Annotated in this window: 395 protein-coding genes, 42 tRNA genes, 3 rRNA genes, 1 other RNA gene, 12 pseudogenes, 1 riboswitch and 2 other annotated features (1 of these 456 only partly in view); of the genes and pseudogenes, 193 read left to right on the top strand and 260 right to left on the bottom strand. The window is 39.3% G+C overall.

The window, feature by feature from the left end:
- The 6 genes from RB214_RS07075 to RB214_RS07050 form a co-directional block, all read left to right on the top strand.
- Nucleotides 1-1,327: the 3' portion of a DUF3413 domain-containing protein gene (locus RB214_RS07075; RefSeq protein WP_309168671.1), read on the top strand. Its footprint begins 170 nt before the window's first position; 1,327 of the gene's 1,497 nt are visible here — the last part of the coding sequence; its start codon lies beyond the left edge, outside the window; the stop codon is at nucleotides 1,325-1,327.
- 86 nt (nucleotides 1,328-1,413) lie between these two features.
- A complete protein-coding gene (locus tag RB214_RS07070) occupies nucleotides 1,414-1,893 on the top strand; it encodes a DUF4124 domain-containing protein (RefSeq protein WP_024596961.1) in 480 nt (159 codons plus the stop codon).
- A gap of 103 nt (nucleotides 1,894-1,996) precedes the next feature.
- Entirely contained in the window at nucleotides 1,997-3,715 is a 1,719-nt protein-coding gene (gene aceK / locus RB214_RS07065; protein WP_309168670.1) for a bifunctional isocitrate dehydrogenase kinase/phosphatase, read from the top strand.
- A 19-nt stretch (nucleotides 3,716-3,734) separates the two neighbouring features.
- A complete protein-coding gene (locus tag RB214_RS07060) occupies nucleotides 3,735-4,673 on the top strand; it encodes a LysR family transcriptional regulator (protein ID WP_002961484.1) in 939 nt (312 codons plus the stop codon).
- Between the two features lie 177 nt (nucleotides 4,674-4,850).
- On the top strand, nucleotides 4,851-5,294 hold the full coding sequence (locus RB214_RS07055) for a PA2169 family four-helix-bundle protein (protein ID WP_149592593.1): 444 nt from the start codon (nucleotides 4,851-4,853) through the stop codon (nucleotides 5,292-5,294).
- Nucleotides 5,295-5,608: 314 nt separating this feature from the next.
- On the top strand, nucleotides 5,609-6,004 hold the full coding sequence (locus RB214_RS07050) for a biopolymer transporter ExbD (protein ID WP_309168669.1): 396 nt from the start codon (nucleotides 5,609-5,611) through the stop codon (nucleotides 6,002-6,004).
- A 170-nt stretch (nucleotides 6,005-6,174) separates the two neighbouring features.
- On the opposite strand, the gene RB214_RS07045 is transcribed toward RB214_RS07050, so the two are convergent.
- Nucleotides 6,175-7,353: an IS4 family transposase gene (locus RB214_RS07045; protein WP_309168668.1), complete on the bottom strand. Its 1,179-nt coding sequence runs from the start codon at nucleotides 7,351-7,353 to the stop codon at nucleotides 6,175-6,177.
- A 312-nt stretch (nucleotides 7,354-7,665) separates the two neighbouring features.
- Between RB214_RS07045 and RB214_RS07040 the strand changes: the two genes are divergently transcribed.
- Entirely contained in the window at nucleotides 7,666-8,217 is a 552-nt protein-coding gene (locus tag RB214_RS07040; protein ID WP_165742799.1) for a DUF4136 domain-containing protein, read from the top strand.
- A 152-nt stretch (nucleotides 8,218-8,369) separates the two neighbouring features.
- On the opposite strand, the gene RB214_RS07035 is transcribed toward RB214_RS07040, so the two are convergent.
- Nucleotides 8,370-8,858 (bottom strand): peptide-methionine (S)-S-oxide reductase, encoded by a 489-nt coding sequence (locus RB214_RS07035; protein WP_309168667.1) that lies wholly within the window; start codon nucleotides 8,856-8,858, stop codon nucleotides 8,370-8,372.
- A 340-nt stretch (nucleotides 8,859-9,198) separates the two neighbouring features.
- Here RB214_RS07035 and RB214_RS07030 point away from each other — a divergent pair, with 340 nt between their 5' ends.
- Nucleotides 9,199-11,052: a TonB-dependent receptor domain-containing protein gene (locus RB214_RS07030; RefSeq protein ID WP_309168666.1), complete on the top strand. Its 1,854-nt coding sequence runs from the start codon at nucleotides 9,199-9,201 to the stop codon at nucleotides 11,050-11,052.
- A 120-nt stretch (nucleotides 11,053-11,172) separates the two neighbouring features.
- Here the strand turns inward: RB214_RS07030 and RB214_RS07025 are convergent, their stop codons facing one another.
- The gene (locus RB214_RS07025; RefSeq protein WP_024605895.1) at nucleotides 11,173-11,643 is read right to left on the bottom strand and encodes a hypothetical protein; all 471 of its coding nucleotides are present in this window, start codon (nucleotides 11,641-11,643) and stop codon (nucleotides 11,173-11,175) included.
- 204 nt (nucleotides 11,644-11,847) lie between these two features.
- Nucleotides 11,848-12,111, bottom strand: coding sequence for a YkgJ family cysteine cluster protein (locus RB214_RS07020; protein ID WP_165742796.1), 264 nt, complete (start codon nucleotides 12,109-12,111; stop codon nucleotides 11,848-11,850).
- Between the two features lie 169 nt (nucleotides 12,112-12,280).
- Here RB214_RS07020 and RB214_RS07015 point away from each other — a divergent pair, with 169 nt between their 5' ends.
- From RB214_RS07015 to RB214_RS07005, 3 genes are all read left to right on the top strand, one after another.
- A complete protein-coding gene (locus tag RB214_RS07015) occupies nucleotides 12,281-13,459 on the top strand; it encodes an efflux RND transporter periplasmic adaptor subunit (protein ID WP_309168665.1) in 1,179 nt (392 codons plus the stop codon).
- Nucleotides 13,460-13,461: 2 nt separating this feature from the next.
- Nucleotides 13,462-16,611: an efflux RND transporter permease subunit gene (locus RB214_RS07010; RefSeq protein WP_309168664.1), complete on the top strand. Its 3,150-nt coding sequence runs from the start codon at nucleotides 13,462-13,464 to the stop codon at nucleotides 16,609-16,611.
- Nucleotides 16,612-16,843: 232 nt separating this feature from the next.
- Nucleotides 16,844-17,734, top strand: a complete 891-nt coding sequence (locus RB214_RS07005; RefSeq protein WP_309168663.1) for a dienelactone hydrolase family protein — start codon at nucleotides 16,844-16,846, stop codon at nucleotides 17,732-17,734.
- 54 nt (nucleotides 17,735-17,788) lie between these two features.
- Here RB214_RS07005 and RB214_RS07000 read toward each other — a convergent pair whose 3' ends face one another.
- Nucleotides 17,789-18,724: a LysR family transcriptional regulator gene (locus RB214_RS07000; RefSeq protein WP_309168662.1), complete on the bottom strand. Its 936-nt coding sequence runs from the start codon at nucleotides 18,722-18,724 to the stop codon at nucleotides 17,789-17,791.
- Between the two features lie 133 nt (nucleotides 18,725-18,857).
- Here RB214_RS07000 and RB214_RS06995 point away from each other — a divergent pair, with 133 nt between their 5' ends.
- The gene (locus tag RB214_RS06995) at nucleotides 18,858-19,883 is read left to right on the top strand and encodes a zinc-binding alcohol dehydrogenase family protein (protein WP_290192570.1); all 1,026 of its coding nucleotides are present in this window, start codon (nucleotides 18,858-18,860) and stop codon (nucleotides 19,881-19,883) included.
- 362 nt (nucleotides 19,884-20,245) lie between these two features.
- On the top strand, nucleotides 20,246-20,902 hold the full coding sequence (locus RB214_RS06990) for a nitroreductase family protein (RefSeq protein WP_024606134.1): 657 nt from the start codon (nucleotides 20,246-20,248) through the stop codon (nucleotides 20,900-20,902).
- An 80-nt stretch (nucleotides 20,903-20,982) separates the two neighbouring features.
- Here RB214_RS06990 and ribB read toward each other — a convergent pair whose 3' ends face one another.
- The 6 genes from ribB to dapB form a co-directional block, all read right to left on the bottom strand.
- Complete coding sequence (ribB, locus tag RB214_RS06985) at nucleotides 20,983-21,636, bottom strand: 3,4-dihydroxy-2-butanone-4-phosphate synthase (RefSeq protein WP_309168972.1); 654 nt, start codon at nucleotides 21,634-21,636, stop codon at nucleotides 20,983-20,985.
- Nucleotides 21,637-21,883: 247 nt separating this feature from the next.
- A riboswitch (FMN riboswitch) is annotated at nucleotides 21,884-22,065 on the bottom strand.
- Nucleotides 22,066-22,141: 76 nt separating this feature from the next.
- The gene (locus RB214_RS06980) at nucleotides 22,142-23,200 is read right to left on the bottom strand and encodes an LD-carboxypeptidase (protein WP_309168661.1); all 1,059 of its coding nucleotides are present in this window, start codon (nucleotides 23,198-23,200) and stop codon (nucleotides 22,142-22,144) included.
- A 320-nt stretch (nucleotides 23,201-23,520) separates the two neighbouring features.
- Entirely contained in the window at nucleotides 23,521-23,997 is a 477-nt protein-coding gene (greA, locus tag RB214_RS06975) for a transcription elongation factor GreA (RefSeq protein WP_149592013.1), read from the bottom strand.
- Between the two features lie 48 nt (nucleotides 23,998-24,045).
- Nucleotides 24,046-27,264, bottom strand: a complete 3,219-nt coding sequence (gene carB / locus RB214_RS06970; protein WP_039487473.1) for a carbamoyl-phosphate synthase large subunit — start codon at nucleotides 27,262-27,264, stop codon at nucleotides 24,046-24,048.
- A gap of 16 nt (nucleotides 27,265-27,280) precedes the next feature.
- A complete protein-coding gene (carA, locus tag RB214_RS06965; protein ID WP_004335400.1) occupies nucleotides 27,281-28,417 on the bottom strand; it encodes a glutamine-hydrolyzing carbamoyl-phosphate synthase small subunit in 1,137 nt (378 codons plus the stop codon).
- Nucleotides 28,418-28,778: 361 nt separating this feature from the next.
- Entirely contained in the window at nucleotides 28,779-29,582 is an 804-nt protein-coding gene (dapB, locus tag RB214_RS06960) for a 4-hydroxy-tetrahydrodipicolinate reductase (protein WP_309168660.1), read from the bottom strand.
- A 354-nt stretch (nucleotides 29,583-29,936) separates the two neighbouring features.
- On the opposite strand from dapB, the gene RB214_RS06955 reads away from it, so the two are divergent.
- The 3 genes and pseudogenes from RB214_RS06955 (at nucleotide 29,937) to RB214_RS06945 (ending at nucleotide 33,348) form a co-directional block, all read left to right on the top strand.
- A complete protein-coding gene (locus tag RB214_RS06955; RefSeq protein ID WP_309168971.1) occupies nucleotides 29,937-31,250 on the top strand; it encodes a Na+/H+ antiporter NhaC family protein in 1,314 nt (437 codons plus the stop codon).
- A gap of 132 nt (nucleotides 31,251-31,382) precedes the next feature.
- A complete protein-coding gene (locus tag RB214_RS06950; RefSeq protein WP_309168659.1) occupies nucleotides 31,383-32,171 on the top strand; it encodes a nucleoside-binding protein in 789 nt (262 codons plus the stop codon).
- Between the two features lie 161 nt (nucleotides 32,172-32,332).
- Nucleotides 32,333-33,348 (top strand): annotated as a pseudogene (locus RB214_RS06945) (alpha/beta fold hydrolase).
- A gap of 72 nt (nucleotides 33,349-33,420) precedes the next feature.
- Here RB214_RS06945 and RB214_RS06940 read toward each other — a convergent pair.
- Nucleotides 33,421-34,218, bottom strand: a complete 798-nt coding sequence (locus RB214_RS06940) for a M48 family metallopeptidase (protein WP_197173854.1) — start codon at nucleotides 34,216-34,218, stop codon at nucleotides 33,421-33,423.
- Between the two features lie 197 nt (nucleotides 34,219-34,415).
- On the opposite strand from RB214_RS06940, the gene RB214_RS06935 reads away from it, so the two are divergent.
- Nucleotides 34,416-35,618, top strand: a complete 1,203-nt coding sequence (locus RB214_RS06935) for a Bcr/CflA family efflux MFS transporter (protein WP_182197406.1) — start codon at nucleotides 34,416-34,418, stop codon at nucleotides 35,616-35,618.
- Nucleotides 35,619-35,644: 26 nt separating this feature from the next.
- Here the strand turns inward: RB214_RS06935 and grpE are convergent, their stop codons facing one another.
- Nucleotides 35,645-36,256 (bottom strand): nucleotide exchange factor GrpE, encoded by a 612-nt coding sequence (grpE, locus tag RB214_RS06930; RefSeq protein ID WP_024597391.1) that lies wholly within the window; start codon nucleotides 36,254-36,256, stop codon nucleotides 35,645-35,647.
- Between the two features lie 58 nt (nucleotides 36,257-36,314).
- Entirely contained in the window at nucleotides 36,315-37,280 is a 966-nt protein-coding gene (locus tag RB214_RS06925; protein ID WP_024604215.1) for an HrcA family transcriptional regulator, read from the bottom strand.
- Between the two features lie 154 nt (nucleotides 37,281-37,434).
- On the opposite strand from RB214_RS06925, the gene nadK reads away from it, so the two are divergent.
- From nadK to recN, 3 genes are all read left to right on the top strand, one after another.
- A complete protein-coding gene (gene nadK, locus RB214_RS06920) occupies nucleotides 37,435-38,319 on the top strand; it encodes an NAD(+) kinase (protein WP_004335384.1) in 885 nt (294 codons plus the stop codon).
- Between the two features lie 77 nt (nucleotides 38,320-38,396).
- Nucleotides 38,397-38,954 (top strand): hypothetical protein, encoded by a 558-nt coding sequence (locus tag RB214_RS06915; protein ID WP_309168658.1) that lies wholly within the window; start codon nucleotides 38,397-38,399, stop codon nucleotides 38,952-38,954.
- 75 nt (nucleotides 38,955-39,029) lie between these two features.
- Nucleotides 39,030-40,703 (top strand): DNA repair protein RecN, encoded by a 1,674-nt coding sequence (recN, locus tag RB214_RS06910; RefSeq protein ID WP_309168657.1) that lies wholly within the window; start codon nucleotides 39,030-39,032, stop codon nucleotides 40,701-40,703.
- 369 nt (nucleotides 40,704-41,072) lie between these two features.
- On the opposite strand, the gene RB214_RS06905 is transcribed toward recN, so the two are convergent.
- Complete coding sequence (locus RB214_RS06905; protein ID WP_309168656.1) at nucleotides 41,073-42,014, bottom strand: GGDEF domain-containing protein; 942 nt, start codon at nucleotides 42,012-42,014, stop codon at nucleotides 41,073-41,075.
- Nucleotides 42,015-42,768: 754 nt separating this feature from the next.
- Here RB214_RS06905 and RB214_RS06900 point away from each other — a divergent pair.
- Nucleotides 42,769-44,120, top strand: a pseudogene (locus tag RB214_RS06900) (IS66 family transposase); the annotation flags it as partial.
- 524 nt (nucleotides 44,121-44,644) lie between these two features.
- Here RB214_RS06900 and rrf read toward each other — a convergent pair.
- The 3 genes from rrf to RB214_RS06885 all read right to left on the bottom strand — a co-directional run bounded on the left by rrf (nucleotide 44,645) and on the right by RB214_RS06885 (nucleotide 49,688).
- Nucleotides 44,645-44,759, bottom strand: a 5S ribosomal RNA gene (rrf, locus tag RB214_RS06895).
- 205 nt (nucleotides 44,760-44,964) lie between these two features.
- Nucleotides 44,965-47,854: ribosomal RNA gene (locus tag RB214_RS06890) — 23S ribosomal RNA — on the bottom strand.
- A 298-nt stretch (nucleotides 47,855-48,152) separates the two neighbouring features.
- Nucleotides 48,153-49,688 (bottom strand): 16S ribosomal RNA (locus RB214_RS06885).
- The 16S, 23S and 5S rRNA genes sit together here, the layout of an rRNA operon.
- 617 nt (nucleotides 49,689-50,305) lie before the next feature.
- Here RB214_RS06885 and RB214_RS06880 point away from each other — a divergent pair.
- Together RB214_RS06880 and RB214_RS06875 are read left to right on the top strand one after the other, a co-directional pair.
- Entirely contained in the window at nucleotides 50,306-51,721 is a 1,416-nt protein-coding gene (locus RB214_RS06880) for a sodium:alanine symporter family protein (RefSeq protein ID WP_010555303.1), read from the top strand.
- A gap of 117 nt (nucleotides 51,722-51,838) precedes the next feature.
- A complete protein-coding gene (locus RB214_RS06875; protein WP_309167426.1) occupies nucleotides 51,839-53,149 on the top strand; it encodes an IS4 family transposase in 1,311 nt (436 codons plus the stop codon).
- A gap of 975 nt (nucleotides 53,150-54,124) precedes the next feature.
- Here RB214_RS06875 and RB214_RS06870 read toward each other — a convergent pair.
- The 12 genes from RB214_RS06870 to RB214_RS06815 form a co-directional block, all read right to left on the bottom strand.
- Nucleotides 54,125-54,211, bottom strand: a tRNA-Leu gene (locus tag RB214_RS06870).
- A 38-nt stretch (nucleotides 54,212-54,249) separates the two neighbouring features.
- A tRNA-Cys gene (locus tag RB214_RS06865) sits at nucleotides 54,250-54,323 on the bottom strand.
- 19 nt (nucleotides 54,324-54,342) lie between these two features.
- Nucleotides 54,343-54,418, bottom strand: a tRNA-Gly gene (locus RB214_RS06860).
- Nucleotides 54,419-54,467: 49 nt separating this feature from the next.
- A tRNA-Leu gene (locus tag RB214_RS06855) sits at nucleotides 54,468-54,554 on the bottom strand.
- A 39-nt stretch (nucleotides 54,555-54,593) separates the two neighbouring features.
- Nucleotides 54,594-54,669: transfer RNA gene (locus tag RB214_RS06850), tRNA-Gly, on the bottom strand.
- 64 nt (nucleotides 54,670-54,733) lie between these two features.
- A tRNA-Leu gene (locus RB214_RS06845) sits at nucleotides 54,734-54,820 on the bottom strand.
- Between the two features lie 37 nt (nucleotides 54,821-54,857).
- Nucleotides 54,858-54,931 (bottom strand) — tRNA-Cys (locus RB214_RS06840).
- Nucleotides 54,932-54,962: 31 nt separating this feature from the next.
- A tRNA-Gly gene (locus RB214_RS06835) sits at nucleotides 54,963-55,038 on the bottom strand.
- 212 nt (nucleotides 55,039-55,250) lie between these two features.
- Nucleotides 55,251-55,796, bottom strand: a complete 546-nt coding sequence (pgsA, locus tag RB214_RS06830) for a CDP-diacylglycerol--glycerol-3-phosphate 3-phosphatidyltransferase (RefSeq protein ID WP_309168655.1) — start codon at nucleotides 55,794-55,796, stop codon at nucleotides 55,251-55,253.
- A 42-nt stretch (nucleotides 55,797-55,838) separates the two neighbouring features.
- The gene (gene uvrC / locus RB214_RS06825) at nucleotides 55,839-57,662 is read right to left on the bottom strand and encodes an excinuclease ABC subunit UvrC (RefSeq protein ID WP_166421889.1); all 1,824 of its coding nucleotides are present in this window, start codon (nucleotides 57,660-57,662) and stop codon (nucleotides 55,839-55,841) included.
- A gap of 10 nt (nucleotides 57,663-57,672) precedes the next feature.
- Entirely contained in the window at nucleotides 57,673-58,323 is a 651-nt protein-coding gene (gene uvrY, locus RB214_RS06820) for a UvrY/SirA/GacA family response regulator transcription factor (RefSeq protein WP_149594787.1), read from the bottom strand.
- Between the two features lie 108 nt (nucleotides 58,324-58,431).
- Entirely contained in the window at nucleotides 58,432-59,583 is a 1,152-nt protein-coding gene (locus RB214_RS06815; protein ID WP_309168654.1) for a dicarboxylate/amino acid:cation symporter, read from the bottom strand.
- Between the two features lie 362 nt (nucleotides 59,584-59,945).
- Here RB214_RS06815 and cysK point away from each other — a divergent pair, with 362 nt between their 5' ends.
- The 3 genes from cysK (at nucleotide 59,946) to RB214_RS06800 (ending at nucleotide 63,057) form a co-directional block, all read left to right on the top strand.
- Complete coding sequence (cysK, locus tag RB214_RS06810) at nucleotides 59,946-60,914, top strand: cysteine synthase A (protein ID WP_002963138.1); 969 nt, start codon at nucleotides 59,946-59,948, stop codon at nucleotides 60,912-60,914.
- A 142-nt stretch (nucleotides 60,915-61,056) separates the two neighbouring features.
- Complete coding sequence (locus RB214_RS06805) at nucleotides 61,057-61,491, top strand: hypothetical protein (protein WP_002963139.1); 435 nt, start codon at nucleotides 61,057-61,059, stop codon at nucleotides 61,489-61,491.
- A gap of 294 nt (nucleotides 61,492-61,785) precedes the next feature.
- Nucleotides 61,786-63,057 carry an IS4 family transposase gene (locus tag RB214_RS06800; protein WP_309167444.1) on the top strand — a complete coding sequence of 424 codons (1,272 nt, stop codon included), beginning with the start codon at nucleotides 61,786-61,788 and terminating at the stop codon, nucleotides 63,055-63,057.
- A 236-nt stretch (nucleotides 63,058-63,293) separates the two neighbouring features.
- On the opposite strand, the gene RB214_RS06795 is transcribed toward RB214_RS06800, so the two are convergent.
- The gene (locus RB214_RS06795; RefSeq protein WP_309168653.1) at nucleotides 63,294-65,570 is read right to left on the bottom strand and encodes an acyl-CoA dehydrogenase; all 2,277 of its coding nucleotides are present in this window, start codon (nucleotides 65,568-65,570) and stop codon (nucleotides 63,294-63,296) included.
- A gap of 167 nt (nucleotides 65,571-65,737) precedes the next feature.
- Between RB214_RS06795 and RB214_RS06790 the strand changes: the two genes are divergently transcribed.
- Nucleotides 65,738-67,585, top strand: a complete 1,848-nt coding sequence (locus RB214_RS06790; RefSeq protein WP_309168652.1) for a M2 family metallopeptidase — start codon at nucleotides 65,738-65,740, stop codon at nucleotides 67,583-67,585.
- A 67-nt stretch (nucleotides 67,586-67,652) separates the two neighbouring features.
- Here the strand turns inward: RB214_RS06790 and RB214_RS06785 are convergent, their stop codons facing one another.
- From RB214_RS06785 to RB214_RS06750, 8 genes are all read right to left on the bottom strand, one after another.
- A complete protein-coding gene (locus RB214_RS06785) occupies nucleotides 67,653-68,456 on the bottom strand; it encodes a putative porin (RefSeq protein ID WP_309168651.1) in 804 nt (267 codons plus the stop codon).
- A gap of 661 nt (nucleotides 68,457-69,117) precedes the next feature.
- Nucleotides 69,118-69,912: a putative porin gene (locus RB214_RS06780; protein ID WP_002962833.1), complete on the bottom strand. Its 795-nt coding sequence runs from the start codon at nucleotides 69,910-69,912 to the stop codon at nucleotides 69,118-69,120.
- A 199-nt stretch (nucleotides 69,913-70,111) separates the two neighbouring features.
- Complete coding sequence (locus RB214_RS06775; RefSeq protein ID WP_007377979.1) at nucleotides 70,112-70,486, bottom strand: PH domain-containing protein; 375 nt, start codon at nucleotides 70,484-70,486, stop codon at nucleotides 70,112-70,114.
- A complete protein-coding gene (locus RB214_RS06770; protein WP_007377980.1) occupies nucleotides 70,486-71,394 on the bottom strand; it encodes an ABC transporter ATP-binding protein in 909 nt (302 codons plus the stop codon). Before RB214_RS06770 ends, RB214_RS06775 begins: the two co-directional genes overlap by 1 nt.
- Nucleotides 71,391-72,218 (bottom strand): ABC transporter permease subunit, encoded by an 828-nt coding sequence (locus tag RB214_RS06765; protein ID WP_309168650.1) that lies wholly within the window; start codon nucleotides 72,216-72,218, stop codon nucleotides 71,391-71,393. The genes RB214_RS06770 and RB214_RS06765 overlap by 4 nt, the downstream gene beginning before the upstream one ends.
- Before the next feature lie 143 nt (nucleotides 72,219-72,361).
- Nucleotides 72,362-73,543 carry a cystathionine beta-lyase gene (locus tag RB214_RS06760; RefSeq protein WP_309168649.1) on the bottom strand — a complete coding sequence of 394 codons (1,182 nt, stop codon included), beginning with the start codon at nucleotides 73,541-73,543 and terminating at the stop codon, nucleotides 72,362-72,364.
- Nucleotides 73,544-73,552: 9 nt separating this feature from the next.
- The gene (nudC, locus tag RB214_RS06755; RefSeq protein WP_309168648.1) at nucleotides 73,553-74,473 is read right to left on the bottom strand and encodes an NAD(+) diphosphatase; all 921 of its coding nucleotides are present in this window, start codon (nucleotides 74,471-74,473) and stop codon (nucleotides 73,553-73,555) included.
- Between the two features lie 174 nt (nucleotides 74,474-74,647).
- The gene (locus tag RB214_RS06750) at nucleotides 74,648-75,151 is read right to left on the bottom strand and encodes an NYN domain-containing protein (RefSeq protein WP_002962844.1); all 504 of its coding nucleotides are present in this window, start codon (nucleotides 75,149-75,151) and stop codon (nucleotides 74,648-74,650) included.
- A 150-nt stretch (nucleotides 75,152-75,301) separates the two neighbouring features.
- On the opposite strand from RB214_RS06750, the gene RB214_RS06745 reads away from it, so the two are divergent.
- Together RB214_RS06745 and RB214_RS06740 are read left to right on the top strand one after the other, a co-directional pair.
- The gene (locus tag RB214_RS06745) at nucleotides 75,302-75,925 is read left to right on the top strand and encodes a hypothetical protein (RefSeq protein ID WP_309168647.1); all 624 of its coding nucleotides are present in this window, start codon (nucleotides 75,302-75,304) and stop codon (nucleotides 75,923-75,925) included.
- Nucleotides 75,925-76,668 (top strand): DUF3307 domain-containing protein, encoded by a 744-nt coding sequence (locus tag RB214_RS06740; RefSeq protein WP_309168646.1) that lies wholly within the window; start codon nucleotides 75,925-75,927, stop codon nucleotides 76,666-76,668. Before RB214_RS06745 ends, RB214_RS06740 begins: the two co-directional genes overlap by 1 nt.
- 137 nt (nucleotides 76,669-76,805) lie before the next feature.
- Here RB214_RS06740 and RB214_RS06735 read toward each other — a convergent pair whose 3' ends face one another.
- Complete coding sequence (locus RB214_RS06735; protein WP_149605143.1) at nucleotides 76,806-78,200, bottom strand: DEAD/DEAH box helicase; 1,395 nt, start codon at nucleotides 78,198-78,200, stop codon at nucleotides 76,806-76,808.
- A gap of 200 nt (nucleotides 78,201-78,400) precedes the next feature.
- Nucleotides 78,401-79,240 (bottom strand): isopenicillin N synthase family oxygenase, encoded by an 840-nt coding sequence (locus RB214_RS06730; protein WP_008172584.1) that lies wholly within the window; start codon nucleotides 79,238-79,240, stop codon nucleotides 78,401-78,403.
- Between the two features lie 267 nt (nucleotides 79,241-79,507).
- Here RB214_RS06730 and RB214_RS06725 point away from each other — a divergent pair, with 267 nt between their 5' ends.
- Complete coding sequence (locus RB214_RS06725) at nucleotides 79,508-80,701, top strand: bifunctional alpha/beta hydrolase/OsmC family protein (protein ID WP_309168645.1); 1,194 nt, start codon at nucleotides 79,508-79,510, stop codon at nucleotides 80,699-80,701.
- A gap of 58 nt (nucleotides 80,702-80,759) precedes the next feature.
- Here RB214_RS06725 and RB214_RS06720 read toward each other — a convergent pair whose 3' ends face one another.
- Nucleotides 80,760-81,527: an alpha/beta hydrolase gene (locus RB214_RS06720; protein ID WP_309168644.1), complete on the bottom strand. Its 768-nt coding sequence runs from the start codon at nucleotides 81,525-81,527 to the stop codon at nucleotides 80,760-80,762.
- Nucleotides 81,528-81,656: 129 nt separating this feature from the next.
- Between RB214_RS06720 and RB214_RS06715 the strand changes: the two genes are divergently transcribed.
- Nucleotides 81,657-81,980, top strand: a complete 324-nt coding sequence (locus tag RB214_RS06715) for a hypothetical protein (RefSeq protein ID WP_002959968.1) — start codon at nucleotides 81,657-81,659, stop codon at nucleotides 81,978-81,980.
- 57 nt (nucleotides 81,981-82,037) lie between these two features.
- Here RB214_RS06715 and RB214_RS06710 read toward each other — a convergent pair whose 3' ends face one another.
- From RB214_RS06710 to aspS, 3 genes are all read right to left on the bottom strand, one after another.
- A complete protein-coding gene (locus tag RB214_RS06710; RefSeq protein WP_182738792.1) occupies nucleotides 82,038-82,634 on the bottom strand; it encodes a pentapeptide repeat-containing protein in 597 nt (198 codons plus the stop codon).
- A gap of 14 nt (nucleotides 82,635-82,648) precedes the next feature.
- Complete coding sequence (locus RB214_RS06705) at nucleotides 82,649-82,831, bottom strand: hypothetical protein (RefSeq protein ID WP_375144339.1); 183 nt, start codon at nucleotides 82,829-82,831, stop codon at nucleotides 82,649-82,651.
- Nucleotides 82,832-82,896: 65 nt separating this feature from the next.
- Nucleotides 82,897-84,675 carry an aspartate--tRNA ligase gene (gene aspS / locus RB214_RS06700; protein WP_309168643.1) on the bottom strand — a complete coding sequence of 593 codons (1,779 nt, stop codon included), beginning with the start codon at nucleotides 84,673-84,675 and terminating at the stop codon, nucleotides 82,897-82,899.
- A 247-nt stretch (nucleotides 84,676-84,922) separates the two neighbouring features.
- On the opposite strand from aspS, the gene RB214_RS06695 reads away from it, so the two are divergent.
- The 4 genes from RB214_RS06695 to RB214_RS06680 all read left to right on the top strand — a co-directional run bounded on the left by RB214_RS06695 (nucleotide 84,923) and on the right by RB214_RS06680 (nucleotide 87,626).
- Nucleotides 84,923-85,771: a DUF72 domain-containing protein gene (locus RB214_RS06695; protein WP_309168642.1), complete on the top strand. Its 849-nt coding sequence runs from the start codon at nucleotides 84,923-84,925 to the stop codon at nucleotides 85,769-85,771.
- 24 nt (nucleotides 85,772-85,795) lie between these two features.
- Nucleotides 85,796-86,293, top strand: a complete 498-nt coding sequence (locus tag RB214_RS06690) for a M48 family metallopeptidase (protein ID WP_182195991.1) — start codon at nucleotides 85,796-85,798, stop codon at nucleotides 86,291-86,293.
- Nucleotides 86,294-86,362: 69 nt separating this feature from the next.
- A complete protein-coding gene (locus tag RB214_RS06685) occupies nucleotides 86,363-87,244 on the top strand; it encodes a hypothetical protein (protein WP_309168641.1) in 882 nt (293 codons plus the stop codon).
- Nucleotides 87,237-87,626: a hypothetical protein gene (locus tag RB214_RS06680; RefSeq protein ID WP_290193325.1), complete on the top strand. Its 390-nt coding sequence runs from the start codon at nucleotides 87,237-87,239 to the stop codon at nucleotides 87,624-87,626. Before RB214_RS06685 ends, RB214_RS06680 begins: the two co-directional genes overlap by 8 nt.
- An 84-nt stretch (nucleotides 87,627-87,710) precedes the next feature.
- Here RB214_RS06680 and RB214_RS06675 read toward each other — a convergent pair whose 3' ends face one another.
- Nucleotides 87,711-88,400 (bottom strand): DUF3334 family protein, encoded by a 690-nt coding sequence (locus tag RB214_RS06675; RefSeq protein WP_309168640.1) that lies wholly within the window; start codon nucleotides 88,398-88,400, stop codon nucleotides 87,711-87,713.
- Between the two features lie 116 nt (nucleotides 88,401-88,516).
- Between RB214_RS06675 and cmoA the strand changes: the two genes are divergently transcribed.
- The 5 genes from cmoA (at nucleotide 88,517) to RB214_RS06650 (ending at nucleotide 92,867) form a co-directional block, all read left to right on the top strand.
- The gene (cmoA, locus tag RB214_RS06670; RefSeq protein WP_309168639.1) at nucleotides 88,517-89,242 is read left to right on the top strand and encodes a carboxy-S-adenosyl-L-methionine synthase CmoA; all 726 of its coding nucleotides are present in this window, start codon (nucleotides 88,517-88,519) and stop codon (nucleotides 89,240-89,242) included.
- Nucleotides 89,243-89,254: 12 nt separating this feature from the next.
- A complete protein-coding gene (gene cmoB, locus RB214_RS06665) occupies nucleotides 89,255-90,223 on the top strand; it encodes a tRNA 5-methoxyuridine(34)/uridine 5-oxyacetic acid(34) synthase CmoB (RefSeq protein ID WP_309168638.1) in 969 nt (322 codons plus the stop codon).
- A gap of 190 nt (nucleotides 90,224-90,413) precedes the next feature.
- Nucleotides 90,414-91,466, top strand: a complete 1,053-nt coding sequence (gene purM, locus RB214_RS06660; protein ID WP_309168637.1) for a phosphoribosylformylglycinamidine cyclo-ligase — start codon at nucleotides 90,414-90,416, stop codon at nucleotides 91,464-91,466.
- On the top strand, nucleotides 91,466-92,113 hold the full coding sequence (gene purN, locus RB214_RS06655; RefSeq protein WP_002959994.1) for a phosphoribosylglycinamide formyltransferase: 648 nt from the start codon (nucleotides 91,466-91,468) through the stop codon (nucleotides 92,111-92,113). The genes purM and purN overlap by 1 nt, the downstream gene beginning before the upstream one ends.
- Nucleotides 92,114-92,129: 16 nt before the next feature.
- Nucleotides 92,130-92,867 (top strand): DUF3108 domain-containing protein, encoded by a 738-nt coding sequence (locus RB214_RS06650; RefSeq protein WP_309168967.1) that lies wholly within the window; start codon nucleotides 92,130-92,132, stop codon nucleotides 92,865-92,867.
- A 143-nt stretch (nucleotides 92,868-93,010) separates the two neighbouring features.
- Here RB214_RS06650 and RB214_RS06645 read toward each other — a convergent pair whose 3' ends face one another.
- On the bottom strand, nucleotides 93,011-93,775 hold the full coding sequence (locus RB214_RS06645) for a class II glutamine amidotransferase (protein ID WP_309168636.1): 765 nt from the start codon (nucleotides 93,773-93,775) through the stop codon (nucleotides 93,011-93,013).
- A gap of 323 nt (nucleotides 93,776-94,098) precedes the next feature.
- On the opposite strand from RB214_RS06645, the gene fadE reads away from it, so the two are divergent.
- Entirely contained in the window at nucleotides 94,099-96,555 is a 2,457-nt protein-coding gene (gene fadE / locus RB214_RS06640) for an acyl-CoA dehydrogenase FadE (RefSeq protein WP_008172549.1), read from the top strand.
- Between the two features lie 125 nt (nucleotides 96,556-96,680).
- On the opposite strand, the gene RB214_RS06635 is transcribed toward fadE, so the two are convergent.
- From RB214_RS06635 to dnaQ, 14 genes are all read right to left on the bottom strand, one after another.
- A complete protein-coding gene (locus tag RB214_RS06635; protein ID WP_024604906.1) occupies nucleotides 96,681-97,802 on the bottom strand; it encodes a PepSY domain-containing protein in 1,122 nt (373 codons plus the stop codon).
- Between the two features lie 18 nt (nucleotides 97,803-97,820).
- Nucleotides 97,821-99,857, bottom strand: a complete 2,037-nt coding sequence (locus RB214_RS06630; RefSeq protein WP_309168633.1) for a TonB-dependent receptor domain-containing protein — start codon at nucleotides 99,855-99,857, stop codon at nucleotides 97,821-97,823.
- Between the two features lie 208 nt (nucleotides 99,858-100,065).
- Nucleotides 100,066-101,424: a histidine kinase sensor domain-containing protein gene (locus tag RB214_RS06625; RefSeq protein WP_165744153.1), complete on the bottom strand. Its 1,359-nt coding sequence runs from the start codon at nucleotides 101,422-101,424 to the stop codon at nucleotides 100,066-100,068.
- Complete coding sequence (locus RB214_RS06620) at nucleotides 101,421-102,134, bottom strand: response regulator transcription factor (protein WP_309168632.1); 714 nt, start codon at nucleotides 102,132-102,134, stop codon at nucleotides 101,421-101,423. The genes RB214_RS06625 and RB214_RS06620 overlap by 4 nt, the downstream gene beginning before the upstream one ends.
- A gap of 301 nt (nucleotides 102,135-102,435) precedes the next feature.
- Nucleotides 102,436-102,512, bottom strand: a tRNA-Asp gene (locus tag RB214_RS06615).
- Between the two features lie 54 nt (nucleotides 102,513-102,566).
- Nucleotides 102,567-102,643, bottom strand: a tRNA-Asp gene (locus RB214_RS06610).
- A 37-nt stretch (nucleotides 102,644-102,680) separates the two neighbouring features.
- A tRNA-Asp gene (locus tag RB214_RS06605) sits at nucleotides 102,681-102,757 on the bottom strand.
- A gap of 38 nt (nucleotides 102,758-102,795) precedes the next feature.
- Nucleotides 102,796-102,872: transfer RNA gene (locus RB214_RS06600), tRNA-Asp, on the bottom strand.
- 38 nt (nucleotides 102,873-102,910) lie between these two features.
- Nucleotides 102,911-102,987: transfer RNA gene (locus RB214_RS06595), tRNA-Asp, on the bottom strand.
- Between the two features lie 31 nt (nucleotides 102,988-103,018).
- Nucleotides 103,019-103,095 (bottom strand) — tRNA-Asp (locus tag RB214_RS06590).
- A 41-nt stretch (nucleotides 103,096-103,136) separates the two neighbouring features.
- Nucleotides 103,137-103,213 (bottom strand) — tRNA-Asp (locus RB214_RS06585).
- A gap of 27 nt (nucleotides 103,214-103,240) precedes the next feature.
- Nucleotides 103,241-103,317, bottom strand: a tRNA-Asp gene (locus RB214_RS06580).
- A gap of 97 nt (nucleotides 103,318-103,414) precedes the next feature.
- A complete protein-coding gene (locus RB214_RS06575; RefSeq protein WP_309168631.1) occupies nucleotides 103,415-104,785 on the bottom strand; it encodes a TIGR03503 family protein in 1,371 nt (456 codons plus the stop codon).
- 9 nt (nucleotides 104,786-104,794) lie between these two features.
- Nucleotides 104,795-105,508, bottom strand: a complete 714-nt coding sequence (dnaQ, locus tag RB214_RS06570; RefSeq protein WP_007586004.1) for a DNA polymerase III subunit epsilon — start codon at nucleotides 105,506-105,508, stop codon at nucleotides 104,795-104,797.
- 68 nt (nucleotides 105,509-105,576) lie between these two features.
- Between dnaQ and rnhA the strand changes: the two genes are divergently transcribed.
- Nucleotides 105,577-106,041 (top strand): ribonuclease HI, encoded by a 465-nt coding sequence (gene rnhA / locus RB214_RS06565; protein ID WP_024606536.1) that lies wholly within the window; start codon nucleotides 105,577-105,579, stop codon nucleotides 106,039-106,041.
- Nucleotides 106,042-106,204: 163 nt separating this feature from the next.
- On the opposite strand, the gene RB214_RS06560 is transcribed toward rnhA, so the two are convergent.
- A complete protein-coding gene (locus tag RB214_RS06560) occupies nucleotides 106,205-106,990 on the bottom strand; it encodes a methyltransferase domain-containing protein (protein WP_309168630.1) in 786 nt (261 codons plus the stop codon).
- A 53-nt stretch (nucleotides 106,991-107,043) separates the two neighbouring features.
- Between RB214_RS06560 and gloB the strand changes: the two genes are divergently transcribed.
- From gloB to RB214_RS06545, 3 genes are all read left to right on the top strand, one after another.
- Entirely contained in the window at nucleotides 107,044-107,817 is a 774-nt protein-coding gene (gene gloB / locus RB214_RS06555; protein WP_024606535.1) for a hydroxyacylglutathione hydrolase, read from the top strand.
- A 155-nt stretch (nucleotides 107,818-107,972) separates the two neighbouring features.
- A complete protein-coding gene (locus tag RB214_RS06550; protein ID WP_309168629.1) occupies nucleotides 107,973-109,553 on the top strand; it encodes a LysM peptidoglycan-binding domain-containing protein in 1,581 nt (526 codons plus the stop codon).
- 129 nt (nucleotides 109,554-109,682) lie between these two features.
- Nucleotides 109,683-111,011, top strand: coding sequence for an IS4 family transposase (locus tag RB214_RS06545; RefSeq protein ID WP_375144338.1), 1,329 nt, complete (start codon nucleotides 109,683-109,685; stop codon nucleotides 111,009-111,011).
- A 52-nt stretch (nucleotides 111,012-111,063) separates the two neighbouring features.
- On the opposite strand, the gene RB214_RS06540 is transcribed toward RB214_RS06545, so the two are convergent.
- The 10 genes from RB214_RS06540 to RB214_RS06495 form a co-directional block, all read right to left on the bottom strand.
- A complete protein-coding gene (locus RB214_RS06540; RefSeq protein ID WP_309168628.1) occupies nucleotides 111,064-114,102 on the bottom strand; it encodes a TonB-dependent receptor in 3,039 nt (1,012 codons plus the stop codon).
- Between the two features lie 441 nt (nucleotides 114,103-114,543).
- Complete coding sequence (locus RB214_RS06535) at nucleotides 114,544-115,506, bottom strand: class 1 fructose-bisphosphatase (protein ID WP_309168627.1); 963 nt, start codon at nucleotides 115,504-115,506, stop codon at nucleotides 114,544-114,546.
- Nucleotides 115,503-116,585, bottom strand: a complete 1,083-nt coding sequence (gene fbaA, locus RB214_RS06530; protein WP_309168626.1) for a class II fructose-bisphosphate aldolase — start codon at nucleotides 116,583-116,585, stop codon at nucleotides 115,503-115,505. Before fbaA ends, RB214_RS06535 begins: the two co-directional genes overlap by 4 nt.
- 14 nt (nucleotides 116,586-116,599) lie before the next feature.
- The gene (gene eda / locus RB214_RS06525) at nucleotides 116,600-117,217 is read right to left on the bottom strand and encodes a bifunctional 4-hydroxy-2-oxoglutarate aldolase/2-dehydro-3-deoxy-phosphogluconate aldolase (protein ID WP_058154918.1); all 618 of its coding nucleotides are present in this window, start codon (nucleotides 117,215-117,217) and stop codon (nucleotides 116,600-116,602) included.
- 229 nt (nucleotides 117,218-117,446) lie between these two features.
- Complete coding sequence (locus RB214_RS06520) at nucleotides 117,447-118,379, bottom strand: sugar kinase (protein WP_309168625.1); 933 nt, start codon at nucleotides 118,377-118,379, stop codon at nucleotides 117,447-117,449.
- 74 nt (nucleotides 118,380-118,453) lie between these two features.
- The gene (locus RB214_RS06515; protein WP_002962964.1) at nucleotides 118,454-119,761 is read right to left on the bottom strand and encodes an MFS transporter; all 1,308 of its coding nucleotides are present in this window, start codon (nucleotides 119,759-119,761) and stop codon (nucleotides 118,454-118,456) included.
- A gap of 2 nt (nucleotides 119,762-119,763) precedes the next feature.
- On the bottom strand, nucleotides 119,764-120,108 hold the full coding sequence (locus tag RB214_RS06510; protein ID WP_002962963.1) for a cupin domain-containing protein: 345 nt from the start codon (nucleotides 120,106-120,108) through the stop codon (nucleotides 119,764-119,766).
- 5 nt (nucleotides 120,109-120,113) lie between these two features.
- Nucleotides 120,114-122,330: a heparinase II/III family protein gene (locus RB214_RS06505; RefSeq protein WP_309168624.1), complete on the bottom strand. Its 2,217-nt coding sequence runs from the start codon at nucleotides 122,328-122,330 to the stop codon at nucleotides 120,114-120,116.
- 5 nt (nucleotides 122,331-122,335) lie between these two features.
- Complete coding sequence (locus RB214_RS06500; protein ID WP_309168623.1) at nucleotides 122,336-124,594, bottom strand: polysaccharide lyase 6 family protein; 2,259 nt, start codon at nucleotides 124,592-124,594, stop codon at nucleotides 122,336-122,338.
- A 148-nt stretch (nucleotides 124,595-124,742) separates the two neighbouring features.
- Nucleotides 124,743-125,621, bottom strand: a complete 879-nt coding sequence (locus RB214_RS06495) for an NAD(P)-dependent oxidoreductase (protein WP_309168622.1) — start codon at nucleotides 125,619-125,621, stop codon at nucleotides 124,743-124,745.
- Nucleotides 125,622-126,266: 645 nt separating this feature from the next.
- On the opposite strand from RB214_RS06495, the gene gloA reads away from it, so the two are divergent.
- Entirely contained in the window at nucleotides 126,267-126,668 is a 402-nt protein-coding gene (gene gloA / locus RB214_RS06490; protein WP_309168621.1) for a lactoylglutathione lyase, read from the top strand.
- Between the two features lie 283 nt (nucleotides 126,669-126,951).
- Here the strand turns inward: gloA and RB214_RS06485 are convergent, their stop codons facing one another.
- The 9 genes from RB214_RS06485 to RB214_RS06445 all read right to left on the bottom strand — a co-directional run bounded on the left by RB214_RS06485 (nucleotide 126,952) and on the right by RB214_RS06445 (nucleotide 128,695).
- Complete coding sequence (locus tag RB214_RS06485; RefSeq protein ID WP_169044992.1) at nucleotides 126,952-127,218, bottom strand: DksA/TraR family C4-type zinc finger protein; 267 nt, start codon at nucleotides 127,216-127,218, stop codon at nucleotides 126,952-126,954.
- Between the two features lie 224 nt (nucleotides 127,219-127,442).
- Nucleotides 127,443-127,518 (bottom strand) — tRNA-Glu (locus RB214_RS06480).
- 94 nt (nucleotides 127,519-127,612) lie between these two features.
- Nucleotides 127,613-127,688, bottom strand: a tRNA-Glu gene (locus RB214_RS06475).
- 92 nt (nucleotides 127,689-127,780) lie between these two features.
- Nucleotides 127,781-127,856, bottom strand: a tRNA-Glu gene (locus RB214_RS06470).
- 93 nt (nucleotides 127,857-127,949) lie between these two features.
- Nucleotides 127,950-128,025: transfer RNA gene (locus tag RB214_RS06465), tRNA-Glu, on the bottom strand.
- 92 nt (nucleotides 128,026-128,117) lie between these two features.
- A tRNA-Glu gene (locus tag RB214_RS06460) sits at nucleotides 128,118-128,193 on the bottom strand.
- Between the two features lie 93 nt (nucleotides 128,194-128,286).
- A tRNA-Glu gene (locus tag RB214_RS06455) sits at nucleotides 128,287-128,362 on the bottom strand.
- Between the two features lie 144 nt (nucleotides 128,363-128,506).
- Nucleotides 128,507-128,582 (bottom strand) — tRNA-Glu (locus tag RB214_RS06450).
- A gap of 37 nt (nucleotides 128,583-128,619) precedes the next feature.
- A tRNA-Ala gene (locus RB214_RS06445) sits at nucleotides 128,620-128,695 on the bottom strand.
- Between the two features lie 1,174 nt (nucleotides 128,696-129,869).
- Here RB214_RS06445 and RB214_RS06440 point away from each other — a divergent pair.
- From RB214_RS06440 to RB214_RS06405, 8 genes are all read left to right on the top strand, one after another.
- Nucleotides 129,870-129,945: transfer RNA gene (locus RB214_RS06440), tRNA-Val, on the top strand.
- 152 nt (nucleotides 129,946-130,097) lie between these two features.
- Nucleotides 130,098-130,173: transfer RNA gene (locus RB214_RS06435), tRNA-Val, on the top strand.
- 161 nt (nucleotides 130,174-130,334) lie between these two features.
- A tRNA-Val gene (locus RB214_RS06430) sits at nucleotides 130,335-130,410 on the top strand.
- A gap of 153 nt (nucleotides 130,411-130,563) precedes the next feature.
- Nucleotides 130,564-130,639: transfer RNA gene (locus tag RB214_RS06425), tRNA-Val, on the top strand.
- 48 nt (nucleotides 130,640-130,687) lie between these two features.
- Nucleotides 130,688-130,763 (top strand) — tRNA-Val (locus RB214_RS06420).
- Nucleotides 130,764-130,795: 32 nt separating this feature from the next.
- Nucleotides 130,796-130,871 (top strand) — tRNA-Val (locus tag RB214_RS06415).
- A 61-nt stretch (nucleotides 130,872-130,932) separates the two neighbouring features.
- Nucleotides 130,933-131,008: transfer RNA gene (locus RB214_RS06410), tRNA-Val, on the top strand.
- Between the two features lie 505 nt (nucleotides 131,009-131,513).
- Nucleotides 131,514-133,160, top strand: coding sequence for a response regulator (locus tag RB214_RS06405; protein WP_309168620.1), 1,647 nt, complete (start codon nucleotides 131,514-131,516; stop codon nucleotides 133,158-133,160).
- 4 nt (nucleotides 133,161-133,164) lie between these two features.
- On the opposite strand, the gene msrB is transcribed toward RB214_RS06405, so the two are convergent.
- The 4 genes and pseudogenes from msrB to RB214_RS06385 all read right to left on the bottom strand — a co-directional run.
- On the bottom strand, nucleotides 133,165-133,605 hold the full coding sequence (gene msrB, locus RB214_RS06400; RefSeq protein ID WP_309168619.1) for a peptide-methionine (R)-S-oxide reductase MsrB: 441 nt from the start codon (nucleotides 133,603-133,605) through the stop codon (nucleotides 133,165-133,167).
- A 147-nt stretch (nucleotides 133,606-133,752) separates the two neighbouring features.
- A complete protein-coding gene (locus RB214_RS06395; RefSeq protein ID WP_039489399.1) occupies nucleotides 133,753-134,193 on the bottom strand; it encodes a hypothetical protein in 441 nt (146 codons plus the stop codon).
- Nucleotides 134,194-134,195: 2 nt separating this feature from the next.
- Nucleotides 134,196-134,714, bottom strand: coding sequence for a DUF2919 domain-containing protein (locus tag RB214_RS06390; RefSeq protein ID WP_138489372.1), 519 nt, complete (start codon nucleotides 134,712-134,714; stop codon nucleotides 134,196-134,198).
- 9 nt (nucleotides 134,715-134,723) lie between these two features.
- A pseudogene (locus tag RB214_RS06385) lies at nucleotides 134,724-135,599 on the bottom strand (helix-hairpin-helix domain-containing protein); the annotation flags it as partial.
- A 117-nt stretch (nucleotides 135,600-135,716) separates the two neighbouring features.
- Here RB214_RS06385 and RB214_RS06380 point away from each other — a divergent pair.
- The 5 genes from RB214_RS06380 to RB214_RS06360 all read left to right on the top strand — a co-directional run bounded on the left by RB214_RS06380 (nucleotide 135,717) and on the right by RB214_RS06360 (nucleotide 143,395).
- A complete protein-coding gene (locus tag RB214_RS06380) occupies nucleotides 135,717-137,879 on the top strand; it encodes a hypothetical protein (protein WP_165744961.1) in 2,163 nt (720 codons plus the stop codon).
- 1 nt (nucleotide 137,880) lies between these two features.
- Nucleotides 137,881-139,863: a hypothetical protein gene (locus RB214_RS06375; protein ID WP_165744960.1), complete on the top strand. Its 1,983-nt coding sequence runs from the start codon at nucleotides 137,881-137,883 to the stop codon at nucleotides 139,861-139,863.
- A 2-nt stretch (nucleotides 139,864-139,865) separates the two neighbouring features.
- Entirely contained in the window at nucleotides 139,866-140,318 is a 453-nt protein-coding gene (locus tag RB214_RS06370; protein ID WP_309168618.1) for a hypothetical protein, read from the top strand.
- A gap of 34 nt (nucleotides 140,319-140,352) precedes the next feature.
- A protein-coding gene (locus RB214_RS06365) for an IS3 family transposase (protein ID WP_309168617.1) occupies nucleotides 140,353-141,899 on the top strand; the annotation gives its coding sequence in 2 pieces (ribosomal slippage) (nucleotides 140,353-140,812 and nucleotides 140,812-141,899; 1,548 coding nt in all).
- 134 nt (nucleotides 141,900-142,033) lie between these two features.
- Nucleotides 142,034-143,395 (top strand): site-specific integrase, encoded by a 1,362-nt coding sequence (locus RB214_RS06360; RefSeq protein WP_282115390.1) that lies wholly within the window; start codon nucleotides 142,034-142,036, stop codon nucleotides 143,393-143,395.
- Nucleotides 143,396-143,626: 231 nt separating this feature from the next.
- Here the strand turns inward: RB214_RS06360 and RB214_RS06355 are convergent, their stop codons facing one another.
- From RB214_RS06355 to RB214_RS06330, 6 genes are all read right to left on the bottom strand, one after another.
- Complete coding sequence (locus RB214_RS06355) at nucleotides 143,627-145,150, bottom strand: IS66 family transposase (RefSeq protein WP_024596139.1); 1,524 nt, start codon at nucleotides 145,148-145,150, stop codon at nucleotides 143,627-143,629.
- A gap of 70 nt (nucleotides 145,151-145,220) precedes the next feature.
- The gene (gene tnpB, locus RB214_RS06350) at nucleotides 145,221-145,574 is read right to left on the bottom strand and encodes an IS66 family insertion sequence element accessory protein TnpB (protein WP_024596033.1); all 354 of its coding nucleotides are present in this window, start codon (nucleotides 145,572-145,574) and stop codon (nucleotides 145,221-145,223) included.
- Nucleotides 145,571-145,867: a hypothetical protein gene (locus RB214_RS06345; RefSeq protein WP_024596032.1), complete on the bottom strand. Its 297-nt coding sequence runs from the start codon at nucleotides 145,865-145,867 to the stop codon at nucleotides 145,571-145,573. Before RB214_RS06345 ends, tnpB (RB214_RS06350) begins: the two co-directional genes overlap by 4 nt.
- 428 nt (nucleotides 145,868-146,295) lie before the next feature.
- Nucleotides 146,296-146,745: an MbcA/ParS/Xre antitoxin family protein gene (locus RB214_RS06340; RefSeq protein ID WP_182671372.1), complete on the bottom strand. Its 450-nt coding sequence runs from the start codon at nucleotides 146,743-146,745 to the stop codon at nucleotides 146,296-146,298.
- An 88-nt stretch (nucleotides 146,746-146,833) separates the two neighbouring features.
- Complete coding sequence (locus tag RB214_RS06335) at nucleotides 146,834-148,267, bottom strand: DEAD/DEAH box helicase (protein ID WP_182671371.1); 1,434 nt, start codon at nucleotides 148,265-148,267, stop codon at nucleotides 146,834-146,836.
- Nucleotides 148,264-148,788 (bottom strand): hypothetical protein, encoded by a 525-nt coding sequence (locus tag RB214_RS06330; protein WP_182671370.1) that lies wholly within the window; start codon nucleotides 148,786-148,788, stop codon nucleotides 148,264-148,266. The genes RB214_RS06335 and RB214_RS06330 overlap by 4 nt, the downstream gene beginning before the upstream one ends.
- A 100-nt stretch (nucleotides 148,789-148,888) precedes the next feature.
- On the opposite strand from RB214_RS06330, the gene RB214_RS06325 reads away from it, so the two are divergent.
- The 5 genes from RB214_RS06325 (at nucleotide 148,889) to RB214_RS06305 (ending at nucleotide 152,470) form a co-directional block, all read left to right on the top strand.
- Nucleotides 148,889-149,125 carry a helix-turn-helix domain-containing protein gene (locus RB214_RS06325; protein WP_024591386.1) on the top strand — a complete coding sequence of 79 codons (237 nt, stop codon included), beginning with the start codon at nucleotides 148,889-148,891 and terminating at the stop codon, nucleotides 149,123-149,125.
- Between the two features lie 218 nt (nucleotides 149,126-149,343).
- Nucleotides 149,344-150,141 (top strand): transposase, encoded by a 798-nt coding sequence (locus tag RB214_RS06320; protein ID WP_309168616.1) that lies wholly within the window; start codon nucleotides 149,344-149,346, stop codon nucleotides 150,139-150,141.
- A gap of 78 nt (nucleotides 150,142-150,219) precedes the next feature.
- A complete protein-coding gene (locus tag RB214_RS06315; protein ID WP_008467385.1) occupies nucleotides 150,220-150,561 on the top strand; it encodes a hypothetical protein in 342 nt (113 codons plus the stop codon).
- Nucleotides 150,558-150,908 carry an IS66 family insertion sequence element accessory protein TnpB gene (gene tnpB / locus RB214_RS06310; RefSeq protein ID WP_024604009.1) on the top strand — a complete coding sequence of 117 codons (351 nt, stop codon included), beginning with the start codon at nucleotides 150,558-150,560 and terminating at the stop codon, nucleotides 150,906-150,908. Before RB214_RS06315 ends, tnpB (RB214_RS06310) begins: the two co-directional genes overlap by 4 nt.
- 80 nt (nucleotides 150,909-150,988) lie before the next feature.
- Nucleotides 150,989-152,470, top strand: coding sequence for an IS66 family transposase (locus RB214_RS06305; RefSeq protein WP_002963282.1), 1,482 nt, complete (start codon nucleotides 150,989-150,991; stop codon nucleotides 152,468-152,470).
- 126 nt (nucleotides 152,471-152,596) lie between these two features.
- Here the strand turns inward: RB214_RS06305 and RB214_RS06300 are convergent, their stop codons facing one another.
- The 3 genes from RB214_RS06300 to RB214_RS06290 all read right to left on the bottom strand — a co-directional run bounded on the left by RB214_RS06300 (nucleotide 152,597) and on the right by RB214_RS06290 (nucleotide 157,542).
- Nucleotides 152,597-154,804, bottom strand: a complete 2,208-nt coding sequence (locus RB214_RS06300; protein ID WP_165744872.1) for a hypothetical protein — start codon at nucleotides 154,802-154,804, stop codon at nucleotides 152,597-152,599.
- A gap of 664 nt (nucleotides 154,805-155,468) precedes the next feature.
- The gene (locus RB214_RS06295) at nucleotides 155,469-156,866 is read right to left on the bottom strand and encodes a heavy metal sensor histidine kinase (protein WP_165744870.1); all 1,398 of its coding nucleotides are present in this window, start codon (nucleotides 156,864-156,866) and stop codon (nucleotides 155,469-155,471) included.
- Nucleotides 156,856-157,542, bottom strand: a complete 687-nt coding sequence (locus RB214_RS06290) for a heavy metal response regulator transcription factor (protein ID WP_004588805.1) — start codon at nucleotides 157,540-157,542, stop codon at nucleotides 156,856-156,858. The genes RB214_RS06295 and RB214_RS06290 overlap by 11 nt, the downstream gene beginning before the upstream one ends.
- Nucleotides 157,543-157,708: 166 nt before the next feature.
- Here RB214_RS06290 and RB214_RS06285 point away from each other — a divergent pair, with 166 nt between their 5' ends.
- The 8 genes from RB214_RS06285 to RB214_RS06250 all read left to right on the top strand — a co-directional run bounded on the left by RB214_RS06285 (nucleotide 157,709) and on the right by RB214_RS06250 (nucleotide 164,197).
- On the top strand, nucleotides 157,709-159,532 hold the full coding sequence (locus RB214_RS06285; protein ID WP_024604647.1) for a copper resistance system multicopper oxidase: 1,824 nt from the start codon (nucleotides 157,709-157,711) through the stop codon (nucleotides 159,530-159,532).
- Nucleotides 159,529-160,392, top strand: coding sequence for a copper resistance protein B (locus tag RB214_RS06280; protein ID WP_024604648.1), 864 nt, complete (start codon nucleotides 159,529-159,531; stop codon nucleotides 160,390-160,392). The genes RB214_RS06285 and RB214_RS06280 overlap by 4 nt, the downstream gene beginning before the upstream one ends.
- A 22-nt stretch (nucleotides 160,393-160,414) precedes the next feature.
- The gene (locus RB214_RS06275) at nucleotides 160,415-160,822 is read left to right on the top strand and encodes a copper resistance CopC family protein (protein WP_004588802.1); all 408 of its coding nucleotides are present in this window, start codon (nucleotides 160,415-160,417) and stop codon (nucleotides 160,820-160,822) included.
- 11 nt (nucleotides 160,823-160,833) lie between these two features.
- Nucleotides 160,834-161,742 carry a copper resistance D family protein gene (locus RB214_RS06270; protein WP_024604649.1) on the top strand — a complete coding sequence of 303 codons (909 nt, stop codon included), beginning with the start codon at nucleotides 160,834-160,836 and terminating at the stop codon, nucleotides 161,740-161,742.
- Between the two features lie 22 nt (nucleotides 161,743-161,764).
- A complete protein-coding gene (locus tag RB214_RS06265) occupies nucleotides 161,765-162,253 on the top strand; it encodes a nuclear transport factor 2 family protein (RefSeq protein WP_309168615.1) in 489 nt (162 codons plus the stop codon).
- A gap of 10 nt (nucleotides 162,254-162,263) precedes the next feature.
- On the top strand, nucleotides 162,264-162,782 hold the full coding sequence (locus tag RB214_RS06260) for a DUF411 domain-containing protein (RefSeq protein WP_004588799.1): 519 nt from the start codon (nucleotides 162,264-162,266) through the stop codon (nucleotides 162,780-162,782).
- A 140-nt stretch (nucleotides 162,783-162,922) separates the two neighbouring features.
- Complete coding sequence (locus RB214_RS06255; protein WP_004588798.1) at nucleotides 162,923-163,432, top strand: DUF305 domain-containing protein; 510 nt, start codon at nucleotides 162,923-162,925, stop codon at nucleotides 163,430-163,432.
- Between the two features lie 33 nt (nucleotides 163,433-163,465).
- The gene (locus RB214_RS06250; protein ID WP_008463945.1) at nucleotides 163,466-164,197 is read left to right on the top strand and encodes a MauE/DoxX family redox-associated membrane protein; all 732 of its coding nucleotides are present in this window, start codon (nucleotides 163,466-163,468) and stop codon (nucleotides 164,195-164,197) included.
- Nucleotides 164,198-164,438: 241 nt separating this feature from the next.
- Here RB214_RS06250 and RB214_RS06245 read toward each other — a convergent pair whose 3' ends face one another.
- From RB214_RS06245 to RB214_RS06220, 6 genes are all read right to left on the bottom strand, one after another.
- Nucleotides 164,439-165,143: a hypothetical protein gene (locus tag RB214_RS06245; protein WP_309168614.1), complete on the bottom strand. Its 705-nt coding sequence runs from the start codon at nucleotides 165,141-165,143 to the stop codon at nucleotides 164,439-164,441.
- A gap of 322 nt (nucleotides 165,144-165,465) precedes the next feature.
- A complete protein-coding gene (locus RB214_RS06240; protein ID WP_165744859.1) occupies nucleotides 165,466-166,065 on the bottom strand; it encodes an isoprenylcysteine carboxylmethyltransferase family protein in 600 nt (199 codons plus the stop codon).
- A gap of 125 nt (nucleotides 166,066-166,190) precedes the next feature.
- Complete coding sequence (locus RB214_RS06235) at nucleotides 166,191-169,301, bottom strand: efflux RND transporter permease subunit (RefSeq protein WP_004588582.1); 3,111 nt, start codon at nucleotides 169,299-169,301, stop codon at nucleotides 166,191-166,193.
- Between the two features lie 60 nt (nucleotides 169,302-169,361).
- Complete coding sequence (locus RB214_RS06230; RefSeq protein WP_036973832.1) at nucleotides 169,362-170,297, bottom strand: efflux RND transporter periplasmic adaptor subunit; 936 nt, start codon at nucleotides 170,295-170,297, stop codon at nucleotides 169,362-169,364.
- A gap of 14 nt (nucleotides 170,298-170,311) precedes the next feature.
- A complete protein-coding gene (locus tag RB214_RS06225) occupies nucleotides 170,312-171,631 on the bottom strand; it encodes a TolC family protein (protein ID WP_055022426.1) in 1,320 nt (439 codons plus the stop codon).
- Nucleotides 171,632-172,085: 454 nt separating this feature from the next.
- The gene (locus RB214_RS06220) at nucleotides 172,086-172,703 is read right to left on the bottom strand and encodes a cation transporter (RefSeq protein WP_010554767.1); all 618 of its coding nucleotides are present in this window, start codon (nucleotides 172,701-172,703) and stop codon (nucleotides 172,086-172,088) included.
- 79 nt (nucleotides 172,704-172,782) lie between these two features.
- Here RB214_RS06220 and cadR point away from each other — a divergent pair, with 79 nt between their 5' ends.
- Together cadR and RB214_RS06210 are read left to right on the top strand one after the other, a co-directional pair.
- Entirely contained in the window at nucleotides 172,783-173,172 is a 390-nt protein-coding gene (gene cadR / locus RB214_RS06215) for a Cd(II)/Pb(II)-responsive transcriptional regulator (RefSeq protein ID WP_004588587.1), read from the top strand.
- Nucleotides 173,173-173,300: 128 nt separating this feature from the next.
- On the top strand, nucleotides 173,301-173,837 hold the full coding sequence (locus tag RB214_RS06210; protein ID WP_165745020.1) for a hypothetical protein: 537 nt from the start codon (nucleotides 173,301-173,303) through the stop codon (nucleotides 173,835-173,837).
- Here the strand turns inward: RB214_RS06210 and RB214_RS06205 are convergent.
- From RB214_RS06205 to RB214_RS06195, 3 genes are all read right to left on the bottom strand, one after another.
- A complete protein-coding gene (locus RB214_RS06205; protein ID WP_064667425.1) occupies nucleotides 173,834-174,157 on the bottom strand; it encodes a hypothetical protein in 324 nt (107 codons plus the stop codon). The two genes, RB214_RS06210 and RB214_RS06205, sit on opposite strands and share 4 nt — an antisense overlap.
- Before the next feature lie 60 nt (nucleotides 174,158-174,217).
- Nucleotides 174,218-175,072, bottom strand: a complete 855-nt coding sequence (locus RB214_RS06200) for a hypothetical protein (protein WP_064667424.1) — start codon at nucleotides 175,070-175,072, stop codon at nucleotides 174,218-174,220.
- 389 nt (nucleotides 175,073-175,461) lie between these two features.
- Nucleotides 175,462-176,058 carry a tyrosine-type recombinase/integrase gene (locus RB214_RS06195; RefSeq protein WP_165745021.1) on the bottom strand — a complete coding sequence of 199 codons (597 nt, stop codon included), beginning with the start codon at nucleotides 176,056-176,058 and terminating at the stop codon, nucleotides 175,462-175,464.
- Between the two features lie 941 nt (nucleotides 176,059-176,999).
- Here RB214_RS06195 and RB214_RS06190 point away from each other — a divergent pair.
- Complete coding sequence (locus RB214_RS06190) at nucleotides 177,000-177,572, top strand: YolA family protein (RefSeq protein WP_013463092.1); 573 nt, start codon at nucleotides 177,000-177,002, stop codon at nucleotides 177,570-177,572.
- Between the two features lie 43 nt (nucleotides 177,573-177,615).
- Here the strand turns inward: RB214_RS06190 and RB214_RS06185 are convergent, their stop codons facing one another.
- A complete protein-coding gene (locus RB214_RS06185) occupies nucleotides 177,616-178,053 on the bottom strand; it encodes a hypothetical protein (RefSeq protein ID WP_013463093.1) in 438 nt (145 codons plus the stop codon).
- Nucleotides 178,054-178,293: 240 nt separating this feature from the next.
- A complete protein-coding gene (locus RB214_RS06180; RefSeq protein ID WP_024606317.1) occupies nucleotides 178,294-178,674 on the bottom strand; it encodes a hypothetical protein in 381 nt (126 codons plus the stop codon).
- A gap of 173 nt (nucleotides 178,675-178,847) precedes the next feature.
- On the opposite strand from RB214_RS06180, the gene RB214_RS06175 reads away from it, so the two are divergent.
- From RB214_RS06175 to RB214_RS20465, 8 genes and pseudogenes are all read left to right on the top strand, one after another.
- A complete protein-coding gene (locus tag RB214_RS06175) occupies nucleotides 178,848-179,168 on the top strand; it encodes a transposase (RefSeq protein WP_008130909.1) in 321 nt (106 codons plus the stop codon).
- Nucleotides 179,126-179,242: a sequence feature (AL1L pseudoknot), on the top strand. Its footprint overlaps the gene before it by 43 nt.
- Complete coding sequence (locus tag RB214_RS06170; protein WP_225740975.1) at nucleotides 179,228-179,611, top strand: IS3 family transposase; 384 nt, start codon at nucleotides 179,228-179,230, stop codon at nucleotides 179,609-179,611. Its footprint overlaps the feature before it by 15 nt.
- A gap of 639 nt (nucleotides 179,612-180,250) precedes the next feature.
- Nucleotides 180,251-181,774 (top strand): group II intron reverse transcriptase/maturase, encoded by a 1,524-nt coding sequence (gene ltrA, locus RB214_RS06165; protein WP_008109360.1) that lies wholly within the window; start codon nucleotides 180,251-180,253, stop codon nucleotides 181,772-181,774.
- A gap of 68 nt (nucleotides 181,775-181,842) precedes the next feature.
- A pseudogene (locus RB214_RS06160) lies at nucleotides 181,843-182,343 on the top strand (IS3 family transposase); the annotation flags it as partial.
- 169 nt (nucleotides 182,344-182,512) lie between these two features.
- Entirely contained in the window at nucleotides 182,513-183,412 is a 900-nt protein-coding gene (locus RB214_RS06155; protein WP_050582235.1) for a TniQ family protein, read from the top strand.
- A 106-nt stretch (nucleotides 183,413-183,518) separates the two neighbouring features.
- Complete coding sequence (locus RB214_RS06150) at nucleotides 183,519-184,238, top strand: hypothetical protein (protein ID WP_024606314.1); 720 nt, start codon at nucleotides 183,519-183,521, stop codon at nucleotides 184,236-184,238.
- Between the two features lie 125 nt (nucleotides 184,239-184,363).
- Entirely contained in the window at nucleotides 184,364-185,566 is a 1,203-nt protein-coding gene (locus RB214_RS06145; RefSeq protein WP_008465246.1) for an IS256 family transposase, read from the top strand.
- A gap of 35 nt (nucleotides 185,567-185,601) precedes the next feature.
- Nucleotides 185,602-185,916, top strand: a complete 315-nt coding sequence (locus RB214_RS20465; RefSeq protein ID WP_089368985.1) for a DUF4879 domain-containing protein — start codon at nucleotides 185,602-185,604, stop codon at nucleotides 185,914-185,916.
- 58 nt (nucleotides 185,917-185,974) lie between these two features.
- On the opposite strand, the gene RB214_RS06140 is transcribed toward RB214_RS20465, so the two are convergent.
- The 3 genes from RB214_RS06140 to RB214_RS06130 all read right to left on the bottom strand — a co-directional run bounded on the left by RB214_RS06140 (nucleotide 185,975) and on the right by RB214_RS06130 (nucleotide 188,679).
- On the bottom strand, nucleotides 185,975-186,418 hold the full coding sequence (locus RB214_RS06140; protein ID WP_024604508.1) for a hypothetical protein: 444 nt from the start codon (nucleotides 186,416-186,418) through the stop codon (nucleotides 185,975-185,977).
- Nucleotides 186,419-186,885: 467 nt separating this feature from the next.
- The gene (locus RB214_RS06135) at nucleotides 186,886-187,926 is read right to left on the bottom strand and encodes an IS481 family transposase (RefSeq protein ID WP_138488686.1); all 1,041 of its coding nucleotides are present in this window, start codon (nucleotides 187,924-187,926) and stop codon (nucleotides 186,886-186,888) included.
- Nucleotides 187,927-188,046: 120 nt separating this feature from the next.
- Entirely contained in the window at nucleotides 188,047-188,679 is a 633-nt protein-coding gene (locus RB214_RS06130; RefSeq protein ID WP_263972598.1) for a recombinase family protein, read from the bottom strand.
- A gap of 85 nt (nucleotides 188,680-188,764) precedes the next feature.
- On the opposite strand from RB214_RS06130, the gene RB214_RS06125 reads away from it, so the two are divergent.
- From RB214_RS06125 to RB214_RS06100, 6 genes are all read left to right on the top strand, one after another.
- On the top strand, nucleotides 188,765-189,277 hold the full coding sequence (locus RB214_RS06125) for a hypothetical protein (protein ID WP_024604506.1): 513 nt from the start codon (nucleotides 188,765-188,767) through the stop codon (nucleotides 189,275-189,277).
- Nucleotides 189,278-189,397: 120 nt separating this feature from the next.
- Nucleotides 189,398-190,072 (top strand): hypothetical protein, encoded by a 675-nt coding sequence (locus RB214_RS06120; protein WP_013463096.1) that lies wholly within the window; start codon nucleotides 189,398-189,400, stop codon nucleotides 190,070-190,072.
- Between the two features lie 607 nt (nucleotides 190,073-190,679).
- On the top strand, nucleotides 190,680-191,774 hold the full coding sequence (locus RB214_RS06115; protein ID WP_165744480.1) for a hypothetical protein: 1,095 nt from the start codon (nucleotides 190,680-190,682) through the stop codon (nucleotides 191,772-191,774).
- A gap of 125 nt (nucleotides 191,775-191,899) precedes the next feature.
- Nucleotides 191,900-192,292 carry a hypothetical protein gene (locus tag RB214_RS06110; protein WP_206013321.1) on the top strand — a complete coding sequence of 131 codons (393 nt, stop codon included), beginning with the start codon at nucleotides 191,900-191,902 and terminating at the stop codon, nucleotides 192,290-192,292.
- A gap of 159 nt (nucleotides 192,293-192,451) precedes the next feature.
- On the top strand, nucleotides 192,452-193,369 hold the full coding sequence (locus RB214_RS06105; protein ID WP_165744481.1) for a DUF2971 domain-containing protein: 918 nt from the start codon (nucleotides 192,452-192,454) through the stop codon (nucleotides 193,367-193,369).
- A 343-nt stretch (nucleotides 193,370-193,712) separates the two neighbouring features.
- The gene (locus RB214_RS06100) at nucleotides 193,713-195,221 is read left to right on the top strand and encodes an ISNCY family transposase (RefSeq protein ID WP_273604792.1); all 1,509 of its coding nucleotides are present in this window, start codon (nucleotides 193,713-193,715) and stop codon (nucleotides 195,219-195,221) included.
- Nucleotides 195,222-195,351: 130 nt separating this feature from the next.
- Here the strand turns inward: RB214_RS06100 and RB214_RS06095 are convergent, their stop codons facing one another.
- From RB214_RS06095 to RB214_RS06060, 8 genes and pseudogenes are all read right to left on the bottom strand, one after another.
- Entirely contained in the window at nucleotides 195,352-197,295 is a 1,944-nt protein-coding gene (locus RB214_RS06095) for a BRCT domain-containing protein (protein ID WP_182671355.1), read from the bottom strand.
- 18 nt (nucleotides 197,296-197,313) lie between these two features.
- Nucleotides 197,314-198,576 (bottom strand): annotated as a pseudogene (gene ligA, locus RB214_RS06090) (NAD-dependent DNA ligase LigA); the annotation flags it as partial.
- A gap of 80 nt (nucleotides 198,577-198,656) precedes the next feature.
- Nucleotides 198,657-199,424 (bottom strand): cell division protein ZipA, encoded by a 768-nt coding sequence (zipA, locus tag RB214_RS06085; RefSeq protein ID WP_024596342.1) that lies wholly within the window; start codon nucleotides 199,422-199,424, stop codon nucleotides 198,657-198,659.
- A gap of 74 nt (nucleotides 199,425-199,498) precedes the next feature.
- Nucleotides 199,499-202,900 (bottom strand): AAA family ATPase, encoded by a 3,402-nt coding sequence (locus tag RB214_RS06080; RefSeq protein ID WP_309168612.1) that lies wholly within the window; start codon nucleotides 202,898-202,900, stop codon nucleotides 199,499-199,501.
- Between the two features lie 67 nt (nucleotides 202,901-202,967).
- Nucleotides 202,968-203,699 (bottom strand): RNA methyltransferase, encoded by a 732-nt coding sequence (locus RB214_RS06075; protein WP_182715638.1) that lies wholly within the window; start codon nucleotides 203,697-203,699, stop codon nucleotides 202,968-202,970.
- A 76-nt stretch (nucleotides 203,700-203,775) separates the two neighbouring features.
- A complete protein-coding gene (locus RB214_RS06070) occupies nucleotides 203,776-205,812 on the bottom strand; it encodes an FUSC family protein (protein WP_309168610.1) in 2,037 nt (678 codons plus the stop codon).
- A gap of 10 nt (nucleotides 205,813-205,822) precedes the next feature.
- The gene (locus RB214_RS06065) at nucleotides 205,823-206,683 is read right to left on the bottom strand and encodes an HlyD family secretion protein (RefSeq protein WP_309168609.1); all 861 of its coding nucleotides are present in this window, start codon (nucleotides 206,681-206,683) and stop codon (nucleotides 205,823-205,825) included.
- A gap of 168 nt (nucleotides 206,684-206,851) precedes the next feature.
- Entirely contained in the window at nucleotides 206,852-207,055 is a 204-nt protein-coding gene (locus tag RB214_RS06060) for a DUF1656 domain-containing protein (protein ID WP_024597474.1), read from the bottom strand.
- Between the two features lie 392 nt (nucleotides 207,056-207,447).
- Here RB214_RS06060 and RB214_RS06055 point away from each other — a divergent pair, with 392 nt between their 5' ends.
- The 3 genes from RB214_RS06055 to RB214_RS06045 are packed head-to-tail and all read left to right on the top strand — an operon-like array spanning nucleotide 207,448 to nucleotide 209,974.
- A complete protein-coding gene (locus RB214_RS06055; protein WP_002958576.1) occupies nucleotides 207,448-208,557 on the top strand; it encodes a YjgN family protein in 1,110 nt (369 codons plus the stop codon).
- Nucleotides 208,558-208,566: 9 nt separating this feature from the next.
- Nucleotides 208,567-209,589 carry a M48 family metallopeptidase gene (locus RB214_RS06050; protein ID WP_309168608.1) on the top strand — a complete coding sequence of 341 codons (1,023 nt, stop codon included), beginning with the start codon at nucleotides 208,567-208,569 and terminating at the stop codon, nucleotides 209,587-209,589.
- The gene (locus RB214_RS06045) at nucleotides 209,576-209,974 is read left to right on the top strand and encodes a DoxX-like family protein (RefSeq protein ID WP_309168962.1); all 399 of its coding nucleotides are present in this window, start codon (nucleotides 209,576-209,578) and stop codon (nucleotides 209,972-209,974) included. Before RB214_RS06050 ends, RB214_RS06045 begins: the two co-directional genes overlap by 14 nt.
- A 33-nt stretch (nucleotides 209,975-210,007) precedes the next feature.
- On the opposite strand, the gene RB214_RS06040 is transcribed toward RB214_RS06045, so the two are convergent.
- The 7 genes from RB214_RS06040 to RB214_RS06010 all read right to left on the bottom strand — a co-directional run bounded on the left by RB214_RS06040 (nucleotide 210,008) and on the right by RB214_RS06010 (nucleotide 219,275).
- Entirely contained in the window at nucleotides 210,008-211,318 is a 1,311-nt protein-coding gene (locus tag RB214_RS06040; RefSeq protein ID WP_309167426.1) for an IS4 family transposase, read from the bottom strand.
- Nucleotides 211,319-211,453: 135 nt separating this feature from the next.
- On the bottom strand, nucleotides 211,454-212,377 hold the full coding sequence (speB, locus tag RB214_RS06035) for an agmatinase (protein ID WP_309168607.1): 924 nt from the start codon (nucleotides 212,375-212,377) through the stop codon (nucleotides 211,454-211,456).
- A gap of 3 nt (nucleotides 212,378-212,380) precedes the next feature.
- The gene (gene speA, locus RB214_RS06030) at nucleotides 212,381-214,294 is read right to left on the bottom strand and encodes a biosynthetic arginine decarboxylase (protein WP_002958572.1); all 1,914 of its coding nucleotides are present in this window, start codon (nucleotides 214,292-214,294) and stop codon (nucleotides 212,381-212,383) included.
- A 547-nt stretch (nucleotides 214,295-214,841) separates the two neighbouring features.
- A complete protein-coding gene (locus RB214_RS06025) occupies nucleotides 214,842-215,174 on the bottom strand; it encodes a YnfA family protein (RefSeq protein WP_007378102.1) in 333 nt (110 codons plus the stop codon).
- Between the two features lie 77 nt (nucleotides 215,175-215,251).
- Nucleotides 215,252-216,121 carry an MYG1 family protein gene (locus tag RB214_RS06020; RefSeq protein WP_039489375.1) on the bottom strand — a complete coding sequence of 290 codons (870 nt, stop codon included), beginning with the start codon at nucleotides 216,119-216,121 and terminating at the stop codon, nucleotides 215,252-215,254.
- A gap of 232 nt (nucleotides 216,122-216,353) precedes the next feature.
- The gene (locus RB214_RS06015) at nucleotides 216,354-216,815 is read right to left on the bottom strand and encodes a GNAT family N-acetyltransferase (protein ID WP_002958569.1); all 462 of its coding nucleotides are present in this window, start codon (nucleotides 216,813-216,815) and stop codon (nucleotides 216,354-216,356) included.
- Between the two features lie 207 nt (nucleotides 216,816-217,022).
- Nucleotides 217,023-219,275: an EAL domain-containing protein gene (locus tag RB214_RS06010; RefSeq protein WP_309168606.1), complete on the bottom strand. Its 2,253-nt coding sequence runs from the start codon at nucleotides 219,273-219,275 to the stop codon at nucleotides 217,023-217,025.
- A gap of 309 nt (nucleotides 219,276-219,584) precedes the next feature.
- Here RB214_RS06010 and cysZ point away from each other — a divergent pair, with 309 nt between their 5' ends.
- Nucleotides 219,585-220,295 (top strand): sulfate transporter CysZ, encoded by a 711-nt coding sequence (gene cysZ, locus RB214_RS06005; RefSeq protein ID WP_290193378.1) that lies wholly within the window; start codon nucleotides 219,585-219,587, stop codon nucleotides 220,293-220,295.
- A gap of 74 nt (nucleotides 220,296-220,369) precedes the next feature.
- Here cysZ and RB214_RS06000 read toward each other — a convergent pair whose 3' ends face one another.
- From RB214_RS06000 to RB214_RS05965, 8 genes and pseudogenes are all read right to left on the bottom strand, one after another.
- Entirely contained in the window at nucleotides 220,370-220,891 is a 522-nt protein-coding gene (locus RB214_RS06000) for a hypothetical protein (protein ID WP_309168605.1), read from the bottom strand.
- A 1-nt stretch (nucleotide 220,892) separates the two neighbouring features.
- Complete coding sequence (locus RB214_RS05995) at nucleotides 220,893-221,930, bottom strand: hypothetical protein (RefSeq protein ID WP_309168604.1); 1,038 nt, start codon at nucleotides 221,928-221,930, stop codon at nucleotides 220,893-220,895.
- Entirely contained in the window at nucleotides 221,912-223,324 is a 1,413-nt protein-coding gene (locus RB214_RS05990) for a lamin tail domain-containing protein (RefSeq protein ID WP_309168603.1), read from the bottom strand. The genes RB214_RS05995 and RB214_RS05990 overlap by 19 nt, the downstream gene beginning before the upstream one ends.
- Nucleotides 223,325-224,044 (bottom strand): annotated as a pseudogene (locus tag RB214_RS20460) (Ig-like domain-containing protein); the annotation flags it as partial. It lies immediately after the preceding gene.
- Between the two features lie 166 nt (nucleotides 224,045-224,210).
- Entirely contained in the window at nucleotides 224,211-225,296 is a 1,086-nt protein-coding gene (rlmM, locus tag RB214_RS05980) for a 23S rRNA (cytidine(2498)-2'-O)-methyltransferase RlmM (protein WP_309168602.1), read from the bottom strand.
- Between the two features lie 17 nt (nucleotides 225,297-225,313).
- Nucleotides 225,314-225,682, bottom strand: a complete 369-nt coding sequence (locus RB214_RS05975) for a DUF423 domain-containing protein (RefSeq protein WP_166419119.1) — start codon at nucleotides 225,680-225,682, stop codon at nucleotides 225,314-225,316.
- Nucleotides 225,683-225,701: 19 nt separating this feature from the next.
- Nucleotides 225,702-226,337 carry an alpha/beta fold hydrolase gene (locus tag RB214_RS05970; protein ID WP_309168601.1) on the bottom strand — a complete coding sequence of 212 codons (636 nt, stop codon included), beginning with the start codon at nucleotides 226,335-226,337 and terminating at the stop codon, nucleotides 225,702-225,704.
- Between the two features lie 2 nt (nucleotides 226,338-226,339).
- Complete coding sequence (locus RB214_RS05965) at nucleotides 226,340-227,242, bottom strand: transcriptional regulator GcvA (RefSeq protein ID WP_309168599.1); 903 nt, start codon at nucleotides 227,240-227,242, stop codon at nucleotides 226,340-226,342.
- Nucleotides 227,243-227,433: 191 nt separating this feature from the next.
- On the opposite strand from RB214_RS05965, the gene RB214_RS05960 reads away from it, so the two are divergent.
- Entirely contained in the window at nucleotides 227,434-228,744 is a 1,311-nt protein-coding gene (locus tag RB214_RS05960; RefSeq protein WP_309167426.1) for an IS4 family transposase, read from the top strand.
- A gap of 44 nt (nucleotides 228,745-228,788) precedes the next feature.
- Here RB214_RS05960 and kdsA read toward each other — a convergent pair whose 3' ends face one another.
- The 8 genes and pseudogenes from kdsA to hemA all read right to left on the bottom strand — a co-directional run bounded on the left by kdsA (nucleotide 228,789) and on the right by hemA (nucleotide 236,558).
- Nucleotides 228,789-229,643, bottom strand: a complete 855-nt coding sequence (gene kdsA / locus RB214_RS05955; RefSeq protein ID WP_002958560.1) for a 3-deoxy-8-phosphooctulonate synthase — start codon at nucleotides 229,641-229,643, stop codon at nucleotides 228,789-228,791.
- A 9-nt stretch (nucleotides 229,644-229,652) separates the two neighbouring features.
- The gene (locus tag RB214_RS05950) at nucleotides 229,653-230,906 is read right to left on the bottom strand and encodes a DUF819 domain-containing protein (RefSeq protein ID WP_024595290.1); all 1,254 of its coding nucleotides are present in this window, start codon (nucleotides 230,904-230,906) and stop codon (nucleotides 229,653-229,655) included.
- A 14-nt stretch (nucleotides 230,907-230,920) separates the two neighbouring features.
- Nucleotides 230,921-231,748 carry a tetratricopeptide repeat protein gene (locus RB214_RS05945; protein WP_002958558.1) on the bottom strand — a complete coding sequence of 276 codons (828 nt, stop codon included), beginning with the start codon at nucleotides 231,746-231,748 and terminating at the stop codon, nucleotides 230,921-230,923.
- A 149-nt stretch (nucleotides 231,749-231,897) separates the two neighbouring features.
- A complete protein-coding gene (locus RB214_RS05940; RefSeq protein WP_309168598.1) occupies nucleotides 231,898-232,272 on the bottom strand; it encodes a SirB2 family protein in 375 nt (124 codons plus the stop codon).
- 89 nt (nucleotides 232,273-232,361) lie between these two features.
- Nucleotides 232,362-233,312 (bottom strand): annotated as a pseudogene (locus tag RB214_RS05935) (DUF3369 domain-containing protein); the annotation flags it as partial.
- A gap of 54 nt (nucleotides 233,313-233,366) precedes the next feature.
- On the bottom strand, nucleotides 233,367-234,206 hold the full coding sequence (gene prmC / locus RB214_RS05930) for a peptide chain release factor N(5)-glutamine methyltransferase (RefSeq protein WP_010554719.1): 840 nt from the start codon (nucleotides 234,204-234,206) through the stop codon (nucleotides 233,367-233,369).
- Between the two features lie 2 nt (nucleotides 234,207-234,208).
- Complete coding sequence (gene prfA, locus RB214_RS05925) at nucleotides 234,209-235,294, bottom strand: peptide chain release factor 1 (RefSeq protein WP_197099056.1); 1,086 nt, start codon at nucleotides 235,292-235,294, stop codon at nucleotides 234,209-234,211.
- A gap of 7 nt (nucleotides 235,295-235,301) precedes the next feature.
- Complete coding sequence (gene hemA / locus RB214_RS05920; protein WP_024594740.1) at nucleotides 235,302-236,558, bottom strand: glutamyl-tRNA reductase; 1,257 nt, start codon at nucleotides 236,556-236,558, stop codon at nucleotides 235,302-235,304.
- 83 nt (nucleotides 236,559-236,641) lie between these two features.
- Between hemA and lolB the strand changes: the two genes are divergently transcribed.
- From lolB to RB214_RS05840, 16 genes are all read left to right on the top strand, one after another.
- Nucleotides 236,642-237,229 carry a lipoprotein insertase outer membrane protein LolB gene (gene lolB, locus RB214_RS05915; protein ID WP_033020640.1) on the top strand — a complete coding sequence of 196 codons (588 nt, stop codon included), beginning with the start codon at nucleotides 236,642-236,644 and terminating at the stop codon, nucleotides 237,227-237,229.
- 2 nt (nucleotides 237,230-237,231) lie between these two features.
- Entirely contained in the window at nucleotides 237,232-238,089 is an 858-nt protein-coding gene (gene ispE, locus RB214_RS05910; protein WP_138489384.1) for a 4-(cytidine 5'-diphospho)-2-C-methyl-D-erythritol kinase, read from the top strand.
- 88 nt (nucleotides 238,090-238,177) lie between these two features.
- A complete protein-coding gene (locus tag RB214_RS05905) occupies nucleotides 238,178-239,125 on the top strand; it encodes a ribose-phosphate pyrophosphokinase (protein ID WP_002958550.1) in 948 nt (315 codons plus the stop codon).
- A 149-nt stretch (nucleotides 239,126-239,274) separates the two neighbouring features.
- Nucleotides 239,275-239,886, top strand: a complete 612-nt coding sequence (locus tag RB214_RS05900; RefSeq protein WP_002958549.1) for a 50S ribosomal protein L25/general stress protein Ctc — start codon at nucleotides 239,275-239,277, stop codon at nucleotides 239,884-239,886.
- A 19-nt stretch (nucleotides 239,887-239,905) separates the two neighbouring features.
- Entirely contained in the window at nucleotides 239,906-240,490 is a 585-nt protein-coding gene (gene pth, locus RB214_RS05895; protein ID WP_002958548.1) for an aminoacyl-tRNA hydrolase, read from the top strand.
- 53 nt (nucleotides 240,491-240,543) lie between these two features.
- Nucleotides 240,544-241,635: a redox-regulated ATPase YchF gene (gene ychF, locus RB214_RS05890; protein WP_002958547.1), complete on the top strand. Its 1,092-nt coding sequence runs from the start codon at nucleotides 240,544-240,546 to the stop codon at nucleotides 241,633-241,635.
- 455 nt (nucleotides 241,636-242,090) lie between these two features.
- Nucleotides 242,091-242,167: transfer RNA gene (locus tag RB214_RS05885), tRNA-Met, on the top strand.
- A 46-nt stretch (nucleotides 242,168-242,213) separates the two neighbouring features.
- A tRNA-Leu gene (locus tag RB214_RS05880) sits at nucleotides 242,214-242,298 on the top strand.
- Between the two features lie 39 nt (nucleotides 242,299-242,337).
- Nucleotides 242,338-242,412: transfer RNA gene (locus RB214_RS05875), tRNA-Gln, on the top strand.
- A gap of 5 nt (nucleotides 242,413-242,417) precedes the next feature.
- A tRNA-Met gene (locus tag RB214_RS05870) sits at nucleotides 242,418-242,494 on the top strand.
- An 89-nt stretch (nucleotides 242,495-242,583) separates the two neighbouring features.
- A tRNA-Leu gene (locus RB214_RS05865) sits at nucleotides 242,584-242,668 on the top strand.
- Between the two features lie 40 nt (nucleotides 242,669-242,708).
- A tRNA-Gln gene (locus tag RB214_RS05860) sits at nucleotides 242,709-242,783 on the top strand.
- A 71-nt stretch (nucleotides 242,784-242,854) separates the two neighbouring features.
- Nucleotides 242,855-242,939, top strand: a tRNA-Leu gene (locus tag RB214_RS05855).
- A 39-nt stretch (nucleotides 242,940-242,978) separates the two neighbouring features.
- A tRNA-Gln gene (locus RB214_RS05850) sits at nucleotides 242,979-243,053 on the top strand.
- A 71-nt stretch (nucleotides 243,054-243,124) separates the two neighbouring features.
- Nucleotides 243,125-243,209, top strand: a tRNA-Leu gene (locus RB214_RS05845).
- Between the two features lie 40 nt (nucleotides 243,210-243,249).
- Nucleotides 243,250-243,324 (top strand) — tRNA-Gln (locus RB214_RS05840).
- 41 nt (nucleotides 243,325-243,365) lie between these two features.
- On the opposite strand, the gene RB214_RS05835 is transcribed toward RB214_RS05840, so the two are convergent.
- Together RB214_RS05835 and RB214_RS05830 are read right to left on the bottom strand one after the other, a co-directional pair.
- Nucleotides 243,366-244,949: a bifunctional diguanylate cyclase/phosphodiesterase gene (locus RB214_RS05835; protein ID WP_165743023.1), complete on the bottom strand. Its 1,584-nt coding sequence runs from the start codon at nucleotides 244,947-244,949 to the stop codon at nucleotides 243,366-243,368.
- A 155-nt stretch (nucleotides 244,950-245,104) separates the two neighbouring features.
- Complete coding sequence (locus RB214_RS05830) at nucleotides 245,105-246,274, bottom strand: FAD-dependent monooxygenase (protein ID WP_309168597.1); 1,170 nt, start codon at nucleotides 246,272-246,274, stop codon at nucleotides 245,105-245,107.
- Nucleotides 246,275-246,530: 256 nt separating this feature from the next.
- On the opposite strand from RB214_RS05830, the gene miaB reads away from it, so the two are divergent.
- From miaB to lnt, 5 genes are read left to right on the top strand one after another with little or no spacing between them, the layout of a single operon-like run.
- Complete coding sequence (gene miaB / locus RB214_RS05825) at nucleotides 246,531-247,979, top strand: tRNA (N6-isopentenyl adenosine(37)-C2)-methylthiotransferase MiaB (protein WP_002958544.1); 1,449 nt, start codon at nucleotides 246,531-246,533, stop codon at nucleotides 247,977-247,979.
- Nucleotides 247,980-248,029: 50 nt separating this feature from the next.
- The gene (locus tag RB214_RS05820; protein ID WP_002958543.1) at nucleotides 248,030-249,088 is read left to right on the top strand and encodes a PhoH family protein; all 1,059 of its coding nucleotides are present in this window, start codon (nucleotides 248,030-248,032) and stop codon (nucleotides 249,086-249,088) included.
- 4 nt (nucleotides 249,089-249,092) lie between these two features.
- Nucleotides 249,093-249,551: an rRNA maturation RNase YbeY gene (gene ybeY, locus RB214_RS05815; RefSeq protein WP_197098693.1), complete on the top strand. Its 459-nt coding sequence runs from the start codon at nucleotides 249,093-249,095 to the stop codon at nucleotides 249,549-249,551.
- Nucleotides 249,552-249,573: 22 nt separating this feature from the next.
- The gene (gene corC, locus RB214_RS05810) at nucleotides 249,574-250,458 is read left to right on the top strand and encodes a CNNM family magnesium/cobalt transport protein CorC (RefSeq protein ID WP_002958541.1); all 885 of its coding nucleotides are present in this window, start codon (nucleotides 249,574-249,576) and stop codon (nucleotides 250,456-250,458) included.
- On the top strand, nucleotides 250,439-251,989 hold the full coding sequence (gene lnt / locus RB214_RS05805) for an apolipoprotein N-acyltransferase (protein WP_197098694.1): 1,551 nt from the start codon (nucleotides 250,439-250,441) through the stop codon (nucleotides 251,987-251,989). The genes corC and lnt overlap by 20 nt, the downstream gene beginning before the upstream one ends.
- A gap of 480 nt (nucleotides 251,990-252,469) precedes the next feature.
- Here the strand turns inward: lnt and RB214_RS05800 are convergent, their stop codons facing one another.
- The 4 genes from RB214_RS05800 to RB214_RS05785 form a co-directional block, all read right to left on the bottom strand.
- Nucleotides 252,470-252,919 (bottom strand): hypothetical protein, encoded by a 450-nt coding sequence (locus RB214_RS05800; RefSeq protein WP_039489341.1) that lies wholly within the window; start codon nucleotides 252,917-252,919, stop codon nucleotides 252,470-252,472.
- Nucleotides 252,920-253,008: 89 nt separating this feature from the next.
- Nucleotides 253,009-253,857, bottom strand: coding sequence for an alpha/beta hydrolase-fold protein (locus RB214_RS05795; RefSeq protein ID WP_309168595.1), 849 nt, complete (start codon nucleotides 253,855-253,857; stop codon nucleotides 253,009-253,011).
- A gap of 29 nt (nucleotides 253,858-253,886) precedes the next feature.
- The gene (locus tag RB214_RS05790; protein ID WP_309168594.1) at nucleotides 253,887-254,897 is read right to left on the bottom strand and encodes an RDD family protein; all 1,011 of its coding nucleotides are present in this window, start codon (nucleotides 254,895-254,897) and stop codon (nucleotides 253,887-253,889) included.
- Nucleotides 254,898-255,049: 152 nt separating this feature from the next.
- Nucleotides 255,050-256,135 (bottom strand): alkene reductase, encoded by a 1,086-nt coding sequence (locus RB214_RS05785; protein WP_197098697.1) that lies wholly within the window; start codon nucleotides 256,133-256,135, stop codon nucleotides 255,050-255,052.
- Between the two features lie 180 nt (nucleotides 256,136-256,315).
- On the opposite strand from RB214_RS05785, the gene RB214_RS05780 reads away from it, so the two are divergent.
- A complete protein-coding gene (locus RB214_RS05780) occupies nucleotides 256,316-257,092 on the top strand; it encodes a hypothetical protein (RefSeq protein ID WP_309168593.1) in 777 nt (258 codons plus the stop codon).
- A gap of 67 nt (nucleotides 257,093-257,159) precedes the next feature.
- Nucleotides 257,160-257,683: pseudogene (locus tag RB214_RS05775) on the top strand (CIA30 family protein).
- Between the two features lie 144 nt (nucleotides 257,684-257,827).
- On the opposite strand, the gene RB214_RS05770 reads toward RB214_RS05775, so the two are convergent.
- The 4 genes from RB214_RS05770 to RB214_RS05755 all read right to left on the bottom strand — a co-directional run bounded on the left by RB214_RS05770 (nucleotide 257,828) and on the right by RB214_RS05755 (nucleotide 261,543).
- A complete protein-coding gene (locus tag RB214_RS05770; RefSeq protein WP_309168592.1) occupies nucleotides 257,828-258,082 on the bottom strand; it encodes a hypothetical protein in 255 nt (84 codons plus the stop codon).
- Between the two features lie 25 nt (nucleotides 258,083-258,107).
- Complete coding sequence (locus tag RB214_RS05765; RefSeq protein WP_309168959.1) at nucleotides 258,108-258,584, bottom strand: FKBP-type peptidyl-prolyl cis-trans isomerase; 477 nt, start codon at nucleotides 258,582-258,584, stop codon at nucleotides 258,108-258,110.
- Between the two features lie 2 nt (nucleotides 258,585-258,586).
- A complete protein-coding gene (locus RB214_RS05760) occupies nucleotides 258,587-261,007 on the bottom strand; it encodes an AAA family ATPase (protein ID WP_309168591.1) in 2,421 nt (806 codons plus the stop codon).
- A gap of 77 nt (nucleotides 261,008-261,084) precedes the next feature.
- Nucleotides 261,085-261,543: a hypothetical protein gene (locus tag RB214_RS05755; RefSeq protein ID WP_002958528.1), complete on the bottom strand. Its 459-nt coding sequence runs from the start codon at nucleotides 261,541-261,543 to the stop codon at nucleotides 261,085-261,087.
- 175 nt (nucleotides 261,544-261,718) lie between these two features.
- Between RB214_RS05755 and leuS the strand changes: the two genes are divergently transcribed.
- From leuS to lipA, 13 genes are all read left to right on the top strand, one after another.
- Nucleotides 261,719-264,307: a leucine--tRNA ligase gene (gene leuS / locus RB214_RS05750; protein WP_309168590.1), complete on the top strand. Its 2,589-nt coding sequence runs from the start codon at nucleotides 261,719-261,721 to the stop codon at nucleotides 264,305-264,307.
- A 1-nt stretch (nucleotide 264,308) separates the two neighbouring features.
- Nucleotides 264,309-264,800, top strand: coding sequence for an LPS assembly lipoprotein LptE (gene lptE, locus RB214_RS05745; protein WP_309168589.1), 492 nt, complete (start codon nucleotides 264,309-264,311; stop codon nucleotides 264,798-264,800).
- A complete protein-coding gene (holA, locus tag RB214_RS05740; RefSeq protein WP_309168588.1) occupies nucleotides 264,800-265,837 on the top strand; it encodes a DNA polymerase III subunit delta in 1,038 nt (345 codons plus the stop codon). The genes lptE and holA overlap by 1 nt, the downstream gene beginning before the upstream one ends.
- Nucleotides 265,838-265,858: 21 nt before the next feature.
- Nucleotides 265,859-266,494, top strand: coding sequence for a nicotinate-nucleotide adenylyltransferase (gene nadD, locus RB214_RS05735; protein WP_309168587.1), 636 nt, complete (start codon nucleotides 265,859-265,861; stop codon nucleotides 266,492-266,494).
- 55 nt (nucleotides 266,495-266,549) lie between these two features.
- Complete coding sequence (gene rsfS / locus RB214_RS05730) at nucleotides 266,550-266,867, top strand: ribosome silencing factor (protein ID WP_002958523.1); 318 nt, start codon at nucleotides 266,550-266,552, stop codon at nucleotides 266,865-266,867.
- 37 nt (nucleotides 266,868-266,904) lie between these two features.
- Nucleotides 266,905-267,375 (top strand): 23S rRNA (pseudouridine(1915)-N(3))-methyltransferase RlmH, encoded by a 471-nt coding sequence (gene rlmH / locus RB214_RS05725; protein ID WP_002958522.1) that lies wholly within the window; start codon nucleotides 266,905-266,907, stop codon nucleotides 267,373-267,375.
- A gap of 8 nt (nucleotides 267,376-267,383) precedes the next feature.
- On the top strand, nucleotides 267,384-269,252 hold the full coding sequence (mrdA, locus tag RB214_RS05720; protein WP_309168586.1) for a penicillin-binding protein 2: 1,869 nt from the start codon (nucleotides 267,384-267,386) through the stop codon (nucleotides 269,250-269,252).
- Nucleotides 269,249-270,355 (top strand): rod shape-determining protein RodA, encoded by a 1,107-nt coding sequence (rodA, locus tag RB214_RS05715; protein ID WP_165744029.1) that lies wholly within the window; start codon nucleotides 269,249-269,251, stop codon nucleotides 270,353-270,355. Before mrdA ends, rodA begins: the two co-directional genes overlap by 4 nt.
- On the top strand, nucleotides 270,355-271,119 hold the full coding sequence (locus RB214_RS05710) for a septal ring lytic transglycosylase RlpA family protein (protein WP_024603580.1): 765 nt from the start codon (nucleotides 270,355-270,357) through the stop codon (nucleotides 271,117-271,119). Before rodA ends, RB214_RS05710 begins: the two co-directional genes overlap by 1 nt.
- A gap of 53 nt (nucleotides 271,120-271,172) precedes the next feature.
- Nucleotides 271,173-272,336, top strand: coding sequence for a serine hydrolase (locus RB214_RS05705; protein ID WP_002958518.1), 1,164 nt, complete (start codon nucleotides 271,173-271,175; stop codon nucleotides 272,334-272,336).
- A 174-nt stretch (nucleotides 272,337-272,510) separates the two neighbouring features.
- Nucleotides 272,511-272,789, top strand: a complete 279-nt coding sequence (gene ybeD / locus RB214_RS05700; protein ID WP_002958517.1) for a DUF493 family protein YbeD — start codon at nucleotides 272,511-272,513, stop codon at nucleotides 272,787-272,789.
- A 19-nt stretch (nucleotides 272,790-272,808) separates the two neighbouring features.
- On the top strand, nucleotides 272,809-273,462 hold the full coding sequence (gene lipB, locus RB214_RS05695) for a lipoyl(octanoyl) transferase LipB (protein ID WP_024605578.1): 654 nt from the start codon (nucleotides 272,809-272,811) through the stop codon (nucleotides 273,460-273,462).
- Complete coding sequence (lipA, locus tag RB214_RS05690; RefSeq protein ID WP_002958515.1) at nucleotides 273,459-274,424, top strand: lipoyl synthase; 966 nt, start codon at nucleotides 273,459-273,461, stop codon at nucleotides 274,422-274,424. Before lipB ends, lipA begins: the two co-directional genes overlap by 4 nt.
- A gap of 80 nt (nucleotides 274,425-274,504) precedes the next feature.
- Here lipA and RB214_RS05685 read toward each other — a convergent pair whose 3' ends face one another.
- A complete protein-coding gene (locus RB214_RS05685) occupies nucleotides 274,505-275,791 on the bottom strand; it encodes a VCBS domain-containing protein (RefSeq protein ID WP_309168585.1) in 1,287 nt (428 codons plus the stop codon).
- A gap of 255 nt (nucleotides 275,792-276,046) precedes the next feature.
- On the opposite strand from RB214_RS05685, the gene RB214_RS05680 reads away from it, so the two are divergent.
- Complete coding sequence (locus RB214_RS05680) at nucleotides 276,047-276,286, top strand: RNA-binding protein (RefSeq protein WP_002958513.1); 240 nt, start codon at nucleotides 276,047-276,049, stop codon at nucleotides 276,284-276,286.
- A 320-nt stretch (nucleotides 276,287-276,606) separates the two neighbouring features.
- Nucleotides 276,607-278,226 (top strand): M28 family metallopeptidase, encoded by a 1,620-nt coding sequence (locus RB214_RS05675; RefSeq protein WP_309168958.1) that lies wholly within the window; start codon nucleotides 276,607-276,609, stop codon nucleotides 278,224-278,226.
- Between the two features lie 49 nt (nucleotides 278,227-278,275).
- Here RB214_RS05675 and RB214_RS05670 read toward each other — a convergent pair whose 3' ends face one another.
- The 25 genes from RB214_RS05670 to RB214_RS05550 form a co-directional block, all read right to left on the bottom strand.
- Nucleotides 278,276-279,223 (bottom strand): PDC sensor domain-containing protein, encoded by a 948-nt coding sequence (locus RB214_RS05670; protein WP_024603579.1) that lies wholly within the window; start codon nucleotides 279,221-279,223, stop codon nucleotides 278,276-278,278.
- 220 nt (nucleotides 279,224-279,443) lie between these two features.
- Nucleotides 279,444-279,659, bottom strand: a complete 216-nt coding sequence (locus RB214_RS05665) for an EF-hand domain-containing protein (protein WP_024597051.1) — start codon at nucleotides 279,657-279,659, stop codon at nucleotides 279,444-279,446.
- Nucleotides 279,660-279,739: 80 nt separating this feature from the next.
- Nucleotides 279,740-279,946 (bottom strand): hypothetical protein, encoded by a 207-nt coding sequence (locus RB214_RS05660; protein ID WP_024591130.1) that lies wholly within the window; start codon nucleotides 279,944-279,946, stop codon nucleotides 279,740-279,742.
- A 169-nt stretch (nucleotides 279,947-280,115) separates the two neighbouring features.
- Entirely contained in the window at nucleotides 280,116-280,328 is a 213-nt protein-coding gene (locus RB214_RS05655) for a calmodulin (protein ID WP_165744024.1), read from the bottom strand.
- Nucleotides 280,329-280,925: 597 nt separating this feature from the next.
- Nucleotides 280,926-281,141 carry a TIGR02450 family Trp-rich protein gene (locus RB214_RS05650; protein ID WP_002958506.1) on the bottom strand — a complete coding sequence of 72 codons (216 nt, stop codon included), beginning with the start codon at nucleotides 281,139-281,141 and terminating at the stop codon, nucleotides 280,926-280,928.
- Nucleotides 281,142-281,221: 80 nt separating this feature from the next.
- On the bottom strand, nucleotides 281,222-281,575 hold the full coding sequence (locus tag RB214_RS05645; protein ID WP_165744023.1) for a cupredoxin domain-containing protein: 354 nt from the start codon (nucleotides 281,573-281,575) through the stop codon (nucleotides 281,222-281,224).
- 20 nt (nucleotides 281,576-281,595) lie between these two features.
- The gene (locus RB214_RS05640) at nucleotides 281,596-283,842 is read right to left on the bottom strand and encodes a heavy metal translocating P-type ATPase (RefSeq protein ID WP_309168584.1); all 2,247 of its coding nucleotides are present in this window, start codon (nucleotides 283,840-283,842) and stop codon (nucleotides 281,596-281,598) included.
- The gene (locus tag RB214_RS05635; protein ID WP_309168583.1) at nucleotides 283,832-284,275 is read right to left on the bottom strand and encodes a MerR family transcriptional regulator; all 444 of its coding nucleotides are present in this window, start codon (nucleotides 284,273-284,275) and stop codon (nucleotides 283,832-283,834) included. Before RB214_RS05635 ends, RB214_RS05640 begins: the two co-directional genes overlap by 11 nt.
- Nucleotides 284,276-284,783: 508 nt before the next feature.
- The gene (locus RB214_RS05630; protein WP_024595964.1) at nucleotides 284,784-285,281 is read right to left on the bottom strand and encodes a DUF2059 domain-containing protein; all 498 of its coding nucleotides are present in this window, start codon (nucleotides 285,279-285,281) and stop codon (nucleotides 284,784-284,786) included.
- 130 nt (nucleotides 285,282-285,411) lie between these two features.
- Complete coding sequence (locus RB214_RS05625) at nucleotides 285,412-285,744, bottom strand: Na+/H+ antiporter subunit G (RefSeq protein WP_002958501.1); 333 nt, start codon at nucleotides 285,742-285,744, stop codon at nucleotides 285,412-285,414.
- A 9-nt stretch (nucleotides 285,745-285,753) separates the two neighbouring features.
- Nucleotides 285,754-286,023: a K+/H+ antiporter subunit F gene (locus RB214_RS05620; protein WP_007378493.1), complete on the bottom strand. Its 270-nt coding sequence runs from the start codon at nucleotides 286,021-286,023 to the stop codon at nucleotides 285,754-285,756.
- Nucleotides 286,017-286,553, bottom strand: coding sequence for a Na+/H+ antiporter subunit E (locus RB214_RS05615; RefSeq protein ID WP_002958499.1), 537 nt, complete (start codon nucleotides 286,551-286,553; stop codon nucleotides 286,017-286,019). Before RB214_RS05615 ends, RB214_RS05620 begins: the two co-directional genes overlap by 7 nt.
- The gene (locus tag RB214_RS05610; RefSeq protein WP_165744019.1) at nucleotides 286,553-288,070 is read right to left on the bottom strand and encodes a monovalent cation/H+ antiporter subunit D; all 1,518 of its coding nucleotides are present in this window, start codon (nucleotides 288,068-288,070) and stop codon (nucleotides 286,553-286,555) included. The genes RB214_RS05615 and RB214_RS05610 overlap by 1 nt, the downstream gene beginning before the upstream one ends.
- On the bottom strand, nucleotides 288,067-288,420 hold the full coding sequence (locus RB214_RS05605; RefSeq protein ID WP_010554685.1) for a Na+/H+ antiporter subunit C: 354 nt from the start codon (nucleotides 288,418-288,420) through the stop codon (nucleotides 288,067-288,069). Before RB214_RS05605 ends, RB214_RS05610 begins: the two co-directional genes overlap by 4 nt.
- The gene (locus RB214_RS05600) at nucleotides 288,420-291,212 is read right to left on the bottom strand and encodes a monovalent cation/H+ antiporter subunit A (RefSeq protein WP_024603510.1); all 2,793 of its coding nucleotides are present in this window, start codon (nucleotides 291,210-291,212) and stop codon (nucleotides 288,420-288,422) included. Before RB214_RS05600 ends, RB214_RS05605 begins: the two co-directional genes overlap by 1 nt.
- A gap of 215 nt (nucleotides 291,213-291,427) precedes the next feature.
- Complete coding sequence (locus tag RB214_RS05595; RefSeq protein WP_309168956.1) at nucleotides 291,428-292,603, bottom strand: hypothetical protein; 1,176 nt, start codon at nucleotides 292,601-292,603, stop codon at nucleotides 291,428-291,430.
- Nucleotides 292,590-293,468 carry a lipoprotein NlpI gene (gene nlpI, locus RB214_RS05590; protein ID WP_309168582.1) on the bottom strand — a complete coding sequence of 293 codons (879 nt, stop codon included), beginning with the start codon at nucleotides 293,466-293,468 and terminating at the stop codon, nucleotides 292,590-292,592. The genes RB214_RS05595 and nlpI overlap by 14 nt, the downstream gene beginning before the upstream one ends.
- A gap of 141 nt (nucleotides 293,469-293,609) precedes the next feature.
- The gene (gene pnp / locus RB214_RS05585) at nucleotides 293,610-295,736 is read right to left on the bottom strand and encodes a polyribonucleotide nucleotidyltransferase (RefSeq protein ID WP_182695332.1); all 2,127 of its coding nucleotides are present in this window, start codon (nucleotides 295,734-295,736) and stop codon (nucleotides 293,610-293,612) included.
- 619 nt (nucleotides 295,737-296,355) lie between these two features.
- Nucleotides 296,356-296,625 (bottom strand): 30S ribosomal protein S15, encoded by a 270-nt coding sequence (gene rpsO / locus RB214_RS05580; protein WP_002958490.1) that lies wholly within the window; start codon nucleotides 296,623-296,625, stop codon nucleotides 296,356-296,358.
- Between the two features lie 153 nt (nucleotides 296,626-296,778).
- A complete protein-coding gene (gene truB / locus RB214_RS05575) occupies nucleotides 296,779-297,738 on the bottom strand; it encodes a tRNA pseudouridine(55) synthase TruB (protein WP_309168581.1) in 960 nt (319 codons plus the stop codon).
- A complete protein-coding gene (gene rbfA, locus RB214_RS05570; protein ID WP_002958487.1) occupies nucleotides 297,722-298,204 on the bottom strand; it encodes a 30S ribosome-binding factor RbfA in 483 nt (160 codons plus the stop codon). The genes truB and rbfA overlap by 17 nt, the downstream gene beginning before the upstream one ends.
- Nucleotides 298,205-298,313: 109 nt before the next feature.
- Nucleotides 298,314-300,974 carry a translation initiation factor IF-2 gene (gene infB, locus RB214_RS05565; RefSeq protein ID WP_309168580.1) on the bottom strand — a complete coding sequence of 887 codons (2,661 nt, stop codon included), beginning with the start codon at nucleotides 300,972-300,974 and terminating at the stop codon, nucleotides 298,314-298,316.
- A 25-nt stretch (nucleotides 300,975-300,999) separates the two neighbouring features.
- The gene (nusA, locus tag RB214_RS05560) at nucleotides 301,000-302,499 is read right to left on the bottom strand and encodes a transcription termination factor NusA (protein WP_182671311.1); all 1,500 of its coding nucleotides are present in this window, start codon (nucleotides 302,497-302,499) and stop codon (nucleotides 301,000-301,002) included.
- Nucleotides 302,500-302,538: 39 nt separating this feature from the next.
- Entirely contained in the window at nucleotides 302,539-302,994 is a 456-nt protein-coding gene (rimP, locus tag RB214_RS05555; protein ID WP_002958482.1) for a ribosome maturation factor RimP, read from the bottom strand.
- A gap of 281 nt (nucleotides 302,995-303,275) precedes the next feature.
- Nucleotides 303,276-303,352: transfer RNA gene (locus RB214_RS05550), tRNA-Met, on the bottom strand.
- Nucleotides 303,353-303,786: 434 nt separating this feature from the next.
- Between RB214_RS05550 and RB214_RS05545 the strand changes: the two genes are divergently transcribed.
- Both RB214_RS05545 and RB214_RS05540 read left to right on the top strand, forming a co-directional pair.
- Nucleotides 303,787-304,248: a globin domain-containing protein gene (locus RB214_RS05545; protein WP_309168579.1), complete on the top strand. Its 462-nt coding sequence runs from the start codon at nucleotides 303,787-303,789 to the stop codon at nucleotides 304,246-304,248.
- 289 nt (nucleotides 304,249-304,537) lie between these two features.
- Nucleotides 304,538-306,094 carry a cryptochrome/photolyase family protein gene (locus RB214_RS05540; RefSeq protein ID WP_309168578.1) on the top strand — a complete coding sequence of 519 codons (1,557 nt, stop codon included), beginning with the start codon at nucleotides 304,538-304,540 and terminating at the stop codon, nucleotides 306,092-306,094.
- A 60-nt stretch (nucleotides 306,095-306,154) separates the two neighbouring features.
- Here the strand turns inward: RB214_RS05540 and RB214_RS05535 are convergent, their stop codons facing one another.
- Nucleotides 306,155-306,601, bottom strand: coding sequence for an Hsp20 family protein (locus RB214_RS05535; RefSeq protein WP_024595972.1), 447 nt, complete (start codon nucleotides 306,599-306,601; stop codon nucleotides 306,155-306,157).
- A 313-nt stretch (nucleotides 306,602-306,914) separates the two neighbouring features.
- Here RB214_RS05535 and RB214_RS05530 point away from each other — a divergent pair, with 313 nt between their 5' ends.
- Complete coding sequence (locus RB214_RS05530) at nucleotides 306,915-308,288, top strand: IS4 family transposase (protein ID WP_024598303.1); 1,374 nt, start codon at nucleotides 306,915-306,917, stop codon at nucleotides 308,286-308,288.
- Between the two features lie 46 nt (nucleotides 308,289-308,334).
- On the opposite strand, the gene RB214_RS05525 is transcribed toward RB214_RS05530, so the two are convergent.
- Entirely contained in the window at nucleotides 308,335-308,865 is a 531-nt protein-coding gene (locus tag RB214_RS05525; RefSeq protein ID WP_309168577.1) for a peroxiredoxin-like family protein, read from the bottom strand.
- Nucleotides 308,866-308,978: 113 nt separating this feature from the next.
- The gene (locus tag RB214_RS05520) at nucleotides 308,979-309,677 is read right to left on the bottom strand and encodes a sigma 54-interacting transcriptional regulator (protein WP_375144337.1); all 699 of its coding nucleotides are present in this window, start codon (nucleotides 309,675-309,677) and stop codon (nucleotides 308,979-308,981) included.
- A 90-nt stretch (nucleotides 309,678-309,767) separates the two neighbouring features.
- Here RB214_RS05520 and RB214_RS05515 point away from each other — a divergent pair.
- A protein-coding gene (locus RB214_RS05515) for an IS3 family transposase (protein WP_309168576.1) occupies nucleotides 309,768-311,314 on the top strand; the annotation gives its coding sequence in 2 pieces (ribosomal slippage) (nucleotides 309,768-310,227 and nucleotides 310,227-311,314; 1,548 coding nt in all).
- On the opposite strand, the gene RB214_RS05510 is transcribed toward RB214_RS05515, so the two are convergent.
- The 8 genes from RB214_RS05510 to RB214_RS05475 form a co-directional block, all read right to left on the bottom strand.
- The gene (locus RB214_RS05510; protein ID WP_309168575.1) at nucleotides 311,262-312,017 is read right to left on the bottom strand and encodes a sigma 54-interacting transcriptional regulator; all 756 of its coding nucleotides are present in this window, start codon (nucleotides 312,015-312,017) and stop codon (nucleotides 311,262-311,264) included. The two genes, RB214_RS05515 and RB214_RS05510, sit on opposite strands and share 53 nt — an antisense overlap.
- A gap of 9 nt (nucleotides 312,018-312,026) precedes the next feature.
- A complete protein-coding gene (locus tag RB214_RS05505; RefSeq protein ID WP_039489282.1) occupies nucleotides 312,027-312,401 on the bottom strand; it encodes an Hpt domain-containing protein in 375 nt (124 codons plus the stop codon).
- Between the two features lie 108 nt (nucleotides 312,402-312,509).
- Nucleotides 312,510-313,250, bottom strand: a complete 741-nt coding sequence (locus RB214_RS05500) for an EAL domain-containing protein (protein WP_309168574.1) — start codon at nucleotides 313,248-313,250, stop codon at nucleotides 312,510-312,512.
- 500 nt (nucleotides 313,251-313,750) lie between these two features.
- A complete protein-coding gene (locus RB214_RS05495) occupies nucleotides 313,751-314,041 on the bottom strand; it encodes a hypothetical protein (RefSeq protein WP_182671308.1) in 291 nt (96 codons plus the stop codon).
- Between the two features lie 661 nt (nucleotides 314,042-314,702).
- Nucleotides 314,703-316,268 carry a response regulator gene (locus RB214_RS05490; protein ID WP_309168573.1) on the bottom strand — a complete coding sequence of 522 codons (1,566 nt, stop codon included), beginning with the start codon at nucleotides 316,266-316,268 and terminating at the stop codon, nucleotides 314,703-314,705.
- A gap of 12 nt (nucleotides 316,269-316,280) precedes the next feature.
- Nucleotides 316,281-317,513 (bottom strand): PAS domain S-box protein, encoded by a 1,233-nt coding sequence (locus tag RB214_RS05485; protein WP_309168572.1) that lies wholly within the window; start codon nucleotides 317,511-317,513, stop codon nucleotides 316,281-316,283.
- Nucleotides 317,506-318,120 carry an isochorismatase family cysteine hydrolase gene (locus RB214_RS05480; RefSeq protein ID WP_309168571.1) on the bottom strand — a complete coding sequence of 205 codons (615 nt, stop codon included), beginning with the start codon at nucleotides 318,118-318,120 and terminating at the stop codon, nucleotides 317,506-317,508. The genes RB214_RS05485 and RB214_RS05480 overlap by 8 nt, the downstream gene beginning before the upstream one ends.
- Before the next feature lie 19 nt (nucleotides 318,121-318,139).
- Complete coding sequence (locus RB214_RS05475) at nucleotides 318,140-319,177, bottom strand: response regulator (RefSeq protein ID WP_309168570.1); 1,038 nt, start codon at nucleotides 319,175-319,177, stop codon at nucleotides 318,140-318,142.
- 257 nt (nucleotides 319,178-319,434) lie between these two features.
- On the opposite strand from RB214_RS05475, the gene RB214_RS05470 reads away from it, so the two are divergent.
- The 3 genes from RB214_RS05470 to RB214_RS05460 all read left to right on the top strand — a co-directional run bounded on the left by RB214_RS05470 (nucleotide 319,435) and on the right by RB214_RS05460 (nucleotide 322,530).
- Nucleotides 319,435-319,698, top strand: coding sequence for a GrxA family glutaredoxin (locus RB214_RS05470; protein ID WP_290193319.1), 264 nt, complete (start codon nucleotides 319,435-319,437; stop codon nucleotides 319,696-319,698).
- 160 nt (nucleotides 319,699-319,858) lie between these two features.
- Complete coding sequence (locus RB214_RS05465; RefSeq protein WP_024606656.1) at nucleotides 319,859-321,703, top strand: DEAD/DEAH box helicase; 1,845 nt, start codon at nucleotides 319,859-319,861, stop codon at nucleotides 321,701-321,703.
- A gap of 512 nt (nucleotides 321,704-322,215) precedes the next feature.
- On the top strand, nucleotides 322,216-322,530 hold the full coding sequence (locus RB214_RS05460; RefSeq protein ID WP_309168569.1) for a hypothetical protein: 315 nt from the start codon (nucleotides 322,216-322,218) through the stop codon (nucleotides 322,528-322,530).
- A gap of 76 nt (nucleotides 322,531-322,606) precedes the next feature.
- Here the strand turns inward: RB214_RS05460 and RB214_RS05455 are convergent, their stop codons facing one another.
- The 9 genes and pseudogenes from RB214_RS05455 to prmB all read right to left on the bottom strand — a co-directional run bounded on the left by RB214_RS05455 (nucleotide 322,607) and on the right by prmB (nucleotide 330,469).
- Nucleotides 322,607-324,160 (bottom strand): AbgT family transporter, encoded by a 1,554-nt coding sequence (locus tag RB214_RS05455; protein WP_309168568.1) that lies wholly within the window; start codon nucleotides 324,158-324,160, stop codon nucleotides 322,607-322,609.
- A gap of 143 nt (nucleotides 324,161-324,303) precedes the next feature.
- A complete protein-coding gene (locus tag RB214_RS05450) occupies nucleotides 324,304-324,579 on the bottom strand; it encodes a YfcL family protein (protein ID WP_309168567.1) in 276 nt (91 codons plus the stop codon).
- The gene (locus RB214_RS05445) at nucleotides 324,576-325,739 is read right to left on the bottom strand and encodes an ATP-NAD kinase family protein (protein WP_309168566.1); all 1,164 of its coding nucleotides are present in this window, start codon (nucleotides 325,737-325,739) and stop codon (nucleotides 324,576-324,578) included. Before RB214_RS05445 ends, RB214_RS05450 begins: the two co-directional genes overlap by 4 nt.
- Nucleotides 325,729-326,283 (bottom strand): elongation factor P hydroxylase, encoded by a 555-nt coding sequence (locus tag RB214_RS05440; protein ID WP_309168565.1) that lies wholly within the window; start codon nucleotides 326,281-326,283, stop codon nucleotides 325,729-325,731. The genes RB214_RS05445 and RB214_RS05440 overlap by 11 nt, the downstream gene beginning before the upstream one ends.
- A gap of 118 nt (nucleotides 326,284-326,401) precedes the next feature.
- Nucleotides 326,402-326,689 carry a zinc-ribbon domain containing protein gene (locus tag RB214_RS05435; RefSeq protein WP_309168564.1) on the bottom strand — a complete coding sequence of 96 codons (288 nt, stop codon included), beginning with the start codon at nucleotides 326,687-326,689 and terminating at the stop codon, nucleotides 326,402-326,404.
- Nucleotides 326,690-326,925: 236 nt separating this feature from the next.
- Nucleotides 326,926-327,572: pseudogene (locus RB214_RS05430) on the bottom strand (glutathione S-transferase family protein).
- Between the two features lie 106 nt (nucleotides 327,573-327,678).
- Entirely contained in the window at nucleotides 327,679-328,056 is a 378-nt protein-coding gene (locus RB214_RS05425) for a DUF4112 domain-containing protein (RefSeq protein WP_024591638.1), read from the bottom strand.
- A gap of 152 nt (nucleotides 328,057-328,208) precedes the next feature.
- Entirely contained in the window at nucleotides 328,209-329,306 is a 1,098-nt protein-coding gene (aroC, locus tag RB214_RS05420; RefSeq protein WP_008138551.1) for a chorismate synthase, read from the bottom strand.
- A gap of 227 nt (nucleotides 329,307-329,533) precedes the next feature.
- The gene (gene prmB / locus RB214_RS05415; RefSeq protein ID WP_007377743.1) at nucleotides 329,534-330,469 is read right to left on the bottom strand and encodes a 50S ribosomal protein L3 N(5)-glutamine methyltransferase; all 936 of its coding nucleotides are present in this window, start codon (nucleotides 330,467-330,469) and stop codon (nucleotides 329,534-329,536) included.
- Nucleotides 330,470-330,621: 152 nt separating this feature from the next.
- On the opposite strand from prmB, the gene smrB reads away from it, so the two are divergent.
- Both smrB and RB214_RS05405 read left to right on the top strand, forming a co-directional pair.
- Nucleotides 330,622-331,179, top strand: coding sequence for an endonuclease SmrB (smrB, locus tag RB214_RS05410; RefSeq protein WP_007377742.1), 558 nt, complete (start codon nucleotides 330,622-330,624; stop codon nucleotides 331,177-331,179).
- Between the two features lie 27 nt (nucleotides 331,180-331,206).
- Nucleotides 331,207-332,148: an AEC family transporter gene (locus RB214_RS05405; RefSeq protein ID WP_309168562.1), complete on the top strand. Its 942-nt coding sequence runs from the start codon at nucleotides 331,207-331,209 to the stop codon at nucleotides 332,146-332,148.
- A 52-nt stretch (nucleotides 332,149-332,200) separates the two neighbouring features.
- Here RB214_RS05405 and RB214_RS05400 read toward each other — a convergent pair whose 3' ends face one another.
- Together RB214_RS05400 and sixA are read right to left on the bottom strand one after the other, a co-directional pair.
- Nucleotides 332,201-332,551 (bottom strand): RidA family protein, encoded by a 351-nt coding sequence (locus RB214_RS05400; protein WP_024604476.1) that lies wholly within the window; start codon nucleotides 332,549-332,551, stop codon nucleotides 332,201-332,203.
- A gap of 18 nt (nucleotides 332,552-332,569) precedes the next feature.
- Nucleotides 332,570-333,040: a phosphohistidine phosphatase SixA gene (gene sixA / locus RB214_RS05395; protein WP_024593905.1), complete on the bottom strand. Its 471-nt coding sequence runs from the start codon at nucleotides 333,038-333,040 to the stop codon at nucleotides 332,570-332,572.
- Nucleotides 333,041-333,231: 191 nt separating this feature from the next.
- Here sixA and RB214_RS05390 point away from each other — a divergent pair, with 191 nt between their 5' ends.
- Nucleotides 333,232-335,955: an insulinase family protein gene (locus tag RB214_RS05390; RefSeq protein WP_309168561.1), complete on the top strand. Its 2,724-nt coding sequence runs from the start codon at nucleotides 333,232-333,234 to the stop codon at nucleotides 335,953-335,955.
- 151 nt (nucleotides 335,956-336,106) lie between these two features.
- Nucleotides 336,107-338,260, top strand: a complete 2,154-nt coding sequence (locus RB214_RS05385) for an EAL domain-containing protein (protein ID WP_309168953.1) — start codon at nucleotides 336,107-336,109, stop codon at nucleotides 338,258-338,260.
- On the opposite strand, the gene RB214_RS05380 is transcribed toward RB214_RS05385, so the two are convergent.
- Nucleotides 338,257-338,451, bottom strand: a complete 195-nt coding sequence (locus RB214_RS05380) for a hypothetical protein (RefSeq protein WP_024604473.1) — start codon at nucleotides 338,449-338,451, stop codon at nucleotides 338,257-338,259. The two genes, RB214_RS05385 and RB214_RS05380, sit on opposite strands and share 4 nt — an antisense overlap.
- A 139-nt stretch (nucleotides 338,452-338,590) precedes the next feature.
- Entirely contained in the window at nucleotides 338,591-339,163 is a 573-nt protein-coding gene (gene yeiP, locus RB214_RS05375) for an elongation factor P-like protein YeiP (protein WP_002962153.1), read from the bottom strand.
- A gap of 194 nt (nucleotides 339,164-339,357) precedes the next feature.
- On the opposite strand from yeiP, the gene RB214_RS05370 reads away from it, so the two are divergent.
- Nucleotides 339,358-339,744 carry an MmcQ/YjbR family DNA-binding protein gene (locus RB214_RS05370; RefSeq protein WP_024596739.1) on the top strand — a complete coding sequence of 129 codons (387 nt, stop codon included), beginning with the start codon at nucleotides 339,358-339,360 and terminating at the stop codon, nucleotides 339,742-339,744.
- A gap of 35 nt (nucleotides 339,745-339,779) precedes the next feature.
- On the opposite strand, the gene RB214_RS05365 is transcribed toward RB214_RS05370, so the two are convergent.
- From RB214_RS05365 to fadI, 3 genes are all read right to left on the bottom strand, one after another.
- Complete coding sequence (locus RB214_RS05365; protein ID WP_165723595.1) at nucleotides 339,780-340,289, bottom strand: GNAT family N-acetyltransferase; 510 nt, start codon at nucleotides 340,287-340,289, stop codon at nucleotides 339,780-339,782.
- Nucleotides 340,290-340,363: 74 nt separating this feature from the next.
- Complete coding sequence (fadJ, locus tag RB214_RS05360) at nucleotides 340,364-342,571, bottom strand: fatty acid oxidation complex subunit alpha FadJ (protein ID WP_309168560.1); 2,208 nt, start codon at nucleotides 342,569-342,571, stop codon at nucleotides 340,364-340,366.
- The gene (fadI, locus tag RB214_RS05355; protein WP_004335629.1) at nucleotides 342,571-343,881 is read right to left on the bottom strand and encodes an acetyl-CoA C-acyltransferase FadI; all 1,311 of its coding nucleotides are present in this window, start codon (nucleotides 343,879-343,881) and stop codon (nucleotides 342,571-342,573) included. The genes fadJ and fadI overlap by 1 nt, the downstream gene beginning before the upstream one ends.
- 306 nt (nucleotides 343,882-344,187) lie before the next feature.
- Between fadI and RB214_RS05350 the strand changes: the two genes are divergently transcribed.
- From RB214_RS05350 to RB214_RS05310, 9 genes are all read left to right on the top strand, one after another.
- Entirely contained in the window at nucleotides 344,188-345,144 is a 957-nt protein-coding gene (locus RB214_RS05350; protein ID WP_309168558.1) for a MoxR family ATPase, read from the top strand.
- Nucleotides 345,145-345,147: 3 nt separating this feature from the next.
- Complete coding sequence (locus RB214_RS05345; protein ID WP_309168557.1) at nucleotides 345,148-346,092, top strand: DUF58 domain-containing protein; 945 nt, start codon at nucleotides 345,148-345,150, stop codon at nucleotides 346,090-346,092.
- Nucleotides 346,093-346,094: 2 nt separating this feature from the next.
- A complete protein-coding gene (locus RB214_RS05340; RefSeq protein ID WP_309168556.1) occupies nucleotides 346,095-346,529 on the top strand; it encodes a DUF4381 domain-containing protein in 435 nt (144 codons plus the stop codon).
- The gene (locus RB214_RS05335) at nucleotides 346,522-347,508 is read left to right on the top strand and encodes a VWA domain-containing protein (protein WP_182712767.1); all 987 of its coding nucleotides are present in this window, start codon (nucleotides 346,522-346,524) and stop codon (nucleotides 347,506-347,508) included. Before RB214_RS05340 ends, RB214_RS05335 begins: the two co-directional genes overlap by 8 nt.
- Nucleotides 347,508-349,439, top strand: coding sequence for a VWA domain-containing protein (locus RB214_RS05330; protein ID WP_309168555.1), 1,932 nt, complete (start codon nucleotides 347,508-347,510; stop codon nucleotides 349,437-349,439). Before RB214_RS05335 ends, RB214_RS05330 begins: the two co-directional genes overlap by 1 nt.
- Nucleotides 349,433-351,091 (top strand): BatD family protein, encoded by a 1,659-nt coding sequence (locus RB214_RS05325; RefSeq protein ID WP_309168554.1) that lies wholly within the window; start codon nucleotides 349,433-349,435, stop codon nucleotides 351,089-351,091. The genes RB214_RS05330 and RB214_RS05325 overlap by 7 nt, the downstream gene beginning before the upstream one ends.
- Nucleotides 351,092-351,194: 103 nt before the next feature.
- On the top strand, nucleotides 351,195-351,710 hold the full coding sequence (locus tag RB214_RS05320) for a sigma-70 family RNA polymerase sigma factor (protein WP_004335617.1): 516 nt from the start codon (nucleotides 351,195-351,197) through the stop codon (nucleotides 351,708-351,710).
- Entirely contained in the window at nucleotides 351,710-352,462 is a 753-nt protein-coding gene (locus tag RB214_RS05315) for a DUF3379 family protein (RefSeq protein WP_138489429.1), read from the top strand. The genes RB214_RS05320 and RB214_RS05315 overlap by 1 nt, the downstream gene beginning before the upstream one ends.
- Nucleotides 352,463-352,626: 164 nt before the next feature.
- Nucleotides 352,627-353,481 carry a Tim44-like domain-containing protein gene (locus tag RB214_RS05310; protein ID WP_309168553.1) on the top strand — a complete coding sequence of 285 codons (855 nt, stop codon included), beginning with the start codon at nucleotides 352,627-352,629 and terminating at the stop codon, nucleotides 353,479-353,481.
- A 46-nt stretch (nucleotides 353,482-353,527) separates the two neighbouring features.
- On the opposite strand, the gene ggt is transcribed toward RB214_RS05310, so the two are convergent.
- Nucleotides 353,528-355,201, bottom strand: coding sequence for a gamma-glutamyltransferase (gene ggt, locus RB214_RS05305; protein ID WP_309168552.1), 1,674 nt, complete (start codon nucleotides 355,199-355,201; stop codon nucleotides 353,528-353,530).
- Nucleotides 355,202-355,299: 98 nt separating this feature from the next.
- Complete coding sequence (locus tag RB214_RS05300; protein ID WP_024596749.1) at nucleotides 355,300-355,842, bottom strand: GNAT family N-acetyltransferase; 543 nt, start codon at nucleotides 355,840-355,842, stop codon at nucleotides 355,300-355,302.
- Nucleotides 355,843-355,893: 51 nt separating this feature from the next.
- Between RB214_RS05300 and RB214_RS05295 the strand changes: the two genes are divergently transcribed.
- Complete coding sequence (locus RB214_RS05295) at nucleotides 355,894-356,259, top strand: hypothetical protein (protein WP_024596750.1); 366 nt, start codon at nucleotides 355,894-355,896, stop codon at nucleotides 356,257-356,259.
- A 101-nt stretch (nucleotides 356,260-356,360) separates the two neighbouring features.
- Here the strand turns inward: RB214_RS05295 and fabB are convergent, their stop codons facing one another.
- On the bottom strand, nucleotides 356,361-357,572 hold the full coding sequence (fabB, locus tag RB214_RS05290) for a beta-ketoacyl-ACP synthase I (protein ID WP_004335606.1): 1,212 nt from the start codon (nucleotides 357,570-357,572) through the stop codon (nucleotides 356,361-356,363).
- Nucleotides 357,573-357,751: 179 nt separating this feature from the next.
- Here fabB and mnmC point away from each other — a divergent pair, with 179 nt between their 5' ends.
- Nucleotides 357,752-359,761, top strand: a complete 2,010-nt coding sequence (mnmC, locus tag RB214_RS05285; protein WP_309168551.1) for a bifunctional tRNA (5-methylaminomethyl-2-thiouridine)(34)-methyltransferase MnmD/FAD-dependent 5-carboxymethylaminomethyl-2-thiouridine(34) oxidoreductase MnmC — start codon at nucleotides 357,752-357,754, stop codon at nucleotides 359,759-359,761.
- A 57-nt stretch (nucleotides 359,762-359,818) separates the two neighbouring features.
- On the opposite strand, the gene RB214_RS05280 is transcribed toward mnmC, so the two are convergent.
- On the bottom strand, nucleotides 359,819-361,300 hold the full coding sequence (locus RB214_RS05280) for an OmpA family protein (RefSeq protein WP_309168550.1): 1,482 nt from the start codon (nucleotides 361,298-361,300) through the stop codon (nucleotides 359,819-359,821).
- A 318-nt stretch (nucleotides 361,301-361,618) separates the two neighbouring features.
- Between RB214_RS05280 and RB214_RS05275 the strand changes: the two genes are divergently transcribed.
- Together RB214_RS05275 and RB214_RS05270 are read left to right on the top strand one after the other, a co-directional pair.
- Complete coding sequence (locus tag RB214_RS05275) at nucleotides 361,619-361,942, top strand: hypothetical protein (RefSeq protein ID WP_309168549.1); 324 nt, start codon at nucleotides 361,619-361,621, stop codon at nucleotides 361,940-361,942.
- A gap of 183 nt (nucleotides 361,943-362,125) precedes the next feature.
- Complete coding sequence (locus RB214_RS05270; RefSeq protein ID WP_165743642.1) at nucleotides 362,126-362,761, top strand: NAD(P)-binding oxidoreductase; 636 nt, start codon at nucleotides 362,126-362,128, stop codon at nucleotides 362,759-362,761.
- A 176-nt stretch (nucleotides 362,762-362,937) separates the two neighbouring features.
- Here RB214_RS05270 and RB214_RS05265 read toward each other — a convergent pair whose 3' ends face one another.
- The gene (locus RB214_RS05265; RefSeq protein ID WP_309168548.1) at nucleotides 362,938-363,696 is read right to left on the bottom strand and encodes a sulfite exporter TauE/SafE family protein; all 759 of its coding nucleotides are present in this window, start codon (nucleotides 363,694-363,696) and stop codon (nucleotides 362,938-362,940) included.
- A 186-nt stretch (nucleotides 363,697-363,882) separates the two neighbouring features.
- Between RB214_RS05265 and RB214_RS05260 the strand changes: the two genes are divergently transcribed.
- The 4 genes from RB214_RS05260 to RB214_RS05245 all read left to right on the top strand — a co-directional run bounded on the left by RB214_RS05260 (nucleotide 363,883) and on the right by RB214_RS05245 (nucleotide 366,481).
- Nucleotides 363,883-364,887, top strand: a complete 1,005-nt coding sequence (locus tag RB214_RS05260) for a YHYH protein (RefSeq protein WP_309168547.1) — start codon at nucleotides 363,883-363,885, stop codon at nucleotides 364,885-364,887.
- Nucleotides 364,888-364,922: 35 nt separating this feature from the next.
- Complete coding sequence (locus RB214_RS05255; RefSeq protein ID WP_309168546.1) at nucleotides 364,923-365,219, top strand: hypothetical protein; 297 nt, start codon at nucleotides 364,923-364,925, stop codon at nucleotides 365,217-365,219.
- Between the two features lie 156 nt (nucleotides 365,220-365,375).
- Entirely contained in the window at nucleotides 365,376-366,080 is a 705-nt protein-coding gene (locus tag RB214_RS05250) for a hypothetical protein (RefSeq protein WP_309168545.1), read from the top strand.
- Between the two features lie 44 nt (nucleotides 366,081-366,124).
- The gene (locus RB214_RS05245; RefSeq protein WP_309168544.1) at nucleotides 366,125-366,481 is read left to right on the top strand and encodes a hypothetical protein; all 357 of its coding nucleotides are present in this window, start codon (nucleotides 366,125-366,127) and stop codon (nucleotides 366,479-366,481) included.
- Between the two features lie 214 nt (nucleotides 366,482-366,695).
- Here RB214_RS05245 and RB214_RS05240 read toward each other — a convergent pair whose 3' ends face one another.
- From RB214_RS05240 to RB214_RS05220, 5 genes are all read right to left on the bottom strand, one after another.
- Entirely contained in the window at nucleotides 366,696-367,466 is a 771-nt protein-coding gene (locus tag RB214_RS05240; protein WP_375144336.1) for a hypothetical protein, read from the bottom strand.
- A gap of 65 nt (nucleotides 367,467-367,531) precedes the next feature.
- Nucleotides 367,532-368,734 carry an IS256 family transposase gene (locus RB214_RS05235; protein WP_008465246.1) on the bottom strand — a complete coding sequence of 401 codons (1,203 nt, stop codon included), beginning with the start codon at nucleotides 368,732-368,734 and terminating at the stop codon, nucleotides 367,532-367,534.
- 51 nt (nucleotides 368,735-368,785) lie between these two features.
- On the bottom strand, nucleotides 368,786-369,457 hold the full coding sequence (locus RB214_RS05230) for a P-loop NTPase fold protein (protein ID WP_309168543.1): 672 nt from the start codon (nucleotides 369,455-369,457) through the stop codon (nucleotides 368,786-368,788).
- A 578-nt stretch (nucleotides 369,458-370,035) separates the two neighbouring features.
- Nucleotides 370,036-370,392: a transfer-messenger RNA gene (ssrA, locus tag RB214_RS05225) on the bottom strand.
- A gap of 261 nt (nucleotides 370,393-370,653) precedes the next feature.
- Entirely contained in the window at nucleotides 370,654-371,964 is a 1,311-nt protein-coding gene (locus RB214_RS05220) for an IS4 family transposase (protein ID WP_309167426.1), read from the bottom strand.
- Nucleotides 371,965-372,080: 116 nt separating this feature from the next.
- Here RB214_RS05220 and RB214_RS05215 point away from each other — a divergent pair, with 116 nt between their 5' ends.
- Complete coding sequence (locus tag RB214_RS05215; RefSeq protein ID WP_309168542.1) at nucleotides 372,081-373,706, top strand: FapA family protein; 1,626 nt, start codon at nucleotides 372,081-372,083, stop codon at nucleotides 373,704-373,706.
- Here RB214_RS05215 and rnt read toward each other — a convergent pair.
- Nucleotides 373,690-374,394: a ribonuclease T gene (gene rnt / locus RB214_RS05210; RefSeq protein WP_002961267.1), complete on the bottom strand. Its 705-nt coding sequence runs from the start codon at nucleotides 374,392-374,394 to the stop codon at nucleotides 373,690-373,692. The two genes, RB214_RS05215 and rnt, sit on opposite strands and share 17 nt — an antisense overlap.
- Nucleotides 374,395-374,596: 202 nt before the next feature.
- On the opposite strand from rnt, the gene RB214_RS05205 reads away from it, so the two are divergent.
- Nucleotides 374,597-375,475 carry an OmpA family protein gene (locus tag RB214_RS05205; RefSeq protein WP_309168541.1) on the top strand — a complete coding sequence of 293 codons (879 nt, stop codon included), beginning with the start codon at nucleotides 374,597-374,599 and terminating at the stop codon, nucleotides 375,473-375,475.
- Between the two features lie 5 nt (nucleotides 375,476-375,480).
- Here the strand turns inward: RB214_RS05205 and RB214_RS05200 are convergent, their stop codons facing one another.
- Nucleotides 375,481-376,374 (bottom strand): DMT family transporter, encoded by an 894-nt coding sequence (locus RB214_RS05200; RefSeq protein WP_024595662.1) that lies wholly within the window; start codon nucleotides 376,372-376,374, stop codon nucleotides 375,481-375,483.
- A gap of 216 nt (nucleotides 376,375-376,590) precedes the next feature.
- Here RB214_RS05200 and RB214_RS05195 point away from each other — a divergent pair, with 216 nt between their 5' ends.
- Complete coding sequence (locus tag RB214_RS05195; protein WP_309168540.1) at nucleotides 376,591-377,793, top strand: aromatic amino acid transport family protein; 1,203 nt, start codon at nucleotides 376,591-376,593, stop codon at nucleotides 377,791-377,793.
- A 79-nt stretch (nucleotides 377,794-377,872) separates the two neighbouring features.
- Here RB214_RS05195 and RB214_RS05190 read toward each other — a convergent pair whose 3' ends face one another.
- From RB214_RS05190 to RB214_RS05175, 4 genes are all read right to left on the bottom strand, one after another.
- Nucleotides 377,873-379,063 (bottom strand): amino acid aminotransferase, encoded by a 1,191-nt coding sequence (locus RB214_RS05190; protein WP_002962951.1) that lies wholly within the window; start codon nucleotides 379,061-379,063, stop codon nucleotides 377,873-377,875.
- Between the two features lie 80 nt (nucleotides 379,064-379,143).
- Complete coding sequence (locus RB214_RS05185) at nucleotides 379,144-379,803, bottom strand: GAF domain-containing protein (RefSeq protein ID WP_002962950.1); 660 nt, start codon at nucleotides 379,801-379,803, stop codon at nucleotides 379,144-379,146.
- A 56-nt stretch (nucleotides 379,804-379,859) separates the two neighbouring features.
- Nucleotides 379,860-381,509 carry a SpoIIE family protein phosphatase gene (locus RB214_RS05180; RefSeq protein ID WP_002962949.1) on the bottom strand — a complete coding sequence of 550 codons (1,650 nt, stop codon included), beginning with the start codon at nucleotides 381,507-381,509 and terminating at the stop codon, nucleotides 379,860-379,862.
- Entirely contained in the window at nucleotides 381,509-381,814 is a 306-nt protein-coding gene (locus RB214_RS05175; protein ID WP_002962948.1) for an STAS domain-containing protein, read from the bottom strand. The genes RB214_RS05180 and RB214_RS05175 overlap by 1 nt, the downstream gene beginning before the upstream one ends.
- 135 nt (nucleotides 381,815-381,949) lie before the next feature.
- Between RB214_RS05175 and RB214_RS05170 the strand changes: the two genes are divergently transcribed.
- Nucleotides 381,950-382,279: a translation initiation factor gene (locus tag RB214_RS05170; protein WP_002962947.1), complete on the top strand. Its 330-nt coding sequence runs from the start codon at nucleotides 381,950-381,952 to the stop codon at nucleotides 382,277-382,279.
- Between the two features lie 12 nt (nucleotides 382,280-382,291).
- Here RB214_RS05170 and RB214_RS05165 read toward each other — a convergent pair whose 3' ends face one another.
- Nucleotides 382,292-385,306: an EAL domain-containing protein gene (locus tag RB214_RS05165; RefSeq protein WP_138489444.1), complete on the bottom strand. Its 3,015-nt coding sequence runs from the start codon at nucleotides 385,304-385,306 to the stop codon at nucleotides 382,292-382,294.
- A gap of 192 nt (nucleotides 385,307-385,498) precedes the next feature.
- Nucleotides 385,499-385,616, top strand: a sequence feature (Phe leader region).
- A 44-nt stretch (nucleotides 385,617-385,660) separates the two neighbouring features.
- Here RB214_RS05165 and RB214_RS05160 point away from each other — a divergent pair.
- Nucleotides 385,661-386,818, top strand: coding sequence for a chorismate mutase (locus RB214_RS05160; RefSeq protein WP_002962945.1), 1,158 nt, complete (start codon nucleotides 385,661-385,663; stop codon nucleotides 386,816-386,818).
- Between the two features lie 62 nt (nucleotides 386,819-386,880).
- Here RB214_RS05160 and tyrA read toward each other — a convergent pair whose 3' ends face one another.
- The 6 genes from tyrA to ffh form a co-directional block, all read right to left on the bottom strand.
- On the bottom strand, nucleotides 386,881-388,014 hold the full coding sequence (gene tyrA / locus RB214_RS05155; protein ID WP_002962944.1) for a bifunctional chorismate mutase/prephenate dehydrogenase: 1,134 nt from the start codon (nucleotides 388,012-388,014) through the stop codon (nucleotides 386,881-386,883).
- A 290-nt stretch (nucleotides 388,015-388,304) separates the two neighbouring features.
- A complete protein-coding gene (rplS, locus tag RB214_RS05150) occupies nucleotides 388,305-388,664 on the bottom strand; it encodes a 50S ribosomal protein L19 (RefSeq protein WP_002962189.1) in 360 nt (119 codons plus the stop codon).
- Nucleotides 388,665-388,697: 33 nt separating this feature from the next.
- The gene (trmD, locus tag RB214_RS05145; RefSeq protein ID WP_002962190.1) at nucleotides 388,698-389,465 is read right to left on the bottom strand and encodes a tRNA (guanosine(37)-N1)-methyltransferase TrmD; all 768 of its coding nucleotides are present in this window, start codon (nucleotides 389,463-389,465) and stop codon (nucleotides 388,698-388,700) included.
- Entirely contained in the window at nucleotides 389,465-390,001 is a 537-nt protein-coding gene (gene rimM / locus RB214_RS05140) for a ribosome maturation factor RimM (RefSeq protein ID WP_024596584.1), read from the bottom strand. Before rimM ends, trmD begins: the two co-directional genes overlap by 1 nt.
- Before the next feature lie 17 nt (nucleotides 390,002-390,018).
- The gene (gene rpsP, locus RB214_RS05135) at nucleotides 390,019-390,267 is read right to left on the bottom strand and encodes a 30S ribosomal protein S16 (RefSeq protein ID WP_002962192.1); all 249 of its coding nucleotides are present in this window, start codon (nucleotides 390,265-390,267) and stop codon (nucleotides 390,019-390,021) included.
- Nucleotides 390,268-390,527: 260 nt separating this feature from the next.
- A complete protein-coding gene (gene ffh, locus RB214_RS05130) occupies nucleotides 390,528-391,907 on the bottom strand; it encodes a signal recognition particle protein (protein ID WP_002962194.1) in 1,380 nt (459 codons plus the stop codon).
- 252 nt (nucleotides 391,908-392,159) lie between these two features.
- On the opposite strand from ffh, the gene RB214_RS05125 reads away from it, so the two are divergent.
- Together RB214_RS05125 and RB214_RS05120 are read left to right on the top strand one after the other, a co-directional pair.
- Entirely contained in the window at nucleotides 392,160-392,966 is an 807-nt protein-coding gene (locus tag RB214_RS05125; RefSeq protein WP_002962197.1) for an inner membrane protein YpjD, read from the top strand.
- Between the two features lie 61 nt (nucleotides 392,967-393,027).
- The gene (locus RB214_RS05120; protein WP_165744203.1) at nucleotides 393,028-394,296 is read left to right on the top strand and encodes an HlyC/CorC family transporter; all 1,269 of its coding nucleotides are present in this window, start codon (nucleotides 393,028-393,030) and stop codon (nucleotides 394,294-394,296) included.
- 30 nt (nucleotides 394,297-394,326) lie between these two features.
- On the opposite strand, the pseudogene RB214_RS05115 reads toward RB214_RS05120, so the two are convergent.
- From RB214_RS05115 to gshA, 3 genes and pseudogenes are all read right to left on the bottom strand, one after another.
- Nucleotides 394,327-395,650, bottom strand: a pseudogene (locus tag RB214_RS05115) (IS4 family transposase).
- 125 nt (nucleotides 395,651-395,775) lie between these two features.
- The gene (locus RB214_RS05110) at nucleotides 395,776-396,387 is read right to left on the bottom strand and encodes a transglycosylase SLT domain-containing protein (RefSeq protein WP_002962200.1); all 612 of its coding nucleotides are present in this window, start codon (nucleotides 396,385-396,387) and stop codon (nucleotides 395,776-395,778) included.
- A 148-nt stretch (nucleotides 396,388-396,535) separates the two neighbouring features.
- Nucleotides 396,536-398,113: a glutamate--cysteine ligase gene (gene gshA / locus RB214_RS05105; protein WP_309168538.1), complete on the bottom strand. Its 1,578-nt coding sequence runs from the start codon at nucleotides 398,111-398,113 to the stop codon at nucleotides 396,536-396,538.
- A 586-nt stretch (nucleotides 398,114-398,699) separates the two neighbouring features.
- On the opposite strand from gshA, the gene RB214_RS05100 reads away from it, so the two are divergent.
- Nucleotides 398,700-400,247, top strand: a complete 1,548-nt coding sequence (locus RB214_RS05100) for a PAS domain-containing methyl-accepting chemotaxis protein (RefSeq protein ID WP_309168537.1) — start codon at nucleotides 398,700-398,702, stop codon at nucleotides 400,245-400,247.
- Between the two features lie 52 nt (nucleotides 400,248-400,299).
- Here RB214_RS05100 and RB214_RS05095 read toward each other — a convergent pair whose 3' ends face one another.
- From RB214_RS05095 to rluD, 4 genes are all read right to left on the bottom strand, one after another.
- Nucleotides 400,300-401,673 carry an IS4 family transposase gene (locus tag RB214_RS05095; RefSeq protein WP_309168536.1) on the bottom strand — a complete coding sequence of 458 codons (1,374 nt, stop codon included), beginning with the start codon at nucleotides 401,671-401,673 and terminating at the stop codon, nucleotides 400,300-400,302.
- 138 nt (nucleotides 401,674-401,811) lie between these two features.
- The gene (clpB, locus tag RB214_RS05090; RefSeq protein WP_309168535.1) at nucleotides 401,812-404,388 is read right to left on the bottom strand and encodes an ATP-dependent chaperone ClpB; all 2,577 of its coding nucleotides are present in this window, start codon (nucleotides 404,386-404,388) and stop codon (nucleotides 401,812-401,814) included.
- Between the two features lie 96 nt (nucleotides 404,389-404,484).
- Entirely contained in the window at nucleotides 404,485-405,216 is a 732-nt protein-coding gene (gene pgeF / locus RB214_RS05085; RefSeq protein WP_309168534.1) for a peptidoglycan editing factor PgeF, read from the bottom strand.
- Entirely contained in the window at nucleotides 405,216-406,193 is a 978-nt protein-coding gene (rluD, locus tag RB214_RS05080; protein WP_149594281.1) for a 23S rRNA pseudouridine(1911/1915/1917) synthase RluD, read from the bottom strand. The genes pgeF and rluD overlap by 1 nt, the downstream gene beginning before the upstream one ends.
- Nucleotides 406,194-406,334: 141 nt before the next feature.
- Between rluD and RB214_RS05075 the strand changes: the two genes are divergently transcribed.
- Both RB214_RS05075 and RB214_RS05070 read left to right on the top strand, forming a co-directional pair.
- A complete protein-coding gene (locus RB214_RS05075) occupies nucleotides 406,335-407,099 on the top strand; it encodes an outer membrane protein assembly factor BamD (protein WP_002962210.1) in 765 nt (254 codons plus the stop codon).
- A gap of 124 nt (nucleotides 407,100-407,223) precedes the next feature.
- Nucleotides 407,224-408,597 (top strand): IS4 family transposase, encoded by a 1,374-nt coding sequence (locus RB214_RS05070; protein WP_024598303.1) that lies wholly within the window; start codon nucleotides 407,224-407,226, stop codon nucleotides 408,595-408,597.
- Between the two features lie 48 nt (nucleotides 408,598-408,645).
- Here RB214_RS05070 and glnB read toward each other — a convergent pair whose 3' ends face one another.
- A complete protein-coding gene (gene glnB, locus RB214_RS05065; RefSeq protein WP_002962211.1) occupies nucleotides 408,646-408,984 on the bottom strand; it encodes a nitrogen regulatory protein P-II in 339 nt (112 codons plus the stop codon).
- A gap of 160 nt (nucleotides 408,985-409,144) precedes the next feature.
- Here glnB and RB214_RS05060 point away from each other — a divergent pair, with 160 nt between their 5' ends.
- Both RB214_RS05060 and RB214_RS05055 read left to right on the top strand, forming a co-directional pair.
- Nucleotides 409,145-409,696 carry a GspH/FimT family pseudopilin gene (locus RB214_RS05060; RefSeq protein WP_309168533.1) on the top strand — a complete coding sequence of 184 codons (552 nt, stop codon included), beginning with the start codon at nucleotides 409,145-409,147 and terminating at the stop codon, nucleotides 409,694-409,696.
- Between the two features lie 78 nt (nucleotides 409,697-409,774).
- Nucleotides 409,775-410,305 (top strand): GspH/FimT family pseudopilin, encoded by a 531-nt coding sequence (locus RB214_RS05055; protein WP_309168532.1) that lies wholly within the window; start codon nucleotides 409,775-409,777, stop codon nucleotides 410,303-410,305.
- A 1-nt stretch (nucleotide 410,306) separates the two neighbouring features.
- Here the strand turns inward: RB214_RS05055 and RB214_RS05050 are convergent, their stop codons facing one another.
- The 13 genes from RB214_RS05050 to murJ form a co-directional block, all read right to left on the bottom strand.
- Nucleotides 410,307-410,726: a type IV pilin protein gene (locus tag RB214_RS05050; RefSeq protein WP_309168531.1), complete on the bottom strand. Its 420-nt coding sequence runs from the start codon at nucleotides 410,724-410,726 to the stop codon at nucleotides 410,307-410,309.
- Between the two features lie 9 nt (nucleotides 410,727-410,735).
- Nucleotides 410,736-413,963: a PilC/PilY family type IV pilus protein gene (locus tag RB214_RS05045; protein WP_309168530.1), complete on the bottom strand. Its 3,228-nt coding sequence runs from the start codon at nucleotides 413,961-413,963 to the stop codon at nucleotides 410,736-410,738.
- Nucleotide 413,964: 1 nt separating this feature from the next.
- Nucleotides 413,965-414,495 carry a pilus assembly protein PilX gene (locus RB214_RS05040; protein WP_309168529.1) on the bottom strand — a complete coding sequence of 177 codons (531 nt, stop codon included), beginning with the start codon at nucleotides 414,493-414,495 and terminating at the stop codon, nucleotides 413,965-413,967.
- A complete protein-coding gene (locus RB214_RS05035) occupies nucleotides 414,483-415,493 on the bottom strand; it encodes a PilW family protein (protein ID WP_309168528.1) in 1,011 nt (336 codons plus the stop codon). The genes RB214_RS05040 and RB214_RS05035 overlap by 13 nt, the downstream gene beginning before the upstream one ends.
- Before the next feature lies 1 nt (nucleotide 415,494).
- Entirely contained in the window at nucleotides 415,495-416,058 is a 564-nt protein-coding gene (pilV, locus tag RB214_RS05030) for a type IV pilus modification protein PilV (protein WP_002962225.1), read from the bottom strand.
- Between the two features lie 185 nt (nucleotides 416,059-416,243).
- Nucleotides 416,244-416,945, bottom strand: coding sequence for a LytTR family DNA-binding domain-containing protein (locus RB214_RS05025; RefSeq protein WP_309168527.1), 702 nt, complete (start codon nucleotides 416,943-416,945; stop codon nucleotides 416,244-416,246).
- A complete protein-coding gene (locus RB214_RS05020; RefSeq protein WP_309168526.1) occupies nucleotides 416,942-417,976 on the bottom strand; it encodes a histidine kinase in 1,035 nt (344 codons plus the stop codon). The genes RB214_RS05025 and RB214_RS05020 overlap by 4 nt, the downstream gene beginning before the upstream one ends.
- A gap of 29 nt (nucleotides 417,977-418,005) precedes the next feature.
- Nucleotides 418,006-418,935: a 4-hydroxy-3-methylbut-2-enyl diphosphate reductase gene (gene ispH, locus RB214_RS05015; protein WP_309168525.1), complete on the bottom strand. Its 930-nt coding sequence runs from the start codon at nucleotides 418,933-418,935 to the stop codon at nucleotides 418,006-418,008.
- Nucleotides 418,935-419,375, bottom strand: coding sequence for an FKBP-type peptidyl-prolyl cis-trans isomerase (gene fkpB / locus RB214_RS05010; RefSeq protein WP_002958231.1), 441 nt, complete (start codon nucleotides 419,373-419,375; stop codon nucleotides 418,935-418,937). Before fkpB ends, ispH begins: the two co-directional genes overlap by 1 nt.
- Nucleotides 419,372-419,872, bottom strand: coding sequence for a signal peptidase II (gene lspA, locus RB214_RS05005; protein ID WP_002958230.1), 501 nt, complete (start codon nucleotides 419,870-419,872; stop codon nucleotides 419,372-419,374). Before lspA ends, fkpB begins: the two co-directional genes overlap by 4 nt.
- Nucleotides 419,873-419,884: 12 nt before the next feature.
- Complete coding sequence (ileS, locus tag RB214_RS05000) at nucleotides 419,885-422,713, bottom strand: isoleucine--tRNA ligase (protein WP_309168524.1); 2,829 nt, start codon at nucleotides 422,711-422,713, stop codon at nucleotides 419,885-419,887.
- A 5-nt stretch (nucleotides 422,714-422,718) separates the two neighbouring features.
- The gene (gene ribF, locus RB214_RS04995; protein WP_309168523.1) at nucleotides 422,719-423,669 is read right to left on the bottom strand and encodes a bifunctional riboflavin kinase/FAD synthetase; all 951 of its coding nucleotides are present in this window, start codon (nucleotides 423,667-423,669) and stop codon (nucleotides 422,719-422,721) included.
- 84 nt (nucleotides 423,670-423,753) lie between these two features.
- Complete coding sequence (murJ, locus tag RB214_RS04990; protein ID WP_375144335.1) at nucleotides 423,754-425,292, bottom strand: murein biosynthesis integral membrane protein MurJ; 1,539 nt, start codon at nucleotides 425,290-425,292, stop codon at nucleotides 423,754-423,756.
- Between the two features lie 295 nt (nucleotides 425,293-425,587).
- Here murJ and rpsT point away from each other — a divergent pair, with 295 nt between their 5' ends.
- Complete coding sequence (gene rpsT / locus RB214_RS04985) at nucleotides 425,588-425,848, top strand: 30S ribosomal protein S20 (protein WP_002958225.1); 261 nt, start codon at nucleotides 425,588-425,590, stop codon at nucleotides 425,846-425,848.
- Between the two features lie 108 nt (nucleotides 425,849-425,956).
- Here the strand turns inward: rpsT and RB214_RS04980 are convergent, their stop codons facing one another.
- Nucleotides 425,957-426,340 carry a response regulator gene (locus RB214_RS04980; RefSeq protein WP_002958224.1) on the bottom strand — a complete coding sequence of 128 codons (384 nt, stop codon included), beginning with the start codon at nucleotides 426,338-426,340 and terminating at the stop codon, nucleotides 425,957-425,959.
- A gap of 113 nt (nucleotides 426,341-426,453) precedes the next feature.
- On the opposite strand from RB214_RS04980, the gene RB214_RS04975 reads away from it, so the two are divergent.
- Both RB214_RS04975 and RB214_RS04970 read left to right on the top strand, forming a co-directional pair.
- Nucleotides 426,454-426,897, top strand: coding sequence for a hypothetical protein (locus tag RB214_RS04975; protein ID WP_024603734.1), 444 nt, complete (start codon nucleotides 426,454-426,456; stop codon nucleotides 426,895-426,897).
- 106 nt (nucleotides 426,898-427,003) lie between these two features.
- Nucleotides 427,004-427,249 (top strand): hypothetical protein, encoded by a 246-nt coding sequence (locus RB214_RS04970; protein WP_002958222.1) that lies wholly within the window; start codon nucleotides 427,004-427,006, stop codon nucleotides 427,247-427,249.
- 194 nt (nucleotides 427,250-427,443) lie between these two features.
- Here RB214_RS04970 and RB214_RS04965 read toward each other — a convergent pair whose 3' ends face one another.
- Complete coding sequence (locus tag RB214_RS04965) at nucleotides 427,444-427,590, bottom strand: hypothetical protein (RefSeq protein ID WP_024603735.1); 147 nt, start codon at nucleotides 427,588-427,590, stop codon at nucleotides 427,444-427,446.
- Between the two features lie 96 nt (nucleotides 427,591-427,686).
- Entirely contained in the window at nucleotides 427,687-428,607 is a 921-nt protein-coding gene (locus RB214_RS04960) for a glyoxylate/hydroxypyruvate reductase A (protein WP_309168520.1), read from the bottom strand.
- Between the two features lie 129 nt (nucleotides 428,608-428,736).
- On the opposite strand from RB214_RS04960, the gene RB214_RS04955 reads away from it, so the two are divergent.
- Together RB214_RS04955 and RB214_RS04950 are read left to right on the top strand one after the other, a co-directional pair.
- A complete protein-coding gene (locus RB214_RS04955; protein WP_309168519.1) occupies nucleotides 428,737-430,443 on the top strand; it encodes a lysophospholipid acyltransferase family protein in 1,707 nt (568 codons plus the stop codon).
- 407 nt (nucleotides 430,444-430,850) lie between these two features.
- Nucleotides 430,851-431,504 (top strand): OmpW family protein, encoded by a 654-nt coding sequence (locus tag RB214_RS04950; protein WP_002958218.1) that lies wholly within the window; start codon nucleotides 430,851-430,853, stop codon nucleotides 431,502-431,504.
- Nucleotides 431,505-431,584: 80 nt separating this feature from the next.
- Here RB214_RS04950 and RB214_RS04945 read toward each other — a convergent pair whose 3' ends face one another.
- Nucleotides 431,585-432,118, bottom strand: a complete 534-nt coding sequence (locus tag RB214_RS04945; protein WP_121954443.1) for a thioesterase family protein — start codon at nucleotides 432,116-432,118, stop codon at nucleotides 431,585-431,587.
- Nucleotides 432,119-432,224: 106 nt separating this feature from the next.
- Between RB214_RS04945 and RB214_RS04940 the strand changes: the two genes are divergently transcribed.
- Entirely contained in the window at nucleotides 432,225-432,719 is a 495-nt protein-coding gene (locus RB214_RS04940) for a hypothetical protein (RefSeq protein WP_309168518.1), read from the top strand.
- A 28-nt stretch (nucleotides 432,720-432,747) separates the two neighbouring features.
- Here RB214_RS04940 and tyrR read toward each other — a convergent pair whose 3' ends face one another.
- The gene (tyrR, locus tag RB214_RS04935) at nucleotides 432,748-434,304 is read right to left on the bottom strand and encodes a transcriptional regulator TyrR (protein ID WP_002958215.1); all 1,557 of its coding nucleotides are present in this window, start codon (nucleotides 434,302-434,304) and stop codon (nucleotides 432,748-432,750) included.
- 188 nt (nucleotides 434,305-434,492) lie between these two features.
- Nucleotides 434,493-435,170: pseudogene (bcsG, locus tag RB214_RS04930) on the bottom strand (cellulose biosynthesis protein BcsG); the annotation flags it as partial.
- 227 nt (nucleotides 435,171-435,397) lie between these two features.
- Between bcsG and RB214_RS04925 the strand changes: the two are divergent.
- The 6 genes and pseudogenes from RB214_RS04925 (at nucleotide 435,398) to RB214_RS04900 (ending at nucleotide 444,354) form a co-directional block, all read left to right on the top strand.
- The gene (locus tag RB214_RS04925) at nucleotides 435,398-436,891 is read left to right on the top strand and encodes a peptide MFS transporter (protein ID WP_309168517.1); all 1,494 of its coding nucleotides are present in this window, start codon (nucleotides 435,398-435,400) and stop codon (nucleotides 436,889-436,891) included.
- 147 nt (nucleotides 436,892-437,038) lie between these two features.
- Nucleotides 437,039-439,760: pseudogene (locus RB214_RS04920) on the top strand (metallophosphoesterase).
- A gap of 319 nt (nucleotides 439,761-440,079) precedes the next feature.
- Nucleotides 440,080-441,126 carry a 4-hydroxyphenylpyruvate dioxygenase gene (gene hppD / locus RB214_RS04915; RefSeq protein ID WP_002958202.1) on the top strand — a complete coding sequence of 349 codons (1,047 nt, stop codon included), beginning with the start codon at nucleotides 440,080-440,082 and terminating at the stop codon, nucleotides 441,124-441,126.
- A 136-nt stretch (nucleotides 441,127-441,262) separates the two neighbouring features.
- Entirely contained in the window at nucleotides 441,263-442,576 is a 1,314-nt protein-coding gene (gene fahA / locus RB214_RS04910) for a fumarylacetoacetase (protein WP_309168516.1), read from the top strand.
- Between the two features lie 142 nt (nucleotides 442,577-442,718).
- Nucleotides 442,719-443,882: a peptidoglycan DD-metalloendopeptidase family protein gene (locus tag RB214_RS04905; protein ID WP_309168515.1), complete on the top strand. Its 1,164-nt coding sequence runs from the start codon at nucleotides 442,719-442,721 to the stop codon at nucleotides 443,880-443,882.
- Nucleotides 443,872-444,354, top strand: coding sequence for a polymer-forming cytoskeletal protein (locus RB214_RS04900; protein WP_002958196.1), 483 nt, complete (start codon nucleotides 443,872-443,874; stop codon nucleotides 444,352-444,354). The genes RB214_RS04905 and RB214_RS04900 overlap by 11 nt, the downstream gene beginning before the upstream one ends.
- A 21-nt stretch (nucleotides 444,355-444,375) precedes the next feature.
- On the opposite strand, the gene RB214_RS04895 is transcribed toward RB214_RS04900, so the two are convergent.
- Nucleotides 444,376-444,849: a hotdog fold domain-containing protein gene (locus tag RB214_RS04895; RefSeq protein ID WP_309168514.1), complete on the bottom strand. Its 474-nt coding sequence runs from the start codon at nucleotides 444,847-444,849 to the stop codon at nucleotides 444,376-444,378.
- 183 nt (nucleotides 444,850-445,032) lie between these two features.
- Here RB214_RS04895 and RB214_RS04890 point away from each other — a divergent pair, with 183 nt between their 5' ends.
- The 3 genes from RB214_RS04890 (at nucleotide 445,033) to RB214_RS04880 (ending at nucleotide 447,404) form a co-directional block, all read left to right on the top strand.
- On the top strand, nucleotides 445,033-446,232 hold the full coding sequence (locus tag RB214_RS04890) for a multidrug effflux MFS transporter (RefSeq protein WP_024605847.1): 1,200 nt from the start codon (nucleotides 445,033-445,035) through the stop codon (nucleotides 446,230-446,232).
- Nucleotides 446,229-446,873 carry a LysE family translocator gene (locus RB214_RS04885; RefSeq protein ID WP_309168513.1) on the top strand — a complete coding sequence of 215 codons (645 nt, stop codon included), beginning with the start codon at nucleotides 446,229-446,231 and terminating at the stop codon, nucleotides 446,871-446,873. Before RB214_RS04890 ends, RB214_RS04885 begins: the two co-directional genes overlap by 4 nt.
- 66 nt (nucleotides 446,874-446,939) lie before the next feature.
- Nucleotides 446,940-447,404, top strand: a complete 465-nt coding sequence (locus tag RB214_RS04880; RefSeq protein WP_182682239.1) for a methylglyoxal synthase — start codon at nucleotides 446,940-446,942, stop codon at nucleotides 447,402-447,404.
- A 19-nt stretch (nucleotides 447,405-447,423) separates the two neighbouring features.
- Here the strand turns inward: RB214_RS04880 and yegD are convergent, their stop codons facing one another.
- From yegD to RB214_RS04850, 6 genes are all read right to left on the bottom strand, one after another.
- Entirely contained in the window at nucleotides 447,424-448,788 is a 1,365-nt protein-coding gene (gene yegD / locus RB214_RS04875; protein ID WP_024595669.1) for a molecular chaperone, read from the bottom strand.
- Between the two features lie 62 nt (nucleotides 448,789-448,850).
- The gene (locus RB214_RS04870; RefSeq protein WP_182196073.1) at nucleotides 448,851-449,693 is read right to left on the bottom strand and encodes a DNA ligase; all 843 of its coding nucleotides are present in this window, start codon (nucleotides 449,691-449,693) and stop codon (nucleotides 448,851-448,853) included.
- 33 nt (nucleotides 449,694-449,726) lie between these two features.
- Entirely contained in the window at nucleotides 449,727-450,383 is a 657-nt protein-coding gene (locus tag RB214_RS04865; protein WP_309168512.1) for an HAD family phosphatase, read from the bottom strand.
- Between the two features lie 76 nt (nucleotides 450,384-450,459).
- Nucleotides 450,460-450,759, bottom strand: a complete 300-nt coding sequence (locus RB214_RS04860; protein WP_309168511.1) for a hypothetical protein — start codon at nucleotides 450,757-450,759, stop codon at nucleotides 450,460-450,462.
- A 105-nt stretch (nucleotides 450,760-450,864) separates the two neighbouring features.
- The gene (locus tag RB214_RS04855; protein WP_309168510.1) at nucleotides 450,865-453,147 is read right to left on the bottom strand and encodes a TonB-dependent receptor domain-containing protein; all 2,283 of its coding nucleotides are present in this window, start codon (nucleotides 453,145-453,147) and stop codon (nucleotides 450,865-450,867) included.
- A 420-nt stretch (nucleotides 453,148-453,567) separates the two neighbouring features.
- Complete coding sequence (locus RB214_RS04850) at nucleotides 453,568-454,428, bottom strand: mechanosensitive ion channel domain-containing protein (protein WP_309168509.1); 861 nt, start codon at nucleotides 454,426-454,428, stop codon at nucleotides 453,568-453,570.
- A 196-nt stretch (nucleotides 454,429-454,624) separates the two neighbouring features.
- On the opposite strand from RB214_RS04850, the gene RB214_RS04845 reads away from it, so the two are divergent.
- The 5 genes from RB214_RS04845 to RB214_RS04825 all read left to right on the top strand — a co-directional run bounded on the left by RB214_RS04845 (nucleotide 454,625) and on the right by RB214_RS04825 (nucleotide 460,357).
- Complete coding sequence (locus RB214_RS04845) at nucleotides 454,625-454,831, top strand: hypothetical protein (protein ID WP_002958182.1); 207 nt, start codon at nucleotides 454,625-454,627, stop codon at nucleotides 454,829-454,831.
- Between the two features lie 213 nt (nucleotides 454,832-455,044).
- On the top strand, nucleotides 455,045-457,180 hold the full coding sequence (locus tag RB214_RS04840) for a M3 family metallopeptidase (RefSeq protein WP_309168508.1): 2,136 nt from the start codon (nucleotides 455,045-455,047) through the stop codon (nucleotides 457,178-457,180).
- Between the two features lie 114 nt (nucleotides 457,181-457,294).
- Nucleotides 457,295-458,146, top strand: a complete 852-nt coding sequence (locus tag RB214_RS04835; protein ID WP_309168507.1) for a carboxylate/amino acid/amine transporter — start codon at nucleotides 457,295-457,297, stop codon at nucleotides 458,144-458,146.
- 68 nt (nucleotides 458,147-458,214) lie between these two features.
- Nucleotides 458,215-459,540, top strand: coding sequence for a glycerophosphodiester phosphodiesterase family protein (locus RB214_RS04830; protein WP_165744088.1), 1,326 nt, complete (start codon nucleotides 458,215-458,217; stop codon nucleotides 459,538-459,540).
- 82 nt (nucleotides 459,541-459,622) lie between these two features.
- Entirely contained in the window at nucleotides 459,623-460,357 is a 735-nt protein-coding gene (locus RB214_RS04825; RefSeq protein ID WP_309168506.1) for a dienelactone hydrolase family protein, read from the top strand.
- Between the two features lie 20 nt (nucleotides 460,358-460,377).
- On the opposite strand, the gene RB214_RS04820 is transcribed toward RB214_RS04825, so the two are convergent.
- Nucleotides 460,378-461,301 carry a LysR family transcriptional regulator gene (locus RB214_RS04820; protein WP_024597041.1) on the bottom strand — a complete coding sequence of 308 codons (924 nt, stop codon included), beginning with the start codon at nucleotides 461,299-461,301 and terminating at the stop codon, nucleotides 460,378-460,380.
- Nucleotides 461,302-461,373 lie beyond the last annotated feature (72 nt).

The raw sequence follows: 461,373 nt of genomic DNA, 5'->3' as shown, positions 1-461,373 counted from the left end.
TTGGCTAAGCCACACTAGTTTTATAGCCTTTTTAGCGTTTGTGCTGACGGTATTTCCGCTTAGTTTAATATTCCCCTACCCACGACACATTCGTGGCATGGCCGCTGTTATAGCCACTGTAGGCGCATCATTGCTGACTCTTGATGCTTATGTGTATGTTAATTTAGGTTATCACCTAAGTATATCTGCCTTACCTGAAATAATTTCATTGTTGTGGCATCGTTTAACAAGCTCTCCTGCTTTAACAACCATTTTAGCCAGTGGTATTGTTGTTGTTATTTTAGGCTTTCAGCTACTTGTTAGTAATTACACATGGCACCACCTTGAGCGTTTAAAGCAATATAAATTTGCACGTTACGCAATTTCTTTTTTAATCGTGTGTTTTTCGCTTAGCCACAGTATTCATATTTGGGCTGACGCCAATTTAAACTTTGACGTAACAAAACAAGATAATGTTTTGCCACTTTCATACCCCACTACTGCTAAAAGCTTGTTAGCTAAAAATGATCTGCTAGATATAGAAAGCTACGAGCAAGCACACAACGTAAAAATTAATAACCAAAATATTAGTTATCAAATGCCAAGCCCGCTTGAAAAATGCGAGGACTACACACAAGCCAATGTAGATATATTTGTATTTGAAACTCAACAACAACTCGAAAAATTTGTTGCCGAGAATAAAAACATGCACAAAACAGAGCAGTTTTTACAGCCAACAAATCATGACGATACGTTATTTAGCTTAGTGTATGGTTTACCCGCTTTTTATAAAGCAGCAATTTTAACCGAGCAGACACTCCCAGTTTGGCAAAGTCAGCGCCGTAGCATTGAAGTAACTGGCATTGAAGAACTAAGCTTTATTAATGATCAAGCACATAGCTCTAGTGCTATTCGAGTAATTAAAGCGAGTGATACCCCTACTGTTCGAGATGGTGAAACACAGGTTTTTGCTTTTAGTCTTGCCAATAACAAGCAAGAAGTAGTAACCACCTCAACTTTATACAGCTCTGACAAACGTATTTCTAAAGTAGATGGGCTAATTCAACCTAGCGACTTAATTGCAACAAGCGTTGGGCAATATTTAAATTGCAAAGCTATTGTCAAGCAAACAATGCTAGGCGTTAATCTATACAAGAAAAAAGACGATATGGGCGTGAACTACTCTCAGGGTGTTGTTATAGCCTATAAAAAAGATAGGATTACCTTAATAGATTCAGATGGTAACTTTAAAAACATCTCTGCCGCTGAAGGTTTTTCTATTGAACAAGGTTTAGATATACCATTTTTAGTACAAAGTATTAAAAAGCTCAAAACCTTTACCCAATAACAGTTATCCTAACCTAGCTTGATATACCACCAAGCTAGGTTATAGTTTTATATTGTTGTTAGATATAAAAACCAAGGATGACATGTATGTTTAAAACTTCTCGTTATATTCTCCATTCTAGCTTTTTACTTATCAGTTTTTTTAGCTTTAGCGATACCACTTACTACAAATGTGTAACAGAAAAAGGCACTGTCTTTTCTCAACTCCCCTGTGACGACGAAGCAACGACTTATAAAGTTAACACAACGGGTAATCAGTATTCTGGTCCTAAGGTTGACTACACTAAACAACTAAACGAACTTGAGCGTGAAAGACTCCTATCTGGCTTACAGGCAGAGCTTCGCAGTAATAACCATAAACTAACAATACTTGATCGTAATAAAGAGCGTGCTGAATACAAACAACAAGAGCGGTTAAATCATATCTTAGCCATTGATGATAAAAAGCGTATTACTAAAGACATTACTAAAAAACTAAAAATAATTAATAAAACATATAAGAAAAACGTATCGGCTGTGACTAAACAAATTAAAATTCTCGAAAAAAAGATAGCTCAATTCCAATAAGTTACTCTTAGTTAGTAAGTAACATTTATCTTGGTTTTAAACTTAAAATAACATACCCTTAACACAATAGAGTATAAACTCTAGGGACTTTTAAGGAGTGCAGATGCAACCTCGCCATATTGCTGAATTAATTTTAACGGGTTTTAAAAGGCACTATCAGTTATTTCAAAAAACAACAGCCAAAGCCCCTCTTGCCTTTGCAAAAAAAGATTGGCAAGCAATTAATGATATCAGCCGTTTGCGTATCAGCTATTATGATGATCGTGTTAACGAAACCACGCAAGCGCTAAAAAAAGAAACCCCAACCGAACAACTCGATGAAAGCCTATGGCTTGAAGTTAAAAAGATATATCAGCATTTTTTATGTTTTCATCCCCAAGCAGAGCTCGCCGAAACTTTTTATAACTCTGTATTTTGCCGGCTGTACCATAGGCGCTATTTTCATAATGACTTTATATTTGTAGAAGCAACCTTAAAAGATGCTCCTTCAGTGCCTGTAGAAGCAGAATATAGAACATACTTTCCTGTAGTTGATGGCCTAAAACCAACAATAAAACGCATTATTAGTCATTTTGATTTTAAGGCCCCATTTGTAAATTTAGAGCGTGATATCCGCCTCCTTGTTAAAGCTTTTTATAAACAAGCCCCCGATACACATCACCAACCTTGGCAAATGCGCTTTGATATTTTACACACACCTTTTTATCGAAATAAAGCAGCCTATATTGTTGGTCGTGTTGTTTCAAAAAGTGGGGTTCAGCCTTTTATAATCGCTGTATTACACGATGGAGATAACGGATTATATTTAGATGCACTTTTAACTAAGTCATCTCAAATGCGTGTTATTTTTGGCTTTGCCCGCGCCTACTTTATGGTAGAGACTCACGCACCTTCAGCACTTGTTCGGTTTTTAAATCAACTTATGCCAAACAAAACACTTGCTGAGCTCTATAACGCAGTGGGTTTTCATAAGCAGGGTAAAACTGAGTTTTACCGAGAGTTTTTAAATCATTTATCTCACTCTAGTGATGAGTTTACAATTGCACCGGGGACTCCCGGTATGGTGATGATGGTATTTACCCTCCCCTCATTTGGCTATGTTTTTAAAGTAATAAAAGACAAATTTGGTGAGAGTAAACCCTTTGGCCGTGATACCGTATTAAAGCGCTATCAACTAGTAAAAAACCATGATCGCGTTGGCAGAATGGCCGATACCATAGAATATTCTAACGTCGTATTTCCTTTAGCGCGTTTTGATAGTAATTTACTTGCGCAATTACATAAAACAATTGGCTCATCAATGGTAATTGAGGGCGATTGGTTGATCATCAAGCACTTGTATATTGAACGGCGCATGACACCTCTTAACTTGTTTTTAGAAAATGCTGATGAAGAAAGTGTCGCCGACGCGATTGAAGAATATGGGCAAGCCCTAAAAGAAATGATTGCTGTTAATATATTCCCTGGTGATATGCTCTTAAAAAACTTTGGTGTAAGTAAGCACAAACGTATTATTTTTTACGATTACGATGAAGTTCAATATCTAACCGATATGAACTTTAGAGCATTACCAAAAGCAAAGAGCTATGACGACTATCTAATGGATGAACAAAGTTACTCTGTTGCACCACAGGACGTATTTCCTGAGCAACTTTGTACATTTGTAATGCCAAACCCTACGTATAAAAAGTTTTTACTCAGCACTCATCCTGAGCTTATAGATGTTAGCTTTTGGAAGCAGGCACAACAAAATATAAAAAATGGTCAGGTAAGTCATATTTACCCATACCCGACAGCACAGCGCTTTATTCACCACTGGTAAGCGCTAAAGGACACACACAATGAATATAAGTAAAATAGATTTAAATTTACTCGTTTACCTCGATACATTGCTTCGAGAATGCAACGTAACACGCGCTGCTAATCAATTGAGTATAACGCAACCTGCAATGAGTAATGGCCTTAAACGTCTTCGTAACTTATTTAACGACCCTATTTTAGTTCGTACCAGCGATGGTATGGTACCTACCGAGCGTGCTTTGGAGTTACAACCCGTTATTCGTGGCATTTTAATGACCCTTGAAGAAACTCTAGCACCTAATCGAGAATTTGAGGCAAGCCAAAGTAAGCGTGTGTTTAGAATAATGGCCAGTGATTACGCTGCAAGTACATTAGCACCAAAGCTTTTAAGTAAATTGCACGAAGAAGCCCCCGATACTACTTTAGATATACTCACACCAAGTGATGTCACCTTTCATGATGTAGAAAACGGTAAAGTAGATATGGCAATCAACCGTTTTGAAAACTTACCTCAGTCTTTTCATCATAAACGTATTTGGAAAGATAGTTTTTGCTGCTTAGTAAAAGCCGATAATCCTATAATTGAAAACTTTAGTCTCGACAGCTATTTAAAAGCGCGCCATATATGGGTAAGCAAAACAGGTTTTGGTGTAGGTGTAGGCATGGACCCTAAAGATGTGCAAAAACTTGGCTGGGTTGACGAAGCACTTGCTCACTTTGGTAAGCATCGTAATATTGCCACTTTTACGCGTAACTACCATGTAGCAATTCATTTAGCTAAAGAGAAAAATTTGATTGCGACCCTTCCTTCAAAAGCCGCAAATATATATTTAGATGATCCGGGGCTTAAAATTTTAGAGCCACCATTTCCAATTCCTCCTTTTGAGCTTGATATGATTTGGAGTCCACTGTTACATCGCGATGCGAGTCACATTTGGTTACGTCAAAAAGTAGCTGAAGTAGCTGAAGAGCTAAAATAACTTTATTACACAATATAATGTAAAAATTGCTAGGTTATTTTTATGCCTGTTAACTTAGCACTCGACTGAAGTAAAATTAAACCAATAAAATCAAATAACTACATAACTATTGAAACGTGGAACATACATTGCTTTTATTAAATTGAACTATACATTCATTTAATTAAAGAGGTCATTATGAACACCCATCAAGGATCAGAAGTAAATCATATTACTGACATCATTCAAGTTATGAACAGCGGCATCGATTTTTATCAAAAAGCACAGGAAAAAGTTGAAGACCCTGCTATTGGTGCACTTTTTCAGCGTATGATAGATGCCCGAAAAGTGAGTGTTGAGCGCTTGCAGCCATATGCAATTAATGAAAAAGGCGAACGCGAAGATGGCTCATCTTTCGCTGTCGAAGCAAGGCGTGCATACACAGCGCTGCTTACTACATTTAGCTCACACAACGACAGCACGTATGTAAAAGAGCTTGAAGAGGTAGAAGATAAAACCCTTGAAGAAATTAAAGCTGCAATGGATAAACCGCAACCAGCTGACTGCGAAGCTGCACTGGCTAAAACATTATTAACAATGCAAAGCTGCCATGCAGAAATGAGCCGTATGCAAAAGCATTAAGCTTACATAGCTCACAACTAGAACCCAGCCTCGAGCTGGGTTTTTTATTGCCTCTAATACCAATCTACATAGTTTTTTAAGCAATTTAACAAATTGCATTACATTATAACGATGCTAAATAGACCCCATATATAAGCAGAACGGTATAAACACCACCTTATTTCACCACATTTTAAATACATAATTAGTACAAATATTTAATGTTATTAGAATGTTTATTTAACCACGCTTTATTTTTGCTGTGCTAATTTTGTTAATAGGTACCTAAAACCTTGCTGTGGCGCCGCAGCATTTAATTAAAAATAAGATCCAATATGAAAAGCAAACTAACCAAGCTGCAAAAAAATGCTGATGTAGATATGACCCCGATATTAGACATAGTGTTCATATTACTAATTTTCTTTATTGTAACTACATCTTTTGTAAAACCTGTGGCTATTGAATTAAACCGACCACTCGACAGCCCTCAAATAGATAAGCCTGTTAAAAATGCTCTATTTAGAATTGATGAAAGTAACGGAGTATATTTTTCTGGGAGGTTAATTGATTTAGAGCAAGTTGCGACTAATTTAGCTATGTTCGCGGCTGAATATGAAATAAGTTCAGTACTTATAACCGCAGACGAAAACAGTACACATAATACTTTAATAAATGTAATGAATAATATTAAGCAATACGATGATTATCCAATAAGTTTGATTTCTAAATAAAATCAGCCCAAACTAAAACCAAAAAAAGGGCCTTACGGCTAATGCCAGTCAGTTAAGCTGACTGGCATTTTTCTTTTTATGGGGATACTTAGATGGTTTTGGCTTAACCCATCGGGCTGAGGGATCCCCACTTTAAACGGGCAGTTACACAGAATCCGTTACAGGCTCCTTTATCCAGCGGCTTCTTTTTCGTAATTCAAAATAAAGTTTTTTAAACTTTTTTCTATATAGCTTTGTGTAATACGTCTCTTACATAGCTTTATGACTTGCTTGGCTAAGGTTAAAAATGAAAGAACTCGGCGATTCTTAACGCTATTTGCTTGAAATTTTATATGCCACTTTCTTTTTTCTGCTTCACACCCTATAAACCATAACGCAGTGCTCGCTATTGTGGCTATCAAGCATAATATTCCTATTCTATTTATGCCGGTGCTTTTACTAAAACGCCACGAAAAACCATATCTCAAACTTTTGTCATCGCGGAAATTTTGCTCTATTTGCATTCTTTTACTATATAAACCAACTACTCGCTTACTCGTCATTGTATTGTCTGATGTCGCGAGTAACCATGGCTCTTTAGCTAAGTTTTGATACATTTTTGTATCTTTCGTAAATCTGCTTTTTCCTTTTCTTCCTTTATTTTTTCCATGATATACGTGTAAAAATGCATCGCATGCTGTCGGGCTAGACTGAGTTAGTCGTGCTTGACCTAACGTCTTAGGTATATCGCTGGCACCAGCCCTAAGTTGTTTTAATGTATGCCATTGTGATTGCATGGCTAGTTTACACTTCATTGAGCCTCTTAATCGACCTATCATATGCCAACCAAGTTCGCGTACTTTACTATACCAAGGCGTAAGAAAGCCGCCGTCTGTTACAATATAGACACTAGGATGTCGTCCAAGCACTTCATAAAGTTCATCTAAAAACAGGCTGTTGGTTGCTGGGCTATCAAAATCCTTCTGCTCAACAATCATGTTATAAATCACGATAGAGCGCCCATCCACAAGTAAGCTTGCTCGCAGTAAGTGATAGTCGTGACCACAGGCACCGCTCCAGTCAACGGCAATTGCAAGCATGGGTAAAGAGTCAATAATAGGATGAGCTAATGCTTCATAGATAGCGACCCTTTCATTGTAGAGGTGAGTATTTTTTAAGAAGCGATCAACGCGTTTTATTTTATGTTTTACATCCACAGCGCCAGACAAATTTCTGCCGATTTCAGTTAAGGTAAGTTTATTGCCCGAAATTAATGCATTACTGCAGCTTAGTAATGTTTTTACTCTGGCATTATTGAATGGCGCTAATGCATGTTTAAAGTACTTATGGCAAACTGATGTCTCAGGCATAGCAGTTGTGACTTATGTGGGTTGTGGTGATTTACATAAGATCATAAATTGCTGTGCCTGTCACGTTTTGGGGATTCGTCAGCCCAAAGGGCAGCGCATGTTTGGCATTTATGCTGCGTTATCACCTATTTATGGGGAATAACCACACTACATAGGCTCTGCCTTGCCCAAATACCAAACATACTGCTGCAAATTCAACCACGAAAGGTCAACACGCCCTGACAATTAGACTAATATTTAGGACGTTTAAATAATACACATTTAAACTATGTGTGTTATTTTGAATTAATGCATTTTATTGGAGCAAACGTAATGAAAAATATACTTATTGTTGCAGCGCTAGCACTTCTTACAGCCTGTACACAAACCCCTGATTGGGATTACGATAAATCAGCCAACTTTAGTAATTTTAAAACATTTGCTTGGGTAGAAAACGCCAGCCTAACTAAAGACACAAATAACTACCAAATTAATGGACTAATGGAAAAACGTGTTCGCACTGCCGTTAACGCTGAGCTGAGCCAAACACTAGGTATGAGCTTAGTTGATGCAGCAGATGCTGATGTACTTGTTAACTATCATGCATCGGTTGATAAAGAGCTTGAAGTAGATACATTTAATGTAAACTACCGCCCGCATTGGGGTTATTGGGGTACTGGTTTTCAACGTGATACAACCGCGCGTGAATACGAAGTGGGCACACTGATTATTGATATTGTGGATCGTGAATCTAACCAGCTAGTATGGCGCGGCGCAAAAGAAGGCCGATTAAAGAAAAACCAATCGCCAGAACAACGTGAAGCATCAATTAATAAAACAGTGAGCGAAATTTTAAGTAACTTCCCGCCGCAAAAGCAGCAATAAGTTAAAATTAGCTATAAGTAAGTTTTAAAAGAGCTCACAGTACGTGAGCTTTTTTGTGGGTGATTGTTTTTGGGGCTTACAGACTTAAGTAATTACGAGCTACGCTCGTCACGTCAGCAAACTGCACGTCTACAAAAAACACCGCGTTAAATTTACGATTTATACTTATGCAATAACTCAAGCGGTATATGGCAGTAATCATCAGGATGATTAGTTAAACGGTCTTGATGCTCAGGATCGCTTGGCACGTAGTTAGTTAGCAGCTCTACTCCTACCACAATTTTATCCGCATCACTTCGCTGGCTTATATAATTGCTAGCTGCGTCTAAATGGCTTTGGTTTTTGCTATAAATGGCAGTGCGGTATTTAGGGCCTACGTCATCCCCTTGTTTATTGATACTGTATGGGTCAATAATTTCAAAAAAGTAATCATACAGCTTATTTAGGCTAACGACTTTTAAATCAAAAATGACCTTTACGCATTCGGCATAACCATCGTAATCGCCTTGTGTATTATCATTTTTTCCATTAGCCCGCCCTGCTTCAGTACTTATTACACCAGGTAAGTGCTTTAAAAATTCTTGTACGCCCCACAGGCAGCCACCAGCAAAGTAAATAGTATTATATTCTTTAGTATCCATTATAAATGTTACCTAATAAGTAATTATACCGATTGCATTAAAATAGTGTTCTATTATAGCGCCAAGAAAATAGCGCAATAACAAGGCGAAAATTATGACATATAGTTGTTCTATATAAATAATTTTTAACGCAGTGAGTGCGCTATTTAATACGATAGAATGACCATGTTTTTAATAAAGTCGGTATTACGTAAATGGTTATCAAATGCAGTTATTAACAAATTAATGTACAATCGCGCACAAAATGACTGCTGTTACATTTAGTTATTTTATCATGCTCAAATATAAGCTTTGAAATTAATTGTAACCGCAGCTACAAATAAAAAATGACGAGAAACACATGAATCGCACACCACACCTTATAATACCTGCAATATTATGCAGCGTTACTGCATTTGCTAATGCTAATACGCTATCTGATGAGTCACCAATCGAGAAAATAACGGTTGAGGCCTCACCCACTGCAAATAAGTTGCCAGTAGGTACATTCGACTCACCTATTTCTAATTTAGAATATGACCCTCGTGTTGACCTTCAATCGCGTAATATGGCTGAGGCGCAAGCTGATGTAACTATTCGTGGTGGGATTTTTGAAAACACCGGCTTTAGAGTAGGAAGCGCTACTCTACTTGACCCGCAATCTGGCCATTATTTTGCTGAAATACCCATTGCACCGCAAATGCTAACCGGCCCAGATATTTTAACTGGTGCCGATAACGCACTTTACGGTATGAATAGCTCTGTAGGTACAGTTTCGTTTGATTGGAAACCGATTATTACTGGCGGTAGTGTATCCCTTGGTACTGGTACAAACGACTTTAATCTGCAAAGTATTCACGCTGCTAAAAACACACAACTTGATAGCTTAGCTAACTATACTCTGGGCTTTGAAGGTGAGTATTCTCATTCGCAAAGTGATGGCACCATTGATAATGGCGATCATGACTTCTCGCGCGCCTCAGCTCGCGTGCAATTAGCAAGCGAGCATAGCCAAACAGATTTGTTTTTTGGCTCACAAGATAAGTTTTTTGGCTGGCCTAACTTGTACACCCCTTTTGGCGTTAACGAAACTGAAGATTTAGAAACCCGTCTTTGGATGCTTAATCACAAGCAAAACTACGCTGATAACAGCAACTTTGAAGTATCTGCTTATTATCGTACCCATGACGATCACTATATTTACTCGCGCGAAAATCCTAGTTCATTTGAAGCTTTTCATAAAAGTGAAGTTAAATCGCTTGGACTTTCGGGTCGTCATGCACAAAGTGATGCACTGGCAATAAATTACTCTGCACAATTTATTGATGACTCGATTGAATCAACCACACTTGAAAACAACTTTACCTCTCGTAAGTATTATAAATTAAGCGTATTGCCTGAATACAAAATGGCGCTTGAGGATAATAAACAACTTACATTTCGTTTAGGTGCTGCGTTTGACGATACAAATCGTGATGATGCTGAAGTATCAGCTATTGGTGATATAACCTTAAACACCCAAAATAGTGACGGCACAGCGCAAACTATTTATTTATCATACGCGCAGGCGAGCCAAGTTGCAGGCTACACAGCCATTGGCGGCAGCGATTCTGGGGGATTATTTAGAAGTAATTACAATCTTGAGCGCGAAACCACTTCAAACTTAGAGTTAGGGTTATTGCTTGAAGAACAAAGCTGGCAGTTAAATTCGGCTATTTTTTATCGAAAAGATAATAACTTAACCGATTGGACCTTTAATTTTGATTCAACATCAGCGCGCTTTGCAAACCCGGTTGATATTGATACAGCTGGGGTTGAGTTTTTAGCGACTAAGCACTTTGATACAGCAAAACTTATAGCAAGCTACACGTATTTACATAAATCAGAAAACTACGGCGCAGCCGATATTGATGCCAGCTTTTACGCGTTAAACTTTCCTGATCACCGTTTAACACTTGGCGCTGTGTACAACCCAACTGATATTTTAGAATTTAGAATAGATAACGAATGGCGTACACAACACAAAAATGCACTTAGAAACGGCAGTGACAACGCGTTATTTACCCAACTAACGCTTAAAATAACCCCGCCACAGTTGAGTAATTTATTTATCACCTTAGCGGCAGATAACTTATGGGATGAGTCGTTTGAAGAAATACCAGGTACACCAGGGCGAGGTGAGCAATATACGTTAAGCGCAACGTATAGTTGGTAGAATTGAGCTATCACGTTCAAAGACCTGTTTATTTAAAACAGGTCTTTGAATAAATATTTAGCAAAAAATAAACGGCATACTAAATATTAAGAGCTTTGATTACTCAGCTTATATTTCAGCTTATATTGAACCAGAACGACATTGTCTTTTTCTTAGCTCATTATCAATTTGTAAAGGGCGACTAAGCTCATCTGTAAGAACCTGCGAAACAACCGTACCGGTTTCAACTTCTTGTATCCAGATTGATATTTTATCCCCTTCCCTTTTTCTATTTAGCATGTAGCTTTTATTAGAATCTAAATTAACGTTAAAATTAACAAAAGCTTCTTTTTGACTATTTAAAACATCAGGGTTTGAAACACTCGCCTTTACCCATAAATCATGCTCACCACTGATATACTGCTTTGGTTCAGCCCATTGTGTAGGTTTTTTGTTAAAGCACATCAAGTGGACATATTCTAGATCTACTCCCTGCTCTCTTTTAAAGTTTTCGAGTCTAAAGTGGTCTTCTTTAATATCGGTTTTAATGGGTAAGTTTGAACAACCTAATAAAGTCACACCTAATGTAAATGCTGTAAGTAAATTTTTCATTTTTCTTTCCTTTTAAAAATTAAGATTGAACGAAATCACCTATAAATGAGATTTATAAAAAGTATCTTACAATTTCCTATATTAGCAACAAAATTAAATATGTCTAATATTTCGCCATCAAATAAATTAACGACTGCTTTTAATAACCTTGTGAAGATTTTTATTAATAATATATTGTAAATAGATGTGTATTAAAAACGAGGATTAAGTTAGCTCTTCGAGCTCTGTAATAAGCGCTAGAGCTTGTGCATTTGTTGTCCCGCACACATCAAGCGTGGCGCTAAAATCGCTACATACTTTAGGGCGGCTTTCATCACCAAATAACTTACATAAATTACGTTCATCTAGCTGAATACAGCGCTCTCCGGCTTTTTTACCATTTGGCATACCTGGAATAGGCGAACTAATACTAGGCGCAATACAACATGCGCCGCAGCCTAGCCTGCAATTCATCGATTCGGTTTTCATAATTTCCTCGGTATAAAAAACACTTACTTTAATTTCTTTTTAGGAACTTAATTAGTCGCATAGTAAGTTGTAACACACACATGTAATGCTTTGTTACATCTTAAAACAGCTTGTAAACACTTTATTGCGTATTATTAATCTGTCACCACCAATTATGAAGGAATGCCTTGTGGCTACTACAAAACAAATAATACTCCCAATCGCTGTTTTAGCAGGCGGTATTGCTTTAGCTTTCGCCTTTATGGCAATGAAAAAACCACCCGAAGAAAAGCCAGAGCAAGATTTACGTCCTTTAGTAGCAACACAAAGCGTACTTTTAGATTCTATAACGCTCGATGTTAAATCGTACGGCATTGTTAAACCAAAGTATCGTACCGAGCTAATAGCACAAGTTAGCGGGCAAGTTATTTCGGTATCAGATCAATTTGTTGAAGGCGCGTTTGTAAAGCAAGGCGATATTTTAGCACGAATTGATGCAAATGATTACGAGGCAGACTTTATTGAAGCACAAGCAGGTTTAGCACAAGCAAGCTCAGCACTTGAAATAGAACGCGCGCAAGCACATGTCGCTCAAGCTGAGTGGGAGCGCATTAAGTCAGATTCAAGCGACGCTATTGCATCAGAACTTTATTTGCGAAAACCACAGCTTGCAGAAAAATTAGCGCGTTACCGCTCTGCTCAAGCAAGTGTTAAGCGTGCTAGCCGCAATCTTGAGCGTACTTATATTAAAGCCCCTTATGATGCCATTATTAATGAGCGCACAATTAGCTTGGGTTCAGTAGTAAACCCAGGTAATAGTTTTGGCGCACTAAGCGCAACCTCAGTTGCAGAGGTACGTTTACCGGTTGCCGATCAAGAACTGCAATATTTAAAAAATGGCGGCGTAGGCTCAAATGTTACATTTAACGCAGAATACGCAGGTAAACAAACAATGTGGCAAGCCAAAGTAATTCGCACCGAAGGTGTGGTTGATCAAACAAGCCGCATGAGTTATTTGGTAGCACAACTTGCAACACCTTATGGCGATAAAACACGTCCTCTTCGTTTTGGCTCATACATTAACGCTACCATTGAAGGTCGCCCGCTTGATAACGCAATTATTGTTGCGCACCACTTAGTTAAAGATAATAAAATTGTAATTTTAAATGACGATTTAACATTGTCGTTTAAAACCCTCAATATTATACGCGAACAAAACGGCATGATTATAGCCCGCCAAGGGTTAAAAAATGGCGAGCAAATTGTTACCTCAGCGCTTGAATACCCAACTGAAGGTATGGCAGTAAAAGTTGAAGATATTGCGCCTGATAAAACTGATGTAACTCAACTTGCACTGAAAGAGGAATAACCATGAACACTCGTGAAACAGGGTTAATAGCATGGTTTGCCCGAAATCCCGTTGCAGCCAACCTACTAATGATATTTATATTAGTGGGCGGTATTTTAATGGCGATGACCATTCGCAAACAAATGTTCCCACAGTTTGAAAGCAACTGGATAAGCGTACAAGCAGTTTACCCAGGTGCAGCCCCGCAAGAGGTTGAAGAAGGCATAACCATAAAAGTTGAAGAAAACCTCGAAGGTATTGAAGGCATTAAACGCCTAATTACGTACTCTAACCGTGGTTTTTCACAAGCGTGGATTGAAATAGAAGAGCAATACAATCCACAAGAAGTACTTGATGAAATTAAAGTACAAGTTGATTCAATAAACACCTTTCCTGCGGGAATGGAGCGCCCTGTTGTGCGCCGCGATAAGTTTGAGCAAGAGGTAATGATACTCGCGCTTTACGGCGACATGAGTAACTACCAGTTAAAAGAGCTTGGCAACGATATAAAAGACGAGCTACAAGCACTGCCTCACGTTAACCTTGTTAATTTTAACGGCGGCTTAGAATACGAAATTGGTATAGAAGTCAGCCCAGATAAACTGCGCGAATATGGCTTAACATTTAGAGATATTGCAGGCGCGGTGCAAAACTTTTCGGCAAATATGTCTGCGGGGCAAATACGCTCTGAAAATGGTTATATTTCGATGCGTGTTGAAAAACAAGCCTACCGTGGTTTTGAGTTTGAAAAACTGCCACTTATTACCCTTGCTGATGGCGCACAAATTTATTTAGGCGATGTAGCAACTATTAATGATGGCTTTGAAGAAGGTCTACAATATTCAAAATACAATGGTAAAAACTCACTCTCGTTTGAAGTAAACGCATCAAAAGATCAAGACATTACCGATGTAGCAAAAGTACTTAAAAGCTACATGGCAACTAAAGAGCCACTTTTACCTGCAGGCGTTAAGCTCTCTCCTATTGTTGATTTAACTTACTACCTTGAAGGTCGACTCGATATGATGGTCGATAACATGATTTGGGGTGGCTTGTTAGTAATGATAGTGCTGGCACTATTTTTACCGCTACGCTTAGCATTTTGGGTAATGATGGGCTTACCGGTGTCTTTTCTGGGCGCCTTTTTGTTTATGCCTATTGGCTTTTTAGATGTAACAATTAACCTAGCCTCTCTTTTTGCCTTTATACTTGTACTCGGGATTGTTGTTGATGACGCCATAGTTGTGGGCGAGTCAGCCAGTGCCGAAATAGAAAAATACGGCCACACACTTGATAACGTAGTACGCGGTGTTAAACGTGTTGCGATGCCAGCGACCTTTGGTGTACTAACGACTATTGCGGCATTTTTACCACAAACACTCGCAACCGGCCCTGGTGCTGCTTTTTCTAAAGCCATTGGTGGCGTTATTATTTTATGTTTGATTTTTTCACTCATTGAATCAAAACTAATTTTACCTGCGCATATTGCAGCAATGAACCCGCGTAAACCAAACCCTAAAAATCTATTACATCGCTTACGTATGGTGATTGATAGCAGCTTAAAAGGCTTTGTGAATAACTACTACCTTCCTTTTGTTAGCCGCTGTATTCACTACCGCTATACCGTAATTGTTGGCTTTATGTGTTTGCTTATTGTAAGCGCAGGTATGTTTGCAGGTGGTTTAGTTAAGTTTGTACCAAACCCTAAAATACCGCACGACTTTCCACGTATTGATATAGAAATGAACCTTGCCTCATCTGAGCAAGCAACGCTTGAAACCGCACGTAAAATAGAAAGCGTGTTGTTACAGGTCGATCAGCAACTACAAGAGCAATACGGTAAACCGATGATCCGCGATTTATCAGTAAGTCTGCGCGGGCGAACGCAAGCAAATATTATGGCCATTTTGGTAGAGCCTGATTTACGCCCTATCGACACCTTTGCCCTAAGTGCGTTATGGCGTGAGCAAATGCCTGCCCTACCAGGCATTAAAACCATGACCATTCAAGACAGTATAATGAATGGCGGTCGAGATGATGGCGACGTTAGCTTTAAACTTGAAGGCAAAAATGCTGACGAGCTAAAAGAAGTGGCTGGTAAATTAAAAGCTAAATTACAAACAATGGAAGGCGTTGGCGACGTAAACGATTCAATGCAAAGCGCTACCGACGAAGTGCAACTTGATTTAAAACCACTCGCTTACAGCATGGGTTTAACGCTTGCTGATGTAGCGTCGCAAGTTAGCTTTAGTTACTACGGCTTAGAAGCGCAGCGAATATTGCGTGAAGGCGAAGAAATTAAAGTGATGATCCGCTACCCAGAAGACGAACGTAACTCAATTAGTGACATCGCAAGCGTGCGTATTATTACGCCTACTGGCGCTGAAGTACCGCTAAGTGAAATAGCCGAAGTTAAGCTGGTTGACGGTGTAAACCGTATTCGCCGCGAAAACTCTAAACGCACTGTAAACGTATGGGCTGCGGTAAATACCGACCAAGCCGAACCATTTGCTATTGCAGAAGAAATTCGTGATGAATACTTACCAACATTACTTAAAAGCTACCCTGGCGTTACAAGTGATGTAGCTGGGCGCATTCAAGAAGAGATGGATAGTGCTTCAGAGCAGCTTCGTGACTTTGGTATATCAATGATGATTATATTTGCCTTGTTAGCGATTCCGCTTCGTTCTTACTCGCAGCCACTTATTATAATGTCGGTTATTCCGTTTGGTGTAGTTGGCGCGATGTTTGGCCATATGATTTTAGGTATGACTATGAGCAGCTTATCGATGTTTGGCATTATTGCTGTAGCAGGTGTGGTCGTAAATGACTCCCTCGTTATGGTTGATTTTGTAAACAAAGCACGCGCTGAAGGCGTTGCGATTAAGGATGCTGTAATGCAAGCCGGTGCTCGTCGCTTTAGAGCGATATTACTTACCTCAATCACTACCTTTATTGGTGTAATGCCAATTATTTTTGAAACAAGTTTACAAGCTAAAATTGTTATCCCAATGGCTGTATCACTTGCTTTTGGTGTGTTATTTGCCACAGTAATTACACTGATACTTATACCGTGCCAGTATGTTGCACTAGAAGATGCTAAACGATTAGTACGTAAAATGCGTGGCAAGCCACCACTAGTAGATGCCCAACCAGCGCCTACTCACAGCTAAATTAAGTAACATCCCAACCAAAAAAGCTCGGCATATTATGCCGAGCTTTTTATTTTTAGCTTAAAAATAATATTCACCTATTTGCTAACAATACTTCTATTACTTATTTTTTAACACGCAGGATAACTTTGGCAACAGTCCTAATAATTGAGAGAAATATTGCTCGTTTTTTATCCCTAATACGTTATGGTATTTAAATAATAAATAGACATAATAAAATTAAGGAACAGCCATGAATACATCTCCCTCTGATCACATTCCTCAAGAAGCCTTTGATTGGTATGACGAATACGCCCACGGTTTAATGGACCGACGTACTTTTATGAAAAAACTCGGTGGCCTTGCTGCTCTTGGCTTTTCGATGGCTGTACTTACATCAGCATTATTACCTAATTACGCATTGGCTGAACAAGTATCGTTTAATGACGATGATATTAAAGCAACATACGAAGAATTTGATTCGCCAGACGGGCACGGTAAAGGCAAAGGTTACTTAGCAACCCCTAAAAATGTAGAAGGTAAGCTTCCAGTTGTGCTTGTGGTCCACGAAAACCGTGGATTAAACCCATACGTAAAGGATGTAGCAAGACGCTTAGCCAAAGTGGGCTTTATTGCATTTGCACCCGACGCGCTCTTTCCACTGGGTGGCTACCCTGGTAACGATGATGAAGGACGCGCTATGCAAAAAACTATGGACAGAGCTAAAATTCAAAACGATTTTGTAGCTGCTGCGCACTTTTTAAAATCGCATGCTAACAGTAACGGTAAGTTAGGCGCTGTTGGTTTTTGTTTTGGCGGCTACATTGTTAATTATTTAGCGGCAGTAGATAGTAATTTAATTAGTGCTGGAGTGCCTTTTTACGGCACTCCAGCCAGTGAAAGTTTACGTAAAAATATTAAAGCACCGTTAATGATTCAATTAGGAGAACTGGATAAACGTGTAAACGCGTCATGGCCACAGTACGAACAAGATTTAAAAGCTAATAATGTTGAATACACTATGCATATGTATAAAGGGGCAAATCATGGTTTTCATAACGACTCTACAGGTCGATATGATAAAGGCAATGCCGAGCTTGCATGGCAACGTACCGTTGAGTTTTTTAATAAAAAGCTAAGTTAGCGAATACGATAAATGCCACCAGCTCTAAGCCAGTGGCATTATTAAGTAGACTAATTAGCTCAGTACGCTTTTATCAATAATTCCTTTATTTACCAACTGCTGCAAAATAGCTTGGGATTTTGCTCTGCATGCATCACGTAGTAAACGCACCGCCGGAGTTATTGATTGCCTACTTGGGCAAATAAGCCAAAGTTCACCATTAACATGTTGATAATCTTGCATTACAGTAACCACCCTGTCATTGAGTAAATCATCAGCTATATCAAGGGCTGATTTTACAGCCAAGCCTTTACCCGCAACGCACCAGCGCCTTACTAAATCGCCATCGTTTGAGGCGCGCCTACCGTCCATTTTAACTTTATATTTTGACTCACCATCGGTGAATTCCCACGTATTATTTGTAATATCCTGCAACTGATAAAACAAACCTTGATGCGATGCTAAATCATCAGGATGCACAGGAGCCCCATTTCGTAAGAGGTACTCGTCAGTTGCACATAACAAGCGCGGTACGTTACAAATTTTGAAACCATAAACGCTAGCATCATTAGGCGAGCCATAACGAAGCGCTATATCAACTGAGTCACGGTAAAAGTCGATATTACTATCACTTATATGCGTTCTTAAACTTAGCTTTGGATAAGTGTCCATAAGTTCATCAATCCATGGGATCACTAAGTTACGCCCTAAGTCAGATGAAAGGGCAACACGCAATTCGCCTTCTATTTCGTCGTGCTCACCTTTAAGGTTTTGCTTTGCAAGCTCAAGTACTGCCAAAGCCTGCTCACATTGTGGTATGTAGCGCTCCCCAGCACCCGATAGCCTCAAATGACGTGTTGTACGAACAAACAGTTCACTACCAAGGGCTGACTCAACACGTTTAATAGCAGCGCTTGCTGTGGCTGTACGCATATCTAACTTAGCAGCTGCGAGCGTAATACTTCTAAACTCAGCGACTTTTAAAATAAGTTTTAAATCTTCTATGTTCATGTTATCTATTTATATTTGATAATGATTCAACAATTATGCGGTTTATCTATGTTAAAGCAAGGTCTATTATATATCTATCAGCTCGCCAAAGCATGGCTTGCACCTTATATGTAAACAAACTAGGACATTTATTATGAAAGCCATTGGTTATAAAAAATCTCTTCCTATTACTAACCCTGAATCGTTAATTGATGTTGAATTACCACAGCCAGTTGCAACAGGTCGCGATTTACTTATAAAAGTTAAAGCTATTGCAGTTAACCCAGTAGATTACAAAGTGCGTGCATCTATGCCCCCTGCTGAGGGTGAAGTAAAAGTTATTGGTTGGGATGCCGTTGGTGAAGTTGTTGCAATCGGCGATGCTGTAACGGCATTTAAACTCGGTGATGCGGTTTATTACGCTGGTGATATTACTCGCCCAGGTAGTAATGCAGAATTTCAATTAGTGGATGAGCGCATTGTAGGATTTAAACCGCAGAGCTTAAACGATGCTGAAGCTGCTGCATTACCCCTTACCGCAATAACAGCGTACGAATTATTATTTGAGCATTTAAACATTGTAAAACAAGCTGCTGATGCAACAACAAAATCAGACGAAGTTATTTTAGTAACAGGTGCCGCAGGCGGCGTTGGCTCTATTTTTATTCAAATTGCTAAAGCGATTACTGGCGCAACGGTGATTGCCACTGCATCGCGCGAAAGCTCACAAGCATGGGTTAAAAAACTAGGTGCTGATTATGTTGTTGATCATACAAAACCATTACCCGCTCAAATTGACGCATTAAACATTGGCTCGGTAACACATGTAGCAAGCCTGCACAGTACTGATACTTACTTAGAAGCATATACAGACGTACTTGCACCATTTGGTAAAATTGCAATGATTGACGATCCTGAGTCACTCGATGTAAGTAAATTAAAAATGAAGAGTTTATCTCTACATTGGGAATTTATGTTTGCCCGCTCAATGTTTAACGCCAAAGATTTAATTGAGCAAAGTAAGTTATTAAATCATGTTGCCGATTTGATTGACCAAGGCTACATTCAAACAACGATTGGTAAAAATTTAGGCATTATAAATGCGGCTAACCTGCGTATTGCACACGCAGAACTTGAAGAAGGTCGCTCTATTGGCAAAATAGTGTTGGAAGGTTTTTAATTCCATAAATACTAAACACGCGCTGCCTGAATTAATTGAAGGCACCAATGCAATTGGTGTCTTCAGCCAATATTTCGGGGTGGCTATTAGTGTATTTATATTTATTAAAGAAGCTATTACCTAATAATATTTGATAATTATTCAACCATATACCTGTTTATCATATTGTAATAACCCACTACTATCCGTACCTAGCTATATTGATAGGCCTTATTTTACGTAGATATCAATTGAATCAAATAAGTAGAGTGATTTAAAAACACGATATTATTTTTGTAATAAATTTTTAAAAGGGTTTGTTTTTACTAAAACTGACTCAACATAGTAAATACTGGTAAAACACCTACTCAATGGAGAAACTAATGACTCACCCTATTATTAATGACTTAGAAAAGCGTTACACAGCAAAACGTTACGATGCAACGAAACGTGTATCTCAAGACGATTTAGCCGTTATTTACGAAGCTATGCGCCTATCTCCATCATCTATTAACTCGCAGCCTTGGAAATTCATCGTAATTGAATCAGATGAGGCTAAAGAGCGTATGCATAGTACATTTGCTAATAAATTTGCGTTTAACCAGCCACATATTAAAACAGCTTCGCATATAATATTGTTCGCTCACAATCCTAAATATACCCGCGATGACTACGCACAAGTTATTGATGCAGATATTAAAAATGGCCGTACTAAAGCAGAAAATCGCGAACAAGCTTTTGGTGCTTATGCGTTTGTTGATATGAATACTGATGAGCAAGGCGTTAATGAAGAGTGGACTAAAGCACAAACTTACATTGCACTGGGTAACACTATGCATGCCGCTGCACGTTTAGGCATTGATTCAACCCCAATGGAAGGCGTAGATGCACAGCTGATTGGCGAAGTCTTTGAAAAAGAACTTGATGGTTACGTATGCGACGTCGCATTAGTACTTGGCTATCATGATAGCGCTGAAGATTATAATGCTAAATTACCTAAATCTCGCTTAGCAAAAGAGCAAGTTATTCAGGTTTTATAAGTAATACGTTATAAACTTAAATGATAACAATATTAAAAAACCACTTATTTAAATAAGTGGTTTTTTTGCTTTAAAGCAGTTTAACTTACTTTGCGCTGTGCAGCCTGAATGTATTGCACTAAATCTTCAATAGAAACCACGGTCATATTATGTTTATTAGCATAATCACTCACCTCAGGTAAGCGCGCCATTGAACCATCAGGATTTGTCAGTTCGCAAATTACGCCAAATGGTTTTAAGCCGGCAAGTTGCATTAAATCAACGGATGCTTCGGTATGACCGCGACGCACTAATACGCCACCCGTTTGTGCCTTTAAACCAAATACATGCCCTGGGCGCGATAAATCACTTGGTTTTGCATTATCCGCTGTCGCTGCTTTTATAGTAGTTACTCTATCAGCAGCAGACACACCTGTTGTTACGCCATGCTTAGCTTCAATAGTGACTGTATAAGCGGTGTTATTTTGACTCGTATTGTTAGCTACCATTTGCGGTAAGTCGAGCTGGTTAATACGCTCCTCTCCCATGCATAAACAAACAATACCGCTGCCTTCGCGGATCATTTCAGCCATTTGAGAAGTCGTTAAGTGCTCAGCTGAAAATACAAAGTCGCCTTCATTTTCACGGTTTTCATCATCAACAACAAGTACGCCTTGCCCTTGCTGTAGTGCAATAATTGCGCTTTGTACGCGGGTATGGCTTTCGCCGAATTGAGTAAGTAGAGACTGAATCATCATTATATTCCAAATAAAAAATAATAGATTCAGGACTGTGAAAGGATCAGTAATTTATCGCCTAAAATTTAAAGCGAACACCACCAAAATAGCTTAGATAAAATAACAAAAAGCACGCAGCAAAATGCAGCGCACACTGTTATACCAATAACATTAAATTAGTAACTAATTATAGCGCTAAGAAAATAGTTCACTTAATGCGATACAACGATCATGTTTTTAACAAAATTGGTTTTAGTATAATAAGCCATATTCTCTTTCATCCGGACTGTAACCGTCGGCTCTGGCATCTCACCAGATCTGCTTGACCTTTACTTAACCTAATTACTGTAAAAATAAGTTAAATAAAGCGCTCGCGGGCTCATTTAAGTTACAAATAACATTAAACATACCGCCGGTGGGGAATTTCACCCCGCCCTGAGAATTTACAGTAAGCGTTAGCACTTACTGCAAGCCTATTATACGCTTGTATTTATTTGTTTTTCAAAACTAAACACAATAAAAACTACGAAAGTTGAATATTTAACGATGCGCACTCCACAATACCTTCGTTTATATCTGCAACCAGCGTACAGGTAGCACCATTGACCAAATTTAAGTTAGGTTGAACGTGCCCTACATCTGCATCAAAAATCACAGGAAATAAACACCCACCTAACGCTACATCTAACGCATGGCGATAGTCAAAGGCATCGTAATGACTTTGTGTTATTTCACTTCGCCCTAAAACCAAGCCATTGATGTCATCAAATATACCGGCTAATTTTAATGATAGTAAAAATCGTGCAACGGTTGTGGGTGTTAGCTCTGAGTTTTCGAGGTATAAAATAAGCCCTTCGGGCGCACTGTCCTTTTTAAACTCATGCAGCGCTAAAAATGGCGAGTCGAGCAATAAACCTACGGTATCTAAACACCCACCAAATAAGCGACCAGACATTTCTATAGTACGTTTATCTGTGTAGTTTAAACATTGCCAGTTTGTGGGCTCACTCGGACTGAGTAGTTCGTTCGGGTTTTGCGCGTAATTAGGCTTATTTTTTTGATATAAAGAAGAAGGACCTTGCTCAAATTTACTACCGGCTTCGTAGGTCAGAGTTTCAAATATTTGTAGGCTATACGGATTTTTTTCATCTGGGTGTAACTGCATAAGATTGGCGCTGTGAAGGGTTGCCCATTGGCACTTAGCAGTGAGTGCACATGCAATAGTACTCACATCAGAAAAACCAACTAACCACTTAGGCTTTGCTTCTTTAATGGCGTTAAAATCAAGTAGTGGCAGTATTTCCATTGCCAGCTCACCACCCATTGGCGGCATAATCGCATCTATTTCATCATCTAATAAAAAACCCATTAGCTGCTTAGCATGCGCTTTAGCATTAAGCTGTTCACGTGGTTTGTTTTGACGTAAAAACTCGCCTTCAACAACATCATACCCTCGTTGTTGTAGTCCATTTATAACTATATCTAATCGTCCGTGATACTTTTCTTTTAGCCCAGATGAAAGCGAGCAAATAGCAATTTTAGAGCCTACTTTTAAAGGCGCTGGGTAAAGTATATTAGCCATTGAGTGTTCCTTTTTAATAATACCAACCTGCATAAATCTTTGATCAATTTAACGAATTAAATTGCACTATAACGTCGTTAAAAGTTTTTTATTTAGAACACTAGATATAAAAACTTTTGCCTAGTTCTAGCGTAATTTTCTTAACGTTAAATAGACCCCATATATAAGCAGATTGGTATAAAGTGATTATGTACCTATATCATCATGCTTACTCTTTATACAATATGAACGCTCTTATTAGTATAGTGATTTATTTAAGGCATAAAAAAACCGATGTAAATACATCGGTTTTTATTTAAAACGTTAAAGTGAGTTATGCGTTAAAGATACTCAACTTCAATGATTTCGTACTCAACGATACCTTTTGGCGTTTGAATAGACACTGCGTCGTCCATTTGTTTACCAATTAAGCCACGTGCAATCGGTGAATTAACAGAAATTAAGTTGTTTTTAATATCTGCTTCATCATCGCCTACGATACGGTATTTTACTTCTGCATCAGTATCTACATTTACTATAGTTACTGTTGTGCCAAAAATAACTTTGCCCGTATTTGGCATTTTAGTTACATCGATAATTTGAACATTTGAAAGCTTTGCTTCAATTTCTTGAATACGACCTTCACAAAAACCCTGTTGCTCACGCGCAGCGTGGTACTCAGCGTTTTCTTTTAAGTCACCATGTTCACGTGCAACCGCAATATCACTTACGATTTTAGGACGGGTAACTGTTTTTAATTCGTTAAGCTCTTTGCGCAGTAAATCTGCGCCACGAACTGTCATCGGAATTGATTGCATACTTTTCTCACTTAACACCAAGGCCCTAGTTGGCCTTGGCACATTTCCTTAGTTCAATCGCAGGTGTAGCTCTTGAACTGACGTTACTTTACTACGGTCATCTGCTTTGTTAGCAGTACAGTTAGCAAAAGCTGCGTTCAAGGTTGTCGTATAGTTGGTTTTATTTTGCAATGCACCACGACGTAACACCTTCGAATCTTCGATCGCTTGGCGACCTTCGGTGGTATTAACGATATAGCTGTACTCTTTATTCTTGATATAATCAAGAATATGCGGTCGGCCTTCATATACTTTGTTTACACGTCGTACTTCAATGCCAGCTTCTTCAAGAGCTTGTGCCGTGCCACCTGTTGCGTCAAGTTCAAAACCTAAGTCGGTCATGATCTTGGCTAATTCAACAATGCGTGGCTTATCGCTATTACGAACAGATAATAACGCGCGACCACCGCGTGGTAAAGTGTTGCTTGCACCTAATTGTGCTTTTGCGAATGCTTCGGCGAAAGTATCACCAACACCCATCACTTCACCCGTTGAGCGCATCTCAGGGCCACGAATTGGATCCACACCCTGAAACTTAGCAAATGGTAAAACAACTTCTTTAACGCTGTAATAAGGAGGGATCACTTCTTTAGTAATACCTTGGCTTGCCAAAGACTGACCCGCCATACAACGAGCCGCCACTTTTGCAAGCGCTACACCGGTTGCTTTTGATACAAACGGTACAGTACGTGCGGCACGCGGGTTAACTTCAATTAAGTACACTTTGCCATCTTTTACAGCAAACTGTGTATTCATTAAGCCAACAACACCAAGCTCAAGCGCCATATCGGTTACTTGCTTGCGCATTACATCTTGCACTTCTTGCGATAAAGAATGTGCTGGTAATGAACATGCTGAGTCACCAGAGTGAACACCGGCTTGCTCAATGTGCTCCATGATACCGCCAATAATTACTTGCTCGCCGTCGCAAATTGCGTCAACGTCAACTTCAATTGCGTTATCTAAGAAACGGTCAAGTAATACAGGTGCTTCGTTTGATGCAGATACAGCTTCGGTCATGTAGCGACGTAAATCGTCTTCATCATATACAATTTCCATTGCACGACCACCTAGTACATACGACGGACGTACAACGAGTGGGAAACCAATTTCAACTGATTTAAGTAGTGCTTCTTCAGTTGAAGTTACTGTTGCATTTTCTGGCTGAAGTAAGTTCAGGCGCTCAACAAGTTGTTGGAAACGTTCGCGATCTTCTGCACGGTCAATCGCATCAGGTGAGGTACCTATTACTGGCACGCCATTCGCTTCAAGCTCACGTGCTAATTTAAGTGGTGTTTGACCACCGTACTGCACGATAACGCCTTTTGGCTTTTCAACACGTACGATTTCAAGTACGTCTTCAAGTGTAATTGGCTCAAAGTATAGTCTATCAGATGTATCGTAATCGGTAGAAACCGTCTCAGGGTTACAGTTAACCATAATGGTTTCATAGCCGTCTTCGCGAAGCGCAAGCGAGGCATGTACACAACAGTAATCAAATTCAATACCTTGGCCGATACGGTTAGGACCGCCACCAATAACCATGATTTTGTCTTTATCTGTTGGGTTTGCTTCACACTCTTCATCGTAAGATGAGTACATGTAAGCTGTGTCTGAGCTAAATTCTGCGGCGCACGTATCAACACGCTTGTATACTGGCACGATGTTTAATAGGTGACGTTTTTTACGAATTTCAGCTTCAGATACACCAGCAATTTCAGCTATACGTGGATCTGCGAAACCTTTGCGTTTAAGTTTACGTAGGAAGTCGGCATTTAAACCAGCCATACCTACTTCACCAATTTTTGCTTCGTCTTTTAAAATATCTTCTATTTGTACTAAGAACCAGCGATTAACTTTAGTCAGCTCATAAACATCATCAACGCTCATACCATGGCGCATTGCATCGGCAATGTACCAGATACGCTCAGCACCTGGCTCGCGTAATTCGCGGATGATTTTTTCTTTCGCTTTAGGGTCATCAAGTGCAACTATTGGGTTAAAACCTGTTGCGCCCACTTCAAGACCACGTAATGCTTTGTGTAATGATTCTTGTTGGTTACGACCAATCGCCATTACTTCGCCAACCGATTTCATTTGCGTAGTTAAGCGGTCGTTAGCACCGGCAAATTTTTCAAAGTTAAAGCGAGGAATTTTTGTTACAACGTAATCGATTGAAGGCTCAAAAGACGCTGGAGTTTTACCGCCAGTAATATCGTTTTGAAGCTCGTCAAGCGTGTAACCTACTGCTAGCTTTGCAGCAATTTTAGCAATTGGGAAACCCGTTGCTTTTGATGCAAGTGCAGATGAACGTGATACGCGTGGGTTCATCTCAATAATAACCATACGGCCATCTTCAGGATTAATACCAAACTGCACGTTAGAACCGCCAGTTTCTACACCAATTTCACGTAATACCGCCATAGAGGCGTTACGCATAATTTGGTATTCTTTGTCGGTTAGCGTTTGCGCTGGTGCAACGGTGATTGAATCGCCAGTGTGAACACCCATAGGGTCAAAGTTTTCAATGGTACAAACAATAATACAGTTATCGTTTTTATCACGTACAACTTCTGTTTCGTACTCTTTCCAACCAATCAGTGATTCATCAATCAATAATTCGTTTGTTGGCGATAAGTCTAAACCGCGCTCACAAATTTCTTCAAACTCTTCCATGTTGTAAGCAACACCGCCACCGGTGCCACCCATGGTGAAAGAAGGACGAATGATACATGGTAAGCCAATTCGGCTCATTGTATCTTTAGCTTCTTCCATTGAGTGAGCAATTTCAGCACGAGGACATTCAAGGCCAATGTTTTTCATTGCTACGTCAAAGCGTTCACGGTTTTCTGCTTTGTCGATTGCATCCGCCGTTGCGCCAATTAGCTCAACGCCGTGCTTAGCCAATACACCGTGCTTGTCTAAATCAAGTGCACAGTTTAATGCTGTTTGACCACCCATTGTAGGCAGTACTGCATCTGGCTTTTCTTTTTCAATAATTTTTTCTACCACTTCCCAGTGAATTGGTTCGATGTAGGTAGCATCGGCCATTTCAGGATCGGTCATGATAGTTGCAGGGTTTGAGTTAACTAATATAACTCTATAGCCTTCTTCTCTAAGTGCTTTACACGCTTGAGCACCAGAGTAGTCAAATTCACAAGCTTGACCAATTACAATTGGGCCTGCGCCTAAGATAAGAATGCTTTTTATGTCGGTACGTTTTGGCATTATTACTCCAGTTAAATTAGTGTTTACGCGCTTGCATCAAATCGATGAAGTGGTCAAATAATGGTGCTGCATCGTGTGGACCTGGACTTGCTTCAGGGTGACCCTGGAAGCTAAACGCAGGCTTATCAGTACGATGAATACCTTGAAGCGTTCCATCAAATAACGATTTATGCGTGGCACGAAGCGTACTTGGTAGGCTTGATTCTTGAGCTGCAAAACCATGGTTTTGAGCTGTGATCATAACTACATTACGGTCTAGGTCTTTAACTGGGTGGTTACCACCGTGGTGACCAAATTTCATTTTTTCTGTTTTAGCACCTGAGGCAAGAGCTAATAACTGATGACCTAAACAGATACCAAAAATAGGTGTGTCGGTTTCTAAAAAGGCTTGAATGGCTTCAATAGCGTAAGTACATGGCTCAGGGTCGCCAGGGCCATTAGATAGGAAGATACCATCAGGGTTTAAAGCAAGTACGTCAGCGGCAGAAGTTTGCGCTGGTACTACTGTAAGTTTACAACCACGGTCTACAAGCATACGTAAAATATTACGTTTTACACCGAAGTCGTAGGCAACAACATGAAACTTTTCATCAGCAGCGTCAAGGGTTTTAAATCCTTCACCTAATGTCCAGCTTGATTCGCGCCACTCAAAATTTTCCTTGGTTGAGACAACTTTTGCTAAATCCATACCTTTTAAGCCTGGGAAGGCTTGCGCGGCTTGTAACGCTTTATTTTCGTCTAGCTCGTCACCGGCAACAATACACCCGTTTTGTGCGCCTTTATCACGCAAAATTCGAGTTAGCTTTCTGGTGTCGATGTCCGCAATACCTAAAATATTACGTTCTTTTAAGTAATCATCTAACGATTGCTCGTTACGAAAGTTACTTGCTAGCAGTGGCAAATCACGGATCACTAGGCCTTTAGCCCAAATTTGATTCGCTTCTTCGTCTTCGCTGTTGGTACCCGTATTACCGATATGTGGGTACGTCAAAGTTACGATTTGTTCCGCGTATGATGGATCAGTCAAAATTTCTTGATAACCAGTCATAGACGTATTGAATACCACTTCACCGACTGACATGCCGTCAGCGCCGATTGCAGTACCGCGAAACACTGTGCCGTCTTCTAGGACTAACAGAGCGGATTTAGTCAAGTTAAACCTCCTAACAGTAAAAAACGGGAGTAAGCAATTGCTTAACACCCCGCCAATACCCAGAGGGATCGTCAAAACCAGATTTTTGTGGGCTTAAATTGTTTTACGCAGTCTTAAATGATGCAGATGTAAAGCATTCAACCTTCAATCATTTTTCTTGCCTAAAACTATTTTCATTCCCACTGAAACCCTGGATTTACTAGCCACTTGGGTATAATTGGAAACACGCATTTAGTAATTTTTGGCAAATTGGCTGCATATTACATGAAGTTGCTATTTAGGTCTAACATTATTTGGTTAATTGTTACAAATAAGTCACTGTAGGTAAAATTAGACCCAAACAGTTAAAATAGTAACTAAACTACTTAAGATCTAGCACATCTTGCATATCATAAAGTCCAGCAGGTTTGTTTTTCAACCAGCTTGCAGCCCTTATAGCACCTAGAGCGAACGTCATTCTCGAACTTGCTTTATGTGTTAATTCAAGCCTTTCGCCCATTGTAGCGAAGTATGCGGTATGTTCACCTACTATATCGCCCCCTCTTAGGACAGAATAACCAATCTCATTTTGAGATTTCGCTGTTTCTACTTGGCTTCGGTCATATACCGCAACCTCGTCGTGATCCCAGCCTTTCGCTTGCGCGATTGACTCACCTATTGCCAGTGCAGTACCCGATGGTGCATCTATTTTATGACGGTGATGCGCTTCAAATATTTCGATATCTAAATCGTCACCAAACTTAGTCGCTGCAGTTTGCACAAGGTTAAGTAATACATTGACACCTACGCTGTAATTTCGCGCAAATACAATAGGGATATGTTTAGCGGCATTGTGTAATAGCGCCATATCATCATTTGTTAAACCTGTTGTGCCAATTACCATAGGAATTTTTTGTGCAACAGCTGTTTTTAAATGGTTTTTCATACCCGCTGGCAGCGTAAAGTCGATTAAAACATCTACATTATCTATTGTACTTTCGTCGCTAAAGCTAACACTGTTATCGGCTGCGCTATTTACTTGATTTACATTAATGCCTAATAGCGATGAACCACTACGAACATATGCGCCTGTAAGTTGTGTTTGCTCTTTAATTGTCACGGCTTCTAATAGGGCTAAGCCCATTCTGCCGTTAGCACCAAAAACACCTATTCGATTTGTAGTCATGGTTTTTACCTAATTTAATTTGAATCCGTTTATTAGCCATATATCCGGGCATTACAAAATACGCAGGTGGGTATTTTTATGCAGTTGGATAAATATTAATCGCTGAAAATCGCGTTGCTTTATAGATATTATCTAAAAGTCATGCAATAGTCAGGTGACCTTTTAATTTAATAATAATAACAATACCAGTTTACTTTAGCCATCTATACATTTAAACTTCTCTTTCGCGTCGATTTGGTCTTTGGCTTGCGGACGCTGCGGCTAACAACTTTTTAAAATAAAAAGTTGTACTGCTAAATTCAGCTAAAAGAGGAGTTTTGGCTGTGATAAATTTTACTGGTTATGAGGATTATGATGCAGCCATCATTTAATAAAAACAAAGCAATACTTTCTTTACTTCCCCTACTTACCTTTGTAGCGATATTTTTAGGCTCAGGTTTGTATTTACAATCGCAAGGGGTTGATTATGCTTTTTACCAACTACCTGCACCTGTTGCTATATTGCCCGCCATCATGCTTGCGTTTATTTTAAATAAAGGCACGGTAAACCAATGTGTAGAGACCTTTATTAAAGGTGCCGGACACAACAATATTATTACCATGTGTTTAATCTACTTACTTGCAGGTGCTTTTTCGGCTGTGGCAAGTGCAACCGGTGGTGTAGATGCGGTAGTAAATGCAGGCTTATCGCTTATTCCACCTTCGTTATTGCTCCCTGGTTTGTTTTTAATTGCGGCCGTTGTTTCTACTGCAATGGGAACGTCAATGGGAACAATTGGCGCCATTGGCCCTATCGCTTATGCGGTATCAATTAAAACGGGTATAGATCCAGCATTAATGGCCGGTACGATTGTATCTGGCGCTATGTTTGGCGATAACTTATCTATTATTTCAGACACCACTATTGCAGCTACGCGCACGCAAGGTTGTGAAATGAAAGACAAGTTTAAAGAAAATCTTAAAATTGCAGTCCCTGCAGCCATTCTAACAATCGCCCTGTTGTTTTATTTAACACCTGCTGCACAAGTAGTTGAAACTAAAGACTATGACATTTGGTTAGTACTTCCTTATGCCTTTATTTTAGTGTTAGCAGTTGCTGGCTTGAACGTATTTGTAGTGTTGTTTAGCGGTATTATTTTTGCCGCATTAATGGGCTTTACAGGAAGTTACGAAGGCGCAAGCTTTGTAAAAGACATTTACAAAGGCTTTACTGATATGCAGGAAATATTTTTACTTTCTATGTTTATTGGTGGCTTATCTGAATTTATTCGTATCAACGGTGGTCTTGATTACATTGCTCAAAAAATTCAAGAAATTACTAAAATCATTGCAAAATGGCACCGTAAAGTGGCAGATCAATTAGGTATCGCTGCGTTAGTTTTAACAAGTAATGTATGTATTGCTAATAATACAGTGTCTATTATTGTGGCCGGTCCTATTGCTAAAAAGCTAGCAGATGACGGTGAAATAAGCGGTAAACGCTCTGCCAGTTTACTTGATATATTTGCCTGTGTTACACAGGGTTCATTGCCATACGGTGCCCAAGCATTGTTATTAGGTGCTACGTTTAAAATTAGCCCGTGGGAAGTATCTACCTCGTCATACTACTGTTTTATTTTAGCATTTACAGCCATTGCAGTTATTTGCTTACGCCGTAATAAAGCATAGTTTAAACACCGATACTATGTTGCAGCTTAATAAGTAAGCTGCAACATATGTTAAAATAATACTCTACATATCAATCACTTTTGCTATAATGCGCGCCTTCGCGTGTCACTAAAATTATAGTTAAATACAGATATGAAATTTAAAAAATTACTTCCTCTCGTTACTTTTACATCAATTGCTTTATCGTCTTCTGCTTTTGCGGCTAATTGGAGCAGCACAGCACTACATATTAATAATGGCAACCAAAAAAACCCATTCACTGAGCAAGAGTCAAACACCACTGTTTACTCGGTTCAACATGCATCGGGTTACGATTACGGCGATAACTTCTTTTTTATCGATTACAGTAAAGACGATACCGATGATGGTTACCAAGATGCTGATTTTTATGGTGAGTGGTATTCAACGGTAAGCTTATCGGCCATTAGCGGCGAAAAAATTGACGCAGGCGCATTATTAGATGTGGGCCTTACCGGCGGTATTAACGTTGCTGGCGACGCTAAAATAATGAAATACTTGCCTGGTGTTAAATTAAGCTGGGATGTACCTGGATTTAACTTTTTTCAAACGCTATTCACAGCTTACATTGACGATAGTGAAGGTGTAGCAAAAGGCGGGGCTCCTATTGAAACAAATAGCTGGATGCTTGATGTTGCCTTTGAATACCCTTTCACTATTGGCTCACAAAAATTTAGCTTTAAAGGCCACGCTGAATACATTGCAGAACGTGAAGATGAATTTGGTAACGATGTAGAGGCGTGGATACTCGCACAGCCTATTTTAGTATGGGATATGGGCCACGCTCTTCAAATGAAAGAAAACACACTACTGCTGGGTATGGAATTACAATACTGGCACAATAAACTAGGTACTGAAGTCACTGAATCGGTACCTCAAATTCATATTGAGTGGACATTTTAAACTTTTACAATCAGCTCTTTACTCAGTAATAATAAGCGAAGCACAATTTTAGCTTCGCTTTTTTTCGTCCACGTAAAACATTTAATTGAACAGGTTTAAATACTTAGTTATTGTTGTACTTCTTTTTAAGCCAAGCGTTCGCCTTTAATAGGAGTAACTGAATGTCGTCGATTAAAGTTATTTGTTTCTCTACTTTATTAGTACTAACAAACAATGCCTTAGCTGGCACTTCTCAAGATACATCCGCCCTTTCTTATGATGCACTATTAAGCAATTACGAATACGATTTTAAGGTAAATTACTTTGCACTTGAGTCGCAAAAACAATCATTAAAAATGGCTTATATTTACTTAAAGCCTACTAAAGCCGGTATGCCTACAGTTACACTTATGCACGGCAAAAATTTTAATGCTGACTACTGGACTACAACCGCTCAATATCTGCAATCTTTAGGTTATGGGGTATTAATCCCTGATCAAATTGGTTTTGGCAAGTCGTCTAAGCCAACTAATTACCAGTATTCGTTTGCGACGCTTGCTCATCATACTCACGCGTTAATAGATTCACTTAATATTAAAGAGTCGATTGTACTTGGGCACTCTATGGGCGGGATGCTAGCGAGTCGTTTTGCATTAATGTATCCAAATACAACTAAAAAGCTAATTTTATTAAACCCTATTGGGCTTGAAAACTACCTGCAGTATGTTGATTACAAAGATACTAATTTTTTCTATAAAAACGAGCTTTCAAAAACACCGGAAGGCGTTAAACGTTATCAGCAAAAAAATTACTACGATGGTAAGTGGAATACAACATATTCAGCCTTAACTGACTTTATAACAGGGCAAATACAAGGCCCAGATAAAGAACAAATGGCATGGGTGAATGCAAAAACATACGATATGATTTTCACTCAACCTGTAATAACCGAATTTAAAGATTTAACTGTGCCAGTTAAATTAATTATTGGTACACGCGATAGAACCGGTCCAGGCCGTAACTGGAAAAAGAGGATGTTGATTACGAGCTTGGTCGATACGATAAATTAGGCAAACACGCTGCAACACTTATTCCTGACGCACAATTATTCGAACTAGATAACTTAGGGCACCTGCCGCACATTGAAGATTTTGAACGCTTTAAAAATGTATTACAAAAAGCGCTTACAACTAAATAAAGGTGAGTACTGAATACAAAAACCCCTGTAAGTAATTACTCACAGGGGTTTTTATTTAGTAATTAAACTAGATTACAGCTTACATTGTGGGTTTTTACCCTGTGCTTTAGCAGTGCTTTGCTCACTAAGTGCTTTACTCATTTGTGCTTGTAAGTCTTTAATACGACTGCTTGGCGCAGGGTGAGTTGATAAAAACTCAGGTGTTGTACCACTACCTGCTGCACTCATATTTTGCCAAAGGGTCACTGATTCTTGTGGATTAAAGCCTGCTTCCGCCATTAAATCTAAGCCAATTTCATCAGCTTCTGACTCGTGCGAACGGCTAAATGGCAAAACAACACCATACTGTGCGCCCAAACCTAGACCCTGCATAATTTCGTTACGGTATTGAATGTTACCCATTTCAAGTGCTGCACTACCAAGCTGCATACCGGTATCTAAAATAGAGCTCTGTGAAACACGTTCATTAGAATGCTCAGCAATTACGTGCCCTACTTCGTGTCCAAGTACGGTTGCTAGTTGGTCTTGATTGGTGGCTATTTTTAATAAGCCCGTATGAACCCCAATGTAACCACCAGGTAGTGCAAAAGCGTTAGCAGATTCATCTTCAAATACAACTACTTCCCAATTTTGCGACGCGTATTCTTTTGGTAATACAGCCACTACTTTTTCAGCAATGCAATTTACATATGCATTTGTTTTTGCATCTTTATTAATTGGTTGGCTTTTTTTCATATCTGCAAAACTAGCAGTGCCCATTTCACTCATTTGTTGATCTGAGTAAAGCGCTATTTGAGTGCGCCCTGTTGGTGACGTTTTACAACCGGCTAAAACGGCTGTCGCTAATACTGCAAGTACTAGTTTTTTCATGATAATTCTCTTAAGTAATGAATTTTTTATTGCTTGTAGAATAGCAAACACAGTACCAATTTAAAATATTTGCTTTATGTACCGTTATATTAAAAAAAAACAATATGACGATAAACTTAGCGGGCAAACTAAGTTTATTCAAATACAATGCCCTGTTACACTATAACCCTTGTTTTTAGTGATTGTTGAGTTTACACATGGACGCCTCAGCCTCGTCTTTTAATACCCGTATTTTATTGCCTTTATTGGCCAGTATAGTGGCGATTACGCCATTGGCGATAGATATGTACTTACCTGCCATGCTGGTAATTGCAAACGATTTACACACTAATATGCCCAATGTACAAATATCGTTGAGTATTTACTTAGCAGGCTATTCATTAGGGATGCTATTTTTTGGCCCCATTGCCGATCAAATTGGCCGCCGTAAGCTTGCACGTATCGGCTTAACCTTATTTGGTGCAAGCTCACTTGCATTGGCATTTACCACCGAAATCCATGCTTTTTGGACTCTTCGAGCAGTGCAAGCATTTACGGGAGCGGCAGCAACGGTAGTAGTACCGGGTATTATTCGCCATATTTATCAGCAAAATACAGCTAAGGGAATGTCGTATGTGTCGATGATTATGATGGTAGCGCCGTTAGTTGCCCCCTCTGTTGGCTCATTTATTTTAGGATTTTCTGTTTGGTCAACCATATTCTTGGTTCTTGCTGGGTATAGCTTTTTAATATTGGCATTTGTGCAAGTGTATCTAATTGATATTCCTATTCACAAAAACGAAAAAAAGGGTCTCGCTCTGTTTTTCGACAGCTATAAAACAGTGCTCAGTAATAAAGATGCACGTGCCGACATACTCAGTTCTATGTTTGTATCGTTTGGATTTTTTTGCTTTTTGACCTCAGTACCATTTATTTATTTAGATTTATATGAAGTGTCAGAACAGTTATTTGGTGTGTTATTTGCCTTTAACGTAATGGCGCTGATGTTTGGTAACTTTTTAAATACGCGAATTGTACCAAGGCTGGGCTCTCGAAAAATGCTCTATATTGGGCTTACATTTGGATTTGTATCGGGGCTGGCTTTGTTAACATTTAGCTTATTGCATTTATCACTTTATTATATTGTGGCTGCTATTGCGCCATTAATGATGAGCTTAGGCGTCACTGCAAGTAATGCTGACTCGCTAATATTAATGAAGTTTGAAAAAAACACAGGCACGGCAACGGCCGTAATTGGCACACTTCGTTTTGGCAGTGGCGCATTAGTTGGCCCACTACTCGCTATTATGCATGCAAAAAGCGCAGTGCCGTTTTCAAGTCTAATGTTTAGCGCTGTGTTGCTTACTATGCTCGTACAGTTAATTCACTATAAAAAAGACAAAAAAAATGCCTCAATATGAGGCATTTTTTAAAACTAATAATTCAATTAAGCATCAGCAGCTTTAGAAACCATAACCATTGCAGGGCGTAATAAACGACCATTCAATGTGTAACCTTTTTGCATAACAGCAAGTACTGTATTAGGTGTTACATCGTTACTTGGTTGAATTGACATTGCTTGATGAAAATCTGGATTAAACTGCTCACCTTGTGGGTTTACAATTTCAACACCAAACTTTGCAACAGCATCGTTAAAGCTTTTAACTGTCATATCGATACCTTCAAGCAACGGCTTTAAAGTCTCATTTTCTTTATCAGAAAACTCAATAGCACGCTCAAGATTATCAATTACAGGTAGTAATTCGTTAGCAAATTTTTCTAGTGCAAACTTATGCGCTTTTTCTACATCTTGTGCTGCACGACGACGAATGTTGTCTACGTCTGCTGCAGCACGAACAACACCATCTTTTTGATCAGCAATAGTTTGTTTAGCAGCTTCAAGCTCTGCATATAGCATAGCTATTTCTGCTTCAGGGCTTTGCTCTTCTTCTGCATGTTGATCAGCGGCTTCTACTGCTGCTTCTACATCAGCCTGCATTTTAGAAATTTCTTCGTTTAATTCTACTTCTTGCTCAGGGTTTTGTGTCTGCTCAGACATAAAATACGTGCTCCAATTCTTTACAACTGCAGTAATTATGGGGATTGAATAAAAAGATTCAAGAGTTAGATGCCTCAATTAATTTAAATTCTCGAATTATTTCTTCGATTTGCGCTGATTTAGGGCAAATTATACAAAAGCGGCTTTGGTATTCTTGATTTTGAAAGTACGGCACGCTTATTACGATCAATTCATCACACTCAGTAAAAGGCAATTTTTCGCTATTAAGTACCGAGACACCGTTTTTAAAAGCGAGTTTATCTTCTACATAATTTAAAAACGAAACACCAATATTTAAACTTTGCTCACAATCGATTTGTTTATAGAGGTAATTTTCGCCAACTACAATACTATTATCTGAGCCTAATTTCTGACTTAGTTGTCGCGTCCATTGATTAAGCGAATCATGACAATTTCGAGGCGCTGTATTTGCCATCGCCTGCATACGATATAAACCCTCCATAAGAGTTTGTTGGCTAAATACGGTGTTCAACCATGTTGCAAACTGATAACGAACAGAGTCTGACGAATCATGAGGTTTATCAATACAAATGTTGTGGCTCTGCCCAGCCCTGTCTATTAATAGAATAAGCCAGTCGGTAGAATCAAAATCAAGCACTTCTACTCTAAACACTTGCTGCGAGCTGACTTGTGGTAAACCAACACAACAACATATTTGGTATTTTTGGCTCAAACCATGTGCTAGTTCAACGAGTTGTGATTGCTCTGGTTGCCAATAATTAGCAATGTCAGCGAGTGGAAAAAACTCGTCAAACCAATAATCAAACCCTTCATTTGTGGGCACTCGTCCTGCAGATGTATGAGGTGAATACAATAGCCCCACTTTTTCTAAGCGAGCCATAGCATTACGAACCGTAGCCGAGCATACTGCCATGCCTTTGAGCTTGGCAATTTTTGTTGATGGAACAGGCAAGCCTTCACCATTACAGTACATGTTCATAACAGCTGAAAAAATTTGCTGATCTCGTGAGTTTAGTTTCATGGTATCTACATCTTGTTGCATGAAAGAGATATCGGGGCGTCTAGTTGTTTTTCAAGTCGTGCAGTTAACTGACTGCGAATAAAATTGAAGATTTATAATATTGCTATAATCTGTATTTTCAAACACTTCTGTTTTGAGTTACTCTACAATTATTAAATCTTTTTGTGCGTACATTATGGACTCTCCTTTTAATACCATTGGCCTAATTGGCAAACCTAATCACCCGGGAGCCGCTGCTACCCTTCAGCGCTTACATACATTTTTACTTGCGCTTGGTTTTGAGGTAATAGTAGAAAAACGCACAGGGAGTCAATTAGACGATATCCCGCATGACAAACTTGTTAAGTTAGTCGACTTAGGAGAACAAGCCGATTTAGCTATTGTTGTAGGCGGTGACGGTAACATGCTTGGTGCTGCACGCGTGCTTGCGCGCTTTAACATTGCTGTAATTGGAGTAAATAGAGGTAACCTTGGCTTTTTAACTGATTTAAACCCTGAAGGGTTTGAAGCGAGCTTAGAGCAAGTCCTCAGTGGTGAGTACCTTGAAGAAAAACGCTTTTTATTAGAAGTAGAAGTATATCGCCACAACGAATTAAAGAGTGCAAATTCTGCCGTTAACGAAGCGGTACTTCATGCCGATAAAGTAGCGCATATGATTGAGTTTGAAGCTTTTATAAATAATGACTTTGTGTTTTCTCAGCGCTCTGACGGTTTAATAGTATCAACCCCTACTGGCTCTACGGCATATTCACTTTCAGGTGGCGGGCCAATTTTAACGCCAGAGCTAAATGCAATATCGTTAGTGCCTATGTTTCCTCATACCTTATCTAGCAGACCTTTAGTGGTCGATGCCGATAACGAAGTACGCTTAAAGCTAAGCCTAGAAAATACAGATAGCTTGCAAGTAAGTTGCGACAGCCATGTTGTGCTTGCCGTATTACCCGGCGATGAGGTAGTAATTAAAAAAGCGGATAAACAATTGCGCTTAATTCATCCAAAAAATTACTCGTACTACAACGTTTTACGTACAAAACTAAATTGGGGTAGTCGTTTGTACTAATTTTATTGCCAAAAGTTAAACGATAGAGCAAAATATTAGTAACAACTAAAAATTAAACATTTCAGGAACAAACGGCAATGACTTATGTAGTATTCTTTGCTTTACTGCTATTAATTACACTTTTATACAGTTACCTCAAAATTGAGAGTAATCGCAAAAAAGCAATCGAAGCTAGAAAAAAGCTATTTAATGAACGTGTTTCGCATGTAAATTCACGCCTTAGAGTAAAACTTAATGATCTTCTTGATGCTAAAATAATTCGCCCAAAATACGTTCCTCGTATTCAAGCTATTGTAAATAATTTTTTTGTTGTTCAATCGCATACAGAAGAGAATTTACAGCAACTTGAAGATACCGCTGACCTACTAATTAATACGTTGTCCAACGAGTTAATTAAAACTAATCAAACGAATATAATCCAACCATTGATTGATAATATACAGTACTTTGTATCTGAGTTACCTCAGCAAGGAATTTTATACAATAAGAGTTTTTACCTAAATACTTTACCTCCACTTATCGGGCTACTTAAAACCGAAGACGTTATACAAGCTACTGATATTGTTGATGATCAAATTGATACCTCCCCAAAAACTTCTGATACACAATTTACTCAAGATGTAAGCGTTGCATAAATAATAAAAAATTAATTTGCAAAAAACCAAAACACTGTATAAATTAACAGTTAATTGACTGGATGGATAAACAGTATGTTAATTGGTTTAGAAGTTAAAAATTTTGCAATTGTTAGTAATTTAAGCACAGAATGGCGCAGCGGTATGACCGCGATCACAGGCGAGACAGGTGCTGGTAAATCTATTGCTATTGATGCGCTATCATTATGTTTAGGTGAACGAGCTGAAGCATCAGCAGTGCGCCCAAGCTCTGATAAAGCAGAAGTATGCGCTCAATTTGACCTAACAGATTTACCGCTAGCTCAATCGTTTTTAGAGCAACATATGCTAAACAATGACGATAATGAATGTTTATTGCGTCGTGTTGTTTGCAAAAATGGACGCAGTAAAAGCTATATTAATGGCAGTGCCGTTACCGCATCACAATTAAAAGAACTTGGTCAATATTTAATATCTATTCATGGACAACATGCCCACCAACACTTATTAAAAGCTGAGCATCAGTTACAGCTTTTAGATGCCTATGCAGGGCATCACCACTTAGTAAATGATGTAAATAACAACTATAAACAGTTTGCTAACTTACAAAAAGAATTTAAACATTTAGAGCAACAACAGCAGCAACAAGCAGCGCAAAAACAATTGTTAGAATACCAAGTTGCAGAGCTCGATGAGTTTGCCTTACAAGAAAGTGAGTTTGATTTAATTGAGGCCGAGCATTACAAACTTAGTAATAGCCAAACAATATTAGAATCGTGCCAACGTGAATTACAATATTTATATGAAAGTGATGAACAAAATGCTTGTTCAATGCTGCAGCACAGTGCCCAACAATTCGCTGAGCTGGCTCAATACGACGAAAGCTTAGCGGGCGTAGCAGCGCTCCTTAGTGAAGCCGCAGTACAAGTTGAAGAAGCAAGCCGTGAAGTTCGAAATTATACTGAGCAAGCAGATTTAGACCCTGCTCGTTTAGGTGAAGTAGAAAATAGACTAAGCGGTGCGATGGATTTAGCGCGTAAGCATCACATAAAACCACAGCAGCTAGTTGAGTTTCATCAATCGATTGCTCAAGAGCTTGAGTCAATAAGTAATAATAGTAATCGTCTAGAGCAACTAGAGTCAGAAATAGAAAGCGCGTTACTTAGTTATAAGCAAGCTGCCGATGAACTAAGTAAAAGTCGCTATGAGTATGCGAATACACTTAACACACTAATAAGTGAAAGCATGGCTAATTTATCGATGGAAAACGGTGTATTTGAAATAGCTTTAACTCAAGAGAGTAGCCGCGCACCTAATAGCTTAGGGTACGATAATGTGTCGTTTTTAGTATCAACTAATCCTGGGCAGCCACTTCAGCCGTTAGCTAAAGTAGCCTCAGGTGGTGAGCTTTCGCGAATTAGCCTTGCTATACAGGTAATTATTGCCCAAAAAGTAACAACCCCAACGCTTATTTTTGATGAAGTTGATGTAGGTATTTCTGGCCCTACGGCATCAGCCGTAGGCAAACTATTGCGCCAGTTAGGTAAGTCTACTCAAGTGATTTGTGTTACCCATTTACCGCAAGTTGCTAGTAGCGCACACCAACAATTTTTTGTAGCTAAAGAAATAACACAAGGCGAAACGTTCACTCATATGCTGCCTTTGAATAAAGATGGTCGTATTAATGAAATAGCTCGCTTACTTGGTGGTGATAATATCAGTAAAAAAGCTAAAGCGAATGCTAAAGAACTAATAATGGCCCATGCCTAATATTGGTTAATAGAGCTTTGAAGGATTAAATAATGCACAGTACTTTAGTTAATTTTTGTATCATTTTAAGTTGGTTTTTATTAGCGCTAAGCAGCTGTCTAATAATTTTTAGTAAATATAAGCATACTTACTTTAAACAGCGTTTACTGAGGTTTTTAAATAGCTTTTTAGTTCTTCAGATAATCGCCGTAGCCTATTACTTTACTAGCGAAAAAATAAATAACCTAAGTGACTTAGGCATCAGTTATTGGCTATTAATTACAATGCAGATTGCCTGTAATGCAATGTGTTACATGAGCGTAAAGCGCAGAAAGGCTAAAATAAAGCCATCACTTGATTCGTTTTCAATGGATTAAAGTAGATAAACTTTTAAGAAGAACACGTTCTGTTTTTACCTTGCGCTTTTGCTTTATAAAGTAGTTCATCAGCACGCTTGATATCAAGATCAATTGAGCGTTCGGCACTTGCAGAGATAACACCAATACTTAGCGTAATATTGGTACTATCTGAAAATAAGCTCACAGCTGAAGCTTCAAGGGCGTTGTGGATTTTTTCTGCAACTTGCTCCCCCTGCTCAACTGTTGCATTTGGGATAACAATTAAAAACTCCTCTCCGCCCCAACGTGATGCAATCGCATTTTTTGGAATACTTTTATCAAAGGTTTTAGCTAACTGAATAAGTGCTTCATCGCCAAAATCATGGCCGAATTGATCATTAATTTTTTTAAAATTATCTACATCAGCTAATAAAATTACAAAGGGAGTATTATTATCTTTCAGCTCACTTTTAAAAGCCACAAGCTTATTCATGGTATAGCGACGGTTTGGCAGGTTGGTGAGTGGATCTATAGTTGCTAAAAATTCATTCTTTTGACTCAAAGCAATTATTTTACTGCTGTATTTTTCTCTTGAAAACTCGTAGTAGCCACTCAGCGACGCGACAATTATAAAAGCGAGTATGATTCTGATAGGAAACTGTTCCGGACTATAGTCATATATATTGAATGTATCAGCGCAGTAAAAGCCTAAAAAAATCGCTAATAAAAACAAAATTATATCAAATGTACCTCGCTTAAGTCCGCGTATTGAATAAGTAACAGGAGACACTATGAATATCCATATAGGCCCTGTTCCTTGTGCTCCACCAGTGAGGACTAGGTAAAACATTAGTGCATAAAGGTTGTATAAAATTATAGTGCCTGACTTCTCTACTCCCCTACTTATGCTAAATGCCAATAAATAAACAAACGAAGAAACCACCAAGGTACACGCTAATAAATAACTGCTATTAATAAATGCTAAGCTAGCCATAGAAAACGTTGCTATAAACCCTATTGAAGAGAAGAATCGAACAATGAGTTTCCTTTCCGACTTGTTTGAATATTCGTACATAATTTCTATTTATTTTATTAATATATAAAAGCTTACTTGTACACAGAAAGTAAGCAAACCGTAAACAGCGTGCGATAATGGACCAACTTTATATTTAAATCAACTCTTAAGATTAGTTATTTCGGGTTGATAAAAGCGAATACTTTAACCATTACTTACCTTTGTTAGGGATAATGCAATAATATTAAGGGTTAAAAAATAAATAAGTTTACTTTTTTATTCCCACACTACCCGCACTAATAGTACTAGTAATAGTTAAAGTAGTGATATAACACACGTAGTTAAAGATGGTGTTAACGGTACTGTATATATGTATTGAGCCAAGCAACCAATCAATTAACTCTTCAAATCAAAGTATTTATACAACGATGCAAACAAGAGTTATAGCATATTAAGCAACAAAAGAAGCTACAGATTATGGCCAAATAACGTTAGCTAGTACTACTGAAAATCCAAAAAAATCGAGTTGCTATAAGTATATGCCTGTACCCTTGTGTTGGTTAAGTAAAGCGTAAAGTTTGATGTATGAATTAACCCTCAAGGCTGCTTAATAGATGCCCTAAGCATCCGTATTTAGCTCGAAACAAGCTCACCCACACTAAAGCATAATAATCCCTCTTGGTAGTACTCTAAAGGTAAAAGCTCAAGGTGTCGCTAAAGAAAGCTATACGCACAAGGTGAATTGTTTAATGAAGCCGAAGACATCATTGAGCAACCTGATGAGCTTGCTACGCAAGAGATTAGCTACACTCGCAAAACACCAAAGCGCAAACCATTACCCAAAGACTTACCCCGTGAGCAAGTGATTCATGACATTGCCGAAGAAGACAAGTTGTGTACCTGCTGTGGTAATGAATTGCATAAAATGGGTGAAGACGTCAGCGAAAAGCTCGACTTCGTCCCCGCAAAGATAAAAGTCATTGAGCATATTCGCCCAAAGTACGCGTGTCGTGAATGTGATAAGTCAGGGTCGAATAACAGTATTAAACAAGCCAAGATGCCAAACATGGCCATCAACAAAGGCATGGCCACGTCCAGTTTGTTAAGTCAAATCATCACCAGCAAATATCAATATGCATGCCACTGCACAGACAAGAGTCGATGTTCAAGCAATACGGCATTGAGCTTAGCCGTAAAACCATGAGTGACTGGGTACTCGCATCCGCTACCTTGTTTGAACCGCTGATACAACGACTGAAACACGCGTTACATAAACAGCCTGCGATACATGCCGATGAAACGACGGTCAATGTGGTCAACGCCGACAAAGTAAAAAGTTACATGTGGCTATATTGTACCGGCACGGATTCGCCATCGGCTATAAATAAACACAACCCAATACCAAACATTGTGCTTTACGACTATCAAAACAGTCGGGCAGCTTCCTGTGTGGTTAATTATCTGGATGGCTATTCGGGCTATTTACAGGTTGATGGTTATCAAGCGTATGCACAAACGCAATCAACACTCGTTGGTTGCTGGGCCCATGCACGTCGTAAATTTATAGAAGCAAAACACGTGCAGGGTAAAAACAAGACAGGCAAAGCCGACGTAGTCTTGAGTCTTATTCAAAAACTGTACGGCATTGAATCAAAACTCAACGATAAAACACCAGAACAAAAGCATGAAATAAGGCAAGAGCAAGCGAAACCTATTATTGATAAACTGCATAAATGGCTAGAGCAAAACCAGCCACGTTTAGTCGGGAAAACCAAGTTAGCAGAGGCAGCAACCTATCTCGCTAATCAATGGCATAAACTTATAGTTTACCTTGAAAATGGTCAGCTTAATATCGACAATAACCGCGCCGAGCGCGCTATCAAACCATTTGTTATTGGCCGTAAGAACTGGATGTTTAGCCAAACCTCACGCGGCGCAATAACAAGCGCTCACCTATACAGCATCATCGAAACTGCAAGATCCAACGGCTTAACGCCATTTGATTACATCATGCATTGCCTCGATGAGCTTTGTCAGCCTGAGCCAGACATAGAACAATTATTGCCTTGGAATATCAATATCTAGGTGATGATCACCGGACGTTTACTGAGTATATGTTAATTGCGCACATTTTACTTTTATGCAGACGTAAAAAAGCCCGACCATTTCTAGTCGGGCTCTCTACAATGTGAGGTCGGTGCGCTACGCAGTAGAATGTCGTAGTGCCCACAGCGGTGGAGAGTAACAGTGAAATGCTACTGTTTCGGCCGACTGAAATATTGAGTGATTTTACTGTAATTCTAGCGTCGGGAGTCATTGCGCTCACCCGCCCTACGCGATGAGTGCTGATGTGAGTGCCTATTAATTGCGCACATTTCACTTTTCTGCAGACGTAAAAAAGCCCGACTCTTTCGAATCGGGCTCTCTACAATTTAAGGTCGGTGCGCTACGCAGTAGGATGTCGTAGTGCCCACAGCGGTGGGGAGCCACAGTGAAATGCTACACTCTCTTTGTGTCGCGTTATGAATGTGTGTTAATTGCGCACATTTCACTTTTCTGCAGACGTAAAAAAGCCCGACTATTTCTAGTCGGGCTCTCTACAATTTGAAGCCTGGTAATGTCCTACTTTCACATAGCAAATGCTACACTATCATCGGCGCTGTTTCGTTTCACTACTGAGTTCGGCATGGAGTCAGGTGGGTCCAAAACGCTATTGTCACCAAGCAAATTAGGTGCAAAGAATCAATGACAAGCACGTAGTGCTACCATTTTCTTTGCGCAAGGTGCCTCAACTTTAACGCTACGCGCTAAGAGTCACCTCTTTAATTTGGAAAATATCTGATAATATTTTTTAAGTCTTTTCAGTAATATCTACTTTAGTTATATTAACTTCTATCTAAACTGTCGCATAAAACGCGTTTGGCGTTGTATGGTTAAGCCTCACGGGTAATTAGTACAAGTTAGCTTAATGGCTCACACCACTTCCACATCTTGCCTATCAACGTTGTAGTCTTCAACGGCCCTTCAGAGACTTTAAAAGTCTAGTGAGAACTCATCTCGAGGCCTGCTTCGCGCTTAGATGCTTTCAGCGCTTATCAGTTCCGAACGTAGCTACCGGGCAATGCCATTGGCATGACAACCCGAACACCAGCGGTTCGTTCACTCCGGTCCTCTCGTACTAGGAGCAACCCCTCTCAATTCTCAAACGCCCACGGCAGATAGGGACCGAACTGTCTCACGACGTTCTAAACCCAGCTCGCGTACCACTTTAAATGGCGAACAGCCATACCCTTGGGACCGACTTCAGCCCCAGGATGTGATGAGCCGACATCGAGGTGCCAAACACCGCCGTCGATATGAACTCTTGGGCGGTATCAGCCTGTTATCCCCGGAGTACCTTTTATCCGTTGAGCGATGGCCCTTCCATTCAGAACCACCGGATCACTATGACCTACTTTCGTACCTGCTCGACGTGTCTGTCTCGCAGTTAAGCTGGCTTCTACCATTACACTAACCGTACGATGTCCGACCGTACTTAGCCAACCTTCGTGCTCCTCCGTTACTCTTTAGGAGGAGACCGCCCCAGTCAAACTACCCACCAGGCACTGTCCGTAACCCCGATTCAGGGGCCAACGTTAGAACATCAAAACTACAAGGGTGGTATTTCAAGGACGACTCCACAACAACTAGCGTCGCTGCTTCAAAGTCTCCCACCTATCCTACACATGTAGGTTCAATGTTCAGTGCCAAGCTGTAGTAAAGGTTCACGGGGTCTTTCCGTCTAGCCGCGGGTACACAGCATCTTCACTGCGATTTCAATTTCACTGAGTCTCGGGTGGAGACAGCGTGGCCATGGTTACACCATTCGTGCAGGTCGGAACTTACCCGACAAGGAATTTCGCTACCTTAGGACCGTTATAGTTACGGCCGCCGTTTACCGGGGCTTCGATCAAGAGCTTCTCCCTAAGGATAACCCCATCAATTAACCTTCCGGCACCGGGCAGGTGTCACACCGTATACGTCATCTTGCGATTTTGCACAGTGCTGTGTTTTTAATAAACAGTCCCAGCCACCTGGTCACTGCGGCTCCCGTCCGCTTAGAGAGCAAGTCTCATCACAGATAGGAGCGTACCTTCTCCCGAAGTTACGGTACGATTTTGCCTAGTTCCTTCACCCGAGTTCTCTCAAGCGCCTTAGTATTCTCTACCTGACCACCTGTGTCGGTTTGGGGTACGATTCCATATAATCTGAAGCTTAGAGGCTTTTCCTGGAAGTATGGCATCAGCAACTTCATCACCGTAGTGACTCGTCTCGTGTCTCAGGTTTAATGTTTGTCCGGATTTACCTAAACAAACGCCCTACTCACTTTCACATAGACTACCAACGCTATGCTTGCTTAGCCTGCTCCGTCCCCCCATCGCAATTATATCGAGTACAGAAATATTAATCTGTTTCCCATCGACTACGCCTTTCGGCCTCGCCTTAGGGGTCGACTTACCCTACCCTGATTAACATGGGATAGGAACCCTTGGTCTTCCGGCGTGGGAGTTTTTCACTCCCATTATCGTTACTCATGTCAGCATTCGCACTTCTGATACGTCCAGCATACCTCCCGGTACACCTTCAACCGCTTACAGAACGCTCCCCTACCACTCAGAATAAATTCTGAATCCGCAGCTTCGGTGCATAGTTTAGCCCCGTTACATCTTCCGCGCAGACCGACTCGACCAGTGAGCTATTACGCTTTCTTTAAAGGATGGCTGCTTCTAAGCCAACCTCCTGGCTGTCTGGGCCTTTCCACATCGTTTCCCACTTAACTATGACTTTGGGACCTTAGCTGGCGGTCTGGGTTGTTTCCCTCTTCACGACGGACGTTAGCACCCGCCGTGTGTCTCCCGGATATTACTTTACGGTATTCGGAGTTTGCAAAGGGTTGGTAAGTCGGGATGACCCCCTAGCCTTAACAGTGCTCTACCCCCGTAAGTATTCGTCCGAGGCTCTACCTAAATAGATTTCGGGGAGAACCAGCTATCTCCCGGTTTGATTAGCCTTTCACTCCTAGCCACAGGTCATCCCCTAACTTTTCAACGTTAGTGGGTTCGGTCCTCCAGTTGATGTTACTCAACCTTCAACCTGCCCATGGCTAGATCACCGGGTTTCGGGTCTATACCTTGCAACTAGTCGCCCAGTTAAGACTCGGTTTCCCTACGGCTACCCTATTCGGTTAACCTCGCTACAAAATATAAGTCGCTGACCCATTATACAAAAGGTACGCAGTCACCCAACAAGTGGGCTCCTACTGCTTGTACGTACACGGTTTCAGGTTCTATTTCACTCCCCTCACAGGGGTTCTTTTCGCCTTTCCCTCACGGTACTGGTTCACTATCGGTCAGTTGGGAGTATTTAGCCTTAGATGATGGTCCACCTATATTCAGTCAAAGTTTCACGTGCTCCGACCTACTCGATTTCACTTAAAATGTCTTTTCATGTACGGGACTATCACCCTGTATCGTGGCACTTTCCAGAGCCTTCCATTAACACATAATAAGCTTAAGGGCTGTTCCGATTTCGCTCGCCGCTACTTTCGGAATCTCGGTTGATTTCTTTTCCTACGGGTACTTAGATGTTTCAGTTCTCCGCGTTCGCCTCGTTAACCTATGTATTCAGTTAACGATACCTGCAAGCAGGTGGGTTTCCCCATTCGGAAATCCTAGTCTCAAGCGCTTTTTACTAGCTTGACTAGGCTTATCGCAAGTTAATACGTCCTTCATCGCCTCCAACTGCCAAGGCATCCACCGTGTACGCTTAGTCACTTAACCATACAACCCAAACGGGTCTTTGTTTTGTGACAGTTTAACTTCGCCAGAAGTCAATATTGAATACTAAAGTAGATACCAATCAATCAACTCCTAAGAGTTAATTAAATGGCACTGAATGGTACTGCTACCATTCTTTTTTTACTTTTGAAAACTCTTGATAAATACAATGTATCTATCAGAATTTTATTATCAGCTTTTCCAAATTTTTAAAGAGCATATTAATTAGTTATCCCGAAGGACACGCACTAATTAACAATCATCTGTGTGGACACTACGAACAAATAAGTTCTAAATCGTATAAGGAGGTGATCCAGCCCCAGGTTCCCCTAGGGCTACCTTGTTACGACTTCACCCCAGTCATGAATCACTCCGTGGTAAACGTCCTCCCGAGGGTTAGACTATCTACTTCTGGAGCAACCCACTCCCATGGTGTGACGGGCGGTGTGTACAAGGCCCGGGAACGTATTCACCGCGTCATTCTGATACGCGATTACTAGCGATTCCGACTTCATGGAGTCGAGTTGCAGACTCCAATCCGGACTACGACGCACTTTAAGTGATTCGCTTACTCTCGCGAGTTCGCAGCACTCTGTATGCGCCATTGTAGCACGTGTGTAGCCCTACACGTAAGGGCCATGATGACTTGACGTCGTCCCCACCTTCCTCCGGTTTATCACCGGCAGTCTCCTTAGAGTTCTCAGCATTACCTGCTAGCAACTAAGGATAGGGGTTGCGCTCGTTGCGGGACTTAACCCAACATCTCACAACACGAGCTGACGACAGCCATGCAGCACCTGTATCAGAGTTCCCGAAGGCACCAAACCATCTCTGGTAAGTTCTCTGTATGTCAAGTGTAGGTAAGGTTCTTCGCGTTGCATCGAATTAAACCACATGCTCCACCGCTTGTGCGGGCCCCCGTCAATTCATTTGAGTTTTAACCTTGCGGCCGTACTCCCCAGGCGGTCTACTTAATGCGTTAGCTTTGAAAAACAGAACCGAGGCTCCGAGCTTCTAGTAGACATCGTTTACGGCGTGGACTACCGGGGTATCTAATCCCGTTTGCTCCCCACGCTTTCGTACATGAGCGTCAGTGTTGACCCAGGTGGCTGCCTTCGCCATCGGTATTCCTTCAGATCTCTACGCATTTCACCGCTACACCTGAAATTCTACCACCCTCTATCACACTCTAGTTTGCCAGTTCGAAATGCAGTTCCCAGGTTGAGCCCGGGGCTTTCACATCTCGCTTAACAAACCGCCTGCGTACGCTTTACGCCCAGTAATTCCGATTAACGCTCGCACCCTCCGTATTACCGCGGCTGCTGGCACGGAGTTAGCCGGTGCTTCTTCTGTCAGTAACGTCACAGCTAGCAGGTATTAACTACTAACCTTTCCTCCTGACTGAAAGTGCTTTACAACCCGAAGGCCTTCTTCACACACGCGGCATGGCTGCATCAGGCTTGCGCCCATTGTGCAATATTCCCCACTGCTGCCTCCCGTAGGAGTCTGGGCCGTGTCTCAGTCCCAGTGTGGCTGATCATCCTCTCAAACCAGCTAGGGATCGTCGCCTTGGTGAGCCATTACCTCACCAACTAGCTAATCCCACTTGGGCCAATCTAAAGGCGAGAGCCGAAGCCCCCTTTGGTCCGTAGACATTATGCGGTATTAGCAGTCGTTTCCAACTGTTGTCCCCCACCTCAAGGCATGTTCCCAAGCATTACTCACCCGTCCGCCGCTCGTCAGCAAAGTAGCAAGCTACTCTCTGTTACCGCTCGACTTGCATGTGTTAGGCCTGCCGCCAGCGTTCAATCTGAGCCATGATCAAACTCTTCAATTAAAAAGTTTTATGTCTTTCGACAGCTCAATGAATTCTGAATTTTTTAATATCTTTCGATATTGAATTGACTGTGCCGAATAATTACCGAAATAACTATTCTGTTGGTCACTCAGTTTTCAATTGAGACTCTAATTTGTTTGCCTCATTACTTGCTCAATAAAGAACGAAGTAGCTTGGCTGTTAGAACTCAATCTGTACGAGTGCCCACACAGATGATTGCTTTATATTGTTAAAGAACGTCTTGAGTCGCTTTAGCGTCTCAAGGGATGCGAATAATACACCCTTTATTTTTCGAGTCAACACTTTGTTTTAAACTTTCTTTTTAGAAGATTTAAAACCGAAGTTTTATTTAACTCTCTGAGTAGTTCGTGCCTCGCTATGCGTTGGCGTTTCCCGTCTCAGTGGGGTCGCATTATAGGGAGCGGCGGATTTTACGCAAGCGTTATTTGCATAAAATAGTAATTAAAATTAAGCCCCAAGCAAGCGCACACGATAAGCACAAGTTACCCACAAAACCCTGTTGATAACTCTGTTTTTGAACTTTAAAACTAAACACTTTTATCCTGATGTGATAAGTTGCGGTCACTTTTTTTAACTCATGTATTTAGGCAGTATCCATGACAGACATAATAAATAGTATAAGTGCCCTTCTATGGGGCCAAGTTCTCGTCTACTTATTAATAGCAGCGGGCCTCTTCTTTACTTTTCGACTAGGCTTTATTCAATTTGTGCAATTTCCACATATGTTCAAAGTTATGTTTGGCTCTCGTAAATGTGCCGATAATGAAATTTCATCCTTTCAGGCTTTTTGTACTTCGTTAGCTGCACGCGTTGGTACAGGTAATATGGCTGGCGTTGCTGTTGCCTTATACCTAGGTGGGCCAGGTGCTATTTTTTGGATGTGGCTGATTGCATTAATAGGTATGGCTACAAGCTTTGCTGAAAGTACTTTGGCTCAGGCTTATAAAACAAAAGATGCTGATGGCAATTTTAGAGGTGGCCCTGCTTATTATATGCAAAACGGTTTAGGTAAACGCTGGATGGGGACTTTATTCTCGTTATGCTTAATTTTAGCCTTTGGTTTGGTATTTAACGCCGTACAGTCAAACTCTATTGCTGCAGCATTTGAAGTAGCGTTTGATGTACCTAAGTATATAGTAGGCATTTGCTTGGTTATTGGCTCTGGTATTATTATTTTTGGTGGTTTGAAAACGATTTCTCGTTTTGCTGAAATGGTTGTGCCATTTATGGCATTAGCTTACTTATTAGTTGCTCTTTATGTATGCGCTATTAACTTTACTGCATTACCGGATGTAATTGTACTTATAATAAAAAGTGCTTTTGGTATTGAACAAGCTGGTGCAGGTGCAATTGGTTATGGTGTTACACAAGCTATGATCCAAGGTATAAAGCGTGGCTTATTCTCAAACGAAGCTGGTATGGGTAGTGCAGCTAATGCTGCAGCTACTGCGACACCTTACCCTCCTCATCCAGCATCACAAGGTTATGTGCAAATGCTAGGTGTATTTATTGATACTATTGTTATTTGTACAGCGACTGCTTCTCTTATTTTACTATCGCAGCAATTAGTGCCTGAATCTGGTGTTATGGGGATTGAACTTACACAAGCAGCATTACAAGAACATGTCGGCGACTGGGGTACTTACTTTATTGCCATTGCTATATTGTTTTTTGCTTTTACTTCTATTGTGGCTAATTACTCTTACGCTGAAACAAATTTAATGTTTTTAGAGCACAACTCTAATAAAGGTATGTTTATCTTTAGACTTGTTGTTTTAGGTATGGTGATGTTTGGTGCTGTTGGTGAGCTTGGTTTAATTTGGACGCTGGCAGATATATCAATGGGTTTAATGGCCATTGTAAACGTTATAGCGCTATTTATGCTTTCAGGTGTTGTTGTATGGCTCTCTAAAGATTACAACGAACAACGCAAAAAGGGCTTAATACCCACCTTTGACAAAAGTAAGCATCCTAAACTTGCTAAAGAGGTCGATCCCGAGGCCTGGAAATAAACAATAAACAGCGAGCTACGGCTCTAATGCCGATCATTTAAGAATTAGTTAATAGCACTTGAACGATCTTCTAGGTATGTAAGAATCCGAATTCTTTTGTAGAATTCGGATTTTTTTATGCAACTTTCTAATGCTCTCGATATTATTAACAACATCAAACCTAATGACGTTGAAACACTCGCAGACTTACTCCCTTTATCTCTTATCGAAGAAGCCTATGCACTGACCGAAACCGTTACACTACGAAAAAGAAAACTAACCCTAGAATCGATGGCTTGGTTGTTGATCGGGATGGTTATTTATAATGACAAATCGATGGCCGATGTCGTTAATATGCTCGACATTGTTGACCGCGATGGTAAGCCATTTGTTGCGCCAAGCGCTTTAACTCAGCGTCGTAAAAACCTAGGTGAAGCCGCCATGAAAGCCTTATTTGAATGCACCCAAAGGCATTGGAATAATGACGCTAATCATCCTCATTGGAATGGGCTTACCTTGCTTGGTGTCGATGGTGTCGTTTGGCGTACGGATGACTCACCCCAAAACAATGAAGCCTTTACAAAACCGACTAATACACAATACCCACAGGTCAGAATGGTGTGTCAAATGGAGCTAAGCAGCCACCTAATCACGGGGAGTGCTTTTGATGATTACAAGGTCAATGAAATGGTGCTGGCTGAAAAGCTTATAGAAACCACACCCGATAACAGTCTCACTTTATTCGACAAAGGTTTCTATTCTTTAGGGCTTTTACATAAATGGCAAACAACTGGCAGTGAACGCCATTGGCTAATCCCCCTGAAAAAAAATGTGCAATATGAAGTTATTCAAACATTAGGGCGTAATGATAAATTAGTCCAACTTAGCAGCAACCCAAGAGCAAGAAAGATGTGGCCAACGCTGCCTAACACCTTAATCGCGAGGTTAGTGACTCGAAAAATAAAGGGGAAATCATATAGTGTGATGACATCTATGACAGATCCGATGCGATATCTATCAGCCGATATAGGTGATTTGTACAGTCACCGCTGGGAGATAGAGCTTGGTTATCGGGAACAAAAGCAATATATGCTGGGCAATCGATTAACATTAAGAAGTCGCTTACCAGCGCTTGTAAAGCAAGAGCTGTGGGGAGTGTTGCTTACTTATAATATGGTGCGATATCAGATGGTAAAAATGTGCCACACATTAAAAGGTGATTATTTACCGTACCAACTGAGTTTCAATGGTAGTTTAGCTCAAATAATGAGGTTGCTTGTTGGATTACCTTATTCAACACCTGGAGCCATACCACGTCAATTAAAATACTTTTATGCGATGGCAGAAAGCCTAATTCTAGAGCCTCGAAGGGATCGAGGTTTTCCTCGTGCAGTCAAGCCAAGACCACAGCGGTACGCTAGAAATAAAAAAGCCGCTCACCTTAAGTGAACGGCATTAGAGCTACGGCTCGCTTTTTTAGTTCTAAAAATAAAAAGTCCTGACACATAACACTCGATCATTTATAACTAAAAGCTGTTACGGACGATAAGAACTGTATAGACATTATCTGATTATCAGCCTAGACAAGACAACCTACAAAAACAGATGTTTAATGCCCATAGCTCTGCATTATGTATAAGCACTTTATTGTTTACCTCTTTGAAGTTCTCACCATAACTCTAGACTTACTCTTACCCGCGATTTTTAACTTCCAATGAGCATGTGTTAGCAACCAATTCGACAACTATACCAACCTGCATAAATCTCTGAGCAATTTAACGAATTAAATTGCCTATAACGTCGTTAAAAATTTTTTATTTACGACTGCATGGATGTAGGAGGTAGAGCAATGCAGGGAGCAATTGCCGAGAACACTAGATATAAAATTTTTTGCATAGATCTAGCGTAATTTCCTTAACCTTAAATAGACCCGATATATAAGCGGATTAGTATTACTTTATGCTACAAGCATATGAGTGTTTGAACTTTACTTTCAAGCTTATTTGCTCTCGAGCTGTAGATTACTTCATTGTTTAAATTTTTTAAAGCTAATGGCCTACTTTGCTAGTTGGTATCATAAGTCTATGACCCTTAGTTCAGTTCAAAGTGTATTCATTAGCATCAAGTATTGTATGTCGTTAAGGATTAAATGGCTGGTTTATTTGAGGCGTTATAGGACTGGGTTTGGAAATATTACATTATGCCTACTCATATATATCTTTAATACGATAGATATACAAACTCATACTGAACTATCACACAACGCTATTATTGGGTAAACCATGCATAAAATAGTGCATATCAAGATAATATAAATCATAGAAATGAGAAATGAGAAATGAGAAATCAGGGTTTTACTGAATATTTTATAGATATTAGAATGATTTATTAGATATTTTTTAAGCAGAGCGCTTAATATATAGATGGTGCCCGAGGCCGGACTTGAACCGGCACGACTTGTTAGTCGAGGGATTTTAAATCCCTTGTGTCTACCAATTCCACCACTCGGGCATCGAGTTTGCTAATTAAAGCGTGTGGAGTAAATTATATGGAGGCGGAACCCGGAGTCGAACCGAGGTAAACGGATTTGCAATCCGGTGCATGGCCACTCTGCCATTCCGCCTAAATGTATCCAAATAATTTGGAGCGGTACACGAGGCTCGAACTCGTGACCTCGACCTTGGCAAGGTCGCGCTCTACCAACTGAGCTAGTACCGCAAAATACTGTTTTATCAACTTTAAGTTATCTTGGTAAAATAAATTAAAGTGGTGCCCGAGGCCGGACTTGAACCGGCACGACTTGTTAGTCGAGGGATTTTAAATCCCTTGTGTCTACCAATTCCACCACTCGGGCATCGAGTTTGCTATTAAAAGCAAGTGGATAAAACTAATATGGAGCGGTACACGAGGCTCGAACTCGTGACCTCGACCTTGGCAAGGTCGCGCTCTACCAACTGAGCTAGTACCGCATCATATTAATTCTAAATTAATCATTTTATAAATTACACTTGGTAATGCAATTAAACCACAAAGTGGTGCCCGAGGCCGGACTTGAACCGGCACGACTTGTTAGTCGAGGGATTTTAAATCCCTTGTGTCTACCAATTCCACCACTCGGGCATCGAGTTTGCTAATTAAAGCGTGTGGAGTGTTGAAATGGAGGCGGAACCCGGAGTCGAACCGAGGTAAACGGATTTGCAATCCGGTGCATGGCCACTCTGCCATTCCGCCCCAGTACGGGGTATTAACCTTGAGATAAACTTGGAGCGGTACACGAGGCTCGAACTCGTGACCTCGACCTTGGCAAGGTCGCGCTCTACCAACTGAGCTAGTACCGCATTTTATTTATCAATTAATTGAATAAGCACATGATGATTTATGTGAACATTCAGGTAACTGATTAATTACCGTTTCGTTTATCTCGGGGGCTATGCCCTCTCAACACGGACGCATTCTACAGAGATTATTAAACGCGTCAATACAAAAAATGCTAGTTTTGAACTGTTTGCTTGTTTTTTATCTAAAACGGTGCGTTATTATACATTTAGAGTTAATTTTTAGTCAATTCACCCCATGCTGCACGTAAATATTGCATCATAGAACTCAAGGTTAAAAAGGTCGCAATATACAATAGTGCAAAGCTTAAATAGTTCATCCAGGTATCGTATTGCCAAATCAAACCGATAATGGCTAACATTTGTGCAGCCGTCTTTATTTTACCCATGTTTGATACAGCAACATTACCACGCTTACCCTGCTCTGCCATCCATTCACGAAGTGCGGATATAATAATTTCACGACTTATAATAATAAGTGCGGGTATTGTCATATACATTGATTGGTACTGATCAGCTAATGCAACAAGCGCAGCACATACCATTACTTTATCAGCAACAGGATCTAAAAAAGCACCAAAGGGGGTTGATTGCTCAAGCTTTCTTGCTAAATAACCGTCTAATATATCGGTGATCGATGCAAGCCAAAAAATAAAGGCGGCAGCAAAAAAAGCCCAGCTATAAGGCAAATAAAATATCACCAAAAAAACGGGGATAAGAAAAAGTCTAAATGTTGTAAGTGTGTTTGGAATATTCCACATAACTACTTGGATATGTCTTTTTTGCTATATTCGCATGAAGGGCTAGCCCTTGTCATGCAAATGGTTAAATATCTTCTCAGCCATGTCAGGGCTGATCCCAGGAACTTTCTTTAACTGTTCTATATTAGCAGCTTTTACTCCCTGCATGCCCCCTAAATATTTTAATAATGTTTGGCGGCGTGTAGAACCTACTCCATTTATTTCTTCTAATAGTGATTGTGTACGCTGTTTTTGGCGTTTGTTACGGTGTCCTGCAATAGCAAAACGATGAGACTCATCGCGTATATGTTGAATCAAATGAAGCGCAGGCGCATCTGAATCCATCGGAATGGTTTTGCGTCCACCGTCAATCAATAGTGTTTCAAGACCGGGTTTGCGGCTAGTCCCTTTTGCAACACCCACTAATAAAGGCATTTTAGTGTGCGGCCAATTAGAAAAGTACTGCTCAGCGCGCCCTAACTGCCCTTTACCGCCATCAATAAAGATAACGTCAGGGATTTTGTCTTCGTCTACTAACTTGTTATAGCGTTTGTTAAGTGCAAATTCCATGGCAGCATAATCATCACCACCGGTTATGCCCGTTACATTGTAACGCCTGTACTCTTTTGTATTTGGCCCTTGTGAATCAAATACAACACAACTTGCGACGGTGTTCTCCCCCATGGTGTGGCTTATATCAAAACACTCCATTCGGGTTATATCGTCAAGTCGCAGTGTTGCTTTTAACTGTGCATAACGTTTATTAATAGAGTCTTGAGTACTTTGCTTAACTGCAATACTGTTTAAAGCATTTTTATTCGCTAATTGTAAATATTGAGCGCGTTCACCACGAGTAACTACTTTAAATGTTACTTTTCGTTCACTTACTTGTGTGAGTGCCTCACCTAATGCTTCGCTCTCTTCTATTTCAAACGGTAGTATAATTTCTTTTGCAATTCGCCCTGTAGCACCCGGTGCTAAATAATACTGCCCTAAAAATGAGGTCAGTATTTCTTGTTCACTCGAGTCTTTAGGGACTTTAGGGAAGTACGTTTTGCTTCCAAGTACCTTATGATCGCGGATCATTAATAAATGAATGCCGTTTAATCCGTTTAAATGAGCAAAACCGACTACATCCATTTCTGCAAAGTTACCAGAAATAGATTGTTGTTCCTGCATTTTACGAAGTAGCATTATTTGATCGCGAACTTTTGCTGCCAGTTCAAAGTTTAATTGCTGGCTAGCTGCTTCCATTTTTTTTATTAAATCAGCAATAACTTCGTGAGATTTACCCGTTAAAAACTTACGAACATAGTCAACCTGCTCACTGTAGTCATCATCCGTTACTTTATTAACGCACGGAGCTGAGCAACGCTTAAGCTGATATTGTAGGCACGGACGACTTCTAGCACGGTAATAAGCATCTTCACATTGGCGAACAGGAAAGATTTTTTGCATTAGGCGCAAACTTTCAGATACCGCACCAGCACTCGGGAAAGGCCCAAAGTACTCACCTTTAATTTTACGACTTCCACGATGAAACGCTAAACGAGGATGCTTATGATTAGTCAATAAAATATAAGGATACGACTTATCGTCGCGCAATAATATGTTATAGCGAGGCTGGTATTTTTTTATTAGGTTATTTTCAAGCAGCAGTGCTTCGGTTTCGGTATTGGTAAGCGTGACTTCAATATCACAAATATTATTTACTAATACGCGTGTTTTGCTATCGGTAATATTACTTCTAAAGTAACTACTTACACGTTTTTTTAAGTGCTTGGCTTTACCGACATAAATAACTTGGCTGTCACTATCAAGCATGCGGTATACACCGGGTTCGCTTGATAGCGTTTTAAGAAAATGTACGTGATCAAATTCAGACATAAATTATAGGTTAGTACGAAATATCTATATCAATCATTTTATGACGAATAGCTAAATGAGTAAGCTCAACATCGCCACCTACATTTAACTTTTCAAACATACGGTAGCGATAGCTATTTACTGTTTTAGAACTTAGATTTAAACGCTCTGCTATATCTTGTGCTTTTTCACCTTTGGTGATCATAAGCATAATTTGCAGCTCTCGCTCAGATAAACTCTGAAAAGGGTTTTCGTCTGTACGGCCTGTCACTTGCGCAAGTGCTATTTGTTGTGCAATTTCTGGTGCAATATAACGCTGCCCCGCATGAACGCAGCGAATAGCGCGTACCATTTCATCAGAGCCAGCACCTTTAGTTAAAAAGCCATGTGCACCAATTTGCATTACTTTGCTTGGAAACGGGTCTTCGCAATTAACGGTAAGCACAATAATTTTTACATCTGGGCAGTAACGACAAATCTTTTTAGTCGCCTCTAATCCGCCCATTCCTGGCATGTTCATATCCATAAGTACTATGTTAGGTGAATGCTGACGACAAAATTGTACCGCCTGCTCGCCATCTTTAGCTTCACCTACTACTTTAAACCCTCGTACATCATCAAGAATACGCTTTATTCCTGTTCGTACAAGTTCATGGTCATCAACTAAAAGTACATTAATCAATGGAACATCCTCACTTACCTAACAACATGCAATTTAATTAAATTAATTTGCCACAGTAACATACATAAAGCGAAACAATAACTAATATTATTGCCTCGCCCTAATAGTTTAAGATGACGATTTTTCGCTAAATCTGTCAACCCATAACGAAATGATACCATCACCCGTTACATTACACGCAGTACCAAAGCTATCTTGTGCCAAATAAAGTGCAATCATTAATGCAACCGCGCCTTCATTAAACCCAAGCATGCTTGTTAATAGACCAAGCGCCGACATAACTGCGCCACCTGGAGCACCTGGTGCTGCAATCATTACTACACCTAACATCATAATAAACGGTAGCATACCCATTAATGAAGGGACTTCCATGCTTGGCGATAAAAACATAACAGCCATTGCACAGGTTACTATAGTGATAGTTGAGCCAGATAAGTGAATAGTCGCGCAAAGTGGTACGGTAAAGTTAGCTACATCTTCTTTAACGTTATTTGCTTTACTTGATTGAAGCGATACTGGAATCGTTGCTGCACTTGACATAGTACCTAAGGCTGTAAAGTAAGCTGGTAGCATATTTTTAACTAATTCGATTGGATTACGTTTCAATAGTACACCTGTCGCTATATATAAAACGCTTAACCATAACCAGTGCATAACAAGCGCTGCAATTAGTACTACGCCAAATGTTCGCAGTGTATCTACCACAGTACCCGCTACCGTCATTTCGGCAAATACACCTGCAATGTAAAATGGTAAAGCAGGGATAATTACTTTTGATAATAATCCGTCAATCACATCACGGCCCTGATCAGACACCTTTTTAAGCGTATCAAGCTCTAATTGGCTCATGCCTATACCAAATACAAAAGCAGTTACTAATGCGGTCATTACCCCCATCAAAGGTGGAATTTCTAAATCAATAAAGCTGACAATTTCTGTAGCAACTTCTGCCTCGAATGTAATACCACCGCTTAAAAAAGGGATAACAGCACTTACTAATAAAAATGCAAGCGTACCTGCAATAATTGTAGAACTATAAGCAAACCCGACTGTTTTACCAAGTAAGTGACCAGACCCTTTTGGTAGGCCTGCAATACCTGATGCAATAAAAAATAATATAATAAGTGGAATGGTAAAGGAGATAATTTGACCAATCAGCTCTTTTACTGTGAATAAAAGTTCAACACCAGTTATAGGTACATATAGTCCAACTAGGATACCGGCCACAATACCGGCAATTAATTTTAAGATTAATTTCATTGTGATTGCTTAATTGAATTTAGATACGTGTTTTTATCATGTTTTAGACGCATTGTGTGATAAAACTATTCAAGTTACATTCATATGCACAAATATTGAACAAACATAGTTTAATTCAATACTCTTTTGAACATTTTTTGACTAAACGAAGTTTTACTCTTTAAATTTTAAATTAAGCCCGCATCTATAATAACTAAAGCACCGCTAATAATTGATTTTTATTTCGACTGGTTATAAGCCCAATAGATATATGTTATAGCCAAACTTTACTTTAGTTTTTTTAAACTCACAGTAAAGTGTGTTTATATAGTTAGTAGCAAAGGCTATTAACACGTTGATCAGATTGCATCCAAAGGAACATTATGTCTACTATTTTTGAAGATAACTCACTAAGCATCGGTAATACACCGCTGGTAAAACTTAACCGTGTTACAGGTGGGAATGTATACGCTAAAGTTGAATCTCGTAATCCAAGCTTTAGTATCAAATGCCGCATTGGTGCATCGATGATTTGGGAAGCTGAAAAATCAGGTCAGCTTGTTGAAGGTAAAGAACTTATTGAACCAACATCTGGGAACACCGGTATTGCACTTGCATTTGTTGCAGCAGCACGTGGTTACAAGTTAACGCTTACTATGCCAAACACCATGAGCCTAGAACGTCGCAAGCTATTAAAAGCATTAGGTGCAAATCTAGTACTTACCGACGGTGCAAAAGGTATGAATGGCGCAATTGAAAAAGCAAAAGAAATTCAAGCAACAGCACCTGATAAGTATATTTTATTACAACAATTCGAAAACCCTGCAAACCCAAAAATTCACTTTGAAACAACAGGCCCTGAAATTTATGATGCGCTTGATGGCAAAGTAGACTTTTTTGTAGCCGGTGTTGGTACTGGTGGTACTATTACAGGTGTTAGCCGCTACCTCAAAACAGAAAAAGGTCTAAACGTTAAATCTATTGCTGTTGAGCCAACTAACTCTCCAGTTATTAGCCAAACGCTTGCCGGTGAAGAAATTAAACCTGGTCCTCATAAAATCCAAGGTATTGGTGCTGGCTTCATTCCTGGCAACTTAGATATGGACTTAATTGATGGCGCAGAGCTTGTATCTAACGAAGACGCAATTGCAATGGCGCATCAGTTAATGAAAAAAGAAGGTATTTTAGTAGGTATTTCATCAGGTGCAGCGGTTGTTGCAGCTAAGCGAATTGCTGAAAAGCCTGAAAACGCAGATAAAAATATTGTTGTTATCCTACCTAGTGCAACTGAGCGTTACTTATCAAGCCCAATGTTTGATGAAGAGTTTAGTGAACAAGAACTAGTACAATAAGTAATTTTAAGATTTTTAGAAGGATGCTTTAGGCATCCTTTTTTATGATTTATTATCCAATTTTCTATTTATTGCCTGCCATACCTTTACATCTGCATAGATAAACCACACACTTTAAAAAAACTAATTAATAATAATTAATATGAAAAAAATCACGAGTTTATTAAGTTTGGTCATCTGTTTATTTTTATCAGCCTGTGGTGACGATACCAAAACACTTGGCGACACTCCTGGCGATACAGCAACCGCTTATTTTGATGCGCTTTATAACCAGCAAGACCTTCAAAAAGCCAGCACCATGGCAACCCCCAACCTTACACGTATAATGAAATCCTACGGCACCGCTAAACAGTTTTCCCGTAACTTAGTAAATATGCAATACGATGAAGTCACCATTGAAGTTGATATGACCAATATGAGCGTCCGTGAACAATACGGCGATAACGCTAAAATAAACCTTATTTTTACCGGCTATTTAAATGGTGATAAAATTGACGAAATGCGCAGTGTAAAAATGCTTCGTAAAAAGGGAAAATGGTACATAGATAAAATTGTTGCCGACCCTTACGCTCGTTAAAAATAAATGAATTAAACATAAAAAGGCCTTACATTCGTAAGGCCTTTTTCGCTTTAGCTAGGGCGTGTTGATCTTTGTGGATTGAAGTTTGTTCAATCTAGGGGCGATTTAATCGCGGCGCGAGGTTTGTAACCTAGTGGGCTAAGTAAAAACCGAGCAAAGCTTCCGCGTCCTGCTCACGCCCCTTACCTACATCCATGTCATAGGTAAGATCTTAAGAAATTGAGTTGAAGCTCAATTCATGATCAAATGGTTGTTACCACACAAACCACAGAATCAAGAAAAGAGCTTCAAATGAATGCTAACATTTTTATTAATAAGTTAAAAAGTATCCTAAGTGAAAAAAAACTGAACCGACTTGGTAAACAAGTAGCATTTACTAAAAGAGAAAGAAATATTACCGCATTTCATATGGTTGTTAGTCTTGTTGCTGCGCTTGGGGATAAAAAAACGATCTATTTATCCGAAATATTAAGAGTTTATAACCAGCTAACAGGGCAGTCTATTAAGTATAAGCCTTTTCATAACCAGTTAGTTAAACCTGAACTAGCTGAACTAATGCGAGAGGTAACAAATAGAGTTTTTAATTGTTGGATAAATGATGCGCTTAAGTACACTAAAAAAGATTTGTTCAAGTTTGAGAATATTTTAATTCAGGACGGTAGCTCTATTATGCTTCATCGTTCTTTAAAAGATGTTTTTCCTGGGCGATTTTCAAATACGTGTCCAGCAGCCATTGAATTGCATGCTACTTTAAATTTAACACAAGGTTGCTTTGAAAAAGCAGGTATAACACCAGACAGTTACTCTGAACGTGAAGAACTTCCAACATTTAAAGAGTTGAAAGGACAGTTGTTACTTGCTGATAGAGGATATTATTCAGGTAGTTATATTCATGAATTAGATAAAGCAGGAGGATTTTACGTATTAAGAGCGAAGGGATTAAAAGCAGTCAGAGTACATAATGCTTTTAAGCAAAATGGACAGGAATTAACAGGAAGTCATTCCCCAAAGTTATGTGAATTGCTTCCCGAATTACCTAAAAATGATCTTATTGATATGAATGTTAGCATAAAAAACAAGCTAACAAGAGTCGTTGGGTATTGGTCAAAAAAAGAAAAACAATATACATTTTTAGTCACTAATTTATCTATTGATGAATTTACAGCGACTGAAATAGGCAAATTATATAGGTTACGCTGGCAGGTTGAATTACTTTTTAAGGAGTGTAAGTCTTATAATAATTTACGCGGCTTTCAAACATCAAACGCAACCTTACAAGAGGCGCTAATTTATGTAAGTTTAATAGTAACCACGCTTAAAAGATTTTTAACTGGCTGTATTGAAAAGATATTTAAAACTGAAATGTCTACAATGACAGTAGCAAAAACAACGGGTGTTTGGTGGATTGCCATATTAACAGCGATTATTAGGAAGCATAGGAAAGGATTGTTAAATGCAGTTAATGGAGCATTTGACTTTCTGAGGAAAAATGCAGCTAGGGCACACCCCAAACGCGATCGAAAAACAGGAGTATTTCAGTATGGGGTAGAGCCAAATTTTTAAGGCTGTACTTAATGTTTTTCTTAAGTACCTACCTATGACATCCATGTAGGCAACAAAGAGTTAATCGTCCCTAGAAAGAACCCAAAGGGCAGCGCATGTTTGGCATTTATGCTGCGTTATCGCCGATTTATGGGGAATAACCACACTACATAGGCTCTGCCTTGCCTAAAAACCAAACAGCCTGCTGCAAATTCAACCACGAAGGGTCAACACGCCCTAGTATTTAAAGTACTGCGCTACAGCTCACCAGGTTGAAAGTTATCAACTGCAATGGCTTTCTTACGTAGCTTATTAGCATGATGCATTGCATCAGCATCCGTTTGCTCTAACAACTTATTTTCAAGCGCAAAATTTATAGCACCTTCAATATCAAGCGTTGCAGGCACACTGCCCTTACGCTGCCATTGTTTTAAGTCTTTAAACTGCGCTTGCATATCATGCATAGCTAAAAATGCGCTTTCCATGACCCCAGTACCTGCATTTTCATCTACATAACATAAATGCGTTAAGCGGTTTCTAAATACACCAGGTTGAGTCATACGCTCGCAAATACTTTGTGCTATTTCATCACTTGGTCTGTGGTAATGGTTTCCCAGCGGGAACACGATACGTTTAAGGATAAAATTAACAACCGGGTTTGAAAAGTTTTTAAAGAAGCCATTAAACGCTTGGCCAATTTCAAATAATGAGTTCTCAATTGCATATTTTACAAATGGTAAATCAGCTTGTTGGCGCCCTTCATCTTCATAACGTTTTAAAACAGTTGATGCTAAGTACAAATGACTCAATACATCACCCAAACGCGCTGATATCATTTCTTTACGTTTAAGCTCACCGCCAAGCATTAACATTGCAACGTCTGTACAAATAGCTAAGCCTCGGCTCATTCTACTCAGTTGTTTATAATAAATAGCCGTTTCACCACCTACAGGCGCTTTCGCAAAGTAGCTACGTGTTAAGCCATGCACAAATGCCATGCCTGCATTACTTGCTGCAAATAGTATATGGTTCATTAATAAACCATCAAATTTTTCAAGTGCTGCGTCGTCATCTTCCATTGCAGCGGCTTCCATTTCTTTTAAAACAAATGGGTGGCAGCGTGTTGCACCTTGCCCAAATATCATTAAATTACGCGTTAGAATATTCGCGCCTTCTACTGTAATTGATACTGGAATCCCCATATATCCATGCGCCAAATAGTTATTAGGCCCTACTTGAATTCCTTTACCTGAATGAATATCCATTGCATCATTCACTACCGTACGACCCATTTCAGTCATATGGTATTTAGCAATCGCTGTTACAACCGATGGACTTAATTTTAAATCAATCGCACCTGCGGTCATTAATCTACACGACTCAAGTGTGTAAGTTAAACCACCAATACGCGCAAGTGCCTCTTGCACGCCTTCAAATTGCCCTATAGATACACCAAACTGCTGGCGTACCATGGCATATGCCGATGTCATTTTTGAAGCTAAATGCCCAGTTGCTGCACTTAATGCTGGTAGTGATATTCCACGCCCTGCACTTAAACACTCAACAAGCATTCTCCAGCCACGCCCTGCACACTCTTGACCACCAATGATCCAGTCCAGTGGTATAAATACATCTTTACCGTAAGTGGTACCATTCATAAAGGCCATATTAAGCGGATAATGACGCTCACCCGTTTCAACACCCGGATGATCGGTTGGTATAAGCGCACACGTTATACCTAGCTCTTTTTTATCACCTAATAAAGCGTCTGGATCATACATTTTAAATGCTAAGCCGAGTACAGTAGCCACGGGTGCAAGCGTAATGTAACGTTTTGACCAATTTAAACGCAGGCCCATTACTTGCTCGCCATTGTGCTCACCCATACACACAACGCCTGAATCAGGAATGCTGCCAGCATCAGAGCCCGCCTCTGGACCCGTTAGTGCAAAACAAGGAACATCTGTACCATCAGCTAAACTTGGCAGCCAACGATCTTGCTGCTCTTTAGTACCATAATGAAGAAGTAACTCGCCCGGACCTAAGCTATTAGGCACCATAACAGTGACTGCGGCTGTTAAGCTTTTAGTCGAAATTTTTGACACTATCGTTGAATTAGCAATTGCCGAGAACTCACGACCGCCAAATTTTTCAGGAATGATCAGCGCAAAAAAACCTTCTGTTTTTAGGTAATCCCACACTTCTTTTGGTAAGTCTTTGTCTTTTTGTACAATTTGATAATCATCAAGCATCGCCAATAAGGTTTCTACTTGGTTAGCCATAAATGCGTTTTCTTTATCGCTAAGCTCTGGTTTTGGAAAGTGGTGCAGTTTTTGCCAGTCTGGGTTACCACTAAATAACTCACCATCCCACCAAACATCACCTGCTTCCATCGCCTCTCGCTCTGTTTGCGATAATGGCGGAAGCACCTTTTTGAACATTTTAAACGTAGGACGACTAATCAAGTTTAGGCGAATATCTTTAACCGCAAAAATAACCACCACCACGACCAGCAATATTATAAATATTAACATGCGCACATTCCTTACACATTGAATGAAAATAGTAACTTAATTATGACCCATCTTAATTTAAATACAATCATTGCACGACGAGTCGTAAGCCTTAACGCATTCATTTTATTGTTTTAAACATCACTGCTATTATCAACGTTTTAATAACAATAAATTAAAGGAATAGCATGATCCCCTTTCGATTTAAACTAAGTATGAGCGCCTTAATGGTAGCAAGTACTCTTGCTTTAACGGCCTGCGATGCACAAGTATCTATCGACACTACCGATTCACCACACACTAAAAAAGCTGTAACAGCTAAAGATGCAAATACATTTATAACAAACACAGAAAAAGAACTGAGTGCACTTTATTTAGAATCGAGCCGTGCAGAGTGGATTTACGCAAACTTTATTACTCACGATACATTTGCTCTATCGGCTGAAGTTAACCGTAAAATGACCGAAACAGTCGTGCGTTTAGCAAATGAAGCTGCAAAATACGACGAACTAGAGCTTGATTACGATGCTCGCCGTAAGCTTGATAAACTAAAACTAGCACTTACACTTCCTGCCCCACAAGACGCTGATAAAACAGCGAAGCTTTCACAAATTGTCGCAGAGCTTGGCGGGCTATATGGTAAAGGTAAATACTGTAAAGAAGATGGCAGCTGTTTGAGCCTTGGCGACATGACCTCAAAAATGGCCACCAGCCGAGATTACAACGAACTACTTGATTTATGGCAAGGCTGGCGTGAAATATCAAAACCCATGCGCCCACTTTACGAGCAACAAGTAGCACTTACCAACGAAGGTGCAAAGGAGCTTGGTTATGCCGATACGGGCGCTATGTGGCGCAGTAAATACGATATGCCTGCTGATGACTTCACCACTGAGCTTGACCGTATTTGGGGCCAAGTTAAACCACTGTATAACTCGCTACACTGCCATGTTCGCGCAAAGTTAGGTGAAAAGTACGGCACCGACAAAGTACCTCAAGATCAGCCAATACCAGCGCACTTACTTGGTAATATGTGGGCGCAAGCATGGGGTAATATTTACGATGTAGTTGCACCAGATAACGCCGATCCGGGTTACGACGTAACCGAGTTATTAGCTCAAAATAATTACGACGAACTTAAAATGGTCAAAGGGGCAGAAAACTTTTTTACATCAATGGGTTTTGACGCACTACCAGAGACATTTTACGAGCGTTCATTGTTTGTAAAACCAAAAGACAGAGATGTGCAGTGTCATGCATCAGCATGGAATATCGATAGTAAAGACGATTTACGCATTAAAATGTGTATTCAGCGCACAGGCGAAGAGTTTTCAGTCATTCACCATGAATTAGGTCATAACTTTTATCAACGCGCTTATAATAAACAACCTTTATTTTATCAAGAAAGTGCAAACGATGGTTTTCATGAAGCCATTGGAGACACCATTGCCTTATCGGTTACACCGGGTTACTTAAAAGAAATCGGCTTACTTGAACAAGTACCTGACGAATCTAAAGATATCGGTTTGTTGATGAAAATGGCACTTGATAAAGTAGCCTTTGTACCGTTTAGCTTAATGGTTGATCAGTGGCGTTGGCAGGTATTTTCAGGTGAAGTAACCCCAGATAACTACAATAAAGCTTGGTGGGAATTACGTGAAAAATACCAAGGAGTGCAAGCTCCTATCGCACGTAGCGAAAACGACTTTGATCCGGGTGCTAAGTACCACGTTCCGGGTAACACGCCTTATACACGTTACTTTTTAGCGCATATTTTACAATTTGAGTTTCATCGTAGCTTATGTGAAATTGCCGGTAACGATAAAGCCATTCATCGCTGCTCTATTTATAATTCAAAAGAAGCAGGGGATAAGCTAAACGCTATGCTTGAAATGGGTTCGTCTCGCCCTTGGCAAGAGGCGCTTGAAACTGTGACAGGTAAGCCGCAAATGGATGCAACAGCAATGCTCGATTACTTTGCACCATTACAAACATATTTAGATAAACAAAATGAAGGCCGCAACTGCGGCTGGTAAATAGCGCTGAATAAAAAGCCCGCTCAAATGAACGGGCTTTTTGTTCATATTCTAATTTTTAGTTAAATTAGAACTGTAAGCTTACATTTGCAAAGTAAGCATCATAATCAGAATCATCCCAGTTATTGCCGTAACCTGCTTCTAAACCAACATTGTTGTTGAAGAAGTGTTGAGCACCAAGAGTGTAATCATCATTTTTATTAACTGTAACAAAAACCGATGTTGCTTTGCTGAAATAGTAGTTAGATGCTAATTCCCAGTTACTTGAACCGCCATCAACATCTTCAAATTTACCTTCAACAGTCAAGTAGTTACCTTGCTGTAAATCAACAAAGTACTTAGCTGCTACTGCACGGTAATCAAACTCATCATCTGCTGTTACTGTAAAGCCAATATAATCAGTGCTGTTTAACTGGTGGTTATATGCCAAATCAAACACAAACTGATTGTCAGCATCTTCTACATCAATAAACGTTGCTTTTAATACAAGGTTTGGGTTAAAGAAATAACCAGCTGAAAGTTCAATTACATCCGTGCTTGAGCCAAAATCACTATCGAAATTATTGTACTGTGCACCTAATACAAAATCTTCTACAAAATACTCACCGCCAACGCTAGTAACATCTCCAAAATCATTATCACTGTATGCACCATAAACATTTGTTTGCTTATTGATGTATTCAAATTGATCGTAAGGACCTGAAGTCGCTTTTGGAGAAAAATAATAAGTTGAGTCAACAGTTACTGTGTCATCACCATCTACATCCACGTATCCTACATGGCTGATTGATTGGTAAGTATCTGCAGCTATTGCAGTGGTTGCAGCGCTTGATAATAAAATGCTCGAAATGATAACGGCTAATTTTTTCATTTTAAATTCCCTATAAATATTACTTTTTATGCCTCAGCTGTCTAGCCAAAGTCGGGGCGCATCCTAACGCCAAAAAATGAACAAAAACTGAATAAGAGGACAAATTTAAACCGCTGAAAATGTAAATAATTACAAGCAAATGTAAACAATAGGTATCATCAAAATCTACGTAACAATAGTCTGTCATCATTTAAACTCAAAAAGTAACAAATAAGGTACAAGTTGTCGCTAAATTAAACACAACTTAATTATTCGATAAACCTCATCAATATAACCTCCCCTCACTAAATTTTTCTAATTTCTCAAAATAATGACTATAATTAATTCATTATTTCTGAATTTATAATAAAAAATAGGTTTGTATAAGTGCATATTTTTATCTGTTTTTTCCAATAACTATTATTTACCAGCAAAAAACTCCAATACTCATTATTTTATAACTATTATCATCGACTCTACTTAATGGCTTTAATAACAATCTAGCCATTTATGGCATTTTGATTTATAACTTAAAGGGGTTATTTAGATGAGCATAATAAAAGCCGTAATTATGGTTAGTAAAAGTTTATAGTTAAAAGATCAAACGTTTATAAACAACAAAGCCCGCTAAATTTAGCGGGCCTTTGATATTACTTTTGTATTAACTAAGTACGGGACTTAATTAAAACTGGAAACGCATGTTAGCAAAGTACGCATCGTTGTCAGAATCATCAGCGTTGTTTTCGTAACCCACCTTTACACCAATATTTTTATTGATGAAGTGCTGAGCACCAAAGCTGTAAGTGTCTTGCTTGTTGTAGTTAGCAAATACAGATGTTGCTTTTGAGAAGTAGTAGTTAGTTTCTGCTACCCATTGGTTTTCTGCGTCATCAATGCTTTCGTATTTACCTTCAAAAGTTAGGTAGTTACCTTGCTGTAAATCAATAAAGTATTTAGCAGCAACTGCACGGTAATCAAAATCGTCGTCTGATGTAAGTGTAACACCTACGTAATCTGTGCTGTTTAGCATGTAGTTGTAAGCTAAATCAAATAATGCGTAATCGTCGCCGTCTTTGTTTTCAACTAGTGTTACTTTTGCAAGTAAATCAGGGTTGAAAAAGTAACCACCCGTCAGTTTATAAAGCTCACTGTTAGAACCTGAATCTGGGTCTAGGTTTTCGTAAGATGCGCCAACAACAAATTCATTAATGAAGTATTCACCACCAACTGATGTTAAATCGCCAAAGTCGTCATCAGCATAGCCACCATATACGTTAGTTTGTTTATTGATGTATTCAAACTGATCGTACGGACCTAAAGTTTTTTTAGGAGATAAGTAGTAAATAGAATCTACAGCAACGGTGTCGTTGTTATCGCTATTTTTGTAGCTTAGGTTACTAATTGAATTATAGCTGTCTGCAGCAGCCGCAGTGCTAGATAATAAAATGCTCGAAATAATAACTGCTAATTTTTTCATTGTAAGACTTCCCTATGTACATTGCTTTTTATGCTCTAGCTGTATTGCTAAAGTCGAGGCACATGCTAACGTTAGGAAACTGAATGAAAACTTAACTAACCATTTGTATTTATTAAGTTAATTGTAAGGAAGTGTTGTAAACTGTAAAATTAAAGTAGTTGCAACATCTAGTCAACAACTACTTAAAACATGTACCGTATTAAAGCGCGTGTTGGCTAATAATACGATAAACATCGTTAATATTATCGCCAGACTTAAACTCTTTACTAATTGGTGTTGGATCTGATCCAACCCATATTTTTAGCTCGGCATCTAAGTCAAAATGGCCTGCACTTTCTTTACTAAACTTGGTAATTTTAGAGTAAGCAATACTCACCATTTCCATTTTAGAGCCGGTCATACCTTGCTTATCAATTAAGATTAAGCGCTTATTAGTAAAAATAAACATATCACGTACTACTTTATATGCTTTTTCTACTTGCTCGCCGTCAATTAATGTATTGGCGAGGATTTTCTCTAAATCAGAATCGTCAACTTCGCTTGCATTACCCATAAGTCCGCTAAGTAAACCCATTATACTTTCTCCTGTTTAAATATTTGATTCTCTAATGTGTGACCATTAACTAACTGTCGGTACTGCCAGTGTTGTTGATGACAAAAATTCAGTAGTGCAATATCAAGTGGATCGCTCGTTGGCTGATACTCAACTACATACTCTTTATGTTGGCTCATATACACACGACTCACACCTGCAATTGCTTGAAGCTGTTGCTCAACATTTTGATAAGCCTCGCTTAGCATTAATGTATAAAAGTGTTTATCGGTATTATTAGTTTTTGTTTGATGCTCGCTTAGTACGCCTTTATCTAAATGAAGTACCTGTGAGCATAGTCGCTCAAGCTCAGTTAAATCGTGAGAGCTTAAAATAAATGTAGCCTGTTCACTTAATTCTGATACCAGCTCACGTACTTCTCTGGCATGAATCGGATCAAGCCCTGCGGTTGCTTCATCAAGCATTACAATTTGTGGTGCGCCAATAAGTGCTTGCGCTATCGTAACGCGCTTGCGCATACCGTGCGATAAATCCCCCGCACGCTGCTTTGCAATTTCTTTTAAGCCAACTAAATCAAGTACACGTAGCGCCTCAGTTTGACTTTGCTTAGCACCCATACCTTGCAGCTTTGCATAAAAGGCGAGTTGCTTATCTATATTAAAACGAGGGTCAAGCTGCGCGTCTTGCGGTAATGCACTTACTTTATTAAATAAAGCAGCGCTACCAGGTTTATGCCCTAATATTTCAAGGCTGCCTTTACTTGGCGCAATATAGCCGCACAACAAACTAAATAAGGTAGTTTTACCCGCACCATTTGGCCCAACAAGTGCCACTGGCGCGCCTTTGTTAATTTCAAAGTCCACATTATTAAGCGCAAGTTTTGCACCATACGATTTACTCAAACCGCTAGCTGTAATTAATGGTCTCATAGTGAGCTCCTTGCAAAAATACGTTGAGCAACGCTTAGTAATACCGCTGTTTGCACAAGGGGAATAGCCACAGCGCTCAATAATGGTAAATTTTGCCCCGCTAATAGCTCTATTTGCACACCCGGAAATAAATAATCAAGCAGGCCTAATGCGGGTATTTGCCATTGCAATAAACCAACTACAATACCGCCTGCTGCAAAATATAAAATTGCCAATACAATAGATAAACGTGATGAGCGAGCAAAGGTATTAATTAACGTCATTAGTGCTACAAATGGGCACAGAGTAATCACTAATATTAAAAATATAGAAAGCGCACGGGCAAAACCACCAGCCAGTAAACTTGGCTCTCTAAAACCCAATACCGCGAGTGTAGCTACAAGCGTTATACCCACCAAACATGCTAATACTCCTAGCTGCCCTAAAAAACGGCCAAACAGTATTTCAAAGCGAGTGGAGCGCAGTGATAAAAACCTTAGTGTGCCGCGCTCTCTATCGCCTACCGTTTGGTCGCTACAAATAAATAAACCAAAAACGGGAAAGCTATATAAGGCTATTAACCAGTACATAGCAAATTCGGCCTCAGGCCAATCAAGCAGCTTACTTAAACCAATGGAGCCTGATATATCACGGGCTATTTGCTCAAAATCGGGTGCACTTACAATGCCTACTGCCTGCCCTATTGGGTAGCGCAGTATTATTAGCCACACCAATGCAAAGGCAGCTAATGCAATAAGTCCACGTTTAGTTAAAAACATACGTACAAGCTCAAATCCCGCTATTTGCGTTAATCGCCCTACGTTTATCGGTAATGGTGTTGCCATTGACTATCCTTAATGACTTTTTATTTTCTGTGTATTTATCCACACTAAGTGTAAACACCTTGAATTACCAGCAAAAAAAAGCTCACCTGTGGTGAGCTTTGTAACAATACATTTAAATGTAACAGCATAAATTGCGATATAAATTATAAATGCTGCTTATAAACCTCAAGTGCTTGGCTTAAATCGCTAATTAAATCTTCTACATCTTCAAGGCCAATGTGCAAACGAATAACCGGCCCTAAATCCCAACCTGTATTTGAGCGCAGCCCTTTCATGGTTAAATTAGCCGTTACTAAACTTTCAAAACCGCCCCATGAAAAGCCCATTTTGATATGCTCAAGGCTATCTAAAAAGGCATCAATCGCTTTTTGATTGCCGGTTTTCATCACAAATGAAAACAACCCATTACTGCCATCAAAGTCACGTTTAAAGAACTCATGCCCTGGGCAGCTTTCAAATGCAGGGTGTCGAATATGATCAATAAGCTCATGTTGCTCGAGCCATTTAGCTACTTCTATTGCTGCTTTTTCATGTTGATTTAAACGCACACCCATTGTACGCAGGCCTCTAAGTGCTAAATACGCATCATCGGCACTGGTACATTGCCCTAGTAAGTATGAGTTTTCGCGCAAGGTTGGCCAATACTTTTTATTAGCAACAGCCACCCCCATCATCACGTCTGAATGGCCAACAATATACTTTGTTGCAGCTTGAATACTAATATCAACACCGTGCTCTAACGGGCGATAATGCAAACCGTTACCGTAGGTATTATCAAGCATGGTCATTACGTTGTGCTCATTGGCTACTTTTACCATACCGGGCACATCTTGCACTTCCATCGTAATAGAGCCTGGAGATTCTAAAAACAACACTTTAGTATTTGGCTGAATGTAATCTTCAATACCTGCGCCAATGGTTGGCGGGTAATAGGTTGTTGTAATGCCCAGCCCCACTAAAATTTTATCGCAAAAATCGCGAGTTGGTTCGTACACGTTATCAACCATTAAAATATGATCACCGGTTTTTAAAAACGATAAAAATACTTGGCTGATCGCCGCAGCGCCACAAGGGTACAATGCACACCCTTCGCCGCCTTCAAGTTCTGTAATCGCTTCTTGTAGCGCAAAGTGTGTTGTTGTTCCTCGGCGCCCATAAAATAACGTTTTATCGCCACGGGTTTTAGCTGCTTCTTTTAAATCGGCTACAGTATCAAATACAATGGTAGATGCACGCTGTACAACGGGATTTACTACGCCATGTGTATAGGCTTTTTTTCGCCCTGATGATACCAGCTGAGTGTTTTTATTACTTTTACTCGACATTGTTAATCCTTAAGGGTTTGTCCGCCAATGCTCAATTAAATAACGAGAGATAGAATCGGTTCTAGGCAGCTTTAAATGCTCGCCTTCTTCGTGCCAATTACCAAATTGCTCTAAGTCTTCACGACTAAACCATTTTGCATCGTCTAGTTCTTCTTTATCTACGTTAATTTGCTCAGATGTCGCCTGTGCAAAAAACCCAAGCATAATGGACGATGGGAACGGCCATGGCTGAGATGCAACATAACGTACGTTATCAACTTCTATGCCTGCCTCTTCTTTAACTTCACGCGCAACTGCTTGTTCCAGTGTCTCCCCTGGGTCTACAAATCCAGCAAGCGAAGAATACATACCAGAGGGCCACGCAGCTTGGCGACCTAATAAACAGCGTTCTACTCCGTCAGCAAAGACTTTAGTAACGACCATAATTACCGCAGGATCGGTGCGCGGGAATGTAGGATGCTTACAGTTTTCGTTTTCACATACACGAGAATGCCCGGCTTCCACTGAACGGTTTTTACTACCGCAGCGCCCACAAAAACGGTGTGTGGCATGCCAATAACATAACCCTCTCGCAAGGGCGGCTATTGAGGCATATTTAATGGTTACTTGAGGCCCATATTGGCGAATATCAAAAAACTGAGCGCCCTCGATTAAAGGCGAAAGTACGCTTTCATCCAGATCAGAAACATCCAATGCAAACACACCATGTTTAGCATTGTTTAAACCAACAAAAATAGCACTCGTTAAATCTAAATGTGCCACTTGTTGATACGTTAAATAGCTTACTTTAGGGGTATCTTTAATAAATAGGGTTTGATTATTTTTAACTAAAACCCATTTACTTTGCGCCGACATTTGCGCTTTAAGCCACGATGGGTCTTTACGAAAATTTGAGCCTCTATCTAGTGGCATGTTGCTGTAATGAAGCATGTAAGTCCTTGGTAACTCGTTATGCTTTAAAATTACCATAATCATTTAGCAAACCCAATTGATTACAGTAATAAAAAAAGCCTATATAAGGCTTAATTCATCTATTACGGCTTTGTATTAAAATCTCTCATGTTGCAGGCACTTAGCTTGCACTTTTTTAACTATTTATTGCTGTTAAAGTAGCAAAGTATTATCAATTAAATGAAATTGCTCTGCGCTTTGTTTTAATACCTCAGCAGTTAACCTGTCAGCACCGTATACATCGCACGGTACATTATATTGATTTTTTAAATGCCCAAGTAACAAAGCAAAGTCACCATCGCCAGAGAGCAAAATAACTTTATCAAGATTTTTACCCTGCTCTAACATGTCTATTGTTATGCCTACATCCCAATCGCCTTTAGCACTTCCATCACGGCGTTGAATAAATGGCTTTAGCTTTACCTCAAAACCAATCGCACGCAAAATATTTTGAAACTGATTTTGCTTTTCATCTCCTCGATAAATAGCATACGCAAAAGCACACTCAATATTGTATTGCGCCTCCATCATTCGCCAAAACGCATTGTAGTCAAAATTTTTCCCGTAACTCTCACGGCACGTGTAATAAATATTTTGCACATCAACAAAAATACCGACCCGTGGTTTCGTGCTTTGCTGCTCGTTTTGTAAAGTCATTTAGTGTCCTAGTGAGGATTAATAGCAATAAAAGTAACGTTATAAAATAAGTGTACCTTGCAATTTATATTTAAGTAACCTAAATTAGTTACATACCCTTATGTAACCAATATTGGTTACATATTAAAAAGTAACCATTTTGAGATTTTTATGATTGGTGTGATCAGCGGCGATATTATTAAATCGCAAACAATCCCTAAGCAGCAATACGATGCCATGCTTTATCAACTAGAGCAAAGTTTGCGAAACATTTCGGGTGAGCAAACCCTTTGGAATATATACCGAGGCGATGCCTTTCAGTTACAAGTTAATAATCCTCAGCTCCTTTTTAAAAATGCCATACTTATATATTTACACCTTAAATCGTCAGGTTATGAACTACGACAAAGCTTGGCACTTGGGCAAATAGATAACCCACGCAGCGATATAAAAACAGCAACCGGTTCTGCTTTTACTCTTTCGGGGCAAGGCCTTGATAAAATAGGCAATCAACGCTTTGTTTTTAATATTAACGAGCAGCAGCTCGATGAAAGCTTAAATCTTAATTTAGCCTTTGCCGACGTATTGCTCACTAAAATCACACAAAAACAAGCAAATGCCCTGTATGTCTATTTAACATCACCAGACAACAGCCACGCGGCACTGGCTAAAGAGCTTAAAACAAGTCGCGAAAACGTAACCAAACTACTCAATTTAGCGCACTACCAACTTATAGAACGCTTTATTAAGCACACGCAACACGTTATAAAAAATATAATTAAAGGAGGTGAATAATGGCGTTTTCACTTTTACTGGTCGCGCTTATTATTGGCCACTTACTCGCTGATTTTTACTGGCAACCTATGAGTTGGGTAAACGACAGAAATACCCGTCACTTTAAAGCCAGTAAGCTTTATTTTCATGTACTAGTGCATGGTGTAACAAGTGCACTCATTATTACCTTGTGGGAATACACATTCGGGTGGCAGCAACTAAGCAGTGTTTTAATTGCCACGGCGAGCATTATGCTGAGCCATTACTTTATTGATATAGCTAAATCGTATTCTAATAAAGGCGTGGTGCCTTTTTTACTAGATCAAATAGCGCACATACTCGTTATTATTGCGCTCAGTATTTGGCTAACTGATAACAATAGCTTTATGGCTGCAATTAATAATATGCTCACTGATCCCAAAATACTGTGGGTGGTATGCGGTTATTTAATTATTTTAAGTCCCAGCGCCGTATTTATAAGAATGATGTTAGAGCGTTTAACAAGTAACTTTTCAAGTACTGGTAGCTTACCACTTGCAGGGCAAAGCATAGGTATGTTGGAACGCGTACTTATGCTGAGCTTTATATTGCTTGACCAATTTGCAGGGCTTGGCTTTTTACTTGCGGCAAAGTCGGTATTTAGGTTTGGCGATTTAAGTGCAAGTAAAGATAAAAAACTTACCGAGTACGTCATGCTAGGCACATTACTTAGCGTAAGTGTTACTTTATTTGTCGGCTTGGGTATTAACTATTTAATCAGGTAGGCAATACAGTAAGTACAAATTACAGACAATAAAAAACGCGCTGCTTCTATTTATTCAAAAGAAGAGAGCGCGTTTTTTGTATCAACCTTTAATCAAGTTCTAAATTAATTAAACGCCAATATAATCATTAACAATGATTAATCGTTATTTGTGCGACGACGGCGTTGGCCATTACCGCCAACAGATTCACGCTTTGCCCATGGGTTTTGCGCGTTATCATCTGTTTTAGCTGCTGGCTTTTTAGAACCACCACGGCGTGGGCCGGTACCATTACCACCATTATTTGGCTTTTTACTGTTAGGCTTGCTGCTATCAGATTTAGGCTTATTAAAAGGCTGCTTTTTCTTAGGCTTTTTAGCCGGCAGTGGGCGAGCATCTAATGCGCGCTCAGCTACTGGGTTAATAGGCTCAAAACCGTCTTCTTCAGCACGTGGAATAAGCTCACCAATAAAGCGTTCAATACCGTATAAATCAACAGCATCATCAACCGTTACAAACGAAATCGCATGACCCGACGCACCAGCACGGCCTGTACGGCCAATACGGTGAACGTAATCTTCATATACATTTGGTAAGTCGTAGTTAACAACATGCGGTAATTCAACAATGTCTAAACCACGTGCAACAATGTCTGTTGCTACTAGTACGCGTACTTCACCACTTTTAAAACCATCAAGTGCTTTAACACGTGCGCCTTGTGATTTATTACCATGGATGGCCGCGCCTACAATGTCATCGCGTTCAAGTTGTTTAACTAAGCGGTTAGCACCGTGCTTTGTACGGCTAAACACTAATACTTGTTGCCAATCGTTAGTGCGAATTAAGTGGCTTAGCAATGCTGTTTTACGTGTTTTATCTACCGCGTAAACGCACTGAGTAACACTTTTTGCAGTGGTATTTTTTGCTGCAACTGAAATTTCAACTGGGTCATTAATTAACCCTTTTGCTAATGCACGAATTTCATCTGAAAATGTAGCCGAAAACATCAAGTTTTGACGTTTAGCAGGCATTTTAGCAATTAAGCGTTTAATATCGTGAATAAAGCCCATGTCTAACATGCGGTCAGCTTCATCGAGTACAAGCACTTCAACGCTATCAAATTTAACTGCATTTTGATTATGTAAGTCGATTAAACGACCCGGCGTTGCTACTAAAATATCAACACCTTTACGAAGACGCTGCATTTGTGGGTTAATTTTAACGCCACCGTAAACTACAAATGAACTCACATCAGAATGCTTAGCGTACTCTTCAACGTTTTCGCTTACTTGCAAAGCAAGTTCACGTGTAGGCGTTAAAATAAGTGCACGTACGTGGTTACTTTTAGCTTTAGGGCCCGACGACAAGCGCTCAATAAGTGGTAATGTAAAACCCGCTGTTTTACCTGTACCTGTTTGCGCTGCTGCCATAACGTCACGGCGTTCAATAATTGCAGGAATTGCTTGAGCCTGAATCGGCGTTGGCGTTTCATAGCCCTTTTCTAAAACCGCATTAACCAAAGACTGTGATAAACCTAAACCTTCAAAACTCATATAAACTCTCTTTTAAATAAGGCTACATTAGCCAGTTGCGCGCATTATACCTGTAGTAGCTAAGAATGCATGCCATTATTTACGTTGCAGGCAATTGAGCATAGTTTATTAAAATTAAACCTGTGATTAAGTTGCTTAAAAATGCAAAAAACGGCCATAGGCCGTTTTTTGTTTATACTTAATAACTCTAAGTATTAGAGTTACTTAACACCTAACTCACGCAAACGTTCTTGCAAGTAGCTATCTGCCGTGTAGCGCTCTGAAAGCACAACATCTGGATGCGGGTGTAAAAATAACGGTAATGAAATACGCGATTTAGTAGATGCTTTACCCGTTGGGTTAATTACACGGTGAATTGTCGATGGGAAATACCCGCCCGACGCTTCTTGTAGCATGTCGCCGATATTAATAATTAAGCTGCCAAAATCACATGGCACGTCTAACCAACCGCCATCTGTTTTTTGAACTTGTAAACCAGGCTCATTAGAAGCTGGTAATACAGTTAATAAATTAATATCGCCATGGGCTGCTGCGCGAATAGCACCAGGCTCTTCATCACCCGTCATTGGTGGATAATGTAGGATACGTAACAATGTTTGCTCAGAATCGGCAATCATGTCTTTTAAATCAATTGAAAACTTAGCACGCACATCAGCTGGTGCTTCAGCCTGAACCCAGCTTAATAATGTGCCAGCAAATTCACTTGCTAAACGGTAGTATTCACGTACATCAGCTTCAAGCTGGGCAGGAACGCGACCTTTAGGGTACACATGAAAGTACTCTTTAATGTCTTTTATTGTAAAGCCTTTCGCTACTTCTGATACTGAAGGCGGAAAGTAACCGTCTTGAGTTTCTTTAGAGAATAAAAAGTCGTGCTTTTGCTCTGAGTTAAAAAAGTCTTGCCAATTTTTGTAAATAGACTCAACTAAAGACTGTGGGATTGGGTGGTTTTTTAAAACGCCAAATCCAGTATTTCTTAACGATTCAACAAATTGTGCAGCCGCATCGGGAGCTTTATAATCAACAGTAGGTAATTGCATTGTACGTTCCAGTGAATAGGTTGTGTGAAGTGAGTTGCTTTTAATAGTGCTAAATTACTTATATAAAGTAGCAAAGCCTTCATTATAGCGCTATGCGAGGATAGACAAATGACCTCAAAAACATAAGGACATATGTCCTCAAGACATGGTCACCGTCACATTGCTTGATCAAGATCAACTTATAAAAAAACGTTGAATTTGCAAGGTTTAGTAACTATCTCTGGTCTATTATTAGAATATATTTTATTTGTGTAAATAAGGCTCCCCATGCGACAAAAAGTATCTTTTAAAAGCGGCGATTTAGAACTTGCCGGCCAACTTGAACTTCCCTCTGGTGACGTTAAGTTTTACGCGCTATTTGCACACTGCTTTACATGCGGTAAAGACATTGCAGCAGCTACACGAATTAGCCGTGCACTCACACAACAAGGTATCGCCGTACTGCGTTTCGACTTTACCGGTTTAGGTAATAGTGATGGCGATTTTGCTAACAGTAACTTTTCATCAAACATTCAAGATTTAGTATCTGCGGCAAATCATTTACGTGAGCATTTTGCTCCGCCGCAACTACTCATTGGTCACAGTTTAGGCGGGGCAGCCGTTCTTGCTGCTGCGGAGCATATTCCTGAAGTATCGGCTATTACAACCATTGGGGCACCGTCAGATGCGCAGCACGTAGCGCATAACTTTGCAGCTCACCTTGATGAAATTAACGCAGCAGGTGAAGCTAAAGTAAGCTTAGCTGGTCGCGAATTTACCATTAAAAAACAGTTTATAGACGATATAGCCAAGTACGATAAAAGCCACATTAGTAAGCTTAAGCGCGCACTATTAGTAATGCACTCCCCTATTGATGCGACGGTAAATATTAGTGAAGCTGAAAAAATTTATGCATCAGCTAAACACCCTAAAAGCTTTATTAGTCTAGATAACGCCGATCACCTTTTAACAAATAAAAACGATGCCGACTACGCAGCACAAATAATTGCAACGTGGGCAAACCGATATGTTAAATACGACAAAACTAAATACACGGCAAGTTTAACGGGTGGCAATGTACTCGTTGAAGAAAAAGACCATGTATTTACTCAGCACGTAAGCACCAAAGATCATACTTGGCTTGCAGATGAGCCAATAAAAGTAGGCGGTAAAAACTTAGGTCCTGATCCGTATCATCATTTATTAGCGGGGCTTGGTGCCTGTACGGCAATGACACTGCGTATGTACGCTACACGTAAAAACTTACCACTGGAGCATGTAAAAGTAGAGCTTGATCACACTCGCGATTACAACCAGGATTGTGAGCAAACAGGTAACCTTGAAGCTATTACCCGTAAAATCACCTTACGTGGCGACTTAACAGAGCCACAACGCCTGCGTTTACTCGAAATAGCCGACAAATGCCCAGTGCATAAAACACTACATAATAACCCAGTTATTGTAAGTGAACTGGTAGAGTAACTACCATAAAATTGATATAGCGCAGATCACACTGCGCTATGATTTAACTTTTATAAACCTAATTTTTACTATCTAAAAACCCCTCTACTTCTTTACTCATTCTATCCACCAGCCATTTTGGCCCGCCATCGTACATATCGTTATGGCGCGACTTTTCTATGAGTATTTGCTTAACAGGAAACTTATCCAGCTCTAAATCATTTAACAACACATTCGCATCAGCTAGGTAATCACTACCGCGTAGAGTGAGTACGCGAATGTTTTTATTGCGCGGGATTAACATGCGGCGATGATCGAGCGTAATAATAGTGCTAACTTCGTTTGGATAAATAGAGCCATATAATGCGGAAATATCCCCGCCGTTTGAATGCCCAAATAAGGTGAGTTTTGTAAAATCGTACGCTGGATATTTACTCGATAGCTCATTAACTAAAAACTTAAGCGTTACTACGCCACGGTGCCAGTTTTCCATGCGAGAGGTTAAGTAAGGCTGCTCACGATTAAGATCAGGGTCGGTTTCTAATTCATGTGCAACTGCTATTGTTAAATATCCACGCTGATTAAACGCATTACTGGTAAACGTATACTTCTTATGGCTAATCCCATAACCTGCGTTAATGAACGCTACAGGGCATTTTACTTGTTCAGTACACTCAGCATTGCGACTTGGTAGTGTGATATTGATAGGGATAGTGCGATTACGGTTTTTATCAGTTATAACGCCATCGTTTACATAGCTTGTTGCGCCTATTACTGATGTACTTATTGCTGATGTACTTAGAGCTAGTGCACTTAACATAAAAAGCTTTTTAAGTATTTTTTGCATGTTCAAACTTATATAACTTATTGTTTTTAATTAAAAATAACTTTTACTTTATAGGTTTGCATTCTCTATTGTCAAACTATGCGATAATGGCCGCCATTGTTTAAATATATTTAGTAAAAGATCCAATAAATGAAATCATACAATAGCATTCAAGAACGTATAGAAATTTTAGAAGACAAACTAACGGCAATACATGACGAAATCGAAACACTAAAAACCCCTGCTAAAAACAACAATGAACGTATTATTTTTAAGTTTATTGAAACAGGCAGCACAGGTAAAACGAAGGATTTTGTTCGTGAGTTAGGTATTAAATCACCACGTGACGGTTTGTTTTCATCAGGTGACGTTACAAAACTAATTAAAGATGGCGCTGAAGATATTTCACCAGCGTTATTAGAAATCGCAAGACAACTAGCCAGTGCACGTAATAAAAATGGCCCTAGCCGTTAATTACGCAGTCACGCAGTATCTAGAAGCCCAGCCAAGCTGCCGCTTCTAGGTGTTCAGTTAATCACAAAGCTCTATATTAAGGCTGGTAAGTAAATTAAGTGCTTCGAAGCGATCAAACTTAGCATTCGCTAAAATATTATTATTCAAATCTATATTAAATGCTGTAGCACCTACAAAATCACATTTTGTTAAGTTAGTTTGAAAAAACTCACTATCGCGAAAATCTGTTCCTGTAAATTCACTACCGCTTAAATCTGCATGTCTAAAATCAACATTTTTGGCAAAGCAGTGTGTTAGTTTGAGGGCTTTGAGGGTTAATTCAAAAAAAGAACTATTACTGAGCTCGCAATAATTAAAACTCACCGGTGCGTTAATACTAAGCGCTGGCCAATCTACGTCAGTCCATTGCAGACTATTTAATTTACAGTGGCTAAAACTTACATCTTCAAGCGAGCTGTAGTTCCATTTAAGTGACGATAAATTACAGTTTTTAAAGTTGCACTGTATAAATCGGCAATTTTTAAACTGCCCGCCTGAAAAGTCGCAATCGGTAAATGTGCACTCTTCAAACTCAGAATTTTCAGTTAGTTGCTCTTCGTGCTGCAAAGCATTAAATTGCTCGTCGAAGTAGTGATTATTATTTGAAATTGACACTATTATCCTAGTTTTTAATGGGCATAGACGCTATTTTTAGGTAAATCTTTTTTAAGCGCAAGCACTGCAATAAAAATCAAAGCAAATAGTGGAAATAGCGCTAAACAGCCACCCACAAAAGCTAAAACCCCAGGCATAGTACTTTTACGCTTACCTATTTTGTAGCTAATTACAGCAAAAATAGGAATACTCAGCACAATAAAAAAACCTTAAGCATATAACTTAAGGGTTTTTAAATTTAGCTCAATAAGCTAAACAAAAATTACTCTTCGCTAGGTATCGCTTTTTCAACAACACTAATTGCAAGCTCAGCTAACGAATCAAGGTTAGGTTTGCTTGGTGCGTTGGTTAATAAACACGACGCTTGTGTTGTTTTAGGGAAAGCAATAACGTCACGAATGTTATCGGTACCACATAAAAGCATTGCTAAACGGTCAAGACCAAATGCTAAACCTGCATGTGGTGGTGTACCGTATTTAAGTGCATCAAGTAAAAAACCAAACTTGTCTTGTTGCTCTTGCTCGTTAATACCTAAAATTCTAAATGCAGTTTCTTGCATATCTGCATTATGAATACGTACCGAACCGCCACCCACTTCGTAGCCGTTCAATACCATGTCGTAGGCATCTGAAATAGCCGCAGCTGGATTTGCTTCAAGCTCACTTGCAGTAATATCTTTTGGTGCAGTGAATGGATGATGCACAGCATGTAATGTGCCCTCGTCATCTTCTTCAAACATTGGGAAGTCTACAACCCAAAGTGGTGCCCAACTATTAAGGTTAGTGATTTCTAAGTCAACACCAATCTTAACGCGCAGTGCGCCCATTGCTTCATTTACTGTGTTGCGCTTATCGGCACCGAATAAAATGATATCGCCAGACTGAGCATTAGTACGCTCAAGTAATTTAGTAATTACGTCTTCGCTTAAAAACTTAGCCACTGGTGATTGAACACCTTCAGCGCCTGCAGTGTGGTCATTTACTTTCATCCACGCCATACCTTTAGCGCCGTAAATACCAATAAACTTAGTGTAATCGTCAAGTTGTTTACGAGAAAGCTTAGCGCCACCCGGTACAGTTAATACAGCAACACGACCTTTTTCGTCGTTAGCTGGACCTGAGAAAACATTAAACTCTACGTCTTTAACTAAATCTGCAACATCAACTAATTTCATTGGGTTACGTAAATCTGGCTTATCAGAACCGTAAAGACTCATTGCCTCGCTGTAAGGCATGATTGGAAAATCGCCTAAATCAATGTTTAGCAATGTTTGCCACATCTCGCGGATCATTTTTTCAGTCATACCACGTACTTGATCAGAGCTCATGAACGAGGTCTCTATATCTATTTGGGTAAATTCTGGTTGGCGATCGGCACGTAAATCTTCATCACGGAAACATTTAACAATTTGGTAGTAACGGTCAAAACCCGACATCATCAACAATTGCTTAAATAACTGTGGAGACTGTGGTAAAGCGTAAAAACTACCTTTATGAACGCGGCTTGGCACTAAGTAATCGCGTGCGCCTTCTGGCGTTGCTTTAGTAAGTACAGGTGTTTCGATGTCTAAAAAGCCGTTTTCATCTAAAAAGCGACGAACAAAGCTGCTTGCTTTAGCACGTAATTTAATACGGTCACTCATTTCTAGACGACGTAGGTCTAAGTAACGGTATTTTAAACGACGCTCTTCTGAGTTTACTTGGTTAAAATCAAGTGGAAGCGGTTCAGAGCGGTTAATAATTGTAAGCTCAGTACCTAAAACTTCAATTTCACCTGTTGCCATATCTTTATTTACTTGGCTATCAGGGCGTGCACGTACAGTACCCTTTAGCTGAACACAAAATTCTTGGCGAAGTGTGTTAGCTGAACTCATTAACTCTTCAATGTCAGAGTCGAATACAACTTGTACTAAACCTTCTCTATCGCGTAAATCGACAAAGATAAGTCCACCAAGGTCACGTCGTTTGTTGATCCAGCCACATAGTTCAACTTCTTGATCTACGTGAGTTTTATTTAGCTGTCCGCAATATATAGAGCGCATAGTTTTCCTGTCAGATAAAAGGCTTAAACGGTTATATTTATTTGTTTTAAGGCGTGTGATTTAAAAAACAGGTCACCACAATACAAATAAAGCCGCTAGCAATCTAAAAATAATCAAATTAAGCCCTGCATTATACTCAACTAACATTAAGATGCTAGGGCGTGTGCCGCTTTTGCCCCTGAATTTACAGCAGCTCGTTTTGTTATTTGCTACACTATCGCCACTTTATAATAAGGCGCTAGTTTGTATGTTATATATTGGATGCCCTCAGTGGTCGAGCAACGCATGGAAAGGCAATTTATTTTCAAGCCAATGTAAAAACGCCGATATGCTTAACCAATACGCCCAGCATTTTAACTCAGTTGAAGGCAATACCAGCTTTTACGCTGACCCATCGCCAAGCACCGTATTGCGCTGGGCAAACAGCGTACCCGACGATTTTAAATTTACGTTTAAGTTTAATCGTCGCTTTAGCCACGAGCTGCATCTTACTAATGTTCAAACCGAGCTTACTGATTGGCTTAACTTGTTCTCCCCTATTTTAGAAAAAACCGGGCAAATCATGCTGCAATTACCTAAAGCATTTGGCCTTGGTGACTTACCCAAACTCGCCCAATTTATTAGCCTGTTACCAAAAGAGGTTAATTACGGTGTAGAGGTACGTCATACTGCGTTTTTTCAAAAGGGTGAAGCCGAAATAGCGCTTAACCAATTATTAATGGCAAACAACATAAATCGTATATCGATGGATACTCGCGCCCTATTTGCGGTAAAACCAACAACCGAAGCGCTAATAGATACACAGCAAAAAAAGCCCCACTTACCGGTACATGCAATAGCTACTGGCTCAGAGCCTATGGCGCGCTTTGTAATAGCCGATTTACAAAACGACTATAAACCCTTTTATAAACCGTGGCTAAGTAAAGTAAAACAATGGCTTGATGAAGGAAAAACTCCTTATGTGTTTTTTCATACGGCAGATAACCGAGAAGCGCCATTATTAGCAAGGCAGTTTTGCAAAGACCTTGGTTATGATCACAAAGTATTAAACCCATTTACTGGCGAAAAAGAAGCCCACCAGCAAGCACTTTTTTAAAAGTAAAACGACAGAGAAACAATAATGAGTGAATACGCACGTTACTTTACCGGCTACCCAGCTAACATTGTTGAGCAAGTATTAAGCCTTATAGATAACAACAAGGTATGTGACTACTTACTTAAAAAGTATCCGCAAGCACATACCATTACTAGCGATAAACTACTTTATAGCTACGCAACCGAGCTTAAAAAACAGTATTTAAAAAACGCACCGCCGTTTGGGCGCGCAGCATTTAAAAAGCAAGGCGATATGGTCACCAACGCACTCGGTACACATACTTACCGCATGCAAGGTAAAACCCGTAAGCACGATTTAGCGATAAACAGCGACTTACTGCGCGCTCCGGAGCCATTATTAAAAGCATTAGTAGTACACGAACTCGCCCACTTTAAAGAAAAAGATCACAACAAAGGCTTTTATCAACTTTGCTGCCATATGGAGCCGAGTTACCACCAGCTAGAATTAGATTTAAGAATTTTTTGTGTGGTCGTCGCAATGGGAGAGAATCCATATAATTAACTGATTTTGGCTGTGACAAATATCTATCGATTGAGTAGTATAAGTCACACATTAAAAAGGAATTACCTAATGTCTCCTAGTTACTCTCTTAGAATAGATTTTGCTCGCAACGTAAGTAATCCCGAAAGAGTATTCAACTCTATGGGTTTACTCGTTGAAGGTTTTGATAAACTACACTCGTCTATATTGCTTGGCTTTGGTACAAAAATAGAGTTTAGTTCTGCACTTTCAGAAACAAGGAAAGGGTCTATAATTGCCGATATCAAACATAAAGTTATTGATAAAGTTAGGGGTGTCAACTTCAAATCTATCTGCGATGCAATTTATCGAGGCCTTGAAGAAGAAATTGCAATAACTAAAAAGATTGACTCTGAATCTGATGTTAGATTATTCGCAGAGAAAATTTATTCTCAAATAACCGCTGATAAAGTTGATCTAGATGAATTCACTTGTGAATCAAATATCAACTTATACGAAATTGCTGAAGCCCTGCACAAAATAAATAACGCATTGAACCTACTCTCCGAAGAAGATAAAGCACAATTTGGGAAGAAAAAGAAGTTTGTTGATATTAGTGATGAGTTCTCTTGTCCTCGGCCGGCATCCCAGATGTTCGAAAACGTAGAAATGACTTTCCCATGTCGAGAGGTTGTAATTATTCGACGTCCGTCTTATGTATTTGGTCTAAATTGGGATTTAGAAAGTAATAGCAGAAAATTTAGAAAATTTTCGGCTAAAATGTCTGATGAGGTTTGGTTTGAAAGCTGGAAAAATCATGACAAAGATGCACAACTGTGGCCAGGCGATGGTCTTTTAGCTGATATTAAAACCACTAAGAAAGTCAATAAACACCGACATACAACCTCTATAGAATGTAAAATTATTAAAGTTGTACGAGTGATACCGCAAGAAAAGGTGAAACAAACTGAATTGGATTTAAGTGATGAGTAAAATAAATTATGAGAGTGCAAAAAAGGAAGCTTTATTTATAGCTTTACCATTTCTTGTCCTTTTATTACTCAAAGTACTACAAGGCGATTTTATTGGTTTTATTAAACTTTCAGATTTTTCTTTAGCAACATCAATACTGTGGGGACAGTTGCTAGCAAAAACATTTGATGTACCAGATAAAAATAAAAACAGAGATAAGTTCAGTACCAAACAAGTGCAAATTTTCATTTTTTCGTTTTTATCATTAACTCTCTATATTGGACTTAACTTTTTAGAAGCTATTAGTGACACCGTATATTGGGCTCAACTCGCTTGGTACGGATTTTCCATCCTTTATTACATCCCCGTATCCACATTAATGAATGATTTAACTCGAAGATGACCATGTAATTTATTATATAGAAAAGCGTAATATAAAATCGCGCTTTTCTATTCCATCATTTCATTCAACTTAAAAAGTTTAATCTTAAAGCCCTAAGCCTGCCATAAAATCGTCATCTGCGTCGTCTTGCACAACTTCTTTAGCCTTTGCGCTTTCTTTTTCAGCTTTCTTTTTCGCTTCGTTTTCAATTATGTCATCTGGGTCGAGTGCTTCTGCAATATCAAAGTCGTGTAATTTAATGAACTCTGTTTTATCCATTGCTAATTCCAAGTAGAAAATATTTTGCTTACTTGTGGTGAATGTTACGCGGCGAGCTTGCGGGCGATCCATTGTGGTATCTACCGATATTTGCACTTGCTTGTTTATTGCCATCATTTTTGGCTGGTTTTGTGTAATTGAAGTATGTAATTGCTCACGCACTTTAGACGTAAAGTCGCCAACAATTTGATTCATCAACTCGCCTAGTACGTTTGATACGTCGTCTGATAAATAGCTATGCGCTATTTCATCTTCTGGCATTCCCATGTTACGCATGTAATCGCCATAAATTTCCATCGCCGCTTGCGAAGTAAAGTTGGTAATTACGAGCCCTGTAAAACCGCCGTCAAATAAAACAAAGCAACCAATATCTGGTCGCATACATGTACGTGTTATTTTTTGCACCATGGCTGAGTAGCTAATACCATTACCGCTGGCTGATGTGAGTACACCTGTCACTGAATGACAAAGGGTTGCTAATATATCGTCTGTGCTGATGACCTTACTTTTGCTCATTTAATCTTCTCTTTTGTACTTATTATTCATAATTCTAGTCAAGCTACTGAATTTATCACTGACTATCCAGTATAAAATGTTAAAATAGCGCCATTATTTACAAAGAGACTGCCTTCGTGACCATAAAAGACAGTATTTATGCCTCTGAGCAACAAGTAAAAGATTTTAGCTTTGATCAAAATGTAGTCGAAGTTTTTCCAGATATGATCCAGCGCTCTGTACCTGGCTACGCAACGATTGTCAGTACAATGGGTAAACTTGCGGGTGAGTACGCACAAAGTAACTCAAATCTTTATGATTTAGGCTGCTCACTGGGCGCAGTCACGCTTAGCATGCGTCGTAATATTCGCACTGATAATTGCCACATTATTGCAGTAGATAACTCACAAGCCATGGTTGAGCGTTGTAAAATGCATTTACAAGGTTTTAAATCAGATGTGCCTGTTACTGTTACTTTAGGCGATATTAACGAGCTTGAGATTCAAAACGCATCGGTTGTGGCAATGAACTTTACGTTGCAGTTTATTCCACACGCACAGCGCCAAGCCGTGCTTGAGAAAATATACGCTAATCTTAAACCTGGTGGCGTGCTACTACTTAGCGAAAAAATTAAAGCCGAAAACGAGCTATGCGATAATTTATTAATAGATTTGCACCACGACTTTAAACGTCACAATGGCTACTCTGAGCTTGAAATAAGCCAAAAACGTACCGCCATCGAAAACGTTATGCGCCCAGATACACTAAGCGCTCACTTTACTCGCTTACAAGATATTGGTTTTAGCCAAACTCAAGTGTGGTATCAATGTTTTAATTTTTGCTCAATGGTAGCAATTAAATAAAGAGAGTCATCCATGTCTCAATGGTTTAACCAATTTTACGCATCTATCGCACAAAGCCCACTTAGTCACTGGCTAGAAACCCTCCCTGCTCAATTAAAACATTGGCAAAACGAGGCTAGCCATGGTGATTTGCCTAAATGGCAAAAAGTACTTAAAAACTTACCAGAGGTGGCAACTTCGCATGTTGATATTTCTACTAAGGTAGAAATTGGCGCGCCAGGAGAGATGAGTGATGGCGAGCAAAAGCAAGCCATGCATTTATTAAAACGCATGATGCCATGGCGCAAAGGTCCATTTAATGTGCACGGTATTGAAATAGATACAGAGTGGCGCAGTGATTGGAAGTGGGACCGCCTGCTTCCTCATATTGAGTCATTAAAAGGCCGCACTGTTTTAGATATTGGTTGTGGCTCAGGGTATCATTTATGGCGTATGCGTGGTGAAGGCGCAGAGTTTGTAGTGGGTATTGATCCGTCTGATTTATTTTTATGTCAGTTTCAGGCAATTAAACACTACAACCCAGACGAAAACGTACATTTACTACCACTAGGCGTTGAAGCATTACCCGAGCTTAAAGCGTTTGATACGGTTTTTTCGATGGGCGTACTTTATCATCGTCGCTCACCTATCGACTTTTTAGCGCAGTTAAAAGCGCAGCTTCGCCCAGGCGGCGAACTCGTACTTGAAACCCTAGTAATTGAAGGCGATGAAAACACAGTACTCGTACCTACCGACCGCTACGCTAAAATGCGCAACGTGTGGTTTATTCCAAGTACTGCGGCATTAAAGCTGTGGATGGAACGCGTTGGCTTTAAAGATGTGCAAATAAAAGATTGCGCTATTACCACGCTTGAAGAACAACGCAAAACCGACTGGATGGAAAACGAATCGTTAATCGACTTTTTAGATCCAAACGATACAAGTAAAACAATTGAAGGCTACCCCGCTCCACTTCGAGCCATATTAACCGCAAAAGCATAGCTGTTAATTTAACGCCTTTAATACTAAAAAAGCGCCTACGGGCGTTTTTTTGTTTATTTAAACAACAAACAGCGGACAAGTGTCCTTGTTAATTATTTCAAAATTACATTTACGCTAGCCGCGACCTTGCAATTGTTGTAAAATACGCGCGTTTCTAAGCAACCCAAAACAACTATTTTGAGGAAAACCTGTGAGCGAACAAAAACAGTCTCTAAGCTATAAAGACGCGGGCGTAGATATCGACGCTGGTAATGCACTTGTTAAGCGTATTAAAGGCGTAGTTAAAAAAACTCGTCGTCCTGAAGTAATGGGCGGAATTGGTGGTTTTGGCGCACTTTGCGAAATTCCTGAAGGCTACAAGCAACCAGTATTAGTTGCAGGCACAGATGGTGTTGGTACTAAACTACGTTTAGCAATCGACTTAAAAAAACACGATACGGTTGGTATTGATTTAGTTGCAATGTGTGTAAACGACTTAATTGTTCAAGGTGCTGAACCCCTGTTTTTTCTAGATTACTATGCAACTGGTAAACTAGATGTAGACACAGCAGCTGACGTAGTGACAGGTATTGGCAAAGGTTGTGAAATTTCAGGTTGTGCCCTAATTGGTGGCGAAACAGCTGAAATGCCAGGCATGTATGATGGTGAAGACTACGACATGGCAGGCTTTTGTACAGGCGTTGTAGAAAAATCAAAAATTATTGATGGCACAAAAGTAGCAGCAGGCGATCAGCTTATTGCACTTGCTTCAAGCGGTCCTCATTCAAATGGCTTCTCTTTAATTCGTAAAGTACTTGAAGTGTCAAAAGCTGATACCAGCGCTGACTTTGAAGGTAAAACATTAGGCGAAACTCTACTTGAGCCTACGCGTATTTACGTAAAACCTTTACTTGAGTTATTCAAAAACGTTGACGTACATGCGCTTTCGCATATTACTGGCGGCGGTTTTTGGGAAAACATTCCACGCGTATTACCCGCTTCAGCAAAAGCTGTAGTTAAAGGTGATAGCTGGCAGTGGCCACCAATTTTTAATTGGTTACAAGAAAACGGCAACATTACTACGCATGAAATGTACCGTACATTTAACTGTGGTGTAGGCATGGTTTTAGTAGTCCCTGCAGACAAACTTGAGCAAAGCTTAACAATGCTAAAAGACTTGGGCGAAAATGCATGGCACCTTGGTGAAATTCAAGATGCAGCAGCTGGCGAAGAGCAAGTTGAAATTGTAGGTGGTGCTAAGTAATGGCACCGACTCGTCTGGTAGTTTTAATCTCAGGTAGTGGCTCTAATTTACAAGCCATCATAGATGCCTGCGAACGTGGCGAGATAAACGGACATATAGCGGCTGTTATTAGTAATAAAGCAGACGCTTATGGCCTAGAGCGTGCAAAACAAGCCGGTATTGCTACAAAAGTGCTCAGTCATAAAGATTTTGACTCGCGCGAAGCGTACGATGCGCAATTAATGAACGTTATCGACTCTTTTATGCCAAATCTAGTTGTATTAGCTGGGTTTATGCGTATTCTTACTCCTGGCTTAGTGCAAAAATATGTTGGAAAAATGTTGAACATTCATCCATCTTTGTTGCCTAAGTATCAGGGGCTGAATACCCACCAAAGAGCAATTGATGCAAAAGACGATGTTCATGGCGTAAGTGTTCACTTTGTTACTGAAGAATTAGACGGCGGTCCCGTTATCCTTCAGGCGCAAATACCTGTACTCAAGGATGATACAGCAGAGACATTAGCAAAACGCGTACATGAGCAAGAGCATATAATTTATCCTTTGGTGGTCAAGTGGTTCAGTGAACACAGACTTACTATGGAAGCAGATTATGCAGTTCTTGACAAAAAACAACTTCCTGCACACGGCGCGCACTACCCACAATAAAAAAATAAGTGCCCTGTTGTTATGTGCGGGCGCTTTACTTCCAACTAGCCTAATTGCAGGCGAATTGACTCAGTATCAAGCTAACTACGATATTTTACGCAAAGGTAAAAATCATGGTGAGGCTGTTCGAGAGCTTAAAAAATTAAGCGAAGACAACTACGAACTTACTTATCACAGTAATATTGAGTGGATGATTTTCTCTGATTCTCGTGAAGAAACCTCAAAGTTTACATACAAAGATGGCAAAGTTACCCCACATCATTACAACATGGTGCGTACAGGCACAGGCCCAGATAAAGATTACAAAATAGACTTTGATACGCAAAATAAAGTGGTCACAAGTAGCACTAGCGAATACCCGCTAAAATGCGAGTGGACTGACGAATTTCAGGATGCTATTTCGTACCAAGTACAAGTACGTGAAGGCCTAAAAAAAGGCGAAACTAATTTCTCGTTTCCGCTTATTGATAAAAAAGGTAATCGCCGCGACTACAACTTTGAAGTAACAGGCACTGAAATGATTTCGTTGCCTATCGGTAATGTAGAAGCTATTAAAGTAAAACGTTTATACGATAACGATAAACGCCAAGCAATTGCATGGTTTGCGCCAGAAATGGATTACATGCTGGTACGTATGTGGAAAGGCGAAAAAGGTATGGAGCAGTTTGAGGTGCAAATGAACTCGTTTACGGTTACTCAACCTGTCGCAGCTCCTGCAGCTCCTGCAGCTATAGCAGACAATAGCAGACAATAGCAGACAATAGCAGACAATAGCGATGCTAGCGTAGAGACGCCATAACATCTATTTGCAATAACTAATTATGTAAGCTGATAAAAATATATATTAAATAAAAAACGCGATTTTAAATCGCGTTTTTTATGTTTTTAATTTTAGCGCTAAATTAGCTCACCCATTTTAAATAACACAAATTCCCCAGGCTCCATTTTTTGCCAGCGCTCATCATTCGTCAAAGGCCTTGTAGCTATAACCGTTACAACATCGTTTGGTGTGGTCTCTTGTTGAAAATCAACCACCATGTCGGCATCAATCAACGTGGCTTTACCAAATGGCGCACGGCGCGTTATGTAATGTAAGTTATTAGTGCAATACGCTAAAACAAACACCCCATCGGTCAATAATATATTGAACACGCCTTTTTCGCGCAGCGTATGTGAAAGCTTAGCGGCGTATCTAAAAACCGACGCCATATTAGATGGACGTTTTGGATATTTTTCGCGAATTTTATCAAGTAACCAACAAAAAGCGAGTTCGCTATCGGTGTTACCTACTGGCCGATAGTACTGCGGTTTTAAATCATGATAATTAGATAGCTGCCCGTTATGAGCGTAAGTGATTTCACGCCCCCATAACTCTCGCGTAAAAGGATGAGTATTTTCAAGGCATACTCGCCCGCGATTACCTTGGCGAATATGGCTAATAACCGAGACACTTTTAATGGGGTATGCTTTAACGAGCTTTGCAATTTCAGATTGATAACTCGGCTCAGGATCTTTAAAGGTTCTACAGCCTTTACCTTCGTAAAATGTAATACCCCAACCATCTTTATGCGGGCCGGTATTACCACCACGCTCTAAAAGGCCTGAAAAACTAAAACAAATATCGGTAGGCACATTGGCTGACATGCCAAGTAATTCACACATTAATAAAATAACCCTTAAAAACCATACATTAAAATAAATAGCGAATATTTGTGTATTAAGCGTACACTAAATTGCAGTCCGCTATAACGGCTATACTTACTTAAAAAGTGTCATTTTGCTATTAGATATATTTATTTTTACGTTAACACTACTTACGGCTAATGCTTTGACTATACGATAGTTATTGAGTGTTCCTTTGCCGGGTAATTAAATATCGTATTTAAGTTACTTTCTACTACAATTTAACATCGTTATGTACTTGAAAATTACTGTTACTAGCGCTACTCTAAGTGAGGTGGTCTGACCTCTATTAAGGAATAAAAATGACACTCATATTTACACTGGTTCTAATCGCGTTGCTTTGCACTGCGGTTTACCACAGAGCAAGTTGGAACACAGCACTTGGTGTTTCGGCTATTACTTTATTAATTGGTACCTTTGCGGGTGCTTTTGGTTTAATTAGCTGGTTGATCTTTTTGATCATCGCGGTTCCTCTTTCTGTTACTGGCCTTCGTCAGCAATATATCATCAAGCCTATTTTTGCTACGTTTAAAAAAGTAACGCCAAGCATGTCTGATACTGAAAAATCAGCTATTGATGCCGGTACGACGTGGTGGGAAGCTGACTTATTTTGCGGTAACCCAGATTGGAAAAAACTTCACCAATACCCCGTTCCTAAACTTACTATTGAAGAGCAAGCCTTTGTTGATGGCCCTGTTGAAGTAGTTTGTAGCATGTTGGACGATTGGGAAGCAACGCACGAACTAACCGACCTTCCTCAAGATGTGTGGCAGTATCTAAAAGATAATAAATTTTTTGCCATGATCATCAAAAAAGAATACGGCGGTTTAGAGTTTTCTGCATTTGCACAGTCTTGTGTACTTCAAAAACTAACAAGTAAATCAACATTACTTTCGTCAATTGTTGGTGTACCGAACTCTTTAGGCCCAGGTGAATTATTACAACACTATGGTACAAAAGAGCAAAAAGATCATTACTTACCGCGCCTAGCGAGCGGTCAAGAAATTCCATGTTTTGCATTAACTTCGCCAGAAGCGGGTTCTGATGCAAGCTCAATTCCAGACTACGGTGTGGTATGTAAAGGGCAATGGAATGGTGAGGAAGTTGTGGGTGTTAGTTTAACGTGGAATAAGCGTTACATTACACTTGCCCCAGTGGCTACCGTACTTGGTCTTGCGTTTAAGTTACAAGATCCAGATGGGCTAATTGGCGACAATAAAGAGCCAGGCATTACCTGTGCACTTATTCCAACGGACACTCCTGGAGTTGAAATTGGTCGTCGACATTTCCCGCTTAACGTACCATTTCAAAATGGTCCTACTCGCGGTAAAGATATTTTCGTACCACTTGATTATATTATTGGTGGTCCAGATATGGCTGGTCAAGGCTGGCGCATGCTGGTTGAGTGTTTATCGGTTGGTCGTGCAATTACATTGCCGTCAAATTCTGCCGGTGGCATTAAAATGATTGCCGTTGCAACGGGTGCGTATAGCCGTATTCGTCGTCAGTTCCGTTTACCTATTGGTAAAATGGAAGGTGTTGAAGAGTCACTAGCAAAACTTGCTGGTTACGCTTACAGCTCTGATGCTGCGGTTAGTATGTCTACGGGTGCGGTTGATTTAGGCGAAAAGCCATCGGTAGTTTCTGCCATTATTAAATACCACCTGACAGAGCAAATGCGTGATGCAACTATTCATGCAATGGATGTACTTGGCGGTAAGGGCATCATGCTTGGGCCAAATAACTATTTAGGTCGTGGCTATCAAGGTGCACCTATTGCCATTACTGTTGAAGGTGCAAACATCTTGACCCGTAATATGATTATTTATGGTCAAGGTGCAATTCGCTGTCATCCATTTGTACTTACCGAACTAGGTGCGTGCGAAATTGAAGACCGCGAAGAAGCGCTTAACGTATTTGATAAAGCGCTAATGGGTCACATTGGTTTTACTATGTCGAACCTTGTACGTACTAAGTGGCTTGCACTTACTGGCGCTCGTTTTACAAGTGTGCCGTACAACGACGAAACCGCTGAGTTTTACCGTATAGCGTCACGCTTTAGTGCATCACTTGCTCTTATGTCAGACATTAGCATGGCAGTATTTGGTGGTTCACTGAAACGTAAAGAACGTATTTCAGCGCGTTTAGGTGACTTACTTAGTTACTTATACTTAGTGTCTGCAACGCTTAAGCGTTACAACGATGAAGGCCGTAAAAAAGAAGATTTTGCTCTAGTAAAATGGAGTTGCCAAGATCACCTTTACCATTGCCAACGTGCACTTGCTGATTTAATTAATAACATGCCTTCGGCTCCACTACGTGCCGTGTTAAAAGTATTGTTATTCCCGTTTGGTCGCCCGGTTCGTAAACCAACTGACCAACTTGAGCATAAACTTGCGCAACTACTACAAGTACCTAGCGAAACGCGTAACCGTTTAGCAAGCTATGTATACTTAACAAATGAGCCGCTTAACCTTGTAGGTCGTCAAGAGCAAACGCTTAAAGACGTACTTGCTGTTGAGCCATTATTTGACCGTGTATGCAAAGAAAAAGGTCTTAAACTGCCATTCTTCCAGCTTGATAAAGTAGCGCAAATGGGGCTTGAAGCAGGCATATTAAGCCAAGCAGAGGCTGATAAACTAGCTGCTGTTGAGCAATCTCGGTTAGATGTTATTAACGTTGATGACTTCGACCCTGCTGACTTACTTGCAGGCAAAGCCGCGCGTAATAGCGTTAAAAAAGAAGCTGATGCTGCTTAATTAACTAAGTAAGCATTTGAATACTAAAAGCCAGCGCCTAATGCGCTGGCTTTTTTGTGTAAAATAAATTCTTATATATCAAATCGCACATATCAAGCAATCAAATACTCGACGATAAGTGTAAATTAGCGCTTAGTTATCAATCGCTTCCATGCTAAAACTATGCCTGTATACACTAAAAAACATGCGAGCAATGATGCCAAGCCAGCTAATGTTTGCCCTATAAAACCAAAGTATTCACCGGTATGTAAAAATCGAGATGTTCCCCATGCTTGATCGCCTCGCGTCCAATCAGATTTTTTTAGCGTTTTAATTGCATCACCAGTGCGAGTATCTAAAAATAATGAATATGCATATTCTTGGCGATTCCCGATACTGGTATCAATATAAAAACGTGCTTCGTGTTTTTTGTCACCTAATTCTAACCACATCGAATACCAATCAGTGGCACCATTATGAATTGCATGTATTTGAGCTAGTTGGAATAAAGCATCGTAAGGTACTTTATCAGCCGATAAATTTAATACTGGTAGATGCTTTTCTCGCTCGGGTACGTTTTGCCCAAACGCGCCATATAACGCTTTATTCGCCCAATCAAAATGAAACAAAGTAGCCGTTAATGACAAAACGAGTAAAACCGGCAAACACCAAATTCCAAAAACTAAATGCCACTGCCTATTTCGATGATGTGATGATTTGTAACTCTTTGCTAGTAAAAAATATCCTTTTAATGCAGAGCGATTAAATCGCTTTGGTAACCACAGATAAGCACCCGATAGTAGTAAAAAGATAAAAAATAGATTAGCGTAGCCATTTATATTTTTGCCAATCACTTGTGAAGCGCCATGCAGTAATAAATAACGATGTATATCAGTTACAACGTGAAAAAAACCAGCCGCTAGCCCCTCTCCTTCACGAATAACATCTCCCGTATAAGGGTGTAATAAGTAGCTATTTTTTCCCGCCCAGGCAGGAATAGCAGCCCCTTCTCGATTTACCCAACGAATATAAATATGTGATTGACTCGGATGCGATTTTTGCAAAATATCTACAACAGCATCAGTCGATAGCCGCTGTTGAGCATAGGTGTTTTTTACAGTAAATCGCATTTCATCTAGCTCAACAATCTGTCGTTCATAGGTTAATAAAAAACCAGTGAACGACATGCTGAAAATAAATAAACCGGCGATTAAACCTATAATTAAGTGAGCCCAAAAGACCCACTTTTTAAACAATTTTAAGAACATAAAATAAGTTACTTATTCTTAAAACTGATAAGAAATCGATAAGCGAATATCGCGCCCAGATTCGTATGGACCAACAACAGTGTTAAATACTTCACTGTAATCACCCACACTTGAATGATCGATATATAACTCATTAAATAAGTTAGTAACAGCAACATTAAATAATAATGCATTCGTCACATTCCACTGCCCATATAAATCAACAGTGGTATAGCTTGGTTTATTTAGGGTATATAAAGAATCAGTCCAATCAAGGTCAACAGCTTGATGAAGAGTATCAATATCGAGTGAATCGACTTTAGTTACACTAAAACCAACCTTTGCATCGGTGTTAATGTCGTAATCAACGCCAGCAACCCATGTATTGCCTCTACTATTACCTAAACCGACAAACTCATAGCCATTAATATCAATTGCATCATAACTTACACTGTACAACCCATCACGTGGGTCAAGCTCTGTATCAGTAGCTGAAAATCCAATGAAGAAATCAAATGAATTTAAACGATATGCTAGGTCAAACTCAAATCCTTTAGTCTCTAACGTGCCTATATTGTTATAAACCGAGTTTCCTTCATACCCTTCAAATATCACATCATCTAAAGACGAATTATAAATACTTGCCTTAGCGGATAAATTTTCATTAGTGTATGTTATGGATGCTTCAATATTAGCTACGGTCTCAGGTACTAAACTTTCATCCGCTACTGGAATATCTGAACCGTCATATAAATATCCATCAATGGTAAAGCCATCCCCTATTTGTTTACCACGCGCGGCTTCAGCATACCCAAGCCCTACTGTCCAAGCTTCATTAATGTCATATGCTAAACCGATATTAAAGCTCACTTCATTGTCGTCTAAACTCGATGCACTTTCTGTAATTGCAGTGCCATAATATTCATCTAATAGGATGTCTTGTTTAAACTTATAACTATCAAAACGCACTCCATAACTCAGTAAAAGTTGTGGAGTAATATCACTATAACCTTGTGCATAAACACCCAGTACACTGCCTTGTTCTGAATTTTCTTTTGCACCTGCTGCAGACCCACTCGATACTTCATCATTTCTATAATCAACGCCATAAACAAATTTATGTTCATCAATAATACTTGTATTACGAATATCTAAGCCATATGTGTCAATGTCAGCAAGCCAAGCAAATCGGCCGCCATTAAAAGATGATTCGGTTTTGTATGCTGTCGCCTCTAAATACAATAAGTTATTGTGAGAAAATATATAATTAGCAACGTAAGTCTCTCGCTCTGCTTCACTTGGATACAAAGCATCACCTTCTTGTACCGCCCAGTTAGGGCGTGCTGAAAAATCCCCTTCTTCGTCGCGTTTTTCAATACTTACCGACAAATGATGATTATCTGCTAACTCACCACTGGCTTTAATAAACATCATATCTTGATCGGCGGCCGTACCATAAATAGTATCGCCATCACCATTTTCCACGTTCTCGCGATCCACAGTACTGAAATACCCTAGTACGCCCCATGTATCACTTAATTTACCGTATACACTGGTGCTTAAACGCGTACCGTCATTTGAAAAGTAACTTGCTTTAACACGTCCACCAAATTTTTCACCTTGATTAAGTAAGTCTTGCGCGTCTTTAGTTTTAAAGCGGATAGAGCCGCCAATCGCACCAGGACCACTTGTTGCTTCTCCGGCACCTGCTTGCACATCTATTTGCTGTAATAGGTCAGGATCTATTGTTACACGACCAATATGATGAAATAACGTTGATGTTTGCTGTGCACCATCAACCGTTATATTTAATAAAGAATCTTCAACACCACGAATATAGATCTTTTGTGCAACGCCTACCGAGCCACCCACACTAACAGAAGGTGAATGTCGAAAAATGTCAGCCAGATCACTTGCTTGATATTGTTCTATTTCTTCAGCTGTAATACTCAAATTAGTTGCAGAACCAACTACAGATATTTTTTCAACAGACGCTGTATTTTTAGCAAGTTCTTGCGCGTATATAGGTGAACTAAATGATGCACAAATGGCACTCATTAGGGCTAATTTTTTCAAGGGGGACGCTCCTTCTTAATTGCAAATAAGAAGAATTATCATTTTCTTTTGACTGAAAGTATAGCAACTTTACATTTGTTACATTTAGGACATATACAAAGACGCGTTAGGTGCAATCTACTTTAGTTGCCTAAAAATATGTAAGTAAGAGCGTGAACAGGACGAGAAAGCGTTGCTCAGTTTTTACAAGCACAATATGAAATGTAATTTATACACCTTTAGGAACCGTTACAGTCATTACTAAACCACCTGCAGTATCATTTTTAGCAAATACTGTCGCAGCAATCGCATGTAATTGCCTTTGTGCTAAAGCAAGCCCTAAACCAAAGCTATCACTGTTGCATGAGCGAGCTGAATCAATCCGGAAAAAAGGTCTAAAAATAGTATTTAAATGCTCTTTAGGTACTCCTGGACCTTGATCTGCAATAATAATTTGATATTCATGTTTATAATCAATGAGGCTAATCCATACTTTTTTATTAATGGGTGTGTAACGTAGTGCATTTCTAAGTATATTCTCCAGTGCTTGACCTAATGCTCTGTGATTACTGTTTTCAATATGGGCTTGATTAGGTAAGTCAGCAAAAATAAGTTTATCTGGGTACTCAAAACGCCCATCTTCAATGAGAATTTCGAGTAAATCGACTAAATCCAAAGATTCGATGCGCAACTGAGGTGACTCGTTATCTAACCAGGATAAAGTAAGCGTGTCATCCACTAACTTACGGATGTGCTGTGACTCTTTGTGAATACGCTCTAATTTGATTTGCGTGTCTTCTACACCCTTTTCTCTGTGAGAGAGTAAATTGTCAGTTGCTATATCTAAGCGTGTTAAAGGTGTTCTCAACTCGTGAGACAGATCAGTTAGTAATACACGTTGATGCATAATCTGATCACTGATCCGCTCTGCCATTAAATCAAATGTTTCAGCTAACTGGGATAGTTCATCATTGCGTGAGCCCAGCTGCTCTCGAACTCTGACACTAAAGTCTCCTTTGCTAAATGCTCTACTTGCTAAGTCGAGTTCTTTAATAGGATGCATAATATGGCGATATAACACAATCGATAAACACACCAATATCAGCATTGGCAATAAAACTTGTAACGACAAACGTGTTAAATTCCAAAGTGATCCTGGGCGCATTCTTTTAGGCAACTGCACAACAAGGCTAGTTGCACCATCTTTAAAGGGTAATTGCATAACGGGTGCATGCTCAAAATACAGATGGATTTTCCAATCAATACTTCGCCCCAAGTTATACCCTGTATACTCATAACGATGAGAGCGATTACCAGCTAACTCAACCACATTGGCTTTAGCAATTACAGCCCAAATACTCTCTTGTTGTTGTAAATCATCAACCCAACGCTCAAGTTCGCTCATATCGCCTTGATCAAATATAACCTCAGCCTTTTTTTGCCAATTAATTAACTCTTCTCGACTTGAGTCACTTAGCATGCTCATATCATTTTCAAAATGATTAACCGCGACATTAATTAAATAAAACATCGCAACAACACCAGTACCAATAATTAAGCACAGCTTCCAAAATAAACGTCGTGTCATTTAATACAGTACCCTTGCCCATGCACAGTGTGTAAACGGCTGCCATCCCAGCCGGCGTTATTTAATTTTTTTCGTATACGACTCATATGCATATCTAAACTACGATCGTACTGACTGAAACGCTTGTTAAGCGCCACTTGATATAAAAAAGGTTTTAACAGTATTTGTTCTTGGTTTTTCATTAAAATTTGCAGCAAGGCAAACTCAATAGGCGTAAAAGCTAATAGCTCACAATGCAGAAAAACCTGCTGGTGTAGGCTATCTATTTCAAGTCCATCAATATTAGCAATGTAAGGGGTATTTGTGTCTTGTTTAAAAACGCGCCTTAGTACTGAATCTACTCGTAGTAATAATTCTTGGCTATTAAACGGTTTTGCTAAGTAATCATCTGCACCAGCTGATAAACCTAAAATGCGCTCTTCTTCAGCATGTTTTGCCGATACAATTATTACAGGGGTGTTATTACAACTACGTAAAATATTAAGCACTACTAAGCCATCTTTGCCCGGCAACATAACATCTAATAAAATAAGACTAAAACGTTGAGCAACCGCTAAATCAAGCGCTTGATTACCATCAAAACACTGTGTAACAGAGTATCCTTGGTTGGCTAGTAATTCAGTAATTTGATCATTAAGTAATGTATCGTCTTCAACAACTAAAATATCAAAATCAGATTTGTTACGTTGATAGGCCTGTGGTGCAGACATAGAAAGCCATAATTTTTATAGTATTAAAACAAATTAAAGCAAATGGTAATACAAATCAATATCAAAATCAGTGAGTGTGGAGAAAGTTGATTTTTTGAGTGTTTTGAGTGTTTTGAGTGTTTTGAGTGTTTTGAGTGTTTTGAGTGTTTTGAGTGTTTTGAGTGTTTTGAGTGTTTTGAGTGTTTTGAGTGTTTTGAGTGTTTTGAGTGTTTTGAGTGTTTTGAGTGTTTTGAGTGTTTTGAGTGTTTTGAGTGTTTTGAGTGTTTTTCGAGCATAAACTTGTCATTTAGGAAATAACAAGTGGCGGAGTGGACGGGACTCGAACCCGCGACCCCCGGCGTGACAGGCCGGTATTCTAACCAACTGAACTACCACTCCGCAGTGGTATGTGCATGGGGTAATGCACTTACTAATTTTAATCATGATATCAAATGGCGGAGTGGACGGGACTCGAACCCGCGACCCCCGGCGTGACAGGCCGGTATTCTAACCAACTGAACTACCACTCCGCAGAGATATCATTATACTTGTTATTACTTAATTTGTTGGCGGAGTGGACGGGACTCGAACCCGCGACCCCCGGCGTGACAGGCCGGTATTCTAACCAACTGAACTACCACTCCAGCATACAAATTTTGTAATATAACGTTGTTTAAATAGTTGGCGGAGTGGACGGGACTCGAACCCGCGACCCCCGGCGTGACAGGCCGGTATTCTAACCAACTGAACTACCACTCCAGCATACAAATTTTGTAATATAACGTTGTTTAAATAGTTGGCGGAGTGGACGGGACTCGAACCCGCGACCCCCGGCGTGACAGGCCGGTATTCTAACCAACTGAACTACCACTCCAGCGCATATTTAAACTGTTATTTTTTCTTAATGGCGGAGTGGACGGGACTCGAACCCGCGACCCCCGGCGTGACAGGCCGGTATTCTAACCAACTGAACTACCACTCCATAATAAGAATATGTTTTACAACCATACGTTGTGTAAGTGTTGGCGGAGTGGACGGGACTCGAACCCGCGACCCCCGGCGTGACAGGCCGGTATTCTAACCAACTGAACTACCACTCCAGCTTTTACTTACAAGTTTTACGAAAATGGCGGAGTGGACGGGACTCGAACCCGCGACCCCCGGCGTGACAGGCCGGTATTCTAACCAACTGAACTACCACTCCATATTTTCGTTGCTGTTTAGGTCTCCCTGACAGCGGCGTGAATAATACGAACCAACCCCTATTTCGTCAAGGGCTTTTTTGTTTTTTTATAGGTTTTTTAGTCATCTGTCATCGAAAGGTTTAAAATTTCACCTGATCTGTCATTTTTTGAGCCATTTTTACCGACTTGATTTTTTTCAGTGTCGGCAACATCACCTTCACTTGTTTTCTTTTTCTTTAAAAAAGGCAGCTTCACTTTAAATTTAATCGGTTTTTTCTGAACAAATATACGAATTAACAACCAACCGAGTAATAAAATGAGTGTATTGCAGCCTGCAATTAAACTAATAATTGTCGATGTGGCCATTTTTTCTTCAGCAGGCTCACTCTCAATCATTTTATCTGGCGTAATAATCGTTGCAGGATCAATTTCGGGCACCGCTTCTATGGGTCGCTCTATCTCAAATTTGTACGTTGGTAGCGTTGCCATAAATTCACGACCATTAATATTAGTGCCAAAAACAGACAGTTCAACACTATATCTACCCCAATCATAATTTTTAACTCTAAGCTGACGTGAATCTTTAGCTGCAGCATCTATGGTAAACATTTGCTCTTCGTTATTGGGATAGTAGATTTTTCCCTGGATGATGACTGTCTCTGGCTTAACAATACTTGGGTCTATATTAATAGTTAACAGATGCTCGTCTGTGTCTTGCTCTGCTAACGCGACTTCGGTTACAAAAGGTGGCTCGTGCACTTCTATTGTATTTTGCACAATGCGACGCTGCAGCAGAGGTGTTGCCACGTAAAGCTCTGATGTCCATTCACCCGCAGGAAAATCTAAAGTAAACTCGCCGGTAAACACACCATCTTTAGGGCGCTCATCAAATCCACGTCCATCGTCTTTAAATTCCGCTACTTCTTGAATGCCTGCACCAAAGTTAGCAAAGTTTTCATTGTTGGTACTTACAAAGTCAACATTAAGGCTCACAACATCCCTAAATAGGTTTGTGTTAATTGGCTCACCGTCGTTTAGTATTTTCCCGGTGATTTTTATTGTCTCCCCCCTAAACAACATTGAAGGAAGAGGCTCTGCCTCAAGAGATATTTCGCCTAATACAACTATTCTGCTATCAGGCAAAATACTGCCTATTACTTGCCAAGGACCTGCCATAGGTTTTTTTATGGTTACTAAATCGTAGCTGAGTTCATCAAACCAATCTAAGTTAGGGTTTTTAACTGAGTCAGTAGCAAAGTACTTACTGCCATCGGGCCTCACTAAAATAACAGCAGGTGCACCTGATTTTCTAAAAAAAAGCAGTGTTATTTCATCTATTTTGCTATCTATGCGAAAACGATTATCAAGTAAAGGGATCTCATTTTGATGCCCATCGCGCTTGAGCACTTCTACTTGTTTTACGCCATATGCATTGCTAGTAAATAAACTAGCGGCACATAACGCTGTTACAAAATACATCGTTTTCATTAAATCGCCTTATTCAGCGCGCCATATGCACTGGCCGCCTTCTTTGTTTACAAGATCTAATCGTGCTTCGTGTGCGCTTTGCTCAGCGTCGCTTGCTCGTAATACAACTAATGGGGCTCTATCACTATTTAAACGCTTTATACCGCCCTTCTGTTGCTCGCTGCCGTCATCTTTATTTTGATTCAAATTTAGCTTTGTTTGACCACCCGTCATGGCAAGGTACACATCGGCTAAAATCTCAGAATCCAGTAGCGCGCCGTGAAGCGTTCGTTTACCGTTATCTACATCGTAACGACGACATAATGCATCAAGGTTGTTCTTTTGACCTGGATGCAAATCACGCGCCATTTTAAGCGTGTCGAGAACTTGACAAAAAGTATCTGTTTTAGGGTAGCCCTGATTAAGTAGTGCAAATTCATTATCCATATGACCAACATCGAACGGTGCGTTATGAATAACCAACTCTGCCCCTTCAATATAGTCGAAAAACTCTTGGGCAATTTGATGAAACAGTGGTTTATCACGCAAAAACTCGTTAGTAATACCGTGAACGTCGATTGCTTCTTCTTCACTTGGCCGTTGTGGGTTTATATAAACGTGAAAATTATTGCCTGTTAAACGGCGATTTACTAACTCCACACAACCAATTTCTATAATACGGTGCCCTTGTTTAGGGTCGATGCCGGTGGTTTCTGTATCTAAAACTATTTGTCTACGTGCCATATCGAATTTAGCCTGATTCTGGTATCTTTCTATAATCACTTTATTGTACATAAGATCAAGGTAAAACAGTGCAAAAAACCGTAGAGATTTACACCGATGGCTCATGTTTAGGTAATCCAGGCCCCGGCGGTTATGGTATTTTTATGATTTATAACGGCCACGAAAAAGAAATGAGCCAAGGTTATAAACTCACAACTAATAACCGAATGGAAATGCTCGCGGCTATTGTAGCCCTAGAATCACTCACTCGAGAATGCGAAGTAAACCTAACAACCGATAGCCAATATGTTAAGCAAGGCATTGAATCGTGGATCACTAACTGGAAAAAACGTGGCTGGTTAACATCAGCTAAAAAGCCAGTTAAAAACGTCGATTTATGGAAACGCCTAGATAAAGCCTGTAGCGAGCACAATGTAACTTGGAAGTGGGTTAAAGGGCATAGCGGCAATAAATACAACGAAATAGTTGACGATTTAGCCCGCGATGCCGCTGGCAGTAAAGATTTACTAGAAGATGTAGGCTACCAGCCTTAAATTTATTCTAAGCTAGTTGTTATACCAATTTTATTAAAAACATGTTCATTCTATCGCATTAAATAACTCACTAACTGCGTTAAAAATTATTCATATAGAACAACTATATGTCACAATTTTCGCCTTGTTAATGTGCTATTTTCTTAGCGCTATAATAGATCACTTATTTAATGCAATTGGTATTATTTTTTTGGTCACACGATTTAAAGTGTTGCTTTGACGTTTGCCTAAGCCCTGCCCCTTTTACTGGTGCAAACTGCGGCCTTGCATGCCACTTAGGTTTTATTGGCGTAAGTGGCGCAACTCTTTTTCGTGCCACCAGCATATAAACACTGCCCATTGGTTTTAAATACTGTTTTGCAAAAGTACGCCAAAACTCAAATCTTGATAACCTGTTACCTCTTGCCAGTGATGAATAAATAAAACGTTCGTCACTTACAATTTCAAAGCCCAATAAATTTAGCCAATCTTTAACCCTCGCAGGGGTAAAAAAGCGCCCTGTCCATGGTAATTTATGACCACTAAAAGGCAGCATTTGTGCAAGCCCGCACAAACTAAACGGATTAAAACCAGTCACGAGTATATAACCGCCCGGAATAAGCGTGCGATGTGCTTCTCGTAAAATGTGATGTGGGTCTGAATGATACTCTAAGCAATGGCTTAGTATGCAAGCATCAATACTGTGCTCGTAAAATGGCAGTTCATCTATGTCAGCAACTACCCCGGTGTAAGGTCCTGGCTCTGCAACACACACTTGATGTTTAATCGTACTTATACTTGTGTTTAATTCGCCACTTAAATTACCCAACTTAAGCATATGATAGCCAAACATACGCGGCAGCCATTGCTCCATTTTGCGTTCAATATCTGCACGCAAATAATCCCCATGAGGAAACTGCTGCCACGACAGTGGTTTGGGTCCTTCTTGAAAACTAAGGGCTGGTTTCATTTTTTGAGCTCGTTATACTATGCGATAAGTGTCACTTTATAGAGCAATTTACCATGGTGCAAGTCAAAGCAATTAAAGCCTTTTCTGATAATTACATTTGGTGTTTAACTACCGATAACAGTAACCAAGCATGGGTCGTCGATCCAGGCCAAGCACATCCCGTATTAACGTACTTAGCTGAGCATAAACTAACGCTTGGTGGCATTTTAATTACGCATCATCACTACGACCACACCGATGGCGTAGCTGAATTAGTTGACGCCTATCCAGATATATCGGTTTATGGCCCTGCAAATAGTCCATTTAAAGGCGTCACTCACGCACTTACTGATGGACAAAGCATCAGTGTGCTTAATATTAACTTTACTATTTTAGCAACTCCTGGGCACACGCTTGATCATATTTGTTACACAAATGATGAACTTGCTTTTACCGGCGATACATTGTTTAGCGGTGGATGTGGGCGCTTATTTGAAGGCACGCCAGAGCAAATGTGGGAGTCTTTCAATAAACTAAGAGAGCTGTCTACAAGCTGCAGTGTGTATTGCACGCACGAATACACGCAAGCTAATCTTGCCTTTGCCAAAGCCGTTGAACCACGCAATCCAGAACTCCTTGCGTACAGTAAAAAAGTAGATGAATTACGCAGTAATAATCAAATCTCATTACCTACTTCTATTGGACAAGAGCTAAAAATAAATCCATTTATGCGTAGCGATTTGCCAACCATTACAGAGTTAGTGCCGGAGAAATTTATCTCGGTTACAAAAAACAATGAACCTTGGGGAAACTTTGCTAGTCTGAGGCAGTTCAAAGACAATTTTTAATGCACAAACTAATACTTTAACATTTATTTTATTAGAATCATTAACTTAAGATATAGTGATGATTCTATTTCTGCGTTTTAAAAAGTCATTAAGTGGCAATGTTAACTCATAACAGGTAGTATTCGCCGAGTTTTTTACCCGATGTATTGGTATTTATGAATAAATCTCCCCTATTAGTAGCCTTGGCGTTAGCGCTAAGTGGTTGTCAAACACTGACAACATTAGAGTCAGACTCTAAAGTTGCCACGCAAGCAACCCGACAACTCGAAGGCGCAAGTCCTAACGACATTAACAATGCATTGATGGTAAACGCACAATATCAGCAAGTTGACTCTGATGAGCAAGAAGCTCCCGTGTTTGATGATGTGTGGGAGCGAATTCGCTACCAACTTTCTATCGAAATACCGCAAAACCGCCCTGTTGTTACTGAACGTAATTATTACGCTCGCCACCAAGCCTATTTAGATCGTATTTCTAAACGTGCAGAACCTTACTTACACTTTATTGTTGAAGAAGTAGAAAAGCGCGAAATGCCAATCGAAATTGCACTACTGCCTATTGTAGAAAGCGCATTTGACCCATTTGGTTATTCTAATCGCAGTGCATCGGGCATTTGGCAGTTTATGCCTGCAACCGGTGAGCGATTCGATTTAAAACAAAACTGGTGGTACGACGGTCGTCGCGACATAGTGCAGTCGACTCGCGCAGCACTTGACTACTTATCGTATTTACATAAAACACTTGAAGGTGATTGGCTAAATGCGATTGCTGCTTACAACTCGGGTGAAGGGCGCTTGATGCGCGCTATTAAAAAGAATCGTAAAAAGCATTTACCTACCGATTTTTGGTCTCTTGATTTACCAAGCGAAACAACAGCCTACGTACCAAAGTTATTAGCACTTGCCGACTTATTAAAACGCTCAGATGATTTTAACGTTACATGGCAACCAGTAATTAATGCACAAGTGGTTGAAGTGGTTGATGTTGGCTCGCAAATAGATTTAGCACTTGCTGCTGATATGGCCGATATGACGCTTACTGAGCTATACAGATTAAACCCCGGTTTTAATCGCTGGGCAACTGATCCTAATGGCCCGCATTCTTTATTACTGCCAGTAGATAAAGCAGAGCAATTTAGCCAAAAACTAGCAAACACTGATGTTAAAAACAGATTACGCTGGCAACGTTATATTGTGGCTCGAGGCGACAGCTTATCAGTAATTGCCAAAAAGTTTACAACAAGCTCAAGCGCAATCCGATCGCTTAATAAACTCAAATCAAATACGATTAAAGTAGGCCAAGAGTTACTAGTCCCGCTTACTGATGGCGCTATAAATAGCGAACATTTACCAAAGCAGATGCGTTTAGCTGCTAATAAAGCAACACGCACAAAGCTTTCGCACACAGTTAAAAGTGGCGACACTTTATGGGACATTAGCCGCGAATATGACGTAACTATGGATGAGTTGGCTAAATGGAATAAGCTAAAGAAAAACTCTGTACTGCGCCTAAATCAAAAACTTACTGTGTATAAGTCAGCTAATAAACCACAAGCAACGGCAAGTACCAACCGTACTATTACATACAAAGTACGCCGTGGTGACTCACTTGCACGTATTGCGTCTAAGTTTAATCTAAGCGTTAACGAAATTATTAAGTGGAATAACTTAGCTGGTCAAAAATACTTACAACCTGGCCAAAAGCTAAAACTTAAAGTAGATGTCAGAAGTAGTTAATTTATAAAACTATATTAAAAGTAAAAAGGAGCGCATGCGCTAATGCCGATCAGTTAAGAAAATGACCGGTTGACCGATCCAAACGATCATGCAAAATCCGTAGTTAGGAAACTAACTACGGATTTTTTTGTGAATATAGAACAAGCACTGCAAGCAACACTTGAAGAAAGCAGCCGATACCATACCTTTGAAAAATTATCAGAAATTCTTGACCCTGAAATCATTGAACAAGGCTTTCAACAAGCAGGGATTGCAACCGTTCGTAAGCGAAGGTTACCGCTTGAGGCCGTTTTGTGGTCAGTTATTGGCATGGCATTGTTTCGAAAAGAATCGGTTTGGAATATCGCTAATAAGCTAGATATCATGTTACCTGGCAAGAACCCACTCGTTGCTCCAAGTGCGATGGTACAGGCGAGACAAAGGTTAGGTGATGATTCCGTTAAACACGTTTTCAATAAATCTGCTCAATCAATGTATAAGCAACAGTCATTCGAAACATGGAATGGTTTGAACCTATTAGCTGTTGACGGTGTTGTGTGGCGAACAGCCGACACGCCTGATAATCGTAAAGCCTTCTCTTCAGGTAGCAACCAATACGGTGATACAGCCTTTCCTCAAATACGCATGGTCTGTCATATGGAATTGACCAGCCATCAACTTCTCAGTAGCGAGTTTGATAACTATAAAACCAACGAGATGAAATTAGCTGAGCGTTTAATTGAACGTACACCAGATAATTCACTGACTATGTTTGATAAAGGATATTATTCTTTAGGCCTGTTAAACCGTTGGCATCAAACTGGGGAGATGAGGCACTGGCTGATACCAGCAAGGCCCGACTTACAGTATGAAATCATCTCCAGCGCGGGTAAAAATGACCATATCATTGAATTGAAAACCACAAAGCATGCACAAAAAAACTTTCCCGATGTTCCTGAAACGATTAAAGCGAGATTAATCAGTAAAACAATAAAGGGCAAAAGCTACCGTATATTAACCTCGATGACGGATAGATTGCGTTATCCAGGTAATGAAATTGTTGAATTATATTGTCATCGTTGGGAGATAGAACTTGGGTTTAGAGAAATCAAACAAACCATGCTTGATAGCGCATACCATTTAAGAAGTAAGCGTCCAGACATGGTGCGTCAGGAGCTATGGGCCGTGTTACTCGCCTATAATTTAATACGAAGAATAATGACGATGGCGGCGACAGTCACAGGGATATGGCCTAACCAGCTTAGTTTCTCTAGCAGTTCGATGGCTGTCATTCAGTATTTCTCGTCAGTATCTATAATGAGCCCAGGGAACATTCCAATACACTGGCAGCACTTACTCGATACACTGGTCTTATTTAAGCTTCCAGCTAGACGAGAGGATAGAAGATATCCCCGATGGGTTAAGCCAAAACCATCTAAGTATCCCCATAAAAAGAAAAATGCCAGTCAGCTTAACTGACTGGCATTAGCGCATGCGCTCCTTTTTAGTGGGTATTAAGCTAAAACAACAGTCACAGCTTGTAGCTTAAACCTAAGAATAAGCGTGGGCCGTAGTCATTCACCTCACCAAGGTTACCTTCAACAAAGAAATCTTGTGATTTAAGTGCGCTGAACAAATTAATTGCTTCTGCTTTAACTCTGAAGTGCTCATCGATTTTGTATGATGCGCGCATTTCCCACACACCTACACCATCAACATAACGAAGTCGAGTACCATTTGTAGTATATGGTTGAAAATACTCACTACGATATTTGTAAATGACGGCAGTATCAAATCCACCAATTTGGTAGTAGAGCTGGCTGCTAAACACGTGCTTAGAGAAACCAGGTACTGAAGCCGACTCAATAATACCATCTTTTAATTGCGTTGTATTACCATCTACGTCAGTCTCAAACGTATCGCCGTATAAGCTATCTTGGAACTCAAAATCAGTGTCTGCATAGTTGTAACCAAACTTCATACCGATGCCGTTATCCCAGCGATAAGAAAATGAAGCTTCAAGACCTAATATTTCACTGTCATCATCTGACGTAACAGAGTTAGTAATTGGTAACGAAACTGTTTCACCACCAACAGTAAAATCTTCAATTACTGTTTGCTGTTGAAAGCCGCCGTTGAACTGTTTGTAGTATAAGCTTAACGCTAAGATTGAATCTTCGTTAGGGTACCATTCAAACGCAGCATCATAGTTCCACGACATAAGCGGTTGAGTGTCTGGGTTACCAGAACCATTTACACCGACTAATAAATCGCTGATTGAAGTTGCTGTACCATCTTTATCTTCTTCGAACGTACGGCTGTATCCTAAATCAGATGGATCTGCACGCGACATACCACGATATATACCTGCACGGAATAAAATATCTTCGCTGTAATCAATAACTAGATTAAAACTTGGTAAATACTTAGTGTAGTCACCACCGCTTTTTATTTTATCCAGTGAACCGTTATCAGACTCACGCAGAGAAAGTACACCTGTGTCGCTTGTTACTACGTCAAAGCTATTTCTAAAACCAATCGAAGTTACTTCTGTGTCTACAATACGAAGACCAAAGTTACCGCGAATGAATTTGCCAAACATTTCAGTATCGTAATTCGCCATTAAGTACACTGATGTTGTTTTTTCTGTTACATCAATTGTACCCGTATTTTCATATTCAACTTCTGGGTAAGCAAACACACCATCAACGTTAGAACCAGCTACAGCTTGTGAGAAACATACGTTGTCGTATGTAGCCCATGATGAACCTGTACCGCTAGCTACAACGTTACCGTCGCTATCAACATTTGTTACGATATCGCCATCAGATACACTCGATAAAAAGCCTGATTCAGGGAAATCGATTTGACAACCTTGTAATACGTCAAGCGCTTCAGTACCAGAGTCTAGTGTAAATTCGTTTCTTGAACCGTTACCTTGGCCACCACCATACTGTAGGAAGGTCATTTCAGATGTTCTTATACCACCTTGGACACTGGTAAAAACATTGCCATCTAGCGCATAGTCAAAATCTAGTCGCGCTGAAATAACTTCGTTTTCACGAACATTTTCACGATCAAGTCGTGTTCTTAGGCTATCTGTAAAGTTTGAAATATCTGTTACGTCAAAGTCTGTTAATGTGAAATGAGGGATTTCATCGCCCATATCCCAAGAAAAGAAAGTTTGGCTTGAGGTTCTACCACGGTTAGATATTTGAAGTTCTTCGCGTTCTGTTTTTGAGTACGCTAAATCTAAATCAACAGTTAATCTATCTGTAACTGTATGTTCTATATTTATGCCATAACCTTGGTAGTTTTCTTCACGAGAAAATTGCTCACCCGCTGATTCAATGCGCTCTTCACCTTCCCAATGTAAAATACCGCCTACATCGTTAGTTACAAGTGTTGGACCGGTTACACCAGGTGTTGCTCGTTTTTGTAAAAAGATTAAATCGTGGCGTGCTTCTTTTTGTGTTCTATCTGATATTTGTGCATCAAAGTTAACATCCCAATCAGCTGACGGCTGGTACTGCAGTGCAAAAAACATTGCATCACGCTCATCTGATGTTTCGTTTTGGCGGTAACTACGGCTACTACCAGCCCAAGCATACGGAGTACCATCACTTTCGGCTTTACCCGTTTCAGGATCAATTTTGGTTTGGTAGCCTTGGTTTTTTAATTTTTCGCCACTTACTTGATCTTCACAGTCGCCTGCTTTACTACGATAAAAACCTTCATTGGTATTATTTGGATCGTTTATACACGCCCATAATGAAGAGCCTGATGGGCTAGAGCTTCTGTATTCAGCTTCTGGTTGACTAATATCTTGGCGCTGTACACCAAAAGACACACCTATGGCTTGGCCATTATCAAATTCAAACTGGTCAACATAACTAAACGTGCCACGGTAACCCGCGTCACTTTGAAGTGAGTTATCTACATTACCTTCATCTGGGTTGTAATTTAGTTTAACTTCAGCTGATACACGTTGCTTGCCAAAATCAAGTGGAGTTATAGTTTCAAGTGCAATAACACCTGCAACACCGCCTTCAATCATTGACGCATCTTGCGTTTTATAAATTGCTACTTTTTTTACAAGTTCAGACGGAAACTGCGAAAAGTTAACTGAGCGGTCACCACTACCATTAGTCGCTTCACGACCATTAATGTGTGTTGCACTTAAAAATGGACCAAGACCACGGATAGTGATTTCTGTAGCACCACCGTTTTCACGGTGAGATGCAGCACCTGTAATTGATTCAAGTGCTTCGCCGATAGAAAGTGCTGGTAAATCACCAATGTCTTCTGATGATAAGCCATCAACAACGGTTGTTGACTCGCGCTTGATCGCTATTTGATCTTGTATCGTTCTACGCGTACCTGTAACACTAATTATTTCAACGTCTTCTTCAACTTCTGTCGCTTTTCCCTGATCTTCCTGTGCGCTTGCTGTAAATACGCAAGAACTTGCCATACCTGCGATGACCGCTGTTCTTACCCATTTTGCAACTGGGCGCATTGCAAACTGCCCTGTTGTAGAATTATTGTTATCTCGTGACTTCAACGACATTTTAATTCTCCGCTGGTTGTTGTTGTGTGATTTTAGTGTGTTAGCTTGTTATGTTGATGTATATTTTATGTAACCTTTAACATTAATATACTTAAACGAAGCACGATGTTCAACCAATTTTAGATTTAAATATTACCAATAAGTATACCAATTACCATTTATTACCATTACCACAATGTCAGATAGGTTTAAAGCGAAGAATACGAATAATTGAGAACAAGGAATGATTAGTAAAATTCAATCAAATAAAACTAGGTACTCGGAGCTAATAACACCCAAGTTTGAAGGATTAATTAATGCTGTTACTTAGTAGGTATTTAAGAAATTAGATTCTGATACCTATTGAGTAAGAGAAGTGGATATTAGGAATGCGTTAGATAAATTGTTAAAAAGTAGGGGTTATTATCTTGCCCCTACTTTATTTATATACTAAGTGATGCTTTATAAAATAGCGTTATTATAAAACTCTACAGGCTCATTTGAACCCAAAGCAACAGGCACACGCTGGTGCAAGCTAGTTGGCGCAATATCTAAAATTCGCGTTCCTCTAGAGGTTGCTTTACCACCCGCGTTTTCAACTAAAAGTGCTAACGGGTTTGCTTCATAAAGCAGTCTTATTTTTCCGTTATCGTTACCACTGCGTTTATCTTGTGGATACAAAAATAACCCGCCTCTGCATAATATACGATGAACGTCGCCTACCATCGCAGCATTCCAGCGCATAGAGCTTTTTTCAAAGCTTTCACAGGTGTAAAGCAACTTATCAAAATACACTTGTGTCGGTTCGTCCCAATAACGGTAGTTAGCCATATTAACGGCAAATTCACGACTTTGTTCTGGCACACTTAACTGCTTGTTTGTTAGTAAGTAACCGCCATGTGTTGAGTCTAATGTATAACAACGCGTTGGGCCGCCAGTACTCATTACAAGTAATGACGAGGGGCCGTAAAGCACATAGCCCGCGCAAACTTGGTTTGCACCTAATTGGTTAAATTGCTCATCGCTATCATAGGGCACATCACCTCGGGCTAAATAAATAGTAAAAATAGTGCCTATTTGGCCATTTACATCTATGTTAGAAGAGCCGTCAAGTGGGTCAAATGCCACTATAAACTTTCCCTCTGGGTTGGCTCCTACTGCGTGGTCTTCTTCTTCTGACGCTACAGTTCTCACTGAGCTGTCCTCTAGCAAAATATCTTTAAGTAGTTGATTGGCTATTACATCAAGCTTTTTTTGCACTTCACCTTGAATGTTTTCATTTAAGGTTGAACCCAAAACACCGGCCAATTCACCTTGGCTTACTCTAAAAGCAATTTCTTTGCTGGTCGCTAAAATTGTGCGAATAAGTAAAATAAGGTCGGTTTGTACGCCATCTTCTTTTAATACTGTATTTAGTCTTTTCATGCGCTATACCTATTTACACAATTTAGATCGTTAAAACACTGAACAAGCCTTGCAACCATACTTTGCTCTGAATGGCGAAGCCATACGCGTGGATCATAGTATTTTTTATTGGGTTTATCGTCCCCATCTGGGTTACCAATTTGGGCTTGTAAGTACGCTTGCTTGCTAGTGTAATAATCTAAAATACCGGTCCAACACGCCCATTGGGTGTCGGTATCAATATTCATTTTCACTACGCCATAGGTTAAAGATTCAACAATTTTGTCGTACTCTGAGCCACTACCACCATGAAATACAAAGTTAATTGAGTTAGGGGGTAAATTAAATTTATTTGATACGTAAGCTTGTGAGTCTTTTAAAATGGTTGGTGTAAGTACCACGTTACCCGGCTTATAAACACCATGAACGTTGCCAAAAGACGCCGCAATAATAAAGTTAGGGCTTATTTTGCTTAATCGCTCATACGCGTAAGCAACATCTTCAGGTTGCGTATACAGTGCAGAACTGTCTAGGTGAGAGTTATCAACACCATCTTCTTCGCCACCGGTACAACCAAGTTCAATTTCAAGCGTCATCCCTATTTTGCTCATGCGCGCTAAATAACGCGCACATATCTCGATATTTTCTTCTAAAGGTTCTTCAGATAAATCTATCATATGCGAACTAAAAAGTGGTTTGCCCGTTAACTCAAAGTGCTGTTCACCTGCATCGAGCAAACCATCTATCCAAGGTAGTAACTTTTTAGCAGCATGATCTGTATGTAGCATTACGGGGATTTCATAATGCGCCGCAACTGAATGTACATATCTTGCAGCACTTACCGCCCCAAGCACAGCTGATTGTTGCTCTGGTAAAGATAAGCTTTTACCACAAAAAAATTGTGCTCCACCATTAGAAAGCTGAATAATAACGGGCGAGTTTTTCTTTTTAGCAGCTTCTAGCGTCGCATTTATAGATGTTGTACTAACAACATTTACCGCTGGCAACGCATATTGATTAGTACGCGCGTGTTCATATACAGCACTTACTTCATCGCCAACGATTACGCCTGGCAGTATTGTTGGGGCTAAATAATTCATTTATAAGATCCTTTTTACTTTAAAGCTTGGATACAAGAATCGGTAATTGCTTGCCAATTTTCTTGTTCAACCCACTCTTTTTTCGCTATCCAAGTACCGCCAACGGCGAATACATTATTTAAAGAAAGATAGTCCATTTTGTTACTTTCGCTAACGCCACCTGTAGGACAAAAGCTGACTGCTCTAAATACTGACGACACAGCTGACACAAAAGGAGCGCCACCGGCAAGCGATGCTGGGAATAATTTTTGCTCTTCAAAGCCATACTCAAGCGCCATTAAAATATCACCGGTGTTTGATACACCAGGAAGTACCGGCACATTACATTTAGCAAGTGCTTCAAGTAACGTAGGAGAAACTGCTGGCGTTACAATAAAGTCAGAACCCGCTTCAAGTGCTTGCTCCAAAATATCAGTATTGATGACTGTTCCCGCACCTACTTTTAGCTCAGGCACCTGTGCTTTAATAGCTTTTAATGCCTCTATTGATGCCTCTGTTCTTAGCACTACTTCAACTAAAGTAAGCCCAGCATTGGCCATAGCTTTCGCTATTTGAACACCTTGCTCTGGAGTATCTGCTTGAATTATAGGTAGCAGTGTTTGTCCTGCCATAAGTTCAGAAAAGCGAGTCATAACGTTGTTCCTTTATAAAAAGTAATGCGGCCGAGGTATGGCGGCCTTTAATGTTTAATTATTTTGTTATACCAATTGCATTAAATTAATGAGCTATTATAGCGACAAGAAAATAGCTCAATAACAAGGCAAAAATTATGATACATAGTTGCTCTATATAAATAATTTTTAACGTAGTTAGTGAGTTATTTAATACGCTAAGGTGATCATGTTTTTAATAAAATTGGTATCACATGCCAGCTTCAGCCATTGCTAGCTGAAATATATCTTTTGGAGCAATAGCACCTGGTTGCTGTATAACAGTCCCTGCCGCTTTTGCAGCAAGTTGTACAGCACTTGAAATTGATTTATCAGATAAACGTGCACCTAAGTAAACACCGTTAAAGGCATCGCCTGCGGATGTCGTATCTACAACATTTGTTACCGGTATTATGGTGTGGCTTTGAAGCGTATCGCCCTCTTTTGTCACTACCGATTCAGGGCCATTTTTAACAACAATTTCTTCAATTTGGTAAGGCTTTAAATATTCAACAACTGCTTCTACGCTATGAACGTCATAAAGTGTTGTTAAATCTTCAACGCCTGGTAGGGTAATATCTGCAAACGTAAAGGCTAAATGATACTGCTCTTTTGTTTCCTCTACACTATTCCACAAACGTGCTCTGTAATTAGGATCAAAAACGATTTTAACCCCAGCATCTTTAAGCTGCTTTACAACTTTCCAAAAGTCTTCACGTGCACTTTCTTCAATTATTGCTAATGAAATTCCTGAAAAGAAAAACATATCACCTTGGCTAAGCTGCTCGAGTGCATCAGCATCTAAAAAATCAACAACCTTTTTAGCTGCAGAATCATTGCGCCAATAAATAAAGCTACGCTCACCATGCTCATCAGTTTCTATGTAGTACATACCAGGTACTTTGGTGTCGTGAGCAAATACAAGTTGCGTATTTATTTGTTCACTCTCAAAGCGTTCTAGCATTTTTTTACTTAAATTATCTTGACCTAAAGCCGTAACAACCGAAGTAGTAACCTGCGGGAAGCAACGTTTTAAATACACTGCAGAATTATAAACATCGCCTGCAAATGATTGGTGCAGTGTTGCCGCGCTCATAGCTCTAAGCTCGACCATGCATTCACCGATAAAGTAAATATTTTTCATCTTGGAAGTTACCCTATGTAGTTAACTGCTATGCACATATACAAAATATGTTGGCATAGCAGTTATTATCTAGATTATTGAGGCTTTTTAAGAGGTTCTATTTTTGGAATTAAAATCCAAACAGCTGCCATTGCAATGATGGCTAAAGAAGCACCAATTACAAATGCTGGTGTGTAGTTACCATCAGCGGTAAGAAAAGGTACTAGCGATGTAAGACCTACAGCACCAAGCTTTGCCGCCATACCAGAAAAACCTGATAATGTACCCACTGCTTTTTTACCTAACAAATCACTTGGTAGTGTTTGCACGTTACCAATTGCAGTTTGAAAACCAAATAAGATAACAGCCATAATTAGTACCGCTGTTGTTGGTCCGCCTGGGTTTGCCATTGCAAGTAGCGCTGGTAACATAATTAAACAACCCAGCGTAATAGTAAGCTTACGTGTTTTATCTGTATTCCAACCTGCTTTGAGTCGGTTTTGAGCCAATAAGCCACCAAACCAAGCACCAAACATAGCGCCAACATAAGGTACCCAACCGTATATACCAATAGATTTAACATCCATACCGTATACTTCGTTTAGGTAAATAGGGATCCAAAAAACAAATAACCACCAAATTGGGTCAATTGCGGCAGAGGCAATGATTACACCCCAGCTTTGCTTACGAGAAAGTAACTCAGCAGTTGTAGGGTTATATTCCTCTTCGTCTTCACCAGTTACATCACCGTTGTCATCAACACGTCTTTGACCCGTTAAGATATATTCACGTTCTTCGGCAGTCAGCCAAGGATGTGAGCTAGGCGGTGCTTTAACTAAAATTAACCATGGAACTAACCAAAGGAAACCTAATGCACCAACAAAAACAAACACCATTTGCCAGCTAAAGTAGATAGTTAAATAAGCAATTAAAGGAATAGCAATAATGCCACCAATTGCGGCGCCAGAGTTAAAAATACCCTGTGCTAAAGCACGTTCTTTAGTAGGGAACCATTCTGCGTTACCTTTAGCTGCACCAGGCCAGTTACCGGCTTCTGCTACACCTAAGATTGCGCGAAAAATACTAAGACTGAGTACACCTTGTGCAAATGCATGCGCAACGGTTGCAATAGACCAAACACCTATTGATAGTACAAAACCGAAGCGTGTGCCCACCCAGTCAAATATTTTACCAAAGATTGCCTGACCAAATGCATAAGCAAATACAAACACAATAGAAATATTAGCGTATATTTGTTTGCGTTCTAGCGCTGATTCATCAGGAAATAAATCTTCAACAATGTCCGGCCAAAGCACACTAAGTGCTTGGCGGTCGATATAGTTAATAATGGTAGCTAGCGCTATTAGCGCTATAACCCACCAACGTAAGCCTTTAAGTTGCATAATTAATCCTCAAGAAAGTCTTCACGCGCTGGGCTAAAAGTATCAATCAGGATTCCGCCTGTTGGGCAGGTAGCTCCATGATCAGCAAATGGTGGGATTAAGCAGCTATCACCCGGTTTTAAGATTTTAGTTACGCCATCAATGTTAAAGTGAAACTCACCTTCAACAACATACGTTACTTGAGAATGTCTGTGAGCATGGTTATAACCAATAGCCCCTTTCTCAAACCAAATTTTAACAGCCATTAGCTCTTCGTTATAACCTAGCATTTGACGTTTTAGACCATTTCCTAAGTCTTCTATTTCGGTCTCGTTACCAAATGAAAAGTTTGCGCTTTGCTTTTGCATCCTATTTACTCCTGATTATTGTTCATCATATAAACGCCTAATCGGCCATTTAAAGTGAACTCTTTATTTTGATAATTGAATGTGTTTTTAGCTGAGATTGGTGCTTTATTAATAGCCACTAAATATGACTTGCCTTTAATATCAAGTTCAACAAGTGTTAAATCGCCCTGCTGACTATATTCAAGCTTTGTAACTCGACTAACTGCTTCTAACGTATATTCTTTACTTGGATTGTATTCACCGTGTGGCTCTAATACAGATATAAATTTATGATGCTTTTGACTCTCAACACGACGAATAAAACCGTTTTCGTTGCGTAAGTTAAAATCAGGGTCGTTTGCGCCTATTTGAGTAAACAAGAAAGACTCATCACCTTTAACCAAACTCGTTTGCGTATAAAAGCGACCATTTTCGTTTAACCACGTTACTTTAGCTAAACCACTTTGAGGTTGCGCTTGAGCTTTAAGCCATAGATGCTGGTAGCCATTTTTAGTACCTAATGCAGCGAGTTGTGTTGCATTCGCTTTTAGCTCAAAGCTAGTGTCTATAAGCTGACCTTTATAATGCAAAGGCAAATCAAGCTGATGCGCTTTATTTGCTGCAACATCAAATATATCAAGTGCAACTGTGCTTTGTAGTTCAGGTAAGTTAATAAGTGCAAGCGTACGTTCAAGATCAACGCCTTTATAAGCTGTGCTTATTTCGCCGCTTGAAACCGTGCCGTATTCATTCGTTTCGAAAAAGTTAAGCGTAGGGTAATTACTATTTCCTACTTCAACATTTGCATTAAAATGCGTTGTTTCGTCAACCACTACCGTATTGTGCGCAACAGTGTGTTTAGCGTAAGTTTCGTTTTCAAGTAAATAACGACCGCCGTATTTAGCTTCTACATTTAAAAAACGTGCTGCGCCATAATCAGATACAATTTCATTACCGTGGTCGTAAAATTGCCATGTTAGTTTATCAAAATGACCGTGGCCTAAGCCTTGTGCAGCAGGTTTAAATAGTAGAGCTTGATCGCCACCTACCTGCGTTCTCATTACAACTAGAGCACCTTGTTTACCGTCATTACCATCGCCGAAGGCAACAGATTTAAACGAATAAGGTTTTGCCATGTTGTTATCTAGTGCTTGAGCTACTTTTAGTCCATCACCAGAGAGAATTATTTGGTCTTGTTGCTTAGCAATATCTAAATAACCCGCATCGTTGGTTAAGCCATATGCTGCCGTTACACCATTAACTAACTCAATAGTATCGATACCTTTACTTTTTATTGCATCGTTAATTGGGAAAAACAAACCGTTGTAGCTAAGCTGAATCGTCGTATCAATCGCTTTTAATAATATGCCATCGCGATATTCAAAGATTTTTCGTTGTGGTTCGTTGTTTTCAATCGCTTTAGCAAACGTTACAAAGGGTAATAGTGCAAAGCGTTGATAGTAAGGACCTTCGTTATAGTAACCTTGTGGTGAAAACAGCATCTCTAGCTGCTTAATAAAGCCTCCTTTACCCGACTTTTCTAAATCGTATAATGATTTTTCTACCCACTCAGATTCGCCTAATACATACCCGGCCATGCCAACACCCGCTGTTGCCCATGTTCCATGGTTGTGTACTTTATTAAATGTAGAGGGTTGGCCTACTGATGTGAACAACGAAACAGGACGTAGTAAGTCATCCTCGATTGTTTTAATGTTATCGGCATTTAACGAGTCATGAATTAGATCATAAGCTTGTATTGTGTACACAAGCCACATTGCTTCATTTAGGCTTTGCCAAAAAAACTTACCTGGATTTTGCGAGTCCATTTTACGTTTTGGATGCAGACCAAGTGTTGGATATAATTTTGCATACTCAAGCAACATATCACGTACATAGTTTGCGTATTTATCATCTTGGCTTAATTGATAAATAATGCCCGCGTTGTACATAAGTTGGTAATTTTTCTTGTGGCGTTCATGTGTATAACCACCACCACCGTCTTTTGGAACGGGTACAGTTATAGGCTGTGCAATTTGCTCATCAACTTGTGCTTTTAGCGATTCAAACGCAGTAGCAAACTTTGTGCTACCGTTGCTACTAATTGCTTGGCGCATTTGCTTAACATCATCAGTAGTAATCACTAAGTTTGGGTGCGCTGCATGCGCCCCCAGTGATGTAAGTAATGTAATTGCAGCTACAGCAGCTATTTTAAAACGTGTTTGGCATTTTAATAAGTACATAGTATTTACCCTGCCTTATTTAAAATGTTGTTATTTTTTAATACTGCTGTATGTGGGCCTTTAACTCTTAGTTCTTTAACACTTGGTGTTTTAGTTGCATCAAATGTATTGTCTGAGATTTCAGTTTTAGGCTCGCCTACTGTGTGCTCTACAACAATAGGAGCAGATTTAACAAATTTATTATCTTTAATATTAGTAACCTGAACACCGTGAACATAAATGCTCGCTTGCTCTTTGTTACGCTTACCAAGGCCAACGTTATTAAGCGTGTTATTTGTCATTTCAAAATGAGGACCAAATGTACTTTCATCAGTACCACCACGGTAAAGCTTAAGTACACCGCCTTCTACATTATTAAATGTATTATTATTTACAATGACGTATTCCGCGTTATAAACACCTAAGTCTTCAATTTCAGTATTTAGACGTAAAATGTCACCTGTTACTGTATTAAAGGTATTACCTGTAACAATAATTTCGTCAGCCATTGCACCTTTACCAGTGATAAAGAAATGGAATGAATGATTAATATCTAAAGCATTTAACTCTGAGTTGGTCATTACAAAGCGGTAATTATCAACCATACCCCATTTTTGCGTACGAACAATGCTGTTACCTATTGCATCTGGCGCGTTTTCACCTGAAATTGATAAACCATCTAGTTTTAAGCTGCCGCCATCATGTATTTCAAACAAGGTAGAGCGTTGAAAAGTAAGTTTAGACTTTGTGTTCTGCTTTGCTTTAATTGTCAACGTTTTATCAATTTTAACCAGTTTAGACACATCATACTGGCCAGGCGCTAGTTCTAGAACATCGCCCGACTCTGCATTATCAATAGCATCTAGTAATGCACTTACATCAGCTTTAACAGAATGTGTCTTACCAGAATCAAAATCAACTAAAGCAGGTACTTTTGCATACCAACTAACACCGGTATCTTCTTTTTTAAGTACTTTTAAATCGCGCTTTGCACCTACATTTAAACTTTTAGAGGTTGGGTAAAGTAGACCATTACTTGCTTTTTCAAGCGTGATTTTTTCTTTTTTTACACCGTACGTTAGCTCAGAAAGCACTTTTGTATCTGCAATGTTGTTACTTAATACTACCCCACTTACATCGTCGAATGTTGTAAATGGCTGTTCACCATCTTGGTTTATGATTAAGTTGTTTTTCATTACGCTATTTTTTGGGGCTGCGCTACGCTCAGCATCGCTACCTGCAGCAAGTTGAATATGACGCACATTTATAAATGTGTTGTTTTCAATCGTCGCATTTTCTACTTGGTGATAACGATTAATAGATGAATTTGGTACGCCGTTCATTACAGTAAAACCACTGCCAAAACGATAGCCTGTTAGGCCTTGTAGGTAGTTATTTCTTACAATTTGATCTTTATTGATAACGCGGATACCACCTGTGTGATCAACACCATTACCAATGAAGATATTTTCTTCTATAAGATTCCCGTTACCATGGCGCAGCGTTAATGTACCGCGCGCTTCATAAAATACGTTATTACGAAGGATGTTTTTACCTGACTTAACCGAAACAATTTCTACTTCACCATTGGTACGTTCAAAGTAATTATTTTCAACCAATGTATGCGAATCAGTTAGTGAGTAATGGCTTGTGCCAATACGCAGGGTTTCACCACCGTTAGAACCAAAAGTTGGACGGTAGCCAAAATAGTTGTTATCTATACGATGATAGTTTTCCTGGCTTGCTTTAGTGTTTAAACGAACAGCAACTGTCACACCTTTATTTCGTTTGCCAACTAAATGACTATGATCAAAGCGGTTATGTTGTCCATATAAGGCAACCCAATAATCAGACTCTCGCTTGTCTGGATTACTGTAATTATCGATTACTGTTTGAGTAACTCGTGAATTGTAGGCTAATTCATTTTTATTTTTACGAAATTCTATTACAGCTGAGCTCGGTGTGTAGCCGTCTTTAAATACTAAACCAGAAGCTTCAAGGTATTTACCTGCAAGTCTTAGATTAGATTGACCTGATAGAATTACTTTTCCGTTAGTTTCAGCGGTTAATATAATAGGAGAGTTTTTTGTACCTTGGCCTTCAAGTAAAATTTCGAAGTCGGACCAAGTACCATTTTTAAGTACTACTTTGTCGCCAGCAACTAGATTAGCTGCGATATCATTAAAAGCTTGTTTATTTTCTACAAAATAATCTTTGGCCGATATTTGTGTGGATATGCAACCGATGAGAACTAGACTAAGCTTTATTGTGTTAATCAAACGCATAGTTAACTCTTTTTCGTTGTGACTGAAAGTAGTGCTTCATCAGAATTTAAAAAAGCTGACATTGCACAAAGACTTTAGTCAATTGGTGTCATGTGTGTTAAAGCGCCTTAAGCCAAAAGCTTAAAGCGCTCAATAAGGTCGAGAAGTATTACTTTTCTAGCTTTTTGAAGTAATCAAAAATTTCAGGAACGTTACCTTGACCCATACCAGCGTCAAACGCTGCTTGTAGGTTAGCTGATGAACCTTCAGCGATTTTTGATTCAGTACCTAGGTCTTCTACCATTTGTAGGAAGTAGCCTAAATCTTTGTTTGCATTAGCAATCGAGAAACCAAGGTCGCTAACATTATCAACTGCATAGTTTTTACAAAATTGCATAAACGGTGAATTAGATGGACCAGTCGACATGATGTCAAAAAGTTGTTGACGGTCAACACCAGCAAGCTCTGCAACTGCAAATGCTTGTGACATAGCACATACTGTAGTCATGCCCATGAAGTTGTTGATAAGCTTAGTTGTATGACCTGCACCTAGCTCGCCAAGATGGAAAACGTTTTCACCTTGATCTTCTAGTACTGGTTTAACTTTATTGAATGTATCAATATAGCCTGCAGCCATGATGTTTAAAAGGCCGTCTTTAGCATGTGCTGGTGTACGACCAAGAGGAGCATCAATCATGCCTGCGCCTTTAGCTGCTAAATCAGCACCAATTTTTTTAGTAGATGATGGAATAGAAGTACCAAAATCAACTAGTACTGCACCTTCTTTAATACCCGCTAGGATACCGTCTTCTGCATAAATGATTTTTTCTACAACGGCAGAAGTTGTAAGACAAAACATAACAATATCTGAACCTTCAGCTAGCTCTTTAGCAGTGCTTGCTGTTTTTGCGCCTCTAGCGACACATGCTGCAACCGCATCTTTGCTAAGGTCCATAACAATTAGCTCATAGCCTTTGTTTTGTAAATTTTCGGCCATGTTGCCGCCCATTAAGCCTAAGCCGATGAAACCGATGACTGGTTTTGACATGAATAACTCCTAAATATATGGCGCATACTTTTATAAGAACAAGTAAAATCTACTTTAAAATACGCTGTGTCTTTGTTTCAATTTGTAGAGTAACTTTAAGCTTGAGTTATTTATAAATTAACCTGTGCAAAACGTAACTCTGATTAATTACCAATACATTGTATTCACTCAAACCAAGCAACTTACCAATTGGTATGCAAAAACTGTATTACCATACGCCTTTTTTGTCAACCAACAAGTTAACCAAGTAAATCCCATACTTTTACAAATTACATACAAATCAATTTAATATCAATTAAAAACAAAGAGTTAGACATCACAAACCTAATCAGGCATAGGTTAACTTTTGTTGAACAATCAGTAGCTTTTTTTATACTAATAGGTTGACCAATAATTGAGTGTTCTTTATTTAAATATGCAAAATTCAATAAAATGGTTCATTAATTGGTAATTTACAATTGATGTTATTGGTAAAATTATAAAGACCATACGCCAACAGCTTCCAACTCTAAATGGTATTGAGGTTGTGATTTGTACGTAACGCCTACATATATGGCTAATACATATAAAAACCACAAAATGCGCTTAATAATAGCGCTTAGTTAAATATACTGAACTTTGAAAAATCACTAAAGGAACTGAATAATGCGTTTATTACATACTATGCTGCGTGTAGCGGATTTAGACAAATCAATTGCTTTTTATACTGAAGTATTAGGTATGAAAGAATTACGCAGAGCTGATAACAGTGAATACAGATACACTCTTGCCTTTATTGGATATGGCGACGAAGCAGATAATACAGTATTAGAGTTAACTTATAACTGGGACGAGGATAGCTACGAACTGGGTAATGCTTATGGCCATATAGCCATTGAATTTGATGATATTTACAAAACATGTGCTGATATTAAAGCAGCCGGTGGTAATGTTAGTCGTGAACCTGGACCAGTAAAAGGCGGCACTACTGAAATTGCTTTTGTAAAAGACCCTGATGGTTATTCAATAGAACTTATTCAGAAAAAAGATGACATGAGTAAATTTTAAATTACTTAACAACTAGTTCAAGTTATAACAATTTGCTTAATGCCAATCTGCTTGTATATGGGGTCTATTTAACGTTAAGAAAATTACGCTAGGACTAGGCAATAATTTTTGTATCTAGTTGTTCTAAATAAAAAATTTTTAACGACGTTATAGTGCAATTTAATTCGTTAAATTGATCAAAGATTTATGCTGGTTGGTATAACTATGGAGGGGTTTAATTTTATATATTGTTCAAATATTTATGCAGGTTGGTATTAAATAAAAGGTGCTTTTCAGCACCTTTTTAACGCAACTGACTATCTTTACTGCCACGTCTATTAAACGATTTAGCGCTAGCATCATTACCTTCTATCGCAGCTTGGCATTGCACACAGTAGCGTACACCCGGTAACGCAAGCCTTCGTGCTTGTGGGATTTTCTCATCGCACTCATCACATAACTCTGCACTTGCGCCAGATATTAAATTGCTTCTTGCATACTGTACGGCGTCGTTAACACTTGCATCAATTTGATCTTGAATTGCACCGTCTCGCGCCCATCCACTTGCCATAAATCCTCCTAATAAAGTTGGATGTTTAAATTTATGCTACCAAATTGAATCTTTATAAGTACTGAATATTTTTGGATTTTTGGATTTTTGGATTTTTGGATTTTTGGATTTTTGGATTTTTGGATTTTTGGATTTTTGGATTTTTGGATTTTTGGATTTTTGGATTTTTGGATTTTTGGATTTTATCTTAATAACACTGCACTTCCCTATTAAAAATAAGTAAGTGGCGTCCCCAAGGGGATTCGAACCCCTGTTATCGCCGTGAAAGGGCGGTGTCCTAGGCCTCTAGACGATGGGGACACATAAATGTGTCACTAGGACAACTGAATGTTTAGACTCGTTTCAGGCGAGCTTTCTTAATAACACTTCACTTCCCTATTAAAAAATAAGTAAGTGGCGTCCCCAAGGGGATTCGAACCCCTGTTACCGCCGTGAAAGGGCGGTGTCCTAGGCCTCTAGACGATGGGGACACATAAATGTGTCACTAGGACAACTGAATTTTTAGACTCGTTTCAGGCGAGCTTTCTTAATAACACTACACTTCCCTATTAAAATAAGTAAGTGGCGTCCCCAAGGGGATTCGAACCCCTGTTACCGCCGTGAAAGGGCGGTGTCCTAGGCCTCTAGACGATGGGGACACATAAATGTGTCACTAGGACAACTGAATTTTTAGACTCGTTTCAGGCGAGCTTTCTTAATAACACTTCACTTCCCTATTAAAAATAAGTAAGTGGCGTCCCCAAGGGGATTCGAACCCCTGTTACCGCCGTGAAAGGGCGGTGTCCTAGGCCTCTAGACGATGGGGACACATAAATGTGTCACTAGGACAACTGAATTTTTAGACTCGTTTCAGGCGAGCTTTCTTAATAACACTTCACTTCCCTATTAAAATAAGTAAGTGGCGTCCCCAAGGGGATTCGAACCCCTGTTACCGCCGTGAAAGGGCGGTGTCCTAGGCCTCTAGACGATGGGGACACATAAATGTGTCACTAGGACAACTGAATTTTTAGACTCGTTTCAGGCGAGCTTTCTTAATAACACTTCACTTCCCTATAAAAAATAAGTAAGTGGCGTCCCCAAGGGGATTCGAACCCCTGTTACCGCCGTGAAAGGGCGGTGTCCTAGGCCTCTAGACGATGGGGACACATAAATGTGTCACTAGGACAGTTGATAAGTTTAACTCACATCATGAGCTTTAAGGTAATTGCGTTTAATACAAGTAAAGACTCGAGCTTTAATTGTGACGCTATTTTCTCGGTAAAACCGCCTTTAACTAATAAAAGTTAAGTGGCGTCCCCAAGGGGATTCGAACCCCTGTTACCGCCGTGAAAGGGCGGTGTCCTAGGCCTCTAGACGATGGGGACACAGAAAACTGCTACCCTAGGACAAAACACTAATTTTTGGTGGAGCCATGCGGGATCGAACCGCAGACCTCTTCACTGCCAGCGAAGCGCTCTCCCAGCTGAGCTATGGCCCCAACTTAATCAATACCCGTCGTGATAAACACATCGTGTATCGCTTAGTGCGGGGCGCATTCTATGCACCACCCAAAATAAAGTCAACAGTTTTTTACCTAGCTTTATTTAAATGGTTTAATTTTCAACAAACTGGCTATCAAGCGTGCTAAAAAATACAATTTGAATAAGATTCTAACCCTACTGCTTATAATAACATCACTATATTGCAGCGAATACTCAATAGCCCCCACTCCCCCATTTAATGGAACAAAATTGCATCAAAGCAAAGGTATACATTTATATGCAAATTAAACTTATCTAAAAACTACCAATTAAGGCCCCGCCAATCGCCTTAATCTTTTAAAAGTTACAATTGCTTATAATAACCAAAACTTAAATGTGGGTTTGAGAGTACCCGCAGCCTTTACTTGCTTAATAACCAGCGTAACTCGTACTAAAAAATTCGATTATTGTTTAAAGAGCATTTTTAAAAGAGCACTGTTGCTTCGTAATTCTATGTATAAAACTTCAGGGCGGGTTGATCTTTGGTGGGTGAAGCGGAAGCTTTGCTCGGTTTTTACTTATTCTTACATGGATGTAAGCCATTAGGGTAACGCAGGAGCAGTTACCGAGCCCACTAGGTTACAAACCTCGCGCCGGGATTTAATCGTCCTAGATTGAACAAATTTGAATCCACAAAGGTCAACACGCCCTAGTTATATGTGATCTATTTAGTCTTAATCCGAAGGCTAGTAGCGAGGAATACGTATTTACGAGATGGCTAGGTTGGCTTATAAAAATAAAGTAAGTACAAAAATAGAGTTTAGAATGCTGAAATAGCATTTGTTTTGGGAAGTTTAGATTAAATTCATTTTTAAAGGACCGCTCTATTCACTAAATAACTCGCCCTAATATTAATCCATCTTGCTCATAATCATAAAAACGACTCCAGTAAAAAAACAATGAGTATCGTAAAACTAAATTTAAGGTTAATAAAGTACAATTCCCTACTCACTTTTAGGTGCTTAATTGAAGTGCAATATCAAATTTGATGATAAAATAGACTTCAACCATATCCTATTGTTTATAAAACCTTCATTCAGCACATTTTTATCATTCAAGTGTTGACACATTTCCAACTCTATCTATAATAGCGCCCCACAACAACGCAGCAATGCAATGTTGTTTAGATGTGGGTGATTAGCTCAGTTGGGAGAGCATCGCCCTTACAAGGCGAGGGTCACTGGTTCAAGTCCAGTATCACCCACCACTTTTTAGTTAAAGTGTTCACATCTAAATTCTATATGGGTCATAAGCTCAGTTAGAAAATAGAGAGCATTACCGCTACTTACAAGTAACGGCAAAGTTCACTGGTTAAAGTCCAGTACTATTTATTTAATAGTAGCGTTTTAATTTATATGTGGGTGATTAGCTCAGTTGGGAGAGCATCGCCCTTACAAGGCGAGGGTCACTGGTTCAAGTCCAGTATCACCCACCACATATAAAACCTATTACTATATTAATAGTCGTGTTTTAAAATTGTAATATGGGTCGTTAGCTCAGTTACAAGAAAAGAGAGCATCACCGCCTTTTATAAAAGATGGCGAAGTTCACTGGTTAAAGTCCAGTACTATCTATATCGGTAGTAGCATGTAATATGGGTCGTTAGCTCAGTTGGGAGAGCATCGCCCTTACAAGGCGAGGGTCACTGGTTCAAGTCCAGTACGACCCACCATTTTTTAAATGGTGCATATTACAAGAAAATCTAAATGGGTCGTTAGCTCAGTTAGAAAAAAGAGAGCATCACCGCTATTTACAAGTAACGGCGAGGTTCACTGGTTAAAGTCCAGTACTATTTATTTTAATAGTAGCGTTTTAATTTATATGTGGGTGATTAGCTCAGTTGGGAGAGCATCGCCCTTACAAGGCGAGGGTCACTGGTTCAAGTCCAGTATCACCCACCACATATAAACCTATTATTGTATCAATAGCCGCGTTTTAAAATTTAATATGGGTCGTTAGCTCAGTTGGGAGAGCATCGCCCTTACAAGGCGAGGGTCACTGGTTCAAGTCCAGTACGACCCACCATTCTTAGAATGGTGCATATTAAAATGTAATTTGGGTGATTAGCTCAGTTGGGAGAGCATCGCCCTTACAAGGCGAGGGTCACTGGTTCAAGTCCAGTATCACCCACCAAATTACATCAAGCGGTCAATTGATAATAAAGAATTAAATAACAGGCATACCTATTATATGTGGGTGATTAGCTCAGTTGGGAGAGCATCGCCCTTACAAGGCGAGGGTCACTGGTTCAAGTCCAGTATCACCCACCACATATAAATACCATCAGATAACTTCTCTAGTAATAACTCTTTCTTTTCATATTAAATACATTTAAGAACTTTATAAAAACTCAATATATAAATCGTATGTAATTAACTTAGCCGTAAGAAAAAGAGCATCACCACCCTTTACAAGTAATGGCGAGGATCACTGGTATCAAGCCAAGTAATCACCCACCACATATAAATACCATCAGATAACCTCTCTAGTAATAACTTTTTCCCATATTAAATACGTTTAACTCCTCTTTTTACCTTAAATACATTTCATATTTTTATTAAAATCTAAATTACCATATCAAAGCGCTCATCAATATAGCGTTTCCATTTTACTTATTTAGTTTTTAATTATGCTATTCGGCTCAGTACTTTCGAAGTTAGATAAACGTATTAGACAAAGTTAAGTACCTAATAAATACAGCTATCATTTAAATTCCCTTGTAAGGAGTTAAACTGTTGATTATAGTCTGTGTTAAATACAATTACGCTTAAGCCAATGCCAACTAAGATCTATTCAAAAGCCAAAATACTTATAGTAGAGGAGCAGCCACTTGCTCAAAGCTATATGAAACAATCGTTAGAAAGGCTTGGCTTTCGGCAGTTGCGCTTTGCTGATCATGCAAACTCTGCAAAAGAGCAGTGTTTAAGTGAAGAATTTGATCTAATAGTTTGCTCATTCAAGTTAAACAAACACCAAGATGGCTACCAGCTTTATGAAGAGCTACGTGTAAAGCAGCTCATAAAAAGTTCGACTGGCTTTATTTTTATCTCAGCAGAAACAAGTGGCTCACTCGTTCATAGTGTTCTTGAGCTGCAGCCAGATGACTTTTTAGTTAAGCCTTTTACAGTACAAGAACTTAAAACACGCATTGAACGAATCTTAAAGCATAAACACGACTTACAAACAGTGTATTCATTAATCGATGATGGTAACGATTCAAAAGCTATTAAATTTATTGATACCGCTCTGGATAAAAAAAATAATAATTACAGTCCTATCCTACTTCGCTTAAAAGGCGATGCCTTACTTCGCTTAAAGCGTGCTCAAGATGCAAAAGACTTTTTTAAGTCTGTTCTCGATATTCAAAAATTTGCTTGGGCAAAAGTAGGTTTAGTAGAGGCACTTATAGCGAATAACGAACATATTTTGGCGCAGCGAATGCTCAAGACAATGTTAGAGCGCCAAGAAACTCGTTTAGTAGCCCTTGATTTGTTGGGCAGATTAGAAATAAAGCTAAATCAGTTTGAACTAGCACAAAGCTTTTTAAGTCAAGCAGCAGACATTGCACCGCGAAACATCACACGCCAAAAATCGTTAAGTAATGTGTCGCTAATTAATCACGACTACGAAAAAAGCTATTTAACTCAAAAAGATATAGCCACCTTTGCAAAGCACTCAATACACGACCACCCCGATGTATATTTGAATGCAGCACGTGCCGGTATCGACTTTGCGTTAACGACTGATCAAACTGATCAAATTCAACGAATTTCTAGACAAACAAATCAGTACATTAATGATTTAAAAAAACAGTTTCCTAATAATGCAAATCAAGCTCAAATTGATGTACTTAATGCACGACTTCATTACTTAAAAGACGAGCATCAAAAAGCGAAAAAGCTAATTGAGCAGCTTGATGACGACGATACTCATATCCGATCGGTTGATGGAGCACTTGATAAAGCAAAAGCATTTCATGAACTGGGGTTTCATCAGAAGGCGCAAACCTTATTCACACAAATAATTAGCCACTGTGAAAGACACCCTGCAGTTAGCGACACAACTTACTTGCGTTATATTCAGCAGCAACAAAGTGAGCGACGCGATATTAAAATGGGTCCAAAAGAGCTTAATAACCATGCCGTTAATCAATTTAATAAAGGGCAGTTAAATACTGCGCTGGAAGCTTTTACACAAGCGTTTAGAGTTATGCCTCGCAATCAGAGTATTGCACTTAATTTATTACAGTGCCTATTTGATTCAACCAAGCAATCTGGCAGCTCATTTAATATGGATCTTGCTAGAAGATGCTACGCCCTTCTTGGTAAAGCTAAATTACAAGCAGATCAGACGCAGCGTTTAGATAAGATTTTGCATATAGCAAACGAAATGAATTTAGATATTCAAAGCGCTAGTAAATAAAATATTAGAGCTTTTTCATTGCTGCGGCATTAACGCAATAACGTAAACCTGTTGGTAATGGGCCATCTGGAAAAATATGGCCTAAGTGCGAATCGCACACATTACAAACCACCTCTATGCGATCCATACCATGACTTGTATCGTTTACATAACCAATCGCTTCAATTGTCGCAGGTTGCGTAAATGACGGCCAACCAGTGCCACTATCAAACTTTTCATCGGCATCAAACAATAGACTATCACAGCAAATACACACATACTTGCCAGGTTCGAGTAATGTACAACTACCCGAGCTATCTGGGCGCTCTGTTCCCTTCTTGCGTGTTACGTAATATTCATCTTCTGATAGTTGCATCCGCCACTGCTCGTCAGTTTTGACTACTTTTTTACTTGGGGTAGGATTGCCGTTGGTGGCAAAGGTAATAACATCATTCCACTTCAACATAATAGCCTCATTGAATAGTTGATTAACCGTACTTAATAAATTTATAAGAAGTACGGTTAATTATTACGTTATTTAATACACTAGAGATCAGCTAAAGAGTGTTGACCGTTTAAAACTAAAACTCGTTCAATCTTAAAGGTAATCTCCTCAGCTAAAGGTAATATTTTGTTTTTCTGAGTCGGTAAGTATTCGTTTAATAAAACTATCTAGCTCTGCTTTTTTTACAGGTAAACTAACACTCATTTGGCGCTCGTTATTACTGTAAATAATTAGCTCATCATCCTTTGTCGTTATGCGTTCAATACTCTCAATAACTAACCAATCTGGACCATGCTTTTTATCAAAAAATCCCATCAAACTAAAAAGTAGTAAATGTTGGGCATCTCGCTGAATAAAATCCTCTAGCCTATTTCTTGATTTAAATAAGGGCGTTAACCTATAAACGCTTGAGCAAAAAACAAATACCCACAACCCAAATAGCGCTTTAAACCACATAGACTCTAAAAGCTCAGTGCTAATCATTAAAATAATAAGCACTAACCCTATTAACGATATAGCTATCGCTATTTTTTTATTTACAGCGTCCACAACTAATCCCTTTTAAGTCGCTTTTTTTCTTCTGATGCTTTTTCTGTCGGCTCAGGCCAATCATTAAAAAAAACGGTTAAATAACGGCTTTTCACCAAATACCACAATACCCATAAAACAATCATCATTTGTACTGCTAAAAATGATGAAAATCGATAATGGCTATGCGCGGCTTGAATACTTAACCATGTTAAATCAACAACAGCGCATACAATAAGGGGCCAGCGCATATGCCGCCATATTTTTGCTAACTTATCGCTCGCACTGTGTGAATCTCGTGGTCTGCGTAAACAAAATAAAATAGTCGGTATTATTGCGATACTTCCAATTGCTATTGCAATAAAAAAATCATTTTTATTTTTAAAAAATAACGACATTAAATCAAGTTCAGGCCTGCGACTTAAAGCCGCAATCACCCAAATAAAATAGCCACGTAATAGCACAAGCAAACTTAAATTAAATGCAATAGGAGTTCGGTAACTTCCGTACTTATCCCAATATTCTGGACCGTATCGGCTCATTGTTGCGTCCTAACCATTATGCTTTTTAAGCAGCCCAATTAATTCATCTTCCGTGAGTATCTCTATACCTAAATCTTGGGCTTTAGTCAGTTTTGAACCCGCTTTTTCACCCGCGACTAACGCATCAGTTTTCGCTGATACGCTACCAGATACTTTAGCACCTAGTTGCTGTAAGCGTGCTTTTGCGTCATTACGATTAAGCGTATTTAGCGTACCAGTAAGTACATAAGTAAGCCCAGCAAGCGGTTGTTCTTCTTCAGAAGGTGCACTCAACGCTGGCCAGTTTACACCTTGCTCTATAAGCGCATTAACAACTGCTAAATTATGCTCTTCATCAAAAAAGCCACGAACATGCGTTGCAACTATTTCGCCTACATCACTTACCTGCGTTAAACTATCAATGCTGGCATTTATTATATTTTCAAGGGTAAGGAAGTGATTAGCTAAATTTTGTGCTGTTGCCTCACCTGCTTCGCGAATACCTAATGAATATAAAAACTTAGCAAGCGTAGTGCCTTTCGCCTCTTCAAGGGCTGTTACTAAATTTTTGGCTGACTTAGGTCCCATGCGTTCAAGTGATTCAAAATGTCCTTGTTTTAAAATAAACAAATCAGCGGGCGTTTTTATCAGCTCTCTGTCTACCAGCTGATCAACAATTTTATCGCCAAGGCCGTCTATATCCAGCGCTTTGCGTGACGCAAAGTGTTTAATTGCTTGTTTGCGTTGTGCAGGACATACAAGCCCACCCGTACAACGAGCGACAGCTTCGCCTTCAACCTTTTCAACATGAGAGTCACAAATAGGACAAGTTACTGGAAATTCGATATCTCTGGCATCATCAGGGCGGCGCTCAAGTACAACTTGCGTTATTTGTGGGATTATTTCAAAGTGTCACTTTATATCATACATTTCAACTAGAATTAACCTACTCTATATATTTGACTTATACAATAATTGATACCATAGTTTTTCTAATTGAAATTTTCAAGTAGGGATTTTGGGATGTCAATCGAAGTAAAACTCAACTCGTTATCCGCCTCTCTATGCCCAGAGTCACACAGAGTGCTCGTTAAGTATGCCAGAAGTCGGGCGCGCCAAGGAAGGAACAACGTAATCAACTTAGTAGATACATACATTGGACTACTAGAATCCCCCATAAGAAATGGTGACGCTGCTGAACTAACAAAGGTTCTCGTATATATCCGCACACACCTGTGCCAAAACTACACAAACCATGTGGTTCTGACAAAACTCTCCGAAATTTACAACCTAATGTCACTATTAGTAAATAAAGGAATAATCACGGGCGACTTGCGCTTCCCTGAGAAGCCCAATTTTAACGCTAAATATAAAGTTTATAAGACTCAGGTAATTCCTACTAAGTATCTAAGCAAGATCAAGCCTAAAAAGTGCAGTGCTGACGAAGAATTCTACGATACGCTATCAAGAACCTGTTCTGCTAAAATAGTCGTGAGGTTAAAAGAGCATGTCTACAATTTCAAGATAGTAAAACACCACAGAGGTCCACTAAATGACTTTTTAAACTTTGTATATTTTGAGCACCAAAGATGGTACGAACATCCAAAGGTAATCGAAGGATCGCTACTTAAATTCAGGAACAACCTACTACGCAAGTTCTCCAGAAACTCTGCCTACGGAAAGTTTCAAAACGTAAAAAATGCCATTGAGGTCCTTAGGGACCATAATCTTATACCTAAGAATACAGACTTTCCAGACAACCTACGGAGGTGCACAAAAACCATGAAGGTTACAGTCAACAACCCTCTCCTATGTACCACTGACGTTTATGATGAACGAAAAAAAAACCTATTCAGAAACACACCTGATTTCATAAAAGAGCTAGCCGATGATCTTGACAGTAATCTAAAGCTCTTACTTAAAGAAGCAAGGAAAATAGTCTACGAAGCTTACCGAAAGTTTAAAGATCGTGACCTGATAATATCGAACAGTGAAAAGTCTGAATTCCTCAAGCATCCCGAGCTTCGAACATTGAAAACAGTCACTTCAAAAAATCATCGGGCATGGGAAAAAGAGTGCAATCCATTTTCAAGCGGAATTGCTTCAACCCCAAAAAGAGTAAGTAACCTTGTGGCTTACTTCGATCACTTTTATGACTGCTTCATAAATGGTACGGGGAAACACAACCTAGAAGGAATTAGATGTATAAATGAAGTTCAACAATACCTTGGATTAACAACTTCAGTAGCTTCCGCGATGCAAGTCATCATTGTTGAAGAGCTTGGTATCAACCCTTACTCGCTGTATAGGGTGAAAGTATATTCAGGTGGTCACGGGCATGAATTTATCCAAGTAACTGATGAAGGTTCTGTAAGACTCAGGGCCTTAAAGCCCCGAGCTAGACATGCTAAAACAAGAAAGGCTGAGGGGTCTTTACTCGATCTAAAAGATATCCCAGAACAGGATATTGATGCTGCGACCTGCCTAAAAATAGCACTTAGTATGACCTGTAGGGCGAGAGAAGTTACAAAACAAAGTGAGCTCTGGTTATGCTCTTCCAAAGATGGCGTCAAATACCGCACGCCTGGAACCTTTCAAAATACATTAAAAACAATCAGAGCTAAGGCTGCAAAAAACAGCGACATATTAAATAATATCACACTAAAAAAAGTTCGCTCATCAAAAGGAGTTTGGATTTATTTAGACTCCAATGGTAACTCCTTAAAGGCCGCTAATTACTTTGGAAACACTGTAAAAACCACTCTTACAAGGTATATCCCTGATTACCTAGCTGAATTAGTGTATAGAGTAAAAATCAGAAACTTTCAGCACATCCTCTTGTTCATGGCTATAGCCTATGATGAATCACCAGAATACTCAATTGGGTTAACTATCGGAGAGTTTAGCGACCAAGTTACAAAAGCTTTCGACAATCCAGATATGGGGGGTTCTCTTTATGAGAGCCTTAAATCACAAGAGACAGAATATGAAACCTCTGAGGTTAAGTATTTTTGCGTATCATTTAAAAATATAGTGCTGGCATTGAAATATGCAAAGGATGGTAAAGAGCAAAGTCTTAAAGATGACTGTAGAGCTGCAATTTCTAAAATTTCTGAAGGTCCTCTCATCATGAAGCAACTTCTTAGACAAGCTGAGAAAAAACTTAACAGCATCGAAGAAGAGTGAAATGGAAAATACTGGATTACCCCCTTACAAAGAACTACATGACCCTAATAAATCAGCAACTATGAATAAGGTGGACAGCTACCCCAAACCCAGCTGGATGATGAATGAAAGTGTATTCGATACTACCTGGGTGATAGCAAAAACAGGGTATGCATTAGAAGATAACCAGAACCTTACTCGAAATCTTACTTTTGCCAGAGAGGTTTCTCACAACGAACTACTGACAGATAAAATCAACAAACCTTTACTTGAGGACGTAAGGAACAGCCTGCTCTACTTGAATACCAAAGGCAAGATAACAAGAGCTGAAAGAACCGGAGATATATTGAAAACTGCGTGTCACTTGATATTTCACGCAAATGAACTGCAAAAGCTAAAAAACCAGAAGCCTATAAGAACCTTGGCGGAAATCAGCTTTGAACACGTTAAAGATTATTTACTATCTTTCAAAGTAGAAAGGCTTGATTTTGATAAGTTATTGGAAATTATTCTAAATCACTGGAATTCAAAAGGCGATATAGATTGGGACTTACTAAAACGGTCAACAACACTTACAACCAGGCAGTTCGGAAGCCTAAAAAACAGGTTAATAAAATATTTAGAATGTAATCACGAAAAATTCCGCACTGAAATTGGTTATACAAAACATTACCCCAATGCTTACATTATTGAATTCGACGCAGATCGTGATTTAGTACCAAAAGCTAAAACCATATCAAACGAAATATCTAAACTTCACTGCCTTTACACAGCCAGACCTACTCAAAAGTACAAATTCAGGCACGCTGTACAGAAGCTCTTCTCAAGCGGGCACACCATTTTCAATGAAATGGTTGAACCCAAGAAAACCCCACTTATGCCAGTTGAAACGGCTCTTCATACACTGTCATCGGCACTCCACTTTATTCGCACTTATGGGCTAGCGTTGAGGGAATACCTTTCTTCGTTAAATAAGGAAGAGAGAGCCATAATAAACTCTAACGGAGCAAGAGAACATATTGATAATTTTATTAAATATCAACTTATGGCTTTTGAAAACACCTCGATACCTGCCGCCCTCAACGACCTAAATCTTACTTCATGGCGTCGTGAGAGTGAGAATTATAAAAACGATTTTAGCGACGGCATATCCGTAGCAACAGCTGTAAGGATATACATCGCCTCTATCTGGATACTTATCGCTAGTTTTTCTGCTGCCAGAACAACTTCACTTCTCACATTGAGACGCAATTGTTTTGTGCAATCACCAATAGATGGCTTATTTGATCTAATTTTGCGGATACCAAAAAGCTCAGAAAGATGGGAGCTTGAAGAGGTACACAGGCCAATCCCTGACCTAGTATATGATTACGGTTTAGAGTTTGCTGCATTTGTATGCGAAATTGAAGATAGACGTAGTTTAGTTTGTGACGATAAAGAATCGTACCTTTTTACTCGTACTCTCAATGCTCGTTCAAGCACCGCATCCACCTATACAAGAGAAACTAATGAACATCAAAAAGCACTTAGCAGAGACGCTCTAGACGATTGCTTAGATACATTTTTTGACTGGGTCGAGTCTCCAGTGATTGATGGAAAGAGATGGTACGCGAGAACACATCAATTTAGACGCTTCTTCGCAGTTCTATATTTCAATCTTACTGATGGAGAGGGGCTGGATGAACTCTCTTGGTTTCTGGGGCACGCCAGCTTAGACCAGACATTTCATTATGCTGAAATAGCTCCAACTGATGAATGGATTGAGGAAGCAGAGTTAGCTCTTGCTAGAATCGGAGCCTCTTTAAACAAACACATCAATGCTGATGAAGATATTCTCGCCATTGTTGATAAAGCTAGAAAAACATCGAATGTATCGACTGTAATAGAACCTCTTGTGCAAAAGCTAATTTCTGAACATAAAGAAAAAACCAACCAGGAAGTTCGCTTTTGTAGAATTGAAGGTGAGGAAGTTTTCTTTTATTTCTCTGGAAAAAAAGGATACTAATAATGTCTCAGTACAAGCCTGGAGAAACCTCAACTGAGGTAATAAACAAAAAGAACGACATTACCAAGTCAATTTTAAAGAAAGCCAATTTAATAGATGCAATTAAGTGTATTGATGATGTATACACATCCCTGAATATTAAAGGATATTCTATTGCGGAGTCAGCTGTTCACAAATGGAGCGATGATGAACTAGGCATCGTCTCATACTCATGGAATACAGCACACACCAAACACAACGCTCAGGCACTTAAAAAACTTCAAGCGGCGATCAAAAATGTAAATAAAAGACTCGCTGGAGGCCAAAAGGAATGTAAAAAGAGGCGGCAATATGAATCTACTGACGACACCACTGTTCAATTACGCAAAGAGAATGAAGAACTGAAAAATTCCTTAGCAGAAGTATATCGCGCTTACATGCATCTGATTGAAAGCTACCCCCCTGTGTCAGGATAGTTGTCGCCTCTAACTTTTAATAGAGGCAGATAAAATGAGACGTCGATTTACACAAGAATTTAAAGTTCAAGCTGTTGAAAAAGCATTATCTCAATGTGATGATGTTCGCCTAGAAGATATTGCGCTTGATTTAGGCATCGGTTATTCAACCTTGCAACGATGGATCGCGCTTGCTAAAAACCATGAACTTGAAACTAAAAATAATGGTAGTCACATGACAACAGAAAAACGCCCTCATGACTGGAGCTTAGAAGAAAGGCTTAACGCCATTATTGAATGTGCGAGTTTAGATGAAGCAGCTCTTAATGAATATTGCCGCGCTAAGGGGCTTTACCCGCATCATATTAAACAATGGAAGCAAGATTTTGCTAAAGGGCCCTCAACGAAGCCCGTAAAATCAGACAGTAAACAGCTCAAACAAGAAATTAAGCAGCTTCAAAAAGAGCTTAATCGTAAAGACAAAGCGTTAGCAGAAACAGCCGCCTTACTTGTACTCAAAAAAAAAGCCGATGCGCTCTGGGGTTTCAACGAGGACGATTAACCAGCTCAACTGAGCGTCATGAATTGATAAAGCTCATTACCGACGCGCAGAAATCAGGGGCAAGGCAAGAGAAAGCATGTGAGTTACTTGGTCTAACGGCAAGAACAATTCAACGCTGGATTGAAGCTGATGATATGACAGATAAGCGAACAAGTACGATAAAGCGACCACCAAACAGGCTAACTGAATTAGAGCAACAGCGTATAATTAAGACTGTTAATTCAATAGGATATGGGCATTTACCACCCAGCAAGATAGTCCCTAAACTATTGGATAAAGGTGTGTGGATAGCATCAGAAAGCTCGTTTTATCGCGTTATGAAATCACATGAATTATTAACACACAGAGAAAAAGTTAAACCAAATAAAAAGATAAAAAAGCCAAAAGCGCTCAAGGCAATACGTGTAAACGAAATTTATACATGGGATATCACGTATTTGCCAACAGCTGTTAAAGGTCAGTTTTTATACTTATATTTAGTGATGGATATTTATAGTCGAAAAATAGTTGGTTGGCAGGTTCATGACACACAACTAAGCACACTGGCGGCTGATTTAATGGTAGATATTTGCAGGCGAGAGCAGGTAAAGCCTGAGCAAGTCACGTTGCACTCGGATAATGGCAGTCCAATGAAAGGGGCAACGTTATTAGCGACATTGCAGGAGTTAGGTATTGTTCCTTCATTTAGCCGACCGTCTGTGAGTAATGATAACCCTTATTCTGAATCGTTATTCAAGACGTTAAAGTATCGCCCGGAATACCCTGAAAAAGCCTTCGAAGATATCGCGAGCGCAAGGAAATGGGTTAACGGGTTTGTAAATTGGTACAACGATGAACACTTACACAGCGGTATTAAGTTTGTCACGCCAAATCAGCGTCATTTAGGGTTAGATAAAGCGATACTAGCGAAACGTCATCAGGTAAATGAAATGGCGAAATTACAGAATCCAAGTCGTTGGTCAGGAAAGTCTAGAGATTGGACAATGATCAATGAAGTAAATTTAAATCCGGAGAAAAAAGAAGAAGTGCGGGCGGCATAAAATTTAACTTGATGCGACAACTAACTTGAAAAACTCCGCTACCGAGAGGATAAGGTAATTGACGACGCCATTAGAAAACTAATCCTAGACCAAGCGCACATACTTGGAAAACAGCGTATTTGGGACGTTAAGTAATGTCGAAAGTTTTTATTGCCGACCAGCCTAACCTTGGTAGCATCTTAACTAGCAGCAGAATAGCTGAAAGGTCTAAATGCCAGGTCCCCCTGATTATAAAGGAAGGTGGCAGCTTTGATTGGAATGCGAACGCATTTCTTACCCATGTTGGAGGCGGCCCTAGAGTTTATAACGTAAAACCCCTTGCAACTACAGTTGTTAAAAAGGCATACAACTTAAATTTGTTCTGCTCTTTTCTAGAGCTAGAAAACACCAATATTTATGATGCGAATGATAGCACTCTCTATCACTTTGTTGATCACCTCAAAGACAGAGGTATATTTGACGACACAATAATAAAACACGTCAGGTTAGCTATTGAATACATAGTATATATATCTAACCGACAACCAGAGGTAATGTTAGCCAGCTGCGATAAAGATGACACTAAGAGTTACAAGGTAAACTATACGAAGAAGACTATAAAAAAAGGCCACATAGAAATACAATACTATACTCACCACTGCCTTGATGGCTTAATTCACATAAGTACTGATGTTGATTTCATTCGTGACCACGAGTTAGAGATGTGGCTTGATTCGATTAATTGCAACACGTTCCACCCCATTGTTGACGATTTTCTCCTAAGCAGATGGCAAGCATTCACCACTTTACTTGATATATCTGGCTCGAGAATTACCGAAATACATCAAATCACCAGATCAATGATTAAGGAAGCGGCCAAAGGCCTGCTTAGCAGCAAGCAGCACATCATTAGAAACATTCCTGTTGTGAAAGGTAAGTACAAAGGCAAAAAGCGCGAAGTTGAAACAACTCGGGACGATATCCAGATTCTACTTTGGCACATCGAAATGGTGGAAAATATATTTCCTGATATTAGCCACGATGCGATATTCGTTGACTCAAGGAACGGGAAGGCGCTCAAGGCCACATACTTAAAAAACTATGCTAAGAAAGTTATTAACGGAAGCAAATACTGCCGCCATCTCAGCCATGTTACCAACCACTCCTTCCGCCATAGGTTTATCACTCTAACAATAGCTAAGTCCATTAAAAAATTAGCTAAATCCGGAAGTTTTCATAACATTTTAACGGTTGCTGCAAATGCGTGCCGAAAAATCACTATGCACGCATCTACTGACACATTATCAACATACATTCACCTCGCCCATGAAACTAATCAACCTACTTCAAATCGAAATATAGAGGAAAACCAAGTATCAACTCAGGTTAAGATTAGAGTGAAACACATGCTCAAGGTTGCTGGCGCTCTAAACTCAAAAGAAATTAGTGAAAAGGAGGCTTTAGATTCTCTATTAATAACACTATCTGAGCTTCGTAAGTTTTCTACGCTTACTTAATGAGACTTAATCAATTCCAATTGGACATGTTAAGGATGTTTGGTCGTCGTATGCCAATATCCGGGTTACTTTACAAACTAGGAAACTCTACACTTTCAAAGTCACCAACTATGCTTCGGTAAATAGTGGGATCATTAAAATTAGCGACACTTTTACCTGTTAATATAGTTTCATAGCCATTTATAGTTATATTCCCAAATAGTTTTTAGGTAAACGTCCGGTGATCATCACCTAGATATTGATATTCCAAGGCAATAATTGTTCTATGTCTGGCTCAGGCTGACAAAGCTCATCGAGGCAATGCATGATGTAATCAAATGGCGTTAAGCCGTTGGATCTTGCAGTTTCGATGATGCTGTATAGGTGAGCGCTTGCTATTGCGCCGCGTGAGGTTTGGCTAAACATCCAGTTCTTACGGCCAATAACAAATGGTTTGATAGCGCGCTCGGCGCGGTTATTGTCGATATTAAGCTGACCATTTTCAAGGTAAACTATAAGTTTATGCCATTGATTAGCGAGATAGGTTGCTGCCTCTGCTAACTTGGTTTTCCCGACTAAACGTGGCTGGTTTTGCTCTAGCCATTTATGCAGTTTATCGATAATAGGTTTCGCTTGCTCTTGCCTTATTTCATGCTTTTGTTCTGGTGTTTTATCGTTGAGTTTTGATTCAATGCCGTACAGTTTTTGAATAAGACTCAAGACTACGTCGGCTTTGCCTGTCTTGTTTTTACCCTGCACGTGTTTTGCTTCTATAAATTTACGACGTGCATGGGCCCAGCAACCAACGAGTGTTGATTGCGTTTGTGCATACGCTTGATAACCATCAACCTGTAAATAGCCCGAATAGCCATCCAGATAATTAACCACACAGGAAGCTGCCCGACTGTTTTGATAGTCGTAAAGCACAATGTTTGGTATTGGGTTGTGTTTATTTATAGCCGATGGCGAATCCGTGCCGGTACAATATAGCCACATGTAACTTTTTACTTTGTCGGCGTTGACCACATTGACCGTCGTTTCATCGGCATGTATCGCAGGCTGTTTAAGTAACGCGTGTTTCAGTCGTTGTATCAGCGGTTCAAACAAGGTAGCGGATGCGAGTACCCAGTCACTCATGGTTTTACGGCTAAGCTCAATGCCGTATTGCTTGAACATCGACTCTTGTCTGTGCAGTGGCAGTGCATATTGATATTTGCTGGTGATGATTTGACTTAATAAACTGGACGTGGCCATGCCTTTGTTGATGGCCATGTTTGGCATCTTGGCTTGTTTAATACTGTTATTCGACCCTGACTTATCACATTCACGACACGCGTACTTTGGGCGAATATGCTCAATGACTTTTATCTTTGCGGGGACGAAGTCGAGCTTTTCGCTGACGTCTTCACCCATTTTATGCAACTCATTACCACAGCAGTTACACACCTTGTCTTCTTCGGCAATGTCATGAATCACTTGCTCACGGGGTAAGTCTTTGGGTAATGGTTTGCGCTTTGGTGTTTTGCGTGTGTAGCTAATCTCTTGCGTAGCAAGCTCATCAGGTTGCTCAATGATGTCTTCGGCTTCATTAAACAATTCACCTTGTGCGTCAAAGCCTTCGGTACTTTTACCAAATTGTTTTTGTTGCGCTAGGCGGAATTGCTCCTCTAGATACCGGTTTCTCGCAGTCGCTTGCGCTAACTTTTCAGCGTGCTCTACCAACAGCTTTTTAAGCAACGCCGGATCGTTTGGAAGGCGGTTAACATCAATATTCATCCTTCTATTTTATAATGTTTTTTACCGTAAACTAGCTTAATGCGATGGTTAATATTGATCCCGCGACGATCTAAATAATGCTAGCGTTTTCGATGTTGATTTGTTGATGCCCTATGACATCATACCCAGATAATAACCAGTGTAATTGTTGCTCGGTTAAGTTTAGGGTGTCGGCGCTGAGGTTTTTCGGCCATTTAAATTTGTGCTTATCGAGGCGTTTATACCACAGGGCAAAGCCTGTGTTATCCCAATACAATATCTTCAGCTTATCTCGGCTTTTATTACAAAAAACAAACACGGCACCGGATAGCACTGACAGTTCGAGTTCACTTTCAACAATGGCCGCTAAGCCATTAATGGATTTTCTGAAGTCGACAAACTGATTGCAAAGGTACACGTCGGGCACATCAATAAACATGTTCATGCTTGCAGCGCCTTTATTAAATTAGCCACCCATGTAGGCTCAGATGAGGTTGGTATAGTTAAATGAGTTTCACCATGAGATAACGTGATTGAGGCATTCACTTTATGGGGAATGGCTTTGTTTTGCACTTTCACCAATTTAGGTGCTTTTGCAGCGTCTTGTAACTTAGACCGATATTTATAAAAGTTTGAAGTGGGTAACATGTTTTCTTTACAAAATGCGACAATAGATAAGCCGCTGGTTTGTTGCTGCTCAATCAATTTTTGCCAGTCATTAAGGGTTCTTTTTTGCATAATACCTCCAGTAGAAACTGACGATATTTTCTATTAATTAAATCCACTCTGCTAGGTGTCGTTGCTCGGACGCTTACGTTTTTAGTGCCATTAGATCCCCATTCGGAAGTTACGCCGATGCCTGTCGAATGTATGCCTTTGACCTGAAAGTAAGATTATATGTTGCTCTAGAAACAACCTCATCTTCTGCATTTCCAATACCATGGAGAAATAGAGACTAGCTAGCTTCATCACCAGCGATATCGGAGTTTTTCAAGGTTCAAAGACTATATCTGGAAAAAATGTGACTATCAGAGAAAATTTATCCATTAATAAGCTCATTAATTTCTAAAGTGATAACTTCTTGCAAAATCAAGCAATGAAGAGAGCTTCCCCTCAGGTATTGAAGTCTATTGATAGTGTGCTTCACGTCATAAGACACCTTCATTTTAGGCGTTATAGCCATACTTGAGTCTGTTTACGGTATTTTTAATTAATTCACGGCCAGCTATAGAATTCATAAACGTTAAAGGTTTTTTAGAGTCGAATTGGAGTGAAGGGGCGTTTAACCAAATATTAAAACGCTCTATATTTTCAAAGTAATCAAGACAAAAAGAGCAAATTTTTGCAATTTCAAATGCACTTTCACTCAAAGTGGTATTTAAAGACTTTAATTCTTTTTTATAGCGTACATATGAGCTGTTGCTAGTTCTAATAGCTGAAGAAAATACTCGTATATCCCAGCCTAACTCTATCCTTAGACGCTCAGCATTTTTGATATATACACCTTGATGTATAAAGTTAATTTGCTCTAGGTGACTTGAACTTTCACTGATCTTTCTATTGGTTAAAATCTCTATAAAGTCTATTTTTTTATGAATTTCAGAGAAGCTATACATAGCAACACCTTAAATTAAGTTATATTTCCTCGTGTAACTGAAATTGATGTTACCTGTAGAGGTCTACTTGAGGTAAATTCTAGCGTATTTACCGCAATTCACTTAACCCTAAAGCGATCGCTTCTTGTTGAAAACGGCCTGATATATTAATAATTCGCTCATAGGCACCGGTTAAAAAATGTTCCTCTGTCGCTTCAGGTCTATTGCTCATAACTGGCTGATCAAAAAAGTCAGCAAAGTTATCAAAATCAAACTGAGCTTTGGAGGTTTTTTTATTTTTCTTATTAAAGGTCATTTCACTTAAACCTTCATCTTCAGTAGGTTCTTCAGCAGTAGCTTTCATCTTTTCAAACTTAACTACATCAGCTTCAAATGGAACATCTTGATTAACTCTATACGCGTACTCTAAAAGCTTAGGTTCGGCAGGCATGTACATAATAGCTTCTTGGTTTTTAGAGTTTGTTACCCTCAGTATACGGCCCAATATTTGGCGATAATGCATTTCTGTTTTTATGTTTGTAAGGTGGCAGCAAACCTGCAAACGAGGGATATTTGTACCTTCGCTAATCATACCAACAGAAATAATCCACTTAGTTTGTGCATACCTAAACTGCTGAATAATACTTGTAGGTTCATTTTCTCGGTAGGTTACAACAGTGCTATCCTCGTCAAAGTGAGTTCGCATTAACATAGAGATTTGATGGGCATGCTCAACAGACGATGCAACAATCAACCCCGCTGCATCGGGGTTTATCAATCTAAATGAGATAAGCTTTTTTTGAGCGGAAGAAATTATGTATTTTATTACCGCTTCATTTTCAATAATTTCTTGATAAGAAACGCCAGAGTAGTTTAATAACGCTTTAAAGCAGTTAAATGTTTTGGTTTCAACGTCATCTACAACTGTAATATGGTTATTATCAACAGCTACTATTTTTGGAACCCGACACACATTATCTACAATAGCCTCTGAAAGCCCGTAAACGTAGTCACACGCTATTTTGTTGTTAGGCAGCTGGTAAGATGAAAGAACAATAGGTGCAGCATCAGAGCGCCAAGGAGTGCCTGTTAAGGCTAATGTGTACTGTGCTTTATTTTGAATGTTAAGTATTATCTGTTCACCCCATGCATTGGCATTGTCCATATTAGAGCCAGCACAATGATGAATTTCATCAAATATTACAAAAACACGATATCGTTCAAATAGCTGCCAAAAGTGCACATCTAAATACTGTAAGCTTTGATAGGTTAAAGCTCTACCTTTAGCGCCAATAAGCCCATCAAATCGTTCATTCGTTTTTAGCTGTAAGCTTTCCTTAAAGTCTTGAGAAACAATAGACGACGGTGAAAAACAAATGATTAAATCGACCATATTGTTTTTTAATAATTGATCGGCTAATTCTGAGGCCATTAAGGTTTTACCCGCCCCAGGAGTTGCCAAGGCTAAAAAGTGGCTATTGCCGCTCTGGTATTGTGTAAGCGCTAAATTAATACACTCGGTTTGCCATAGTCTTAGTTTCATATTTTCTCTATTTCTTCATTTTGCTTCAATAAGCCTTCAATCGCTCTAATCTTGCCAAGTATTCTTGTATTGTTGTCTCTCGCTTTGTTGTATTGTGGCTGAAGTTCATCTACCAGTTCGGGTGACTCCAAATAAAGCTCTTTATATGCCTCAGACTCCCCCATATTCAATAACAGCTCGGCTTTGTAATGGTTTAACTTACTAAGTAACAGCGCGTGTTTATCATCTGCCTTTTCTGTTGTTGCAATAGGTATGGCACTAGCTAAGTGAGTAATTGCCTCAACGTTAAAGCTCTTTGTTTTATTGAATCGTGTAAATCCTTTTTTATTTGATACCACCTTTTTCAACCAGCCTTTTTTAACAAGCTTGAGCAATTCAGCATATATATTTCGCCTAACGGCTGTAGGTACTAAAGAAGAATCACTTTTTAATGCTAAGTACGCCGAGCGGACATCACTTGTTGTAAAGTTATTAAAATTTGGTGCAACAATAATTTGAGCTACGAGAGGGTCAAATTTCAAAGTAAATCCTAATAAACTTCTTATAATAATGGGTATTATAGGGCGTGGTAGTTAAGCGCTCAACATGAAAATCTAATCATTTTGCCTTGAGGAAAATCAGGTGAGTGATTTAGTTAAACATTTTGGTGAAAAACTACGTGAAAAACGCAAAGAAGCAGGCTATTCGCAAGAAGGTTTTGCCGCCTATGTAGGTATAGAGCGTGGTAACTATGGAAAAATGGAAAGAGGTAATGTGAATATTAAGTTAGAAACATTATACAAGCTAGCTAATGCGTTAAATTGTGAATTTGAAGACATAATGCCACCAAGATTGATGTATAAACTTAACTTAGATTAATTAAAAGTACATCCAAGTTCTGCGAAATCAAATCAGGGCTTCTTAAGGATCTTTGCTCATATTCTACTGCCGATAGGTCACCATTCGGTGTATGAAACCGTTCTAAGTTGAAATAGTACATATTTGCCGTTACATCATTTCTCGTATCCTAGCGGCATTGTTTGCGCTACTTATAAAACTGTGGCCAAATTTTATTGACCACTACAAAGTCAGCAGCTATGCGAACGCTGTCTCAGCTTGTTGAATATCGCCGAAGTTTAGTGCAAGACAGTGTCGATTTATCCAATAAAATAACAGCGACATTAAAGAATTATTACCCACAGGTACTTGAATGGTTTAAAGAAAAGGACACGTATATATTCTGCGACTTCATTCAGAAGTGGCCGTCACTCACTGCGGTTAAAAAAGCAAGAAAACAGACTTTACTCGACTTTTTTGAGAGTCATAACTCACACTATTCCACGGTCAATAATGCACGATTAGACAGTATTAAGAATTCAATGCCATTAACTCTGGATGAAGGCGTCATTGTGCCTAATCAAATTCTCGTTGAAGTGCTTATTACGCAATTTAAAGTGTTATTAAAAGGTATTGAAAAGCTCGATAAAGCAATAAAATCGGCTTATAAAGCCCAGCAGGATAAAAAGATATTTGATAGCTTACCCGGTGCAGGTCCACAACTCGCCCCACGTTTACTTGTTGCTTTTGGAAGTAATCGTGCGCGTTACAATGATGCTGCAGAGCTTCAAAAGTACGCGGGTATAGCGCCTATTATTGAGCGCAGTGGTCAAAAGATGTGGACTCATTGGCGTTATAGTTGCCCCACTTTTTTAAGGCAAACATTTGTAGAATGGGCAGGCTTTTCTATTCGTTATTCATTTTGGGCTAAAGCGTATTATGAGCAACAAAAAGCCAAGGGTAAGCCGCACAACAGCATTATTAGATCACTGGCATTTAAATGGATAAGGATTGTATTTAGGTGTTGGAAAACGAATACACCCTACGATGAATCGTAAGCGTCTAGCGAACCACACCTAGCATCGATGCTCTGATTATCTAAAAATACCTGCTCAATGATAAATTCGGAGCAGGTGATGAAAACTTACAGAACAAGCGCACAGTGGCAGCAGCTTTTGCTGAAACGCAGTACGTTTAGTGGTACTAATATTGAATTCTGCCAACACCATAATGTCGCTATTACGACTTATTATAAACAACGTGCTTTACTGGCAAAAGACCAGCCTAATTCCACCTTGCCAGTGCACACGCAGTGCCTTACATCATCACGTTTTGTCCAGGTAAAACAAACTACTGAAGTCTGCGCGCAAACTCGTCAAAATACGCTGCAGTTTGATACGCTAACCGGCCAACTCACGTTTCCTATCGATTTAGCGACGGCCGATATCGTTGCCATTATTAAAGGGCTAACGGTATGAGGATGTTCGTTGATGTACCCACCGTCTATTTATGTGCCGATGCCGTTGATTTTCGAAAATCAATTAATGGTCTGGCGGCGTTGGTGGAAGCAGAGCTTGAACTACCCGTGCTCAGTGGTGCGCTATTTGTGTTTTGTAATAAAGGCCGTGACAAACTCAAACTGCTTTACTGGGATAACACCGGTTTTGCACTGTGGTATAAGCGATTAGATAAGCATAAGTTCAAATGGCCCAAACTCATGTCACCCACCATGACCTTAAGCGAGCAGCAATTACACTGGTTATTATCGGGTTATGATGTGATTGGACACAGTAAAATTGATGTCGCAGGTAAGAAAATGCTTTAATATTTGCGATCGATTGATGATCATCAAAGTGAGTTCAGTTAGCACTGCAAAGCCTTTGATGATGCCTTAAAATAGGCGTCATGAAAAATGAACTCGCCCTTAAACAGCGCATTGCTGAACTTGAAAAACTGTTAGCGCAGAAGGATGCCCAGATTGCGGCATTGGAAGAGCGCTGGAGCTTGGCCCAACAAAAACAATTCGGCAAAAGTGCTGAAGGCTTTGCCGGGCAAGGCGAGTTATTCAATGAAGTGGAAGAAATTGTTGAGGAAGTTGAGGCAGAGCAACAATCCATTAGCTATACCCGTAAAAAGCCGGTGCGTAAGCCACTGCCAAAAGACTTACCTCGTGAGCAGGTTATTCACGACATCATCGACAAAACATGTGATTGCTGTGGCGGTGAGCTACATAAAATGGGTGAAGATAAGTCAGAAAAGCTTGAGTTCATACCCGCTAAAATCAAAGTGATTGAGCATATTAGGCCTAAATACGCCTGCCGTCACTGTGATAAATCCTCAACTCAGACACAGATTAAACAAGCCTCAATGCCTGCCATGCCCATCAACAAAGGCATTGCAACCAGCAGTTTGCTCAGTCAGCTTATCACCAGTAAATACCAATACGGGTTACCGCTGTATCGCCAGGAAGCGATGTTTAAGCAATACGGTATTGAACTCAGTCGACAGACCATGAGCAGCTGGATAGACAAATCAGCCACACTCTTCGCGCCATTAGTTGAACGGCTTAAAGCCGAGCTGTTAAGGCAACCCACGCTGTTTGCCGATGAAACGCCATTAAAGGTGGTGAAATCGGACAAAGTAAACAGTTACATGTGGGTGTATTGCTCGGGTCGAGATTCACCAGACCCGAATAATCCTATCCCTAATATCGTACTTTACGACTTCCACAATAGTCGCGCGGCCGCCTGCGTGGTCAATTATCTTGATGGATATCAAGGGTACTTGCACGTGGATGGCTATCAAGCCTATGCCAGAACAGAGGCAACCTTAATCGGCTGCTGGGCGCATGCTCGTCGTAAATTTATCGACGCGAAAAAGCTACAAGGTAAAAACAAAACCGGCAAAGCGGATGTGGTATTGAGCCTTATCCAAAAACTGTACGGCGTTGAGTCACGCATCAAAGATAAAAGTGTGGATGACAAATATACGGCAAGACAAGAGGTTAGCCTGCCTATTCTTAGCAAGCTAAAAATATGGCTTGAGCAGGATCAGCCAAATTTAGTGGGGAACAGCAAACTGATAGAGGCAGCTAATTACCTGGCAAATCAATGGCACAAGCTCATACGCTATGTTGATGATGGCCGACTTAGCATCGATAATAATAGAGCAGAACGCGCGGTAAAACCGTTTGTGATAGGCCGAAAGAATTGGTTATTTAGCCAAACGGCTAACGGTGCCCATGCTAGTGCCACCCTTTACAGCATTGTGGAAACCGCCAAGATAAATGGTCTAATCCCATTTAATTACATCTGTGCTTGCCTTGATGAACTGTGCCAGCCTGAGCCCGATATCGACAGCTTGTTACCCTGGAATTTTAAAACATAGGTGTAGTTCGCTAGACGCTCACGATGAATCAACGTATTTAGCAGCATTAAAACGCAGAGGCTCACCACTTTTAAAATTTGCAATTAATAGCTAAATTTTACTAGTCGTCCACCTCAGGGCGTGTTGTTATAGGGCTGGCTCACTTTCTTGGGGAACAGACACAGCAGACTCTAACTCTAATATTTCTGAATACAACGTGGTCAAGTGTTCAATAGTTAAATCTAATATCGGTTCATACATAAAAGAATTAAGGTGAATATTAGAGCTGACAGTAATACTAACTTTCTCAAGGGTTTTGATAGCATTACTATCTGGCAATTCTTTTACATATGACTTTATTAATGCGCCAAATTGATTCTTTGATTGACACCAATAAGCGTCGTTTTCTTTTATTTTACGCATTTCTTCAATAAGAAAAATTTCAGAAGTCATTCTAATAGCAATTGATAAAAGAACTTTATCCTCTAAATTAAGGCCATCGTGATTGGCCCTATTCTTGATCTCGTTAGCTTTAGAAAATAGTAATTCTTTAAATGAATTTGTATTGTTAGTTGGGTAGGTTGTGCCAAATAATCGATTATAAATTTCATAATACTCCCCAATTGTGATTTGGGAGGTATCTTCTTTCCAGTGAAGCAAGCTAGTCAGCTTTAAGTAGTCAGGATCATCTTCACCTTTTATGTATTCAAGAAGATTTCTTGTAAAAGGTACAGTTGCGCATAAGATAAAATCACTACTTGTTATGTGCTCTTTCCACTTACCAATAAAATAATTTTTTATACCTTCAGCTTTTGATAGTTTTATGCCATCAGCCGTTCTACTAGCCATTAAGCATCTTTCATAATGTACGAAGCTATTTGATAAAGTCCTGAAGAAATCAAAATTATGGGTCAAAATTAATTGTGAAAAATACTCTACTTTTGATATATCCTCAAGATATTGAACAATTGCATGCTTATTCTTATAGTCAAAAGAATCCGCAACGTCGTCAATAATAAAAAGTGTTGGCGCTGACTTCCTTTTTCTATCTTCGACTTCAAAGATAAAATTAAGAAGATAGAGTGCACGCTTCTCTCCTTGGCTTAAAGACTTTATTTCACTTCTGGTACAATCTATTCGATCATCACCATCTTTAAACGTGAATTTTAATTTTGCTTTATCTTTTCCTAAAGCAGCTTCAACTTGGTTGAATAGTGACAAAGTGAATGGCATATCCACAAAGCGGTTATTAAAAAGCTCTATAGCTTTAGACCAATTCGGTGCTTCTGTTGCTGCGTCTAATTCGATTTGTCGTAGCTCAGTCTGATTGGCAGAGAATGCTTCTAGAAATACGTCAGTATCTGGACTGTTTTGAATATAAAAAGCCCACAAGCTCCTCTTGAATTCTACTTGATTCTCAGGCTTAACATTATGTAAAAGCAAATCAACTTCTGTTGCGGAAATACTTTCCAATAATGAAATCAACGCTTGAGTTTGCGCATTTTTAGATAAGTTACCTCTTAACTTTTTAAGCTCAGCATCACTGTCGATTGATTCATGCACAATTTTCATCTTTTCTTGAAGCTCTTCGTAATCAATTGAAGAAGCATCACCTTTTAGGTGAACTTTATGCCCACCTGCAAAGTACCCTTGGTTGTTTAAGGTGTTAAAAGAAGTATCAGCTTTTACAGGGTTAAAAACTCCGCGACTATAAATAGAACCTGTCTGATTAAAAAGCTCTTGATATCGTTGATTAAACTCATTAGATTTTGATAAAAATTCAGGACTCTCTAATATCGCAATAGCTTTAGGGTCAAAGATATCATTATAAATAAAACTTCCTAAATCATCTCCAATGACAATTTCTTTTGCTAACTCTATCGCTCTTACAAAATCATCTGCGTGAAAGTCATTTATCAGTTTATTTTCGACATCATCTTTTTTTATTTTTGATTTTTTTTGGAGTGATGTACCAAGCTTTGATTTCAGCTTATTAATATTTGAAATTAATGAGTCATATCTAGCCTTACTTTCCTGATTAATAAGAATATTCGTTACAGCTTCATTATCAGAGTTTATTTCTATTTCAGATTTAAGAACGTATATTTGTTCCTTTTGGATATCGACATTATCAACTTCAACAATACAAGTTGTTTGGCGATTAAAACGCTCTTCTTTTGGTTTTTCACCTTTTGATAAAGCATCAAAAGTTCTAGAAAACGATGTTTTCATCAATCCATTTGGGGCATAGATTGAGTAAGCTTTAGCTTTTCCTCGGGCATTCGACAAATCAAAAGCTTCATCTAATGAAGAAATACCGTAACAGTTTTCAAGACGTACTTTAAGGTTATCCATAACTCATCCTTTTAATTATTCACTGAGGGTAGGTTAATCATCTAGCCCTATAACAGCTTATTGAACACCATTTTAGCGGTTCATAACACACTAAAACGGCGTATATTTCATACCCTGATAATTTCACCAAAAATTACTTTTGTAAACGAGTAATTAAAATAGCTAGGAATTGATCTTGTTATTTTGCACCAAAACGGCGTTTAATAATGTTGTCGCACAAAATTAGCCTTCTACTCAAATAAGCAGGAATAAATTTAACTTTTTAATGTCCGCTTATCGCTCTTTTGAGGCATTCGCCTCAACACGTTTTGGGGCAGAAACGAGTTACGCTTTAATGTCCGCTATTGGCACAGAGCCGTCCTTCGGCTCAAACTTATTTTTGTCCAAAAACGATTTTATCTGACAGTCTGCTTCTCGCTCAAATAAGCCCCCGAAAAGTGGCTCATATAGCTATCTAGGTTAACGCTTTCGAAAAACAAAAGTAAATTTCCTATAACTACCTTTGAAGCACTAGAAACGGAAGTTTGCTTCCGAAATATAGTGATATAGGCTTACAAATCGGAAGTTTACTTCCGTTTTGTACTTTAAGATTATAAACCGGTGTTTAATGAAAGACTGGGAAGTCTAGAGGTACAAGCAAACATTGGGTTATTAAATTTAATAATTAGCTTTTAGCTAAATTTAGAAAAACTTTAAAGCTGGTAGTTTGATTATTTGAACTGACCTCTATATTTCCACCGTTTGCTTGTGCTAGAGCTTTAACTATTGCAAGCCCTAAACCAGCTCCATCGCTGTGTCGTTGGCGCGATTTATCGGGTCGATAAAAGCGGTCAAATAAATAAGGTAAATGCTCAGAAGGTATTCTCTCCCCAGTATTAATCACTGAAATACATATTTTTTCAGCGGTAAATATTTCACTATTTACTGTGATTGATGAGCCTTTTGGGGCATACCTTATTGCATTGGATAGGAGGTTTGATAATAATTGGCGAAAGTGTAATTTGTCACAATAAAAACAAAAGTTTTGACCTTTTTTCTTAAATGTAATCAATGAGTCTTCAGCCAAAGCATCAAAGTACTCAAATAATGCTTCAATTTCATCATGGCTTTTTAGAGTATTTTGAACGGGTTTAACCAGTCCATTCTGAGTTTTTGCAAGCCAAAGCATATCACTAACCATCTTAGTTAGTCGTTCCAGCTCTTCTAGATTAGAAAACAATAATTCTTGATACTCTAACAACTGTCTTTTTTTAGATAAACCAACCTGTGTTTGAGTGATTATATTTGTTAGTGGAGTACGTAACTCATGCGCAATATCACTAGAGAAATTTGATAAACGAATAAATTCACCTTGGAGTCTGTCGAGCATCGAGTTAAACGACTGCACCATATTAACAAGCTCAATAGGCACTTTATTTTCATCAAGCCTTACATCCATCTTATTAGTTTGGATGTCATGCATTTTCTGACTCAAACCTCGTAAAGGGTTCAATCCTTGATGTATAGCAAACCAAGCCACCAATAAAATGAGTACCGCAGAGCCAAACATAATAGCCCAAAGGCTTTGTTGAAATTGATTGAGAAAGTGTAAATGAAAGCTCATGTCTATCGCTGTAGTAATTTTGTATTGCTGTTGCCCAGTACTTAAATTACTCACCAGAGCTCGGTAGGTGTGGGTATCATTTTGCCATGAGGTAATGTTGTTACGGTTAAAGCCAGCTGAAGCATTAGCACTCATTACAAAATCACTAAAATCTCGTTCAGAACTTTGAAAAATGAGCTCTCCTTTTGCGGTATTTACCTGATAGTAAACACCGTGATGACCCGCTACAGCGTTAGATAATTCATTTTTAAGTTTCAGGTTTGATTTATACTGTTGTCTTAAAACTAATTCAATAGATTGATTAATAACATGCAGTTCACTACTATCTTGCTGGAAAAAATGATGTTTTATCGAACTATTTATTAAGGTGGCAACTAAAGTTAAGCACGCAATAACGGTTACAGCGACAAACAACACAACACGCATCGTAAGTGATAAAGGCCGTGACTTAATAGCCATCAGTTTCAACCTCTAATTTATAGCCCATACCACGAACCGTATGAATTAATTTAACAGTAAAGTCATCATCAACTTTTGCTCTTAGCCTACGAATGGCAACATCAATCACATTGGTGTCGCTATCAAAATTCATATCCCATACTTGAGAAGCAATTAACGAACGTGGCAGTACTTCACCTTCGCGCCGTAACAATAGTTCAAGTAAGCTAAACTCTTTATTACTCAATAAAATACGCTTGCCTGCACGTTGTATTTTTCGCTTTGGAATATCCATTTCTAAATCAGCAACTATCAGTATATCGTCAACTGTTTGTACTACACCACGGCGAATAAGAGTGCGTACTCTTGCTAAAACTTCAGCAAAAGCAAAAGGCTTTATTAAATAGTCATCAGCACCAAGTTCGAGCCCCTTTACTCTATCGTCTATACTATCGCGAGCAGATAAAAATAGTACTGGGGTTTTGTTATCTGCTTCACGTAGCGACTGTAAAATTTTCCAACCGGATACGTCAGGTAACATGACATCAAGTATTATTACATCAAATAAGTCGGTCATTGCTAGGTGATGACCGTCAAGTCCATTGCGCGCCAAAGAAACCTGAAAACCAGCTTCACTTAGTCCCTGTTTTAAATAATCTCCTGTCTTTGATTCATCTTCAACAACTAATAAGCGCATACAATTCCTTCATTAAAGTCCTAACAACTACCTCTGCAAATATTATGCAGTATCTGTCACTACAGCAACATGACACCAACATTACAACTTTGTAATGTTCGCGTCATGTTTAAGACAGGTCTATTTTCTATACTCAATACATATTCTGGTATGAAGGAGTAAGGAAATGGGGTTTAAAAAGTCATCACAACAGGTTAGCACACCACGAAGACGATTTGTTCAAGGCTTAATTGCAGGAGGTGTACTTGCTGCTTTTCCGAGTGTATTACATGCTGCATCATCTTTAGTAGCAGGAACAATAACAGGCACTGTGCCCGAACTTAGCGGCAAAGTAATTGATCTGGTTATAGATGAATCGCCGGTTAACTTTACTGGCGTAGTACGTATGGCGACAACTATCAATGGCTCTATACCCGCCCCTACCTTGCGCCTCAAAGAAGGCGATGACGTTACTATTAGAGTAACAAATAAGTTATCAGTACCGAGTTCAATTCATTGGCATGGCATTATTTTACCGTATCAAATGGATGGCGTACCTGGTATCAGTTTTAAAGGCATTATGCCTGGCGAAACCTTTGTTTATAAATTTAAATTACAACAAAGCGGTACATATTGGTATCACTCACATAGTGGCTTTCAAGAAATGACTGGCATGTACGGTGCATTAATTATTGAACCGCGAGAAAAAGATATTATTAGTGCAGATAACGAGCATGTTATTCAATTATCTGATTGGACTGATGATGACCCAATGGCGCTGTTCCGCAAATTAAAAATACAGAGTGATGTATTTAACTTCAATCAGCCCACTGTTCCAGAATTTTTTGATGACGTTTCAAATAGCGGTGTTTCGAATGCTTTGCAACGCCGCAAAATGTGGAATCAAATGAGAATGAATCCTACAGATTTAGCTGACTTATCTGCATCAGCAATGACCTTTTTAATGAACGGTAGTACGCCAATGTCAAATTGGCGAGGAATGTTTAAAGTTGGAGAAAAAGTAAGACTTAGGTTTATTAATGGCTCAAGCAATACTTTTTTTGACGTTCGTATTCCCGAACTAAAACTAACAGTTGTACAAGCTGATGGGCAAAACGTTGAACCAGTGACAGTTGATGAATTTAGATTCGGCCCTGGTGAGACCTACGACGTAATTGTTGAGCCTAAAAATGATGCCTATACGATTTTTGCTCAAAGTATGGATCGCTCTGGTTACGCAAAAGGAACTTTATCAAGCTCGCCTAATATTGATGCGCCAGTACCTGCACTTGACCCTGTTGAATGGTTAACGATGACCGATATGATGGGCAATATGACCCACGGCGGTGAGCATTCTGCAATGGCAGGTATGGCTGGCATGTCAGGTATGAACTCTAAAGAAATGGATCATAGCGCTATGGAGCACGGTGCAATGGCGATGGATCATAGCAAACATGGTATGTCTGAAAACCCATTGGCAGTTGCCAGCACTAAAGTGCGTCATGCCAAAACGGAGTATGGAGCTTCAGTTGATATGCGCGTTGATATGCCTAGAACAAATCTTGATGATCCTGGTATTGGTTTACGTAAAAATGGTCGCCGTGTTTTAACACTTGCAGATTTACACTCACTTGAAGGGATCACTAACCAGCAAGAGCCAGAAGCTGAAATTGAGTTGCATTTAACCGGAAATATGGAACGTTATAGCTGGTCATTTGATGGCTTAGAATTTGGTAAAAGCACGCCAGTGCATATGAAGCATAACCAACGTTTAAGAGTTATTTTACAAAACGATACCATGATGACGCACCCTATGCATCTGCATGGTATGTGGAGTGATTTAGAAAACGAGCAAGGTGATGTGCAAGTGCGACGTCATACAATACCTGTTCAACCCGCACAAAGAATCAGCTTTTTAACCACCCCTCACGATGTAGGGCGCTGGGCTTGGCATTGCCATTTATTATTCCATATGGATGCCGGCATGTTTAGAGAGGTAGTCGTATCATGAAACAATTAAAACTATCTAAATCATTTAGTTTATTAATGTTAACTGGGGCTTCATTAATTAGTTTCCCTTTATTAGCGCAAAGTGAAATGGCACAAATGAATAGCGCTAAGATGCAACCACAAGGAGGAAGTGCACCTAAAGATGCAAGAGACCCCCATGCTTACTCTGCGGGAACAACTTTAACAGAAGGCCCATATGCGCTTGAGGGCAATGAGCGATTAACACTCGCTGATGAGCATCCATTTTACGCATTACTAGGCGATCGTCTTGAATATAACGAGCAAGCAAACGCAGGTGTATTTGACTTACAAGCATGGTACGGCACTACCTTTGATCGATTGGTAATTAAAACCGAGGGTGATTTCAGCGAAGGAAGTATTGGAGAAAACCAAACCGATATTTTATGGGGTCACGCCGTATCAGCATATTGGGATACTCAAGCAGGTGTTCGTCTTGATTACAATAAAGAAGGTGAAAATCGGCAATGGTTGGCTTTTGGCTTACAAGGTTTAGCCCCTTATTGGTTTGAACTTGATATGACAGCATACGTAGGTGAGCGAGGCAATACCGCATTTACGTTAGAGGCAGAGTACGAACTACTACTCACGCAAAAGCTAATTATACAACCGCGAGCCGAAATTACACTTTATGGCAAAAACGATAAACAAAACGAGCTTGGAAGTGGCCTATCAAGCAGCGCGATTGGCTTTAGGGTTCGTTATGAATTTACACGCCAGTTTGCGCCCTATATTGGCGTTGAATGGAGCAATAAATTTGGCAATACCGCCGACTATGCCACATCAAGAGGACAAAGTAGCAACAACACCGCATTTGTTGCGGGTATTAAATTTTGGTTTTAATCATTTTAAATAAGAGGTAATTATGAAGTTTTTTAACTCTGCAGTAGCCATTTTAGGTTTAGTGCTTACATTTTCCGCATCAGCGCATATATCACTCAAGCAATCAATACCTGCACAAGAAGCCATGTTAATGCAAGGACCAGAGGAACTTTCGTTAATTTTTAGTGGTGAAGTAAGGCTAGCAAAAGTCATCATCAAAGATGAAAAAAATAAAACAATAAACTTTGATTTCAAACCCAGCGCCACCCCAAGCACAGACTTTAATTGGTCATTACCGAGCCTAGCCCAAGGCACTTACACGGTTAAATGGACAGCACTGGGTGGTGATGGACATAAAATGACTGGCACGTTTAGATTTATGGTACATAAAAATGAATCGCATAAGATGATGCAAGAACAATCTAATACCCACAGCAAACATAATCATTGAGTAGCAACATCATGCAATTAAGTGAATGGTCAGTGCTCTTACTATTATTAAAACTAGCAAGCTATATAGCAATTGTAGGGCTTGCGGGCACTTTATTAATGCGCTTTATGTGTGGCAACAGCAATGTTGCAGGGCATCACTTAATTAGCTTTCATCAGTTCTTAAAACGTTGGCAAATTACGTGTGTAGTTACAGGTAGTATTGCTGCACTTTTACAAGTACCTATAGAAGCTGGAGCAATGGCTGGATCAGGCTTTATGGGAATGTTTGACCCCTTTATGCTTGAAATTGTTTGGCAATCAGTCATAGGTGACCAAGCAAGGTTTAGAATACCAGCGCTTATTATTGCTCTAATTAGCGCATGTATGTGGAATGTGGAATCAGATGATAACGTAGCAGGTTATAAAAACGGTGCCGTTATACTAATCATGCTTGGGTTTATCGCTTATAGCTTCACTTTTACTGGGCACAGTGCAAACGAAAATGGGTTAGTGAAAAGTATTTTAACCTTTCACCTTATTGCCATTGCGAGCTGGTTAGGGTCATTGTGGCCGCTTTACAAAAGCTGCACTTTACTACCTACCAGTGAAGTAAAGCGGTTAATGCATTACTTTGGTCAACTCGCTATTGTTATTGTATTTGTACTACTTATTTCGGGCTTAACTCTGCTCCTGCAGTACCTAGAGTCATTTTCTGCATTGTTTACATCAGATTATGGGCAACTAATTTTATTAAAGCTGTTACTCGTCAGCGCGATGCTGCTCCTAGGTGCATGGCATAAGCTTTTTTTAGTCCCGCAAATCACTCAACAACACCATATAAGTATATTAAAACGCTCGATTACTGTTGAAATAGTAATTGCCCTGTTTGTGCTTATTACAACAAGTGTATTTACCACACTTGTTGGTCCGCCTATTTAACGATTAATAAAAAGGGAAACGTATGTTAATTAAATCCTTTAATTTAAAAATTTTATTGCTACTAATTTTTAGCACTGTTAGTTCTTTTACTGTTAGTGCACATGACGATGAAAAATATTCAAAAAAAGGCAAGGCCTTTGTCAATGTTGATAGCGAGGCTGCAAAAACAGTCAGCCTATTTCATGCATCTCTAAAACAAGGTAATCGCGAAGCTGCACGTAAATTACTGGCCGACGATGTCATCATTTTTGAAGGCGGAAGTGTTGAGCGTTCTGCAGATGAATACGCGAAACATCATATGATAGCGGATATGAAATTCTTTAGTGCTGTTAATAGTGAACTACTAGAGCATCAAGTTTACACAAATGGAGACATAGCTTACTCAATTTCAAGAAGTAAAACTCAAGGAAAGTACAAAGGAAAAGATATTAAGTCTATGGGAATGGAATCAATCACATTAAAAAACACCGATACAGGTTGGAAAATCACTCATATTCATTGGTCAAATTAAGGAGTTAACAATGCGAGTAATCTACATTACCTCAGCGTTATTTTTATCATTAACTATGTCATTTTCGGCGATAAGTATCGAAAAACAACATAAAGCATTAATAACTTATGAGAATTCAGAAAAACCTAAAATTGAGCTTACCGTTTATAAAAGTAAAAATTGTGGATGTTGTAATAAGTGGATTGCTCATTTGAGCGAAAACAATATTCAAACAAAAGCAATTAACGTCAATGACATGGGGACGATTAAATCTCAGTATCAAATAAAACCAAATATGCGGTCATGCCATACAGCCGTTTCAGCCGATGGATTTGTATTTGAAGGTCATGTTCCCGCCAAACATATAAAACAGTTTTTAGCTGAACAACATCCTGAAAAGACGATAGGGCTCTCTGTTCCCGCTATGCCTGCTGGTACGCCAGGTATGGAAATGGGCGATCGCTTTTATAAATATAATATTGAAATGCTTACGCACGATTTACAGCAAAATACTTATAAGCATATTAGCAAATACGCTGAGCAGTTTTAACACTTATGGCACAACTCTTGATGTAATATTAAACATTGATTCAATGATTAAATATATAGTGGGTTTACGCCTAATAACCTGTAAGAATTACCCATTGGTATAAATGATATACAAAGTAAATGATAGAAAGGAGCCATCTAATGTCGCAGTATTTAAAGCTTTTCTTAATGATAGCCACATCAACATTAGTCATGTTTGTACTGATGTATTTGAATACTTATCAGCTAAGTCATGTTTTTTTTAGTGAAACTCGTACTTATATGGCGCTTTATATGGGAGCCATGATGGCAGTGATAATGCTACTTTTCATGCTCAATATGTATAAAGATAAAAAGAAAAATATAACAGTACTCATTGCTAGTGTTACCGTATTTGCGGGAAGTTTATTTTTAGTTCGATCACAAGCGACTGTTGATGATAGCTCATGGATGTCGGCGATGATCCCACATCATTCAATTGCAATACTCACCAGTGAAAGGGCAAAAATCAAAGATAAGCGAGTCCAAGAGCTTGCAACAAATATTATTGAGGCACAGCGTCGTGAGATTAAAGAAATGCAGTGGTTACTAAAGGATATAGAGAAAAATGGCCTAGCAGAAACTCAGGAGCAAGCACAATCTAGGACCGTACCGGATTTTAATGCTAAGTAAAATTTTATACCAATACATAAAAGGGAGCTAAACATGAGTAAATCAGCCCAACTTTTTAGAATGGCCACAGATGAGCATATTTGTCCGTTTGGTTTAAAATCAAAAGACCTACTAGAGCGAGAGGGATATACAGTTGATGATCAGCTATTAACTTCTCGAGAGCAAACAGATGAATTTAAAAAACAACACAGTGTAGAAACTACACCTCAAACATTTATTGATAATAAACGTATAGGTGGCTATGTCGACTTACGCGATTACTTTGATAAGCCAAAAGCTGGGCAAGAAGGTACAACTTACACGCCCGTGATTGCGATTTTTTCGGTTAGTTTTTTGCTTAGTGTGGCATTTAGTTTTGCAGCGAATAATAGCTTATTATCAATGCAAACCGCTGAACTGTTTGTAGCCCTAACAATGGCAGTGTTAGCAATACAAAAGCTTCAAGACTTATTTAGCTTTACTAATTCATTTATAACCTATGACTTAGTCGCTATGAAAGTAGTCAGGTACGCCTATGTTTACCCATTTTTAGAAGCATTTGTTGGCATTGGAATGATAGCCGGATTACCAGCCTATATTATTGCCCCTATTTCATTGTTCATAGGTGGGGTTGGTGCTGTTTCAGTGATAAAAGCAGTCTATATAGATAAACGAGAGTTAAAATGTGCGTGTGTAGGCGGTGACAGTAACGTACCACTAGGGTTTATCTCCCTAACAGAAAACCTGTTTATGATCGCTGCCGGTATTTGGATGTTTGTTAAGTAAACAACAGCTTTAATTTAAAAACATGATGATGTACTAGTGTGATTACCAAGGGATTATGTCGCTCTAATTACCGAGCGACTTTGTCGTAAATAGCATATCAGCTGTACTAGCTCATATCAGTTCTTACAGTTAAGGTGAATAAGTTTAGACTTCATCAGGCAGACTGCTATGAGCGAGAAGCAGACGTCCATACAAACTCGTTTTTGGACAAAAACGTTTTAGAGTATTTATTTGGTAATTCCTAATCAGCCGACGTGTCAGCGGTCGGCTGCATTTTCTTGTAAGCTTTATAGTGCAATACTCTAGTGTTTACACCTAAATATTCATAAGCCGCAGCAGCCTTCATTACCAAATCTTCGTCTCTACACAGAAAAAAATGACAAAATGAAGCAACACCTGCATGCGTCATATCACTAAAGGATGCCCGAAATCTTCTATCTTTTTTCATTTTTGAATCACGATAGTAACCGAGAAAATTTAACTGGTGATAGACTGCGTTGACTTTCTCTTGAATAGTTCTTTCTCTATCCGAATCTGCTTCAAAGCTACGAGGTTTCACTCCAAAAAATGTTTCTATACCAATTCCTGAGAATTCTTCAATGCCTGATAAAATCTGCCATATTTTTTCCACCACGTTTGGCGGTTTTACATTTTTTAATATAACTGGCCCAATTCCCGTTTTGGCCTCGAACTCTGAAACTGGGGATTCGCCTCCTTCATCAAGTTCCTCTGCTACTCTCGAAGATTGACTGCTCATCAACGCAGGCAAATCTGCAATAAGCTTTTTGGTACTTTCTATATGTATGGTTTCATCTAGCGCAATTTCGTCAATTCCCTCTAAAGCTTCCATCATGTACTTTTGTAAATCAACAGAACCTTGCTGAAAGATTTCTCCAAAAGACTTATCTGATTGTCCCCCGTAAAATTTCATGAGCATCTCAGACATGCCAAAATCGCCACTACAGCTTTCCGATTGATTTGCTAAAAAGCGCTTATAGGTATCACTTGCTAGATGTAGTGGCTCGCGAACATAATCCCTCTGACTTGATTACATCGTACATTTTGGACTCACATTAAGTGAGAATATGACCGGTGCCTGACTCACTTTAATTGACAATGAACTCACGCTAATCGAGAACGGGCTTGCAAACATAATCAGTCGGCTCACTTTATTTAAGAATAACGACAGTTCATAAAAATGGACGTTAAAAGATACCGTTCGTTAGTTTATGCATATAAAGCAGCCTGCGCCATTACTTATTTAAGCGTCAAAACTTAAAGCGTGAAAGCTTAGGTATGTATCGGTTAGTGTCAGACTTATATTTTAGAAAATCATCGCCATGCACTTTCTTCAAATAAGGCTCTTCAATTTGTCGAACAATCACTTCAATGCAAATCCAACATACAAAAACACATGCCCAAAGCAGCAAATGTGGGAACGTTATACACACCCCTGCCCAAAATAGAAAAATACCAAAGTAAATGGGGTTGCGAGACTTTGCGTAAATCCCGTGGGTAATAAGTGCAGTCGTTTCTTGCTGGTCAACGCCAATACGCCATGAATCTCCCATTTGAATTTGAGACAACAAAGTTACAGCAATTCCGCAGGCGCCAATCAAGGAGCCGAGAAGCTGAAATGGAATTGAAGGAACAAATAGTAGGGGCGCACGTCCTAAGTAACCAAAAAGAACTAGACCAAATGCAAAGCAAAACGTAACCACGAATATAGCCCCTGGTACAATTTCTATTAATGGTGCGTTTATAGATGCTGCTCTTATACCAAAATCACCATTTCTCTTATATTGAACAAAGCTTCTACCGAGGACGGCTAGCGCCAAAAAACTACTAATTAAAATAAGCGAAACCATATCTATCCTTATCGTACATGACGTTAAGAATATGATTGTAAAGTCTATACTTAATAAAGAGTCAATAGGTACCTAAAAATCGTTCAGGTAAAACTTGGGCATTTACGAATAAATGCCCAAGAACACTACTGATCCCCTTTACTATGCACGAGTCGATAGAGTACAGGCAGCACTACCAGTGTTAGCAAGGTTGACGATATTATCCCGCCGATGACCACCGTGGCCAAAGGCCGTTGCACCTCTGCACCTATGCCCGTATTGAGCGCCATGGGCACAAATCCAAGGCTTGCCACTAGTGCTGTCATTAATACCGGACGCAAGCGAATAAGTGCCCCTTCAACAATGCTATTCACTAATTCTCCGGTTTCTAGCAAACGTTGCTTGATGAAGGACAGCATTACCAATCCGTTTAATACGGCAATCCCAGACAACGCGATAAATCCTACCGACGCGGATATGGATAAAGGCATATCCCTTAACCAAAGAGACATTACACCGCCTGTTAATGCCAAAGGGATACCTGTGAAGATAATCAACGCATCGCGTATAGAACCAAACGCAATTACCAGCATTGTCAAAATCACAAACAACGTAACCGGTACCACAATCGTCAATCGTTGACTCGCACTTTCGAGCTGCTCAAAGGTTCCACCATAGTCGAGCCAATAACCAGCAGGTAAATCTACTTCATCATTAATTCTCGCCTGAGCTTCTTCAACAAAAGTGCCAATATCTCTGTCACGCACATTTGCTGTGACAACAATACTACGTTTGCCATTCTCCCGGCTTATTTGGCTAGGTACTTCTTTAAATGCAAGTGTGGCTAATTCGCTTATTGGTACATGCTCACCAGAGGGCGTGACTATGGGAACGCTCTCAAGCTGAGTGAGTTCATTTCGAATGTCGTCGGCATATCGCACGACAATTTCAAAGCGTCTGTCGCCCTCAAAAATCATTCCAGCGGTTTCTCCACCTGTCGCAGCATTGAGCCATAACTGCAAGTCGGCTATATCCAAACCAAAGCGTGCCAATTGATCAGGCTTTGGTGTGACGGTGAAGATTGGAATGCCTTCTACCTGCTCAAGCCTCGCGTCATCAGCTCCTTCAATCGTTGAAATAACGGTCAAAATGTCAGAAGCAGATGCAAAGAGCGTATCTAAGTCATCCCCAAATAGCCTTATCCCCAAATCTGCCCTTACGCCACTAATCAATTCGTTAAAACGCATTTGTATAGGTTGCGTAAATTCATAATTATTGCCGGGCAAAGTAAACAAGTCCTCTTCAAACGTTTTCACTAACTCAGCTTTTGTCATTGATGGATCGGGCCATTGCTCCCGAGGCTTTAAAATAACAAACGTATCAGTAATGTTTGGTGGCATAGGGTCGGTGGCGACCTCACCCGTACCCGTGCGACCGAATACCGTCTGTACTTGCTCATACTGCATAAGTTTCGCTTCAAGAGTTTTTTGCATTTCAACTGCTTGTTCTACCCCAGTCCCAGGGATGCGTATCGCTTGTACTAAGATATCACCTTCATTGAGCTGGGGAATAAACTCGGAGCCTAATTTACTGCCCATCCATAAACTGCCGACAACCAAAGCACTCGCTGCTACTACCACTAGCCATCTAAAACGCAGCGCTCCGGTTAAAACAGGACGATAGACTGCCTTTGCACCTTTAATAATTGGGCTTTCTTTTTCGCTAATTTTACCTCTCATGAAAATTGCTATCGCCGCAGGCACTACGGTAAAACAAAATACCATTGCGGCAAGCAAAGCCATTATCACGGTCGCTGCCATGGGGTGGAACATTTTACCTTCGACGCCAGTGAGCGTGAACAAGGGGATATAAACAATGGTAATGATCAATACACCAAACAAACTGGGGCGTATGACTTCATTAGTGGCTTCATATACAACATTCAGCCTTTCTTTGAGCGGTAGAGTAGCGCCGTTTTGTTTCTGGGATTCGGATAATCGTCTGATACAGTTTTCAACAATGATAACTGCGCCATCGACAATCAAGCCAAAATCCAGTGCGCCTAAACTCATCAAGTTAGCAGACACATCTGTTTTGACCATGCCCGATATCGTGGCAAGCATTGCCAAGGGTATTACAGCGGCGGTAATAAGTGCAGCTCGCACATTCCCAAGCAAAACGAATAGCACAACGATGACAAGTAAAGCGCCCTCGACGAGGTTTTTCTGCACTGTGTCGATGGTTTTGTCAACGAGGCTTGTCCTATCGTAAACCGCTTCAAGGATTACGCCCTCGGGTAAGCTTGTTTTAATGGTTTCGAGCTTACTGTCCACAGCTTTGGCGACCGTACGAGAGTTTTCTCCCACTAACATCATTGTCGTGCCAATCACTGTTTCTTGGCCATTTAACGTGCCGGCTCCAGAGCGCAGCTCTTTACCGAGGTTGATTTGGGCGATGTCTTGAATTTTTACCGGTACGCCATCAATGATCTTAACAACCACTTGGCCGATATCGTCGATGCCCTTAAGTTGGGCTTCCGATCTGATCAGTACTTGTTGCCCATTTTGTTCTACAAAACCAGCGCCTTGATTCGCATTGTTGCGTTCTAGCGCACTGAGAAGGTCACCTGTACTTATCCCAAAGTTTATCATTGCGACTGGATTAGGATTCACATGATATTGCTTTTCAAATCCGCCTATCGCATAAACCTCGGTCACCCCCTCAACAAGCGACAATTGGGGCTTAATTACCCAATCATGGATCTCCCTTAATGCCATAGCATCATAGGGTTGACCGTTGTCCTGTCGCGCCTGAGGCTCAGCACTTAACGAGTACATGTAAATTTCACCCAAGCCTGTGGAGATAGGGCCCATTTCAGGGGTTAACCCTGTTGGCAATTGCGCCGCGATGGCGGTGAGACGCTCGTTGACGAGATTTCGTGCGAAATATAAATCAGTGCCCTCTTTAAACACGACTGTGACTTGCGACAAACCATAGCGTGATATCGAGCGGGTATACGATAAATTAGGCAAACCGGCCAGCGAGGTTTCAACTATAAACGTTATGCGTTGTTCAGTCTCCAAAGGCGAGTAACCTGGGGTTGCGGTATTTATCTGCACTTGCACGTTGGTGATATCAGGCACAGCATCAATCGGCAATTGTTTGTAACTGTACATACCAAAAAAGGCGACAAACAAGGCGAACAACATCATGACACCACGTCGCTCAATGGATAGACGGAGTATTGGTGCTATCATGTTCTCACCTCACCGTTTTTATGGACTTGGCTTTGCTTTTGACAATAAATGCGCAGGTAATTAGTCATCATCGCCCGCCTCCATTTTTAATAAATCAGCTTTTAGTAGATAGCTATTTTCTACAACGACTTGCTGGCCTATTTGAACGCCCTTCACAATCTCTACTAAACGGTTGTCCGTGTTCCCAAGCTTTACTTGGCGGGGGTAAAATCGCTCCCCTTCTTTGACAAAAACAATGGTTTGCCCATCTAACTCTTGTATTGAACTTTTGGGGAGAGCCAGATTGACTTCTTGGAACCCAATCTGAATATAACCCTCTACCATAGCGCCTAAAGGCCAATAACCACTGCCATTATCAACGTTCACAAACGCGATAGAATAAGGTTTGTCATCAGGTGAGGACGTAATGTGGCTTATACTTGATTGTTGCTGCAATTCCTCAAGCCTTAAAGTGACTTCCATATCAGCGGCAATACGAGTACGTTGTTTGGGGAAAATAGCCAATTGAGCAATTGCGCGAGAGTAATTAGCAACAGAAAGCAGTACTTGACCGTTGGTGAGCTCACCATCATTGGCGTGTCTAGCTATGATTTTTCCAGACATCGGTGAGGTGATTGAGTATTGATTTAAACTCTCGTTTGACTCAATGATTGCCAGTGTGTCACCTTTTTCTACTTTATCTCCAATATTCACCATGATACGTTTTACAACACCGTCGAAGCGGGCACGAATATGACTCAGTGACGCAGGATCATGAACTATCCGCCCAAAGGTTCTGGTTGTGAGCGATAATGTTCCTGATGCGGCCGATGCAGTCACGATATCGTGTTCAAGCATCCGTTCTTGAGATAACACTACGTACTCGGGTCTTTCTTCGGCTTCCTCATCGTCATCATCAGCCAGGGCGACAGAAGCAAACAGTAAAGTAACTAGCATGACTAACATGCCAAGCAAGTCACGTGCGCTAGTAACTAATGTAAATTGTGATTTATTCATTATTTTTTCTCTATTCATTGTGATGATTGAGCAGACGTCGAGGGAGAGTCAGAAAACACAGGAATTCCCGTAAGTGCCTCTAGATCTGCGCTTCGAAGGTGAACTAAGCCTGCGGCTTTTATCATAGTTCGTTGCATATCTATGAGTTGCTGTTGCGTTGTCACCCACTCTATGTAGTTGTAGCGACCACTTTCATAGCCATCCCGCGCCAATTTCAATGCAGATTCCAATGTTGGGACGACATTGTCTTGAAGGGTCGTAACAGTGAGCAAGGCTTGGTCTTTTGCGCTAATGACTTGATTTAATTGGCGAGTGAGTTCACGAATTTTCGCTTGTTTTTGATAGTCTATACTGTCAAGCAATGCGCGCTGTTGTTCGTATTCACCTAGATTCCGCTGCTTGGTATTTAACGGCACCGAAATACTGGCGACTAACGCTGTGTCATCAATTCCCTGCATTCTTCGGATACCGGCTTCCCACGCAATGTCGAACTGCTGACTGGCCTGAACCACTCTCAATCTGGCCTCTTGTACCCGATAGTTATCAGCATAAAGCAGAACGTGTGGATTGCTTTGAAGCTGTGAAAGCATATGTTCAAGTGATAGTGAATTTGGAAACGATAACAGTGTCCCTTCAACTTCCGCAAACGCAGCGTTAGTGTCACCCCACATGATGGCCAGGTCGCGTTTATACTCATTGAGTTTTTGTTCACTTATCAATAACGACAAACGCGCCTGCGACAACGCTGACTCTGCACGTTTTTTCTCAAGTGGTGAAGAAGCCCCCGCTTCAACCCGTGTAGAGACTGTCTGAAGCATTGTGCGAGCCAGCATTTCAGCTCGTTGCTCAGTCTTGTGCAACGCTTGTTGGACAATGACATTGATATATCGTCGAGTTGTTTCACCCAAGATGTCCAGCGTACGAATGCGCCGTTGTGTAAGCAGTTGTGCTTTTTTTGAACTCACCACATTCATTCGGCCGCTGACTTTATCTCCAAGCTCGATGACCGACGATAAGGTCAGTGTCAATTCGGCATCTTTGATACCAGACACTTCGCCTGTTCCCAACACATTATCAACTTCAACCCCAACAGACATTTCAGGTCGTAAGCTGGCCATTTTTGATTCACCATCCAAAGCCGAAGATTTAAATTCGAACACAACTAAATCTGGGTTGTTTGATAATGTGCGTTTGAGCGCATTTTCAAGCGTGATTGAAGACTTTTGCGCATTGGCAGATTGAACAGATATACTCATGGTTACCAGTGCAGCAGATATCAATTTCAGATACGCTGAGCTAGCTTTTTTTATGCCCAATGGGCGTGAAGAACTCATAAAAGAACCTTTTGTTCATAAGATAACGACATTCATGGAAAGCACCCATGCAAACATATAGGAGGGAATGGATTAATGTTGAGGTGGGCGCAAAAGGCCTTCGACTAGGCCGTCAGTGACGTTGCGGGAATAACTGTATTGATTGGTATATAACGGTTTAGATACGTCATTTATTGGGTGCTGTGCCAGAAACTTAATCTGTCCACATTGACACAGCACACAATGGAAACACTTAGACTCTTCACTCGACGTATTATCACCAGCATTTACATTTTTTTCGGGAACATCATAAGTGCCTATCGACTTTGATTGTTCAGGGACTGACGATACCTCCGCAGGGTAGTCATCGCATTGAGCGGCGAACGAAAAGCCCGATTGACACATGAGCAAAGTAATAAGTAGCCATGCCAACCTACGCAGTTTTGATGTGCAATTAAAAATTGGCATGTTCTTATCAACTTTGCGCATTAAGCGCTCGCTGTCTTTCATTTCCAGCATCTTCGAGGATCATTTTTGCCCCGCGCAACACAACGCACGAAACTATCACACCGATAACCAGATCAGGCCATCGAGAATCGAGCCAAAACACCAAAACGCCAGCAGAGATAACACCTAAGTTGGCAATCACATCGTTGGCTGAAAATATCCAGCTTGCCCGCATATGCACTTCTTCATTTCTTTGTTTGCGTATGATCACAAGACAAATGACATTAGCAACCAGTGCAACTGCCCCCATAGCCATCATTAGTCCCGATACAGGTTCGCTACCGTAAATTGACCGTCTTACAATATCAATGATAATCAACACACCCAGTGCCATCTGAAAAAAGCCGCTAATTCTAGCCGCATTGGCTTTGTGCAATAGCGATTTACCAATAGCATAAAGGGCAACACCATAGACAACTGCGTCGGCGAGCATATCAAGTGAATCGGCTATTAATGCGGTTGAATTAGCAAGCAACCCGATCCCCATTTCTATAACAAACATTGTCGCGTTTATTCCCAAAAGCCAATACAAAACCTGTCGTTGAGACTGGTCTTTTATTTCAACTTCGCACCCACATCCGCTCATTAGAAACACACTCTTTACTGATGAATAGTATGAGTATAAAGTCTATACTTGGTATAGAGTCAACGGTTAGGAGAAAAAAATGAAAATTGGTGATGTCGCAAAGACGACAGGTTGTAGTATTCAGACCATTCGTTTTTATGAAAAGAAAGGGCTATTGCCTGAGCTCAAGCGCTCAAGTGGAAATTATCGTGTCTACGACAAGGGGACTATTGAACAACTCCTATTTATTAAACAGTGTCGTTCATTGGATATGTCTATCATGGAAGTAAAAACGCTCATGGACAGTCGTTCGAAGCCAGATCAGAGCTGTTCAAATATCAATACGTTAATAGCTAAGCATTTATCAGACGTCATTATTCGCATTGAAGAGCTAAACGCATTAAAGTCATCACTCGAAAATATGGCGTCAAAGTGTGATCAAAACAAAACCATTAGGGACTGTGGCATTTTAAATTATTTACACACTTAAAAGTGTAAGAAGCACACAGTTTCACTGTGCGCACTCGCCTCAACGTGTATCTATCGGCTAACATTCGTCATTTGTGTAGATTTATAAGGCAAAAATCAATAGCCTGAACTTTTGATACTGAGTCAGCCATGCATATTCATTTGTGGCCCTACAAAGCGATTTACATCGGAATCAGTCCTGATAATGATGTTCATGCACATCATGCTGTCCAAATTTGCATTGGTTTAGACAAAGACATCTCGGTTCAAGATTACAAGGCACAAAGTATTCACACCGGACAATGTATTGTGATTTTCGAAGATGTCCCTCACAAGGTTTTGGCACAGGACAATCAGATTGTAGTCATCTATTTAGAGCCTGAAGATAGGCAAAACCAACAATTTCTCAAAGCCTTACGTCAAGCCAGGAGTGATGGAATTAATACTCTGCCGCTTACTAGCAAAGAATTGGGATCCATTTCTCAGCATCTATTTACTGACGTCGATATCGACAAAGTGTGGAAAACAGTAAATAAAGCGGTAGGGCTAGTCTATAGTCCTGCGCTTTCATCGCGCCCTGAGGATAAACGGGTACGAGCGGTCATCGACATTATTGCTTCGCAGAGAGGTTGTGCAATCGATATGGCGTTTTTATCATCGAAGGTTTTTTGTCCCCAAGTCGTCTAACACTGCTCTGCATTTGATGTGTCGTACGGGTTATCTAAAGGCAAAAAAGCTTTCGTCCCCTGCTTGAAAGGTTCGTAATTTGTTGAAATGAAATCTATGAGATTACTGAACTCTTCACTACCCAGCGTAAGTTCACTTTTGGGACTATCTAATTCTAGTGTTTCACTATCAAGCCAACCCTTTGGCTTATTATACCGACCAAGCTTCAAGAACACTTCGTCTTCTGAGGTGTTATGAGGGATTTTCCAAAATATTGCTCGGGTCAACACTCTAGGTTTATCACGAATTATTTTAGCTAATCTATCTTTAATTTTTGCCATGATACCTCTTTATTTCCTCATCGCGTCCGGCGACCGTAGAGAGCGAGTTTAATGGCTTTGTTAGGCGATTTCATGTGTAACCTCGAACCCTATCTCTTTTAGGCTCAAATTGATTAGGTTTACACCAACTTCTTCTGCCCTTTCCCTTAATTTCTCCCAACGATCTGTGCCAATACTGGTTTTAGTATTTGTAACAACAACCAAATTAAAGGTGGGCTTTTTACCAGTAATTGAGGAGTAAGAATTCACTTGATCGTTAGACCGTCGGATGGATTGATTAATAAACATAAAAGCATGATCAGGATTTCGGGTCCACTTGACCTCAAAAATAGTGTCTGCTTTATCTCGTCCATTTGTAACAACCCCATCGAATTCAACTGATTGATTGCCCTTTCTAAAGCGCACGCCTCTTTCAATGCGCCCATATTCCTTTGACAGGTAACTGAGGGCTTTTTCCTCAACTTCAAATGACAACTTCATCCTTGATGTATTAGAAAGCTCTTGTAATTTTGAAAGGTCAATTTTTGTGATTGTAGATTCTTCCGTTTCTGACGGCTGCTCCGAGGTGTATTCTTCTTCTATTGCTTCCTCAGCTTTCCGGCGAATATTCTCAGCCTTACTTAGAGCTTCTTTCTTGTATTTGAAATAATTCTCATCTTTTCTGATTATGGCCGCCAAGTTCTGTAAAAATTCCAGCTCAGTAACAGCAGTTGCAACTATAAAGATAGCGGCAAAATATGTAGCCCAATGAGAAGAAAAGAAAGCTAGCGATGCTACAAGCATAATAGAAAACAACTTAGTCGCATGGCTTCTTTGCTTCAGCAAAAAAGTGATAAATAAGCACAGAATCGACACTATAAGTGCAACAGTACCGATGAAGCTTGCATAATTATCTGGTGGCACGATGTATTCCATTTACAGCCTAACATTTTAGTATTTATGCGACACGCATTTTGTATTGCATAATCGCTTGTTGGACTGAGCCGCTACCTGCTCGGTGTGTCAGAGTTGGTGTTGTTTATGCTATGGGAATTTGCTTTTTGGTGGCTCTCACTTTCCTAGCTAATTTAATCAGCTTAGCTAGTGTAATTTAAGCTTTCCCTGCATTGCTCAGCGCTTTTTATGTATTCATTACACCTAAATTTGGCTAGATTAGCAATTAATAATTGATTTCAAGCAACTACCTAGCAGATCACTTGTTCTGCTTTAGGTAATTTCCGTAGTTCGCTCAAAATCGACCTATAAAGTATTTACGTTAAATGATAATGGGGCAAAGGCAGCATAAGAACACTGCCTGCGCTAAATCAACAATCGGTTTCTCTCGATATTTTTATGGCGTCTTCAATCTCTATTCCCAAATATCTGATGGTGTTATCAATTTTTGTATGACCAAGTAGTAACTGAACGGCACGTATATTTTTGGTTCGAGCATAAACCAAAGTCGCTTTGGTTCTTCGCATTGAGTGAGTTCCATAAAGGTCAGAATCAAGTCCTAATTGCTCAGCCCAGCTCCTGATGATAGACCTGTAATATGAATAGCTTATTGGTTGATTAGAGCGACGTATACTCCGAAACAAATAATCACTGGGTTGCAATTTAACTTCTTGAATCCAATGGATAATACTTTGTTGTGTTTTCGGAGTTATCTCAAATTGAACTTCGATCCCAGTTTTCTTCTGCGTTAATTGAACCCTTTCAAATACTTGATCGAGAGTAGTGACGTCTCGAACTTTTAAAGAGAGTAAGTCACATGATCTTAGCTTGCTATCTATAGCCAAATTAAGTAAAGCTAATTGCATCAAGTTGTTTTGAATTTCAATTCGAGTGCGAATACGCCAAATCTCTTCAAGCTTGAAAGGACGTTTCACACCAGTAGCATTGTGGTTTAGTTCTGGTTTCATAGTGACCTCCTATTTAAAAGTCACTATGAGGATAGTGGATGTATTACTGATTAGGATTTGGACAGAAACGTGTCAGGGACTTTTCTAAATTAGCAACGCACAGATAGCAATACGTACGGCTGTGTTTATCAGACCTGTTTATTCAATAACTTTATCGAGTCCGTTCAAAAGTACCGTTCACATCACGCGTGTAACTTTCCCGTGTGCAATTCGTTATTAGCGCTTACATGGCAAGGCCTCTAGGTTAATACGACAGTGTAACCTAGAGTGCCGCCGCACCTGTTTTTAATGTGAAATGGTAGATACACCGGCAATTATTTTAATAAATACTCACCTTTTGCTTATTCGTAAAAGTGCTATGCGTTAAATTATGATTAAGCGGAACTAAGGCGACAGGTTAATTTTTTCAGCGCCGCAGATAGTTAAAAAATTTTGTTAGTATCAAAGAAACATAAAAAATGAAGGTAACCAGGCACGAGGCCTGGTTGAAAATCAACGATAGTAAAATGGCATGGATGCCACGTTCTAACCGCCAATCTTTTACGGCAATTTAAGATTACACTGCGGTTGGGGCACTATCAATATTAATGAGCACGCGAATGAAAATAGATATTCATTATAAAGTGAAAGTAGAAGGAAGGTTTTCTATTAATTTAATTTCCCTAATTTCTGTAGCCCAATTGGTTATAAGTTTAATAGGTTAATTGTTAGGTAGGGGGTATTGCAGGTCAAAGTGTGATACCCCATTATTTTAGCCGCTAAAATTAAAGTTTCACCGGTGAAACTCAGTTGTTGGATGAAGGTCTTGTGTTTGATTTTCTGCTATCAGTTAACAAATATAAAAATTAATTATTTATCATTATGTTTTCATTTTTTGACAATGCTAAAGGCGTGAACTATAAATACCTTTCAATTGATATTAAAAGGGAAATTCAAGGACTATGAAAATAAATTTAATTAATTGCCTGCTATCTGTAGTCATAGCAACTGGTGTAAGTAATATGAGTTATGCTGAGGAAGTTCCGCGCAGTCAACAAGTAATTACCTCCCTTCCTGTACTCACTAGTCAGAATGCTCCAGCTCCTGCCGAAATCAAAAACATCCGCATGGAGTCTGAATTAATGGCTCGAGCATCAGCTCCGCCGCTATCTTCAATGTGGGTATATGCTGTTGGTTCAACTGATTGTGGGTGGGAGTCCACTGTTGGTATGACAACAACTGCATGTGATCATGGGGGAGAGCAGCTGCGTACTGCTGTTTTAGAAATTGGTTATGGTTATAATCATATTGCTTGGATGAACGGTGGGTTACTTCCGAGTTCCACAATGTACTCAAGTACGCCTGTTTGTGTGACTGGTAGTAATTACACATGGCCTTGTACCGCTGGGCAAACTGTCGTGGGTTTCCTCAATGAATACAATGTCGATGGTCATCAAAACGGATTATTCAAATACCAAAATACTTCGACTAATTCGCCATGGAATACTATGTCAGTCCAGATCAGTATTCTTTGATTTATTAATGATGTAGGCCAGACATTCTGGCCTTTTTATATTTCTAAATACGAATGTTAACACCAGTACTTTTGTCTTGCATGATAGACATAGCTGATTCTAACATCTTCAAAGTAGTCTCGTCATTGCGTGACAGTGCGCCTTGGATGCCATCACGCGTTTTTTGAATGAAGTTATATCGTGTTTCATCACTGTGTGCACCTGCCAGTTCGCCTCCATTTACGGGTATTTTCATAGTCATAGCCATGAAAGGCCTGCCGTCATCGAGAGACATTTCTCCATTGCGGATTTGAGTGTTGGCCCAGTCCCGCATTTCTTGCCGGGTCATACTAGTGAAATCCGCCTGTTTTGTGCTGCTGTCAGTCTTATCATTGTCTGTTTGTGCTGCTGTTAATGCAGCCGAAAATGACGTTGAGGCCTCTGTTGAAGGCTTGGTACGCTGGTTCCCATTAAAATAATGTACGTTTGCATCAACTCGCATAGGTTCTTTTCCTTAGTATGATCGTATGAGTGATATTAACTGCAAAACCTGCGCCATAATTATACACTTATAGTCTTTTGAAAACGCCTTTAAAAAGTTTATTTAAATTAAGTTGTTGAAGGTAATTCATCGTAAAGTGAAAAGCTTAATACAGAGGTGTTGGACGGCAAAGGCTTTCCGGTAACTGGAATATTTACTAATAGGCTTGGCTCATAGGCCTTAAATTATTCAGGATAAAGCCTAATAAAAGAAGGTTTTGAAATAAGCAATATTAAAGTGAAATATTGGGATCGAGATTGATACAAAGATGAGGGATATAGAAATCAATATCCATTTCAATTTTTTGATTTCTTTTAAGTGATTTGCATTTTTAAGCGATTCATTTAGCCGCTGAATATTTAGTTCAACTTCGTGTACAGTCTCCTGAGAGACGAGCGCTAAATCTTTAATACTATCAACAGAGCTTTTTAAGTTTTTCTCTGTTGCTAGTATATGAGTATCAACGCTCTTAATTTCCAGTGATTTCTTCACATATTCAGATAAAGAAATACCTTCCTTTTGCGCCTCACTACTTAAAGACTCTTTTAATTTATCGTCAATTCGGATGCTTAGAATAGCCATTCTAAAATACCTCTGATGTATACGGGTGTAAACAAAGCGTATACGCCTATTTTTAAAGGCGCAACAGGTTATTTTAGATGAAAACTGTGTATGACAAAATGAGATAATAGGCACGCTGTCGAATGAATCGCCCCGTGTTTGCCAGAGACTCAATAACTTGAGAAACTGGAACTATGAAAAAATCAAATCGCTATACATCAGAATTTCGTGAACGTGCAATTAGGCTTGTTACCACACAACAGCATGAATACCCTTCTCTTTGGGCTGCGCTAGTATCGATTTCAGATAAACTGGGATGTACCCCAGAAACACTTAGAGCATGGGTCAAGAAATCTCAAGCTCAACCGTCTAAACCCTCTTCTAATACGCAATCAACTGAAGAACGCCTTGCCGTCTTAGAGCGCGAGAATAAAGAGCTCAAGCGAACGAATGATATCCTGAGGCAAGCTGCCGCTTTTTTCGCCCAAGCGGAGCTCGACCGCAAACAGAAGTAATAGTGGATTTTATTGATGCTTGCAGAGAGCATTACGGTGTCGAGTCAATTTGCAAGGAATTGCCGATTGCACCATCAACGTATTATTCTCATAAACAGATACAAAGAGAGCCTGAGCGACTGTCTAACCGCAAAAAGCGTGATGCTGAGCTGATAATACTCATTCGCGAAGTGTGGGAGGATAATATGTCAGTTTATGGTGCAAGAAAAATATGGAAGCAGCTACAGCTTGACGACCATCAAGTCGCCCGCTGTACAGTCGAACGATTGATGCGAGTTATGGGAATTCAAGGTGTTCGTCGGGGTAAAGCACATAAGACAACGATACCTGACGAGCAACAAGATAAGCCACTTGATTTAGTTAATCGTCAATTTACTGCTGAGCAGCCAAATCAACTTTGGGTAGCTGACATCACCTATGGTGTGCCCGGAGTTCAGCACTAGCAAGGAATGCTTTAATGAACCACGAGTCTATCTGAAATACATGAGCAATACGGTAGGAGCCAAATTGTTTATGGCACTATCTGGTTGTGCAGATAGTTGAGTCTGAGCGGCAGTGACTTATCGTATGCTGATAAGGTGATGGAACTCGCTGACAACGGGGAGTGAGGCGAATTCGTTACGCCAAGATGCTCTTCTAGACTAAGTATTGGACGGATGAAGTACATGAACCGATTAACCCGCATCTATGGGCTGAAACGTCGCCATTGCCTACACGAATTAACAGGCAATATGATGCTGCAATAATACTAAATGTATGAGTATTATTGCCGACTTGATAAATCACACGTAGGTATTTATCAATGGATAAACGCTAAATCACAATTCAGCGTTTAAGTATTATCACCTTACAGCACGATAAGGTTAAAGACTGCGATCGGCATCCACCCCAATATGTTCGAGTTCAGATAGGTAAACCGGGGAAGGTTTGTTTGAATGCTAAGGGAGCACGACCCCGATGACAAACAAGCTGGCGGAGCGTTCGTAGTAGTCTGAGATGGGGAAAGCCCATTACATGGCGAAGGGGCGCAGTTTAATTGATTTGCGCAAGCAAATTACCTGACCTTAATGAGGTGAAGACCTGTGATAATCAGCGAACTGCAACGTAAATTAGCAACATGGACAGCAACAGATAAAGCGCGTCGCGTTAATCGATTACTGCGCCTTATCAGTCACCCACAATGGCTTTGCCAAGCGGCTGAAGTAACGCTTTCTTCAAAAGGTGCCAAAACACCTGGCGTTGATGGAATAACTAAAATTCACTTACAGGATAAGCTGACTGATTACTTAGATGGGATCAGAAATGATTTACTCTCGGGTAATTATCAACCAATGCCTGCCAGACGAATTTATATTCCTAAAGCGAATGGAAAGCAACGCCCTTTAGGCATACCCACCTTAAGAGACAGAATAGTGCAACGTGCCATGCTCATGGCAATGGAGCCGATATGGGAAAATGATTTTCATTCACTATCCTATGGTTTTAGACCTGAACGCAGTGTCCATCACGCCATTAGAACTGTTAAGTTACAAATGACAGGCTCAAGTGAACCACGTGGGCGCTGGGTAATTGAAGGGGATTTATCAAGTTATTTTGATACAGTCCACCATCAATTACTGATGACATGTGTGCGTAAGCGTATCAATTGTCGACGATTTAATGAATTGCTCTGGCGGTTCATCAAAGCAGGACATATTGAACGTAATCTATTCTGTGCAACAAGCGAAGGCGTACCACAAGGTGGTGTCATTTCTCCATTATTGTCAAATATCATGCTCAACGAATTTGATCAGTATTTGGATAAATGCTACTTGAGCAAGAAAGCACGTAAAGATCGCTGGTACTGGAATCGTACAATCCAAGATAAGCGTACCATTGCACTAGAGGAAAATAGACAATGGAAACCTGGGGTTGCTTATTGTCGTTATGCCGATGACTTTCTTGTGATTGTCAAAGGTAACAAACAACAAGCAGAAGCCATTCGTGATCAGTGTCGAAATTTTCTTGAAGGTAAACTTAAACTCACACTTAACATGGAGAAAACCCATATTACGCATGTGAATGATGGATTTATCTTCCTTGGTCATAGGATCATAAGGAAACGTGGTCCTAAAGGGAATATGCGTGTGGTGTCTGGTATTCCACATGGTAAGGCTAAAGCATTTTCTCATTCCTTGAGCCAAGCTTTATCCAGTGATCACAGTTGTAGCAAGATAGACAAAGTTGAACAACTCAGCCGCAAGCTTAAAGGCTGGGCGCAATTTTATCGTCATACTGATTATACCGCTAAAGTTTACAGTAAAATTGATCGTATAGTTTTCTGGAAATTAGCAAAATGGCTAGCGCGGAAATATCGTTGCTCCGTTAAGTCATTAATGATGAAGTGGATAAAACGACCGACGCCAAATCAGGCCAAGACTTGGGTATTATTTGGTAAAAGCAATCGAGGTAATTTATGTAGCGCTTCACTATATCGACTGGTGAGCAGTCCTAAGTTGCCCTTCCGTTGGCGATTACCTGAATCAAACCCTTATCTTAGAGATGAAATGAGAAATACTGTCACATCTCGCTACAGCGATGTTGTAATGGCTGTAAGCCACAATTAAGCGGAGAGCTGTATGCGCTGAAAGGTGCACGTACGGTTCGGAGAGGAGAGGCAGAAAAATAGTTCGACTACGTTCTGCCTCTTACTCTACTTGCCACATGGAGTGGGTTTGTTTATGTCGCTTTCGTGATAGATGTTTTTTCACGATACATTGTAGGTTGGCGTGTATCAACGACAATGCACACAGAGCTTATTCTTGATGCGTTAGAGCAAGCTATTTGGCATCGTGGCAACCCCGAAGGGTTAATTCACCACAGCGACAGAGGCAGCCAATATTTGTCTATACGATACACTGAGCGACTTGCTGAAGCTGGAATTCAAGCGTCTGTAGGCAGTGTGGGTGACTCTTATGACAATGCATTGGCTGAAACAATAAATGGATTATTTAAAACAGAGATTATTCGCAGAAATGGCCCGTGGAAGAATGTTGATGCTGTTGAATACGCAACGTTAGAGTGGGTTAATTGGTTTAATAATCAACGCCTATTATCTTCAATTGGGTATATTTCACCAGCTCAATATGAAACAGACTACTATGATAATTTAAACGAGTCAGGTAAAGTGGCCTGACTTAAACAAACTGGTCTCCGATGAACTCGGGGCGATTCAATTAGATAAAATAAACTGGGTAACACCTTCACAAAGAAAGCGTCAGTTAGACAAGGCAATTTAAATGTTGTCTGGAAAATTATAGCCAGCTCATCCGCACCCATTACCAGGGGAGTGTTTATCTTCATGGATGGTGCGAACTGCACATCACAATGGCCTGAAAGTACAAAGCTTTGGTCATTTTGCTTTTAATAAGCGTTATGAACTTTGGAATAGGGATATAGATAGGCTAGCGCCTGAAAGGTTGTTAGAGCAGATGTCAGTAAAAACGGGGGTAACACTTAGGGAAGCAAAGAAAACAACGCTAAGTCTATTTGAGGGGCGTTTATTTGAGTCTACAAGCCTGTCAGGTCAGCTACGCTGGATAACACCGCTTAAATTATATCATCGTACTCATACAGGTTTTGGCATGCAGTATTGTCCCCTATGCTTAGCTGAAAGTACAGACGCTTATTATCGAATTGCTTGGCGAGTGGCTTTTTATACTTTTTGCCCAAAACACTTAATACTCATGGAAGATAGGTGTAGACATTGTGGAATGGCAGTTGCTTTTCACCGAATAGAGCTTGGAAAATATCACCAGTTAGATGCTCCAGATCTAGCGGTGTGTTGGAAATGCGGGGTAAGTTTAACTGATTTCACTCCTATTCCTGTTAATATTTGGCACCAGAACGTACATCGAAGGTGGAAATGGAAGTTAGCGGTATTAGACCGTGGTTTTGTTAATTCAGGTCAAGTAAAAACTCAGAGGCTTAATTTACTGCATCAGCTTTGTAGAATTATTGCCTCACACTCATTGGCTCCCGATTTACAACAATACTTATGTGACAAAACAAATATGCCGTATCAACATATAAGTGATGTAAAAATAGCATTTGAGCAGCGCTCTTTATCTGAGCGGCATTATATTTTAGAGCTCGCATGGTGGTTAATCGAAAAATACCCAAGGAAGATAAATGAAGCCATTAAGTATAAAAAACTACGCCCACATTACCTCTACAAAGATATGCCGAGTCTAAGATTTAAGTAATGCTTATTATCTATGTATATTAAGTTAATTTTTCTTATTAGAAACAACTAAAGTAAGATAATAACCTGCCGATAACTAGTAATAAATAACGAACAAGGAAAATGATATGAAAGTTAATTCAAATGATACTAATCTAGCATCGCAGTTTATATCGAACGGTTCAGAAGTGAAAATTAATAAACCTGTAAATGGTAAAGAACAAATAAATAGTGAAATGGAGCGACTAGCTAAGGACATATATCATAATGATCAGCCTAAAGAGCCTAAAGCGACCTATGATAAGCCAATGAATATATCAACAAATAATGTTGTATCAACAAGGGAAGCAGAAGAAAAAGCGTTAAATAATATTCGAATCGCTACTGTGAATCTTTATATGCCGGGTGGTGAAGTTTCCAACTCTGTTGAAAAAATGTTTACTCAGTATGACAATATTGTGGCTGAAATAGCGGCCGAACAACCATCATTAGCGAATAAAGACTGGGGGATATCAATCAGTCAATCAGGTGAGCTAGAAGTTACAGGTTCTATTAATGATAAAGAGAAAAGTCTGATATCTGAAAAATTAAATGACAACGGGGATTTTGTGGCCGCAGCTAACGAGTTTAAATCGAGCTTTCTAGAGCACATTGACTTGGGAGTTAGGGGGTGGTCAAGTTACGACGTAAACGAAGATAATTTCTCAAAAATATTTGATTTAAAAGAAATTCTGGATAATTCACAAGGAGGAGAAAGCTTTAAACAGGCTTGGAATAAGGACTTTAGTTGGCTTGAGTTAAACGATAATATCTCATCTCAACTTAGAAGAAATGCAGAACGAGAGTAATTTATTGCGAAAGGGCCTCATTTAGAGGCCCTTTTAAATTATGAAGGTTCGCTAGAAATTAAATCCTGAGGTAGTGTTTAGAAATCTGTGTCATTTCAGTATTATTAAGAAAACAGGAGTGACACATGACTCAATCTTTCGACTTCAACAAAGCATTAGCTGAACTTCAAGCTGGTAAAGGCCTTACTGGCGAAGACGGTGTTCTAACACCATTAATTAAACAACTCACCGAAGCGGCTCTTAAAGCTGAATTAGAGCAGCATTTAGAATCTGAGACCCAAGTTAACCGTAAAAATGGTTCAACCAAAAAAACAGTTAAGTCATCCATAGGTCAATTCGAACTTGAAACGCCCAGAGATCGTTCAGGTTCGTTTGAACCTCAGCTTGTTAAAAAGAACCAAACCAAGTTAACGCCTGAAATTGATGAGAAAATCCTATCTATGTTTGCTTTAGGTATGAGCTACCGAGATATTCGAGGCCACATACAGGATATGTATGGCGTTGAGGTATCAGAGGCCACCATCACTGCCGTAACAGACCAACTGATACCAGAGCTTAAAGCATGGCAAGCGCGCAGCTTAGACACGCTTTACCCGTTTATCTGGCTTGATGCTATTCATTATAAGATTAAAGAAAATGGGCGCTACGTGAGTAAGGCTATTTATACCGTACTAGGTGTCAATATCGAGGGCCGCAAAGAGTTACTTGGTTTATATATCTCTGAAAGTGAAGGGGCTAACTATTGGCTATCAGTATTAACAGATTTACATAATCGTGGTGTATCCGATATTTTAATTGCCTGTGTTGATGGACTAAAAGGCTTCCCTGAAGCAATAGCAACAATCTATCCTGACGCCGAAGTGCAGGAGTGCGTTATTCATCAAATTCGTAATTCGATGAAGTATGTTGCTTCAAAGCACCAAAAAGAGTTTATGGCTGACTTGAAACCCGTTTATAAGGCAGCCACTAAAGATGCAGCAGAAGCCGCTCTCGCCGAATTAGATGCCAAATGGGGCAAGTTATACCCTATCGTTATCGAGTCTTGGCGTCGAAAGTGGGGCAATCTGTCGGTTTACTTCAAGTATCCAGATTACGTGCGAAAAGCTATTTATACCACAAATGCAATTGAAGCTGTACATCGTCAGTTTAGACGACTCACCAAGACTAAGGGAGCATTCCCTAATGAAAACAGCTTGATGAAATTATTGTATGCAGGCATATTGAATGCCTCGAAGAAATGGACAATGCCAATCCATAATTGGAATCTGACATTGTCGCAATTGGCCATCCACTTCGAAGGTAGGTTAGATGGTGTGCTAGATATTTAGCAACTTAGGCTGACACAGAATTCTGAACGCCCTCTATAGACCCTGTATCAGCTAATCAGTTCTCAACCACTCAAAATCATGGCGGTGGCCAAGTTAGAGTTTATGTATTTCAGTTCGGTTACGGTAATACAAACAACGCAACGTTTGCAGGTTCTAGTGTATCTGCCACATCTAGCACTCCTAGATGTGGAGCAAACCTAAGTACTTGTAGTGCAGGCCAAACAGTTACTGGATTCCTCCATCAATTCGATTTTTTTGGCGCATCAAATATAAGTGGTACTGTTAATGTTTCAGCAAATTCGATAGCATCACCATTTGGTTTTTGGAGTGATTCTGTTTTCGTTCAATAATTAACACACAAGAATTAGAGCACAACCCATGTTCACAATGACACACGAACATGGGTATTTAACCAATAAGTTTTACAATATCAAACACTCTAGACTTAGCTTCAATTGCATTTCTCATTTGAGCTGACCCGTCACTATGTAATTTTAGGCTTTCCAATTCCTTAGTCACGTGAGCTACATAATTAACTTTTTCATCTAAATTAAAATCAATACTTGGTGGTGTATACATATCAAGCATTTGACCGCTAGAAATTAACTTATTGTCATAAAGCTCTTTAGCCATTCCCATTACTTCATTTCCAGAAATATTGGTCATATCGTATTTATTTGCAATTTCTTGCCATTTAGCTTCAGCATTGCGACCGGCAGAGCTGATTGAAACGGTGTCTGTTTCGGTTTTCTTGGTTGTGTTAGTAGCCTGTCCATCATTTATTCTTGTGCTTAACGCGCTATGTTGGGCTGACTCAGCATGATTAACATACGGTGTATTAGTAATTTGCATATTTGCTCCCTTATTAAATATTGCAACGACAATGCTTATATCAGAGCAAGTAGCAGGCCAACAAATCGAAACCTGTTATTTGCAACAGGTTTTTTAGAAGTATTAATACTAATCTCACAAACTAAGTGATCATTTATATGGGTTAAAACCACTAACTACTGCGTTATTTATTTAATTATTAGAACAGCTAGTTATGTAAAAAAGCCTTGTGTTTAATGATTTTCCTCCGCCTAAAATAGATCACTTAATTAATGAAAGTGGTATAAGCACGAAAGTACACATCGAGGTAGAAATGTCAGTGATTTTAGCCAACAGAAGCGGCAAATGGGAAATAGTATGGTTTAATAACGGCAAACTATTGCCGATTAAATAAGGGGATAATTAAGTATTCATTTAAATCTCGAATGAATTGTACTAGCTCAGACTTGATCTGACAGTTACCCGTTTTTTAATCGGTGACTGTCAGTCTAGATTTGAGCTAAATTTTTCTCAGCCCAGATCAATTTTCCATCTAATAAAGTTTCTAATGGCGTTCTGCCACAGCATATTTTTCCTTGATGAGTTCGGTCATTATTGTAATAAATCATCCATTCGTCCAGATCCTTTTGCAATTCCGCTAATGAGCTATATAGCTTTTTACGGAATGTAACTTGATAGAATTCATTGAGTATCGTTTTGTGGAAGCGTTCGCAGATACCATTTGTTTGCGGTGACATAGCTTTGGTTTTTGTATGATCGATATCATTAATAGCCAGATATAACTGGTAATCATGATGTTCGACTTTGCCACAATATTCAGTGCCTCTATCGGTTAGAATACGTAGCATGGGAAGCTCGTACTGTTCGAAGTACGGCAGTACTTTGTCGTTGAGTATGTCAGCCGCAGTAATTGGCGTTTTCGTGGTGTAGAGCTTAGCGAACGCTACTTTGCTGTATGTATCAACGAAGGTTTGTTGGTAGATACGCCCAACGCCTTTGAGATTACCCACGTAAAATGTATCTTGAGAGCCTAGATAACCTGGGTGAGCCGTTTCAATTTCACCACACGCTTCGTCATCATGTTTTTTCTTTTCAAGCGCAGCTACTTGAGCGTCGGTGAGAATGATACCTTCGTTAGCAACTTTATTTTCTAGTGCCTTGAGACGCTTTTTGAAGTTCTCTAGGTCATGACGTAGCCATATTGAACGAACACCGCTGCCAGAAACGAATACGCCTTGTTTTCTGAGTTCATTACTCGTTCTGTGTTGGCCATGAGCTGGATAATCGACAGCGTATTTAATGACGGCTTGTTCAGTTGCTTCATCAACTCTATTTTTTAAGTTTGGCGCTCTACGACTTTTATCAATTAACGCATCAAGTCCACCGTCTTCGACGAGTTCTTGATATCGATAAAATGTATCACGGGATACGCCCATCACTTTGCAGGCTCTTGATACGTTGCCAAGTTCTTCTGCAAGATTAAGTAAACCCGCTTTGTGTTTAATAATTGGATTGTTAGTATGTAGCATGAGAGTTACCTCTTATATGTTTTGATTTAAAGATTCGACACCTTTTATCAAAACGGGTAACTCTCACTTTTTCAAGTTGATGTGTCAGATCTTGTCTGAACTAATACAAATGAATGAGATCTAGCCTAGCGATAATTTTGTTGCTTCAGTTGATACTTTTTCAAATACATCATTCAATATTCTATAAATCGTAGCCGAACCCAAGTCATAATCTTTTGCCAATTGACCAATGGGTACACCTTCTTTCCTTTTATTATAAATTTCTAAATCTATTTCATCGGTTCTTTTTGTTGGTCGACCAAATTTAACGCCGTGCTCTTTAGCTTTAGCAATACCCTCTAGTTGCCGCTCAGAGCGTAAATCAGTTTCAAATTCGGCAATGGCTGCTAACATGTTAAACATTAACCTTCCAGTGGGAGTAGATGTATCAATTGCTTGGTCAATTACTACTAGATCAATATTTTCTGCCTGAAAGCGCTCCGCAACTTGTGATAAGTGAATAACGGAACGCGCAAGACGGTCTAATCTGGTGATAACAAAAGTGTCCCCTTCCCGAAGATAATTCATGCACTTTTGAAACTCTGGTCGAGCCGCTGTTTTACCACTTTGCTTTTCATGATAAATTTTATCGCAGCCAACTTGATTTAACTTATCAAGTTGCACTTCTAAACTTTGACCTGTTGAGCTTACTCTCGCGTATCCAATTTTTGACATTTTTTTATCGTATACTTTAAGATGTTTTGATAAAAACATTATGAGAGTACTTTTGATAATAGTCAAATATAGTTATCATAAAGTATAGCTTTTTGTAAACTAACTCAATAAAGGATTTTAAGTTATGAAATATTCACATTTACTCCCTGCAACAATGTTTGTTGTTGCTGCTGCAAGTTTTTCTTTCAATGCAATCAGTGCTGATACTTCGGTTACAGAGTCATCTTCGATTCAAGTACAAGAGCAACATGATCAAGTTGCATCATTGAATTCTATTCTTGATTTTGAAGAAGCAGCTAAAAATGAGCAAACAACCAGTGAATATGAACGTTGTAGCCCTACAATTTACACTAGATACACTAGTCTTAAATTGGAGCAGACTCGAACTATTGCAAGCTTTACTTATGATGGTGGTAATTGCCGTAGATACGGTTTTGCAATTTTAAGAAACTATGACGGACATGATTTCAAAGTGACTTTGGTTGATAGCAATGGAGATAGAGTTGCTGGCGGATATAGCGTAGCAGTTTCCACTTCTATCTTTAATGCAGGCACTTATTATTGGGAAGTTGAAAATAAAACAACAACTGGATCTACTTATGGTGGAATTACTTATGAAGTAAGATCTGGTGGCTAGTTAAACTTTCTATTAACGACTCAGCCCTATGAGTCGTTAATAGAAAACAATCTAAAATAAAAGCTTAAGTTTTATAAAATTATGTCGATAAAAGAAAACGACATATGAAAAAGGATTTTTATGAAAATCAGCACCAATCTACTACCTACTCTATTTGAAAGTAAAATATCTATTTTTACAAACAGTGATGATGAAAAAATAAAAAGCTTTTCTACTAAAACAAGCGAAAGTGGCTTAAAAATTAATATAAACACAACTCACCTTGATCCTAAAGTTAAAGAAAAAAAAGACAATAATGCTTTTGATTCATCATTAATTGAGGGAAGTGCATATGAAAAAGTATTTAAAAAAGAAGAGCTCAACTTTTCTAATATGAGTATAAAAGAACTTCATAGTATTGTTAAAAATGTGAATGAAATGGAACGAGAATACACACAAAAATACGATAGTGATGAACCAGTTAGATTAGGTAAGTCAGGAAACCCCATAATATCCAAAAAAAGAGAAGATATGAATAGTTTAGAGTCTAAACTTAGGATCCTTTCTTATGGTGGAGGGGATGTAGATCCTGATAAAAAAATTAATGTTATGGAGTATTTTTCTAATAGTTCAGAGAAATTAGATGGACTTGCTAAAGAATATCCTGAACGTCAGACTTATCAAGTAAGAGCCTCTTACATGAAAGAAATAATTAATACGTTTGATAAATTTATATCAGACGATACTTTTGATTTATATCAAGAAAAGGCTGCTTTATTGTTAACCGACAAAAAGAAAGTCGATGTTTTTATTTGAAAAAAGCCTAGAACATAGCAAAACAGCTAACAGCTAACAGCTTATTGAACACCATTTTGGTGGTTTATAACACACCGAAACGGCGTATATTACATACCCTGATAATTTCACCAATAATTACCTTTGTAAACAAGTAATTAAAACAGCTAGGAATTAAGCATGTTATTTTGCCCCAAAACGGCGTTTAATAATGTTATTGGACAAAATTAGATTTCTACTTAAAACACAGGAATAAATTTAACTTTTTCAGTGTCCGGTTATCGCTCAAAGCCGACCTATAGAATAATTGCTTTAACACGTTTTGGGGCAGAAACGAGTTAATCATTAATGACTGCTCCTGGCACTTTTGAGAAGTTCAGCTGTGAGCGAATAACAGACGTTCATTTTATTACGAGTTTGGACTGAAATGATTTCCAAAAACACAGCAAGCAGTGGTAGTTGAGTTGTAGATTGTTCTCAATCAAACAGCAAGGCTAAAAATCAATTTCAACAAGCTTTATGCGATTTAACTAAACCACCTCTATAAAGTAGTGCATTTTAATTTAATAACTTTGAGTTAATCATTGTTTGTGATTTACTATATTCTCAATAAATAGAAGGAGCTTTTATGAGCGAAGGACTTGTAACATTTTTCAAATATAATTCATTGGGCTTTGCTCGTAGAGCTGATGATTACTTCGAACCTTTGAGTATGGATGTAATGCTCAACTCCTTACAAAAATGGTTTCAAGACAGAATCTCTTTAGAAGATACGCTGCTGTGGGATGACCAAACAGTCGGCTACAGTAACCGTAAAAAAGTGTATTTAAAGGCTTTAGAGCGTGATGAGGAAACAGGCGATTACATGCTTGTCCTTTGGCGTGCAATTGGCCAGGGAAATGGCGTATACGGCATTAAGGCTGATGCTGGGCTAGAAGACAATAACCTTTATAATGCTGACGATAACGTTGGTAACGACCGTGTTATTTGGGGAGAGGCCGCTTATTACTGGTTTATTCCGTCGTTAGAAATTTTCTCCTCTATTCGTTTTCCTAATTCTGTTGCAGACACCGAGATTATGAACCGATTCATGCGTGACTATGTCGAGCTGCATAGTGACTTTAGACAAAGAAAAGTCGTAGAGAAAGAGCGCAAAGGCGGTAAAGGTAAGTATCTTTCTATCTCGTTTGCTCCGACTAAGCAAGGCGAGAAAGGTAATTTATGGTTTCAGGCTTATTCTGAACAGTTTAAGAAGCCAACTACTAAATCTGATTTAGAAGATCTGACAGGTAAAATCACGCACTTCGTTAAGCGTGATGTGATTAGCGCTCAGGTCGTACAGCAAGGCGGTTGGACTAATTTATTCAAAGATCTACCTTTTGTATCAAATCAAGTTACGAGAGCTGATAGAAAGGTAGAGGTTAATATTGAGGCTAAGCCGACAGTAAGAGAACTGAAGGAGATGATTGACCTTTACGAACGAGAGTACACAGACGGTGATGACTGGCGAAACATTGGCTTTAAAAAAGAAAACTCAGGTGTTGTCTGGTTAGATAACTTCGTCGTTAAAAGCACTTTATCTGTAAACGACTTAGTAGGTGGTGGTCGTGATGATACAGGGCATTACACAGCAGAGCGTTTGTTTAAAGCGATGGAGTTTTCGCGTGACAAGCTACTGTCAGCCTTTATTGAAGAAGAACAAGAAGAAGCGGTTGGCCAATGATGAAGGCCTTTATTTGGCATGTGGCTTTAGTTTGCTTCATAGGGGTCGTTAGTTGGCTGTTCAGAGGTGACCTAAATTACAACGATATATCGCCAATAGTTAGTATTTTGCAAAATGGGTCAGCTATGATTTTCACTATCATGGGGATTTGGATTGCTTATATTTACCCCCAAGCCATGCGTAAAGTTATTCAACCAAGCTCGTCAGCTATCTTCCCAGACGAAGACAAAAAGCGTGTGCAATTGCTGGTAGGTGTAATCGTTATCTCTGCGGTAATACTGGCGATACTGTTGATAGGTATTTCTATGAAACCATTTTTAGTGAATTCAAGCTTGTACTTGAAAGCGCCTGAACTGTTTTCGTTTGTTGGGCTTAGTATGTTACTTTGTCTTGTCTATGCTCAGTTGTTTTGTATTTATAGCGTAATAGCGTCAAACATTAATTTTATAACTGATTTGGCTAATAAAGAGAATGACCAAAAGCTTAACAAGAAGCTGAACAGAACCAACGAAGATTAGTGGTCAACCCTGTTTAGTGCGGTTTTTTAGTTACTGAAATGGGGTAATATTTTCAGGAGTATTATGAGCGAATAATATAAATATGTTTTCGCGCTAAGATAGGGAAAGTGTCCTCAGATAAAGCTGTGAGTTTGGCTCGTACATGGATGATTGATTTAAATGTCAAAAATATATAAATACTTTTCAAATGATGTAATAAAACTCGTTTTTCAAAAAGAAGGTTTTTGTGGTGTCAAATGCTCTTTACCGCAGGATTATAATGATCCCTATGAGCTATTTCTTGGGATGGATTTGAACACTCCTGCTGATCAGCTTGCTTTCTATAATGATATTATTTCTGATATTCCACAAAATCCTACAACATGTTTTTCTAAGTCTCCCATTGTTGCCCCTATGTGGGCGCATTATGCAAATAACCATACAGGTTTTGTATTAGAGTTTGATTTAGAGAAGTTGCAGGAACATTTTAAAGGTAACCCTATTTGGGATGTTACCTATAGAGATGCTCCAAGCGAGCATCTTCAACCTATCCTTCAAAGGGCTGCTGTTTTAAAAAAACCACGTCACTCGTATGCCTTACAAGAATATATTTTTGTTGAATCGTATTTTGCTAAATACGATGACTGGAAATATGAGCAAGAATGTAGGCTTGTTGATATGAGAAAGGTTACAGAGAAAGTTGCTGGGAATGATATTTTATATATTCCCTGTGATTTGGTGACTGGTATTATCATTGGTTCAAAATACCCTAAGGAAAACGTTGGCTTAGCACAGGAAATAGCTGAAGAAAATGAATTGACTTGGTATGAGTTAGTCATCGGTAAAAGCTATCCGAAGCCGTATATGAAAAATGAGTCTAATGATGTTTTTACATTCTCTGGTAGCGATATTTTAATTGCGTCCAATACTTGTGAGAGTTGCCAAGAGCCATTAGTCGCGAAGGGCGATTTATGTCCTTGGTGCAGCATAACAGAAGCTCATAAGGATGACGCTGTTAGAAGTAACCCATTTAGAATGTTAAGTTCAATGGGGCAACTGGAAAGCTATATGCAATCTATGGGTAAAATAGGGAAATAGTTTTGCTAAACAAAAACTAATAAGTCGTTTAAGAGGACAAAAACAGATAGCTGCTTTCTTTGTCCAATATTTTAGCCAACAATTTTTCGCCTCTTAACGAGGCATCGCCAATGTCCACTTCTGGCACATATGCGACTGTCAGATTTGATCAAAAACTAAAAATCAAACCTGACAGATTAAGTTAAGACTTCTTCATATAATTTTGTTAACACCAAGCGACTTTGTCGTATCTTAATTACCAAGCAATTCTGTCGTAATTGCTAATTACCAAGGGAAACTGTCGGTCTCTTTTTTACATGTTTGTTAGTGTTCTTGTTTTTGAATACTAGAAGGCATGTTGAGGATGATTGTGATGGATTCTAAAGCTCAACTAACCGTTGATATAATTGCCAAAGTGGTTGAAGGCAGAATAACAATTGCCAATGCTGCTAAGTTACTCAGTAAGTCTAGACGTTCAATAGAACGCTATGTGAAGAGATATCAGAAAGTCGGTATTCAGTTTGTTGTGCATGGTAACAGTGGCAAAGCCCCATCCAACAAAACGCCGGTATCAATAAAAAAAGCGGTTCAAAAATTGATTCAGGAAAAATATTACGATTTGAATCTGTTGCACTTGGCTGAACAATTAGCTACGAATGAGAACATTGTTATTAAGCGTGAAACCCTTCGCGGTTGGGCACATGATATTCATCACGTTAAACGAGCCAAACGAAGACGTAGCAATGTTCGAAAGCGCAGAGAGCGTATGGCAGCGCCGGGCTTAATGATGCAGATGGATGGTAGTCCCCATCGTTGGTTTGGCGATAAGAAGCATTGTTTGATTGCGATGATTGATGATGCCACCAGTGAAGTACATGCAGAGTTCTTCCCATCTGAAACCACCGCTGGTTGTATGAAAGTCATGCGAGATTGCATCGAAACTAAGGGCGTGTTTAAAACGCTGTACGTGGATAGAGCGGGTATCTTCGGCGGCCCTAAGCGTTGCAACTTCTCACAAATGCAGCGTGCATGTGAAGAATTGGGTATTGAGATTATCTTCGCCAATTCGCCTCAAGGTAAAGGCCGTGTTGAACGTGCCTTTGATACATTTCAAGACCGCCTTGTACCTGAGCTAAGGCTTAACAATATTAAAGATATAGCCAGTGCTAATGCATACCTGAAACATGTATTCATCCCACAATTCTGGCAGTCTAGAATTCAAGTGAAATCAAAGCAAGCGCCTGAATTTACACCATTATCGAAACACACCAACCTTGATGATATCTGCGTCATTAAAGACCATCGTAAGATCCGCAATGACCACACCTTCAGCTACGGTAACAAGTTCTATTTGATTGATTCACCGCTAAAACATTCCATAGCTAATCAGAAAATTGAGATCCGAAACACCAGCAAGAAAGGCTTCACCGCACACTTCGCAGGGCGGCAACTCAAGGTATCTGAAGTAAATGAGCCAAGTAAGCTTGAATCAGAAGACTTAGCAGTACAAAAGAAACTAGAGGTGTTGGCATTAATCGAAAAGCTTGGAAGTATCAGTGCAGCTTCACGACAAAGTGGCGTCTCACGAGACACTATTCACCGACACTTAAGACTGGTTAAGCAAGGCGGTCCTGATGCCTTAAAACGCCAAGAAACTCCCGATATAAGACATAAAAACTGTGTAGATAAAGCCATCGAAGATGCAGTCGTAAAATTCTCCGTTGAGCATCCCCACCTTGGTCAACAGAAAGTGGCCATCAAGCTGACTGAAGCCCTCGGTATTGATATTAGCGCAGGCGGTGTGCGTAGCATGTGGTTAAGAAACAATTTGAATACCACTGCACTGAGAGTTGCAAGGTCGCAAGCGTTGTAAAAATAGGCATAAATCATAGCCAGTTTAACAACTGGCTGATATGCTATTTACGACAAAGTCGCTCGGTAATTAGACCGACACAATCCCTTGGTAATCACACTTCTTCATATAATTTTTTGGGATAATTGATTTATCCAATTAAGCTAAGATATTCTTGCTCTGTTAACACTTCTACGCCCTTATCTTTTGCGGCATTAATTTTTGTTTCACCAACCTTTTCGCCCGTTACCAAATAGGTCGTGTTACCTGTAACAGACTTAGCTACTTTTGCTCCGAGTGTTTTTGCATGTTTTTCCATGTCTCCACGAGAACCTTGTTGCATGGAGCCAGTAAAAACAACAACGGTTCCAGCAATTGGAGAATTTAAACTTACTCTATCGGACTCCTTAGCCGTAACACTTAATTTAAAGCCAAGATTATAAACCTTAAAAAACTCTTCTCTAATGTTTGCTAGGCCTTCAACGATAGCTTCAGCGCTCAGTTGTGCAAATCCATCTATCTTAACCATATCCTCGACTGATATTTCGAAAAGCTCCACTATAGGACAATGCTGAAGCAATTTCTCGCAGTTCCCACCACCTAATCGACTTACTCCAAAAGCTGAGAGGAAACGCCAATCTTCTATTTCAATCTCACGACTTGCTTGCAGTTGATCTACTAAGTTTTGTGACGTCTTATCACCAAAGCCAAAAGCTAAAAATTTATGTTTAGGAATTTGATATATTTCATGTATATGTTTAATTCCAAAGTTAGTAATCTTTTCTATAACTTTAGGCCCAAAACCATCATTGTTACCTAACGTCTTGAAAAAATGTATTAAAGTGTTTTCGGTTTGGGCTGGACAATCACTTTTGTTAGGACAAATTAAATGATCTGACTCCCACAAGAGCTTCGAGCCGCAACTAGGGCAATTATCCGGGAGTTGAACCTCAGATTCCTTAATAACTCTTTCAATTTTTGGTATTACAAGACCACTTCTGACTATTTCAACTATTGCACCGGAGCCAATTTTTTTGGTTTTAACCATATTATAATGATGGACAGTAACCCTCTTAATTGTTACACCACTTAATTTTGTAGGAACTAACTCAGCTACAGGAGATATGCGACCAGTCCTTGAAGTTTGCGGTGTTATGCTTATCACTTTTACTTCAGCAGAATCTTCATTAACTTTAAAAGCAATTTGCCACCTATGGCTCTTTCTTGTAGCGCCCATATACTCTTTCAAGTCTTCATGAGTTGTTTCAAGAATGACACCATCGATATCAAAATCTACAGCTTTCCATATTTCTTCAACTATTGACTCGAAATTTTCAATGATTTCAGAAAAGTGAGCTGTTTTGTTTTTAATTAAAGTGAATGGATAAAAAACGCATGCACCATCTTTTATAGCTTTCTGGACGTTTTCGTCTAACTTCTTTTCTGCGATTATAGCTGCTTGTATATTTCTTGAGTTTTCAAAAATATCACTCAATTTACTATCGAAATAACTCTTCTTAATGACTATTTCACCGGGACCTAAACCTCGAACGCCATTTTCTGCAACTTTTAGCCCTCTATCAAATGCCCTTGTGATATCTTGGCCTCTGTAACCATCGCCTCTTGTATATAATTTCTGACCATCATCAAAAGCTGCGTAACCGTCAAGTTTCGGTGTTACTCTTAAATAAATATCTTTTTCTGAAATATTAATTTCTTGAGCCGCTTTCAAGATCCTTTTCAACCATTTTTCTATATCTTCTTTTGAATAAGCTTTTTCTGTTGAAAGCATTCTTTGCGGTAATTCTACTGTTTTTGCTTCTGCAAGAGCTTCAGGTTCAGGTTCAACTTTATTAAGGTATGGGTGAAGGTGATTAATACTTCTTAGCATAGAAATATATAAATCATATTGTTCATCTGTTATGACTTGAAGACCTACTCTATAAAGAGCGTTTGATGCTTTTAAGATTTGTACTAATTCATCTGAATCTAAGTTTGATTTATCAAAAAGACTAATTAACTCATTTGGCTTAATTTCTTTATCTATTTTTTTTAGAGTGTCTATTTGCTCATTACTGAAAGTGGCTTTTAACATTACAAGATATCCTTAATGGGCTGCTGTCGATAGAAGATTTAAAGAAGATTTGCCATCGGAAAAATGATTATTCATATAGTAACTTCTTATTTGATGATTCCTACTTGAAACAAACTTACTTAAGGTGACACTCACATCTCCAGCACGGCGTATAATAACTGTATCACCTACTTTTACGCCTAAACGTGCAACTTCATCACTGTTATGAAGCGTTGCATTTGATACGGTAACGCCACCCACAAAAACAGGTTCTAGGCGTGCAACTGGGGTAATAGCGCCAGTACGACCGACTTGAAAATCAACATCAAGTAGTTGGGTTATTTCTTCTTGCGCCGGAAACTTATACGCAATAGCCCAACGAGGAGCGCGTGCCACAAAGCCTAAACGCTCTTGTAAGGCCTTTTGGTTTATTTTTATTACTACGCCATCAATTTCATATTTAAGCTCACCACGGCGCGTTAAAATATCGCTGTAGTACTCAAGCGCGGCTTTAGGACCTTCAACTAATTTTGTTTCTGGGCACAGTGGCAACCCCCAGTCAGTTAACTTTTCTAATTGCTGATAGTGATCTTCAGGAATACTGCCATCAGCTACAAGCCCGGTACTATAGGCATAAAACATGAGTGGGCGTTTAGCTGTAATTTTAGAGTCGAGTTGACGCAAACTCCCAGCGGCTGCATTACGCGGGTTAACAAATACTTTTTCACCGCGTTTTTGCGCTTCAGTATTTAATTTATCAAAGCCAGCGCTGTCCATAAATACTTCGCCGCGCACTTCAAGCTCTTTTGGGTAATCGCCACGTAACTTAAGTGGTACATTACGAATGGTTTTTACATTTTGAGTAATGTTTTCACCGGTAAAACCATCACCTCGCGTAGCCGCTTGTACAAGTACACCATCACGATAAATAATTGATACAGCTAAACCATCAAGTTTTGGCTCACAACAAAAAGTAAGCTCATCGGTACTCATTAAACGCTCTTTTATACGGCGATTAAACGCAGTGAACTCTTCTTCACTAAAGGCGTTATCAAGCGATAACATGGGTACTTGGTGCGCTACTTGCTCAAATTTACTCAGTGCGGCACCGCCTACTTTTTGTGTCGGAGAGTCGGCGGTTAAAAATTCAGGGTGCTGCATCTCTAGTGCGCTTAATTCGCGTAATAACCTATCGTATTCAGAATCAGGAATACTGGGGGTGTCGAGCACATAATAGTTATAGTTGTGTTGCTCTAATGTAGTACGAAGATGATTAATTTGCTCACTAATGCTGCTAGACATTTAAACCTCAATAAACATAAAAAAAGCCACTTTGACGATTCACCGTCCAGTGGCTTATAAAAATATAATGTATGCGTTATTTACGCTGAAAAAGAACGAACCTGTTCAACATATTGCCTGATGCGCTCTACTGTCATTTCATTTCGCTCAGCATCTAAAATTTGTGCACCAAATTCATCCGCTAACTTTTTAGCTGCGCTGTGCAACATATTAAATGCCGCTAGACCATCGCCGTCGCACGGTAACGTCATAAATAAGCTTACCCCAGCGGTACTAAATTGTTCCATATTATCAATATCAAACGTACCTGGGTTGTACATATTTACTAATCTAAACAAAACAGGACCTTGGCCAGCCGGATCTAAGTGGCGATTAAAAAAGCCTTCCTCAGAATATTTAAAACCTAAAGTATTAACTGCTGGTAATAGTTTACTGCCCTGCATACTAAGCTCTTCTGGCATTTGAATATGCACAATAACAAAGTCAGACATTTGAGCAGGCGCTTCTTCAGCACTTTGATCTTTTGTTTCAAGATCATCAACTATTTCTAAGTCATCTTCAATCGGTGTTTCTGGCACGCTTGTATCAATTTGCGGCTCATTTGCATCAAAGTTAAGCTCGCCAAATTGTGGCTCATCACGTTCGTCTTGCATTGGCTCTTTTGGCTCAGCCTCAGTACGAAACGGTTTAGATGAAGCTGGTGCGCTTTGTTGTAATGGCTCAACCCGTTCATTATCCGATACTTCTGGGCGGTCTTTTTTTCTAACTGACCACAATCCATGTATTAATAAACCACCAATGACAATTACACTGATAACGATTAAAACCCATCTTAATTGTTCGGCCATCCCCTCACCTTTTATTATTTGATATGCCTAAAACCTGTATATTAATGAAAAACTAATACACTTGTTATAAAAATTTATGCGTGTGCAAGTTGCACAGCTTGCTCTATATCTACAGCAACCATACGCGATACGCCAGGTTCTGCCATAGTAACACCTGTTAATCTACCTGCCATTTCCATCGCAATTTTATTATGACTAATATAAATAAACTGCACTGATTGTGACATTTCTTCAACCAAACGGCAAAAACGCACAACGTTGGCATCATCTAGTGGTGCATCTACTTCGTCCAGCATACAGAAAGGAGCTGGATTGAGCCTGAATATAGAAAACACTAATGATAATGCGGTCAGCGCTTTTTCTCCACCACTTAACAAATGAATTGTTGAATTTTTCTTACCCGGTGGTCGTGCCATTATACTAACACCACTTTCGAGTAAATCGTCACTGGTTAATTCTAAATACGCGCTCCCACCACCAAAAACTTTAGGAAATAGCTCAGCAAAGTCTTCGTTAACTTGATCGAACGTCGCTTTAAAGCGTGTTTTGGTCTCACTATCAATTTTACGAATTGCACCTTCAAGGGTACTTAACGCTTTTGTTAAATCATCTAATTGATTATCAAGATAATCACTACGTGCTTTGGCTAAATCAAACTCTTCTATTGCCGCCAAGTTTACTGCACCTAATTTATCTAACTGATTAGTAAATCCTGTTAACTGATTTTGTGCTGCACTTAAATTTAATGAATCTGGTAATTCATCAAGTATTGCTTTTAAGCTTTGTTTCAACCCTTCTAATGGCTCAAGCGCAACTTGCGCTTTTATTACTAAGCTTTGTTCTTCAATTGTTAGCTTTTGGTGCTGCTCTTGTAAGCCCACCAGCTCACCTTGTGAATTTTTAAGGCTTATTTGCTTAGTGTTTAAGCTCTCTTTCGCCTGAGCTAATTCTTTTTGTAGCAATACTAATGCCTGCTCACCTTTTTGATGCTGTGCTAAAAGCTGCGTAATTTTATCGCTAAGTTCTTGCTCTGGTATCAGCAGCTCTTCTATTTCATTTAGTAGTTCTTGCGCACCTTCTGATGCACTAACGTGCTCTTGCTCCGCATGGCTCAATTTGGTTTGGCTTAACTGCCATTCACTGCGTGCCTTTTGCTCTAAGAGAGTTGCCTTATGTGCTTGTGTTTTATATTGCTCAAGCATGCTTAATGCTTCGCTATAACTTTTATCACTTTGTGAGCGCAAGCTATTTGCAGCGTCTACTTCATCCGCTAAGTTGAGTTGCTGCTCATTTAACACTTCAAATTGCGCTACTTGCTCATCAAGCACGGTATTTAATTGTAAAAGCGCAGTGGTTAATTGCTGTTTTTGTTGTTGTAGCTTTTCTAGTTGTAACTTAAAGTGCGCTACTTGCTGTTTGAGCATATCGCTGCGCGTACTGGCTACCGCTATATTTTGCGCAAGCTCATGTATGGCCTCTTTTAGCTCGCTTTGTTCGTTAATTAATTTTATTTGCTCAGCTGTATGTTCGTCACGAGTGTGTGTTACTTGTTGTAACTCGTCCTCGGCATTAGTTAACTGCTGCGCTTTATCTTGCAATTGCTTATGCTTTAAAAGTAATGAGTTTTCTGCATTACATTCAGCATTTACATGCCAATTACGACCATATAAAGCACCGTTTTTATCCATAACGGCTGTATAAAAACTATCTTTTAGTATTTCTAAATCACCGCTTTTACTATAAGCAATACGTGCTAAATGCTCTGGATAAACACCGCTTGTTATATATGTAGCTAAGCTATTTGTTGGCACACTTTTATCACTATTTGGCCACACACTGTTATCAGCTTGCTGCTCACTTACATTTAAATGCTTTAAAGATTTAAGTGCTTGCTCTATTAGAAGCTCAAAGCCTTCTTTAACACTTAGCTGATTAAACAAACCATTAGTACGTTCACTTTTCTCATCAAGCCCTAATGTACTTTTAAGCCCCGTTATACTGGCTTTTAACTCGTTTATTGTTTGAGTGAGCGTCGAATATTGTTTTTGTGAGTTATTAACAAGCTCATTTTGCACTTCAAGCTTAGCAGTGCACTTCGTATGTGCTGTTTGTTTAGCGGCAAGTTCTTGAGTTAAGGTTTGTGTTTGCTGTGTTTGCTGTATTAACTGCTGCTCTACATCACTACTTTGTAGCTCGCTAAGCTGAACAGTTAACTGATCAATTTGTTCGTTAACATGATCAATTTGCTGCTGAGTTTGTTTAATGTGACTACTATCCAGTTGCGCATTATTATTAAGCTGTTGCTGTTGCTCACACAAAGCTTGCCAATGAGTATGGTGGCGCTGCTTAAGTGCTAATAATTCCTCAAGTTCATGCGTTAACCCACTAACTTGCTCTTCACATATTAAGGCGTTTTCACTTGCCTCTTGCAGGGCTTCATTAAGTTGCTCGCACACAATTTGCTGCTGCGATTTTACCTCAGCACTTTGAATTTGGCGTTGCTGTAATTTAATTAAACTTTGTTTAAGCGTTTGGGTTTGCTGCTTTACATTGATTTGTTGTTGCTCAGCGCGAGTAAGCTCGGTGTGTATTACATGTTGCTGATGCTGTGCATCGCTTAGTTTATCTTGCTGGGCTTGTACTTGCCCCTCTAGGCTTGCAAGTACATCGTCATGCCCTGAGTTAGCGGTTTTAAAAAACAAAATTTGATCATTAAGTTTTTTAATTTGGGCACTTTTTTCAAGTTGCTGCTGATGTAACTTTTGCCATTTTAAAACCGCAATTTGGCCTTTTAGCGTACGTTCTTGTACTTTTAATTCGCGGTATTTTTTTGCATCAACCGACTGCACAGCCAATTTATCGAGCTGGCTTTGTAATTCTTTACGCACATCTAACAAACGTTCAAGATTTTCGCGAGTGCTCTTTATACGAGTTTGTGTTTCACGGCGACGCTCTTTGTATTTAGAAACGCCAGCGGCTTCTTCTAAAAATACGCGCAGCTCTTGTGGTTTACTTTCTATTAAGCGCGAGATCATCCCTTGCTCAATAATTGCGTAACTACGTGGACCAAGACCGGTGCCTAAAAATATATCGGTAATATCGCGCTTACGGCATTTACTGCCATTTAAAAAATACAGTGACTGTCCGTCGCGCGTTACTAAACGCTTAATAGCAATTTGGTTTCGATCGGCAAATGTGTTTGAAGGACTTCCTTTATCGTTATCAAAAACAAGCTCTACAGAGGCTTGTGATATGGCTTTTCGATTAGTTGAGCCATTAAAAATAACGTCGGTCATGGCGTCGCCACGCAGGTTTTTAGCAGAGCTTTCACCTAGCACCCATCGTACTGCATCAATAACGTTAGATTTGCCACAGCCATTGGGGCCAACAACACACGTCATTTGATCAGGAAATGGAATTTTAGTGGGCTCTACAAACGATTTAAAGCCCGCTAATTTAATAGTGCTTAAGCGCATCTTATTGTTATTACCGATTATTATTGTTATTGATTACAAACAATTTAACTCATTAACAGTTAAATTGTTAAGCTTGTCGTTTAAAATTATCTAAAATAATACCGGTCGCCATTGCCACATTAAGCGACTCTGCACCACCAAAAGCGGGGATGGTGATTTTATTAGTTACTAACTTTGCACATGTCTCGCGTATTCCATGCGACTCACTGCCCATTAGTAAAACGCCTGAGCCCGTAAATTGGGTTTTATGCACGCTTTGCCCATCTAAAAAAGCACCGTAAACAGGTAAATTTAAAGACTGTAGGTAATCAGGTAAATCTACTTGGCTTACCGATACCCTTACAAATGAGCCCATCGTGGCGCTAATTGTTTTTGGGTTGTAAGCGTCTGCGCTGTCGGTGCTAGTTACTATATGTTTAATACCGTACCAGTCTGCCACTCTTATTATTGTGCCTAAATTACCAGGGTCTGATACGCCATCAAGTGCGAGTATTAAGCCACTTGCTTGTGGTAAAGCTGCCTTTGGCATATCAACAATAGCAATGGCTGCATTATTGCTAACTAGCGTGCTGGCTTTGGTGAGGGCTTCTTCATCAGCTTCAATAAAATTAGCGTGCTGATACTTACCTTGGTACGCATTTATAAATTCGTTTGTAGCAAAAATATTAACCACATTTAATGGGCTGTTTAATAACTCAAGTACGTTTTTCTCACCCTGTACAAGGTATTGATTATATTGCTTTCGGTACTTTTTTTGGCCAAGTTGGCGAATAAGTTTGAGTTGGTTTTTTGAAATCATAACAGCCCCATAAAATTATCCAGCAAGTATAACAGATTTCGTTATAACATCTGAACTCGAAAAGCAGCGAATGGGGCTAATTTATCTTACTCGCACTTCTTTCGAAGGTCAGATCAATGCGAATAAACATGCCTTTTATTGCCTCTAATTGATTTGAATCGTCAACCGTCTGAGCCAATTCCTCATAAAGATTATCTGACGCTTGCTTAAACTTATTATTAAACTTGCCCTTGGTTGCCAACATAAATGCATCGGCTAATGTACGCTGCCACTCATTTAAATACTTTAGCTTTGTATTACCAGCCAAATTTTCACAAATTGAGTTTAATCGAACCGACGCATGCCCTAAATTTAGAGCGGTTAGTGCAAGATCAGTAATTACGCGTGAGTGTGAACCTTGATCGTAATTAGTTAGGCGAATTAACCTATCGGCCATGCGGCGGTTATACCAAATACTTGGGGTTGGATAGTTATTTATTTCGAGTAAATCTTTATAAGTGGCCTTAAAAACACGATGAACAAGTAATTGCACACTCGGGCCTGTGAATAACTGAAAAATCCAAAATAAAATACTCACCCCCGCAAAAATTGCCATGGCAGAGCTAAGTGTGTAATCGATTGAAAACGCAAGGCTCATATCGGTACTGGGTCTTACCAAAATCGTAAATGGGATACAAAACCCCAAGCCATATGGCAATGTTTGTTGATCAGCTAGCAGCAGTAAACCCAGAAAATAAGGCCCTGCTAATACAAGTAGCAATATTTCTAATTGCCCACCACTTTGTGATAATAAATTGAGTGCGTAAAAAATAGTTACAATAGCAGCAACCACCACGCCTACCAATAAACGCTTTATTACCACCTGTAAAATAGCTAACGGTATTCTCGCCAACATTATCGAAAATATGACCGGTAAAATCATAATTAATAATGCAGCAGAAGAGCCTGTATTAATCCAAATAAATGCGCCGATAGAAAACACCAAAGCAGTTCTAAATCCAACAATTATGCCAGCTAATGGGTCGCGATATGTAAGCATACTGGGTGCATTTAATAATGTTTTATCACGCTCTTCTAACGCTCTGTATGCGCGTAGTAAAATTGTTAAGTCGACTGCTACTTCTAAGCTCACATTGAGCATGTGAGATTCAAATGGCGAATCACTCACCGTATTTGCTCTATAGTCGGTTAGCTCTTTACGCAGCGTTTTAACTTGTTCGGCGCAGTAATCAAAATCGTCAGACTCTTTAATTTGTGCAAATACGTGCTTAAGTTTACTTATTAATTTATCTAAAGTAGGTGTAATAAGGTCTTCGTGGTTTCGCTGTAGACGGCCAATTATTTGAATTAAGGCCAATAAAGAAAGTACTTTTTGCGACAACTGATTTGCAGCACGCGAGCGCCCTGGACCTTTTGGTCCTTCGTATCTTACTGCGCTGGAATCTTCGTTTATTGATCCCAATGTTGCCATAATGCCATCTATTTGCTGATGACGGTTTTCGTGCGAGCCCTTAGAATCAAGCTCAATAACTAAATAATGTAACGTTTGATTTATAACCGACCGCGCTTGTGTTTGCAGTAAATGTTTAACCTTTACAGGCCAAAATAGATGACTCACAAGCCCAGCACATACAGAGCCTATTATTATTTCGCTTACTCGCGCTTGTGCAATATCAAATATACTTTGACTGCTCACCATTGCCGGAGTAACCATGACTAAAAGCACAATAATGGCGGCTGTTACACCGGCCATTGCAAACGCATACACAAAGTTTGCTTGGCGAACCATTGCCGATAACGCAGAGTTCACCCCCAACCATAATGCCAGTGCACCGAGCGCTAAATAAGGGTAGAGAATTAACTGAGTTAAAAGCAATATGCCAAATAAACCGCCCACTATGGTGCCTATTATTTGGCATATTGCTTTTTCAATAACCAATCCGCTTTGCGGGCGTAATTGCAAAAAAATAGCCGAGACTAACGCCCAATAAGGCCTTTCAAGATTAAGCGACATAGCAATAGTGAGCGCCATCACCATAGCTATAACGCCCTTAGTCGCAAAAATAATTGCCTGTTTTTTAGGAAAAAACAAATTTTGTAATACAACGCCCACTGTATTCCCCTTAACGTGTAGCGAGATGTATAGTGGCGGTCATTCCTGCGCTAAGCTGTGTATTTTCGGGCAATGAATCTAACTTAATATCAACAGGAATACGTTGCGATAAACGTACCCAATTAAATGTTTGTTGTACTTGTGGTAAAAGCTGACCGTTACTTTGTGTATTCGTATTTGCAATGGCTTTACCTACACTCACTACATGCCCTGTTAATTGCTTACCACCACTTAAAAGGGCTATTTTAGCTTTTTGATCAGGATAAATAAGTGGTATTTTACTCTCTTCAAAGTAACCCGTTACATAAAATGAATCTGACTGAACAATAGCAAAAACAGGTGTGCCTTGAGCTACATAGTTGCCTTGGCGTAAATTCAAATTAATTATTTGCCCTGATGCAGGCGCAACAATTTTAGTTCTATCAACATTTAACTGCGCAATTGTTTGCTCTGTCTTGGCTAAGTTATAATTTGCTTCAGCAATTTTAGTATTAATACGTGTTGATTCTAGCGTTTCTTCACTAATTGCCTGTTGAGTGTTTAGCTCAACACGTCTTTCGTATTTGTGCTTGGCAAGTTCCCATGTATACAATGCGTTTTCTGTGTTTGCTTTACTTTTATCAAGCGCTGCTTGATAACGCTTTTGATCAACATTAAAAAGTACTTCGCCTTTTTGTACGTTTTGACCATCTTTAATATTTAAAGCAGTTACCCAACCCGACACGTCTGGAGCAACCGTGACAATATCGGCTCGAATACGCCCATCACGCGTCCAAGGAGTATGCATGTAGTCAGTCCATACCCAACGCCCAGCAAAAACCGCAGCTATAACAACCAAGATAGTAAAAGGAATACGCAGATATTTAATCATTCAATTTATCTTCCACTTAGTAATACCAACCCGCAATAATACTTGAGTAATTTGAGGGCTTAAACCTGACGCTAACTGTGTTAAAAATTTCTGATATAGAACAACTAAATAACGAAATTTTTGCCTTGTTATCGACACGGTTTTCTTGCCTCAAAATAGCTCAATTAATTAAGCAAATTGGTATAAATAGACGGCGAGTGCCAAGTAACAAACAAATAGTGACACCTCAAACCAAGCCACTTTCCAAATACGGTCATGCCAATCTAGTCGATGCAAAGCAAAACGAGTCAACGCCGTTAAAATAAATGCTATTGGGAAGTAAACAATCAGCGGGCTAAACTCTAATCCCCCTAACACGACTGCTTGGAACATAATAAATATCCTAATGTTATTTAAAGCGATGATAAAAGCTGTAAAACCTAAATAAATTTACATCCGCACTACTCTTACAATCTATTATTTTGGCATATAAATCAATTAGCTTAATTGTACGTAGGTGTGCTTAATACATAATTAATGCCATTACATTTAAGCAGCACTAAGTATGTATAGTAGCTAAATCGCATATTAATAAGCTAAAGACCCCAGTTACCAGCCAAATAAATAAACCAGCGAGGTTTATTTATAAAAAAGTATTAGAGTATTTAACTCAATACTTAAAACGCCTATTTATAGCTGTTTGCAGAAGGGTTGGATAATTATAAACATTGAATTTTGCACTAAAAATGGGTAAATTAACAAAAAAACAACATGGATATAATTTAATGGAATCAATACACCCTACCCCATCTGAAACAACCCCACCAATAAATGAGCCTGCCGAACCAATTTTTAGCGGAAAAGTGCAATTTAGTGGTAAAGGTGGTGAGTTTTTTGGAATTTGGATTGTAAATATATTACTTAGCGTTATTACGCTTGGCATATATTCGGCGTGGGCTAAAGTACGTACGCATCGCTATTTTTACGGCCACACCCGCATAGATGGTCATAGTTTTGACTACTTAGCAACACCAATACAAATTTTAAAAGGTCGGATTTTAGCGGTTGTTGTATTTTTTATTTACACATTCTCAATTAGCTTTATGCCTATTTTAGGCCTGTTTATTGCTCTTGGTTTTATCTTTTTAATGCCATGGATTATTAACCAAGGTTTACGTTTTAATCTGCGCATGACCCGCCATCGTAATGTTCGCTTTGCTTTTAAAGGCAGCTATGGCGAAGCCTTTGTTAACTTTATACTTTTACCTATTGCCAGCATATTTACGCTTTATTTATTAATGCCTTACGTTATAAAACGTATTGATAGCTATATCCATAGCAATATTAGTTATGGTGACAAACCACTTACTGTAAATCTTAAAGGCGAAACCTATTACCTAACAGCGCTTATTTGCTTTGTAGTGAGCTCTATCACCATGGTGGTATTTATGGGGATTTTAGGATTATTTGGCCTCAACTTAGTAGATATTGAAAACCAACAAAATTTAGAAAACTCTGCAGCGATGGTTATGCTTCCTATCTTTATGATGATTGCCTATGTGCTAATGATTGCCATTGTTTCTGCTGTATGGCACGCCGCTATTAGAAATCACATTTTTGATAACAGCCATTTTGAAGGCGTTGCTACATTTAAATCAGAGCTAAAACCAATTCCTTTCGCTGTTTTACTATTAACTAATATGTTGGCTATTGTATTTTCTTTAGGGCTTGCATACCCATGGACAAAAGTACGTACATCAAAAATGCTCGCTGATGTAACTAACGTCACTATTTATCCTGGTGCATTAAACCTAATCGATACCGCGCAAGAACAGCAATCATCATTTGCTGAAGAAGCTGCAAACGTATTTGATATTGACCTTTCTCTAACTTAAGAGCTCACCATGGATGTAAAGGGACATTTTTTCCCCATCGCATCGAGTAACTATCAAGTGTGTGTTGCCACTATTAGCGACACACACATTGAAGTTATTAACGATGAACACGTTATAGCTCGCCACGCAATCTCAAGTCTAAAATTAAGTTCGGGGATGGCAGGACTTGCCGACGAACTAAACTTTGAAGATGGCAGTCGTTTTATTCCTCAAGATGTAAGTTACAGATGGCCATTTAAAGAAAATAACCACCACGTAATGGAACGCCTTGAAAAAAGTAAATGGGCAATTTTAGCCGCAGTAATATTTACACCGCTTTTTATGTGGTTAGTACTTTATAAAGCAGTACCCGCCATTGCTGTTTACAGTGTTGATACCCTGCCACGTAATGTTGTAGAACAAATGGGGGAGCAAAGTTTTACACTAATTAAAAAGATTGCGCTTGACCCAAGTGAGCTGCCCGCAGAGCAGCAAGCTAAAGTACAAGCGCATTTTACAAGTATGCTTAATGCGTTATCGCTTGATCAATCGGTGTATAGATTATCGTTTTATAAATCCGACAGCTTTGGTGCTAATGCGTTTGCACTACCCCATGGCCGTATCGTGGTCACAGATGATTTAGCAAATTTACTTGCCGATAAACCCAATGCACTAAAAGCGGTATTGCTACACGAAATGGGCCATGTAGTCCACCAGCATAGCGTACGTATTACAGCACAATCTGCCGCAAGTACGATTGTGCTAGCGGTTGTATTTGGTGATTTAGAAGGGGTTGCAGAGGTTGCGTTAGGTACAGGCGCATCATTTGCTCAGCAAGGGTTTTCACGAGATATGGAACGCGAGGCAGATACCTTTGCACTCATTCAATTAGAGTCACTTGGGTATTCGAGTAATGATTTTGCTGATGCAATAGAAGCGCTGCAAGAAAGCCATACCAGCGAAAACGAACACCTAGAAAAAGTAAATGACTTTTTAGAGTACTTGTCTAGCCACCCAAGTGCACAAGAGCGTATTGACACTGCTAGGAAATAATCGCGGTTATATTCAACTTGCTCGCTACATAGTGAGTTTAAGTTGGATATACCACGGCTTTTTTCCAAAGCTTTATCATATTGCACCGCTTGAAAAATTAATGACTGGCAGTGCTGATTTTTCAGCAGAAGTGTCTGACTTAATTACACGTTCGGCGGGTTTTGGCGAAATTATATTTGGATTGTGTTTATTTGTGTTTTATAAAAATAAATATCTAGTAATTTTAAATGTTTTAGCATTAATTGGCCTTTTACTCGCTGTAGTTGCAATGCAGCCACAATTGCTTATTGAAGCATTTAACCCTGTAACTACTAACCTGCCTCTTATTGGTCTAAGCGTTATTTGGTTAAAAGAAATTAAGCAGTTGAATAATCGATACCTCTAAATAAAAAAGGGTATGCAAGCGCATTAATGCCGTTCACTTAAGGTGAGCGGCTTTTTTATTTCTAGCGTACCGCTGTGGTCTTGGCTTGACTGCACGAGGAAAACCTCGATCCCTTCGAGGCTCTAGAATTAGGCTTTCTGCCATCGCATAAAAGTATTTTAATTGACGTGGTATGGCTCCAGGTGTTGAATAAGGTAATCCAACAAGCAACCTCATTATTTGAGCTAAACTACCATTGAAACTCAGTTGGTACGGTAAATAATCACCTTTTAATGTGTGGCACATTTTTACCATCTGATATCGCACCATATTATAAGTAAGCAACACTCCCCACAGCTCTTGCTTTACAAGCGCTGGTAAGCGACTTCTTAATGTTAATCGATTGCCCAGCATATATTGCTTTTGTTCCCGATAACCAAGCTCTATCTCCCAGCGGTGACTGTACAAATCACCTATATCGGCTGATAGATATCGCATCGGATCTGTCATAGATGTCATCACACTATATGATTTCCCCTTTATTTTTCGAGTCACTAACCTCGCGATTAAGGTGTTAGGCAGCGTTGGCCACATCTTTCTTGCTCTTGGGTTGCTGCTAAGTTGGACTAATTTATCATTACGCCCTAATGTTTGAATAACTTCATATTGCACATTTTTTTTCAGGGGGATTAGCCAATGGCGTTCACTGCCAGTTGTTTGCCATTTATGTAAAAGCCCTAAAGAATAGAAACCTTTGTCGAATAAAGTGAGACTGTTATCGGGTGTGGTTTCTATAAGCTTTTCAGCCAGCACCATTTCATTGACCTTGTAATCATCAAAAGCACTCCCCGTGATTAGGTGGCTGCTTAGCTCCATTTGACACACCATTCTGACCTGTGGGTATTGTGTATTAGTCGGTTTTGTAAAGGCTTCATTGTTTTGGGGTGAGTCATCCGTACGCCAAACGACACCATCGACACCAAGCAAGGTAAGCCCATTCCAATGAGGATGATTAGCGTCATTATTCCAATGCCTTTGGGTGCATTCAAATAAGGCTTTCATGGCGGCTTCACCTAGGTTTTTACGACGCTGAGTTAAAGCACTTGGCGCAACAAATGGCTTACCATCGCGGTCAACAATGTCGAGCATATTAACGACATCGGCCATCGATTTGTCATTATAAATAACCATCCCGATCAACAACCAAGCCATCGATTCTAGGGTTAGTTTTCTTTTTCGTAGTGTAACGGTTTCGGTCAGTGCATAGGCTTCTTCGATAAGAGATAAAGGGAGTAAGTCTGCGAGTGTTTCAACGTCATTAGGTTTGATGTTGTTAATAATATCGAGAGCATTAGAAAGTTGCATAAAAAAATCCGAATTCTACAAAAGAATTCGGATTCTTACATACCTAGAAGATCGTTCAAGTGCTATTAACTAATTCTTAAATGATCGGCATTAATGCAAGCGCATACCCTTTTTTGTAGTACTTAAGTTATATAATTAGTACTTATTTTTATGCGTCCACAAATGCAGTAATTCGCTCGCAATGGTTGCTGCGGCAATAGCGGTAAGCTCACTTTGGTCGTACGAAGGTGATACTTCTACTACATCCATACCTACCATGTTTATGCCTTTTAGCGCACGCAGTACTTTAAGTACTTTATCTGACGTTAAACCACCACACACAGGAGTGCCTGTACCAGGCGCAAACGCAGGGTCTAAACAATCTATATCAAACGTTAAGTAAACAGGTAGGTCACCTACTCGCTCAAGTATTTGCGCTGCAATTTCATTTGCATGTAAATCATTGGCTTGCATTGCATCAATCACAGCAAACTCATGTTTACTTTGATCAAAGTCGGTACGAATACCTATTTGTATACTGTGCTCAACATCAATCAGCCCTTCCATTGGTGCATGATAAAACATAGTGCCGTGATCAAATCGCGAGCCATTGCTATAGGTATCGGTGTGCGCATCAAAATGCACTAACGCCATTTTGCCATGTATTTTTGCATGAGCACGTAATAGCGGAAGCGTCACAAAGTGATCGCCCCCTAAACCTAATAGTGTTTTACCTTGGCGAAGTATTTGATCCGCAGCCATTTCTAGTTGCACAGTAAAATACTCAGGATCCCCGACAGGGTAAGTAAAGTCCCCTGCGTCTGCCACTTTTAAGCGCTCAAACAACGGGAACGTCCACGGGTATTTAGTGTCTTCCCATGCTAAATGAACCGATGCACGACGAATTGCATCAGGGCCTAAGCGCGCACCAGGGCGGCCCGAGGTCGCTAAATCAAATGGTAAGCCTAAAACCACTACGTCTGCATCAATTGCATTAATGTTTTGCACCATAGGACGACGTAAAAATGTCATCCCATTTGAGTACAATGAGTGATCTGCGTGACCAAACAAAGTCGACATTGCTTATAACTCTTCTAAATAAGTGTAGCCATCAAGGCCGCTTTGCAACTCGTCTAAAACGCTTTGCTGTTCGTGTTTTTCAATTTTAGTGCTTACTAACTGCTCGTATGATTGCTGAAAACTTTCAACATCTAAATGTACATAGCGCATCATATCGGCAACAGTGTCACCTTGGTTTATCTCGGTAATACTTGCAACGCCTTGCTCATCCATATTGACAATTGCGCTGTGCGTATCGCCAAACAAGTTATGCATGTCACCTAAAATTTCTTGATAAGCACCCACCAAGAAAAAACCCATTAAATAAGGTTTATCAGCACTAAACTCTGGCACTGGTAGTGTGCTTTCAATACCTTGTCCATCTACGTAATGCTCAAGTGCGCCGTCTGAATCACAGGTTATATCAAGTAATACAGCACGTTTTTTTGGTGCTTCAGTTAAGCCACTTAATGGCAATACCGGAAACACTTGATCAATGCCCCATGCATCTGGAAGCGATTGAAATAACGAGAAGTTTACAAAAAACTTATCGGCTAAACGTACGTTTAACTCGTCAATAATCGGACGATGAAAACGGTTTTTATTATCCATGTGCTTGTTAAGTTCATAACAAATACGGATATTAATTTGTTCAGCCCATGCACGCTGCGATAAGTCTAATAAACCGAGTGCAAATTGGTTATGCGCTTCAGCTAAATCACCTTGGCTGTCGTGATAAATCTCAATTAATGCACGGTCATCCGTTAAATCAGTTAACTGTACAAACGATGCCCACATGTTTTTTAATAACAGGGGTGCATCTGCCGCTGGCGCTACTAACTCTTCTGGCGTGTAACTTTCAGTACCAATAACATTAGAAATAAGCACAGCATGATGCGCCGTAAGCGCACGACCCGACTCAGAAATAATAGTCGGCATTGGTTGCTCATATTGCTTACATGTATCACCAATGGTGTACACAATGTTATTCGCATATTCAGCTAAGCTGTAATTCATAGAGTTATGCGACTGGCTACGCGTGCCGTCGTAATCAACAGCTAAACCGCCACCTACATCAAGGCAATCAATTTCTGCGCCTAGTTTACGTAGCTCACAGTAAAAACGCGCAGCTTCGCTTACACCTAAACGTACGTCACGAATGTTCGCCATTTGTGACCCTAAGTGAAAATGCACAAGCTGCAATAAATCAAGCTGGTTTGCGCCTTTTAAACGATTAACTACATGTAAAACTTGCGATGCGGATAAACCAAATTTTGATTTTTCGCCACCACTCGCTTGCCACTTACCTTTACCTTGCGACGCTAAACGTACACGAATACCAATGCGTGGTTTTACGTTAAGCTCTTTTGCTTGGCTAAGCACCATGTCTAGCTCAGAAAGCTTTTCAAGTACGATATACACTTTATGACCTAGCTTTTCGCCAATAAGTGCTAAACGTACGTACTCTTTATCTTTGTAGCCGTTACATACAATAACGGCGCTGGTTTTTTCAGCCAGTGCTAGTACCGTTAGTAATTCAGGCTTGCTGCCTGCTTCTAAACCAAGTTGCTTTTTTTCTACTTGTGCTTGGCTTGCTACTATTTCTTCAACCACTTCACGTTGTTGGTTTACTTTTATCGGGTAAACTAATAGATAGTCTTTAGGGTAACCATAGTTTTCAATCGCAGTATTAAATGCGCCGCATAAGCTGTGTACACGATGGTGTAAAATTTGCGGAAAACGAACTAAAGCAGGTAAGCTTAAACCTTTATCTTGTAGTTGCTTTGCGATATCTGTTAGTGCAATGGTTTGCTCTGGGGCATGAGCCTTGGGCGCAACATACACATCACCTTGATCATTAATACCAAAAAAACCTTGGCTCCAATGACGAACATTGTAGCTCGTACGAGCTTGTTCTAGTGATGTTGTCTCTTTCATTTATCTTTCTCTTTTATTTAATTAATGCCGACTCGGCTAGTGCCGCGCATTAAAAGAAAAATAGAGATTCAAGTCCAACAAGTATTTTTACTCGTAACGAGTGATTTTTGATGTTAAAAAAATAACCAAACAACTATTGCCCGCTAGCATATATAAAACAGGACTTTGATGATTTTTAAAGATAAGAAAAGTTATAAAAAATGGCTATTTTTAAATGACTCATTATAAATTTTATTAGTAAAAATGAATGAGCTCGTTCAATAAAATTCATCTTGAGTTACTTTGTTTATAAAATTTACTTTTGATGGGTTAGAGCAAGGCGTTCTCAACACCTCAATTACTTACAGTTTAGCCAACGTGTTGTGGCCAAGTAATACCTATGTATTCTGCAAAGTGAATAAAAACTGCACGTCAAAAACGCTTAGCATACATCCACCAGCTTCAATCATTACTTGGCGCAAATGTAGCGTTAGGTATTGCCTGTGGTATTGAAAGTGGGAAATTGCAGTAGTGTATAAGCGAATTCGATTAATTGACTATAAGCTAGCTATGCACTTTTTGGGGCAAACATAATTATAGCCATACCTAGCAGTGCAACTAGACCACCGATAATATCCCACATAGTAAGCTTTACGCCATCAACAACCCATAACCATAATAGCGCAACGCAAATATATACGCCGCCATAAGCTGCATACACACGCCCGGCAGCAGTAGGATGTAAAGAGAGCAACCATGCAAATAGTGCCAAACTTAACGCTGCAGGAATTAAAAGTAAAATGCTTTTATCTTGCTTAAGCCAAAGGTAGGGCAAATAGCAACCCACTATTTCTGCTAAGGCTGTAATAGTAAAAAGTGCGATTGTTTTTAATTCAAACATAATGCTCCGCGCAAAAATAACAAGCATAACAATCAATACAAATTGTTATGCTTAGTATTCGTTATGAATCTGCGTTGTTATTCGCTAAGCGCCATGGTGGCAAGTTTCATTGTGCTTTCAAACGACTTAGTGCCCGCTATAAATAAACCATTATGGCAAAACACTGCATCATCAATACCGGTTTCATCTACGAACGCTTGATCAGATAAACCAGACCATGCTTTAGGAAGCGGTTTTCTATCTTCAAACGAGCCAGGCTCAACGGGTACTGTTTGTAATATCCATTGCCCAGAATGCGATGGGTAAACCATGTATAGCGCCTCACTTGATAAAATATGCACTGTTTTTTTCCACGGTGTGTACTTTTCAAGCACGATTACTCTGGCATCGTCTGCATTTTCAATTGCTTTGGCGACAATCTCTTTTGCATTAACACTACCGTGAGCTGAGGCGATAAAACGAATGAGCATGCGAGCTGCAAATTCAACGGCTTCATCAAAGCAGGTATCAAAGTTACTTTCTTCTTCCCATGTAGGGTTAAACATTGAAATTGTTTGGCTCAAGCTTATCCCTTTTGATACACCTTCAACATGACCACAATCAATGGCGTCAATAGTTGAAACTAAGCCTGAATCCACTCTATCAGCAACGGCTTGGTTATCATCACACAGTGCTAAGCCGTATTTTTTCCACACTAATCCAAATGATGAAAAAGGAATGCCATTTTCTCGCTCGCCTGCACCACCACGTTGATGATGATCAAAGCGATTAGTTTCAGGATCGTATTCCCCACCTACATCTATTACGTAGTCGGCACTTTCTATAAGTGCTTTATCGCGTGTGCGTACCAATTTAAACGTTGGCAAAACATGTTTAAGTACCGCAATACTAAAAACGTCATCTGCATGAAAATTACCATTGTGGGTTACTACTGTTATTTCGCTCATTTGTTTATTGCTACTTTTAGAAAAGATAAAAATTCTCGCTTTGTAAGTTAGTCACTAATTATCGAGGCAGATTTTATACGAAGACAGGTGTTAAAAACAGTGAAGTATTTTTGCATCACTATAAAAGCTGCTTTTATAGTTACTAGTTTGAGTATGACTTTTATTACAAGATAATAATGAAGGCTGATATTTACGACACATTAAGCTTTAATATGTCGCAGCGTTAATGAACTTATTTACTAAGCCCTAATTCCATAAAAACACTTTGTGGATTATCTACATATGAGCCAAAACTGCTACAGCGTTTAAAGCCTAAATTTTCATATAAATTGATTGATTTTATTTGTTTTGGGCCTGTTTCTAAGCGTATTAACGGGATTTGTTTTTCGCCAGCTTGATGCAATAAAATCTGCATAATACGTCTTGATAGCCCTTTACCACGATGACTTGGTTTTACATATAAACGTCTTATTTCGCCGTAAGGCTGGGTATCAAATTTCTCTACAATCGCACCGCAGGCAATAATACCTTCTTCAGTTTTTAAACCAATAGCGTACACATTAGGTAAGGTTAATTCGTTTAACTCCAGAGACTGTGCGGTAGCCACAGGATATAAAGAATTTATAAGTCGGTCTATATCATCAAATACATTTACCACGTCGGGATCATTCGGGTTCAAATCGACTAACTGCATAAAGCTTCCATTCATTGTTATAAGTTTATTAAGCTTTAAATAATATATTTAAGCGGTCATAGCTTAGCATTGTTTAATTAAAAAATCTTTACTCCTTATTTAGCATATGGGTTATGAAATTTCACCAGCTAAAAGAGCAAAAGTGGCCTAGCAAGTGTGTAAATTTTGCTAAATTATTACTAATTAATAAATAGTAGTGTTCAAGTATTATTGCGCATTAGTATTAGCGCTATGCCATTTTGAATAGCCTTCTTTATCCATCGGCCTTGCAATTAAGTAGCCTTGCATGGCGTCAATATTCATTTTTTTAAGTAAGTCATATTGTTCTGTTGTTTCTACGCCTTCTGCAACGACCACTAAGTTTAAGCTTTTTCCTAAACTGATAATTGTTTGCGCAATATTAAAGCCAACCGTGCTATCTAAAATTTTATCAATAAAGCTTTTATCTATTTTTAATTCTTTAACAGGAAACGCACTTAAGTACGCTAAGCAGGAGTAACCGGTTCCAAAATCATCAATCGAAAATAAAAAGCCAGCAGCAATGAGCTCTTTCATTTGCCTAATTGTATAATCTATATCGCTTGAGAGCATTGACTCGGTTATTTCTAACTTAATTTGCTGTGCTCGAATATCAAATTTATTGATAGTGCTAAACAGCTCTCCTTTTAAATTTGATGAATTAAACTGGCTTTGACTAATATTAATTGAAACACTAAACGAGTCGTCAATTATGTTATCTGCTTTAAGTTCGTTTATTAAAATACATATATCATGTAAAACAATATTTTGTAGTTTTTGAATAAGCCCGTATTGCTCTGCAATTGGTATAAATTCGTTTGCTGTTATCAGCCCTCTTTGAGGATGGTTCCACCTAATAAGTGCTTCAGCACCAACAACATCACCCTGCGTATTAACTTGTGGCTGAAAGTAAGCACAAAACTCATTAGACGCAATTGCTCTCACTATGTCGGTTTCTAGCTCTGTTTGCTTTTCAAGTAGTGTTTGCAAGGCTGGGTCGTAAAAGCTGCTGCTATTACCCCCTTTATTTTTAGAACAATACATAGCAGTATCTGCAAATTTTAATATATTGTCAGCCTGTGCGTTTACGCTATCAATTAGACAAATACCTATGCTGCAGCTTACTTGAAATGCAAGGTTGCCCACTTCAAATTTATCATGAAAAGCTCTTTGAATCTCTTTGGCTACTATTTTGCACTCGATGCTCGCCTGCAGTGTATTTTCTCCAACGTGTTTTAGTAAAATAATAAACTCATCGCCACCCGCTCTGGCCAACGTATCAGATCCTTTTATTATTGCGCTTAACCTTTTTGCTAATTCCACAAGTACTTCATCACCCGCACTGTGCCCAAGTGAATCATTAATACGCTTAAAGTTATCTAGGTCTAAAAATAATAATGCCCCTATATTTTTGTTACGCTTAACACTCTCTACACATCGACTTAATTTGTCGTTAAGCATCCTTCTATTTGGAAGATTAGTTAATGGATCGTAAAAGGCGAGCTTATGAACTTCTTGCTCAGCCTTTTTCTTTATTGAAATATCTCTGGCCATCCACACTACATGTCTTTTTGTAGGACTACTGGGATTGTAATGATCTAGAGCGGCAGCTCGTCCCTCAAAAACTATGCCCCCTTTGGGAACATTTAATTCATATTCAAATATTTGCATCTCGTTAGTCGAGAGTGTTGTTTCGATGACATCCATTATCATCTTCGCATCTTTTTGAGAAAGTAGGTCTTTAACATTTTCGCCAATAAGATCCGTGGTCGAATCAAGCAGTAACTCATTAGAGGTACCATAAACATCGGTATATGTGCCATCCTCACTTAAAATGAGGATGAGATCGGGCATTACTTTGGTGAAGGTTTTAAATTTTTCATTACTGTGCTGTAAATTAAAGACAAGCTGTTTTGCCTTCTCAAATTCGTTACTTTTCTCAAGAGCAATACTTGAAAAGTGTACAAAAAAATCTATTAGTTCTAAATCTTGCTCTGATGGGGCTTTAGGGGTGCTGTGATAAATAGCAAAGGTGCCTAACAAATCAGCTTGAGTTGAAAAAATAGGTGTTGACCAACATGACTTTAGATCAAACTTTAGCGCTAAATCTTTAAAGTCCTCCCAAAGCGGTGAGGTTTCAATATTTTCTACAATCGTGCGCGATTTCGAAAATGCTGCAGTACCACATGAACCTACTTTTGGCCCTATGTGAACTCCATTAAGCAAACTACAGTACTCTGGATGAATATTAGGAGCTGCGCAATGAAAAAGCTGCTGGCCTTTAACTGATAAGATTGAACACCTAGCGGATTCATCATCAATAATTTGCTCGATTGATGAACAAATTTCAGTAAGCACCTCACTTAAAGGTACCCCTAATGCAATTTTAGATAAAATGCCTTGCTGGTGAGATAATAACTTTTTTAACCTATCCGTACCCATTTTCCTTTACCCGTATTATTTATACACATTGAAACAACAAAAGCTTTAAGTAAGCGCTTTTTTCTTACGCAGTAAAATTCATTATAGTCATGATTAGTAAGTTTTTTATTTTATTGGCAAAAAATAATCGGGCCTGTCTTAAATAATCATAGTTGCGTATTACTGAACACCTATTGTTACTATATAAACAAAACTACAATATTAAAGCTAACACTTTGTTACTTAAAAGTACTGTTCAAAATTATTAAGCTATTTATACTATAAGTAATGGTAATATTTTTTGAGGTTACAGTGCAGATCACACAAGGTATGGAATACTTTTTTTCGGGGTTTAAATTAATTAGCCAAAAAGGGCTAAAGCGTTTTGTACTTATCCCGCTTTTAATTAATATTTTGCTATTTATAAGCTCAATGTTTCTTTTAATTATAAAATTTGAAGAATGGATCACTGCTTTAATTAATTGGCTTCCTGATATTCTAAGTTGGTTAGAATGGCTTATTTGGCCTACAGCAATATTTGTTACTTTATTCAGTTACGGGATGCTCTTTACAGTCATCACTAATTTTATTGCAGCCCCCTTTAATGCTTTACTAAGCGAAAAAGTTGAGCTTTACCTAACAGGTCAAAAAATTAACGATGACGGCTTTGCCGAACTAGTTAAAGATATACCTCGCATGCTTGCCCGTGAGTGGACAAAACTATGCTACTACCTTCCCCGCGCAATTGGTTTTTTTATATTGTTGTGGGTTTTACCGGTTATTGGTCAAATACTATGGGTTTTGTTTACTTGTTGGATGTACGCAGTTCAATACGAAGACTATGCGTTTGATAACCATAAAATTGACTTTAAGCAAATGAAAGACGATTTAAAATCTAAGCAAGGTTTGTCATACGGATTTGGTTTTGCTGTTATGTTGTTAACTGCTATCCCTTTTATAAACTTAATAGTTATGCCAGTCGCAGTGTGCGGTGCAACACGTTTATGGGTAGATAACTATCGTCCAAAATATCGCAGTTAATTAAAAGGTTGCTAACTTTTCAATATCCGAAGTAAACCACATTCTAGATTAAAGAAGCACCTAAGGTGCTTTTTTTAATCTATTTTTAAAGCAATAAACTCAAGCGATGCGCGCCTTGGTAATGCATCGCTTTGTTTATCTACTTCTTCAAATTTTTTAATCAAAATACTAAAGCGCTGATTATTAATATTAACGGTTGTAACTTCACCAATTTTTATACTGTAGTTTTGCTGCTGATCAAACAGCGTTAGTATCTGACCTTTTTCACGCTCTACGTATAAATAAGGTGTTTGGTCTGGCATTTTTAAACGAATGACATTGATTTTACTTAGCTCATGTACCGCGACCCAATTCTGACTCTGCATTAACGTATTATAACGACTAATACCTTCAGGCTGATAAGCAACATCTTGGCTTATAAAGCATGTCTTACAACCCTTTACTGATTCAATTCGCCAGTCAACAGCTGTATTTTTATAATACAAATTATCATTTTTTAGTAACCACTCACGTGCATTGTTAGTATCGCTACACGCTATTAGTAAGCTAAAAAAACTACTCAAGATAATAAACTTAGTGCTTAGCATTGGCTTCATACTATTGCTCTTTAATTGCTTTTAACTCAGCAATAATTGCACTACTTGGCTGTGCTTCTTTTATATAACTGGGCAGCATTTCAATATTAGCAGGCGAGCTTTGTAAATTATGCACCTTACTGTTATTTGTACTTGGCACGCCAAATCGATTACCTGCACTTTGCATATAAAACTGTAAATTAAGCATGCTCCACTCATCTACATCACTCAGTATTGATATTGTATTATCTTGGTTAGTATCAAAGCTGGTTAAGCTTTCGGTGTTAATTGCATTACAATTAAAATCAACTGGTAGTGAGCTATTTCTATTTAACCCCTGTACTTCAAGTATGGTGCTTTCATTTAAATCTGCCGAACTACCATTTGAATAATCAATAATAAAATCATCCGTAGAGCCTAAATGACTATTAGTATTTGGTGCAATATCGCAACTAACATTGCCTGGGTAAAAACGCTCATAGTAGCGATCGCCTTCGTTATTACCTATTGTTGATAAACCCGCTAATTGATATAAATAGTTCATAGAGCTTAAATGATTAGGCTTAAAATTAACTTCTTCATCACCGCCATGGTATAAACCTAAGTTATGACCTAACTCATGAAATATTGTTGATGCTTGATAATTATAAGTTACATTGGTTGCTACTTGCGTATCAAGCGTTAAACCCCAGCCCCCCATAGTTACCATTAAATCATTACCGCTTATCTCAGCAATACCCGAACCACTAATACTACCGTCTTCGTTACCACTACTTGCCATTAATAAATAATGGAAAATGGGCCTGCGAGTTATATCGCTATATTCCATTTTATAAGCAAATAAATTAGGGCTACTTAAATCGTATTCAAACGGGGTATAGCTATTAAAAGGGACAAGATTTCCGCCACCTAAATCCAAATTTTGCGGTGCTGTATTTGTATTTTGATCAAACAAATCACCTACGTCAAAGTGGACTGTATAACCTTTTTCTGCAAAAACAGTGGCTACTTTTTCAAGTGCTGTTCGATGTGGAGTAATACCTACATCACTGCTGTCCATATAATCAACTTCAATAAATATATCTTTTTGTGCGGTACGCGCCCCCCCCACTCATAAAGTGGTAAACCCGCGAATGTTGTACCCTGTTGCTCAGCGCAATCAGGAATACCATCCTCATCATCATCTATTGTGCAATTTATATTGTTTGGCCCAGCGGGTGTGTTAAACACAGAATAACTCCAATCAGTGCTTTGATTAGTGTCTGTCGCATTAAGCTCGCGCTTTAAGCTGCCTCCTTGCTCGGAGATGATTTGCTCTGCGTTACCACCTTGCCATTGTGATGGCGTTACTGGTTCTTGTACTGAGTTACCAAATTTTACAAAGTCGATTGTTTGTGTACCTGCACTATTAAGTAATTCTACAAAACCGTTTATGTACCAATAAGGTCTAATTTCATCACTAGCATTACCTACAAGCGCTATTTTAGGGTTGTTAACTGACGCATTTACTAAAAAATAATCTCCAAACTTACTTTGTAAAATAAGGTACTCACCATTTTCAAGCTCTTTATTGGGCAGTGAAAAAGTTGTCTGCGCACTAGTCGAGCTATTAACCATATTAATACTGCGGGATTTAAGCGAATAACTCTGTAAGTCTACAGCAGCCCCTGTGCCGTTATAAATTTCAATCCAAGGTAGGTCGTTACTAAATTGCACAGAAGAAACTTCAGTTATTTTTATATCTTGGCTAGAGGTAGTAAAAGAAGTAGCGGTTTGCGTTTCAATGGCCGTATCATCAAAATTAGTTAAATCAGCTGTAACACGGACGATATATTGGCTATCTTCATTAAAGCTTGCGCTTACATTTACAGTATGAAAATAAGTACTTGTGTCACTAGTAGTACCCGACAAACTTTCAATATTTAAGGGCAAGCAAGTAGTAAAATTATCTGCCGACACTTGTACACTTCCTGTACAAGCACCACTACTAGAATTAACGGCTAAAGTGCTCGTTAGCATAATATCTGAAAACGTAATACTAACAGGGCTATCTACAAGAACTGGGTCATTATTACTTTGGGGTGTTACATTACTAATTGTAGCGGGCGTTGAATCAACCACAGTAATATTCAGGGTAAATTCGGTTGTGTCTTTTGAATCAGACGCAGTTAACGTATAGCTTTGTGAAGTGATACTGTTTGCAGGAGGTGTGTAGCTAAAAAGTAAGGCTTGTGCATCAATAACACTAATTTGTGCACCATTTAAATCATCACCAAAATCAATCTGAACGGTATCGTTATCGGCATCGCTAACTACTAAACTAAATTCTGTGGCTTGATTATATTGCACGCTAATACTTACATCATCTGCAGTTGGTGGATTGTTTGGTGCTAATACTGCAACTGTTTTTTGAGCGCTATTTGTAGCGTTATCGTCATCGGTTACAGTAACCACAAATGTAACATTGGTATTTTGTGAAACAGTGGGCGCATTAAAGCTAATGCTTGTTTGTGTTTGAGTAAGTTCAACTACAGGACCACTTATTTGCTGCCAAGTTATGCTATTAATACTACCATCGCTGTCTTGTGCATCTGCAACTAAGGTTACACTGTCAGCTTCTTCAGGGCCTGTAACAATGACTGTTGGCGCGCTATTTACTTGATTAATTAAAACCGTTTTACTCGCTTGAGCGCTTTTACCTGCATTGTCAGTTACGGTTACGCTAAAACCTAGTGTTGTATTTTTAGATACATTAGGGGCGGTAAAACTAAGGACTCCATCAGTTTGTGAAAACTCAACATTGTCCCCAGCAGACTGAATCCAATTAATATTACTTATAGTGCCATCTGTATCTTGAGCGTTAGCAACTAAACTAACTTGTGTGCTGGCAAGTGCACTACTTGGGCCTGTTATATTAACTGTAGGAGCATTATTTTGAGAGGTGATAGTGCCTGAAAAAACTTGTTGTGCAGTAGCACCTGAGTTGTCAGTAACTGTAACCGAAAAGCTAAAGGTCGTATCGGTTGTTACACTAGGTGCAGTGGCTGTAAGCGTGTTACCGTTAGAGGTAAACGTAAACTCGGGCCCGCTAAGTTGTTGCCATTGATAGCTGGCAATTTGTCCGTCGCTATCACTTGCAAGCGCTGTAATAGTAAATGGTTGATTAGAAGTAATAACGTTACTGCTAACCGAAAGCGTAACACTGGGCGCAGCGTTACCAGAGGGCGTAGTTGTATCACTACTTTCGCCTCCCCCGCCACAACCTGTGATTAAAAGTGATAAAAAAAGTAAACTTAGCTATTTATTAATATTGTTTTTTACCACTTTTAGCCTCTACATATTAACTATACAAATTTTGTGGCACCTTAGTAACGTTTAAATGAACGGTTATTTCCTCACGATCATGATATAGATGTTTAGCTTGCAACTCGTAATTGATACCTTGTTTCTCAAGCTCTTTTCTGATCATCGAAAGGCATTCATAAACACTATCAAAGCGTTTTTTCATAGGCAGCTTTAAGTTAAATATAAACTCTTTTGCGTATGCACTTACTGCCCAGTCAATCATTAGCGTAGTCACTTTGGTCGGTTTTTCCACCATATCGCACACTAACCAAGTAATATTTCTTTTTTCTGGGCGATATTTAAAACCGTCGGCCCTAAAATGTTTAACTTGCCCAGTTTGCATTAAATCGTCATTCATTGGGCCGTTATCAATCGCACTTACAAACATACCACGGCGTACAAGCTGATAAGTCCAACCACCTGGGCATGCACCTAAATCAACACTGCGCATACCGGCAGCTACGCGTGACTCGCGTTGTTGCTCAGGTATAAATACGTTAAATGCTTCATCGAGTTTTAACGTTGAGCGACTCGGTGCATCGCTTGGCATACGAAGGCGCAAAATACCCATGAAAAATGGAGAATTATTAAAGCTATACGAGTAACCAACATAAGCCGTATTGTTTGTTAAAAACATGACATGCATTACTGGGCGATTTACTTTTGGCTCACGTAGTACAGTATTTTGTTTTTCGAGGGCTTTTTTAAGCGGTGTTGAGATTTTTTTACAGAACGTTAAAAGCTCTTTGCCTTCGTTTGTGTCTGGCGTTTCAACGCGCAGTTCTGAGCATAATGTAAAATCTTTAGCAGCTTCAACTACTGCGCTCACACGGTCCTCTACTGGCATGTTTTCAAGTAATGTGCCGGCAAACCATTGACGTGCAAACACCATGTTTTTAAAATCAACTTTTTTGATTATTTCATCGCTGTGATGCGCTTCAAAACATTCGTAAACAACATAACCTGTATTTGGTTTTGCTTTTACATACCCTGCAAAACCTTGCTCTGCAGCATGAAACGTTATTTCAGCAGCGGCATCGTTTTCAAAACCACTACGACAAAAAATCACAACACTAGACATATTAACCCTTAAACTCTTTAAAACTTAAATCGTGCAACTTGCACTAAAATAACAATCCAACCAATAATAAAGCACAACCCACCAAGTGGTGTTATCGGCCCTAGCCACTTCATTCCTGTTAGAGCGAGTAAATATAAACTGCCACTAAAAAGTAGTGTGCCCGTTATAAAAAAGCCACCAGCCCAACTTAGGTTTATGCCCCATTTAATTAAAATAGCCACTGCAATCAGTGCAAGTCCATGCACCATTTGATACTCAGCAGCTGTTTTAAAAACCCCTAATGAATACTCCGACAAGCGACTTTTTAAACCATGGGCAGCAAATGCACCTAACATCACCGAAAGCATACAAAAAATACTGCCGGCCATTAAAAATAATTTAATCATTTAACCTCCTAATCGAGTTTTAACACATCCCAATTTGTTGCTTAATAAATTCAACAGCCCTTAATGCTGCTATTTCTCTATTTTGCAGTTCAGTTACACCACTTTTTTTACGCGGCTTTAATGAGTGATCGCCATCAGTTAGCCATGTAAGCAAAGGCTGCTTTGGCATTTGCATAGTAAGCAGTTCTTCACGCGTACCAAATGTATCTCGCTCGCCCTGTAATACTAAAAACGGACAAATAATATCAGCAAAATGGTCGGTGCGTAGTTTTTCTGGCTTACCCGGCGGATGAAATGGATACCCAAATGCAACAACACCTTTAACGGGCTGCTCAGTGGTACATGCGAGCATTGATGCCATACGCCCACCCATCGATTTACCACCTATAAACAAGGGTAAGTTTGGCTGCGCCTGCCCAAGCACTTGCTCATAGTAATTAAGCAGTTTTGGCGCTCGTTCAGGCGGCCTGCGTTTATTGGTTTGTTTAGCAATTTGCATATATTCAAAATCAAATAAACCAACATCAATACCTTGCTCACTTATTAAATTTGCCATGTGTTGCATAAAGTCAGAATCGCTACCAGCACCTGCGCCATGTGCAAATATAAACTGTGCTATTGCAGGTTGCTCCGTGCTTTTAAACCATTCAATCATTATTAATACTCATGTTCTTGCTCATGCTCTACTAAGCTCAGCATCCACTCTTTAAACGAAACTATTTTACCAAGCTCTGTTTGCGACTCACGAAGCACTAAGTAATACGCATTTTTACTCTCTAGGCTATGATTAAACGGAATTACCAAACGCCCTGCGTCTATGTCGGGTTTAGCTAATACACTATTGCCAATTGCCACACCTTGTCCATGTACCGCTGCTTGTAACACCATAGAAGAGTGGCTAAATATAGGCCCTTGATTTACCTGGATGTTACGCACGCCTGCGGTTTTCATCCACGTTTTCCAGTTTTTACGTGTAGTGTCGTGTAATAGTGTGTGATGCGCTAAATCATTAGGTTGATCAAGCGGCTTTACCCCGCTTAATAACATAGGACTACAAAGTGGTACTAAATATTCGGTATGAAGCTTGTACGCTTGTACGCCATTCCAATGACCCCTTCCATAATAAATAGCAATATCTACGTCATCAGTGAGTGAGTTTTCATCTTGGTCTTGTGCTTTTATTCGCACATCTATCTCTGGATGTAACTCATTAAACAAACTCAAACGAGGCACTAACCACTGAATAGCAAAACTAGGGGTTAGGCTTACCGTTAGTGAGCCCTTAGCGCCACGAGCTAATAGCTTTTCAGTTGCATCAATAAGCTGAGTAAAAATCTCTTTAATATCTAAAAAATAGCCTTGGCCTTCTTCAGTTAATAATAAAGAGCGGTTTTTACGTAAAAACAACTTCAGCCCTAAATGCTCTTCAAGTGTTTTTATTTGATGACTTACTGCCGCCTGCGTTACATAAAGCTCTTCAGCAGCTTTTGTAAAACTTAAATGGCGTGCAGCCGCTTCAAAGGCTTTTAATGCGTTTAATGGAGGTACCCGTCTTGACATAATAACCAAGCTTAGAATTAGTTTTTCTTATGCGTGAGATTATATACATCATATAAGTTTGTGTATATTAAAGGCATAAAAAAAGCGACCTGAGTCGCTAATGCCGATCATTTAAGAATTAGTTAATAGCACTTGAACGATCTTCTAGGTATGTAAGAATCCGAATTCTTTTGTAGAATTCGGATTTTTTTATGCAACTTTCTAATGCTCTCGATATTATTAACAACATCAAACCTAATGACGTTGAAACACTCGCAGACTTACTCCCTTTATCTCTTATCGAAGAAGCCTATGCACTGACCGAAACCGTTACACTACGAAAAAGAAAACTAACCCTAGAATCGATGGCTTGGTTGTTGATCGGGATGGTTATTTATAATGACAAATCGATGGCCGATGTCGTTAATATGCTCGACATTGTTGACCGCGATGGTAAGCCATTTGTTGCGCCAAGTGCTTTAACTCAGCGTCGTAAAAACCTAGGTGAAGCCGCCATGAAAGCCTTATTTGAATGCACCCAAAGGCATTGGAATAATGACGCTAATCATCCTCATTGGAATGGGCTTACCTTGCTTGGTGTCGATGGTGTCGTTTGGCGTACGGATGACTCACCCCAAAACAATGAAGCCTTTACAAAACCGACTAATACACAATACCCACAGGTCAGAATGGTGTGTCAAATGGAGCTAAGCAGCCACCTAATCACGGGGAGTGCTTTTGATGATTACAAGGTCAATGAAATGGTGCTGGCTGAAAAGCTTATAGAAACCACACCCGATAACAGTCTCACTTTATTCGACAAAGGTTTCTATTCTTTAGGGCTTTTACATAAATGGCAAACAACTGGCAGTGAACGCCATTGGCTAATCCCCCTGAAAAAAAATGTGCAATATGAAGTTATTCAAACATTAGGGCGTAATGATAAATTAGTCCAACTTAGCAGCAACCCAAGAGCAAGAAAGATGTGGCCAACGCTGCCTAACACCTTAATCGCGAGGTTAGTGACTCGAAAAATAAAGGGGAAATCATATAGTGTGATGACATCTATGACAGATCCGATGCGATATCTATCAGCCGATATAGGTGATTTGTACAGTCACCGCTGGGAGATAGAGCTTGGTTATCGGGAACAAAAGCAATATATGCTGGGCAATCGATTAACATTAAGAAGTCGCTTACCAGCGCTTGTAAAGCAAGAGCTGTGGGGAGTGTTGCTTACTTATAATATGGTGCGATATCAGATGGTAAAAATGTGCCACACATTAAAAGGTGATTATTTACCGTACCAACTGAGTTTCAATGGTAGTTTAGCTCAAATAATGAGGTTGCTTGTTGGATTACCTTATTCAACACCTGGAGCCATACCACGTCAATTAAAATACTTTTATGCGATGGCAGAAAGCCTAATTCTAGAGCCTCGAAGGGATCGAGGTTTTCCTCGTGCAGTCAAGCCAAGACCACAGCGGTACGCTAGAAATAAAAAAGCCGCTCACCTTAAGTGAACGGCATTAGACCTGAGTCGCTTTTTAATAAACATCATGCTTAATTATAAATCGCTTGCACTTGTATCAAGTGGGGCAAAACTTTTAATTAAATCATCAACCGCTTTCATTTGCGTTAAGTACCCTTCTAACTTGCTAAGCGCTAGCGCACATGGGCCATCACATTTAGCTTCGTTAGGATTTGGATGCGCTTCAATAAATAAACCAGCAATACCCAACGCCATACCACTGCGCGCAAGCTCTGCAGCTTGTGCACGACGACCATCAGCAGAGTCAGCTCGTCCACCAGGGCGTTGTAGCGCATGTGTTGCATCAAAAATAACAGGTGCCATTGCCTTCATGTCATCCATACCCAGCATATCAACCACAAGGTTGTTGTAACCAAAGCTAGAACCACGCTCACAAAGAGCTACGTTGTTATTACCAGCTTCATTAAATTTAGTAATGATATGACGCATTTCATGTGGCGCTAAAAACTGTGGTTTTTTCACATTAATAATTGCACCTGTTTTAGCCATCGCCACAACTAAATCTGTTTGACGCGCTAAAAAAGCAGGTAACTGAATTACATCAACAACTTCTGCAACAGGTGCAGCTTGATGCGGTTCATGTACGTCAGTAATTAGTGGAATTTTAAACGTGTTTTTAATTTCTTCGAATATTTTTAAACCTTCTTCCATACCTGGACCGCGGTACGAATTGATTGAAGAGCGATTAGCTTTATCAAATGAGGCCTTAAATACATAAGGAATATTTAGTTTCGTCGTAACTTCTACGTAATGCTCTGCAACACGCATTGCTAAATCGCGAGATTCTAATACGTTAATACCACCAAACAATACAAACGGTTTGTTGTTTGCAAGTTCAATTTCATTAATTTTAATAATTTGGTCTTTCATTTAAATTCCTTAAGGTGCAACTGCTTGCATCATTAATCCACAAATATAAGCCATATAAGTACCCACACCGTAGCCTAGTACAGCTAACAAGACACCAACAGGCGCTAATGACGGATGAAACGCTGATGCTACAACAGGTGCTGACGCTGCGCCGCCCACATTAGCCTGAGAACCCACTGCCATATAAAATAACGGTGCTTTAATCAGTTTAGCCACAATTAACATAATGCTTGCATGCACTAACATCCAAATTGCACCCACTAAAAATAGCCCAGGGTTATTGAAAATAGCGGTTACATTCATGTGTAAGCCAATCGATGCAACCAAAATATATAAAAAGCTAGAAGCTACTTTTGAAGCGCCAAACGCTTCTATTTGCCTCACTTTAGTAAACGATAAGCCTATGCCAATCGTTGTTGATATAACAATTAGCCAAAAGAATTTACTGTTTAAGCTGTATTCTTTTGCCCATTCATAAGTAGTGCCAAAGTACGGCCCCAAAAAGTCAGCGCAAAAGTGTGCTAAGCCAGTTATACCAAATGCAATTGCAATCAGCGTCATGTAATCATTAAGAGTTGGAATGCGTGCATGTTCTGCGTGATATTCTTCCACACGCTTTTTCAAGTCTTCAATTGCGCTTGTATCAGCACCCGTCGCTGCATCAATCTTTTTATGATTTGCTGCCATTAACAATAAAACAGCCATCCAAATATTAGCGACAATTACATCAACTGTAATCATTACTGAGAATATATCACCACCAACTTCAAACATTTCTTTCATTGATGCTTGGTTAGCACCGCCGCCAATCCAGCTACCTGCAACAGTTGTCATACCGCGCCATACGGCATCTGGGCCATGCCCACCAACAATACTTGGGTCAAAAGCACTGACGACTAAAATAGCTAATGGCCCACCAATAACAATGCCTAAAGTACCCACTAAAAACATAATAAGTGCTTTAGGGCCTAAGTTAATAATCGCTTTTAAATCAATACTAATGGTAAGTAGTATTAAACAGGCAGGTAGTAAGTAGCGCGAAGCCACATAATAAACATTAGATTTATTACCATCTACAATACCAAAGGTATTTAATAACGAAGGTAAAAAGTAACACAGTAATAAAGCAGGTACGTATTTATAAAATCGTTTTAAAGCTGGACGCTCACTGTTTGAGGTTTTAAAAATAAACCCCAAAATAATAGCAAGCAAACCAAGCACAACGGCATCATTTGTAATTAATGCGCTTTGAGTTTCAACCATAATTATTCCTATTCTTAATGGTGCGTTTTATTATTATCTTCTAGTTCTTCTATTTGGTGTTGAATAATCTCTATTGCAGGATCGTCCGGACACTCATCTACAAAAAACTGTAAATCATCACGTGCCATTTTAGGGCAACCGAGCTGATTTAATAAGTAACCTCTGTCGCGTCTCTCATACGGGTCGTCGCCTATTAACTCCATTAGCATCTCTACACAGGTTAAAGCATGACCAAATTTATTTTCGCTAATGAAAGACCATTTTTGCTGAGCTAAAAATAACTTATATACTTCGTCATCAAAAATCAGTTCTAGTGGCTCTTGCTCTTGACCATCATCTTCATCTGCGTTTTCAGGGATAATATACCAACTTTGTTGTCCACTGCTTGGCTCTATTATGTAGCCTTCTTCATCACTAATCGCCACATGTACACCAACATCACCTTGGGTAAGACTAAGGTTCGCGTCACAGTTAGCTTGTTGTAAAAAATGACAAAGTATAATTGCCAGTGTTGTAGGTGAACCACTGCGCATAGAAAGCGTATAGCTTAATGTATTTAATTTATATTCAGGCACTTTTAAACCTGATGCACTAAATAGCCAATCACTGTAAAACATATCTAATAATTTTTCGAGGCGATCGTGCTCATCACTCACTTTTAAACACAGCGCTGAAATTTGCTGTTCAAAGTCAGTTAAAGTTTCATAACATGGTGTTAAATCTATCTGAGGGTCCCATTTTGACTCTGCTTTAATACAGCGGTAAATCGCTGGAGGTGTAAATTCATCGTAAGCATCATCAAGATAAGATTCATCGTGTTCGTCAAACCCGAGGGTAGTCATTAATACTGCAACATTTTAGAAAACGAAGGCGTAGTTTACCTAACTTTAAAGCTATATACCAATATAGAGATGTTTTTGAATATTTTCTGAAAGGGAGTCGTATTTGAGCTTTATAAAACAACTATAAAGCTCAAATAGTCAGATATTACTTAAAGCAAAAAAGCTGATTTAGACGTCGCTAAATAACCTATCGCCAAAATAACAGCAGTGTTAACCAAAACGTAAGCAACTTTAGCGGTCATTTTAGTTTGTCTGGCACTTTTAGCCCCAACACCAATATATATAACCACTAATACTATTTTTTCTAATAACCAATATTGTTCAAACGGGTTTATTCTAGCAATAAATATAAGCGTAAGTGCTGACACTAATAGTAAAGTATCTATGCTGTGACTGCCGATCATTACCCCTTTATTTTTTGCTAAGTTACCACTGCCCATTCGCGAAAAAGCGCGAACATAAAATAAAATCACACTTAACATCGCAATTGCCATGTGTAAGTGCTTTACTGCTAAATAATCCATATGCCCCTATACTTCTGTTTTATAAAAATCTAATTAAGAAAACGGCTAAGAACCGCTTATACTTATCAATGAGTTTTACTGTGTTGTCTCATTTCAGACTGAAGCTGTACGCTTTCAAACGCAAGCTGTACATTTTGCGAGAAAATTTTAATTAAATGTCGCTGTATATCAGTTAAATCTTTTGGGATTCCTGATATAAATAATATTGAGTTGTGATTATACTTGCTGCTGCAATACGCAAATAAGTAATTATCTTTATAAATAATACTTTTTTTATTAAGTGCCTGATGACATGCACTCAACTGTTCAATTTGTAGTACGTTTTCAAGCTCTTTACCTTCACTTTGTTCAAAATCACCAGTGCCAGAACAAACGATTAATTTTTTATTATTTCCACTCTCTGGGTTCTGCGCAACTAAAGTGCTTGCATACACTGCTTGATCCGCAACACCAAGTAAAGATGTTAACTGCTGCATAACGCCTTCAATAAAGTGCTCTATTGAATGCGCAGAAAAAATATCACGAGACGCTATAATTATTTTCTCAAGCCCTTCGCGTGACTGTTCAATCGAAATAATATCCCGATACGAGCGCAGGCTCGACATAATAACAGTAAATAGTTTTTGAGCCGTTAACTCTGTTTTTGATTTGTAATCGTTAATGTCATAATTAACAATCACTTGCCGTTCAGGTGCTTGGCCGGGTTGACCCGTTCTTAAAATAATCCGAATATGATTATTTTTAGCTTCTTCACGAATAAACTTAGCAACTTGCAAACCGGCATCATCGGTTTCCATTACTACATCAAGCAAAACAATTGCAGCGTCGGGATGCTCTTTCACAAGCTCTTTTGCTTCAGCACCTGAGTACGCACTAATAAATTCTAAGCGTTTATTTTGAAACTCAAAATCACTCAACGCTAGCTTTGTCACAGCATGAACTTCAGGTTCATCATCAACGATTAATACTTTCCAGGTACCGAGCTCAATTTCATTGATTGCTTCTTCTGGTTCATCTGAAAATAAAAAATCACCCATCATAGTCGAAATTCCTTCATGGCATTATTTAACGCACTAGCAGGCAATTATTATTCTTTAGGGCCACTGTGCAAACGTTACACGGTCATTATCACCAAAGTCTTTTACTGTTTTAATATTCACAAATGCCATTTTTTTGAAAAAATGACGAACAGCTTCACCTTGCTCAAAACCGTGTTCTATTAAAAGATAGCCACTAGATAACAAATAGTCACGTGATTGTGTAATTATTTGTTTAATATCAGACATTCCGCAATCATCAGCCACTAATGCCGACAAAGGCTCAAAGCGCACATCGCCCTGATTTAAATGTATATCACTGCTTTCAATATAAGGCGGGTTGGTAACAATTAGGTTGAATTTCTCACCATGTAACTCGCTAAACCAGTTGCTTTGCTTAACGTGTACGTTATTAATCGCCAATCGCTGCTGGTTACGTGTAGCAAGTGCAACTGCATCGCTTACTCTATCTACTGCAATAATTTGCCAATTAGGCATTTCACTACCCAATGCCAACGCAATTGCACCAGTACCCGTGCCTAAATCAAGCACTTTAGCTGTAGCAGGTACAGCCACTTCAAGTGCTTGTTCTACCAACGTTTCGGTATCTGGTCGAGGTATTAAAGTTGTTGCGTTAACTTCAAGCGATAAGCTCCAAAATTCACGTTGCCCCGTAATATGTGCAACAGGTTCGCCGTTTAAACGTCTTTGGCAAAATGTATTAAATTGCTGTTGTTGTTCGGCATTAAGCGCATGCTCTGGCCAAGTAAAAAGGTAACTGTGAGGTTTTTGAAGAATATGTAGAAGTAAAACTTGTGCGTCTAATTTAGCACTTTCGCTGCTAGGTGCTAATAAATTAGCGCCTGCAGCAATAGCTTGTTCAAGAGTTTGGCTCACGATTACTCGTCGCCCATAGCCGCTAATAAGTCAGCTTGATGTTCTTGCATTAATGGGTCAATAACACAGCTTAAATCACCCGCTACCACTTCATTCAAACGATAAAGTGTTAAGTTAATACGGTGATCGGTAATACGACCTTGTGGGTAGTTATAAGTACGGATACGTTCAGAACGATCGCCACTACCTACTAAGTCACGACGTTCAGATGCTTCTGCCGCATGGCGCTTTTCATCTTCAGCCTGTTGCAAACGTGCTGCAAGTACTGACATCGCTTTAGCACGGTTTTTATGCTGTGAACGTTGATCCTGACACTCAACAACAACACCGGTAGGTATATGTGTAAGTCGAATAGCAGAATCTGTTTTATTAACGTGCTGACCACCTGCGCCTGATGCACGAAATGTATCAACTTTTAAATCTGCGGTATTAATTTGTATCGCTTCGGCCTCTGGTACTTCCGCCATTACCGCAACAGTACACGCAGAGGTATGAACTCGCCCTTGTGACTCAGTTTCTGGTACACGTTGTACGCGATGTACGCCTGATTCAAACTTTAATTGACCGTAAACACCTTCGCCACTGATATTTGCAATAACTTCTTTGTAACCGCCATGCTCACCTTCATTGGTGCTTACAACTTCTACTTTCCATTTTTTATTTTCTGCGTAGCGGCTGTACATACGAAATAAGTCACCAGCAAAAATAGCCGCTTCATCGCCGCCCGTCCCTGCACGTACTTCAACAAACACGTTGTTGTTATCTCGCGGATCTTTTGGCAACATTAATACTTGAATTTGATCTTCAATCACTAGTATTTGTGCTTTTGCTTCTTTATATTCTTCTTGCGCCATTTCACGCATTTCAGGGTCAGAATCTTTAAGCATTTCTTCTGCACTGGCTAAATCGTCTTGCGTTTCTTTATAGTTTAAAAACGTTTTTACAATCTCTTCAAGCTCAGAATACTCTTTTGAAAGCGCACGAAAACGGTTTTGATCACTAATGACCGACGGGTCGCTTAGCAGCGCTTGTACTTCTTCGTAACGCTCTACTAAGGTTTCTAATTTATTATAAACAGACTCTTTCATTTAACGGTTATTCCTGATCAATACCTAACATTTTTTTCAACTGGTTTAGCTGCGCCACTTCACCTTTTTTCGCTGCATCTTGTATTGCACGGGTAGGCGCGTGCATTAAGCGATTGGTTAATTTATTGGCGAGCTCTAATATAATTTTTTCTGCATCTTTACCTGTATTGAGCTGACTAACAGCACGCTCTACAAGTTCAGACTTAATTGTTTGTACATCGTTTCGATAATGGCGGATTAAATCTACCGAATCGAGTGAACGCATCCACATTGCAAATTCTTTGGTGCGTTCAGTAATAATTATTTGCGCTTGCTGTGCAGCTTGCTCGCGCGCTGCCATATTCTCGCTTACAATGGTTTGTAAGTCATCAACGGAATATAAATAGGCAGCATCTAGCTCCCCAACTTGGCTTTCTATATCACGTGGAACCGCTATATCTATAAATAGCATAGGTTTGTGACGTCGCTGCTTTAGCGCCTGCTCAACCACCCCTTTACCAATAATAGGCAAAGTGCTGGCTGTAGAACTAATCACTATATCGGCTTTATGCAAACGCTCAGGCAATTGCGCCAAAGCAATCACATCTGCCGACACTTCGTCAGCTAAGTTACGAGCTCGCTCAATAGTTCTATTTGCAACAGTGATATTTTGAGGCTCATTTTGGTATAAATGTTTAGCAACCAATTCAATGGTTTCACCAGCGCCAATTAATAACACATTGGTCTTATCAAGCTTGCCATAAATATGCTTTGCCAAGTTAACTGCAGCAAACGCTACCGATACCGCACTTGCGCCAATATCGGTTTCAGTTCTAACTTGTTTCGCTACTGAAAATGTTTTTTGAAACAACCTATCAAACGTAACACCTACTGCATCGTGGTTTTTAGCACTAAAAAACGATTGTTTTATTTGCCCCAGAATTTGCGGTTCACCCAACACCAAAGAATCCAACCCACACGCCACGCGCATTAAGTGATTAATAGCATCATTATCTTCGTAGCAATAAGTGTTTTTGCTCAGTTCATGTTCATCCAAACCATGGAAACTGGCAAGCCAGCTCAACAGTGTTTGGGAATTTTGCTGAGCGAGGCTACAATAGATCTCGGTTCGATTGCAGGTAGACACAATAACCGCTTCATTAAAGTCGGCATGGCCACTTAATTGTTGCAACGCCTCTGAAATTTGCTCAGGCGAAAAAGCCACTTTTTCACGTAATTCTACGGATGCGGTTTTGTGATTTATACCTAGTGCTATTATGGTCATATTTGCCAAATATTGCTGAGCCCTACTTCAAAGGCGGTAATTTTACCAAAAATCAGCGGAATATGGAAAGTAAGGAACAACATTTGATTCGACAATATTTGATTTTATTCATGTTTTTTTTGTTTTTAGGTGGCTGTGCTCATCAAATTGATACAAAAACAACACTTTATGATGATTGGAAACCACGTTTAGCTGCTCAAAAAACTTGGCAAGTAGAAGGTAAGCTTGCATTTATTAGCCCAGAAGAGCGTCAATCTGCAAACTTAAATTGGCAGCAAACAACAAATTCCAATAATTTAATACTGACTACATTTATTGGTACTCGTATTTTGTCGCTTAAACAAACAGCTAACGGTGCTGAATTAGAGTTTGACGGTGAACAATATTTTGATACTAACGCTGCAGAGCTTTTAAAAAGATTAACGGGTTTTACACTACCGGTTGATAATGCCGATAACTGGCTCAAAGGCACTATTGACGATGAAAGTTTAATTGTTGATGAGCTTGGGCGTGCAAAGCAAGTATTATGGTTTGATAATACAGGCAAAAAATGGCAAATAGATTATGGCACTTATGTACAAAACGCAGGTTACTGGTTACCTACTAAACTGACGTTAAAGCACCAACAAATAAAAATTAAAATTCAACTATACGATTGGCAGTTTAAATAAGTATGAATAACAAAACCTCTTTTTCACTTATTGCTCCGGCAAAACTCAATTTATTTTTACATATTAATGCTCGCCGAGAAGATGGCTATCATGAACTTGAAACCTTATTTACTTTTTTAAATTTTGGTGATGAGCTGCATTTTGAGTTAACAACAGATGGGAGTATTTCTGTCGGTGGTGATACTAAAGACATCCCTCTAAATGATAATCTCATCTATAAAGCGGCTTTATTATTACAAACACACTGTAAAACCTCTTTGGGTGTAAAAATAAATTTAATTAAGCGCTTGCCGATGGGGGGCGGTGTTGGAGGAGGTTCATCTGACGCAGCGAGTACTTTATTAGCCCTAAATAAGTTATGGAAATTGGCACTAAATTTAGAAACACTAGCACAATTGGGGCTCAAGTTAGGGGCAGATGTTCCGGTGTTCATACAAGGTCAAAGCGCCATAGCGCACGGTATTGGTGAAAAACTACACCAAGTAACACTTGAACAAAAATGGTACTGCGTTGTACACCCTAACCAACATGTAAGTACCGCAAAAATATTTACACATCCAGATTTAAAACGCGACACACCAAAAATAATAGGCGACTGGAAACACCATACTTTGACCAACGATTGTGAGCCTTTAGTTAAAAAGCTTTGCCCCGAGGTTGAAAAAACCCTCCAGTGGTTGCTAAAATACGCACCGTCGAAGATGACCGGAACAGGTTCATGTTGTTTTGTCGAATTTGCTAGCCAAGTTCAAGCACAAGATGTACTTGAAAATCTCCCCCATACTTGGCAGGGTTTTGTGGCTTCAAGCGCAAATGTCTCACCTGCTCATACGGAGTTAACCGCCATATTCGATCAATGAAGTAACGTACAAGTAATCATAAGTTAACCCGCAGTGATATTTATCATTGCCCGTTAGTCCAAATATTCAGTGCCTGAGGAACCCTACCGTGCCTGACATGAAGCTCTTCGCTGGTAACGCAACACCTGAGTTAGCTCAAAAAGTTGCAAAACGTTTATATATTGAATTAGGCGATGCTGTTGTTGGCCGTTTTAGCGACGGTGAGATCAGTGTTCAAATAAATGAAAATGTTCGTGGCTCGGACGTTTTTATCTTGCAATCAACCTGTGCCCCTACAAACGATAACCTGATGGAACTTATCGTTATGGTTGATGCTCTACGTCGTGCATCTGCAGGTCGTATTACTGCCGTCATTCCTTATTTTGGTTATGCGCGCCAAGACCGTCGTGTACGTTCTGCTCGTGTTCCAATTACCGCTAAAGTTGTTGCAGATTTCTTATCAAGTGTTGGTGTTGACCGTGTTCTTACGGTTGATTTACACGCTGAACAAATCCAAGGCTTCTTTGATGTACCTGTAGATAACGTATTTGGCAGCCCTGTATTACTTGAAGATATGAAAGAACGCGACTTTGAAGACGTCGTTGTTGTATCTCCAGATATTGGTGGTGTTGTACGTGCTCGTGCAATTGCAAAATTACTAAACGATACCGATTTAGCAATCATTGATAAACGTCGCCCTCAAGCAAATGTTTCTCAAGTAATGCACATTATTGGTGACGTTGAAGGTCGTGATTGTATTATCGTAGATGATATGATTGATACCGGTGGTACATTGTGTAAAGCCGCAGAAGCACTTAAAGAACATGGCGCTAAGCGTGTATTTGCATATGCAACGCACCCTATCCTTTCAGGTAAAGCAGCCGAAAACTTACGTGACTCAATGATTGATGAAGTAATTGTAACTGACTCAATTCCGCTATCTGATGAGCTTAAAGCCCTTGATAAAGTTAAGGTACTTACGCTTGCTGACATGTTAGCAGAGACTATTCGTCGTATTAGTAACGAAGAATCTATCTCAGCGATGTTTGAACACTAAAATTAAACATTCCTGAATATAAAAGCGCCTTTTGGCGCTTTTTTTGTAAGCGATGTTTATTTTATCTGGGCGTGGTGGTATGATAGCGCGCCTTTTGGTTAGGGACCTTGGTCGCAAAGGCCCTACACATTTAAATAACTGGAGACATCATGTCTAACAAAACTTATACGTATAACGCTGAACTTCGCGTAGAAACTGGTACTGGTGCGAGCCGCCGCCTACGTCGCGAAGACAAAGTTCCTGCAATCCTTTACGGAGCTGATAAAGAAGCTTTATCTCTTACTTTTGCTCATAAAGATATGATCAAAGCTCAAGAAGACGAAGGTTTCTACACGCATATCCTTACGCTTAACGTTGATGGCGAAGCTGTTGAAGTAATCTTAAAAGATATCCAACGTCACCCATTCAAGCCTAAGCTTACTCACCTTGATTTCCAACGTGTAGATGCTACTCATAAATTTCAAACTAAAGTTCCTCTACACTTCATCGGTGAAGAGATTGTAACTAAAGCTGGCGCAACTGTTGTTCACCAGTTAACTGAAGTTGAAATTACGTGTCTTCCAAAAGCACTTCCAGAATTCATTGAAGTAGATGTTTCTAAGTTTGTTGTTGGCGATTCAGTTCATATCTCTGACCTAACTTTCCCTAAAGGCGTTAGCTCTGTAGATTTAGCTAAAGGCGAAGGCCATGATCAGTCTATCCTGACTATCAAAGCAAACAAAGCAGCTCCAGTTGAAGACGACGCTGCAGCAGCAGAATAATATTTAAGGTCTCGCAACCTTGAATTCTATTCAAATGCTTGTGGGCCTGGCTAATCCAGGCCCCGAATACGCAAACACACGCCACAATGCAGGTGCTTGGTTCATCGAGCAAATCGCTGCACGCTATAACTGCACTCTAAAACACGATCCTAAATATCACGGCCTCACAGGCAAAGTGATCATTCAAGGCCAAGAATTCAAATTATTGATCCCCACTACTTACATGAATTTAAGTGGTAAAGCGGTCAGTAGTTTAGCTAATTTTTTCAAAATCCCTGTCGAGGACATTTTAGTTGCCCATGACGAATTGGATTTAGACCCAGGCGTTGCCAAATTAAAAAAAGGTGGCGGGCATGGCGGTCATAATGGTTTAAAAGACATTATTGCAAAAATGGCAAATCAAAAAGACTTTATGCGCTTGCGCATTGGTGTAGGTCATCCGGGGCATCGTGAAATGGTAACTGGTTGGGTGCTTGGAAAAGCGGCCAAAGAAGACCAAGAAAAAATGGATGCTGCTGTTGATGAAGCAGTTCGTTGCATGGAAATACTTGCAAAAGATGGTGTGTTAAAAGCACAAAACAGACTACATTCGTTTAAACCCTAGTAACTTGGGTCCAAGTACACCGTTTAAACGAATTCTAAACAAGGTATCTTACTATGGGTTTTAAATGTGGCATCGTTGGCTTGCCTAACGTAGGTAAATCAACGCTTTTCAATGCACTAACTAAAGCGGGTATTGAAGCCGCTAACTTTCCTTTTTGTACCATTGAGCCTAATACAGGTGTGGTGCCTGTGCCAGATCCTCGTCTAGACGAACTTGCTAAAATTGTTAATCCTCAACGAGTTCTTACCACTAGTATGGAATTTGTAGATATTGCTGGCTTGGTAAAAGGCGCATCTAAAGGTGAAGGCCTTGGTAACCAGTTTTTAGCTAACATTCGTGAAACCGATGCAATTGGCCACGTAGTTCGCTGTTTTGAAGATGAAAACATCATTCACGTAGCAGGCACTATTGACCCTGCTGACGATATTGACGTAATCAACACTGAGTTAGTACTTGCTGATATGGATAGCGCTGAAAAAGCCCTTTTCCGTAACGCAAAAAAAGCAAAAGGTGGTGATAAAGACGCCAAAGAGCAAAATGCCGTACTTGAAAAAGTAAAAGTGCATCTTGATGAAGGCTTAACTTTACGCGCTTTAGCATTAACTAAAGAAGAAAAAGCAGCAATCAGCTCTATCAACTTCTTAACTATTAAACCAACTATGTATATTGCAAACGTTGCTGAAGATGGTTTTGAAAATAATCCATACCTTGACCGTGTACGCGCTATTGCTGCAGCTGAAGATGCGATTGTTGTTCCTGTATGTGCTGCTATCGAATCTGAGCTTTCAGAATTAGATGACGAGGATAAGCTTGAGTTTATGGCTGATCTTGGCTTAGAAGAGCCCGGCCTTAATCTTGTTATTCGTGGTGGTTATGAATTACTACAATTACAAACTTATTTCACTGCGGGTGTTAAAGAAGTGCGTGCATGGACAATCCCTGTAGGTGCAACAGCGCCACAAGCAGCGGGTAAAATCCATACCGACTTCGAGCGTGGCTTTATTCGTGCGCAAACGATTGCTTTTGACGACTTTGTTGCCTTTAAAGGTGAAAGCGGCGCAAAAGAAGCAGGTAAGATGCGTCAAGAAGGTAAAGAGTACATTGTTAAAGACGGCGATGTAATGAACTTCTTGTTCAACGTATAAGTCAAATGAAACCAAATTAGTATTGGTAATAATTTTAAAGGCTCGTTTTTACGAGCCTTTTTTGTACCTCCAACGTTATAAACTTATAACATTGATATAGCCCCAACCTAAATGCCTACGTTTAATTTAAAAAAACACCCTAAGCAGAAGATCAAACCTCAATAATAAGTACCTCTTAAATAAATTAATGTTAAGATTTAACCAGAGCGTAATAATTTGTTGAATAATCAAACAGCTTCAAACTATTGGTTTTTGCTTTTTTTATTTAGCGACGAATTTTGTATGTGAATTGCACTCAAAAAATCATCATTTTTATTAAAATTTAGCCGCTTAGCTTAATTTTCCTGCAAACAAACACAGTTAAGTGTTTTTTTGCAAAAAAGGTGTTGACGAATTTGGGTCATATCAGCATAATACGCCCCGCACTCAGCGATGAAGTGCTAACAAAAAAAGATGGCTAAGTAGCTCAGCTGGTTAGAGCACATCACTCATAATGATGGGGTCACAGGTTCAAATCCCGTCTTAGCCACCATATTTTTTTGTTGCTCAATGAAGAGTTTAAAATAACTACCTTGTGTGCGGGAGTGGCGGAATTGGTAGACGCGCTGGATTTAGGTTCCAGTATCTTAGGATGTGAGAGTTCAAGTCTCTCCTTCCGCACCATAATTCTTGATAAGAATTAAAACTATCAATTGTTATTGTTGGGATATCGCCAAGCGGTAAGGCACCAGGTTTTGATCCTGGCATTCCCAGGTTCAAATCCTGGTATCCCAGCCAACAATGGCTAAGTAGCTCAGCTGGTTAGAGCACATCACTCATAATGATGGGGTCACAGGTTCAAATCCCGTCTTAGCCACCATTTCTTTTTTTAGAAGTGGCTCTGCAAGAGTTAAATTGCACTCAATGAAGAGTCTAAAATAACTACCTGTGTTTTATAACACAAACGATGCGGGAGTGGCGGAATTGGTAGACGCGCTGGATTTAGGTTCCAGTAACTTCGGTTGTGAGAGTTCAAGTCTCTCTTTCCGCACCATGTTCTTGATACGAACTAAAAATATCAATTAATTCTTTGTTGGGATATCGCCAAGCGGTAAGGCACCAGGTTTTGATCCTGGCATTCCCAGGTTCAAATCCTGGTATCCCAGCCAACTTCTTCTACCAAGGAAAGTTGGATAAAAGAATAACTCTTGCTTAGAGTTTAAATAAGCAAATTAGTGATGCGGGAGTGGCGGAATTGGTAGACGCGCTGGATTTAGGTTCCAGTATCTTAGGATGTGAGAGTTCAAGTCTCTCCTTCCGCACCATGTTCTGATAAGAACTAAAATTATAAAAGAATTCTTTGTTGGGATATCGCCAAGCGGTAAGGCACCAGGTTTTGATCCTGGCATTCCCAGGTTCAAATCCTGGTATCCCAGCCAACTTCTTCTACCAAGGAAAGTTGAATAAAAGAATTACTCTAGCTTAGAGGTTAAATGAGCACATTAGTGATGCGGGAGTGGCGGAATTGGTAGACGCGCTGGATTTAGGTTCCAGTATCTTAGGATGTGAGAGTTCAAGTCTCTCCTTCCGCACCATGTTCTTATTAAGAACTAAAATTAATATCAAATTTATAGTTGGGATATCGCCAAGCGGTAAGGCACCAGGTTTTGATCCTGGCATTCCCAGGTTCAAATCCTGGTATCCCAGCCAATTTGACTTCCTTCTCTAAAACTTCTCAATATTCATTAAATTCAGCTTACTTTTTCTGTACTTAAATATACATTTATAAATTCGTCTATATCTATTGGTTTGCTATATAAATACCCTTGTAAATAATCACAGTTCATACTCAATAGCGCTTGCTCTACTTCTTTGGTTTCTATTCCTTCAGCTACTACATCGCAATTTAATCGGCTCGCCAAAAACAACGTAGATTCTACAATAGCGTAATCAGGCGGATTAATGAGCATATCTTTGATAAACGATTGATCTATTTTTATCTGGTTTATGGGCAACTCCCTTAATAACGACAGTGACGAAAACCCCGTACCAAAATCATCAACACTAAATTTAAATCCACGCATACTTAACTGCTGCATCATTTTTCTTGCTGCGGGTATGTTTGTCATCATTGCCCCTTCTGTAATTTCAAATATTAGTGAATCACTTAAAGTCGGGTCAGTAGTAAGTAAGCTAATTATAAATTCGTAAAACTCGCTGCTTTCAATATCTTTCGTTGATAAGTTGACATGAATAGTGCCGGTGAACCCAAACAGTTTAAGTTTTCTAATATGGTTAACTGCTTCTTGTACAACCCATTTCGATAAAACAAAAATAAGCCCTGTACGCTCAGCTACACTTATAAACTTTTCAGGACTAATAAAGCTACCATCAGCTTGCGGCCATCGGATCAGCGCTTCTAGGCCATGCAATTGAATATCTTTGGAGTTCATTATTGGTTGTAAATAAAGCTCGAACTTCCCTTTGTGTAACGCGGCTTTAATTTTGACTGATAAATCAAAAAAGTCCTCAGCTCGTTTACCTATTTCAGATGAGTAATTTACTAAAGGTTGAAATGTCTTTTTTGCTTCATGCAATGCCAAGTTGGCTTTTTTTAATAACTGGTCAGGTAATCGGCTATCATCTGGGAAACGGCTAACGCCTATACTTAATTGTATTTTAACCATTTGCTCATGTGTACAAAACGGAGCTTTGACGGCTGAGTTTATAATATTTACACAGTGAGCCATGCTTTCATCCGTATCGGTATTCAGTAAGAACGCAAACTCATCCCCCCCTATTCGATATAATTTAGCAATGCCACATAGTTCTTTGCTTAACTTATTAGCAAAAGCAGCCAGTAGTTGATCACCACATTGATGACCAAACGCATCATTAATTTGTTTAAAATTATTTAAATCAATATAAAATAATGCAAATGAAGAAGGGTAATCGACTTGTTTACTCAAGGATTTAAAAAAGCTATTGCGGTTGGGTAAGGTTGTTAAGTTATCGTGCTCAGTTTGATATTTTTGATACTGCGTTGCTTGCTCTATTTTAAGGATGCTTTTCAAACTCAGTTTGACAACTAAGAAAACAAACCCTGCACCACCAAATAATATTGTGGCAACTGCATTTCTTATTATTGGTGCCGTATCGTAATTTGAAAAGTAATAAAGTATCCACCAATACCCTAAAATAAAACAGACAATAGCGCATAAAAGTACACTCCACGCTCTTTGCGATGTTTTTTTACAAACTTTAAAGGTTGTTTTTAAGCTAGCAACTAGCAGTAGCGCACCTAAAATAATTATTACTGAAAAAAAATTATCCACACATAGGCTCTTTAAAATTATTAAATTGCGGTTTAGTGATATAACCCTAGTCAAATTAAAATTTTATTTAATATAACTGGGTCACTATTTGTTCACTTAAAAAACAGACATAAAAAAAGGCTCATAAATGAGCCTTTTTAATCTCTACTTTAAATTTAGCCTAAATCACCGCTAATTGCGTATTTTAAAACCCAGTTTTTTATAGGACCTGTATTATTAGCCACTTTTAAAAACTGGCTACGTGCCCATTTAAGTGGCGCGACTTGGTTAGAAAAGCCAAAGTAACACGCGTCCATCATGCTCATCATTAATAAATTAGCCTTACGGCGAGCTCGCTCGTATTCTTTAAGCGTTAACGGGCAACCTATATCCCCTGCATTGTCTAAAACTTCAGCAAGTGCCACTACATCCTGAAAACCTAAATTTACACCCTGCCCTGCAAGCGGATTTATTGTATGTGCAGCGTCGCCGACTAAAACTAAGCGCCCTTGTGAATAGCTGTTAGCATGTTGGCGAGTAAGCGGAAATATTGCATGAGTCTGTACTTCAAAGTCTCCAGCAAGTTCAGGAAATTTATTAAGTATGTGCATTTTTAGCTCAGCTGGGTTTAGCCCTTTAAATGCTTGCAGTGTATTTGCATCGTCGTACCAAATTAAATTAGCGTATGGTGCCTGCATTGGCAAAAATGCGAGTGGCCCACTTGGCGTAAACTGCTGCCATGTTTTTATTTGTTGCGGCGCATCGAGTTTAATTAATACCCCCATGCAATGCTGCTGATACTGCCAGCCGGTAATTCCTATATTAGCTTTAGCACGCAGCTGCGATTGTCCGCCATCGGCTGCAATCACTAAATCAGCGGTATAGGTTTTAGCTCCATACACAAGCGTAATTAAATCATCCGTTTGCTCTATTTTAGTAATAGGTGTGGCTTGCTCAATAACCTCAATCTTATAATGATCAAATTGCTGCCATAAACTTGCTTGAATTAAACTATTTTCAATTAAGTGGCCTAAATGCGTGGTGTTTATATCGGCGCAGTCAAACAATAAATTATCACCACCGCGCTCAAATGCCTCCAATTGCTGATAAGGCGCTATGCGGTTTTGCCTTAAAAGCGGCATTGCTCCTAATTCATCAAGTAAATTTTCTGAAAAACGATTAATAGCCGACACTCTAATATCAACCTTATCACTACTAAGAATCTGTGATGGATCTATAAGGTGTTTTTCGATTATGCGTACGCCAAAGCCCTGTTGAGCAAGCTTTATCGCCATAGCCGCGCCAACCATGCCACCACCAACTACTATCACATTATTTTTAGTCATGTTTTTCATCATTTTATTATTACTTGAGTCTGTTTTGATTGTATCAAAATTAATTTGTTTTATACCATAGGATATCCCTAACCGCTGATTAAACTCGCCTCGTATTGATTTGAGATCACAAACATGAAAACTATACTTGGATCTGGACGGGTATCCAGCTAAAATACGCCTCCTTTAAGTGAGCATGCTTGCTCCTTAATCCTGTTTCAAGCACATTTTTGTGCCACTATCGAATTGAACACGAGGCTATATTTCAATGAGCAAAAAGCTGCATATTAAAACCTGGGGTTGTCAGATGAACGAATACGACTCTCAGAAAATGGCTGAACTTTTAGATGCCACCAACGGCTACCAGCTAACTGAAGATGCAACAGATGCCGACGTAATCTTACTTAACACCTGTTCAATTCGTGAAAAAGCACAAGAAAAAGTATTTCACCAATTAGGTCGCTGGAAGTTATTAAAAGACGACAAGCCAGATTTAATCATTGGTGTAGGTGGTTGTGTTGCCTCACAAGAAGGTGACTCTATTCGCCAACGTGCGCCATTTGTAGATGTTATTTTTGGTCCGCAAACGCTACACCGTTTACCAGAAATGATTAAACAAGTGCAAGGCGACAAAGGCTCATCGGTTGTTGATATTTCATTCCCAGAGATTGAAAAATTTGACCGCCTACCAGAGCCAAAAGCAGATGGCCCTTCTGCTTTCGTATCAATTATGGAAGGCTGTTCTAAGTACTGTACTTTTTGTGTTGTACCTTATACTCGCGGTGAAGAAGTTAGTCGCCCAGTAGATGACGTACTACTTGAAGTTGCACAACTTGCAGAGCAAGGTGTACGTGAAGTAAATCTTTTAGGTCAAAACGTAAACGCATACCGCGGCGATACGCACGATGGCGAAATTTGTTACTTCTCTGATTTAATTCGTCTTATTGCAGCTATTGATGGTATTGACCGTATTCGTTACACCACATCGCACCCGGTAGAATTTACCCCAGATATAATCGACGTTTACGCCGATGTACCAGAGCTTGTAGATCACTTACATTTACCAGTACAAAGTGGTTCAGACCGTATATTAAACCTAATGAAACGTGGTCATACGGCAATTGAATACAAATCGACAATTCGTAAGTTACGTAAAATTCGTCCTAACTTAAGCATGTCGTCAGATTTCATTATTGGTTTCCCAGGCGAAAGCAAAGAAGACTTTGAAGCAACCATGAAGCTTATTAGCGACATAGGTTTTGATATGAGCTTTAGCTTTATTTACAGCGCACGCCCAGGTACGCCAGCGGCAGATTTGCCGGATGACGTAACAGAGCAAGAGAAAAAAGAGCGCTTATACTTACTACAAAACCGTATTACACAAATGGCGCAGCAAATTAGTCGTCAAATGTTCGATACAGAGCAACGTATACTTGTTGAAGGTCCTTCTAAGAAGAACCCTATGGAATTACGTGGCCGTACCGAAAACAACCGTGTAGTAAACTTTGTTGGCCCGCACACAGTGATCGGACAGTTTGTTGATGTACGTATTACCGAAGCACTACCTAACTCTTTACGTGGTGACTTAATTCGTACAGAATCAGAAATGAACTTACGACGTGAAGTCGCTCCTTCAGCTATTTTAACTAAAGCTGCAGCTGCAGAGCCAAAACCAGACACTGTTAACGAAATTGGCGTAGCTACTTTCGTTCCTTAGTCACACAATTAGCGCCAGTTAACGCTGGCGCAGTACTATAGGAAGCAATTTTGAGTAATCAGTTAAAAACATTAGAGATTTATTTAGAACCTGCCGATAACAAACGCCTATCTTCTTTATGTGGCCCGTTTGACGAAAACATCAAACAAATTGAACGCCACCTGGCTGTTGAAATAATTCACCGTGACAACTTTTTTAAAGTAACCGGTAAACTACACAACTGCGCCGGCGCTGTAGAAATCTTAAAAAACCTTTATGTTGATACTCAGCCAGTTCGTGGTGTTTTAGGCGAAATAGAACCCGACGCCGTTCATTTAGCTATTACCGAATCAAAAGCTTTAGAGCAAGATGCATCCAGCAGCGCTTATGGCAAAGAAATGGTTATTAAAACCCGCCGTGGTGTTATTAAACCACGTAACGACAACCAAGGTGTTTATGTGGCTAATATTTTAAACCACGACATTACCTTTGGTATTGGCCCTGCAGGTACTGGTAAAACTTACCTTGCAGTTGCAGCCGCCGTCGACGCTCTTGAGCGCCAAGAAATACGCCGTATATTACTAACGCGCCCTGCTGTAGAGGCTGGCGAGAAGCTTGGCTTTTTACCTGGCGATTTAAGTCAAAAAATAGACCCATACCTGCGCCCTCTTTACGATGCTCTTTTTGAAATGTTAGGTTTTGAAAAAGTAGAAAAACTCATCGAAAAAAATATCATCGAAGTCGCACCGCTTGCTTACATGCGCGGACGTACTTTAAACGATGCCTTTATTATTTTAGATGAAAGCCAAAATACTACCGCCGAGCAGATGAAAATGTTTTTAACCCGTATAGGGTTTAACTCAAAAGCGGTGATTACAGGCGATATTACACAGGTCGATTTACCTCGTGGGACACGCTCAGGCCTTCGCCATGCAATTGAAGTACTTGATGGCGTAAACGAAATTAGCTTTAACTACTTCAAAGCCCACGACGTAGTACGTCACCCTGTTGTAGCACGCATAGTTGAAGCCTACGAGCGAAACGACGAAAGCGAGCGACTTAAGCGCATTGAAAAGCAAAATGCAAAAGACGCACTCGCTGCTCTTCAACAGCCTACTACTAAAGAGTAATACTTTGACAACCGAACTTGATTTACAAATAGCCTGTGAGTTTGACAACCTCCCAAGCGAAGAACAATTTTCACTATGGGCCGACAAAGCCCTTAGCCAATACCGTGACGAGTCCGAACTCAGTATCGTTATTAGCGACGAAGCGCAATCGCAACAACTTAATAACGACTATCGCGGTAAAAATAAACCGACCAACGTACTGTCGTTCGAATTTGAAGCACCACCAGGCATAGATATTCCTTTGGTTGGTGACTTAATTATTTGCCCAGCCATTGTATTAGCTGAAGCAATTGAGCAAGAGAAGTCATTTCATGACCACTTTGCTCACATGGTTATTCACGGATGCTTGCATTTGCTTGGATTTGACCATATAAAGAGTGAAGACGCTTTAGAGATGGAAAGCATCGAAAAGCAATTACTTGCAGAGCTAAACATAGCAGACCCATACCGGGACGATATTTAAATTAACGGAGCAATTAGACGCAATGAGCGACGGTAACTCGCAATCTAGCCAGGGTTCTTCTGGCAAAACGTGGTTGGGCAGAATAGCCCAAATGTTGCAAGGGGAACCCCAGAATAGAGAAGAGCTGGTCGAAGTTATTGCCGATGCGCAAGAACGAGACGTAATCGATCCAGAAACAAAAGAGATGATAGAAGGTGTGCTTGGCGTGTCTGAGCTTAAAGTGCGAGACATAATGGTCCCGCGCTCACAAATGATCACTCTTGAGATCGACAGCCCGCTTGAAGAACTAATTCCAATGATGGTTGACTCAACTCACTCACGTTTTCCAGTGGTGATTGAAGACAAAGATCATGTAGAAGGTTTTTTACTCGCTAAAGATTTATTGCCACTGATCTTAAATAAAGACGAGCATTTACCATCAATACGCGATTATTTACGCCCAGCAATGGTAGTACCTGAAAGCAAACGTGTTGATACATTGCTAAACGAATTCCGTCAGCAACGCTACCATATGGCTGTTGTTATTGACGAATACGGCGGCGTATCGGGCTTAGTAACGATTGAAGATATTCTTGAAATAATTGTTGGCGAAATCGAAGATGAGCACGACGAAGAAGAAGAACATCAAGATATTCGTCAACTTGCTAAACATGTCCACGTAGTGCAAGCACTCACTCCTGTAGATGACTTTAACGAGCATTTTAAAACAGGCTACAGCACAGACGAAGCCGATACTATTGGCGGAACTGTACTGCACGCATTTGGCCATATGCCAAGCCGTGGTGAAACGATTGACATAGAAGGTTACCAATTTAAAGTAACCAACGCCGACAATCGTCGTATTTTGCAACTGCAAGTCACCGTTCCTAAGGCTGATGATAACGACAGTGAAGAAACTGCTAACTAGACTTACCCTATTAGCAAAAGATAAAAAAGCATGGCTCGCACTCGTTGCGGGCCTTGTTTTAACTTTTGGCTATGCCCCTTTTGAAATTTGGCCCATCGTATTTATTAGTCTTGGCGCCATAATTTTTTGCATTAATCCCAATAATACCGGTAAAGCACACGCAAAAACCGGTGCTAAATATGGCTTTATATTTGGCCTAGGCTGGTTTGGTGCAGGTATAAGCTGGGTACATGTTTCTATTGCCACCTTTGGCGGTATGCCGCTTATAGCGTCGCTCTCGTTAATGGCTTTTTTGTGCTCATACTTAGCATTATTTCCCGCACTTGCCTTTTGGGCAACTACACGCTTTGCCAGTGGCCCTAAAAGCTTTGGCGCATTATTAATTGCCTGCTTTGCAATTAGTGAGTATTTACGTGGCACCGTACTTACCGGTTTCCCGTGGTTAAGTTTTGGCTACACACAAACCGACGGACCTTTAAGGCTGCTTGCCCCTTATATTGGCGAGTTTGGCCTAACCCTCGTGTGTATCGCGATTGGTTTTGCACTTTATCGCTTAACCCAAAAAGACTTTAAAACCCCGGTGGTTACTGCGACAGCTGTTGCGCTTATTTTTACAGGCGCAAATACCACAGGCAGCATTCATTACACAAATAAAAACATGTCAGTATTGCTCGTACAAGGCAACATACAGCAACACCTGCGCTTTGAGCCAAGTGAGTTTTGGACCACAATGAGCAAATACCAAGACATGACACGCCCACATTGGGATGCCGACTTAATAGTATGGCCAGAAGCCGCAGTGCCTGAAATAGAAATGCTTGCCGATTCCTACCTAGCCAATTTAGACAGTGCCGCCTCGTTTAATCAAACCGCCCTTGTAACCGGTATTGTTGACTACCAGCGAGACACCAAAAATATATTCAACACACTTATTGTGGTCGGTAATAAAGAACGTGGCGACGAGCATGGGCATTACCATTACCTTGATAAAAACCGCTATCAAAAACACCAGCTACTACCTATTGGCGAATTTGTACCGTTTCAAGACTTTTTGCGCCCTATTGCCCCATTATTCGATTTGCCTATGTCATCGTTTACCCGTGGCGACAAAGTGCAAAACAACTTGCGCGCCAATGGCTATAACTTACTCCCTGCTATTTGCTACGAAATTGTTTTTGCAGATTTAGTACGCGGTAATTACAAAAGCGACTCCGACCTACTCTTTACTGTAAGTAACGATGCCTGGTTTGGCGACTCTATTGGACCTTTGCAACACATGCAAATAGCCCGTATGCGCGCGCTCGAACTACAACGCCCTCTAGTGCGTGTTACTAACAATGGTGTAAGCGCCGTATACGACCCCATAAGCCACACACAACAAACCATGCCTCAGTTTGAAGCTACCATATTGAAAGCCAACATTAAGCTCATAAAAGGCGACAGCGTGTACAGCCAATACGGAAACATATTTGTGTGGGGATTGGTGTTTTTGATGGGGCTTGTTGGGTTTGGGGTTAGGTTGAGAAAGTGAATTAAAATTAATAGCTGTCGGTGGACAGCTATTTAAAAAAGTGTTTATTGTTGGGTTTCGCTTCGCTCTACCCAACCTACGCAAATTTACTTTTTAATCTAGCCTATGCTAAAAATATAACGAGCTTCGTTCTATTTTTAATGCTTGGTGTTGCTCAATATCAGGTTTAAAAAGTTAAACTCGACTGAAATTTATAATTGGATTTTGACAGATAAACTCACCACCTTTAACGGCATACATCAATACAATATTGAGATTGAGCCTGAATGCCGACCGACTTTAACTTTATCGGTATGCGACTTTATTTCACTTACTTGCGGGAGTTTAATTAAGTATCAAATTTAAATGAGGTTAGCATACACCATAGTAACATTTTATCGTAACCCGACTATTGGCGTCCTCGCTCCCAACTAAATAACTTTTTAGTCATAACTACTCGTTATGCTTTTTGCTTTCTATGGGGGTAGTTTACAGCAACTATCAAAACCACTTAAACTTTAGCTTTGCTGAGTGTACTCTGCTCACCTGTGGCCTCAGTAGATTACAATGAATATCAATATAGCTACTTTTATTTGGTTCTATAAAAATATCATCGCTTTTACCTAAACAATTACCAACAAACTTTCCGTTTTTATCGAATGTAGATGCTATAACACCACCTGCATATATGCTTTCATTGGTGATATTTTTTAACTCGGCAGTTATTCTTACTCGCCCATTTTCTTTAAAGATATCAGAAAGGGTAAGTTTATAATCACTATTTAAGTCGTCAGTGCCCTCCAATGCTTTATTTGATACCTGCTCTTTAAAGCCACTATCAACTTCTGCGGCTATTGTTAGCGCGTACACACTGATACCACCGAGTGTTGCTATTACAAACCCTATCCCCCAAAAAAAGCCCTTTATAGCCTCATTAAAATTATTACTCATTTAATTCCCTTTTAATTTTTCACTACTAAATTTCGTTAACAATATACCCAAAATTACTCCTTTCACTAACCTAGTATATAAATTAAGACTTATTTTTGTAATAAGCTTTTTAAACCATAGTACCAACTAAGCGCTGCCACCGTGCCATGAGTTTCTTCTTCAAAGTAACGTTGATTTATATATAAACTGTTACTCGGGTGCGCTTTTAGTTTTTTAGCAAGCTCTAAGCCCCATTTATAATTAGCCTCTCCAATTTCACCAAAAGCTGCATTATTAGCAAAAGTAAAATATACATTGCCTTTAAGCTGCTTATTTATAAGCTGTTGCTCGTCAAAATAACGATTGAGATAATTATTATCCCAAAGGTAGGTTGCATCAATAATTAAGTAATCAGTAAATAAAGAGTGATTTGTAAGTAAAACATAACTTGCGAACAAGCCGCCGAAAGATTCCCCAATTAATACCCGCTTATTTGATGTACGGTAATTTTTATTAATGAAGGGAATAAGTTCTTTTTCAAAGAAAGCGGTGTAGTTTGCGGCATTGCCAATATTTTCAAATTTTTCGAGTAGCTTGCCGTTAAAAGTCCAATCGACATTGGTAGGGGTAAAGTCGCGCTCTCTTATCGCATTTTTACTGTTTGGAACAGCGACAATAATTGCTTGTTGAATTTGTTTTTCTAGCCGCTCAGTACTGAGTGCTTCAACAAGCCCCGCTAAGGCTTTTAAATGGGTTGGGTCGCCATCAAGCAGGTAAATAACAGGATATACTCGTTCGAGGTTTTGCTTGTAGCTTGGCGGTAAATAAACACTATAACTGCGCTGCTCACCTAAAATAATAGACTTAAGCTGATGTGTTTCTGCTAACACAATATTTTCTGACGCATACGAAGCTGTAATAAAATACAGATAACTAAACGCCATTAATAAAGCTTTCATAACCATCCTTGTAATTAATAAGAGCAAACTTAACTTTTTACAGTCTCTTCTACCGTTTCAACATTTACAACTTGATTCAAGTTACCTTTAATAACCACAGTGGCTGATATTTTATCTTGAATGGCTTGTCTGTTTGGATCCCAATATATCTGTAAAAACCCTAACAAGCCTGTGGCAAAGCCTGCACCGTAGCCGCCGTAGCGACCAAAACAATCTAATAATCCTAATGGCTCACCGCTTAAGGCAACCACACGAATATTACATACCTTTTTACCCGGTGTTTGGCCGCGCCAATGTAACGAGAACAACGTAAAGTAAACAGCAGCCCAGCCAAAACCTAAGCCCAAGTCTTGAATAATGCCTTTGCTCCACTGCAAAATACTATTTGTGCTTGTTTGTGCAGGTTTTTCTTCTATTAACTGTGCAGGCTTTATTTCGTTATTTTCACTGAGCACTAATAATTGTAAAAGTACGGTAGCAAGTTGTGGGTTTTGTAGGCCGTCCATTTCTGCTAATTTGGGAACTTGCCCAATTAAATTATCAAGCGCGTTTCGTTGACAGGGTTGCTCACAGCTGTCATCGGCTGTTTGCGCTAAATAAGTATTTAGCTGTTGTTTTTCTGTGGCGGTAAGCTGAATTTCATCTTGTATTTTTACGCCCTGAACAGCTAAACCTTGATCAGTGTTATCGTCTTCTAGGTAATCAATGCCAATTGAAAGCACAGTAAGTGCGCTTACAAATAAAATACTTGCTGCCGTTATTTTTAAGATTCTTCGCCACACATTCGACATTTTTGGAAGGTATTGCTGTGCTGTACCTTTATAAAAAGCCATTGCAGCAACAAATGCTATTAAAGCAGCGCTAAGTTTGGCTGCTAAAAATATCAGTGCAACATCAATAATAATCGCTAGTGCACGCTGAATAGGTGTAGCTAAAGGCAAGCCCAGTAAAGCGCTGTCAATTTTAAAAGCGTAGGGTGTAATAACTTCTCGGGTTTCAGAATTTGATAATTCTAATTGTTCTATTTCTGTGGCTTTCATTTATTTTCTTGTTATTAAAATAGGTAACCCGGTTAACTTACGCGTTTTTTATTTTTTGCTCAAGGTAAAGCTATTAGAATCAATGCACAAAAAAGGGCTGCATAAAATGCAGCCCTTCATGTTTTTACTCAATGTTTATTACTTACTAGCAATTATACCGTTGGATAATCGGTATAGCCTTGTTCTGCGCCACCAAATAAGGTGTCGGGGTTGTGGCTGTTAAGAGGCTTGCCTTGCTTTAAGCGTGCTGGTAAGTCTGGGTTTGATACAAACGGGCGACCAAAGCCAATCATGTCGGCCCAGCCTTCGCTAAGTGCTTCGTCTGCGCGCTCTTTGGTGTACTTACCTGCGTAAATTAATACACCACTGTAGGCTTTGCGAATCGATTTTTTAAATTCAACACTCATTAAAGGTGCGTCATCCCAATCGGCTTCGGCTATATGCATGTAACCTACACCGGCTTTATTTAATGCCTCAGAAACCGCTAAGTAAGTTTCCTCAGGGTTTTCGTCTACTGTGCCATTAAGGGTTGTTAACGGGGCTAGTCTTACGCCTACTTTGCTGCTACCAATTTCGTCGCTAACAGCATGTACCACTTCAATTAAAAAGCGTATGCGGTTTTGCACACTCCCACCATATTCATCGGTGCGAGCATTTGACTCTGAGTCTAAAAATTGATTAATAAGGTAACCATTTGCAGCATGAAGCTCTATGCCATCAAACCCTGCATTAACTGCATTTTTAGCTGCTTGGCGAAATTCGCCTATGACATGCGTAATATCTTGTTTGCTCATTTCGCGTGGGAGTTGGGTGTCTACAAACCCCGGTGCGCCGTTTGTATCTACAAATACTTTTACGTCTTTTGCGGCAATGCCCGAGGCTGAAATAGGCTGCACGCCACCAGTGTTGTCACTGTGGGTAACACGGCCAACATGCCAAAGCTGAGCAAACATCACTCCACCAGCGCTATGTACTGCGCTTGTTACTTTACTCCAGCCTGCAACTTGCTCATTTGAATAAATACCCGGAGTCCAAGCGTAACCTTTACCAAGCTCACTAATTTGTGTGCCTTCGCTTACAATTAGTCCGGCACTTGCGCGCTGTGCGTAATATGTTGCCATTAAGTCGTTAGCTATATCGCCAGGCTGTGTTGAACGCGAGCGAGTCATTGGGGGCATAACAATACGGTTTTTTAATGTTTTACCTGCAAGTTCTATTGGTTCAAAAAGTAATGTCATAATGCCTCCTAAGTTTGATTGCGCTCATAATAACGTAACCAAGCACATGCAAAAACAACAAAAACTGCAAAATAGTTTTGTTGTATCTGCAATAAAGCCACAAAGTAAAACACATTAACTTTAGGTGAACTAAATGTATTTTATTGACTCTTAACAGCACTATTAAGTTGAGGGTTTGATGTGAATAAAGGGAATGCATGGCCGTGGGTTATCTCGTTGTGTATACACGCTATTGTGTTGTACTTTTTGTTTTCGCAATCTATTAAAGTTGCGCCGCCAAAGGAGGAAAAAAACGCAATAATACAGGCCTATGTTACGGTTAATTTAGCAAGCCTACCTAAGCTAAGCTCAGTTGTTACAACAACCAATGCGCCTGATATAAAAACTGTAAACACTAAAACTGATGCACCAAATTCAGCGACCTCTAACACTACACCTATAAAAAAAGATTCTACAAAAGCCAAAGTAAGGGTAACTAAAAAATCGCAAGCCAAAACCATCACGTTACCAAAGGCACAAACAGACCTTAAAAAAGACCCTGTAAAACCTGTTGAACCCCTGTTAGCTGCGCCTTCAGAGCCTACAACAAAAGCTTCTCAAACATTTAAAAAGCTAAATCCATACGCGCCGCTATTTGGCTCTCCTGTAAATAATATGACTCATAAAAAAATAGTCTCCTTTGGTGAAGATAAAAGCTCTGAAAATGAAGAGATAAACAATAAGCCCACAATTAAAACACCAGTAAAATCTGATAATTCAGAAGTTATTAGCCAAAATACAACTGGCACACGACGATTAGAAAAATTTAATGGTAAATGCTATTTAATTGATACTTCCACCGTATTTGGTAGCAATGGTATGCCTCAAGGTAGCGGTAAACACTGCCCTGAGGATAAAACTGATAAAGAAATTATGTTTGAAAAAATCATGAAAAAATGGAGCCGTAAAAATAATTAGCTTTAAATAAGTGAACAAATAATATGTTTATCCGTATTGATAAGCTTAAAGTACTTAGGAGTAAGCCATGATCACCAAACAACTATCATCACTTTTTGTATTTAATTTATTAGTTGTAAGTGCACAAGCTAATGCAAACCAGCGCTGGTACGTTGTTAACGACTCAGTAATGGGCGGTGTATCTAATAGCCAGTAACACAAACTCAAGAAAGTTTGCTTTTTACAGGCAATGTTTCGCTTGATAATAACGGCGGTTTTGCATCAATACGTACAGAGCTAAATACACAAAGCCAAAATACTAAAGCTATAGCGCTGCGTGTTAAAGGCGATGGACAAATCTATCAGCTCAGGCTCAGAACAACTAATTACCTTGATGGCGCAGCGTACACTCACTCATTTAAAACAGTAAAAAATGAATGGGTAGATATCAACTTTGCTCCGAGTGATTTTACTTTAACGTATCGCGGCCGCGTGCTTGAGCAACAACCGATTATTGATTTTGACGATATAAAACAGCTAGGCTTTATGATTGCAGGTAAGCAAGAAGGTCAATTTAAGCTTGAAGTGGGTAAAATTGAGTTTAAAAGCTAATCAAGCAGCAAGCTTTGGCATTGAGCGGTGTAATCATGAGCGCGAATGGTTGCGCTACTTTCGGTGTACTATTTAGCCCTACTAGCAAAAAGCCCCACTTTATTAAAGTAGGGCTTATACCAATTTATTAAACTAGCTAGTTACTTACTTAGTGCTTTGATTATCTTGTGAGAGCGCAATAAGTGCAAGCGCTGCATTTAGACGAGTATTTAAATTATTATAAATAGTCATTCCAAACACTCCGATAATACAAACAATTAAACCCATTTGTAGGTTAACGCTCATCTCTAGTAAAAAAATAGCTGCAACTAGTAAGCATAGCGCTAATGCATAAATAATAGATTGAAAGGTAAAGTTAATATCACCTTTGGCTATTTTAAGTAATTCATCTTTATTCATAATTTACTTCCTTGTTATTTAATCACTAAGACTCAATTGCCAGTAGCTCTACTTCAAAAATAAGTACTGAGGCAGGAGGAATACTCCCTACACGTTTTTCACCGTAGGCAAGTTGGTGCGGTACATAAAAAATGTATTTATCGCCTGGGCTCATAAGTTGTAAACCCTCAGTCCAGCCTTTAATAACTTGGTGCAAGCCAAAGCTAATCGGTGTTTTACGCTCTACTGAACTGTCAAACACAGTGCCGTCGATTAGTGTGCCGTGGTAATGCACGTTAACCATACTTTTTGGGGTTGGTGTGTTTTCGTTTTCGCTTTTATGGATTACTTTATACTGCAAGCCAGAAGCTGTTTCTACTACACCTTCTACCTTTGCGTTAGCGGCTAAATAATCTGCACCTATTTGTGCATTTATGCCTGCTTGTTGTTTTGCTTTTTTACTATTTTGAAATATTAAAAAACAAAAAATGGCGATAACTACCGCCAAAATTATATTAATCATCATTAACCTTTTTCGTTATCTAGCTCTTCGTCTTTTTCGTCATCATCGCCGTTTACTATGTCGGCAATCTCTTTGAGGCGAGCAAGTGCAATACCGTTTACTGAGTTTTCTGGATACTGGTCATCAATAATATCGCCAGCTTCTATATCCATTAACAAGTTAAGCGCTTGGTCTACGGTTTCAACTGCGTAAATATTGAATTTACCCGCTTCAACCGCATTAAGTATTTCGTCATCAAGCACTAAGTTAACTTGGTTTGATTTAGGAATGATAACGCCTTGCGAACCTGTTAAACCACGCATTTTACACAGTTTAAAAAAGCCTTCTATTTTTTCGTTTACGCCACCAATGGCTTGTACATCGCCGTGTTGGTTTATAGAGCCTGTAAGCGCAATTGATTGGCTAATAGGTAAGCTTGTAATAGACGAAATAAGCGCACACAACTCAGCCAAAGATGCGCTATCGCCATCTATGTAACCATAGCTTTGCTCAATGGCAATATTAGCGCTAAGCGTTAAGCTAAAGTGCTGCGCATATTTATTACCTAAATAACCGGTAAGCAACATAACACCTTTTGAGTGAATTGCTTTACCAAGCTCAGCTTCGCGTTCAACATCTATTACGCCATCGGCGCCAGCATAAACCGTTGCCGTAATACGCGCAGGGGTACCAAATGAGGTATCGCCAATGTGTAATACGGTTAAGCCATTTACTTTACCAATGGCTTGGCCGTCGGTTGCAATAAGTGTGTGACCTTCTTTTATATCGCTTAGCATGTTTTCACTAATTTGGCCGGTACGGTATTGCTTACCTTCAATGGCTTCATCAATATGATGCGCATCTATAACAGTTAATTTATCTTGTTTTGCGTAGTAACTTGCCTCTGCAACTAATTCAAGTACATCAGCAAAGCGCGCAGAAAGCTTATTGTGATGCTCTGCTTGGCGGTAACTAAACTTAAGTAAACGCACCATAGCTGCTTGTGTGGTAGTGCACTTTAATGTTTGCTCGCAGTACTCGGTAACTTTAGTTATAAATTGGTACTGTAATTTATCGCTACTTGGTAAGTAGTAATCAAAGTCAGCTAATACTCTAAATAACTCTGCAAACTCTTCATCGTATTCACCTATGGTGTAATACAGTTCGCGCGAGCCTAATAAAATAATTTTTACATCAAGCGGTATAAGCTGCGGGCGAAGTGTAAAACTACTACCTACTGAGCTATCTTGATACGGTAAGTCGTTTTTAATTTGATGCGTTTTAAGCGACAGTTTTAAACCATCCCACACTTGAGGGTTAGCCATTACCTTTTCAGCATCCATAATTAAATAACCGCCATTAGCACGGTGCAATGCGCCCGGCTGAATAGAGCGATAACTGGTAATTAAAGACCCTTGCGATGTGGAATACTCAATTTTACCAAATATATTACCAAATGTTGGATTGGGCTCGTACACCACGGGTGCTGCATCGTCTTCTTTAAACTCAACTAAAATATTAGGTGCAAAAAAGTCGGTAAGCATGCCTTTACGATCAAAGTCTTCTTTGCTTTCTTCGCTTTCGTCTTCGTCATCGAGCCATTCAAGTACCGCGTCTATAATTTCAACGCGTATATCTTTTAAATAACGCAGTACACCAATATGAGTTGCATATTTATGTTCTAAGTCTTTTAAAAGCGGTTTTGTGGCCTGCTCTGCAGTCGACTTTTTAAGATTACGCTGTTTTTCTTTTGATTCGCGCTTCCAGCGTGGCAGCTCAATTAACGCTTCTATTAATGCATCTTCTAGCTTTTCAATTTTTTCAAAAAACTCTTCGCGTAACGTTTCTTCAAGTTCGCCAAATTCGCTGTCGCTTAATTGTTTACCATCTACTAGCGGTGCAAACCCTACTGAATTTTTTTCTTCAACTAATGCAACACTTTGCTCAAATGCCGCAATTTCTACTGCGGTAATAGCGCTGTCGTAGGCATCGTTAAATTCACGGTCGATTGATTTTTTTTTGCGTTGGTATCCTGGGTTATCAAATGCAGCAGGAAATGTGTCGAGTACTTCATCTAAAAATGAATCTATGTCGTCACTAAGTTGCTTGCTTTGCCCTGCATGCATAAACAACGCGATAGGCTCTCTGTGATCATCGTAATTATTTACGTATAGCCATTCGTTTGGGGTTGGGCGGTCTTTTGCGTGTTGCTTAAGTTTATCTTTAACAAGCGTAAAGCGCCCATGGGCAGCCTCGCCCATTACATAAACGTTATAACCAGGTAGTTCCATCCCTAAAGAGAAATCTAAGGCACTTTGGGCGCGTTGTTGGCCTATAAATGTTAGTTGCTCGGGGTATGGATTGCTCATACACGTATGTACGTGATTAGTAGAAATACTCGGTGCGAGCTTTGAAACAGATAGTGGCAGCAATTTTTTCGTCATTCTAACTTCTTTTTTTACCAACATATTCGCTGGCCTTTGGGCGTATTAAGTGGCCCGCAGCCACTTAATACTTATATTTAAGGGTGCAGCGCCTTACGACTAAAATAGATTCCATCACATTCAATACACGGTGTAATTTGTGTCGCGTGATAAACATCGTAACTATGGGTGCAATTCTTACATACTAATGTGCCCATGGCTATCCATTCGCCTGCGTGATACACACCATTGTGCTTAAAATCTTGACTAAGAGATTGCCACTCAAGCTGAGTTTTATCTTCTATGTGTGAAAGCTCAAACCATAATGATTCTTTAAGCTCTTGCCATGCAAGCGAATTATAGTGCGATTCGTTTTCTTGGACATGTTCTATATCGCGCTGTAAATAACTTTTATATAAAGCGTATCTTTCTTGCCCTAAATCTTTAAGTGCCTGCTCAGATTCAACAAATCGAGTAACTGCGTCTTTTACTTCATGATCTTTTACATCTTTTAGCCATTTGGTTAAATCGCCAAGCCATGCTTTATAATCTGCCATTTTTTACTCCTTCAAAATTGCTGTTAAATCACCCTATAACTTAGATAAGTATAGGTTAACCTGAACTGAAGGTTAGAATTTATCAAAACCGCGTTTTTGACGCTGTGAATAGCACTTTATTTGGGGTATCCTAATGGCAATTTTTTATTAGTTTGCAAGAAGTCTGGAACCATAGATGCAAGAGCAATATAACCCGCAAGATATAGAGTCAAAAGTACAAAGCTACTGGGAAGAAAACCAGGTATTTAAAGTCACTGAAGATGAGAGCAAAGAAAAGTATTATTGCCTTTCTATGTTCCCTTATCCGAGTGGTCGACTGCATATGGGTCATGTACGTAACTACACCATTGGTGATGTTGTTTCTCGTTTCCAGCGCCTGCAAGGCAAAAACGTAATGCAACCTATGGGTTGGGATGCGTTTGGTTTACCTGCAGAAAACGCTGCTATTAAAAACAAAACAGCACCTGCTAAGTGGACATACGAAAATATTGATTACATGCGTACACAGCTTAAGCAATTAGGTTTTGGTTATGACTGGGATCGCGAAATTGCGACATGTCATCCAGAATACTACAAGTGGGAGCAGTGGTTTTTCACTAAGCTTTACGAAAAAGGCTTAGTGTATAAAAAAATGTCGACGGTTAACTGGGATCCAGTGGATCAAACAGTATTAGCTAACGAGCAAGTTATTGACGGTCGCGGTTGGCGTTCAGGCGCTGTGGTTGAGCAAAAAGAAATTCCACAGTGGTTTATTAAAATTACCGACTACGCACAAGAACTACTTGACGATTTAGACAAGTTGGAAGATTGGCCAGAGCAAGTTAAAACAATGCAGCGTAACTGGATTGGCCGCTCTGAAGGGTGTGATATTGAATTTAAACGCACCGATAATAACGAAACTTTTAGTGTATACACAACTCGTCCAGACACCTTTATGGGTGTTACGTATGTTGCTGTTGCTGGTGGTCACCCTATTGCACAAGAAGCCGCTAAAAATAGCGATGCTGTTGCAATGTTTGTTGAAGAATGCAAAAACACCAAAATTGCCGAAGCAGACATAGCAACAATGGAGAAAAAAGGCATAGCAACAGGCTTTTATGCAACTCACCCATTAACGGGCGAGCAAGTACCAATTTGGGTCGCTAACTTTGTATTAATGCATTACGGCTCAGGCGCTGTTATGGCGGTACCTGCACACGACCAACGCGATTTTGAATTTGCAACGGCTTACGGCCTAGATATTAAACAAGTAATTGCACCGGTTGAAGGCTCAGATCTTGAAGTAAACCTTGAGCAAGAAGCATTTACCGACAAAGGTGTGCTTGTAAATTCAGGTGAATTTGACGGTCTTGATTTTGATACCGCGTTTAAAGCCATTGCCGACAAGCTTGAAGCACTCGGTGTTGGGGAGCGTAAAGTAAACTTCCGTCTACGTGACTGGGGTGTGAGCCGTCAGCGTTATTGGGGTTCTCCAATCCCAATGCTTAGCGACCAAGAAGGCAAAGAACTTGCAGCAACAGAAGATATGCTACCAGTTCGCTTACCAGAAGATGTGGTAATGAATGGTGTAACGTCACCTCTTAAAGCAGACCCAGAATGGGCTAAAACAACAGTAAATGGCGCACCTGCGTTTCACGAAACTGACACGTTTGACACCTTTATGGAATCATCTTGGTACTACGCACGCTACTGTAGCCCACGCTACGACGAAGGCATGCTAGATCCAGCGGCTGCTAACTATTGGTTACCAGTAAACCAATACATTGGTGGTATTGAGCACGCTATTTTACACTTATTGTACTCGCGATTTTTCCATAAATTATTACGTGACTTTGGTTTGGTAAATTCAGACGAACCGTTCGACCGCTTACTTTGTCAAGGTATGGTGCTTGCTGAAACATTTTATCGTAAAGATGAAAAAGGCGGCGATGTATGGATTTCGCCAAGCGATGTAAATACCGAAACCGACGACAAAGGCCGCGTAACTAAAGCATGGCATAAAGAAGACGGTGAGCCGGTATTCTCATCAGGCATGAGTAAAATGTCTAAGTCTAAAAACAATGGTATAGACCCACAACATGTAATTGCCCAGTATGGTGCAGATACAGTGCGTTTATTTATGATGTTTACAGCACCACCAGAGCAAACGCTTGAATGGTCAGACTCAGGTGTTGAAGGCGCACATCGCTTCTTAAAACGTGTATGGAAATACGCAGTAGACGTTAAAACAGTAGGTTACCAAGCACTTGATAAATCAGCGCTCACTAACCCGCAAAAATTACTACGTCGCGACTTACACAAAGCAATTGCTAAAGTGACTGATGATGTTGAACGTCGTCAAACCTTTAACACCGCTATTGCAGCCATTATGGAGCTTTCTAATAAGTTATTAAAAGCACCACTGAGCGACAAACAAGATGTAGCGATTGCTAACGAAGCACTTGAAGCATTAGTTATTATGCTTGCACCTATTACTCCGCATTTATCGCATGAGCTTTGGAAAGAGCTTGGTAAAAAAGGCGAGATTTTAGATGCTGCATGGCCAAAAGTTGACGAGTCTGCACTTGTTGAAGATGAAAAACTAATCATCGTACAAGTAAACGGCAAGCTTCGCGCTAAGTTAACAGTGGCAGCTGATGCCACTCAAGAGCAAGTAGAAGCCCTTGCGTTTGCAGAATCTAACGTAACTAAATTTACTGATGGCTCAACCATTCGTAAAATCATTTACGTACCAGGTAAACTACTTAACGTGGTAGCTAACTAATATGGCTGCATTTAACGCCATTAAAAATGGACTAGCCTTAGTGCTAGTCTGTTTTTTGTTATCAAGCTGTGGCTTTCATTTAAAAAAAGCCTCTAGCTTGCCTGATAACTTAAAACAGCTAACACTTGTAGGCGATGATGAAAAATCGACTTTATTTTCTGAGCTTAAAAAAGAGCTTAAAGCGAGTAACGTAGAGCTAGTATCGTCAGCTAAAGATAAAGCCCAATTGTATTTACGCAAAGAAAGTATTGAACGCCAAACACTTTCGCTGTTTCAAAATGGTCAGGTTGCTGAATACGAACTTGCTTATGGCGTGTCGTATGTAGTTAAACGCCCTGGTGAAAAAGCGATAGAAAAACGTTTTGAGCTTTATCGTAATTACCAAGACGATCCGGATCATGCATTAGCAAAAGCAAAAGAGCTTGAGCTACTCATTAGCGAGATTCGTGAGCAAGCCAGTCGTCGTATTGTTAGAGAGCTGTCGCAACTATAATGCGCTGCTATGCTAATCAACTACCGAGTGAATTAAATAAAGGGCTAAAGCCCTTTTATTTAGTATTTGGTGAAGAGCCTTTTCAAGAAGCGCAGTGCGTACAACAAATTCGCGACTGTGCTAAGCAACAAGGTTTTGATGAAGTAATTAAGTTTACTTTAATGCAAGGATTCGATTGGCAAGAAATCATAGCCCAGTATAAGAGCATGTCGCTGTTTAGCGCCCGCACTATTATTGAGCTTGATTTAAACCAACAAAAGCCAGGCGTTATTGGCAGCAATACCTTTAAAAAAGTAGTTGAGCTGGTCAATTCCGATACTATTTTAATTGTTAAAGGCGCTAAAGCCAGTCAAGAAGTACAACGTGGTGCGTGGTTTAAAGCCCTTGATAAACTAGGCGTGTTCGTACCTTGCTACCCACTTACGGGCTCTCATGTAAAACGATGGCTTGATGAGCAATGCCAACGTTTATCACTTAATATGCAAAGCGACGCCAAAGTAAGCTTAATAAATGCCACTGAAGGCAACTTATTAGCCTGTTTTCAGGAGCTTGAAAAGCTCTCGCTACTACACGGCAATGCATTAATTACTCAGCAACTAGTTATGCAAGGGTTGTTAAATCAAGCCAAGTTTGATATTTTTGATTTAAGCGATGCACTATTAAATGGCCACGCTAAACAAGCTATAAAAGTATTAAACAAACTTGCCAGCGATAACACCGAAGTGGTGAGTATTTTGTGGGCTATAACCAAAGAGCTTAATACACTTATAAGTGTGCAACTTGGTTTATTAAATGGCGAACCTATAGCAAATTTATTTAAACAAAAAGCAATTTGGAAAAACCAACAAGGTCCAGTTCAAAACGCAATTAACCGTTTAAATATGCACACACTAGAACAAATAAACAGTGATGTTGCGTTGTTTGATGCTAGTTACAAGCAAGGTAATTTAATTGCACCTTACCAAGCGCTTGCTCATATTTGTATTAAATTTTGCCAGCCGCTCAACATTCCTATGCCGTGCCACGCGGTTAATTAATAAATAACTAATGGGTGTTAAATGATCGCAATTTTTGGTGGCACTTTCGACCCAGTCCATTTAGGCCATCTAAATATGGCGCAGCAATGCGTTAATGTGTTTAATTTAGATACGCTTTATTTTATGCCCTGTGCACTCCCTGCACATAAAGCAGCTCCGGGAATTAGTACTCAGCACCGTATTAATATGCTAAACGCAGCCATTGCACCTCATCCTCATTTTGAACTCGATTTAAGAGAGCTTAACCGAGCTGGTCCATCGTATTCACTACTTAGTTTGCAAGAACTTCGTAAAGAGCACCCCACTACGCCTATTTTATTTTTAATTGGTATGGACTCGTTTAACAATCTCGATAAATGGTTTGAGTGGAAGGCAATAACGCAGCTTTGCCATATTGTGGTGTACCAGCGTCCTGCTCAACATTGCACTGTAACAGGTGAGCTCAAAAGCTATATGCAACGCGCAAATGCCGGCGAAGTCGCGGCACTAAAACACTCACTTGCAGGTAAACTTTATTTTTTACCGGGTGAAATGCTCGATGCGGCCTCAAGTACAATTCGCAAGCAGCTAAAAAAAAGTAATAAAAAGAATGAACTATTGCCCGACGCAGTGAGTCATTACATAGAAGTGCATCAGCTCTATCAAATTGATGCTTAAAAACTCCTAGCGTGTTAAAATGCGCGCCATTAAATTTTTAAATTGAGACAAAACCTTGGATTCAAAACAACTACTCGCCTTTGCAATGGATAAAATTGACGATATGAAAGCGCGTGACATCGTTCATATTGACGTAACTGAAACATCAGATATTACAGATTACATGGTAATTTGTTCTGGTACTTCTAAACGCCACGTACAGTCAATTGCTGATCACTTAGCAAAAGAAGCGCGTCATGCAGATTCAGAGCCACTAGGTTATGAAGGTGAAGGCGACGGCGAATGGGCACTGGTTGATTTAGGTGATGTGGTTGTACACGTGATGCAAAACGAAGCACGTAGCTATTACGATCTAGAAAAACTGTGGGGCTAAACGCTCACTCATTTTAGACAATGCTTGGAAGTAATACGTGAAAATACAAATGATTGCTGTTGGTACTAAAATGCCAGCATGGGTAGAAACGGGATTTGCAGAATATCAGCGCCGTTTCCCTAAAGATATGGCGCTAGAGTTAATCGAAATTCCAGCCGGTAAACGTGGTAAAAATGCAGATATAAAGCGTATTTTACACATTGAAGGTGAAAAAACATTAGCGGCTATTCCAAAAGGCAATCGTATTGTAACGTTAGAGGTAACAGGGAAAGCACTGGATACTCACCAACTTGCTAAAAATATGGAAAAATGGCAACTCGATGGCCGCGATGTAAGTTTACTTATTGGCGGACCTGAAGGACTTGCTCCAGAGTGTATTGCAGCGTCTGAGCAAAAATGGTCGTTATCTAATTTAACATTGCCGCATCCTTTGGTGCGTATAATTGTTGCAGAGAGCCTTTACCGAGGCTGGAGCTTAAATAACAACCATCCTTATCATCGCGAGTAACCCTTGCCATGCTAAAACATAGACCCACTATTCGTGACCACTCCGCAGAAGCAAACTTATTTGCTAGGCGAGCATTCGTGGGTTTTGTTTTTGTATTAGGATTAGTCGCAGTATTGCTTTCTAATCTTTATACTATTCAGGTCGAAGATCACCAAGACTACCAAACCCGCTCCAACGATAACCGCATTAAAGTTATTCCTATTGCACCCAACCGTGGTTTAATTTACGACCGTAACGGTGTGCTACTTGCTGAAAACAAACCTGTTTACAACCTTGAGGTCATCCCCGAAGAGGTAGACGACCTTGACGAATCGCTTAATCAAATAAGTAAAATAATTGCGATTACAGAGCAAGACAAACAAGACTTTTTAAAAGATATAAAACACACCCGTCGTTTTAAATCACAAGTATTAAAAGCCCGCTTAGACGAAACAGAAGTGGCGAAATTTTCGGTTAATCAACATAAATTTCCTGGTTTTAGCATTGAGGCACGCCTTGCTCGCTACTACCCATTTGGCGACACACTAACGCATGCGCTCGGTTATGTTGCCAAGCTTAATAGAAAAGAGCTAAACCAATTAGAGCAAGAAGACCGTGCAACCAATTACCGCGCCACACATGATATTGGCAAACTCGGCATAGAGAAATATTACGAAGAAACACTGCACGGTAAAGTAGGCTCACAACGGGTAGAAGTTAATAACCGTGGCCGTGTAATACGCACCCTGAGCATGACCCAACCGCAACCAGGTAGCGACTTAGTACTGACTTTAGACGTTGGCTTGCAACAAATAGCACAACACGCGCTTAAAGATATGCGCGGCGCTGTTGTAGTTATGGACGCCAAAGATGGCGGCGTGCTGGCACTTTATTCAAACCCAAGTTACGATCCAAACTTATTTGTACACGGCATTAGCAGCAAAAATTATAAAGCGCTGCTTAACCAAGACCGGCCATTAATAAACCGTACTACGCAAGGTCGTTATGCGCCGGCCTCTACTGTAAAGCCTTTAATGGCAGTATTAGCGCTTGAAGAAAATATAGTAAATGAGTCAACATCAATGTGGGATCCTGGCTTTTTTCAAATTCCAAATGTTGAACATAAATGGCGAGATTGGAAACGTTGGGGCCATGGTCATGTAGATGTATATAAAGCGATTGAAGAGTCGTGTGATACCTATTTTTACGATGCGGCTTATCGATTAGGCATTACTAAAATAAGCGATTTTATGGCCCGTTTTGGCTACGGTGATTTGTCAGGTATTGATATTCACGAAGAAACTACTGCTATTCTACCTTCAAAAGAATGGAAAGAAGGACGCTTTAAAGAGTCTTGGTGGCGCGGTGATACTATTTCGGTAGGCATTGGCCAAGGTTACTGGACTGCCACACCTATTCAAATTGCAAATGCAACTAACATATTAGTTAATCGTGGTATTAATCATCCCCCTCATTTGGTGCAAGTGATAAAAAAAGATAACGACATAACGCAAATTAACAACGAAGAAAAACCCCCTGTTGTTTTAAAAGATCCGCGCCATTGGCAGGTATCGTTAGATGCAATGCATAATACAGTACAAAAAATATCAGGCACAGCCCACAAAGCATTTAAAGGGACTAACTACGACTCGGCTGGTAAAACCGGTACCGCGCAAGTAGTTAGTATTGCCCAAGGTGAACGCTACGATGCAGAATCTCTTAAAGAGCGCCAACGCGATAATACAATTTATGTAGGCTTTGCACCTTATAGCGATCCTAAAATTGTGGTTTCTGTTGTGTTAGAAAACAACCACGGCGGCATTCAAATAGCTCGCCAACTTATGGATTACTACTTTGCAGCCAACCCTGTTAATCTTGCAAGGAACGAGACACCATGACCGCTTTGCACGATAAACGCTCTATTTGGATGCGTATGCACCTAGACCTACCGCTGCTTATTGCACTACTTATAATGATGGCTGGCAGCATAATGGTTGTTTACAGCGCAAGCGGGCAAGAGTCTTCTATGATGATTAGGCACATGACCCGCATGGGCGGTGCGATTGTTGCTATGATTGTTTTAGCCCAGTTTTCGCCTGCCACGTTAAAGCGGTTAGTGATCCCACTTTATTGTGTTGGGTTATTAATGCTAGTCGGTGTACTTTTATTTGGTGTAAGCTCAAAAGGCGCGCAGCGTTGGCTCAATTTAGGGGTGACACGATTTCAACCTGCAGAATTAATGAAGTTGGCTGTCCCGATGATGGTAGCTTGGTATATAGGTAGAAACCACTTACCACCTCGCCCGCTACATTTAATTATTGGTTTTATGATTGTAATGCTCCCTACATTATTAATTAAAGAACAACCCGACTTAGGTACCGCTATACTTATTGCAAGCTCAGGTATATTTGTATTATTTTTGTCTGGGTTGAGTTGGCGTTTAATAGGCTTTTTAAGCTCGATTATAGCGCTTGCTGCATGGCCATTTTGGCACTACGGTATGCACGATTATCAAAAACAACGTGTACTCACCTTTTTAGATCCTGAGAGCGATCCGCTTGGTTCGGGTTATCATATTATTCAATCGAAAATTGCTATTGGATCAGGCGGCATAGAAGGTAAAGGCTGGTTGCTTGGTACACAATCGCAATTAGAGTTTTTGCCAGAGCGCCACACCGACTTTATATTTTCGGTTTTAAGCGAAGAATTTGGCTTATTCGGCGTATGTGTTTTACTTAGCCTGTACTTATTTATTATTGGTCGTGGTTTATACATTGCTGTTAATGCACAAGATGCATTTGGTAAATTGCTCGCAGGCGCACTCACCCTCACCTTTTTTGTATATGTATTCGTAAACATAGGCATGGTATCGGGTTTATTACCTGTTGTAGGCGTACCTTTACCACTGATTAGTTATGGTGGTACATCGATGGTGACGTTAATGGCAGGATTTGGCATTATTATGTCAATCGCGACAGATAAAAGGATGCTTTTAAAATAATGCGACACACGAATCAGTTTATATTTACCACGTTATTAATTTTGCTTTTAAGTGCTTGTAGTAGTGGGCCAAGTAGCCGTTATAGTATGCGTCATGATGCAGCGCCATTAAGAGCTCCTACTACGCTTGAAATGCAAGACGCTATAGTTACCGAAACCACTAAAAGTGCTAGCGCTAGCCGCCCATACACAGTGCTTGGTAAAAGCTATTCGCCCATGCTTGATGAGACGGGTTATAGTGAGGAAGGCATTGCCTCTTGGTATGGTCGTAAATTTCATGGTTATCACACCTCAAATGGTGAAACGTATGATATGTTTGCCATGACCGCAGCGCATAAAACGCTGCCACTACCTAGCTTTGTTAAAGTAACCAATACAGCAAATGGTAAATCGGTAATCGTACGCGTGAACGACCGTGGCCCATTTCATGACGATAGAATAATTGATCTTTCGTACGCAGCCGCTTATAAGCTTGGCTACTACACCCATGGTACAGCAAAGGTTAAGCTAGAGGCCGTTACGCTTGCGGGCGCAACTGCGCGTCAAACCTACATTCAGGTAGCTGCAGGTAGTACACTTGCTAATATTGAAGCACTTGCCAGCACATTGCGAGAGCAATACAAATTACCAACAAATATTGTGCAAAAAGACGATATTTACAGACTGCATTTAGGGCCAATAAAAGATACCCCTCATGCAAACGAAGTATTAAAAAAATTAAAAGAAAATCAATTTCAAAACGCGTTCTTGCTTTACACTCAGTAAGGCCTTTAGAATGGCGTAACGCGAATCTTTAACTTTAACCATTAATGAGTATGATGAAATCTATTAAACATAAAATCCTCAAAGGTGTATGCGGCCTAGTTTGTACAGCCGCCGTATTCTCAGCCAGCGCCCAAATTATTCCGGCACCACCTCAAGTTAATGCGAAAGGTTATTTTTTAGTCGACTTTACAACAGGTAAAGTTATTGCTGAAGGTGAAGCCGATACACAGCTAGCACCTGCAAGTTTAACTAAAATGATGACCAGTTATGTAATTGGTACTGAAATTAAAGCAGGTAATATTGCCACTACCGATATGGTAACGGTAAGCGAAAAAGCATGGGCTAAAAACTTTCCAGAATCTTCAAAGATGTTTATTGAAGTAGGTAAACAAATTAGTGTTGATGAGCTTAACCACGGTATTATTATTCAATCAGGTAATGATGCATGTGTAGCAATGGCTGAGCATATTGCTGGAAGCGAAAGCGCATTTGCTGATTTAATGAATGCCCATGCTGCTAAATTAGGTATGAGCAACAGTCACTTTATCAACAGCCACGGCCTTGATACTGACGAGCACTTCACAACTCCACGCGATATGGCGACACTTGGTGCTGCTCTTATTCGTGATGTGCCAGATGAATATGCACTTTATAAGCAAAAATCGTTTACTTATAACGGCATTAAGCAATATAACCGTAACTCATTATTATGGGATGAAAGCTTAGATGTTGACGGCATTAAAACAGGGCATACATCAGAAGCTGGTTACAGCCTAGTTACCTCAGCTACTAAAAACGATATGCGTTTAATTGCTGTTGTTATGGGTACCTCAAGCGAACGAGCTCGTAAAGTAGAAAGTAAAAAGCTACTTAACTATGGTTTTCGTTTTTATGAAACAATTACTCCGTACAAAGCAGGCGATAGCTTTGCAGAACAACGTATTTGGATGGGTAACAAAGAGAACGTATCTTTAGGTATTTTAGAAGATACACCAATTACTATCCCACGTGGTCAGCATAAAAACCTTAAAGCTAACTTTGAGCTAGATAATACGCTTGAAGCACCACTTGCTAAAGGTACTAAAGTAGGTACGTTATTCTTACAACTAGAGGGCGAAGATATTGCTCAATACCCACTAGTTACACTTGAAGAAGTGGAAGAAGGCAGCTTCTTTAGCAAAATTTATGATTACTTACGCTTACAGATCATGCAGTAATTTATATCTCCCCTATTAACTAGGTAACTAATTTAAACGTCTCCACTGTGAGACGTTTTTTTTTGCTTGAAAAATGTTAGAATGCGCCCCATATAAGCAAGACTGCTAATTGCCTATCTGTATTAAGCTTCAAGCTTGCATAGAGTCCACACTTTTGTATGAGGAGTCACCGTCGTGGTTCAACCTGTTAAAGATACTAAATTTGATGAGTACCTAGAGTACCCTTGCCCATTTACATTCAGAATAATGGGTTTAGCTAACGTAAACTTAACTGATCAAATTTTAGCTAAGTTACAACCAATAGCACCTGGCGATTACGCCCCTAAAGTAAAACCAAGCAGCAAAGGTAATTACGAGTCAGTAAGCCTTGTAGCAACAGTTACTAGTGGCAAACACATTGAAGAAATTTACAACGTGATCAGCAATATTGATGACGTACGCCACATGCTTTAATCCATAGTTGAGATTTGTTGTGAACGAAAACACTTTGATCGTACGCCAACTGGGTCGTCAGCGTTATATGCCAATTTGGCAAAAAATGCAGGACTTTACCGACACCCGTGATGAAAATACGCCAGATGAAATTTGGCTTGTAGAGCACGAGAGTGTATTCACCCAAGGTCAGGCTGGTAAGGACGAACACTTACTAGCTCCTGGCGACATTGAGGTGATTAAAGTTGACCGTGGCGGGCAAGTAACTTACCACGGCCCTGGCCAGCAAATGATGTATGTATTATTTAATCTACGTCGTTTAAAGATTGGTGTACGTGAACTGGTTACTTGGCTTGAAGAGTGCATTATTGAATCACTCGCCGAGTATAGTATTGAAGCTTATGCTAAAGCTGATGCACCAGGTGTATACGTTAATGACAGTAAAATTGCATCCCTTGGTTTAAGGGTTCGTCGTGGTTGCTCGTTTCATGGCTTAGCATTAAATGTTAACATGGACCTAAGTCCATTTTTACGCATTAACCCATGTGGTTATGCGGGCATGAATATGGTGCAAACTAAAGAATTAGATGGTCCTCAAAACCTAGAAAGTGCGGGTGAAGGATTGGTGAAACACATGATCAAGAAGCTTAATGCAACACAGGTTAAGCATACTGAAGGGTTTGAAAACGAATGAATAAACCAGTCAAAATGGAACCAGGTGTAAAACTACGCGACGCAGAAAAAATGGCGTTGATCCCAGTAAAAGTTTTACCTACAGAAAAAACTGAAATGTTGCGTAAGCCAGAATGGTTAAAAATTCGCTTACCTAAATCAACCGATCGTATTGACGGTATTAAAAAAGCGCTACGTAAGCATGGCTTACACTCGGTATGTGAAGAAGCTTCGTGCCCTAACCTATCTGAATGTTTTAACCACGGTACAGCTACCTTTATGATTTTAGGTGCAATTTGTACTCGTCGTTGCCCATTTTGTGATGTTGCTCATGGTCGCCCATTAAAACCTGATGCCACCGAACCTGAAAAGCTAGCACTTACTATTAAAGATATGAAGCTAAGCTACGTTGTAATCACTTCAGTTGACCGTGATGATTTACGTGATGGTGGTGCACAGCATTTTGCCGATTGTATTCGCGAGATTCGTAAACATAATCCAACTATCACTATCGAAATTTTAGTACCTGACTTTCGTGGCCGTATGGACCGCGCACTAGAGATATTAATCGAGACGCCACCAGATGTGTTTAACCACAATCTTGAAACTGCGCCACGTTTATACAAACTAGCTCGTCCAGGTGCTGACTATAAATGGTCTTTAGAATTACTTCGTCGCTTTAAAGAAGCTCACCCAGAAGTAAAAACTAAATCAGGCTTAATGGTTGGTTTAGGTGAGGAAATTAGCGAAATTGAAGAAGTACTTCGCGATTTACGTGCTCACAACGTTGACATGCTAACTGTAGGCCAATACCTACAACCTTCTAAGCATCACTTACCGGTTAAGCGCTACGTGCCACCAGTAGAGTTTGACGGCTTAAAAGCGTATGCAGACGAAATTGGCTTTACTCACGCGGCTTCTGGCCCGTTTGTACGTTCAAGCTACCATGCTGATCAACAAGCAGCGGGTAAAGAAGTGAAGTAATCACTTTTATCAAAAAATTAAAAAAGCCGTTAATGATGCATAATCATTAACAGCTTTTTCATGCTAATTGATAAAATAGCTTACTGCACTATCTTACCTTTTGTAATAGAAAAATCAGCAAACCTAACACGTTCTTCATCAGCGCGAAGGCTGTCGGTTTCAACAATCGAGCGGTAAATTCCCCACTTAGGACGAGCAAAATCAGCATCACTAAAGCCGCGCCACATATCTATGTTTTGCTCGCTTATATTAAATACCTCTGCATTATCGCTTAAGCGCGTTAACGTCATATCTAACTTGCCATTTTCACTAAATGTAGCTTGTACAAATACCTCGACCCATTCATCTGTAATGAGTGACCAGTCGGTTTCAATGAGGTTTTTATCAAGCCCTGTGTTGTTGCCGTTTTCATCAAACCCTGCGCTATATCGCACTTGCAGCTGATTACCTGTACTGTTTTTTTGTGCTCCAGAGAGAGTGATAATAGGCTGGTCGTCGTTGCCATTAGTATTATCGTTGCTGTCATTTCGAGCTTTTATTTGAAAAAAATGGCTAAACTTACTCGTAAGCTCAAGCTCGATGCTTACTTTAAATTTCCAGCTATATTGAAATGTCTCCCCCTCAAACGCCAGTGTTTCTTGTGGTGATTTATCGTAGGTTTTTATTTCGTTACGTTGTCTATCACTTACGCCTTTGTCTTTATCTTGGTCATCATCTCGGTGAGCTAAAAAGACAAAATGGTTACCAATTATCGTATCGGTATCTTCAATAATATGGACAACACTTTCATGATTACCAGCATATAAGTCTGGAGATTCAATTGACCCTTCGCCGAAGGCATTTTCAATAAGTGTGTATGCGTCAAGCCCCGAATTAACGCTATCTGATCGCAATAAAACGTGTGATATTTTCTCAAAGCCATCAGCTTGAGCTATTGGTGCACCTACAATTGTTATGATAATTTGTGCGCTAGTACCATCTACAGAGTTTACTGTTATTGTATCTTGTAGTGTTTCACCTTCACTTAAAGATGTTATTGATGCGTTTAAATCGTCAAGTGTGTATGACCAATCTCCACCAGCATTTAAGCTAAAAAAACCATAGCTTGTAGCGCTATTTTCTTGTGCTACAAAAGCAGCTTCACCTGATTGTTGATCCGTAATAGTTAACGAGCCTGTTATTGCATCATTACTATCGCTAATAACTTCACCTAGAGTGTTACCACCAATTGTTGCAGGAGTTTGTGAGGAAATCGCTTCATTATTTTGCACCGTAGGATCAGAGCCTGAGCTGCCACAACCAGTAACTAAACAAGATAGAAGTATAGCTGTAACTGTATTACAGGGTTTAAGGGTATATTTAGACATGAGTAGTTCTGCGGTTAATAGTAAGTTAATTAAATATGAATTTACCAATTTATTGTACAAATAACCACAATTCAATTACCAATTAACATTACCAATTTACTGATATTTTAAATTTAATTATAAAATCTATTATTTTCATAGTGATACAAAAAATTATTTCTATAGAGTGTTTATTTATATTTGTTTTAAAATAAAATTAGGTTAAACCTGAGTTACTTGAGATAATTAATACTGACATAATTATTTAGGTTCATTATGAAACTATTAGTTCGTAACTTGTCTCGTGCTACCACTGAGCATGAGCTTCGTACTTTATTTGCAGAGCACGGTAAAGTGACTACCTGTAACTTGGTACTTGATAAAGAAACTGGCCAATCTAAAGGTTTTGCCTTTGTAGAAATGCCAAACGACATAGAAAGTAAAAGCGCAATTACTGCACTTAACCAATCTACTGTTGATAAAAGTAAGATCCGCGTAAAACTTGCAGACGCATAAAGCTAACTGCAACCTATGCAAAAAAACCAGCTAATGCTGGTTTTTTGCTTTTAGTGCCCAGTATTATAAAAGAAGCAGACAGCACAAAAAATGTCTCCTGCTCAGCTAATATTGCAGCAGCAAAAAAATGCAATGCCACTAGCTATAAATAAATACCCACTTTTTTACATTGGCCCATTATGTGCTCCTTTAGATTGTTCGTTATTTATACGCCTTATAAAATCAATCTGCAATTGAATGAAAAGTTCTCTATAAAAATTCGACATCGCTGCGGTGCTTCCTTTATATTGAAAGCCTAATTAAATAACAATATGAAGACTATGGCATCTACTCTTTTAAAAAGCGCTAGCCTAAGCTTGCTAGTTGCACTCTTTGGCTGCTCAGAGCCTGCAAGCGAACAAACTCCATTAGAAAATACAGCAGGTGTAAGCCTTAGCAATATTAAACAGCATATTAAAACACTAGCCTCTGATGACTTTGAAGGCCGAGGCCCGCTTACTCATGGTGAAGTAAAAACCGTAGGCTACTTAAGCGAGCAATATAAAGCGCTGGGTTTAACCGGTGCTTATAAAGGTAAATACTTACAGCCTGTAAAAATGGCAATGGTGACAGCTAATCAGGATATGGAGTTAAAGGTAGGTGATTTAAGCTTTGAATCAGGTAAAGACTTTACCGCACGTACCGAGCAACTTCAGCCATTAATTGATGTACGCAATTCTGACGTTGTATTTGTTGGCTATGGTATTAATGCACCAGAATATAACTGGAATGACTATAAAAATATTGATGTAACTGGTAAAACAGTGGTTGTTCTAGTTAACGATCCAGGCTTTGCTACTCAAAACGACGCCCTTTTTACTGGTAATGCAATGACCTACTACGGTCGTTGGACTTATAAATATGAAGAAGCCGCTCGCCAAGGTGCAAAGGCTGTATTTATTGTTCATGAAGCAGCACCTGCGGCATACCCTTGGGGCGTAGTTGAAAGTTCAAACACCGGCACTAAATACACGTTAATGGATAACAATTTAAACGCATCAAAATTACCGGTTATGGGCTGGCTAACACTTGATGCAACTAAGCAAATGTTTAACGCCGCAAAGCTTAACTACCAAGATTTAAAACAAGCAGCATTAAATGATGACTTTAAAGCGACGCCACTTAACTTAAAAGCAAACCTTGCCTTTAAAAACGAAGTATCTCATGCAAAATCACATAACGTCGTTGCACAAATTACAGGTAGCGAATCACCTGACGAATACGTTGTTATTAGCGCTCACTGGGACCACTTTGGTACTAAACAAACCGATACCGGCCCTAAAATTTATAACGGCGCGGTAGATAACGCTTCAGGCACTGCAGCCACGCTTGAAATAGCACGTATAATGAGCAAAATGAACAAGCAAAAACCATTTAAACGCTCAATTATTTTTGCAAACTTTACAGCAGAAGAAACGGGGTTAATTGGTTCTGAAGAATTTGCATCGGGTGCGGTTGTACCTACAAAACAAATGGTCGGTTTATTAAATATTGATGGCATGAACGTGCTTGATGGCACTGACTACATTTTACAATACGGTAAAGATTTATCGACAATGGAAAACTATTTAGCAAAGGCTGCAAAATCACAAGGCCGCGTTGTTAAAATGGACCCTCGCCCGCAGAATGGCTTGTTTTTTAGATCAGATCATTTCTCGCTTTCTAAGCAAGGCGTGCCTAGTTTATTATTTATGAGTCTGGGTGATACCGATCCTGAGTACATAGCGCATAAATACCATAAAGAAGCAGACGACTACTCAGCTGATTGGTCGTTAGGTGGTGTTAAGCAAGATATAGATCTTATTGTTGATATAGCCACACAGCTTGCAAATAATGGCGATTGGCCAAAGTGGACGAGCGAGTCTGACTTTAAAGCAAAACGCGCGCAAGATAAGCAATAAATAGCTATTAAATAGTTATTAAATAGAGTTATGTAATATAAAAATCCTCCTACTTGGAGGATTTTTGTTTTAAACGAGCGCGCATTAATAGCGTTTCAGCCTTTGCCCCTAAATAAACATAAATAGCCAGTGCAATTAAAAGCCCCACTACTGCAAGCATCATCGCTATTGCAGGCATTAAATATTCCGATTGTCCCAACGCCGCTTTAAACATGGTTAACAGGGCCTCAATTGAAATAGCAATCAACACAGTAGAGATAAACCGTGTGATAGTGCGCCGCGTAGATGAGTGCCTAAAAATATCCTTATGCATAAGGATTTCTTCTTCGAGTATTGTTTTACCTAAATCGAATACTGCTAATGCCAAGGTGATGTAAATAATGATACTAAAGGGTTCAAGTGGGTCTGATGAGGTATCTACATGAGTTAATAGAGCGTATATATCACTAAAAACGATATTTAGTAAAAATAATACTAAGCAAAATAAGCACGCCACAATAATACCGTAACCCGCCTTGAAGTAAGGCGACATGTTAGCGCGCGCAGTATCACCCATTACAAACTCAATAAGCTGCGTTAAGCTCACATCAACGACCAAGTAATGTTGATTATTAATTGGTTTTTTTAGCTCTTTAATCGCCGATATACATAAATGGTTAGTCGCTATAGAAATATAGGGATCAGTAAAGCACACTTTATCACTTGCTTTAGCGTTCAAAAAATAGGGTCGCTCGCTTAAATCTTGTTGATTACCACTTTCACCTAATTTTTTGCTGTATGCGCGTTTAAAGCAGACGTTATTACCCTGCTGCAAACCTTCTGCATTTAAACAATATTGTAATTCTAAAAATGGGTACTGCTTAATCAGATAGCGGGTATCACGCTCTTTAGTTAATCCGTCCTCAATACTCATTAAAATAGATTCAAGTAAACTGTGTATTACATGCTCATATTCGTGGTAGCGCTCAACACTACTGATATAACTCATCCGCGCCATTTTAAATACTCATTGACCTAAGTTATAAATAGATTTGCAAGTTTAAAACCAACAATAAAATAACTTAATAATCAGTAGCTTGACACTATTCAAACTCAACTTTTGCACTACTTTGGTGACTAAATAGTAATATATTAAATTAAATGCACAAAAAAGCAGCTAAGTATTAATTACTTAGCTGCTTTGTGAGTGTGACTGGTAAGGTTCTACATAGAGCTTATTACTGAACCTTCGAAAACTCTTCTTTAGATAACTCGCCATTTCCATCTGTATCTAATTGATCAAAAAGCTGTACTAGTTGCGAGTTTACTTGGGCTTCTGTTTTACTAATTACGCCGTCGCCATCTGTATCAAAAGAATCAAAATCTACCGCAGCAAACGCCGCTGAAGAAGAAGCTAGGGCTACAAGAGCTAGAGTTTTATGTAATGTTTTCATAATCGTTTCCTTAGGCTTTGGGCCTGATTAGGGGTAAGAAGTCCTTTTCAAAGATCCTTTAGGAGTAAAGTGTCTATAAATTAATATTCAAAAAAATCATTTTCTGTCGGACCACCGCTACTTTGAACATTCAGCTCGTCAAATTGCTCTATCACTTGCGCCGATTCTTCAGAGCGACTAATTGAAGCGTTGTCGTCTGCGTCGAGTGTTTCAAAGTCTGTGTTTGCAAATACTACTGACGAAGAAACAATAGCCATAAGTACAAATGTTGATTGTAGCTTTTTCATAATTTAATCCTTCAAAAGTATGCGGTGTCCTAAATAAATTTGCCCTATAGTGCTCTCTAGTCACTTCCTGGTTATTCTTTTTAGTAGGCTCCCTTGCCTACTTAGGTTGTCTTTGGCAACTCAGAATTTAGATAACATCACAGAGCATTAACTGCTTAAGGCTTTAATTTTAGGCCTTAGAAAACTCATCTTCAGATAGCTCACCATCTTGATTTGTATCGAGTTCTTCAAATTTGCTTAAAAGCTCAGCATCTACTGAAGCTTCGGCTTGGCTGATTGCGCTATTACCATCTACGTCTAGCGTATCAAAATCTGTTGCTGCAAAAGCCGCTGATGAAGAAGCTAGCGCCATTAGTACTAATGTTGATTGAAATGTTTTCATAATAGTATTCCTTCATTGGGTTGTTGCGATTAAGGCCTTTGGCTTTCATCACGTTTTGCTTAATACACTCTAGGTATTACAACTTCGGTGCCACTTTTTATTTATTACTTAAAAACAATGAGTTAAATGATATAAAGCGAGAAAAGCTTAATTTGGGGAGGTGTTATTGTTGCTATTTAGCAACAGCCATTTAACTAAAAATAGTAAACCATTATAAATCAATTGGTTAAGTTTAATTAAAAAGACACACTTTTGCTAAAAAGCCAATAAGGGGGCGTTTAGGTTAGTCTTCAAAATAAACTGAATATGAACATGGAAATTACATAGGATTTATTTGCGGCTATTAAACAATTAATTTATTTATAATCAGTAAGTTATATTGTTTTTGAAATTTATTATAAAAATTTTGGAAAGATATTTTGAAATTAACTGTTTTGTTGCCAAATGGCGAATTTATCTAGGAAGGTTTCAATGCTAAAGCTAAGTTGTAGCATTAAACTCATAATTTAATGCGCTGTAAAGAATAGGTTCGCTTGAGTTAAACAAACCTACATCGTGTGCCAGCTATTGGAGTGAGGTAAATTATATAGATTTAAACTACTTCCACCCTTGCAGCCACTTTTGGTTATCTTTTAAATCTCGCCAACTAATTGGATATTGATTTTTTGACATAACAGCCTCAGTAATACATTCAATTACATTGCCGTCTTCATCAAATTCCACCTCAACAATAATGAAGTGTTTTTCTTTATTTATAGCAGGTGTTGCGGTCCATTTACTATTCAATAATTTTTTAGGGTTTAGTTTATTCATTTAGTATAACGACTCCTACTCATCTATTTATACAGCTTATATAAGGCAATTATACGACCCCAACACCTACTTAGCTCAGATTACTGAGCAACTAGCTTGCCTTTGTACATTTGCATTTGGCAATGAAAGTCATACTCACCGGCTTCAAGCACAGGTAGTTTAACCGTATTGCCATCACCCATTGCCAGCGTTTTACTTATATCAAGCTGTGGAAATACCACTGTTTCGGCGCACGGCGCGCTGTCTTTTCTATCAAAGGTAAGTACAACCTCTTTGTTGGCTGCCACCTTAATGTGTCCTGGCTTATAAACACCGTTATCAACGACTATTGTTTCTTTGTTGTCATCACTTTGTGTTTGCTCTGGTTTGTATAGCCAAAACCAATAAATAATTGCAGCTATTAACAGTGCACCACCTATATTAATCATCAACATAATGTACTCCTTAGCTTAAATTACGATTTATTTGGTTTGAAAAAACGTAAGCGATTAGCGTTACTTACCACTGTAAGCGATGAAAGTGCCATAGCTGCACCTGCAACAACAGGGTTAAGTAGGATGCCAAAAAATGGATACAACACGCCGGCTGCAATCGGAATACCCGCCACGTTATAAATAAAGGCACCAAATAGGTTTTGTTTAATATTTGAAATAGTTGCATTACTCACTGCAATTGCATCAGCAAGACCATGTAACGAACCACGCATTAAGGTAATGTCTGCACTTTCTATTGCAACATCGGTACCTGTACCAATTGCAAATCCTACGTCGGCTTGTGCAAGTGCGGGAGCATCGTTAATACCATCACCTGTCATACCCACTATTTCACCATTTGCTTGGCGTTTTGTTACTTCGTTTACTTTATCATCGGGCATTACTTCTGCAATAAAGTCATCAATACCAACTTGTTTAGCAACGGCTTGTGCAGTGGCTTTGTTATCACCTGTTAGCATAACTAGGTGGATACCTTTATCTTGCAGGCGTTTAATAGCTTCAACTGAATCCTCTTTAATTGGATCGGCTACTGCAATAATAGCGTGGAGCTTATTATTACTTGCAAAATACATGGGCGTTTTAGCATCACTGGCAAGTGTTTGAGCTTGCTCGGTGGCATCATCAACGGCCACGTTGTATTTATCCATTAGCGCTTTATTGCCAAACAACAATGTTTGCCCGTCAACACTACCAGTGACACCTTTGCCTGTAATTGCATTAAAGTCGGCTACTTTACTTAAAGCTAAGCCCTGCTTTTTAGCGTGTGCCGTAATTGCTTGGGCCAGTGGATGCTCTGAGCTACTTTCAAGGCTTGCAACACGTTGCATTACTGTATTTTCATCACTGTTATTAAAGGTAACTACATCGGTAACTTGCGGTGCGCCTTGAGTAATAGTGCCTGTTTTATCTAAAATCATGGTGGTGATTTTAGATGTTGTTTGCAGCGACTCACCATTTCGAATTAATATTCCTGACTCTGCAGCTTTACCAATACCCACCATAACCGACATAGGGGTTGCGAGCCCTAGCGCACAAGGACAAGCAATAATAAGTACAGTGGTAACTGCAACAACGGCATAAGCAATTGATGGCTCAGGTCCGAAGTTTAACCATACAAGGCCTGCAAGCACCGCAATAATCATGACTGTTGGTACAAATATTCCTGATATAACATCAGCTAAGCGCCCTATTGATGGCTTTGAGTTTTGTGCACGCTTTACCATATTGATAATATTGGCAAGTGTGGTTTCGCTACCAATGTGCGTGGCTTTAAATAATAAAGTGCCACTTTTATTAATACTTCCGGCAACGACTTTGTCACCCGTTTTTTTGCTTACAGCCATTGGCTCACCAGTAAGCATTGACTCATCAACCGTACTGCTGCCTTCAATAACATCGCCATCCACAGGGATTTTTTCACCAGGGCGTACGCGTACTTCATCATTTTTTACAACATCACTAATGTCGATGTCTTGCTCTTGACCATCGCGAATTACGCGTGCAGTTTTTGGTTGCAGGCCAATTAAGCGTTTAATTGCTTGTGAGGTGCGCCCACGTGCTTTTACTTCAAAAGCGAGCCCTAAACTAATTAAACCGATGATCATCGATGATGCTTCAAAATATACGTGTCTTGCAACTTGTGGTAATAAGTTTGGTGCTATTACTACTAACATTGAATACAACCACGCAGTACCTGTACCAAGCGCTATTAATGTATCCATATTGGCAGCATGGTTTTTGAATGCCTGCCATGCACCGTTGTAAAATTGCTTACCTGATATAGCCATAACCACAAGCGTGACTATACCCACTAAAAACCAGGCTATTCGTTGTGTGTCGGTGGTCACACTCATATCAAAAATAAGCCCGTATATCATTAACGGCGCACCGACTCCTAACGCTAATATCATATTACGCATTAGCTTTTTATAATGTGCCTCGTCCGACTTTGCTTTTTCATCAAGTGCATCTTGATCAGACTCATTACTCATTGGCTTAGCTGAATAACCAATGTTTTCGACTGCTTTAATAAGCGTGCTTTCGCGGGCTTTACCTTCTACACGTACTGTACGCTGTGCAAAGTTCATTTCTACATTTTGCGCACCTTGCACGCTATTAAGGGCTTTTTCAATTTTAGCCACACAACTGCCGCAATTAGCACCTTCAATAATAAAGTTTTGCGCGGTGTCTTTTGTATTAGTCGTCATTACGCTGCTCCTTATTTGCAGAATCGTTTATTGGATCAACAAAAGATTCTATTAAACTACATACGTCACTGGCATTTGCACCATCGGCTGATGTATCCCATTGCGCCAGAGCTGCATGCATTCTGTTTCGTAACTTTAATGTTTCTTGAAATAGTGCTTCGGTTTCTTCTAGGCGTTTAGTAATGAGTTTACGCGTTAACGGACAAGGACAATTCCCCTGCTCAGACTCGCCTATAATGTGTTGAATATCTTTGAGAGAAAAACCAAGTTGACGAGAGCTAATAATAAACTTTAAACGCTGCTGGTCTTGCTTTGTATATTCTTGATAGCCATTTCCTTCACTGCGTATTGGATGAAGTAACCCAATTCGTGTGTAATGACGAACAGTATCGGCAGTCACGCCCATTAACTTGGCAAGTTGTTTAACATACATAATTTAGCTCCGTCGTGTTTCAATAGCTTCATAATAAACCTAGGTGCAACACATAGGTCAATGGCTATTTTAAAAGTAACAAAATAATACTAATTGGCTTAATTAAGTGCTCTATTTAAGACAATAAATCGAGTGGATAACAGAGCAAAGGTTTCGTTATTTAGTTGTTATTATTAATTGCCCCTGCATCCATGCAGTCGTATCTCAAAAATGTTTAACGCAGTTAGCGCCGAATTTATTCCCTCAAATTGATTATGTATTGTTGCTCATTGGTATAGTGACACAAACATAATTAACTTAAGCTGATATTGGCCATGTATTATCTGAAGGGGGCGTAATTTAGCAGAGAAGCGCCTAAGTAAGGCGCGTATTAATCTAAGGGCGTGTTGATCATTGGTGATTTAATTTATGCAGACTGTTTGGTCTTTAGGCAAGGCAGAGCCTATGTAGTGTGGTTATCCCCCATAAACAGGCGATAACGCAGCATAAATACCAAACATGCGCTGCCCTAGTTTGATTCGCTACGGCTTTGCTCTAATTCGTCGCTTAGTTGCTGCGCTAAAGTTTGTATTTTAGGCATAGCATCTTTCATTAAGCTTTGTGACATTTGCATAGACTCTTGCATTACAACAGGCATTTTTTCGAGTATTTTTTGCCCTGTATCTGTTTTATAAAATGCTAACATATCGGCAATTTCTTGCTCACTAAAATGTTTATCGTATACATTGACCATCATTGGCTGCATTTTAGCCCAACTCATCTCAGTTTTTAATACCGTGGTCATGTCGCCGTAGTACTTATCAAAAATAGCTTGCTCAGAAGGCTTAACACCCATTTGGTCTGACATGCCTTTCATCATACCTTCAACCTGGCCGTACATAGAATCAACCATTGAATCTAAATTCATTACACTAATGAGTTCATCTATTTTTTGCTGCTTAGTATTTTGTTCAGCATATAAACTACTAGAAAAAATTAGCAATGATAAAAGTAGTACCTTACCCATAATAATATCCTTTCATATAAATAATGGATTTATAGTCACATGAATAATTTGTATTGTAAAGGGTACAAGCAATCATTAAAAAGGCCGAATAAAATGAATTTATTCGGCCTTTTATAAATTAATTTTTGCGTTAGTCGTCTTCTACATTATCTAGGCCTTTAGTGCCTTCTTTGGCTTTTAGCTTATGATGAATAGCTGACTTTATTAGCATGTAACCACTAATCGGTGCTGTAATTAGTAAAAATATAGTGATGAGTATTTCTTTAACACTTAGGCCATGCTCTGAACTTGCAAAATAAACCATAGCCGCAATTAACATACTCGCCATGCCTAACGTGGTTGCTTTAGTTGGTCCATGCAAACGCATAAAAAAGTCAGGTAGTTTAATTAAACCTATTGAGCCAATTAAAATAAACGTACCACCAAATAACAATAATATTGATACAACCCATTCGCTGATCATGTTTTCACCTTATTCAATTATATCGCCACGTAGTAAATACTTACACACTGCAACCGTACTTATAAAGCCGAGCATGGCAATGAGCAGTGCAGCTTCAAAATAAAGCCCTGTATCCATACTAATGCTGTATAAAATAATCAGTGCGATGACGTTAATGTACATAGTATCGAGCGCTAAAACACGGTCAGGCACTGACGGACCGATGATCAATCGCCATAAATTAAGCAATAATGATAAGCCAATCATCGAAAAAACAATGAGTAATACGGTGTCTAACATTGAAATATCTCCTTTAGTGGAGCTTCGTAGCGTTGTTTTATTTGTTTGATAAGTGCTTCTTCATCTTTAAGGTCAAGCACATGTATCAGTAAGTAGCGTTGCGTTGGCTCTTCACCTTCAGGTAACGACTCAGCAATTGGATAAACTTCTGCACTCACAGTACCAGGTGTAAGCGATACACAACTAGCCAATATAGTAATTGGCATGTCGTGTGTTAAATCTATAGGAACTTTTATAAAGGCCGGACGCAATTTTTTTGATGGCCCAAGTATAAGTAAAGCCACTTGTAAATTTGCAACAACAATATCGTACAGCACTATAAGTAACTGCTTAAGCGCCAAGCCTGGCTTTAAAATCAGTGGCTGAGGGTCTCGAAACGAAAAACTTAATATAGGGATGAGTATCGCAAAAATAGTCGCTAATACTAAGTGCCCTACCGATACGCTATTGTTTAACAATAACCAAACCATAAACAAAAATAAGCTACGAAATGGCGTTGGTAACCAACGAAAACGGGCTTGTAATCTCATCACATGCCTCCTTTAAGTACAGCATTAATACCGCCGCTTAGATCATGTAACTGAGTAGCAGCATTTAGCATATATTCACTTATTGGTCCGCCCAAAATAACGAGCAATGGCGAACATGCAAGTAAAGCTATAATTACAGTTACCTGCACCGGGTGTGCACTTGCACAATCGGCATTTTCGCTATTTTTGCTTCTATGCTCCCAGAACAAAGTTGTGCCAGCGCGCGAAAGCGCTACTAGCAACGCAAAACTTGTTACTAAATATACTGGCCAAAATAATAAAGCTTGCTCACTGTTTAATGTCGCTTTAAGTATCCAAATTTTACCTACAAAGCCTGACAGTGGTGGCATACCAACTACCGTTAAAGACGCAATAATAAAGCACACACCTAATAAAAATGGCTGTTTTACAGAGCGACCTGCTACTAGTCTATCGCCAACTTTACCGCGCTGGATTGAAACTAAGTCTGCTAGTAAAAATAGTGCGGCACTAACAAGTGTTGAATGCACTAAATAATATAAAAGTGCAGCAGTGGCATTTACATTTTGCAATGCTATTAGCGCAACCAGCGTACCTACCGATACTAATACTAAGTTAGAGGTGAGTTTACGTAAGTCTTGTGCTGCCATCACACCAATTGCACCTACTATAATGGTCGCAATTGCTAAGCCCCAAAGCCAAGGCTGCGCCATGTGTTCAAGCGCTCCGGCTTGTTCACCAAATATCACCGTATAAACACGAAGCATAGCGTAAACGCCTACTTTGGTCATAATCGCAAACAATGCGGCAACCACAGGTTTAGCACTTGCGTAAGTATTTGGAAGCCATAAATGCAGAGGTAATAGTGCGCCTTTTAAAGCAAATACTATTAATAGTAGTAAGCCACCTGCTTTTGCTAGATATACATCATCACCTGTAAGTAGTGATACCTTTTGCGTCATATCTGCAATATTAAGCGTACCAAGCACACCGTACAAAATACCCAAACCAATTAAAAATACGCTTGAGCCAACTAAATTCAATATTACATATTGCAATGCCGCACGAGTATTTTGTTTATCACCTGCGTGCATTAACAATGCATAAGATGCAATCAGTAGCACTTCAAAAAATACAAATAGGTTAAATAAATCGCCAGTTAAAAACGCGCCATTTACACCTAATATCAAAAAGTGAACAAGTGGGTGATAAAAGCTGCCTTTTTCATCATCGCCAGCACTACCATATAAAATAGCGCCCAAACCTAAAAATGAAGTTAACGTAACCAATAAGGTAGACAACATATCGGCTACTAAGACTATTCCAAATGGTGCAGACCAATTGCCAATAGCGTAAACGTTAATACCTGTATTATTAACATGTACAAGTAAAAGCACACTAATTGCAAAAGTAGCTATTGCCATTACAATTGAAACTAAGCGGCGAATTTTAACGCTTTTACCACATGGCGGTAGCAATAAAATAACAGCCGTCAGCATAGGTAATAAAATAGGGAGCGAAGCTAAATGTTGGATCATTTTTGCTCCTTATTATCTGCCGAGGTGTTAGGCACATAACCATCAACATGGTCGCTACCTAAATCGGCGCGCCCACGTATTGCCAAAATAACCACGAATGCGGTCATCGCAAAACCAATAACAATAGCTGTAAGCACTAAAGCTTGAGGTAATGGGTCGGCGTATTCTGTACCAGTACCAAGCACTACCGCTTTATTAATAGTAAGACGACCTGCTGAAAACAAAAATAAGTTAACAGCATATGAAATCATAGTAAGTCCAAGTACTACAGGGAACGTACGAGCTCTTAGCAGTAAAAACACACCGCAACTGACCAATACTCCAACGCAAGATGCGTACAATAATTCCATTAAATATTTACCTCTTTTTTCTGGGTATCTGCCGTCATATTACCTAAGCTTGCCAAAATCATTAGCGTAGCGCCTACAACCGTTAAGTAAACACCTAGGTCAAATGCAATCGCGCTGGCAAGCTCTGTTTTACCGACAAACGGAATATCAAAGTAGTCAAACCAAGTTGTTAAAAATGGCTTATCAAAGAACCAGCTACCCACACCAGTGAACAGTGAAATACCAATGCCTGAAGCTATGATTTTACGATAATTAACATCAAAACGTCCGTTTATCCATGCTGTACCATGCGCCATGTATTGCAAAATAAACGCGATTGACGTTACCAGTCCTGCAATAAAGCCACCGCCAGGTAAGTTATGTCCGCGTAAGAAAATATATGCAGAAACCAATAACGCAAGCGGTAATAAACTTTGTGAAATACTCGCCAGTAAGATTGGGTGGCGCTCTCGTGCCCATGGGCGCCCTTCGCTGTCACTTGCTGGCATAAATAATGGGATTCGAGAAAGTACTTTAAATATACCTAATGCGGCAATGCCTAATACGGTAATTTCACCAAGCGTATCAAAGCCCCTAAAGTCGACTAAAATAACGTTAACTACATTAGTACCACCGCCACCAATTTTAGCGTTAGCAATAAAGAAGTCTGAGATTGAATCTAATGGACGTGTAAGTAATGCATAACAGATACTCGCTATAACTACACCTAACGTAGAGGCAATTCCTAAATCTCGAAGTACGCGTAATGAACTTGATTCTTTTGGCGTATGCTGGGGCAAGAAAAACAATGCAAGCATAAGTAAAATAATAGTAACAACCTCAACAGTTAACTGTGTAAGTGCTAAATCAGGAGCAGAAAAGCGTGTGAATACAACCGATACCATTAACCCTACGATTGAGAGCATTAACAACGATACCATTCGAGAGCGATGCCAAATAACGGTAGCAAGAGCACCAATAATCAATAAGCCCGCACCAATTGCATTGTGCACATCAACAGGGGTAAGTGGCATGCTGCCAGCAAGTTGTTGCATTTCAAATAATGGCCAACCGGCACACAGTAAGACTACCGCTAACATAATTACTAGGTAGCGCTGCAGCGATCCATTTTCGATACTGCTTACCTTTGACTGACACCAAGCAACAACACTTAAAATTACACGTTCAAAGGTTTTTTTAGCATTTAAAGGTGGTAATGACGCTTGAAACTGAAATAGATATTTACGATTAATATAAATAAATAAACCGCCAGCAATCGCCATTGCACTCATTAATAGAGGCAAGTTAAACCCGTGCCAAATAGCCAATTCGTAAACTGGCATTTCTTTTCCAAGTACAGCTAAAGACGCCGCAGATAAAATGCCATCAATTGTAAAGTGTGGGAACATACCCACTAGTAAACAAATCACAACTAATATTTCTATTGGTACCCGCATATAACGTGGCGGTTCGTGCGGCGTGCGAGGTAAATCGATTGGCTCACCATTAAAGAACACGTCATGAATAAAGCGTGCGGAGTACGCAACAGCTAATGCGCCTGCAACCGTTGCCAGTACTGGAATTAACCACGACATAGAACCAAGCACTTGCTGATGCAGCGTTTCTGCAAAAAACATCTCTTTAGACAAGAAACCATTAAGTAATGGAACCCCTGCCATTGCAGCCGCCGCGACCATTGCAAGCGTTGCAGTGTATGGTAAGTATCGCCACATACCATTTAATTTACGCATATCGCGCGTGCCTGTTTCATGATCGATAATACCAACGGCCATAAATAACGACGCTTTAAACGTTGCATGATTAATTATATGAAATATAGCAGCAACAGTCGCAAGCTCAGTATCAAGCCCGAGTAATAGCGTTATTAAACCCAAATGGCTTATTGTTGAGTAAGCTAACAATCCTTTTAAATCGTGTTTGAATAATGCTATATAAGCACCAAACAACAGCGTAGCTAAACCTGTTAACCCAACAAGTAAGAACCACGTATCGGTGCCAGCTAAGGCAGGATGAAAACGTGCTAATAAAAATATACCGGCTTTTACCATGGTTGCAGAATGTAAATACGCGCTCACTGGCGTAGGCGCTGCCATTGCATGAGGAAGCCAAAAATGAAATGGAAATTGTGCCGATTTAGTAAACGCACCCAATAGCACCAATACTAATGCTACTTCGTATAAATCGTGAGATTGAATTATCGCTTTACTCGCTAGGATAACATCTAGGTCATAACTACCAACAATATCACCTAATAGCATTAAGCCTGCAAGTAACGCTAAGCCGCCCGCGCCTGTTACAGCAAGAGCCATACGAGCACCCTTTCGCGCTTCAGACTTATGCCACCAAAAACTAATTAATAAAAATGAGCTGATGCTCGTTAATTCCCAAAACAACCACAGCTGAATAACATTGTTAGACATAACAATGCCAAGCATTGCGGTCATAAACAGCATTAAATAACTATATAACTTAGCCATTGAGTCGTTGGCACTGAGGTAGTAACGCGTGTAGAGGATAACGAGCAAGCCTATGCCTAAAATCATAAACATAAACAATAAACTGAGGCCGTCTAACCGCAGAGATAGGTCGAGCCCTATTGACGGGATCCAAGCGAAAGAGTAACGAATGGTTTCGCCCGCTAAAACTGCAGGTGCATGGTATAAAGTTATTCCCAAAGCCGTTAAAGGCGCAAGAGCCGTTAAACTAGTGCTTAAATTGCGGGATAACTTACCTGTGCATGCAGAAATAACACTGCCAATTAAGGATAACAAGGGTATCCAGAGCAAAGTCATAATGTAGGGCCTTTTATAATCATAAGTTTATCAGGGCATCTCTTTTTAATACTAAGGGATGCTTTTACTGCCTGTTTTTAAACGACATTAATGACTATAGTTATACTGAAAAACACTGATTTTGTCTATAAAAAGCGGTTCTGTATGGGTGTTTTTTAAACATGAACTAACAATTTATTAAGCCTACAAAAACAATTAATTAATAGTGATAATTGTTAATTTAATATAGCCTTATTTGCAAATGTAAGCGCGCTGGAGTGGCGATAAGAATTACCATTGGTCATATCTAAATGCTTCAACCAAATCTCTCTATACTGCGCCGAGAGCCCTAACTGCTGATATTGCATAATAGACCAATTTTCACTAGGTTTATATGCAACACCACCTATCTGGCAACTCTTTGCTTTATGCCAGCCTATTGGGGGCGACTCATCATGAGAAATAAATAAATTAGGTGCCACAAAACCTGTTTTTGCACACAACCATGCTTGTTTAGTTTTAGGCAAAGCATATTCATCTTCAAAACCGTTAAAATGCATCAGCTCATGCAAAAACACACTGTATTTTGCTTTTGAGTTTATTAGCATTGTTCCTTTAGTAACATTAGCCGTTCCATCTTTTGGCATCATTACTATAAAATCAAAATTGTTAGGAAGCTGGTTATTGAGTTTAGCTGATTGCCAGTCACACTTTGCTATTTGATTAGTGCTACTTTTACACTCAAGCATACCTGCAACGTAAACAGGTTTTGAAAAGCAAAAAATATTTTCACGGGGCTCTGGCTGTTTATTATAAGCATTAATAAACTCGGTGAGTTTATATAAGCCTCTACGATGATCGCTCATAGTCAGCACGTTAAACATACATTGCTTATTAGGTTTACTTATATTTATTAAAGATGAAAAACCGAGAGCGTGGATAAACTCACTAGATACTTTACTCTGTGGTGTTTTTAACTGAAGTTTTAGATGATTTAGCACATCCCCTGCTGGTAATTTGTTTTTACTAGCGAGTAACTTTAAATCGCTCCAACGTGAGTGCTCAAGTAACTTTGTTGCTAATATTTTACGCTCTGGGATTGTTAAGTCATTTAATGCTGTGAGCCAAAATTGTTTTGCAGTATCGCTCTGACTGTTTTTAATAAGCTTAAGAGAATACATATATTGGGCTGAAGAAATTTTACTGCGGGCAAGTATAGCTAAAGAGGTATTTGGTAACTGCTCTAAGTGATCAGAAAAATAACCAGGTGATTTCCAATAACTTTGTAGCACATTAGCTTTTGCGTTTAAAACATGCCAAAAGCCAATAGCGCCTAGGTGATTACTCGAGCCTGTAATTAACAAACAACATAGTAATACACCTATTAATTTAAAACGCTTAACTTGCGTCAACACCTTGCATCAACTCAAGCTCTAAACGCGCATATTTGTACTCAATAAACTCGTGTACATTAGTTGCTAGCGCAAGCCTAAAGTAGTCTGATGCTAAATACAGCTCACCTGCTGCTTGATGCATTTTAGCTAAATAAAAATAAGCTTCGCATAAACGCTGCGCATATTCTTGCTCAGTTCTAACACCATCACTAATGCCAGATAAAAATGCATGTTCACTCATATCCCCCGTATAAAGAGAAATTAACTGGTACGCCCATTGTGATTCATCAAGCGCAGTGGCATTTTTTTTAAGTGCATCAAGCGCAACGGCTTTATCCTCTTGTGCTTGTGCTAAATAAACCCATAAAACTCGGTACGGATCTTTTGGAGAGCGAGCTAAAAATTCATTAAAATCATTTTTAGCAAGGCCTGCTCTGTCGCCGTAATACAGTGCGATACCACGATTTAAATAGGCGTATTCATGCTCTTCATCAAGTTCTAGGGCAGAATCGAAAAACTCATAGGCTTTTTCATACTGCTGCATAAGCGTATGTTGAATACCTAAAAAATTATACACTTCAGCTAAATCAGGCTTAAGCTTTACTGCGCGATTAAAATCAATACGTGAAAGAGTTGTCATACCTAGACTATCAAAAAGTACACCACGGTCGTAATAAAGCTTAGCTTGTTGCTCTTCGCTTAAATCGGCTCTATTTAATAGCTCTGAGTAGCGTGCAATAGCAATTTCACTTCTAAAGTCAGAAGCTAAAGGTGCAGTAAATGGCACATTAACAATCGGGGTTGGTTCTGATTCTGTTGTAGTTTGGCAAGCGCTTAAAGACAAAATAGCAAAAGATGCCAAAGCTAAATGTTTGAGTATCATTAAAATCCTTAATACCAAGATATATCGCGATTAATATAAGACAGACCTTGTCCAATAAGGTTTCATTAAAGCATAAAAAAAGGGGCTAAACAGCCCCTTTTTTACTATCTAGCTAATATAACTAGATTAATAAGTTAGCAATTACGCGTCAGTTGGCGCGTCAGCTGCAGGTGCTGCTGATTCCATTGCTTCTTTAATACTTAGACGTACACGGCCTTGGCGATCTACTTCTAGTACTTTAACTTTAACTTCTTGACCTTCAGAAAGGTGATCAGCCACGTTATTAACGCGCTCAGTACTAATTTGAGAAATATGTACTAGACCATCTTTGCCAGGAAGAATGTTTACAAACGCACCGAAGTCTACGATACGTACAACTTTACCTTCGTAGATAGTACCTACTTCAAGTTCAGCTGTTAATTGCTCAATGCGGCTAATTGCATTAGCTGCACTTTCGCCATCTGTAGCGGCAATTTTAATTGTACCGTCGTCACCGATTTCAATCGTTGTACCAGTTTCTTCAGTAAGCTGACGAATAGTTGCGCCACCTTTACCAATAACTTCAGCGATTTTCTTCTGTGGGATTTTCATTGTGTATATGCGAGGAGCAAACATTGATAGCTCTTCAGAAGGAGCAGAAATCGCTTCATCCATCACTTCTAAGATATGTAAACGTGCAGCTTTTGCTTGTTTAAGCGCAATTTGCATGATTTCTTGAGTGATACCTTCGATTTTGATATCCATTTGAAGTGCAGTAATACCTGCAGCAGTACCAGCAACTTTAAAGTCCATGTCACCTAAGTGATCTTCATCACCTAAAATGTCAGAAAGAACAACGAATTTATCGTCTTCTTTAACTAGACCCATCGCAATACCAGCAACAGATGCTTTAATTGGTACACCCGCGTTCATAAGTGCTAGAGAAGTACCACAAACAGACGCCATTGAAGAAGAACCGTTTGATTCAGTAATTTCAGATACTACACGGATTGAGTAAGGGAACTCAGTAAGTGTAGGCATTACAGCTGAAATACCACGCTTAGCAAGGTTACCATGGCCGATTTCACGACGCTTAGGAGAACCAACAAAACCAGTTTCACCTACACAGAATGGAGGGAAGTTGTAGTTAAGCATAAAGTGGTTTTTATGAGTACCAGTTAAATCGTCGATTAACTGTGAATCACGTTCTGTACCAAGTGTCGCTGTTACTAACGCTTGAGTCTCACCACGTGTAAAGATAGCAGAACCGTGAGTACGCGGTAATACGCCAGTCATTACGTCTAGTGCACGAATCATATCTGGTTCACGACCATCGATACGTTTTTCGCCAGCAGCGATACGGCCACGAACGATTTTCTTCTCAAGTGAACCGAAGATTTTGCCAATTTCTTGCTTGTCTAAAGACTCGCCTTCAGCAAGTTCAGCTGTTAATACTGCAACAACTTCATCTTTAGCTTCACCAAGAGCTTCTTTACGCGCTACTTTATCAGTGATTAAGTAAGCTGCGCCTACTTTTTCAGCAGCAATAGTTGCTACTTTATCTTCTAGTGCAACATTTTTCTCAGGTGCAGTCCAATCCCAAGTAGGCTTGCCTGCTTCTGCTTTAAATTCTTCGATTGCAGTAATGATCGCTTGAGATTGCTCATGACCATATACAACAGCGCCAAGCATTACGTCTTCTGCAAGTACGTTAGCTTCTGATTCAACCATAAGTACCGCTTTATCAGTACCGGCTACCACTAAATCAAGTTGGCTTTCTTCAAGCTCTTTTAATGTAGGGTTAAGTACGTATTCGCCGTTGATGTAACCAACACGAGATGCACCAATTGGACCACTGAATGGGATACCAGAGATAGCAAGTGCTGCTGAAGTACCAATCATCGCAACCATATCAGGTTGGATTTCAGGGTTAACAGAAACAACAGTAGCAATAACTTGTACTTCGTTTACAAAGCCGCTTGGGAAAAGTGGACGAATTGGACGGTCAATAAGACGTGCAATAAGAGTTTCGCCATCGTTAGGACGGCCTTCACGCTTTAAGAAACCACCAGGGATACGACCAGCAGCGTACATACGCTCTTGGTAGTTAACGGTTAGTGGAAAAAAGTCTTGACCAGGTTGTGCTTCACGCTTACCAACAACAGTTACTAAAACTGAAGTGTCGCCAATGCTTGCAAGTACAGCGCCGTCTGCTTGACGAGCGATTGCACCAGTTTCTAGAGTCACTGTATGTTGACCTAGTTTGAATTCTTTAATAATTGCTTGCACTTAAAATATTCCTTAAATGTATTCTAATAAGTTGTCATCAAAGTACCAATTACAGTACATAATTGTATTCAGTTGGAAATCAATTAAGTACTACAATTGGCAATGATGTGAATAATTGCAGATAAACCTTTTTACCTACGCGCATAGTATATACCAAAGCTACTTCAAAATGCGAGTCTAGGGTGTGTTGATCTTTGTGGATTGAAATTTGTTCAATCTAGGGGCGATTTAATCACGGCGCGAGATTTGTAACCTAGTGGGCTAAGTAAAAATCGAGCAACAAAGAGTTAATCGCCCCTAGGATGAACCCCAGGGCAGCGCATGTTTGGCATTTATGCTGCGTTATCGCCTATTTATGGGGAATAACCACACTACATAGGCGCTGCCTTGCCTGAAGACCAAACATACAGCTGCAAAATTAATCACGAAAGGTCAACACACACTAGCTACTAGATTTAAGCTGGGCTAATGAGTGGGTAAATACAACGATGCTTGATAAGCTATGAAATAGGAGTTTTACAATATAATTCAATAAGTTTATATATTTGTTTTATTTTAAAACACAAATTTTAGGCACAAAAAAAGGAGCTAAAAAGCTCCCATTTCTATAATCTAGTTCTTAACGACGTAGGCCAAGTTCTTTGATTAGTGCAGTATAACTAGTGATATCTTTACCTTTAAGGTAATCAAGTAGTTTACGGCGAGTGCTTACTTTACGAAGCAGACCACGACGTGAGTGGAAGTCATGCTTGTGATCAGCAAAGTGACCTTGAAGCTTGTTGATATCATAAGTAAGTAATGCTACTTGTACTTCTGATGAACCTGTATCGCCTTCTGCACGTGCAAATTTAGCAATGATATCGATTTTTTCTTGATTGCTTAGTGACATAGTAACTCCAAAAATTAAATTTAAAAGGTGTCTTAGCCGATCACTAATTCAGCCAAAACGATTAAGCCGGCGTATTCTACCAACTGTGGGAATAACTACAAGTTAATTATTCCCATCTACAACTAATAAGCCACTGCTGGGCACACTAATTGCTTATTCAGGCTTTACGTAATCATCTTGCTGGCTAGCAAGACCACGTTTAACCTTTAAATGGCCACTTGAGTTGCGCTCGCCAGTACCAATAAACACACCATCCGCAACAACTTTAATTGCCCCCTCAGGTAAAGCTTCAGGTAACTCGACTGCTTGCCCATGACTAAATACTTTGCCCTGCTCTTTCGAAATTTCAATAACAGGTAAATCAGTTAAAGCAGTGTCTATAGGTAATAACAACGAGTCTAAATAAGTAGAAGGCGCAAGCTCTTCTGCTTTCGCTTTAGCAAGCAACGCTTCAATTTCATCAAGCGAAACCATTTTATCTGCCGGATACTGACCAACAGCAGTTCTGTGAAGCATTATAACGTGTGCGCCACACCCTAGGTTTTCGCCCAAATCATCAACGATTGTACGAATATACGTCCCTTTTGATACATGAGCCGTCATTTGTAATACGTTGTTTTGTTCATCAAATTCGTCAAACGATAAGCTAAACACATTTATTTTTCTGCATTTACGAGGGACTTCAATACCCTCTCGTGCGTACTTATATAATGGTCTACCTTGATACTTAAGTGCTGAGTACATTGATGGATATTGATCTGACTCTCCAACAAAAGCTGCAATTTCTTTTGTTAACTGCTCACGCGTCACATTCACATTTTTCGTGCTTACGATTTCGCCATCAGAATCTGATGTCGTTGTACGCTCACCCAGTTTTGCACGAACGATATAGGTTTTATCTGTATCGAGTAGAAACTGCGTAAACTTAGTCGCCTCACCAAAACAAATTGGCAGCATACCTGTAGCAAGCGGGTCTAAAGCCCCAGTGTGGCCAGCTTTTTGTGCAAAATAAACACCTTTCGCTTGCTGCAGAGCTTTATTTGATGAAATGCCTTGCGGTTTGTTTAACAACAAAATACCGTCAACTGCACGGCCTTTACTGCGCTTTGCCATCTGTATCAGTGCCTTCTTCGCTATCTGTATCTTCTACGTGCTTAGTACTTTGTTCACTATCTGAAATATCAGCATCAACACTTTCTACATCTTCATCGACATGCTTTGCGTTATCTTCGCGGATAATAGAATCCACTAAATTAGAAATACGCATACCTTCCATCAGTGAATTATCAACTACAAACTTTAACTCAGGCATTATACGAGCACGAATACGCTTACCAAGTAACGAGCGAATATAACCCGTTGCTTCATTAAGTACTTTAGCGCTTTGCTTAGCTGCATCTTCATCTTGTGTGTTAAACACAGTGATGAAAATTTTGGCATAAGATAAATCACGCGATACTTCTACCGCTGACACTGTCACCATACCTAAGCGTGGATCTTTAATTTCGCGTTGTAAAATTACAGCAATTTCTTTTTGGATTTGCTGTGCAACACGATCAGTGCGAGAAAATTCTCTCATTGCATTTGTCCTAAAATCATAACTTATTGAAATTTAATAATAAGCTAATTAAATAATGGATACACAAATGGGGGCTAAGCCCCCATTTATTAGTTTAGCGAGCTAACAATTAAAGAGTACGTTGTACTTCAACTGTTTCAAATACTTCGATTTGGTCACCAACACGTACGTCATTGTAGTTCTTAACGCCGATACCACATTCCATGCCGTTACGAACATCAGCAACATCGTCTTTAAAGCGACGAAGTGACTCAAGTTCACCTTCATAGATAACCACGTTTTCACGTAGTACACGGATTGGAGCGCTACGTTTAATAACACCTTCAGTAACCATACAACCAGCAATTGCGCCAATTTTTGGAGACTTGAATACGTCACGAACTTGCGCAAGACCAATGATTTCTTGTTTAAATTCAGGTGCTAGCATGCCTGACATTGCTTGCTTAACTTCTTCGATTAAGGAATAAATTACGCTGTAATAACGAAGGTCTAAGTTTTCAGTATCAATCACTTTACGAGCAGAAGCATCAGCACGAACGTTAAAGCCAACTACAATTGCGTTAGACGCTGCAGCTAGTGTCGCATCAGTCTCAGTAATACCACCAACACCAGAACCTACAATCTTCACTTTCACTTCATCAGTAGAAAGTTTAGTTAGTGAATCAGAGATTGCTTCGATAGAACCTTGAACGTCTGCTTTAAGTACCACGTTAACTTCAGAAACATCACCTTCAGTCATGTTGGTAAACATGTTTTCAAGCTTAGCTTTTTGCTGACGTGCTAGTTTAACATCGCGGAACTTACCTTGACGGTATAAAGCAACTTCACGCGCTTTACGCTCATCTTTAACTACAGTTGCTTCGTCGCCCGCAGCTGGAATACCAGAAAGACCTAAAATCTCCACTGGAATCGATGGACCTGCCGACTTGATGTCTTTACCGTTTTCATCGCGCATTGCACGAACACGGCCATACTCAAGACCACATAATACAATGTCACCTTGGTTAAGCGTACCAGATTGAACAAGTACTGATGCAACTGGACCACGGCCTTTATCAAGACGAGATTCAATAACAACACCTGCAGCCATACCTTCGGTAGGTGCTGAAAGCTCTAAAAGCTCAGATTGCATAAGTACGGCTTCAAGAAGGTCATCAATACCTAGACCAGTTTTAGCTGAGATATGAACGTACTGCGTATCGCCGCCCCATTCTTCAGGGATAACGTCTAGCTGAGCTAGTTCGTTTTTAACGCGATCTGGATCTGCGCCTTCTTTATCCATTTTATTTACAGCAATGATTAAAGGAACGCCAGCTGCACGTGCGTGCTGTACCGCTTCTTTAGTTTGTGGCATAACACCATCATCTGCTGCAACCACTAAGATTACGATATCTGTCGCTTTAGCACCACGAGCACGCATTGATGTAAATGCAGCATGTCCTGGAGTATCTAAGAAGGTAATCATATTGCCGTTTACATCAACATGGTATGCACCAATATGCTGTGTAATACCACCGGCTTCGCCAGAAGCAACCTTCGCAGAACGAATGTAATCTAGAGTCGATGTTTTACCATGGTCAACGTGACCCATTACAGTTACTACTGGAGCACGAGGCTCTGACTTACCATCTTCATGGCGGTCGTTAAGTACTGTTTGCTCTAATTCGTTTTCTTTAACAATGATAACCTTGTGACCCATTTCTTCTGCAACTAGTTGTGCAGCTTCTTGGTCAATCACTTGGTTAATAGTAACCATGTCACCCATTTTCATCATTGTTTTAACAACTTCAGCGCCTTTAACTGCCATGCGTGATGCAAGCTCAGCTACTGTAATTGTTTCGCTAATACGCACTTCATTTTTAACATCAACAGTTGGTTTTTGGAAACCATGCTGCAGCGATGCTGGTGCTTTTAATTTAGACTTGTTACGGCCTCTTGACGCTGCAAATTTATCTTTTGCTGGCGCTTTTTTCTTTTTCTTAGCACGGCGAGTGCCTTGCTCATCACGAGCATCGGCAACATCTTCTGCTTCACGTGCATAAGTCGAAGTCGTAAGATGGTGATCCGCTGTTTCTTCGCGTTTCTTACGTTCTTCTTCTTCTTTCTTCCAGCGTGCTGAATTCTCTTCAGCTAGCTTTCTTGCCTCTTCTGCTTGACGTTTCGCTTCTTCTTCAGCTTTCTTCAATGCGGCCTCTTCTGCTTCTTTTTGCAGACGCTCAGCTTCTATGCGATCTTTCTCAGACTTAGCACTTTGCTCTGGGGTCATCTGCTTTTGTTTCGCTTTACGCTCTGCATCAGCTTTGCGTTTAGCTTCTTCTTTGGCTTTACGGTCAGCTTCTTCTTTCGCTTTACGTTCTGCCTCTTGTTTCGCTTTTAATTCTGCGGCTTCTTGTTCAGCTTTTTGTTGCTGTTCAAGACGGGCTTTTTCTTCAGCGGCTAAGCGTGCTTGCTCTTGTTTTTGTTCCATTGCGCTTTTCTTCACGTAGGTACGTGTTTTGCGAACTTCAACTTGAACATCTTTAGCTTTACCCGTAGAACCAGTCACACTTAATGTGCTTTTGCTCTTACGTTGTAAAGTCATACGCGCTGGGCCATCTGAACCTGTACCACCATGATGCTTGCTTAAATGATCAAGTAACGTTGCTTTTTCAGCTTCTGTTACGTTATCAGTTGCTTGCTTAGTGATACCTGCTTGTGAAAACTGCTGTAGCAATTTATCAACAGTTGTACCTATATCGCCGGCTAGTTTTTCAACATTTACTTCTGCCATAGTGTGTAATACCTCCGTTAATAAATTACTCGTCTGCAAACCAACAAATGTTTCGTGCAGCCATAATCAGTTCACCCGCTTTTTCAGATGAAAGTTCTGTGATATCAACTAATTCGTCAATACCTTGCTCTGCCAAGTCTTCAAGTGTAACAACACCTTTGCTTGCCATAACAAATGCTAAGTGACGCTCTAAGCCTTCAAGCGCAAGTAAGTCTTCAGCTGGCTCTGCGCCATCTAAGCTTTCTTCCGTTTTAAGTGCTTTAGTTGTCAATGCATCTTTTGCGCGTGAACGCAATAAATCTACAGTATCTTCATCAAGACCATCAATTTCTAAAAATTCAGACGCAGGTACATACGCCACTTCTTCAAGTGTCGAAAAACCTTCGTTAATAAGTAATGATGCAAACTCATCATCTATATCTAAATTTTCAGTGAATAAGTTAAGTAACTTATCAGATTCAGCTTCATTTTTAGTACGCATGTCTTCAACAGTCATTACGTTTAGTTCCCAGCCAGTTAATTGGCTTGCTAAACGAACATTCTGACCATTACGACCAATTGCTTGTGCTAGGTTATCGGCTTCTACAGCGATATCCATTGAGTGAGTGTCTTCATCCATTACGATTGAAGCAACTTCTGCTGGCGCCATTGCATTGATAACAAATTGTGCAGGGTTGTCATCGTAAAGTACGATATCAACACGTTCACCACCAAGCTCAGACGATACAGCTTGAACTCGTGCGCCACGCATACCAACACATGCACCAATTGGATCAATGCGTTTGTCGTTAGATTTAACAGCAATTTTAGCGCGTGAACCTGGATCACGTGCAGCTGCACGTAACTCAATCATCTCTTCGCCAATTTCTGGCACCTCAATGCGGAATAATTCCATTAGCATTTCAGGTTTAGAGCGCGTTACAAATAATTGTGCACCGCGTGCTTCAGGTTTAACTTCATATAAAAGACCACGGATTCGATCACCCGGGCGGAAGTTTTCACGTGGCAACATGTCATCACGGTAAATTACCGCTTCTGCGTTGTTACCTAAATCAAGTACGATTGCATCGCGAGTTGCTTTTTTAACAACACCCGTTACCAGCTCGCCTTCTTGATCTTTGTATGCTTCAACAACTAAAGCGCGCTCAGCTTCACGTACTTTTTGTACGATAACTTGCTTAGCCATTTGTGTTGTAATACGGTCAAATTTGATTGAGTCAATTTGCTCTTCAACATAATCACCCATTTGCAAATCAGGTTCTTCAACCTGTGCTGCTTCTAGAGTGATTTCGCTGTATGGGTTCTCTAAAGAACCATCTTCTAATACAGCGGCAATTTGCCAGCGACGGAACGTATCGTAATCACCGGTTTTACGGTCAATTGCTACACGTACTTCAATTTCGCCATCGTGTTTTTTCTTTGTCGCTGTCGCTAGAGCGAACTCTAGAGCTTCAAAAATCTTTTCTTTTGGAACCGCTTTCTCATTGGAAACGGCTTCAGCAACCAATAATATCTCTTTTGCCATGGGTAATGCCTCGCTTGCCCTATTCCTTCGCACTCGAATTTAAAACTTCGCGATTAAATTCGCACGTTCGATGTTACTAAGCATGATCAGATGCTCTGCACCATCGCTAGATAGTGTGATCATATCGCTGCTAACTGCTACTAAGTCGCCTTTAAAATTACGACGACCATCCTGTGGAAGTTTAGTACGCACGCGTACTTCCTCTCCTTGCGCCTGCTCGTAGTGATCTTGTTTGAATAATAGACGATCAACACCAGGAGACGATACTTCCAAATCATATTCATTTGTAATTGGGTCTTCGACGTCTAAAATCGCACTAATTTGGCGACTGGCATCCGCACAGTTATCAACTGAAATCCCATCCTCATGAGCAATATATACTCTTAAGGTAGAATGGCGACCCGCTTGTACAAATTCAAGACCATGCAACTCAAAGCCTAACATTTCTACCGCAGGCGTTAACATGGTTACTAAATCTTGTTCAAGTTTTGTCACGAAAATCCTCCATACAAACAAAAAAAGGGCTTATAGCCCTAAAATACTGAGTTTAAATTTTAATTTGATAGCAATTGCCACAAATCGTAAGGTGCAGATACAACAACGCCCCGAACCAAGCGGGGCGTCACACCAATAAAGCATAAAACTGTGTGGCCGAGGGCCAAGCTTGGTTGCGAGTCAGTAAACTGACCTAATTAAACTACATAGCCTAAAACGCAAAACGCGCATTACTTAGAATGCGCGATATAAATTAGTAAGGTAATACCTACTAGTAGAATTGGTTGCGGGAGCCGGATTTGAACCGACGACCTTCGGGTTATGAGCCCGACGAGCTACCAGACTGCTCCATCCCGCGCCAATAGATATCAAACCTTAAATTTAATATCGCTGTTAGCTGTTATACAACACGCTAAACAATAGCCGCTATTATAAGGATGTACAGGATAATTAGCAACTATAATACGCAATTAGTTTATAAAATTTGCAATTCGTCAAGATGCTAATTTAATGTATATGTAAGTAACATAAGTAATCAGCCAACTTTATAAAATGCCCATACTTGAGTCATAAAATGTAGTAGCTTATTATTTCAGGATAAAAATCAGATAAACTGAAGTTTAATAACTCTTAAAATTCGTTTTAAAGGATCACTAATTACCAGAAAGTAAATAGATATAACAAAAAGCCATACTTTTACACTAAAAAACGTGCAGAATTTGAACTGCCCGCTATAATCAACATTATTCCTACTTGATAATAATAGTTATTACTCACTGCAACGAGATAAAAATGAATCAACAACAATCAGCATTATTAAATAACTTAACAATTATTGAGCCTAACTTTCATGCGTTTACGGCTAAATTTCATAGTAAATTAGCCCAATCTAGTATTGAGATGAATTACCCTACGGCCTTACAGTTTAACGAAAAGAGCTTTACCCTCTTTTGCGTATTAGAACGAATTGTTAAGCATTTAGATAAACCAGCATCGGTAGCTCCTTTTTTAGCTCACCATTTAATGTATCTAAAAAAAAGCGGCGCTTCACACAGTGACATTGCCCTTTTATCTAACGCTTTTTACGAAACCCTTGAAGAGCACCTTGGTAAACATTTTACTACTGAGAGTCAGCTCGCTTGGAAAAAAGCGCTTAGGTACTTTGAAAGCTTTGCAAGCAATGTTCTTTTCAACGTTACCAATGTGGTTTCGTTACAACAAAGAATGCAGCAAAAGCAAAGTAATAAAATTTAGATATTCAATTGGGGGGGAGACTTAATTTACTTAATCTCCCCTTAATCAGGAACGCCTTGATATGCGGTTAAACTTTTTTGCCCTATTGCTAACAGCACAATGTATTGCGTTATTTATCGCCTCTATTCGTTTTACTAATCTATTATTAAACTCAAGAAACAACTAATCCCCAGCATTAAAAACAGCAAACTATTGTCGTTATGCACTTAATTACTCCTATTTGCTTGTTGTAAAATATTAAAACGATCGTTTAATTAACTATGCCCGTATAAAAAAATTTGGCTTTACTATGACCCATCATAAAACACTTAGATTAATACTAGGCGATCAGCTAAACCCATCTCATTCATGGTATAAACAAAAAGACGACGACACGCTTTATCTCATCGCAGAATTAAAACAAGAAACCGACTACGTTAAGCATCACATTCAAAAACTGTGTGCTTTTTTTAATGCTATGGAAAACTTTGCAACTGCATTAAAAACGGCAGGTTTTAATGTTTTGCATTTGACACTTGACGATACCTCTGACGACAAAGACTTAATTGAATTACTCAAGCGAATTGCCGATAAATACCAATGCGAAACTATTGAATATCAATATCCTGATGAGTTTAGGCTTAAGTCTCAATTAGCTAAGTTTAAAAGTGATGGCTCATTTGATGTAATTGCCACAGATACTGAACATTTTTTATTACCGTTCACCGATATAAAAACACGCTTTACAAAAAACAAGCATGTGACAATGGAGCACTTCTATCGTGCTATGCGTAAGCAGTTTAATATATTAGTTGATGATACTAAGCCAACCGGTGGCAAATGGAATTTTGACAGTAATAATCGTAATAAATTTTCCAAAGCTGACTTAGCGTGTATACCAAAACCTAAGCTATTCAATAATAACGTCAAGAGCATCATTTCTCGCTTAAATAAGCACAAGATCGTTTACTTTGGCGAAATAGCCGATCAGAGACTAGAGTGGCCAACAACGCGTAAACAAGCTATTGAATCTCTAGAATACTTTTGCGAGCATTTACTTAGTTGCTTTGGTCACTTTCAAGATGCGATGACAGATCAAAGTAAAAATAATACCAGCTTGTACCATAGCCGATTATCGTTTGCCCTAAACGCAAAAATACTCCACCCGTTATATGTAATCAAACGTGTAATAAGAGAATACGAACAAAGACCAAGTGAAATATCCCTCTCGCAAGTAGAGGGCTTTACTAGGCAAATATTAGGTTGGAGAGAATATGTACGTGCCATTTATTGGATTAACATGCCCGACTACGCTGTTAAAAATCAATTACAAGCCAAAAACACACTACCATCTTATTTTTGGAACAGCTCAACAAAAATGAATTGCCTAAGCCACTCATTAAAACAAAGCCTTGAAACCGCTTATGCCCACCATATTCAACGCCTAATGGTTATTGGAAACTTTTGCATGCTTACAGGAATAAACCCTGATGACGTAGACAACTGGTACCTAGGTGTTTATATCGATGCCATAGAGTGGGTAGAGATGCCCAACACCCGAGGAATGAGCCAGTTTGCCGATGATGGAATAATTGCGACTAAACCTTATGCTGCAAGCGGTAACTACATTAATAAGATGAGCGATTACTGCAAAAGCTGTCAGTACGATGTTAAACAAAAAGTAGGTGATAAAGCTTGCCCGCTAAATAGCCTGTACTGGCATTTCATGAATAAACACAGAGACAGACTAGAAAAGAACCCACGTATTGGTATGGTATATAAAAACTGGGATAAACAAGAAAAAACACTCCAAGAACAAACGCTGCAACAAGCAACCTACTACCTTAATAATTTAGAAGCGCTGTAAACAAAAAAGCCGCCTCGAATGAGGCGGCTAAGTAATCAGGGAAATATGTACTTTAGAAGATTATTTACCTTCTATTAGATTGCTATTACCAATTTCAATTTTGCGTGGTTTTAGCGCTTCAGGGATTTCACGTTCTAAGTCAATACTTAGTAAGCCATTGGCTAAATCTGCGCCGAGTACTTTTACGTGATCTCCTAACTGGAATTTACGTTCAAAGTTACGCTCAGCAATACCTTGATGAATAAATTTACGCTCTGCGTTTTCATCTTTATTTGCTTTAGTACCTGTAACTTTTAATGTGTTATTTTCTGACTCAATGGTTAATTCGTTATCGCTAAAACCGGCAACGGCCATAGTGATTCTGTATTTGTCTTTATCGAGTGCTTCTATGTTGTAAGGAGGAAAGCTTGGCTGCTTATCTGTATTAGCTGCCGCATCCATAAGTGATGCTAAATGTTCGAAGCCGATAAATGAACGATAAAGTGGTGATAAGTCTACTGTACGCATAATAATACCCTCATATTTAAGCGATATTTTACATGTGCTCTTCTATTGAACAAGCTCAAGCAAAGTTTAATTAACAATATAAATTTCAATTATTTAAGTTTAATTTAGGACCCATCAGGCGTCCTACTAAACTATATATGGACGGTAAAATTGTTTTCAAGAGATTAATTTTAAAAAAATTAAAAATAAATAAAAAAAGGCACTAAAAAGCTGTCTCTTATACACAAATCCCTGCTAAGAAATTAGCGGGGATTTTTTTGAACTAAATCTCAATGTCATGATCAGATCTTCAAATCTTGTTTGAGGGCACATTATGATTAACGAACATACTCATTGGGCAAAACAACAATTCGGTAAATCGGACTTAGGTGATCCAAGAAGAACAGCGCGTCTGGTAAAGTTAGCATCAACGCTTGCAAATGAACCAGGAAAACCACTTGTGAACATCACTCAATCCCCCGCCGATATGGAAGGTGCCTACCGCTTTATTCGCAACGAGAATATTGACGCAACGGCTATAGCAGAGTCAGGCTTTAAAGCCACGGTTGAACAAGCAAAAAGTCATAACTTATTGCTCGCATTAGAAGACACGACCACACTAATTTATAAGCATTCCTCCATTCGAGATGATTTGGGTCATGTCGGACGAGGAGCAAAACAACGAGGCTTGTTAGCTCATAGCGTATTACTGTTTGCGCCAGACACAAAGCAAGTTGTGGGATTAATTGAACAGTCTCGCTGGAGTCGTGATATCAACACGATTGGAAAAAGAGAAAAACACGCGACGACTTCTTACGAAGAAAAAGAAAGTTACAAGTGGGAGTCAGCGTCACGAGCGATGGCAGAGCGGCTGCAAGGACAAATGGCGAACGTGATATCGGTGTGTGACCGCGAAGCGGACATCTACGAATACTTGCAGTATAAACTGACCGAGCAGCAACGATTCGTCGTACGCTCGATGCAAAGTCGTCATATTGAAGAAGGTGAGGATAAGCTCTATGCGTTTGCAAGCGAGCTGATGAGTGCAGGCACCAAACACATCCACATTGCACAAAAAGGAGGAAGAAAAGCCCGAAGCGCAACACTGGATATCACCTATGCGCCAGTGACACTCAAAGCGCCTTACAATAAGAAAGGACACTCCCTCCCAGTTTACTATGTCGGCTGTACAGAGCGAGGAAACGCTAAGAATGGCTTAAGCTGGCACCTATTAACCAGTGAACCAGTCACCAGCAAAGAAGACGCCTTAGCTATCATCACCTACTATGAGCACCGTTGGCTTGTAGAGGAATACCATAAAGTCTGGAAAAGTGATGGTACGGATATCGAAAGTTTACGCCTTCAAAGCCAAGATAACATGGAAAGATTGGTGACGATTAATGGCTTTATTGCGACGCGAATATTGCAACTAAAGTTCACCAATGAGCAGCCTGATTCTCCAAGTTGTGAACAACTGTTATCTCCCAAAGCATGGAAGTTATTGTGGTTAAAGAGAATAAAAACACCATTGCCTGAAACTGCTCCAAATATGTCATGGGCGTATCAGGAACTGGCAAAGTTAGGAGGCTGGAAAGATACCAAGCGCACAGGGCGTGCATCTGTGAAAGTGTTATGGAAAGGATGGCTTAAGTTACAAGCCATCCTGGAAGGCTACGATTTAGCAAAATCTCTTGAGTCAGACTTGTGATCAAGAGACAGCTAAAAAGTGCCTTTTGAAACCATGAAAATGAATGTTATTTAATAAATGTGCCTCGGATTGGATAGTCGTTTTCTCTAGAAAGCTTAATTCCACCTAGCAGTTGCTCTAAATCAGGACGAACAAATGGGCTGTTTGATATATCGACCATTTGAAGCTGATTTTTTTCATTAAGTACAAAAATGCCTGGCTCAGCAAATGGATGATCAGTTTCTGCATCACTGCGAGGCTCGCTGATATGTAGCCCTAAATCGGTCATTTGTTCGATTGTTAAACCATAGTAAATTGGGAAGTTAACATCTATTTTTTCAAGATGTTTATCAAGCTGCTCATGGCTATCACCACTTACCGCAACCACTTCAACACCAGCATCTTTAAAGTCTTTATGAACTTTAGCAAGCTCGTTAAGTTGCGCAGTACATTTAGGGCAGTGCTGGCCTCGATAAACAACAATCATTTTCCAGGGAGAGTCACTTACTCTATCAACTAAATCTACCTTGTTCTCATCAACATCACTCACGACTAGTGATGGCATAATATCCGCAGGTTTTAAACTAGTGTTACTCATTGCGATCTCCTTTTACTGTGTCAGATTAAAAATTAATTTGCTCTTACCCATAAAGCTTAGGGTAACTTTTATTAATTCAACCTGAAAAGTGTAATTAAAAATCGATTATAACTTTAAGACCATCCCTTTATTTTTCTATAAATGGTAGATGCACTAACCCCTAGATAAGCAGCAGCAAGAGGAATATTGTCTTCACAGCTTTTAATTGCATTTTCAATCGCCCTTTTTTCAACTTGCCACAAAGGTTCTATATCATGAACAGACATAGGCGATAGTTGAACACTCTGCTCGTTTGTATTGTGAACTGACTTAGCGGATATCGAGTGCTTCACAGCGCCTAATCCAAATGAGCTTGGTAGCATGTCTTTTTCAATTACATCGTCATCATTAATAACAACGGTGTTTTCAATTACATTTTGTAGTTCGCGAATATTTCCTGGCCAATCGTAATTACAAAAAAGCGCCTTAACTTCATCAGAAAAACCAGTGAAATGCTTTGCATTACTATCGCTTTTTTGTTTCAAAATATACTCAGCAAGCAGTAATATATCGCCTCCGCGTTCTCTTAAAGGGGGGAGCTTTACGGGGATAACATTTAAACGGTAATATAAATCTTCTCTAAAACGCCCTTCTGCAACCTCTATGATTGGGTTTCTGTTTGTTGCACAGACTAAACGAACATCGCTGTGTAATACTTCACTACTACCCACCTTACTAAAAATGCCTGTTTGTAAAAAGCGTAATAACTTTGCTTGTAAGTTAAGTTCCATTTCACATAATTCATCTAAAAATAAGGTACCGCCGTTGGCCACTTCAACAGCCCCTTTTTGATCGCTTAATGCCCCACTAACCCCCTGTGTCAGGATAGTTGTCGCCTCTAACTTTTAATAGAGGCAGATAAAATGAGACGTCGATTTACACAAGAATTTAAAGTTCAAGCTGTTGAAAAAGCATTATCTCAATGTGATGATGTTCGCCTAGAAGATATTGCGCTTGATTTAGGCATCGGTTATTCAACCTTGCAACGATGGATCGCGCTTGCTAAAAACCATGAACTTGAAACTAAAAATAATGGTAGTCACATGACAACAGAAAAACGCCCTCATGACTGGAGCTTAGAAGAAAGGCTTAACGCCATTATTGAATGTGCGAGTTTAGATGAAGCAGCTCTTAATGAATATTGCCGTGCTAAGGGGCTTTACCCGCATCATATTAAACAATGGAAGCAAGATTTTGCTAAAGGGCCTTCAACGAAGCCCGTAAAATCAGACAGCAAACAGCTCAAACAAGAAATTAGGCAGCTTCAAAAAGAGCTTAATCGTAAAGACAAAGCGTTAGCAGAAACAGCCGCCTTACTCGTACTCAAAAAAAAAGCAGATGCGCTTTGGGGTTTCAACGAGGACGATTAACCAGCTCAACTGAGCGTCATGAATTGATAAAGCTCATTACCGACGCGCAGAAATCAGGGGCAAGGCAAGAAAAAGCATGTGAGTTACTTGGTCTAACGGCAAGAACAATTCAACGCTGGATTGAAGCTGATGATATGACAGATAAGCGAACAAGTACGATAAAGCGACCACCTAACAGGCTAACTGAATTAGAGCAACAGCGTATAATTAAGACTGTTAATTCAATAGAATATGGACATTTACCACCCAGCAAGATAGTCCCTAAACTATTGGATAAAGGTGTGTGGATAGCATCAGAGAGCTCGTTTTATCGCGTTATGAAATCACATAAATTATTAACACACAGAGAAAAAGTTAAACCAAATAAAAAGATAAAAAAGCCAAAAGCACTCAGGGCAACACGTGTAAACGAAATTTATACATGGGATATCACGTATTTGCCAACAGCTGTTAAAGGTCAGTTTTTATACTTATATTTAGTGATGGATATTTATAGTCGAAAAATAGTTGGTTGGCAGGTTCATGACATACAACTAAGCACACTGGCGGCTGATTTAATGGTAGATATTTGCAGGCGAGAGCAGGTAAAGCCTGAGCAAGTCACGCTGCACTCGGATAATGGTAGTCCAATGAAAGGGGCAACGTTATTAGCGACATTGCAGGAGTTAGGTATTGTTCCTTCATTTAGCCGACCGTCTGTGAGTAATGATAATCCTTATTCTGAATCGCTATTTAAGACGTTAAAGTATCGCCCGGAATACCCTGAGAAAACCTTTGAAAGCATGAGTAGCGCAAGAAAGTGGGTTAGCGGATTTGTTGATTGGTACAACGATGAGCACTTGCACAGCGGTATTAAATTTGTCACGCCAAACCAGCGTCATTTAGGATTAGATGAAGCGATACTAGCGAAACGTCATCAGGTAAATGAGATGGCGAAATTACAAAATCCAATTCGTTGGTCAGGAAAGTCTCGAGATTGGACGATGATCAATGAAGTAAATTTAAATCCAGAGAAAAAAGAAGAAGTGCGGGCGGCATAAAATTTAATTTGATGCGACAACTAACTTGAAAAACACCGCTAAACGCACCTTTAACATGACCAAAAAATTCTGATTCAAATAGCTCAGCAGGAATAGCTGCACAGTTTATGGCAATAAATGGTCCTGTATTTCTCGGGCTTGTATCATGAAGGGTTTGTGCGCAAACTTCTTTACCGGTTCCACTTTCACCTGTGATAAATACACACGCTTTACTTCTAGCTGCACTATCAAGTAATCTAAAAACGGTTTTCATTGCCAGAGATTCACCAACAAAATCTTGATTTTTATCCCTGTTTTTAACCAATGGTTGAACTTTAACTTGCTCTTTTGGCGTCAAGGCACTTTCTACTGAACTAATGAGTCGTTGACTTGTGAAAGGTTTTTCTAAAAAATCAAAACCGCCTAAACGCATTGCTTCCACTGCAATATCAATAGAGCTGTTTGAGGTGATCATGACTACATTAGCAGGATTTTTCTGCTTATTTACAAATTGTAATACCTCAAGCCCACTTATATCTGGCAAGCATACGTCTTGTACTATGACCGCTGGCATTTTTTCTTTAATACCGACTAAAGCAGAGTACCCATCTGTAAAGTGTTTGCATTGGAAACCAGCCTGCTCAAGCTGACTTGCATATAAAGCACCACTGGCAATGCTATCTTCAACAATATAAACAAGACCTTTATCAATTATATCTGACACAGCTTTCTCCTAGATAGCTATACTATTACTCATTATTTGATACGCATCTCGGGTTTTATCCAAGTTGTGTTTAATAACAAGCGCTGCGTGCAAGTTTTCTTGTGTAGTTGACGGTGGCGAATCGTGTAATTGTGTTGCTAACGCGGCTAAAGCAGATGCACCATATAAAGCTGCTGAATTTTTTAAGACATGCATTACTTCTTTAATTTTTATAGTATCTTCACTACTAATTGCCGTATCTAATTGGTTAGCCATAGTAACTAATTCATCAATAAATAATTTAATTAAACGAGCTAACACGGTTGTCCCAACATCCTTTTCGAGTTGAGTTAATACATTTAGCTCGGTAATACTTTTATCGACAAACTGCTCTGATATGGGCATAGATAACCTTTGTGTAAGTTAAAACTTCTTACACTAATCAAATGTAAGAGTTGTAGTTTAAGAGTAATTTTTTTTTTGCATTTTGCAAATCAAAATGAATATAAACATTTACAAAGCCCAAGTATCAATACTTTTAGTTAACGTTTGCGGCTTATCTAGCAGGTACCCCTGAGCTATATCGCAACCAAGTTGTTCTAATATTTGTAATTGCTCATTCTCTTCAATACCTTCTGCTACCGTTTGTAAACCCAATCGTTGAGCCATCGCAATAATTGCGCTACATAACGTAAAGTCTTCATTATTAGTTGCAATACCACTTACAAAACTGCGATCAATTTTTAAACCATCAATATCAAATTGACGAAGTAAACCTAAAGAGGCATACCCAGTGCCAAAATCATCAATCCACACCTTTACGCCTTCTTTATGGAAGTTTTCAAACCCCTTAGCTATTTTATCAGGACTATGAATGAGCGCTGTTTCCGTTAATTCGACTTTAATAGCCTGTAGTGGTATTTGGTGCTTTTCTAGCAAAGACATTACTTTTGAAAACACATCACCATCTAAGATTTGTACCGGTGAAATATTTAATGAAACAGCAATATCTGTCATACCAAACTGCCGCATATGCTTTAAATCAGACAAGCATTGCTCAAAAATCCAGTCACCTAATTCTAAAATCATTCCCGATTGCTCTACATGAGGGATAAACTCATCAGGGCCAACAATGCCAAAGCGCGGTGATTGGCACCTTACTAGCGACTCAAAGCCGACCAGCTTTCCAGATCCCAATGATAAAAGCGGTTGATAAACCATTTTAAAATAATTATTTTGCATTGAATCAGACATGATTCTCTCTAACTCATGCCATCTTGCTAGATTGACTGGTTTTTCCGATTCTAGGTATTTAAACGCACTCATGATTTTGCTCCGGTTTCACTCTTAGTGACTTATTATATTAAAGAGCAATTTACAGGCCATTTTAAATACAAAAAAACAGAAATAAAAACCAATATATTCAGGTAGTTAAATTAAAATATTAAATGGATTTACTTCTCCCATTTCATTCGCATTTTGCAATTCAGTTTGCAATGCAGCTAAATTGGCAAGTGAGCGCTTAATCGAGCTTATAAAACACAGATAAGCCAGTTAATAGATACTGACCAAAGCTAATACTAGCAATTGTATATGAGAAAAGAGAAAGTTTTGATAAAACCCTGTTTAGGTTAAGCACCATCTAAATTTAAGAGAATATAAATAATTTTATGGGGAGGGATTAAAAAGTTAAATTGGTGGTAGGAACATAAAAAAACGCAGGCAACTATAAATAGTTACCTGCGCAAAAGTCTCTAGTTTGGAAGAGTGTCGTTATTTTCGTTTTTAGAAGAAGTTACATGTTGTGCATAGTTGGTATTTTGCGAGTCAAACGTATTACTCATCAACTGAGCGTTTTCAACATCAGCTTGTGTAAAAGTAATTGGCTGAATATCTGCCAGCGGTTCAATCGAATCGCTACCTCGTAAAACTGTTATACCTATTACTAAAGTGGCAACAAGCAAAATTGACAAAACCATAATTTCAGGTGTTAGTACCCAATTGTTACCTTTAGGCTGTTGTTTGGCTTTTGTGTTTGTTTGCATATTGCACCCCTTAAAAATTTAACTAAATTCGTCTTGATTTGATATTTAATATATTGCGAAAGTCGTGCCAACCAGATAACAACTTTACAAAAAAGTAAAAACCTTACAAAATCATGTCGTTAAAATAAATTAAAGGTATGATTGAGTATTTAAATAAAGTTCATAACATTTTATTTTTATTTTGAATTGCAATTTGCGAATCAAATTAAAAAAACACACACTAAAAACACTCATTAATTACTAAAAAATAAATTTAACTTACCCCTAAAATACTAGGTTAATTTCTCCGTTTATCAAGTTTTATGCAACACAAACCCACTTTTTATATTGTCTGTTGATCTTTGCGGATTAAAATTCGTTCAAACTACAGGCGGTTTAATCCCGGTGCGAGGTTTATAACCCAGCGGGCTCTGTAACAGCTCCTGCGTTACCCTACTAACTTAAATCGATGTATGATAAGTAAAACCGAGCAAAGCTTCTGCGTCCTGCTCACGCCCCTTAACTACATCCATGTTGGCAACAAAGAGTAAATAGCCTCTAGGAAGATCCCTTTGGGCAGCGCCTGTTTGGCATTAATGCTACGTTATCGCCCATTTATGGAAAATAACCACACTGCTACAAATTTAACCCTAAACGTTTAACAAACCCTAGCCTTCATTGCTCAACTCAGCTTTTCCCACACTTGAGCTAAACGAGAGAGCTTTAAATGTTTAGATTCAATAACCTGCTCTGGGGCATATTTATCAAGTAATAAATAAAGTGTCTCACTTACAATTGGCTTAGCTAAATAGTCATTCATCCCCGCGTCTATAAATCGCTCTTTATCACCATGAATCGCATTTGCAGTGAGTACTATTATAGGAGTGGTTATACCTAACTTTCTGATTGCTTTAGTTGCAGAAATCCCATCGAGTATTGGCATTTGGATATCCATAAAAATAATATCAATTTCACCGCTTTGCGCCTTTATTATTGCCTCTTGACCATCACTAACAATATGCACACGGCAACCTTTTTGTTCTAAAAACTGCCGAATTACAATTTGATTATTCGTATTATCTTCAGCAACCAATACATTGGTTCCGCTTAACTGAGTTAACCCTAAGGGGCTTTCTAAAGTTTCTTTTTGATCACGATTGGTAAATATAATATCCAAATGAAACAGCTGCTCTTCTAATAAACTAATTGCCCGTAGTACATGGGATACTTTATAAGGGCCATTTAACCTAAGCTCTCTGTCGTTAATATTTTGCGGTAATAAGCTTTTACCTAGCAAATCTAGGATAAGTAAACACGGTGAATTAAGGGAGTTGTATGTATTTATACGCTCGCGTGTTTGGGCTAACATTTGAGGATCAGTTAGTACAATTGCATCAGGAAAACTATCGTACTTGGGTATATCTGGGCATACTTCGTAGTGTTCAAAAGTGATAGAAAACCGAGTGAGCGTATGCTCCAAGGCTGTTTTTAGAATTTCGTGACTTCCTACTATCCATACTTTTGGCTTTTTACTTCGTGCTGCAAACCCTTCTCTTAAAATTGAGTCAGTTGTGTCTATTTGCAGCGGGTAATTAACTATAAACTCGCTTCCTTTATTAAACTCAGAACTAACCGAAATATCTCCACCTACCACATCACAAATTTGCCTACATATCGTAAGCCCTAAGCCACTGCCACCATGCTTTCGAGTAATTGAATTATCGGATTGAATAAAAGGCATAAACATACTGTCAATTTTATTTTTTGCAATTCCCATACCCGTGTCTTTTACAGATATATAAAGGTTTAAATTATTACCTTCAATATGAGTGCACTTAACAGTAACCGTTATTACACCATGTTGAGTGAACTTAATCGCATTGGCTAATAAATTTATGACTATTTGTCTTATACGGGCATGATCACCAATTACTTGAGCTGGTACATCAGGATAAAAATCAAAAATAACCTCAAGCCCTTTTTGTAAAGCGCTTTGGGAAATTATATCTATTGCTTCTTCAATACACGTATCAATACTAAATGGCTGATTATTGAGTGTTATGGCTTGTGCTTCAAAACGTGAGTACGTTAATACATCGTCCAATACACTTAATAGCGCGTCAGAACTTGTTTTAATCATTTGTGTATAGCGCATTTGTTCAGAAGTTAAACCGGTATGATGCAAAATATCTGCAGATCCAATCACAGCATTTAATGGCGTGCGAATTTCATGACTAATATTTGCCATGAATCGGCTTTTTTACTCCGCTAGGGTTTCTGCCTGATGTTTAGCTTCAAGTAATATTTGCTCGCTTTCAATACGCTCTTGTATATCCACAAGTGTCGCAGCAATTGATGATAAATCACTTTCGTAGCCACCAACAATTGGAGTTAGTGTAATTTCGACCCAGTTATTTATACCTTGTGCATTAATTAAACGTATATCAAAGCGACGTATATCACGCTTACCTTGTTTATAATCAAGTAAAGTGCTACTTATTTTTTCTACATCTTCTTTTGCTATAAACTTAATTATAGGTAAGCCAAGGCTCTCATCTACCCTGCTGTGTAACACTCGCTGCCATGCTTGATTTATAAATAATAGATTACCAAATGTATCAAGGCGTAAAACAATATCAGGGATATTATCAACGACAGAGTGATAATTATATTCTATCTCTGCCATGGCTTGTTCGGCTTTAACTCGCTGCGTAATGTTAGTTTCTATAGCGATAAAGTGCTTTACTTGACCTTCATCATCTCGCACTGGGTTTGCATCAATAGCAACCCAATAAATATTACCGTTTTTATCGTAATTTGTAGTTTCAACTTGAAAAGGAAGTCCATTTTTTACGGCATGAGACATGACCTTACGGCTTTTTTCACATGTTTTTGGCCCTTGCAGTAAATGACCAGGACTGGTCCCTATAACCTCATCACAGGTGTAACCTGTAAGTACTTCAAAACTATTGTTAACCCACTCAATTACGCCAAATTTATCTGTAATTATTACTAAGTTATTTGTATGGCTCGCAACAAGCGATAAGCGTTTTACATATTTTTGCTGTTGTGTAAGCAAAAGTTGTGAGTCTTTATGACGTTGAATGTCATAGAGTGAACCTATAAAACCGCTTTTTTCATCATAAACTAGCCTCAACTCAAACCAGTTTAAGAGTCCGAGACTATTTTTTATTTGTATTTCTACACTAGGAGTCTGCTTTCCTTCAAGCAAACAACAACTGTATGCAACAAAATGCATAATATCATCGCAATTTATTAACTTAGTAATATTAGAACCAATTAATGAATCGCTTGAGTAACCTAGTTTCTTCTCCCATGCTTCGTTAATATAGGTAAGATTTAAATGTTTATCACACTCAAAAATACATTCATCTAAAATAGCTAATAGCTTTGCTTGACGTCGATTACTATTGGAGAGCTTTTCGACCAATGCATATTGGATTTGCACTTGTAGTTCATCGTTGTTATCCATGCTCTCTCCAATGCTTAATAAAAGTTTTACTATCACAAACTCGCGCATAAAGAGGAAAAACCTCTTCACAGTAAAAAGTTTGTTCAAAAGAAGTGCGACTCGATGTGCAGTCACTTAAAATAGTGACGTTAAAACCAAGTTCAACAGCCGTTCGCGCAGTTGAGTCAATACAAATAGAAGTCACCGTACCGGCTAAAATTACATTAGTGACACCATGTTCTTTGAGCTTTTGCGCTAGAGCAGTATGTGTAAAAGCATTTAAACCTCTTTTCCCAGGCACCACTTCTATAACATTGCTAAAAAAATCTAGCTGCTCAATGGTTTGAGCGCCATACGAACCTGCTTTAAATGCGCCCACATCTGCAATAGCTTTTAATATGCCAATCGGATTTTTAAGCTCACTGTAGTTTTGTGTAAAATGAATGGGTGTATTAACAACTAACGCAAATTGCTCTGCACAGGCGGTCAATAAAGAGAGTGTATTTTCTACCACGCCAGTAATTCTTGACGACTCTTCAACCACGTCATACAAAATACCTTTTGGTGAAAAGTAATCATTTTGAAAACCAATCAAAATAAGCGCTGTTTTAGAAAAGTCATGCATCATTGCCACCTTATTAACCAATTTAAGACGCTAATTGCCAAGGTTTAATAAACTTTTCAAGCACTGCTTTGGTCACTGGTTTTTGTAAATAGTGCGTAATACCTTTTTCAAATAACTCAGCTATCTGCTCATCCCCTGTTAGCCCCGTTAAAATAACTTTGGGTGTATCATTATTAGGTGTATTTTGACTCCCCAATTGCTGTGCAACGTCACTGCCAAACATTCCTGGCATGCGCTCATCTAAGAGCAGTAAATCAAATGGTTCATTTTGAGCAAGCGTTAAAGCACTAGCGCCATTCCCTGCACATGTTACTAAGCAGCCCAGCATTTCGAGCATTACTTTTGTTGCAATTTGGCTTGGTAAGCTATCATCCGCCACTAATACCGATAAAAGTGTTTGCGTATGAAATGTTGTTAAAATAGTAATTAGGTCTGTATCAAAAAATGGCCAACCTAATATTTTTTGAGATAGTTTATTTTCTTGGCTCAGCCCACTAATATCGCTAATAGTGCATAACTTTATGTGTCTATTTATGCTATCACCATTTAGTTTGTCAGTTAGCGCGTCACCACTAAGATGACGTAAATCCTCAATCTGTACCGTTTCCTTAAAAGTGCTATTGAATAATTTAAAATTTAAGCCATATCGATCATGGGTTTTATCCGATGTTTTTAAACAACTTTTAAATAACGCCTCACAATCAGTTAGAACGTCTATATTTTGGCTAATATCAAGCGCCAAACTAACAGACTCTTTTGTAGCTAAAAGCCCATGAAAATCCAGCGTGCTTACTTGCTCAGACCCATCAATCTGGTAATGAAGACTAACCCCTTGTATATTTGCTTCTAGGTTAAGTAAAAAGCTCTGCTTTACGGATGCTAGCGCTGGAATGAGAAACTCCTCGCATTGCGCAATCATTTGCTCAAGAGGAATTTGCAAACAAACGTAGTTACATTGCAACTTGTTAATTAAAGTAATTGAAAAATTTCTATTTTGGGTTTCACAATGTTTACCGATTACCCCTTGGATAATTTCTAAAACGTGACTATTAATGTTCATAAAGTATTCTCGTTAACCCAATGTATAGCTCTTAATTATCAAGTTATGTGCCACAAATTAATTCCTGTAAACACAATTGCATTCATATACTTAAGTATTAGACAGACAGTGTTTTAGTCTTTCATTCGCATTTTGCAAATCATATTGCTATGCAATATTTGATTTTGGTTTTTATTAGAATGGTGCAATCGATTTTTTTTGCTTTAAATAATTTTTCAATCATTTAAACTGATTTTAATCAAATTGAGGAGAAAGCTATGTTAACTGTAATTTTTGGCCGTGAAGGTTGTCCATATTGTGTTCGTGCAAAAGATGTTGCGCAGCAACTATCAAATGAACGTGATGACTTTAAATTTCGCTACATCGATATAATTAAAGAAGGCATTAGTAAAGCCGACCTTGAAAAGTCAGCAGGTAAACCTTGCCCTACCGTTCCACAAATTTTTGTGGATCAAAATCACATCGGTGGATTTACAGAATTTGAAGCTTACGCAAAAGAAAACCTAAGCTTGTACAAATAAGCGTTGTATTAAATATGTTAACCAGTTTAATAAACCCCAAATCAAACTGGTTAAATTTCGACCAACATCAAACACATAGAAATTAGTTTCAATTTATACAAGCATTTGCCTCGCGAATCCTATATAATGCGCGCCTCTTTAAATTCGTTGAGGCGTATTAATGTCAGAACCAGTCACGTTTGAATCTCTAAATCTTTCTCCTGCAATTTTGAAGGCAGTTGAAGAGTTGGGTTACAAGACACCATCTGAAATCCAAGCTCAATGTATACCGTTATTGCTAGAAAGAAAGGACGTACTGGGACTAGCTCAAACGGGTACAGGTAAAACCGCAGCATTTGCACTGCCATTACTAAATAATATTGACCCGTCTGTGAAACAGCCACAGATCCTTGTACTCACACCAACGCGTGAGCTTGCGATCCAAGTTGCTGAGGCATTCGAACAATATGCTAAACATGTTCGTGGTATTGAAGTATTGGCACTATATGGTGGCCAAAGCTACAGTATCCAATTAAGCGCACTTCGTCGTGGCGCTCAGGTTATTGTTGCAACTCCAGGTCGTTTAATCGATCACATTAACCGTGGCACTATCAAGTTTGATGCTCTACAAGCACTTGTACTTGATGAAGCCGATGAAATGTTACGTATGGGCTTTATCGATGATGTAGAAAGCATCATGGAAAAAACACCGCGCGAGAAGCAAACATGTCTTTTCTCTGCGACTATGCCTAAGCAAATTCAAAACATCAGCAGCAAGTATATGAACAATCCTGAACAGGTTCATATTTCTGCGCGTAACTCTACAGTATCATCTGTTGAGCAAGTGTTTTGGAATGCAAGCGTACATAAAAATAAAGCAATTGTTCGCTTCTTAGAAGCTGAGCAATATGAAGGTGCTATTGTTTTCGTACGTACGCGTAACGATACAGTACAACTTGCTGAGTTATTAGAGCGCGAAGGTTTCTCTGCTGCTCCACTTAACGGTGACATGAACCAGCAAGCACGTGAACGCACTGTAGATCGCTTAAAAAGTGGCATGCTAAACATTGTTATTGCAACAGATGTAGCGGCACGTGGTCTAGATGTTGACCGTTTAAGCTTAGTTATCAACTACGATATCCCACAAGATTCTGAAGCCTACGTTCACCGTATCGGCCGTACAGGTCGTGCTGGTCGTACTGGTAAAGCAATCTTATTCGTAAAACATAACGAACGTTATTTACTTAAAAATATCATTCGTCATACGAAGTCTGAAATTGCTCAAGTTGAATTACCTACAGCAAAAATTGTTGAAGAAAAACGTATCGAAGCGTTACAAGCAAAATTAACTATTGCGCTTGAAAACAAAGACATCACGTTCTTCAATGAAGTAGCTACTAACATGGCTGAAAAACTTGATCTTCCTCTTGAAAGCTTAGCGGGTGCGTTACTGTGTTTAGCACAGCAACAGTCGCCAATTAAAGTTGAAGAAGTTAAGATTCAACCTCGTGAACGTAACGAGCGTAACGACCGCAATTCACGCAACGATCGTGGTGACCGTGGACGTCGTAACGAACGTGGCGGCGAACGTGGTGGTGAACGCGCTGAGCGTAAACCTCGCGAACGTAACAGCCGTGATGCAGGTCCTATGGATACTTACCGTATCGAAGTAGGTCGTGAACATGGTGTTCAGGTTAAAAATATTGTTGGCGCTATCGCTAACGAAGCTGACATCTCAAGCAAGTTTATTGGTGATATTCGTCTACACGACAATCACAGCACGGTTCAATTACCGCAAAACATGCCTAAAGATGTACTTGATCACTTTCAAAAAGTGTTTATTTGTAAACGCCCTATGGGCTTAACAATTACAACTGATCAAGGTCCTGCTGAACCACGTGGCGAACGCTCTGAGCGTCCAGCTGGTGATAAGAAACGCAGCTTTAATAAAGATGACGGCGCACGCGGTGATAAGCGCAGCGGTCCTCGTAAAGAACGTCGCCCTGTAAGCTTCACAGCTAAATAAGCAACGACTCTTTAATAAAAAAACCTTGCCACGAAAGTGACAAGGTTTTTTTGTTTTTAAGCTGCTGCTACAGTGAAAACAAAGTAGACTTTCGCGTCAATTCAATAGCGGCTTGAGATAGTTTTTTTAGCCTGAGTTCGGGTTGCTTAATGCCTATAAATACATTTCTCTGATTTTTAAAATAACAAAAATTCTGTAAACTAGACAAAGGCTATAGTTCACGGACGAATTAAAAATTGAAAAAGATTTACGACAACTTGCTCCTTGTAGCAATAATACTCCCCATTTTATTATGCATCACTCTTCCTATTTTAATGGACTTTACAGATCCACCATTCATCTCAAATGAACTATACGACGTTGTTTTCTTTATAACCCTCCCTATTATCTGTTGTGCACTATTTATCTATTTAAATATACTTATTTTCAATAAATATAAACGCTGCAGTAAATATAGAGAATCACTTAAATACAATTTCTCAGATACTAAAATAAAATTAGCATCCATTTTCATGTACCCATTATCCCCTTTATTAATCTTTGGAATACTCTATTTTTTTATCTCTGATCCTATTAAATTATGGGCTTACTACACGCAAGGCGACTATTGGTATAAAGAATACATCCTGACCGATGTACAAGAGTGTGGCACTGAGTATGAAGATAGCTGTACTCGTTTATACTTCAAAGACCCTAAAACGAATAAGATTCATGATTTTAGGTGGTATGACGATAAGTCTACAATAATGAACAATAAAAATGATTATGTGTATATTGTTGGAGAGGCCAGCTTATTTGGCTATATAGTGAGAAATTTAGAAAGATAACTTAGACTTACTTTTACATTACAGGACTTTTATTTAAAAACCTCACTCAAGTGAGTGAGGTTCATAAAGGTTTAGGCTAAGGCAATGCTGGATAAATGTAGCTTGCATCTAAACCTAAAGGAATACCAAGTGCCCAATAACCTAATAAAAAGATACTCCAGCCAATCATAAAGGCAATTGAGTACGGCAGCATAACAGCAATTAAAGTGCCTATACCGGTGCCTTTGACATACTTTTGACAGTACACCACCACTAATGGGAAGTATGGCATTAACGGTGTAATAATATTAGAGCTTGAGTCACCTACACGATAAGCGGCTTGAGTTAAGTCTGGCGAAATGCCAAGTTGCATTAACATCGGTACAAAAATGGGGCCAAGTAACGCCCATTTTGCTGAACTTGAACCTACAAACAAGTTAACAAAGCCAGTTAAAAAGATGATGCCTACAACCGTTACTGCACTTGGCAATTCCATCGCCTTTAATAACTGCGCACCTTCAATTGCGAGCAGTGCACCTAAATTTGATTTACTAAATGCAGCAATAAATAGCGAACAGAAAAACGCCATGACGATATAATATGCCATGCCGCTCATCGCTTTACTCATAGCATCAATCATATCTTTTGAAGTTTTAAAGGTACCTACCGTAAAACCATATACAGTGCCTGGGATCCAAAAAAGTAAAAATATTAGTGGTACAATTGATTGCATTAAAGGAGAGCTAAAATTAGTAAGAGATCCGTCACTACTGCGCATTGCAGAATCGTCTGGAGCAGAGACAAATGCTAATAACGCAAGTCCAGCAATCATCACAGTACTGGCTATATAAAAGGCACGTTTTTCATCACTACGTGCATCTTCAAATACAGGTAAATCCTCTTTAGCACCATCAACCGCTGTTTTTTGTAAACGTGGTTCAATAATTTTATCGGTGATATACCAGCCCAATGCCACAATAAATAAGCTAGATGCTGAAGCAAATGCCCAGTTATTTAACGGGTTAATTGTCATTGCAGGATTAATTATTTGCGCCGCACTTTGGGTAAAGCTTTGTAGCAATGGATCAATCCCTGATGGAATAAAGTTAGCCCCAAAACCACCACTCACACCAGCAAATGCAGCTGCAATACCCGCAAGCGGATGGCGTCCTGCAGCATAAAATATAACACCGGCAAGTGGAATAACTAATACATAACCTGCGTCAGTAGCGGTATGGCTCACAATGGCTACTAAAATGATTGAAGGCGTTAATAGCTTTTTAGGAGTAACTTTAAGCATTAACTTAAGACCGGTATTAATGAAGCCCGAATGCTCTGCAACACCTACACCTAACATAGCTACTAAAACGACACCTAAGGGAGCGAAGCCGGTAAAGGTTTTTACCATAGAGGATAAAAAAGTAGCGAGCGAATCACTTGCCAGCATATTATTAATAATAATCGCTTCACCGGTACGTGGGTCTATTGCATCAAAGCTTACGCCTGAAAACCACCACGACAAAAACCAAATTAATAACATTGCAAACAGAAATATTACGGCTGGATCTGGAAGCTTATTGCCAACCCGCTCAACAAAATTTAAAAAACGCGCAACAACCCCTGAAGGTAAAGCGTCTTGATTATTACTCATTCTTATTGTTCCTAAATTTATTTTTAGTAACAATATCGCATAAAAACAAAACAGTAAATTAACATGAAAATCTACTTTAAAAGTTTTGGGCACAAAAAAACACGATAGTGATAAACACATCGTGTTTTTTGTAACACTTAGGGTTAAGCGAGGGCTTTAACTTCTTCCCACAAGCGTGCAACTAATGCCTTGTCTTCTTCGTTAAGCTCGCCGTTGCGATATGCTTTAACTAAGCTTTGCTCTACAGTTTCGTTTAGCTCATCTATACTGATTGTCAGCTTTTCTACTTCGGCATAACCAACTGCAAGATCAAAATGACCTCGTAAATAGCCGCCAGCAAATAACTCATCGTCAGTTGCTTTTATTACTAAATCATCGAAGTACTGCTGGGCTGCATCGATATAGTTCACTAAACTCATTTATTAATCTCCTGGTTTTGCAAAGCACCTGTATTTTCAATGTTGTGGTGCCCTACTGCATACATAATATGGTCGTTAAATCCGGTGGTTACTTTAATATAACCGGTTAATTCATCATCTAATTCGCCATCGCCTGTATCACAAATAAGGGGGCGACCATTAAGCGCTTGTAGTTTTGTTTTTGTTGCTACTACAATAATATTTTCTTTGCCAATTGCGCGTATAAGCACAGGACTCAATTGCTGGTTACCACGGCCAAATATATGCCCTTGCCCGCCAATGAGCGTAATGACTAACTTAGTACTTTGATCATGTGTAAGCTCAAGCAATTGCTTAGCCGTTAAATCTTGAGAAACTAAGGTTTGATCTTTTATTAAATCAACACCAAGTAACGTATTTTCAAGCCCCATTTCTTCCATTATGGCTTCAACCGTTGAGCCGCTACCCATAATATAAAATGTGTCTTCATCCATTTGCGATACAACATGCGCTGCAATGTCGGCAAGTACGAGTTCGTCGGTTTCTTTACCGCCATTTTTAACCGCTTGCATATAGCGTACTTCGCTAGGTGTTTGCATTTCGCCGTAGCGTTTGGCTTTTACTGTGCCTTGCCTGAAAGTATCTTCATCTATATCCATTACATCTGCATCGGCTAAGGTAACTAACTCACCCTTAACCAGCATTTCGACTACGCGCCCTGCAGCCTTTGGCGTGATAGCGTAAACACCAGAATGAATTTTACAACCTGCGGGAATACCAAGTACGGGAATGGTATCCTCTATTGCATGGCAAATGTTACGTGCTGTACCGTCGCCTCCGGCAAATAAGACCAAATCAACACCAGAGTTTTTAAGTATTTTTGCGGCTTGTTCTGTGTCATCTGGGGTTGTTATTGCTGCAGTGTTATATACAACCTCTACATTAAAGCCCAAAGCTTTTGCTGTTTGCTCACCCATGTCACCGTTAACAGTGTAAATAGTTAAGCGTTCTTTATAAGGTAATAGCACCTCAAGCGCTGCTTTTGTTCGGCTATTTGCTTTTGGCTCTGCACCTAATTCAATTGCTTTAGCGGCTGTGTGTGCGCCATCACTGCCTTTTAAGGCAACTGTGCCGCCTAAACCTGCTACAGGGTTTACAATTAAGCCTAATTTAAACGCCATTACAAAGCTCCTTTGGGTGTTGCCAATTAAATTGCTGCGCTGTTAATGGCCACGGTGTATTGTAAAAATCACAGAGTGCTTTTAAAAGTGACTCTGTACGAGAGTTAAAGCCATTTTCGATTAGCGATAATACCCGTGCATATACTCGCTGCTGAAAATCAAACCGACATGTTTGCTCGCCGTTTAAGTTATCCACCGACACATTAAAATTAAACCCTGCTGCGGTGCTTAATAACCACTCTATAGCTTGGGGCTTTACTTCTACGTTTTCAAACTCAGCTTGTTTTTTTTTGTCGCGCCCGTCTGGGCAGTACCAATAGCCGTAATCTTCTAATAACCGACGTGCATCACCGGCCACCAGCCAATGCGCAATTTCATGTAATGCACTGGCATAAAAACCATGCGCAAATACAACTTGGTGATATGGCACCTGCTCTGTTGCTGGTAAATACACAGGCTCACAATCGCCTTTTATCAGTCGTGTATTGTGACTTTGATAAAAAGTGCGCTCAAAAATTGAAATTAGATCAGCTATTTGATGCATAAAAATTGATTAATTCGTCTCGGTTACAGCGCCATATTAGCGCACTAAAAACGAGACGAATTGTACGGGCTTTTACAACTAAAGTAAAAATAAGGCGTGATAGTAAAATATAAGCGGATTAATCTTTCACTTTATTGATATTTTTAATAATACCTAAACAGTAAAGCGTATTGGCAAGTTCTTTACGCTGTGTTTTTTCACTTGAGGTTTTATTGGCTAAGCCAGTTAACATATCGTACCGTTTACGTAGAGTTAGTATATATCTGGCATGCTTACGGCATTCAAAACAACGTGTACAGTGTGAATCGACCCAAAAATCAAGTACCTCAAACCAATATTGCTGCTCTTGAGCAAAAAAAAATAAATGCCTTAGAGCAACTTTCGCACTTCTCTTCAATATCAACATAAAGTGCCCGAGGGTCAATGGCATAGTTTTGCTTTTTTATATCTGCCAATATTACCGTATCAGGGAAGTATTTAAGCCTCGAGTAACGCCAGTGCGCATTCTCTATCGCCTCTATTGTCACTGGGGTATTGGTAGTTATCGGTTTTTTGCCATACCTTGGGTGATTTAGATACATGAGCTGCCTAGTTTAAACTTATGATTTTAAGGCATAGAACATGCCATATGAAAAACAATAATTATACAGGCGTTCCTGCTTCATCACACTCTACAATATCGGTTTCGGTTAATGCCTGAGTGATCCATACTTGTAATACTGGGCAAAGCATAACAAAGTCACAATATTGTTGCGCCTCTGGCGATAACGTAATTTGATATGTTTTTAAACGCAATACAATAGGTACGTACATAGCATCAGCAATACTAAAGTCACCAAAAAACCACTCATTTGGAAACACATCTTGTTGCTGTGCAAATATCTCGTCTATACGGGCTATGTCTTTTAATGCTTCGCTCGATAGGTCTACTTTACGGGTAGCTCTTATATTCATTGGCATTTCGCTGCGCAGCGCCATAAAGCCTGAATGCATTTCAGCGCTTAGCGCACGCGCTTTAGCTCTTTGGGTAATATATTTTGGCCATGCAGCGCCCGATAAGTAAGCATCGTTAATATATTCACAAATTGCTAGCGAATCCCATACCTGTAAATCGCCATCAATTAACGCTGGAACTTTTGCACAGCAAAGGTCTTTTTTAGTTCATTGTAAAAATCAGGGGTGTCGAGTACCAGCTGGGTTTCACTAAACTCAACATCAAACCTACTCATTAAGTACCATGCGCGTAATGACCAGCTGGAGTAATTTTTATTACCGATGAATAATTGCATATTGTAAATACCAAAGTGAATAGACGCTCCTACCTTACTAGGTGATTAAACAACCAACAACATTTTGTTTAAAGTGTCTTTGCTAACGGTTACTTAAAGCTATTAATTACTCACTTAACTGCTTGTTTAAATGTTTTTTTAATAGTTGTGTATTACGCGTGTTAGCTTTAAAAAACGCATCAAATATATCGCCAAAAAATGGTACTAAGCCGCCCACAAAATCTATGAGCATATTAATGATCATCTTAGTCTTTATACGTTTACTCACACCTAAACGCTGCGCTTCTATAAGCACATAGCTTGATAAAATTAGCCCTGCGGCATCACCTATTACAGGGATTAAACCAATCACAGCCTCTAGGCCTATATTAAATTTAGTAAAAGGAATACCAATGCTGCTATCAGTTAACTTACTGAAACGTTCTAAGCGGGCTATTGCAGCTTGGGCTTTTATTTGTGAGTGTTCATTAATATTATCGTTCATTAATATTATCGTTCATTAATATTATCGTTCATGATTACTACCCTCCTTCTTGCAGTATATAGGGCTTACTTGAACAACTCCTGAAAGGCTCCTAACTAAATTACAGACATAAAAAAACGCGGTAATCCGCGTTTTTTTATAATTATATATACTTACACAGAGCCATTAATTGGCCCATGTTCGTGGTTTACATGTGGATTTTGTCCGCGTTGACGCAGTAAGTGGTCCATTAAGGTAATGGCCATCATTGCCTCTGCAATCGGTATTGCACGAATACCTACACACGGGTCGTGACGACCTTTAGTGATCATCTCAACCGCTTCGTTGCTTGTATTAATGCTGTTACCTGGGATGGTAATGCTCGAGGTTGGCTTTAGCGCAATAGAAGCAATAATGTCTTGCCCTGTCGAAATACCCGCAAGTACGCCACCTGCATGATTTGATGTAAAACCTTCAGGGGTTAGCTCGTCGCGATGCTCAGAGCCTTTTTGCTCAACTACGTCAAAGCCATCACCAATTTCAACGCCTTTAACTGCGTTAATACTCATTAATGAGTGTGCAAGTTCAGCGTCAAGGCGGTCAAATACTGGCTCTCCAAGACCAACAGGTACATTGCTTGCCACTACTTTTACTTTAGCGCCAACTGAGTCACCTTGCTTTTTAAGATCACGCATATATTCGTCAAGCGCTTCAAGCTTACTTGCATCAGGGAAGAAGAATAAGTTATTTTCCACTTCATCCCAGTCAAACGTTTCCGCCTTAATAGGGCCAAGCTGACTTAAACATGCTTTAACTTCAATACCATGAAATTGCTTTAAGTATTTTTTAGCAATAGCACCTGCCGCTACGCGTATCGCGGTTTCGCGTGCAGATGAACGACCACCACCGCGATAATCGCGCAAGCCGTACTTATGCCAATACGTGTAATCGCCATGACCTGGGCGAAATACATCTTTAATTTTGCCGTAATCTTGCGAGCGTTGATCGGTATTTTCAATCAATAAACCAATGCTGGTACCTGTGGTTTTACCTTCAAAAACGCCTGCTAATATTTTTATTTGATCGCTTTCACGGCGCTGCGTTGTATAACGGCTTTGGCCTGGTTTTCGGCGATCTAAATCAATTTGTAAGTCGGCCTCTGTGATTTCAAGACCTGCGGGAGTACCATCAACAACGCCGCCTAATGCAACGCCGTGGCTCTCACCAAAGGTGGACACTTTAAATAACTGCCCAATGCTATTACCTGCCATTAACTTTCCTCATTCCTAATGACTACCAATAGCCAAGCACAGGGCTTGGCTATTCATTTTTTACTTATACCAATTCAAATAAATAGCTGATCTATTTTACTTGCTAAAACAACCCATTTCTTTGTTGTAAATTTCGCAAAGGGAACAACCATTTACATCAATTTACGCCTAGAACTGAATTGTTTTTTCGGCGTAAAATTTAGATCACATACTTAATGGAGTTGGTATTATTTTGCAAAATACTCATCTAGCTGCTTTTTGCTAATTACAAATACACCTAAGCCGCCTTGTTCAAATTCAATCCATTCAAACGGCGCGCCCGGATACAGTGCATCCATATGTACCATAGAGTTACCAACTTCTACAAATAACAAACCGTTATCAGTTAGATGTTCACTCGCTTCGCTCAATATAGTACGGGTTACATCTAAACCATCGTGGCCTGATGCAAGCCCAAGCTCTGGCTCATGATGAAATTCGCGTGGCAGGTCAGCCATATCTTCCGCATCAACATACGGTGGGTTTGCTACTATTAGGTCGTATTTTTGACCTGGTACACCGCTAAATACATCAGACTGAATCGGTAACACGCGATCACTCAACATGTAATCGTTAATGTTAATGTCTGTCACTTCAAGCGCTTCATACGATATATCTACCGCATCAACTTGTGCCTGCTCAAAAGCTTGCGCAAGTGCAATTGCGATACAACCCGAACCTGTACATAAATCTAATATACGGTTTACCGATTGTGGCTCTTCAAGCCACGGCGTAAAGCGGTTACTAATAAGCTCGGCAAATGGTGAGCGAGGTATAAGTACACGTTCATCAACATAAAACGGCATACCCGCAAACCATGCAATGTTTGTTAAGTAAGGTACTGGTGTGCAGTCGTTAATACGTTCTGCAATAAGACCCGCAAGTCGATTTTTTTCTGTGCTTGTTAAACGCGCGTGCATTAATTCTTTTGGCGCATCAACAGGCAAGCTAAGCGCAGGCAGTAATAAGCTTACAGCTTCATCCCATGCGTTATCTGTACCGTGTCCAAAAAATATACTACTACTTGCAAATTGGCTTGTAGTCCAACGTAACCAGTCATGTAAAGTTGACAGTTCTGCAACGGCTTCTTCGAGTGTTGCTTCTTCTATTTGTAAATCGCTCATATATTTTTACCTGTATTAGCTTACTGACTGTTTTGAGTCTTTAAGACGATTGCATTGCCTATCTGCGCTGGGCAAATTACAATTGCCCCTCATTTAAGTATTGTACCGCCTTTTGCGCTGCGTTTTTACGTTTTTTTGTTTAGGTAATAGTTATGAAAAAAGACACTCCATCACATTCGTCCCTAAGCAATGACGACATAAGCTTATTTCGTCAAACGATCACAGGCGCCAAAGTATTTAAACAAGATACTCATCGTTTTGATACAAAGCCTAAGGTGTCACAAGCTAAGCAATTTGCCCAGCAAAAAAAGCAGGCTCAATCTGAATTTTTCTTCTCAGACGTTTATATTCCCGATATAGACACCCACGGCACGGTTAAATATGTAAAACCTGGCCAAGATACTTTCCTAGCTAAACAGCTTCGCCGTGGTGACTTTGCACCCGATTTGACGCTAGATTTACATGGCTTAAATAAAGAACTTGCTAAAGACGAACTCGCTGGACTCATTCACGAATGTAAAAAGCAGCATTATTATTGTGCATGTGTAGTGCACGGTATTGGTGGCGGCGTACTAAAGCACAAAGTGCCTCAGTACTTAGTACAGCACCCTGACGTAATAGCGATGCACCAAGCCCCTCTCGAATATGGTGGAAGAGGCGCTGTACTTATTTTAATTAATTTACCGCAAAGTGATGAATTTAGACGCTAACTTTAGCCATTACTAGGATGTAACTACGTGCATATTTTTTCAATTATTTTTCCGCTCATTTTTATTGTGGCACTGGGTTATGGATGTTGTAAGTTAAAGTTTTTTAACGAACAAAACATTGCGGGTCTAAGTAAATTTACTTTTTATGTGAGTTTACCGGCCTTTTTAGTACTAAATATGTCGCAAATAAACTTACAGCAAAGTATTAGCCTTTTTGCATTTTTGAGCTTTTACATACCTGTTTTGAGTGTGTTTGGATTAGGCATTTTAATCGACCGCTTTTACTTAAATAAGCCATGTCTCAATAATAAAGCAATAAATTATCAACAACACAGCGTATTTGGTTTGGCAGGAAGTTATTCAAATATGGTGTTGGTAGGTATCCCAATTGTTATAGCGTCACTGGGTAAAGAGATGATTGCTATTGCATTTATGATCATCACCTTTCATAGCACATTGCTATTTGCCCTGACCTTTTTAATTGGGGCAAAAGGAAGTGCTGAAAACTTCTCATGGTATAACTTTAGCAAGTGTATGGTGCTAAACCCTATCGTACTGAGTATTGGTTGCGGGTTGATCATTAATGTATCTGGGCTTAGCTTATATGACAATTTAGTAAGCAGTATAGATTTACTCGCCAAACCCGCTATTCCGTGTGCTTTATTTGTACTAGGCGCAAACTTAGTATTTTATAAAATAGCCTCAAACTGGCAGCCCGCGCTTATATCTTCATTATTAAAAATTATTATATTACCGGCTGGGGTATTTGTTGCAGCAACTTATGTGTTTGAGTTAGATGAGCAAATAAGAAATGTGCTAGTTCTATTGAGTGCATCACCTGTAGGGGTAAATGCTTACTTAATTGCGTGTCAGTTAAAACAGCATCAAGCAACGCTTGCAGGGGCGGTGGTACTTTCTACTATATTGTGTATGTTGAGTTTTAGCTTTTGGTTGGCTATTTTGCTTTAAACAACTATATAACTAACAAAACTGCCATGAGCTATATAATTGTTTAATCAAATTACTTTAAGGCCGCTACAACAGATATTTCTACGAGTAGTGCATCACGTGCCATTTTAGCTTCTACGCAGGCACGTGCAGGCGCATAACCCTCGGGTACCCATGCATCCCATACTGCATTCATATCAGCAAAGTATTCCATGCTCTTTACATAAATAGTCGCGCTAAGCATGTGTTCTTTTGAACTCCCTGCTTCATCAAGCAGCGCCTCTACTTTATCAAGCATAGTTTGAGTTTGCTCTTTAATACCTTTTTGCGCGTCGGCGCATACCTGCCCACATAAATACACAGTGCCATTATGTTTTACTATGCGGCTCATGCGCGCACCTGTTTGTAAGCGTTCTATCGTCATAATACTTTTCTCAATTATTTAAAGGTTTTCTGGGGCATTTATACTTATATAACTACTACGCTGGGTTTGCTCATCATAACTAATAACAGCAACAGCACCTGTATTAAAAATTGGCATATTACCAGGGCTTAATTGATCCACTAAATAACTTACAATAGGCATGTGTGCCACTATAAGCCATGTATTGCATTGGGGATGAGTAGCAATAAGCGTTTCAAGATAGTCAGCAGCAATTTGAGGTTTGCCTTCGGGGATAATATCGGACGTGGTTTCGCTAAATTTAAATACGTTATTTTTAGCCACACCTGCAGCTGTTTGCTGTGCACGAATGTAAGGACTAACTAACAGTGCATCAGGGCAATGTGCTTTACTGAGCCAAAGGCCCATTTTTTCAGCTTCATCGTGCCCTGCTTGGGTTAAATTTCTACCTGCATCATCAGCCTGCATGGGTGTTGCTTCGCCGTGGCGCATTATTAGGATTGTTTTCATAAAAAACCAACCGATTAAAGAATATAAAACAGTAGCCAGTTTGCCCATTTGTCAGCTATATTAACAACATAAATCTATTTATTTCTAAATAATTCTTTCATGAGATTCAGGTAAATCTTTAAGCTGTATTTCGCTTTCCTGAAGCCATCATCTGTTGTTAACAAGTAAACGTTTAGTTTCAGGAGCATCATTTGAATATCAGCCGCAATGATAACAGAGCATACCGCGCCTTTACACTGGACAATGGTCTAAAAGTACTATTAGTGCAAGATAAAGATTCTACAAAAGCGGCAGCATCAATGGCAGTTAACGCCGGGCATTTTGACGATCCTCTTGATAGGCAAGGCCTAGCACACTTTTTAGAGCACATGCTTTTTTTAGGCACAGACCAATACCCAGATTCAGGCAGTTTTAATAATTTTGTTTCGCAAGCTGGCGGGAACACTAATGCGTGGACTGGCACTGAGCATACCTGTTACTTTTTTGATATTAATAACCAAGAATTTGAACAGGCGCTTACCCAATTTAGCCGTTTTTTTATTGCGCCACTTTTAAATTCAGCCGAAACAGAAAAAGAACGCAACGCAATTGAAGCCGAGTTTAAACTAAAAATAAAAGACGATGGTCGCCGTATTTATCAAGCCCACAAAGAAACGGTAAATCCAGCTCATCCATTTGCTAAATTTTCTGTAGGAAACCTACAAACCTTAGCTGACAGAGAGCGCTGTATTAGTGATGAGCTTCGCGACTTTTTTAATAGTCAGTACCAAGCTCAGTGGATGACTTTAGTTATTTGCGCAAACGAAACATTAGACACACTACAAAGCTGGGCACAAACTTACTTTGGCGCAATTAAGGGTAGTAAAAACCTCAAAAAGCCAGAGATCAGTGAGCCACTCTATCGCAAACAAGACATAGGAAAAATACTTCATATTGAGCCGCATAAGCATATGCAAAAACTTATCATAAGTTTTGCTATGCCTAATATTGACGACTTTTATCGCCACAAAACAGTGAGTTTTATTGCCCATTTACTTGGCTATGAAGGCGCGGGTTCTCTTTATTCTATTTTAAAAGAGCAAGGCTGGATAAACGCGCTTTCTGCTGGCGGTGGTATAAACGGCAGCAACTTCAAAGATTTTAATATTAGTTTAGCGCTTACCGATGAAGGTATTGAATACTTCGAAGACATTATTGAAATGGTGTTTGCATACATTTGCTTAATTAACGATAACACCGAAAAATTGCCGCGTTTATATCAAGATAAAAAAAATCTATTACAAATAGCATTTGATAACCAAGAAAAGTCACGCTTGATTGATTGGGTCAGTAATTTAAGCATTAATATGCAGCATTACGACGAAGCAAATTACGTGCAAGGCGACTATTTAATGGAAGGCTTTAAAAAAGCGACCCACGAAATGGCCATGCAGTGGTTAACGCCACATAATATGCGCATCGTACTTATACATCCAGATGTAGAGCCTGAACATAAAACCGCATGGTATAACACACCATATAAAGTAGAACATATTTCACCTAGTTGGCTTGATGCACTTAGTGAGATAAATAAACCGCTGAGCGAAATGCTGCTGCCTACCGCTAATCCTTATTTAACAAAAGAAGTGGTGTTATTTGATGTCATAAAACCACAAACAAAACCCGAGTTATTAGTAAAAGAACCCGGTTTTGACTTTTGGTTTAAACAAGACAACACATTTCGTGTTGCTAAAGGCCATTTTTATTTGGCCATGGATTCTGATTTTGCCGTAAAAGATGTAAAACATATGGCACTCACCCGCTTATTTACAGATTTATTTATGGATAGCGTGGGCGAGCAATTTTATCCTGCAGAACTTGCAGGTCTTAGTTACCACTTAACCTCGCATCAAGGTGGGTTAACTCTACATACCGCTGGGCTTTCATCTAGCCAGTTAGAGCTTGTTGATCAATTAATAGATGCTTTATTTAATGTAGAAATTTGTGCAAAACGCTTTGCTGAATATAAAAAACAGCTTGTAAGGCATTGGCGCAATAGCAACCAAAACAAACCAGTCAGTGAGTTGTTTAGTATTTTAGGCGCAAAAATAATGCCTTGGAACCCACAACCTGGGGAGCTTGCATCGGCATTAAAAAACACTTGTTTTCAGCAATTTAATGAGTTCAGAACAGACTTTTTTAAAGCACTACATGTTGAATCATTTTTACATGGTAACTGGCAGCAAAGTGATGCATTAGCCTTTCAAAAAAAGGTCGCCGAACACCTAAAAAACGCAGCCATAATTGAAGATTTAAGACGCCCTCTTTTTGAAATTAAAAAAGTAACTCGCTACGAGTTAGAACTTCCTTGTAGCGACCATGCCATGGTTGTTTACTATCAAGCGCAAACGGATTGCGTGGCCGAAAAAGTAAAAATGATGGCGTTAAATCATTTAATTAATCAAGATTACTTTAACGAGTTACGAACAACACAACAGCTAGGTTATTTAGTGGGCGCAGGTTATGCACCTTTTAACACACGTGCTGGAATAGCATTTTATGTGCAGTCACCTAAGTTTGATGCAAAAACATTATTGCATCGACATAACAGCTTTATAAAAAACTACCTTGATAACATTGATGCACTTGATGAAAACGATTGGCAACAGCAAAAGCATGGCCTTAGTACTCATATTGCAGAAAAAGATAAAAACTTGCGCCTGCGCTCACAACGGTTATGGCTTGCTATTGGTAACAGAGATCATGAATTTCATATGCAGCAGCGACTTTTAGATGCCCTAAACGCGCTAACACTAAGAGAAGTAAAAGTTTATGCACTAAGCCTATTTGATGATGATAGACCAAGATATGAGCTTTTAAGCTCGGCAAAAGTCACTAAATCTCAAAATATGCCCGTTTACTCTCAATCTCTTTGACTCTAGGTTTAGCTTGTTTTAAATTATCATTTGTAAATTAGAAGTAATCAAAAATGATAAAAACAATAATAAAACTAAGCATGCTTGTAGTACTTGCTTACTCATTTGAGCTTTTGCCTTTGAGTCATCACTTAATTACAACTCTGACAATATACTTATACTAGCAAGCGCCATTATAGCGCTTGCTTTGCCCTACCTGTTATTTGTAATCCACAAACTTAGACGTTCACGCCGCCAACTTCGACTTTCGGAAAAACGCCTTAAAAGTACCGTAGAAGGTAGCGGCGATACACTTTGGGACTGGAACATAAAAACAGGCGAAGTTATTCGTATTAACGATAAGTACTTAATGGACTCAACTACCTTAATGGGGTTTCCACCAAATAAAGGCCTTATCCATCCTCACGATATTAATAACGTTGAGCACTTGTTAAAAGTGCACTTTGCAGAGCAGTCTGCTTTTTTTGAAGCCACCTACCGAATCAAAGATACTTTTGGTCGTTGGCACTGGGTGCTCGACCGCGGAAAAATAATTGAAAAAGACGCCAACTTATCACCCCTTAGAATGACAGGTACCGTTCGCGATATATCACAGTTAAAATCAACTGAAGAGCGCTTAAACCTTTTTGCAAAATGTGTTGAGTCGCTTACTGACGCCTTAGCAATTTACGATAAAAACTTTAAACTGGTTGATATAAACCCTAGCTTTTTAACCTTGTTTGGTGGCGTACGCGAACAATACTTAGGAAAAGAATTTAGCCTATCTGGGTATGAGCCAAGCTACACAAACAGAATTATTGAAATAGTAAAAGAGCGCGAACATATTCAACAAGAAGTGAAGCTTCGTAATAGTGAGCGTATTTTATTACCGATAGAAATATCCATAGATGAAATTAAAAACGATCAAAATCAAATAACTAATTATGTCGTTGTATATTCAGATTTAACAGAGCGTAAAAAAGCAGAATCGCAATTACATAACTTATCGAATCGAGATCGCACAACCAGTCTGCCTAACCGAAATTTATTTTTTACTGATTTGCATAAACTAGTAAAACTCAATTCGCATCACGCCTTGCTTGTATTCGATTTAGATAACTTTAAAAAAATAAATGACTCGTTAGGACATCAGCTAGGTGACAGCTTATTAGCTAAACTAGCAATGCGCTTAAATAAACTAACCCGCGAAAATGATGTGTTTTATCGTTTAGGCGGCGATGAGTTTGCTCTGGTAATGTCTGACACTAACGACATACATGTAATTACACGCATGGCTAAACAGTTTTTAGCGGCCATTGCTACACCATTTAAAATGGCAGGCCACGAACTGGCAATCACCTCAAGTGTAGGTATTGTATTATTCCCTGAAGACGGTAATACGCCTGAACTGCTTTTAAAAAATGCAGATACCGCCATGTATCATGCTAAAAAGAAAGGTAACAGCTACTTATTTTTTAACGACACGATGAACCGTCAAGCCGTTAAACGACTGCAAATTGAAAACCTCATGCGCTTTGGTTTAAAAGAAGATCACTTTGAAGTGTACTACCAACCAAAAATGAATATTCGCACAGGCAAGCTAACCGGAATGGAAGCATTAGTGCGCTTTATTACACCCAAAAAAGGCATTATTAGTCCGGGAGTTTTTATACCTATAGCCGAGGAAACGGGCCAAATAATTGAAATTGGTGAAGTGGTATTAAACAAAGCCTGCAGAGACGTAAAAGAATGGCTAGATAGCGGTTTATTTAGCGGCCGAGTAGCTGTCAATTTATCAGCAAAGCAATTTAGCCTCCCCGATTTAACCTCTCGTATTGACGTTATTTTGCAAAAAAATGAATTACCTTCTTACTTTTTAGAGCTTGAAATAACAGAAGGTACTGTAATGGATGACCCTAAAGAAGCCATTGCAATTATGCGTTCGTTAAGTGCCCGAGGTATTCATTTAGCAATGGATGATTTTGGTACTGGTTATTCATCATTAGCGTATTTAAAGCAATTTCCGCTTAATACACTTAAAGTAGATAAAGCATTTATAGATGACATGACCAACGAACGTGGCCGTAATATGGTCGACTCAATAGTCACTATTGCACATAACCTTGATTTACATGTAGTGGCTGAAGGTGTAGAACAAGCTCATCAAATTGATATACTCAAAAAGCTTAATTGCGAAACAGTACAAGGTTATTACTATTCTAAGCCTCTATCAAAAAGTGAATTTACTGAATTTTTAAAGCAACAACAAACTAAAGCAGCCCCAAGCTTAATTAGAAAAAATAAAAATGTGGCGTCAATAAATTAAGGGCGCCATATACACGCATTTATTCCTACATTTCTTACTAAAGCACGACGATAATGTAGATTAAACAAGCACCAGGCTACAGGTCCAAGTAAACCGCCTAAAATCAGCCATCGCTTAATTGGCATGCCTTTTTTAATGGTTTCTAAATACATTAAAGCTATAAATGCACTGCTTAGTAAAACTATAAACAAAGCTACCCCTTAAAATTGCTCAAAAATACGGCGTTTATTCTAACGCTAACGTGATTAAATTTAAAGCAACAAATCCCCGCGCACAAAAAAGCCGAACCTGTTAAACACAAATTCGGCTTTTAAAATTATAATTTACAAGTTACTTTTCAGCACGACCCATAAATTTGTGTTCAACAGTATTAATACGGATACGGTCACCTGTTGAAATATGCTCTGGCACAGAAATATTTAAGCCAGTAGACATACGTGCAGGTTTTGAACGAGCACTTGCAGATGCACCTTTAATAGATGGGTCTGTTTCTTCAACAACAAGTTCAACACTTGATGGTAAATCAAGTCCTACTGGCGCGCCATCGATAACAATGACGTGTACGCCTTGCGTTTCTTCATTAACAAACAAAATTTCTTCGCTAATAGCATCTTTGTTTAAGTTGTAAGGCGTGTAATCTTCATTATCCATGAACACATACTCGTCGCCATCAATGTACGATAGCATTACTTCACGGCGTGTTAAATCAGCCAGCGTTAGCATGTCACTGTCTTTGAATGTTTCGTCAACTTTACCACCGGTTACCACATCGTATAAACGCATACGGTATAAACTACCACCAGCACGACCTTGCGGCACAGAGCGCACAATATCTTTTACAACTAAAACGCGGCCATTGAAGTCAATAGCAGTACCTTTTTTAACATCACTCGCCTTTGGCATGTGTGAATTCCTATTATTTTTTTGATTGGCAGAAACATACCACGAACTGGATTTTGTTCAACTAAAATTACGTTGGTTTTACGCTACATGTTGTATTAGCTTGTAAAATTTTAATTTATACTAAAATACATATAATCAAATGTGAAAAAAACTGCTATGGTAGCTTTACCGAGTATGACTTCAAGGAATGGATCATGGACCAGAAAAAAGTACATGAGTATTTAGTTAAAAAACCACTTGTTCAGGTTACAAAACCATTTGCGCAAGAGGTTGATGTATATAAAGTGAATCATAAAATGTTTGCGACTCTTGCTATTGGCAATGACGGTCAAACTAATGATGATGGTGAGGTTATTTGGTGGCTTAACTTAAAATGCGATCCTGATGAAGCAATATCATTGCGTGATACTTTCCCGGCAGTGATCCCTGGTTACCATATGAATAAACGCTTATGGAACACAGTAATTTTAGACGGCACAATTGCACAAAGTGAAATTGAGAGAATGATTGATAACTCATTTAATTTAGTCGTAGAAAACATGCCAGAAAAAGACCGAAAAGCTATCGCACTTCACTTGTAGCACTTTTTGGGCTAGGCTACTAGCCCATTAAAACCTTACACCTTAAGCGTATAAATTAAATCGTCGTATAACTTTTCGCCTATTGTATGCACTTTAAAAAGTGTATCGGTATGGGTTAAGCCGCACTTACTAAGCACCTTTACAGAACCAATATTGCCACGCGTTACGACTGCTTTAAACTGCCTAATACCGCATTCTTTCCAAGCCCAATCAATCACAGCTCTTAACGACTCTGTCGCGTAGCCTTTATTAAAATACTCTGGCAATAATAAATAACCAAGCTCTGCGGTTTCTCCGTCATAGGCAAAGCCTGTAACACCCACTGGTTGTTTTGTTTTATTATTAATAATGAGTAAGCACAGTGGATGGCGTGATTTAGTATTCCACTTAGGTAAACGTATCTCAAAGCGGTTTCTTACCAGTGACTCCATTGGCATATCAAAACAATACTTAAGGACTTGAGGATCGCGATGAAGCGCTAGAAAAAAAGGCCAATCAGACTCTTCTATTTGGTACATGCTCAATCTTTGTGTAAATAATGTCATTAAGCTCCTCATTTAAATATTAAAAATCATAAAAAAACCGCATTTAAATGCGGTTTTTATAAATAGTAGAAACTTTATTCTTTTGTTTCAATCTCTTTAGTAACTTCAGGCTCAGTGGCACTTTGCTCTTGTGGCTCAGTGCTTTGTACTTCAGGAGCTACAACCTCAACAGTTGCTGCATTATAAAAAGTAGTACCAGAGCTTGCCATTGTTACCAGTGACTCACAAGGAGCAAAATTAGCATCGCTGTTAGCCAATGTAGACATATCAGAGCTTATTTTACTTGCGCCTAATTTATCCATATAGCTAAACGGGCCACCTAAAAATGGTGGGAAGCCAATACCAAATATTGCACCAATGTCGCCATCACGTGGGCTTGCAATAATGCCATCATCTAAACAGCGTACTGCTTCGTTAAGCATTTTTGATACACATCGCTTAGCAATTTCGCTTTTGTTTAAACGTGGAGCTAGGGTAACACCCAATAGTTCGTAAACTGACTCATCAACCTTTTTGCCTTTTTTGTCGTATTCATAAAAACCACGACCCGACTTACGACCAAGGCGTTTTGAATCAATCATACGCATAAATGCATCAGGGCCTTTAAAACGCTCACCTAATTCTTTTTCAAGAATTGGAGCAATTTTAGAGCCAATATCAATCCCTACTTCATCAAGTAGAGCCAGCGGGCCTACCGGAAAACCAAACTCAACAAGCGCCGCATCAATCTTTTCAATTGGCTCGCCTGCTAACATTAAGTTAGCAGCTTCGTTTAAGTAAGGCGCTAAAATACGGTTTACGTAAAAACCGGCCATGTCTTTTACAACAATTGGCGTTTTACCTTGCTTACGTGCAAAGTTAACAACGCGAGCAATGGTCTCTTTAGATGTACCTTCGTGTGGAATAATTTCCACTAATGGCATTTTTTCTACTGGTGAAAAGTAATGTAAGCCAATTACATTTTCAGGACGTGCTGCCTGCGCTGCAATTTGCGAAATTGGTAATGATGACGTGTTACTAGCAAAAATTGTATTTTCTTGGCATTGCTGCTCTACGTCGGCAACCATACCTTGCTTAAGCGCAAGATCTTCAAACACCGCTTCTATTACTAAATCAATGTGTTTAAAGCCACTGTAGTCTGTTGTACCTGTAATACGGTTCATTGTTAACTGCATATCAGCTTTAGACATAATACGGCGCTTAAGACGCTTATCTAAAATTTTATAGGTGTAGCTCATTGCATTACTAATGCCCTGCTCTGCTACATCTTTAATACGTACCGGTACTTTAGCTTTAACAGCACTTACATGCGCAATACCTGCGCCCATTAGTCCAGCACCTAAAACAGCAGTTTTGCTAATTGCTGCTGCGTCATCATTGCGCCACTCTTTTTTCATTTCAGTGGTTGCAAAGAAAATACCGCGAAGCGCTTTCGATTCGTCACTCATTACAAGTGTTGCAAAGCTTTCAGCTTCTGTTTTATACGCTTTTAGCTCATCAAGCTCTACACTAGCACGCACAGCCTTAATAATAGCGAGTGGTGCTGGGTAGTGCCCGCCCGTTTTTTTAAGTACGTTTTCTTTAGCTTTTTTAAAGATAAAGTTACGACCAAACGGGTTTGACTCTAATAATTTACTAATATTGTCGAGCTTTGGCTCTTTTGCTTGTGGCTTTTTCTTAGTCGCAAATTCTTTTGCAACTTTTAACAGCACACTGTGCGGTACGCAATCATCAAGCACGCCTGCTTTTTTAGCTTGCTTAGGGCGAATCTGTTTACCTGTTAGCATCCACTCTAGTGCTTTTTGAATACCAACAATTTTAGTTAAGCGCTGCGTACCGCCGCCACCAGGAAGTAAACCAAGCTGCACTTCTGGTAAGCCAATTTTTGTTAAATCGCTGTCGGTACCAACACGGTAGTCACACGCTAAAGCAAACTCTAAACCACCACCTAATGCAGCGCCATGAATCGCACTTACTGTTGTATATGGCAGTTTTGTCATATCAAAAAATGCTTGATGGCATAGTTCGCTAATAGCTAAAGCATCATCACGCTTTTGAACGCTATCGAGCATTTTTACATCGGCGCCCGCGATAAAGTTATCGCTTTTTCCGCTTATAAATACCATGCCTTTTACATTTTGCGACTTAGCGTCTTCTAATAATGCTTTTAAGTCATCGGCAAAACTACTGCGCAGGGTATTCATTTTCTCCCCTGGCACATCAATCGTTACTACGGCAATTTTATTTTCATCTACCGCTAAATTAAATACTGAATCAGTCATTACGCGCTCTCCAATACAAAGGCTGCACCTAAACCACCAGCAGCACACGCTGTTGTTAATGCTAAACCGCCACCACGACGTTTAAGCTCGTGTAAGCTTTGCGTAATTAAGCGTGCACCTGTTGCTGCAAATGGGTGACCATATGCTAAAGAGCCGCCGTTAACGTTAAACTTATCCATGTTAATTTCGCCAATTGCTTTGCTGCGACCTAAATGCTCTTGTGCAAATTTGTCTGAAGCAAACATTTTCATATTGGCAAGTGTTTGCGATGCAAACGCTTCGTGCATTTCAATTAAATCTAAATCAGCAAGCGTAATACCCGCTCTATCTAGTGCAATAGGCGTTGAATGAGCTGGGCCCATTAACATGTCTTTTTCTACGCCAATTGCCGAAAATGCAAAGCTACGTACGTAACCTAGTATTTCGTAGCCCAGTGCTTTTGCTTTGCTTTCGCTCATCATAAGTACGGCCGCTGCACCATCAGTTAATGGTGTTGCATTTGCAGCGGTTACAGTACCGTGCTGACGGTCAAAAACAGGTTTAAGCTTGGCGTAGCCTTCAACCGTTGAGTTTTTACGAATGTTGTTATCTTCTGAAATAAAGCTTTTATATGGCGGTAAATGCGCCGTCATTACTTCATCTTTTAACTTTCCATCAGCCCATGCTTGCGTTGCAAGTGAGTGAGAACGATGCGCTAACGCATCTTGATCTTCACGGCTAATGTTGTGTGTTTTAGCCATTTGCTCAGCAGTTTGCCCCATTGAAAGGCCTGTTGAGTACTCTGCAACTGCAGGAGGTACCGGTAATAAGTCTTTTAAGCGCAGTTTTGAAAATATTTTTAAACGTTGACCAAGCGTACGCGCTTTATTTAAATCAACTAAGCTGCCTGCTAGCTTTTTACTAACACCAATTGGCAGTACTGATGACGAATCTGCGCCGCCTGCAATACCTACACTTACAGATCCCGCCATAATAGATTCAGCTACATTAGCAATAGCCTGAAAGCTGGTAGCACATGCGCGCGATACAGAATATGCATCAACCGATACAGGCATACCTGTGCCCAATACAATTTCACGTGCAATATTTGGCGCTTCTGGCATTTGTACTACTTGACCAAATACAAGTTGATCAATTTCTGACTTATTGAAATTTAATCGTTCAAGCATTTCGTTAACCACCAATTTACCCATATCAAGTGCTGGTACATGGTGAAACGCTGTTGCTTGTTTTGCAAAAGGTGTACGTAAGCCGCTAACGATGGCAATACGGTCGCCCTTTGGTGTTTTTAGTATGTTTTGCTCAGACATTTATGCTCTCCCGCTGACAGGTCTGACCTGTTTGTTTTCCTCGATTCTAAACAACCCGTGCCCTAAAGCCAATAGATAAACACAAATTTATATAAACAGTGTTTAATTACGACTATCACAATAGGCTTTTTTAGACGCATTTACAAAGTTTTGTGGTACGCTAAAATTCGTTAAAAAATAACGAACTATTTTAAAAAATACAGTCTAACTCTTGAGTTACCCAATTATAAACCTTATAAATAGGTCAGTATTTATCACCTAACACTATTAGGTACAAACCCAGCTGACGAGGACAGTCCACTTATTATGGCAGCTAACGCATTTTCACAATTAAAAACGTACTTAGATACACAAATCATTGGCCAGCCAGAGCTTACACAAGCACTACTTATTGCTATTTTAGCTGATGGTCACTTATTAGTAGAAGGCCCTCCTGGGCTTGCAAAAACACGTGCAGTTAATGCACTTGCTAAAGGCATTGAAGGCTCATTTCAGCGCGTACAGTTTACGCCAGATTTATTACCAGCTGATGTAACAGGTACCGATATTTACCGCCAACAAACTAGCGAGTTTGTATTTGAAAAAGGCCCTCTTTTTCATAACCTAATTTTAGCTGACGAAATTAACCGTGCACCAGCCAAAGTACAATCAGCACTATTAGAAGCCATGGCAGAGCGACAAGTAACCGTGGGTAAAAATACCTATCCGCTTAGCGAGCTGTTTTTAGTTATGGCAACGCAAAACCCGCTAGAGCAAGAAGGCACATACCCGTTACCAGAAGCCCAGCTGGATCGCTTTTTACTGCACCTAAGTATTGACTACCCTGGCGCAGAGCATGAGCTTGATATACTGCGTTTAACACGTGGCGAAGCGCTTAACGAGCAACAACCAGTAATGCAAAAAATTAGTCAAAGCGACTTATTTGCAGCTCGTAAAGAAATATTAGGCCTTTATTTAGCAGAGCCGCTTGAGCAATATTTAGTACAACTTATTATTGCTACCCGTGAAGGCGCTAAATTAGATGCGCAACTAGGTAGCTGGATTGAGTTTGGTGCAAGCCCGCGTGCAACAATAGCACTTGATAAATGTGCTCGTGCTCATGCATGGCTTCAAGGCCGTGACTTTGTAGCACCTGATGACATTCAAGCTGTTGTGCATAACGTACTGCGTCATCGCATTATTTTAAGTTACGAAGCCCAAGCCGATGGCATTACTAAAGATAAAGTAATAAGCCGTATAGTTGAACTTGTAGCCGTACCATAAGTTATGCAAAAACAATTAGAAACCCAAGCATGGCTCAAACAGAGCCATAGCCACGGTGTTAATTTAGCACTCAAAGAGCTGATGTATTACAAAGCCAAAGCGCAATTGCTTGAACTTGCCCCTAAGGTAAAAATAAAAAATACCTTAACAGGACAATACCTTGCACCGCACAAAGGCCGAGGAATGGAATTTGCCGAAGTGCGACATTATCAGCAAGGTGACGATATTCGCTCTATTGATTGGCGAGTTACTGCGCGTACCGGCGAGACTCACACAAAGCTCTTTCAAGAAGAAAAAGAGCGCCCTGTGTTTGTGTTCACTGATTTTTCTAACTCAATGCTGTTTGGCTCAAAGTTACTGTTAAAGTCGGTGCAAGCTGCGCATATAAGCGCTCTTGTTGCATGGTCGGCGTGTCAGCGCGGCGATAGAATTGGCGGTATTGTGTTTAGTCAGCACTCGCATTTAGAGCTAAAACCCAGCGCCCGTGAAAAAGCCGTGCTTAAGCTTTGTCATAATTTATGCGACAACCACCAGCAAGCGCTTAACAATATTGATAAAACAGCCACTAACAACTTTAGCGATAACCTAAAGCGCCTTAACCATTTAGCAAAACCAGGCAGCTTAGTGTATTTAGTGTCTGATTTTAATGCTCTGGATGATGCCAGCTTTAAGCAACTCGAAATATTAAGCCGCCACTGCGAGCTGATTGGTTGCCACATAAGCGATCCATTTGAGCACCAGTTACCTGCATTTAAGCAAGCCGTTACTGTTAATGCAAATGGTCAGGACTTTGCCCTACCATTAATGGATAACAGCTTTAGAGAACGCTTTGCTAAAAATGCTGAGCAAGCATTTAGCGCGCGCTTTAATCGCCTAACTAAATCGGGGCTTAATTTAATATCATTCAATGCAGCAACACCGCTTGAGCTGCAATTAGTGAGAAAATAACCATGCAAACCAATCCACTCGATGGCCTGCACGATATAATAGCGCCAAGCCAAGTTAATTGGTGGCCACTCGCCCCTGCTTGGTGGGTTATTATTGCACTGCTGTTTTTAGCACTGTGCGCAGCTATTTATATATTTTATAAAAAACATAAATTTAAAAAGCCTAAACGCTACGCAATACAATTGAGCCAAAGTGTGCAAAACCCTCAGCAACTGCATATTATTTTAAAACGTTTAGTGATTGAATATTACGACAAGCGACTTGCTGCGCAATCTACCTCTAAATGGTGCACAACACTTAATACACTCACCGGTTTAAGCTTTACAGAACAAGAAATACTAAGCTTGTATAACCCCAGCCAAAAAGATACAACCCTGTGCGAAAAATTTCGCCAAGGTATTAAGCAATTTAAAATAAAGGAGTCAGTAAATGTTTGAATTTAGCTGGCCATGGTTATTTTTATTACTACCCTTGCCTTTATTACTTTTACTATTAAAACCCGCTGCAAGTAATGCCAGTACGCGTTTACGTATACCCAGTTTTGCAAAGCACAATTTAACCAGCCAAAGCATCGAGCCACACGCACGACGTTTAAATCCCCTCGAGTGGGTAATTTGGTTATTACTTGTTACTGCTGCTGCCAATCCAACATGGTTAGATGAGCCAATCTCATTACCAAATGAAGGACGCGATATAATGTTAGCAGTTGACTTATCAGGCTCGATGACAGAACAAGACATGGCTTACAATGGCCAATATGTTGACCGCCTCACCATGGTAAAAGCCGTACTCAGTGATTTTATAGAACAGCGCCAAGGCGACAGGCTTGGGCTGATATTATTTGGCGACACCGCGTTTTTACAAACCCCGCTCACCCGCGACGTTAAAACAGTAAGTAAAATGCTCAGCGAAGCGCAAATTGGTTTAGTGGGGCGCGCAACAGCCATTGGTGATGCATTGGGTCTTTCGGTAAAACGCTTTGCCAATAAAGATGAAAGTAACCGTATTGTGGTGCTATTAACCGACGGACAAAATACCGCTGGTAATTTAAACCCAGAAGATGCCCTACTGCTAGCTCGCGAAGAAGGGATTAAAGTGTACACCATTGGTGTTGGCTCAGATAATCCGCGCGGCTTTAGTCTCTTTAATGTGGGAGGCTCTAGTGGCAGTAATTTAGATGAAAGCTTACTTAAAAAGATTGCCGAGCAAACTGGCGGATTATACTTTAGAGCCAAAGATGTAGCAGGCCTTCAACAAATTTACGCAGAGCTTGATAAGCTTGAACCTATTAGCGCTGATGAACAAACATTTCGCCCACAAAGCTCATTATTTTACTACCCGTTACTTATCGCTATTTTACTTATTAGCTTAAAAGTAATGCTTAGTACACTGCGTGCATTAAAGGAGCCAAACTAATGGATTTTGAATTTATTCGCCCCGCTCTTTTATGGTTACTCATACCTGCTGTGGCATTATTTTTTGTTGCCTTAATTAAGCATAAAAAAACGACTAGTGAGCAGCTAATTGCACCTCATTTAGCACAATTTATAATGAGCGAAGCAAATACTAAAGCCAGCCAGCCACTTTGGTTAGTTGCTTTGTTTTGCAGCCTTGGCATTTTATTTAGTGCTGGGCCTAGTTTTGAGAAAAAACAAGTTCCTGTATTTCAAAGTAAAAGTGCCCGTGTAATTGTTATGGATATGTCGTACTCAATGTACAGCACCGATATTTTGCCAAATCGTTTAATGCAATCACGCTTTAAAGCGCTTGATATGATTGAGCTATTTAAAGAAGGTGATACCGCGCTTGTAGCTTACGCAGGCACGGCCTATGTAATTTCACCACTAACAAACGATGCCGCAACACTCAGTAATTTAATTCCAAGCTTAAGCCCTGAAATAATGCCAGACAAAGGCTCAAACGTTTTAGCGGGTCTTGATATGGCCAAAGAGCTATTAACGCAAGCGGGTTATATTGATGGCGACATTATTTTAGTGACCGACGGTATTGACCAACAAGAACAAAGCGACGTGAGTAGCTTTACCAGTAACACCCAATATAGATTAAATATATATGGTGTAGGTACCGCTCAAGGCGCACCAATTAAGTTACCTGAAGGCGGCTTTTTGAAAGACAGATACGGCCAAATTGTAGTACCTACAATTAATGCCTCTCAGCTTAAAAATTTAGCATCAAGCAGCGGCGGTAAATTTGCTAGTTACCAACCTAGCAATAACGACATAAACACATTTGCCCCAAATGCACAGAGTGAATTACTGAAAGACGAAAAACAAAGCCATGCGCTTTGGCGAATAGATGCAGGTATTTACGGGCTCTTGTTATTACTGCCATTTGGTTTGTATTTATTTAGACGTGCTGCCTTATTAGGCGCGTTTTTAGCTTTTGGCTTTTTACCTCAGCAAAATGCGTATGCCGTAGAGCTCCCTACTCTTTTGCAAAATGCAGATCAACGTGCATTAGAGGCTTACAATAATAAAGAATACGATGCAGCTACACAGGCACAATCGAGTGAGTTAAAAGGCGCGGCGCTTTACCAGCAAGGTAATTTTGATGCTGCACTTAATGAGTTTAGTAATGATAAGTCGGCTACCGGTTTATACAACTACGGTAATGCTCTTGCCAAAGCTGGCAAACTTGAGGACGCAATTGAAGCTTACAAACAAGCCCAAACCTTACAAGATGACTTTACGCAAGCAGCCGATAACCAAGCCTTAGTTGAGCAATTACTAAATCAACAAGAGCAACAAAACCAGCAAGATCAGCAAAGCGACGGCGACGACTCTCAAGACCAAGATGATAGTCAGAAAAAAGATGAGCAAAACCAAGGGCAAAATTCTGATGAGTCAAAACAGGATCAGCAACAAAATGGTGATAAAAGCGATTCTGAAAAAGGCGAAAACGAAAGTCAAAGCTCAAGCGATGAAAAATCTGATAAAGAGTCTGAACAATCAAAAGATCAACAAGGTGAGCCTGGCGAGCAATCAGATAAGCAAAATGAACCTGATATGCAAGCCCAGCCACAAAGCGAACAAGGGCAAAATAAAGACGCTGATCAGCCTAAAGAGGATGAGCAGCAACAAAGTAAGCCACAAGCAATAAGTGAGCAACCTGCCACTGATGAGCAAAAACAAAATGCTCAGCAACAAGCGATGCAAGCCCAAGCAAGTGAGCTCACTAATGAAGAAAAAGAAAAAGCACAACAGCTTAATCAACTACTTAGAAAAGTCCCGGACGATCCGGCTATTTTATTACGGAATAAAATGCAATTAGAAGCCCAAAAAAGACAATACAAACGTCGCCCTACAGGAGTCGAAAAATCATGGTAATGCGATTATTTTGCTGTTTATTGCTATTAAGTGCGATGCCTTCGTGGGCTGCCACCAAATTAGAAGCCAGCGTAGATAAAAACCCTATTTTAGCGGGTGAATTTTTTATGCTTAATATATCGGTAGACGATACAGTTAAAGGCGAGCAACCAGACACCTCATCGCTGTTAAAAGACTTTGTTGTAGGCCCAACGAGCTTAAGCTCTCGTACCAACATTATTAATGGCAGCATTAATAAACAAACTACGTGGTCAGTTAAACTAATGACCCGCACAGAGGGTGATTACACGATACCGGCATTTAGCGTTGCAGGGTTAACCTCACAACCTATTAAATTAAAAGTGGCAAAACGCTCAGTTGATGCAGATAAAAATAACGAAATATTTTTAAAAACGTCGCTCTCAAGTAATTCATTATTTGTGCAAGAAGCCGGTGTTTACACTGTTAAGCTCTACCTTGCCAAAGAACTGCTTGATGGCAGCTTAAGCACACCAAGTATGGAAGATGCTCAGCTAACCCAACTAGGTAAACAAACTGAGAGTTATGAGCTAGTTGATGGCAAACGCTACCTTGTTATTACTCGTGAGTATTTGATTCAGCCACAAAAAAGTGGTGCCTACACGATTGCAGGCCCTGCGTTTCAAGGGCGAGTACAGCAAAATTACCGCCAACTGGAGGTATCTGCTCTTGGCGATGATCAGCAAGTAGAAATAAAACCAATCCCGAGTGACTATAAAGGTGCATGGTTACCAAGCGAATTGGTTAACCTTGATGAAGAATGGCAACCTAATGACAACACAGTAGAAGTAGGTACGCCTATAACTCGTACTATTACACTTACCGCGCTTGGAGTTACAAAAGAGCAATTACCTGAAATCTCTATGCCTACTATTGATGGCATACGCAGCTACCCTGATAAAAAAGAAAATAACAATGCAGTGCGAGACGGACGCGTTGTGTCGCAGCAAATGGCATCATATGCCTTACTGCCGCAAAAACCAGGTACTTATACTTTGCCTGAAATAAAGCTGCCTTGGTTTAATACCAAAATGAACCGTATTAGCGTAGCCACATTACCAAAGCGTACTATTACAGTAACGCCAAGTACTACCGCGCCTAATACAGCCATAGCAAACCCACAACCCAGCACAAATAATTCACCTACTCTTGAAAATATTTCGAATCAAGCAACTGGCACACAACCTATTGAAACTAAAAGTGATACTCCTCTTTGGTTAATAGTTGTTGCCGCTTTAGGGTATATTTTATGGATTGGTACTGTAATTTTTTACTTAATAAGCCGTTCTACTAGAGATACGACTGAAAAATTACAGCTAAACACCCGTGGTACTTCTCAGCCAAGCTTAAATGAGCTTAAAGCATTAGCCAAAACACACGATGTGAAAGCCTTTTACACCGCATTAAATAACTTTTCTGTAAAGGTGACCCATAAAAATGTTGGCGCGATTGATGAGCTCTGCATCCGCGTAAACAGCAGCGAGCTTAATGGTCTCATTAGCCAATTGCAGGCACAACTTTACAGTAATAAAGGCGCAAACACGGATCTTAATGCTATTATTAAAATTCTTGAGAACTATCAAACTCAGGCATCAAAGTCGCAACAAGCTGTATTAAAAGACCTTTATGATTAATAACTACGAACCTTAGGTCTTTTTTTGCAATAACTAATAATTTTTAATTAAAAAAGTGCTTATGCTTGGAAAGAAAAAATCAAACAATCAGGTCTTAATCGATATGGCAGAGAAACAAAAGCGTTATGAAGCCTTGGTCCACGTTTACAATAAAGAGCTTTATCGCTTTGCTTATTGGTTATGCCGTGATCCGCACATAGCAGATGATTTAGTACAGGAGACGTTTTTACGCGCATGGCGTTCACTCGACTCTTTACTTGATCAAAAGGCAGCTAAACCCTGGCTGCTTACTATATTACGAAGAGAAAACGCACGCCGATTTGAACGTAAACAGTTTGATTACAGCGACGTAGAAAACGATACGCTTGTTGATGAAACCAGCCATTCATTAGACGATGAAATGGAACAAACGGTAATTCAACGCCAGATTGCACTGCTATCTGATGAATACCGAGAGCCATTATTACTGCAAGTTGTAATGGGCTGCTCTGGTGAAGAGATTGCAGGCATACTTAATTTAAATAAAAACACGGTAATGACTCGTTTATACCGTGCCAGAAATCAACTTAAAGAGGCTTTAAGCCGTGATGATGAACAACTTAAAGGGGCATCAAAATAATGGATGAACTTGAGTTTCGTCGCCGCACTATTGCGCAGCCAAACGACATTGACAAGGAGCTTATGGAATTTGCTGACAATAACCCAGAGCGACAAAGTTTTATTAACGATATGAAAGATTTTGATAAATTCATTCAAGATTCTTTAGATATACCTGTGCCTGAAAATCTTGCAGACCGCATTCTTTTAAACACATCGTTAAAAGAAAAAGCACTCCAAGAAGAACAAGCAACAGGCAAAAACGTGGTTGATGCTCGATCGCGTTTTAAGTTTGATCGTGTACATCTTGCGTTAGCAGCGTCTTTTGTAGTGGCGATTAGTGCCTTCTTTTTTAGTACAGAGCAAAATATTGCACACGAAGCAGGTGAGCATGCGCTTGCCCATGTGTACTACGAAATTAATGCGCTTGATAAAAAAGAGCCCATTAGCCTACAAAGCGTCAACGACAAGCTTGCAGTATTAGGTGGTCATCTTGATGAACTTCCAGGCGCTGTAACTTATGCCATGTTTTGTGATTTTAAAGGCGAAAAAGGACTGCATTTAATATTTGAGTCTGACTTTGGTCCTATGACGGTATTTATAGTGCCTTCTGAAAATAAATCATTTGGTTTTGGGGATGACAACTTCCGCGATGAGCGCTTTGAAGGTCACATTAATCGTGGCTCACAAGCTGATACTATTTTAGTGGCAAGTCTTGGAGCACCTCTAGATACATACAATGAACGCGTTACTGGCGCAATTCGTTGGCTTTAAAATAGACAAATTTACCGCTTAGTTTCTACTGAGCGGTTTTTTGATTATATACTCACCAATAAAACGTTTCTTCTACACCCAAAACCTCTGATTTTTAAAGTAATTAATTAAATTTCTAAAGAAAGTAAATTATAATCGCGGCTCGATTTTAATTAGGGAATTTCATGAAGAACATCATCGTTATTTTTTCATTATTGGCATTATTATGTACTGCCAGTTTTGATGCACACGCACGTAAAAAGTTTGGCAGTAGTAAACGCGGACAGACACCTGCAACACAACAAACAGCGCAAAAACAGCAAACAGATACAACAACACCTAACGCTGCACCTAAAGCAACATCAAATAAAAAAGGCATTATGGCAGGCGTTTTTGGGGGACTTTTAGCGGGTGGCTTAATTGCAGCAATGTTAGGCGACGATTTTGAAGGTTTTCAGCTATTAGAAATGATTTTATTAGCTGGCGGACTCTTTATTTTATTTAAGCTAGTAACGGGCTTTTTACGTGCTAATCGTGCCCCACAACTTGCCAGTGCAAATACAAGTGCTCAGCAAAATGCTCTTAAACAAGCACCTATCGAGCAACCAACAAGTACAGGCTTTGCAAGCAGCGCCCCGCAAGGTGAAAGTGTGCCTTTTAATTTACCACCTAACTTTGACGTTAATGGCTTTTTGCAAGGTGCCCGTAGTCATTACCATACGCTACAAACTGCATGGAACAATGCCGATTACACCACAATGGCTGAATACTTAAGCCCTGCACTTGTTGCCGAGTTTAAAGCTGAACGTGAAGCTATACAAAGCGTAGAAACAGAAGTGATGTTTATTGATGCCGAACTTGTGCGCGCAGATACAAACGCGCAATCGTGGCAAGTTAGTGTTCGCTTTAAAGGTAAGTACCGTGATTTAGGCGATAAAAAAGAAGAGCCTATTTTAGAAATTTGGCACTTAGAGCGTCTAATTTCAGACGACGCTCCATGGCTAATAGTGGGTGTTGAAGATTTAATTGATACTCAATAATTTTATATTGTTTAAAACACCGCGCTCTTAACGCGGTGTTTTTTATTTAAAAAACAATTGATTTACCACGTCCTGATGCTTCAGAAGCGGCATCTAATTGGCCCTCTTTATTAATAATAACGTGTAAGTCACCAAAGTGGTTCTCATCTATGGTGTAACCCATTTTTGTAAGCTCTGCTTTTACGCTATCGGTTAAACCTATGTGTGTTTTAATTATATTTTTAGGCCACAATTGATGATGAAAACGAGGGCTATTTACAACCTGCTCTGCAGTCATATCAAACTCTACCGCATTTAAAATAGATTCGTACACAGAGCTAATAATGGTTGTACCACCAGGCGAGCCTGTCACCATTTTAACCGTGTTGTCTTTAAGGAGTATTGTAGGCGTCATAGAGCTAAGCATACGCTTGTGCGGCTGTATTTCGTTAGCTTTACCGCCTATTGCACCAAACACATTCATAACACCTGGCTTGGCACTAAAGTCGTCCATTTCATCATTTAAAATAAACCCTGCACCTTCAACAACTACACCGCTACCAAACCCTAAGTTTATTGTGGTGGTATTTGCGACAGCGTTACCCATTTTATCAACGATTGAAAAGTGCGTAGTTTGCTCACTTTCTTTAAGGCCCGGTTTAATATTTTCGGTAGTCGAGATAGCGGTTAATGAAATGCCATTACTTCGCTCTTTGAGGTAGTTAATATTAGTTAATGCGTTGACTGGTACATCAAAAAAGTCAGGATCGCCTAAATACTCCGCTCTATCTGCAAATACACGTTTACCTATTTCAGAAAGTAAGTGTACATACTGAGTAGAGTTATGCGCTAAGCCCGCATCTGGTTTTTGTAACTCATACATTTTAAGCCACTGTAAAATAGCAATACCACCTGAACTCGGCGGTGGCGAGGTAAGTACTTCATAACCATTCCAACTCGCTTTAATAGGTGTACGTGATTTAGCGGTGTAACCTTTTAAATCATCTTGATTAATTATACCGCCATGTTGGTGCATAAATTTAGCAATAATATTTGCAGTTTCGCCTTTATAAAACCCATCTTGGCCGTTATCACGGATACGCTTTAGCGTCGCCGCTAACTCGGGTTGCTTAAATACTTTATTAGCTTTTACATCAGCAAAGTATTTTTCGAAGTTTACATTTATTTTTTGCTCTTTTAGGTGGGCTATATAATAGCTCACACCTTTTGCTAACTTAGGCGGAACTACAAACCCTTGCTCAGCCAACGTTACCGCAGGTTGTACTAATTCTTCCCACTTTAAAGTGCCATGCTTTTGATGGGCAAGCCACATGCCCGCTACACTGCCAGGTACACCGCTTGCGTGAATGCCATATATTGATTTGTTTGCAATAACATTACCTTGCTCATCTAAATACATATCACGATGAGCTGCTGTTGGCGCTGTTTCGCGATAATCTATAAAATCACCCTTGCCATCTTTTTGAATAAGCATAAATCCCCCGCCGCCAATATTGCCGGCTTCAGGAAGCGTTACTGCAAGTACAAATTGTGCCGTAATAGCCGCATCAACAGCATTACCGCCTTGCTCTAATATACTTTTAGCAGCATCGGCACTGAACGAGTCAGGCATTGCTACCGCGCTTTGCGATAAAGGCTGCGCTAAAACACTAAAAGCAGCGAACTGTAAAACCAGCACACTTTTGACAATTAATTTATTTGGTGAAAAAAGCAATCCCATACAACATCCTTAATTTATTATTTTTTAGTTACGCATTCTTATTAATGCACGTCACTTAAGGACAGGTCAATCTTTATACTGTTGATATTTAATCATCTTTAAACACTTTTTGAATAAAGCACCGCAGGTAAGTCGCCTTGCTCGTCTGTATGTGTATAATTTTTTATAAATTGCAGACCTAGCTTTTTCATTATATTTATAGAGGCCGTATTATCTTTTAGTGCCGTTGCACTTATCGCCTTAACGTCATCTTGCTTTATAAGCTCATCACATAATGCTAAAGCCGCCTCGGTTGCATAACCATGCCCCCAACTTGCTTGCTTAAAGCGCCAGCCTATTTCAATATCACTGTAGTTTGGTGCATCAGTAAAAAAGCACATAGGCCTTATTAATACCCAACCTATAAATGTATTGGTTTGCTTTATAGTGATACTCCACAGCCCCCAGCCTTTAAGCTCATTTCGATATGCGAGCATACGAGGCACTCCCTCATTTTTTATTTGCTCTAAAGAGGTAGGTTCACCTCGTGTTAAATACTGCATTACAGCTGGGTCTTGGTCGAGTTCAAATAATTGAGGCCAATCATGCTCATTCATTAATTTAAAATTTAATCGTTTTGTTACGGGGGCGTTCATTTTCATTGTTGTATAGTCTGCCTCGAATTAATTATCAGTCTCTAAAGGAGATAGCACATGAATAAATTAGCAGGTTTAGCTTTATTAGGCACTTTAATTACATTAACTGGTTGTGAAGATGCCAACGAAGTAAAAGAAGATGCAAAAGATAAAAGCGCACAAATGCAAGAAAAGCTTGGTGATGCATGGAACGACGTTAAAGAGACAACTAACGATCTTAAAAATGACGAGTCTTTAAACGAGCTATTAGAGCAAAGTAAAGCAATGGGCTTAGACATGTACGACGACGGCAAAGAGATTGCGGTTGACGCATGGATTAAAAGCAAAGAAGCTGCTGGCGAGTTAACTGAAAAAACTAAGCAAAAAGCGCAAGAAATTGCAGACGAAATTGAGCAAGCGCGTCAAGAACATAACGAAGGTTAATTAAACTTTCGATAATAAAAAAGGAAAGCCTCGGCTTTCCTTTTTTGTTTTGGGCTATTTAGCCCAGTTATGCGTTTGCATATAGGGCTTATAAGCTCAAATTAACCTTTGTACTTACTCATAACTAAAGTCGCGTTTGTGCCACCAAAGCCAAAGCTATTAGACATTACAGTATTTAACTCAACATCACGACGCTCAGTAATAATATCTAAACCTGTCGCTTGCTCATCTAGCTCATCAATATTAATTGAAGGTGCTACAAAGCTGTGCTCTAGCATTAATAATGAGAAGATAGCTTCGTGAACACCTGCAGCACCTAGGGCATGACCCGTCATTGCTTTAGTTGCACTGATCATTGGTGATTTACCACCAAACACTTCTTGTATCGCACCTAACTCTTTAACATCACCTACAGGCGTTGATGTTCCGTGCGTGTTTAGGTAATCAATACTATCTACATCTTGCATAGCTTGGCGCATACAACGTGCTGCACCTTCGCCAGAAGGAGCAACCATGTCGTAGCCATCTGATGTTGCACCGTAGCCAACAATTTCAGCGTAAATGTGCGCGCCACGTGCAAGTGCATGTTCAAGTTCTTCAACTACAACAATACCGCCGCCGCCAGAAATAACAAAACCATCGCGATTTGCATCGTATGTACGAGACGCTTTTTCAGGTGTTTCATTGTATTTAGTAGAAAGTGCGCCCATAGCGTCAAATTCCATTGCCAATGTCCAGTGTAGCTCTTCACCACCACCAGCAAACACAACGTCTTGCTTGCCAAGCTGGATTTGCTCTACTGCATTACCAATACAATGCGCAGATGTTGCACATGCAGAGCTAATTGAATAGTTAACACCTTTAATTTTAAATGGTGTTGCTAAACAAGCAGATGTAGTGCTCGCCATAGTGCGTGGCACCATATAAGGCCCTACACGTTTTACGCCTTTTTCACGTAAAATATCAGCAGCTTCTACTTGCCATTTAGACGAACCACCGCCAGAGCCAACAATAATACCCGTGCGCTCATTTGATACTTGGTCGTCAGACAAACCTGAGTCTTCAATTGCTTGCGTCATTGAAATATAAGAGTAAGCAGCAGCATCTCCCATAAAGCGCATTGCTTTGCGGTCAACGTGTGCTTTAACGTCAATATCAATTTTACCCGATACGTTACTACGTAACTTATAATCGGCAAATTCTTGATTAAAAGCGATGCCGCTTTTGCCCGTTTTTAACGATTCTAATACTTCTTCTTTGTTGTTACCTATACTTGATACAACACCGATACCTGTAATTACAGCTCTTCTCATGGGTAATTCCCTTAGCTTAATACTTAATTGCATTCTATTTTACGCGAATTTAATCACCTAAGTGGTCAGCTTTCTAGCGTACACTTGTACTCTGAACTGCTAGCTTATAAATAACGCCAGACTATTTCAAAGAAAACCCGTAAAATAATTAAAAAATATATCTATAAAATTAAAAAATCATGATCAAAAATGCACATATACACTTTAATAATTTAGGTACACCTTTCGCTAATGACTTCGGTGATATTTATTTTTCTAATGACGATGGCTTAGCTGAATCGCATTATGTGTATTATGAGCAAAATAATATAGATGTACGATTACAAAATCATGACCAGCCACATTTTGTTATTGCCGAAACCGGCTTTGGTACAGGTTTAAACTTTTTAAATACATGGCAACGCTTTACTGACCACCTTGCACGTCAACAAGTTCAAAATCAATTAGATAATGGTGTTAAACGCTTACACTTTATTTCATTTGAAAAATATCCACTGCACATAGACGATTTAAACAAAGCACTACAGGCATGGCCATCATTAAGCGCCTTTAGTAACAAATTATCTAAACAATACCCAATTAATTTAGAAGGATGCCACAGACTCGAATTTGACAATGGACTTGTTGTTCTCGATTTATACTTTGGAGATGCACTTGAATCAATACAAGCTATGAGCTATCCGCAAACGGGAATTGTTGACGCTTGGTATTTAGATGGTTTTGCGCCAAGTAAAAACCCCGAAATGTGGCAGCAAAGTTTATTTAATTCTATGGTCAATATATCAAGGGCAAGTGCAACCTTATCAACATTTACTTCAGCAGGTTTTGTTCGCCGTGGATTAATTGATGCAGGCTTTAATACTAAAAAAGCCAAAGGCTTTGGCCAAAAAAGAGATATGCTTGTTGGCCAGCTAGAGTGCGTAAATGATGCTCAATCAGCTCCTGCATATTTTCATCAAGATAGCAGCGCTTTAAAAAATGTAGCGGTCATTGGCGGCGGTATAGCCAGTAGCTGCATTTTATATAGTTTGGCTAAACGAGGCATAGCAAGCCAATTATTCTGCCAAGATGAAAAACCAGCTATGGGGGCATCGCACAATGTGCAAGGCGCTATCTACCCTCACCTACAAGCTAAAAATTCACCGCACAGCGAATTGTTTGCACATAGCTTTTTATACGCAAAGCGCCTATATAACAACTTACTTAGCAGTGGTTTTAATTTTGATTACGATTGGTGCGGCGTATTACAACACGCAGTAAAAAAACCTCTGGCCGATAAACATGAAAACTTAGCACAAAAACAACTGTGGCCAACCCAGCTAATGCACAACGTAACCGCAGAGCAAGGCGACGAAATAGCCGGCGTAGAAACAGGTTATTCGGGCGTGTTTTTTGAGCAAGGCGGCTGGGTTAACCCTCCGCAATTAGTAAACGCCATGTTAAGCGCTGCAAATAGCATAACCCCATTTAAAAGCGTATTTAACTGCAATATAAAACAGCTTAAAAAAACTGATAGCGGTTGGTTTTTATTAACGAATGATGAGCAGTTAGGTCCTTTTAGTGATGTAATTATTTGTGCGGGCGAGCACAGTGATGCATTTGAGCAAACAAAAGCGCTACCAATAGTAGGCGTACGCGGGCAAGTTTCACATATTGAGGCAAGTGAGCAATCACGCAAACTTAAAACAGTGCTATGCCATAAAGGGTATTTTACCCCAGCCTATTTAGATCATCACTGTATGGGAGCCACGTTTGAAAAAAACACCAAAAGCCGTCAAGTTACAGCGCTCGACAACCAGTTAAACCAAGAGCAACTACTTAGCTTTTATCAGCAAAGTGAATTTGCCTCATCCCTTGGCAATATTACCTCGGCAAAAGCAGCTGTACGATGCACATTTATAGATCACCTACCAATGGCAGGGCAATGGTGCGAACAAAGTGATTACACTATGGCTTTTGCTAACCTACGTTTAGGTAAACGCTATCAATATGAGAAACTTAATAAGCCACTACAAGGCCTACATATTTTTACCGGCTTTGGCGCCCGCGCTTTATGTAGCGCACCGCTAAGTGCAGAACATCTCGTAAGTTGTTTAAATAACGAGCCTCGCCCATTAAGCGAACGTGTAAGCCAAGCTATTCATCCTGCCCGGTTTATAGTACGAGATTTAATTCGTAATAAAATTTAAATGAGGTAAACACATTAAAATAATAGATCTAATGTGCATATAAATTAAAAACGTAAATTATTTTGAACTAGACAACCTTTCAACTAATTCAACACGGCGGTTTAGTTCACGACCTAAATCATTTTTATTAGTTGCAACGGGTGAATAAGGACCCGCTCCTTGAGCTAATAACCTTTCTTTAGCTACCCCATAATCAGCAATTAATGCGTTAACAACCGCATCAGCACGGCGCTTTGAAAGGTTTACATTATAATTAGGCGAGCCTTTATCATCAGTATGACCAACAACATATAAACTCAATTTTTTATTTTTTTCCATAACTTGAGCAATAACATCTAACGCCTCTTTAGATTCAGCTTTAATAGTGGCTTTATCATAATCAAATAAAATACCGTAAATAGACGCCTTTCCTTTTTGCTCTAACTGCTCAAGAACTTTATCACTATTCGTTTCTATTAAGCCTGTCACTAAGGGCTCTGTACGAGCAACAACAAGCTGAATACGAGAATCGCCATTATAATTACCTATAAAAAAGGCAACGTAGGTAGTTTGCTCATTTAGAGTGTTTTTCATAACTTGATATCTAGGTTGGTGAAAGTAGTTATAAACAGATTTGATTGCCAGCTTATCGCCTAATGCTTGAATCTCTTTTCTTTTTGTACCGCATTCATTTTTTTGACAAGAAAATACGGTTTCAAAACCTTCTTTAGTCAAAGCACTCACATAGTTATGATAAATTTTTAACGTCGATACTTTATTCGCAATATAAGTAATTCGCGTTAAATCTCCTGTAACATCAAGCATAGGTGAAGTACTCGTTTTTTTATCAGACTTGCCAATTGGGATACTAAACTCCTCATAATCAACATTTTGATAATCCTCGATATAGCTACCAGGGTAACGACTTAATAAAAGATGATCAGCAGAACCTTTAAGATCTTCATGTGTAGATTTTTTTATTTTATTACTAACTTTTTTCTTGAATGCTTCAAAATCAGCTTTTATCAGCCCAGTTTCAATTTCTTTAATATTGATCGTAGTCAAAAGCGCTTGTGTCGTATTTTTATATTGTCCAACAAATAACGAAATGGCAGCTTCAGGAACCTCTCCTTTTGCTGCGTAAATATAATGTGGTTGTCCGTAATAACTAGACACGTTGAAATAGCTCGACTCTTCAGCCAGCAATTTATCCTCTCGCTTTTCATAACAATCGTTTAAAGAACATATATACAAAACTTTAAATCCAGCATCATTTAAAGCGTCTTTGTAGTTTTCTATTACCTTTAAAGAAGCAACATTCTTTATTAGATAAGAAAAATGACTTACATCACCAATAAATGTCTTATATTCAAATTTTTGAGATTTTTTTAGCGCAGGATTAAAGGCTGATACAAACTGTGCTTCTTCACCCGATAAAGTGACTTTTCTCTCTAATTTCGCATCGGGGTAAGCCGTTAATAATGGCTTTGCTTGCAGGTTAAATATGCAGCACAGGTAGGTAGTACAAATTAAAAGTACTTTGATAATATTATTTTTCATAAAAATTCCTTTTAAAGTATTAGTTTACATTAGCACTATGCCTAATGAGCAAACTTAATTCAACGATCCTTATTTGTGTAACTTTCTCTCACTTCAACGTATAACTGAACTGCAGCCATATTAAGAGTTGTATAATGCGTCGGTTAATAAGCTGTTTAAATAACGGGCCTCGCCCGTTAAGCGAACGTGTAAGCCAAGCTATTCACCCTGCTCGGTTTATAGTACGAGATTTAATTCGTAATAAAATTTAAATGACAAAGGTGCTTATTGAGGTAAAATGAGCACCAATAAATGGAATTTATTATTTAAAGGACTTTAATGAAAACTTTAGCATTTTTAATAATACTGCTATGCACTCTATCGTTTAATGTACTTAGCCAAAACGTCACTGAAATCCCACTTCCTGAAGAGTTTGTTACAACAATGGATGTAGCAAGCGAATACCCAATGGTTCGCACTGGTTATTTAACAGATTCAATTTCTGATATTGCTCGCTTTTATCAGCAAAAATTAGGTGAGCCGTTAAAAACAAACGGCAATAATACATATCGCACTTTGTTTTATAATTACCAAGAACATAAAGTTCGTATTAGTCTATATCGCCGTAGTTATGTGACCGAAGTGAGTATAATGGTTGAATAAAAAGTTCTAAAAAACACGCCAAAAGCAGCTAATTTTAATGCTCAGTTAAGTATTGAATTTTAATTAAAGTATTTTTTGAAATTAGCTCATTTAAACTCTTTTTTACCCTTTAAAAATTATCCCCTACCCCCAAGGTCTGTTTGTAAGCACATTACTTTTACTATTTATTGGAAGGAGTTAATTATGAGTAAGACCCTAATTATTGGCGCAAGCGGACAAATAGGTAAAATGGCAACTGAGCTACTTTTAAAAAATGAGCAAAATGTTGTGGCATTAGTGCGTGACAAAAATAAGCTAAGTGATTTAAACAGCTCTTTTTTAACTATTGTTGAGCAAGATCTTGAAGGCGATTTTGGCGAAGCAATAAAAGGCTGTGACCAAGTGATTTTTGCTGCAGGTTCTGGCGGAAATACGGGCGATGATAAAACTGTACTTATTGATTTATGGGCTGCAACTAAAGCAGCTACCTTTGCTAAAGAACATGGCGTTAAACACTTTATTATGGTCAGCTCAATCGGTGCAGACGACCCAGATTCGATTCAAGGTGATTTAAAACCTTACTTAGTTGCTAAGCACATGGCTGACGAGCACTTAATCAATAGTGGTTTAAATTACACCATTGTTCGCCCTGGTACACTGACTGATGATAGCGCTTCAATGCAAGTAACGACGCAGCGCCCAAGTGATCGTTCTGAGGCTAAAATTAGCCGCGAAAACGTAGCCAATGCATTATTACATATTGCGACTAACTCATTTATTAGTAACCGCATTTTTGAGTTATTTGATGGCGACAAACCAATTAAAGCCGCTGTTAAATAAGCTTTAATACCAATTTATTTAAACGTATAAACAATTATTGCAGATTAGTATAGTTCATCGATAAGGCAAAAAATTACAGTGTAGTCGCTCTGCATCGGTAGTTTTTAGGCAATGAGTTATTTAATTCGCTTAAGTGATTTATGTTTAATAAAATTAAATTTACTCCACTAAGTAAATTAGTGGAGTAATATTTTAATACCTTGCCAACCGAGTTGTAGCGTTAATAACGTTAAAACGACTCTAAAAATACGCTTAAATTTATCCCCAGCCATCCTTTTAAGTAATTTAATTCCAAACCAAGTACCTACAGCACCACTTATTACCATAGCAATTACAAGCGGCATCCATTGCCAAAAGCTAAAGCCAACAGCACCATAAATTACCGCTTTTAATAAATGCTGCACACTCATAATGCTCGAAAACGTTGCCGTAAATTTTAACTTTTCGTAATTATTTATATATAAACAGCTACCAACTAATGGCCCGCTCGCTCCCACAAACATAGAAATAAAAGTCGTTATGCCACCGGCGACCATACGCCATAACTTAGAGGTTAATTTTACTGGCGGTGTTTTACCCCACAGTAAATAAATAACAAAAATAGCGACCACTAACTTCATAGCATCAAGCGATATATCATTAATAACAAAACTTGATAACCCCGTCCCTACTAAGCCGCCTAACGCAAAATATACAAACATGCTTTTATCAATATGCTTAAAGCTGAGTAATAACCTATTTGCATTAGAGCCAAGCTGTACTAAACCATGCACAGGCACAACAACTGCCATAGGCATAAACGACGCCATAACAACAAGCAACATTAGCCCGCCACCCGCACCAAATGCAGCAGATATAAAAGAAGTAAAGCCAGCGGTGATCATCATTAATAAAAACAAAAATAAAGACATACTGTCGGGAAGTAAAAAGTCCATAAAACTCCACTGCCTATTTAGGTACTTTAAAGTCGCAGTATTTTAAACAATAAAAGGTACAACATACACTTATAGCAAGCGTTATAAGCCTCTATTTCAGGCAATGTATTATGTTGCGTTGTTTTTGCACTTTGTTTGCACATTTAACAAATATTATACATTCAACTTCATTACCGGATATTTCTGATGAGAAAACTTAACGCACCAATTTTAGCACCGCTTGCAGTGTGTATACTTGCACTGAGTTTAGCCGCCTGTAACGGTAGCGATGCTGAAAGTACCGTCGTAACTGAAACAACCACCGATGAGGGCACTACAACAGATACTTCAACCGATTTCATTGTAGAAGTTGACCCTTTTAACTTTGAAAACGATGCGCTCATTTCATCAATTACCACTCAAACATGTACGCTAAGTAATGGCGATGAAGCTTCATGCTACAAAATTGATATTGCAGGTGCACCTTCAAATTACGAGATTGGTGTATTTTGCCCTAGAAATATCACCTCAACAGCAGACGAAGCCGGTATTTGGTTTGATGGCACCGGTGAGGTTTATGATATAACTGGTGACTTTATTTTAAAGCTTCCTACATTATATAACGATAGTCATTGGCAGCTATACGACGAAGGTACAGGCCTTGTAAATGTAACAGACACACAAGAATCGTGTGATGGCGCTGCACGTCCAAACGTAGAAGAACAATACCAAAACCACTGCGTAGAATGCTCTATTGATTATGTTGATGGCGGTATATCAGAATCATTTTTAATACCAATAACGCCCGTTGCAACCACTCAAAACAGCAGTATTGGTAATGCTAATGTAGGTGTTGCTCTCAATGGTGTTGTACTTGCTGCACCAGCCCCTGTTGAGGCTATTTTAGGCGCATACACTATTGCAGCCTTTGATGATTGCGCTGGGCATATTAACTTAGTAGCAGGCTATCACTACCACGGTGAAGCAGGCTGTAGCCAAACACAAATTCAATTAGACGGTCATGCCGCCATGATGGGTTATGCACTCGATGGATTTGGTATATTTGGTATGCTTAACGAAGATGAATTAGAACCCACTAATTTAGACGAATGTAGAGGCCATACCGACGATACACGCGGATACCACTACCATGCAGCCGATGTATCTGAAAACATGTTTATTGGTTGCTTTAAAGGTGCTACCGCAAGATAACGCACATTCTGGCCAAATAATTAACTGAGATACTAATGAAAATATTTAACGTGATAAAAACACTAACCACTGGCTTTTTACTTGCTGCCTCATGCTCAGCGCTAAGTCATGCAGGCCACGGCTCAAATGCGCCTTGGGAAGCATGTGAAGCAAAAGCCATTAATGCAGATTGCAGCTACACAAGCCATGATAAAAAAGCGACTGGCACATGCCAAGCAATGAACAAAGTACTTATGTGCGTTCGAAATAAACCACTCGAAACATTAATAGACAAAGCAACCCAACCAGCAAGTGATCAAAAGCAATCTGTAAAATCACTCGCTAAACGATAAAGTAACAGCTACACGCCAAAGTCTTAACGCTGTTTGTTAAGGCTTTTTTAATCACAAATCATTAGAAAGCATACCCCTTATCTGTTAAGTTAACTTTGTGTATCAAATAATAAAAATAAAATTCCAAAAATGGAATTACACAAGCAAGGTACTAACGTGAGCGCTACATTTAAAATTGTTTTTAATGGTCAGTTATATCAAAATACTGACCTTACCTCTGCCCAAGAACAACTCAGCCAACTTCTTAATATTCCTCATAATATTGTTGTTCAGTTATTTGATGGAAAAGCTTACGCTTTAAAAAAAGACTTATCGAGTATTGATGCTGTTAAAACAGAATCCTCACTAAAAAAGCTAGGTTTGATTACTAATGTAGAACCTCAACTCTCTACTGTAACCTCTAAGTCTCAAAATAATCAAATAGCACTCACTGAGCACAGTAAAAATACAGATAAACACATTAGTGAAAGCACTAGCGGCAAAAATATCTCAATACAAAATGAACGCCTAGATACAGGTGAAGCCCCAAATACAGCTGCAGCTATTAAGCAAAGTTATAATAAATATAAATTACTGCGTAACACTTTAAAAAGCGCATTTTACTTTTGCTATTGCGCACTTTGTATTATTACCATAATAGGCGTAGTGATCAGTGTTAATGCACTTAAAAACAACTTTGGCACTCTAAATAATGGAACCACAAATAACACAACTACAAACAGCTTAAGTTACCAAAACTATAAACAATATTTGATTGATCAAAACAGCCTAAATCAACCAACACAAAAAGTAACAAACGAGCAAGCAGCTAACCCTACCCTACAAAAAGTAATGAGTACTTTAGTCGCTTTTCATCGCTAATAAATAGCTACGCGCAAAGTACAGGACAAGCTGATATAAAAACAATGGGGGGCAATAAATTACAACAGCACCTGCAAGAAATAGATGACCTAGGCCCTAAAAATGAATTTTGGCAGCAACTGGTACAACTTTCAAAAGGCTTAGATAACGATAAGCATGCAATAGGGATGCTAAACAATACTGATCCCGCCAAAGTACAATGGATAAACGCGGTAGATTGGATCAGCCAAAGCTATATTAGGCAACAGCAAAACTCGCAAACTACAAACAACTCCCCTGTCACTACCTACGAGCCAAGTAACCCCATACTTAACCTAACGTTATTAATAAGTATGCTGTCGTTATTCAGCCTGCTTGTGATTGCAATAAAAATGAAGCTACGCGCAATAAGACATTCTTAAACTTTATTTTATAAATTCCATAAAAAAACCCGCAAATTTGGATTAACAAATTTGCGGGTTTCTTATGGTTTTCGAATAACGAGTTCAAAAACCTTTATTGGTGGAGTCTTTATTAACCCCTTGAACCCCTGTTTTAACAGAACTTTAAACATAGTAAACAAACTAAATGGTACTAAAATAAAAATAGCTAGGTATGTTCAATCAGATTTCTTTATTAATCTAAATTTCCTGCCAGCTTTATCACTTTTTGGTAATCGGGCCAGAACCAAACTTTCACTTCATCTGTTTTTTGATTAAAGTTGAAAAAGTTACTATCTACTTCATGGAATAGCTTTTTTATAACTCCATTGAAGTGGCTATAATCTTTTCCATAAACCTTACTATGAGTGCCATAAACTAAACATTTTTTATTGTCACCCCAGCTATCTTGAAATTCAATACTATGCTCCACTGAATGATGCATATTGAGCTCATATAGTTCAGAAAATACATTTCCATCATGATTATCTAGCAAAATATTATGTTTGTATAAACCACCATCTATACATGGCTTGTCACTTTTCCTTTCATCAAAACTTGTACTCTTTAAATCGAACTCTACTATTCCGACCAATAAAGAAAATATATTTATCATCTGAACTTTATTAGAGTTTTGTTCAGCAAATAAGGCTGATCTTAAACAAGCTTTTAATTTATCAATTAACTGGTCAACATCCCTCAAACTCAACTCGTAAGCTTTAGCCAGCCATACTATATAATGACGTATATTGTCTTTGGGATTATTTATTATCTTAGGGTAAAGAACTACCTTTTCATCAGAATACAACGTTAAATCTATTTCTTGTAACTTTAAATAGTGCTCGAGATCTGGCTCTGCTAACCTAGCTTCTCGATTAAAAAAACGCTTTAGATAAGTATTAGAGTCAAAATTAGAACCGTAAACTGATCTTATCGACTCTTGCAGTTGTGTAGTATCTGTAGCCACAACAAAAACAAAGTTTTTGGTCGTGAAAAAAGAGGGCGTTCAGAATTCTGTGTCAGCCTAAGTTGCTAAATATCTAGCACACCATCTAACCTACCTTCGAAGTGGATGGCCAATTGCGACAATGTCAGATTCCAATTATGGATTGGCATTGTCCATTTCTTCGAGGCATTCAATATGCCTGCATACAATAATTTCATCAAGCTGTTTTCATTAGGGAATGCTCCCTTAGTCTTGGTGAGTCGTCTAAACTGACGATGTACAGCTTCAATTGCATTTGTGGTATAAATAGCTTTTCGCACGTAATCTGGATACTTGAAGTAAACCGACAGATTGCCCCACTTTCGACGCCAAGACTCGATAACGATAGGGTATAACTTGCCCCATTTGGCATCTAATTCGGCGAGAGCGGCTTCTGCTGCATCTTTAGTGGCTGCCTTATAAACGGGTTTCAAGTCAGCCATAAACTCTTTTTGGTGCTTTGAAGCAACATACTTCATCGAATTACGAATTTGATGAATAACGCACTCCTGCACTTCGGCGTCAGGATAGATTGTTGCTATTGCTTCAGGGAAGCCTTTTAGTCCATCAACACAGGCAATTAAAATATCGGATACACCACGATTATGTAAATCTGTTAATACTGATAGCCAATAGTTAGCCCCTTCACTTTCAGAGATATATAAACCAAGTAACTCTTTGCGGCCCTCGATATTGACACCTAGTACGGTATAAATAGCCTTACTCACGTAGCGCCCATTTTCTTTAATCTTATAATGAATAGCATCAAGCCAGATAAACGGGTAAAGCGTGTCTAAGCTGCGCGCTTGCCATGCTTTAAGCTCTGGTATCAGTTGGTCTGTTACGGCAGTGATGGTGGCCTCTGATACCTCAACGCCATACATATCCTGTATGTGGCCTCGAATATCTCGGTAGCTCATACCTAAAGCAAACATAGATAGGATTTTCTCATCAATTTCAGGCGTTAACTTGGTTTGGTTCTTTTTAACAAGCTGAGGTTCAAACGAACCTGAACGATCTCTGGGCGTTTCAAGTTCGAATTGACCTATGGATGACTTAACTGTTTTTTTGGTTGAACCATTTTTACGGTTAACTTGGGTCTCAGATTCTAAATGCTGCTCTAATTCAGCTTTAAGAGCCGCTTCGGTGAGTTGTTTAATTAATGGTGTTAGAACACCGTCTTCGCCAGTAAGGCCTTTACCAGCTTGAAGTTCAGCTAATGCTTTGTTGAAGTCGAAAGATTGAGTCATGTGTCACTCCTGTTTTCTTAATAATACTGAAATGACACAGATTTCTAAACACTACCTGAAAAAATGCTTGATCACTTCTAGCATTTCTATGGCGTAATTAGGTCTACATCTATCAAGCTCATCGATTAATACTATCACAGGCAACTTTTTATCATGATTCCTTTCAAGCACTTCAGCTAAAAGTCCTAGTTCTTTTCTGATGCTTTTAATAGCTTCTACTTGTTCTTCATGATCTTTCTTTATACTCGTAAGAAATTCTTTGGGTGAGGTTTCAAAGAAAGTTTTTACTACTTCTCTTCCTGCAGCAGAGTCATCCACAAGGTGCTTGGTAGCCAAACCAGCCCCAGCTATTACAGCCCCCTTTAACGCTTTACCTAGAAAGCCTTTTAACTTATCCAAATCAGAGCCAATGTTATGGTTAATTATTGAAAGTTGATTAATTAGCTCACTAGCAACTACTGATAATGGAACTTCCGAAAAGTCACTTTCCCATGCATCAATATAAATAGTCGGATGCCCTTCATTCGTCAGGTGTGTGTATAGGCGTCTTAAAAATTCAGTTTTGCCTGTTCCCCAAGCACCATTTAAGTTAAGCACAAAGCCGTCGTGTTCACCCTTAATATAGTTAGTTAAAAACTCACCATACTCTTTACGATTAAGTTTACAGTTATCGAATGTATATTTTTCTAACCACTCGGGGTATTTACAGTTCGTGTTTTTCATATAGCTTTATAATCCATTACAAAAATTATTATTTACTTTACCTGCCAATAACCAGCTGTTTTTTTAACGATTTTTACTATCATATTATGCCCTCTAAATAATTAATACTCCCCTCAACAGTACTGAGCGACCTGCCTGTATTAATTGCTAATGTGCATTTTTGATATTGAGATCATTGATAATAAAGCTAATTATTGATTTATCAAGGTGTGATAATCTTAAACTATCATTTAAACCGTCATTTAAACCGTCATTTAAACCGTCATTTAAACCGTCATTTAAACCGTCATTTAAACCGTCATTTAAACCGTCATTTAAACCGTCATTTTGGCATCAAAAATCATCTATAAAATAAATTCAATAAAAGGAACACTATTTGTTTTTTGAGTTATTTTTCGGATAGCCAAGTAACGACCACCTTGGTATTAATATTTTATAATGACTTTAAACTGCATATAAAAACATGAGTTGAATATTAAGAAATCAACTCAAATCGCATCCATAAAAAAACCCGCAACCTGATTGCTCAAGTTGCGGGTTTCTTATGGTTTTCGAATAACGAGTTCAAAAACCTTTATTGGTGGAGCTGGGGGGATTTGAACCCCCGTCCGAAAAGCCTCGACCGTCGGTACTACATGTTTAGTATTGTCATTTAATTAACCTTTAAGTCCCGGACAAACACGGTAAATAAAGGCGAGGCCGCTTAGTTTTAACGCTTCAACCCCGGCCAGGGTTTCCATCGCGATCAGGTGTTAGGGTGACACTCCAAAATCCAGTCCACAAGAATACATGGAAGGAGCGCTAGCCAGCCTAAGCTGCTAGAGAGTAGTTATCGTCGTTTGCGATTACTTTAGGTTGCGGCTGTTTAACGAGGCAAACCGCACCTCGACATGCACCTTGGGCTTCTTGAATTCCGTCGAATCCTAATCAGCCCCTGAATTAGTAACTCAATCCAGAGCGTGCAAACAGTATAACTGAGTAAAGTGCTGATACTCAAGGCCTAGTAACGCTTTATTTTAATTGCGTGCACTAACCGAGCATTAAGTAACCAAAATTTAGTTTATGCAAGCCCATATAAACATTTGCTTAACAATGTGTTTAACCTGTGTTCAAATAAGGAGTTAAGGTTTTTGTCATTTCTAAACCTTTAGTTGTAAAAAACAAAAATAATAACAGGCATAGAGTAGTAATGCCGTTCACTTAAGGTGAGCGGCTTTTTTATTTCTAGCGTACCGCTGTGGTCTTGGCTTGACTGCACGAGGAAAACCTCGATCCCTTCGAGGCTCTAGAATTAGGCTTTCTGCCATCGCATAAAAGTATTTTAATTGACGTGGTATGGCTCCAGGTGTTGAATAAGGTAATCCAACAAGCAACCTCATTATTTGAGCTAAACTACCATTGAAACTCAGTTGGTACGGTAAATAATCACCTTTTAATGTGTGGCACATTTTTACCATCTGATATCGCACCATATTATAAGTAAGCAACACTCCCCACAGCTCTTGCTTTACAAGCGCTGGTAAGCGACTTCTTAATGTTAATCGATTGCCCAGCATATATTGCTTTTGTTCCCGATAACCAAGCTCTATCTCCCAGCGGTGACTGTACAAATCACCTATATCGGCTGATAGATATCGCATCGGATCTGTCATAGATGTCATCACACTATATGATTTCCCCTTTATTTTTCGAGTCACTAACCTCGCGATTAAGGTGTTAGGCAGCGTTGGCCACATCTTTCTTGCTCTTGGGTTGCTGCTAAGTTGGACTAATTTATCATTACGCCCTAATGTTTGAATAACTTCATATTGCACATTTTTTTTCAGGGGGATTAGCCAATGGCGTTCACTGCCAGTTGTTTGCCATTTATGTAAAAGCCCTAAAGAATAGAAACCTTTGTCGAATAAAGTGAGACTGTTATCGGGTGTGGTTTCTATAAGCTTTTCAGCCAGCACCATTTCATTGACCTTGTAATCATCAAAAGCACTCCCCGTGATTAGGTGGCTGCTTAGCTCCATTTGACACACCATTCTGACCTGTGGGTATTGTGTATTAGTCGGTTTTGTAAAGGCTTCATTGTTTTGGGGTGAGTCATCCGTACGCCAAACGACACCATCGACACCAAGCAAGGTAAGCCCATTCCAATGAGGATGATTAGCGTCATTATTCCAATGCCTTTGGGTGCATTCAAATAAGGCTTTCATGGCGGCTTCACCTAGGTTTTTACGACGCTGAGTTAAAGCACTTGGCGCAACAAATGGCTTACCATCGCGGTCAACAATGTCGAGCATATTAACGACATCGGCCATCGATTTGTCATTATAAATAACCATCCCGATCAACAACCAAGCCATCGATTCTAGGGTTAGTTTTCTTTTTCGTAGTGTAACGGTTTCGGTCAGTGCATAGGCTTCTTCGATAAGAGATAAAGGGAGTAAGTCTGCGAGTGTTTCAACGTCATTAGGTTTGATGTTGTTAATAATATCGAGAGCATTAGAAAGTTGCATAAAAAAATCCGAATTCTACAAAAGAATTCGGATTCTTACATACCTAGAAGATCGTTCAAGTGCTATTAACTAATTCTTAAATGATCGGCATTAGGCATAGAGTAGGGAATTAATAAATGTCGGTTTTTTCATTTGATCAAAATACAGGGGTTGTCTCTTTAGTTAGTCACCCTATTGATAGTGGCTTTCCTGTTACGAGTACTCAGCTTACGCAAATGCTCGAACAATCTGAGTTTAGTGAGTACGAAGCTGTCATTGCCAATATTGGAAAGCTTTTTGCGCCAACTAAAAACTATCAGGAAGTATCACTTGTCGTTGCTAAAGCGCTAGATGCGTCGCTTGTCATTAATATTGATGAAAAAAACATGGTCGCAGAAGCAACATTAACTACCGCTAAAGGCGGCGCGCTTTTGTCTATGGAAGGTGCGCAAAAAGCGCTTGCTAATGCAGGTGTTAAAAAAGGAATAAGCCCACGCGCGCTTGATACCTTTTTAGGCCAGCAGTTTGAAAAACCAGCAGGAAGCTCTTATAGCGCCATAATTGCACATGGCCGTAATCCTAAAAAAGGCAGCGACGCTAAATTTGTGCGTTTATGCTCAACAGCCCAAGACCGTGTGCTTAGCCCACAAGCTAAGGAAGGTGGTAAGGTTGATATGAAAAATCTTGGCGCTATTATCACCGTAAAACCTGGTACTCCCTTAATGCAGCGTATTGCCGCTACCCCTGGAGAAGATGGCTATACGGTATTTGGCGATTCAATTAGTGCAAAACCAGGTACAGATCACCAACTCCAGCCTTTCGAAGGTACAAAAGTAGATCCTAATAATCCTAATATGCTTATTGCCGACTGCAAAGGTGTGCCCGTTGCCCTACCCCGAGGTATGCGTGTAGATGACGTTTTATGCTTTGATAATGTAGATGTAAGTACAGGCCACGTTGATTTTGATGGTAGCGTAATTATTACTGGCGATATTAAAGACGGCATGCGTGTAAAAGCCAATGGTGATATTACGGTACTGGGTTTTGTAGAATCAGGAGCTGTTGAAAGTAAAAGTGCGGTAACCATTATGCTTGGCGCAATTGGTAGAAAACGTGAAGGCGAGGAAGCATTTACATGCTCTATAACCGCTCAACGAACTATTTCTATTGGTTATGCTCAGTACTGCAATATTAAATCAGAACAAGATTTATTTATTGAACGCCAAGCTCTACATTGTGATTTAAGCGCTAGGCGGTTAATACGTGTAGGCAAAGCAAATGATCCGCGAGGTAAAATTATTGGCGGTAATATTTTAGATGCTATGCGCATTGAAACGGGTGAGCTAGGCGCGCCAGCGGGTACTAAAACGCGCGTATTTTTAGCGCAACTCTGGTTTGAGCTTCGCCAAAAGCAAACACAAATAACCGATTTTGAAAAAGTACTTGCGACTAAAGTAACCGCTTTACAACAGGCTCGTGAAAAAGCGAGTAAAATTGCGGGGGCTGCTCAGCGCCAGCAATTCATGAATAAGATAACTGAAAATGAAAAGCATATAAAAATACGCTCTGCGCATATTCATCGTCAAAAACTACTTATTAAGCAAAAAATAGTGCAATTACTTGCCAGTAGTCGTTTAAAAGTAAATGAATTAATGCACCCTGGTGTGGAGCTTAAAATAGCGAAAGATTCTAAACAATTTTCGCGTATTTACCCGCCCCACCTAGTTAAGCTAACTGAGGGTAAAATTACTCAGACGTTTTAGTTTCTTCGTTATTTTGTGTCTCAGTTTCAACTTCGCCATTTGCGTCGCAATCGTCGGTTGGCGCTAATGGCCAACCACCTAATTGCTGCCAGCGATTTACTATTAGACAATAGAGCTCAGCTGTACGTTCTGTGTCGTAAAGCGCTGAGTGCGCTTGGCTGTTATCAAACTCGATACCTGCCGCTCTACATGCTTTTGCTAATACTGTTTGCCCTAACGCTAAACCCGCTAAAGATGTCGTATCAAAGCTTACAAATGGATGAAATGGTGTACGCTTAATGTTATTACGCTCTATTGCTGCATTTAAAAAGCCATGGTCGAATGCGGCATTATGCGCCACAATAACTGAGCGTTGGCACCCTGCGGCCTTTTGCGCTTTGCGTACTACTTTACATATTTCTTTAATTACTTCGTCTTCAGGTACTGCACCACGTAATGGTGAAAACGGGTCTATGCCGTTAAAGTCGATGGCTGCTTGTTCTATATTCGCGCCTTCGAATGGCTGAACATGAAAATGAACAGTATGATCTATGCTGAGCAGTCCTTCGTCATCCATTTTTAAAACAGAAGCTGCTATTTCTAACAAGGCATCTGTTTCTTTGTTAAAACCTGCAGTTTCAACATCAATAACAACAGGAAAAAATCCACGAAAGCGTTTTGCGAAAGGTGTTTGCTCAGTATTTGCCATAGTCTTCTTTGTTTATACGTGTAAGCTGACTATTATGTCAAAATTGATGCCCCCTAGGCTAGGGGATTTAAGTATTTATTGCTTTAAAATTGTAGGCACATAACTTGCTTTAACTTATAAGTTAGTTACGTAGAGAACAAACTAATCATTGCAGTCGTTAATTTGCCAAATTATTGGCATTCCCGGATAGCTGGAGAGCACCATGAAGTATAAGTTGTTATTTATTAGCCTTAGTATAAGTGCAGTGCTTTACAGTACTCACTCGCAAGCTGCTATGCGCCAATATACAGCAACCCAAGACAACTCCAACTGGGAAGTCGTTAAAACAACGCGCTTACAATGCCAATTAAATCATGAGGTTCCTTATTATGGGGAAGCTATTTTTAAAGCTTCAGCAAGTAAAAATAAAAACTTAACGTTTAATTTAGATATGATTGTACGCCCAGATAACTACGCAATTGCTGGTTTAAAAGCCGTGCCACCGTCTTGGCGTGCAGGCTTACCGGCTCGCGATATTGCAAATATGAAATTACTTAAAAAGTTTGATGGCGAGCTGGGTAATAAAACCGCATGGGAGATGCTTAGCGAGCTTGAAAAAGGCTACTACCCTACTTTTTATTATCAAGACTGGCAAAACAGTGCCGATAAAATTGCCGTTGGTATATCGAGTGTAAACTTTAAACAAGCTTACTGGGCTTTTTTACAATGCCGCGATGAGCTACTCCCTTACAGCTTTGAAGATATTTCGTTTACTGTAATGAACTATCAATCTAACAGCAGTAAATTAACTAAATCCTCGCAACAACGCCTTGATAAGATTGCTGAGTATTTAAAAAATGACGCAAGCATAGAGTCCATTAGCATTGACTCATACACCGATAGTTATGGCGGCCGCTGGAATAACTTAGATTTATCGCGCAAGCGCGCCAAAACTATAAAAGATTATATGGTGAGCTTGGGTGTCGATGAAGCAAAAGTACAAACCACCGGCTTAGGCGAAAAACGCTTTGTTGATAATAACGATAACATTTTAGGCCGAGACAAAAACCGTCGTTTAATTATTCAAATAGAGAAAATGTAGTAAAACTAATTTGCGCTTACTCTCTTTCGCTTTAAAAATTTATCACCAAATTGGAAAAAACCTAGGCTAATTAAAATAATAACCGCACCAATGATTAGCTCTTGGCTTAATGGCTCATTGTTTAGCCAAGCTCCTAAGCCTAACGCAAAGCTAGGAGTTATGAGCGTAGTAAGTGATACCGTACTCGCATTTAGGTTTTGCAGTACATGAAAATACGCCAAAGCCCCAACTAAAGATCCAAACACACCTAGATAACCAATTGCCCACAATGATTTTGCACTCCAGTTCTGTATATGCAACTGACCATCTAATAACCACCAAGCAATAAAAAAGAGTGGGGTTACAAAAACTAAGGCACCAAATGTTGTCGCCATAGGATGAATCGCAATCTGTACACGCTTGATCATCACACCACTTAAGCTAAAAAAGCAGACAGCCATAAACACATAAAGTAACCCGAGCCCTTGAGTTTGCGAGTTTTGTACTTGGTTATAACTAACAAAATATAAGCCGATTAAGGCGCACGCTAACGCCACTAATTTAATCGGGCTAAATTTAGGTTCATTTAATAACTGCTGAGCAAGCAACCCCGACAAGATAGGTGCAAGGCCAAACATAAGCGAAATAATACCCGAAGGGACTGTTTTAGCTGCCATATAGCTCAGTAACATACCGCCAAAAATACCTATACTCGAATAAAAATAAAGTAAGCACGCATTTTTGCTCCAAGGTACTCTAATGTTTGTTATGGCAACAATTAAACCACCTAAAAACAACCCCACCAGCATACGCATTAATACAGCAAGCGTTGGCGATACTGTTTCACTGCTCCACACAATCCCCAGAGGTGTAGTAGACCAAATGAGAACCATAAAAAAATACGATACTTTTACCGGCACATGCCAATCCTTAGCGTTTTATAACGCAATCCAACGTATATAAAATTATACCCTCACCACCCTATTTTAATACTTTTAAATGCATACAAGTCCTTAATAAATACAGTTGTAAATTGTAAGTTACATTTTAATACCGCTCTTTTATTACAAAACTATTTGAGATTTGAGTAACTAGTTATATCGTGCATGTATATTAATAATAATTAAGGTAATTAAGTGCTTAAAAATAAAACAACTGGAAGCATGTTAATTGTTGCAGGCACAACTATTGGTGCAGGTATGTTGGCATTGCCAATAGCATCTGCCGGGCTTGGGTTTAGTACCGCGCTTGCATTAATAATTGCTAGCTGGTTACTAATGTCCTACACCGCACTACTCATGCTAGAGCTACACCAATATGCACCACGCGATGCAACGTTAAATACGTTGGCTAAATTATGGCTTGGAAAGCGCGGACAATACATTGCGAATTTTTCGATGGTTTTTTTATTTTACGCTTTATGCGCTGCTTATATTGCAGGTGGTGGTGCACAACTTCAAGCGCGTATAAATATAGGCTTTGATGTAAATATAGCCCCACAGTTTGGCTCTGTGATCCTCGCTGTTATTATTGCAAGTGTGGTAACGCTGGGCACTAGCAAGGTAGATAAACTAAACAGAGTGTTATTTACAATAAAAATTATTGTATTAGCTAGTTTGTTTTACATGCTAACCCCTTATGTACAAGGTAAGCATTTATTAGAAATGCCTGTAGAGCAAGGGTTAATCCTTTCAGCTATACCGGTTATATTTACTTCGTTTGGCTTTCATGGCTCTATCCCCTCTATTGTTAAATATGTTGGTGTTGAAATAAAAGTACTGCGCAAAGTAATGATTGCTGGAGCCGCCCTACCTTTAGTTATTTATATTTTTTGGCAACTACTTAGCCAAGGTATTATGAGCCAAGCTGATTTACTCAACAGCCAAGGTCTTAATGGGTTTGTATCTAGCGTGGCAAGTATTGCGCATAACCCAAGTGTGGCAACGGCCGTTAAGTTATTTGCTGATTTAGCACTTGCGACATCATTTTTAGGGGTGAGTTTAGGGTTATTTGATTTTTTTGCTGATACATTTAAAAAAGGCGACAATAAAACGGACCGAATTAAAACGGCCTTAATTACGTTTACTCCGCCGCTTGGCTTTGCATTATTTTATCCTCAAGGCTTTATTATGGCTTTAGGTTACGCTGCAATAGCACTTGTCGTACTTGCAATATTTTTGCCTGTAGCAATGGTTTATAAACAGCGTACAACATCAAATAAAACAGGCTACAAAGTTAAAAGTGGGAATGTTGGGCTTGGCATAGCAGCTATATGTGGCATAACGATTATTGCTGCGCAGTTTATGCAAATGGCGGGGCTAATTCCTGCTATCGGTTAAAGCTTTTTGTTTTTGTTTTAATTTAGATAATAAAAAACCGCACATCATTAGATGTGCGGTTTTTTTATATTAACTGCGTTTATTTACAAACGTCAGCTACAGCATTTGAAAAGTATTCAATATTTGACTGGCTAACACCTGCAACATTTACGCGGCTAGAACCTACAATGTAAATACCATATTCTTTTTGTAGGCGAGCAATTTGCTCTTTATTAATACCTAAGAAAGAAAACATACCGTTTTGGCGTTCAATAAATGAGAAGTCTTGCGCAATATCTTTAGTTGCTAAGCTTTCTTTAATTAAGCTACGTAAGCCATTTATGCGGCTACGCATTTCATCAAGCTCAGAGTGCCATAATTGTGTAAGCTCTGTACTGCTTAAAATAGTATTAACAATATCAGCACCATGCGCTGGCGGCATTGAGTAAATACTACGTACAACGCTTAGCATTACAGAGTTTGAAATATCTGCTGTTGCGCTATCTTTTGCAATTAGTGAACATGCACCAATACGCTCGCGGTATAAGCCAAAGTTTTTAGAACATGAAGAACAAATAATTAGCTCTTCTACTGCATCAGCTAAAATACGTAAGCCACGTGCATCTTCTTCAAGTGAAGCACCAAAGCCTTGGTATGCAATATCAACAAGTGGTGTAAAGCCAACTTCTTTTGCAAGTTCGGCAACTGTGTTCCACTGTGTTTCGTTTAAGTCCATACCGCTTGGGTTATGACAACATGCATGCACTAAAACCACATCACCTTTAGGCACTTGTTTAAGTGTATTGATCATTTCATCAAACAGTAAGTCTTTATTTTCGTAATCGTAATACGGGTATTCTTTTACTGTTAAGCCTGCCGCTTCAAACAAGCTAATATGGTTTGCCCATGTTGGGTTAGTTACCCATACTGTTGCATCTGCATTGCAACGCTTAATAAATTCAGCTGCAACGCGAAGTGCGCCCGTACCACCTGGCGCTTGTGCAGTACGTACGCGATTTGCTAACAATGCTTGATGTTCGCCTAGTAGTAACTGCTCCATCTTTTGGCAGTAATCTAAGTTACCCGCTAAACCAATGTAAGATTTGCTCATTTCGTTTTCAAGACGAAACGCTTCAGCTTTTTTAACCGCTTTAAGAACCGGTGTATTGCCTTGCTCATCTTTGTAGACACCTACACCTAAATCAATTTTATTAGGGTTTGTATCTTGTTTATAGGCCGCCATAAGGCCAAGAATAGGATCTGTTGGTAATGGTTTTAATACTGAGAACATTGGCTATCTCTTATCGTTATTTAGGGGTTAGCTGTTAAGCTAAGCTTAACATAAAAGCACATCATGTTGACTAGCGTTATTTACACTAGAAAGTGAGGAATTTTAATACAACATGCAATTAAAACGGCAAGCGTCTTTTCATCAAAAAAATCATTTTTAAAGGCTTCAGCATCTACAATACCAACACATTCATTTTGTGTATTAAATAAAGGTAAGCAGGTTTCTGATTTAACTTTAGGATCGCATGTGTAGTATTCACCACCTTGTGATAAGTACTCTTCAACGTTATTAATAATACGGCCCTTGTGAGACAGCGCAACCTGTACGTTATTACTACCTGCCGCAAATGCTTGCGTTAAAGGGAACAACGGACGACTAGGCGCACCATGATAAGCTAATTTTAATAGTTGCTTACCTTCACTAGTATTAGTTGATTGATAAATACCATACCAATCAACACTTGTTTGCTGCTCAATGTAGCTCACAATACTTTGTAAATTAGCTAGCTTGAACTGTGTTTGCTCATCACTTTTAAGATAGTCAGTTAATTTGAATGGCTCATCTTGTAGGTAACCAAATAAACTACACGCACCGCCCTCGCCAAGCTCAGGTATTTGATACTCCCAACATACATCAGGCAAAGCTGTGTTTGCTAAATGTAGCTCAAGCTTTTCAAGCTCTGTTGAAATCAAAGCTGGATTAGCACTTAGTTGTGCTTGTTTTAGGTAAGAAGAAATCATTTGGCCATCCATACATCTAAAGTTTCGAGAATAATAGCATGGATATTTTTGCAGAGCTAGCTCAACTTGTAGCACATTTCAACTTGGTTACCGCTGGCGTTATAAGTTACCTTTTCGGCTATTTCTTCTAGTAAAGACACCCCTCTACCAAATTCATTATTAACCTTTGCCAACTCATCGTGCTTACTACTAAACCCTCGGCCTGAATCACAAATAATGAAATATAAACTGAGCGTATCGGGGCAATAGCGCATATCAATAATAATCATAGCATCTGTAAGTTTAGCAAGAGCTGCCTCTCTTAATTCGTAATATCGAAAAAAGCCGTCTTCTTGTTTTTTAATCTCTGAGTTAAGCCCTAGTACACCATGATCAAGCGCATTGTTATAAGCCTCAGACAACAGTAAAAATATATTAGAACGATGGGCATTTAGCCCCCCAACACTGCTTAAGATATTAACAACGTCGTAAACGGGGTCTGTTTTTTTTATTTGTTCTGAGTTTAAACTCAAAGATAAATTAAACGCTAAAGTAGAGAATGCTTCTCGCTCTTGCTCCTCAGGAACTAAAGGCAGGCAGTTTAGTAAAACAATGCTTAAATCATCTTGCTGTTTAGTGCCATCAGCAAACTTAGTAACGTCAGCCACTATATCTTCGCTACTAATCATCGATTTACTTTTTAAGGTTTGTAAAAAACGCTCTTCCCCAAAAAATGTATCTTCTTTGTTTGCTGTTTCTATAATACCGTCGGTTGCTAATACTAGGCGTGTATTACTATTTGTTTCAAAGTGAATAACTTCATATTCAAATTCTTGATCGTCTAAAATCCCCAGCGCCATATGTTGCGACTCTAATGTTTGTTTTACATTACCGTCTTTATCTATTAGGTACGCATCTGGCAGGCCGCCCATCCATGCAGAAATACTTTTACCGGATGCACTAAGCTCTATAATGGTGGCAGCACAAAACATGTGTCCAGGTAGAAGGTTGTAAAGCAATGTATTTAGCTCACAGGCAATATCATTAATCGCCATGCCTTTTTGTACCATAGTATAAAAAACACGAGAGATAGGTAATGCACCAATAGCTGCCGCTAAGCCGTGCCCTGTAAAGTCTCCCAACATGCAATACAGATTGCCTATTGGACTTTGCGCCACTAAAAACATATCGCCGTTAAACATAGACGCCGGCGATAAATTAAAATCGAGGTATTCTTTAAACTTACCCTGATTCTCTAATGAGTTATTAAAAATATGCTCAATTATTTCGTGTTCACGTTCAATTTGATTGTGATGATATTCAAGCAGTTTTTTTTGTTGATTTGATTTTTTACTCAGCTCTCTGGTGCGGCTATGTGCTTTAATTTTTGCGTGCAAAATAACTTTTTCAAATGGTTTATGAATAAAGTCATCACCACCGACTTCGAGGCACCGCTCAAAACTTGCTTGATCGTCTAAGGAGGTTATAAAAATAATCGGTAAGTAAACTTCACTATACTGCTGCTTTATTTTTTCAGCGGCTTCAAAACCATCCATTACGGGCATTAAAACATCGAGTAATACAATGTCTATTTGCTCTCTTTTAAGTACATTAAGTGCATCTAGCCCATTGTAAGCCACTGAAATTTTGTAGCCTTCCTGCTCAAGCATTTTACTTAGTAAAATGCGATTGAGCGCCTGATCGTCAACAATCAACACATGTATCATTAGCTAATATCAAACTTTTTATCAAAACGTGAAATTTGTAGGATTTTTCTAAGCTGAGGCTGGCAATTACTTATTTCGATGGTTTTTACTTGGCTATCAATGGTTTTTTTCATGTTAAGTAACATGCCAAGTGCTGAACTATCCATATAATCAGTCTCTCTTAAATCGATAATAACCTTTACTGTTTTTTCGCTCATTTGAGCATAAGCTTGGCGAAAAGATTGCACTAAATTAAAATCAAACTTACCTTTAATTTGTATTGTTAATGTAGTGCCATCGACTGATTCATTCTTAGTTAAACTCATAGTAAACTCCAATAATATTTCCTTTGAACTAAATATAACCTGTTAAAAGTATTTAGCAAAAAGAAAAACACACAACTTCAAATTTGCTATCATTTACACCAGCATTTAATTCATTTTTATCCACAAAGGTAAGGTATGAGTGATAGTCACTTAGTATATTCAACCAGTACGGGTCGCATTGACCAGCCGAAACCAGAAAAAGAGTTGCACGCTAAACTTTTTAAAGATGGTTTTATTCGCATTGAGCGTCAAACAAAAGGGCGTAAAGGCAAAGGCGTAATGCTAGTTGTTGGCATTGATCCAAAAGATCACGATTTAAAAAAGTTAGCTAAAACTATAAAAAGCAAAATGGGCCAAGGCGGCGCAGTAAAAGAAGGCATTATTGAAGTACAAGGTGATGACCGAGATAAACTAAAAGGCATTTTAGAAGCGTTAAAATTTAAAGTTAAAATTGCGGGTGGTTAACCCGCAATTTTATTAACTAGTTACTTCGCTATTTGCGAGTTCATTTAACCTTTCATACAAATTCGGTAGTTCGTGCTCAGCAATTGGCTTACTAAAATAATAGCCTTGCACAACGAAGCAATTATTATTTTGTAAAAACTGCATCTGCTCTATTGTCTCAACCCCTTCTGCGACCACGTCTAGCTTTAACTTTTGCGCCATGGCAATAATAGCTGCAGTGATTTCCATATCATTTGTATCCTCTGGGATATCTTTTACAAATGAACGGTCAATTTTCAATATATCAACCGGGAATCGTTTTAAGTAACTGAGCGACGAATAACCTGTACCAAAGTCATCAATAGAAATAGATATACCTAATGCTTTAAGCTCGTGCAATTGTGTAATGGCTGCCTCTACATTACCCATTAGCATGCTTTCGGTCAGCTCTAAATGAAGGCGCTTTGCTGAAACACCCGACTTAATTATCATTTTGCTCAGTGTTGTAACTAAGCTTGAGTCTTTAAACTGGCGGGCCGATAAGTTTATCGATATATTATTTTCTAGACCTTGTTCTGCCAATCTTACGGCAAAATCACAAGACTCTTGAAGCACCCATTCACCTAATTCAACTATAAGGCCTGTCGCTTCTGCAATAGGAATAAATTTATCTGGAGGGATTGCGCCTTCTGTTGGGTGGAACCATCTTAATAACGCTTCATAACCAACGACCTGATGAGTACGGCTATCAACTTGAGGTTGGTAGTAAACTACAAATTGCTTTTCTTTGAGCCCTATACGTAACTCATTTTCAATAAATAAACGCTCATTTGCGGCCGCATTTAATTCTTGGCTATAAAAGTGGAAGGTATTACGTCCTTTTGCTTTTGCCTCATACATTGCCAAATCAGCATGTTTAAGTAACTGATCTTCCTCTAAGCTGTCGTAAGGAGCCATAGTTATACCAATACTTGCACTGACAATAACTTCATTGCTACCTAGTTTTATAGGCACGTTCAGTGTTTTTTGAATTGTATTGGCAACATCAGCCGCGTGAGCTTGGCTTTCTATACCACTGAGCAACACTGCAAATTCATCACCACCTAAGCGCGCTATGGTGTCCTCGGCACGTAAACGTTTTTTAAGTCTGTTTGCCACTTCAATTAATAATTGATCGCCAGCATCGTGGCCTAATGTGTCGTTAATACGCTTAAATTCGTCTAAATCAAAGTAAAACAAAGCAAATGCATAATGCCCGCGCTCTGCTAATGCCATTGATTTACGCAATTGCATTCTAAAAAATGTTCTGTTGGCAAGGCCCGTAAGGGTGTCAAAGTAAGCCAGTTGTTCCATTTTACGCTGGCTTTCTTTTACAAACGAAATATCTTGTGCTGATGCTACATAACTGGTTATTTCACCGCCCTCTTCACGAATTGGCGAAACACTTAAAGACACCCAAATTGGCTCTTTATTTAAGCCAGCTATTAATGTGTCCCCGCGCCAGTAATTGCGGCTGCGTAAATCTATGTCTATATCTTCAACTAAAATAGACATTTCTGAGGCAATAATATTAAGTAATGGTGCTCTATTAAAATGACTTTCTGGATAGCCTGTCATTTCGAGCATTTTGGGGTTTACGTACTCAATGACAAAATTTTCATCGGTGATCACAACCCCGGTGCCCGAGAACGCGACCGCTTTAGATAAACGATTAGCTGCTTTTTCAGCAATTTCTTTTTCTGTAATTCTTTGGTTTAAACCATCAATAAGTTTGCGGATTTCTACTGTCATGTCTCTAAATGAGCCATTAAGGGTACCAATCTCATCTTTATTTTCTGGCGGAAACTCTGTTGTTAGCTGACCTTTACCAAAGCTTGTTACTGCATAAACTAAAGTATGTAAACGGCGAAGTACTAGTTGATAAAGCGCCTGATGCAGCAATAAAGCAACTAATATTGCGTATAAAATAAAGAGTCCAAAAAACTTCAGTTTTAAATCTTGTAACGCAGATAACGTTGATGAACGTTTTTTATAAACCCCTATGTACCAATCTAAATCATCAATTTTACGGATATTAATAATGTGAGCTTCATCATTTTGTTCAAATGAATTGGCATATTCTGGTAACTTCACCGCAATTGCATCGTCAATAATTGACTGCAGTTCTGGGTTTACAAATTCGTTAGTAGCGAGTGCTTTATTGTCACTACCGTAGTCAGCTAATAATGCAGGGTTTAGATTGGGATGGGCTAACAATTGCCCTTTACTATCAAATACAAGTAAGTGTTTTTCTTTATCGCCAACAGGTAAAAATGAAATAAGTTTGTTAAGGGAAATATCGCTTCCCGTTACACCTAAAAACTCGTTATCAACATACACCGGCACTAGTAAGCTAATAACCCACTTTCGCCATACTGTATCGTAATAAACTTTTGACCATGCAGGCTCTCGCTCTGACCCCAACATACTTTTAATATATTTATACGTTGTACCTTGCGTAACTCTAAACTCGGCTGGTGCATTTAATGCCCAGTTTGGAGGAGAAACACGAATGAAATCGTCATCGGTAATTAAATAAAAGTTAAAAAAGTCGTGTACCAGAGTCGGAGAAATTATACGCCATAACATTTCAGAATCATTAAATAGGCGTTTATAAAAAGGTGAGTAATTTTGCTGTGGTAAAAATGCTGCTGATAATCCGTCAGCCGAGGCACTTCGAATCGTACCATCGCTATTAAACTGTAACTGTGATTTATTACCTAAATTAATTGGTGAATTAGATTGAAAAAGCTGCTCTGTCACTACGTTATTAGCTTGCTGAGCAATATTTATTTTTGTTTTAATACGCTCATTAAACTGCTTCACTAATAAATCTGTAGAGCTTTTTAACACCTCATGTTCTTCAAAAACAAGTTGTTTCTCTTCAGATTTAAGCATTAAGGCAGCCGCACATACCCCTGCTATTAAACAAATAGCAGATATAAGCAGTGAAAGTTTTACACTTAAAGAATTCAATCCAAAACGAGATGGAGGCCGTCTGTAAACCACGGGTCAACCTTAATTATTAATAATTGTTATTATTTGAACCAGTTAACGAAATATACCAGATCCGCATTCATATTTATAAATTATTTGTAAAGTTTCTATAATAACCACCTAAGGTAAATAAATAGTACCCTAAGCTTATTTAGATCTTTATTGACATTGTTGGCAACTCTCCATACATTAACCGTATGAACATATTTATCTCTCGCACTTTTATTTCGTTTTTTAGCTTCTTTATATAGAAGAGGCTTCCCTGTTTGTGAGATAAAATCAATCGAATAGTAAAGCCTCCCAACCGGGAGGCTTTTTTGTTTTTGCTGTGTAATAACAGCCTACTTTTGGAATGAGGATACCAAAATGACAAATGATGTATTAAATGCACTAAGACACGATATAAATGAGATAGACTCCGACTTACTCGTGTTATTAGCTAAACGCCGTCGCATTAGCCACGGTGTGGTTGAATATAAAATCGCCAACAACAAGCCAATTCGCGATGAAGCACGTGAACTCGCGCTTCTAGAAAAATTAATTGGTTATGGTAAGTCACTGGGTTTAGATGCTTACTACGTAAATAATGTGTTTCAAACTATTTTGGAAGATTCAGTTTTACACCAACAGGCAATGTTACAAAAAAACCTTAATCCAGACGCACTGAGTGAAACACACCGTGTAACTTACTTAGGTGGTCAAGGTTCTTATAGCCAGCTTGCATGTCATAAATACTTTAGTCGCCGCCCTGGTAAATTAATTGAAATTGGCTGTACATCGTTTGACGAAATAACAGGTAAAGTAGAAAACGGCCAAGCTGATTTTGGTTTATTACCGATTGAAAACACAAGCTCTGGTAGCATTAACGAAGTATTTGACTTATTACAGCACGCACAAGTCTCTATTGTTGGAGAAGTCACTCACAGTGTAGAGCATTGCTTACTCGCAAACCCTGATACTGAACTTAGCCAACTAACAAAAGTATTTGCACACCCACAACCATTTGCACAGTGCAGCCGTTTTTTACAGGGCTTAGGTGATTTACAACACGAAACATGTGACTCTACATCAAGCGCATTACAATCAGCTCTAAACACACCAAATAGTGCTGCAATTGGCTCTGCACAAGCAGGAAAAAATGTCGGCCTTGAAGTCATCAAATCAAACCTTGCTAATCAAAGCGAAAACCATAGCCGCTTTATTGTTGTTGCGCGTAAACCTCTGCAAGTGTCTAACCAAATTCCAACTAAAACTAGTTTAATCATGTCGACAAAACAGCAAGCGGGCTCACTAGCCGATGCGTTGATGATTTTTAAACAGCATAAGATTAATTTAGTAAAACTTGAGTCGCGCCCAACTCCGGGTAATCCGTGGGAAGAAGTATTTTATGTAGATCTTGAAGCAAACTTAGCTGATAGCCAAGTAAAAGAAGCGCTAGAAGAGCTTAAAGAGCACACCCAATATGTGCGTATTTTAGGCTGCTATCAAAGCGAGTCATTACAGGCAGTAAGCGTTAATACCTAATACACACTTCCATAAAATAAAAAGGGCCGATATCGGCCCTTTTTAGTAAAAAGTGACAAGTATTAGTCTAAAACTTTTGAATCATTCGCTTTATTTAATAAGCTTCGGCTTTGTGTTAAAAAGTGCTCTGTTGAGTCAGAAAAGTAAACTTTCGCCTGCGCAAAAGAATCAATAAGCGCTGCTTTATCTCCTGCTTTTAATTTTTCCAATGTACTTGCAAAAGTGTCTTGGTATTGTGCGAGCAGGCTCTCTACATCATCGAATTGCGCTAACATAATATCTGAGTACAACTCCGGCGACTGCGCAAATAAACGCCCTACCATCATTAGCTCTAGTTGATATATAGGTGACGAGCAACTACGTAACTCTTCTAGTGTATGACTTTGTTTTGCTAAAAACTGTCCGTACACAAATGTTGTTAAATGGCGCATAACCTGAATAATTTGCATTGCTTCGTCGTGCTTTTTAGCATCAAGCTCAACAAGCTGACAACCCCATACTTGTAACTGCTGTAACAAGCCTTTTGCCGCTTGGTGCTCTCGCCCTTCACATACAACGACTGTTTGTTTTACCCAGTGTGATATGTCAGGGCCAAACATAGGATGCAAACCAACCACAGGGCCACTATGCGCAGCTTTTAGTGCTTTGATAGGCGATTGCTTTACCGATGTAATATCAACTAGTAAACAGTCATCATCTAGTTTAGGTAACTTAGCAACTACTGCGTCCAATGCATTAATTGGTACGCTAATCATTACTAGCTTGGCACCTTTTAAAATATTTTGCGCATCGTTTTGCTGATCTTTATCTAAAACTTTAACTTCGTAACCTGAGCGAATAAACTGCTGAGCAAATAGCTGCCCCATAGCACCTTGGCCACCTACAATAACAATTGGCGAAAGCTCTGGCGCTGCACATGCAAGTTTTGCTTGTTGGTTTTGATAGGCTTCTCGCATCATGCGTCTTAGTATATCTTCAACTAGATCGGGGCTTACATTTTGATTTATTGCTTCTTGTCTTCTTGCCGCTAATAGCTCTGCTTCACGATTAGGTGCATGTAAAGGCGCGCCTGTTTGTTGTTTTATCTCACCAATTTTTTGCGTAATACCATTACGTTTAGCAAGTAAGGCAACAAGTTGTGCGTCGCATTCATCTATACCTTCTCTCAGCTGTGCTAAATCACTTATGTCAGCCACGTTCATACCACCTTAAAAAACAAATAACGTAAATATAAATTTACATAAAAGTAAACTAATCAATACGATAAATACTAACAGGATCAGCTAACTGATAAAAGGCTAAAGCTTAAATTTTACTAATGAGGAAATAAGAATTGAGAATTGAGAATTGAGAATTGAGAATTGAGAATTGAGAATTGAGAATTGAGAATTGAGAATTGAGAATTGAGAAAATAATATTCTAAAACCAAAACGGGTTGCAACCCGAAGGATGCAACCCGTTTTTTTGCGTTGATAAACAGCGCGTATTAGTTAAGTTTTTCTCTAATACGTGCAGATTTACCAGAACGCTCACGTAGGTAGTAAAGCTTAGCACGGCGAACTGCACCGCGACGCTTAACTGCTACGCTATCAATAAGAGGGCTGTGCGTTTGGAATACACGCTCAACACCTTCACCGTTCGAAATTTTACGAACTGTGAATGCTGAGTGAAGACCACGATTACGCTTAGCGATTACAACACCTTCAAAGGCCTGTAGACGCTCTTTAGCACCTTCTTTTACTTTTACCTGTACAACCACTGTATCACCAGGGCCAAATGCAGGTACGTCTGTTTTAAGCTGCTCATCTTCAAGCGCTTTAATAATATTTTGGTTTACTTTTGCCATTATGTTTCTCACTTTCCTAGGTGTAACTGTCTTCTAGCCACAAGCTTTTTGGTACTCTTGCTGAAATTCTGCGAGTAATACCGCTTGCTCCTCAGTCAGAGCTAGGTTATGCAACAAGTCAGGACGTCGTAACCAAGTTCTACCTAATGACTGCTTAAGCCGCCACTTTGCTATCTCTTGGTGGTTTCCACTGAGTAATACAGCAGGAACCTGTTTGTCGTCCAATGTTTCTGGTCGTGTATAGTGTGGACAATCTAACAAGCCATCCGAAAACGAATCTTGTTCTGCTGACTGGTTATGACCTAACACACCTGGCACTAATCGCGCTACTGCGTCAATTAATGTCATGGCAGGTAGTTCACCACCACTCAAAATAAAATCACCAATTGACCATTCTTCGTCAACATATGATTCTATTATTCTCTCATCTATACCTTCATAGCGACCGGCAATCAAAATCAGTTTATTAGAGTTAGCGAGTTCGCTAGCGCCCTGCTGATCAAGTTTGCGCCCTTGCGGGGACATATAAATTACTTTAGCGCCATCACCAGCTGCTTTTTTAGCTTCGGCAATCGCTTTTTTTAATGGCTCAACCATCATTAACATACCTGGTCCGCCCCCGTAAGGACGGTCATCTACGGTTCTATGCTTATCTAAAGCGTAGTCTCGCGGATTCCAACAGTTAAAATCAATTAAACCATTTTTTACTGCGCGACCGGTAACACCTTGGTCTGTAATAGCGTCAAACATGTCTGGAAAAAGGCTTATCACCCCTACCCATAATGAACTAGTTTGCGTCATTAAAACCCTGGATCCCAATCTACGGTAATTTCTCTTGCGTCGTATTTAACTTCTTTAATAACTGAATCAGTTAAAAAAGGAATCAAACGTTCAGCTTGACCAAATGCGTCTTTACTATTTGCTTTCACAACTAGTACGTCATTTGACCCTGTCTCCATAAGGTCATCAACAATGCCTAAGCTATAACCTTTATCGGTTACAACAGACATGCCAATGAGATCTCGCCAATAGAACTCACCTTGCGGAAGTTCTGGTAAATGCGCTGCATCCATTGAGATTTCAGCATGGGTATAAGCCATTGCTTCGTCTCGGTCGTTTATCTGCGCAAATTTAGCGATAAAGCCTTTGTTGTGGCGACGCCAGTCGACCACTTCTAAGGACTGCCATTTACCTTGCTGCCCTATCAACCACGGGCTGAAATCGAAGATCCCTACGGGATCATCAGTAAATGAATGTACCTTAAGCCAGCCCTTTATACCATATGGGGCACCGAGCTTTCCTACGACAATTATTGATGAGGTGTTCTCTTGACTCATGGTTACACTTACGCCTATTAAGCCGCTTTACGAGCGTCTTTTACTAACTTAGCTACGCGATCTGAAAGAGATGCGCCCTGACCTACCCAGTGTTCAACACGTGGTAAATCTAAACGAATTTTTTCTTCTTGACCTGAAGCAATTGGGTTAAAAAAGCCTACTTTCTCGATGAAGCGACCGTCACGCGAGAAACGGCTATCCGCAACCACAATTTGATAGAAAGGGCGTTTTTTAGCGCCACCACGTTGCAAACGAATAGTTACCATACCGTCCTCTATAAAGATTGACTGTTTTCATTAATAAGATTTACTCCCCAGAATGGGGAGCTGGGGAATTGTACGAGTTTTTGGCAATAACGCAAGTAAGAAGTGAAGCAAAAAGACAGTTTAGTAGGTTAAACCGTGATCTCAACGACAAAATAGGGTTAAAGGTGTATTACATGCATAATTTATTCAACAAAAAAGGAGCTATTTGCTCCTTTAAATATGATTCGCTATTATTTTAAAAAATAACTCAAAAGTATTTTTTAAAACTTAGGACCACCGCCACCCATCATCCCAGGTGGTAACATGCCTTTCATACCGCGCATCATTTTAGTCATGCCGCCTTTACCTTTCATCTTTTTCATCATTTTTTGCATTTGCGTAAACTGCTTAAGCAACTTATTAATCTCTTGTACTTGTGTACCAGAGCCAGCAGCTATGCGCTTTTTACGTGAACCTTTAATGATTTCTGGACGTGCGCGCTCTTTTTTAGTCATTGAGCTAATAATAGCTTCCATTTGGATAAATGTTTTGTCACCCATTTGGCCTTTAACAGCATCTGGTAAGTTAGACATACCAGGGAGCTTATCAAGCATCGACATCATGCCACCCATGTTTTTCATTTGCTTTAATTGATCAGCAAAGTCGTCAAGGGTAAAACCGGCACCTTTAAATACTTTTTCAGCAACTTTGGCAGCTTGCTCTTTATCTACTTTCATTTCGACTTCTTCGATTAATGAAAGTACATCACCCATACCTAAAATACGCGACGCTATACGGTCTGGATGAAAAGGCTCGAGTGCGTCAGTACGCTCACCCACACCCATAAATTTAATTGGTTTGCCTGTGATATGACGAATAGATAAAGCAGCACCACCACGTGCATCACCATCGGTTTTTGTTAATATTACACCGGTTAGTGGCAGGGCTTCGTCAAATGCTTTAGCTGTATTTGCCGCATCTTGACCCGTCATTGCATCAACAACGAATAAAGTTTCAATTGGGTTGATTGCTTTGTGAAGATCTTTAATCTCGTCCATCATGTTGCTGTCAACATGTAAACGACCTGCGGTATCAACAAGTACTACATCTATAAATTTCTTTTTAGCATGAGAAATTGCAGCGTTTGCAATATCCACTGGCTTTTGCGAAATATCACTTGGAAAGAAATCAACGTCAACTTCTGTAGCAAGCGTTTCTAGCTGTTTAATCGCAGCAGGGCGATAAACATCGGCACTTACTACAAGCACTGATTTCTTTTTGCGTTCTTTTAAAAACTTAGCAAGCTTAGCTACACTGGTGGTTTTACCCGCACCTTGCAGACCCGCTACCATAACAACGGCTGGCGGTTGTGCATTTAGGCTTAGCTCTTCATTGGCCTCACCCATTGCTTTTTCTAGTTCTTCACGCACTATTTTTATAAATACTTGGCCTGGGCTTAAGCTTTTTGTAACTTCAACCCCAACTGCACGTTCTTTAACTTGTTTTACAAACTCGCGAACAACAGGCAGTGCCACATCGGCTTCTAAAAATGCCATACGCACTTCGCGAAGTGTGTCTTTTATGTTGTCTTCAGTCAGACGGCCACGGCCACTGATATTTTTTAAGGTTTTACCTAATCGTTCTTGGAGGTTCTCAAACATGTAACGGTTCCGATAAGACGTTTATATCAATCCATTAAAATTTTGCGGTTAGTTTGATTTTCAATTAACCAGGATTGACTTATTAAGTTTCAATTAAAAGTAGTATACCGTATATGGCGTCTTACAATACAGTGTTCAAGTGCACCTTGTTGAGTTTCTTTTTTTAAGGTCTATGCATTTGCTTTGCTATAAAATACAATGGCTATATAACAACAAGGATTATTTTGTCTCAAATTAAGTGGCCCAAGCACAATGCTGATTATTAGTTTAACTATTATTGCCAGTTTATTTTATGTGTTAGCAACGTCTCACGTGCTCTCACGCCTGTTTCATCAACAAGGCCCTAGCCAAAAGGTAACCGTCATATTGAGCACGGTTGCTATAGTGGCGCATATGCTGCTGTTAGTTAACTCTGTTTTTAGATCCGACGGTCAAGACTTAAGTATTGTAAACGTCTCCCTTTTAACATGCTGGGTTATTGTAGTTTCAGTAACAGCTGTATCGCTAAAGTTCCCTGCCACTTTATTATTGCCCGTTGTTTATGGTTTTGGTGCTTTACTTACAATTGCCAGTTTATTTATTCCTCATCATATTTTACTGCAAAGCATTAATATTGAGGTTGGCTTAGTAACACACATTTCCTTATCCCTATTGGCCTACTGTATTTTAATTATTGCTACTTTATATGGTGTACAGTTCTACTTTATTGATAAACGTTTAAAACGTAAAGATTTAGCAATTGTGCATAGTCACCTTCCGCCTTTGATGGTTGTTGAGCGCCAGCTTTACCAACTCCTTAATTTAGGCACCATATTACTCACGTTCGCATTACTCTCGGGGTTTGTATTTCTTGATGGGATGTTTGCTAAAGAGTTCATTCATAAAACGATATTGTCGTTAGTTGCGTGGGCTATTTTTGCCATTGTAGCCATCGGGCATATGAAAAAGGGTTGGCGCGGTAAACCTGTGGTTATTACGATCATGGTCGCTGCATTTGTCCTCACACTCGCATATTTTGGCAGCCGTTTCATACAAGAAGTGATACTAAATAAGTTTTAACTTGACTCTGCTTGCTCACTCTAGCTTAATACGCATTGATTTATAAGAAAAGGATCCATCGTTGGACGACATATCGACAAGTACCCTATTTATCATTTTAGGTTTTTTGGTGCTTTTTTCTGCTTATTTTTCTGGTTCAGAAACCGGAATTATGTCAATCAATCGTATACGCCTGCGACACCTCGCTAAAGAGGATCATCGTGCAGCTAAACGAGTCAGTAAATTACTTAGCCGTCCAGATAGGCTCATCGGTTTAATCTTAATTGGCAATAATCTTGTCAATATAGCTGCAGCTCAAGTTGCTACCATTATAGGTATTCGCCTTTACGGTGACCTTGGTATTGCTATCGCTACGGGTGTGTTAACTTTAGTCGTGCTTATATTTGCCGAAGTAACACCTAAAACTCTTGCTGCCCTCTATCCTGAAAAAGTTGCTTTTCCAAGCTCAATAATACTTAAAGGGTTACTAAAAATTCTTTTTCCTTTTGTTGTTATCGTTAACTGGATGACCAACGGAATATTGCGATTATTTGGTATTAGTGCCGCTCAAATCGACGAGCACAGCATGAGCAAAGAAGAATTAAAAACAGTGCTCAATGAGTCAGGCGCACTTATCCCTGCTCGCCATCAAAGTATGTTGACCTCAATTTTAGATTTAGAGCAAGTAACCGTTGAAGATATCATGATCCCACGTAACGAAATTGTGGCTATTGATATTAACGATGATTGGAAACTGATTAGCCGCCAGCTTACCCATGCACAACATACTCGCGTGTTGTTGTATCGCGATAATATAGATGACGCAGTAGGCTTTATTCACTCTCGAGATGCACTTCGCCTACTTACAAAAGAGCAATTTGATAAACCATCTTTGCTGCGTGCTGTACGCGAAATTTACTTTATCCCAGAGGGAACATCACTTAACACTCAGCTGTTAAAATTTCAGCAGTCTAAAGAGCGTATTGGCTTAGTAGTAGACGAGTATGGTGATATTCAAGGTTTAGTAACGCTTGAAGATATTTTAGAAGAAGTTGTTGGCGATTTTACAACGACACAAACTCGTACGCCAAGCGAAGAAGTAGAAACACAAACCGATGGCTCTTGTATTGTAGATGGCGGCGCTAACGTACGCGATTTAAATAAAGAGATGGGTTGGGATTTCCCACTAGATGGCCCAAAAACTTTGAGTGGCTTAATTGTTGAATACTTAGAAGATATTCCCGATGCAAATATTAGTTTACGTATTGCGGGGTACCCTATTGAAGTACTCGAAGTAAAAGAGAATATGATAAAACAGGTGAAGATTCTGCCTAATAAGCGTTCTCGCTAAATAAAAAAGGAGCCGATTGGCTAATGCCAGTCAGTTAAGCTGACTGGCATCTTTCTTTTTATGGGGATACTTAGATGGTTTTGGCTTAACCCATCGGGGATATCTTCTATCCTCTCGTCTAGCTGGAAGCTTAAATAAGACCAGTGTATTGAGTAAGTGCTGCCAGTGTATTGGAATGTTCCCTGGACTCATTATAGATACTGACGAGAAATACTGAATGACAGCCATCGAACTGCTAGAGAAACTAAGCTGGTTAGGCCATATCCCTGTGACTGTCGCCGCCATCGTCATTATTCTTCGTATTAAATTATAGGCGAGTAACACGGCCCATAGCTCCTGACGCACCATGTCTGGACGCTTACTTCTTAAATGGTATGCGCTATCAAGCATGGTTTGTTTGATTTCTCTAAACCCAAGTTCTATCTCCCAACGATGACAATATAATTCAACAATTTCATTACCTGGATAACGCAATCTATCCGTCATCGAGGTTAATATACGGTAGCTTTTGCCCTTTATTGTTTTGCTGATTAATCTCGCTTTAATCGTTTCAGGAACATCGGGAAAGTTTTTTTGTGCATGCTTTGTGGTTTTCAATTCAATGATATGGTCATTTTTACCCGCGCTGGAGATGATTTCATACTGTAAGTCGGGCCTTGCTGGTATCAGCCAGTGCCTCATCTCCCCAGTTTGATGCCAACGGTTTAACAGGCCTAAAGAATAATATCCTTTATCAAACATAGTCAGTGAATTATCTGGTGTACGTTCAATTAAACGCTCAGCTAATTTCATCTCGTTGGTTTTATAGTTATCAAACTCGCTACTGAGAAGTTGATGGCTGGTCAATTCCATATGACAAACCATGCGTATTTGAGGAAAGGCTGTATCACCGTATTGGTTGCTACCTGAAGAGAAGGCTTTACGATTATCAGGCGTGTCGGCTGTTCGCCACACAACACCGTCAACAGTCATTCAAACCATTCCATGTTTCGAATGACTGTTGCTTATACATTGATTGAGCAGATTTATTGAAAACGTGTTTAACGGAATCATCACCTAACCTTTGTCTCGCCTGTACCATCGCACTTGGAGCAACGAGTTGGTTCTTGCCAGGTAACATGATATCTAGCTTATTAGCGATATTCCAAACTGATTCTTTTCGAAACAATGCCATGCCAATAACTGACCACAAAACGGCTTCAAGCGGTAATCTTCGCTTACGAACGGTTGCAATCCCTGCTTGTTGAAAACCTTGTTCAATGATTTCAGGGTCAAGAATTTCTGATAATTTTTCAAAGGTATGGTATCGGCTGCTTTCTTCAAGTGTTGCTTGCAGTGCTTGTTCTATATTCACAAAAAATCCGTAGTTAGTTTCCTAACTACGGATTTTGCATGATCGTTTGGATCGGTCAACCGGTCATTTTCTTAACTGATCGGCATTAGCCGATTGGCTCCTTTTTTATATCCATTAATAACTCTCTAGCCAAATATAAGACGTTCAAACCAACCTTTATCAAGCTCGTCTTCACAGCGCTTTAATTGCGCGCCATAACGGCTCGCTCTGTGTTTAACTTTGTTTGCTACACCCATTAACCACTTTTTCTTTTTATATGTGCCACGCTTATAGCCACCCCAACCTTCATGATAATTAAGGTATTGTGCGTAAGCATCCCATTTAGAGATTTTATTTACTTTATGCGTTTTATAAACAAACCACGCCATAAAGTCGATTGCATCGTCAAAGTCGTCTCTATCAGCACCATTGTTTCCTGTTTCACGAATATAATCAGACCATGTTGGTGTTTTAGCCTGTGAGTAACCATAAGCATCACTTGCGCGACCGGTTGGAATTATCCATAAGAAGTACTCCATAGGCGGAGCAGCATCATGCTTAAAAGAGCTTTCCTGGTACATCATACTCATGAGTACATGCTTAGGAGAACCCCATTTTTCTTGCGCATCTTTTGCGTCAAAATACCAATCAGGTTTTTCTTCAAAGATTTTACATAGATCGTTAGGTTGCTTTGGAGGCGCTGTTGCACAACCAGCTAAAGTAATGGCAAGAGATAAAATAATTGCATTTTTTTTCATTTTTTCTAAGATCTCACAGAACTTTTCTAAAAAGTGTGGGTCTGACTCAATGAATGCAGCAGTACAGCATTAGTTCATCCCTGAATATATATTTACGCAGCCTACTTAGGCTGCGTTTTTTTTGCTTAAATTTTACTAAGTATTAGGATTATTTACCGCTAAAATACGCATCTAAAAAGGCGGTAAATGACTGAGTATCTGCTTGCTCAATTGCAGTTTGTGCTTCGTTAGACTCTACAACTTGTTGTTCCAGCCAAGGCTTTAAAAACTCACTGTAATCAGTGTCTGCGTGACTTTGTTTGTATTTATTAGCCAGTGCTAGTGCAAAGTGACCGTTGTCTAAACCAGACTCTTTTAATTGCGACACGTAACGTCCAGAATAAGTAAGCTCTGGATTATGCACCCACGTAGCCATGCGCTTTATAGTATCGGAGTAATAATTAACACCATAAGCATTATCCATCCATTTAGCGACATCAGTGAGCTGTGCAAATATTTCATCGCCCCACGACTGAAGACTACGCTGTGTGTTATTAAAGTTAAGCATTAGCCCTTCTTCTCGACCTTGATTGACTACTGTGTCGAGGTTTTCAGTACTGCGTGCTTGTTCTTTCCAATCCATTGGAGCTGAATCTTTTAATAAACAATACGTTAAAAACACATCTAAAAAGTGAATTTGCTCAATATCAATACCAACTTCGCTAAACGGATTAACGTCTAATGCGCGAATTTCTACATATTCAATGCCTGCTCGAAGCAGTGCATCCGTTGGCGTTTCGCCACTTTTAGCATTACGCTTAGGACGAATTGGCGAGTAAAATTCGTTTTCAATCTGCAGAATATTTTTATTTAACTGCTTAGGGTTTTCACTCTTATAGTCATCAAGATCACCATAAATTTCTGATGGTGTGTTGATTGCTTTTTTAAGGCCTGCTACATATTCATCTAACGAGTTATACATTACGCGTAGTGACGACTGAGCGCTATTTGTATAACCTAAATTGCCTAAACGCAGTGCCGTACCAACTTCTAAGTAAAGCGTACCTTTACCTAGTTTTTTAAATGGTAAATCGGTTTTTCGACCTTGTAAAAATGAGTTACATAATGCTGGTGATGCACCAAACATGTAACTTATTAGCCATAGTTCGCGTTTAAAGTTACGAATAAGCGCTAAATAACCCTCTGAAATAAAATCTTGAAGGCTTGCATTACTTTGTTGTAACGAGTGAAGCGACTGCCAAAGCGTATCCGGGAATGAAATATTAAAGTGAACGCCTGCAATTGCTTGCATCATACTACCGTAGCGATTTTTTAATCCTTCACGGTATAGTGTTTTCATTTTGCCTGTATTAGAACTACCAAATTGAGCTAAAACAATATCATCTTGATGCTCAATAAAGCACGGCATACTAATAGGCCAAAGTAGTTCATCACCCATTTTTTCTAGAGTGAACTTTTGAAGGTCCTTTAATTGCTTAAGAGTTTGCGTTGACGACTCACTAACTGGAGTAATAAATTCAAGTAAAGATTCAGAAAAATCAGTTGTGATATGGCCATTAGTTAACGCACTGCCCACCCCTTTTGGATGGCCTTTAGGTGATATAGCACCATTCTCTTGTATTCTTAGTGACTCTCGCTCTATGCCACGTTTAATGCCATTAACTGCATGTTGGTGCTCATCTACTGATAACGCTTCAAGTGCGTTAGCTAAATCATGTGTTGTCAAAAAATCTTTCCTCGGGTCACGTGGCTTAATCATAAGGTTATTGGGGCTAATTACTTAGACTCAAGATGAATACCAATTTTATTGAAAATATGATCATTCTATCGCGTTAAATAGCGCACTCACTGCGTTACAAATTATTCATATAGAACAACTATATGTCATAATTTTCGCCTTGCTATTGTGCTACTTCCTTAGCGCTATAATAGATCATTTATTTAATGCAACTGGAATAAATTGCTAAGAACAATATAACTTTTCAAATCTAATAATTCTTTGCCCACTTTATAAATGCGCTAATATGACCAACACCATTATATTAAGTCGTAATATTGCCATTGCTATGTGCATTATACAAATGCTTTAAATGCTATTTAAGTATAAATTAAATACATAAAAAACAAGCCAAAACTAACAGACCGGAACTTATTCAAAATGAGTTCAATTTAGCTGTCTGGTATTTAAACTTGATCTAGATCAATAAAAGCAATTATTTACCTTATGAGTACAAAAGGACATACGCTATTTTTTGCTTTGTATGTTGTAACCAATATAATGGCTCCAACAATAAAGGATGATAGCAAATATAATGCGCAATGATAAAAGCTTAAAAAATGAAGAAGTATACTTTGATGAGTCACAAGAGCTTGTTTCTACTACCGACCTTAAAGGTGTAATAACATACGTCAATCAAGAGTTTTGTTCTATAGCCGGATATAGTGCGCAAGAACTTATCGGTCAGCATCATAATATTGTTCGTCACCCTGACATGCCAAAAGCTGCTTTTAAAGAAATGTGGACAACACTAAAGCAAGGACACTCTTGGCGCGGTATGGTTAAAAACCGCTGTAAAGATGGTCGCTATTACTGGGTAGATGCCTTTGTAACCCCTATATTTGAACATGGTCAGCTCATTGGTTATCAATCAGTAAGAACTAAAGCGAGCTCACAGCTTAAACAACGCGCACAAACTCTTTACAACAAAATAAATACCAACAAATCATTATTTAATCTGCGAGAACACACCACAATAAGACAAAGTATTACTTTTATATGTCTACTACTTTGGCTAATTTTTGTCGCTGTTGCGGGCTCAATCACAATAGCTGCAATTAGCCTATTTATTTGCGCTTTGGTTATTGTGCTAAATTATGACGAACTCATTGTTACCCCTAAAATATTGCGCGATCAAAAAGCAACAGCTGATTCAGTCTCTCGTTATATTTACAGCGGCCACACACCCCACAGTGTAAGTGATTATAGAGAGCAAATGCTAAGTGCAAAATTGCGTACTGTTCTTGGTCGTATGAAAGACTCAACATTAAGTTTTAATGGCATCGCCACTAATCTAGATAAACAATCAACGCTTACTGAAAAAGGTATTTCTTCACAAGGTGAACGTTTAGAGCAAATTGCATCCGCGATGACCCAAATGAGTTCGACCATTGGGGAAATATCAGTAAATACTTCTCAAACAGCTGATAAAGTAAATAACACCCATCAAAGCTGCTCTGAAATAAAAGAGCATATTGCCGATAATAGTAAAATGGTATCTGATTTAGCTTTTCAAGTAGAAGAGGCTGCAACCACAGCCACCAGCTTAGCCTCTGAAGCCGACAAAATTGGTAAGGTAATGAGTGAAATTGAAGGTATTGCGGATCAAACTAACCTACTTGCACTTAATGCTGCCATTGAAGCTGCTAGAGCAGGAGAACATGGGCGAGGTTTTGCTGTAGTCGCCGACGAGGTAAGAACTCTTTCGTCACGCACTCAAAATGCTACAACACAAATCCATAGCTCTATCAAAGAAATACAAGATACTTTATTTAGCTGGTCTAAAGTAATGCAACGCACTAAAACACAAGCCGATAACTGTGTTCTGACAACCGATAAAACCCAAGTTGAACTTGAGGAAATTTTTACCCAAATCAGTGAAATATCTCATTTGGCAATACAAACTTCATCGGCTGCAGAAGAGCAACAAATGGTTAGCAACGACATTAGTAATAATGTTTCGCAAATTAAAGACTTTGGCGATAACAACTTAAGCTTGAGCTTTAATGTGGCAAAAGGAGCCGCTGAACTTGTTGAAGGCTCACGTAAGGTGAACGATTTATTACTAACCTTTAAAGTTTAATACCTAGCAATATAGTCGACATAAAAAAGCCGCTATTTTAGCTGTCTCTTGATCACAAGTCTGACTCAAGAGATTTTGCTAAATCGTAGCCTTCCAGGATGGCTTGTAACTTAAGCCATCCTTTCCATAACACTTTCACAGATGCACGCCCTGTGCGCTTGGTATCTTTCCAGCCTCCTAACTTTGCCAGTTCCTGATACGCCCATGACATTTTTGGAGCAGTTTCAGGCAATGGTGTTTTTATTCTCTTTAACCACAATAACTTCCATGCTTTGGGAGATAACAGTTGTTCACAACTTGGAGAATCAGGCTGCTCATTGGTGAACTTTAGTTGCAATATTCGCGTCGCAATAAAGCCATTAATCGTCACCAATCTTTCCATGTTATCTTGGCTTTGAAGGCGTAAACTTTCGATATCCGTACCATCACTTTTCCAGACTTTATGGTATTCCTCTACAAGCCAACGGTGCTCATAGTAGGTGATGATAGCTAAGGCGTCTTCTTTGCTGGTGACTGGTTCACTGGTTAATAGGTGCCAGCTTAAGCCGTTCTTAGCGTTTCCTCGCTCTGTACAGCCGACATAGTAAACTGGGAGGGAGTGTCCTTTCTTATTGTAAGGCGCTTTGAGTGTCACTGGCGCATAGGTGATATCCAGTGTTGCGCTTCGGGCTTTTCTTCCTCCTTTTTGTGCAATGTGGATGTGTTTGGTGCCTGCACTCATCAGCTCGCTTGCAAACGCATAGAGCTTATCCTCACCTTCTTCAATATGACGACTTTGCATCGAGCGTACGACGAATCGTTGCTGCTCGGTCAGTTTATACTGCAAGTATTCGTAGATGTCCGCTTCGCGGTCACACACCGATATCACGTTCGCCATTTGTCCTTGCAGCCGCTCTGCCATCGCTCGTGACGCTGACTCCCACTTGTAACTTTCTTTTTCTTCGTAAGAAGTCGTCGCGTGTTTTTCTCTTTTTCCAATCGTGTTGATATCACGACTCCAGCGAGACTGTTCAATTAATCCCACAACTTGCTTTGTGTCTGGCGCAAACAGTAATACGCTATGAGCTAACAAGCCTCGTTGTTTTGCTCCTCGTCCGACATGACCCAAATCATCTCGAATGGAGGAATGCTTATAAATTAGTGTGGTCGTGTCTTCTAATGCGAGCAATAAGTTATGACTTTTTGCTTGTTCAACCGTGGCTTTAAAGCCTGACTCTGCTATAGCCGTTGCGTCAATATTCTCGTTGCGAATAAAGCGGTAGGCACCTTCCATATCGGCGGGGGATTGAGTGATGTTCACAAGTGGTTTTCCTGGTTCATTTGCAAGCGTTGATGCTAACTTTACCAGACGCGCTGTTCTTCTTGGATCACCTAAGTCCGATTTACCGAATTGTTGTTTTGCCCAATGAGTATGTTCGTTAATCATAATGTGCCCTCAAACAAGATTTGAAGATCTGATCATGACATTGAGATTTAGTTCAAAAAAATCCCCGCTAATTTCTTAGCAGGGATTTGTGTATAAGAGACAGCTATTTTAGCGGCTTTAGAGTTCAATTATTTACAATCAGCGTTTGGTAAATACCAAAGCGTCGTCATTTGCATCAATAACAATCACGCTACCTGGTATGTAGTTTCCATTAAGTAGCTTTTGTGCTAGCGGATTTTCAATCGTTTGCTGAATAGCACGCTTAAGCGGGCGTGCACCGTAGACAGGATCAAACCCACTTGCTGCAATTCGCTCAAGTGCAGCATCGCTTATTTCAAGCAGATACCCCATCTCTGTTAAACGCTCACGTAATTTCATTAACTGAATATCAGCTATTTCTTTTATATGCTCGTTTGCTAACGGGTGGAATACAACAGTCTCGTCAATACGGTTAATAAACTCAGGTCTAAACTCATTAATCAATACTTCCATTACTTTAGCTTTAAGGGTCGTATAGTCATTATTACCCGCTTGTTCTTGGATAATATCTGAGCCTAAATTTGATGTCATGATAATAACAGTATTTTTAAAATCAACGGTTCTACCTTGTCCGTCAGTTAATCGGCCATCATCTAACACTTGCAGTAAAATGTTAAACACATCTGGGTGTGCTTTTTCTATTTCATCAAGCAATATAACTGAGTAAGGTTTACGACGAACAGCTTCTGTTAAATAACCGCCCTCTTCATAACCCACATAACCTGGAGGTGCGCCCACTAGGCGTGCAACTGAGTGCTTTTCCATAAACTCAGACATGTCGATACGCACCATGGCGTCTTCGGTATCAAACATAAAACCAGCCAGTGCTTTTGTCAGCTCGGTTTTACCCACACCAGTTGGACCTAAAAACAAGAAAGAACCAATTGGGCGATTAGGATCTGCAAGTCCTGCACGTGAGCGTCTTATTGCGTTAGCAACAGCAACGACCGCTTCATCTTGCCCTATTACTTTACTGTGTAACTTATCTTCCATTTGCAGCAGCTTTTCACGCTCACCTTGTAGCATTCTTGCAACAGGAATACCTGTCCAGCGAGATAAAATTTCAGCAATTTCATCCTCACCTACTTGGTTCTTAAGCAGAGTCATTTCTTGCATTTCGGCTTGTGAGGCTAAATCAAGTTTTCGTTCAAGCTCTGGAATTCGCCCATATTGCAGCTCTGACATACGCTGTAAGTCGCTTGCTCTTCGCGCTACATCTAAATCTAATCTTGCTTGTTCAAGCTCGGCTTTAATTACTTGCGTGCCTTGAAGCGATGCTTTTTCAGCGTTCCAAATTTCGTCTAGCTCACGATATTGCCCATCAAGGTCGGTGATCAACTCTTGCATTTCACTGCGACGTTTTTGACTCGCCTCATCTTTTTCTTTAGCAAGTGCATTATCTTCTAATTTTAACTGGATAATACGACGCTCAAGCTTATCTAGCGACTCTGGTTTTGAATCAATTTGTAATCGAATTGAAGAACCCGCTTCGTCTATTAAATCAATCGCCTTATCTGGTAACTGGCGATCGCTAATGTAACGATGAGATAACTGAGCTGCAGCAACAATCGCGGGATCAGTAATTTCTACTGAATGATGTAGCTCATATCGCTCTTTTAAGCCACGCAATATTGCAATGGTATCTTCAACCGACGGCTCTTCAATGAGTACCTTTTGGAATCGACGTTCAAGGGCTGCATCTTTCTCTATATATTTACGGTATTCATCAAGCGTGGTTGCGCCAACACAGTGTAACTCACCGCGTGCTAAAGCTGGTTTTAGCATATTACCCGCATCCATTGCGCCATCACTTTTGCCTGCACCCACAATAGTGTGTATTTCATCAATAAATAAAATGACTTGGCCTTCTTCTTTAGCCAATTCGTTTAACACTGATTTTAAACGCTCTTCAAATTCACCGCGATATTTAGCGCCCGCAACTAGTGCTCCTAAATCAAGCGATAAAACACGTTTGTTTTTTAATCCTTCAGGTACTTCACCATTAATAATACGCTGTGCTAAACCTTCTGCTATTGCTGTTTTACCAACACCTGGCTCACCGATTAATACAGGGTTATTTTTAGTACGGCGCTGTAATACTTGAATCGTGCGGCGAATTTCGTCATCACGACCAATAACAGGGTCAAGCTTACCTTGCTCTGCTCGCTCAGTTAGATCAATCGTGTACTTTTCAAGCGCTTGGCGTGTTTCTTCAGCATTTGGGTCATCAACTTTTTGACCACCACGAATCGCTTTAATTGCGGTTTCAATTTTAGTCGAGGTAATATTTAACGATCTGAATATATCGCCAAGTGGACCTTTATCGTCGCATGCCGCCAGTACAAACAATTCACTTGAAATGTATTTGTCTTTGCGTTTTTGCGCATACTTGTCACATAGGTTAATAAGTGAAGCCATATTATTTGATAGCTGCACATCGCCACCTACACCTTCTACTTTAAATAGTTTTTCTATTTCTTGTGAAAGCTTGGTGTTAAGTTCATCTGCGCTGACCCCCGTTTGGGCAAATAACGCGCGCACACTGGAGCCGCTTTGCTGCAGTAATGAATACATTAAATGTACGGGTTCAATAAATTGATGATCGCGGCCAAGGGCTAGCGATTGCGCATCAGAAAGCGCAGATTGAAATTTACTTGTAAATCTATCTAAACGCATGGTGTTACCTATTAAATAATCTAATTGCTTAATTAATGGGTATGTTTAGGTGTTTGTTCAAGGTGTAGAGAGAAATATAATAGCTAAAGGTGCTAATTACTTGCGCCAGATCAAACTTGCCATGCGTCCGGTTTGTCCATCTCGCCGGTAAGAAAAAAATAAGTCACTTTGAGAGACTGTACAATAGTCGCCGCCTGTAATATTTTTAACGCCTTGCTGGGTAAGTAAAGTACGCGCAATGCCATAAATATCAGCAAGAAATTTGCCATTAGCTTGTGGTGTAAATGCTTGAATAAATGAAGAAGACCTTTTTTGAAATAACTCAAACACTTCAGCGCCAACCTCAAATTGAGTTGGCCCAATTGCAGGCCCTAGCCAAGCATTTATATTTTCATACCTCGAGTTAAAACATTCTAAAGTATTTTTAATAATTCCCTGCTCAAGCCCTCGCCAGCCACCATGTATAGCTGCAACTTCATTCTCATCATCACTCACTAATAAAATAGGTAAGCAATCGGCAGTCATTATAGCCAAAGGTTGGTTTAATAACCGAGTATAAAGCGCATCAGCATTATGTAACTTTTTAGAGTCAAAATATTCATCAACAATAACAACATCAGAGCTATGAACTTGATTTAGCCACACGGCAGGTTTAGGTAAGTGTTTGGTTAATAGTGAGCGGTTTTTTGATACATCACTTTTATTATCACCAACATGGTATCCCAAATTGAAACTTTCAAATGGGGTTTTTGAAACACCACCTCCACAAGTAGTACTTAACGTTCCTACTTTATGAAGGTTTTGCCATGTCGCTGACAATAAGTGCATTATCTATCGATATCAGGATTAGCTTTAGTATCTTCACGTAGTGCATGTGTCATAGCAACCATATCGTCAGGGATAGGAGCTTGCCATGTCATCATTTCACCGGTGATTGGGTGCGCAATACTTAATTTTACAGCATGCAGTGCTTGGCGTCTAAAGCTACGGAGTAACTCAAATAACTCAGGTGTTGCACCTTTAGGTGGACGCGGACGGCCGCCATAAGATTGATCGCCAATTAGCGGATGATTTAAATGTGCCATATGCACACGAATTTGGTGAGTACGACCTGTTTCTAAACGCAAACGTAAACGAGTATGAGCACGAAATTTTTCAGCAACACGGTAATGTGTAATTGCCGGCTTACCCATTTCATGTACGGCCATATGCGTACGCTGCGTAGGATGGCGGCCAATTGCTTTTTCAACCATACCACCAGCAGTCATGGTGCCATTACACAGTGCTTCATATTCACGAGTGAAATTTTCGCGCTTTTGTAGTGCTTTTACCAAATGCGTTTGGGCCTGAATCGTTTTAGCTACAACCATTAAACCGGTCGTGTCTTTATCTAAACGATGCACAATACCTGCGCGAGGCACGTTAATTATTTCAGGATAGTAATGTAATAGTGCGTTTAGCACTGTTCCATTAGGGTTACCCGCACCAGGATGAACCACTAGGCCCATTGGTTTATTAATTACCAAAATATCATCGTCTTCATAAACAATGTTTAATTTGATATCTTGTGCTTCGTATTCGCGTGGTGCTTCAATTGTTGTTTCAACACTTACAACTTCACCACCTAGTAGCTTTTCGCGTGGAGTGTTGAAAATTTCACCGTCTACAGTGATTTTATCATCCAAAATCCACGTTTTTATACGAGAACGTGAATAATCAGGGAACAATTGTGCTAATACTTGGTCTAGACGTTTACCACCTAATTCGGTTGGAACGTCGGCTTGAAGAGAAATTTGCTCTGACATTAGTAACTTTACCCAATTTACCAGTGCAAGCTTTGCTCGACTGGGTTAGAATCGCTTTTAATAAAAGCATAATATAATACGCATAGTTTACTCGGTTTTACCGACTTGGCCTAGCCGAAGACATCGAAGGTAACAAATAAAATGATAAATAAAATAGGGAAACGTGCATTTGCCATTGTTTTTTCAGTTTCTGTACTTAGTTTAGGCGCTTGTTCGTCTGCTCCAGACCAAGAAGACATTCAACGTGTACCGAATAAGTCTGCACACGCTTTATATGAAGATGCAAAAGAAACGCTAGATTCTGGTTTATATGCTCGTGCAATTGAACTTTTGAGTGCTATAGACTCTCGCTATCCGTTTGGCCCATTCTCTAAGCAAGTACAAATGGACTTAGTCTATGCACATTATCAATCAGGTAATACTGAACAAGCACTTGCAACCATTGACCGCTTTATTCGCTTAAACCCAAATCATAAAGATTTAGACTACATGTATTACATGCGTGGTTTAGTAAATATTAAAGCTGATAAAAATGCGTTCCAAGAGTACTTTGGTGTAGATAGAGCCGACCGTGATGCTAACCGTACTCGTGTTGCATTTACTGATTTATCGACATTAGTAAAGCGTTTTCCTAAAAGTGATTACGCGCCTGAAGCTAAGCGTCGTTTAGTGTGGCTTTTAAACCGCATGGCACGTTATGAATTAAAAGTAGCAACTTACTATTACGAACGTGAAGCTTATTTAGCTGCTGCTAATAGAGGTAAGTTTGTTGTTGAGCATTATTCACAAAGCAGTTACTTAGATCCCGCGCTTGAAATGATGGAAAAAAGTTACGACCAATTAGGTTTAACTGAGCTTAGTGAGCACGCAAAGCAAACACGAAAACTAAATAAAAGAACTAAATAAATAAAAAAGGCGCTTACTAAGCTGTCTCTTATACACAAATCCCTGCTAAGAAATTAGCGGGGATTTTTTTGAACTAAATCTCAATGTCATGATCAGATCTTCAAATCTTGTTTGAGGGCACATTATGATTAACGAACATACTCATTGGGCAAAACAACAATTCGGTAAATCGGACTTAGGTGATCCAAGAAGAACAGCGCGTCTGGTAAAGTTAGCATCAACGCTTGCAAATGAACCAGGAAAACCACTTGTGAACATCACTCAATCCCCCGCCGATATGGAAGGTGCCTACCGCTTTATTCGCAACGAGAATATTGACGCAACGGCTATAGCAGAGTCAGGCTTTAAAGCCACGGTTGAACAAGCAAAAAGTCATAACTTATTGCTCGCATTAGAAGACACGACCACACTAATTTATAAGCATTCCTCCATTCGAGATGATTTGGGTCATGTCGGACGAGGAGCAAAACAACGAGGCTTGTTAGCTCATAGCGTATTACTGTTTGCGCCAGACACAAAGCAAGTTGTGGGATTAATTGAACAGTCTCGCTGGAGTCGTGATATCAACACGATTGGAAAAAGAGAAAAACACGCGACGACTTCTTACGAAGAAAAAGAAAGTTACAAGTGGGAGTCAGCGTCACGAGCGATGGCAGAGCGGCTGCAAGGACAAATGGCGAACGTGATATCGGTGTGTGACCGCGAAGCGGACATCTACGAATACTTGCAGTATAAACTGACCGAGCAGCAACGATTCGTCGTACGCTCGATGCAAAGTCGTCATATTGAAGAAGGTGAGGATAAGCTCTATGCGTTTGCAAGCGAGCTGATGAGTGCAGGCACCAAACACATCCACATTGCACAAAAAGGAGGAAGAAAAGCCCGAAGCGCAACACTGGATATCACCTATGCGCCAGTGACACTCAAAGCGCCTTACAATAAGAAAGGACACTCCCTCCCAGTTTACTATGTCGGCTGTACAGAGCGAGGAAACGCTAAGAACGGCTTAAGCTGGCACCTATTAACCAGTGAACCAGTCACCAGCAAAGAAGACGCCTTAGCTATCATCACCTACTATGAGCACCGTTGGCTTGTAGAGGAATACCATAAAGTCTGGAAAAGTGATGGTACGGATATCGAAAGTTTACGCCTTCAAAGCCAAGATAACATGGAAAGATTGGTGACGATTAATGGCTTTATTGCGACGCGAATATTGCAACTAAAGTTCACCAATGAGCAGCCTGATTCTCCAAGTTGTGAACAACTGTTATCTCCCAAAGCATGGAAGTTATTGTGGTTAAAGAGAATAAAAACACCATTGCCTGAAACTGCTCCAAATATGTCATGGGCGTATCAGGAACTGGCAAAGTTAGGAGGCTGGAAAGATACCAAGCGCACAGGGCGTGCATCTGTGAAAGTGTTATGGAAAGGATGGCTTAAGTTACAAGCCATCCTGGAAGGCTACGATTTAGCAAAATCTCTTGAGTCAGACTTGTGATCAAGAGACAGCTTACTAAGCGCCTTTTTACTACATAGAAAAACAAGCTTAAATCGCTTCTTCATCTTCCTCTGCAGTACGAATACGTATTACACGCTCAACATCTGTGACAAATATTTTACCATCACCGATTTTTCCTGTTTGCGCCGTTTTTACAATAACTTCAATTGCACGGTCTACATCTTCATCAGTCAATACAATATCAAGTTTTACTTTAGGTAAAAAATCGACCATATACTCTGCACCACGATATAGCTCAGTGTGACCTTTTTGACGCCCAAAGCCTTTAACTTCGCTTACCGTCATCCCCGTAATACCCACATCAGACAACGCTTCACGCACATCATCTAACTTAAAAGGTTTAATAATTGCTTCTATTTTTTTCATATTAATTACTTTTGAAAGCTTCAGTTGCCTCGATTTTAGACAATCATGATGTTCATAGCAAACAAAGCGATTGAATTACGGTGATAAAACAACCGATCATGGTATAATTTATTATATAAAAATAGCTATACTTAAATGACTAGCAGTAAATGAGATTAATATGAAAAACAAACAAAACGGATTCACTCTTTTAGAACTCATGGTAACCGTGGCTATTGTTGGCATTATCGCCTCAATTGCACTTTGGAATAGCAGTGACATGTTAGAAGAAAATAGAGCTGAGAACTTTTTGTTGGAATTAAAAAGAAACATTGCATATGCCCGCTCTCAAGCCGCAAGCACTGATGAAATAGTTGTTGTATGTCCTACAGGACAAGGAAAAGTTAAAAACAAACAAGATACGTTCAACTGCAACGCCAAGTGGGATGTGAATAAGATTATTGTTGTGTTTATCGATGTTGATAATGATGGAAACTACAATAACGCTTCTGATACATTACTAAGAGCAATGGAAGAAATATCAGACAACGATAAGCTGTCGTTTGATGGTAACGATCGTCGCTTACGCTTTAATACTAGTGGTAGAATTACGACGAAACCTGGAGACTTTATTTTTTGTCCCAATGGTACTAATGAAAATAATAAAGCATTAACCGTATCACAGTCAGGTACAGCCTTTTACGTTGGCGATACAGACAAAAAATGTGGTTAAAAAAGACATAGCCCATATTGTCATATTTTTATCATTTACTATACTGAGTTAATCATTTATTAACTCAGGTCTTCAAGGATGAGATTATCAATATCAAAAAACAAGGGAGTGACACTTCTCGAATTAATGGTATCTATGGCTGTTGTCAGTATTATCAGCCAATTATCTATGTGGTTTTACCCAGATTTTTTAGCTAAAAACCGCTTAGATAACCATGTGAATCTGCTACACCGAAATATAAATTATGGCCGCCTTTATGCGATTGAAAATGCTACTTACGTCACGCTTTGTGCACTAAAAGACAGTCAATGTACAAAAGACGAGTGGAATGGCCAAATGTCACTCTTTATCGACAAAGATAAATCAACCTCGTTAGATGATGATGAACTACTCTTAGGTACTTTCGAGGATGTTCATGAAGCTGATACTTTAGAATACCCTCGTAGCGCCATTACTTTTCGCCCGGATGGGTCTTTAAATGGCTTCCAAAATGGGACTTTTATATATTGCCCCAATAGTGATAAAGCCAATCTCGAAGGATTGGCTTTATCTGTAAGTCAAACTGGACGTATCCGTATTAAATCAACTGATAAGTGTCAGAAGAAGTAAATTAACGCCCCCAACAGTATTCTACATCTGAATTACCTTTAGTACCTTTGGCGCCTTTGTAACCGGTATCAGTAATTGTAATTTGCTTACAATCGCCGTCACCTTTGACCGGTCCAGCCACAGGTTTTGCGGTAATGGTAAATGTATTGTCGTCATCATCTACATCAATAGATAATTCAAAATGACCATTTTCGGTTTTGTCTTGCAACCCTAAATCTGTAAATTTCTCTGTATATTCCCTATTATCAACAAAATACTGCTCTTCCTTGTTTGCTGCATCTAATAATGCTGCAGCAGCTTCAGCGCGCGAAGCACGCTTTACATATTCTGTATAATTAGGTAACGCAATTGCTGCAAGTATGCCGACGATAGCAACAGCTATCATCAGCTCAATTAAGGTAAACCCACGTTGTTTTTTCATCTAATTTCCTTATTTATTAACTTCGTCATTTTCTTCACGTTTATAAATATATGTTTGTTGTGTTTTAAAGCCAAACCCTAGAGTATTGTCATTTACTAACTGAATTTTACCATCGACAATAGTTAAACCAGGACCCTTTATTTCAGCAGGTTTCATTGGATTTTCCGCATTTTCACCTTTAATACCAGGCCCTATTAAATAAAACTGACTTTCTTGTGTTACGTCAACGGTTGGGTTGTCATCGCATTTACCATCTCCATTAACATCTACGCATGAAGGGCCTTCACCAAAGTATAACTGAGGTGTATCTGGTACATCATAGCTGGTTGTAAATTTAAGGTCGTCATACACTTTCGTACCATAATGTAGGTGAAATGCGTATAAAGACCCACCACCACCACTTAGTGAACATTGGTTTTCAGTCGATGTATCTGATGCAGGTGTGAAACTTGTAAAATAAGCAACACCTCCAATAACTGTAGCAGCAGCTAGCGACTTTTCACCCGTTCCTAGCTCATATCTCCAGCCATTAAATTTAGCCAAATCAACTTCCAAATCAACAAAATCATCAACGTCATCTAACGCATTACCAAATGGGTCTGAATTCATTTGCATCAAATCAGTAGGCACAATAGTATCTGGAGCATTAGTTTTATACGATTTGGTAACTGTATTTTCATCTCTGATCATAAACAATTGATTTTTCTCATTGGTGCCGGTTGGTTTAGAACGGTTACCACTGCCTATAACAATTGCATCGTAAGGTGTATCTAAGCGCGTGGTAACTACTTCCCCTTTTTCGCCGGTGGTTTGAGTTACTTTGCTATAAATTGTACGTGCTACGAGTGGCTGGTAAAAAAAGCGTCTGTCTTCAGTTGCTTTATTACTACCAAGCTCAGCTAATTTATAATGACTAAACTCCTCACTATTACTACCTGGCATATCTACACGCCAAATATTCCCACCGGTATCTGCCGCATAAATTCGGTCTATATATCCATCATAATCTGAGTCGAGTGTCGTTATATCAGCCGCAATACTGTGTTTACCTTTAAAGCCATTAATATCCGGTGTTAATGCCCATACTCTTTTACCGGTTTCAGCTTCAACAATATAGATACCTCGCCCTACATCATCTTCACTGCGTATCGCTTCATCTTTCTTAGTATCATAACCAGCACCAAAAACTAATAAGGGTTTATCCCCAAAGGCTTTAATGTAGGCTATTTGTGGTTTAGACCATGTTTGTGCAAGCTCTACAAAATCACCTTTCCCGCCTTCAATTGGTTTATCCCATAATTTTTTAGGCTTTTCATCAGGGTCTGTTATATCAAGTCCATAGTAATTTCTACCGCCTCTGCGCATTCCAGCAAATGCCCAAACGACATCATCGTCGGAGGCATTATTACCCAAGTACACTCTAATAGGACCATCCATACCGTATACTTTTGTGTCGTCTTTGTTATTACGAAGAGGTTTGATAATGTCATACAAAGCAGAAGGGATGAATGCCCAGCTTTCGCTAACGGTATTACCACTATCTTTGAACATATGTAAAAAGCCAGCGTTGGTACCAATAAGAATACGAACATCATCATTACCATAATCGATTGCAACAGGTTTAGAGTGTAGAGGGTCACCAAAAATATCTTTTCGCTGGTCAACGCTAGACCCATCGCCATCTTCATCATCAACATCAATACCCATCGCCCATTTAACGTCATTACTCGATAAGCTGAGCGGGTTGTTATCAACCAAGTTGAGAATATCACTCACAACAGAAGTATTAAAATCTACTATAGCTCCCTGTTTATCAGTGTATAAATTACGGCTACCTGAATCTAATGTCGTTAAATGAAGGTTCACACCGCCTTGAGCAACTAAATTACCATCTGCTGGCTCGTTATCTGGCAACCAGAATGTTTTCGCATTTTCATCAATTAAACCATTTTCATCAAGTGCCGATAGTCCTTTTGAGTCAACAATCTGACTCCCTGATACTTTCAGCTTTTTTAGGTTGCCACGCCAGCGAGCACCGGTTTCTGGATAAAACATCGCGAAATAAATAGCATCGCGGCTACGTGTTTGATCTACATTATTACTAGCTACTGATGGCGATGAAAAACTATCATTTACTTCTCTAATTCTTGAAATTGTATTTTTTAAAGCTTCTGAAAGTGCTTCAGCGGTTTTTGCTTCTATATACTGCCCACCACCTACACTTGCCGCTTTATCGAGTAAATCAATCCCTCCTTGACTCATACCAGTACCAAAACCAATGGTGTAAAGGCGGCCTGTATCTAACACATCACTTGTTGGTGTATATAAATCGACTTGTGTATCTGACGTTCCATGTAAAATTTTCGCCATTGCAACTAAATAACTATTGCTGTAGTACCCATCGTCAAAAGGTATATTGTCAGTAAATAGATCGTTATGGACATCTGCAATTTGGCTATCTCTTCCACTATCGCTAGTAGGATCACCATCAGTCATCACAATAACATTGATTGAATTATCACAACGTAATGGTTCACCATCCTTTTGCTTAAACGGTGATTCATAAGTTTTGTTGTTATCTATACTTTTATCACGATCGTCATTCCCACTGGCAAAATCAAGATTCTGTCCGGTAATGTAACGGTAGGCTTCCCATAACGTCTCCGTTATTGGTGTAGCGCCACTTGCAGGTAAATCATTAATTTTTTGTAATATATTAGCTTTATCTGCACCAACGCCTGCTAGTACATATCCACCTGAGCCACCATTAAATCGCATTAATCCAAAGTCAATATCATCATTATCACCGACCAGCTGTTTGATCGCATTCTGTGCAACGTTTAGCCGACTATCATTACATATATTGTCATAGTAATTGTTACTGTAATTGTAATCGTACCCATTTGTTGTTGGTCCATTATAAAATCGACCTAACTTGGTGCCTGAGTTAACTTTTTTGAAGCAATCTTTTGTATCGCGAGAGCCTGAGCTCTCAAAACATGTGCTTTGATAAAACCGAGGATTACTTGTTGAGCCTCCATCCCATTGATAACACTGCTTTCCATCTATAACATCCCAAGCCATACTTCCAGAAGTATCAAAGATCATCATTACACGTGGTTTTTCATCAGTTTCTACATCGTGATTTACATACAGCTCTATATCTTCAGCAACAGCTGACATACTGAGTGTTAATCCCAATAATGGGGTAAGCACTTTATTTAATTTAAATTTCATCTTAAATCCCCTTACTTACGCTAACCATTTCTTGTGCAATACCTGTAACAATGGTTAGTTGATGCTTGCTTTTAGAGCCATATTCTATCGTAGTAGATACTTGAACCATGTTGCATGAAACACCCGCTGTAAAACTATAACTACGAGGGCAATTAAGCTCTAGCGAACCATTATTTAAGTTCGTCATTATGCTTTTCATTTCGTGCCCAGGCTCTGTAATGTCCTTCTCTGGTATAGTGATTTTATTACCATCAGCATCAAGCTTACCCGAATCTGTAGCGATCTCATCTGGAGTAAGAAAAAAGTCACTATCAGCACCTTTTTTAGCTTCTGACGCAATTACTCTTTGCACTTCGCCAATCAATTGATTTTCTGCAACTTCTCGCTCTTGTGCTGCATTAGTAATTTTAATATCAATTGTACTACTACTCATAAGAGTAACTGCAATGCCGGTAACAGCTATCACCATAATTAATGCGGTTAAAAGCACCACACCTTGTTGCTTACTTGGTAACAACTTTAAATTTTCCATAGATTACCTCCAACATTACTTAAACGAATAGTTGTTGTAAAAACAGTGCGTCTATAATTATCATTAAAAGTTAGATCTCGTTTACCTGCACCTTCACCTAAGGTATATTTTTGATTTTTTATTTTTAAGCCCGGATCTGGTTGCAATGCTCTAACTAGTAAAAACACTTGCACCGTTAACATACCTTTGCGGTTTTCCCATTCAGCGGCAGTAATTGTGCTGGCACTTTTATAAGTATCAACTCGACTGTCGCTATTAGTGTCCAATCCAAATAAAAAACGCATATTTTCGACCCCTTCCATTATCGTTTCAGAGGTCATTTTTCCATTTACTAATCGTTTTCGTCTTAATGCGGGAACTTTTATTTTTTTATTATTTACTACATATTCTTCTTCTTTAATATAATAAACATGATGGCTATATGGCCAAATAGTTGCATTGATATTTGCCGGGGTATATTTGCCAGTTACAAAGCGTGCTTGTTCTTGTTCTGCGATAAAATAATTTATTTTATCGCTAGTAGTATTAGTACCAGCAATAGCATCATATTGAGGGTCACCTTGTAAAAACTTTAGTTGAAGAATATCGGTCTCTTTATCATCAGCAGGAATAATGCCATCATTTATGCAATTTAGGTTATCTTTGCTCTTAGTAGTTTTTGCATAAATAGTGCGAAAATTACTACTACTGATTAGATCTGGAAAGCTGCCATTATTAGCTCCCTCTAAGCAATCACCTGCTACCCCCGTCGCGGTAACCGTTGTGTTTGCTGCAGTAAATGAATCATCGTAATAAGTTCCCCAAAAACCCACTTGCTCTATATCGCGCTGCATAATATTAATGGCTAAGCGGCCAGACTCTTGGAGTTCACCTATGCTCATCGTGTCTTTTGTGGTGACTTTCATACTAATAAAAGTGAACATGACACCACCTAAAATCAAACCACCAATAAATAGCGAAATCATAACCTCTACAAGAGTAAACCCTTTTTGCTTCATGCTAACTCCTCACATATATATAACTGGTTAAAACCACTAAACGGCGTTTATTGTTAGCTTCATCACCACAAGTTACTTTTCCTGTAACTGTATTTGCTTTAAATTCTTGTCGCCCTTGCCATGATATAATTACTTCAATGTTAAACCCTTTGCCTCCAGTATCTGCCACTGAGGTTGGATTTATACATATTGTCGCATCATCTAAAGTACCCGTATTTTCACTAGCTCGAATAGCACGTTTCCATTGTGTTATATCTAATTTTGCTATATCAGAAGAACTACATATTGCACCAAAGCAACTCGAGTAAGTATTACTATTCGCTGAGCTTTGTATAACGCCTCCGTAATCTTTTATCATATCAATAGTGTCATTAGCACGAATACGTTGAATAATGTCATTTCCCAGAGCAACTGCAGCAGCACGCTGCATAGAGTCAAAGCTTGCTTGCTTTGCTTTTGCTTGCAAGGCAACTGCACCTAAAAGGCCAAAACTAAGAATAATAAATGCAATTAGCACTTCAATCAGAGTGAAGCCTCTTTGCACTTTTATGTGAGGTGATTGCATAATAAAACCAAATAAAAATTATCTGATTATAAGTTTATGTTATTTATTTGAGGAATCAATGAGGACTAAGACAAGCGGTTATATTTGTTGATAAACGGTTAATTAAACCTGTTTATTCAATAACACCGTTGATAATTAAGACTCAAATGTATTTAAATCAGGGGGAGGTTAATTGCAAGGTAAGCCTAAAGCGAATTTTTTACTAATTTAAGCTCACGGCGGCTCACTGGCAATAACTCACTGCCCCCTTGTAGCTCAATCATATGATTGCCATTCGCTTTTGAATGCAAAGCAATGACTTTTTGTTTATTAACCAATGTATTGCGATGGATTCGCAAAATATGTGTAGGAAATTGTAACTCTAATTGTTTTAGACTTTGTTCAAGTAAAGCTTCTCCACCACAGAATATCATTTTGGTATACTTTTCTTCGGCACTAAAATACAAAACATCATTTATATCAACACTGCGTAGAGTACCAGCTAGCTGATAAGAGATTTTTACATTTTGTTGTTTTTGAATATGTACTTTATTTAAGCGCCCGACTTGCTTAAGCACCTTTTGCAATGATTGCTCTGAAATAGGTTTAACTAAATAACCTGCAGCGCTTAATTGTAAAGCATCGAAGGCATGCTCAGGGTGAGCAGTTATAAAAACAATAGCAGGAGGTAGAGTTAAACTATTGAGCTCATTAGCAACTTGTAAACCATTCATACCGGGCATATCAACATCTAAAAAAATCAAATCTGGCGTTTGCTTTTTAGCAAGTACTAGGGCTTCATTACCATTACTTGCCTCGCCTTGTACAACTATGCTTTTATCATGTGCCAACAAACGAATTAAGCGCGATCTCGCAAGAGGTTCATCATCAACAATGAGTACGTTCATACACTGCCCTCAATTAGCTTAGGAATAACGACCTTGACCCTAAACACATCATTTTTATTAGTAATTGTTAGCTGCGCTTTATTTTTATAATAAATATTTAATCGCTGGCGAATATTTTCAAGCGCCATGCCGTTATTAGGCCTAGTTTGAGCATTAGAAATTGTTATAGGGTTAGAAACAATCATGGTTATATAGCCGGTAGTAATATGTAGCTCTACTTTTATTTCTGCACCATGCTCACTTGTTTCAACACCGTGGCATACTGCATTTTCAATTAATGGCTGCAGGGTTAAGCAAGGAATACTCAATGCAGGTAGTTCATTGGGTATTTGCCAATCAACGCTTAAGCGATTACCAAAACGCCACGTTTCAAGTGCTATATATTGCTTACTCAGCGTTATTTCATCGTCAAGAGATACATTTTTTCCTGAGTGCATTGCAGCCTGCGATAAGGCGGCTAATGCTAAAATAGCCTGCTCTGCCGCATCGGCATCATGATGAGTAAGCTCTGCAGCAGTGTTTAAACTATTATATAAAAAATGAGGACGTATTCTAGCTTGCAAGGCATCAAGCTCAGCTCGAGAAAGCGCTTTAGTTTGCTGCTCTTTTTCAAAATGAATTAATAAAAATTGGACGAATAAAGCCGCCAGCAAAGCCACTATAATGCAATTGCGAAGTGTGAAATAAATTAAGTTATCTGTATTATCTATATCAAAAGCAAAATGAGAAAATAAAATACTAAAAATGCATGTAGATAATAAAAAAAAGATAAAAAACAAACTTAACTGAAAAGTTTGAGTGCGCGTTTGTAAGAAAAATCTACAAAAGTATAAAGAAGAGGTACCGACTAAAACAATTAAATGCATAAACAAACTGATGATCCCAAGTCGAAGCCAAATATCGCCTTCTACATTGGGTGCAAAGGCTAAAACAATAGCAATAACTTGAGAAACAACAAGCGAAGCTAGTACGCCTCGCTCATTAAAAAGAGCCGAAAAAAGCAAACCATCATTTTTTAGTGACTTGCTCATAACGACTCTCCTATAATCTAAATTTTAAATTAACGTAGCTCTATAGGAACAGCAAATACGATATTCTCTTCTTCGCCTGGGTTTTCAACAACCTGCGTACCACCAAGATCTTTTAATCGGCTTATAACTTGTTGTACAAGTACTTCTGGCGCAGATGCACCCGCAGTTACACCCACTGATTTAGAACCTGAAACCCACTGCTCTTGCACATCAGTTGCATCATCAATTAAATAAGCAACAGTGTCCATTTTATCTGCAAGTTCACGTAAGCGATTAGAGTTAGAGCTGTTTTTAGCGCCAACAACTAATAGCACATCAACTTTGTCAGCTAAGTCACGAACAGCATCCTGACGATTTTGCGTTGCATAACAAATATCATCTTTACGAGGTCCGTCAATTGATGGAAACTTATTGCGTAGTGCATCAATAACATCAGCAGTATCATCAACTGATAAAGTCGTTTGACTACAGTAAAAAAGATTTTCAGCATTTTTTACATTAAGCGCAACAACATCATCAACGGTTTCAACAAGATAAATACCACCGGCTGAGTTATCATATTGTCCCATTGTTCCCTCTACTTCAGGGTGACCATGGTGTCCAATTAAAATACACTCAATACCTTTACGACTCGCACGTGTAACTTCCATATGTACTTTAGTAACAAGCGGACACGTTGCATCAAATACTTTTAAATCACGACGTTTAGCCTCGCTGCGAACCGCTTGCGATACGCCATGTGCGCTAAAAATAACAATACTGTCGTCAGGTACTTGATCAAGCTCTTCAACAAATACCGCACCACGGCTTTTTAGTCCATCAACCACATAGCGGTTATGTACTACTTCGTGGCGAACATAAATTGGCTTTTCAAAAATATCTAAAGCGCGCTCAACAATACTAATAGCACGGTCAACACCAGCGCAAAAGCCGCGAGGATTAGCTAGTAATATTTCCATTAACCTTCCACCTCAATAATATCAACTTCAAAGGTTAAACGCTGGCCAGATAAAGGGTGATTAAAATCAATCGTTACCGACTCACCTTGCACTTCGCGAACTAAACCAGGAAGCTCAGTGCCATCAGGTTGAGTAAACGCAATAATTGCACCTACCTTAGCTGGTGTTTCTGGACCAAACTTACTACGGTCAACGTAGTAAATATTATCTGGGTTTGGTTGACCAAAAGCATCTTCAGGTTCTAATTCAAACGTTTTACTTTCGCCTGCAGTTAAACCTAATAAACACTTTTCGAAGTTTGCCGTTAAGCTGCCATCACCCATTGTTAATTTAGCAGGTTTGTTGTGCACCTTGGTAGAATCAGCGGCAGAGCCATCTTCTAATTTAATAGAAAAATGGAAAATAACTTGCGAGTTTTCACCAATTACAGCTTGGCTCATGCTTTATGCTCCTTTGGACTCTCGCCGGTGAAGGCGTCAAATAACAATAATGCTGCGCCAATACAAATAGCGCAATCGGCAATATTGAATACAGGAAAATGTGAGTCTTTATAAAAAACGTGAATAAAGTCGATTACATAACCATACGCAATACGATCGTATAAATTACCAATAGCGCCAGCAAGTACCAATGCATAAGCACCGCATAGTACTTTATTTGTAGCAGGTAAGCGTTTTAGCCACCATACAAGCAAAGCACTAATAGCAACGGCAATTGCACTTAAAAACCAACGCTGCCAACCACCCGCTTCACTTAAAAAGCTATAAGCAGCACCATAGTTATGTACATAAGTAATACTAAAAACAGGGAGTAAGTTTATAGACTCTTGATAAGCCATAGTCCCTACAACAAGTGTTTTACTGGCAAAGTCTATTACTAAAAGTAATAGACTCAACCAAAGCCACACTAAACCACTTTTTTGGGCTAGTTTGCTCACTAAGAATAACTCCTAAGCGAATTGACGCTTTTCACCTTCGCCGTCAACATTACTTACACAACGACCACAAATTTCAGGATGAGCAGGCTCAACACCTACATCTTCGCTGTAATGCCAACAACGCTCACATTTAGCAGCATCTGTTGCAGCAACGCTAATGAACAAACCTTCAATTTCGGTAGCTTGTGTATCTGCAGGCTGGCTATCAACTTCAGTAACATTCACGGCTGATGTTAACAATACAAAACGCAGTTCATCACCAAGCGCGTTTAATTTAGCGGCAAGCTCTTTACCCGTAAATAAATTCACCGTTGCTTGAAGTGTTGCACCAATGACTTCTTCTTTACGTGCAGCTTCTAATAAGCGGTTTACTTCGTCACGTACAGTTAAAATCTCTAACCAATCATCGTTACTAAATTGGCTATTTGTTGGCGCTTGTAAGCCATCGTACCAAACTGATGTAAATACGTAGTCACTACGCTCACCCGGTAACGCTTCCCAAATTTCTTGTGCGGTAAAGCTCATAATAGGTGCCATCCAACGCGTCATTGCTTCTGCGATATGATAAAGCGCAGTTTGACAAGAACGACGTGCATGGCTATCACTCTTAGCTGTATATTGACGATCTTTAATAACATCTAAATAGAACGAGCCAAGCTCACCCGTACAGAAGTTCATTAGCTTTTGAGTTACTAATAGCATTTGGTAGCTGTCGTATGCGGCTAAAATCTCGTCTTGCAACTGAGCTGCGCGGCCAACAATCCACTTATCAAGCTCAACCATATCATCAACAGCTACTTGATCTGTTTCTGGGTTAAAACCATTTAGGTTAGCAAGCAAGTAACGGCTGGTGTTACGAATACGGCGGTAACGATCGGCTGAGCGTTTAAATATTTCATCCGACACAGTCATTTCTGCCGTGTAATCGGTAGAAGCCACCCATAAACGTAGAATGTCAGCACCTAGTTTATTCATCACATTTTGTGGTGAAATAACATTGCCTAACGACTTAGACATTTTGCGGCCGTTTTCATCAACAGTAAAACCATGCGTAAGCACTTGCTTATATGGTGCATGACCATTAATCGCAACTGATGTCATCATTGATGACATAAACCAACCACGGTGCTGATCAGAACCTTCAAGGTATAAATCAGCTGGACCAACCAAGTCTTCACGTGCATCTACTACACAAGCGTGTGACACACCTGAGTCAAACCATACATCTAGCGTATCTTGTACTTTCATATATTGCTTGGCGTCTTCTTCACCAAGTAAAGTAGCTGGTTCTAAATCGTACCATGCTTGAATACCAGACTTTTCAACAAGCTCTGCTGCTTGAGCAATTAGCTCTTGTGTATTTGGGTGAAGTGCACCGGTGTCTTTATCAACGAACAATGCAATAGGAACGCCCCAAGTACGCTGGCGAGAAATACACCAATCTGGGCGACTTTCAACCATGTTAGAAATACGGCTTTCGCCCCACTCTGGTAACCACTGCGTGTTTTTAATCTCAGCAAGAGAATCTTGACGTAAGTTAGCCTGATCCATACTTACAAACCATTGTGGTGTAGCACGGAAAATGATTGGTGTTTTATGACGCCAGCAATGTGGATAACTATGCGTAAGCGCATGGTGATGCATAAGCGCACCACGCTCTTTTAATACTTCAATTACGCTCGCATTCGCCTTAAATACGTGCTGACCTGCAAAAAGTTCAGTATCTGGTAAATAAACACCATTTGCACCAACAGGGTTAGCCACTTCAAGGTTGTAATTTAAGCCTGCCACGAAATCTTCTTGACCATGGCCTGGGGCGGTATGTACAACACCAGTACCTGAATCAGTAGTTACGTGTTCTGCAACAATCACTGGTACATTAAAATCATAAAAAGGATGGGCTACTTGCAAGTTTTCAAGCGCTGCACCTTTTACATACCCTAGTACGTGAAAGTGATTAAAACCAAAACGGTCCATAGCATCTTTAACAAGCTCAGAACCTAAAATTAGACGTTGTTGTACGCCTTCATCTTCAACCTGTACTAACGCATACTCTAAATCGGCATGCACAGCCACAGCGCGGTTTGCAGGAAGCGTCCACGGTGTTGTTGTCCAAATAACAGTACCAACACTGCCTTCGCCTTTATGACCATCAGCCAAAGCAAATGCACTAACAACAGCATCTTGATCAACAAATGTAAAACGCACATCAATTGCTGGTGACTGCTTATCTTGGTATTCAACTTCAGCTTCAGCAAGTGCTGAACCACAGTCCGTACACCAATGCACTGGCTTAGCACCTTTATGTAAATGACCTTTTTCAATAATACGACCAAGCACACGAATTGCATTCGCTTCAAAGTCAAAGTTCATTGTTAAATAAGGCTTATCCCAATCTGCAAATACGCCTAAACGTTTAAAGTCGACTTTTTGACCTTCAACTTGTTTTTTAGCATACGCACGACACTTTTCGCGGAATTCTGCTGCCGTTACTTTTACACCCGGCTTACCTACTTTTTTCTCAACCATTAACTCAATTGGTAAACCATGACAGTCCCAACCTGGTACATAAGGAGAATCAAAGTCAGATAATGTTTTAGACTTAACAATAATGTCTTTTAAAATCTTGTTTACTGAGTGGCCTAAATGGATATCGCCATTTGCATACGGAGGGCCGTCATGCAAAATAAAGGTTTTTTTACCTTTCTTAGCGCTGCGAATTTGACCGTACAGGTCGTCTTCATACCATGCTTTAAGCATTTTTGGTTCACGTTGTGCCAAATTGCCACGCATTGGAAACGGTGTTTCCGGTAAGTTCAAAGTATGTTTATAGTCGCTCATTTATCCTACATTCCGTCTCTATCGGCTACCTGATTTAAACCAAAACACTGCTTAGCGGCAGCAACATCGGTTGCTATTTGCGCCGTTAATTGTGTTAATGTCTCGAATTTTTTCTCATTGCGAAGTTTTTTTATTAACTCCACATGCATAAATTGTCCGTAAATATCCTGTGCAAAATCAAAAAGATGAACTTCTAACAATGCACGAGTTCCATTAAATGTCGGCTTATTACCTACATTTGCAACTCCAAAAATCTGTTTTCCTGCAATCGTTGCTTGCACTGCAAACACCCCATTAACAGGACACACTTGGCGTTTTAGGGCAATATTTGCCGTTCTAAAACCGAGTTCACGTCCTCTTTTCCAGCCGTGTATAACACGCCCAGAAATAGCATAATCGTGACCAAGCATTATTTTAGCATTCGCTAAGTCACCAGTTGCCAAAGCATCTCGTATTAAAGTGCTGCTTACTCTAGCATTTAATTGGCGGAAACTCGCGGTGCTTTTTACATCCATGCCAGCTTGCTTACCCATGCTAGCAAGTAAGTCAAAGTTACCTTGACGCTGCTTTCCAAACTTAAAATCATCGCCAACAGTGAGTGCTTTAACACCTAACTTTTTAATCAAAATATCATTAACGAATTGCTCAGCACGCATATTTGCAAATTGCTGATTAAAGCTAATGCAAATAACTCGCTCAATACCTAAATCACTCAATAAACGTAACTTATCTCGTAAGCGCGTTAACCGTGCAGGGGCATTGTTTTTAGCAAAAAACTCTTGTGGCTGGGGTTCAAACAGCATTACAGTGCTAGGCAAACTATGCGCTTTAGCATCGCTAAGTAAACCTTTTAACACTTCTGCGTGGCCTAAATGAACGCCGTCAAAATTACCAATAGTTAACACACAACCAAAATGGTGTGGGCGAATATTGTGTATACCTCTAATTAACTCCATGCCACCTAATGCCTTGTTTAGCGAGCTATTAATTACGGCTAAAAAATGATTAAAGCCGCAGAGTTGCCGATTATAATCTTTTTTTTAGTTTGATTCAGTAATTGCTACACTTTTTATCGTATTTAGTCTAACGCCCATCACAAATAGCATTGCAAAGTAGCTAATACCAGCCAAAGCCACTAGCGCTACTAATAATATTACTTGCTGTGTAAAGGCCCATGTAGCCCAATAATAGTAACTGCTCACAAACCATGTGACAGCTCCCATAACAATACTTGCAACAACACATTTAAGTGTAAAACGCATACTCATTGATGAGAACTGGTATACATTTTCTTTTTTAAGCTGTCTGTATAATAAAAATGCATTGCAGCTAGCCGATAACGAAGTAGCAAGTGCCAACCCTAAATAACCAATGAAAGGAGCCAGCATAATGTTAAACACCATATTAAGTACTAAGGTAATAATACCAATACGCACCGGCGTTTTTGTATCTTGACGAGCATAAAAGCCAGGAGCGAGTACTTTTATTAGCATAAAGCTTACAAGTCCGACCGAATATGCAACTACGCCTAAGCTTACAGCTTTGACATGATCAACACTGTCTTCTTTAAATGCACCGTGGTCGAACAATACGGTAATAATAAGTGGACTGATGATCATTAAACCTATCATTGCTGGCAGGCCTAAAAATATAACAAAACGAACTCCCCAATCGAGAGAATGCTGAAAGTCGCTACTTTTTTTACTGCTATGTAGTTTAGAAAGCGCCGGTAAAATAACTGTCGCAATACCAATACCAAATAATCCCAGCGGAAATTCAATTAAGCGGTCTGAATAATAAAGCCATGCAATTGAGCCCGTCATCAGTAATGACGCAATCATGGTATCTAGCAACAGATTAATTTGACTAATAGAGACACCAAACAAAGCCGGTAGCATAAGTTTTCGTACTTTTTTTACGTTTTCGTCTTGCCATGCCCAGCGCGGACGCGCCAACATTTTAGCGCGATACAAGAACGGTAGTTGAAATAGTAGCTGCACTACACCACCGACAAATACACCTATGGCAAGTGAATAAGCACCTACCGAAAATTTATCATGTAAAAAAATTGCACACGTAATAATAGAAACATTAAGCAAAACTGGTGTAAAAGCAGCAACAGCGAAACGGTTATACACATTCATAACCGCACCACTAAGTGCAACTAAGCTTACAAAAAATAAATAGGGGAATGTAAGTTTAAGTAGTGAACTTGCAAGTTCAAATTTTTCGGCATTAGGTCCGCCTTGCCACCAATCTATAAACCAACCGGTACCAAATAATGCTGCAATAACAGGAGAAGCAACAACACCTATAATAGTGACAATTAGTAAAATGGTTCCTAATGTGCCTGCTGCTTGTGCAACAAAAAGTCTGACCTTGTCGTCGCCTTGCTGTTCTTTAATTTCACTTAGCACAGGTACGAATGCTTGTGCGAAGGCACCTTCTGCAAATAAACGGCGTAAAAAATTAGGAATACGGTTAGCAAATAAAAAAACATCAGCCGCTGCACTTGCGCCTAATAAATTGGCAACGACAGCATCTCGAACGAGCCCTAAAATACGCGATATCATAGTCATACAACTAACAATCATACCAGAGCGAAATAAACCTTTTGACACCTTAAACCTACTCAAAAATCCTCAAGATAGGCGATTATGCCACAGTCTTTTTTATAAATCGCTTTAAAGCACTAGGCTGGGGGTCTGTGCTTTGTTACAATGTCTATATTAACTGCTAAAGCGGCAAATTGATGCTCGTTATATGGTGCAGTTTTTCTTGGATTGTTAAATTTAAATTGACATCCATGATAGAAACAGGCATATTCCACGGCCTTTAATTTAAGCTTTATTTTAAGATTGTTAGGAGCAAACCTTGGCTAACATCAAGTCTGCAAAAAAACGCGCTATCACAAGCGAAAAAAACCGTCAGCACAACGCAAGCCGTCGTTCAATGATGCGCACTTACTTCAAAAAAGTAATTGTTGCTATTGAAGCGGGCGATAAAGAAGCTGCACAGCAAGCTTTTTCTGTTGCTACACCTATCCTAGACCGTTACGCAACTAAGGGTCTAATTCACAAAAACAAAGCAGCTCGTCATAAGAGCCGTATAGCAGCTAAGATTAAAGCTCTATAATTTGTTTTTGATAGAATATAAAAAACCGGCTTTTGCCGGTTTTTTTTTATCTAAGATTTAATCTCATACTTTAATAACAGTCGACATGAATATTTAAACAGATTGGTGTCATACATTTTCCAAGTCTGGATAAAACTTCTTAAGCATTGCCGCTATTTTTTTAGGTGTAAACGGCTTCACTACAAATCCTTTAGCGCCTTTATCAATTGCATCCTTAACATTTTCAATACCTGAATGCGCAGATACCATTACTACATTTGTCTCAGGGCTTAATTCATTGATTTGTGCAATCAAATCTTTGCCATCGCCGTCCGGCAGTTCTATGTCTAAAAAAATGATATTATAATTTGCAGCCTGGCACTCACTAATACATTGTGAGGCAGTAGATGCTTCCTTTACGTTATCTATCCCTAAGTGCATGAGCGTTTGACTCAAAAAACTACGCACTGTGCTAACGTCATCTACAATTAAAATTGATAGCTGCGTATTCATCTTTATTCCTCGTAGGCTATAAGCTAACTTTAAGTTATCATAATAATTAGCTTAGTATATAAATTTGCTCATTTAATTATAGAGACCTACGGAAAAAAGGCCAGATTTGCTTTATGTCTAAAACCCCAAATAAACAGTCGTTGCTAGGTAAAGCACCAACAAGAAAAAAAACAGCGCAAAAAAGAAAGCCGCAACGCCCTACTCAGCGCTCTATACCCGCAGAGGAAAAAACAAACATAAACAATGGCACTAGCCAAAAAACAAAGTCAAAAAAGGGGCTATTTATATCTCTGGCCATTGTTATTGTAATAATTTTAGCTTTTCCAAAACCAACCTTGCTCACCTATAAAAAATTAGGGATGGTAAGTGAGAGTGTTTACTGGCCTGGACTTTTAGGTTACGGAGCTACTTTAATTGATTCCAACTTGCACCCCAACTATGATTCTAGCCGTGAATCCCTTTATTTATGCAGTGATTTACAAAAACCACAGAGCTGTCAAAAGTATCAAGTAATTGCTGACAATGGTTTGTTTTCGGCAATTGGCAGTTACTTTTAGCATTAAAAAAACTAATCTGAAAATTTAAAATTACTTGGTTGAAAGGTGTGCAAAAGATCAACATAATGGCGCTCCTTTTTTCAACAACTGAACTATTGAAACGACCATGCTAAACGAGCTAGATTGGCTTTTAAATACTACACTACTTGCACTAGGTTTAGGTGCATTCTTTATTAACCAGATAACACTGCTGCGCGTTGCCGCCATTAGTGCATGTGGTTTATTGTTCTTATCATTTAGCCTAGATCTTATGTCGTCGAGCGTTATTTCAAATATGAGTTTAGTGTTGATCAACACTTTTTACTTGTTTAAAGTTTATACATTCGGGCAATTTAATGTAACCCAAAGTTAACAACTTTTCCTTAGAATATTTAATAGCCCAGCATTGCTGGGCTTTTTTATTGCGAATTTTTAAAATATTAGAAACACGTTGGATCAGGACAGTATTGAACGCCACTAAAGCACCACTACAATAATGGTGCTGAGCATGTACTGTTGAGAGAAACGAGAAGAAAGACGAAAACCGAAAATACCTAATAAGCTAGGTTAATCTACTGTTGTTAATTCACTTTGGGTTTGTGTTTTAGATGGACTATCTTCAGCGTTAGCCTGATTAAACCAAGCTGAAACACCTAGCACGATAATTGAAATAACAACGAGGCTTAATTTAGCCCCACTTTGACCGGATTTCATAACACCCTCTTTATATTTTTATTAGTGAGAATATCTTTTACACTAATGAAAATTACAAATGTTAACAAGCTGTTTTTTAAACTAATTAGCTATCAGCTAATAACCTTTTGTTCTATCCACTGAATTATTGAGTGCTAAGCCCTTATTCAAACGTTCAATATTATCGGCCATTTGGTCTATAACGCTATTTAAATCAGATAGCGCTGCACAATGTGGTGTAAGTGTTATTTTGGGGTTTCCCCAGTAAGGGTGATTCTGCGTTAAAGGTTCTTGGTCAAAAACATCCAAGGTAGCTGCGCGTAAGCTATCGTTATTTAATGCATTTAATAAATCTTGCTCAACCACATGAGCACCACGTGCCACATTAATAACAACAGCATGTGAAGGTAGCTTAGCAAGCATTGAGTGATTAATAATACCCTTCGTTGCCTGCGTAAGAGGTAATAAGCACACGAGATAATCAATCTTACAAAGCATATCGCTAAGTCCTTCATCGCCATAATAAACCTCGACATTAGTCGTGTTTTTATTACTTTGCGCCCAGGCACTTACTTTAAAACCATTAGTTACAAGTTTTTGCGCACATGCTTTACCTAATTCGCCAAATCCAAGTATACCAACATGTTTATTACTAAAAGCTCGTTTTGGCTTCCATGTTTGCTGTGTTTGTTTAGTGTAATACTCTTTTAAGCGTAATTTTTGAGCTAAGACATGTGTAAGTACATATTCCGCCATACCTTCAGCTAGTTGCATGTCAACAATACGTACTACTTCGACATGTTCAGGTAATAATGTTAAATCGATACTGTCTACGCCTGCACCAAATGACGACACAGCTTTTAAGTTAGGCAGCTGCGGCCACAGAGACTCAGGAGCATTCCACGCAAGTACAAAATCCACATTATTTGCGTTTTTGCAATCAGGCCATTGCTCTATCAATGTATTTGGTAATCGCTCTTGTAACTTCGTTATTAGCTTTTCGTTGTTGCGCCCCGTTATAGCCACCAATACCGACATAAATTCTCCTAGCAATTCACAGTTTATAATTTAGTACTTTAAAAAGTCACACTACTGCAAAGTAACTGTCACACCCTTTTTTTAATCTTACATGTATAGCGAATAGACCAAACGGAATATGAGGTTAATATGATAAGTGTTGATAAAGTAATTGCAGCAAACTTACCACAACTAGAGAACTCTCCAAAAGTAAAAGGTTTAGTAAAAAAGGGCTTAGGTTACTTATTGCATGAACAAGAGTTTATCACCTTTGGTAATACGTACCCTCACCTACAAGGGTTAGAATTTGTTGAGCAAGTACTTGATGAACTCAATTTTGATACGCGCTATAAACCTAAGCAGATAGAACATATTCCTAACGAGGGTAAACTTGTTATTGTTGCTAACCACCCTATTGGTTCACTAGATGCTTTAGCACTTATCAAAGTACTCTCTACAGTAAGGCAAGATTTAAAAGTAGTCGCAAACCGCATGTTAATGTCGGTCAGCGCAATGCATTCTCTTTTACTCCCTGTTGATAACTTATCTGGTATGAGTAAAAAGCAAGAGCTTAGTAATATACAAAACCATTTAAAAGGTGGAGGTGCCTTACTTATATTTCCTGCAGGGGCAGTATCGCGCCTAGGACCAACCGGTATTAAGGATTGCAAATGGAATAGCGGTTTTTTACGTATGGCAAAAAAAGCCAACTGCCCCATTTTACCTATTTTTATTAAAGCCAAAAATAGTCCACTTTTTTATGGTACATCAATGATTTATAAGCCTCTGGCAAGTTTATTATTAGTGACAGAAATGTTTAAGCAGCGCAAAAAATCTTTAGAGTTTGAGATTGGTGCTTCTATCCCTCCTGAGTCCTACTTAATAGAAAACCTTAAAGATAAAGAAATTGTAAACCTCATACGTAAACAGCTTTATAGGCTTACAACTAAAAAAACACTGCCGCTAAAAACACAAACACCTATTGCTGTGCCCGAGTGTAGAAAAGAACTAAAAAGAGCAATTGAGCAATGTCAGCTTTTGGGTAAAACACACGATGGCATGCACATTCATCTATATCAATATGTAGGTAGTTCACCTATTTTTAGAGAGCTGGGACGCCTCAGAGAAATAGCATTTAGAGCAGTAGGTGAAGGAAGCGGTAAGCGTCGTGATATAGATAAATACGATATGGATTACCAACACCTTGTACTGTGGGACCCTATGCAACTAGAGCTAGTAGGTGCTTATCGATTAGCCTGCGCACAACAGATAATACAAAAGCATGGACGTGAAGGTTTATATACCGATAGTTTATTTTCTTACACCGACGCTATGACGCCCTATCTACACCAAGGAATTGAGCTTGGTCGAAGTTTTGTACAACCTAAGTATTGGGGACGTAAGAGTCTTGACTATTTATGGTACGGTATTGGTGCTTTTATAAAAAGCTATCCACAGTATAGATATTTATTTGGGGCCGTAAGCGTGTCCAACGCTCTACCTGAGCAAGCCAAAGCCATGCTCGTTTATTACTATCAACATTACTATAAAAGCAGCATAGAACTAGCTACACCTAATAATGAGCTTAAATTAACTGAGCAACAGCTAACTCAATGCAATATTCTTTTTAATGGAAACGATGTTAAAGAAGATTTTGTAGAATTAAAACATGTGTTAGCTAATATGGGCGCTCAAGTCCCTACTTTATTTAAACAATACACTGAGCTTTGCAATCCTGGCGGTGTACAATTTTTAAGCTTTAGCATTGATCCCGATTTTAATAATTGTATTGATGGATTGGTATTAGTCGATCTTAAAAGTGTTAAAGAAAACAAAGCTAAACGTTATTTGGAATAACTATTGATAAGTAAAGTCAGTGCACCGAGTATTTTATGCCTTATAAAGTACTCGGTTTATATTTAATTATAAATACCGACTCAATCGCATTTAAGTCTTCCAATACTTTTTTAAGTGTCGGGTGTTTAAATTATTTTCGTTCCCTGCTAAAAAGATATTTTCTTGTTTATTAAGGCCCTGATTAAACACGAGATTATGGCAAGGCAGTGCCTGCCTTATATTCATGTGACTGTTAATTAAATAAATATGTCAATCTTTACAAAAGCATAACGACACTAAAATTAATCTAAATCAATAAAATATTTTATAAGCTTCAAATGCTTTTTAAATTTTGATCTAGAACAGGTTTTCATATTTATTGCTCGGTAATAATAGCGCCAATCAAACAGTAGTTCTTGGAGAACAACATGAAAACTCAAATTAGCATCGCATTATTAACCTCTTTATTAGCACTCTCTCCAGCTGCACACGCTAACTTTAGCGTAAATGTTGGCGCTATTAACGTAAACCCTGATAACAGTAGCTCAGCGATTAATGAAGCACCTACGCTAGGCCTTAAAGGTGATTCAGATACTCAACTAGGTATCACCGTAGATTATGCATTTAACGATCAATGGGTGTTAGAGCTGATAGCAGCAACACCGTTTTCACACGATGTAAATGGCGCAGGCGGCTTAGCAGGCAACAAAATTGCAGATATAAAACAACTTCCACCGTCGTTGGTTGCACAATACCACTTTTTAGACACTAGTTATGCGCTAAGACCTTTTATAGGCGTAGGCATAAACTACACTGCATTTTTTGATGAGCAACCCTCTCAAGCACTTAAAGCAACACTAGGAACAGACGATGTAGAAGTAAAGTTAGATGATTCGTTTGGCTTTATGGCTCAGGTAGGTGCTAACTATAAAATTGATGCAAACTGGGGTTTACACGCCATGGTATCAATTATGGATATTGATACCGATGCCACTGTTTATGCTAATGGTGCAAAAGCACTTACATCAACTGTTGAGCTTGACCCAGTTGTTGCAATGTTCGGTGTTAGGTACAGTTTTTAAAGCAAATATAAAGTAGTACATAGTTACCCAATTACAATGTGTGTTAAAAGGCCGAAAGGCCTTTTTTTCATTTGTAGAGATTAGGGCAGGTTACTTAACTTTTTCTGCTCTAACATTTCTTTCCAGTGCATTACTTCACTTGGCAATATAGGTGTTTTCCCATCAAAACCAGCAACTTCAAGCATTTCTTCAATACTTATAATACCCTTTTTACTTTTAAATACACCGCGTACATAAGCAATAGCATGTAAGCCTCGCTCTGAGTGAAACTTTTGCTCAATATAAAAGTATTTATGATCCCAGCCAACTAACTTAGTACTTATTGTATATCGCTGCATAGGTTTAATATCGCGGATATAAGTAATAGCAGTTGCGTTAACAATCGGAAACCAACGTCGCTTCATTATTTGTTTTAGTAAGCCAACACGCTCCGTCATCCACGTGCGAGATAAATCCATCATCGCAAGATAGCGTGAGTTCGTTAAATGTAGATTAATATCACAATCAGTCGGCAAAGCTTTGTAATCAATATCTACTGTATCAAGTAGATTTTGATATTGCTTATTGCGTTTAATTTTGAAAAATAATAATAAAAGTCGAATATATAAGTTCACAAAAAAGGTCTTACCAGTTAAATTTATTCGAGTGTAGCATAGCCCCTTGCGAAGACGAATATTCTAATTTAATCTTAAATCATTATTACAATAAAAAAGATAACTAATGAAATCAAAACTAAAAATCATCGCTGCACTGGCCCTATCAGTCCCTAGCTACAATGCTTTTGCCGATTTTTCGTTACCAGGTAAAGGCTCAGTAACTTACCCTACCGGTGTAGTTAAAGAATTTAAATTTGGTTTTGAATGGCAGCAAAAAGCTGAGAAATTCACTATTGGATCTAAAAGTTACAATATGGAGCAAATTCCTAGCTCTTATTCTGTCGCCATCACGCTTTCGAAAGATGACAGCCAAGTATGGGTTCAAGAATTTAATAATGGGTTTATTGAGGAGTTTGAATGGCAAATTGGCGAACATACAGTCACTCTAAAAAAGCAGCAGTTTAGCGATCCGGTAAAAGGTGACTATGTTATTGAGCTAAATGGCCGTAGCTATTTTTTCACTCGTAATAACGCCAGTATCGTAATGAACTTTAACGAAGAAGGTATTGAGACGATTGCAATTGATGGGGTAGCAAAAAATATGGGCACTAAAAATTAGTCCCCATATTTTAATTTCTTTATGTCAATTACACTTTTACTGTTTTTCGGTTAATCCCGTAATCACGTAATTTATTAGCTACCGCGGTGTGACTTAGGCCCAATCGCTTAGCTAACTGACGTGAGCTTGGATAAGCTGGGTAGAGTTTGCGAAGTAAAGTCGCCTCAAAACGTTTAACAGCTTGATCTAGTGAGCCTTCAAAATCAGACTCTAAATACCCTAAATCATGAGTAAAAGTTGGTAACTGCAAATGCTCTACGCGAAGCTCGCTATCATCTAGTAACGACACTGCACGGTAAATTGCATTTTCCAGCTGACGCACATTTCCAGGCCACGGGTACTCTTGTAAAAAGCTTAAACATTCTTGTGATAAAACAGGAATTGCATGACCATTTTGTTGTGCGTATTTTTGAATAAAATGCTCTGCAAGTGGCCCTACATCTGCTTTTCTATCTCTTAGTGGCGCTATTTCTAAAGTAAGCACGTTTATACGGTAATATAAGTCTTCTCTAAAAACCCCTTCTTGTACCATTGCAGGTAAGTCTTTTTGAGTAGCGGCAACAATACGTACATTTACTTTAACTTCGTTCTCATCGCCTACTTTTCTAAACGTACCATCTTGTAAAAAACGCAGTAACTTAGTTTGTAGTTGAGTCGACATTTCGCCAACTTCATCTAAAAATACAGTTCCACCATCAGCTTGCTCTAATACACCACGCTTTGGCGCTGCGTTTTCTTCGTACCCGGCATAACCAAATAATTCAGACTCAGCAACATCATCAGGAAGTGAAGCACACGACAGCGCAATAAAAGGCTTAACAGAGCGATTAGATGCGTAATGGCACGCTCTAGCTAATAACTCTTTACCTGTGCCAGTTTCACCAGTAATCAAAATAGGGGCTTCTAGTTGCGCCATTTTGCGTGCTTCGCGCACAACTCGGCGCATTGCCGTACTAAAGTTATGAATAGTAGCAAAGCTTTCTTGACCGTAGCGTCTAAATGCACTGACCTGCTGCCCTAAGCGGCTTTGCGATTTAATGTTAATAACCGCACCCGCAAGCACATCACCTTCACTACCTTGAGGGACTGCAATTGGTAAAATGTCTGCAATAAAATCCTCACCCGCCACTTCAACGCGTGTGGTTTGCCCGAGCACTTCTTTACCTTCTAGCCAACGTGTAAAGTTAAAGCCTTTAAGTAAGTTATTAATATTTGCACCAATAACTTCTTTTTCAATTAACTGTAAGTCCTTACATGCTGCATCGTTGCATAAGCGTACCCAACCTTTAGCATCAATAGAGATAACGCCATCAGGCAATGCGCGTAGCAAAGTATTTAATTCGTTGTGTTCACGCTCTGATGGTAAAAACGCAGTGGTACGCACGTCATGTACGCCGTCGATTAAACGTATCGATGGCATAATTTTTTGAAATTGTTCAAATTCTATTTCGGGAAAACTAACGTACATACGACAATTTACAGAATCAACTTCAATTCCTTTTAGATCAACGCTGTAGTTAACTAATATATTAAGGATTTCTTGAGCAATACCAATTCGATCAGCACAGTGAATATCTAGACGCATACATCCTCAAAGAAGGAAAAACTATATTAGCTGAATAATACGCTAAGTCGCTTTGAGAAGGTAGCTTATTGTAAACATTTTTGGACAAAACAGACTGCGAAAGCGATAAGTTGAAATGTAATTAAATGAAGAAAAGTAGCACTGATATTTAACTATACCAGTGCTATTTGTTAAATCTTATTATGTGACTACTTACCTTGTGGGTAAGCAGACCAATCACCACCATCTAATTGTATAAATGGTCTTTGGTTAACATACATCATTATTGTGCCTTCGTTTTCAGCAACCTTAGGTGCTGTAGGTAGATTTTCAAGCAAATTAGCAACACTATTATTCCCACCAAATACATCAGTTTGCAGCGCCTTACTTACCAGCTCTGAAAGCGCAAAGTAACTTGTTGAATCATCAACCACAATTTGCGAGTAATTTTGTACGTCTGGGCCTATAAATTTAATTGCTACAGGTACCGACACAATTGCTGGGCTTGGGATTTCACGTAAACCTGCAAACTGTACTTTGTCACCTTTTAAATTAGCGCCGTGTTCAGGCACTATCATTAACATAACGTTGCGACCGCGTTTTTCTAATTTTTTTACAAATTGGTTAATATCAGCAAACAAGTTTTTATGTCTGATTGGGTATGTCTCTTTACTATTAATCCTTGGTTGATTCTCTAGCTGATTACCATCATGTAAACTTGTGGTGTTGTAGTACATCGCACACGGCTTACAATCTTCAGCTTGCTCTAACCAACCATCCAGCACAGCTTCATCTGAGTAAATAGGGCTATTATCAAAACCTCGTAGCGCCACTGGCATTGAATCTATATTAAATGGCGTACTATCTAGGCCACCGTAGTGATACACCGCGCAATACTTCCCCTAGCACTAAGGTATATGTATACTTGTGCCCAATTGTAACTAGGATAAGGGTGTGTCTCTTACCTTCTGGTGTTACTACCATATAGCAAATCATTATCTTAGCTACAAATAATAAACTGATGGTCGAGCATTTTAGTATGACTAAATACTAAGATAGCTAAAGCAAAAAATTATAAGGCCATTACAACAATTCTTAAAGTTAGGAAGTAAATATGAGTTCAGCTCCAGATAGTGGTTGGTTTGGCCACCCTAAAGGACTTTCGACATTGTTCTTCACTGAAATGTGGGAACGAATGAGTTATTACGGTATGCGAGCTATGCTCGTATTATTCATGACAGCAAGCTTACAAGAAGAAGGCCTTGCCTTTACTGTTGCATCAGCTGCTGCAATATATGGTTTATACACAGGTGCGGTATACTTTTTAGGTTTACCAGGTGGCTGGCTAGCAGATAGATTGTTTGGCGGTCAAAAAGCAGTGTGGTATGGCGGCATAACTATTATGATTGGCCATATTATTTTGGCTATTCCTCATGATTATTCTTTTTTCATTGGCTTAATATTTGTAGCAACAGGTACTGGTTTACTAAAACCAAATATCAGTGCAATGGTAGGCCAATTATATAGCGATGCTGATGAGCGTCGTGATGGCGGTTACGCTATTTATTACATGGGTATTAACATGGGTTCTTTAATAGGTTACTACGTATGTGGTTACTTTATGGAGAACGTAGGCTGGCACTGGGCATTTGGTGCGGCTGCTGTAGGTATGGCCATTGGTTTAGTGCAGTACAAACTCACACTTAATAACTTACCAAAGCACAGTGCTTTACCGGCTAATCCATTAGGCTCTAAAGGTACTTCACGTGCATGGGTCGGTATTGCTGCATTTGTAATTGCAGCTGCTGCAGTTACTACGGCTGCAATGACCGGCGCTATTGTTATTAATCCAACTGTAGTTGCAGGTTACACAGCCATTGTATTTACTATTATCTTTTTTGTTTATTTTGGAGTTATTTACTTTACAGGTAATTTAACAGATGCAGAAAAACAAAGAATGTGGGCACTATTTTTAGTATGTATTGCATCTGCATGTTTTTGGTCTGGCTTTGAACAAGCTGGTTCATCATTAAACTTATTTGCTCGCGACTATACTGACCGTCTTATTGGTACTTTTGAAATCCCTACAACGTGGTTTCAATCATTAAACTCACTGTTTATTATTACTTTATCGCCATTTTTTGCAGCGCTTTGGATTAACTTATCTAAAAGCTTAGTATCACCTAGCTACAGCGTTAAATGTGCAATTGGCTTAATTATCATGGCATCAGGCTTTTTAGTTATGTTTATGGCGGCTCATTACGCAGCTGAAGGCTTAAAAGTTGCGCCTTACTGGCTTGTTACTACGTACTTTTTACATACAGTGGGTGAGCTTTGTTTAAGCCCTGTAGCATTAAGTGCTGTAAGTAAGTTATCGCCTAAACGTTACACTGGCCAAATGATGGGTGTGTTTGTATTAACTTACTCAATCGGTAACATCATCGCAGGTTTACTTGCTGGTAATTTCGATCCGAATAATGTTGATGAAATTCCTAACTTATACTTACAAATTGCATTATTTAGCATTGGTGTTGGTGTTGTTTTAGTACTAATGACTTTTAAAGCTAAAGTATGGGAAAAACAAGGTTTAGAAGAGAAAGTCTCTTAATTATTGTTTATTTCAAATGTAGCAATATAACCTAAGACAATTCCTCCATAGCTTCTATGGAGGAATTTTTTATCCAACTTTGCCCGGCCCCCGTTAACTGATATTATATCCTGATTGGTTATTGAATAGACTCAGGGACATCCGTAGATGCAATCGTTAACGATATCACGTGTTATTATATTTCTTAGCTTTATTCTAACTGCCTGTGGTAGCGGTGATGAAGTGACGGTTAATCCAAACGATCCTGTTGAGCCTGAACCTAGCAAATTAACACTATCAAGCGCTAATGGTTTAGACGCTACATTAGACGAAGGCAATTTTATATTTAATGCACCTTCAAGTGCTATTTCTAGTGATGTAGAGCTTACCTACGAGAAAACATTATTAGATGAGACGAATAAACAACAAAATATAATTTCTGATTTACATGCGCTTACGCCCTCCACGCTTACTCTTGAAAAACTTATTACCATCACAATAAAAATCCCTGATGACTATGCATTAGGCGGACAACTGTTTATCGCAAAACTATCAGGCGCTAATTGGGATACTGTTACAAATTCAATAGTTTTAGATGGATTTGTTAGCGCTCAAGTAACAACACTGGGCACATATGCAATACAAATGCAGCGCAATGAAGCTTTCGCAAATATCGGCCCAACTTGCGACGCTAATGCAACAGAGCAATCGGTAAGGTTTGTTCACGTTGCAGATTTACATGCTCGCTTTGGCTATGAAGAGCAATATTTCAGCCAGATCAAAGCCTACTACAATCAAGTAGCAAGCCAAACCCCGCACACCTTATTTACAAACGGTGGTGACGACTATGAAAAAGGCACCGTTGCTGAGCAATTATCACAAGGTACCGCGACAGAAGAAGCTATAAAAGCAATGCAGTTTGACCTGCGAGTCGTTGGAAATCATGATTATGCTTGAGGCCCTGAAAAATTACTAAGTTATTCCCAAGACGAGAATGCAATCGTACTTACTAGTAATACTCGTTATGAAGCAGAGCAACTACAAGATTTTGCAGGCGTAGGATTTGCAAAAGTTCAAGTAGGATGTATTACACTTGGTGTGTTTGGCATGACCTCAGTGCCATGGAATGAGCTAGATGAACCAATTCAAGATGATCCGATCCCTGATTTTATTAAACAATTTAAAATGAGCTGGCAATGGCAACAAATCGCACAAAGCATCGTAAACCAATACAGTGATGATGTAGATTACATGATTATGTTGAGCCATTTAGGTGTAGGCCAAGATACTGATATGGCAACAAACGTACCCGGTATAGACTTAGTACTTGGCGGCCATACACACGGTGGGGAAAGCTACACAACCCTTGATAACGGCGCTATTGTTTTACAACCGGACTTTTATGCTAAAGGTATTACTGACTTAACGCTTACTTTTAATTTAGCTGATAAATCATCCCCAGTTGTTGATTACAAAACGATTGAAACCGATACAATTGATGAGCGCGATGAGGCAACAAAACTAGCTATAGATGAGATAATGGGCGTTATGCTCCCGATGCAGAAACTGAAATCGCTATTTCTGAAAACTATCCAACTGATGCGCAGCTAGCCGAAATCACCGCCTTAGCCGCAAAACATTCAAGCACAATTAGCGCAGCATTACTTAACCCTGAACTAGTACAAAAGCGCTGGACACCCGGCACACTGACTCAAGAAGACTTCCATAAAGCTTTTTACGTAGAAGGACAGTCATCAAATACGCCAGGGTTTAACTCTATTTATAAAGTAACAGTATCGGGAAGCGACTTAACAACGATGTTTGCAAGTCAACCAAATTGGTTTTTACTTAAACCTGAAGATATACAACCCACTAATAATTACGAAGTCGCACTATTTAAAGGAGCAGCTTTGAATCCTGATTTATTTTTTAATAGTGTTACATTCTCAAACGTAGAACCAATAGCTGAAGCTTGGTGGCTACTTGATAAATATGCACGTGCTAGAACAAGTCAGTGCCTACACCTTGACACTGACACCGTACTTTATTCATGTAACAACTTAGCAAATGTAACCGTATGGAACTTTGACGATACTAACAACCCGTTAGCAGCTGATTTTGGACCTTCGGTACTTAGCTACTTTGATCCAGATGAAACAAATTGGGGCACTGCAGAGACACAATATAGCACCACTACTCAATTAAATTTTGATGATTTAAGTGATGGTCCTTCAGGTGTTATGGCGTTTTCTCGCCACGCTCCAACAGAAGGCTTACTTATTGATTTAAACACACCAGCAAATGGTGACTTTGCAAATGAAGGAATGGTGTCTGACTACACCTTGGTAATGGATTTATACTGGCCCGCAGAAGGTAAAGATATTTACCGTGCAATTATGCAAGCCAATACAACTGATTATCTTAATGATGATGCCGATATGTTTATTGACCCAAGCGGCGGCTATGGACAAGCAACTAGCGATAGCGGCTATTTTGGCAATACACAACCTGACTCTTGGCATCGTATAGCTTTTGTATTTTATACAGCACCAACCAACGGGGTATTTGAAGTCTATATAGATGGAGAACTTGCTGGCGTAAAAGAAGATGGCGAAATCGATAGTCGCTGGGCACTCAATCAATCTGTATTGCTTTTTACAGATAACAATTACGAAACAGTACCAGGGTACTTAAACTCGCTGCTTTATGCAGGACGTGCTATGACCAGAGATGAAATTAAAAGTATGGGTAGCGCACAACAAAAGCTGTCTTTTGAGCAACCGACGCGAGTGCTAAATCAAACATTGAGCGCCATTACCAAGCAGCTCCAGCAATTAAAACTAACGTGTGGATAGAACAACGGAACAAGTTCTTTGGTAACGGCTCTTAAAGTGTAAATAATTACATACAAAAAGGCTTTTGCTTATTAATTGTAAAAGGAGGTTTAGCGCAGGTTAAAACCTCCTTTTTAATATTTAAATACAATAACTTAAAAACAAGTGCTCCCACTTGAATTTATACCATATAAGTTCATTTTACTTAACTGTATTACAAACACGCAACTTTATAATAACCGTCCTATAAAATTTACACATGCACTACATACTAAATAACGCCCTCCTCTTCCCCAAATTAAAAATCTGGTTGATTATCTACTGCAATATGACAACAACACATAATCGCAGTGCTTAATTGCGGGAGTAATAATAATGAGTGAAGTAAATAACTATTTGGGTTTAGTCGGTATTGAATTTACCGAGTATGCAACACCTGATGCTGATTATATGGATAAAGTATTTACTGATTTTGGCTTCTCAAAGCTTAAAAAATTTAAAGGTAAAGACATTGTTTATTACAACCAAAACGATATTCACTTTTTACTGAATAACGAGCGTGAAGGTTTTTCTGCAGAATTTGCTAAAAGCCATGGCCCTGCTATTTGTTCAATGGGTTGGCGTGTTGAGAATGCGCAAAAAGCATTTGAAACTGCAGTAGAACGTGGTGCAAAACCAGCGACCGACTCAACGCATAAAAATATGCCTTACCCTGCAATCTATGGTATTGGCGACAGCCTAATTTACTTTATTGAACAATTTGGCGACAAAGGCACTATTTACGAAAGTGATTTTGAAGACTTAGAAACGCAAAATGTTGTAGAAGATAAAGGCTTTATCCGAATCGATCATTTAACCAATAACGTTTATAAAGGCACCATGGAAAAATGGGCTAACTTTTATAAAGACGTATTTGGTTTTACTGAAGTACGCTACTTTGACATTAAAGGTCAAAAAACAGCGCTTATTTCGTATGCACTAAAATCACCTTGTGGCACCTTCTCTATTCCAATAAACGAAGGTAAAGGTAACGATAACAACCAAATTGATGAATACCTTGGTGAGTACAACGGCCCAGGCGTTCAACATTTAGCGTTTTTAACAGATGACTTAGTAAGCTCTCTTGATAAGCTTGATAAATCAACAATTGCCACTTTAGATATTATCCCAGAGTACTACGATACTATTTTTGACCGTGTACCTTGGGTTGCTGAAGATAAAGAAAAAATTCGTGAGCATCAGATACTCGTAGATAGCCAAAGTGAAAATTGTTATTTATTACAAATTTTCTCTAAAAACTTATTTGGTCCAATCTTTATAGAAATGATCCAGCGCGTTGATGATGGTGGCTTTGGTGAAGGTAACTTCCAAGCATTATTTGAATCAATCGAACGTGACCAAGAGCGTCGCGGCGTTTTATAAAATATTTGAGTAAATTAAAAGCAGCGAACTTCGCTGCTTTTTGTCGTTTTAATATTTAAAAAGTATGGCGCCAAGTACAAGTATGATTAAATAAACTATACCTTGTCGCCATACAGTAGAATCCAAAGGAAATGTAATGAGCCTAATTAACGAAACCCACGATATTAATTTAACCAGCTGGGTAGAATCAGCTAATGTTGATAATTGCGACTTCCCGATTCAAAACTTACCGTTTGCAGAATTTCGTCGTAAGGGGTCTGATGAGGCCTTTCGTGGTGGTGTTGCAATTGGTGACCAAGTAATCGATTTAGCAAAACTAAGTAAATTAAACGTTTTAACAGGTGACGCTAAAACAGCCGCAGATGCAGCAAGTGAAGCAACCTTAAATACATTTATGGGTTTAGGGAAGCAGTATTGGTCAGCTCTTCGTTTAGCGCTTTCAAAAGCACTAAGAGCAGGCTCTGAGCACCAACAAGCGTTTAGCGATACATTGGTTGCACAATCCGATATAGAGTTTTCTTTGCCTTGTCGCATCGGTGATTACACCGACTTTTACACTTCTATTTATCACGCTACAGCTGTGGGTAGTTTATTTCGCCCTGACAACCCATTATTACCTAACTATAAATGGGTACCTATTGGTTATCATGGTCGCTCTTCATCTATTGACGTATCGGGTCAAACATTTCATCGCCCTAAAGGTCAAACCAAAGCGCCAGACGCAGAAGTGCCATCATTCGGTCCTTGTAAACGCCTTGATTACGAACTAGAGCTGGGTATTTACTTAGGTAAAGGCAATGCACTGGGCGATGCAATCGCTATCGAAAATGCTGAAAACCACGTATTTGGCTTTTGTGTATTTAACGATTGGTCAGCACGTGACTTGCAAGCGTGGGAATACCAACCGCTTGGTCCATTTTTAGCTAAAAACTTTGCCTCAACTGTATCGCCTTGGATTGTAACAACCGAAGCATTAGCGCCTTATAGAACAAGCTGGACACGTGATGAAAACGATCCACAGCCTATGGACTATTTAGAATCAAAAGCGAATCGCGACCAAGGTGCTTTTGATATTCAAATGGATGTTAAAATTCAAACGCAAAAAATGCGTAGCGAAGGCCATAACCCAACGCGCGTATCAACATCTAGCTTTAAGCACTCTTACTGGACTGTGGCACAAATGGTTACTCATCACACAGTAAATGGCTGTAACTTTATGCCAGGTGACATGCTAGGTTCGGGCACTCAGTCGGGTCCAACGCACGAAGAAGCAGGTTCATTACTTGAGCTTTCTCGTGGCGGTAAAGAAAAAATCACGCTAAGTAATGGCGAACAACGTAGCTTTTTAGAAGATGGCGATAACGTTATTATGCGTGGCTGGTGTGAAAAAGAAGGCTATGCACGTATAGGTTTTGGCTCTGTAGAGAGTACTGTACTGCCGGCAAAATAATACGCATATTAAAAAATTTATTAAAAGGGCTGCTTATTAAAAGCAGCCCTTTTTTATTAATTTTTGAACAGTTACAATTTTTTTCTAGCTTTTTTAACTCAAATTGCTATCTTAATTCGGTTAATAGCCAGTGTTATATGCCATGTCAGTATTTATAAAGTCTTTTTATCATAAATTTTTCCCTGCTCGTCAGCTACTTATTCGTCAAAATGGCGAAGTTAAGCATGTTGTTTTAGCCTCTTGGTTTCAACTTCTTGTAGCGTTGCTTATTTTAGTCACTTTTACTTGGCTGAGTATTTCGAGCTTTCGTGTTTATACACAAACAAATAAAATCTCTGACATAAAACAAAATCAAATAACCGAGCAAACGCTGTGGCAACAAAAAGTCAGTGAGCAACAAGCCCTTCAAGCAACGCAGCTAGAGCAACTTGCAATACTTGAACAAAAGCAGGCGCTACTGCAAAGCATGATAGAATCCCTTCCTGCTTCAATTAGCAAAGATGTTATTAAGCTTGATACAGAACTTGATGTACCAATTAATGAAAATGGCAATGAATTTCATGAGCCATTAGTCGATGAAAATCAAAAAGGTAAACAAGCACAGTTAATCGCTCCAATCACATTCGCAACAAGAGTGGCCAACTTAAATAATCAGTATGAGCAAAGCTTTACCTATTTAGATAACCAAATTAGTGAACGTCACCAAGCCATTTTAGCTATGGTTAAAGGCGCAGGAATTGAGTCTGCGCTTGAGCAACACCTAATATTAAGCGCCCAAACAACCGCACAAGGTGGGCCCCTTGATATATTTAACGAAACAAAAATTCCGAGCCACTTTTTAGCCATCATTGATAAGTTATTAATATTAAATAATTTAGAAAACTTTTTAACTGAGCTACCAAACACCCTGCCTTTAGCTAAAGCTAAATACTATATTTCGAGTAATTTCGGCCTTAGAAAAGATCCCATGAATAGTAATCATGCCTTTCATAAAGGAATTGATTTAGCCGGTTGGCATAAAACCGAAATATTCGCTCCAGCAGACGCTGTAGTTCTTCGTGCCGGTCGTAATGGTGGTTATGGTAACTTTATCGAGCTTGAACATAAAAATGGCTTAGTGACTCGATTTGGACACTTAAATAAAATTAAAGTAAAGAAAGGTCAATCAATCACTAAACATGATGTGATCGGCCTAATGGGCAGCACCGGCCGAAGCACAGGCACGCATTTACACTACGAAGTATTACTTAATAGTAAACAAGTCAATCCTCTAAAAATAACAAAGGCGCTTTCTCGTGTTTGGTAGAAAAAAACAAAAAACAGTTAGCTCTAATTTAAAAAGAGTGAATCACACACCGTCTATTATTTCTGAAGACGTACGCCTTACAGGCACTTTAGTTAGCCAAGGTGAAGTACAGCTTGATGGCCGTATTGATGGTGACATAAAAGTGGAGCATTTAGTTATTGGCTCAGCGGGAGTTGTTGAAGGTATTGTTGAAGCTAAAAGCGTTATTGTTAAAGGTAAAGTTATTGGATCAATTAATGCCAGTGAAGTAAAAGTACAAAGTGGCGCTCATGTTCATGGCGATGTATTTCACGATACATTGAGTATTGATGCAGGCGCAGTAATTGAAGGCAGTTTAAAGCAACGCTTTGAAAAAGAAGAGCCGGAACTAATTTCGAAAGAACTAAAACCCGCAAAAGAAGTTAAAGCATTATTGAAAGAAGATGGCAGCGACTTATCATTTGTAAATAAACAAGCCGCTGATAAAAGCTAAGTCAAATTAGCTTTACGTAAATTAATTTTTCTCAGTAATGTACATAGTAATATCTGCAGTGAAAACAAGCTCATTGCGGGTATTATACAGTTTAACCGGTACTACTAAGTCTTCTTTATCAATCCACTTATGTGGTAAATCAATTTCAGCGACTGCTCGTACATCTGTATCTACTTTAGCCAAATACCTGACTGTCATCCCTTTTGGGATCCAACGATGCGTTTTAACTGGCACTGTTGCATCAACCATTACACCTGCACACAATTCAGCTAAGTTACACTGCGCAATAGCATGAATAGTTCCAATATGATTATGAACGCTTCGGCGGTTTTTAACCACCGCACTACAATGGCCCACTCTCAAATCGAGTACGTAAGGTTTCATCGAACCAAAATATGGCGCTTTAAAGCAAACAGCTTTAGTAAAAAGCCAATTCCCAAAAGGTAGGCGCTTAAATTTATGCCATGTTTGTACAAGTGCAGATTTATTACTCATTATTATTTTCCATCAACAGTTACTTTTTTAAAATTAACACATCAGACCAGTTTTAAAAAGTGCATTTATGCTGGCTTTTTCGCTTAATCCAATCAAAAAGTAAGAATGACGACCTATGCAGGGGTCATAAGCCCTTTCTTTTTTATGAGTGCCCACCTAAAATACTCGACAAAAGGAGACTCAATGCAAACACAGCCCGCTAAACCTAATATGACTTTGTTACTTATCTTAGCGTTACTCGTTATATTTTGCCCTATGGCAATCGATATTTACCTACCTGCTTTCCCTACTATTGCAGAACAATTTGCAGTTACTGAACAACAAGTACAGCAAACCGTTGCTATTTTTATGCTTACAGTGGGTTTAGGCCAATTAATTGCGGGCCCTTTGGCTGATAGATTTGGCCGAAAACCAGTGGCAGTAGTGGGCATTAGTTTGTATGCAAGCTCTGCATTACTCGCATACTACTCGCCTTCTTTTGAGATATTACTAATAGCACGTGCTTTTCAGGGGTTTGGAGCGTGTGCCACATTTGTTGTCGCATTTGCGATAGTGCGTGATAAATATGGTAGTGAACGAAGCGGACAAATGATTACCTACCTTAACGGGATTGTGTGCTTTATTCCGGCAATGGCACCTATTTTAGGGGCTTGGCTTACCGTACAGTTTGGCTGGCGTATGAACTTTATGTTTTTAACCGCGTTTGCTATTTTGGGCCTTATTGTTACCCTATTCTTTTTTAGAGAAACTCGTCCTGCTGATAGTCATTATCAGGGGCATATTTTAGATTTACGTCGCTTTACACCGATTATTAAAACACCGGTATTTTTGTTTAATAGCCTAATTTGTATGGTCTCAATGTCGGCCATATTAGTGTATGTAACGCTCGCACCAGGCTGGCTTATTACACATTTAGGCGGCACCGTAGCCGACTTTACTTTTTGGTTTACGTTAAATGCCGTAATAAGTATTGTCGCAAGTTTTATTTTACCAACCTACATTAAACGAAATAGCCAACGTGCTTTGCGTGTCGGTGTGAGTGTACTGGTTTCCTCAGGCATTTTAATGTTAGCCCTTAGCGGTATAGAAACAGCATTTGCGCTTATGCTACCTATCTTAATTGCTGCATTAGGGTTTGCTTTAAGTTTAGGCTCTGCAGCAGGAATGTCTCTGTCTAGCTTTCCTAAACAAGCAGGCACAGCCTCTGCATTACTCGGTGCAATGCAAATGAGTGGCGCAAGTATACTTGTTGTTTTAACCCAATATTTAGGGCTAAGCACACCGTGGTTGATTGCTTTTCATTTATTATTACTAGTTCCGCTTTGGCTTATTTTAATGAGCAAAAAAGCACATACTTTACACCCCGCTAAAAGTACTCAATGATCAATCCTGACTTTCTAGTCTCATTTTTATTAGCCAGCTTTTTAATGGCAGTAGCGCCTGGGCCATCAAATGCATTTTTGATGGCGCAAACATTTGCTAATGGTCGAAGCGCTGGGATGCAAAGTGCTTTTGGTTTTGCATTAGGTGGGGTTGTTCATACGCTATTTGCTGTTGTAGGCCTAAGCGCAGTACTGAAAGCTTCCCCTAGTGCCTATGCAGCAGTGCAATACGCAGGCGCAGCATACTTATGCTATTTAGGGTTTATGATGATTAAAGGCACGCTAAAGCAGCCAGAGCCGACACCTGGTGACAAGCAAACCGATAAACCGCATATAAGTACCAGTAAAAAAAGTAATGTCATGTTTCAGGCCATGATGACTGAAGTACTAAACCCTAAAGTAGCATTATTCTTTATTGCATTTATTCCGCAATTTGTAGATCCAACGCTTTCATCGGCTACTTTTCAGCTCGCTTTTTTTGGCTTACTTTACCCTCTTTTTGCTTTTCCGATTGACTGCACGTATATTTATTTTGGCGACAAAATTGCACAGTTTTTTAGACGTAACCCAAATAGCCAACTTTGGATTGATAGGATCACTGGCATTGTATTTATTGCCCTTGCTATCAATCTATTATTTTAACTAACCTGCACTTTGGTTAAGAGATTTATTCTTCCGAGTTTAGGTTCACCAATAAAAAGAATTAGCATGGAACAAAAAACACAATCTCTTCCCGCACAAAAAAATATTGCTTTAGTGGCACACGATGGTAAAAAAGCAGCACTAAAATTATGGTGTGAAAAGCACAAACAAATACTAAGTAAGCACACTTTATATGGCACAGGTACTACGGGGCATTTAATTCAAAAAACCACGGGGCTTGATGTAGTTCAGCTTTTAAGTGGTCCTATGGGCGGCGATCAACAACTTGGCGCTAAAATAGCAGAACATGAGATACATGTTTTAATATTTTTTTGGGATCCATTAGCATCACAGCCTCATGACCCTGATGTTAAAGCGCTGCTGCGTTTAGCCGCTGTTTGGAATATTCCGGTGGCGTGTAATGAAGTGAGTGCAGATATGTTATTAAGCTCACCGCTTATGGACGTAGAGCTTGAACGTACATTGCCAGATTACGAAAAATACCTCGCAACCCGACAAATAGATCTTTAAACCTCAATTGTAATCTAGGTTATTTATAAAGCATGCTGGCCCATTTAGTCAGGCCAGCGGTTACACTACCAAAGTGATCCCCGTTAACCATCTTTATATCGCCTAAGTGCTCACTTAAAGCCGCTTTAATCAATGGTGACTGTGCACTACCGCCTGTTAAGTAAATAATGTCTGGCGTGGTCGCAGCGTCGCTGATTGCTTGTTTTGCTAAAGTAACTATTTGGCTAATACTACTCTCAACGGCAACAGCTAAATCTCTTACAGATACATTTTTATTCAGCCCACTATCTAAAAAGCTTAAATCACAATCAAACACACTAGCAGACGAAAGTGCTATTTTAGCCGCTTCACCTTGTTGCACTAACTGATGGCCTTGCTTGTTTTGCTGTAAATGTATTAAGCGCTTATAAAGCTCAGGTGCACTTACATCACGTAATTGTGCGTTTAGCTCTCGGGTATGGCTTTCACTATAAAATTGGCTTTGTAAGTTTACATCGTTAATTTTACACGCTTGCCAAAACGCTTGATTAGGCAAAGGTAGACCTGATTTAAACGTACTGCCTAAACCCAATAACGGCATTAAACCATGAAAGCTCAAAGCAATATCTAAATCGTTTCCGCCAACACGTTTACCACTGTGAGATAAAAAATCGCTATCGCGCTGACTATTTCCTCTAAAGCTTGGGCCCATTTGTACAAATGAGCAGTCACTTGTACCACCACCAATATCAATAACGAGTACTTTTTGATCCTGAGTTAAATCACTCTCGTAGTCGATACCCGCAGCAAGTGGCTCATATAAAAACTCTACGTCTTTAAAACCAGCACGTTTAGCAGCACGCTCTAAAATACCGACCGCTTGTTGATTTGATTGCTCACCACCCACAGCTTGAAAGTTTACTGGGCGACCAATTACTGTTTGTGTAAGTGTTTTACCTAAAGAGAGCTCAGCGCGTTGCTTAATTTTTAAGATCATCGCGGTTGCGATATCTTCAAAAAAGTTAATTTGACCTTGCTTTAAACCTGTTGCACCAAAAAATGATTTAGGAGACTTAACAAAATAGCCTTCTTCAGGAAACTGCACGTACTCGCTAATCGCTTCACGACCAATAAATAGGGTTTCATCTGAAGGTTGTAAATCAAGGTCTGACTTAATACGAGGTAAGGTATTTAATAATGCTTGGCGCTGCGTTAAAAAGTCATGCTCATGGGCTGTGCCATGTAAATGCTTAGCAACAAAATCAACAACCAACGCGCTGTGATGAGTGTAAAGTGTAGACGGTAAGTAATGTTTTCCTTGCTCTAGCGGTACTAATTGAACATTACCCTCGCTCATTACACCCATAGCACAATTAGAACTACCGTAATCAAAACCTACAAACATACTTCACCACACATTACCAAAAAGGCCGCGCAATTTAGCACACTTTGTAAAATTTATAAATGTTATAAACTATCTCTGACCCGTAAAAAACTGGCAAAACGCGGTAACCCATTTTTTGTTAAGCCATGAAATCGGTACGTTACAGTACTACCAATCTCCGGTGGGATGGAGCGCTGTGCATCATTAAACCCAGTACCAATAGAAAATACCTGCCCCTGCGCTGTTTTTACCCTTAATGCCCCTAACATACCTTGATATTTACCTTTGCCTGGTAAGTGTGCAATTACAACCGCTTCTGCATCTAAATAAGGTTTTAATTTTAGTAATGCATTACTTCTTCCATTGCTGTGCTTCGCGCTGGCCAAATGAAGCATTACGCCCTCGCCACCCTGCTTAGTTATGTTCTCAAAATACTCTGTAAGCTGCTCATTATTTGTAAAGCTATATTGAACTACAGCACTAATGTGCGGCGAGTTTAGGCTAGTGATAAGCTCATTATAGTTTTTATAGCGAGTGCTAAAAGGCAGATTTTTATCTGGCATATCAAATACTTTATAAGTAATAGTTTGCCAATCATGATTATTAGGTTTTTTAGTTCTGACTATGCCGCTAAGCGCAGAAAAGTGCTCACGTTTAGTCCACAGCTCACCATCAAGCCATACATTTGGCAATGGCGCTGTAAACCAACTTGGCGCATTGATAATATTACCCTTACGAGTGACAAACTCCGTGCCGGTCCAGATAGCTCTTACGCCATCATATTTTTCACTGACTAAATATTTACTTACATCATAATGCTTCGTTTCGTCATATACTTTAGCCAGTAAAACAGACGGTTGTGCTGCACTTATGCATTGCGTAAAAAGTACAATAACAATTAAAAGCAGGTGTTTAATAGTAAGCATTGGCGCATCCAAGCACGTAAAAGTTGGCTTAAACTATAGTTGAGATTGCGCCCATTGCCAAAACTCATCTAAGTTGCTCATTTGATAGGTAGCTTGGCTAAAGTCGTGATCTTTAGTATGACTATTGGCAATGGCTACAACACGTAACAAAGCATTGTTGGCCGCCGTAACGCCGGTAAATGTATCCTCAACAGCAATTGCATTGCTTGCCTGTATATTTATCTGCTCAAGTGCCAATAAATATGGGTCCCCAGCAGGTTTAGGATTACTTACGTCATCTTTTGTAACCACCGTATCAAACAGCTCATAAAACCCTAAACCTTTAAGTATTGGCATAGCTTCACTTTTAGCACTGCCTGTTACTAGCGCCATTTTTAAGCCACTCTCTTTTACAGCTTTCAACGTTTGCTCTGTAAATGGCATCAGTGGCGGTAAATGTGTTACTACATATTCACCAAATAAACGGTATTTTTCATCTGCTAAAAATTGTGCACTTACCGATAAGTTATGCTCTTGCTTAATTTCGATTGCGGCTTCTAAAGTGGGCCGTCCCGAAAAACGCTGACAAAAATCATTTTCTAAATAACTAACACCGTAGGGTTTAAGTAATTTACTCCAGCATACAAAGTGCATGCTTTCTGAATCAACTAATGTGCCATCCATATCAAATAATATTGCTTTTAAAGTCATCCTCATTCCTTATTTAACTTGAGCTAAATTTTGACAATAAAAAAAGGCGCCTTAAACACCTTTTATATAAATACAGTTATTGCGTTAAGCCTGCTGGCGGCTCACCCGTTGCTTCCTCACCCGTTTCAACATCAACAAGCTGGTAGCCACGCGTTTTACGTACAACTTTAAGTACTGGTTTATCAAATGCAGTTTTTAAACGCTCGGAGTCATCTTTCAACTCATCTAAGGTTGTTCCAAAAGGGGCTGCGCCAGTTTCTGACCAGTTAGTTACTTTACCATTTAGGTTATATTCTACTTCATGTATTTGATATTGCGCTGCTTCGTCTTTCGTTGCTTCACAAAAAATTACACGGTAATTCCAAAATCCAGCCATCTTTTTATCTCTTTAAATTAATTAACGCTACTTTACCAGCTTTATAAAAACATAAAAGCCTGCACAAGGCAGGCTTTTAAAAATTAATATAATTTAAGGTTATCTCTAGAAGAAGTTAACTTTAAATTCAGCACCAACATAACGCTCTTCGTTAACAATACCTGTATTGTTATTAAAGTCTACAGCGCCAATAACTTGTTGCTCGTCAAATAAATTACGAACAAACGCAGCAACTTCGTATTCGTAATCGCCTTCAGACCATGTGTAACCTGTACGAAGACCTGTTTCAATAAGCTCTTTACCTTCAAACTCTACTGATTCGTAAAGGAACATATTGATTTTACTGCGATAAGAAATATCACCGCTTGCGAAGAAGTTACCATCGGCAAGTTCTTTAGTGTAGCGAAGCGTAAAGTTAGAGATCCACTCAGGCGCATGCGGTAAGCTATTACCATCAAGTACTGCAAAGCCTGAATTATTAATTGGATCAGTCACGTTTAATGTGTCACGGTCAGGTACTGGTATTGAAATACTGTCATCTTTTATTTCGGTTTTATTGTAGCTTAAGTTAAATGTTGCATTAAACTCATCACTTAGTACCCACTGTGTGTCTAGCTCGAAGCCGTAGCCCGTTGTTTTGTCTGCATTGATTAAGCTACTAGAGTTGGTATCACCACCTACAGCAGTCAATTGCTGATCGCTCATTGTGTAGTAGAACACAGTTGCATTAACGCGACCTTGTCCGTCTAACACGTCTGATTTAATACCTGTTTCGTACGATGTAACCGTTTCAGAATCAGCTGTTGTTACCTCTTCATTAAACAAAATACGCCCTTGTAAACTTGGTGCACGGAATGTGTTTGCTACACGTCCATACCAGTTAACATCATCGTTTACTTTGTAGTTTGCAGATAAATCCCAACTTACATGGCTATCACTTACGTTTTCAGAAATAAGTTTTGGACCAAAGCCAAATGCACTGAGTGGGCTGAGTGTACGGTTTGCTGAGAAATCTTTTTCATCATCTGAATAACGAAGTCCTGCAGTTACTTTTAAATCATCTTTAAAGGTATAATCTACTGAGCCAAATACAGCCCAAGCAGTTGTGTCTTGTTGCTGACGAACATAACCATTTAAAACACCATTATTTGAAGTGTCATAACTAAAGTTTTCAATTGTTAGCTCTTCATCAAAGTAAAATACACCTACTTGATAATTTAAATCACCATCAAAGTTACTTGATAAACGTAGCTCTTGCGTTAACTGATCGTGCTCTGGAATGCCATCAGCACTTTCATTAGAAAATGGAATAGAACCTGGTCCCATAGCAACTGGAACTCCATCTATTGAGAAGCCGCCGTAGCCACCATCGATATCGGCACGAGAATATATTTCAGCGCTTTCCCATGCGGAGATAGACGTGATTGTGTGGTTTTTAAGTTCCCAATCAAGCTTTAAGCTTGCACCTTCCGATTCTACTTGTTGAGTAGAACGAGATGCTGCATCTTGATAAACAACATCATTTTCAAAGTTATCTACAAGCTCATTTGTGCCAGGTTTAATTACATTTGCACGAAAGGCAATTGGCGAGCCATCTAAATCACGTGTGTGGTAATTTAATAAAGCAGTAAAATCATCGCCTTCATATAAAAACTGAACGCGTGCCGCTTTTTCAGTGTAACCACCTTGCTCGTCTTTAGCTTCAAAGCCTGGAGCTTGATTATCAATGTAATCGTCTTTATCTTGCCATAATAATGAAACACGAGCAGATAAGCGGTCAGTTAAAGAACCACCTACAGCACCACTTGTGTCTACAGCGCCACGGCTACCATATGAAACAGAGCCATAGCCATCAAATTCTTGGCTTGGTTTAACAGTATCAAACTTAACAAGACCAGCTGGCGTATTACGCCCAAATAAAGTTCCCTGTGGTCCACGTAATACTTCTACGCGTTCAACATCAAATACTGGGAAGCCTTTTAAAATTGCATTTTCTTGAACTACTTCATCAACAACAAGTGATACTGGTTGTGATGCATTCAAATCGAAATCGGTATTACCTAAACCACGAACGTAAAAGCGTGGAAATGAACGACCAAATGAAGATTCAATAGATAAACTTGGAATTTTCGCATTTAAAAAACGAATATCCATACCAGCTGAGCTATACGCATCAAGGTTATCACCTTGTAGAGCAGATACTGCTACTGGTACTTCTTGAGCGTTTTCTACACGTTTACGAGCTGTTACTTGAATAACTTCTAGTTGATTACTTTTTTTAGCTGTTTCTTCTTCAGCAGCTAAAGAAGAAAATGAAGTACCTGCTACTGCAGAGAACAACGTTGCATTGATTAGGGTAGCTAACGTAGATCTTTTCATTGCTTTCATGTTGGGTTTAACCTTTTTTGTGCACTCTTGTTCAACGGTTTTTTGTGTTGCGCAATGTATTCACTGCGGGCTCGTTCAATTTTTCGCGACTTGCGTCATGCGCGCGGACCTTATTACCGAGAGTACAAAAACGATGTTATAAGGCTGAACGAACGATTAAGATTATATCATTGTGTGACAATTTTACTGCATAAATATAGACATAATTAGAAACTTTTTTGCAACATTTAACTACAAAATCACGTGTTTTTATCACTATTTAGATGCAAAATCACAACACTAAGGACATATGTCCTTTATTTGGTTTGGTGAAATGAAGTAGGAATAAGAGATTGTTTTACATGTTAACCTAAAATAGAAACACCTGTGATTTTATTAAAAGCCGCCCAAGAGCGACTTTAAATATTAACTATATTTGAACTATGAGCGCTTAAAAGCAATTTCACCATCTATATGAATATCGCGCTGTGGAAACGCAATCACTACATCATGCTCTTCAAATACAGCATAAATACTAAAACGAATATCACTGCGCACTTTTCTAAGCATAGTTTCAGACTCAGCGCATACCCAAAAAATAGCATTAAATACTAAAGAGCTATCTGCAAAGTCATCAAATAACACTGATGACTTTGGGTTAACCAATATTGCATCATGATCATCAAGCACTTGCTGGATAAGCTTTTTAACCAGTATAACATCTGAACCATACGCAACACCTACACTGACCGCTGAACGTGCATTGCCATCTATCAGTGTCCAGTTTGTTACTGTATTTTCGAGCAATTGAGAATTAGGTATAAGCATATGTACGCCGTCATTTCGGCGAATACGTGTAGAACGCGTATTAATAGTCTCAACTACGCCCTTTGCGTTACCTACCTCTAAAAAGTCACCAATGCGAATTGGGCGCTCCCACATCAATATCCAGCCACTAATAAAGTTATTGATAATATTTTGTGCACCAAAACCTACACCAATGGCTATTGCACCAGATACAAAAGCAAATGCAGTAAGCGGGATGCTGAGCACTTCAAGCGATGTAAAAATTAAAATGGCGATACTTAAAATAAAGTAAATTCGAGTAAACAAATGCACTGCATCTTGGCTTATTTTTTTAGCGAGTAATGTTTTTTTAATGAGCTTGCCAATACGTGTGACTACAAACCAAATAGCAAACAATATAAGTGGCACTTGAATTACCTTTGCAACTGTAATATTCACATCGTTATAAGTGAATATTACAAAGGCTAAGTATTGATTAATTTGTTCGAGAGTCATAAGTGTTCCCAATATCTTTTTTGATTGTTATTTGTTCACTAGAAAAAAGTGTGGTTCAGTTTTCGCTAAGCTTAGCACGTCATAATATAACTAAAACGCCAAGTTAATAAGTTCAATATGAATTTTATAAACAATTTATTAACTCTTTATTGCACCGAGTGCTATATAAATAGTGTACAAGCACTGGAGATCACATATGACACAACTTACTCTAAATCAAAGACTCGCTACTTTGCAGCCGCAGGTAGATTTAAAATTGTTTGAAAGCAGCCTAGATTACCGAAATAAAGTTTTGTGCTTGCTGGCCGAACAAGAGCAAACTCTAGCAACTATTAATAAAGAGTTTGGGCAGCAATCTAATAGCTTTGGCTCAGAGAAAAAATTTGTTTTAGGTTATAACTAACTCCTTCTCAAACACACAATCGTATAATTAAGTAGCTTTAATGTTTAATTTTAGAGCTACTTTTACCCACCTTAGTACTAATTATTAGCTAATTTGCGTTCAAATCCCCCTTAATACCGATAAACTTTATTGTATAAACCTACAAATTTGATAAGTTAACTAGGTTTTTCGACTCGCAAAGCCTATTTCGGCTAATCTTTTTATGGAGTTATTATGCGTAAAACCCTGATCGCCACTACTATTGCTAGTACTTTAATACTATCTGCCTGTTCATCTAACGATACACAAAACATGGCAAAAGAAGGCGCAGCACAAGTGCAAGACATGAACGCAAACAATGTTTTATTTAAGCCAAGCCCATTACAATACATGGCACCTGAGTTTGATAAGTTCGGTACCAAAGACTACGAAGCCGGCTTTGATGCTGGTATTGCTCAGCATACTGCGCAAGTACAAGCTATTGCTAACAACCCAGCTCCTGCAACTTTTAAAAATACATTAGTTGAAATGGAAATGTCTGGCGAGCTACTAAACCGTGTATCAGCTGCTTTTTATAACCTTTCAGGTTTGATTTCTGATGACGAATACCAGCGTATAAGTAAAAAAATGGCGCCAGTGTTATCAGCTCACTCTGATGACATTTACTTAAATGGTGCATTATTCAAGCGCGTACAAACTATTTACGACAACAAAGACTCGCTTAATGCTGAAGATCAACGCCTTGTAGATTTTTACTATAAGCAATTTGTAAAAGCAGGCGCTAAATTAAATGACGCTGAAAAAGCAAAAATGCGTGAAATCAACTCACAACTTGCAGAGCTTTCTACTGCGTTTTCTCAAAACATTTTAAAATCGTTTAAAGAAGATGTCATTGTAGTTACCGATAAATCTAAACTTGCTGGCCTTTCTGAAGGTGAAATTGCAGGTCTTGCGGCCGCTGCTAAAAAAGCAGGTAAAGACGGCTACATGATCACGCTAGTAAATACGACCCAACAGCCAATTTTATCAAGCCTTGAAAACCGCGACCTACGTGAGCAAATTTTTAAAGCCTCTGCTAACCGTGCAGCAAAAACTAACGGCCCAATTATTATTGAAGAAACAAACCTACGCGCTCAAAAAGCAGAGCTACTAGGCTTTAAAGATTGGGCATCGTATGTAATGACGTCGCGTATGGCGCAAACAACTGACAACGTGTACGGTATTTTAGATGACCTAGCACCAAAAGCAGTTGAAAAAGCTAAAATTGAAGCAGCTGCTATTCAAAAAGTAATTAACGATTCAGGTGAAAGCTTTGAGCTTAAACCATGGGATTGGGCTTTTTACGCGGAAAAAGTACGTGCTGAAAAGTACGACTTAGATCCTGCCCTTGTTAAGCCTTACTTTGAAATGGATTCTGTAATTCACGATGGTTTATTCTTTGCGATGAATAAGCTTTACGGTATTACATTTAAAGAGCGTAAAGATTTACCGGTTTATCATGAAGATGTTACAGCCTACGAAGTATTTAACGCTGACGGCAGCGCCATCGGTTTATTTTACTTAGACCCATACGCACGTGAAGGTAAGCGTGGCGGTGCATGGATGAGCGCTTACGTAAGTCAAAGCGGCTTAAAAGGCACTAAACCAGTTATTTACAATGCGCAGAACATTCCAAAACCTGCTGCAGGCGAGCCAACGTTAATGACCTTCGACGAAGTGTCAACTATGTTTCATGAGTTTGGTCATGCGGCGCACGGTTTATTCTCTGACGTTAAATACCCAAGCTTAGCGGGTACTGCTACAGCGCGTGACTTTGTTGAGTTTCCGTCGCAAGCGAATGAAGATTGGATGATTGAACCTACGGTACTTGCTAACTACGCCAAACACTACAAAACAGGTGAGCCAATTCCACAAGCTTTACTTGATAAAGTACTTGCATCGCAAAAATTCAACCAAGGTTTTGGTACCACTGAATATTTAGCAGCTGCTTTACTTGATATGGAATGGCACTCGTTTGGCTCAGATAAAAAAATTACTGATGTTCAAAAGTTTGAAAGCGATGCGCTTAAAGCACACGGTATTGATTACTACCCTGTACCACCGCGTTATAAATCAAACTACTTTAGCCATACATTTGCCGGTGGTTACTCTGCGGGTTACTACGCATACCTTTGGACTGAAGTATTTGCAGCCGATGCCTTTGCACACATGGAAAACAACGGCGGCTTAACACGTAAAAATGGTGATAAGTTCCGTAAAGAAATCCTATCTAAAGGTAACAGCCGCGACTTAATGCAAAGTTACATTGAGTTTAGAGGTCAAAAACCAACTACCGACGCATTACTTAAGCGCCGTGGTTTAGTTGAGTAAATAACTTAATTTATTAAGCTCACTTTTATAAAAGCCCGCTTGCGGGCTTTTATTGTTTATACCCTCACATATAACAGATAAACTTAGCTCAATATTTATTAAAAGACGACGGCTATGCGGTACTTATTTGCAGTAACTTTACTTTGGGCATTTTCATTTAGTTTAATTGGCGTGTATTTAGCAGGTCAGGTTGATGCATGGTTTAGTGTGTTAATTCGCATAGCACTAGCAACCCTCGTATTTTTACCCTTTTTAAAGTTTAAACAAACACCTAAACCTTTAGCCTTAAAGCTTATGCTGATTGGCGCTATACAACTTGGTGTTATGTATAGCTTTTACTACCACTCCTTTTTATTTCTAAGCGTCCCCGAAGTACTGCTATTTACTGTAATGACTCCTCTGTACATTACCTTGCTAAATGATGCATTGAACAAACATTTTAACCCACGCTTTTTTATAGTCGCACTTATTGCTGTAATTGGTGCAATTACCATTCGTTACGAAAACCTAAATAGCGATTTCATAATCGGCTTATTAATCGTTCAAGGGGCGAATATAAGTTTTGCTGTAGGCCAAGTTACCTACAAACGCTTAATGAATAATAACCAGCTTGATGACAAAGCCGTATTTGGATGGTTTTTTATAGGCGCACTTATTATTGCCACAATTTGCTATGCATTATTTGGTAACTCAAACAAATTACCAACCACTATCACACAGTGGGGCATACTAATTTATTTAGGGTTGGTTGCATCAGGACTTGGTTACTTTATGTGGAACAAAGGCGCAACCCTTGTCAACGTAGGTGCTTTGGCAGTTATGAATAACTTGCTTATCCCAGCTGGAATTATAATTAACGTGCTGATCTGGAACCGAGATGCCGATATAGTCAGGTTAAGTATTGGGGCAGCTATAATGTTAGGTGCATTATTGGTCAATCAAATGCTTAATAAAAAAGTAAATTAATAAGCTTGTAGCAAAATTGTCACTAATAATCATTAAGGTAGTACAAATTTTACTTTTAAGGATAAACAATGAAACGTATTACCCTACTGACAAGCTGTATATTGTTAGCCACACTTGCTGGCTGCGATGACGATGTAGAAATAGTAGAAAAAGAAGTGGTTGTTACCAACACCGAAGTGGAAATTGTTGAAGTACCTACGCCTATTGTTGTAGAGGTTGCTGAAGGAGTAAATATTCAGCTAGGGACTCGCCCTGACTATTTAGTTAACGATATGGCGCAAAGCACACTAAAAACAAAGTTAGAGTCATGCAGCGAAGGTCCTTTTTACCGCACCGATTTTTCTATTGGTCATCGCGGTGCATCAATGCAATACCCAGAACACACTAAAGAAGCCTACATTGCGGCAGCGAGAATGGGCGCTGGCATTGTTGAATGCGATGTTACATTTACAAACGACAAAGAGCTTGTTTGTCGCCACTCTCAATGCGATTTACATACCACAACTAATATTTTAGCCATTCCTGAGCTTGCAGCTAAATGCAGTGTGCCATTTACACCAGCCGACCCTGCTAATGGTATTGCCGCTTCTGCAAAATGTTGTACCAGCGATATAAGCTTAGCGGAGTTTTTAACCCTTGAAGGTAAAATGGATGGTGCAAACACTAATGCAACGACCGTTGCCGATTACATGGATGGCACACCAAGTTGGCGCACTGATTTATATGCCACCAACGGCACATTGATGACCCATAAACAAAGCATTGCACTGTTTAATGAGCTAGGTGTAAAAATGACACCAGAGCTAAAATCGCCACAAGTAAGTATGCCATTTGATGGAATGACACAAGAACAATATGCGCAAAAAATGCTAGACGAGTACACGCAAATGGGTGTGCCAGCCTCAAAAGTTTATCCGCAATCATTTAACCTTGAAGACGTAAAATACTGGATTAACAATAACCCTGACTTTGCAGATAAAAGCGTATACCTAGATGGACGTGACAGTGAAGCCGGATTTGATCCAAGTAACCCACAAACATGGCAACCGGGTATGGATGAACTTGTTGCTGATGGGGTGAAAATTTTAGCTCCTCCAATTTGGATGATGCTAACAATAGATAACGAAAGCAATATTGTGCCATCGCAATACGCTATTGACGCAAAAGCAGCAGGTTTAAAGCTTATTGCATGGAGCCTTGAGCGCTCGGGCCCGCTTAATGAAGGTGGGGGTTATTACTATCAATCAATTGCTGATGTTATAGATAACGATGGCGACATGATGACAGTAGTCGACGTACTCGCAAAGGACGTGGGGGTAATGGGTATTTTTTCAGATTGGCCGGCTACGGTAAGTTACTACGCCAGTTGTAATAAAATGCCTGCAAGTATTTAAAAACAAACTACAAAAGTCGTTTATTTTATCGCGCTCAGTTACCATATCAGCATATATAATTTTATTTTACTGAGCGCTTTTTATGATAATCCAACAACATAATGCTGACTTGCCAACACCGACAGGTTTAATGCGAACAACTGTATATCGCCCTCAAGCGCAAGGACAGTTCCCTGCTATCATTTTTTATTCTGAAATATTTCAGCAAACTGCCCCCATCGCACGCAGCGCAGCTATTTTAGCAAGCCATGGCTTTGTAGTGTTAGTGCCTGAAGTGTTTCATGAGTTAAACCCTATAGGCACTGTGCTTGCTTATGATGATACAGGTAAAGACAAAGGCAATGCCGACAAATGGGCAAAGCCACTTGAGCACCACGACAGTGACACACAAACTATGATCGACTTCATTAGATTACAAAGCTATTGCACAGGCACCGTCGGCGCAATGGGCGTATGTATTGGCGGTCACTTAGCTTACAGAGCGGCACTAAATCCTGAAATTAATGCGGCTTTTTGTTTATACGCAACTGATATTCACAGCAATACGTTACCTGCGCAACCTGGAAATAACTCATTCGAGCGTATGGCTGATATACAAGGCGAAATTCACTTTATATGGGGTAAACAAGACCCGCATGTGCCAAAAGAAGGCCGCGCTAAAATATACCAACAATGTGTAAGCACGGGCATTAATTACCAGTGGCAGGAAGTTAACGCACAGCATGCCTTTATGCGTGATGAAGGTGAGCGACACGATGCAGCCCTTGCGATAAATATGTATCAACAAGCGGTGGTATTATTTAGCCGAACTTTATAAATGCTTTAAAAAACTACTCATTAAGTACTTTTCAGCATACCTAAAGCGGTATGCTGCTTTACAAAATATGCTTTTAAGTAATCAATAAACAATCGTAGCTTTTTAGAGCCCGCTGCTCCTGGCGGAAATACCCCGTAAAGCTCAATATCTTTGCTTTTATAATCATCTAATATTATTTCAAGCAGTCCAGCTTGCACTTTTGGCCACGCATCGTAAAGCGGAATACGCCCAATACCATGCCCTGCTTCAACAAAAGCAGTACGAGCAGCGGCATTATTGGTGCTTAAGGCGCCTTGCATTGTAATATCGTGTTTTTTGCCATCTTTTTGAAGTGTTAATGTTTTACTGCCCAATTGATAAACGACCCATTGGTGCTCTGCTAACTCTAAAGGCGTTTTAGGTTTACCAAAATGTGCAAAGTATTCCGGCGCGCCACAAATACAAGTGCTCATTGTAGTCAGCTTGGTTGCCTGCAAGTTAGAGTCACTCAGTGCCACGCCTCTAATTGCAAAATCAAACCCATTTTTAATAATATCAACCACATCGTCAGTAAGCTGTAAGTCTATTTGAATCTTAGGATATTGGCGCTTAAACGTATTTATTGCAGGCACAATTAATTGCATTCCCACATTTACTGGGCAACTAATTTTAAGTAAACCTTGTGGCTCGCTCTTTATATTTTCTATTTGCTGATTAGCCGCATTAGCTTGTTCGGTAATTATTCTACAACGCTCATAATAAGCAATACCCGCTTCAGTGAGCGCCATGGTACGGGTTGAGCGATTTAGTAAAGTAACTTCAAGCTGCGTTTCTAATTTTTTTAAATGGTAACTTGCAACTGCTCGCGTAAGCCCTAGCTGTTTGGCAGCAGCGGTTAAGCTGCCCTGCTCTACAATTTGTGCAAATACAACCATGCTCTTTAACTGCTCAAACGACACTTTCATAAATACTCCATAGTGTGTTTTAAATTCAACCTTTTTATTGTATCAATAATTAAATCAATAAAGTTAAATTTA

The sequence above is a fragment of the Pseudoalteromonas sp. HL-AS1 genome, from assembly GCF_031198785.1.
GTDB classification, from domain to species: domain Bacteria; phylum Pseudomonadota; class Gammaproteobacteria; order Enterobacterales; family Alteromonadaceae; genus Pseudoalteromonas; species Pseudoalteromonas distincta.
The sequence above is the reverse complement of the archived record's forward strand: the minus strand, read 5'-3'. Positions and strand labels throughout refer to the sequence as shown.

Coding starts and splice junctions, on each gene's coding strand:
- RB214_RS06000 (WP_309168605.1), bottom strand. CDS start 220,891: ATGAAGCCAATGCTAAGCACTAAGTTTATTATCTTGAGTAGTTTTTTT.
- fabB (WP_004335606.1), bottom strand. CDS start 357,572: ATGAGAAGAGCTGTAATTACAGGTATCGGTGTTGTATCAAGTATAGGT.
- nudC (WP_309168648.1), bottom strand. CDS start 74,473: ATGCTTCATTACAGCAACATGCCACTAGATAGAGGCTCAAATTTTCGT.
- RB214_RS05770 (WP_309168592.1), bottom strand. CDS start 258,082: ATGAATAAAGATGAATTACTTAAAATAGCCAAAGGTGATATTAACTTT.
- RB214_RS05100 (WP_309168537.1), top strand. CDS start 398,700: ATGCGCAATGATAAAAGCTTAAAAAATGAAGAAGTATACTTTGATGAG.
- RB214_RS06720 (WP_309168644.1), bottom strand. CDS start 81,527: ATGCAAAAAATACTTAAAAAGCTTTTTATGTTAAGTGCACTAGCTCTA.
- RB214_RS05365 (WP_165723595.1), bottom strand. CDS start 340,289: ATGACATTATTTACACAAAGATTGAGCATGTACCAAATAGAAGAGTCT.
- RB214_RS06800 (WP_309167444.1), top strand. CDS start 61,786: ATGAATGCTAACATTTTTATTAATAAGTTAAAAAGTATCCTAAGTGAA.
- RB214_RS07020 (WP_165742796.1), bottom strand. CDS start 12,111: ATGAAAACCGAATCGATGAATTGCAGGCTAGGCTGCGGCGCATGTTGT.
- RB214_RS05040 (WP_309168529.1), bottom strand. CDS start 414,495: ATGGAAAATTTAAAGTTGTTACCAAGTAAGCAACAAGGTGTGGTGCTT.
- RB214_RS05270 (WP_165743642.1), top strand. CDS start 362,126: ATGAGTAAGACCCTAATTATTGGCGCAAGCGGACAAATAGGTAAAATG.
- lipA (WP_002958515.1), top strand. CDS start 273,459: ATGAATAAACCAGTCAAAATGGAACCAGGTGTAAAACTACGCGACGCA.
- RB214_RS05075 (WP_002962210.1), top strand. CDS start 406,335: ATGATAAATAAAATAGGGAAACGTGCATTTGCCATTGTTTTTTCAGTT.
- RB214_RS06100 (WP_273604792.1), top strand. CDS start 193,713: ATGATTGTGATGGATTCTAAAGCTCAACTAACCGTTGATATAATTGCC.
- RB214_RS06950 (WP_309168659.1), top strand. CDS start 31,383: ATGAAATTTAAAAAATTACTTCCTCTCGTTACTTTTACATCAATTGCT.
- RB214_RS05490 (WP_309168573.1), bottom strand. CDS start 316,268: ATGGCAAATATTAGTCATGAAATTCGCACGCCATTAAATGCTGTGATT.
- RB214_RS04880 (WP_182682239.1), top strand. CDS start 446,940: ATGGAACAAAAAACACAATCTCTTCCCGCACAAAAAAATATTGCTTTA.
- RB214_RS05505 (WP_039489282.1), bottom strand. CDS start 312,401: ATGCCCATATCAGAGCAGTTTGTCGATAAAAGTATTACCGAGCTAAAT.
- RB214_RS05635 (WP_309168583.1), bottom strand. CDS start 284,275: ATGTATGTTAAACAACTTGCCAAGTTAATGGGCGTGACTGCCGATACT.
- RB214_RS05470 (WP_290193319.1), top strand. CDS start 319,435: ATGTTAACTGTAATTTTTGGCCGTGAAGGTTGTCCATATTGTGTTCGT.
- RB214_RS05350 (WP_309168558.1), top strand. CDS start 344,188: ATGGCAGCTAACGCATTTTCACAATTAAAAACGTACTTAGATACACAA.
- RB214_RS05110 (WP_002962200.1), bottom strand. CDS start 396,387: ATGAAAAAAAATGCAATTATTTTATCTCTTGCCATTACTTTAGCTGGT.
- rodA (WP_165744029.1), top strand. CDS start 269,249: ATGACCGCTTTGCACGATAAACGCTCTATTTGGATGCGTATGCACCTA.
- RB214_RS05830 (WP_309168597.1), bottom strand. CDS start 246,274: ATGACTAAAAATAATGTGATAGTAGTTGGTGGTGGCATGGTTGGCGCG.
- RB214_RS06940 (WP_197173854.1), bottom strand. CDS start 34,218: ATGAAAAAACTAGTACTTGCAGTATTAGCGACAGCCGTTTTAGCCGGT.
- RB214_RS06050 (WP_309168608.1), top strand. CDS start 208,567: ATGGATGTAAAGGGACATTTTTTCCCCATCGCATCGAGTAACTATCAA.
- RB214_RS06515 (WP_002962964.1), bottom strand. CDS start 119,761: ATGCAACTTAAAGGCTTACGTTGGTGGGTTATAGCGCTAATAGCGCTA.
- RB214_RS06620 (WP_309168632.1), bottom strand. CDS start 102,134: ATGTCTGCACCACAGGCCTATCAACGTAACAAATCTGATTTTGATATT.
- RB214_RS04975 (WP_024603734.1), top strand. CDS start 426,454: ATGTCTAAAACCCCAAATAAACAGTCGTTGCTAGGTAAAGCACCAACA.
- RB214_RS05295 (WP_024596750.1), top strand. CDS start 355,894: ATGAATAAATTAGCAGGTTTAGCTTTATTAGGCACTTTAATTACATTA.
- RB214_RS04960 (WP_309168520.1), bottom strand. CDS start 428,607: ATGTCGGTATTGGTGGCTATAACGGGGCGCAACAACGAAAAGCTAATA.
- RB214_RS06770 (WP_007377980.1), bottom strand. CDS start 71,394: ATGAGACCATTAATTACAGCTAGCGGTTTGAGTAAATCGTATGGTGCA.
- fadE (WP_008172549.1), top strand. CDS start 94,099: ATGACACTCATATTTACACTGGTTCTAATCGCGTTGCTTTGCACTGCG.
- RB214_RS05345 (WP_309168557.1), top strand. CDS start 345,148: ATGCAAAAACAATTAGAAACCCAAGCATGGCTCAAACAGAGCCATAGC.
- RB214_RS05265 (WP_309168548.1), bottom strand. CDS start 363,696: ATGGACTTTTTACTTCCCGACAGTATGTCTTTATTTTTGTTTTTATTA.
- RB214_RS05665 (WP_024597051.1), bottom strand. CDS start 279,659: ATGAAAACATTACATAAAACTCTAGCTCTTGTAGCCCTAGCTTCTTCT.
- RB214_RS05535 (WP_024595972.1), bottom strand. CDS start 306,601: ATGCGTACAGTAGACTTATCACCACTTTATCGTTCATTTATCGGCTTC.
- RB214_RS06105 (WP_165744481.1), top strand. CDS start 192,452: ATGTCAAAAATATATAAATACTTTTCAAATGATGTAATAAAACTCGTT.
- RB214_RS05070 (WP_024598303.1), top strand. CDS start 407,224: ATGATTAACGAACATACTCATTGGGCAAAACAACAATTCGGTAAATCG.
- RB214_RS06380 (WP_165744961.1), top strand. CDS start 135,717: ATGTCAATCGAAGTAAAACTCAACTCGTTATCCGCCTCTCTATGCCCA.
- RB214_RS06740 (WP_309168646.1), top strand. CDS start 75,925: ATGGCGTTTTCACTTTTACTGGTCGCGCTTATTATTGGCCACTTACTC.
- RB214_RS04820 (WP_024597041.1), bottom strand. CDS start 461,301: ATGAAAGTGTCGTTTGAGCAGTTAAAGAGCATGGTTGTATTTGCACAA.
- RB214_RS05055 (WP_309168532.1), top strand. CDS start 409,775: ATGAGATTATCAATATCAAAAAACAAGGGAGTGACACTTCTCGAATTA.
- msrB (WP_309168619.1), bottom strand. CDS start 133,605: ATGTTGAAGTGGAATGATGTTATTACCTTTGCCACCAACGGCAATCCT.
- RB214_RS06305 (WP_002963282.1), top strand. CDS start 150,989: ATGAAAAATGAACTCGCCCTTAAACAGCGCATTGCTGAACTTGAAAAA.
- RB214_RS04845 (WP_002958182.1), top strand. CDS start 454,625: ATGACACAACTTACTCTAAATCAAAGACTCGCTACTTTGCAGCCGCAG.
- RB214_RS05940 (WP_309168598.1), bottom strand. CDS start 232,272: ATGGATTATTTAGCAGTAAAGCACTTACACATGGCAATTGCGATGTTA.
- RB214_RS06025 (WP_007378102.1), bottom strand. CDS start 215,174: ATGTTTGAATTAAAAACAATCGCACTTTTTACTATTACAGCCTTAGCA.
- RB214_RS05785 (WP_197098697.1), bottom strand. CDS start 256,135: ATGACATTACTTTTTGAACCAATAGAACTTGCAGGTAAAACATTAAAA.
- RB214_RS07005 (WP_309168663.1), top strand. CDS start 16,844: ATGAATACATCTCCCTCTGATCACATTCCTCAAGAAGCCTTTGATTGG.
- RB214_RS04860 (WP_309168511.1), bottom strand. CDS start 450,759: ATGGCTGGATTTTGGAATTACCGTGTAATTTTTTGTGAAGCAACGAAA.
- RB214_RS05645 (WP_165744023.1), bottom strand. CDS start 281,575: ATGTTGATGATTAATATAGGTGGTGCACTGTTAATAGCTGCAATTATT.
- murJ (WP_375144335.1), bottom strand. CDS start 425,292: ATGACTATGATATCGCGTATTTTAGGGCTCGTTCGAGATGCTGTCGTT.
- RB214_RS06780 (WP_002962833.1), bottom strand. CDS start 69,912: ATGAAAAAATTAGCAGTTATTATTTCGAGCATTTTATTATCTAGCACT.
- RB214_RS06540 (WP_309168628.1), bottom strand. CDS start 114,102: ATGTCGTTGAAGTCACGAGATAACAATAATTCTACAACAGGGCAGTTT.
- RB214_RS06300 (WP_165744872.1), bottom strand. CDS start 154,804: ATGGATAACCTTAAAGTACGTCTTGAAAACTGTTACGGTATTTCTTCA.
- infB (WP_309168580.1), bottom strand. CDS start 300,974: ATGGCAGAAGTAAATGTTGAAAAACTAGCCGGCGATATAGGTACAACT.
- RB214_RS06735 (WP_149605143.1), bottom strand. CDS start 78,200: ATGAGTTTTGAAGGTTTAGGTTTATCACAGTCTTTGGTTAATGCGGTT.
- cmoB (WP_309168638.1), top strand. CDS start 89,255: ATGTCTCAATGGTTTAACCAATTTTACGCATCTATCGCACAAAGCCCA.
- recN (WP_309168657.1), top strand. CDS start 39,030: ATGTTAATTGGTTTAGAAGTTAAAAATTTTGCAATTGTTAGTAATTTA.
- pilV (WP_002962225.1), bottom strand. CDS start 416,058: ATGCAATCACCTCACATAAAAGTGCAAAGAGGCTTCACTCTGATTGAA.
- RB214_RS05220 (WP_309167426.1), bottom strand. CDS start 371,964: ATGCAACTTTCTAATGCTCTCGATATTATTAACAACATCAAACCTAAT.
- RB214_RS05670 (WP_024603579.1), bottom strand. CDS start 279,223: ATGGCGCGGATGAGTTATATCAGTAGTGTTGAGCGCTACCACGAATAT.
- prmB (WP_007377743.1), bottom strand. CDS start 330,469: ATGAGCGATTTACAAATAGAAGAAGCAACACTCGAAGAAGCCGTTGCA.
- RB214_RS05705 (WP_002958518.1), top strand. CDS start 271,173: ATGAAATCTATTAAACATAAAATCCTCAAAGGTGTATGCGGCCTAGTT.
- RB214_RS05900 (WP_002958549.1), top strand. CDS start 239,275: ATGTCTAACAAAACTTATACGTATAACGCTGAACTTCGCGTAGAAACT.
- holA (WP_309168588.1), top strand. CDS start 264,800: ATGCGCTGCTATGCTAATCAACTACCGAGTGAATTAAATAAAGGGCTA.
- RB214_RS06785 (WP_309168651.1), bottom strand. CDS start 68,456: ATGAAAAAATTAGCCGTTATCATTTCGAGCATTTTATTATCAAGCGCT.
- RB214_RS06560 (WP_309168630.1), bottom strand. CDS start 106,990: ATGAAACCAGCCCTTAGTTTTCAAGAAGGACCCAAACCACTGTCGTGG.
- RB214_RS05630 (WP_024595964.1), bottom strand. CDS start 285,281: ATGGGTAAGGTACTACTTTTATCATTGCTAATTTTTTCTAGTAGTTTA.
- fahA (WP_309168516.1), top strand. CDS start 441,263: ATGAGCCTAATTAACGAAACCCACGATATTAATTTAACCAGCTGGGTA.
- RB214_RS05800 (WP_039489341.1), bottom strand. CDS start 252,919: ATGAGTAATAATTTTAATGAGGCTATAAAGGGCTTTTTTTGGGGGATA.
- trmD (WP_002962190.1), bottom strand. CDS start 389,465: ATGACGCAAACTAGTTCATTATGGGTAGGGGTGATAAGCCTTTTTCCA.
- RB214_RS06915 (WP_309168658.1), top strand. CDS start 38,397: ATGACTTATGTAGTATTCTTTGCTTTACTGCTATTAATTACACTTTTA.
- RB214_RS05620 (WP_007378493.1), bottom strand. CDS start 286,023: ATGTTAGACACCGTATTACTCATTGTTTTTTCGATGATTGGCTTATCA.
- RB214_RS05035 (WP_309168528.1), bottom strand. CDS start 415,493: ATGAAGCAAAAAGGGTTTACTCTTGTAGAGGTTATGATTTCGCTATTT.
- RB214_RS05330 (WP_309168555.1), top strand. CDS start 347,508: ATGGATTTTGAATTTATTCGCCCCGCTCTTTTATGGTTACTCATACCT.
- rnt (WP_002961267.1), bottom strand. CDS start 374,394: ATGGCAAATACTGAGCAAACACCTTTCGCAAAACGCTTTCGTGGATTT.
- lptE (WP_309168589.1), top strand. CDS start 264,309: ATGGCTGCATTTAACGCCATTAAAAATGGACTAGCCTTAGTGCTAGTC.
- RB214_RS06155 (WP_050582235.1), top strand. CDS start 182,513: ATGGTGCGAACTGCACATCACAATGGCCTGAAAGTACAAAGCTTTGGT.
- RB214_RS06625 (WP_165744153.1), bottom strand. CDS start 101,424: ATGACACGACGTTTATTTTGGAAGCTGTGCTTAATTATTGGTACTGGT.
- RB214_RS05655 (WP_165744024.1), bottom strand. CDS start 280,328: ATGAAAACATTTCAATCAACATTAGTACTAATGGCGCTAGCTTCTTCA.
- RB214_RS06685 (WP_309168641.1), top strand. CDS start 86,363: ATGTCTCCTAGTTACTCTCTTAGAATAGATTTTGCTCGCAACGTAAGT.
- tnpB (WP_024604009.1), top strand. CDS start 150,558: ATGAGGATGTTCGTTGATGTACCCACCGTCTATTTATGTGCCGATGCC.
- RB214_RS06880 (WP_010555303.1), top strand. CDS start 50,306: ATGACAGACATAATAAATAGTATAAGTGCCCTTCTATGGGGCCAAGTT.
- RB214_RS04905 (WP_309168515.1), top strand. CDS start 442,719: ATGTCAGTATTTATAAAGTCTTTTTATCATAAATTTTTCCCTGCTCGT.
- RB214_RS05400 (WP_024604476.1), bottom strand. CDS start 332,551: ATGACGATAGAACGCTTACAAACAGGTGCGCGCATGAGCCGCATAGTA.
- RB214_RS07070 (WP_024596961.1), top strand. CDS start 1,414: ATGTTTAAAACTTCTCGTTATATTCTCCATTCTAGCTTTTTACTTATC.
- RB214_RS06360 (WP_282115390.1), top strand. CDS start 142,034: ATGTCGAAAGTTTTTATTGCCGACCAGCCTAACCTTGGTAGCATCTTA.
- rpsP (WP_002962192.1), bottom strand. CDS start 390,267: ATGGTAACTATTCGTTTGCAACGTGGTGGCGCTAAAAAACGCCCTTTC.
- RB214_RS06690 (WP_182195991.1), top strand. CDS start 85,796: ATGAGTGAATACGCACGTTACTTTACCGGCTACCCAGCTAACATTGTT.
- RB214_RS05300 (WP_024596749.1), bottom strand. CDS start 355,842: ATGAAAATGAACGCCCCCGTAACAAAACGATTAAATTTTAAATTAATG.
- RB214_RS04980 (WP_002958224.1), bottom strand. CDS start 426,340: ATGAATACGCAGCTATCAATTTTAATTGTAGATGACGTTAGCACAGTG.
- RB214_RS04865 (WP_309168512.1), bottom strand. CDS start 450,383: ATGACTTTAAAAGCAATATTATTTGATATGGATGGCACATTAGTTGAT.
- RB214_RS04825 (WP_309168506.1), top strand. CDS start 459,623: ATGATAATCCAACAACATAATGCTGACTTGCCAACACCGACAGGTTTA.
- RB214_RS05475 (WP_309168570.1), bottom strand. CDS start 319,177: ATGAACATTAATAGTCACGTTTTAGAAATTATCCAAGGGGTAATCGGT.
- RB214_RS06225 (WP_055022426.1), bottom strand. CDS start 171,631: ATGAGTTCTTCACGCCCATTGGGCATAAAAAAAGCTAGCTCAGCGTAT.
- RB214_RS06140 (WP_024604508.1), bottom strand. CDS start 186,418: ATGCAAATTACTAATACACCGTATGTTAATCATGCTGAGTCAGCCCAA.
- rluD (WP_149594281.1), bottom strand. CDS start 406,193: ATGTCAGAGCAAATTTCTCTTCAAGCCGACGTTCCAACCGAATTAGGT.
- rbfA (WP_002958487.1), bottom strand. CDS start 298,204: ATGAGAGAATTTTCTCGCACTGATCGTGTTGCACAGCAAATCCAAAAA.
- RB214_RS06790 (WP_309168652.1), top strand. CDS start 65,738: ATGATCCCCTTTCGATTTAAACTAAGTATGAGCGCCTTAATGGTAGCA.
- RB214_RS06180 (WP_024606317.1), bottom strand. CDS start 178,674: ATGGCTATTCTAAGCATCCGAATTGACGATAAATTAAAAGAGTCTTTA.
- RB214_RS05790 (WP_309168594.1), bottom strand. CDS start 254,897: ATGAAAGCCACAGAAATAGAACAATTAGAATTATCAAATTCTGAAACC.
- ispE (WP_138489384.1), top strand. CDS start 237,232: ATGAATAACAAAACCTCTTTTTCACTTATTGCTCCGGCAAAACTCAAT.
- RB214_RS04890 (WP_024605847.1), top strand. CDS start 445,033: ATGCAAACACAGCCCGCTAAACCTAATATGACTTTGTTACTTATCTTA.
- RB214_RS07045 (WP_309168668.1), bottom strand. CDS start 7,353: ATGCCTGAGACATCAGTTTGCCATAAGTACTTTAAACATGCATTAGCG.
- eda (WP_058154918.1), bottom strand. CDS start 117,217: ATGACTCGCTTTTCTGAACTTATGGCAGGACAAACACTGCTACCTATA.
- RB214_RS06335 (WP_182671371.1), bottom strand. CDS start 148,267: ATGAAACTAAGACTATGGCAAACCGAGTGTATTAATTTAGCGCTTACA.
- RB214_RS05160 (WP_002962945.1), top strand. CDS start 385,661: ATGACAAATGATGTATTAAATGCACTAAGACACGATATAAATGAGATA.
- RB214_RS06230 (WP_036973832.1), bottom strand. CDS start 170,297: ATGAATAAATCACAATTTACATTAGTTACTAGCGCACGTGACTTGCTT.
- zipA (WP_024596342.1), bottom strand. CDS start 199,424: ATGGCCGAACAATTAAGATGGGTTTTAATCGTTATCAGTGTAATTGTC.
- greA (WP_149592013.1), bottom strand. CDS start 23,997: ATGCAATCAATTCCGATGACAGTTCGTGGCGCAGATTTACTGCGCAAA.
- grpE (WP_024597391.1), bottom strand. CDS start 36,256: ATGTCTGAGCAGACACAAAACCCTGAGCAAGAAGTAGAATTAAACGAA.
- RB214_RS06115 (WP_165744480.1), top strand. CDS start 190,680: ATGAGCGAAGGACTTGTAACATTTTTCAAATATAATTCATTGGGCTTT.
- rplS (WP_002962189.1), bottom strand. CDS start 388,664: ATGGCAAAAGTAAACCAAAATATTATTAAAGCGCTTGAAGATGAGCAG.
- rpsO (WP_002958490.1), bottom strand. CDS start 296,625: ATGTCACTAAGCAATCAAGAAAAAATCGATATCATTGCTAAATTTGCA.
- yegD (WP_024595669.1), bottom strand. CDS start 448,788: ATGTTTGTAGGTTTTGATTACGGTAGTTCTAATTGTGCTATGGGTGTA.
- RB214_RS05795 (WP_309168595.1), bottom strand. CDS start 253,857: ATGAAAGCTTTATTAATGGCGTTTAGTTATCTGTATTTTATTACAGCT.
- RB214_RS05025 (WP_309168527.1), bottom strand. CDS start 416,945: ATGAACGTACTCATTGTTGATGATGAACCTCTTGCGAGATCGCGCTTA.
- RB214_RS06995 (WP_290192570.1), top strand. CDS start 18,858: ATGAAAGCCATTGGTTATAAAAAATCTCTTCCTATTACTAACCCTGAA.
- uvrC (WP_166421889.1), bottom strand. CDS start 57,662: ATGTCTGAATTTGATCACGTACATTTTCTTAAAACGCTATCAAGCGAA.
- RB214_RS06355 (WP_024596139.1), bottom strand. CDS start 145,150: ATGAATATTGATGTTAACCGCCTTCCAAACGATCCGGCGTTGCTTAAA.
- RB214_RS06550 (WP_309168629.1), top strand. CDS start 107,973: ATGAATAAATCTCCCCTATTAGTAGCCTTGGCGTTAGCGCTAAGTGGT.
- dnaQ (WP_007586004.1), bottom strand. CDS start 105,508: ATGGCACGTAGACAAATAGTTTTAGATACAGAAACCACCGGCATCGAC.
- RB214_RS06990 (WP_024606134.1), top strand. CDS start 20,246: ATGACTCACCCTATTATTAATGACTTAGAAAAGCGTTACACAGCAAAA.
- tyrR (WP_002958215.1), bottom strand. CDS start 434,304: ATGCGTCTAGATATTCACTGTGCTGATCGAATTGGTATTGCTCAAGAA.
- RB214_RS07030 (WP_309168666.1), top strand. CDS start 9,199: ATGAATCGCACACCACACCTTATAATACCTGCAATATTATGCAGCGTT.
- RB214_RS06340 (WP_182671372.1), bottom strand. CDS start 146,745: ATGTATAGCTTCTCTGAAATTCATAAAAAAATAGACTTTATAGAGATT.
- cadR (WP_004588587.1), top strand. CDS start 172,783: ATGAAAATTGGTGATGTCGCAAAGACGACAGGTTGTAGTATTCAGACC.
- RB214_RS05215 (WP_309168542.1), top strand. CDS start 372,081: ATGTCGGTTTTTTCATTTGATCAAAATACAGGGGTTGTCTCTTTAGTT.
- RB214_RS06065 (WP_309168609.1), bottom strand. CDS start 206,683: ATGATTAAATATCTGCGTATTCCTTTTACTATCTTGGTTGTTATAGCT.
- RB214_RS05960 (WP_309167426.1), top strand. CDS start 227,434: ATGCAACTTTCTAATGCTCTCGATATTATTAACAACATCAAACCTAAT.
- RB214_RS06210 (WP_165745020.1), top strand. CDS start 173,301: ATGCATATTCATTTGTGGCCCTACAAAGCGATTTACATCGGAATCAGT.
- RB214_RS06935 (WP_182197406.1), top strand. CDS start 34,416: ATGGACGCCTCAGCCTCGTCTTTTAATACCCGTATTTTATTGCCTTTA.
- ribB (WP_309168972.1), bottom strand. CDS start 21,636: ATGATTCAGTCTCTACTTACTCAATTCGGCGAAAGCCATACCCGCGTA.
- prfA (WP_197099056.1), bottom strand. CDS start 235,294: ATGAAAGAGTCTGTTTATAATAAATTAGAAACCTTAGTAGAGCGTTAC.
- hemA (WP_024594740.1), bottom strand. CDS start 236,558: ATGACCATAATAGCACTAGGTATAAATCACAAAACCGCATCCGTAGAA.
- RB214_RS06680 (WP_290193325.1), top strand. CDS start 87,237: ATGAGTAAAATAAATTATGAGAGTGCAAAAAAGGAAGCTTTATTTATA.
- ribF (WP_309168523.1), bottom strand. CDS start 423,669: ATGGAGTTAATTAGAGGTATACACAATATTCGCCCACACCATTTTGGT.
- sixA (WP_024593905.1), bottom strand. CDS start 333,040: ATGAAAACAATCCTAATAATGCGCCACGGCGAAGCAACACCCATGCAG.
- RB214_RS06235 (WP_004588582.1), bottom strand. CDS start 169,301: ATGATAGCACCAATACTCCGTCTATCCATTGAGCGACGTGGTGTCATG.
- RB214_RS06205 (WP_064667425.1), bottom strand. CDS start 174,157: ATGGCAAAAATTAAAGATAGATTAGCTAAAATAATTCGTGATAAACCT.
- RB214_RS06125 (WP_024604506.1), top strand. CDS start 188,765: ATGAAATATTCACATTTACTCCCTGCAACAATGTTTGTTGTTGCTGCT.
- RB214_RS05760 (WP_309168591.1), bottom strand. CDS start 261,007: ATGACGAAAAAATTGCTGCCACTATCTGTTTCAAAGCTCGCACCGAGT.
- RB214_RS06175 (WP_008130909.1), top strand. CDS start 178,848: ATGAAAAAATCAAATCGCTATACATCAGAATTTCGTGAACGTGCAATT.
- RB214_RS05095 (WP_309168536.1), bottom strand. CDS start 401,673: ATGATTAACGAACATACTCATTGGGCAAAACAACAATTCGGTAAATCG.
- kdsA (WP_002958560.1), bottom strand. CDS start 229,643: ATGAAAGACCAAATTATTAAAATTAATGAAATTGAACTTGCAAACAAC.
- RB214_RS07035 (WP_309168667.1), bottom strand. CDS start 8,858: ATGGATACTAAAGAATATAATACTATTTACTTTGCTGGTGGCTGCCTG.
- RB214_RS06280 (WP_024604648.1), top strand. CDS start 159,529: ATGAAACAATTAAAACTATCTAAATCATTTAGTTTATTAATGTTAACT.
- RB214_RS05060 (WP_309168533.1), top strand. CDS start 409,145: ATGAAAAACAAACAAAACGGATTCACTCTTTTAGAACTCATGGTAACC.
- nlpI (WP_309168582.1), bottom strand. CDS start 293,468: ATGATACTCAAACATTTAGCTTTGGCATCTTTTGCTATTTTGTCTTTA.
- RB214_RS06520 (WP_309168625.1), bottom strand. CDS start 118,379: ATGAAAAATATTTACTTTATCGGTGAATGCATGGTCGAGCTTAGAGCT.
- rlmM (WP_309168602.1), bottom strand. CDS start 225,296: ATGTCTAGTGTTGTGATTTTTTGTCGTAGTGGTTTTGAAAACGATGCC.
- RB214_RS04955 (WP_309168519.1), top strand. CDS start 428,737: ATGATAAGTGTTGATAAAGTAATTGCAGCAAACTTACCACAACTAGAG.
- RB214_RS04895 (WP_309168514.1), bottom strand. CDS start 444,849: ATGAGTAATAAATCTGCACTTGTACAAACATGGCATAAATTTAAGCGC.
- RB214_RS05370 (WP_024596739.1), top strand. CDS start 339,358: ATGGACCAGAAAAAAGTACATGAGTATTTAGTTAAAAAACCACTTGTT.
- gloB (WP_024606535.1), top strand. CDS start 107,044: ATGGTGCAAGTCAAAGCAATTAAAGCCTTTTCTGATAATTACATTTGG.
- ffh (WP_002962194.1), bottom strand. CDS start 391,907: ATGTTTGAGAACCTCCAAGAACGATTAGGTAAAACCTTAAAAAATATC.
- mrdA (WP_309168586.1), top strand. CDS start 267,384: ATGCTAAAACATAGACCCACTATTCGTGACCACTCCGCAGAAGCAAAC.
- RB214_RS06010 (WP_309168606.1), bottom strand. CDS start 219,275: ATGGGTACGGATAGGTTAAAAAAGTTATTATCTCACCAGCAAGGCATT.
- RB214_RS04970 (WP_002958222.1), top strand. CDS start 427,004: ATGCTAAACGAGCTAGATTGGCTTTTAAATACTACACTACTTGCACTA.
- RB214_RS06980 (WP_309168661.1), bottom strand. CDS start 23,200: ATGGCTAATATACTTTACCCAGCGCCTTTAAAAGTAGGCTCTAAAATT.
- RB214_RS06185 (WP_013463093.1), bottom strand. CDS start 178,053: ATGCGAGTTGATGCAAACGTACATTATTTTAATGGGAACCAGCGTACC.
- RB214_RS05440 (WP_309168565.1), bottom strand. CDS start 326,283: ATGCATCAAATAGCTGATCTAATTTCAATTTTTGAGCGCACTTTTTAT.
- gloA (WP_309168621.1), top strand. CDS start 126,267: ATGCGTTTATTACATACTATGCTGCGTGTAGCGGATTTAGACAAATCA.
- RB214_RS06905 (WP_309168656.1), bottom strand. CDS start 42,014: ATGGCTAGCTTAGCATTTATTAATAGCAGTTATTTATTAGCGTGTACC.
- RB214_RS07010 (WP_309168664.1), top strand. CDS start 13,462: ATGAACACTCGTGAAACAGGGTTAATAGCATGGTTTGCCCGAAATCCC.
- miaB (WP_002958544.1), top strand. CDS start 246,531: ATGAGCAAAAAGCTGCATATTAAAACCTGGGGTTGTCAGATGAACGAA.
- RB214_RS06805 (WP_002963139.1), top strand. CDS start 61,057: ATGAAAAAAATCACGAGTTTATTAAGTTTGGTCATCTGTTTATTTTTA.
- purN (WP_002959994.1), top strand. CDS start 91,466: ATGGCACCGACTCGTCTGGTAGTTTTAATCTCAGGTAGTGGCTCTAAT.
- RB214_RS05660 (WP_024591130.1), bottom strand. CDS start 279,946: ATGAAAAAGCTACAATCAACATTTGTACTTATGGCTATTGTTTCTTCG.
- RB214_RS05500 (WP_309168574.1), bottom strand. CDS start 313,250: ATGTCTGATTCAATGCAAAATAATTATTTTAAAATGGTTTATCAACCG.
- RB214_RS05180 (WP_002962949.1), bottom strand. CDS start 381,509: ATGATACATGTGTTGATTGTTGACGATCAGGCGCTCAATCGCATTTTA.
- fbaA (WP_309168626.1), bottom strand. CDS start 116,585: ATGAATTATTTAGCCCCAACAATACTGCCAGGCGTAATCGTTGGCGAT.
- pgsA (WP_309168655.1), bottom strand. CDS start 55,796: ATGTGGAATATTCCAAACACACTTACAACATTTAGACTTTTTCTTATC.
- RB214_RS06505 (WP_309168624.1), bottom strand. CDS start 122,330: ATGTACTTATTAAAATGCCAAACACGTTTTAAAATAGCTGCTGTAGCT.
- RB214_RS06695 (WP_309168642.1), top strand. CDS start 84,923: ATGTTATATATTGGATGCCCTCAGTGGTCGAGCAACGCATGGAAAGGC.
- RB214_RS05710 (WP_024603580.1), top strand. CDS start 270,355: ATGCGACACACGAATCAGTTTATATTTACCACGTTATTAATTTTGCTT.
- cysZ (WP_290193378.1), top strand. CDS start 219,585: ATGGAATACTTTTTTTCGGGGTTTAAATTAATTAGCCAAAAAGGGCTA.
- speB (WP_309168607.1), bottom strand. CDS start 212,377: ATGTCGACTTTGTTTGGTCACGCAGATCACTCATTGTACTCAAATGGG.
- RB214_RS04855 (WP_309168510.1), bottom strand. CDS start 453,147: ATGAAAGCAATGAAAAGATCTACGTTAGCTACCCTAATCAATGCAACG.
- RB214_RS06375 (WP_165744960.1), top strand. CDS start 137,881: ATGGAAAATACTGGATTACCCCCTTACAAAGAACTACATGACCCTAAT.
- nadK (WP_004335384.1), top strand. CDS start 37,435: ATGGACTCTCCTTTTAATACCATTGGCCTAATTGGCAAACCTAATCAC.
- RB214_RS05275 (WP_309168549.1), top strand. CDS start 361,619: ATGAAAACTTTAGCATTTTTAATAATACTGCTATGCACTCTATCGTTT.
- RB214_RS05260 (WP_309168547.1), top strand. CDS start 363,883: ATGAGAAAACTTAACGCACCAATTTTAGCACCGCTTGCAGTGTGTATA.
- RB214_RS05755 (WP_002958528.1), bottom strand. CDS start 261,543: ATGGCAGATTATAAAGCATGGCTTGGCGATTTAACCAAATGGCTAAAA.
- RB214_RS05175 (WP_002962948.1), bottom strand. CDS start 381,814: ATGAGTTTAACTAAGAATGAATCAGTCGATGGCACTACATTAACAATA.
- glnB (WP_002962211.1), bottom strand. CDS start 408,984: ATGAAAAAAATAGAAGCAATTATTAAACCTTTTAAGTTAGATGATGTG.
- ispH (WP_309168525.1), bottom strand. CDS start 418,935: ATGGAAATATTACTAGCTAATCCTCGCGGCTTTTGCGCTGGTGTTGAC.
- RB214_RS05185 (WP_002962950.1), bottom strand. CDS start 379,803: ATGATTTCTTCTTACCTAAAACAAGCACAACTAAGTGCTAATCCAGCT.
- RB214_RS05425 (WP_024591638.1), bottom strand. CDS start 328,056: ATGAACGATAATATTAATGAACACTCACAAATAAAAGCCCAAGCTGCA.
- RB214_RS06955 (WP_309168971.1), top strand. CDS start 29,937: ATGCAGCCATCATTTAATAAAAACAAAGCAATACTTTCTTTACTTCCC.
- RB214_RS06110 (WP_206013321.1), top strand. CDS start 191,900: ATGATTTTCACTATCATGGGGATTTGGATTGCTTATATTTACCCCCAA.
- RB214_RS06275 (WP_004588802.1), top strand. CDS start 160,415: ATGAAGTTTTTTAACTCTGCAGTAGCCATTTTAGGTTTAGTGCTTACA.
- RB214_RS05950 (WP_024595290.1), bottom strand. CDS start 230,906: ATGGTTGAAACTCAAAGCGCATTAATTACAAATGATGCCGTTGTGCTT.
- RB214_RS06345 (WP_024596032.1), bottom strand. CDS start 145,867: ATGCAAAAAAGAACCCTTAATGACTGGCAAAAATTGATTGAGCAGCAA.
- RB214_RS05230 (WP_309168543.1), bottom strand. CDS start 369,457: ATGAAAAACACGAACTGTAAATACCCCGAGTGGTTAGAAAAATATACA.
- RB214_RS06145 (WP_008465246.1), top strand. CDS start 184,364: ATGACTCAATCTTTCGACTTCAACAAAGCATTAGCTGAACTTCAAGCT.
- RB214_RS06535 (WP_309168627.1), bottom strand. CDS start 115,506: ATGAAAAGACTAAATACAGTATTAAAAGAAGATGGCGTACAAACCGAC.
- RB214_RS06500 (WP_309168623.1), bottom strand. CDS start 124,594: ATGCGTTTGATTAACACAATAAAGCTTAGTCTAGTTCTCATCGGTTGC.
- RB214_RS05765 (WP_309168959.1), bottom strand. CDS start 258,584: ATGATTAATATAATTTTGGCGGTAGTTATCGCCATTTTTTGTTTTTTA.
- aspS (WP_309168643.1), bottom strand. CDS start 84,675: ATGCGCTCTATATATTGCGGACAGCTAAATAAAACTCACGTAGATCAA.
- RB214_RS06675 (WP_309168640.1), bottom strand. CDS start 88,400: ATGAGCAAAAGTAAGGTCATCAGCACAGACGATATATTAGCAACCCTT.
- RB214_RS05975 (WP_166419119.1), bottom strand. CDS start 225,682: ATGATTAAATTATTTTTAATGGCCGGCAGTATTTTTTGTATGCTTTCG.
- hppD (WP_002958202.1), top strand. CDS start 440,080: ATGAGTGAAGTAAATAACTATTTGGGTTTAGTCGGTATTGAATTTACC.
- RB214_RS05965 (WP_309168599.1), bottom strand. CDS start 227,242: ATGTCAAGACGGGTACCTCCATTAAACGCATTAAAAGCCTTTGAAGCG.
- pgeF (WP_309168534.1), bottom strand. CDS start 405,216: ATGCACTTATTGTCAGCGACATGGCAAAACCTTCATAAAGTAGGAACG.
- RB214_RS05235 (WP_008465246.1), bottom strand. CDS start 368,734: ATGACTCAATCTTTCGACTTCAACAAAGCATTAGCTGAACTTCAAGCT.
- RB214_RS05280 (WP_309168550.1), bottom strand. CDS start 361,300: ATGAAAAATAATATTATCAAAGTACTTTTAATTTGTACTACCTACCTG.
- RB214_RS05625 (WP_002958501.1), bottom strand. CDS start 285,744: ATGATCAGCGAATGGGTTGTATCAATATTATTGTTATTTGGTGGTACG.
- RB214_RS07060 (WP_002961484.1), top strand. CDS start 3,735: ATGAATATAAGTAAAATAGATTTAAATTTACTCGTTTACCTCGATACA.
- RB214_RS05600 (WP_024603510.1), bottom strand. CDS start 291,212: ATGACTTTGCTCTGGATACCCTTGTTATCCTTAATTGGCAGTGTTATT.
- RB214_RS05545 (WP_309168579.1), top strand. CDS start 303,787: ATGAATCAACAACAATCAGCATTATTAAATAACTTAACAATTATTGAG.
- RB214_RS05205 (WP_309168541.1), top strand. CDS start 374,597: ATGAAGTATAAGTTGTTATTTATTAGCCTTAGTATAAGTGCAGTGCTT.
- RB214_RS05325 (WP_309168554.1), top strand. CDS start 349,433: ATGGTAATGCGATTATTTTGCTGTTTATTGCTATTAAGTGCGATGCCT.
- speA (WP_002958572.1), bottom strand. CDS start 214,294: ATGAAAGAGACAACATCACTAGAACAAGCTCGTACGAGCTACAATGTT.
- RB214_RS06875 (WP_309167426.1), top strand. CDS start 51,839: ATGCAACTTTCTAATGCTCTCGATATTATTAACAACATCAAACCTAAT.
- RB214_RS05050 (WP_309168531.1), bottom strand. CDS start 410,726: ATGAAAAAACAACGTGGGTTTACCTTAATTGAGCTGATGATAGCTGTT.
- RB214_RS05485 (WP_309168572.1), bottom strand. CDS start 317,513: ATGGATAACAACGATGAACTACAAGTGCAAATCCAATATGCATTGGTC.
- RB214_RS06815 (WP_309168654.1), bottom strand. CDS start 59,583: ATGAAATTAATCTTAAAATTAATTGCCGGTATTGTGGCCGGTATCCTA.
- RB214_RS05465 (WP_024606656.1), top strand. CDS start 319,859: ATGTCAGAACCAGTCACGTTTGAATCTCTAAATCTTTCTCCTGCAATT.
- RB214_RS06200 (WP_064667424.1), bottom strand. CDS start 175,072: ATGGAATACATCGTGCCACCAGATAATTATGCAAGCTTCATCGGTACT.
- RB214_RS05480 (WP_309168571.1), bottom strand. CDS start 318,120: ATGATGCATGACTTTTCTAAAACAGCGCTTATTTTGATTGGTTTTCAA.
- RB214_RS06240 (WP_165744859.1), bottom strand. CDS start 166,065: ATGGTTTCGCTTATTTTAATTAGTAGTTTTTTGGCGCTAGCCGTCCTC.
- RB214_RS06295 (WP_165744870.1), bottom strand. CDS start 156,866: ATGGCTATTAAGTCACGGCCTTTATCACTTACGATGCGTGTTGTGTTG.
- RB214_RS05640 (WP_309168584.1), bottom strand. CDS start 283,842: ATGACGACTAATACAAAAGACACCGCGCAAAACTTTATTATTGAAGGT.
- smrB (WP_007377742.1), top strand. CDS start 330,622: ATGAAAAAAGACACTCCATCACATTCGTCCCTAAGCAATGACGACATA.
- aroC (WP_008138551.1), bottom strand. CDS start 329,306: ATGGCAGGTAATAGCATTGGGCAGTTATTTAAAGTGTCCACCTTTGGT.
- RB214_RS06060 (WP_024597474.1), bottom strand. CDS start 207,055: ATGTTCCAAGCAGTCGTGTTAGGGGGATTAGAGTTTAGCCCGCTGATT.
- ileS (WP_309168524.1), bottom strand. CDS start 422,713: ATGAGCGACTATAAACATACTTTGAACTTACCGGAAACACCGTTTCCA.
- RB214_RS05610 (WP_165744019.1), bottom strand. CDS start 288,070: ATGATCCAACATTTAGCTTCGCTCCCTATTTTATTACCTATGCTGACG.
- RB214_RS06095 (WP_182671355.1), bottom strand. CDS start 197,295: ATGTTAAAAGCCACTTTCAGTAATGAGCAAATAGACACTCTAAAAAAA.
- RB214_RS06080 (WP_309168612.1), bottom strand. CDS start 202,900: ATGCGCTTAAGCACTATTAAATTAGCGGGCTTTAAATCGTTTGTAGAG.
- nadD (WP_309168587.1), top strand. CDS start 265,859: ATGATCGCAATTTTTGGTGGCACTTTCGACCCAGTCCATTTAGGCCAT.
- RB214_RS06075 (WP_182715638.1), bottom strand. CDS start 203,699: ATGATTTCAAAAAACCAACTCAAACTTATTCGCCAACTTGGCCAAAAA.
- RB214_RS05540 (WP_309168578.1), top strand. CDS start 304,538: ATGACCCATCATAAAACACTTAGATTAATACTAGGCGATCAGCTAAAC.
- RB214_RS06120 (WP_013463096.1), top strand. CDS start 189,398: ATGAAAATCAGCACCAATCTACTACCTACTCTATTTGAAAGTAAAATA.
- RB214_RS06715 (WP_002959968.1), top strand. CDS start 81,657: ATGAAATCATACAATAGCATTCAAGAACGTATAGAAATTTTAGAAGAC.
- RB214_RS05170 (WP_002962947.1), top strand. CDS start 381,950: ATGAGTGATAGTCACTTAGTATATTCAACCAGTACGGGTCGCATTGAC.
- ggt (WP_309168552.1), bottom strand. CDS start 355,201: ATGGGATTGCTTTTTTCACCAAATAAATTAATTGTCAAAAGTGTGCTG.
- RB214_RS05970 (WP_309168601.1), bottom strand. CDS start 226,337: ATGATTGAATGGTTTAAAAGCACGGAGCAACCTGCAATAGCACAGTTT.
- RB214_RS05675 (WP_309168958.1), top strand. CDS start 276,607: ATGGCATCTACTCTTTTAAAAAGCGCTAGCCTAAGCTTGCTAGTTGCA.
- RB214_RS06405 (WP_309168620.1), top strand. CDS start 131,514: ATGCCAACTAAGATCTATTCAAAAGCCAAAATACTTATAGTAGAGGAG.
- RB214_RS05605 (WP_010554685.1), bottom strand. CDS start 288,420: ATGGAATTATTGTACGCATCTTGCGTTGGAGTATTGGTCAGTTGCGGT.
- RB214_RS05680 (WP_002958513.1), top strand. CDS start 276,047: ATGAAACTATTAGTTCGTAACTTGTCTCGTGCTACCACTGAGCATGAG.
- RB214_RS05310 (WP_309168553.1), top strand. CDS start 352,627: ATGAAGAACATCATCGTTATTTTTTCATTATTGGCATTATTATGTACT.
- RB214_RS05340 (WP_309168556.1), top strand. CDS start 346,095: ATGCAAACCAATCCACTCGATGGCCTGCACGATATAATAGCGCCAAGC.
- RB214_RS06220 (WP_010554767.1), bottom strand. CDS start 172,703: ATGAGCGGATGTGGGTGCGAAGTTGAAATAAAAGACCAGTCTCAACGA.
- RB214_RS07055 (WP_149592593.1), top strand. CDS start 4,851: ATGAACACCCATCAAGGATCAGAAGTAAATCATATTACTGACATCATT.
- truB (WP_309168581.1), bottom strand. CDS start 297,738: ATGGCAAAGCGCAGTAAAGGCCGTGCAGTTGACGGTATTTTGTTGTTA.
- RB214_RS06245 (WP_309168614.1), bottom strand. CDS start 165,143: ATGTCTGAGATGCTCATGAAATTTTACGGGGGACAATCAGATAAGTCT.
- RB214_RS04830 (WP_165744088.1), top strand. CDS start 458,215: ATGAAACGTATTACCCTACTGACAAGCTGTATATTGTTAGCCACACTT.
- RB214_RS06040 (WP_309167426.1), bottom strand. CDS start 211,318: ATGCAACTTTCTAATGCTCTCGATATTATTAACAACATCAAACCTAAT.
- RB214_RS05450 (WP_309168567.1), bottom strand. CDS start 324,579: ATGAGTTTAGTGAACTATATCGATGCAGCCCAGCAGTACTTCGATGAT.
- rimM (WP_024596584.1), bottom strand. CDS start 390,001: ATGAGTCAAGAGAACACCTCATCAATAATTGTCGTAGGAAAGCTCGGT.
- RB214_RS06485 (WP_169044992.1), bottom strand. CDS start 127,218: ATGGCAAGTGGATGGGCGCGAGACGGTGCAATTCAAGATCAAATTGAT.
- RB214_RS06260 (WP_004588799.1), top strand. CDS start 162,264: ATGCGAGTAATCTACATTACCTCAGCGTTATTTTTATCATTAACTATG.
- RB214_RS06925 (WP_024604215.1), bottom strand. CDS start 37,280: ATGCAACAAGATGTAGATACCATGAAACTAAACTCACGAGATCAGCAA.
- RB214_RS05190 (WP_002962951.1), bottom strand. CDS start 379,063: ATGTTCTCAGTATTAAAACCATTACCAACAGATCCTATTCTTGGCCTT.
- RB214_RS06390 (WP_138489372.1), bottom strand. CDS start 134,714: ATGAGCCGATACGGTCCAGAATATTGGGATAAGTACGGAAGTTACCGA.
- RB214_RS06150 (WP_024606314.1), top strand. CDS start 183,519: ATGAAAGTTAATTCAAATGATACTAATCTAGCATCGCAGTTTATATCG.
- cysK (WP_002963138.1), top strand. CDS start 59,946: ATGTCTACTATTTTTGAAGATAACTCACTAAGCATCGGTAATACACCG.
- aceK (WP_309168670.1), top strand. CDS start 1,997: ATGCAACCTCGCCATATTGCTGAATTAATTTTAACGGGTTTTAAAAGG.
- leuS (WP_309168590.1), top strand. CDS start 261,719: ATGCAAGAGCAATATAACCCGCAAGATATAGAGTCAAAAGTACAAAGC.
- RB214_RS06055 (WP_002958576.1), top strand. CDS start 207,448: ATGGAATCAATACACCCTACCCCATCTGAAACAACCCCACCAATAAAT.
- RB214_RS06290 (WP_004588805.1), bottom strand. CDS start 157,542: ATGCGCTTATTAGTTGTTGAAGATGAATCAAAGACAGGAGATTATTTA.
- RB214_RS05455 (WP_309168568.1), bottom strand. CDS start 324,160: ATGAGTAATAATCAAGACGCTTTACCTTCAGGGGTTGTTGCGCGTTTT.
- corC (WP_002958541.1), top strand. CDS start 249,574: ATGAGCGACGGTAACTCGCAATCTAGCCAGGGTTCTTCTGGCAAAACG.
- RB214_RS06510 (WP_002962963.1), bottom strand. CDS start 120,108: ATGCAAAAGCAAAGCGCAAACTTTTCATTTGGTAACGAGACCGAAATA.
- RB214_RS06635 (WP_024604906.1), bottom strand. CDS start 97,802: ATGTTCTTAAAATTGTTTAAAAAGTGGGTCTTTTGGGCTCACTTAATT.
- RB214_RS06575 (WP_309168631.1), bottom strand. CDS start 104,785: ATGAAAACGATGTATTTTGTAACAGCGTTATGTGCCGCTAGTTTATTT.
- RB214_RS06270 (WP_024604649.1), top strand. CDS start 160,834: ATGCAATTAAGTGAATGGTCAGTGCTCTTACTATTATTAAAACTAGCA.
- RB214_RS06765 (WP_309168650.1), bottom strand. CDS start 72,218: ATGGCAACACCATTACCGATAAACGTAGGGCGATTAACGCAAATAGCG.
- RB214_RS05945 (WP_002958558.1), bottom strand. CDS start 231,748: ATGACTACCCTCGGGTTTGACGAACACGATGAATCTTATCTTGATGAT.
- RB214_RS06725 (WP_309168645.1), top strand. CDS start 79,508: ATGCGACAAAAAGTATCTTTTAAAAGCGGCGATTTAGAACTTGCCGGC.
- RB214_RS06745 (WP_309168647.1), top strand. CDS start 75,302: ATGATTGGTGTGATCAGCGGCGATATTATTAAATCGCAAACAATCCCT.
- RB214_RS05530 (WP_024598303.1), top strand. CDS start 306,915: ATGATTAACGAACATACTCATTGGGCAAAACAACAATTCGGTAAATCG.
- RB214_RS04835 (WP_309168507.1), top strand. CDS start 457,295: ATGCGGTACTTATTTGCAGTAACTTTACTTTGGGCATTTTCATTTAGT.
- RB214_RS04965 (WP_024603735.1), bottom strand. CDS start 427,590: ATGAAATCCGGTCAAAGTGGGGCTAAATTAAGCCTCGTTGTTATTTCA.
- RB214_RS06265 (WP_309168615.1), top strand. CDS start 161,765: ATGTTAATTAAATCCTTTAATTTAAAAATTTTATTGCTACTAATTTTT.
- RB214_RS06020 (WP_039489375.1), bottom strand. CDS start 216,121: ATGAGCGAAATAACAGTAGTAACCCACAATGGTAATTTTCATGCAGAT.
- RB214_RS05020 (WP_309168526.1), bottom strand. CDS start 417,976: ATGAGCAAGTCACTAAAAAATGATGGTTTGCTTTTTTCGGCTCTTTTT.
- RB214_RS06370 (WP_309168618.1), top strand. CDS start 139,866: ATGTCTCAGTACAAGCCTGGAGAAACCTCAACTGAGGTAATAAACAAA.
- RB214_RS05255 (WP_309168546.1), top strand. CDS start 364,923: ATGAAAATATTTAACGTGATAAAAACACTAACCACTGGCTTTTTACTT.
- RB214_RS04940 (WP_309168518.1), top strand. CDS start 432,225: ATGAAATCAAAACTAAAAATCATCGCTGCACTGGCCCTATCAGTCCCT.
- RB214_RS06015 (WP_002958569.1), bottom strand. CDS start 216,815: ATGCAGTTAGTCGATTTGAACCCGAATGATCCCGACGTGGTAAATGTA.
- RB214_RS05685 (WP_309168585.1), bottom strand. CDS start 275,791: ATGTCTAAATATACCCTTAAACCCTGTAATACAGTTACAGCTATACTT.
- RB214_RS05445 (WP_309168566.1), bottom strand. CDS start 325,739: ATGGCGTTTAAATTAGGCTTAATTGTAAACCCTGTAGCAGGTTTAGGC.
- RB214_RS05995 (WP_309168604.1), bottom strand. CDS start 221,930: ATGGACAGCAGTGATGTAGGTATTACTCCACATCGAACAGCACTTGAA.
- clpB (WP_309168535.1), bottom strand. CDS start 404,388: ATGCGTTTAGATAGATTTACAAGTAAATTTCAATCTGCGCTTTCTGAT.
- RB214_RS05245 (WP_309168544.1), top strand. CDS start 366,125: ATGGGGGGCAATAAATTACAACAGCACCTGCAAGAAATAGATGACCTA.
- RB214_RS06775 (WP_007377979.1), bottom strand. CDS start 70,486: ATGGGTTTACTTAGCGGACTTATGGGTAATGCAAGCGAAGTTGACGAT.
- RB214_RS05460 (WP_309168569.1), top strand. CDS start 322,216: ATGTACCCATTATCCCCTTTATTAATCTTTGGAATACTCTATTTTTTT.
- RB214_RS06495 (WP_309168622.1), bottom strand. CDS start 125,621: ATGTCAAAACCAGTCATCGGTTTCATCGGCTTAGGCTTAATGGGCGGC.
- ychF (WP_002958547.1), top strand. CDS start 240,544: ATGGGTTTTAAATGTGGCATCGTTGGCTTGCCTAACGTAGGTAAATCA.
- RB214_RS06250 (WP_008463945.1), top strand. CDS start 163,466: ATGAGTAAATCAGCCCAACTTTTTAGAATGGCCACAGATGAGCATATT.
- yeiP (WP_002962153.1), bottom strand. CDS start 339,163: ATGCCAAAGGCGAGTGATGTTAAAAAAGGTACTGCTATTGACTTCAAT.
- RB214_RS07025 (WP_024605895.1), bottom strand. CDS start 11,643: ATGAAAAATTTACTTACAGCATTTACATTAGGTGTGACTTTATTAGGT.
- RB214_RS05335 (WP_182712767.1), top strand. CDS start 346,522: ATGTTTGAATTTAGCTGGCCATGGTTATTTTTATTACTACCCTTGCCT.
- RB214_RS06760 (WP_309168649.1), bottom strand. CDS start 73,543: ATGTCGAGTAAAAGTAATAAAAACACTCAGCTGGTATCATCAGGGCGA.
- nusA (WP_182671311.1), bottom strand. CDS start 302,499: ATGGCAAAAGAGATATTATTGGTTGCTGAAGCCGTTTCCAATGAGAAA.
- RB214_RS05495 (WP_182671308.1), bottom strand. CDS start 314,041: ATGCAAACAAACACAAAAGCCAAACAACAGCCTAAAGGTAACAATTGG.
- RB214_RS05320 (WP_004335617.1), top strand. CDS start 351,195: ATGGCAGAGAAACAAAAGCGTTATGAAGCCTTGGTCCACGTTTACAAT.
- RB214_RS06135 (WP_138488686.1), bottom strand. CDS start 187,926: ATGCTACATACTAACAATCCAATTATTAAACACAAAGCGGGTTTACTT.
- RB214_RS06195 (WP_165745021.1), bottom strand. CDS start 176,058: ATGAAACCAGAACTAAACCACAATGCTACTGGTGTGAAACGTCCTTTC.
- RB214_RS05650 (WP_002958506.1), bottom strand. CDS start 281,141: ATGAATAAACTAAACCCTAAAAAATTATTGAATAGTAAATGGACCGCA.
- fadI (WP_004335629.1), bottom strand. CDS start 343,881: ATGTCTGAGCAAAACATACTAAAAACACCAAAGGGCGACCGTATTGCC.
- RB214_RS06285 (WP_024604647.1), top strand. CDS start 157,709: ATGGGGTTTAAAAAGTCATCACAACAGGTTAGCACACCACGAAGACGA.
- RB214_RS07050 (WP_309168669.1), top strand. CDS start 5,609: ATGAAAAGCAAACTAACCAAGCTGCAAAAAAATGCTGATGTAGATATG.
- RB214_RS05125 (WP_002962197.1), top strand. CDS start 392,160: ATGCTGATTATTAGTTTAACTATTATTGCCAGTTTATTTTATGTGTTA.
- RB214_RS05435 (WP_309168564.1), bottom strand. CDS start 326,689: ATGTTGATATTGAAGAGAAGTGCGAAAGTTGCTCTAAGGCATTTATTT.
- RB214_RS04885 (WP_309168513.1), top strand. CDS start 446,229: ATGATCAATCCTGACTTTCTAGTCTCATTTTTATTAGCCAGCTTTTTA.
- RB214_RS05615 (WP_002958499.1), bottom strand. CDS start 286,553: ATGAGATTACAAGCCCGTTTTCGTTGGTTACCAACGCCATTTCGTAGC.
- fkpB (WP_002958231.1), bottom strand. CDS start 419,375: ATGAGCCAAGCTGTAATTGGTGAAAACTCGCAAGTTATTTTCCATTTT.
- RB214_RS05045 (WP_309168530.1), bottom strand. CDS start 413,963: ATGAAATTTAAATTAAATAAAGTGCTTACCCCATTATTGGGATTAACA.
- RB214_RS06645 (WP_309168636.1), bottom strand. CDS start 93,775: ATGTGTGAATTACTTGGCATGTCAGCCAATGTGCCTACCGATATTTGT.
- RB214_RS04925 (WP_309168517.1), top strand. CDS start 435,398: ATGAGTTCAGCTCCAGATAGTGGTTGGTTTGGCCACCCTAAAGGACTT.
- RB214_RS06315 (WP_008467385.1), top strand. CDS start 150,220: ATGAAAACTTACAGAACAAGCGCACAGTGGCAGCAGCTTTTGCTGAAA.
- RB214_RS06795 (WP_309168653.1), bottom strand. CDS start 65,570: ATGTTAATATTTATAATATTGCTGGTCGTGGTGGTGGTTATTTTTGCG.
- mnmC (WP_309168551.1), top strand. CDS start 357,752: ATGATCAAAAATGCACATATACACTTTAATAATTTAGGTACACCTTTC.
- RB214_RS06730 (WP_008172584.1), bottom strand. CDS start 79,240: ATGCAATTACCTACTGTTGATTATAAAGCTCCCGATGCGGCTGCACAA.
- RB214_RS06255 (WP_004588798.1), top strand. CDS start 162,923: ATGTCGCAGTATTTAAAGCTTTTCTTAATGATAGCCACATCAACATTA.
- RB214_RS04840 (WP_309168508.1), top strand. CDS start 455,045: ATGCGTAAAACCCTGATCGCCACTACTATTGCTAGTACTTTAATACTA.
- tnpB (WP_024596033.1), bottom strand. CDS start 145,574: ATGAACATGTTTATTGATGTGCCCGACGTGTACCTTTGCAATCAGTTT.
- RB214_RS07000 (WP_309168662.1), bottom strand. CDS start 18,724: ATGAACATAGAAGATTTAAAACTTATTTTAAAAGTCGCTGAGTTTAGA.
- RB214_RS05315 (WP_138489429.1), top strand. CDS start 351,710: ATGGATGAACTTGAGTTTCGTCGCCGCACTATTGCGCAGCCAAACGAC.
- RB214_RS04950 (WP_002958218.1), top strand. CDS start 430,851: ATGAAAACTCAAATTAGCATCGCATTATTAACCTCTTTATTAGCACTC.
- RB214_RS06130 (WP_263972598.1), bottom strand. CDS start 188,679: ATGTTTTTATCAAAACATCTTAAAGTATACGATAAAAAAATGTCAAAA.
- RB214_RS04870 (WP_182196073.1), bottom strand. CDS start 449,693: ATGCTTACTATTAAACACCTGCTTTTAATTGTTATTGTACTTTTTACG.
- carB (WP_039487473.1), bottom strand. CDS start 27,264: ATGCCAAAACGTACCGACATAAAAAGCATTCTTATCTTAGGCGCAGGC.
- fadJ (WP_309168560.1), bottom strand. CDS start 342,571: ATGACTGATTCAGTATTTAATTTAGCGGTAGATGAAAATAAAATTGCC.
- RB214_RS04850 (WP_309168509.1), bottom strand. CDS start 454,428: ATGACTCTCGAACAAATTAATCAATACTTAGCCTTTGTAATATTCACT.
- RB214_RS06750 (WP_002962844.1), bottom strand. CDS start 75,151: ATGACTTTACAAAACGAGCAGCAAAGCACGAAACCACGGGTCGGTATT.
- dapB (WP_309168660.1), bottom strand. CDS start 29,582: ATGACTACAAATCGAATAGGTGTTTTTGGTGCTAACGGCAGAATGGGC.
- RB214_RS05525 (WP_309168577.1), bottom strand. CDS start 308,865: ATGAGTAACACTAGTTTAAAACCTGCGGATATTATGCCATCACTAGTC.
- RB214_RS07040 (WP_165742799.1), top strand. CDS start 7,666: ATGAAAAATATACTTATTGTTGCAGCGCTAGCACTTCTTACAGCCTGT.
- RB214_RS06190 (WP_013463092.1), top strand. CDS start 177,000: ATGAAAATAAATTTAATTAATTGCCTGCTATCTGTAGTCATAGCAACT.
- RB214_RS06320 (WP_309168616.1), top strand. CDS start 149,344: ATGCGAACGCTGTCTCAGCTTGTTGAATATCGCCGAAGTTTAGTGCAA.